The organism is Nocardia sputorum (assembly GCF_027924405.1).
In the GTDB taxonomy this organism is placed as follows: domain Bacteria; phylum Actinomycetota; class Actinomycetes; order Mycobacteriales; family Mycobacteriaceae; genus Nocardia; species Nocardia sputorum.
Map to the genome: position 1 here is coordinate 5,888,207 of NZ_AP026978.1, position 461,373 is coordinate 6,349,579.

The following is a 461,373-nucleotide window of genomic DNA, read 5'->3' on the forward strand; positions in this document are numbered from 1 at the left end:
GCTCGCGCACGTGCCGAACTGGGCCGGAAGTTCGCGGCGGAAATGCCGCAGCACGGCCCGCTGGTCAGGGCATTGGCCGCGCTCGCGGCCGACAACGAAGGCCTCACCTCGGTGCTCGCCGAGGGCGGCGAAACGCTTGCGATGGATGACGAACGCCTGGCCCCGGATGTGGCCGTGATTCGAACAGCCCAGCATGAGCGGCTCGAACTGCTCGGCAGCGTAGTTCGACGCCTTCGCCCCGGACCGCGGGAATACTTCGTCCGCTGGTTCATCGGGCAGACAGTGGCCGATATCGCGGCCGCCACGGGGCGCGAGAAGGACCTCATCCGCAAGCGGCTGCACAATGCGGTTCGCACCGTGTCGATGGCGTTGTCCCACGTCGACTCGCCCGCTCTGCGGCGCTCCGAACCGCATCCCAGCGGACTCACCGATGAGGAGATGTTGCTGCTGGTCGAGGCGGTCTGGGCGCACGACCGAGATCTGCTGGAACCGGCGACGGCGCTGGTAACCGACGCCGAGCAGGCAGTTTTCCAGCCATATTTCCGGCACGGTCGGACAGTGCCCGAAATCGCGACGGCGCTTGGCTGGCGGCCGAAGCGAGTTCGCCGCATGCTGCACCGCATCGCACGGCGCATAACCTCTACGCTCTCGCCGGAGTTCGTGGAGCGGTATCTGAGTGGCGGACCGCTCCGGCGGGCCACCCAGGCCGATGTCGCCCGGGAAACGGGAGTCAGCACGATAACTGTGAAACGAGTTCTCGCTGGGCATCCGGAGGCCGGACCGGAGACGATCGAGCGAATCCGGGCGGCCGCGCGCCGCCTCGGTGTGCGACGTGGACGGATCGGGATTGTCGCCGATGGCGACGAACAGACGTCGAATTCGCCGGTTCCCTCGGTACGCACCGATCACGATCGAGTGCCGTACCACCAGCGAGGTAGTGAGCTACAGCTCGTCCGCGCGACGTCGAAGAACGAGTTGCGGCGCCTGATCCCGTTCCTTTCCGAGGGAGACCAGAACGTCGCAACCCTGCTGCTCCTGGAGGGACTGCCCGTCTCCGTCACGGCGGAACGATTGAATCGCCCGGCAAGCTCGGTGCAACAACGCCAACATGACATCGCCGTCCTGCTGGCCGCGATGCTGTCGTCGGAGAATTGGGAACTACTGCTGGTCGAGGCGGTCCAAGCGCAGGAGCCGGTGATATTGGCTGCGTGTTTCCCACGGCTCACCCGTCTCCAGCAGCAGTATGCCGATCAGTATCTGGTACAGGGGCTTTCGACCCATGACATAGCGAGTGCCCGGGGCATCCAGCAGACGACAGTCAACAAGCTGCTGCGACGAATTGCCCACATACTGGCGGGAGAACTTCCGCCCACATTGGTGCGGCGTTATCTGCGGGCGGGCCCACTTCGTCGAGTGACGCTGATGGACATCGCCGTTCGGGCCGGAGTGACGGAGGGGACGGCACGCCGGGTACTCGCCGGCGGACACGCCGATCCGAAGACAGAGCGGCAGATTCGGACGGAGGCCGCTCGGCTCGGATGGGCGAGTAGGCGTCCCGGCGTCGTGGTGGACCATCCCGACGAGAAGTCACCGGTCCCGGCGGTCCACGAGGGCACCGCCGACTACCCGCGTCGCGGCAGGGCGTTTCGGATCATCCGATCAGCACCACCGGAAGTGCTGACGGAATGCATCGGTCAACTTCCGCCGGGACTGCAAACAGGCGGCGCCCTGTTGTACTCCGACGAGCTGACCATCGAGGAGAAGTCGAAGGCACTGGGTTTGTCCCCGGCGCGGGTCGCCGCGCTGCGGCAGGCTGCCGCGCCACGGCTGGCGACGTTGCTGTCCGCCGGCGTGTTGCTGACCGACGGCTCGGCGATGTTCCTGATCGAGGCGATCGCGGCGCACTACCCGGATGTGCTGAGGCCGTGCTACTCGCAGCTTTCACGCACCGAGTGGGAATACGCCGATCTGTATCTGGTGCAGGGGCTCTCGCAACCCGAAGTCGCTCGAGCGACGGGCCGCAGCCAGAGCACCGTCAAAGGCGCGCTGTATCGGATAGCGCACGTGTTGGCCGGGGAACTCCCACCAGAGTTGCTGTCGCGGGTGCTGAGCCGAGGCCCGCTCCGGCGAGTGACGCTCGATGATGTGGCCACTCGGGCGCAGGTAAGCAAGGCACAGGCAGATCGCGTGCTCAACGACCGCGGCGGAGCGAATCCCGAGACGACGAACCGGGTGCAGTCCGCCGCCACCGAACTCGGCTGGACGCAGCAGCGGCGCGGCATCGTGGTCGTGACCGAGACGGGTGTCGAGCCGATCGAACCAGCGAGCGTGACGCCGACGGCGCGATCCACTACCTCCGATACGCAGCCGACGTCGACCGGTAACCGCATCGACCCCGTCGCCATCGATCTCGGTGATCCGGACGAGACGGCGGGCAAGGAGCCCGCTGAGTGGTCCGCCACACCACAGCACCCGACCCGCAAACACCCGGTGGAGTTCCTCGGTCGACCCGAGGACGTCGGCGGGGACGCGGTATCGCGGTTGAGCCCGGCGGAGGTCGGTGAATGGCTGCGCGACGAACTGCGCCGACTGACGGGCAATCCCTACGTCGAGGTCCAAGAATTCGACCGGCCCGACCTTGATCCGGAGACTATCCGTGAGATCGCCCGCGCTTTGGTCGACATGGCCTCCCAGCACCCGCAGGTCGAGATCGACCGGATCGACATCGGCTGGCTCTCGTCGAAGACGGGCGCAGCGACTATGTCGAAGACCGATCCCATCACCGGTTCCGTCACAACCGAATGGATGACATTCAACGCCGACTTCGCCGCGAATCCGAACAAGCTCCATCGGTGGATTCAGGACCGAATCGCCTCTGGGATGGCGCATCCCAGCATGGCCGACCGTCCTGTGTATGCGATCGTCGTGCATGAGTACGGCCACATGCTCGACTACGCGGGACGGCGGGAGGCACGATACCGTGCCGAGGAAACGCTGTTCGATCATTACAAGGCAAATCGCCTGGGCAAGAATACTTACACGGCGTTCACGGCCTGGCTGCACCGTTACCTGACCGTCTACAGCTTCGACAAGAACGGCAATTTCAATCCGACCGAGGCGTTGGCCGAGGCCTTCGTCGATGTCGTGCTCAACGGCCGCGACCGTGTCAACGAACCGGTGGGGTTGCTCTACGACCTGCTGGTGGACTCCGTCGCTGCACACCGAACAACGGCCGACAGCGGCGAGGTGTACCACTCACCGCCCCCCGAGCCCGAGCAGGAAGTTACGCGGGTCATCGGCCAGATGCGCGACCTGGAGAGTGCGCTCGGGCAACTGGCCGACAGCGCTGGAATGATCGACCCGACCGTGCTGCTTCATATCCGTGCGGAATTGAACGTCCTCGTGGACGACCGGCTGGCAGCCCGCCCGGATGCCGCGCGCCGGCACGATCAGACAATCGCCACGCTGCGGGATGTGACCTCTCGCTCGGACCTCGCCGAGAGCGATGTCCGAAGGCTCGCCGAGATCGTCCCGATGAAACGCAGCCGAGTGTCAGGGTTGTGGGCCGGGGCGAATGATCGCTACGTCCAAGCGCTGCTTGCGGCGGCCCGTTCGCTACTCGCGGATCTCGACGCCGACCGGCCCTCGCGCGTGGCCGTGGACCTGGCTGTCAGCGAATTCTTCCAAGGCCTCCGTGCCGCGGTCGACGATGTGGCGCGGAAGTTCTACTCCGGCAGTGGCTCCGAGTGGACCGTACAACGCTTGCTCGACAACAGCCGTTCGATGCTGTCCGCTGCCGAGGCCGCTCGACGGGCCATCACCGACGCGTGGCGCCGCATCCCTGATGATCGGCTGCTGCCGCTGTTATCGGAACTCGCCCGAGGCCGGCTCAGCCGAGATGACGTCATCAATGCCGTCATCGCCAGATTCCCTGCGCCGCTGGGTGTGTCGGGCGTCGTCCGGGAAGCCGTGCACCGGGCAGAGAATGCGGTGTTGCGCAGCTACACCGAAGCCGCGGTGCGCGGGTACGTGTTCGGGGAGCAAGACGCGCGGACCATCACGGCCTTCGAAGAGGCCACAGCGAGGGTGCGCGCTGCAGTGGGTCTGTCAAAGACCGGTCGGGACCTGTCCGCCGAGGTGCGTGACGCCGTGGCGATCCGGCCGGGCTCTCCGAACACCGCACATCCGTCGAGGAACACAGGAACGACCTCGGGCAACAGCGCCGACCCCGTCGCGATCGACCTCGGCGACAGCGAGCACGAACCCGAACCACCGATCGACAATGCCGGACCCGACACGCATCGGTCCGAGCCGGGTTCGCCTGAGGATTCCGAGCCACAGCCGAGGGCGGACGGCAGCGCGACGCCGGGGCGGCCCGGCGACCTCCCACCGGAACAGCTCCGACAGCAGCTGGAACAGCTTGTCGCGCAGCGTCATGTCGAGCAGGCCGTCGCCCTGCTCCGGGAGCGCTTCGCGCACAACGTATTCCCCTGGATTCAGGCGAACCTGCGAATGCCGCGAGTAGCTCGGGAAGTCTTCGACGAGGCGTGCGCGCATGCGGTGGGACAGTTCGGCCGGATCGGGCAGCGCGACGTCGAGGAGTGGGTTGTCCTCAACGCCAGAAATATCATGGCCCAGCACCGCGAGATCGCCGAAATTTGGCGGCGCGTTCACAATTTCGTGGTCCGCGGTGCACTATTGCGCGCTTCGGATCCGCTCGCCACGGCGTTGGCCGCGGCGGATACCGTGCAGGTGCGGCAACACATGCGCGCGCTCACCCCGGCCCAGCAGCAGGAGCTACGCCGATTCGCTTCGAGGCGTTCGGGTCCCGATGCACGGTTCGTGATGCCCGGCGACCCCGCCGCCGAGCCCCTATCGCTGTGGCATGCGGTCTGCGAACTGGCCACGGCGGTTGCCGAAGAGGGCGGCGTGCAGGCGTCACTCCCGGATGCACCGAGTCCGCAGCGTGCGAAATCCATCCCCGGGCCAACCGCCGCGTCCCGGGACGAGCCTGGAAACCTTTCCCGCACACCGGATCCTCGTTCCGAGCCGACGGGCAATGCGGCTGTCCTACCGGATATCCCCGCCGAAACGACGGCCGCGGAATTGGTGGTGGCGCTGGCCCGCAACGCAAATGCCCGGCACCTGCCACCGATCGTTCGGGAGGCGCTGCAGACCGACCGGCAGGCGCTGGAGGACTGCATCGAACAACTCGCCCCGTCGCAGCGACAGATCCTCCAGCTTCGCTTCGAACTCGAGATGTCACCCGACCGGACCGCGGATTGGCTGGATCGCACTCCAGGAGCGGTCCGCACCGCCCAGCACGCCACCTTCGCTCGTCTCGCTCGTCTGCTGCAGGAGCATGCGGGCAATCAAGCCTTGTCGGTGGTCGAGGAGGCTCAGGAACACGATCTCGACGCATTCCAACGCTGTCTGACCGCCCTCGGGCCGAAGCAACATGCCGTCGTCAGGGACCGGCTCGTCCTCGGGCACACTGCCTCCGAACTAGCCGAAGCCCACGGAGAAGACCACCGCAATACGTTTTACCGTGGCATTCAACGACTTTCGTCTCTGCTGCTCGGCGACGCCCATGCGCGTCCCGGGGCAGAAGCCGATCGGGAACTGGTTCAGCAGGCCGCACAGGAAGCGTTCATACTCGCCCTTTACCGACTCACCAACGCCACGCATCGACAGACGCTGAAACTACGGTTCGTGCGCAACCTGCCGCGCGCGGAGGCGGCGGAGGAGGCCGGCGTCAGCACTCATGCGTTCGAGATGCGGGAGTCCCGCGCGATCCGCGCCGTCGCCGAACTACTGCGCCGCCCAACCACCGACACACCGGCAACGACCGAGACGCAGCCCCGCCCAACCACCGACACACCGGCAACGACCGAGACGCAGCCCCGCCCAACCACCGACACACCGGCAACGACCGAGACGCAGCCCCGCCCGGTGGCGCTATCGGATCGGGAGATCGAGATCCTCCGCATGCTACTGGCGGACATGTACTTCGGGGAGATCGCCGCGACGCTGGAGATCACTCCGGCAGCCGTCCGCACGGACGCCCAGCACATCTACCGCAAGCTTCGGGTAGGCAACCGGGCACAGCTCGCGCAGGCGGCACGGTCCGCCGGAATCGATCTCCGCTTCCCCGACGAGCAACCGGAAGCAGCCGCGAGCAAAGCACCATCCGGTGCCCGGATCGACCCCGTCGCCATCGACCTCGATCCCGATGAACCGGGCGCATCCGACAACGCCGAGACCGCCCGTCCGGCTGACACATCCCGCGAGGGCAGCGCCGCTCGCTCGCTCGAGCCGCCACGACACGAACCCCCACCCGAGCCGGCTGGCGCGGTCGTCGTCCACGGTGTAGATGAATTCGACGAGCTTGCCGATCTGGAGCCGGGACGGCCTGACGGCGAGATGTCCGGCGTCGTCTTCGCGGTCGGTGCGGACACCACCGTATCGACGACACTCGTCGCGCAGGCGGGCACCGACCACCGTCCCCGAACTTCGCTGTCGCTGCATACGGTCGAAACACCCGCATGGCACGACGAGGTGGAAGAAGCCCTGCACCTGCCTTACCTCCAGGTGCGAGTCGGAGACGTGACGGCGGAATGCCGGATCAGATACGTCGTCCACGACAACGGGTTCATCGACGCCTACGTCATGTACAACCACCCGGCTCTGCCAGGCAACGCCTTCCGTCTGATCCGCGCCACGATCGACGCCGCACTCCTCGAGCGCAGCTCCGGCGCCGCGGTGTTGGTCGTCGAAAGCTTCGAGGGGGATGCCGAGACGCCCCCGACCTCTGCCTCGCGGATGACGTCGCCGCAGGCGTACTGGCGGCCGACCGGCACAGGCTGGCAAGCCGACATGCATATCGGCCAATCCCGATTCTCGGACGCCGCTCGGATGCGTAGCACCGAGCCCACGGTGGATTGGTTGGTCGACCGATTGAGCGAATTCGGATGGGGAACCGCCGTAGACATTTCACGTGTGGCAGTCGCACTCCGCACGGTAGTTGCCGAGCCGCTGCAGCACAGCCGCGCCGAGATACAGATCGCCGTAACAGTTTCCGGACCGGCCGATCCGGTGCGGGTGGAAGTCACCGACAATGCCGTCCCGGACCGTGATCTGACGGAATCGATCGACGTCGACGACAGCGGCACATACGCTGTCGACGCCACGGCGCGGCGCGTCACATGGTTCGAGGTTCGAATCGCACCCCGCCGATAGCCCCTGCCGTCGCACCCCGCGACCAGCACATCGGCCGCGCAGCCCCCGTCGTCATCGACCTCGGCCCGCCTGGGACATCAGGCAGATGTCGGCAACTGGCGAGACCGATGACGTGCAGTATGCGATCCGCCGACCCGAACGGGCTACTTCTGTTCCGACCGCTTTCCGAGCATTTCCACCAAAGCCGAGGCGATAAGGGCCACGGCGCGGTCCTCGTCGCGAGCCAGTCGCCGCAAGGTATCCAGGGCGATGGTCCCCGGCATCTCCGCAAGCGCCTGGGTCAGTCGTATCCGCACCGCCGAGTCCGCTGCGTGGGCGACGAGTTCGCCGGCCAGGGCACTCACGATCCGGTCCGCCCATTCCGCGTCCCGCGCCAACATTCCCAAGAACTCGGCCGCCTCGACATCGTTCGGGCCCTCGACCACCGTGCGGACAAGTGCAGGTACAGCCCGGGTGACGCCCCGCGCACCCAGTGCGAGCGCCGCATGTCTGCGGACCGTCGCGTCCTCATCGTCGAGCGCGTCCGTGAGTACCGCGGTCGTTTCGTCGCCCGGCAGCTCGGCGAGCGCGAGCACCGCGCGCCGCCGGACGTCGACGTCGGCCGAGCCCATGCCAGACGCCACGCCCACCACACCGTCGCCGCCGGCCCGCGCGAGGGCCCACCGCAGGGCCCCGGCCACATACGGATCGGATTCGGTGAGCACCGCCTCGGCCAGCAGCTCGGCAGGCACCGCTACGTCCTCGGCCGGGGCCAGGACGGCCTGCTGCCGCCGGGCGGGGCTCTGCGAACCGAGTCCGTGCAGCAGCTCGACGATGCGCAGGACGTCTTGCCAGCCGGAGGGCTCGGCCGAATCGACCGCACGAAGCCGCTCCAGGAGTTCTCGCTCCCGGTTCAGTCGTTCTTCGGTCTTCCGAATGAGGTCGCCGACCAGCGCGGACGGGGTGAATCCGGCATCATCGAGAGCGCGTCCGATCTGGCTCAGTGACAGCCCCAGGGAGCGCAGGCCCTCCACGTGGAAGATCCGCCGGATGTCTTCCGGGGAGTATTCCCGGTACCCGCCCACGGTGCGGCCGGTCGGTCGGACCAGCCCGAGGGAGTCGTAGTGCCTGAGCATGCGGGCGCTCACTCCCGAGCGGCGCGCCACCTCACCGATCAGCACGCAGTCGTCTCCTCCCGATCCGGGCCGAGCGCGGCGACCCGCCGCGCCTCGTCGACGGCGAGGTCGAATCCGGCGTCCGGGTCGCGCAGGAGCCGCTCCGTGGCGCGCGCATGCGCCCGGACCGTCGGGTCGGGATTCGCCATCGCGGTCCGGAGAACCGGTTCGACCACCTCCCCGAGCGCGACGAGGGCGCGGCTCAGGCTCAACCGTACCTCCCGGTCTCCCCGGCCGAATTGCCTGGCCAGTTCCACGCCGAGCCATTCTTTCGCTTCGTCGGGCACGAGCACGACGGCAGCGCGCCACGCACTTCGCGCGACTTCATCGTCGATATCGTGCAGCAACGAGGGCGTGATCGCCGACCACGCGCGCGGATCCCCGATCTTGGATAGCGTGTGCAACGCTTGGCTGCGGGCCTGGGCCCGCTCGGAACGAACCTCCGTGAGCAGTTTCGGAACCGTGAGCTCCGACGGGAGCCGAGTCAGCGCCCACGTGAGCATGTCCCGCACGAAGAAGTCGGGCTCGATCGCGGACCGCTCCACCAGGACATCGACGAAACCGGGTGCGGGATGCGTGCCTATCGCCAGCGCCGCCTGGAGCCTCGTCGACGAGTTCGCGGCTGCCAATGCGTCGAGCAACCGGGTGTGTTGTGGATTCCTGTGTGTCGAATTGATGGGGACCACCTCCGACAGCCAGTGAAGGCCTTCACACAGTGCGAAGGTCAAGCGAATCTCGGGACGCTCGACCATTTCTCCCCCGCGATCACCACGTGGTCGAGGAAGCGGAGGCCTACGGTGTGGGCCGCTTCGGTGAGGAGGGTGGTGGTGCGGCGGTCATCGGAGCTGGGGGTCGGGTCGCCGGAGGGGTGGTTGTGCACGATGGCGAAGGCTCGGCCGTCGTGGCGGAGGACGGTGTTCAGTATTTCCCGGACGGGGACGGCGACCTGGTCGACGGCGCCTTCGGCGACGAAGACCTTCTGACGGAGGCGATTCTGCGCGTCGCAGACCAGCACGAGCAGGCGTTCGACCCGGCAGCCCGCGAACAGCGGGAGGGCGGCGGCGGCCACGTCGGCGGAACTGGTGAGCCGGGTCGACGTGTCCGGCCTGCCGCGTGCCCGTGCCCCGAGGTGGAAGGCGGCGATGATCGCGGCGGCCTTCGCCACGCCGATGCCCGCCCGGCGGGACAGCTCCTCCGGACGCGCGGACGCCAGCCCGGCGAGCCCGCCGTGCTCGACGAGCAACTCCACCGCCAGGTCCAGCGCGCTCGCACCGCGCCTGCCCTGTCGTAACAGCAGGGCCAGCAACTCCGCGTCGCTCAACGCGTGCGGCCCCAGTGCCAGCAACCGTTCCCGCGGCCGCTGCGCCACCGGTACGTCGACTAGAGAGACCGCCATGACTCCCACCCCTCGGTCACGCCAACAGTGCCCGGGATTCTGCCAGGGGCCACCGACAGTTCGGCCAGGACCGGACCGGGCCGCACCTGCCTCGCCGGTTCCTCGAAGTACCAACCCGAGAGCTCAGCAGCAGACGCCGAGGCACGTCCGCCCCGTTCCTTCCCACGAACCGTACGGACGACTCGGCAGCGCGACGCCGCGCCCATATGCTGGCTGATGTGCGGTTCGGTAACCGAGGCGGTCGCGAACTGGGGAGCTGATGGCGATGTGGTACCTGAAAGCGCAATGGCACCACGATTTCGACGACGAACCGGTCGAGCTGTTCAGCGAGATCGGTGACGACGGTTTCGAGGTGCGCAAGGTCGAAGTCTTCCGCGACGGGCACCGCGATTGGGCCGATTCCGATCGCGGCACCGGCACCACCGAACTCGGTCAGATCCCGGTTCCAGCGCCGGATGAGCTGAGCGAGGAGACCGAATTCACCGCACTCCAGATCGACGCCACGGAGTTCGACGAGGTCTGGCGGCACGCTCTCGACGAGCAACGGCCGACCTCGCCCCGATAGCCCCGTCCTAGCGGTCCACCACCGCGACGTCCGGTAGCCCCACGAACGCCTGCGCGGCGAGCCGCGCCAGATTGTGCAGCTGGCGCTCGTGCACGACGATCCGGCGCAAGGCCTCGTTGATGGTGGCGTCGCTGGTCGACGTGCCCATGATGGCGGCAGCCGCGGCGAGTAAGTCCTGGTCGAGATCGATCCGCACGGATTTCATGCGCCCTCCTTCGTACTTTCGCCATCTTGCGGCATGGCGCCCGCTCATGTCCGGCAAATCCGGAACTCGGCCTTGCATTCATACCCTACGGGGGTATAGTTCCACCCATGGAACACAGGCACCACCCGTCGACCGAGCACGCCACGCACGCCACGCACACCGCACAGCACGCCGGACACCACTCCCCCGCTACCTGGCGGATGGCGGCCATGGCGACGCTGCACTGCCTCACCGGCTGCGCCGTCGGCGAGATCCTCGGCATGGTGATCGGCACCGCGCTGGGCTGGAACAACGCCTCGACGATGGTGCTGGCCATCGTGCTCGCGTTCGTGTTCGGCTACGCGTTCACCATGCGCGGCGTGCTGCGGGCGGGCCTGCCGTTGGCCGCCGCGGTCGGCACCGCACTGGCCGCCGACACGGTGTCCATCACGGTCATGGAGATCGTGGACAACGCCGTGATCCTGGCGGTCCCGGGCGCGATGGACGCCCACCTGGACACCGTGCTGTTCTGGGCCACCCTCGCCGTCGCGTTCGCGGTGGCTTTCGTGGTGACCACGCCGGTCAACAAGTGGATGATCGGCCGCAGCAAAGGCCACGCGGTGGTGCATTCGCTGCACGGCGCGCACTGATCAGCACGCCGCCGGATCCGCGCCTTCCAGTGCCGGGATTGTCGGCTATATGCCCGTTCAGCTAGGCAGACTGCTCAGCTGAACGGGCTTTTGTTGTCGGCGGGTTCCGGCGGTGCTTGCATCGAGATATGTTCACCGAGGCGCAGCTGTACTCGCCGGTGACCCGCACCGGCGACGGCGATGTGACCGTGCACCTGAGCGAGGAGCACCCCGGCGTACACGACCCGGTATACCGGGCCCGGCGCAACGCCATCGCGGCGCTGGCGCTGGACTACGCGCCGGGAAAGCCGCTCCCGCACATCTCCTACACCGACGAAGAGCAGCAGGTGTGGCGAATCGTGTCGGCCGAACTCGCCCGCAAGCATCGCAACTATGCCAGCGCGGAGGTGCTCACGGCCGCCGAGGCGCTCGCGTTGCCCACCGATCACATCCCGCAACTGGACGAGGTCTCCGCCGCGCTGACACCGCTGACCGGGTTCCGTTACGCCCCGGCCGCGGGCCTGGTGCCGCTGCGGGAGTTCTTCGGTTCGTTCGCCGATCGGATCTTCCACTCCACGCAGTACATCCGGCATCACTCCGCGCCGTTGTACACCCCCGAGCCGGACGCCATCCACGAGATCATCGGTCACGCCAACCAGATCGCCAGCCCTCGCTTCGCGGCGATCTACGCGACGGTCGGTGCGGCGGTCGCGCGCTTGACCACCGACCGCGCCCTGAAATTCCTCGCCGACGTCTTCTGGTTCTCGATGGAGTTCGGCGTCGTCCGGGAACACGGCGAGGTCCGCTGTTACGGCGCGGGCCTGCTGTCGTCCTATGGGGAGATCGAGGAGTTCCGGCACGCCGAGCTGCGCCCCCTCGACATCGCCCAGATGGGCACCGCGACCTACGACATCACGCACTACCAGCCGGTTCTCTACTGCGCGGACTCGATCGCCGAGATCGAGGACGTGATCGGCGGCTTCTTCGCGACGATGGACGACGAAACACCCGATCGCTTGCGGCACGCGGGCACCGCCCCAGCGCGGTAGCGCCGGGTCACGACCTCAGGACTCGGGCCGCGGCGCGAGCGGCATGCCCGCGTCCAGGAAATCCAACGTGCGGGTGATGTTCTCGACGTTCAACGGCGTCATCGTCGCCATGCCGAGGGCCGCGCCCGCCATCGCGCCCGCCGCCACCCGCACCTCGAAGTCGTCGGCGGCCCGGCCGAGATGATCGGCCAGCAGGCTCGCGATGAGATCGATGCTGCGGATGATCTCCAAGCCGATGGCCGACCGCAGCTCCGGCACGTGATACAGCAGTGCCTGCCGCTCCTGTTCGAACGCCAGCTCGGCGGCGGGCAGATTCCCGAAGACCTCGAGCACCGCGTTGCGGAAGGCCGCCATCGGCTTGATATCGCGCGACTGACGCCGCAGCGCCTCGAGCATCAGCGGATCCAGGTCGTCGGCGAGCACCAACTGTTCCTTGGACGGGAAGTAGCGGAAGAAGGTGCTCGGCGAGACATCGGCGGCCGCGGCGATCTGTTCGACGGTCGTCTCGTTGTAGCCCTGCTCGCGGAACAGCCGGAATGCTTCGAGACGAATCGTCCGGCGGGTCCGTTCCTTCTTCCGCTCGCGCAAACCCTGCGCCGTCCCGTTCGCGGGTAGCTCAACCGACATGTATTGATTCTGCCGCACCCGGCTCCGCCGCCCGCGCGGGTTGCCGGGCACGCACCACGGTCGCCGCGAGCACGGCCGCCAGCAGGCACAGCCCCGCGCAGGCCCAGAGCATCGCGCTCATGCCGCCGAGGAAAGCCGTCTGCACCTGGTGCAGCATCGACGGATCACCCAGCTTGCGTGCCGTGGCGACCCCCGCGTTCACGCCGTCGTCGATCGGTTCGCGGTTCAGCGCGCCGAGTTCCGATCGGTACCGGGTGGACAGCACGGTGCCCAGCACCGCGACGCCGATCGTGCCGCCCGCTTGGCGCAGGGCCTGCAACAGCGCGGAACCGGAGCCGGAGCGCTCCGCGTCCAGTTCACCCATCGCCATGCCCATCGCGGCGGGCATCACCAACCCCATTCCGGCGCCGAGCAGCGTCAGCCACAGGGCGGTGAAGCCGTAGCCGCTGTCCACCGTGGTGAGCGCGCCCAGCACCAGCGAACCGGCCAAGAGGGTGAACCCGGCGGTGATGACGATGCGAAGGCCAAGTTTCGGCAGCACCTTGTCGACCAGCCTGCTGCCCACCAGCAACCCGCCGATCAGCGGAAGCAACCGCAGGCCGCTGCCCAGCGCGTCCACGCCGAGCACCGCTTGGAAGTATTGCGGAACGGTGAAGAACATGCCGAACATGGCGAAGTTCACCACGATGGAAAATGCTGTGCCCCAACGGAATCCATCTGCCGCGAACAACCCGAGGTCGACCAGCGGATGCGTGGTCTTGCGCTGCCAGGCCAGGAACGCGCCGAACAGCAGCACACCGGTCGCGACGGTCGCCCAGGCCGGGCCGTCGCTCCAGCCCTGCTCACCGATCCGGATGAAGCCGTAGGTGAGCCCGAGCATGCCCGCCGCGGACAATGCCACTCCGGGCAGATCGATCCGGAAGCGCTGCGCGCTGCGCGATTCGGGCACGAGTACGGCGACGGCGAGCGCACCGATCACGACCATCGGCACGTTGATCAGGAACACCGACCCCCACCAGAAGTTGCGCAGCAGCCAGCCGCCCACGATCGGGCCCAGTGGCAAGCCGATCGCGGTCGAGGTGATCCAGATCGTGAGCGCGCGCTGGAGATCGGCCGGTTCGGGGAACATCGCGGGCAGCACCGACATCGACAGCGGCATCATCGCCGCCGCCGCGATACCGAGCACGACCCGCGCCGCGATGAGCTCACCGGGCGAGCCGGCCACGGCACAGGCGACGGACGCGATGCCGAACAGCGCCAGGGCCGCCAGCAGGAACTTCTTGCGGCCGTAGCGGTCGCCGAGCGCGCCCGCGGGCAGCATCACGGCGGCCAGCGCCAGCGTGTAGGCGCTGCTGAACCACTGCAGCGCGGCGGTATTCGCGTTCAGGTCGACCGCGAGCGTGGGCAGCGCCACGGTCAGCACGGTGACGTCGAGCCCGATGGTCAGCATCGCCACTGCCAGCGCGCCGAGGGCAAGCCAGCGCCGGGGCGAGTCGTTCTTCATGACGCCTCCAAAAATGGGAGTTGCAACCTTTTGATAGTAACTGTCATTTAGTAGAGTCTGTCAATATCTTGTCCGGACCTGCCGAGCGTGTGCGGCCGATCACCGGATCGCTCGCTAGGCTCATCGGCGATGAAGATCACTCGCCGTGCCTTGCTCTGCGTGGGCGTCGTGCTGGCCGTCGCCGCGATCGGAGCGACGGCCGCGCCGTCGCTCGCCGAGCCCGGCACCACTACGCCGTTCACCACCCCGAACACCGACGGCTGCCCGCAGAAGACGTTGCCGCCCGCGCCGATCGACGCCTCCGAAGTGCCCGCGCCCGGACAACCGACCCCGGCCCCGCTGCCGATCCCCTCCCCGCCGATCGGCGGCGCGCGCCTCGGCGAGTGCGGCGTGGTGCTTCCCAAAGCCGCGCCACCCGCCCCGCAGGACATCTCGGCGACGGCTTGGCTGGTGGCGGATCTGGACAGCGGCGAAGTGCTGGCCGCGAAGGACCCGCACGGGCGTTACCGGCCCGCCAGCACGATCAAAGTGCTGCTGGCCACGCTGGCGCTGCGCACGCTGCAGCTGGACAAGGTGGTGGTCGGCACGCAGGCCGACGCCGATGTCGACGGCACCCGCGTCGGCATCGGGCCGGGCGGCCGATATACGAACCGGCAGCTCATGCAGGCGCTGATCATGGCTTCGGGCAACGACGCGGCGCATGCCATCGCCGCGCAGCTCGGCGGCGACGCGGCGACCGTCGCGAAGATGAACGACTTGGCGAAATCGTTGCGCGCCATGGACACTCGCACGGCCACGCCGTCCGGGCTGGACGGGCCCGGGATGAGTACCTCGGCCTACGACCTCGCCGTGCTGTTTCGCGAGGCCATGACCATCCCGCTGTTCGCCGAGCTGATCCACACCGAGCAGGTCGACTTCCCGGGCTACCCGGCCGACCCGGCGATTCCCGGCGACACCGACCGTCCCGGCTACCCGATCGGCAACGACAACCAGTTGCTCTACAACTACGACGGCGCGCTCGGCGGCAAGACCGGCTTCACCGACGACGCGCGCCAGACCTTCGTCGCCGCCGCACAGCGGGGCGGCCGCAGACTCACCGTCACCCTGCTCAAGGCCGACGTGCAACCGTTGCGGCCCTGGGAACAGGCCGCCCGCCTGCTCGATTACGGATTCGCCCTGCCCCGCGGCGCCGCGATCGGCAACCTGCCCGGTGCGGTGGTGCCCCAGCGGGACCAGAGCGCGGTCACCTTGGCCGCGCCGCCCACGGCGGGCAGCGACCGGGCCACGCCTTCGGTGCCGGGCAGCGACCCGTCCGCCATGCCCGCGGCCGAGGATCGCCGGACCGGCGCCAGAACCCTGCTGATCATCGGCGGCGTCCTCGTGGTCGCCGCGCTGCTGCTAGCCGCACGGCAGGTCAACCGGCGGCGCTGATCGAACCCGCGCACGAGCCACTCGGCGCGGTGGACAGATCAGCGACGTCCGGGCAACTTACGTAGGCCGGAAAGCGCGAGGGCGGCAAGCGCGCCCGCGCCGAAGTAGGCGGCGCCCACGCCCGCCGATATCTCGCGTGCGCTGACCCGCGGCGCTATCACGGCGGGTCCGGGTGCGGGAATCTCCGCTTCCGGCTCGTTCTCCGCCGCGGTGGCGGCCCACGCGGTGGCGAACAGGACGATGCGGTAGGTGACGTAACTGAACACCATCAGGCCGATGATCGAGCCGAATGTGGCGCCCGCGGGGCTGCTCAGCACCGATCGCAGATAGATCGACGCGACGATCTTGAACACCTCGAACACCAGCGCGGCCATGGCAGCCGCCTTGGCGGCGCTGGCCAGCGTCACCGGCTCCCGGGGCAATCGGGCGATGACCCACGCGAACACCGCCCAGGAGGCGAGGAACCCGAGCGAGGTGGACAACAGCCACAGCAGCACGCCCGCCCCGGGCGCTTCATCGAGGCCGATGCTCTCGAGCAGCCGCCTGCCGAGGGTGCTCGAGGCCAACGCCGACAACCCGAGCGACACGGCGAAGGCGAGCCCGAGACCGACCAGCGCCCCCAGATCGGAGAGCTTGGTCATCAGCCAATTGCCGTCCGGGGACTTCTGCTCCCATTGCTCGGTGAGCGCGGCACGCAGGTTGGCCATCCAGCCCAACCCGCTGTAGACGCCGGTGACCAGACCCAGCACGCCGACCGTGCGCCGCGACTCCACCGCCTGATCGACCAGGTCGTTGAGCTGGGTGCCGAACGAGCCGGGAATGTTCTCGACGATCTTGGACCGTAACTCCTCCAGCAGCTCCGGATTGCTGGACAAGACCACGCCCGCGACCGAGAAAGCGATCATGAGCAGCGGAAACAACGACAGCACAGTGAAATACGTGATACCCGCCGCGTAGTAGTCGCCGCGTTGCCGCTGATAGCGTCCCGCGGTGCGGACCAAGTGGTCCAGCCACGGCTGCGCCTGAATCCGGCGTTCGATCCCGGCTTTGACATTGTCGATCACCTGCACCATTCGCCCCTTCGACCAAGAGACCTCACACCGGTGTTACCCGGCCGGGCGCGCGACAACCGCCCAGCGAAGGCGCGGCAGCCTAGCGGCTCAGCAAGCCGACCCGGTCGTAGACCTGTGCGAGGGTGTTGCCGGCGATCTCTCGCGCGCGCTCGGCTCCGGCGGCGAGTACACGGTCGAGTTCACCTTGATCCGACATGTACTCTTGCACCTTCGCCCGCAACGGCGTGACAAATTCGACCAGCGCGTCCGCCACGTCGGCTTTCAGCTCGCCGTAGCCCTTACCCTCGAAGTCCTTCTCCAGGGTGACGATCGGCGCACCGGTCAGCGAACTCAGGATCACCAGCAGGTTGCTGACGCCCGGCTTGCGCTCCGGGTCGTACCGGATCTCGCGTTCGGTGTCGGTGACCGCGGATTTCACCTTCTTCGCGGTGACCTTCGGGTCGTCGAGGAGGTTGATCAGGCCCGCGTCGGTGGAGGCGGACTTGCTCATCTTCGCGGTCGGATCCTGCAGGTCGTGGATCTTCGCCGTGCCCTTGACGATGTGCGCCTCCGGCACCACGAACGTCTTCTTGAACCGAGTATTGAAGCGCTGGGCCAGGTTCCGGGTCAGCTCCAGGTGCTGACGCTGGTCCTCGCCGACGGGCACCTGATGGGCGCGGTAGAGCAGGATGTCGGCGGCCATCAGCACCGGGTAGGTGAACAGACCGACGGTCGCGTTCTCCGCCCCCTGCTTCACCGACTTGTCCTTGAACTGGGTCATCCGGCTGGCCTCGCCGAAACCGGTGAGACAGCTCAGCACCCAGGCCAGCTCGGCGTGCTCGGGTACCTGGCTCTGCACGAACAAGGTCGACTTCTTCGGGTCGATGCCCAGCGCGAGCAGCTGCGCGGCGGCGGCCTTGGTGCGCAGCCTCAGCTCCTTGGGCTCCTGCGGCACCGTGATCGCGTGCAGATCCGGGATGAAATACAGCGCGTCGTAGTCGTCCTGCATGGTCACCCAGTACTGCAGCGCGCCAAGGTAGTTCCCTAGATGAAACGAGGAGCTGGTCGGCTGGATCCCGGACAGAACCCGCTGTTTGCGTTCGGCGGCCGGGCTGGGCGCAGGACTGGACATACCCCGATCTTCGCATGCGACTCAAGCCGAATTTCGCTGCACCCAGTTGCGCGGGTCCACTCCGGGCATGCTCGGCCTGCCGCCGCTGACCAGTTCGCGCTCACGCCGGGACAGCATTTTGTAGACCGGCGCGCTCGGGCCGGCGAGCGTGTCCCGCAGCACCGGGGGCACCAGCGGAACCGACACGTGCGCGGTGCGGACCGCCTGGGAAAGCCCCCGGTAGGCGACCTCCTCGACCGCGCCCCAGCGCATGCCGTACATCCGCCGGATGCGGGCCGGCAGACTGCCCTGCACCAGCAGGTAGAACGCGGAGGTGACCTGCTGCATCGGCACGCCCTGCGAATACGGGACGCGCTGTCCGGCCAGGTAGGAACCGACCAGCCGCGCCTCGTCGGTCAGGAACAGTTGGTCGGAGGCGAGATAGTCGTCGAAGTAGGCCCGGAACCCGGCGTAATCGGCCGGTGCGGCGTCCGCGGGCATCCCGAACAGCTCGGCCCAGCGCACGTAGTCCTGGTAGAGCCCCTCCCGCTCGCCATCGGTCATGGTGCGCACCAGCAGGTCGTACATCACCTCGGCGGAGTCGAACGTGAAGGCCATCGTCATGAACATCAGGTGCGGGTCGAGCGCGGAGTATCCGGTGCCTGCCGGATGGTGGGCTCCGGCGTCCTCCGGGAGCGCGCCACGCACCTTGACGTGCCGTTTCCTGGTGAATGCCAGCGCGCGGTCGGCCTCGGCTCTGCTGCCGAGGAACACCGCCTCGAACAGGCGGCCGGTGAGCGCGAGCCGGGTGTAGGGCGTCATCCGGTGCTCGGTGTTCTCCGCGGTGCCGACGTAGAGCAGCGGGTGCACCGCGCCGATCACCAGCGCGCGCAAGCCGTAGGTCAGCCCCACCGCGCGCTTGCTCATCACCCGCCGGACCATCGAGTGGTCACTGAAATAGCCGGGCTCGGACATCGCCGCCTCCTCGTCGAGAACATCTGGCAATAGCATCCACCAGAATCCGCTATTCTGGCAAGAGATACCTCCAGAATGTTGCCGAGCCGCGTCCGGCGTGGACGGCGAGGTAGACGCTGGGACCTGAGGCACCTGTAAGAATCGAACTGTGACGGCGCAACGAACCTATGGAGGCATATCCGCCGAGGAGCGCCGGGCCCAGCGGCGCGGCGCGTTGCTGGAGGCCGCGCTCGAGATCATCGGCACTGAGGGGCTGGGGAAACTCACCGTGTCGGGGTTGTGCGCGCGGGCCGGTCTCAACGAGCGGTACTACTACGAGAACTTCGACAGCCGCGACGCCGTGCTCACCGCCCTGATCGACGGAATCGCCGCAGAACTCGCGGCGGCCATTCTCGCGGCCGTGCGCACCGCCGCGCCGGACACACGCGCCACCGCGCACGCCGCGATCACCGCCGGCGTACATCTGCTCACCGACGACCCACGCAAGGCGAAGGCAGCGTTGATCGCGGGCATGGCGACCCCGGAACTGCGCGCCCGCACCACCGAGACGGTCCGCGGATTCGCGCGGATGGTGGCCGCGGAGGGCACCGACTTCTACCGGATGCCCGACTCGGCCCCCGCCTCGGCGGTCGACTTCCGCGCCCTCTACCTGGTCGGGGGGCTGGTGCAGACGCTGACCGCTTGGCTCCAGGGCGATCTGAACCTCACCCGCGACGAACTGATCGAGCACACGGTCGACGTCTTCGTCCTGCTCGGCGAGGACCTGGCCGACAAATTGCGGTAACGGCCCCGGTCACAGCCGCAGCGACACGTCCTGCAGATCGGGCGCGTCGCCTTGCAGGACGACCCGGAAGAGCACGTCCCGCCGCGACCAGTAGGCGGCGCAGTCGCGCATGGCCTCGGCGAACCAGTCGCGCTCGATCGGCTCCTCGGCCAGCAACTCGGCCGACTCGCGCACCACCGCAACGTATCCGGCGCCTTCGCCGAGGAAATCGTCCAGGTCACGCAGGCATTCGTCGAATGCGTCCTTGTTCTCACCGAAGTAGTACGGAAACTGGAACGCGGCGGCGAACTCGTCGAACAGCCGGGCGGTGGTCGGCATCTTCGCGCCGCGCAGCTCGCGCACCAGGTAGCCGGAAGGCGCCTTGTCCCGCACCGCGCTGAACTCGGCGGCGTCGACCGCGAGCGCGCCGAACGTGACGCGCGGCGGCGCGAGTTCCGCGCTGGGCGGCGCGTCGTCCGCGTCGGGACGGGCAAGGAACTGCGACAGCGTGACGGTCTTTGTCATCAGCGCATCCTCGTGAAGGTCTGGTAGTGGTCGCCGGTGTACCAGGCCGAGCCGTCGCTGCCGGTGACGATGCGTTCGGCGTCGCGGGATCGGCCGGGCTGCTTGGGATTGACGTCCCATTCCTGATAGGTGATCGGTTTACCGGAGCCGTCGGTGGTGGGCAGGTCGCGGCCGCGGTTCTGCCATCGCTCGCCCCCTTTGGTGCCCGGGGCGTTCGCCGAGTCCGGCCACCGTCCCGCATCGATCTCCCGCAGGGTGACGTACGCGCGTTCGGGGACGCCGGCCGCCTGGGTGACCGGCGAGGCGGTGTCCCCACCGCGCGGGGCGGCGGTCGGGGTGACCGCGACGGTCGTCGCGCGACTCGACGGCGCGGCCGGGGTGGTATCGCCACCGTCGTACAGCGCCAGCACCGCGGCGAGCAGCACCAGAGCGACCGCGCCCAGGACGCCGAGACCACGCGTCAATCGCGCCCGGTTCATCGGTACTGCACCGTGACGGGGGCGTGGTCGGACCAGCGCTGGTCGTAGGCGGCGGCGCGCTCCACTATCGCGGCTTTGGCGCGGGTGGCCAGATCGCCTCGGGCCAGGTGATAGTCGATGCGCCAGCCGCTGTCGTTGTCGAACGCGCGGCCACGGTAGGACCACCAGCTGTACGGACCGTCGACCTCGGGATGCAGCTTGCGCACCACGTCGACGTATCCGGCGGCCAGCAGTTCATCGATCCACGCCCGCTCCTGCGGCAGGAACCCGGCCGACTTCAGGTTGCCCTTCCAGTTCTTCAGATCACGCTCGGTGTGCGCGATGTTCCAGTCCCCGGCGACTACGAAATCCCCGGTTCGGGTCGCGAGGTACGCGCCGAGCTCGGCCATGAAGCGATACTTCTCGTCTTGGCGAACCGTGCCCGCGTCACCGGAGTGCACGTAGACGCTGGCCACGGTGACGTCGTCGAAGTCGGCCTCGAGATAGCGGCCCGCGGCCGCGAACTCACTGCTGCCGAAGCCGACTCGCACCGCGCTCGGCGCCCGCCGGGACAGGATGCCGACACCGGCGCGGCCCTTGGACTCCGGCTCGGCGTGCGACAACTGCCATCCCGCGTCGAGGGCGGGGGCCAGCGCGGCCCTCACCTGCTCGTCGGTGGCGCGGGTCTCCTGCACGCACACGACATCCGCCTCGGTGGCCGTGAGCCAGGCCAGCAGCCCCTTGCCCGCGGCCGCGCGGACACCGTTCACGTTCACTGTCGAGATATACGGCACCCCACGACCGTACAATGCTGGTCAGATGAAGTCCCCCGGACACTGCCGTCCAGGAAGGGGTGATGACGATGTCGTCCGACACCTCCCAGTCCTCCTCCGCCGCCGTGCGCGGATCCACCCGGGCGAAACAGCCCCAGCCGATCAAGGCATTGCATGTGGGTTCCGGCGACCCGCTGCTGTTGCTGCACGGATTCATGATGTCGCCGCACTGCTGGGAGCAGACCGCCGCGCGACTGTCGACGCACTGCGAAGTGTTCGCGCCCGCGTTCGCGGGCCACTGGGGCGGTGCGCCCGCCGAGGGCCCGGCGGTGAACGTGTCGACGCTGGCCGACCGGATCTGCGAACAGCTCGACGAACTGGGTTGGCGCACCTGCCATATCGCGGGCAACTCGCTCGGCGGTCTGGTCGGCGTCGAACTCGCCCGCCGCGGACGTGCCCGCACCCTGACGCTCATCGCGCCCGCGGGCGGCTGGCACGCGCCGTCGCTGACGCAGTGGCGGGTCAATCTCAAATTCCTCTCCCTGGTGCCGATCGTCGAAATCGGCAAGCGCTTGGGCGGATTCGCGATCGGCAACAGGCTCGCCCAGCGGATCGCGCTGCTCGCCCTGAGCAAGCAGGCCGCCGCGGTGCCCCGGCGCGACGCTGCCGCCGCCCTCGCCGCCGCACTGCACTGCCCGGCGATGGTGCCGATGATTCTCGGCGCGATGCGGGCGCCGGCCCAGGAAGACCTCTCCACCCTGCGCACGCCGGTCCGGCTGCTGCTCTCGGAGTACGACCGGGTGATCCCCAACCGCGTGTACGCCCGCCGCTACTTGAAGGAACTGCCCGAATCCGCCGACCGCATCCTGGTCAACGGCGTCGGCCACGTACCGATGCTGGAAGCGCCCGACCGCATCGCCACCCTCATCGCCGAGCACGTCTACGCCAGCCGCACACGGTTACGGGCTGTGTGATTTTCCAGCGCCTTCGGCGCTGGGTGTTCGCGGCCCCCTTGTGGCTCGCGTTTGCGCGACCGCCGCTTGCGACTTCGTCGCCTGCGCGACGGCCGCGCAAACGCGAGCCGGGCCGCGAACGGGCAATGCTCGGTCTCGCTTCGCTCGAAAGACGTGGTTGCGGTGCGCTGGGAACGTTGGGCAATCGAACCCCAGGCACCGAGCACGCGACTGAAGCGGCCGAGATGAGGGGCGCACAACCACGTTCCCCGTCGAGCGAAGTTGTCGACTTACTGCGCCAGCAATCCCTTCGCGATGTGGGTCACCTGGATCTCGTTGCTGCCCGCGTAGATCATCAGCGACTTGGCGTCGCGGGCGAGTTGCTCCACGCGGTACTCGGTCATGTAGCCGTTGCCGCCGAAGAGCTGGACCGCTTCCATAGCCACCTCGGTGGCGGCCTCGGAGGCGTACAGCTTCATCGCGGAGGCTTCGGCCAGGGTCGGGGGTTTGCCCGCCCGGCCGCGCTCGAGCGTGTTGAACACCATGTTCTGCACGTTGATCCGCGCGATCTCCATCTTCGCCAGCTTCAACTGGACCAGCTGGAATCGCCCGATCTCCTGGCCCCAGAGCTTGCGGGTCTTGGCGTACTCCACGCACAGCCGATGACACTCGTTGATGATGCCCAGCGCCATGAACGCCACGCCGACGCGCTCGGCGGTGAAGCTGGACCGCGCGCTCTCCCGCCCGTCGCCGCCCTTGTGCTCCTCGGTCTCGCCGAGGAGCCGGTCCCGGCCGACGCGCACGTTGTCGAAGAACAGCTCACCGGTCGGCGAGGAATGCAGGCCCATCTTCTTGAACGGCTTCCCCTGGGTGAGGCCGGGCATGCCCTTGTCCAGCACGAAGGCGAGCACTTTGCGGTCGCGCTTGTCGCCGCCCGCGCCGTCGTCGAGCTTCGCGTAGACGATCATCACGTCGGCGTACGGACCGTTGGTGATGAAGGTCTTCTGGCCGTTGAGCAGGTAGTCCTCCCCGTCGCGCTTGACGTAGGTCTTCATGCCGCCGAACGCGTCGGAACCGGAGTCCGGTTCGGTGATCGCCCAGGACGCCACCTTGCGCATGGTGACGATGTCCCCCAGCCAGCGCTGCTTCTGAGCCAGGGTGCCTCGCGACATGATCGTGGTGGCGCCCAGACCGATGCTCACCCCCATCGCGGAGACCAGGCCCATGCACACCCCCGACAGCTCGCCGATGAGCACCGCCATCAGCGATTCCTGTCCGGCGAACGGGCTCGCGCCGGAACTCTTCCGCTCCGGTTCCGGCTCCCCCGCCGCGCGCGCCTCCTGCTTGGCCAGCATCTTCTGCACAGCCTCGCCGCCCATCACGTCGATCCCGAACTCGCGGAACAACTTCCGGATGACGGGGTACGGCGGCAAATCGCCGCTGTCGAGCGCGTCCAGATTCGGGCGGATCTCCCTGTCGATGAACGCCCGGACGGCGTCGCGGATCAGCAGATCGGTCTCGGACCATTCGAACATCGTCGTTCTCCTCACATTCCCCGAGGTCAGGGCAGCCGGGCGGCGATGTCGTCGATCAGCCAGGGACCCTCGGTCTCGATGGTCTTCACATCGTGCCAACCGGCCAGCTCCGAGATCGCGCCGCCCTGCACCGCGAATACCTTCCCGGTGATCGGGCATGCTTCGGCGGCCAGATAGGCGACCAGCGGCGCGATATTGGCCGGCGCGAACGCGTCGAACCCGCCTTCGGACGACTCCGCCTCGGCCGCCAGCATCTCCCCCATACCGGGAGTGGCCAGGGTGAGCCGGGTGCGCGCGATCGGCGCGATCGCGTTGACCCGGACGCCGTAGCGCGCCAGTTCGTCGGCGGCCACCAGGGTCAGCGCGGCGATCCCGGCCTTCGCCGCGCCGTAATTGGCCTGACCAGGATTGGGCAGCGTGGTGCCCGACGCCGAGGCGGTGTTGATCACCGCGGCCTTGGGCTGGTTGCCCGCCTTGGACTGCTGCTTCCAGTACGCCGCGGCGTGATGCAGCACCGCGGCGTGGCCCTTGAGATGCACGGCGATCACCGCGTCCCACTGTGCCTCGGACATGCCCGCGAGGAAGGCGTCGCGCAGGATGCCCGCGTTGTTGACCACGACGTCGAGCCCGCCGAACTCGGCGACCGCCTGGTCGACCAGCTTCTGCGCGCCGTCCCAGGTGGCGACGTCGTCGGTGTTGGCCACCGCCTTGCCGCCCGTGGCGACGATCTCGCGCACCACCTCCTGGGCGGGGCCGGTGTCGGTCCCCTCGCCCGCGTTGCTGCCGCCGAGGTCGTTGACGACCACCGCGGCCCCTTCCTTCGCGAACAGCAGTGCGTGCTCGCGGCCGATGCCGCGCCCCGCGCCGGTGATGACGGCGACCCGTCCGGCCAGTACGCCCATGTGTTGTCTCCTGAAGTCGCGCCGATTCCGGCGATGGGAAAGAACGCGGCGGTGTCGGTGCCGCCGCGCGTTGGTCAGTCGGCGATCTCGGCCAGTCCGTCGCTGAGCACGACATCGTCGCCGCGCACGGTCTCGAAGGCGTAGCGGGTGACGCCGTCGGCGGAGCCCGCCTTCCAGATGCGGGTCTCCAGATCGTCACCGGGGAAGACGAGTTTGGCGAAGCGCACCGCGAAGCGCCGGAGCCGGTGCACATCCGAGGCCGCGACCTCAGTGAGCACCGCCCAGGACGCGAACGCCATGGTGCACAACCCGTGCGCGATGATGCCGGGCAGCCCGGCGTCCTTGGCGACCTGCTCGTCCAGGTGCAGGGGCACCGGATCGCCGGACGCCGGTGCGTAGCGGAAGGTTTGGTCATGGTCCACATGCTGCGCCACCACGGCGACCGGGTCGTGCTCGCGCAGCCGCTCGTCGAACTTGTGCGCCGGAGCGGCCTGGCCGACCGTCGCGCCCGCATCGATGTTGCGGAAGAAGGCGGTCAGGTACTGGTCGTTGACCGGTTCGCCCGCCTCGGTGCGGCATTCGATGCGGATGGTGATGGCCGTCCCGTTGGGACGGCTGGTGTAGCCGATCGCCTTCGCCCGCGACACCAGCCGATCGCCGGGCCGGATCGCGCGGTGGAAGTGGAAGTCCTGCTCCCCGTGCACAACCCGGCCGAAGATGTCCATCGGCGCGACATCGATGACGGGCATCATCATGGCCTCGAACACCGGCACGATGGCGAAGACCGGCCCGGCCACCGTCCCGGCCAGATGCGCGGCGATCGGATCGTTCGTCGCGGCGGCGTATTCCGCGATGCGCTCGGCGGTGACCTCCAAACGCTCCTCGTCGGACCAGGTCTCCAAGCCGCTGTCGTCGAACTCGACCACCCGGGCGGTCCCCGGGGCCTGACCGCTCATGCTCTGTCCCTTTCGGCAACGCTGCGCTGCCGCCTCCGGGCCTGACCGCTCATGCTGTTTCCGATTCCGGCATGAGCGGGACCCTCCGTGGTCACGCTGCGCTGCCGCCTCCGGGCCTGACCGCTCATGCCGCTACAGCCAGGGCGTCGAGTTGTTCGAGGGATCGGTCCAGCTGTTTGATGCCGTCCTTCTCCACTGCTTTGCCGAGCGCGCCCTTGATCAGAGCGCCCTCGAAATCGCCGGACACCAGGACGGTGCTTCCCTCGCCGTTGGGCCGGATGTCGAAGGTGAATTCGGTCTTCACTCCAGCCATGCCGGTGCCGCCGAGTGTCAGCTTGTGCGGCGCGTCCACCGCGACGATGGTCCATTCCAGCTTGTTCGCCATGCCGAGCATCACGATCTTCGCGACCAGCTTGGCGCCCTCGCTCAGCACGGCGGGCGGCTCCTCCATGAAGCGTTCGTGGATGGTGAACCACTTGTCCCAGGTCTGCGGGTCGGAGACGACCGCCCACAGGGCCTCCGGGGCGGCGTTCACGTCTTTGGTGGCTTCGATGTGTCCCATATGTCGACTCCTCGTCGAGTTCGTTCAGGGCCGGGCCGCGTTCAGCGATCGGCGCGCTGATAGGCGGTGACGACGGCCGCGCCGCCGAGGCCGATGTTGTGTTGCAGGGCGGCGGTGACGCCCTCCACCTGCCGTTTGTCCGCGGTGCCGCGCAGCTGCCAGGTCAGCTCCGAGCACTGCGCGAGCCCCGTCGCGCCGAGCGGATGTCCCTTCGAGATCAGGCCGCCGGATGGATTGACCACCCAGGTGCCGCCGTAGGTGGTCCGGCCGTCGTCCACCAGTTGCCCGGCCTCGCCCTCGCCGCACAGTCCGAGCGCCTCGTAGAGCAGCAGTTCGTTGGCCGAGAAGCAGTCGTGCAGCTCGATGACCTGGAAGTCCTCCGGGCCCAGGCCCGACTGCTGGTAGACCTTTCGCGCGGCCTGGACGTTCATGTCGTAGCCGATCAGGTTCTTGGCGGTCTGGTCGAAGGTCGAGGCGAAGTCGGTGGTCATCGCCTGGCCGACGATCTCCACCGCCTGTCCGGCGAGGTCGTGGGCATCGACGAAAGCCTCGCTCGCCAGGATCACCGCACCGGATCCGTCCGAGGTCGGCGAGCACTGCAATTTGGTCAGCGGGTCGTAGATCATCCGCGACGCGAGAATGTCGTCGAGGGTGTACTCGTCCTGGAACTGCGAGTACGGGTTGTTCACCGAGTGCTTGTGGTTCTTGTAGCCGATCTTGGCGAAGTGCTCGGCGGTGGTTCCGTACTGCTTCATGTGCTCGCGCCCCGCCGCGCCGAACATCCACGGCGCCACCGGGAAGAGCACCTCGGAGATCTCGGCCAGCGCCATGACGTGCTTGGCCATCGGCTGCTCGCGGTCGTCCCAGGTGGATCCGAGCGATCCGGGCTGCATCTTCTCGAAGCCCAGCGCCAGCGTGCAGTCCGCCAGACCGCCGCGGATCGCTTGCGCCGCGAGGTACAGCGCGGTGGAGCCGGTGGAGCAGTTGTTGTTCACGTTGACCACCGGAATGCCGGTCATGCCGAGTTCGTAGACGGCACGCTGGCCCGAGGTGGATTCGCCGTAGACGTAGCCGACGTAGGCCTGCTCCACCAGGTCGTAGGCGATCCCGGCGTCCACGAGCGCCTTGGTGCCCGATTCCCTGGCCATGTCCGGGTAGTCCCACGCGCGGGTGGTGCCGTCGGCCTCCTCGACCATGCGGCGGCCCGGCTTCTCGAACTTCGTCATCCCGACACCGACGACGTAGACCTTGTTCGCCATCGAACTCCTCACATCTGTGCGTACGCCGCGCGGCGGCCGATCGAGTGAAAACAAACATACAAGGTTGTATGTAAATTAGGCAAGGGATTCCGCAAGGGTCCAACCGGAGGCCGGTTAACCAGCTGATTGCGTCTCGCCTGCTACATACAGTGAGACATGCATGTTCTTCGATCACCGCCTCGAGAACAGGGCCGATGCGAGCCGTTATACCCTCGCCTCCCGTCGAGAACGGGGAGCAAGCGATGCTGGCCTGCCGAAGACAGCGAACTCGCCCCACCCTGCCGTCGAGAACGGTTCCCGGCCCATCGGCAATCCGTATCCGAGCCGGAACATACAGCAGTGTATGTAAGTGTACGATCGAGCGATGGCCAGGAGCGTAGTCGCGAAACAGCAGCGCCGGACGCAGGAGCAGCGCAGCACCGAGATGCGCACCCGCTTGCTGGACGCGACGGTGGACTGCCTGGTCGAGTACGGATACTCCGGCACCACGACGCCCCGGGTAGCCGAACGCGCCGGGGTGACCCGCGGGGCCCAAGTGCATCACTTCGGCTCGAAAACCGATCTCGTGGTGGCCGCGATCAGTCATCTCGCGCAGTTGCGCGCCGAAACCGCCATGCGGGAGATGTCGCGGGTCGAAACCGGCGACGATCCGGTGGCGGCGGCACTGGAGTTCCTGTGGGACCTGCATCAAGGTCCGCTGTTCATCGCGACCGTGGAACTGTGGGTGGCGGGACGGACCGACCCGGTGCTCGCCGCGGCGATGGAGAAGGTCGAGCCGTTCGTCAACAACGCCGTCTTGCTGGCGGTCGCCCGGTTCGTGCCGGACGACGTGCGCCGCAAGGAAGCGCGCGACTTCATCTACACGGCCATGGACGCGCTGCGCGGCATCCTGATCTCCAACTTCATCGACCCCGACGACGAGCGCGCCCGTCGCCGATGGCGGCGCGCCTCGGCGCACCTGCACGAGATCGCCGGTCGGGCCCTCGCCGCCCGCTCCGAACCTTCCTCACCCGACCCGGCGCGTCCGGATTCCGACGGGCACCGCGGGTGACCCTTCGGAAGGTCGTCACGCGCCGGGTCGCGCATCGGGAAGACGACGTCGCTTTACAGTGCCCGCGTGCGGCAGGGCGCTACCGCGCCGCTCGCTCCTTGTGCCCGGCCGAGCATGATCCGCGCGCGGTCCAGACGGTCGCCGTGAACAACAAGAAGCCGATCGCGGCCAGGGCGGCGCCGACCACGGCTGGCGCCGTGTAGCCCAGGCCCGCGGCGATGACCAGGCCACCCAGCCAGGCGCCTGCGGCGTTGGCGATGTTCAGAGCGGCGTGGTTGAGGGCGGCGGCGAGGGTCTGGGCGTCGGCTGCCACGTCCATCAAGCGGGTTTGCAGGCCGGGCGCAAGCGCGGCCCCGGACGCGCCGACCAGCAACGCGCCGAAGGCCGCGGTGTACGGGTTGTGCGCGGCGGCGACGAAGCCGCCGAGGATGACGGTCATCGCGACCATCGACACGGAGATGGCCCGGTCCACACCGCGATCGGCGAGCACACCGCCGGCGATGTTCCCGATCACCATGCCCACGCCGAACAACATCAGCACCAACGGGACCGCGCCGGCGCGCAGACCGGCGACGTCGGTGAGCGTGGTCGCGATGTAGGTGTAGACGGCGAACATGCCGCCGAATCCGACGGCGCCCACCAGCAGCGTCAACAGCACCTGTGGACGGCGCAGCGCGCCGAGTTCGGTCATCGGATCGGTCACCGTGACACCGGTGAGTTCGGGGACGAAGCGCAGTAGCGCGGCTACGGTGGTCACCCCGATCAGCGCGACCACTACGAACGCGTCCCGCCAGCCGAGATGCTGGCCGAGCCAGGTAGCTGCGGGAACGCCGACGACATTGGCGGCGCTCAATCCCAGCATAACTCCAGCAACTGCCTTGGCTCGCTGCCCTACCGGGGCGAGAGTGGCGGCGGCCAGCGAGGCGACGCCGAAATAGGCACCGTGCGGCAATCCGGAGACGAACCGCGCCAGGACCAACATCCCGAACGAGGGCGCCAGCACGGTCGCCGCGTTTCCGACGGTGAACGCCACCATGAGCGCCACGAGCAGGCGCTTGCGCGGCACCCGCGCGCACAACGCCGCGATCAGGGGCGCGCCGATCACCACACCGAGCGCGTAGGCCGACACCGCATGTCCCGCGGTCGGCTCGGAGACGTGCACGGCCGACGCGATGTCCGGCAGCAAACCCATGGTGACGAACTCGGTCGTCCCGATCCCGAATCCGCCGAGGGCCAGCGCCAGCATGGCGGGTACGTGCCAATCGGTGCGTCCGGGCGGAGCGGCGGCACTGGTAATCACAGGGCTGGTCACGTGTTCATGTAACCGGCCACGGCCCGCATTCGCTTCCCGGGCGAAGGTGAGTTCGCCCACCGCAAGGGCGTGAACGACAGTCGCGAAAACAGTCCGGGCACCCGTTCCACCGAGGTGGGGCGGGTGCCCGAGATTCAGCCCGGCGCTGGGTTGGGCACCCAGCGCCGGAGTCGGCCGCGACGCGGCCCGGCCCCGCGACCCGGCCCCGCGACGACGCGGCGCCGGAGCGGCTCAGCGCAGTGCGCGAGCCAAATTGGCGTCCAGCGCGCCGAGGAACTCCTCGGTGCTCAGGTAGCCCTGGTCACCGCCGACGAGCAGCGCGAGGTCCTTGGTCATCTGGCCGCCCTCGACGGTCTTGATGACGACGTCTTCCAGGGTCTGCGCGAACCCGATCACCTCGGGGGTGTTGTCGAGCTTGCCGCGATGCTCGAGCCCGCGGGTCCAGGCGAAGATGGACGCGATCGGGTTGGTCGAGGTCGGCTTGCCCTGCTGGTGCTGGCGGTAGTGCCGGGTGACGGTGCCGTGCGCGGCCTCGGCCTCACAGGTCTGCCCGTCCGGAGTGAGCAGCACCGACGTCATCAGGCCGAGCGAACCGAAGCCCTGGGCCACCGTGTCGGACTGCACGTCGCCGTCGTAGTTCTTGCACGCCCAGACGTAGCCGCCCTCCCACTTCATCGAGGAGGCGACCATGTCGTCGATCAGGCGGTGCTCGTAGGTGAGGCCCGCCGCGTCGAACTGGCTCTTGAACTCGGCGTCGAAGATGTCCTGGAAGGTGTCCTTGAACATGCCGTCGTAGGCCTTGAGGATGGTGTTCTTCGTCGACATGTACACCGGGTAGTTCTGCTGCAGGCCGTAGTTGAACGACGCCCGCGCGAAATCCTCGATCGACTTGCGGAAGTTGTACATGCCCATGACGACGCCGCCGTCCTCGGGCATCTTCACGACCTCGTGCACGATCGGCTCGCTGCCGTCGTCCGGGGTGAAGGTCAAGGTGACGGTGCCGCCCTGGAACACCTTGAAATCGGTGGCGCGGTACTGGTCGCCGAAGGCGTGGCGGCCGATGATGATCGGCTTGGTCCAGCCCGGAACCAGCCGGGGAACGTTCGAGATGATGATCGGGGCGCGGAAGATCGTGCCGCCCAGGATGTTGCGGATGGTGCCGTTGGGCGAGCGCCACATCTTCTTGAGGCCGAATTCCTTGACCCGCGCCTCGTCCGGGGTGATGGTGGCGCACTTCACACCGACGCCGTGCCGCTTGATGGCTTCGGCGGCGTCGACGGTGACCTGGTCGTCTGTCTTGTCCCGGTACTCGATGCCGAGGTCGTAGTACTCCAGGTTCACATCGAGATACGGGTGGATCAGCTTGTCCTTGATGAACTGCCAGATGATCCGGGTCATCTCGTCGCCGTCGAGTTCTACGACGGTGCCTTCAACCTTGATCTTGGACATGGATCTTCGTGTCCTCCTAGGATGGTGCCCTCATTGCACGGCCAGGCGAACACGCTTGTGAGCGGACCCCAGCTGTTCCAACAGACAACGTATATGTCCCGCGTTGTCGGCGAGACGTGTGGTGCAAACAAGACAAGCGTACTGCTGCCCGAGTCCTCACCGCACGGGCAGCCCCCGGAGTGAGCTGCGCCACCTTTGTTACCGATTGGTAGGTCGGCGACGGCTCTCGGGGCATCCGCGCAACCGCCGTCGCCGCCATGATCCGCCTTCCTTCCCGGCCCGGCAACCGTCTGGCAGACGACGAGGTCCGCGCAACGTCGTGACGTTGCGCGGACCTCTCGGGCGGGCGGATCAGACCGCGACCGGAATCCGGGTTCCTTCCTCGGAACCCTCGATGAGGTTCTCCGGCCGGTCCCGGATCATCAGGGCGATGATCGGGATGGCCGCGAGGAAGAACCCGGCGCCCACATAGAAGGCGACGTCGTAGCTGTGGATCGCGGCACGCGCGGCCAGGTTGTCGATGCCCGGGTTGTCCTGCGCGAAGGACTTGGCCACCTGCACCGAGATCGTGGTCAGCAGCGCCGTCCCGACCGCACCGCCAACCTGCTGCGCCGCGTTCAGCAGCGCGGAGGCGACGCCGGAGTCCTCTTCCTCCACCTGATGCAGCGCGACCGTCTGCATCCCGACGAACAGCGGACCCATGCCGAGCGCGATGAGCACCTGAGCCGGCAGCACCCCGGCGAGGAAGCTGTCGCCGTAGCCGAGCTGGGCCAGCAGCAGCAGGCCGATGACACCGAGCACGGCGCCGGCCAGCATCAGCGGCCGCGGGCCGAGCTTCGGGAGCAGGGCGCTGGTGACACCCGCCGAGATCGCGATGCCCGCCGGGAACGGCAGGAACGCGAAGCCCGCCTTCAGCGCGGAGTAGCCCAGCGTGATCTGGAAGTAGTAGCTCAGGAACAGGAACATCGCGAACATCGCGATCGGGATGAGCAGCGCGGCGAGGAACGCGCCGCCCCGGTTGATCTCACCCGGAATGTGCAGCGGCAGCAGCGGGTTCGACGAGCGCCGTTCGATCGCGACGAAGGCGGCGAGCAGGACCAGCCCGGCGACGAGCAGCGCGAGGGTGCTGCCGGCCAGCCAGCCGTCGTCGGCGGCGCGGCTGAAGCCGTACACGATGGCGATCAGGCCGAGCGTCACCGTGACGGCACCGGGCACGTCGTATCCCCCGCTGCGCGGCGCGGGCACGTCCTTGGCGACCCAGGCCAGCGCACCGAACAGCGCGATGAGCGCGATCGGGGTGTTGACCAGCAAGCACCAGCGCCAGGAGGCGTATTCGGTGAGCGCGCCGCCCGCGATCAGGCCGAGCGCCGCACCACCCGCGGAGATACCCGCGAACACGCCGAACGCGGTGGCCCGCTCACCCGGTTCGGTGAAGGTCACCGACAGCAGCGAGAGCGCCGCCGGGGCGAGCAGCGCGGCGAACGCGCCTTGCAACGCGCGCCCGGCGAACAGTTCCGCGCCGTTCTGCGCGAGACCGGCCAGCGCCGAAGCGCCCGCGAAACCGATCAGGCCGATGATGAAGATGCGGCGCCGGCCGAGGTAATCGGCCAACCTGCCGCCCAGCAGCAGCAAGCCGCCGAAGATCAGCGTGTAGGCGGTGAGCATCCATTGCCGGTTGCCGTCGCTGATGTCGAGATCACGCTGCGCGAACGGCAGCGAGATGGTCACGATGGTGGCGTCCAGCACCACCATGAGCTGGGCCAATGCGATCACTGCCAGCGCGAGCCAGCGCGCCGAACCGGCCGCTGTCCGCGGCGCCTGCACCGCCGTTGCCGTTTCCGTCACGGTCATCTCCTCGTCTTCGTCGTCCGAGCCATCCTGTCATCGAGCGACATTTGTCGTCAAGAGAAAAATGTCGCATTACGACATTTGACCGTTAAGGACAGGAAAACAGCAGGTTGCGTTAGCATGGGGACATGCTCGAGTCATCGGCGCCGATGGGCGCGAGCGCAGCGGCCGACCGCGCCGCGAGCGCCCCACCGACCACAGGGCTGCGCGAACGCAAAAAGCAGCAGACGAGGTTGCGCATCATCGCGGCCGCCTTGGATCTGTGCGATACGCAGGGCTTCGACGCGACCACGATCGAGCAGATCGCCCACGTGGCGGACGTCTCACCGCGCACGATCAATCGCTATTTCGACAACAAGGAGGACATCGTCCTCGGGCCGGTCCAGGACTTCGGCCGCACCATCGCCGAGACGCTGCGCGAGCTGCCCCGCACGGGCAACGAACTCGAGGCGCTGCGCACGGCCTTCCTGCACGTGGTCGATCGGGCCGCCGAGGCCGGCGATGCCGATCCGCTGTCGTTCCGGCAGTTCCAGCAGATACAGCGCATCCTGCGCAGCAGCCCTTCGGTCAGCGCGCGCAGCATGGAACACGCCGACGACAAGAACACCGCGATCGCGGCGGTGGTCGCCGAGCGTCTGGGCACCACACCCGACGCGCGTCCCGTGCGGCTCATCGTCGGCACCTGGCAACTGATCGGCCACATCGGCATGGAATGCTCGGACGACACATTCCTGGACGAGGACCTGTCGGCCGCGGCCAGGGCGGGGCGCGCCGCGTTCACCGAGGCCTACGACGAGTTCGTCCGCGCCTGCTGCGGGGCGCAGAACGCCGCGGACCAGTGAGTTCGGTGGAGGATTTCGAGCGCTGACCGCCCGCCGGTTATGATGCCGGGCAGGTCATGAGTACCAGCGCCAAGCCCCGGCTCGCTGGTCGGCAACCCTCCAGCCGCGGTGGGGTGCTCCGGGTGATGACCTGGCTCCCGAAAGCCGGGAGCAAGCGCGTAACAGGAGGTCGCCGGCATGTGTTGTTGTTCGTCACCCACACACCGCTAACCCCTGCTGTACCGGCGAACACCTGCTTGGGAGCAAACCATGAGTGAATTCACCGCGCCCGGGGCCGAGCCCGCGCAGTGGTCTTTCCGCAGCGTGGACATCGCGGATACACACGCCGGTTTCGCGACGGCGGCGACGTGACCGTGGGCACCGAAGCGAGCGCACGGACCTCCGGCGTCGCCCTGCCGCCCCCGGATGGGCGGCTCGGCACCATCGCCATCGGGGACGTGCGACTGGAGAATGGCGCGGTGATCCCGGACGTCCACTTGGCGGTGCAGCGCTGGGGCGAGCTCTCGCCCGGCCTGGACAACGTCGTGCTGGTCGAACACGCGCTGACCGGCGACTCACACGTCGTCGGAAAGCCCGACGACGTGCACCCGATGCCCGGCTGGTGGGACGGCATGGTCGGACCTGGTGCGCCGCTGGACACCGATGAATGGTGCGTGATCGCGACGAACGTGCTCGGCGGCTGCAAGGGCAGCACCGGGCCCTCCAGCCTCGCCCCGGACGGAAAGCCCTGGGGCGCAAGATTTCCCGAAATATCCATTCGCGATCAGGTGACCGCCGAGGCGGCTCTGTTCGACCTGCTCGGCATCGAGCGGCTCGCCGCCGTTGTCGGCGGGTCGATGGGCGGCATGCGGGTGCTCGAGTGGATGGTGGGGTCGCCGGAGCGGGTCGCCGCAGCACTGGTGCTCGCGGTCGGCGCCCGCGCCACCGCCGACCAGATCGGCACCCAGACCACCCAGATCGCGGCGATCAAGGCCGATCCGGACTGGCAGGGCGGCGACTATCACGGCACCGGCCGTGCCCCGACGACGGGCATGGCCCTGGCCCGCCGGATCGCGCACCTGACCTACCGCACCGAATTCGAGCTGGATCACCGGTTCGAGAACAAGCCGCAGGACGACGAGGACCCGTGGCACGGCGGCCGCTACGCTGTGCAGAGCTACCTGGACCACCAGGCCGAAAAGCTCTGTAAGCGTTTCGATCCCGCCACCTACGTGCTGCTGACCGAAGCGATGAACCGCCACGACGTCGGTCGCGGCCGGGGCGGCATCGAGGCGGCGCTCGCGGCGACGCCGGTGCCGTGCGTGGTCGGCGGCGTCGACTCCGACCGGCTGTACCCGCTGCGGACCCAGCAGGAACTCGCCGATCTGCTGCCCGGCTGCGATGGGCTGGACGTCGTGCACTCACGCGACGGGCACGACGGATTCCTCACCGAAGCGGCGGCGGTGTCGAAGCTGCTGACCGAGACCATGCGCCTGGCCCGGGACGTGGTGCGGCCCGAACGCTGAGCGGTTCCGCCCGGCCGCCCAGCGCCGAACAGTGCCCGGCGGCGTTCCGAGCGCCGTCCGCGTCGCCTTGTGCTCAGAGCGCCGCGCCCCGCCGCGCGGCTTCGATCTGGTTGATGTTGGTTTCGATCCATTCCCGCAGCGCGGCGATCGGCGTGCGCAGACTGTGGCCGAGTTCGGTGAGCGTGTAGTCCACCCGCGGCGGGACGGTGGGATGCACCGTGCGGGTGACGAATCCGTCGTTCTCCAATTGCCGCAACGTCTGCGTCAGCATCTTCTGCGAGATCCCCTCGATGCGGTGGCGCAGGTCGGTGTAGCGCAGGGTGCCGTCGGCGAGCGCGTCGATGATGAGCACCGTCCACTTGCCCGCGATGTGGTCGAGAACCTCCCGCGTCGGGCACTTCGCGGAGTACACGTCGGAGGGCAGGCCGGAACTTGCGACGAAGGTGGACACCTATCGGAGTGTAGCGCACTTATCAGTGCCTTCTTCCTATTGGAGTGTGACTCTCCGATAGTTAGAAATATGGAAACGCAAACACTTTCGGTGGCCGACGCGATCCGTGGGCGTCGCACGGTACGGCACTACCGCCCGGACCCGGTGGCGCCCGAGCTGATCGAGGAGTTGCTCGAGCTGGCGATGCAAGCGCCGAGCGCGTGGAACATGCAGGACCGGTCGATCGTGGTGGTGACGAGTGAATCCGGCCGCGCCGCGCTGTCGGAGGCGGCGTTCGGCCAGCCGCAGCCGAAGGAAGCGCCGGTGGTGCTGGTCTTCGTCGCCGATGCCGCCGCCTGGCGAGCGGCCAACGCCGACATCGCCGAACTGGCCGGCCGCAACGGCGCGTGGAACGCCGAGTTCACCGCCATGTTCGACACGCGCGCCGAGTACTTGGCACTGGAGCGGCACGGGCTGCTGCGGGAGAACGCCGTCAAGAACGCGATGATCGCCGCCACCTACGCGATGCTCGCCGCCACCGGCCTCGGCTTGGCCTCGGCGCCGATGAACGGCTGGGACCCCGCGCTGGTGAAACAAGCCATCGGCATCGGCGATCGCGACGATCTCGCCATCGCGGTGCTGGTCACCGTCGGCTACAGCGACACCGTCCCACCGCACCCCGGCCGCCGCCCGCGGGAGCGAACGGTCTTCGCCGAGCGATATCCCGCTGCCCACTGATCGCTAGGGCGGCCCGGCCGGGCCCGGTCGCCCAAGTCTCAGCCGACGCCGAGCGTGTTGATCGTGGCGGCGAGAAACAGGATGCTCGACCCGAGCAGGGTCAGCGCGCCGACGTCGAAGGGCTTGCTGCGCACCGCCAGCAGCCCCACCCGCGCGGTCGGCAGGCACAGCCGGAACGCCGCCGCCAGCAACGTCGCCCCACCGAAGAAGAACGCCCCGCGCCGCCACCGATCGGACGCGACGAACACCACCGCCACCACGATGACCAGCGTCACAACCACCATCGGCAGATGGGAACGCAAGAACTCCGCCCCCGGACTGCGTCGCCCGGCGACAGGCGTGTCGGCATCGGTCACGCCCCGATTCTTGCAGACGCACCCGCCACCGACCGGCAGCGGGCAGCCGCAGCAGGTCAGCGCCTCGGCAGTGACGATTGCGCGCGAAGCGTCGCCGCGATCGCCCGAGGAACACTGCTGGGCCACGAAATATGGCCAGGGCCGGTGAGCTGGCATCATCTCGATCATGATCCTTCGACGACTCCCCCTTCTCGCGCTCGCCGCACTTCCGGTGGCGCTGGGTTCCGGCGCCACCGCGACCGCGACGCCTCCGCTGTCGGCTCCGGTGCTCGAAGAGGTCTTCTCGGTGCCCGGAACCGTGTCGGCGAAATTCCACAACCCCAACGCCGAGGGTGTGTGCTGGGTGTACAACGACGACACCGGGGAGATCTTCGGCGGCAACAACCCCACGTCGTTCGCCATCGCCTACGGCAAGATGGTTCAGACGTCGCTCGGCAACGGGTCCCTGCCCGCCGGGCAGATGCGCGTGCGTGGCGCGTGCGCCTGGGAACGGCCCACCGGCGATCCCCGCGAGGGCTACACCGCGACGACGGACATCGTCACCGTCGACGTGGTCGGCAAGCCGAGCACGGGCAGCTTCGGCTGAGGCCGGGCCGAGAGACCTGATTGACTGACACCCGTGTTCCATCTGATGTTCCACGAGCCGTGCATTCCGCCGAATACCGGCAACGCGATCCGGTTGGTCGCGGGGACCGGGTGTCATCTGCATCTGATCGAGCCGTTGGGGTTCGATCTGTCGGAGCCGAAGTTGCGCCGGGCCGGGTTGGATTACCACGATCTGGCGTCGGTGACGGTGCACCCGAATCTGACGGCGGCGTGGGAGACGTTGCGACCGGAGCGGGTTTTCGCGTTCACCACGCAGGCCACCACCCGGTTCACGGAGGTGGCCTACCAGGAGAACGACGTGCTGCTGTTCGGCACGGAACCCACCGGCCTGCCCGCGGAGGTGCTGGCCGACCCGCACGTCACCGACCGGCTGCGCATCCCGATGCTGCCCGGCCGCCGCTCCATGAACCTGTCCAACGCGGCCGCGGTCACCGTCTATGAAGCGTGGCGCCAACTGGGCTTTCCCGGCGGCGTATAGGCGTGGTCACGGCAGGTCGATTTCGAAGCGCTTGAAGCGGGATGTCGCGCCCGCGGCCAGCCGGACGGCGGACTTGGGGACTCGGTAGTGCTCGGCGAGCAATTCGACGGCCGCCTTGTTGGCTTTCCCCTCGACGGCGGGAGCCCGCACGTACAGCCGCAGACTACCGTCGTCGAGGGTTTCCACCAGCGGGCCCTTACGGCTGTTCGGCTTGATCGTCGCCCTTACCACCGTCGGCACTCTTGCCTCCTGCGCTGGTCTGCGCGCCGTCCGCGGCGCTGCTCGCGGGCTCCGCGGGAGCCTGCGCCGATTCTTCCCTACGCGGCGCGGGCTTCCGACGCCGCCGCACCAGCCGGGCGACACCCCACAGCACGGCGGCCACCGCAGCGAGGAAGCCGAGCCACGGAATCGCCTTGCCGCTGAACACGACGGCGTCCTGCAGCCAGTCCACCAGGGAATTCCAGCCGGCGACGATGCCGTCCCAGAAATTGTCCGGGTCGTCGCCGGGCCCGTCGCGGTCGGTGGTGATCTCGATGGTCAGCGTGGACAAGGCGACCTGGTCATCGAGGCGTCGCTTCTGCGCGGTGAGACTGTCCAGCTCACCCTGGCGGCCCGACAGCGCTTGCTCGGCGGCGAGCAGGTCGGAGGTGCTGGTGGCGCCCGCGATAAGCGCGCGCAGCCGCTCCACCGACGCTTGCAAGGCCCTGATCCGCGCGTCCAGGTCCTCCCACTGCATGGTGACGTCGTCGCGGTTGGTGGTGACCCGGGTGACCTGCCCGACCCCGCCGAGACCCGTGATGAACGCGTCGGTCTTGTCGGCGGGCAGGCGGACGACCAGCGTGGCGCTGGGCTCGGTGTCGTCGGTGCCGGGCTGCTCGGTGCGGCTGTCGACCCGGCCGCCCGCGGCGCGCACCTGGTCGATGATCGTGCCCGCCGCGGCGACCGGCGCGTCGGCGGTGATCTCGACGCTGCCGGTCACCACCTCCTTGCGCGTGGACACCGGTTCGCCGCCGGAGTTGTTGTCCCGCTTCGGCGGCGCCAGCTCGTGTGCTCCCGGCGGCACGATCGCTGGGGCGGCGGGACCGGTGACCACCGTCGACGACCGGTCCCGCGCGGGTCTCGCGTCGTCGTCACCGCAACCGGCGAGCAGAACCAACCCCAGCACGCCGACACACAGCACAGCAAGCTTCCTCATGCCTGGCACAGTAGCCGTTTACGCTGCGCGGACAGCCCCGCATAACGGTTTCCTAGAGCGCTTCTAATACTTCTTTAAAGCAATGGGCTCAACGGAAGTCGCGCGATTTGGACGCCATCCGCAGATCCATGCGCTGGAGATGTTCGGCGACCACGCTGACCACGCCTTCGGCATTCTGCACCCGGCCGCGGATGAGCAGAGCGGCAGCGCCCTGGGCGAGGCGCCGGTAGCGCCGCCACAGCCCCAGCGAGCAGACGATGTTCACCATGCCGGTCTCGTCTTCCAGATTGAGGAAGGTGACGCCCTCCGCGGTGGCGGGACGCTGCCGGTGCGTTACCGCGCCGCCCACCAGCACACGCGAGCCGTCGGGCACCGTGAGCAGGCCGGCGGCCGGTACGACGCCGAGCGCGTCCAAGTGCGGGCGCAGGAATTCCGTCGGATAGCTGCCCGGCGAGACGCCGGTGGCCCACACATCGGCGGCCGCCAGCTCGAGGTCGCTCATCCCGGGCAGAGCGGGCGCGGTGGTGGCCGCGCCGGTACCTGGCAACCGGTCCGAGCGCTCGCCCGCGGCCGCGCCCGCCGCCCAGAGCGCCTCGCGGCGGGTGATCCCGAGACTGCCGAGCGCGCCCGCCGTGGCGAGCGATTCGGCTTGCGCCACAGTCAGTTCCACCCGGCCGGTCAGGTCGAGGAAGGACGTGTAGGGCCGCTCGCCCCTGGCGGCGACGATGCGTTCGGCGAGGTCGTCGCCGATCTGGCGGATCGCGGCGAGGCCCAGGCGCACCTCGGTGCCCTGAGCCTCCAGCGTCGCCTCGGCCCGGCTGGCGTTGACGTCGGGACCGTGCACCGCGACCGCGTGCCTGCGCGCGTCGGCGACCAGCGACTGCGGCGAGTAGAACCCCATCGGCTGGGCGCGCAGCAGACCCGCGCAGAAGGCGGCGGGATGATGCAGTTTGAACCAGGCCGAGTAATAGACGATCGCGGCGAAGCTCTGCGAATGACTTTCCGGGAAGCCGAAATTCGCGAATGCGTAGAGCTTCTCGTAGATCCGGTCGGCGACTTCGCCGGTGATCCCGTGCTGCTCGCGCATGCCCTGGTAGAGCCGCGCCTTCAGGCGCTCCATGCGTTCCGTGGACCGCTTGGAGCCCATGGCGCGGCGCAGCTGATCGGCCTCGACGGCGGTGAATCCGGCGACGTCGACGGCCATCTGCATGAGCTGCTCCTGGAACAGCGGCACGCCGAGCGTGCGTTCCAGCGAATTCTTCAGCGCCGGATGGTCGTAGACGACGTCCTCCACACCGTTGCGCCTGCGGATGTAGGGGTGGACCGAGCCGCCCTGGATCGGGCCGGGACGGATCAGCGCCACCTCGACCACCAGGTCGTAGAAGCTGCGCGGGCGCAGCCTGGGCAGGGTCGCCATCTGCGCGCGCGACTCGACCTGGAAGACGCCGACCGAGTCCGCGCGCGCGAGCATCTCGTAGACCTCGGGCTCGGCCAGGTCCAGCGAGTGCAGCTCGACGGTCTCGCCTTTGTGCTCGCGCACCAGGTCGATCATGTAGTGCAGCGCGGAGAGCATGCCGAGGCCGAGCAGGTCGAACTTCACCAGATCGATGGCAGCGCAATCGTCCTTGTCCCACTGCAGGACGCTGCGGCCGGGCATGCGCGCCCATTCCACCGGGCATACGTCGGCGATCGGCCGGTCGCAGATCACCATGCCGCCGGAGTGGATGCCCAAGTGCCTGGGCAGGCCCTCGATATCGGCGGCCAGTTCCAGCACCTCGGCGGGGATGTCGGTGTTCGTCTCGGCGCCGACGCCCGTCCAGCGGCTCACCTGCTTGCTCCACGCGTCCTGCTGCCCGGGTGAAAACCCCAGCGCCCGTGCGGCATCCCGGACCGCGGACTTGCCGCGGTAGGTGATCACGTTGGCCACCTGCGCGGCGTATTCGCGGCCGTACTTGCGGTAGACGTGCTGGATGGCCTCTTCGCGGCGGTCGGATTCGATGTCGACGTCGATGTCGGGCGGACCGTCGCGCTCCGGGGAGAGGAAACGCTCGAACAGCAAGTGGTTGCGCACCGGGTCGACATTGGTGATGCCGATGGCGTAGCAGACCGCGGAGTTGGCCGCCGAACCGCGACCCTGGCACAGGATGTCGTTGTCCTTGCAGAAGCTGACGATGTCATGCACCACCAGGAAGTAGCCGGGGAACTCCAGCTTGTCGATCACCGCGAGTTCGTGCTCGATCTGCCGGTAGGCCTCCGGGTTCTGCTCGGGGGTCCCATAGCGCGCCGCGGCGCCCGCCATGGTGAGCTCGCGCAGCCAGGACTGTTCGTCGTGCCCGGCGGGCACGTCGAAGGGCGGCAGGTGCGGCGCGATCAGTTGCAGGTCGAAGGCGCATTCGCGGGCCAGGGCCGCCGCGTTCGCCACCGCCTGCGGGCAGTCGGCGAACAACCGCGCCATTTCCGCCCCGGACCGCAGGTGCGCGCCGCCCACCGGGGCCAACCAGCCCGCTATCTCGTCCAGGCTCTGCCTGGCCCGGATCGCCGCGAGCGCCATGGCGCGGCGACGCCGGCTCGGTGCGGCGAAATGCGCTCCGGTGGTGGCGAGCACGGGCAGGCCGACGCGATCGGCCAAGGCGATCAGATGCGCGTTGCGCTCGTCGTCCTCCGGGATGCCGTGCTGGGTCAGCTCCACGCTCACCCGGTCGGCGCCGAAGCGGTCGGTCAGCTCACGCAGCGCGGCTTCCGCCCGTTCGAGGCGGGTGCTGCCGGTGCGCAAGTCGAGCTCGAGCGCCTGACGCAGGTGTCCCTTCCGGCACCCGGTCAGGATCTGCCAGTGCCCCTCGGCGGCCGCGGTGAGAGTGTCGAGGTCGTAGCGCAGGATGCCTTTCTCCCCGGCGGCCATGTGCGCGGCGGCGATCTCGCGGGAGAGCCTGCGGTAGCCCTCCTGGCCGCGGGCCAGCACCAGCAGGTGCGGCCCGGCCGGGTCCGGCGCGCCGGTGCGCGGCGCCGAGTCGGGGGCGACGGCGTGCCCGCTCGCGGAGCCGGGAACGCGCGGCTCGGCGGCCGTGCCGAGGGACAGCTCGGCTCCGAAGACGGTGGGCATTCCCCATTCCCTGGCCGCCTCGGCGAAGCGGACGGTGCCGTAGAAGCCGTCGTGGTCGGTGAGCGCGATCGCCGTCAGGCCGAGCCGCACCGCCTCCTCCACCAGCTCCTCCGGTGGGCTGGCGCCGTCCAGGAAGCTGTAGGCCGAATGCGCGTGCAGCTCCGCGTACGGGACCGGCGGCGCTTCGGCGCCGCGCACCGGCTCGGCGCGGTACTCGCCGCGCTTGCGCGACCACGCCGGGCTGTCGCCGCCGTCGCCCGGATACATCGCGTCGGGGTTGGTCCGCCCGGGCCGCCCGGACAGCACCCGCTCCATCTCCGCCCAGCTGGGCGGACCGTTGCCCCAGCCCACGACTCACCTCCTCGCCTCGAACATACATTCGATAAGCGACGATGTACAGGCAGGTCAGGCCACTGACAGGCGCTCGACGGAACCGGCGGCCAGCGCGGCCTCGACGCCCTTCAGCCGAGCGCGGATGAGCGCACCGTAGGCGTCGGAGGCGAGAACGTCGAGATGCCCGCGAGCGATCGCCAGTTGCATCCTGGCCACTTCGAACTCGCCGACCCGGCGATGACTGTCGGCCAGGTTGAGATAGAGCGAGGGCAAGAAACCGCGCAGCCCTTCGTCGAGCGGCACGCCGGGGCCGAACACCGCGGCCAGCGCGCGCTGATCCCAGCGCAACGCCTCGGCGGGCTCCTCTTGGAGATCGGCGAGATGATGGGCGACCACACAGCGCTGCAACGCTCCGCCGCGTTCGCCGAGTTCGTCCCAGAGCTTTTCCAACGCCCGTCGCCCCGCCGCGGGGTCGACGCCACCGAGCCGCACCGCGGCAAACACCTCCGCCATCCGATCGTCCGACATGCGGTGAAGTATCGCACATATGTTCGAACGTTTCGAGAGTTGTTCGATGCGTTTCGCGCACCCGAAAACCCCACGCCCGAGCGGTTCTCGGACGCGCCGATACAGGCGCGCCGATGGGGGATATACCGATCCGAGTGTGACCGGGGCCACTTGGCAGCGAACTTACTTCGGAGTAAGTTCATCGCCACCAGACCTGCAAAGGAGCAGCGATGACCGACGCATCCGCTGAGCCCACCCGGCGCCGCGACCGCGACCTCACCGGACGGCACGTCCTCATCACCGGAGCGTCCTCCGGAATCGGCCGGGCGGCGGCGGTGGCGGTCGCGGGCAAGGGCGCCACCGTCTTCCTGCTCGCGCGCCGGGGCGAGGAACTCGCCGCCGTCGTCGACGAGATCCGGGCCGCGGGCGGCTCGGCCTACGGATACTCCTGCGACGTCACCGATACCGGCTCGGTCGACCACGTGGTCGAGACCATCCTGCGCGAACACGGCCACGTGGACATGCTGGTCAACAACGCGGGCCGCTCGATCCGCCGCGCCATCCACCGCTCCACCGACCGGCTGCACGACTTCGAACGCACCATGGCCGTCAACTACTTCGGCGCGCTGCGGCTGACGCTGGCCCTGCTGCCGCGGATGCGGGAACGCAAGTTCGGGCACATCGTCAACATCAGCAGCGCGGGCGTGCAGATGGCCGTGCCGCGGTTCGCGGCGTATCTGGCCAGCAAGGCGGCGCTGGACAAGTTCACCGAGGTGGCGGCCGTCGAGACCATGGCCGACGGCGTCACCTTCACCACCATCCACATGCCGCTGGTGCGCACGCCGATGATCACCCCGAGCGGTGACCAGGGCCCCGCGGAGTCCCCCGAGTGGGCTGCGGCGACCATCGTGCGCGCGCTGACCGAACGGCCCAAACGCATCGACGTACCGCTGGGCACCATCGCCGAATACGGCGCGCTGCTCGCCCCGAAGATCCGCGACCGCGTCCTGCACCGCTACTACCGCTCCCTGCCCGACTCCCCCGCGGCCAAAGGCGAACCGAACGCGCCCGGCGAGCCGGCCGACCCCACTGCTGCGCTCCCCGTACCCCGCACCCGGTCGACCGCGCGCCGCGTCACGGGTACGGCCTTACGCCGCGCCGCCCGCTGGGTGCCCGGCACCCATTGGTGAACCGAAAGAAGGTCAGCCCGCCAGGAACGGCCGGACGGCGGCGGCGAACTCCCAGTAGCGGTCGCGATGGATGCTGTGGCCGCAGGTGAAGGTGGCGACCGTGCAGTCCGCGAGGCCGGCTTGCAGGCCGGTGAGCTTCTCCGGATCCACCATGCCGCCCGGGCCGCCGCACAACACCAGGGTGGGTGCGGTGATGTCGGAGAGCCGGTCCCACCACTCCGGGTTCGGCTTGCGGAACTGCTCGAGCGCCGTCTTCGTCATGGAGCGGTCGAACGCGAGCACCGCGCGCGGGTGCCGGACCAGGCTCGAGGTGGCGTGCCAGAGTTCGGGCACGGTGGGAAACCGGCGGGTCAGACGCACTTCCTCGGCGCCGGACTGCAGCGGAAGCGGGCACTCCTCCATGACCAGCCTGCGCACCAGTTCCGGCCGCTCCTGCGCGACGCGCGACACCGCGTAACCGCCGAGCGAATGCCCGACCAGGTCCACCGCGGGCAGCTCCAGATGGTCGCACAGGCGCAGCAGATCGTCGCCGAAGTCGTCGAAGAGATAGGAATCGGCGTGTGAGCTACGGCCGTGTCCGCGGAGATCGGGGATGATCACACGGCGTCCGGACCGCACCAGAACGCGCGCGAACCGGTCCCACGTATGCCCGTCGCCGCCCATCCCGTGCACCAGCAGCACGGGGATGTCGCTGACCGCGCCCACCCCCGAGTCCCGATAGGCGATCCGCACGTCTCCGAATGTCACCTGGCCCAGCGTCAGATCCACGACCAACGAGGATACCGGCAGTCATGCGCCGACTCCGCGCGGTGTAGCGCTGATCACCCACCGCAAAGACGCAGTTCGAGTGGTACTTTGCCGGGACAGGCAGCGAGACGTCACGAACTGCGATGTCCCCGTCCGTATTTCGAGTAGCTCGGAAAATGCCTGGCGCGGGCGCGAACTCGGAACAATACTCGCCGCATGCCCTCCTTCGCCGATTTCGACCGCCGCGACTACCGCACCGTCGACGTCGCCACGGGGTACGACGGCTGGGCGCCCACCTACGAGCAAACGGTCCTGGACGAAATGGATCTCGCCCTGCTCGGGCGATTGCACCTGGACCTCGGCCGAGTACGGCGCGCGGCCGACCTCGGTTGCGGCACCGGCCGAACCGGAACTTGGTTGCGAGAGCGCGGGTTAACGCACATCGACGGGGTCGACGTGAGCCAGGGGATGCTGGCGTTGGCCGCCGAACGCGGCGCCCACACCACGCTGACCCGCGCGGACGTGCGCGCCACGGGACTGGCGGGCGGCGCCTACGACTTGGTGATCGCGTCACTGATCGACGAGCACCTACCCGAGCTTGCGCCGTTCTACGCGGAGGCATGGCGGCTGGCCGCGCCGGGCGCGCGATGCGTACTGGTCAGCTACCACCCGCAGTTCATCATGGTGTCCGGAATGCCGACGCACTACACCGACCCGTCCGGTGAACCGGTGGCGATCAGCACCCACTTGCACTTGATCAGCGAGCACCTGACGGCAGGCCTGGCCGCGGGCTGGGTGCTCACCGAAGTAGCCGAGGCCCTGGTGGACGACGCCTGGCTGGCCCGCAAGCCGAAATGGGCCGCGTTGCGCGGCCATCCGTTCACGCTGGCGACGGTGTGGTCGCGCCCGGAGTAGTCCTCAGTCGTAAAGCCCCTCGGCGCGCCAAGTTTCGTCGTGATAGATCAGCAACAGCACTTTGTCTGCGGCAGGGGCGTCGTCGAGTTGGACCTGTGCGCGGGCGGTGTACTCCGCGTCGCCCGAATCGGGCGCCCACCAGCGTTCGTCCACCGGCCACGGGCCCGCCCAGCCGGTCAGCCGCCACTGTTTGCTTCCCCATCGCAGCAGTGCGGGGTCGGCGTCGAACAGGGCGCGGTCGGTGACTTTGACGAGCGCGCCGTCGGCGGCTTCCAGCCGCACCAGCGGACGGTTCAGCAGGATCACGGCGGGGGCGGGCTCGGGCAGCCGCCCCGGCCAGGGCTGCGCCGGGTCGGCCGCGGGAACGAGTTCATCCCCCAGCGTGACCATGGTGATGCGGTCGGCGGGCCCGCGCCCGCCGCTCAGGACGCCGACCCGCACCGATTCCCCGCCGAGCAACCCCTGAACCCGGATCAACGCACGACGGGCACGCTCGTCCTCTTCCCCGTCTCCACCCCACAATCCGAGTTGCAGCGCGCCCGCCGTGATCACCTCGACGGGTTCCAACCGCAGCACGGTGATCGGCGCGGTGGGTCGCGCGCCGTCGCGCCGGGTGAGCCAGCCGTCCAGCTGCCAGCGCACCCGATCGGCCGTGCCCTCCGGGGTGAGCGGCTCGGCGCAGCGCCAGATCCGCGAAAGATCTTCTCCAGCCCCGGTTTCCGCGTGCACCGAAAGTCTCGTGCAGGCCAGCCCGGCAGCCGCCAGCGCGCTGTGCAGCCGGGTGGCGAGCAGGCGCCCGGCGAAGGCCGCCGCGTCGACCCGCTCGATCGGCGGATCGCAGCGGTACTCCACCACCAGATCCGGCGGCGGCTGCCGCGCGGACGGCGGACGCTCCGGCTCGGCCCTGGCGCAGCGATGCGCGAGCACGGCGTCGGTCCCGAACCGGGAGGCGACCTCCGCCGCCGAGAGCGCGGCGAAATCCCCGATCCGGCGTAAACCCAAGCGGTGCAGCAGATCGACCAGATCGGCGCGTTCCGGGGCGGCCAGGCTCGGCTCGACCGCGAGTTCCCCGACCGGCAGCGGTGCGAGGAAGCGCGCTCCCGCCCCCGCGGGCACGATCGCGGCGCGCCGGGCGGCGATCACCGCCGTGGACAGCTCGTCGGCGATCCCGATCTGTGCCTCCGCCCCGGCCGCGGCCACCGCGTCGACCAGCCGTTCGGCCGCCGCCTCCTCGGACCCGAAGAACCGCGCCGCACCTCGCGCGGCGAGCACGAGCAACCCGGGGCGCAGCACCTCCACCCCGGGCACCGTCGCGGCCACCGCCGCCACCACCGGTTCGAACAGTCGCGCGTCGCGATCCTGATCCTGTTGCGCGAGGAACAGCTCGGGACACCGCGCCTGAGCTTCTCGGCGTTTCAGGCCGCGACGCACCCCTTCGGCTCGCGCGATCGCCGAACAGGCCACTACCCGGTTGGCGAACAACACCGCCACCGGCCGCGTCGCGGGCAGTCCCGCCACCGCCGCCGCGGCGACCGCGGGCCAGTCCGGGCACCACAGGGCGAGCACCCGCTTCGACCCCGGCCGGATCACGGCGCCGCACGACCTTCCACCATCCGCGGTTTCCGGAGACCAGCGCGTCCGCGCGAACGCCCTGCTCCGGCGGAACGGGCCGGGGCATCGCCCGACATGCACTCGGGAGCAAGATCATCCCACCGGACCCTCGCGCGCTCGCTGCCGCCCGCCCGCACCCCTGGATCGCGCCTGCGGCCGTCGCGGCCGGCCGTGCCGAAACGTTCGGTCGGCGCGCCGGGCCGGATCGGCTCCCGGCAGCGGTGAGCAGGAGTCGTCGAGACGCCGGGGAAAGCCGCGGAGCCCGCAGGCACACTCACGACACCGCCTCCTGTGTGTCGATGGCTTCGACTGTTCGAACGGCTTTTTCGCGCAGCACCCATTCCACACGCCCGGCGTTCGGGCACAGATCCAGCCGTCCGCGCCGCGGCGGTCCCGCCTTGCCACGCACCTCGACCGTCAAGCCGAGCGAACGCAAGCGTCCACGCCCGCGGCCGAGCCCGGCATACCCCGAGACGCGGGCGTCGAGCCGGAGGGACGCGCCTGGCCAGCGACCGTCGGCGACCACGAGGGTGGCGCCCTTGTTGCGGGCGCGGGCCGCGATCACCCGGCTGCGCGCGGGCGCGACGGCGCCGCCGCCGAGCCCGAGCACGACCAGGTCGAGCCCGTCGAGCAGCACCGCGGCCACCTCTACCGGGTCAGGGCCGGGGTCGGCGATCACGGCCAGCCGCCGCAGCTGCGCGCCCATCTCCACCGCGGCGAGCAGACCGAGCCGGGGCATGCCGACCACTGCGGCATGCCCACCACCCTCGGTCACCGCGGCGAGCAGACCGGCCAGCAGCGAGTTCGCCCCCGTGTACGCCACGACGGAACCCTTGGTCAGGCCACCATCGGGCAACAGCGGCGCGAGCGCTGCGGGCACGGGCAGTGCCGCCCTCCGCGATCCGGTGCCGAGCGGCACCCGATGCGCCGCCGATTCTCCGCGACCCGGTACCGCGGCCATGCGTCTGCGCAGTTCAGCCAGCGATGGAGCGTCCCCCCGCCCACCACCGCGCGTCAGCGCGTCCCGATTCACCCCTCCCTGCGAGATCGCATCCGAACCCATCCCAACCACCTACTTCCCACGATGGACCCGAGGCGAAGCGTGCGGAGCGACCCTCGATTGGAGTGTCAGCACCGATCTAGCTATCGATTCGTATCGAATATACGTTCGATACCGACCCAGTAGAAACCGACCCCCGGGTTTCGTCAAGGGCGCAGTGCTTCGTGTCGCCCGAACGGTGCCTCGAGCGGATCCCGCCCTGCTCCACCAGGCCGGGCGCGCAGACAGGACCCGGCTCCGGCGGACGCGCGTCCTGTCCACGGGAAAGCGACCTCACCGGCAAACCGGGATCGCCCCGACTCCTCCCGGCAACCCATGCCGAGTGACGCGATTCCCGATGCGAGAACAGACGGGGCAGAATCCGGCGTGCGCCCGGCTACAGCACCGCAGCACCCGTTCATCGGTATGGTGTGTGGCACACATCCGACCCAGCGTCAGCAGGCGGCCTCGGCGTACGGCCGCGCCTGCTGTCTCGCCTATGCGCGAACACGAATCAGGCCAGCTAGCCTCATTTTCCGCTACCCTGCACCCGTGACCGAACGCGCTCGTCCCACTGTCGGCCCCCAGTATCTCGTCGCAGGCCGCTATCGCCTCCAGTCGAAGCTGGGGGGCGGCGGCATGGGCGCGGTCTGGCTGGCGCACGACCGCTTGCTCGACCGGGACGTCGCCATCAAACAGGTGCTCACCACGGCCGGGCTGGACGAGGAAGAGGCGAACGCCGTCCGCAACCAGATCATGCACGAGGGCCGGGTCGCCGCGAAACTCTCGCACGACCACGCGATCGCCGTCTACGACGTGGTGCTCGAAGCCGGTGAGCCCTGGCTGGTGATGGAGCACCTACCTTCCCGCAGTGTCGCGAAAGCGCTCGCGCTGGTCGACACCCTGCCGCCGATCGAGGTCGCGCAGATCGGCGCCCAGGTCGCCGACGCGCTGGCCGCCGCGCACGCGGTCGGCATCGTGCACCGGGATATCAAGCCGGGCAACATCCTCGTCGCCGATCGCGGCCCCGGCGTGGGCATGGCGAAACTCAGCGACTTCGGCATCTCCCGCGGTGCGGGCGATCTGTCCGACGAACCGGACGGTGTGATCACCGGCACCCCCTCCTACCTGCCGCCCGAGGTGGCGCGCGGGGCGCAGCCGACCAAGGCCAGCGACGTGTTCTCCCTGGGCGCCACGCTCTACACCGCGATCGAAGGGCAGCCGCCGTACGGCTTCGACGAGGACAGCGACGTCATCGTGCACCGCGCCGCCATGGCGCAGATCATCCCGCCGACCCGCAGCGGCGCGCTCACCCAGGCGTTGCTGCACATGATGGAGCCCGCGCCGCAGCGCCGCCCGACCATGGCCGAGGCGCGTGACGAAATCCTCACCGCCGCTTTCGGCCCCGGCACCGGACCGTACATTCTCGGCGCGCCCGTCCGCACCGAGGACGGAACCATCCCGTTCTGGGCCGCCCGCAATTCGGCGTCCGGCATCCGCAGCCCCCACTCCACGCCGCTCCCCCGCCCGCACCGCAACCATGTGGGCGCCACCGCGGCCGCACCTCCGCAGCGCGCCAGGAACCCGCAGCCGAGCAACGCCCCCTTGGCCATCGCCGTGGGCCTGCTGATCGGCCTGATCATCATCATCGCGATCATCGTCGCCGTCCTCTGACGTCCGCGCGCATCCAGCGGGTATGCGAGCGGCGGTCAGTCGATGCGGCGGCGGTGGGCCCAGCGGGTCAGGGCGTTGCGGTTGGACTGCTGAGTCTTGCGCAGCACGTTGGAGGCGTGCGTCTCCACTGTTTTCACGGAGATGAACAGGGTTTCGGCGATCTCGCGATAGGTGTAGCCGCGGGCGAGCAGGCGCAGCACCTCCAGCTCGCGCGGCGTCAGTGAGTCGAGTTCGGGGTCGAGGGGCGGCTCGGGCACCGGGGACCTCCCGGTGAACGAGTCCAGCACGAATCCGGCCAATCGCGGGCTGAAGACCGCGTCGCCGCCCGCCACCCTGCGGATGCCGTCGGCCAGCTCGGCCCCCGAAATCGTCTTGGTCACATACCCTCTGGCGCCGGCCCGGATCACCGCGATCACGTCCTCGGCCGCGTCGGACACGCTCAGCGCCAGGCACACCGGTCCCGGTTCGATGCCGGCCAGCACCGCCACCCCGCCGCCGTCGGGCATGTGCACGTCGAGCAGGACGACGTCCGGGCGCTCGGCGTTGATCCCGGCCACCGCCTCCGCCACCCCGCCGGCCTCCCCGACCACCTCCATGTCCGCCTCCCGGCTCAATTCGGCACGCACACCCGACCGAAAAACGGCGTGATCATCGACGAGAAAGACCCGCACGGTCACCTACTTCTCCTAACCGACCCATGACCCCCAACCGGTACCACACTCGTCCCCCACGCGCTCCGCGCAGACGTCACGTCCTCGCGTCCGCTGTGCTGACCGCGCGGAATCGAAGGGGCCGCGTCCTAGCGGGCGGTGCCCGCAGCGCGGGCGGGCTCTTCGTCCGTGGCGGGGCAACCGGAGTCACTGCGCGGCATGATGATCCGGACCTCGGTGCCGCGGCCCGGCGTCGACAGGATGTCCACCTGGCCCCCGCGGCGCTCGATCCGTCCGCGAACGGACTTGGCCAGGCCGCGGCGGTCTTCCGGCACGGACGCGAGGTCGAAGCCGGAGCCGCGGTCACGGACGAAGATGCTCACCTGATGCGGCTCCACCTCGGCGAACAGGTCGATCTCCGGGACGCCCGCGTGCTTCGCGGCGTTGACCAGCGCTTCCCTGCTCGCCCCCAGCAATGCGGTGAAGTGCTCTTTCGGCAGACCCGATCCGGAGCCGTCGATGTCCATCGACACGTCGCCGACGGTCACCGGCGCCACCTTCACGCCGTGCTGATCCTCCACCTCGCCCGCGATGGTGCGCAGGGCCGCGGCCAAGCTCGACTGCGCGGGGCCGGCATCCTCGAACAGCCATTTCCGCAGCTCCCGCTCCTGGCTGCGAGCCAGCCGCAGCACCTCCTGCGGGTCGTCGGCCTGGCGCTGGATGAGCGCGAGCGTCTGGAGCACGGAATCGTGCAGATGCGAGGCGATCTCCTCGCGTTCCTCGTTGCGGATGCGCGCGGCGCGCTCGGCGTTCAACGCGCGCATCATGCGCAGCCACAGCGGAACCGTCAGCAGCCCGGCGCCGACCAGCGTGACCGCGACCGCGAGCAGCGCCGATCCGAGCGAGCTCAGATCGATCCGAGCCAGCACCACCACGCCGAGACCGGCCACGATCAGCGTCGCACCGGCGACGATGCGCGACCAGGTGACCACCGAGGGCCGCGCGGGCATTCCGAGCAGCGAACGCGGCCCGTCGACGTCGTACTCCCGCCACACCAGCGCCGCACCGACCGCGACCACGATGATCGGCGCGATCACCTTCGCCGCCGTCCCGCTGAACACCCACGACACGGCGACCGCGAGGCCGAGCCCGAGCATGGCGAGCCCGATCGCCTGCCGCCGCTCCGCACCGGAGGGTTTCGCCTGGTCCGACCCGCCCGGCGAGAAGATCCACAGCAGCCCGTAGGCGACGATGCCCGCCCCGGCCAGCGCGGACAGCAGCACGAACGCCATCCGCACCTTGAACACGTCGACGTCCAGATGGTCGGCCAGACCGCCCGCCACTCCGCCGACGATCCGGCCGCCGGACCGGCGGACCATCCGCGCCTGCGGCGGCCCGGGAACCGTCGCGGGTCCCAGCCCGCGGGCAGCGTCGAACCCCCGAGTGTCGAACGCGGGAACAGACGGGTACATGTCTTCGATACTGCCCGACAACAGACCTGCCAGCCATCCGGATTCACCCTGATCTTGGGGGGCGACACCCGCGCCGACCAGGGCAGAAGCGATCCATCCCACCCGGACACAGGCATAGCTGAGTGATTGCTACATCAGTGGATCGGTCCAAAGTGTTCAGGCCGTTTTTCAGGGTTCCCCCCGATGCGCCGGTTCCGTGGCGCGGCACACCATGGGAAACATGACGAAAACGAGCTTCGGCGACCAGGTCCAGCAGATATGGCAGACCCGGCCGGTCCGATTGCCGCGACAGGGACCGATCGCGGGCGTCGCGGCGGGGTTCGCGCGCCGCTACGAGATCGACCCGGTGCTGGTGCGCGTCGCGTTCGTCGTCTCGACGATCTTCGGCGGCGCGGGCATGGTGCTCTACCTGCTGGCCTGGCTGCTGCTGAGCGCGGCGGGCGATCAGGCGTCCGCGGCCGAGTCGCTGGTCGGCAAGGGCCACAGCTCGCAGTCGCAGACCAAGACGATCGTCTTGATCGTGGCGCTGGCCATCGCGGTCAGCACGATGGGCCCGGTCGGTGTGGGTCTCGGCGGATCCGGCCTGATCAGCCTCGCGCTGATGCTGGCGGGCTGGTGGATGCTGCACCTGCGCACGCCCAACCCGCCGCCGGGAACCACCGAGGCGTTCGGCGGATTCGCCCCGGAGGGCGGGATCACCGCCACCGGCTACCCCGGCGCGGTCTTCCCCCCGGGGGCGCCCCGCACCGTCGGGGACATGTACGTACCGCCGACCAGCGTGTACACCCCGTATACGAAGCTGCCGGACGCCTACGTTCCGGAGGGGCCCGCCGCCGCGACGACGGTCCCGCTGCACAAGCCCGCGACCGACGACGCGACCGTGGTTCCGGAGGCGTCGGCAATGCCCGCCGCGGGGGCGGAGACGAGTTCGTCCGCCGACGAAAAAGGCCAGGCCGATTCGCCTACCGCGGTCGATGATCAGGGACCGGCTACGGCCGGCAGCGGGCAAGCCGAGGCAGGCGTCCGAACCGCGCCCGATACGACTGACCGGCGCGAATCGGTCGCCAGGACCTCACCCGATGGTCCGGTCGCCCTCGGCAAAGACGTTCCGGTGTCCGGGCCCGCCGCGAGCCCGCACCGCCCCATGGCCGCTCACCCCGCGATCATCGGCGGCTCGACCCCACCTTCCTGGGATCCGCTTGGCGTCGCTCCGCTCGCCTGGGACCTCCCGGAGCCGACGCCCGCCCGCACCGTCGTCGCCCCGCCGCCGAAGCGTCCCCGCTCCCGCCTGACCCCGGTGGTGATCGGGCTGGCCATCCTCGCGGCAGCGGGCGCTGGTGCGGCGGCGGCCTCAGGCGCGGAGTGGATGACACCCGGCCGGATCGCCGCGGCGGCGCTCGCCGTGATCGGCCTCGGCCTGGTGCTCGGGGCGTTCCTGCGGCGCGGCTACGGCCTGCTGGTGCTCACCGCGCCGCTCGCCGGGTTCGTGCTGCTCGCCTCCGCGGTCGGTCCGATCGAGTTCGAGCAGGGCGCGATGGGCGACCACACCTGGGCGCCGGCTTCCGTCGCCGACCTCGCATCGAACTACCGGGTGACCATGGGTTCCGGCACGCTGGATCTGCGGTCGGTGAAACTGACCGGCAATCGCACCGTTGACCTCGACGTCCGGATGGGCGAAGCCCGCGTCCTGCTGCCCGCGGAGATGACCGTCCGCACCCACTGCACGGCGACCATGGCCGAAGCGCGCTGCGTCGACGGCGTCAGCGGTCCGAATACCCCCGGCGCGCCGGTCCTCGATCTGAACGTCGACGTCCGCGCCGGAAACGTGGAGGTGCAGCATGGCTGATACCGAGCAGAAGGAGACGACCGATTCCCGCCGCGGCCCGGCCGCGTCGCTGCTCGTCGCGGGACTGCTGTCCCTCGCGATCAGCGTGTGGGCTTTCGTCGGCCCGGCGTCCTGGCCCGCGGCCAGCATGATCCCGATCGGTTGGATCATCGTGCTCGCCGCGATCGTCATCGGCATCGCGCTGGTGGTCTCCCCGCGCAAACGATCCTGAGCACGCCGAACGGCCCGTCCCCGCGACGGGCCGTTTCTCGTTTCATCCCCGAACGCCAGGCGAGCCGGACCACGTCCGACAGGAGAACCGAATGAACTCCGACAAACCCACCGACCAAGCACCTCCCCCCGCTCGGCCCACACCGCCGGATCCCCGTCCCGGCGCTTCGGGCGGCACACTCCTCGGCCACTTGATCCTGCACAGCGCCTTCCACCGTCCCCGCTGACCTTCGTCAGCGGGCTCGGTGACGAGCTACCGCCGGGCGCGCAGCCGGGCGATCACTCCCACTCGATGGTGCCCGGCGGCTTGCTGGTCACGTCCAGGACCACCCGGTTGACCTCCGCCACCTCGTTGGTGATGCGGGTCGAGATGCGTTCGAGCACCTCGTAGGGCAGCCGGGTCCAGTCGGCGGTCATGGCGTCCTCGCTGGAGACCGGGCGCAGCACGATCGGATGACCGTAGGTGCGGCCGTCGCCCTGGACACCGACGCTGCGGACCTCCGCGAGCAGCACGACCGGGCACTGCCAGATCTGCCCGTCCAGGCCGGCCGCGGTCAGCTCCTCGCGGGCGATCGCGTCGGCCTGGCGCAGCGTCTCCAAACGGTCCGCGGTGACCTCACCGACGATCCGGATGGCCAGGCCCGGACCAGGGAACGGCTGGCGGGCAACGATCTCCTCGGGCAGCCCCAGCTCACGGCCGACCGCGCGGACCTCGTCCTTGAACAGCAGCCGCAGTGGTTCGACCAGGTCGAACTCCAGGTCGTCGGGCAGGCCGCCGACATTGTGATGGCTCTTGATGTTCGCGGTGCCGCTGCCGCCGCCGGACTCGACGACGTCCGGGTAGAGCGTGCCCTGCACCAGGAACTCGACCTTCGGCGTCACGCCGTCGGCTTCGCCGTGCGCGAGCACCACCTCGCCCACCGCGTCCTCGAAGGAGCGGATGAACTCCCGCCCGATGATCTTGCGCTTCTCCTCGGGATCGGTCACGCCCTTCAACTCGCCGAGGAACTTGTCGACCGCGTCGACGGTCACCAACTTGGCACCGGTCGCGGCGACGAAATCCTGCTGCACCTGCTCGCGCTCCCCCGCACGCAGCAGGCCGTGGTCGACGAACACGCAGGTCAGCCGGTCACCGATGGCGCGCTGCACCAGGGCGGCGGCGACGGCGCTGTCCACCCCACCGGACAGCCCGCAGATCGCGTGCCCGTCACCGATCTGCTCGCGCACCGAGGCGACCAGCGAATCGGCGATGTTCGCCGGTGTCCAGCTGGAGGGGATGCCCGCGAGCTCGTGCAGGAACCGGCTCAGCACCTGCTGCCCGTGCGGCGAGTGCAACACCTCCGGGTGGTACTGCACACCGGCCAGCCTGCGCGCGCGATCCTCGAACGCGGCGACCGGAGCGCCCGCGGTGGTGCCCGTGACCTCGAAGCCGTCGGGGGCGTCGGTGACCGCGTCGCCGTGGCTCATCCACACCGGCTGGATAGTGGGCAGGCCGCCGTGCAGCAAACCGCCGTCGATGTTGAGTTCGGTGCGCCCGTACTCGCGGGTGCCGGTGTGCGCGACCGTGCCGCCCAGCGCTTGGGCCATCGCCTGGAAGCCGTAGCAGATGCCGAAGACCGGCAGCCCCAACTCGAACAGCCGCGGGTCCAGCTGCGGCGCTCCTTCGGCGTAGACGCTGGCCGGGCCGCCGGAGAGGATCACCGCGAGCGGCTGCTTCTCGGCGATCTCCTCCACCGTCGTGGTGTGCGGGACCACTTCGGAGAACACGCTCGACTCGCGCACCCGCCGCGCGATCAGCTGGGCGTACTGTGCTCCGAAGTCGACGACGAGGACCGGTCTCTGGGTTTGTGCCACCCATCCAGTTTAGTGAGCGGCCGAACGAGCGAATCATCGGCACAGCGGCTCGGGCGGCGGGCGAGCCGACCGCCCGAATCGTCACCCGGGGACCGGCTCGCTGGTTATCCTTCTGCTCGTGCCCTTCGCCCGCGCGATCGATGCCGACATCCATTACGAGGACAGCGGCGGGGACGGCCCGGTGGTACTGCTGGCGCACGAGTTCTTCATGGACCGCACCATGTTCGCCGCCCAAATGGCCGCGCTCGCACCGGAGTTCCGGATCGTCTCCTGGGATGCCCGCGGCCACGGCCGCACTCGGGACGAGGGCCTACCCTTCACCTACTGGACCGCGGCCCGCGACGCGCTGACCGTCCTCGATCATCTCGGCGCCGAGCAGGCCGTGGTCGGCGGCACCGCGCAGGGCGGGTTCACGGCGCTGCGCACCGCCTTGATCGCGCCCGAACGCGTCTCCGCGCTCATCCTGATCAGCACCGAAGCACACGGTCCCACCCCCGAGCAGTCCACCGCCACCCAGAAGTTCCTCGACGAGTGGTACGACGACGGCTCCCGCGAACGGGCCGTGCACCAGCTGGCGTCCTGGCTGATCGGCGACGACGAGTGGTATCGCTCGATCTGGACCCAGCGCTGGCTGGTGCGCGACCGGCGCGGCATCGAGGTGGCGGCGGGCTGCCTGCTCAGCCGCGATTCGGTGCTGGATCGCCTGCGCGAAATCGCTTGTCCCGCCTTGGTGATCCACCCCACGCACAGCGGCATGGACCGCGGACGCGCCCAGGAACTGGCGTACGGGTTGTCCGGCGCCACGTTCATCGAAATCGCCGAAGCACGACTGGCCGTCACGATGACCCACCCCGAACCGGTGAACCACGCGATCCAGCAATTCCTGCGCGCCAGAACGAAACCCACTCGCGTACGGTGAAACCATTCACGTGATGAGTCATCGAAACCGTTACACCCCAACCCCGAACGAAGCATGCTCGAGATCGGTAGTACGCAACCATGCCGCGATCTTCGCGGTGCACAAACGGTCCGAATGCCTTCCCCGACTGCGACCGTGGCACCGGGCTGACACCGTGCGATGACCAGCCCTGCACGCCCTCTCAGCCACTAGGCGACCACCGGAGAAGCGAGTCTTACGAGCGCCGTTCGCGGCCCGGCTCGCGTTCCAGCGGTCGAAGCGCATGCGCCGCAGGCGCGAGTCTCGACCGCTGGAACGCGGGCCATCCAGGGGCCGCGAACACGCAGCGCCGCAGGCGCTGCAAATCAGACCCAGCTCAAGCGCGAACGCTCAGGCCGACCTTCTGGAACTCCTTCAGATCCGAGTAACCGGCCTTCGCCATCGAGCGGCGCAACCCGCCGACGAGATTCAGCGAGCCGAACGGATCGTCGGACGGACCGAAGAGCACACGCTCCAGACTCGGGCGCACGGTCTCGCCGACCGGCTCGCCACCGAGATCCCACGGATCGTCGACGTGCAGCAGCGATCCACGCGGCACCGACGGATGGGCGGCCGCCGACGGCCAGTACCAGCCACGGCCGGGCGCCTCGGCGGCCACGGCCAGCGGGACTCCGAGCATGGCGGCGTCTGCGCCACAGGCGATCGCCTTGGCCAGCTGCCCCGAGGTGGCGACGTCGCCGTCCGCGATGACGTGCACGTAGCGGCCGCCGGTCTCGTCCAGATAGTCGCGGCGCGCGGCGGCGGCGTCCGCGATCGCGGTGGCCATCGGCACGCCGATGCCGAGCACCTCGCCGGTGGTGGTCGCCCCGGGATAGGAGCCGTAGCCGACGATCACGCCCGCCGCCCCGGTGCGCATGAGGTGCAGCGCGGTGCGGTGATCGCTCACGCCGCCCGCGACCACGGGCACGTCCAGCTCGGCGATGAAGGTCTTGAGGTTCAGCGGCTCACCGTCGCCGACATGCTCGGCGGAGATGATCGTGCCGTGCACGACGAGCAGGTCGATGCCCGCCTGCAGCAGCGCAGGGGTGAGTGTGCGCGCGTTCTGCGGGCTCACCCGCACCGCCACGGTCACACCGGCGGCGCGAACTTGCGCGACCGCGGCGGCGAGCAGATCCGGCTGCATCGGCGCGGCGTGCAGTTCCTGCAGCAGCGCCACCGCGCGCTCGTAACCGCCCTTGCCGACCAGCTCGAGCAGCTGGTCGATCTTCGCGCCGACGTCCGCGTGCCGCGCCCACAGGCCCTCGCCGTTGATCACACCGAGACCGCCGAGGCGGCCGAGTTCGATGGCGAACTCCGGCGACACCAGCGCGTCGGTGGGATGCGCGAGGAACGGGATCTCGAAGCGGTAGGCGTCCAGCTGCCAGGACAGCGAGACCTGCTTCGACGAGCGGGTCCGGCGCGAGGGGACGATGTCGACGTCGTCCAGCTCGTAGGTACGCCGGGCGGTCCGGCCCATGCCGATCTCCACCATGTCGCGCACGCGAAATCTCCTTGTCTAATTTGCAGCGCCTGCGGCGCTGCGTGTTCGCGGCCCTCTTATGGCTCGTGTCCGAGCGAGCGAGACTCGCGCCTGCGGCGCACGCGCTTCGCCCGCTCGCACACGAGCCGGGCCGCGAACGGCGCTCGTAAGACTCGCGCCTTCAGTGGTCACTTGTGGGGGCAGGCGGGCAGCACAGAGCACCGCCGACTGCCGCACAGCTTGCTCACCGCCACAGTTGATGGGCAAGCTCCATCATGCACGGACCGGTTGGTCCTGTACATGAACCTAGTGGGCTAACCCCGTCCGGTGTAGTTAGGGGCCTCGACGGTCATCGTGATGTCGTGCGGGTGGCTCTCCTTGAGGCCCGCCGCGGTGATCTGCACGAACTGGGCCTCCTGCAGATGCGCGATCGACTGCGAACCGGTGTAGCCCATCGCGGCGCGCAGACCGCCGACCAGCTGGTGGATCACCTGGTTGACCGGGCCGCGGAACGGCACCCGGCCCTCGATGCCCTCGGGGACCAGCTTGTCCTCGGCCAGCACGTCGTCCTGGAAGTAGCGGTCCTTGGAGAACGACTTCGCCTGGCCGCGCCCCTGCATGGCGCCGAGCGAACCCATGCCGCGGTAGCTCTTGAACTGCTTGCCGCCGACCAGGATCAGCTCGCCCGGCGACTCGGCGGTGCCCGCGAGCAACGAGCCGAGCATCACGGTGGACGCGCCCGCGGCGATGGCCTTGGCGATGTCGCCGGAGAACTGGATGCCGCCGTCGGCGATCACCGGGACGCCCGCGGGCTTGCAGGCGGCGACCGCCTCCAGGATCGCGGTGATCTGCGGCGCGCCGACGCCCGCCACGACACGGGTGGTGCAGATGGAGCCGGGACCGACACCCACCTTGACCGCGTCCGCCCCCGCTTCGACCAGGGCGGCCGCACCCGCGCGGGTGGCGACGTTGCCGCCGACCACCTGGATCCGATCGCCGACCTCGGCCTTGACCTTGGTGACCATCTGCAGCACCTGCGCCTGATGCCCGTGCGCGGTGTCCACCACCAGCACGTCGACGCCCGCGTCGGCCAGCGTCATGGCGCGCGACCAGGCGTCCGTGCCGACGCCGACCGCGGCGCCGACCAGCAGGCGGCCGTCCCGGTCCTTGGTGGCGTTGGGGTACTGATCGGTCTTGACGAAGTCCTTGACGGTGATCAGGCCGCGCAGGCGCCCGTTGCCGTCGACGATCGGCAGCTTCTCCACCTTGTGCCTGCGCAGCAGCCCGAGCGCGGCCTCGGCGGTCACACCCTCCTGCGCGGTGATCAGCGGGGCCTTGGTCATCACGTCGGCGACGCGACGGTTCTGGTCCACCTCGAACCGCATGTCGCGGTTGGTGATGATGCCCACGAGCGCACCGGTCTCGTCCACCACCGGAAGACCGGAGATGCGGAACCGGGCGCACATGGCGTCGACCTCGGCGAGGGTGTCGGTCGGACGGCAGGTCACCGGGTCGGTGACCATGCCGGCCTCGGACCGCTTGACCGTCTCCACCTGAGAGGCCTGGTCCGCCGCCGAGAGGTTGCGGTGCAACACGCCCATGCCGCCCGCGCGGGCCATGGCGATCGCCATCCGCGCCTCGGTCACCGTGTCCATGGCCGAGCTGACCAGCGGGGTGCGCAGGCGGATCTCCCTGGTCAGCAAACTGGAGGTCTCCACGGAGCTGGGGATGAGATCCGAGGCGGCAGGCAGCAACAGCACATCATCGAATGTGAGGCCGAGCATGGCGATCTTGTTCGGATCGTCGCCACCCGTAGGAGGGCGGACTGCGATTCGTTCGCCCGATACGGGATTACTCATTCGGATCGACCCCTCCTGGACGTCGATAGCGACCGGCGCCGGGGTAACCGGCGCCGTGACGGCTGATGGGATGGACGTGGGTGCGGCGGCGGTGCGGTCGGGACCCGCCGTAGCCTGTGCTCCATGGTATCTGTCCGGTGAACTCGCCGACGAAGTGAGGCCACCACCGAAACTGGCAGGCCGCATAGCTGGCGCAGACCACCCTGTTCTGCGTACCGTGGGGATGTGCGTGACCATCTACCACCTGGCTTGCCGCCGGATCCGTTCGCCGGAGACCCCTCCGACCCGTCCGCCGCGCTCGACGCCATCGAGCCCGGCGAACCGCTGGATCCCCACGAGCGCCTTGCGGTCGAGGAGGATCTCGCCGACCTCGCGGTGTACGAGGCGCTGCTGGCCCACCGCGGTATCCGCGGACTCGTGGTCAGCTGCGAAGACTGCAGGCAGGACCACTACCACGACTGGGACATGTTGCGCGCCAACTTGCTGCAACTGCTGGTCGACGGCACGGTCCGCCCGCACGAGCCCGCCTACGACCCGACGCCGGAAGCGTATGTCACCTGGGACTACTGCCGGGGATACGCGGACGCCTCGATGAACGAGGCCTTCCACGGCGACGGGTTCGACGGATTCGACGGCTGAAACCGGACCGACCAAGACGCACGCGGGCCTTGTGAGGCGCGCGTACTCGACGCTTGCCACTGTGATTTTCGACGCACACGATCACTTCGACAAGCCGAAGGCGGCGTTCTCGAGCGGGCCGACCCGCCGATGAAGCACGCTTCGCTGGGCCTAGCCGGGGAAGACCTGCTCCAGGAAGACAAAAAGCCGACCGCCTGGCTGGCGATCGGTTCTTGCCTTGCCCGATATTTCTTCTGTCAGCGACCGGGTGGCACGAACGAGCCCGGGTTGGGGATGACCGGCACGCTGAAGGTCGGCGGCTGAATGTTGGTGCCGGTGTTGCCCTGTGTCGGTGCGGTGGGCGGCTGCTGCTGCGGCGCCGTCGGATTACCGGTGTCTCCCGTGGGTCCGCCCGTTGGCGGCGGCTTGACCTCCGTGACCGGCGGTTCCTGCGGCGCCGTCGGTTCCACCGTCGCCGGCGGCTGGGTGGTCACCGGCGGGGCCGTGGTCACCGGCGGCACCGTGGTCGGCGCATTGCCGTTCGTAGTTCCGCCGTTCGGAGTCCCGCCGTTGTTCGATGTTCCGCCTCCGTTCGGAGCGGTCGCATCAACGGTGGTGGACGGCTTCGTCGGCTCACCCGGCTGCTGCACGATCGTCGAGCCCGTCGACGAGCCGGGCTTCGTGGTCGCACTGGTGCCCGGGGTCGCGCGCGGATCGGTGGTCTTGGGCACCGTCGCCTCGAGCTGGTCGGCCAGCTCCTTGTTCACCTTGCGCAGCTCGGCGAGCAACCGCTCCCACTCGGCCATCAGGTCGGCGCGCTTCTCCGGATCGCTGACCTGCGCGGCGTTCTCCTTGGCGCGCTCGAGGCGCACCTTCGCCTGCGACGGGTTCTGCGTGACCAGTGTCGACGCCTCGTTCAGATCGTCGCCCGCACGCTGCACCACCGTCGTCTGGGCCTGCTCGCTGAACACGACCTCCTTGACCCGCCATAGCGGATCGCCCGGTTCCGCGTTGTACGAGAACGCCGTCATACCGCCGATGACCAGGGCAAGCGCGGCCGCGGCGCCCATGATCGGACGGACAAGCCGCAGCCGCCCGCCGTTGTGCGCCCCGATGCGAACCTGCCGCGCGCCGATCTCCTGGTTGACCGCGGCCACGATCGCATCCAGGTCCGGTTCGGCCGGCATCGGAGCCTCGAGCAACTCCGCTCGCCAATCCGCGAGCAACGTCGCGAGCTGATACTCCTCGGCGCTGTCGGTGTGCACCGGACCATCGCTGGCGATGGCATCGATCAGAGCATCGTCGCGGCGTACCGCGGCGATGTCGACCGGGCCGGTGTCACCGGACGCCTCGGCGTAGGGACCGCTGTTCCGCGATCCAAGCCGCGCCTTCCAGTCACCCCGACCGCGCTCGCCATCCCTAGCCATACATTTCACCTGCCCTCGCCACTTGTGACTTGAGTTTCGCGAGTGCCCTGTGTTGGGCCACCCGTACCGCACCCGCCGTACTGCCCACGGCGACTGCGGTTTCTTCCGCTGACAAACCCATGACCAAGCGCAGGATCAAGATCTCTCGATGCTTCTCGGGAAGCGTCGCGAGCAGACGGTTCATCTGCCTGCTCGTCTCGGATTCGAGAGCTCGTTGTTCCGGTCCCTGGTCGGTGGATATGACATCTGGTACTTCGGCCATCGCCTCCGCCTTGTTACGGGCGGCGTTGCGATGTGCGTCGGCGACCTTGTGCGAAGCGATTCCGTAAACAAAGGCCATGAAGGGCCTGCCCTGGTCTTGATACCTGGGCAAGGCTGTCATCACAGCCAGGCAAACCTCCTGCGCAACGTCGTCCGCGGAGAGCTGCCCACGCTCCGCGGCTCCGATCCGCGCGCGGCAGTAGCGCACCACCAGCGGGCGGATCATCTCCAGTACCTGAGCTAAAGCGGATCTGTCGCCCTGCGCAGCGGCAGCGACGGCGAGGTCCAACTCTTCGCCCGTGTGCGTCATCGTCAGAGATATTCCTGGCGTTACAAAGTGGCACGGTCCGGTGACGACCAGTGCTTCCACCGAAGGGGCGGAACGGATCTAACAATAGCGACCCGTTGGCCGAAGCTGGGCAACACGGGGGACTCCGTGATCACCGCAGGTCGCCCAGGGGCCGCAACGCGCCGCCGGCGCGGCCGATGACGGCGGCGCACTCGGCCGCCTCCACCGCGGCGTTCTCCGCGCCCGATCCGGCGCGGAGCATGGCACATGCCCAGCGCAACGGCAGCAGCCCGTGCTCGCGGCACTGCTCGGCGACGTCCTCGGCCGAGACGCCGGATGCGCCGCGCGCGTCGCGCGCCACGTCGGCCGCGGCGACCAGCAGGCGGGACTTGACCTGATGGCGGACCGACGGGGATCGGTCGGCGAGTTCCAGCGCGCCCGCCGCGTGCTCCGCCGCCGACTCGAAATCCCCTGCCGCCAAGGCCGTTTCCGCGGACACCCAGCCCAGCCGGATCGCGGGACGCCAGCCCGCTCCGTACTGCCGTGCCGCCGACGCGCTGCGGCGCAGCAGCCGCGCGGCCAGCGCCGGCCGCCCGGTCCCGAGCGCGTCGGCGGCGAGCCCGGTGAGCGCGTCGCAGATCGCGTCGGCGCGGCTGGGAAGGTATCCGCCTGCTTCCGGCGGAGCGTCGCCCGCCGGCGCGGCCTCCGTCCCGGCGTCGGCGGTGAGGATCGTGGCGGCGGCCCGACCGTCGAACGCCGCCGCGCGCTCGTGCCAGCCGAGCTGACGCAGGAAAGAACCCTCCGTACTTCCCGCCAGTGAGAGGAGAACGGGGTCGCGGCTGTGGTTGCATACCCTTCGCAATTCGGCCCGCGCCGCGGCATAACGTCCCTGGCCGCCGAGGACCACCGCTCGATACCAACCGCCGAGCGCGTCCGAGGCGGGCGGTAGATCGGCGGCGGCGCGACCCGGATCGGCGCCGAAGGCGGCCTCGGCGAGGACCGCGACGTGAGGGTCTGCGAACGGAGCGGGCGCGAACACGGGCGCACTCTATCCTGTGCGCCGCGCGGGCCGGGACGACGAAAGGTGATCGACGACAGGCCGGCAACCACCGGGATTTCCCCCACCGGGCCGATGTTTCCATTAGGTAAATCTCGGCCCGGCAATCGCCGAGCGGCCGCGCCGGGAATTCATGCGCGTTTCGCGTAATTAACCTGCGCGCCCCGTTTCCGCCATCTTCGGATCCACGCGCCGGGAAGGCCGTCGGCCGCCGCGGTGACCGCTGTCATACGCGCGACGTCCGCACCGAAGCGGTGCCACGACACAGAAAACGCTTCTACCTGCGGAGATGCCAAGACGCCCAGCCCGTGCGGAAGCCACGGGCCTCCGGCCAACCGAACAGTATCGCCGGAAGCGGCGCGAAAAGTAAACAGTTCGGAGGTTAAATTTCACAGCGCGAGATTTGGAAAAGTGCTGCGTCGAACTATTGACGGAATTTCGCGGCTGGACCTAACGTAGCTCATCGCCACGGACGGCGCCGCGCGAAATTGCAGCGACCACGAAGGGCGAGCCCCCCGGGTACCCCCGCCGACCGGCGTCGTGGCCCACAACTGTTGCAGAACAACTGCTCGACAACGCTGACGAGCTCGCACCACGAGGAGTTCACCATGCCCATGCCGACCCACCTCCCGGGACCCAACGCCGATGTCTGGGATTGGCAGATGCGAGGATCGTGCCGCGGGCAGGATTCCGCGGTGTTCTTCCACCCCGATGGCGAACGTGGCCGAGCCCGCACCGCGCGCGAGATGCGCGCCAAGGAGATCTGCCGCACCTGCCCGGTGCTCATGCAGTGCCGCGCCCACGCGCTGAAAGTCAGCGAGCCCTACGGTATCTGGGGCGGGATGTCGGAGACCGAGCGCGAGATGCACGCGCGGCGCAACCGCCGCCGCATGGCCGTCTGAATCAATCCCTCCCATCCGCACGCCACCGGGCGTCGAATTCCTAGCAAACAACGGGCCACTGCAACACGCTTCGGCCGGGCCGCTCACGCGACACGGTGATCGGTTCCTCGCCGAGGTCGGCGCGTGGGTTCCGATCGTCACCCTCGATCGGCCGGCCGCCGAGCGAAGGCCGGAAACCGGGCATCTGCCGTTTCCGCGGCACGGCGCGACAGCGCTCGGCGTGTCACGGCGTGTCCCCTCCGAGATGTCCGGCATCTCGACGCTTTTCGCAACGCGGCACCGATGCGTGACGGACTCGCGGGCACCCCAGCGGAAGGGAGGTCATAGCGGCGCGCTACGGTAGTGACCGATGACACAGAATGGAGCGTTGTGACAACGCGGCCGTCGGCCGCAGAGGGCGACTCGTTCCGAAGAGAAGCCTTCCCACCCACGGTGGATTCTGCGGTTACGGCACGCGCAGCCGAAAGTATCGAGCTCGCCGCGCTTTTACATCGGTGCGGCCGAGCCGACCAGGAAGCATTCGCCGAACTGTACGACCGGACGTGTGCGCGCGTCTTCGGTCTCGTGTTGCGCGTCCTGCACGATCCGGGCTACGCGGAGGAGACCACGCAAGAGGTCTATCTGCAGATCTGGCGGATGGCCTCGACTTTCGATCCGGCGAAGGGTTCCGCGGTCACCTGGTTGATGACGCTCGCCCACCGGCGCGCGGTCGATCGGGTGCGCGCCGAGCAAGCCCACACCCAGCGCGAGGTCGCCTACGGCATCCGGGTGCTCGGCAACGAATTCGACGAGGTCACCGAGGAGGTCGAGCGCAGGTTCGAACAGCAGGCGGTCCTCGCCGGTCTCGCCACACTCACCGAAACCCAGCGAGAAGCCATCTCGCTCGCCTACTACGGTGGGCGCACTTATGCGGAGGTAGCCACCTACCTCGACGTAGGGTTGCCTACGGTTAAGTCCCGGATTCGGGACGGATTGACACGACTGAAGAAAAGTTTGGGGGTGACGTGAGATGAACGAACGCCAGATCGATCTCGCGCACACCGTCGCGCTCGGATCGATCGACGACGAAGACCATCAGGAAGTGCAGGAACTGCTCGACAGCGAGGACCCCGTGCTACGCGCGGAGTTCATCCAGGAAGTCAGAGACACGAAAGAAGCGCTTTCCGCTCTCGCCACAGCCACGGCGGCCCCTCCGCCGCCGTCGCTGCGTGCTCGCCTACTCGCGGCCATCGCCGCCGAACAGCCGCCGGTCGCCAGCTGAATCCGGCGTCCCGCCAGGTCTTCCCGCTCCGCGCGTTCGGGCCGAACGGCCCTGAATCGTCCCGCACAACCTTTCGGTTTCGCGGCGGACAGCGTGTCGAGCTCGGAACATTCTCGGTGTCGCCGGAAATCATGGCCGTGGCCTCTCGCCGGAACGGGCAAGGCCCCCGAACCACGCGGTTCGGGGGCCTTGCCGGTCGGATTGCCCGGCGCCCGGCTCAGTGCGCGTGGCCGTGGTGGCCGTGCTCGTTCTGCTCCTCGGCGGGCTTGTCGACCACTGCGCTCTCGGTGGTGAGCACCATGCGCGCGACCGACGCCGCGTTCACGACGGCCGAACGGGTCACCTTCACCGGGTCGACGACGCCGTCGGTGAGCAGGTCACCGTAGGTGAGGGTGGCCGCGTTGAAGCCGTCCTTGCCCTCGGCCACCTTGCTGACCACCACCGCGCCGTCCAGGCCCGCGTTGGTGGCGATCCAGTACAGCGGCGCTTGCAGCGCGGTGCGGACCACCTCGACGCCGACAGCCTCGTCACCGGACAGCGAGTCACGCAGCTCGACGAGCTTGCCCGCGGCCTGCACCAGCACGGTGCCGCCGCCGGGCACGATGCCCTCTTCCACGGCGGCCTTGGCGGCGCTCACCGCGTCTTCGACGCGGTACTTGCGCTCCTTGAGCGCCGTCTCGGTGGCCGCGCCGACCTTGATCACCGCGACACCGCCGGCCAGCTTGGCCAGCCGCTCCTCCAGCTTCTCGCGATCCCAGTCGGAATCGGTGGACTCGATCTCGCGACGCAGCTGCGCGACCCGCGCCTCCACGTCGGCCGCGGAACCGGCGCCGTCGATGATCGTGGTGTCGTCCTTGGTGACGACGACGCGACGCGCCTTGCCGAGCGCGTCCAAGCCCGCCTCCCGCAGGGAGATACCGAGATCCGGGTTCACCACGGTGCCGCCGGTGACCACGGCCAGGTCGTCCAGGAACGCCTTGCGACGGTCGCCGAAGAACGGCGCCTTGACCGCGACGGCCTTGATCGTCTTGCGGATCGCGTTGACCACCAGGGTGGACAGAGCCTCGCCCTCCACGTCCTCGGCGATGATCAGGACGGGCTTGCCGCTCTCGGCGATCTTCTCCAGCAGCGGCAGGAAGTCCGGCAGCGAGCTGATCTTCTCGCGGTGCAGCAGGACGAACACGTCCTCCAGGACGGCCTGCTGGCTGTCGGGATCGGTGACGAAGTACGGCGACAGGTAACCCTTGTCGAACTGCACGCCCTCGGTGACGACGAGCTCGGTCTGCAACGTCGAGGACTCCTCGACGGTGACCACGCCGTCCTTGCCGACGGTGGTCAGCGCCTTGCCGACCATCTCGCCGATCTCCTCGTCGCGCGAGGACACCGTCGCGACCTGCGCGATGGCCTGCTCACCGGAGACCGGGGTGGCCAGCGCGAGCAGCGCCTCGGAGACCGCGTCCGCGGCCTTGGCGATGCCGGAGCCGACCGCGATCGGATTGGCGCCGGCGGCAACGTTCTTCAGTCCGGCGCGGACCAGCGCCTGGGCCAGCACGGTGGCGGTGGTGGTGCCGTCGCCCGCGACGTCGTTGGTCTTGGTGGCGACGCTCTTGACCAGCTGCGCGCCGAGGTTCTCGAACGGGTCCTCGAGCTCGATGTCGCGCGCGATGGTCACACCGTCGTTGGTGACGGTCGGACCGCCGAAGGACTTCGCCAGCACGACGTGCCGTCCGCGCGGGCCGAGAGTGACCTTCACCGCGTCGGCGAGCTTGTCGACGCCGCGTTCCAGAGCCCGGCGAGCCTTCTCGTCGAACTCGATCTGCTTTGCCATGGAATTCGCTCCTGTAGTGGATTGCGGCGCTCCGGACCGCCTACGGGCCCGTCGCTCGCACCGCTGTGCCAATGAGCGGTGCTCCCGGGGCCCTTCGTGGTTACACAGGCTGCCGCCTACGGGCCCGTCGCTCGCACCGCGGGTTCAGTGCCGGGTGGGCGCCGAACGCGTTCCGCCCCGGGTCACGAGACACCGGGGCGGAACGCATGCGTGCCCGATCGGCTACTTGGTGACGACGGCCAGCACGTCGCGCGCCGACAGGATGAGGTACTCCTCGCCCTGGTACTTGATCTCGGTGCCGCCGTACTTGCTGTAGATGACGGTGTCACCCTCCTGGACATCCAGCGGGATGCGCTTCTCGCCCTCGTCGTCCCACCGGCCGGGACCGACGGCGACAACGGTGCCCTCTTGCGGCTTTTCCTTCGCCGTGTCGGGGATGACCAGGCCGGAGGCCGTCGTCGTCTCGGCCTCGTTGGCCTGGACGAGGATCTTGTCCTCGAGCGGCTTGATGTTCACGCTCGCCACGTTGAGCCCTCCACTTTCAGGGGATTCGGTCGTCCGGAACCGTTGTTCCGGACTCGTCGGTTGGTCACGATGCTGACCCTGCGCATAGCCCCGTCGTCGCGGGTGCCGGGACCCCTGCCCAGTGGTCAAGCTGCTGGCACAAGCACTACACACAGTGCCGACTAGCACTCTATACATGAGAGTGCCAGCGCTCAAGGCTGGGCGGTGCCAACTTTGCGCGGCGCGCCCGGCGACGCTCCGGGCTTGGCGATAAGTTCGGGGAAACAGTAACGTTCGGATAACGGATTGTGACACTATTGACGACGGTTGCGGTCCGGCCGCCAGGTTCGTCGCTCAGCGGGCGGCGGCGCGGCGGCGGAGGGGTACCACAGCGTCGCCGAAACTCGCAGCGCCGCAGCAGATCGTTGCACCACCAGCTTCACCAGAGAGCAAACACACGTGATCCATGGCCGGTCCCCGCGACCCACCCGGACGAGGGGCCGGTTCGTTTCCCGGTCCGGGTCGCGCGTCATCCATACGGCGGTCCGGCAGTCCATTCGAGATGGTCGGCGACACCATGACCATCCGCTCGAAGGGAGGTGAACATGCGAACGTCCCTCGGCATCTCGGCCGGGGCCGAGGTCGTGTGCTCGGCGTTGGTTTCCACCGCGCCGAACGGCATGCAGAGCTTCGACTACCGCGTCGTCTCGGCCGACGCGGCCCATTCCGATCTCGGTGACCTGGTGGCCTCCTCGATCGAGCTGATGACCACCCAGCTACCGACCACGCAGCCTCCGCGCGAGATCATCCGCCCGGCCGGTGGGCGTTTCGCGGGCGGGCCACGCGGCTTCGAGCCGATCACCGGGCACCCGCCCACCAGCGTCGCGGTCGCCTACCGCACCAAGGAGCAGGCGCAGATCATCCGCTCGGCCACCGGCAAACAGCGTGAGCTGCGGCTGATTCCGGAGGGCACCGCCGCGCTGACGTACCTGCGGCACACCGGCCTGCTGGACCGCTACGAGACGGTCGCCATCGTCGACCTCGGCGCCTCCGGGCTCAGCGTCACCGTCGCCGACCGGGCCGACGGCTCCCTGCTCCGTTCCGATCGCACCGCGACCGTCAGCGGCAAGGCGATCGACGAACTGATCTACCACCATCTGGTGGACCTGCACTTCGCCCGGCGCGGCACCCGCCCGAACCGCGGCATGCTCACCAACCGCGGCCGCGCGGCGAAGGAGCACCTGTCCATCGCGCCCGCGGTCACCATCGACCACGTCGCCGGGCGCCCGCTGAAACTGACCAGAGCCGATTTCGAAGAGTTGATCGCCGACCTGCTGCGCGACCTGGCGCGATTCGTCACGGCGGCGTTCGCCCGGGCGCCGCGCCAGCCGCAGGCGGTCGCGGTCATCGGCGGCGGCGCCAACATCCCCGCCGTGCTCGACACGCTCACCGCCGCGCTGGACGTCCCGGTGTTCACCGTGCCCGACCCCGAGGCGGTGACCGCGAAAGGCGCGGCCCTGGTGGCCGATTCGGCGCAGCCCTCGGTCTTCCCGGTGGGCGCGCTCGGCGGCGACGCGCCCGCGGGGACGGTCACCAAGGTGTTCGGCACCCTGGCCGGTGCGATCGTGGTGGTCGGACTGATCGTCGGTTACGGAGTCAAGACGTTCGCCCCCACCGCGGACGACGAAGTCTCCCCCGCCGGGACGACGAGCAGCGCCTCGCAACTGCCGACCGCGACGTCCGTACCGTCCGCCACCGCGGCGGCCACCACGCCGCACGGCCGCACGCCGGACAGCACCGGCAGCGCGCCGGCGACCACGGAACACGGGGCCCAGAGCACGACCGGCTGGCCGTCGGGCACGCAGGCGACCACGCCCACGCAGCCCACGCTGCGCCCGGATCCCAACCTTCCGCCCATCCCGTTCCCGGAGCTGTTCGGTCCGATGTTCGGGAACCCGAATGCGACACTGGGCGGTTCGCCCGCGCCGCAGTCGAGCCGGACATCGCCGTCCGCGGCGCCCACCGCCACGGCGCCGGGCACGAGTCCCACCCAGGCGCCCGCGCGATCGAGCCTGCCGCTTCCGCTGCGGGGCAATTCGGGATCCGCGTCGAATCCCGGACTGCTCGCACCGAACTGATCCGGCCGCACCTCTGCTACGCCGGTTCGCCACCCCGGCCGTTCGGCCGGGCCGCGCAGGTCAGCGGACCATGCTGACCGACACCGGCAGACCAGGGTCGGTGGCGACCGTCAGCGGGGAGGCAGCCGCGCCGCCGGCGATGACATGCGCGCCGAGCGCGGCGATCATCACGCCGTTGTCCGTGCACAACCGGGGCTTGGGCACCCGCAGGGTCAAACCGGCCGCCGCGCAACGCTCCTCGGCCATCGAGCGGATTCGCGAGTTGGCCGTAGCGCCGCCCCCGAGCACCAGCGTGCCGACGCCGACGTCCTGAGCCGCGCGCACCGCTTTCATGGTGAGCACATCCGCGACGGACTCCTGGAACGAGGCCGCGATATCGGGGATGGGCAGATCCTCCGCCGCGACGCCGTCGCGCTGGGCAGCTTCGACGTAGCGGGCCACCGCCGTCTTGAGGCCCGAGAAGGAGAAGTCGTAGCGCGGGTCGCGCGGCCCGGTCATGCCACGGGGGAAGGCGATGGCGCGCGGATCGCCGTTCGCCGCGGCGGCATCCAGCGCGGGACCGCCGGGGAAACCCAGCCCGAGCAGGCGTGCCACCTTGTCGAACGCCTCACCCGCCGCGTCGTCGACGGTGCTGCCCAGCTCGACGATCGGCTCGGACAGATCCGTGACGTGCAGCAGGTGAGTGTGGCCCCCCGACACCAGGAGTGCGACGCAGGGCGGCATCGGCCCGTGCTCGAGGGTGTCGACCGCGACATGCCCGCCGAGATGGTTCAGCGCGTAGAAGGGCACATCCCACGCCGCCGCATAGGCTTTCGCGGCGGCGACGCCGACCAGCAGCGCACCGGCCAGGCCGGGTCCGATGGTGACCGCCAGCGCGTCCGGCCTCGCGATGCCCGCGGCCGACAGCGCGCGGCGCATGGCGGGCACGATCGCCTCCAGATGCGCGCGCGAGGCGATCTCGGGGACGACGCCGCCGAAGCGCGCGTGCTGCTCGACGCTGGAGGCGACCTCGTCGGCGAGCAGTTCGCAGGTGCCGTCCGGGTGCCTGCGGACGATGCCGACACCGGTCTCGTCGCAGGAGCTTTCGATGCCCATGATGATCACGACAGCACCTCGTCCCGCGTACGCCACCGGTCGTCGCTGGTCAGCGCGGGTCGGCGCATCGTGTACGCGTCCGCGCCGCTGGGGTGGTAGTAGTTCTTGCGCAATCCGATGATGTGGAAGCCGTGCTTGGCGTACAGCGCGATCGCCGGGGCGTTGTCGGTGCGGACCTCGAGGAACACCGGTCCACCGCGCCGGTCCGCCTCGGCGAGCAACGCCTCCAGCAGGAGGGTGCCGACGCCGGCGCGATGACGGCCCGGATCGACGCCGATGGTGTGCACCTCCGCCTCGGGGTGTTCTGCGTCACCCAGCAGGGCGATACCGGCGTAGCCCACCATTCGCCCGTCCTCGTCCCGTGCGGTGATGTACCGGTTGTGCCGACCGGCCAGCTCGGACTGGAATGCCACGGCGGCCCACGGGTCGTCCTCCGGGAACAGCAACTGCTCCAGTTCCACGCAGCGCGTGATGTCGGCCGCCACCATGGGTGCGATCCGGATCGTCACGGACCTCACGCTCCCATCCGGTCGAGCCGGCGATAGGCGTTCTCGACCGCGTCCGGCCTGCGCAGGTACAGCGGAACCAGCGGCTCCGGCACGCTGCGCGACAGCAGGCCGGGCGCGGCGACGCACACCAATCCGGCGGGCGAGGGCGTCTCGGCGGGCAAGACCGGCAGATCGAAGAAGTCGACGTGCGAAGCGGATCCGGCGATCGCGGTGGCCTGGCCCGCGTCCAAGTCCGAGGGCTTGCAGACCTCCGGTCCCGCCACCCGCGCGCCCGCCCGGTACCGCGCCCAGTACACCTCGCGCCGCCGCGCGTCGGTCACCACGAGCAGCTCGGCTTCGGGCGACAGCTCGACCGGGGGCGGCACGGCCGGGTCGACGGCCGCGTCGGCGGCGATCGCGTCGAGGCTGCACACGCCGTACACCGGGATGCCGAGCGCGTCACCGAAGGCGGCCGCGGTGGCCATGCCGACCCGCAGGCCGGTGAACGGACCCGGGCCGACGCCGACCACGATCGCGTCGATGTCGGTTCTGGAACGACCTGCCTCTGTGAGGCATTCGAGGATCTGCGGCGTGAGCACCTCGGCGTGGGCACGGGGGTCGACCCGCACCCGGGAGGCGACGGTGCGTGCCCGGACGGGATCCGCCGCGCCGGCGCCCTGCTCCAGGTCCACCAGTCCCGCTGTGACGGCGGGTGTCGCGGTGTCGACGGCTAGTACAAGCATGATTGGGCCAACGATACCGGGTGGTAGGCGGCACCGATGCAGAGCTACCTGAGAGCTAACCCACCCATTCCCAGATCGCGGTGCGCACATCCGAATCCGGCTCGCGCGACAGCACGACGCGCAGGTGCCGCTCCGCGAGGTGCTCCACCACGCCGCGGCCCCACTCCACCACGACCACCGCCTGATGCAGGTCGGTGTCCAGATCCAGCGCGTCCAGCTCGTCCAGGTCGCCGCCGAGCCGGTAGGCGTCCACGTGCACCATGGGCACCGCCGGGCCGCCGCCCTCGCGCTGCCCGGCGCGGTGCTGGCGGGCGATGATGAACGTCGGCGAGCTGACCCGGCCCTGCACGCCGAGCCCCGCGGCGATGCCACGGGTGAGCGCGGTCTTGCCCGCGCCGAGCGGACCGTCCAGCACCACCAGGTCCCCGGCGCGCAGATTCGTCGCCAGTTCCCGGCCCAGTGCCTCGGTGTCGGCGACCGTTGGCAACACCCGATGACCCGGATCAGCCACGGGCCACCTCCGAGGCGTCTGCCGACGGGTCGATCGCGCCCGCCCGCACGAGCAGTCGATCCAGCGCGGCGTTGACGATATCCGGGTACTGCATATGCGGCATGTGCGCGGCGCCGTCCAGCCGGATGAGCTCGCTATCGGGCAGCGCGGCGGCCAGCGCCCGCGAATTGCGGAACGGGATCACCAGGTCGTGCCCGCCGCCGAGCACCAGAGCCGGAGTGCCCGCCAGCGCGGGCAACGCCGCCGACTCGTCGTGCAGCTCGATGGCCTGGAGGAACTTCACGATGGTCGCCACCGGCGTCTGGTCGATCATCAGCGTCGTGAAGCGCGACAGGGTCGGGCTCACGGGGCCGTGGAACGAGCTGACGTGCAGGAAAGGCGTGATCACTTGCCGGGCGGTGACGCGACCCGCCTGCACGAGGGCGGGCGCGGTGTGTACCGCCAGCCGGAAGCCGTCGATCGCGGGATTGCGCAACAGCTGCCCGATACCGGCCCTGGCGACTCCGGCAGCCGCGGTCGACAGCAGTGCGATCCCGATCACCCTGGCCGCGAACAGGTCCGGATAGCGCGCCGCCGCGGCCAGGATCGCCATCCCGCCCAGCGAATGCCCGACCAGCACCACCGGTCCGGCCGGGGCGGTCGCGTTCAGTACCGCGACGAGGTCGTGGCCGAGCTGGCCGACGGTGCAACTCGCCGTGCTCGGCACGCCCGAACGGCCGTGCCCGCGCAGGTCGAACAGCACCATGCGAACCCGTGGGCCCCACAACTTCTCCAGGTCACGACGCTGAAAATGGAAGGACGCCATGCTGTTGCAGAAGCCATGCACGAAAAGCACGGTCACCGGTGCGTCGTCGGGGCCGCAGGTCCGCGTGGCCAGGGGCACGCCGTCGTCGGCGAGCACCGTCCCCGCGCGGTCGGCATCGATCAGCGCGAAGTTCTCGTCGCGGTAGTCGTCGCCCCGGGCGGGCCACAGCACGCGCGCACCCGCGCGACGCAGGGCATGGGCGCCCGCCAGCGCACCGACGACACCGACCGTGGCCAGCCCGCCGCGCAGCGGGGTCACCCGGAAGCGGCTCATCGGACGCCACCGGTATAGCGCCGGGTGACCCGGCCGCGCGGCGAACACACCACTTCGTAGTGGATGGTGCCGAGCAGGTTCGCCCAATCTTGGGCGTGCGGTCGCGTACCGAAGAGAACGGCGGTGTCACCTTCCTGGACACCCGCCTGGTTGTCACCGAGGTCGACGAGGAACTGGTCCATGCACACCCGCCCCACATTCCTGCGTAATGCTCCGCCGAGCCAGACGTCGAATCGTCCGCTCAACGGGCGGAACACGCCGTCGGCGTAACCCGCGGGAATCAACGCGACAGTCGTATCGCGCGGCGCGATCCACTGATGTCCGTAGGAGACGCCCTCGCCGGCTGCCACGCGTTTGACCAGGGCCACCCGGGCCTGGAACGTCATGGCGGGCCGCAGGCCGAAATCGTCGTCCGGTATCGGCGACAGTCCGTACATGGCGATGCCCGGACGGACCAGGTCGAAGGCCAGGTCGGGACGGGTCAGGGTGGCGGCGGAGTTGGCGATGTGCACCAGCTCCGGCTCCAGGCCGTGCTCCTTGGCCGTGGCGATCGCGTCCAGGAATCGGGCGCGTTGCACGTCGTTGTTGGGGTGCTCGGGTTCGTCGGCGTGCGCGAGATGGGAGAAGATCGCGCGGAAGCGCACCGCCTGCTCGTCGACCAGAGCGCGCAGCGCCGTCAGCACTTGCGGGTAATCACTCGGCGAGACGCCGTTGCGGTTCAGGCCGGTGTCCACCTTCAGCGTGACGGTTGCGGGACGACCGGTGTCGCGGACCGCGGCCTCGACCGCGCGCAGGTGGGCCGGCGAGGAGATCCCGATCTCGACGTCGGCGGCCACGGCGGGCGCGAAATCGGTGTCCGTGTTGTGCAGCCAGCACAGGATCGGCGCGGTGATCCCGGCCGCGCGCAATTGGACGGCCTCGCCCACGGTCGTGACACCAAGTTCGGCCGCGCCCGCCGCGAGGGCGGCGCGGCCCACCTCTACCGCGCCGTGGTTGTAGCCGTCGGCCTTCACCACCGCCATCACCGCGGCGTCGCCCGCGTGTTCCCGCAGGATCCGCACGTTGTGGGCGATGGCGTCGAGGTCGATGACCGTTTCCACTTGCGCTGTGCCGCCTCTCCGCCTGTTCAGGCCGTACCAGTCGGCCGCGCTGGATTCGCGTTCAGGTCCTGCGTTCGGTGCCGCCTGGATGCTGGGCGTGCCCGGCGAGTTACCCATGTGCTCTCGAAATCAGTCGGTGCTTTGGTTCCGGTCGAGTCTATTGGCGTGCTCGGTTCAGGTTCCAATCGGTTCGTATGGCGTACGGCCCGGTGTGCCGAGCGCCACGATCAGCACCGATCACATCGACGCCGGTACGCGCAGCACAATGCGCCGGACACTGCCCAACGGACCCGTTCGACCCGGCTGGCGTGCCGTCGGCTCCGCACGGAGGTCGTAGCGCGGCGAGCGCGGCGCGAAAGGGCTGGCTTGCCGGGCAGCCGTCGATTCCTTACCGACACGCATCGTCCACCGCTTTCACCGAGCCATGGGTACTTCGACACGACCCACATCCGATCACCAGCCGACCTTGCCGTTGCGTGCTTCGGGGCTGATCGGCGCATGCTCTGGGCTCGCGTACCGCCTCGGCGAGACGGGCGGGTAGGCGTTCTCCAGTACTTCGGATCGGGCGTGCCGATCCCGCGTTCGGGCTCGGCGCCCGGTTCCTCGGCTCAGCGCGAACGGACTTTGCCTGCGGCTGATTCATCACCCACGCGAAAGCCGATGCCTTGGAGCGGCCCCTTCCAGGGTGCGGGAGCGGTTGGGTTCGCCGAGTTCGGCCAGTCGTTCTTCCGAGAGGACGGCCAGCGCGGCCGCCCGTCTGCGCCCGGGCACAGGCCACACGCTGCTGCTGACCGCGTGCGAACCGGTCAGAAGGGATGGGCGAGGCCGCGCAGGACGCCGATCGCGGGACGGACGTGCGCGGCGAGGACGCCCGCCGAGATGGGGGCTCCCTCGGGCGCGCCGTCGTGGGCGGCGAGGTTCGCGGCCAGCGCGTGTACTCGTGCGGCCGCGGCGGCCGACCAGCCGGGATCCCGGCCCGCGGCCAGCAGCGTTCCGATGATGCCCGAGAGCACGTCGCCCGCGCCCGCGGTCGCCGCCCATGAACCGCCCGCCTCGTTGACCAGCACGGGACGGCCGGGGGCGGCGACCAACGTGGAGCGGCCCTTCAGCAGCACCGTGACCTGCCAGGCCTCGGCCAGGTCGCGGACCGCGGCCACCCGGTCGGGGCCGACCTCCCGTCCGGTGAGGCGGGCGAACTCGCCCGCGTGCGGAGTCAGGACGGTCGGGGCGGCGCGCTCGCGCACCAATTCCGGCTGCGCGGACAGCAGCGTCAGGCCGTCGGCATCGATCACCACCGGGAGGTCGGTGGCCAGGATCTCCCGCAGGCGCTCGCTGGAGTCGGGGCCGGTGCCCGCGCCGGGACCGAAGACCCACGACTGGACGCGACCGGTCGCGGCTACCTCCTCCGTGGCGATCACTTCGGGAAAGTGGTCGAGCACCTCGGCGGCCGCGCTCCCGGCATAGCGCACCATGCCCGATGTGGCCGCCACGGCGGCGCCCGCGCACAGCACGGCGGCGCCCGGATAGGTTGCGCTACCGGCGCATACGCCCGTCACGCCCTGCGTGTATTTGTCGTCGGCCGGGCCGGGAACCGGCCACGCGGCGCCGATCGATGCAGGCTCCAGCGCGACGAGACCCGCTTCTGGAAGACGTAAGCCGATGGGAACCAATTCGATCCGGCCGCACTGCGCCGCGGCGAGGGCGTGCACCGGCTTGTAGGCGCCGAAGGCGACCGTGACGTCCGCGCGGACGGCCGGTCCTTCGATCGCGCCGGTGTCTGGGCCGACGCCGCTGGGCAGATCGGCCGCGACGATCGGCGCTTCCAGCGCCGCAACGATTTCCGCGGCGCGCGGCCGCAGCGGCCCGCGACCGGAGATGCCGACGATACCGTCGATCACCAGGTCGGCGTGGCCGACGTCGTCCGCGACTCGACCACCCGCTTTGCGCAGCGCCGCGAGTCCTTCGGCGTGCGCCCGCCGCGGATCCAGCAAGACCGCGGTGACCGCGACGCCGCGGCGGCGCAACTGCGCTCCCGCCCAGAGCGCGTCGCCGCCGTTGTCGCCGGAGCCGACCAGCAGGGTCACCGACCGTCCCGCGACACCGCCGGTGCGCTCCCGCAGTTCGCCCGCGACCACCGTGGCCAAGCCGTGCGCCGCGCGGCGCATGGGCACACCGTCCGGCACCCGGGTGAACAACTCGGCCTCCGCCGCGCGCACCTGGTCTACGGTGAAAAAGCCCCGCTGCGTGGACATGCCGCTCCCTCCGTCGGTGTGGCCTACTACGCTTGGCCATCATGCCAAGCGTCCGCCGCACCAGGACCGTCCGCGTCGTCACGGGAGTCGCCCTGGCCGGCGCGCTGCTGCTGTCCGGCTGCGGCGGCGGCGAACCCGATTCGGCCGCCACCACCACGAGAAAACCGGCCCGGCCGACGACCACCGCTCCGCAGACCGGCGAGCGCAAGCCCGCCGCCGCCACCGTCGCCGTGGACGACATGAAATTCTCGCCCGCCGAGGTCACCGTCGAGGTCGGCGACACGGTCACCTGGAAATTCGACGACAAGGTCCCGCACTCCGTGCAGGGCATCGGCGACAAGGCGATGGGCATCAACAGCCCGATCTTCGACAAAGGCGAGTGGAGCTACACCTTCACCACGCCCGGCACCTATCGCTACCTCTGCTCCTTGCATCCGGAGATGCGCGGGACGGTCACGGTCCGCTAGCGGAGCAACAGCTCGCCGAGCCTCCGAACCGGGACCGCCGAGCATCACACCGGGCGGTAGTCCCGGGGCCGGGCGCCCCGAGCGGAGCTGGTGTTGAGCGCTTCGACCGCGGCCACGAGCGGAGCGAGCTCCGAGTTGGCGGCGGCTTGACCGAGTGCGCCCGCGAGTGCGGCGTCGTGCGTGGGCCGGGCTTGCTCGAGCAGGTCCAGGCCCGCCGGGGTCACGTCGGTGTAGATGCCGCGACGGTCGTCGGGGCAGAGGTAACGCTGGAGCAGTCCGCGATCCTCCAGCCGGGAGACCAACCGGGTGGTGGCGCTCTGGCTCAGCACCACGGCTTCGGCGACCTGGTTCATGCGTAGGTGCCCGCCCGGCCCGTCGTGCTGGCGGCTGAGGACCACCAGCAGCGAGTACTCGCGAACGCTCAGATCGTGCCCGGATTGCAGGGCCCGCTCGATGTGCGCCTCGATCCGGTCGTGCAGCAGCGAGAGTGCGTACCAGCCATCGGCGAGGCCGGTCAGGGCGGCATCCGCGGTCATCGGCGTTCCTTCGCGTCGGGATTCGTGCCTCCAGGATAGCCAGAGCCGACAATAGCCCGCGTTTGCAATTAAAGAGCGTTTGCAATTATTGTTGACGCTCGTAAGGATCTGACGCAAACATACTGTGGAGGCTCCCGTGCCCCTCGCACTCCTCGCCCTGACGCTCGGGGCATTCGCCATCGGAACGACGGAATTCGTCGTCGTCGGCTTGCTGCCCGACATCGCGGGCACCTACGCGGTGACCATCCCCACCGCGGGTCTGCTGGTCACCGGCTACGCGCTCGGCGTGGTGGCGGGTGCGCCGCTGATGACCGGTCTCGGCACCCGGGTCTCGCGCAAACGCATGCTCCTCGGCATGCTGGCGCTGCTCGTCCTCGGCAACGTCCTGTCCGCCGTCGCGCCGACCTTCGGGCTGATGCTCACCGGGCGCATCGTGGCGTCGCTGGCCCACGGCGCGTTCTTCGGCATCGGCTCGGTGGTCGCCGGGAGCCTGGTCAGCGCCGACCGGCGCGCCGGTGCGATCGCGATCATGTTCACCGGGCTCACCGTCGCCACCGTGGTGGGCGTGCCGCTGGGGACGCTGCTCGGCCAGCACTTCGGCTGGCGGCTGACCTTCTTGTTCGTCGCGCTGATCGGCGTGATCGGCCTGGTGGGCGTCGCGGCGCTGGTGCCACGTCAGCCCGTCTCCCCGAACGCCGGGCTACGCCCCGAACTGGCGGTGTTCCGCAACCCACAGGTGCTGCTGGCGATGGCGATGACGGTGCTCGGCTTCGGCGGCGTATTCGCCGCGATCACCTATCTGGCGCCCATAATGACCGAGGTCACCGGCTACGCGGAGAGTTCGGTCACGTGGCTGCTGGTGCTCTTCGGCCTCGGCTTCTTCGCGGGCAACTTGATCGGCGGCAAGTTCGCCGACCGCCACCTGATGCCGATGCTGTATCTCACCCTCGGCGGACTCGCGCTCGTCCTCGCGCTGTTCACCGTCACCGCCCACGACAAGATCGCCGCCGCCGTCACGGTGGTGCTGATCGGCGCGCTCGGGTTCGCGACCGTCCCGCCGCTGCAGAAGCGCGTCCTCGACCAGGCGGCGGGCGCGCCCACCCTGGCCTCCGCGGTCAACATCGGCGCGTTCAACCTCGGCAACGCCGTGTCGGCCTGGCTCGGTGGCGTGGTGATCGCCGCGGGCTATGGCTACACCGCACCGAACTGGGTCGGCGTCGGCTTGGTCCTGGTGGCGCTGCTGCTCGCGGTGCTGTCCGGACGTCTCGAGCGCCGCGCGACGCCCGTCGTCCCGGACGAGCCCCTGGCCGCCGTGCACGCGTAGACCACCGGGGTCCCCGGAGTGGAGCAGCGGCCGCGCACCCGTGGGTGCGCGGCCGCCGTGCTATTCCACTGTGACGGATTTGGCCAGGTTACGGGGCTTGTCGACGTCGTAGCCGCGCGCCTGCGCCACCTCGGCGGCGAAGATCTGCAGCGGGACCGTCGACAACAGCGGCTGGAACAGCGTCGGCGCGCTGGGGATCTCGATGAGGTCGTCGGCGAACGGACGCACCGTGTCGTCGCCTTCCTCCGCGATCACGATGGTGCGCGCGCCGCGGGCCTGGATCTCCCGGATGTTGCTCAGCAGCTTCGAGTGCAGCACCGCACGCCCCTTCGGCGACGGCATCACCACGATCACCGGAAGGCCGTCTTCGATCAACGCGATCGGCCCGTGCTTGAGCTCACCCGCGGCGAATCCCTCCGCGTGCATGTAGGCCAGCTCCTTGAGCTTGAGCGCGCCCTCCAGCGCCACCGGATAGCCGACGTGCCGTCCCAGGAACAACACCGTCGGCACCTGCGCCAGCTCCCGCGCGATGGTCCGCACCTGCGGCGCGGTCTCCAGCACGCGTTCCACCAGCTTCGGCATCGCCTCGAGCTCGGCGAACTCGCGGGCCACCTCGTCCGGGTACTTGGTGCCCCGCGCCTGCGCCAGAGCGAGCCCGACCAGGTAGTTCGCGGTCACCTGGGCCAGGAACGCCTTGGTGGAGGCGACACCGATCTCCGGCCCGGCCCTGGTGTAGAGCACCGCGTCGGACTCGCGCGGGATCTGCGCGCCGTTCGTGTTGCAGATCGCCAGGACGCGCGCCTTCTGCTCCTTGGCGTGGCGCACCGCCTCCAGCGTGTCGGCGGTCTCGCCGGACTGGGAGATCGCCACCACCAGCGTCGAGCGGTCCAGCACCGGGTCCCGGTAGCGGAACTCGCTGGCCAGCTCGACCTCGACGGGCAGCCGCGTCCAGTGCTCGATGGCGTACTTCGCCAGCAGACCCGAGTGGTAGGCGCTACCGCAGGCAACGACGAACACCTTGTCGAAGTCGCGCAGCTCCTGGTCGGCGAGACGCTGCTCGTCCAGCACGATCCGGCCGGCGCCGTCGCGATCGGTGCTGAAATGCCCCATCAAGGTGTCCGCGACCGCGGCGGGCTGCTCCTCGATCTCCTTGAGCATGAAGTAGTCGTGGCCGCCCTTCTCGGCGGCGGCCAGGTCCCAGTCGATCGTGAACGGGCGCGAACTCGCCTCCTCGCCCGCGAAATCGGTGACCCGGTAGCTGTCCAGTGTGATGACGACGGCCTGGTCCTGGCCGAGTTCGACCGCCTCGCGGGTGTGCTCGATGAACGCCGTGACGTCCGAGGCGATGAACATCTCGCCCTTGCCCACGCCCACCACCAGCGGTGTGGAACGGCGCGCGGCCACGATCATTCCCGGGTGGTCGGCGTGGGTGAAGACCAGCGTGAACGCGCCCTCCAGGCGGCGCAGCACGGACAGCGCGCTGGCCGCGAAGTCACCGGCGGTCGGGCCCTGGGCGTACGCGCGGGCCACCAAGTGCACGGCGACCTCGGTATCGGTGTCGCTGCGCAGCTCGACCCCGGCATCCTCGAGTTCGCGCCGCAGCGGAGCGAAGTTCTCGATGATGCCGTTGTGCACCACGGCGACCTTGCCGCTGTCGTCCCGATGCGGGTGCGCGTTGCGGTCGGTCGGCGCGCCATGCGTGGCCCAGCGGGTGTGTCCGATGCCCGTGGTGCCCACGAAGCGATCGATCCCGGTTTCGTCGAGCTGGGCCTCCAGATTCGCCAGGCGACCCGCCTTGCGTTCCACCGCCAGCGTGCCCGCGCCGTCCAGGATCGCCACGCCCGCGGAGTCGTAGCCGCGATATTCCATGCGGCGCAACGCGTCAACGACGACGCCGAGCGCGTCTCGGTACCCGACGTACCCCACGATTCCGCACATGGCTCACCACACTACTTATCGGATAACGTTCACGTCGTGTCGGCGTCTGTGAAATCGCTATTGAGCACCCTGACCAGCCGCGGCCCGCACCGCGTGTTGCGAGGCAATCTGGCCATCGCCGGCCAGCCGGGGGTGGTGTTCACGCCTGAGACGGGGCGGAATCTGCCTGCCGTCGCGTTCGGCCACGGCTGGCTGACCGGGGCGGGCCACTACCGCACGCTGCTCGAACACCTCGCTTCCTGGGGAATCGTGGCGGCCGCCCCCGATACCGAGCGCGGGCCGATCCCGTCACATCTGGGGCTGGCCGCCGATTTGCTCACCACGCTCGACATCTGCACCGGTGTGCGGCTCGGTGACGGCGCGATCAGCGTGCATCCGGAGCGCCTCGCCCTGGCCGGGCACGGCATGGGCGCGGGCGCCGCCGTCATCGCCGCGAGCCGCCGCGACGTCGCCACCGTCGCGGCGCTGTTCCCCGCGCCCACCGCGCCCGCCGCCGAGGACATCGCGCCCGAGCTGGACGTTCCGGCGTTGATCCTGGCCGGTGCGACCGACATCACCTCGGTCAGCTCCAACGCCGTCCCGCTGGCCACCGCGTGGGGCGGCCCCGCGATCCTGCGCGCCATCGACAAGGCCTCGCACAACGGCATCATCGAAGGCCGTCGCGTGCTCGCCGCCGTGGGCGCGGGAAAGCACGAAGCGAAGACCGCGCGCACCACCCGTGCTCTGCTGGCCGGTTACCTGCTCGCCACGCTGGCGGGCGACAAGACCTACCGCGCCTTCGCCGACCCCGACGAGCTCATCCCGCACACCGCGGTCGTCGACCCGGAAGCGCCGCAGGAGAAGGAGCCACCGAAGCTGAAGGTCGGACAGCTCGCCGCACTGCTGCGGCGATAGCCCGCCCCCGCGACGCCTGGGAGCCGGTCAGATCAGCCAGCTCTTGCGTCGATAGAACGCGGCCTCCTCGTCCTCCTCGTCGACCGGTGCCACCGTTTGATTCGCCCGACGTGCGGCCATCGACCGCGCGATGGCCGCACGCTGCTCTTGCGCTTCCTCGTGCAGCCGTCGCTGCTCCTCCGCCTCTGCGGCGGCCTTGTCGATGTCCTCGGCGTGCGTCGCCCAGAACTGGTCCATGTCGGCGGTCAAGCGGTCGGCGAACTCCCGGCCGGTCGCCGCGGTCTGCTCGTTGATCGCCTGGATCTCGTCGAGGAGCAGCGACATGCGGCGCTGGTTCTCGGCGGCGAGCTGCCTCGCCTCCTCGGCGTAGTCGACCATGCTGCGCCTCCTTGTTCATTCCGTGTGCGGACTCGTCGCCGCGGGGCTCACAACGGGCCCGCCTCGGCGAAATCCGCGTCCAATGGGCCCGCTTCGGCGAGTTCCGCGCCGCCGTCCACCGGGGCGTCGGGGTCCGGCTCGCGCTGGTCCGGCAGCGACTTCGGATAGTGCTCGCCGTCTTCCTCGCGCCGGGCGCCGGGCAGGGTTCCGCCCGGCAGACCGGACCGACCGTCGTCGGCGTCGGATTCCGGAGCCGGACCAGGCGATTCCTCTTCCCCCTGAGATTCCGGCGCGGGAGACTCCTCGTTCCGCTGCGCCTCCGGTGCCGGGGCCGCAGGCGCCGGGGGCTGTGCGTCATCGGTTTTCGGCTCCATCGAGATGACCGGTATCCCCTGCTCGTTCAGTTCGACGGTGAACTCCTGCTGCGCGCCCGTGGCATCGGAGAGAAGCAGTTTCAGCCGGCCGTCCGGGCCCATCTCGAACTCGACATGCTTTCCACCGAGGTCGAATTCCGCCGCGGCGCGCGGCTCTGCGGCTCGCTCTTCGTGGGCTTGGTCGTCGGCTTCGGCGTTCTGCGGATCGACGCTCTGCATGAGCTTTTCGATCGCGTCGTCGACTCCGGTCGTGATGATGCCGCTCAGCGCGGACATGCCCTGCTCCACCGCTTGACCGAGACCCGTTGCCAGCGGCGCGAATTCCTGCGCCACCTGACTGAGCGCGGCCAGCCCATCCAGCCCGGGCATCCTGGGCGCAGGCGTGGTCAGGGTGCTGGGCGTGGTCAGGGTGCTGGGCGTGGTTGGGGTCTCCGGCGTGGGCCGGGTCTCCGGTGTGGTCGGTGTCGCCGGTGAGGTCGATACGGGCACGCTGCTCGATGCGGTGCTCGCCGGGACTGTGGCCGCGGGCGTGCCGGGCGGCCCGGGCGCGCTCGTTTCCTGGGGATCGTCCGGGCCGGACGGTGTGCCCGGCTGTGGTTGCGACGGGCCTTCCGGGCGCGGATAAGCCTGTTCGGACAGTTGCGCCAGTGCGTCGGTGAGGTTCTTGTACTGATCCTTGAAGAGTCGATCGACCTCGGCGCAGACGTCGAGGTAGGACGCCAGCTTGCGATCGAAGTCCGGCTTGAAGGTCTTGGTCAGCCACTCCTCGGTGACGCTGCGCACCCGATCGCCATACGCACCGGTGAGCAGATTCTTGCTGTCGGAGTTGATGAGACCGAGCACACTCTTGTTGATCTTGTCCTCCGGCACGGCGAGCGCGGGGAATATGCGGCCGAGTTCGCGCACCTGTTCCGCGCTGATCCATTCCCGCGCATCGTGCACGTCGATGATGAGTTTCACGTCGTCCGGAGTCTTGCCGTCGATCTTCACCGCTTTGCCGCCGCCCACCGGGCCCTCCAGCAATTCCCGAGTGGCGAACGCCTTCGCGGCCACCGCCGAGCGCAGCGCGTTCGCCAGATCGGCGATCACGGCCATGGCCGCCCTGGCATGCTGCCGGTCCTCGTCGGCGAGCACCGACTGTTTGCCGAGCATGTCGAGCGCGGCGGCGGCCGCCGCGCCCTGCCACAACTCGGGCAGCCGACGGGTGTAGCCCTGCTGTGCGTCCCATTGCCGATCCACCTCGGCGAGAGCGACTTTCAGCGCCTCGCCCGCCTGCTCGAGCTTCTCCAGACGGGTGCCGCGCTGCTCGTCGTACCTGGCCAGCAGCGTGCCGAGCTCACCCCGGCCGCCGTTGCCGCCGAACGCCGCCTCGTACAGCGGCATGAACTCGATCCAGTACTGCAGTCCGGCGCTGCCCTCGTCCAAGAGTGCGTCGATCGCCTTGCCCTGCCAGGAAATCGTCATGATCCCGGCTCCTCGACGGTGTGCCGCGGCCGATGCGAGCACGGGTCGTTCGGCGGTCTCATGACTTGTTCGTCTCGGACGCGCGCTGCTGGTCGGTCTCGGCGTAGACCACCACGGCGGCGCCCAGTGCGTCGGCGGTGGCGGTGGTGGCGTCACTCCAGTTCCGCAGCCACGCGCCGATCCGTTCCAGCCCTTCATGCACCGCGATGCCCTGCGGCGCATAGTTCCGGCCCGCCTCACCGCCGCTGCCGAACAAATGATCGGCGACTCGCTTCGCTTGGTCGCGGACCGCGTCCGCCGATCTTCGATAGTCGCTGCCCAGCGCACCCAGTTCCCCGGTGCGGACGCCTACCATTTCCGACCCGCCCACGTTTCCCCTCCGTCTTCGTAGTGTCATCGCGCGGCGCGAAACTCGTTCGCGCAGATTGCCGTCGTACTTCCTTCGACGCAACACGCCGACACTCGGTTCCCCCGAATTCCGCTCGCGCGGCGACGGTCAGCCGCCGATGCGGCCTCGGTCGGTGCGGACCCATTCGGAGGTGCCGTCAGGCTGGCGGTGGAATTCCCATGCGGCGTAGTCGCCGTCCTTCTCTACCACGGTGACGTGGTCGGCGAAGCCGTCGTGGTCGTAGTCGGTCCAGACCTGCATCGCCTCGTCACCCGTGGTGGTGATGGTGTCGAGGGTGCCGTCGCCGTCGATGTCCTGGGTCGGGTGCTGCAGTTCGATCGCACCCAGCCCGCCGAGGGACGAGGACGCGTCGATGCCGGGTATATCCACACCGGGGAATTCGCTCGAGGTGATCATGACTCCTCCTCAGCAGGACTCGTTCGGTGGCGCGGTGCCGCGACAGCGGCATCGTTCCATCCTGACACCCGCGCGGGCTCCGCGCAGCCCCGAGTTCACTTCTTCGGCATCAGCAGCCACAGCACCAGGTAGATGACGAACTGCGGACCGGGCAGCAGGCACGACACCACGAACAGCAGCCGGACGACGTTGGCGTTCCAGCCGAGGTACTCGGCGATGCCACCGCAGACGCCCGCGATCCACTTGTCGTGGGTGGAGCGGGTGAAACGGCGGGTGGGGGCGGTCATTGGTCTTCCCTCTCGTTGCGGGGATCGCTACGAGTTCCACTCTGCCCGCCACCGCGGGCCCCGCCATCGGCCCGGCGGCCGATTCCGACCCTGATTTCTCCCGGGGCCGACCTCAGGGTGCAACCCCGAGCACGGCAGACTCGTGCTGGTGAGCACCACTCTGCATGCCCGCGGCCTGTCGGCCGCTCACGGTGAGCGCACGCTGTTCGCCGACCTCGACCTGACCCTCGCGCCGGGCGATGTGATCGGCCTGGTCGGCGTGAACGGCGCGGGCAAGTCGACGCTGCTGCGCATGCTCGCCGACCGGCACTCGCCGACCGGCAGCATCGCGCTCAGTCCGCCGGACGCGACGGTCGGCTATCTGGCCCAGGAGGCGCAGCGGGTGCGCGGCGAGACCGTCTTCGAATTCCTCGGGCGCCGGACCGGTGTCACCGAGGCGCAGCGAGCGATGGACGCCGCGGCCGAGCGCCTCGCCGAAGGTGGGCCGGACGAATACTCCCCCGCGCTGGAACGCTGGCTCGCCCTCGGTGGCGCGGACCTGGACCAGCGCGCCCACGAGATCGCCGCCGATCTGGGCCTCGCGGACAGTCTGCCGAGCGGCCTGGACACCCCGATGACCGGTTTGTCCGGTGGCCAGGCCGCCCGCGCCGGGCTGGCCTCGGTCCTGCTGTCGCGGTTCGACATCCTGCTGCTGGACGAGCCGACCAACGACCTGGATCTGGACGGGCTGGCCCGGCTGGAACAGTTCGTCGCCGGCGTGCGGGTGCCGCTGATGGTGATCAGCCACGACCGGGAGTTCCTGGCGCGCACGGTGAATCGCATCGTGGAATTGGATCTCGCGCAGCAGCAGGTCGGCTGGTACGACGGCGGTTACGAGGCGTACCTGATGGAGCGCGAGATCGCCCGCAGGCACGCGCGCGAAGCCTACGAGGAGTACGCCGACACGAAAGCGGGCTTGGAGGCCCGCGCCCAGATGCAGCGCAACTGGCTCGAACACGGCGTCCGCAACGCACGCCGCAAGGCGCGTGATCCCAGGAAGCTGGACTCGGACAAGGCGGGCCGCAAGATGCGCGCCGAATCCACCGAGAAGCAGGCGGCCAAGGCCAGGCAGACCCAGCGCCGCATCGAACGGCTGGAGGTGGTGGAGGAGCCGCGCAAGGAATGGGAGCTGCGTATGAGCATCGCCGCGGCCCCGCGCAGCGGCTCGGTGGTGGCGACACTGTCCCAGGCGCGGGTGACCCGGGGCGACTTCACGCTCGGCCCGATCACCACCCAGGTCGACTGGGCGGACCGCATCGTGCTCACCGGCGCGAACGGCTCGGGGAAGTCCACGCTGCTGGCGCTGTTACTGGGAAAACTGCGGCCCGACAGCGGAACCGCGAGCCTGGGCTCCGGCGTCCGGATCGGCGAGGTCGACCAGGCGCGCGGACTGTTCCGCGGACCCGTCGCACTGGCCGACACTTTCGGCGCCGAACTCCCGGAGTGGCCGGAGGCGGACACTCGCACCCTGCTGGCGAAATTCGGCTTGCGCGGCCCGCACGTGCAGCGCCCGTGCGACACCCTTTCCCCCGGCGAACGCACCCGCGCCGCGCTCGCCCTGCTCCAGGCCCGCGGAGTGAACCTGCTCGTGCTGGACGAGCCGACCAACCACCTGGACCTCCCCGCCATCGAACAACTGGAGCAGGCCGTCGAATCCTTCACGGGCACACTGATACTCGTCACCCACGACCGCCGCATGCTCGACACGGTCCGAGCGACCCGGCGTTGGCACATGAACGCGGGCGTACTCACCGAAACCCACTGACCACAACTGTGGCAACCCGGCCGGTTGCAGTCCGAGGTGGCCCAAAGATCCGGCATCCGGCCGCTCTCACAAGATCAGGGCAGCAGTGCGTAGATGTACATGTCGCGGGGCTCGCCGCCGACCTTCTCCCATCGGCGCAGCAGCCCTTCCCGTTGGTATCCGGCTGCTTCGGCGGCTCGCCAGGATCCTTCGTTCGCGGGTTCCACGAACAGCTCGAGCCGGGAGATCTCGTCGTGGACGGCGGCCCAGGAACTGAGGACGCGCAGTGCACGGGTCGCGTACCCGTGGCGTCTATAGCGCTGAAGAACCCAGTACCCGACCGAGGCTCTGCCGTGGTGGATATTCCGACGCCATAGCCCGATCTGACCCACGGCGGTATCGGTGGCGGGGTCGGTGATGGCGAATGACCATCCCTCGCCGGTGATCGCTCGTCGGTGCTGGCGTTGAATGAATGCGCGCGCATCGCGGTGATCACCGTGGGCGACTACGGTGGTGTTCAAGGGAATCGTCGGGTCCTGCCCGGCCTCGACGACGCTGCCCGCGTCGGCTTCTGCGAAGGGACGCAACCGCGTCTGCTCGCCCTCCAGTTCGGGCACTGTCAAAATCGTCATGACCTCGACTCAACGCGCGAGAGCGGTAAGGCGCAAACAAGTTTCGAGTGTGACCGCGTATCCGCCGTCCTCGCCGAAGGCGCGACCGAACTACACAGCCGCGACCCGCTTGGCCAGGTCGTCCGCCAGCTGGCGTGCCTGAGCCGGGTCGGTGGCTTCCACCATCACCCGCACCAGTTCTTCGGTGCCGCTCGGCCGCAGCAGCACTCGCCCGGAGTCACCGAGTACTCGCTCCGCCTCCAGCACCGCGTCCCGGATCTCGGGGGCGCGCGCCACCACGGATTTGTCGCTGACCGGCACGTTCACCAGGATCTGCGGCACGGTCTGCAGTACTGCGGCCAGGTCGGCCAGGGTGCGCCGGGACTGCGCCATCCGCGCCATCAGGCGCAAGCCGGTGAGGATGCCGTCGCCGGTGGTGCCGTATCGCGGGAACACCACGTGCCCCGACTGCTCGCCGCCGAGGGTGTAGCCGCCGCGCCGCAATTCCTCGAGCACGTAGCGGTCGCCGACGGCCGTGGTGCGCATGGTGATTCCCGCCGCGCGCATGGCGATGTGCAGGCCGAGGTTGCTCATCACGGTGGCGACCAAGGTGTCGTGGGCCAGCTCGCCCGCCTCATGCATGGCGAGCGCGAGGATCGCGAGGATCGCGTCGCCGTCGACAACATTGCCGTAGGCGTCGACGGCCAGGCAGCGGTCGGCGTCGCCGTCGTGCGCGAGACCGAGATCGGCGCCGTGCTCCACCACCGCGGCCCGCACCTGGTCCAGATGGGTCGAGCCGCAGCCGTCGTTGATGTTCAGCCCGTCGGGCTCGGCGTTGATCGCGATCACCGTCGCCCCCGCCTCGCGGTAGGCGGCGGGCCCCACCTCGGCGGCGGCGCCGTGTGCGCAGTCGACCACGACGGTCAGCCCGGACAGGTCCTGACCGGTCGCCTCGACCAGGTGTTCCACATAGCGTTCGTGGGTGCCCGCGAGGCTGTACTGATCCGGGACGGTCAGCCCTTGATCGCGCGCGCCCGCCGCGTTGCGCACCCGTCCGATGCTCGCGCCGGTCGGGCGGAACGGCGACTCGGCGGCTATCAGCGCCTCGATCCGGTCCTCGATCGCGTCATCGAGTTTGTGCCCGCCCGCGGCGAAGATCTTGATCCCGTTGTCGGGCATCGGATTGTGCGAGGCGGAGATCATCACGCCGAGACACGCGTCGTACAAACCGGTGAGATAGGCGACCGCAGGCGTCGGCAGCACCCCCACCGACAGCACATCCACGCCCGCCGCGGTCAGCCCCGCGGTCACGGCGGCCTCGAGCATCTCCCCGCTGGCGCGGGGATCGCGGCCGACCACCGCGAGCGCACGCTTTTTGCCCCGGCTCAGGATCTGCGCGGCCGCACCGGACACGCGCAGCGCCAGCTCCGGACTCAGCGACTCGTTGGCAAGCCCGCGGACTCCGTCGGTGCCGAACAACCGTCCCATACCTCGCCCCTCTTGGTGATCTGTGGCGTGGGCGTCGGCCCGGGAGGCACCGGCCCGTGCACCACGAAGGCCCCGCGAACGCCCTGTCTTCATACAGCGCGAGAGCAGGCGACCAGCTGTTCGCTGGGAGCCTGCTCTCGTACAGCTGCCGCGTCGACCGTACCGCGTCCGGCACCGCGAGGATGCCGGACGCGGAAGGTCGACGTTGCCGATATCAGCGCTTCGAGTACTGCGGCGCCTTACGCGCCTTCTTCAGACCGTACTTCTTGCGCTCGGTGGCGCGCGGGTCACGGGTCAGGAAGCCGGCCCGCTTGAGGGCGGGACGATCCTCCGGGGTGACCTCGATCAGCGCGCGGGCGATGGCCAGCCGCAGGGCGCCTGCCTGGCCGGACGGGCCGCCGCCGACCAGGCGGGCGTGCACGTCGAAGGACTCGGTGCGCTCGACCGTCACCAGCGGCGACTTGACCAGCTGCTGGTGCACCTTGTTCGGGAAGTAGTCCTCGATGGTGCGGCCGTTGAGCACGAAGTTGCCGGAGCCGGGCAGCAGGCGCACGCGCACGACGGCCTCCTTACGGCGGCCGACGGTCTGCACCGGGCGGTCGATCACGACCGGGGTGTAAGACGCCGAGACCTCGGAGTCCTCGTAGCCCGCACCGTCCTCGACAGCCTCGGCAGCGTCGAATTCCTCGACGTAGTCCTCGTTGAATTCCTCGGGAGCGGTCACTGGGCCACCTGCTTGATCTCGAACGGAATGGGCTGCTGGGCGGCGTGCGGGTGCGTCGGACCCGCGTACACCTTCAGCTTGCCCGCGATCGCGTTGCCGAGCTTGTTCTTCGGGATCATGCCCTTGACGGCCTTCTCCACGAGGCGGTCGGGACGGGTCTCCAACACCTGACCGACAGTCCGCGACTTGAGGCCGCCCGGGTGCCCGGAGTGGTGGTGGATCAGCTTGTCCTGCCGCTTGTTGCCGCTGATGGCGACCTTGTCGGCATTGATGATGATGACGAAATCGCCACCATCGACGTGCGGGGCGTAGGTCGGCTTCGTCTTGCCACGCAGCAGATTCGCTGCCTGGACGGCGAGACGGCCGAGCACTACGTCAGTGGCGTCGATGACGTACCACTTACGGGTCACGTCACCCGCCTTGGGGCTGTACGTAGGCACAGTGCTTCCCTGTCTGTCGTCGGTGTTGCCGGCCAGGCGTGCGGTCGAGGTGTTCCCGGCGGCCGGTGGAGACCCGAGCCTCGGTGGACGTCCGGGCGATCCACAGGGTTCGACCGGGCGTTCCACACGCCGACGAGCCACGATACCAGTGGGGTATCGCGGGAAGAAATCGCGTCAGGTCTCGATCGGGGGTCCGAAGTCGATCGCGCCGGGCGGTCCGGGGATCAGGTAGCGCAAGGTGTCGGCGTCCGGCCGTCCGCACTCCGGGGAGCTCTCCTGCGCTTCCCGCTGGTCACCGCGTGCGGTGGTGACGCCTGGTTTGGGCCGCGTGATCGCGTAGGGAGCAGTTGGACACGCGACCGGCTCGGCCTCGCCCGCCTGTTCGGCGACGACCGATCCCGCGTCGAGGACGACCGGCTGCGCCGTCGGCTGCACCGAGTGATTACCGGACGGCAGCGCGACCACGGCCAGCGCCATCGCCCCCACGACGGTATTGGCGCCGAACAAGTTGCCCTTCATCTTGTTCCAGAGTTTGCCTTTGCGGTGCCGCTCCTCGTCCTCGGACTCCGGGCCTTGGTCCTGCCATGCGCCCTGGCGTGGTGGACCGGGGTAGGACTGCTGTTCCGCCGCTCCCGGGTAGGGCGGCCGCGGCCCGAGCGGTGGCACCGGCCCACCGGGCGGCCCGGACGGCGGACCGGTTCGATCCTCGGGTGCGCTCGGCGGCCGGGTGAAGCGGCTGCCCAGTTCGGCGAGGTTCGGCGGGAGACCGCGCGGCACCTCCTCGCGCCCGATCCTGGTCGTCTCCTCATCGGGCTGGGTGGGGTAGCCCGGCCCGTATTGGACGCCGGGCACCGGGCGCACCGGCGGCTGCTCCGGGTGGCGCGGCCCCGCGTCCGCCGGTTGCGGCGGCGCTGCTTGCGGCGGCGGCGCGTACTCGGCCTGCGGCCGGGCGTCCACCGGGCGCTGCGGAGCGGGCACAGGTTCGACATGCCCGCCCGCGGGCTCCGGCTCACCCGCCTCCGTGTCGCTCACCAGCAGGTGCGCCGCGCCCAGGACGAGCGCGTGCATCGGATGGTCGGCCACATGCAGCCGGTGTCCGAGATGGTTCTGGAAGGCCAGGCGCAACGCGTCGTTGAAGCGCACGTTGCCCGACAGCAGGACCGTCGAGGTGTCCGCGCCGATCGAACGGGCGGCCGCCATCACCTCGATCACGACGTCGTCCGCCGACCGGGCATCCCGCATGGCCTCCGCGTCCACCGGGACGTCCACCGACTCGGTGGGCTGCTCGTCGTCGCCGTGCACCGCGACCACCAGCATGCTGCGGCCGTCGGAGTACACCCCCGTCGCGCCGATGCCGTGCGGCCTGGCCCGGTCCGGCGGGTGCACCAGCCCGAGCGCGCGGACGTAACCGGACAACGCCACGCTCTCCGGCAGCGGCTCCACCACGACGTCGAGCTGTTCCACCATCGACGCGTAGATCTCGACCTTCTCGTCCGGCCAGTTGTCCGGGAAGGGCAACGCCACCAGGTCCGGCTTGCCGCGCAAGTGCTTGCCGATCTCCGCGAGCGGGTTGTACATGCGCGCACGGAAGACCAGCTCGGCGGGCCAAGTCGCGCCCGCGACCACGATCTGCGGATGACCCAGGATGTCGCGCACGTCGGCGATCGCCATCCCGAGATCCGGCCGGTTGCGTTCCACGCCCGCCGTGTGCAGCCGGCCCGACGAATCCGCCAGCAGATAGGCCGGCGGCGTCCACATCCCCTCCACCTGTACCGGCCGGATGGGAACGCCACCGCCGCCGGCTGCCACGGACACCACATCCCAGCCGAGATGCACTGCCCCTACTCGCACCGTCACAGGCATAAGTGTGCCCGGTTCGCGGCCGAGATGCTCGTCGTCACCCGTTCGGCGCCGCCTCCGCGCCGCGGGGCGCCCGTGATCCGTGCCAACCGCGTCACGCGGACGACTTCTTCAGACGCAACCGGCGCCAGGTGAGGATCGCCAGCACCAAGGTGATCAGCAACAGCACGCCGACGTCCAGCGCCCAGATCTCCGGCTTCTGCTGCCAGAGCGTGTCGGGCTGCGCGTTGAGGAACAGTTCGCGAATGTTCACCGTCGACGCGCCGGCCGCGTACCCCCACCGGGCCGGGAACAGCCAGGACACCTGCTCGAGCACCACCCGGCCGGTGACCGGGATCAGGCCGCCCGCCATCACCAGCTGGCACATGATGGCCACCACCAGCAGCGGCATCACCTGCTCGTTCGACTTCGCCAGCGACGACAACAGCAGGCCGACGACCACACAGCAGATCGCGGTCAGCGCGATATCGATGTACAGCTCCGCGCTGCCGGAGGCCAGCACCGCTCCTTCGCCCGGGCGCTTCTTGCCCGCGAGCACGATGCCGACCAGGACCGCAGACTGCAGCAGCGCGGTGAAACTGAAGACGGCGATCTTCGCCATCAGATACGCCGAGGGCAGCAGCCCCACCGCGCGTTCGCGATGGAAGATCGTCCGTTCCCCGACCAGATCGCGCACGGTGAGCGTGGAGCCCATGAAACAGGCGCCCAGAATCAGCACCACCAGCAGCTGTTGTGTCTCACTGCCGCCCTCGGGCACGAATGTGCCATCCGGTAGCGCTTTCAGCGCGCCGCGCTGGAAACCGTTCTTCCCCGGCACCACCAGCGACAGCCCGCCGAGGATGAACGGCAGGAGCACCAGGAACGTCAGATAACCGCGATCGGCCAGGATCAGCCGGACCTGCCTGCGCGCCAGCGTCGAGAACTGCTTGCCGCGACTGGATTGCGGCGGACTGCCCGCGGGCCCGTACGGCTGGACAGGCGGCGGGGGTGGCGGCGCGAACGCCTGCCGGGAGCGATAGGCGGCGAAGGCCTGATCCGGGTTGGCCGCGACGTTGGCGAAGATCTCCGCCCAATCGCTGGTACCGAGCGCCGCGCCGACACCGGCCGGGTTGCCGCAGTAGGCGGTCTTGCCGCCGGGGGCGAGCAGCAGTACCTGATCGCACATGTCCAGGTGCGCCACCGAGTGGGTCACCACGATCACCACGCGGCCCGCGTCGGCCAGTTCCCGCAGCATCACCATGACCTGCCGGTCCAGTGCCGGGTCCAGGCCCGAGGTCGGTTCGTCCAGGATGAGCAGCGAGGGACCGGTCAGCAGTTCCAGCGCCACCGAAGCCCGCTTGCGCTGACCGCCGGACAGCCGGTCGACCCTGGTGTCGGCGTGTTCGGTGAGCGAAAGCTCTTGCAGCACACCGTCGATGACCTTCTGCCTGTCCTGCTTGCTGTTGTCCCTCGGCAGCCGCAGCTCGGCCGCGAAACCGAGCGCCTGGCGCACCGTGAGCTGGCGGTGCAGCACGTCGTCCTGCGGCACCATGCCGATGCGGGACCGCAGCGCCTCGTACTCGGCGTGCAGATTGCGCCCCTCGAAGGTGACCACGCCGCCCGAAGGCCGGGTGGTGCCCGCGATCAGGCGCGACAGCGTCGACTTGCCCGCGCCGGAGGGACCGATCAGCGCGGTGAGCGTCCCGCGGCTGGCCGACATGTTCACGTCGACGAGCAGCTGCTTGTTGCCCTCGACGGTGAAACCGACCCCGTGCACCGCCAGACCCTGCTCGGCGACCGGCTTCTGCCGATGCACCAGCGCGCCCTGCTGCACGACGAAGTCGACGTTGCCGATGGTGATGATGTCCCGCTCGCGCAGCACCGCCCGTTGCTGGCGGTGCCCGTTGACGAACGTGCCGTTCGCCGAGCCGAGGTCCTCGATGGTCAGGCCCTCGGCGGAGGAGATCAGGCGGGCATGTTTGCGGGAGGCCAGCGGATCGTTGACGACGATCTGGTTGTCGGTGGTGCGGCCGATGCTCAGTCCGGTCTGGGGGATCCGGTCACCGCGGGCGATGGGCGCCGTGCTCGCCCTGGCCCGGACCGGCGGCATGTTCGACGTATCCGCCCTGGTCGTCATGTTGATGTTCAGCGCGGGCGCGGGCGCGTCCTGCGGCGGCGGATATGGCGGCCGCTGGAACTGCTGCGCGGGCCGCCGGACCGCGTGCGGCGGCGGACCGGGCGGCGGAGCCGGTTGGGGGGCCGGTTGCGGCGGGCGCACGGAAGGCCGTTGCGGTGGTTGCGGGTTCGCGGGCAGCAGGTGCAACAGCGGGCCGCTGATCGCGTCACCCAGCCGGACCTGCGTGGGACGGTCGATCGACACCGGCTGGGTCAGCCTGCGTGCGTCGACGAACACTCCGTTGGTGCTTCTGTTGTCGGTCAACACCCAGGCGCTGCCCTGCCAGGCCAGCGTCGCGTGCACACGCGAAACGAGCGGGCTGTCGACGAACAGCGTCACCTCCGGCGCGCGGCCCATCGTGACCTGCTGGCTCGAATCGAATACTCGTTCGTTTCCATCATGGCGCACGGTGATGGTCTGCGCCCCCGGTGAAGACATGCAGCGGATACTATTCCATCACCCGGACATCGGCGGTGCCCCCGATGCGCCATATGCCCCGATCCGGCCACCGATGTGAACGCTGTACCGGCCGACGAGGGGGAGCCTTGCCGAGAGTCCGAGCGAGCGCGCTGGTTGCGGCGCTGCTCAGCATTCTGGTGCTGGCCGGGGGCTGCATCCGAGTGGTCGACGGCAGGGCCGTCTCCGTCTACGACGATCCGTTCAAGGTCGCCGGACTTCCCACCACCAGCGGTCCGAGCGGTCCGCGCACCGGCGTCCCGGATAGCACGCTGACCGCGACCAACGGCGACGGCGGCGCCGTGGACACGCTGGCGCTCAACGCCGTCGACGACATCCAGACCTACTGGCGCGGCGAGTTCGGCAAGGAGTTCCAGGGCGAGTTCAAGCCGGTCGAGAAGCTGCTGTCCTGGAGCGCGAAAGCCGGGCGCGCGGAGTCGGTCGAGTTCTGCAAGGAGACCACCTACCGCTTGGTGAACGCCGCCTACTGCCGGCTGGACAATTCCATCGGCTGGGACCGATCGGTGCTGCTTCCCACCATGGAGGAGACCTTCGGGAAGATGTCCGTGGTGATGGTGCTCGCGCACGAGTACGGGCACGCGGTGCAGACCATGGCCAAGATCGTCGCTCCGAAAACCCCGGTGATCGTCAAGGAACAGCAGGCGGATTGCTTCGCGGGCGCGTTCATGCGCCACGTGGCCGAGGGCAAAGCCGAGCACTTCACGATCAACACCTCCGACGGCCTCAACACGGTGCTCGCGGCTACCGTCGCCATCCGTGACTCCGACCCCGACGACCCGGAGAGCGTGCACGGCTCCGCCTTCGAACGGGTCACCGCGGTGCAGATCGGTTTCACCGACGGCCCCAAGGGATGCAAGGGCATCGATCAGGACGAGATCGACCAGCGCCGCGCCAATCTGCCGCAGAGTTTCAGCGACGACACCGGCCGCGGCGAGTACCCGATCACGAAGGAAACCCTGATCGAACTCACCAAGGCCCTCCGAGCGATTCTGCCGATCGACGACGAGCCGACCTACGACTACTCCCAGGCGAAGATCGAATGCCGCGACGGCGTGGTCACCGAACCGGTGTCGTATTGCCCGGCGAAGAACACGATCGCCACGGATATTCCCGCGCTCGCGGAGCGGGGTATGTCCAGCTCCGCGGACGACCCGTTGCCGCTCAAGGTGACCGGCGACTACAACGGCTACGTCGTGTTCATCTCCCGCTATACCCTGGCGGTCCAGCAGAACCGCGGTGAGAGCCTGGTGGGAGCCAAGACCGGACTGCGCGCGGCTTGTCTGTCCGGAGTGGTCACCGGCAAGCTCGCCGAATCCGGGCGGCCGGTCAGTCAGGGCGATATCAAACTCGCGGCGGGCGATCTCGACGAGGCGGTCTCGGGCCTGCTCACCGACGGCTTGGCGGCGAGCGACGCCCAAGGTAAGACCGTGCCCAGCGGTTTCTCCCGGGTCGAGGCGTTTCGCGCCGGAGTCCTGAACGGCGAGAGTGTCTGCGCCGCCCGCTATTCGTGACGCGGGTTCAGCGGCCGAACGGCGGCGGGGCGGCCAGTTCGAAGCGCAGGACGCGGTTGCCGAGCATGATCTCCGTGCCGGGCATGAGCACCATGGACTGGTGCGGCGCCAAGCGCACCCAGTCCCGATAGCCCGGCAGACGGGTGCGGGTGCCGTTGGTCGAACCGCAGTCCACCACCGTCACATCCCAGTTCACCAGCCGGATTTCGGCGTGGGCCCGGGACATGCCGCCGGAGGCGTCGTCGACGCGCAGCGGGACGAGTCCGCTCTCCGCGGCGGGCGAACGCTCCGGATCGCGCCCGATCACCGCGTCCGCGGCGAGCATGTAGGTCATGCCGTCGTCGAGGATCAGCATGCCCAGCGGCGGGCGGACCACTTCGATCAGCGCCTGGGTCTGGTCGACCGGCATACCGCAGACGGTGCAGAACGCCGCCCGCGGATCACTGGGATGGGCGCGCGCGCATTTGAACCCCATGACCTTGACGGTCAGCGCGGTCGCCTTGGCCGTCGCCTCCAGCCTGCGTTGCAGGCCCGGGTCGGGTCGCGGCGCGGGATTGGTGCCGCCCAGCTGAGTGGGGGCGTGGTGCGGATCGATCGGCGTCTGCTCGGCCTCCGCGTCGAGCATGGCGGTGGACGGTGCGGTCGGGTACCGCGGCGGCCCGGCCACGGGCTGCGGTTGCGGCGCAGGCCGCTCCCGACGTACCGACTCGGTGGGCGGGTCGGGTTCGACGCGCGCCGTCGGCAGCGGCGTCTCCGGGCGGCGATGCGCACCCGCGGCACGGGGATCCCCGCCGTTCGTCGGCGCACTCGTGCGGGAACCTTCCGACCATACGATCGCGCCACCCGCCTGGGCGACGCCCTCGACCAGCCGGCCGATGCCGCGCTCGGGTGGCAGATCGGGAACGCGGCCTTTCGCGTCGTCGACGAACAACGCCACCGCCCGCGCGGGCACCGGCGCGACCCGATCCACGGTGAAAGCCGCGTCGCTGCCGCGGTATCGCTCGACCCCGCCGTCACCGCCCAGCACGGCGGTGACCGCCCCGTGCAGGAAGATCGCCACGCCCCCGTTCTCGGCGGCGGAGAGGATGCCGAAGTCGATCGGTTCGCCGGGGCTGATCTGCTCGGCATGTTTCATCAGCCAGCGCGTCGCCTGCCGCGCCACCAGGGCGCCGGGGCCGCCCGGCTCGCGAGCGGTCGCGTCCCGCACCAGTTCGGCCAGCGATTCCAGGGCGGCGAAGGCGGGCGAGTCCGGCGACGGCCTGCCAGGCTTGCGGTGCGCGACGACGACGACCGCGCCCGCGACCGCGGCCACGGCGTGGCTGCCTACGACGACCTCGACCTGCCGATCCTTCACCGGTATCGGCCTCCACCGGAGGTGCAGTGCAAGGTCGTCGCCACACCGACAAGGGTATTGCAAGACGAACGGCATCGGTCCCCCTCCCCGGCGTCCGTCGGGTAACTTCAGTGTCAGCAACGGGAGGAACGAGGGGCCTGAGATGGTTCGGACGCAACGCATCGCGCTCACCGCGTCTTGCCTGGCACTGGCAGGGATGCTGGCCGGTTGCGCCGGCGTGCAGGGAACGCCGACGGCGGGCGAGATCGATGTGCGCACGCTGGAAGTCGGCACCTATCCCATCGACAAGCACGAGTACAAGCAGGATGCCGCGGGCAAAGGCGCGCTGCTGGAAGGCATGCGGATGTCGGACGCGGTGGTCCCCACCGTGCGCATCGACCCCGTGCTGAAGGTCGGTCGCGGCAGCACCGTCGTCGCCGACGCCGAGCAGGCGCTCGACTTCGTCGCCAAGGTGTCCAGGCCGGTCTTCGACAACCGCAAGCTGGTTGTGGGATACGCCGCCAGCGGCGCCGACCGCCCCGACCCCACCGGCCAGTCCAACCCGGCGCCGGAGGCCACCGCGGTCACCAACGCCGTGTTCCGCTTCCCCGACGAGGCCACCGCGAAGCTCGCCGCACGCGAACTCGAGGATGTCGACATCGCCGTCTCGCCGGACAACCGCAAACTGTCCTCGACGAAGTATCCCGACGCCTACATCCACTGGCGGCCGGGCGTTCCCAATGTCGGCGCCTTCATGGCGCACAAGGAATTCGTCATCTCCTTGTTCATCCAGCGCCCCAAGGCGGACGGCGACGACCTGGTGAAGTGGGTCGACAAGACGTTGGCCGCCCAGGTCGCGCAGCTGGACAAGTTCACCCCGACACCGGTGGAGAAGCTCGACACCCTGAAGACCGACCCGGACGACCTGCTCGCCCGCGTCGCGGTCGCCGACCGCAAGAACCGCGCGCCCGACCCGGCGACCTTCGCCGTCTACGGCGGCTACCACACCGTGCACCGCGCCGACGACGAATCCGTTCACCTGCGCCTGATCGAGGACACCGGCGTGGACCACATCGGCCTGCTGGACGACAGCTATGTCGCTCGCACCCGCGACGCGGCGGCGGCGCAGAAGCTGGTCTCCGGCCTGTTGGAGAGCGAAGGCGGGCACTACGATTCGCTGGGCGCGCCCAAAGACGTCCCCGGTGCCAAGTGCTTGCAGCTCAACAGCAAAGGCGACCCGGATCGGGAGTACAAGTTCCGCTGCTACGTCGCGTACAAGAGGTACGTCGGAGTCGTCACCAGTGATAAGGAACCGGACGTACGGCAGAAGGTCGCCGCGGAGTATGCACTGTTGGCGAACAGTTTCTGAGATCAGCGGCGGTTGACCCCCGGCGCTCGCGCGAGCCTGGGTCGCGGGTGCGCCGAAGTAGGATCCGGCGCAACTACCGCAGTCAGGGGAGGGAAGAGTGCAGCACGGCGCGATGTCGAAACCGATTCGGACCGCCTGTGCCCTGGTGCTGGCCGGTGCCGTCGCCTTGGTCGGCGGCGCGTGCGGCGGCCCGGAGGCCGAGCAGAAAGAGCCCACGCAGCCCATCGATCTCGCGCAGCTCGACGTGGGCAATTACGCGACGACCCCGCGCGCGCTGGGAACAGCGAAGAATCCCGAGCAGGCGCGCATGATCGAGGCGGAGCGGCTGGCGAACTTCGTCCCGCTGCCCGCGGACATCGATCCCGCGTTCGTCTCCGCGAATCCGTCCATCGCCAAGGTGTTCATCGATCCGAAGGGTTCGCTCGGACGGATCATGGACGTCTCCCGGTTCGCCGAGGCCGCACCGGATTTCGTCGCCGGGTTCCTCAGCAGCGCGGGCAACGCCCCGGACAACCGCGGAACCGACCTGGTCAACGCCGTGATGATCTTCCCGGACGAGCAGAAGGCGGCCGCAGCCGCGGCGGCGCTCGAACGGGTCGACTTCGAGGCCAACAACCGGAACACGCCGGTGCAGATTCCGAAGTATCCCGCCGCGCACGCCCATTGGCAGCCACAGGACCAATCGATCGGGTCGTGGTTCGCCACCGGCAAATTCGTCGTCTACACCTGGGTCTTCGACTACGTGAAGAACTACCTGGAGAAAGTCGACCTGCCCGAGTTGCTCGGGATGGTCGAGAAGAGCCTCGACGCTGTCGTCCCCGCGATCGGCCGGTTCACCCCGACCCCCGTCGACCAGCTGATGACGGCGCAGATCGATATGGACGGCATGCTCAACCGAGCCCTGCCGCGGCCCAGGGAAGATTCCTGGATCGATCCGCCGGGGGCGTACACCGGCAACGGCGCGCTGCACTTCACCACCGATTCGGCCGAGGACCGCAGAATCATCGAAGCGGCGGGCGTGGATCGGTACGCCACCGACGGGACCGACCTGTTCCGCGCGCGCGACGCCGCCGCCGCGATACAGCTGCGCGAACAGCGCGGCGGGCTGACGAAGAAGTTCCGCGGCGCCGAGTCGCCGAAAGGCCTGCCGGTCGCGCACTGCAAGGAGTACATCGGCAACAAGACGGTGGTCGTCCGGTTCTATTGCTCGGTGACCTACGACCGCTACGCGGCATTCGCCTGGTCACATCAGCTGCTCGACGCACAGCAACGCATCTCCGCCCAGTACGCATTGTTGGTGAACGCCGCATGAGAACATTCCGCACCGCAGCCACCGCCCTCGCCTGCACGGTCGCCGCCGCGATCCTCGCCGGCTGTGGTTCGACGCTGGCGGGCACCGCGCAGCCGGGTGAGATCGACATCCGCCGTCTGGATGTCGGCAACTACCCCACCGAACCGCCGAACGCGCACGACGACGACTATCAGCCGCTGTTCATCGATATGGGGAAGGTCGCCGCGATGCGGCTGGCCGATCACGTCGCGTCGGCATACGACATCGATCCGAGGATGAAATACAGCTGGACGCCTTCCAGCATCAGCAAAGGGACACTGCCCGGCGAACTCGGGCGCCCGGAAGTCCTGGAGCCGATCGCGGAACGCCACCGGATGATGTTCGGGTTCCACACCAACGGCTCGGATCAGGACGTCAGCCTGCTCGCCTCGGGATGGCCGACCAAGCCGCGGCCCAATTCCACGACGGTCGGCACGATCGTCATGCAGTTCCCCGACCCGGACCGCGCCCGGCAAGCCGCCGCCGAGTTCTTCGACGCCGATTTCGGCGGCTACCGCGACCAGAACGAGCCGGTCCCGCTGCCGCGGCAGCCGCAGGCGCGAGCGCACTGGCGTCCCGGTTCGCCCTTCCTGCGTGCGATACTCGCGCACGGCTCCTACGTGGTGGCATTCCTGGTCTCGGCCAACGCGCCCGACCGCGACGCCCTCGTCGCCCTCGCGGAAAAGGCGTTCGACGTCCAGCTGCCGTTGCTCGACCAGCTGCCTCCGCTGACCGAAGAGGAGATGCTGCGCTTGCCCTGGGACCCCGACCACCTGCTGAGCCGCACGCTGAATCCGGCCAAGGTCCAGTCCCCCAGCTACGACGATTCGAACGCCCTGCTCGGGCTGCGCGGCATCATGCAATACGCCGAAGACCGGGAGTACGCGAAACAGCGTTTCACGGCGATGGGAGCCGAGAAATTCGCGGTCTCCGGCGGCACGCTGGTGATCCGCACCGCGAATGCGGAGAAGGCGCGTCGGGTGGTCGCGGAGCGGATCACCCCCACGGTGGTGGCGGGCCCGGCCGAGCCGCCGCAGCATGTGCCCGATTCGGCATGTGTGGAGAATCGGTCCGGACTTTTCGACGACAGACGATTCACCTGTGTCGTCGCCTACAAAGAATATGTCGGATTCGTCGCGGCGAATCAACTGCTGGACGCTCAGCAACGCGCTGCCGCACAGTATTCCATTTTCGCGAACAGCCGATAATGCCGCAGTTTCGCCGCGAATCGGGTCGAGTATGCTGCGTGGCGAACGCCAGCGGCCCGCGTGGAGTCAGGAGATCGTGAAGATGGCGATGAGCCCCGGGACCATCGTCGGCGGGTACCGCATCATCCGCGTGCTCGGCGCGGGCGGCATGGGCACGGTGTATCTGGCCAAACATCCCAGCCTGCCCAGAACCGACGCGTTGAAGGTGCTCGGCGGTGAACTCAGTCGCGACTACGAGTTCCGCACCCGTTTCGAGCGAGAGGCGAATCTCGCCGCCGGACTCGACCATCCGAACATCGTCTCGGTCTACAACCGCGGCGAAGAACAAGGCCAGTTGTGGATCGCCATGCAATACGTGGACGGCACCGACGCCTCCGCCGAACTGGCTCGCGACCCGCACGCCATGAATCCGTTGCGCGCCCTGCGCATTACCACCGAGGTCGGCAAGGGCCTCGATTACGCGCATCGCAAGGGCCTGCTGCATCGCGACGTCAAACCGGCGAATTTCCTGTTGTCCTCGCCTGCCGAAGGTGAAGAAGAACGCGTCCTTCTCACGGATTTCGGCGTCGCCAAAGCCAACGACGACACCACCGAACTCACGCAGACCGGCAGTTTCGTCGCCACCATCGCCTACGCCCCGCCCGAGCAGCTCACCGGCAGCCCGCTCGATCACCGCGCCGACGTCTACAGCCTCGCCTGCTCGTTCTTCAAACTGCTCACCGGACGCAACCCCTACCCGGGAACGCAACCCGCGCTGGTGATGATGGGGCATCTCCACGAGCCGCCGCCGCTGGCCACCGCGGTCAACCCCGGCCTGCCGCCGGCCATCGACCACGTCTTCGCCCGTGCCTTGGCGAAGGACCCGGCCGAACGTTTCTACAGCTGCCGTGAATTCACCGACGCGGCGGCCGGCGCGCTCACTCCCGGCTACAACCCTGTCGCCACGCACACCTCGCCCACCTATCCGATCCAGGTCTTCGACCCGCGGCCGGCGACCGATCCGCGCGTCGCCATCTCCGGGCAGGGCAGCGCCCCCGCACCGAGCGCGCGCAAGAACTGGCTGCTCGCCGCGGCCGCGGGCATCGTGACCGTCGCGCTCGCCGCGGGCATCGGGATCTGGGCGCTGAACCGGGAGGAGGCCGCACCGGGGCCCGCGGTCGCCACGCCGAGCAGCACGGCCGCTCTGTCGCCGCTGGAGCGGGCACGCACGGACAATCCGGTGTTCCGGGGCAAGACCATCACGATGGTGGACGTGCCGCGCAGCTCGCAGGTCTCGATCTTTCTGAGCGGCACCCCGCAGACCAAGTTCCTGGAAGATCTCGGGTTCGTCTACAACTTCAACTACGCACGTCAGGGTGACGAGGCCTCGCCGCGGGAGCTGACCGGAAGCACCCGGCTCGAGGTCGCGGCGGACGGCTACGTGCTGGCCGTGCGCAGCGACGAAAAGGCCGGTGGCGGTGGGCTGCTGGGTCTTCCGTACCAGGTGGCGGGCACCCGGGCCACAGTGATTCCGCTGGACGATCCCGCAGCCGTCGCCGCGCTCCGCAATTGGAGTGAGTCGTCCGAGCAGACTTTGCTCGACCGTCTTGTGCCGGTGCTGCGCAATCGCGTGAAGTAATAAGGCCCGTTCGCTGAATCCAAGCGTTCGTGGGCTTTTCGAGTTCCGAGACCATCGGCTCTCGTCATTCTGCTGGTAGCGGCGGACTTATGCGTTCGGTAAGGTGTACCGCAGCCAGCCCACTCGCCGATCATTACAGCAGCGAGCAGGGGGAAGGAGGGGAGCCGAGCGCTGGCGTTACAAGTCATGCGGACCCGGATCGCATCGTGGTCTTCCGAGCAGGCCCGCATCGCGGCCGCCGAAATCACGGACGAGCCGGGCCGAGGGGCGCAGGGCCCTGATCCCGTGGGGCGATGCCGAACTTTCTCGAGTCGGATGGAACCGATCAGACCCGCACCGCGTCCAATCAGATGTACAGGCCAACTGAGGCTTCCGCCGTTGGCCGAGACGGGAACCGAAAGGAGCCGAAATGGCAGGACAGCTCGAAGCGAGCGAAGAGGCGATCTCGAAGTTTGTGGACAACTGCCGGCAGCGGCACCAGGATCTGCAGACCGCGATCACCGCACTGAACAGCAAGTCGGATCAGACGACCGCCACCTGGAGCGGTGCGGCCCGTCAGGCGTTCGACACCTTCATGGACAGCTACTTCGCTCAGGCGCGGAAGCTGAACGACCAGCTGGATCAGACGTCGGACAAACTCGCCCACGCCGGACGGAAGTTCGCCGATCAGGACCAGCAGTTCGCCCAGCAGGTGGCCGCGCAGGCCTCCAGCCTGGACCTTCCCTGATCCGATAGCCGCACCACAGACAACAAGGAGCTCCTCATGGTAGCCAATGATCCCGGTCGGATTGCCTCAAACTTCGGCGAGGTCGAGGCGGGCGCCCAGGCCATCGTGGCCGAGGCGCGCAGCGTCATGACCATGCTCGAAGATTTCCACAAGCAGGTCACCGATTTCGTGACCAACTACTGGAAGGGTGACGCGAACGACGCGTTCGCCTCGCTGCAGGCCCAGTGGAACACCCAGGTCACCCAGCTGAACACCACGCTGGAAAGCGCGGGCAAGCTGGTCAGCAGCGGCAACTCCGACCTGCAGGGCACCGACACCGCGCTGGCGGGCCTCTTCTGAGATCCCGTCTCGGCTGATTCGAGCCCCCGGTACTTCGGTGCCGGGGGCTCGAATCATTCTGTACTACAGCAACCCTAGATGCGGACGCACCGCACATCATGGGACGACGCGGACCGTGTCTCCGAAGTGTGAGCACGGAGCCTCCAACTGCCCCCACTCGTCTCCCGCATACTGACAACCGATGCTGACCTGAATCCCGAACTCCAGTAGGACGTGCCATCGTACGGTTGATCCGTCCCCCGGATGTTCCACATAGGCCAGGCCGGAACGGCCACCGAACATGACATCGCGTCTCAAGTCGGTCAGCACCCCGGAGGGGCGCTGCGCGATCTGCGCCTCCAGCTTCGTGGCCACCTGCTCATAGCTGGACGACGCCGTCAGTGGGGACTGCATGATCGTGATGCGTTGCCGCGCAGCGGCTTCGGGCACCAGATCGACGCGGGCACGCCCACTGTCCGGCGATGCGGCAACGCGCCAGCCAGGAGGAATCCGAAACCGGATGCGACCGAATGCTTCCGGGTCCGTCGCAGCCGGCGGGGGGATCGGCGGGGGCACGGCACTCATCGATGGCATTTCGGTACCGGGGGCCGCCGCGGAAACGCTGTCCCGGCGACCGGACAAGGTGACCGCCCCGACCACCAGCAGAGCGACGACCACCACCGCGGCGATCGCGGCGATGGCGAAACGCACGTTGTCACGCCGGGGCTGCTGGGCAGCGGCGCGCGCCCGAAGCGGTTGCATCCACTCCGTGGCCGCGGCCTGCACCTCGCGTCGATCGCTCGGCTCGAGCCGACGGCCGCGGACGAGATCGGCTCCGGCGACTGGACGCAACTCGACGTCGGCGCCTACGGTCTGGTCGATCGCCGCACGGACCAAGTCCAATTTCGCCGAGTCGGCGATACTCACCACCTGCACGAGGTCGATCGATCCGCTGTCCTGTACCCGTGCGATCAGCCGGCACAAATCGGCGAACCCCGTTGACTCCGCGGTGATCTCCGCCAGCGCGAGCGTCGGCTCGTGCTCACAGGACTCGATGTGCACGCCGCGATGGCTCCGGATCACCGCGGATGCCGTGGTGGCGAGGGTGCCGAATTCCAGTACCAGCGTGCGTCGGCTGTGGCTGGTGCCTTCGTCCGACGCGACCGAGCGCACCGCGATGTCCTCGAAAAGGACCTCCGCGGCGTGGCGGCGCGCCGCCTGTTCGAGCACACCGCGACGGCGGGCGCCCCATTCGGTGGGACAGATCAACGTCATCCGGGCACACGGGGACGCGACGCGGAGGTGCTCGAGCACACTCGCGAACACGGCGCCCATCGCGTCCACCACCGAAGGGGTGCGCGGCGGCAGGGCTATGGCATCGGCGGGCACGAACTGGACCGCCGAGCCGACCTGGGCCTGCGGATTCGGCGGCTGGCCCACGACGAGATCGAAACCATTGCTGCTCAGCACGATCGTGGGCGGCGCGTCCCAGTGCGTGTCGGCGCCGCGGGCCCAGACCCGTGCCTCGGTGATGACGAGCTCGACCTCGGACATCAGGGCGATGGCATCCACGCCGTCTGCACCAGGCCCTCCATGTTCCGGGTGACGTAGGTGCCGCGGCCCGGTGGCATCGGGCTCGGCCGCTTGGTGCCCATCAGGACGCCCTCGTCCTTGCTGCAGCTCAGGATCAAGCCCGCCGAACCCAGGTCTCGCATCCTGGCCAACGTCGCTTCGAACATCGCCCTGCTGGCACCGCCGGAACGCCGCGCGATGATCACGTGGAAGCCGAGGTCGCGCGCGTGGGGCAGGTGTTCGAGCAGTGCCTGGACCGGGTTGCCCGCGGACGTGGCGACCAGGTCGTAGTCATCGACGATGACGTACAGTTCCGGGCCGCTCCACCACGAGCGATCCCGCAACTGCTGCGGCGTGACATCCGGGCCCGGGGTGCGCTTGCCGACGTACGCGGCCAGGTCGTTCATGTTCTGCGTGAACTGCGGCGCCGTGGAGCCGTAGCCCGCGAGGTACCCCTCCGGGACGAGGCCGAGCATGCTGCGCCGGTAGTCGCCGATGATGAAGCGGGCCTGATCGGGGGTGTTCGACGCGGCGATGCCCTCGATCAGCGACCGCAACAGCGTCGTCTTTCCCGATTCGGTGTCGCCGATGACGATGAAGTGGGGGCTCTCCACGAAGTCGATGTAGACCGGGGCGAGCTCGGATTCGTTGATGCCGAACGGGATGCGCAGGCATTTCGTGTTCGGGTCGACCTGCGACGGCCAATCGCCCGCCAGATACAGCAGTTGCTCGCGCGGAAGCTGCTCGGGCAGCATGCGCACCTGCGGCGCAGGCCGGCCCGGCGTCAGCCTGGCGATGGTGGCGACCGCGTCCGCGACCGCCTGGGTGAGGGTGGTCGGATCGGAGTTGCCGTCGATGCGGGGCAGACCGGTGAGCATGTGCAGGCACTCGGGAGTCATACCGCGGCCCGGCCGACCCTGCGGAACCAGCGAGGCGAACTTGCGTCCCAGATCGGAGTCCATCGGATCGCCGAGGCGCAGCTCGATCCTGGTGCCGATCTGGTCCTTGAGCGCGGGCCGCGCCTCCGCCCAGCGATTCAGCGCGATGACCACGTGCACGCCGTAGGACAGACCCTGCACGGCGAGATTCATGATGGTCTGCTCGAGCATCTCGAAGTCCTGGCGGATCGAGCTGAAGCCGTCGATCACCAGGAACACGTCGCCGAACGGATCCTCGTGCACTCCGGCGGCGCCCGGGCTGCTCGCCGGGTCCATCGCCCGCAGCCTGCGGAAGTCGGTCATCGACTCGATGCCGAGCTGCCGGAAACGCGCCTCGCGCTGCCGGACGATGGTGGTCATCTCCGCGATGGTGCGCCGGACCTGGTCCTCGTCCAACCTGCTCGCGACCGAGCCGACGTGCGGCAGCCCCTGCAGGCTCGCCAGGGTGCCGCCACCGAAGTCGAGGCAGTAGAACTGCACCTGTTCGGCGGTGTGCGTCAACGACATCGCCATGATGAGCGTGCGCAGCGCGGTCGATTTCCCGGACTGCGGGCCGCCGACGATCGCGACATTGCCCCGGGCGCCGGACAGGTCGACGACCATCGGGTCGCGGCGCTGATCGTAGGGCCGGTCGACGATCCCGATCGGCGCACGCAGCGAGGACACCGCGGAGTACTCGCCGGTGAGGATGGAGCGCGGCAGGAGCTGGTCGAGCGTCGGCGCCTCGTCCAGCGGCGGCAGCCAGATCTCGTGCGCTGGACGGCCATAGCCGCGGATCCGGGAGACCAGCATGTTCAGGTTGGACAGCTGCTCGCCGTCCTCGTCCTGTTCCGGCTCCAGGCTCGGCTCGGGCGGCAGCGGAACGCGGTCCGCGGCGCGGAAGTCGACATGGGTCGCGGTGAACGGCCGTGCCCGGACATCGATCTCGCCGGACTGCGTGGCCACGGTCATGTCGCGCTGCGAGCCGCCGCCGACGTACGCGCCGGAGACATAGGAAGCCTGGAAGCGCTGGATCTCGCCGGAATCCGCCTTCAGATAGCCGCCGCCGGGGTTGTTCGGCAGGTTGTAGGCGTCGGGCACACCGAGCACCTGGCGAGACTCGTTGGCGGAGAACGTCTTCAGGCCGATGCGGTAGGACAGGTGGGCCTCCAGGCCCTTCAGCTTGCCTTCTTCCAGGCGCTGCGAGGCGAGCAGCAGATGCACGTGCAGCGAGCGGCCGAGGCGGCCGATCATGACGAACAGCTCGGCGAAATCCGGGTGCTGCGTGAGCAGTTCGGAGAACTCGTCGAGCACCACGAACAAGGCGGGCAGCGGATCCAGGTCGGCGCCCGCGGCCCTGGCCTTCTCGTACTCGGAGACGTTGGCGAAGTTGCCCGCCGCGCGCAGCACTTCCTGGCGGCGGTTCATCTCGCCGGCCAGGGCGTCCTTCATGCGGTCGACCAGATCGGCCTCTTCCTCCAGGTTGGTGATGACGGCCGCGACGTGCGGAACCCCTTCCAGGCCCAGGAACGTCGCGCCGCCCTTGAAGTCGACCAGCACCAGGTTCAGCTGGTCGGGCGAGTGTGTGGCCAGCAGGCTGAGCACCAGGGTGCGCAGGAACTCCGACTTGCCGGAGCCGGTGGCGCCGATGCAGAGGCCGTGCGGGCCCATGCCGTTCTCGGCCGCCTCCTTGATATCCAGTTCCACCGGAAGGCCGTCGGCGCCCACGCCGAACGGGACGCGCAGGCGTTCCCGTCCGTAGCGCGGCCGCCAGGCGTGCTCCGGGTTGAACGTGCCGATGTCGCCGAGGCCCATCAGCTGCGCCCAGGTCGAGATCACCTCGGAGTCGTCGGTTTCCACGTCGCTGCTGCGCTGCGTGGCCGCGCGATAGGGCGCGAGCCTGCGCGCGACCTGCTGCGCCTGCTCCGGGCTGATCCGGTCGATCAGCGCGAACCGCTCCTGATTGCCGGTGGCACCGCGGCCGACGCATTCGCCGTTCTCGACGATCATCTTGATCCCGCGCGACACCGCCAGGCGCGGCGCGTAACCGCACAGGTCGATGATGGTGACGCCCTCGTAGCCGGACTCACGCAGCTGATCGTCCTCGGCCTCGAGCAGGCCGCCGTCGACCACGATGACGATGTGCACCATGTTGGCGTTGGCGGGCTGGTTGCGCGAGTACCGGACCCGGTTGCCGAGCAACGGATGCAACCCCGCCATGGCCTCCCGGATCGAGCCGTAGAACATGCGCTGGGTCCCGATGCCGTCCTGCGTATCGGGGTGCTGGGTGTGCGGGAGCCACTTGGTCCACTCCCACTCCGGCGCCGTATCCGGCCCGCAGACAACCGCGACGAGCACCTGGTCCGGCGCCTGGAACATGCACAACTGCACCAGCATCGCGCGGGTCATGTCGCGCGCTTGGCCGCGGTCGCCGTCCAGCGCGATGGTGGCGAAACCCTTGACCGCGATGGCGGTCGGCAGGTCGGGCACGGTGGAATGGGCGCGCACGAAGCGGCGCAGCGAGACGGCGGCGATCGGCTCGAGTTCTTCGACCGGGCCGGTCTCCGGGGCGACCAGCCTGGTGGCCAGGCGCTGCCCGCCGAGACCGATGCGGGCGTGGCAGAAGTCCTTGTCCCCCGCGCGGCGTTCCCACATGCGGCTGGTGCCCGCGAGCATCCAGACCAGGCCCGGCTCCGGGTGGCTCCATTCGACGGAAGCGCGCTGCTGCGCAGCGGTCTCGTTGACGTCCTTGCGGACCTGATCGAGGTAACGCAGGTAGTCCTTGCGGTCCTCGTTGGCCTCGGCGGCCTTCTGCCCCTTGCCCCCGCCCTGCCCGGCGAACATGCCGACCATGGAGAACAGCATCATGAGCGGGAACATCATGCTCATGGGGTTCGAGGCGATACCCCCACCCTGGGTGAACAGCAGGGCCATCATGCCGACCATGCCGATCACCATCACGACCGGCATCAGCTTGAGCACCAGGTTTCCCGGTGTGACCCGGGGGATTTCGGGCGGGGGCTGCAGCGTGACCTCGCCGCCGGGCGTTCGAGGCATCTCGCGGCGCGCACGGCGCTGGAAGCGGACAGTGCTCATCGACGAGATTCCCCCTTCGGCCAGCTGTGGTCCGGCCTCAGTGTAGAGGTCACAGCCGACATGTCGTACAGTTCGACCAGCATTCTGCTGCCCGGACCGTGGGTTCGCAAGCTCGCCCCCGGCCTGCTGAGCCGTGGAATCACGAGGTAGAAGACCGAGTTGGGGGAAGCTTGACGCACGCGCGCCTTGACCACATCGACGAAGAATCCTCGCGCGGCATCGTCCGCGCACCCGACCTCGCGCGGGTGACGATTCTGGCCAAGCACACTCAGGTCGACATGGCCATACCGGTCGACGTGCCGGTCGCGCTGGTGATTCCGAGCGTGGTCGACATGGTCGCCCAGCACAGCCGCACCAACGACTTCGACAACGAGGGCGAGCGTTACGAACCCGCGGAGTGGGTGCTGGCCCGGATCGGTCATCCGCCCTTCTCCAACTCGCTCAGTCTCGGCGAGCACGGCGTCCGCGACGGCGAACTGCTGATGCTGGAAAGCGCCTCGCACACCGCGCCGACACCGCTGTTCGACGACATCATGTACAACGTCGCGATCGCCGACACCGACCACTACCGCAGCTGGACCCCGCGCGTCGCGCGGATCACGGGCTCGGTGCTCGCGGCGCTCACCATGATCGTCGGCTGCCTCGGCCTGCTGCTGTCGCCCGGCTCGCTGCCGATCGCGGTGGGCGGGTCGATCGCGCTGGTGGTCGCGATCCTGCTCGTCGTGTCCGCGATGGTGCTGAGCAGGATATACGGCGACACCGGCACCGCACTGGTGCTCGGCGGCTGCGCGCTGCCGGCGGCGTTCAGCGCGGGCATGCTCTACGTGCCGGATGAGTACGGCTGGGCGCACGTGCTGCTCGCCTCGGTTCTCGCGGGCGCGACGGCGATCCTGGCCTGGCGGGTCACCGGCGTCGGCCTGGCGTTGTTCATCGGCGTGGCCACGCTGGCCACGTACGCGGCGCCCGCGGCGCTGGTGGGCCTGCTCACCGACCAGCCGGAGCGGGCGATCGGCGCGGGCGCTGCGGCGCTCGGCCTCGCCGGACTCTCCCTGGCCCCACGGGTGTCCATGCTGCTGGCGAAACTGCCGCTGCCGCCGGTGCCTTCGCCGGGCACCCCCATCGATCCGACCGAGGACGATCCGGACGATCATCGCGCGCTGCCGACCATGGAGGTGCTGCGGGTGAAGTCGGAACGCGCCCGCATGTACCTCGCCGGACTGGTCGCGGCGACCACGCTGGTCACCGCCGCGGGCGCACTCGCCGCCACCGATCCGGCCGCCGACGACCCGTACTGGCCCGGCATCGCGCTCGCCCTGGTCTGCGCGGCGGTGCTGATGTTCCGCAGCCGCACCTACGCGGGCGCGGAGCAAGCCGTCGTGCTCATCGCGGGCGGCGCGGGAATCGTGCTGATCATGCTGGTGGGCACCGGTTTCGCGATGCACCAGCCGCTGGCCGTCTTCGGCGCGGCGATGGTGGTCTTGGTCGCGGCGCTGATTCTCGGCATCATCATCCCCAACCAGTCGGCCACCCCACCGATGCGCCGCGGCGTCGAACTGCTCGAGTACACGTTCGTCGCCGCGGTCCTGCCGCTGGTCTTCTGGGTAGCGGACCTCTACGCCATCGTCCGCGGGCTGTGAGCTCGCAGCGATGAGTTCGAAACAGCGGCTCGACAGTTGTTTCCGAGCGGTTCGGTTGAGCACGGCAGTCTGCATGCTGGCGCTCGGTGTCTCCGTGGGCGCTACTGCCGGAATCCCGCATGCGCTAGCGGAAAAACCCACCGTGAGCCCGAATACGCCACCACCGCCAGGCGAGCCGGCCGCTCCTCCGGACAAGACCGAGCGGGCATCCAATACTCCGTGCGTCAGTACCGGCTCGGGAGGCAACGGGCCCTCGATCCCCGACGCGCAACGCTCCCTCGACCTGCAGCACGCCTGGCGATTCTCCAAAGGCGCAGGCCAACTCGTGGCGGTCATCGACACCGGTGTCGCACGCCATCCGCGCCTGCCGGGGTTGATCGCGGGCGGCGACTATGTGAGCAATAGTGACGGAACCGAGGACTGCGATGCGCATGGGACGTTGGTCGCGGGGCTGATCGCGGCGACCGAGGTCGACGGTCAGGGCTTCTCCGGGGTCGCGCCGGAGGCGCGAATTCTTACTATCCGCCAGACCAGCAAGCTGTACCAGAAGGAGGGAGCGAATCGGGACAAAGGGCCCGATGCGCTGCCCCAGGGATACGGCACCACTCGCACCATGGCATCAGCGATACGTCGCGCGGCGGACATGGGAGCTACCGTCATCAATATCTCCGAAGTCGCGTGCAAGCCGACTTCCGAGCCTTTCGAAGATACCGAACTGGGTGCCGCGGTCCGGTATGCCGCGATCGAGAAGGACGTGGTCGTCGTAGTCGCAGCCGGCAACAGCGGTGAGAACACCGACGGCTGCAAGGGCACCAATGCGGTCATCGATCCTCTCGACCCCACGGGAGACCCATGGAGCAAGGTAGACCTGAACGTATCACCGGCCCGCTATGACGACTACGTGCTCGCCGTGGGTTCCATCAACGGGAACGGTCAGCCATCGACATTCACCGTGCCCGGCCCATGGCTGGGCGTAGCGGCTCCCGGCGAGAACATCACCTCCCTCGATCCACTGTTCAACGACCCGAACAGCAAAGGAACCGCAGTCCAACTCGGCAGCGTTCAGCAATCCGGGAAGCTCGGACCCATCCAAGGCACCAGCTTCGCCACCCCGTTGGTTTCAGGAGTAGCCGCCCTGGTTCGAGCCCGTTTCCCGGAGCTGAGTGCGCTGGAGGTCATCAAGCGCATCCAGGCCACCGCGCACGCCCCCGCAGAAGGGTGGAATCCCTATGTCGGCTACGGCGCTGTCGATCCGGTCCAGGCCCTGACCGCCGAGGTAGTGAATACATTGCCACCGAAGCGACCGGCTGCGGCCAAAAGCGTTCAACTCCCGCTACCGGCTCCGGCACCGCGACCGAATCATCGCGCGCGCAACATTGCCCTCATCGGAAGTGGCATCATCGCATCACTGCTCGTCTTGGGCATGCTCGCATCATTCCCGATCCGACGCAGATTCGGCGTCACCAGCGACGATACATAAGCACTGCACGTTCCAACGCTTTCACCGGGTTGCCATTTCGATATCGCGACACCTATTTGGCCGAGGCGACCGGTTGTTTGGCGGGGGCCGGGTCCGGGGCGACGCCGTCGTGGGCGACCATGGCGGCCTCGCGGCTCAGGGTGGGTCCGCTCGCGAGCAGCCCGACGATCGGCCAGGGCGCGGGTTCCGGAGTCACGCCCGATTCCTTGTCCATGCCGAGCGCTTTCGCGGCGTCGTTGTCTCTGATGCCGAAGCGGACACCGGTGTCGGCGATGTAGAACATGCTGTCCTTGCGGCGGCTGTCCGGTTCGATGCCGGTGGTTTGGACGAAGGCGCCCGAGCCGGGCTTGAAGTACACGGAATCCACGTTGTCGCCCCTTCCGTCGGCCTGAGCGAGCGGAACCAGCTTGGCGCTGCTGGACATCGGCAGGTCGCTGCCGTCGATGAGGGCGAGCTCCGCACGCACGGCGACGTCGGTATTGCTCGCGACTCCCGGAATCGGTTTCCAGGACAGGCAACTCACCGGTCGAGCGGTGGGCTGGATGATGGTCGGCGCCACCTCGGGATAGGTGTCGACCTTCAACGCTCTGGACTGCGGCGCATGCGTCTGCTCGAAGTCACCGATGGCGGCGCCGTGATCCGGGTTGCGCTGCGAGCTGCGGATGACTTCTGCCGTGAACGGGCTGATGGGCTGCAAGCCGTTGTGCAGGATGACGAAGTTCTGGTTCGACTTGCCTGCCACCTGGACGACGGTGCCGATTCGCAGGCCATTGATCGAGTAGCTGGGCTGCCCGCCCGGATCATCGATCCTCGGCGGGACGATCGCGTCCACCTCGGGAATCGCGTTCAACAGACCCTCACTGATCGGGCGCGGGGTCATGCCGCGGATTCCCAGGGCGCCTGTGACGGCCGGCTCGTTCATGTCCACCCGAGCGCGTGTCTTGTTCCAGACGAGGTACGTCGCGTCCTTGCCCTTCACCAGCAGCGCCTTGTCCCGACCTGTCGCCGAAGCCTTGTCACCGAGTTCCGGGTCGCCGATGAGGACGGAGGTGCTGCGGTCGTCGGTGCCGTCCGTCTTCAACGAATCACACACCGTCCAGGCGCGCCCCTCGCCCTCCTTGTCGAAGTGCAGCGAGCCGGGAGCGCCTGGGATGCCGATCAATTGGCCGCGCGGCTTCTTTCCGAGCTCGGACTCCTTCACGGTCGCGGGCTTGGCCGCCTCGCCCGCGGCCAGGCGGGCGGAGGCGAGGTTGAGGGCCGGGTGCACCACGTCGTCGAGCACCACGTAGACGGCACCGGAGTCCTTGCCGATCAGGATCTTGTTGTCGTCGCCGATCTTGCCCTGCGGACGCAGCAACGCGAGCACGCCGCATCCGGCCAGCACGACGCACGCCAGGATCAGCCCGGCCGCGTACGCGCGGGACTGGGAACGCATGGGGTCGTGCAGCATTCGCACGTCCCGGCGCACCAAGGCGTGCTCCATTCGCCGGACCAGAAAGCGGTAGCCGCTCACCTGCCAGCGTGTGGTGGGTTTTGAAGGCATTATTCCTCCCCCGAACAGTGCTCACGTTCGCCGAACACAGTACAGTTCCCGGGGACGTTTGTTCAGCTCGGCCACAGCGCACCGGCCGACATTGGGTACTTGGGGGACGACGATGGCGGAACCGGCAGGCGCGGGACCACGACCGCTCTTCGGGCGCGTCTCGATGCAGAACCTGCTGATCGCGCAAGTCATCGGGTTGCTCGCCGCGGTTGTCGCGCTGTTCGCCGGCCTGCCGGGTCTCGCCGCGTTCGGCGTCGCGGTGGTCGTCGGGCTGATCCCGCTGATTCCCGTCGCCAAACGCACCCCGCTGGACTGGGTCGCCACCTGGTGGCGCTACCTGACCCACCGTGACTACGAGATCGGCGACACCGTCGACTTCCGCGGCTCGGACGGACGTTCGCTCGGCCTGTTCTGGGACGGCAGCCGCGTGGTGACGGTGGTCGAGGTGCTGCCCCCGCCCGGCGGACTGACCAGGATCGCCCGCACCACGGTGCACGCCTCGCACCTGCTTCCGCTCGCCGAGCTGGCGAAATGCCTGAACCAGCACGATATCCTGCTCAGCGGCATCGACATCATCAGCCACGGGCACCGCAGCCGCTCCGGCACACCCGCGGGCAAGATCTACGAATCGCTGCTCGGCCCGCTGCCCGCCACCGCTCATCGCACGGTGTGGCTGGCGATCAGCTTCGACGCGGTGGCCTGCCCGGAGGCCACGGACCGGCGCGGCGGAGGAGCCGAAGGCGCCTCGCGCGCGGTCACCATCGCCACCCAGCGGATCATGCGCACGCTGGAGGACGCCGACTGCAACGCCCGCATCCTGACCGCACCCGAGATCCGCCAGGCGGTCCTGCAGATCACCAGCGGCTACGACCCGCGCACGCTCGAACACCGCTGGCGCTACGCCGAGATCGGCAACAGCGTGAACGTCGGCAGCGCACTGGATCCCAAACGGCTGGAATCCGACTTGCTCGCGCAGCTGTGGGTGGCGCCTTCGCGCGGCACGACGGTGGCGGTGCGGTTGCGTCCCGGCAGTTCGGCAGCCTCGGTGAGCATCGGCGCCGCCTGGCGCCTGACCGCGCGAGAGCTGCCGGAACGCTCCGAACTTCCGGGCATGATCTCGATGAACGGACGCCACCGCGACAGCCTGCTGGCCCATCTGCCCATCGCGGTTCCGGGCGTGGACGACACCGTCCCGATGATCGAGCACCTCATCGACATCGTCGACGATCTGCATCTGCCCTCCTCCGGCTGCGGCCAGTTGATCGGATCGGACGACGAAGGAAACGGCGTCGCGGTCCGTATCGTGGGCGCGGGCATCTCGACGGTGTATGTCGCGGGCGAGCTGTATCTGGCGCAGCAGTTGGTCTTCCGCGCGCTCGCGGTCGGTGAACGGATTCTCATTCGCACCGACCGGGCGCGGGCATGGGAGAACCTGGTCACCACGATCGGCAATCCGGAGCGGCTGACCATCGCGGTCGAAACCCACCAGTCCGACGCGGGTTTCACCGCCACGGTGGTAGACGGCGTGCTCGCACCCGCTCCGCACGCGGGTGTCACCACCATCTACGTGACGGGCGATCCGATGGGCTGGCCCGCCAGCCGACCCGACCTGGCCATCCATCAGCCCGGCGCGATCGGCAACCACGTGGTGCTGCGCACCGGGACGGCACAGGTCGACCTCACGCTGGTGTCGATCCCCGCCGAGGCCACCTACATCGGCCAGCCGCGTGGACGCCGGGCTATGCAGCCGCAATAGAACGCGACCGGGCGGGCAAGCCGTGTCGGCGGCTTCGAGACCGGAAAGCCGACGGCTCGGGAAGAGGGTCCCGATCGTCGCGGCGGGTCTATCCGGGATACGGGGCTTCCGTCCTCGCGGCTCGCAATGCCCGCCCCCACCAAGCCAATTGACGGAGCATTCGTTCCGCCGCGTCGATCGCGGCGCCGTCGCGGGTCTCTCCCGTCTCGTCGAACCGCTTCTTGGCCTGATGGAAGCTGACCGTCTCGCGGACGGAGACCATATGGATCTCCGCGACGACCTGACGCAGCTGTTCCACCGCACGCAGGCCACCGGAGAGGCCCCCGTAGGAGACGAAGCCGATAGGTTTCGCACGCCACTCGTGTTTGGCGGTGTCGAACGCAGTCTTCAGCGACGCCGGATAGCCGTGGTTGTACTCCGAGGTGACGACGACGAATGCGTCGGCATTCCGCAGACGCGCGCGATAAGCCGCGGTCTCCTCGTTCTCGGTGAGGTCCACGGGCAACGGTGTGTGCGCGAGATCGATAACGCCCGTGTCGAATTCGGTATGGTCGCGCACGGTGCGCAGGAACCAGTCCGCGACCACCGGCGCGAACCGCTCCGGACGCACACTGGCCACGATGACCTCGAGCCGCAACGGGGTATCCACCGCGCGAGCCTAACCCGTGCCCCATCCGTCCTCGCCCACCGGCGCGCTTCCCTCGATCCACCTCCCCCAGGTGCACCGAATACCTCGGCCGGAGCACCATGAGTTCGACATGGCCGCATGCCTGAGCACGCACAGCCGGCCGACCCCAGTCGTTGCGGCTGATCGAGCAGGTCTCGGTGCCGCCGCACGCGGGACCGGCCGCACCCGCATCGAACTCAGGGCAGCTCGAACGGCAGCGATACTCCCGCGTGGACGCGGCACCGGTCGCACGTGTCGGTGGCGTCCACCGCGGCCACCGCGCGGCGGATGAGCTCCTTGAACGGCGTGAGATTGCGCTTGAACTCGGCGAACACGTCGACGGCGTGCACTCCCTCGCCCTCTTCCAGACCGGCGTCCAGATCGGTCACCAGAGCCACGGCGGCATAGCACATCTCGAGTTCGCGGGCGAGCACCGCTTCCGGGTGGCCGGTCATGTTCACCAGTTCCCAGCCCTGCGCGGCGAACCACCGGCTCTCGGCGCGGGTGGAGAAGCGCGGGCCCTCGACGACGACCATGGTGGCCGCGTGCATCATGTGCAGTGCGTCGGACTGGGCCTTGATGGCGGCCGCGCGCAGCTCCTCGCAGTACGGGTCGGCGAAGGACACGTGGATGCCGCCGCCGTCGAAGTAGGTCTGCGGGCGACCGGAGGTCCGGTCGACCAGCTGATCCGGCACCGCGACCGTGCCCGGGCCCCAGTCCGCCCGCAGGCTGCCGACGGCGCAGGGCGCGAAGACGCGGCGCACGCCCAGTGATCGCAGGGCCCACAGGTTGGCCCGGTAGGGCAGGGTGTGCGGTGCGAATTCGTGGTTCTTGCCGTGGCGCGGCAAGAACGCCACCGGCCTGCCCTCGACCTCTCCGACGGCGATACCGGCGCTCGGGGCGCCATAGGGGGTCTCGACCTCGACGGTGGTCGCCTCGTTGTCGAAGAAATCGTAGAAGCCGCTGCCGCCGATGACGGCGAGCGCGGGCCGAGGGTGCGAACTCATAGGTCCAATTGTCTCGTCCCGCGACGGCGGTCGCGCGCCGGGATCCGCGTTACCCTGCTTCCGTGGCGGCCCCGAGGCTGCTCACATACCGGGTCCGCGCCGTCGTCAGGCCGCCGGACCTGACAAGACGACCCGGTAGCTGTACCCTAGGGGGGTATGAATCCGGTTCCGGCGACCGGCAGGCAGCGAGGAGACATCGGTGGCAGATTCCCCCCACGACCACACGGCGGGCGACCACGCCGCGCACGGCTACATCACCGCCAAGGACGACTACCTCAAGCGGCTGCGGCGCATCGAGGGCCAGGCCCGCGGTCTGCAGCGGATGGTCGAGGAGGAGAAGTACTGCATCGACATCCTCACCCAGGTCTCGGCCATGACCAAAGCCCTGCAAGCGGTGGCGATGGGCTTGCTCGAGGACCACATCAGCCACTGCGTGGTGGACGCGGCCGTCGCGGGCGGCCCGGAGGCGGAAGCCAAGATCAAGGAGGCCACCGACGCCATCGCCCGCTTGGTCCGGTCCTGACGCGACTACCCGTGCCAGCGACGGTAGACCGCGGCCGCGCCCGGGTGTAGCGGAATCGACCCGGTGCTGATCAGCGACCGGCCGTCGAGGAACTGGGTGCCCGCCGCCTCGGTGGGCACCAGCGCGTCGGCGTGCCACACCAGCAGTTCGACGATCGAAGCGGCCACCTCGTCGGGCATGCCGCCCGCGGCGAGCAGCAGATTCGCCACTCCGATGGTGTGCACCGCGGCACCGCCCGGATAGGCGTCCGCGGGGATCGCGACCCGGTCGTACACCGGCCCGAACAGCTCTCGCATCGGCGTGGCCAGTTCACCCAAGTCCACCAGCCGCATCCGGCTCGGCACCGCGAGCAGCGCGGTCGGCACGCCGCCCGCCCACAAGAGCGCATCGACGTCGCCTGCGTCGAGGGCAGCTACCGCTGCTGTCAAGGGCCGATGGACGATCGCCACGTCGATACCCGGATCGAGCCCCGCGACGCGCAGGATCCGTTCGCCGGTCAAGGCCGCGCCCGATCCCTCCGCGCCCAGGCTCACTCGTGTCCCGCGCAGATCCGCGACCGAACCGATCGGGCTGTCCGAGCGGACGACCAACTGCAGGTAGTTCTCGTAGACCCGACCCAGCGCGAACATCTGACCGGCACTGTCGCGGACCGAATCCGCGAGCGTGAGCGCGGCATCGACCTCACCCCGCGCGAGCAACGCCAGATTGGCTTGCGAGCCCGAGGTGGTGACCCGCTCGATCCGCACGTCTCCGATGTCCGCGGCGGCCAAGCCCAGCAACCCAGCGAAGGCGTGATAGAAACCGCCTACCTCACCGGAAGCCAGTCGCACGGTGGCGCCCCGGCCGCTCGGCGCGCACCCCGCGGCACCTGCCGCGACGGCCAGCGCGAGAAAGCCGCGCCGCCCGATGCCGCGCCGGCCGATCGGTTCCCGGCCGGTCATCGAGCCTCCGCCGCCGGCAATCGCACGGTCACCGCGAGGCCGTGCGGACGTACCGCCGCCACGGTGAGCACGCCGCCGCGCGCCTGCGCCAACGCCGCGGCGATCGGCAGGCCCAGTCCGGAGCCACCGGTCCCGGCGGACGAGCCGCGGAAGAAACGCGTGGTCAGCTTGTCGATCTCGGCGGGGGGAACACCGACGCCGTCGTCGCGGACGGTCACCGTGACCCAGCCCGGTTCGGTCGTGACGATCAGCTCGACGCGCGCACCCGCGCCCGCATAGCGCGTCGCGTTGCTCAGCGGTACATCGAGCATCTGCGCGAGCACGTCGGCTGGGACCGCGACTTCGGCGTGCTCGCCCGCGGCATTACCGGTGTCGACCGCACCGCCCAGCGTCGCCGCGCGAGCCGCCGCGGGCGCCACCCGCAGCTCCTGTCCGGCCGCCTCGAACGCCGAGCACCAGGCGTCGAATCGGTCGGCCACCACCTGCACGGCGTCGCACTGGTTCTCTCCCTCGGTGGCGTGAGTGACGTCGAATGCCGCGGGCGTCTCGGCGACGGCCAGACTGAGCAGGCCGTCGAGCAGTGCGGTGAGCCGGTCGACCTCGGCGCCCGCGCTGCGAAAGGTGCCCACCGCCCTCGCCGGGATCGCGGGCTCCAGGGAATCCAGGCGAATGGTCAGCGCGGCGAGCGGATTGCGCATCGCGTGCGCGGTGTCGGCGACCAGCTGACGTTGCGCGTCGGCCGAATCGGCGACGGCCAAGGCCATGGCGTCGAAGGATTCCGCCAGTGCGCGCATCTCCGGTGGCCCTCCGTAGCGTCCCGCGATCGATACGGGAGCGACAGTGTCGGCGCGCGGTTTGGGCAGTGTCGCGGTCAACTCCGCCACACCGTGCGACAGCGCCGCCAACGGCCGCAGCACCCAGCGGCCGATCGTCACCGCCAGCAGCACGAACAGACCCATCGCGACGACGCCACCGAGCACGATCATCGCCCAGGTCCGCGCGATGTCGCCCCGGGCGCGGGCGGTGGACGCCTCGATCACCACGGCTCCGTTCACCTGCACACCGGTCCCGACCGGCCGCGCCACCAGCATGGTCGGCGCGCCCCACGGCGTCAGTTTGTCCGCCGCGTGCGGGCGCTGGTTGCGGCGCGCGGCCGCCACCGCCGCGATGACGCCGGCATCGTCCACGTCCGCGCCCGCGTTCACGGTCGTCGCGCCGGTGGCGTCGACCACGAGCACGTTGTCGCCGTACAGCTCGTGATAGCGGAGGACCTCGTCGGCCAGCGCTCGGCTGTCCCCGGCGGTGACGGCGTTGTCCGCGAGGGTGGCGAAGCGATCGGCGTCCCCGGAGCGCGCCAGCACCAGCTGCTGGGTGCGGCTGGTGGCGACGGTCAGCGACAGCGGGACCGCGAAGCCCAGCACCGCGATGGCCGCGAACAGCGTCAGCGCGACGAGCAGGCGACGCCGCATGACCTACCTCCGGCCCACCGAACCGTGCTCACTGCCCCCACCGGTATCCGTATCCGCGGATGGTGGTGATCAGGCCGGGCCGGTTGAGTTTCGCCCGCAAGCCGGTCATGTGCACATCCAGCGAACGCGAGACCGCGACGAAGGCGTCACCCCAGATGCGGTCCATCAACTGCTGGCGGCTCACCGCCGCCCCCGGCCGTTCCACCAGCGCCTCGACCAACTCGAACTCCTTCTGGGTCAGCGACACCGGCTCCCCGGCCACCTCCACCACGCGGGCGCCCAGATCGACCCGCACGTCACCGGTGACGACCACCGACTGCGCCTGCCGCGCCGCTGCGGCCGCTCGCCTGGCGACCGTCTCCAGCCGCGCGACCAATTCGGCGATCCGCGGCGGCTTCACCAGATAGTCGTCGGCGCCCCCGCGCAGACCCCGCACGATCGAGCGCTCGTCACTGCGAGCGGTCAGGATCAGCACCGGAACCGAGCTCACCTCGCGCAGCCGGCGCAGCACGTGCAGACCGTCGCCGTCGGGCAGTCCGAGGTCGAGGATCACCGCGTCGTAGTCGCGATGGGCGATCAGCAGATCCGCGCCGCGACGCTTGCGTTCGGCGCGGTACCCGCGGGCGTTGAGCGCTTCGACCAGCGCGTCTCCCACGCCGTCGTCGTCCTCGACCACCGCAAGCCGCACGCGCCGATCCTCCCACAGGGGGTGGATCGGCGCATGTGCCGGTCGGTCAGTCACGCACGGTGACCATCGGCCGTCCCGGCTCGGCCGCCGCGGCGCCGGGCCCGGTATCGGCGCCGGCGGCGGGCTCGGCCGCGTCGATCGCCGACGAGGCCGAGGTCTCCCGCATGAAGTAGTAGGTGACCAGCGAGACGGCGATGCAGCCCGCGACGTACCAGAAGTACAGCGATTCGTGGCCGCCTTTCTTCAGCGCCAGCGCGATCGTCTCCGCCGTGCCGCCGAAGATGGCGACGGTCAGCGCGTAGGGCAGACCCACGCCGAGCGCGCGGATCTTCGTGGGGAACAGCTCGGCCTTCACGATCGCGTTGATCGAGGTGTATCCCGTGATGATCACCAGAGCGCCCATCATCAGGGCCCACGCGGCGACCGGATCGGTGGTGTGCGCGAGCACCGTCATGATCGGCACGGTCAGCAGGGTGCCGGCCACGCCGAAGAAGATCAGCAGTTTGCGCCGGCCCACCCGGTCCGACAGCGCGCCCGCCAGCGGCTGCAACACCACGAAGACCAGCAGTGCGATGAAGTTGATCCACGCGACGGTCGACTTGGAGATGCCGGAGGTGTTGATCATGAACTTCTGCATATAGGTCGTGTACGTGTAGAACGCGACCGTTCCGCCCAGCGTCAGCCCGACCACCAGCAGACACTCGCGAGGGTATTGCAGCAGGATACGCAGCGAACCACGCGACTGCCGCGCTCCGGCTGGCGACGCGCCCTCTGCACGCTCCGCGTGCTGCCCGGATTCGGCGCGGAACTGCTCGGACTCGTCCATGCCCCGCCGCAGCCACATGACGATCAGCGCACCGGCGGCGCCGATCACGAACGGGATCCGCCAGCCCCAGGCGTTCATCTGGTCCGCGTCGAGGAATTGCTGCAACACGATCTGCACCCCCAACGCGACGAGCTGGCCGGCCACCAGCGTCACGTATTGGAAGCTCGAGTAGAACCCGCGCCTGCCCGGGGATGCCACCTCGGACAGATACGTCGCACTGGTGGCGTACTCACCGCCGACCGACAGGCCCTGCAACAGCCGGGCGACCAGCAGCAGAGCTGGAGCGGCCAGACCGATGGTCTGGTAACCGGGCGTCGCCGCGATCAGCAGCGAACCGGCCGCCATCACGGTCACCGACAGGGTCAGCGCCGAGCGCCTGCCGAACCGGTCGGCGTACCGGCCCAGCGCCCAGCCGCCGATCGGGCGCATCAGGAAGCCGACCGCGAACACGGCGGCGGTGGACAGCAACTGCGCGGTCGGATCGTCCTTAGGAAAGAACGTTTTCGCGAAGTACACGCTGAACGCGGCGTAGACATACCAGTCGTACCACTCGACGAGATTGCCGATGGAGCCGCGCAAAACGTTCGCGACCACCCGGCGCTCGCCCACGGGCTGTGTCGTAGTCACAAGATCTCCTTCTCCGACGCCTCATCACGTCGTCGCAGATCAGTGTGTCGGCAGTCACACGCGCACGGAATGGCTCTCGAGGCTTCCTAACAGTCCCTTAGGACGATCGGAGAACAGATCCGGCCCCCGGCCGCGAGGCCGGGGGCCGGAGGATTCCGTCGGATCGCTCAGGACCGTTTGGTCAGCAGCGGGGCAAGGGTGCGCAGCGCCGGGAGGTAGTTGTCGCCGAGGATCTGCACCGCGACGTGATCGGCGCCCGCGTCCAGGTGTTCGGTCAGCCGGTCTGCGATCCGCTCCGGCGTGCCGTGCGCGATGACGGCGTCGAACACGCGATCACCCGGCGGGACGGTGAGGTCGGCGTCGGTGAAGCCGAACCGGCGCAGGTTCGACACGTAATTGGTCAGGCCCAGGTAGAACGCGACGGTCTCGTCGGCGACCGTGTGCGCCGCGCGGGCGTCGTCGGTCAGCACCACCTTGTGCTCGGTCGCCACCAGCACGTCCGGGCCGACGATCTCGCGAGCCTTCGCCGTGTGCGCCGAGGGCACGAAGTAGGGCAGCGCGCCCAGGGACCGCTCGGCGGCCAGCTTCAGCACGCGCGGGCCGAGCGCGGCCACCGCGCGGCGTTCGGCGGGTACTCCCGCGGCGTCGAGGTCGTCGAGGTACTCGGCCAGCGCGTCGTACGGTTTGCGGTACTCGCCGGTGTGCTCCGGGTGGCCCGCGCCGATGCCGAGCAGGAACCGGCCGGGGAAACGCGCCTCGATCCGATGGAACGAATCGGCCACCTCCTTCGCGGGCGAAGCCCAGATGTTCACGATGCTGCTGGCCACGGTGATCGTTTCGGTCGCCTCGAGCAGCGGTTCGACCACTGCCAGATCCGCCGGGGGCGAGGCCCCCAACCACAGCGCGCCGTAGCCCAGCTGCTCCAATTCCCGTGCGTCCGCCGGACTGAACCCGTTGAACGCCCGCCACACTCCGAACCGTCCGAGACTGTCGAATGCCATGTCCCGAGCCAACACGCGCCCGGAGGCGGCTATTCCGGCTCCGCGGATCTCCCGCTTGCCGGAACCGTCGAGTCGATGCTCTGCGGATTGCCGAGGGCTAGTGTGGCTATTGCACAGCTATCGGCGCCCGCCGCCGTGGCGGTCGCCACCACGAGGAGATGGAGGTGATTGCTGTGCTTCGATTCGATCCATTCCATGACATCGACACCGTCGCCCGCCAATTGCTGGGTGAAAGCGTCGGAACCGGACGCGCACCGCGATTCATGCCGATGGATCTGTTCAAAGCGGGAGATCACTACGTCTTGAACGCGGATCTGCCCGGCGTCGACCCCGGCTCGATCGACGTCAGCGTCGACAACGGCACGCTCACCCTGCGGGCGCAACGCACCGTGCCTAGCGAGGAAGGCGTCCAGTGGATCGCCTCGGAACGCTTCGCGGGCACCTTCATGCGCCAGATGTCCCTCGGGGAGAACGTCGACGTCGAGAACATCAGCGCGACCTACAACAACGGCGTGCTGTCGGTGACGATCCCCATCGCGGAGCGGGCGAAGCCGCGCCGCATCCAGATCTCCGGGGCGTCCCAGGAACCGAGGACCATCGAAGCGCAATCGAGCCGGTCCGGGCAGATGTCGCCGACGCAGCAGGAACAGAGTCAGCAGCCGGGACAGTCGCAGCAGCAATATCCGCAGTCGTCGAAGTGACCGTGCCGCTACCCGCACCCACGCACGGGTGCGGGTAGTCCACGGACGTCCTCAATCGCCGCAACAACCTCCGCCCGCAACCGGAACCGACCGCATCTCCCGTGTCTGCGCGTTGCGGGCGGCGAGTTCTTCGTCGGCCGGGTAGTCGACGCCGATCAGGCTCAAACCGTGTGCGGGCGCGACGGTGACCGAACTGGAACGCTCCGTCTGCCGCAACAGGTCGCTCACCCATTCCGGTGTGCGCCGCCCCTCGCCGACGGCCAGGACCGCGCCGACCAGGCTGCGCACCATCGACCAGCAGAACGCGTCGGCGCTGACGTAGGCGACCAGCAGGTCGCCGTCGCGCACCCAGTCGAAGCGCTGCAACTCCCGGACCGTCGTCGCGCCTTCCCTGCGTCGGCAGAACGCGGCGAAGTTGTGCAGCCCCAGCAACTTTCGCGAAGCCACCCGCATGGCGTCGACATCGACGTCGGATCGGCAGGCGACCACGCTGCGCGCGTGCAGCGGCTCGGCCCCGTACGGCGCGGTGGTCAACCGATAGGCGTAGTGGCGGCGGACGGCGGAGAACCGGGCGTCGAACTCCGGTGCGGCCGGGGCGGCCCGCTTGATCCGCACGTCCTTCGGCAGGAATCGCGCCATCCGATGCACCAGTTTTCCCGGGTCCAGTTCGCCGGACGTGTCGAAATGCGCGACCTGTCCCTCGGCGTGCACCCCCGCGTCCGTCCGGCCCGCCACGGTCAGCTGGATCGGCTCGCGGAACACTTTGCTCAGCGCGTCCTCCAGCACGCCCTGCACGGTGCGCAGCCCGGGCTGGCTGGCCCAGCCGAGAAAATCCGTGCCGTCGTAGGCGATGTCCAGCCGCACCCGGACCCGCGACGACTCGGGTTCGCCCGGCGCGTCCGCGCGCGCCCGGTCCGGCATCGATACCTCCACGGTCACATGATCCTCTGGTCGAAACGAACGAGCCCGCCGACCCAGTGCGGGTGGCGGGCTCGTGCGCGAACTCCGACGCTCAGCGTCAGGCGTCCTTCTTGTCCTCGACGGCCTCGTCAGCAGCCGGAGCCTCGGCCTCGGCGGTCTCGGCGGTGGCCTCGTCGGCCTGCGCCTCGACGACCTCGGCGGCCGGAGCCTCCTCCGCCTTCTTCGACGCGGCGACGCGGCGAGCGCGATCGGCCTCGTTGGTCACGGTCTTCTCCCGGACCAGCTCGATGATCGCCATCGGCGCGTTGTCACCCTTACGCGGCAGCGTCTTGGTGATGCGCGTGTAGCCACCCTCGCGCCCCTCGAACGACGGGCCGATCTGAGCGAAGAGCTCGTGCACGACGTTCTTGTTGCGGATCACCTTCAGCACCTCGCGACGGTCGGCCAGGGTGCCGCCCTTCGCCTTGGTGATCAGCTTCTCCGCGTAGGGACGCACGGCCTTGGCCTTGGCCTCGGTGGTGGTGATCCGGCCGTGCTCGAAGAGCGCCGTGGCCAGATTGGCGAAGATCGCCTTCTGGTGCGACGCCGACCCGCCGAAGCGGGCACCCTTCTTGGGCTTGGGCATTGTGGTGTTCTCCTGTGTCTTTTTGCGGCGCTCCCGGCGCCCTGCGTGGTTACGCTCTGCTACCGCCTCCGGGCGCGTCGCTCACGCCGCGGGTACGAGGCCGGGGCCGGGGCGCCTACCCCGGCGGCCTAGAGCTGTTCGGTCTCGGCGTAGTCCTGCTCGCCGCCATCGGTGTCACTGAACGTGCCGCTGTCGCTCCACGTGCCGGTGCTCGCGTCGTAGCCCACCACGCTGGACGGATCGAACGACGCCGGGCTGTCCTTCAGCGAGAGGCCGAGCGCGTGCAGCTTGACCTTGACCTCGTCGATGGACTTCTGGCCGAAGTTCCGAATATCCAGCAGATCCGACTCGGTGCGGGCGACCAGCTCGCCGACGGTGTGCACACCCTCGCGCTTGAGGCAGTTGTAGGACCGGACGGTGAGGTCCAGGTCCTCGATCGGCAGGCCGAACGAGGCGATGTGGTCCGCCTCGGCCGGCGAGGGGCCGATCTCGATGCCCTCGGCTTCGACGTTCAGCTCGCGGGCCAGGCCGAAGAGCTCGACCAGGGTCTTGCCCGCCGAGGCGAGCGCGTCCCGCGCGCTGATGGAGTTCTTGGTCTCCACGTCCAGGATGAGCCGGTCGAAGTCGGTGCGCTGCTCGACACGGGTGGCCTCGACCTTGTAGGTCACCTTGAGCACCGGCGAGTAGATCGAATCCACCGGGATCCGCCCGATTTCCGCGCCGGACGCCTTGTTCTGCACGGCGGGGACGTAGCCGCGACCGCGCTCGACGACGAGCTCGATCTCCAGCTTGCCCTTGTCGTTCAGGGTCGCGATGTGCATGTCCGGGTTGTGCACCACGACGCCGCTGGGCGGGACGATGTCACCGGCGGTGACGGTGCCCGGGCCCTGCTTGCGCACGTACATCGTGACCGGCTCGTCCTCCTCCGAGGACACGACCAGGCCCTTGAGGTTCAGGATGATGTCGGTGACATCTTCCTTCACGCCCGGGACGGTGGTGAACTCGTGCAGGACACCGTCGATGCGGATGCTGGTGACCGCCGCCCCCGGAATCGAGGACAGCAGGGTACGCCGCAGCGAGTTGCCGAGGGTGTAACCGAAGCCCGGCTCGAGCGGTTCGATGGTGAACTTCGAGCGGTTCTCCGCGACGACCTCTTCGGTCAGCGTCGGACGCTGTGAAATCAGCATGGGGATCATCCTCCTTTTTGGGCGCCCGCTATTTGACGCCTCGTCTCAGGGGTTGTGCGTGGCCGCCCAATCCAGAGCGACCACGCACCAGCAGCACGTGTGCCGTGTTACTTCGAGTAGTACTCGACGATCAGCTGTTCCTGCAGCGGCACATCGATCTGGGCGCGCTCCGGCAACTGGTGGACCAGGATCCGCAGCCGGCCCGGGATCACCTGGAGCCAGCCGGGGACCGGACGGTCGCCGAGGGTCTCGCGGGCCACCTGGAACGGCAGGGTGCCCAGCGACTTCTCCTTGACATCGATGATGTCGTACTGGGTGACCTGGAAGCTGGGAACGTCGACCTTCTTGTTGTTCACCAGGAAGTGGCCGTGCGAGACCAGCTGGCGAGCCTGCCGGCGGGTACGCGCCAGACCGGCGCGGTACACGACGTTGTCCAGGCGGGTCTCGAGCAGACGCAGCAGGTTGTCACCGGTCTTGCCCTTGAGGCGGTTGGCCTCTTCGTAGTACCGGCGGAACTGCTTCTCCATGACGCCGTAGGAGAAGCGGGCCTTCTGCTTCTCCTGCAGCTGGAGCAGGTACTCGCTCTCCTTGATCCGCGCGCGGCCGTGCTGGCCGGGCGGGTAGGGGCGACGCTCGAACGCCTGGTCGCCGCCGACGAGGTCGACGCGCAGACGACGCGACTTGCGGGTGATAGGGCCTGTGTAACGAGCCATTGTTCGTTATTCCTTTCCCGCTAGACGCGACGCCGCTTGGGCGGACGGCAGCCGTTGTGCGGCTGCGGGGTGACATCGGAGATCGTGCCCACCTCGAGGCCGGCGGCCTGCAGCGAGCGGATCGCGGTCTCGCGGCCCGAACCGGGGCCCTTCACGAACACGTCGACCTTCTTGACGCCGTGTTCCTGCGCCTTGCGGGCGGCGTTCTCGGCGGCGAGCTGCGCGGCGAACGGGGTCGACTTGCGCGAGCCCTTGAAGCCGACGTGACCCGACGACGCCCACGAGATGACGTTGCCGTTCGGGTCGGTGATCGACACGATCGTGTTGTTGAACGTGCTCTTGATGTGCGCGTTGCCGTGCGGGACGTTCTTCTTGTCCCTGCGACGCGACTTCTGGGTCTTCTTCGGGCCCGCGGCCCGACTCTTCGGAGGCATCGGTTATCCCTACTTCTTCTTGCCGGCGACGGTGCGCTTCGGGCCCTTGCGGGTGCGCGCGTTGGTCTTGGTGCGCTGGCCACGCACGGGCAGGCCACGACGGTGGCGCAGACCCTGGTAGCAGCCGATCTCGATCTTGCGGCGAATATCGGCCTGCACCTCGCGGCGCAGGTCACCCTCGACCTTGAACTCCGAAGCCTCGATGTAGTCACGCAGCTTCGTCAGATCGTCGTCGCTGAGATCCTTCGAACGCAGGTCCGGGCTGACGCCGGTGGCCTCGAGGATCTCCTTGGAGCGGGTACGGCCAATGCCGAAAATGTAGGTCAGTGCGATCTCCATGCGCTTCTCGCGCGGGAGGTCGACGCCCATGAGACGTGCCATCTGGCAGTTTCCTTAATCGTTGCGGAGGTCTGCTCCCTGTCCGTCCCCTCGTCGTGGTGGGGCACCGGCCTCCGAACCGGTGGTAGGCGCACACGCCCCAGGGCGAACCCTGATTTCCGCAGCGTGCGGCTGGTGCTGGGAGTTCTTCTTGCCAATCCGAACTGCGGTTCGGTGCTTGGCTGGTGTCGCGTCGAGCGGCGCCTTCGGCAAGCCTCGGGCGGGTGGGACGAGGTCGCCCTCGCCTTCGCTCAGCCCTGGCGCTGCTTGTGGCGCAGGTTGTCGCAGATCACCATGACCCGGCCGTGACGGCGGATCACCTTGCACTTCTCGCAGATCTTCTTGACGCTCGGCTGAACCTTCACGTCCGTCCAATCTGTTGTGGTTCACAGGGGTGTGAACACAGTTTTTCCCCAGTCGGCGACTGGGGAAGCTCTGAGGTGAGTCTTTCGACTCGGCCCCGGCTCGCGCCGGGACTGCCGGTGCGCACCGACCCGATCGCGGCGGGCGCGATCACTTGTAGCGGTATACGATCCGGCCACGCGACAGGTCGTAGGGCGAGAGCTCGACGACCACACGGTCCTCGGGGAGGATGCGAATGTAGTGCTGCCGCATCTTCCCGCTGATGTGCGCGAGAACCTTGTGCCCGTTCTCGAGCTCGATCCGGAACATCGCATTGGGCAGCGGTTCGACAACTCGACCCTCGACCTCGATGGCCCCGTCTTTCTTCGCCATGTCCTCCGCGATCCCGGTTACGCTCAACCTGGTTTGTTTGCCTGGTTCTGTTCGGATGGATCGGCCGCCGGAGCGGACCGCTCGCACACAAACAGGCGGCGCGTAGGTGCACCGCCGCTCCAGTTTACCGATCCGTTCCGCATCGGGCAAAAATGCCTCCCTGTATACCCGTGTCGCCAGGCGTTTCGCAGCCGACTTCCCAGCCGTGGCGGGCATCGGACGCTGTGCCGCGACGGCCCCTGGTTGTCGCGTAAACTGGCCGCTGTCCAGGTATTTGGGTCGAACGGATCGAGGGGGACGCGTGAGCCGGCGCAGCGAGCGAGGCACCGGCGGAGGCGCTCCTCGGTCGGGTCGAAGCGAGCGGCAGGGAGGCGAGGCCGTGAGTAAGCGTAGCGAGCGAGTCACCGGCAGAGCACTCCTGGTCACGACCGAGCCGAGCGGCAGCGAGGGCAGTCGTGGCTGAGCACAGCGAGCGGATCGACGACACGCCGAGCGGCAGCGAGGCGGAGTCGTGAGCCGTAGCAATGACGGCCTGCCCATGCTGCCGCCGTGGCTGTCGGAGAGCGATGTCGGCCAGAGCGGCTACGAGGCGCCGGTACAGAACCTCCCGCACGACGAACTCATCGAGGACACCCCCAACCGCAGGCGCGGCCGTTTCAAGAACCGAGCGCCAGAGGCGGAACGGCCGGAGGCCGCGCGCCCGGAGAAGCGCCGCAAAGGCTGGCGCCGCGACAAGCACGACGGGCCCTCCGACGAGGAACAGCGGCAGAACGTGGCGAACCGTGCGCCCGCGCCCGGTCCGGACGAGCCCGCGCCCGGCCCGTTCGCAGGCGAGTCCTGGCAGCAGCAACCCGGCTACGACCGGCCCGCCCCGGCGCAGGGCAGCCCGTGGCAAGCGCCGCCTCAGCACCACAGCACTCCGCAGCACGGTCTGCCCACCCGCAACCCGTCGCAGCCCTCACCCGGTTTCCAGCCCCTGGGCAGCAGGTCCGCGGACCAGGCCGCCCCGAACGACCGGCAAGCCGGCAGGCCGGATCTCCCGCCACCGCCACCGCCGCCCCGGCAACAGGCCGACGAGCGGCCCGCTCCAGCGCCGGGCGGCGAGCACGTCCGGCCGCCACGCGCCGAGAGCACACCCGGCCCGGCAGCGGGCGGCCGCCCTCCGGCCGGACCGCAGCACGGCGGTTGGCCGTCCACCGGCAATCCCCGGCTCGACGCCGCGCTGTCGGCGGTGCTCCCGAACCACTGGCCGGCCCCGCCGGCACCCGGCCAGGCCGCTGCACCGGCGGCTCCGGCCCCGGCCGGAGACGAGACAGCCCACCCCGGTAGCGGGTCGCGCGGGTTGTCGCCCGCCGGCCCGAATCAAACGTGGCCCACCGGCGACCGCCCGGCAGGTCCGGCCAGCGACCCGGCAACTCCGCCACCCGGCCCGACCCACGCGGCATGGCAGAGCGAACACTCGACGCCGGGTGCGCAATTCGCGGTGCTACCCGGCAGCGACCAGGCGATCCCGACCACCCGCCCGGGCTCAGCTGGGGCGCCGACCGGCGGCACGTCGGCCGAGACTCCGGACACCGGCCTGGAGCACATCGCGGGGCAAGGCGGTCGGCTGCCGACCGGCACGCATCCCGCATCGCCGGTCGCGACTCGCGCGGCATCCGGCGGCGGACCGGCGGCTGGGGCACCGGTCGCGGCCGAGCACACGGGGTGGCATGCATCCGATCCCCGGATAGAGCAAGATGCGGCGGACCCGAGCCGCGGGCGGCCCGACTTCCCTGCCGACGAGCAGACCCGGCGATTCGGCGAACCCACATCCACGTCCGGCGAGGGGAGCTCGGCGTCCGAGGAAGCGGACGCGTTCGGGCAGGCCGGAAGCCACCGAGCCACACCGTCCGCAACGTCGCCCAGCGGCGTGAACTCGGCGGAGCAACCGCACGGCGGGACCACCACCGCCGCCGCGCCGAGCCCTGACGCGGCGCCGGTCCAGCAGCCGACCACGTCGGCAGGTGGCCCGGCCGCAGGAACGAGCGGCACCACGCCCTCGCCTGATGCCCCCCATGCCACCCGCGCCGACCATTCGGCAGCGTCGGCGATAGACACGAGCAGCGGCACAACACCGATCGATGGCGGCACGCCACCCCACGGCGACCATCAAGCGTCGACGACGACCGGCACCACTGCTCCAGGCGACGCCCACCCGACACCCCACGGCCACCATCAACCGTCGGCCACGACCGGCACCACCCCTCCAGGCGACGCCCACCCGACACCCCACGGCCACCATCAACCGTCGGCCACGACCGGCACTCCTGCGGGCGAAGTCGACCTGAAACCGGACGGCGGCCATCAGGCGTCGGCGGCGCAGGCTGGCGCGCCCGATTCCACCGCGGTGAGTTCCGATGGTCCGCCGCCCTGGCTCGCCGCACCGCGGTCCGAGCAAGCCGAGGTGTCCGCGACGGACGCGCCCCGCCGACTGCCGCCGCTGCCCGACCCGCCCGCGCCGCATGAGCGGCCGCAGAGTGGTGGCGTTCCAGTACCGGCACACGACGAGCACCGTCCGCCGACGCGCGGTGCGGATGGTCCGCCGCCCTGGCTCGGACACACCGCACCGTCGCAAACCGGTCGTCCGGTCCAGCCCGCGCCGCAGGACACCGCCGCGCAGGCCGATCGAGCGCCCACCCGCTCGACGCCGGAACCCGGCGTCCCCGCCGATCACCTACTGGCAGCGTACCCGCGGCCCGTGGACCACGGCCCTGTCGAACCGACCGCCGCGTCCGGTCCGCACCGTGAACAGGGTGGCGCCCTAGTACCGCCCGCGCCCCACACCGTCTTCGCGACCGGGGCTGCGCCTACCGCAGTCCCTGCACCGGAGTCCGCCGCGCAGCCGGCTGGATCGGTGGACGCGACGCGCGCGCAACAAGATGCCGGGATCCCGGCGCCCGGCTGGACCAGCGCGCATGAGGCAGGCGCTGCGTCGGCGCGCTCCGCCGGTGGACGGCATCGGCTCTCCGCCGACCCGAACGCCCCGTCGGCTCCGCAGGCGCCGGTCGAACAAGCGCCGGATCTCGATCAACAGCCGGTCCCCCCGCAAGGGCCGGATCCGGCCTACAACGCGGGCGGCCCGCAGCCCGGTCCCCATGCCGCGAGCGGCATGAACACCGGCCATGCAATACATTTCGCTGGAGTCCAGACGCCCGGTCCCGCTCCGCAGGCATCCGCCGACCAGTGGCGCAATGCCGCCGCACCGTCCGCCGCGCCCGAATCGATCCCGGTGCCACCGCATTCCGCGCCGCCGTCGTACCCCGCCGAACACCAAGGCACGGGGCAACCCGCTCCGCAGTGGAGCGCTCCCCCCGGCTACGCCCAGCCGCCGGGCATCCAGTTCCAGCAGCCTTCGCCCGACTACGCCCAGCCGCCCGCGCAACATCCGGGCGCGCAGTTCCAGCACCCTTCGCTGGACAATGTGCCACTGCGCCGGGCCAAGAAGGCACCGGCGGGATCCGGGTGGCGCAAGGCGGTGCACCACGTGTCCGGCGGCGCGATCAACCCCGGCATGTCCGCCGAGGAACGCAGGTTGCAAGAACTGGTCGCGCGGATCAGGCAGCCCGTGCGCGGTGACTACCGGATCGCGGTGCTCTCGCTCAAGGGTGGTGTCGGGAAGACCACCACCACAATGGGTCTCGGCTCCACCTTCGCCTCCATCCGCGGCGACCGGGTGATCGCCGTCGACGCCAATCCCGACTTCGGCACGCTGTCGCAGCGGGTGCCGTTGCAGACCCGCTCCACCGTGCGCGACCTGCTCCTCGATTCCACGATCCAGCGCTATTCGGATGTGCGCAGGCACACCTCGCAGGCGACCAGCCGCCTGGAAGTGCTGGCCAGCGAACGTGATCCGGCCGCGTCGGAGGCGTTCAGCGAAGACGAGTACCGCGCGGTCGCCCGGATCCTGCAGCGGTTCTACAACATCATCCTCACCGACTGCGGCACCGGGCTCATGCATTCGGCGATGGCGGGTGTGCTGGACCTAGCGCATTCGCTGGTGTTGATCTCCTCCCCCGCGATCGATGGAGCCCGCAGCGCCGCAGCGACTTTGGACTGGTTGTCGCTGCACGGCCATGACCACTTGGTCCGCAACGCGGTGGTGGTGATCAACTCCCCGCGAGCCGGATCACCGAATGTCGGTATCCAGCAACTGCGGGAGTACTTCCTGTCCCGGTGCCGCGCGGTGCACATCATCCCGTTCGACCCGCACATGTCCGAAGGCGCCGAGATCGATCTGCATCGGCTGCACAAGCAGACCAAGCGGGCCTATGTCGAGCTGGCCGCGACCGTCGCGGACGATTTCGCCACCGATCACCGTCGTTACCGCCCCTGACACCCGCCGGGCAGTGGCCCGGCGGGCAAGGGAGCGAACGGATCAGCCGCTCACCACTCGGGCAGGCGCCGCCTGCCGGCCATGACGTCGCGCACGAGATCGTCGTAGGCGTCCGCGAGTTCGGCGAGATGATGCCACGCGTTGTGCAGCAGCTCGTCGTGCGCGTTCAGAGTCATCAACGCGTGGTGCGCGCGCACCGACGACTCGGCGAGGCGATCGATGACCGCACCCACCGTTTCGGTGTGCAAGGTGGCGCCGAGCCGATGCTGCGGCACACTGCGCATCACCCAGTCGTCGATGGCCATTACCAATTCGACTCTGCGACGCTCGATTTCGCGGACCACCGCCACGGAGGTGTCCACCGATCCACCGCGGCCGACCAGGCGGCGCTCATGTAGCACTGCCAGATCACGTGCGAACCACAACAGCGGGCCACCGACCACCCGGTGCCCGCGACACGCCCGAACCAATAGGTCGGACGTGGGAAGTAACCCCGGCGCCGAAGAGCGCACCGAAGGATCGACACACCGCGGTGTGCCAGGGAGGGCCATTACGACCGTTGTATCCGAACCTGCCACGTTGCCTCGCCGTCATCGCCGCACAACACCGGATCAGGACTTCATTACAATAAACCTCTGAAGGCACCTGTCAAGCGTTAACCGGCCGTATGGAGTCACGAAGAGTACACTTCGTTACCTGCATGACCAACCGAGGAGCAAGATGCCGGACGGTCCGACTTATCACCGGATCGCAGACCTCCTCCGCGAGGAGATCCGCGCAGCAAAGTGGAAACCGGGCGATCGACTGCCCAGTCATTCCGAGCTTGCCGATCAGATGCAGGTCTCGATAACCACCGCGCGCAACGCGATCCAGGTGCTGGTGACCGAAAATCTGGTCTATACAGCTACTTCCCGCGGAACCATCGTTCGAAACCAAGAAGTTCTGGAATCCGTGGTGACCGACTCTATCCGCCCCGACCGGCCGCAGACCCCGCACGACATCTTCGAGGAGATCGCGCGGGCCGCGAACCGGGAGCCGTCGAAGGAGTTCAGCGCGAAGATGGAGCCCGCAGGCCCCGACGTCGCGTCTTGGCTGGGTGTACCGCCGGATTCCTGGGTCCTGGCCAGGACCGTGGTCCAGTTCCTCGACCACGAACCGTGGTCCTGGGAGGTCAGCTTCTATCCCCGGGATCTGGCCGAGGCCACCGGAATCGACTCCCCGCACGACATTCCGGAGGGCACCACCCGCCGCCTCGCCGACCGGGGACACGCCGAGACCGCGCACCGCGACACGCTCGTCGCACGGCCGGCCACCGCCGAGGAAGCCCTGGTGCTCGGCGTCACCGCGGGCACCATCCTGCTCGACCATCTGCGTATCGGGGCCACCCACGAGCGAGTCACCCGTGCCACGCGGCATCGTTCCCTCGCCACCGGGAATCGGCTCGCCTACGAACTCGGCGACGCCGAGGGCACCGCGGTCATCCGGAGCACGCTCGCCGGTTCGTCCGGGTCCGGTTCGGCCTAGCCCATGACCATCGCGCTGCGCCAGGCGACAATCGGAGATCTCGGCATGATCTGCCGCCTGCGCGTGCAGCGCACGGCGTGGCTCACCGCGCGCGGCTCCGACCAGTGGACGGTCGCCGGACGCGGGCTGCCGATCGAGATCTTCGCCCGCGGCGTCGGACGCTCGCTGGACGCGGGCGAGACCTGGATCGCCGAAGTGGCGGGCGAGCCCGCGGGAACCATCACGGTCAACGACCGCGCCGATGCCGGTCTGTGGTCGCGGTGGGAACTCGAGGGCGCGGTGATCGTCCATTTCATGATCGTCGACCTGCGCTTCGCCGGGCAGCGCGTGGGCCACCACATGCTCGCGCACGCGGGAATGCTCGCCCGCTCGCACAGACGCGCCTGGGTGCGGCTCGACGCCTGGACCACCAATACCGGCCTGCACGACTACTACCGTTCCGCGGGGTTCCGGTTGGTGCGGATCGCGGGGCCGCTGGCGCTGGGACCGTCGCGCGCGCTGTTCGAGCGGAGGGCCGACAGCTGGGATTCCGCGTTGCCCGTGACAGTTCCGGCCGTCGGTCGCCCGGCCGCTGCGGCGCTCTTGCGCCCACCACCGCCGAACAACTGATCGGAACGCCACAGCGGCGACACGTGAACGGCCCGGGAGTCCGGCGCGACACGATGATCCGTTCCGACGACCACTACCGAGAGGACGTCGGACGAAGACGCGGGCCGGGCACAGTGCGGCACGTCCTGCGTGAGTGCCCGGCGCGCCGGTCAGATGGGCGGCAAGTGCGCGATGTGCACCATCTCGATACCCTTGCTGCGCGAGACCAGGGTTCCGCGCCCGGGCGGCAACTTGCTCGGCCGCACGTCGCCGATCAGCTTGCCCTCGTCGCGCGACCCGCTCATGATCAACGTCTCCACCGACAGGTTCTTCATGGTGCCCAGGATCGGGTCGTACAGCGCGCGGGACACACCGCCGCTGCGGCGCGTGACCACGAAATGCATGCCGATGTCGCGGGCCTGCGGCAGGTATTCCAGCAGTGGCGCGAACGGATTCATGCCCGCGCCGGTGGCGACCATGTCGTAGTCGTCGACCACGATGTAGATCTCCGGGCCGCTCCACCAGCTGCGTTCGCGCAGTTGCTGCGGGGTGATGTCGGAACCGGGAATCCGTTTGGCCAGATACCCGGCCACCTCCTGGATCATCGGACCGCAGGTCTGTGACGACGTGGAGTACCCGGCCAGGTGGTCGCCCTCGACCACGCCGAGCATGGTCCGGCGGTAGTCGACCATGATGATCCTGGCCTGCTCGGTGGTCGACTGTTCGACGACCCCCAGCACGATGTTGCGCAGCAGGGTGGTCTTGCCGCACTCCACGTCCGCGAAGGCCATGAAGTGCGGTTCCACGCCGAAATCCAGCACCAGCGGCTGCAATTCGGACTCACCGAGTCCGACCACGACGCGGGTGGGGCCGAGCTCGATGCCCTGCGCCTTCGCCGAGGACATCAGCTCGTCCCTGCCGAAACGCAGCGGCAGCATGCGCACTTCCGGCGCGCGACGGTCCGGGTACTGCTGTTCGAGTCCGGCCCGCGCCTGCCCGACGCCGTCGGCCAGGCTGCCCGCATCGGAGTCGGAGTCCAGGCGCGGCAGGGCGATCAGCATGTGCAGCTGGTCCCGGGTCAGACCGCGGCCGGGGCGACCGACCGGGACCTGGTGCGCGGTGCGCCTGCCCATCTCCGAGTCCGACGGATCGCCGAGCCGCAGCTCGATGCGGGTGCCGATCTGGTCCTTGACGACCGGACGGATCTCCGCCCAGCGCGAGGCGCCGATCATCAGGTGGATGCCGAACGACAGACCCTGCGCCGCGATGGCGTTGATCTGTGGTTCCAGCATGTCGAATTCTTCGCGGATCGCGGCCCAGCCGTCGATCACCAGGAAGACGTCTCCGAACTTGTCGTCCGCAAGCGGATCGGCGGTCCCGGCCGCGCCGTCCGCGACACGCCGGTCGGAGCCGAACTTGCGGCGCCGGAACTCGGCCATCGACTCGATGCCCAGTGCGGCGAACCGCTCCTCGCGCTGCCGCATCAGCGTGGTGAGCTCGGCGACGGTGCGGCGCACCCGGTCACCGTCGAGGCGGCCGGCCACCGAGCCCACGTGCGGCACGCCGGACAGGCCCGCCATGCTTCCGCCACCGAAGTCCAGGCAGTAGAACTGCGCCTGGTCGGGGGTGTGCGTGGCCGCGGTCGCGATGATGATGGTGCGCAACGTGGTCGACTTGCCCGATTGCGGGCCGCCGACCACCGCGACGTTGCCCTGGGCGCCGGCCAGATTGATGGTGAGCACGTCGCGGCGCTGCTCGTAGGGCTTGTCGATGACGCCGATCGGCATCCACAACTGGCCGTGCCGGTTGACCGGCGAGCGCCAGTCGGGGTCCGGCAGCAGCATGTCCACCGTCGGGGATTCGTCCAGCGGCGGCAACCACACCTCGTGCGCCGGGCGGCCGTGCCCGGTGAGCCGCTTGACGACCACGTCCAGCAGCGTGTCGGGGATGCCCTCGTCGGCGCCCGGCGCGCCGCCGACCGCCGACGGTGGCGGCGGCAGTTCCAGCAAGGGGTTCGACGGCGCCGTGGGGTGCTCTTCGTCCTCGATCGGCTCGGGCAGTTCCACCGGCGCGGCGGTGAACAGCGCGGGCCGATGTCCGGAGACCGGGCTGCCGTCGTCCGTCACCGTCCCCTGCGGCGCGACGTAGGGCCCGGAGACGTAACTGGCGTTGAACCGCAGCGGATCCGACGCATCGCTTTTCAGATAGCCGGACCCGGGCACGCTCGGCAGGTGGTAGGCGTCGGTGATGCCGAGCACCGCGCGTGATTCGTTGGCCGAGAACGTGCGCAGGCCGATCCGGTAGGACAGATGCGATTCCAGCCCGCGCAGCTTGTTCTCCTCCAGGCGCTGCGAGGCCAGCAGCAGGTGCACGTGCAGTGATCGGCCCAGGCGGCCGATCATCACGAACAACTCCGCGAAATCCGGCTTCTGCGAGAGCAGTTCGGAGAACTCGTCGACCACGATGAACAGCGCGGGCAGCGGATCGAGCGGCACGCCCGCGGCACGCGCCTTCTCGTAGTCGGTGACGTTGGCGTAATTGCCCGCCGAACGCAGCAGCTCCTGGCGGCGGTTCATCTCGCCGGCGAGCGCGTCCTTCATGCGGTCGACCAGCGACAGTTCCTCTTCCAGGTTGGTGATCACCGCGGCGACGTGCGGCAGCGAGTCGAGACCGAGGAACGTCGCGCCGCCCTTGAAGTCGACGAGCACCAGGTTCAGCGCGTCCGGCGAATGCGTCGTGACCAGCGAAAGCACGAGAGTGCGCAGGAATTCGGACTTTCCGGAGCCGGTGGCGCCGATGCACAGGCCGTGCGGGCCCATGCCGTTCTCCGCCGATTCCTTGATGTCGATCTCCACCGGGGTGCCGTCGGGGGTGATGCCGATCGGCACCCGCAGCCGCTCCCGGCCGGTGCGCGGCCGCCACACCCGCGCCGGATCGATCTGGGCCGCGTCCGGGATCTTCAGCAGCGCCATCAGTCCCGGGTCGGTCGTGGTCCCCTCACCGAGACTGACGATCTGCGCCGCCGTCGCGAGCCGGTATCTGGCCAGCGAGCGGGCGAAGGACTCGGCCTCGGCCGTGCTCACCTGGTCGGCGGCGGCGAACTTCTCCACTCCGGCCGCACTGCGCGCGGCCACCTCGCCGTCGGCGGCGACCAACTGCAGCCCGCGGCGCGCGGCGAGCCCGCCCTCGGGCGCGGTGAGGTCGAGCACGGTCACCGAATCCAGGCCCGATTCGCTGACCAGTCGTTCGCTGCCGCTGACGTAGCCGTCATCGATGACGACCACGAGGTGCAGCCGCCCCTGGGTCGGCTGGGGGTTGCGCATGAACCGGCCGCGCTCGAGCAGCTCGGCCGCCAGCGCCGTCTCCAGCTCGCCGAGCGAGTGGTACATCATCCGCGCCGAGCCCATGCCGTCGCGCTGCGTCGGATGTTGTAGCTGCGGTAGCCATTTCGCCCAGGACCAGGCGGGGCCGTCGGGGTCCGAACAGACGATCGCGATGGCGAGATGGTCGGGCCCGTGGAAGGCGGCCAGTTCCATCAGCATCGCCCGCACCAGCATGCGCGCGTCCTCGGCCGGACCGCTGATGTTGATCGCGGGGAACGCGCGCAGCGACACGGCGGTCGGCAAGCGGTGCACCACCGAATGGGTGCGCACGAAACGGCGCAGGGCCACGGTGGACACCGGCTCCAGGTCCTCGAGCGGCCCGGTCTCCGGGCGGGCCAGTTTGGTGGCCAGCCGGTGGCTGCCGACTCCGACGCGCACGTGGCCGAAGTCGGGATCGTTGGGTCTGCGCTCCCACATCCGCCTCGTCCCGATCAGGGAGGTCAGGTCGGCGGGCTCCGGATGACTCCACCGGAGCGTCTCCAGTTGCTTGCCGCCGGTGCGGCGCACCTCTTTGCGGACCTGGTCGAGGTAGCGGAAGTAGTCCTTGCGTTCCTCGTTGAGTTCGACCGCGCGTTTGGGCCCTCCGCCGCGGTAGCCCGCCATCATGCCGACCATAGACATGAGCATCATCATCGGGAACATCATCATGAACGGATTGGCCAGCAGGTTGCGGCCCATCATCGCCATCATCGCGATCATGCCGACCACGGCGACCACCATGACGATCGGCATCAGCTTCATCATCAGCGGCGCGGGCAGCGCGCGGGCGATCTCCGGTGGAGCGGTCAGCGCCACCTCGCCGCCGGGTGCCCGGGGCGGTGCGATGCGGGGGCGGCGCACAAAGCCTTCGGTAGCCATGATTCCTTCGTTCGGTCGGCGACGAGCGGTCGATACGTCGCCCGCGCTACGGATCGAATTCGGCGTTCAGGTCCTGCCTGGTCCGGCGGAACGGGATCGCCAGCGCGAGTCCGATGGCGAGGCAGGACAGGCACACGATGGAGCCGATCACGGCGACCCGGCGCGGCCGTGGGTCCCGGCCGGGCGGAAACACCGGCGCGGCAACCGCTCGCGCGGTGTCGGCGCCCGCGCTCACGGGTTTCTCCGGCAGTTGCGCGGTCAGCGCGGCGAGCGGATCGATCAGGCCGTGCCCGATCCGGTCGTCGCGTCCGGTGCCGGGTCCGTGCGCGGTGCGGATGATGCGGTCCATCACCTGCTGCGCGGTGAGTTCCGGGAAGCGGGCCCGCACCAGCGCGGCCAGCCCGGCGACGTAGGGCGCCGCGAAGCTGGTGCCCTCCACGGACCTGATCCCGTCGGTGGTCTGGACGCCGTCGACCAGTCCGGTGGCGCCGGGTTTGCTGTCCAGCGACACGATGTTGCGGCCGATCGCCGCCACGGCCACCCACGGGCCGTGCAGCGACAGCTCCGACACCTGGCCCGTCGAGTCCACCGAGCCCACCGAGAGCACGTAGGGCGTGAACCAGGCGGGGCTGGCGATAGTGGCCACCGAGTTCCACCCGGAGCCCTCGTTCTGTTTCGAGCACGCGCCGTCGGGCTGCAGGTTGCCCGCGGCGGCGACCACCACGACGTTGCGGTCGTAGGCGTACTTCACCGCCGCGCCGAGCGAGGCGTCGGCCGTATCCGAACCTGCTGCGGTACAGGCGACTTCGGAGATATTGATGACGGTGGCGCCGAGGTCGACCGCGCGGACGACGGCCGCCGCCAGCGTGAGCACGCTGCCGTAGCCGTCGCTGCTGATCTTGCCCGGCGGGTCGCCCCGGCCGTTGCGGTCCTTCGGCTCGTAGGCCAGACTCAGCTGCCGGATGGTGAGCAGGTCCGCGTCGGGCGCGACGCCGGCGAAGGCGTCGCCCGGACTCGGCTGGGCCGCGATGATTCCGGCCACCAAGGTGCCGTGACCGTCGCAGTCGACCGTTCCGTCGCTGTCGGAGACGAAATCGCCACCCGGTTGCAGGGAACGCAGCCGCGGGTGTGGATTCACCCCCGTGTCGATGACGGCCACCTTCTGTCCGGCGCCGCGGCTGAACTGCCACGCCGACGGTAGATCCAGCACCCGTTGCGCCATCGGGGGCTCGCTGGGCGCAGCGCCGGTGAGCAGGGGTTCGGCGCAGACGGCGCGCTGTTCGGTCGGTTCCAGCGGCGCGGGGCGCGCACTCAAGCCTTGTGCGGCGCCGAGTGCGCCGGGATCGATCCCCGGCGGGGAAATCGCTTGCGCGCTCGGCCATGGCACCGCGAGTCCGGCGCCCATCATCGTTGCGGCGCAGACCATCCGCAGGACACTTCGGCGGAAGGCGCTGCGAGTCATATGTTCCGGGCCATCGAATAGATGTCCATCACCCACAGCACCAGGGGGATCACCGAAACGATCAGCAGGTACTCGAAGATCTCGATCAGCCGCCTGGTCACCGGGGTGACTTCGATGTGCGGACCGATGACGCCGAAGCCGACCACGCCGGTCGCGAACGCGAGCAGGAGGCCCGCCGCGAACAGGGTGTGATCCGCGTCGCCCAAGGCGAAACCGACGGTCAGCGCGAGGGAAGCCAGGCACCCGCCCGCGATCATCGTCGCGGCCTGGGTGAGGTCGGCGAACGAGCGGCCGCGCAGTGCGAGGATGATCGCGGTCACGACCGCCAGGGCGCTGCCCTGCCACCGCGCGGAACCCAGCGGGTCGGCCACGCCGAACGCGCCGACGACCGCGCCGGCGGTGCACGCCGCGATCAGACCGGACTGGAACTGGTTGGCCGTGCGAGCCCGGACCCCGAGCCCGGCGGCCGAGGGCAGCGCGCTGGCGCCGATGGCGCCGATGCCCTCGATGGTCGGTCGCGGTTCGTGGTCGGCCGGGTCGATCGCGCCGCCCGCGGTGGGAACCGGCGGAATCGGCAGCCGCGCGAGCACGGCCGCCAGCCGCGGCACCGCCGAGATGATCGCGATGCCCGCCACCAGCAGACCGGCCGCCAGCTTCGGCAGGCCCGGATGCCACACCAGGTAGACCGCCGCCGCGAGACCCGCGATGACGGCCAGCGCTGCGGCACAAGAGAACAGCGTCGCGCCCGCACCGGTGATCCGATAACCCACCAGCGCCGCGACCAGCAGCACCGAACTACCGAGCAGCAGATGGGCACTGCCCAGCATCCCCGGCACCAGCAGTGCGGCGCCGCCGAACAGCAGCAGCAGGCCGTCCAGCGACAACCAGGTCGCGGTCACCGTGTCGGTGTACCGGTGCGTCGCGATGCCCGCCGCGGTGAAGGCCGCGATGCCCGTGCCGAGCAGGGCGAACGCGGGCGCGAGCGGATCGCCGTTTCCGCGCGAGACCACCAGTACCGCCAGCGCGACCAGCACGGTCAGCGCCGAGACGACCAGGCCCATCCAGCGGGCGGCCACGCCGGACCAGCTGCGGAATTCCTCTGCGGTCAAACGCGATACCGCGTCGATGACGTCGTCGAACAGCGCGGGCGATTCCTTCGCCGCGACCGACCGCAACACCAGCAGCTCGCCGTCGTAGACCTCGGCCTCGGTGAGGGTGCGGCTCGGCGCGATCGCCTCCCGGCCGAGCCGGGCCAGCGTCCAGTGCCGCGCGTCCAGCGGCGCCGACTCCTCCTCGGCGTCGGCCCGCTCCGGGTTGCGCGATTCGATCAGCGCCACCAGATCGCCGATGAAGGTGGCGATCGGCACGGTGGCCGGCAATCCGACATCGACCTGAGTGTTTCCACCGATGACCGAAACCCGGCTCAATACGGGCTCGGTGGCACGTGTTCCGCTCGCCGACTCGATCAACGGCAACCTTCCCCCGCCCTCATCCGGAACAACGATTCACGCATCGATAATATTTGCTGGAACACGTCCTGAGTGAACGACTTCACCACTCGTCAAGCACTCTCACACATAGACGACTCTTGCGTTGCGACCTCCCGGCAGCTGAACCTAATGTAACGGACGCACCGGGCCCCGCGCGATCGGTAGTCTGGTATCCAGATGAACGTCTCTACTACGAGAAAAGAAGATTTCGGGGTTCGACAGCAATGACCGGCAACCGTCAAGCGCAACGGGCATTCGATGCCGGAATCCTGTCACTCGGATTGTCCATCGAGGGGCAAGAATCCGCGCGTGATCTCGACTACGCGAAACTGGCTTTTCAACGCGCCACGGAGTGGGACCCCACGATGTGCGACGCCTGGCTCGGCCGCGCCGCCGCCGGCGAGCTGACCAAGGACGTTCTGTTCAATCTGTACAAGACCAGTACGAGCACGCTCTATCGCGAGCAACGCAGGCTCGGTCTGCGTCCGCGGGAACTCGCGGGCCGGTTCCTGCCGGGCTTGTACATCGACTACCCGTTGGCCAACCACACCGAGATCACGCTGGCCTGGGCGGCGCAGCTGATCGCCGACAAGGAGTACGACGAGGCCGAGCGGGTGCTCGACGAGCTCGACACGTTCCGCGTCGGTCAGCTGAGCAATCCCGAGGCCGAGATCGACAACCGCGTCTGCGCGTATGTCCGTGGCGTACTGCACTACAACACCCAGCGCTGGCCCGATGTGATGGCGGTGCTCGCGGGGTCGGCGGACTGGGAGGATCCGTACCTGGCGGCGGGCGCGCACGTGATGGTGGGCACCGCGTGTGCCCAGCTCGGCTTGTTCGGCGAGGCGATCCGGCGGATGCAGCAGGCCGAGGCGGGCCCGATCCCGGCGGCCCGGTCCACCGCGATGTTCTGCCGCGGTCTGTGCCTGCGGGAATCGGGCAACGAGGAGGAAGCCCAGGCGCTGTTCGAGAAGGTGTATTCGCAGGCGCCGGATTTCGAGGCGAACGCGGCCGCGATGCGCGACCGCACCTACCGGATCACCGTCACCAGCCGCGAGGTGATCGATGCGCGGACCGACAAGTGGGATCCGGCGTCCTCGCCGTCGATGGAGCAGATGGAGCAGGCCGAGAGCCAGGACCGGGCGAAGAAGATCCTGGTCGAGGCCCGTGCCGAGCTGGACGCGCAGATCGGCCTGGCGTCGGTGAAAACCCAGGTGGCCAAGCTCCAGTCGTCGGCGCAGCTGGCGAAGATCCGGGCCGAGAAGGGGTTGGCGAGCCAACCGCGCGGCCAGCACCTGGCCTTCACCGGGCCGCCCGGCACCGGCAAGACGACCATCGCCCGGGTGGTCGCGAAGATCTATTGCGGCGTGGGCCTGTTGAAGACCGACAAGGTGGTCGAGGCCAAGCGCGTGGACTTCGTCAGCCAGAACCTCGGCGGCACCGCGATCAAGACCGAGAAGCTGATCGACACCGCCATGGACGGCGTGCTGTTCATCGACGAGGCGTACACGCTGATCCAGACCGGCCTGCAAGGCGGCGACGCGTTCGGCCGCGAGGCGGTGGACACGCTGCTGGCGCGCATGGAGAACGACCGCGATCGGCTCGTCGTGATCATCGCGGGCTACGACGGCGAGATCGACCGGCTGCTCGCCGCCAACGACGGTCTGGCGTCGCGCTTCTCGAAGCGGTTGCAGTTCCCCTCCTACACCCCAGGGGAACTGGGACAGATCGGCCAGGTCATCGCCCGCAAGCGCGACTCGGACCTGTCCGAAGGCGCGCTCGAGCAGCTGGTCCGTGCCTGTGAGCGCCTGTACGCGATGCAGAGCACAGATCAGAGCGGTCAGCCGCGCCGCGGTGTCGACCTCGCGGGCAACGGGCGGTTCGTCCGCAACGTGATCGAGGCGGCCGAGGAGGAGCGCGAATTCCGCTTGGCCAACGACGAATCGCTGGACCTGACCGATATCGATGAGGCGGTGCTGCGGCGCATCGAGGCCGCCGATATGGAGCTGGCGTTGTCCGGGCTGCTCAGCACGCTGAACGTCGGCCGGACGGACTGACGCCCCCGCAGGTCAGGGGTGGGACAGTGAGTCGTGGGCGACCAGCGCTTCGCGCGCCGACAGCGTGGGCCCGGGAACCATCTGGCCGATGATCGCCCAGGGTGCGAGGCGCGGGGCGGTGCCGAGCCCGAGCACGGTCGCGGCGGCCGCGTCCGGAATGCCGTAGCGGACACCGGTGTCGGCGATGTAGAACAGGCTGTCGCGGCGCGGGCTGCCCGGCTCCATGCCGGTGACCTGCACGAACTCACCTGACCCCGGTGCGATGTAGGCCGCGTCGATCCGGTCGCCGACGCCGTCGGAGGTGGACAGCTCGACGGGTTTCGCGGATTCCGCGATCGGGAGGCGGGTGCCGACCAGCAAACTGATCGCCGCGCGTTCCCCGGGCCCGTCGCCCGCGTTGTCCGTGCCCTGCCCGGGAGCGGTACCCGGGGACTTCGACCAGGTCACGCACGCGACGGGCGCGTCCTCGGCAGGCAGGATCCTGGGGGTTCGCACCGGAAAGTCGTCTAGCGGCAGCTGCCGGACCACCGGGACCCGGTCCAGCACATCGGGCGGCATGGTCGCGATCTCCCGCATCCCGTGCGAATCGGCGTACCTGATCACCTGGGCGGTGAACGGTGACACCGGTTGCAAACCGTCCGCGAGCACCACGTACAGCGCGGAACCGCCGTCGGGCCCCACGCCGGACACCGAGATGACGCCGCCGATCGGGAGGTCCGACAGCGGGCCAGGACCTCGTTCGCCCGCCTTGGGAATCTGCGGCGGGGCGAGCGCGGGGACCTGCGTCGTCGCGCCGAGCAATCCGGTGCCGACCGGCCGGGGCCGCTGCGATTTCAGGTCCAAGGCCCTGGCCATCACCGAGTTCGCCGGGTCGACCTCGGCGCGCTTGCCGTCGTAGACCAGATAGGTCTTGTCGCCGCGGCGGACCAGCAGCGCTTCGTCCTGATGCGAGGTCCTGATCCGGTCGGTGAGCGTTGGCCGGCCCGCGATCACCGTCGTCGTCCCGCCCGAGGAGGACGCGGCGCTGCCGCCCTCCGACAGCGCGATCGACTCGCACAGCGACCATTCCGAGCTGTTGCCCTGTCCGGACCCGGGCAGCGCGGCGGGCGCGCCCGGGATGCCGAGCAGCGGGCCGCGCGGCAGGTCGTTCAGCTTGTCGTCCTTCACCGCGTGTGGCTCCGCGTCGGTGCCGGTGATCAACCGGGCCGACGCCAGATTCAGCACCGGGTGCAGGGTCTTGTTGCCGTCCGGGCCCGATACCACCACATACAGCGCGCCGCTCTGTTTTCCGGAGACGATCAGGGCATCGCCGATCGCACCCTGCGGGCGCAGGAAGGCCAGGATCGCGGCGCCCGCCACCACGAGCACGCCGAGCACCGCGCCGACGAGCAGCGAGCGGATCTGGGAGCGCATCGGATCGTGCAGCATGCGAACGTCGCGGCGAACCAGCGCGTGATCGAGCCTGCGCAACAGGAATCGGTATCCGTTGACCTGGGCGCGGGTGGTCAGCTGTGCCGGCACATGGTCTCCATCGAGCTATCGATCACCATTTCCTCCGACACGGTACCGTAATTCCCCGACGGCCCTGAACCGTTGGAATCCGAAGCCGAACAACGGCGGCCGCACGCAGGTGAGGCAGGGACAAACAACTGTGAACGAGACGATGAACGACGGGACAACCGCCGGCGAAATTTCGAATACGCCGACGCCGGGAAATAGACGCCGTTCGGACTATGACACGCTGCGCGATCCGGAATTCTGGTTGTTCCGTATTTTTCCCTTGCGGGTGACGGTGCCCGTCGTATTATCGGCCGCGGCCGCCGCGTGGATTGTTCTCGCGATCAGCGATTCGATCCGGTGGGCGATCGCCGCGGGCGCGATATTCGCGCTGGCCGGTCTGGTACCGATCGGCGGCCATACGCCCGCCTGGCGCATCGGCAGCGCGATCGCCCGCAGGCGCCCCGGCCTGCGCCCGGCCGAGCGCCTGGCGCAGGCGCCCGCGCTGGACGTGCCGCTCACCGAAGGCGGCGGTTACGGCGTGCGCTGGGACGGCGATCTGCTGCTCACCATGCTCCGGATCGATCCGCCGCCGGACACGCTGACGCTGCTGGATCGCGGATCGCTCAGCACCGACCAACTGCTTCCGCTTCCGGAAATCGCCCGCTGCCTCGATCAATTCGATCTGACCCTGGCCGGTATCGACGTGGTCAGCACCGGCGCGCGCACCGCGGGCACCGGCGTCGCCGCCCAGCTCTACGACCGCATCCTCGGCCCGCTGCCCGCCATCGCGCACCGCACCTGCTGGCTGGTGCTGCGGATGGATCCGCTGGCCAACGCCGAGGCGGTGGACAACCGCGGCGGTGGAGGCGACGGTGCGCTGCGCACCGCGATCATCGCCACCCGCCGGGTCGCCAACCGGCTCGCCGCGCACGACATCGCCGCTTCCGTGCTGACCGCCACCGAGATGAACACCGCGGTGCGCCAGCTCACCCACGGCTTCGACGTCGACCAACTCGCCGAGTCTCCGAAATGGCTGGAGTACCAAGGCCGTTTCCTCACCCAGTACCAGATCGCGGCCGACATGATCGGCCCGCGCGGCCTGGCCGACGTCTGGGCGGTGCCCAGTTTGTCCACCACGGTGACGTTGCGTTTGCGGCCGGGAGCAGGCCGCCGCGATCGGCACACCGATTTCGCCGACACCGTGGTGCTCAACGCCGTCGTCCGGTTCGACACCGTCGCACCGCCCGGGGAACCGCCGCTGCCCGGCTTGCGTGAACTGGTCGGCAGCCAGCTGCGAATCCTGCTGGACACCTTGCCCATCGGCTACGCGGGCCGCTGGGGCAGCGACATCGCCTATCGCGGCACCCTGGCGGCGCTCACCGGATTCGCGGTGCCCACGGCGGGCTGCGGCCAGCTCATCGGCGCCGACGAGCGCGGGCAGGGCATCGCGGTGCCGTTGATGGGCGAGGGCACCAGGCACCTCGAGGTGATCGGCAACCTGGACCTCGCCCAGCAGGTGATCCTGCGGGCCACCGCGCTCGGCGCCCATGCCATCGTGCACACCGCACGACCCGAGGAATGGCACACCATGGTGGCGAATCTGAATGCACCACATGTGCTTTCGATAGCGCCGCGCGCCGCGGGCGCCAGCTACCACCCACCCGCTCCCCCGCCGCCGCCCGCAGCGCCGTACCCGAGCACGACGGTGCTGGTGTTCGACGGGATCCCGCCGATCGCGCACGCGGGCGGCGCGACGATCGTGCACGTGCGACGGCCGGACGATCCCGGCGGCTCGGTCGACGCGGACGTCACGCTGATCCAGGATCCGGACGCGCCCAACCGCATCACGGTGCGCACGGCCGCACGGAGCGCGACCGTGCTCATGGTCACCACCCCGGACGAGATGCACTACATCGGAGAGTCGCTCGCGGCGCGCTGACCGCCGGACACCAGAAGACGGCCGGCTGGAACCCTCACGTTCCAGCCGGCCGTCGTGCGTCGCGATCCGCGCTCAGAAGGCGGCGAAACCGTCGCCGACCTTGCCGTCGGCCTCGATGGCGCGCCCCAGCGCGTTCTCGACCTTGGCGGCGAGGTTGTCCAGCTTCTGGAGGGTGTCCTCCAGCTCGGTGGTCAGGTTCTTGTGCGCGGTGTCGAAGTTCGAGACCGCCTGCTCACCCTGCAGGTTCTCGCGGAACGCGGCGGCCGCGCCGTTGAGCTCATCGATCTGCGCCTTCATGTTGGAGCCGTACTGGTTGAGGTCACCGACCATCTCGGTGATGGCGGGCGAGTTGTACTTGATCGTCATTGTTGTTTCCTTCTGGTCGTGCGATGGGCGATCCGGCTGGACGGCAGGGCCATCCAGCGGTCACAGGCCTGCCGCGTCGGAGCCGACAATGGTGTTCTTGCCCGAGGTCACAGCCTGCGAGAGCCGGTCGAGCTTGCCGTTGAGCGCGGTGACCTCGTCGTGCCATTCGGTGGCCGCGGTGTTGAACTCGCGGTGGGCGTCACCCTGCCAGCCGCGCGCGACGGCCTGCACCGACTCGTCGATCTGGTTGATCGAGGTGCGCAGCGTCGAGATCGAGTCCTCCATGCGGCTGACGACGCTGTCGATGCCGCCCTCTTCGACACCGTAGGTGTTCCCCGAGCCGTCGCCGAGAGTTGTGTAAGCCATTTCGTTGTGCCTTTCGTCAGAACTTGTGATGGTGGGGAGATCCGGACGATCTCACCGAGCGATGTGGCAACCGAGCTTTCTTGCGACTCGACAGCTACTGAGGCAGCCACCTCCCCCCGGGCAGCCCTTCCAGCAAGGTGGCGACCGCCTGAGTCACGCGGTGGTCGGTGCCCGTCGTGACCGTCGACCAGATCTGCTGATCCGGCGAGACCATGGGGGCGACGACGATGCGCCCGCGACCGGTGTCGTACACCGCCACCGCGCCGGGCGCCCGGTTGGTCAGCCCGTCCTGATGGGTGTAGGCCACGACCTCGGCGTAAGCGCGGCAGGAGCCGAAAGCCAGCCCGAGCACCGCGGCGTCGCGTTCGCCGACGCCGAGGGCGTACATCGCGTCGGCGTAGTCGGTGGAGCGCTCGGCCGTGTCCAGTCGGTCGGCCAATTCCGCGGCGAGCGCGCTGAATCCGGCGACCTCGGCGGGATCGCACGGGCCGAGTGCGGCCAGCAGCGGACGAGCCAGCGACACGTCCGAGCCGTCGGCCCAGATGGGGTGAACCTCGAAACTGTCACCCGAGCGCACGGCGAGCGCGTGCTGTTCGCCCCGGCGCGCCAGGCAGAAGCGGCGAGCGCCGTCCCCGGTGTAGATGCGGGCGACGAGCTCGCGGTCCGGCTGCGCCAGGACGAACAGCGCACCGGCCAGTTCCGCCGCGACCTCGCCCTCGGCATCCAGCAAGCCGTCGCCGATCAGTGCGGTTGTCGCGCGCTCCCGCGCGGCGCGGTATTCCTCGATCGAATCCTGCTGCGGGCCGACGGCGAGCGCCAGCGGCAGCGTCTGCACGCCGAGCCGCTCGGCGACGACGAGCAACGCGTCGTTCGTCAACGACGTCACGCCGCACCTCCCGTCTCGGGGCCGGCCTCTTGCGCCACGGCGCGCGCCGCGGGTTCGGCGCCGCCGAGGACCGCGGGCGCCGCTTGGATGCCGCCCTCGAACTCGATCTGATCGCTCGCCTCCGTGGGGAGGCCGCCGCGCGGGAACCGAGCCCCGTCCTGAGCCTGCCCGGCCTGTCCCAGCGCGCCGGGGACGAGCGGAGCGGGCTGCCCGCCGGTGCTCACCGTGGCCTGCGGGGCACGCGGCACGACTTCGGCCGTCGCGGCCGATTGCGCGTACACGGGCGCCTGGTACGCGGTGGGCACCCGCGGCATCGCCGGGACGGGTACCGTCCCGATCGGCAGCGCACCGATCGGCGCCGCCCCGCGCGGCAGCGCGGCCGACGGCGTGGCCTCGGCCGACGCCGCGGTCCGTTCGGCGGTCAGCGCCTGTTCCGGGGCCACCACGGGCGGCTCCTGGTGCTGCCATGGCAAGGCCAGCGGTTCGGTGGCCTTCTCGTAGTTCTGCATGACCCGCGACGCCACCGCTTTGGCCATGTCGGCCTCGGCGTCCGTGTCCGCCGCGATCGCCCGGATCGGCGCACCGACCATGCCGCCCATCGACTCCAGCATCCGCTGTACCTGCTGGAGGGATTCGAGGTCCCCGGTGTTCGGCATCGCCAGCCGGGCGATCTCATAGGCGGCGACCTGTGCCTGGAACCGGGTGGCATTGGCCGCCGCCGCCGCGGCCGCGTCGATCAGCCAGTCCCGCAGGGTCGAGACGCGTTGGATCACTTCGTCGCTGCGCCCCGACTGCCAGGCCCCGCGCAGGTCCGCGAGGACTTTCTCGTACTCGGCCACAGCGGCGCCGAACGACGCGGCGAGGCGCGACCATGCGGTGACGGCCTCGGCCATCGGCACGGCGCCCGGCCCCGTGGTGAGGTCGCGCGCGAGCCGCTCGGGCGGGCGCGCGGTCCACACCACGCCGGTGAAACCTGGCTGCGGTGGTTCGATCATTGCTGGGGAGGACCTTTCGGTTGCTCGACGACGCCCGCGACGGTCAGGCGGACCGGCCACCCGTGGTGTCGAAATCCGCCGTGTTGGCCGATTCCATGCCGTCGAACTGGTTCGACTGCCGCCGCAACGTGGCCGCCAGCTTGCGCATCTCGTGCACGCCGGCCTGCGCGCCGGCCAGATACGACGACGCCACGTCGTTCGCGGTCCGCGCGGCCCGGCCGGAAACCTCGTCGGTACCGGCCGGAACGACGGTCAGCGCTTCCTCGGCGGCACGCAGATCCGACGCCAACCGGTCGGCCAGCGCGTCCAGCCCGGATGACGCCTTGCCCGCCGTGACCGAGTCGAATTGCACGCTGTCGTACACCTCACCCCGCCCGTCACTCATCAGACCCTCCTGTGTACTGCTCGGCACTCGCGTCAGAGCGTGAGTTCCTTGTCCGGCGGTGGTTCCGATGTCGTGTCGGCCGCGCCGACCACCGGCAGCGAGACCCCTTCGATCCGCCCGACCACTTCGTCACCGTGCCGGCCGGTGACCATCTGGCCGCGCAGCGCGTCGGTGCCCGATTCGCCTTCGCGGGCCAGGCCGGCGCCGGCCGTGCCCGCACCGCCCATCGGCAGGTATCCGGTGCCGGTTCCGGTGCCCGCCGCGGTGGTGGACACCGCGGACGACGTTCCCGGCCCGGTACCGGCCGCGGTCGCACCGCCGATACTGCCCAGCGAGCCGCCTGCGACCCGGGTGCCCGGCCAAGGGTTCAGCGGGGCGGCGGCCGCGGCGATCCCGCCGGGGACACCGCCGCCGACGCCACCCACACCGCCCGGGCCCCTGCCTGCCTTGGCTTCCTCGGCGTCCTCGCCTTCCCCCGGCTCGTCTTCGTGAACACCGGGTGCGGCGATGGGTTTCGGCGCCGACAGCGACGGGTTCGCCGCGGCGAGCTGCCCCAGCGACTGGGCAACCTGACCGGCCGTGCTGATCAGCGGCGTGATCATGCTCATCAGCTGGGTCAGCTGCTCGGCCGACTTCACGCCGGTCGGCGCGTTCGTGATCGGCACCTTCTGCCCGGCCTGCGTCATGCTCGCGCTGTGCCCGACCATCTCGGCCTTCGTCTTCGCCGTGATCGCCAGCGCCTCGGTCATCGCCTCGATCGCGGAGGCGACCAGGAAACCCTGTCCGCCCGGCGAGGCCGCCAGCAGCGGCGCGAAGGCCATGGTGGTGGAGAACTTCGCCAGCACCGCCGACATCAGGCCCGCACCGGTGAACACGCTGCCCGCCGCGTTCACGAGCACCGACTTCTCCTGCGTGCTCTGCGCCGCCAGCTCGCTCGCGTCGGTCTGCGCCTCGCCTGCCTTCTTCGCCGCCTCCATCGCCGCCATGCCCTGCCAGACCGTCATCAGGGTCTGCACCAGCGACGAGCCGACCTGCATCACGGTCTGCATCACGGTGGACACGTTCTGCAGCAGTTGCGTCGGGTCCACCGGCGGCGCGGCGGGCGCGGCCGCGTTCGCACCGGCGGGCGCCTGCGGGGGCGGCGGCGCGCCGAGCTGACCGGTGCCGAACGCGGAGGCGAGATCGGTCAGCGGGCGCATGAGCGCGCCGAGATCGATCGTCGGCAGCGGCGGCAGCTCCGGCAGCTGCACGAAGGCGGGCAGCTCCGGCAGATTCGGTAAACCCATGCTGCGCAGGACATCGTTCACCGGCAGGTCCAGCATGGGCGCAAGAGCGCTGCCGCGCAGCAATTCCAGAACTGTCGGATCCAGCGGATCGGCGCCAGGCGGCGGAATGGCTCCCGGCGCGGTCATGACTGCGTGCGGATCGCTCCGATGGCCGCGCCCGACGCGGTGTCCGTGCCCTCATAGGTGGCGGCGGCCTGATGCGCCGTCAACGCGGTACCCGCGTGCACCGCGGCGAGCTGCGCCACCGATGACAGGTGATTGGCCTGCGCGAAAGCGTACGAGACGAGGAACTCCTGGCCGATCAGGCCGAACACCGGGACCACCGCGGCCACCGTCGCGGCCTGATCGGCCGCCGCGATCGCCCCGACACCGGCAGCCATGGCCGCCGATTCGCTTCCATATACACGCAGCGCATCCGGGACTACTTCAATGTGGCTCATGATCATCGTCCAATCCCGAAACATCCCCCGATGTTTCGTATTCAACCTTACCTAGCGAGGACCACGTATCGCGATCCCGACGTGGTTAACATCCGATGACTACCCGGTGGCCTCCTCATTGAATGCGGTGATAAGTTCCCCGCGTTCCGCGAAAGCCTTGTGCGCGGCCGCTCTTGCGGTGCCCACAACAGTATTCTCGAACTCCTCCGGCGAAAGCCGGGATACCGCAGCGGAAAAGCGGAGACCGACCAGCGCGGCGTTTCCGTCCACTTCCGCTGTCACCGCACCGTCGGGCGATGTCTCGGTAACCCGGATCGCATTCATGGCTTCGTTGAGATCGGTGAGCCGGTAGAGCTGATTCTGTACGCGAGCAATCAGCTCGTCCATTGTTTCGACCATGCCGACCTCCTGAATCCCCTGCCGCTCAGACCGATCGCAGCCAGCTCTGCGGTTCGGTGTCGTACTCCTGCTCGTCGATGATCTCCTGTGCCGCCACCTGCTGTTCGGTGGGCAGTCCGGTCAGCGACAGCATCTCCGAGGTCCATCCCAGTTGCCGCAATTGCGCTCGACGCGCCAGGCCCGCACGGTTCGCCGCCTGTTTGCACAAGCGCAGGACCTCGCTCGCCAGCGCCTCCGGGTCACGGCGCAACTGATCGGCGTCGACCTTGACGCCCAAGGGCAGGCCCATTTCGGTGGTGCGCACCGAAATCGACCCCGTGAGCGAAGTGGCCGCGAATTCGGTGGGAAATTCACCTGCCTGTCCCGGCTGCGCTGCGGTCATCGGTATCGGCCCCTTATCCTCGTTCGTCTTTGATGGCGCGGACGACTTCGGCGATGCGCGCGTTGATCACCGAGACCATCCGTCGCCCGTCGGCCGCGGTCGCGACCGGAGGGTGTCCGTCATCGATCACGTAGCGCCCATCGTCCACGAGATCCCGCCATTTCAAACGGTGCCGGGTCATGCCACGCGGGCCGAAGATCGAGTGTGCTTGCAGCACATCGATGAATCCGAAACGTTCGGTCGCGGCGGACCGGAAATCGGCCGAGCGATCGTGCACGGATCCCTGAAACGAATCCCGCACCGCGGAGGCGCCGTATTCGTAATCCAGTTCCGCGTCCTCGTCTTCGTCGGCGAGCACGATATCGGCACGCTTACCGGATTCCACCTCCGGCAGCGCCCGCACGACTACATCGGCCAGTTCCACCGCCGCGCACTCGGTGACAGTGAATCCGCCACTATGACCGACGGTCTCCCCGGGCAATTGGGTCACCAGATATCCGCGATCCGCGCGACGCGCCGCCATCAGCCGCACATTGTTCGCTACGTTCGTGTAATCCCGGCCATCGAATGCGAGCACCCGCAGACGGATGTCCGGGCGATGGAGATCCTCGAGCATCTCTTTCCGTGCCGGAGTCGACGAGGCGAGCAGCGCCGCCCGGGTTTGCGACTTCTCCACCAGATAGTCGTTCCACAACGGCGTGCGGCTGGTGAAGGAGAACGGCCTCGGCACGCCGACCTCACCGAAATCCTCCCAGAGCACGAGGAATTCGAGATCGGTGAATTTCCACGTGTGCGTCGCCACCCCGGCCGTCATTTCTCGACCACCGGTTTCGCCACGACCGGAGCCTCACCGATCGCCTCTTCCAGATGCTCGGTGGAGTCGAGGTAGTCCGCGCGCTTGTGCTCCTTCTGCTGTCCGCCGGCGGCGGCGCCGGGACCACCCATCGGCATCCCGCCCATCGGGGCGCCCGCCATTCCGGTTCCTTGCGCGAGCCCCGCCCGCACACCGGCCGCCGTGGCCGCGATGTCCGTCGTCGCGCGGGGGAACAGCTTGGACGCTCGCTCGAGGTTCTGCCCGGCCGGTGGGGTGGCCTTGCCGATCCCCGGCCCCGGCCCACCGCTGCCCGTCGCTCCCTTCGCGGCCGAGCTCATCTTCTTGGCCGCGTCCTGGAAGTCCGGCAAACCAGCCGGCAGACCCGGCAATCCGGCGAGGGCGCTCTGCTGCGCGATCTGTTGCGCCGCTTGCTGCGCGGCCTGCTGCGCGGCACCGGCCAGCTGCTGGCCGACCTGTTGCGCCTGCTGCGCGGCTTGTTGCATCGCCTGCTGGGCGGCCTGTTGCGCCTGCTGCTGTTGTTGTGCGGCGGCGCTCTGCCGGGCCTGTTGCTCGGAGGTGCGCCGCGCTTCCTCCAGCGCCTTCTGCTGCTGCGACAGCGCCTGCCGCTCCTGATCGGACTGCTCTTGCGCGGCACGCAGCGCCGCCAGTTGCTGTTGCGACGCCCCCGGAGCGGCCGTACCGGGTGCCGCCGTACCGGGCGAGGCCGTGCCGGGTGGGCCGGGCGGTCCCGGCGGAGCGGGCGGCTGCGCGGGCTTCACCGTCGGGGCGGGCAGGATCGGGATCGCGGCGTTCGTGTACCCCATGCCCTCGACGTACCAGTTCTGGAATCCGCGCCGGTGCCAGAGATCCAGGCAGCTGTCCTCCTGGATCTCGCGGTCGACGTAGCCGCCCTTGTCCCGGGTCTCACCGGGCATGAACTTCTTGGTCTCCGACAACCAGCCCGCGGTGTAGGTGAGGTTCTGGCTCAGCGCGCGCATGCTGGTGGTAAGCGCGTTGGCCTGCGATCGGTACGTCGCCGCGGCCGCGATCGCCGCGTTGATGCCGCCCTCGCCTTGTGGCGACTGCCAGGATCCCTCCAGCGGGAAGCGCGCCAGCCGATTGTTCAGGTCTCCGAAGGTCCCGTCGAGTTCCACGGCCATCCAGTCCCAGACCAGAGCGTCGCTGACGACCGCAACGGGATCGAGTCCGGTCTCGAATGATTCGAAGAATGGATGATCCTTTTCATACGGGTTCTCGACATCGATCGGAGTGGTGTCCCGGCCCTCCTGCGCCCGCGAGAGTGCGTCCATTTCCGAGAACTGCCCGCTCGAATTGATGTGCTCATCAGAGGGTTTCTGCAGCTTGTCGCCGAAGTATTCGTGGTCTCGCAGGAAATCCGGGATGTGGTGACTTCCGCCCACCGGAGGCGTGGCGGGATTTCCGCCCTGTCCGGCGTCCGCGCGCCGAGGCGTATTGTCCCGGATTCTCCTGAACTCCGCGCCCGAGTCGGTATCGGTTTCGTTGTACCGCTTTCCGGCCGCCAGGAAGGTCTCGCCCATGGCGTTCAAGATCTCCAGGAACCGCCGGAGGATGTCATCCAGGTCTCCGGCCGCTTTCGCGAATTTCGCCTGCAACAGATAACTCGATTGCGCAGCCCCGAAACCCCGGGGATTGAGCACATCCGCCACATGGCGCTTGACCAGTTCCACCGCGTTCGCCGCCGCGGCGGCGAACGCGGCCGCTTCCCCGGCCGCACTGTCGCTGAGTTGCAACGTGCCGCTGTGCGCCTGCTGGTTCAGGCCGGTCCACGGGTTGTCGGTCTCGGGCTTCGGCGGTGCCATATGTCACGCTCCCGACCAGGTGCTCGACGATCCATAGCCGGCGCGGGCAGACCCCCACCGGTGGGAATAGCGGCCGGAACGCGGTGCGGCGAAGGGCGATACGATGCCGACGTCCGATCCCGGAGCCCAAGACTCCGACCCGCACAACTGAAGACACATCCCCCGACGTGGGCGTCGAGTATGCACGCGCCACGGCGCGGTGACCCGTCCGCCCCCGCGCACGGGATCATGCTGCTGCGCCCGGCAACTCATACGCTGACGACCCTCCTCATCGCTGGCGTGCCGCGACCGGCGGTGCGCCACACGTCAATATGGCAGCCGGTTCTTACGGCACACCAAATATTGTCTTACGACGCACCAACGATTCTATGGTCAGTCGGGTCGCTTCCGCATGTACAGACCCGAATCCTGGCGGCCTCTCCGCGCCTGACCAGTCGGTTCGCGCCGCGGAAGAACCTGACCGCGCTGACCCGACGTGCGCCGTGCGCGGCCGTGGATGTCACCGATTGCGGCTCAGGGCTTTTCGCGCTGTGGCCAGGACGCGCCCACCGGGCCGTGCCGATCCCGGAACCGCCGCTCGAACTCGCCGATGTACACCGACGGCGCCACCGAAGACGAAGAGCGTTCCAGCACACCGTCGTCGGCGATGTAGTAGATCGCCCGGCCGATCGCGATCTCGCCCGGCTCGACCGGGACGTACACCATCCAGCCCACGTCGAGCCGATCGGCGCGCAAGTCCTCCAGCGGATAGCTCACGGTGGCGGCGCCGCTGTCCCGGATGAACCGCTCGACCAGGGCGATCGCCTCCTCCCGCGGCATCGGCCCCGGCGCCGTCGTGGTCACACCGGCCATGGTGAGCTGGAAGAAGGCGCCGTCGACATCGAACAGGTCGTCGTCGCCGAAGACGTCCGCGAGCGCGTCACGGGTGACGACACCCGCCTCCGCCGCGGACACGAGCGCGTCGACCGCCGCACGCCGCTGCGCGTCCACGTCGTCGCCGAGCAGGCCGCTCACGATGTCCACCACGACCGCCGCTGTCCACACACCCGGCACCGCTTCGGCGAACCGATCCGGCCCCGGGGACTCACCGCGGTACCAGCGGCCGTTCTCCCACCAGTAGCAGAACGACAGCAGACCGCTGGCGCAGCGATGGTTCAACACCTGCCCCGCCACCCACTCCGGCGCACCCGCGTAGAGATCGGGCAACCTGGCGCCGTCGTTGTAGGCCGCGGCCAGCTCCGGCGCGTTCCATACGCCGCCCGAGAGCACCGCCCGCCCACCGGGCAGCGCGTACAGCGAACAGCCGCTGCGCTTGGCGCCCTCGAACCAGCTCACGGACGGCAGCAGCCGTGGACCCCACTGGGATCCGGCCGCGACGAACGCCGCGGCGAGCACCGCCCACCGGGCGGCCATGAGCGGGAACGGGGGCAACTCGTCCTCGCACGGCACGGCGCGCACGCCCGCCTCCCGATCCGCCCGCGCCCGCGCCGCCGCGACCTGCGGCGGCCGCAACTGGCGGTCGCCGTGACCGACGTAGGCGCCGAGCCAGACCGGCAGCGACTCGCGCGGAAAGGCCGCCAGGTCCGCGAGGTAGACCTCGGGCGGGAACAGCTGATCGTCCGGGAACGGTTCGTCGCCGTAGTCGTAATCGACCTCCATCCGGCCCGCGCTGGTCACCGTGAAGAGCAAGCGCCAATAGGGTCCGTCACCGAACCCGGCCGCCAGCTGCCGATGCTCCCGGACCAGCGCCACGATCCCGGGATCGGGAGTCACCCGCACGGTGCGTTCCCGCTCGTCGGAGTAGACGGCCACCGCCACCTCCGCGGCCACGGTCAGCGTGAATACCGCGTCCACCCGCTGCCAGCCCGGCGGGCCGCCCGCGCCCAGCTCGCGGGCGACCTGACGCATGAGCGCCTTGGCTCGTTCGGCGACATCCTCCACCGGCGCCGCGTCGGACAAGGTGAAGCCGACATCGGGCTCCTCCGCACCGGATGCGGTGGCCTCGGCCTGCTCCGCCTCATCGGCGGACAGCTTCGGGTGCGTCTCGGTCGCGTCCCCCGCCCCGGCGGGCTCGTCGCCGGTTGCCTGGCCGCCTGGTCTGGTCACGTCGCGGAAATCCCCTCATCCACCACATCGCGGCAGGCGTGCCCGCCGCGATGCCTGCTTCGTTCGTCGTTCATCCTGGCACGGCGCCGGTTCGCGCGCGGCCCGCGTCAGGGCTCCTGCCGCAGGCCGAGCAGCGGCAGCTCCAATCGGCGATTCTCCGAGCGTTCGTCCCACGCGGTGTAGGCCAGGGCGGTGGGAGCGTGGATGCCGAACCCGTCGCGCAACCCGGTGACGACCATGTCGGCCAGTCGGCGATAGTCGACCGTGGGACTCGGCCAAGGCAGCTCGGTCCACCAGTTGACATGGCCGGCATCGCGTTCCCGCCACCCCGACTCGGCGATCAGCGCGCGTCCCGCCGCGCCGGCGCGCGCCTCCAGGGCGAGCCATTCGTCGTCGACCAATTCGGCGGCGAGGGCGTCATCGAGCTGGAGGAATTGCGCGTATCGCCGCCGCGGTCCCGTGCCGGACTCGACCAGCTTGACGATGGAACCGGCGCGCAGCGCGGCGAGTTCCGCGGCCAGGCCGGCGGCGAGATCTCCCCATCCCGTCAACTCCGCTCCTGTCGCTCCAGCTCGACGGCCTGATCGTGCAGTCGCAACCAGGAGTTGGCCGTCAGGGACAACTGCACCGAGCGGCCCAGATCCTCCAGCACCAAGGTGGTCTCCGGACCCGCCCAGCGGACCTCCGCGGTGACGCCGGGGACTCGCGTGGTCGGATCGCCGAGTGCGCCGGTCAGCGCCGCGGCCATGGCCGCGAACGCGTCCCGCGACCGTGACCGCCCGTCCGCGTCGTTCGGCGCGAAATCCGTGACGCGCAGCTTGATATCGACGATCAGGCCCGCACGTCCATGAATCTTCCCGCTGGCCATCCCGAATCCGGCATCCAGCATCGCCCGGTCCGGATGGGCGGTCAGCACCTTCCAGCCGAAATCTTCCGCCAGCCGCGGTACCGCGTCCATCGGCTGGGAGCCGTCGAGCGAGCGCAGGCCTGCGGCCAGGTCGACGATCTCGCTGTCGGTCAACGCGCGCCACTCGGTCATGCGCCCACCTTAGGTCGTGACGTCGGGATCACCGAGCCGGCCGGCGACGGTTGATTTCCTCGATCTTGCGCGCCAGCGCCTCCTTGCGCGCACGGGCGTTGGAGCCGTCGAGCTGGCCTGCGAAAGTCGCGCGAGCCGCGTCGACCAACGCGTCCGGCACGTCGGGGTACGCACGGGCGATCGCCCACAGGGCGTCCTCGGTCTTCATGTCGAGTCCGGTCTCCGTGCGGATGCCGCCGCCGGTCAGCACGGAGCGCAGCATCTCGTCGAAGTTCTCCCGCAATTCGTCATCGGTCGGATGGTCGATCCGCATCCGTCCTCCTCACGTCGATGGTTATCTCGGGACATCGTCGGCCTCCGGTCATCCGGCGAAGATCTCGGTGCTGCGCACGGGGTCGGCGACCACGGCCCGGATCAGCGCGCCGATGTCCATCTCCTCCGGCACCGAGCGATAGGTCAGCTCGCAGAAGACGGCACCGCCGACGACCACCGCGAATCGGGTGGTCCGCCACCCGACCGTGCCCCACTCGACGCCGACGGGCCCGTCGAGATCGACCGTGCGATCGCCGAAGCGCAGGGTGAGCCTGCCGTCGTACCGATAGAACACCACCGGGACGCCACCGAGTTCACCGTAGACGCCGTTGTTCGTGCCCGTCTCCGACGGGTTCGCGCGCAGCGCGCCGGTGATCGGATCGAACTCGGCGGGCACGCCGAAGCCCGCGAACGGGCGGACGAACAGACGACCTCCCGTATCCGGGCCGCGATGCCCGTCGCCGCGCCGACCACTCCTCCGCGAGCCGCCGTTCGCCGGAGGGGGCATCGGCATACCCGGCGGCATCGGGGGCATGGGCATGCCTGGCGGGATGGTGCCGTCAGGATGGCATGAGCCGTTCTGGTCAGCCGGCCAGGCCGGTGCGGTGGGTGGATACGGCGGTGCCGACGGTGCCGGAGCCGGTATCGACGGGTACGAGGGTGGGGCCGACGGGTACGGGGGCAGCGGTCCTGGCGGCGTCGGGTATGGGGGCGTCGGCTGGGTAGGTGTAGGCGCGCCGGGTGGGGGCGGCGTCGGTGGGGCCGGAGGCATCGGCGGAACCGGAGATGTCGGCGGCTCAGGTGGCGGTGGCGAAACCGGAGGCGTCGGCGGCTCAGGTGGCGGTGGCGAAACCGGAGGCATCGGCGGAACCGGTGGCGGTGGCGGAACCGGAGGCATCGGCGGAACCGGTGGCGACGTCGGCGGCGGCGTCGGTGGGACCGGAGAGGTCGGCGGCTCAGGTGGCGTCGGCGGAACGGGAGGGGTCGGCGGGACCGGAGGCATCGGCGGCTCAGGTGGCGTCGGCGGAACGGGAGGGGTCGGCGGGACCGGAGGCATCGGCGGCTCAGGTGGCGTCGGCGGAACCGGAGGGGTGGGCGGCTGCGGCGGGGCCGGAGGCCGTGGGGGCTGGGGTGGGTTCGGCGGCTGTGGAGGTTCCGGCTGCGGCATTGGGACGGGCCACGGCTCCACCTCGTTCAGGAACGGGCCCGGCATCTCGAAGTCGTAGTCCTTCGGCGGATGCGGAATGTGTGAGCGCAGAGCCCGGTCGGGCGGCATCCAACGGGAACGTGCCGGGTCCGAAGCCGACGGACCTTCGGGCGGCTCTGAATCACCGTCGCGGTCGGAGCGGGAGCCGGCCGAGGGCCGATCGCCGCCATTGCGATTGGCGCGAGCGCCGCCGTCCAGCGAATCCTCGCCGTCATCGCGATTCGTCCGAGCGCCGCCGTCCAGCGAATCCTCACCACCGCCGCGCACCGACCACGACGCATCCACAGCCGGTTCTCCGCCCTCGCGAGCCACCCGGGACCCGGACTGCCTCTCCTGCGAAGAACGATCCGGTGAGCGCTCCCTACCGGCGTGGCGCACCGCGTCTTCCGCCCGCGCAAGCTCCTCCTGAGCGTTGAACACCCGCCGGGCAGCACGCTCCAACTCCGCAACCCGCTCCTGCCACGGACCCTGCTCGTCCACCCGCATGGTGCGTCCACGCACGTTGTCGAGGGCATCGTTCAACGCCTGGCGCGTCAGATCCTCATCGTTGACCGGCAGACCGCACCGAGCCTCCGCGAGATCAGCCTGTGCATCCGCCAGTTCCCGCGCGGCCGCACCACGCTGCGCGGACACACGCGCCCGCTCCGCATCCGCCGCAGCGCGCCCGGCTTCCTCGCCAGAACTCGAATCCGATTGCTGCGAACCATTTCCCAAGCGGATATGCGCGTCCCGCGCAACCCGCGCAACGGCCTCATTCGACCGCGCGAGTTCGTCCTCGGCGTCGAACACTCGCCGGGCAGCGCGCTCCAACTCGGTGACCCGCTCCTGCCACGGACCCTGCTCGTCCACTCGCATCGTGCGTCCACGCAGGTCATCGATGGCGGCGTCCAGCGTCTGGCGCGTCAGATCCTCGTCGTTGACCGGTAGACCACGCCGAGCCCGCACTAGATCGGCTCGTGCACCAGCCAATTCGCGCTCGGCGGCATCACGCCGCGCGGATGCACGCGCCCGCTCCGCCTCCGCCGCGAGTCGGGCCGACTCTTCCGATGCCGGCCCAGCCCGTTCTTCCACTCCGTCCCGCACCGGCGACTCGGCGACTCGGGTGGCCTGCTCGAGCATGTCGTCCAACCGTGCGAGTTCGTCCTCGGCGTCGAACACTCGCCGGGCAGCACGCTCCAACTCCGCAACCCGCTCCTGCCACGGACCCTGCCCGTCCACCCGCATCGTGCGTCCACGCAGACCTTCGAGCGCATCGTCCAACGCAGCCCGCGTCAGATCCTCATCATTCACGGGCAGACCGGGCCGGGCCTCCGCAAGGTCAGCCCGGGCATCCGCCAGTTCCCGCGCCGCCGAGTCACGCTGCTCGGACAGACGCGTCCGCTCGGTATCGGCATGCGACACCTCGGGGCGACCATCCGCCTCCCGTGGATGCGGTTGCTGGGCAGCATCGTTCGCGGCCGCTTCGACCGCGTGCCGGAGCGCGTCGTCCAAGCGAGCCTGTTCCGCCTCGGCGTCGAAGACACGTCGGGCGGCGCGCTCCAACTCCGCAACCCGCTCCTGCCACGGACCCTGCTCGTCCACCCGCATCGTGCGTCCACGCAGACCTTCGAGCGCATTGTCCAACGCCGCGCGCGTCAGATCCTCGTCGTCGACCGGCAGACCACGCCGGGCTTGCGCGAGATCTATTCGTGCCTCGGACAACTCGCGTGCCGCCGCATCACGCCGAGCCGTCGAGCGATCGATGTCGGCGCGGGCGGCGCGCTGGACGAGGTCGGTGAGGGCCGCGATGTCCTCGGCGCGCTGGACGACCTCGGCGCGCAGCTCGGCCTGCACCTCGGCGAGCTGGGCCGGGGTCAGGCGCTCGTGCTGGTCGAGTTTGCCGTCGCGGTAGACCTCGTAGACCTCGGCCCACCGTTCGGGGCCCGCGTCGGTCAGGTCCACGCCGACCAGGCGTGCGAAGTCTCGGCTCGCGCCGCGGTCGGGGCCGGGCGGTATGTCGGTGACGCCGTCCAGCATGCCGAGGCGGCCGGGGGCCTCGGTGAGGTGGGCGACGTCCCCGATGACGTCCAGCAGATGCCGGACGGCCTTGTCGTGCACCGGGAATTCGACATCCGACACGCGGGGATCGATCGCTCGATCGCCGTGGGCTCGCGGGTCGAACACATCGACCGCGGCGAGCGCGTCGGCGTAGTCGGTGAGCACGTCGACGAGATGCGGGTGCAGGTTCGGCCGCTGCGACAGGTTGGCGATCACCTCGCCGAGCTGGGCGATGCCGGTGATCCGCACCGTCCCCGGCACGGCGTCGAGGCGCCGGATCAGCCGGTCGTCGGCCGCATCGATCGCGGCCCGATCCATGCCGCGCAACAACTTCGCGTACTTGACCAGCGCCTCGGCCCGCTGCTGACGCAGGGCGTTGCGGATGTCCGGGTCCGCCATCGACTCGGCGAGGCCCTGCGGTGTCAGATCCGCCGGGTCCAGGCCGAGCCGGTGCGCCAGCAGATTCCGCGCGTCGCCGACCTGGTGATAAGTGTCGATGTCCCAGGCGGTGCGCGCGTAGTCGATGATGGCCTCGATCTGGCCCGCGCGGATCGCGTTCTCGTCGCGCAGGGTCGCGAGCCGCTGGGCGAGCAGTTCGGGGGAACCCAGTTCCGCTTCGGTGATGCCGAGGCGCTCGGCCAGTTCGCCGATGGCGTCGCCGATCTCCTCCCGCGACAACGCCTCCTCCGCGACGGGAAGCGCGTCGGGGTCCACGGGCGCGTCCGGCACGACCCGCCAGCCGTCGCCGTCGTTCACCACGGTCACGTCCAGCCTGCGGGCCTCGACCTCGCCGGTGAAGTGCCGCACCTGCGTCGCCCCACCGTCGACGATCGCGATCCGGTCCGGACGGACGTCGGTCACCAGGTAGTGGACCTCGACGATGCCCTCGTTGACCGCCTCCGCGAGCCGGGGGTGCGCGGCGAGCGCGTCGGCGATGACCCGGTCGTGGTCCAGGCCGCCGTCCACGACCACCAACCGCATCGGTCCACCGGGCTCGCCGGGGACCAGGCCGAGCCCGGTGCCGTCCTCCAGCAGCGCACCACCCCGCGCGAGCACCCAGTCGCGGCCTGCCATCTCGCCGATGAGGCCGGTCAGCTCGTCCGCCGCGGCGTCGGCGAGGAAGAAGTCCTCGGCGTCGGCGAGGAACGCGGTCAGGCCGCGGGCGTGTTCGCGGATGCGATCCATCTCCTCGGCGAGCGCGTCCGCCAGCTGACGCGCGTCCAGCGCGTGCAGATCGGCGCCCAGCAGCTGCGCCCAGACGGAGCGCTCGTCCTTGATCTGGTCGCGGCGCAACGCGTTCTCGAAGAACGAGCGCAGACCCTGGTCCTGCCCGGGCTGGTCGGTGTCGTAGAGGTCGCCCCACTCGCGGCTCGGTTCGCCGCCGTTGTTGACGCCCTCCCAATCCAGCAGGGTGGGATCGCCGCCGAAGGCGCGCACGACCTCGCCCAGGAACCGGTTCATCGGGTTGGCGTCGAAGAAGCCGATCTCGTCGCTGTACGGGATCCGCCCGTGCTCGGCGTTGTACCGGCGCGACGCCTCGGCGAGGCCGGTGAGCGCGCCGATCCGGCGGATCTGCTGATACCGCAGCAGATCGACGGCCCGGCGGACGTTCTCGGCGGTCGGTTCACCGAGGTCGACGCCGAGCGCATCGGCCGCGGCCGCCAGGGCGTAGGCCAGTTCCTGCCGCCGCGCCGAGGCCTCGGACAGCTCGTGCAACCAATCCGCGAGCGCAGCGGAGGCGGGCAGTTCTTCGCCGGGCCGCTCGGACAGGTCCGCCGTGGCGTCGCCGTCGGTCAGCTCCGGCCTGGTCTCGGGCCCGGGGATCGCACGGGCGGCGTCCTCGGCCTGACGCTTCAAATCGTCGAGTTCCACCCCGAGTTCCCGGCGCACCAGCTCCGGATCTGCCTCCTCCAGCCAGTACCGGTATTCCTCACCGTCGCGGGTGGTCGGGGTGTCGTACTCGGCGGCCTGGTCGTCGATCCGGGAGGTCAGGCGCTTCAGCAGCGGAATCAGCTCCCGCTTGCGCCACATGGTGACGGCTTCCTTGAGGATGCGGACCGGGCTGAACTTTGTTTGCAGCACCTCGTATTCGTCGCCCGGCGCGGGTGTCGGGTCGTAGTGCTTGGTGAGCGGCAGCCCCGCTTCGTGGGCGAGCAGCGACTGACCCGCGCTGTCGACGCCGGAACCGGACGGGTATTTCGGGCTCTGTCCGCGGAAGCCGGCGTTCAGCGCCTCCCACAGGCGGCGCAGCCGTGACTTCGGCCGCGCCGGTTCCCGTGGCGCGGGCGCGTTCGGATCGGCAGGCTCGGGGGCGTCCAGACGCTCGGGTACTTCGACCCGCCATCCGTCGTTCTCGTCGGCGACCAACCGCGCCTGCACCCGCTCGCCGTCGACCTCGAGGGTGTATCGGCGGGTCTCCCCCGGCGCGGGCGGCTCGGCGCCGGTCGTTCCGCGCGCCGCCTGAACGGCGTCGGCGAGGTCGGTGATGGCTCGCGAGTCCCGGCGCACCGCTGCCCGTGCCTGGGCCACCGTCTCGGCGGGGTCGCGGTCCAGGTCCGCCGGATCGATGCGCAGCCGCCGCGCCCAGGCATCGCGGGTCGCCGTCACCTGCGCGCGCAGGTCGGGGTGGCCGGTGTCGCGGGCCCGCTCGGTCGCCGCGGCCAGCGCCTCGACCGCGCCCGCTCGCAGCAGGTTTCGGTAGCGCAGGTCGGCGATCGTCGCGCCGAGGTTTTCCGGCGACAGATCGGACTCGTCGAGGCCGAAGCGGCGCGCCAGCCGGTCGCGGGTGCGGTCGATCGGTTCGGGGCGCGGGGCGCGGTGCGCTGGGTCACCGGCCCCCGCGTCGCGCGCCGGGCGCTCGGACTCCGCCTGGCGGGCATCCGGTTCCCGGCCGTGCGCGGACCGCTCGGCATTCCGAACTGCCTGCGCGAGGGCTTCTTCCAGCCGCGCCGATTCCGCTTCGACGTCGAAGACGCGCCGGGCGGCCTGCTCGAGGCTCGTGAGACGGTCCTGCCAGGGGCCTTGCTCGTCCACCCGCATCGTGCGTCCGCGCAGACCGTCGAGGGCGTCGTCCCACGCCTCGCGCGTCAGATCGCCGTCATCGACCGGCAGACCACGACGAGCCTCAGCGAGATCCGCCCGCGCCTCCGCCAATTCCCGCGCCAGCGCATCCCGCTCACCAGTCAGGCGTTCCACATCGGCGTCGGCCACAACGCGATCGGCAGTCGCGGGATCGGCTCGGCGCACAGCGTCATCCGCGCGAGCCAGTTCATCTTCGGCGTCGAAGACGCGGCGTACGGCACGTTCCAACTCCGCGACGCGCTCCTGCCATGTGCCCTGCTCGTCCACCCGCATCGACCGGCCGCGCAAGCCCTCGAGGGCGTCGTCCAACGCCTCGCGCGTCAGATCTTCGTCGTTCACCGGCAGACCGCGCCGGGCCTGTGCGAGTGCGGCCCGGGCCTCCGCGAGATCCCTCGCCACCGCGTCCCGCCGGGCGGTCGAGTGTTCCGCGTCGGCGTCGCCCCGCATCTCGGTCAGGTGATCGGCTCGGCGCACGGCGTCTTCGGCCCGGGCGAGCTGGTCCTCGGCGTCGAAGACGCGTCGGGCTGCCTGCTCCAGGCGCGTGAGCCGATCCTCCCACGGCTGCTGCTCGTCCACCCGCATCGACCGGCCGCGCAGGGCCTCGAGTGCGTCGCCCAATGCCTCGCGGGTCAGATCCCGTTCATCGACGGGCAATCCACGACGAGCCTCCGTGAGATCCGCCCGCGCCTGTGCCAGTTCCCGCGCCGCCGCATCGCGGTGGGCGGTCAGGCGATCCAGGTCGGCAGGAGCCGGATGGCCGGTGTCGGCGGACCGGGCCGTAGTGGCGGGATCGACGGGTGGAAGGGCATTCGGGCTCGTCGGGGCAGGCAGTCGCGGTGGTCGCGGGTCCTCGACCGGCAGGCCCGCGCGGCGCAGGTCGTCTTGGACCTCGCGCAGGCTGTCGTCGAGCGCCTCGGCCAGCCAGAATTGTTCGTCGCCGTAGCGTTCCGCGCTGGTGAGCGGCTCGAAATCGGCCGGGAAACGCATGTGGGGGCTGTCGGCATCGTCGAGGAAGCCACGGGCGCGGGCGAGCTCGGCGAGTTCGGCCAACGCCGCGAGCGGGTCACGCAGCCCGGTGAAGGTCTCATCCAGACCCAGCGCCTGGGCCAGCCCGCGGACGTGCTCGGCCTCGGCCTCGGTGAGCGGGTCGGCGGTGCGCTGGTTGGGCCAATCGCGTTGTTCGCGCAGGAAGGCGAGCACGTCGCGGAGGGGGTTCCCGGCGCGGGGATGATCCGGACGACCGCCGGCTGGCGGCTGCGCGGCAGCGGGGGGAGTCGGCGGGCCGGAGGGCGGGTCGCCACCCGCACCGTCGCCGGCGGCCTGCGGCTCTGTCGGCTCCCGCGCCACCGTATCCCGCCGCACTGCCGGACGCGCCTGCTCCACCTCCCTCTCGGCACGCGCCGATGCGCCGGTTCGATGCTCCACATCCCCTGAATCCGGCCGGTCTCCGGCAACGAATCTGGTCGCGCGCGTGTCGGTCACGGTGCCCTGGATGAGGACCTGGGAGAACTGGTCCGGCAGGTCGAAGATCGGCTTGAACTTCCAGGACGCGCCCTCCGGCGGCAGCCCGGTGCGCCATTCCAGGATCACCCCGTCGCCGTTGGCGAACCGCTCGGCGGCGCCGCGCGTACGCGACCACGACGTGGTGTCGCTCTCCGCGGCGCGGCGCTGGCCGATGTGCTCCTCGGCGGACAGGTCCACGGTCCCCCGCGGCACCGCCCGTCCCGAGACTGCTTCGAGGAACGCGGGATTGACCGATCCGTCGGACAGCAACCGGGGGATGCCGCGGTACAGCGGCGTCCCGTCCTCCGGCAGGTCGCCCTCGAACAGGATGTCGCCGTCGCGGCCGAACGCGTCCGCCTCCTGGCCGTCGTCCGGAAGATCCACGTGGTCGGGCTCGAGCGAAAGGGGTGCGTCACCGGTGGTCGGCGGCTCGGCAGCCGCCCGGGTCAGTAGGTCGTGCAATGCGCGAGCGGGGGCGCTGACCGGGTCGCCGTCGTCGCCACGGAGCACCAGATCCGCGAACGCCTCGGGCAGCGCCTCCTCCGGCCGCAGGTTGCCCTCCTGGTCGAAGCTGTGGCCGCTGAGCTGGTGCAGCCAGTCCTCGAAGCCGACATCCGGGGCACGGGTGTCGTCGTCGAGATAGCGCTCGTAGAGGTATTCCTCGGCGCGATGGCGCGCGCTCTGCTGACTGGCGTAGTCGAGCGCGTGCCCGTATTCGTGCGCCACGACGGCACGTACCGGACGGCGCAGCACTTCCGGCGAGAACCGGCCGTTGTCGACGCCGAGCTGCATCCGGTCCCGGAAGGTCTGCGCGCTGCTCGCATGGTCGTAGCCGAGGACGATCGATTCGGTGTACATGCGACCGGAGGCGTCCAGCCGTGGCTGGGCCATGCCGATCACCTTGGGCGGCAGCCCGCCGATGCCGATACTGCGCAGGTCCACGGCCGGGAACCGATCGACCAGGTCGACCAAGGCCCGGGCGTACTCCCGCACCACCTCCGGGTTCAGACCCTCGAGGTCGAAGCCGAATACCTCCAAGCCGGGATTGCGCATCGCGTCGCGCAGGTGCTCCTGCAGTCGCTCTCCGACTTCCTCCGGACCCAGGTGTGACCATTCGTCCGCGCCCGATACGCCGAGCAGTTCCCTGTCCCGGGCGTCCGCCGCATCGCTGTCCTGTGGAAGAGACGATTCGTCCGCGTAACGCGCCGCATCGTCCGCGTCACGCACCGCATCGTCCGCGTCACGCGCCGGGATGGCGGAATCGCGGGCCGCACCCGCAGCGTCACGCTCCACACCCTCGGCGTCACGCAACGGAGACGCGGCTTCGCGCACCGGAGCAGCGGCATCACGCGGTCCACCCTCGGCGTCGCCTGCTCGGGTCTCACCATCGCGCACAGGACCCGCAGCATCACCCGCCGGGTCGGCGGCATCCCGCCCCGGAGACGCGCTATCACGCGGCGCACCCCCGATAGGAGCGGCGGCATCACGCGGTCCACTCTCGGCGTCGCGTGCCGAAGCCGAACCATCACGCCGCGGCCCGTCCGACGCACGCACAGGGCTCGGGGCCGCACGCGCCGCAGCGTCACTGTCGCGCGTAGGGCTGTCGGTCCCACGCACCGGAACTTCGGATTCAGCCACCGGAGACTCGGCGTCAGGCCCCGAGGTCTCGTCATCACGCGTCCGGGTCTCCCCATCGCGGGCCGCGCCCTCGGCATCGTGCGCCGGTGCCCCGGCGACCGGCGTCTGGCCCGGTATCCGCACCAGCGCCGGGGATTCGATGCCGCCGATGACATCGATCCGCACGAGTACACCGTCTCGTTCGAGATCGAACTCGCGGGAGATGACGTCACCGTTCTTGGCGACGTGCACGAGATGGTATTCGACCTCGAGCGTTCCGCCCCGATGCGCCTGCAGCAGTTGCTCACGTGCCCGCAGCAGCGCCCGGCCCTCCAGGCTGTCCGGCTCGACTCCGCGCGCCGCCATCTCTGCGGGCGTCTCGGTCAGAATCCGCCGCAGGTTCTTGTCGATCGCGGCCGTGCGACGCAGGTACTCCGGCGAACCCTGTTGCGCCTCGGCGGCTTTGGAGCCACCGAGCTGCGAACCCACGCCCTTGGCCTCGATCACCACGAGCTTCGGCGGCCCGCCGTCGACACCGGGGACGAGCACCGCTATGTCGACGGTGTCCGCACCGTCGATCGCGCCTTCGAAAGGGCTCAGCAGCACCGCGTTCGGCCGCTGATCCGCGTCGAGCGCGAACGCCCTGCCGCCCAGCTCGCCGAGCGTCTTGGACGCATTCACCAGCAACGGCCCCAGCCGGTTGAATTCCGCTGCGTTGCGCTCCATCTCGCCGAGACGATCAAGTTTCGCTTGTTTCTCGTCGTCGGAGAGATCGGACTCCAGGATCTCGATCTCGAGATCCGCCATGCGCGGGCCGAGTTTTTCCTCGGCGAGGTCGCTGATCTTCTCGATGTCGAACTCCGCCATGTGGCGCTTGACACCGTCGTTGGCCGTGTCGCGTTGCGTCTGCAACGTCGCCCGCTCGGTGACCGCCTTCGCGATCTGCCTGGCGATCACGTCGTCGACCACGGTGTACGGATTTTCCGGGCCGGGATCGGCCATGAAGCGGTACGGCCGCTTCGTCAGATGGTCGGGGACGTACTCGTTGCTCGACTCGTCGCGCAACCGGAAGCTGTCGTCGCGGTAGGTGCCGGGGTCGTCGTCCTGGTGGTGCCAGGTGCCGTCGGGGTCCCGGTACGAGTCGGGGCGATCACCGAACTTGTGCAGCAGTCCGTCGGCATCGCGGTACATGCCGTTCGGGACGTCGTCACCGTGCTCCCACCCGCGCTCGACGTCGTCGGATTCACCGAGGAAGTCCGGCGTCTCGTCGAGGGTCCGATCGGGGACGGGCCGCGCCGCATCCTCGCCGTCCGGCCCGGCGCGGCCGGGTGCCGCCATGTCCCGCTCACCCGGTTCCGCCCCGTCGTCTACGCTGCGGGGCGAGGCCGCCGGGTCGGAAGGCTGACTCGCCTCGTCCGTGCCCGAGTCGCGGTCGGGCCGCGCCGAGTCATCGTCCACCGCGCCCAGGTCACGATCGCGGGCCGACCGTGCCGCACCGTCCACCCCGTCCCCGCCGCGGGCCGGCTCCGCCGCACCGTCCGCTTCGCCCGCTGCGCGCGAGTCGCGATCGGCCTTGGCTGCGTCATCGTCCGCGCGGCGGTCACGATCGCGAACCGACTGAGCCGTGTCGTCCGCCCGGTCGCCATCGCGACCACGAGCCGACTGCGCCGCATCATCCACCCCGCTCTGATCGCGATCGCGGGTCTGCGGTGCCGCATCGTCGCCCACCCTGCCGTGGTCACGATCGCGAACCGCCTCTGCCGAGTCGTCCGCCCGGTCGCCACCGCGATCGCGATCACGGGTCGACGGTGCGGCGTCGTCGGACCCGTCGCCATCGCGGTCGCGGATCGGCGATGCCGCGTCGTCCAGCCCGTCGCGGTCGCGGATAGGCACCGCCGCCGCGTCCTCCGCACGCCGGGGTGAAGTCGCGGGATCGGAGAGCCGATTCGCCTCGTCTCGGTCGCGGTCGCCCCGTGGAATCCGGGACGGCTCCGGTGGATCCGACTCGTCGCGCGTGCGCGCCGGATCCGGTTGCGGAGTCGGGTCCGACGGCGCACGCGGCGGGATCGCGGCGTCCTCCGCAGGCCGTCCACCGGCGACCCGCCACCAGGTGTCGGCATTCTTGCCGAACTCGCGGGCATGCCACTCCGCCTGCGCCGCCCTGATCCGCAACGAACGTTTGGACACTCCTTCCGGCAGATCCGACTCATCGATGCGGTCTACGAGATCGCGCAGCCGCCGCGCCTGCTCGGCTTCCCTGCGGGAATTCATGTCGGCCAGTTCGGCCCGCATCCGCGCCCGGAACTGCTTCGGCGTCTCGTCGCCGCGCCGACCGGCGATCTCGCCGTCGCGGCCGTAGATCGGGCGGTCGTCGGTCGGTCGCACCCGCGGATCGGTTCCGTCGGGCGGCACGACCCTGCCCTGACCGTCGAACAGGATCGCCGACACCGCGCGGAGGTCCATCGGCGCGTCCGGCGGGAATCCCTTGCGCCTGTCCGCCCCTGGATCCGACACTTCGATGCGGAATCCGCCGGTGTCCGCGTCCACGCGCACGGTCAGGGTGTAGGCGTGCGCGCCGACTCCGTGTTCGTCGACCGGTCCGGTGTACTCGTCCACCACGAGCGCGCGCGGACCACGGCCCTCGGCGACATCGCGGGGGTCCATCCCCTCGGCCATCCGCAGCAATTCGTCGGCGATGCCCTGGTGACGAGGCTGGTCCGGTCCGCCGTCCGGGTAGTCCCACAGGCGGCCGCCCGCCGCGTCCTGGATCTCGCGCAGCGACATGCCGCGTTCGCCCACCGGCTCGTCCGGAGGACGGATGGTATCGCTTCCGGTGGCCTGCTGGATCTCCTCGAGCGAGAGCCGGGCGCACTCCCCGCGATTCTTCGGCTCTCGCTGCGGCGCATCGGTATCCGGCTCGTCGCGGGAGTTCTGGTCCGAGTCCCTGCGCGCCGGACCGTCGGTGTCCGGACCCGGTCGGCGCGCCGGTCTGGACTCTCCCGCGTCACCGGCGAGGGGCAGCACGACCGGTTCGGCGGTGTCGCGCCGTCCGTCGTCGGATTCCGGTGTGTCGCGGGACCGCGACGGCTCGCCCTCCGGCCGGTCCGCACTCGCTGCACGTGGCTCACCGGGGCGCGTCGCACTGTCCTGACGCGGCTCACCAGCCGGGCGCGTCTCACCGACCTGACGGGTCGCACCGGGTTCCCGCCTGGATTCGGCGCGCGGCGCTTCGGAGTCGGTCTTGCCCGCTCGCACCGCGGGTTCGTCGCGGACGGCCCCGGAGGAGCGATCCGCGATACCGGCCCGGCCCCTGTCGGCGGCAGCCCTGCTGTCCGATGTGGGCTGAGGGCGCGCGTCCGCCGACGACGCGGGCCGTGCATCGCCCGTCCCCGGCGAAGCGGGCGACGCGTGGGTAGTACCCGCACCGGTCGAGGGTGGTGCGCCCGCAGCGGTCGGCCCGGTGGCCGGCGTGGCCGCCGGACCGGTCAGCGGCGCACCGCCGATCGGTGCCGCGCCCGTCGGCGGCGTGTCCGACACCGACCGCGTCAGCGGGTTCTGCACGCCGTCGCCTGCGCCGCGCTGCGAACCCGCCGGGTCGCCCGCCGCGCTGTCCTGACGGCCCGCGGAGGCGTTCGGCTCCTCGGCGCGGTGGGTACCGGCCCCGTGGTCCTGTCTTCCTTCGTCGGCGAGTCTCGCGCCGGTGTCGGACGCGGACCGCTCGCCCGACGTCGACCGCTCACCCGACGCGGACCGCTCACCCGTCGAAGAATGCTCACCCGACGAGGACTGCTCGTCCGACGAGGACTGCTCGCCCGACGACGCACGCTCACCCAACGCGGACCGCTCACCCAACGCGGACCGCTCACCCGTCGAAGACTGCTCCCCCGACGACGCACGCTCACCTCCGGAACCCTGCTCACCGGACGTTTGCGCCGGAGTACCGGACTCACCGCTCCGCCCGGCCTCGACATCCGACTGCACCCCGCCAGTGGAGGAGCTCGAAACCCCTTCTCCGGCAGCAGAACCGGTGTCACCAGCCGTACCGGAGCGGTACGTGTCCGCGTTCCCGGCGTTCGACGACCCACTGCTGCCGTTACCCGCCGCGGCGGGCATTCCGGCGCGCGGAGCACCCGCGGGGTTTTGCGTCCCGGCCCCCGGAGCCAGGCCGCTGCCGTCGCCCGCCCCGGGTGTTCCCGCACCGTCGGGCCGGTAGCCGACCCGCGGTCCGCTCGCGTCGGCGAAGAGGTTGTCCAGGCGAGTCCCCAGATCGGGGCGGCTCATCGTGGTCGGCATCAGCTTGTTCCACATGCGCGCGGAACCGACCTTGGCCACACTGGTCATCGCGCCGTTGGAGGCACCCGCGGTGAACATGCGCCAGTCGACCGGCGTGTTCCCCAGGTTCTGCAGCGCCTGGTCCAGCCCGTCGGTCGCCGCGTCGAAGCCGAACTGCGTCGCGGTCGCACCAACGAAACCCGCTCCGGCGCCGACCAATCCCGCCGCCGTCCCGGTGATCGCGCCGTGCAGGAACGGGTTGAAATCCGGCCCGAACCGCCGCGTCAGCGCGTGGCCGAGCTTCTCGCCCAGCGGACCCGCCGCGGCGCCGCCCGCCGCGGAACTGACGGCGGTCACGATGACCTGCTCGACGTTGATGTCCTCGCGGTGCCCCTGCTCCACCTGGTATGCCTGCACCCCCAGTTCCTGCATGGTGCCGAGGATGGTGTCGATCGCGACATGCCGGAGCAGGAAGCTCACGAACCGGTTCGCGACGATCCGCCCGACCCGCTGGATCACCGCCTGCACCAACCGCTGACCGATGATGCGGACCGCGATGCGCGTGGCCGCGATCGCCGCCGCGTCCACCGCGGGCTTGAACGGACCGGAGAAGAACGACGCCGCCAGCTCCGCCGCCAGCAACGCCAGCGACGACCAGTACATCAACTTGCCGTACTCGATCTCCGTGCCGACGTCGTAGGCGGAGTCGCCGATCTCCTTGAAGTAGTCGGCCAGCTTCGACAGCGTCTGGTCGTCCTGCGGGTTGCCGCCGCTGAAGGTCAGGAAGCTGTCGAAGGCTTTGACCATCTCCTCGAAACCGTCGCCCGAGGGATAGGCGGTCATCGACGCGCTCTTGGCCGCCTCGATATCGGGGATGACCGAACGCAACTCGCTCGCGGCGGTGCGCCAATCACCGCCCAGGCCCCACATCTGGTCCTCGTTGCCCTCGGGCCACTCCATGCCGACGATCGGCTCGAGGTATTTCAGCGCGGCGGGCAGCTCGATGGCCATGGGCAGCTACCTCGATCGCCCGGTGCGGCTACCGAGTTCACCAGCTGGAATCGGTGACCGATCCACCACGATCGCGTTCTACGGTCTCGGTATCGGTGAAGCGCATGCCGCTGCCGTCCGAGAACTCCCTGCGCTCCTTCGCGTTCGGCGGCGCCGTCGGGGCCGGGACGGGTTCCGGTGCGCGCAGGTCGGGCATGCCCTCGACCAGGTCGGACAGCTTCGGCATCCGTGCCCGATGGGTGTCCAAGGGCGCCATCAGGTCTCGCGTCTTGCGGGCCACCTCGGCGCTGGCCTGCTGCGCGGCGTCGGTGATCGCCTTGGCGATCTCGGCATAGCTGAGGTCATCGATGTTCGGCCCGAACTGGGTATCGATGACCGTGTTGTCGGCATTGACGACCACCGTGACCCGCTTGCCGCGCACCGTCGCGCGGCCGGTGAGTTCGGCGCGTTCCTGTTGCAGCCGTGCGATGATCCGCATCTGCTCCTGGACGCCGTCGAGGATGTCGGCCAAGTCCGCCTTGGCTTGCTCGTTCGTCATGGGTCGGTGAACCTCGGGTCAGCGGATGCCGTCGCGGTTGCCGTGCTCCATGTCGCGCAGGAGATCGGCGGTCTCGGTCTGTCCCTCGCTGAAGTTCTCGAAGGTCCCCGCCACGTTGCGCGCGCCTTTGATCAGGTTGTCCCTGGTCGTCGTGTAACCGCCCGAACCATCGGGGCCGTTGGCGAAGTTCCGGCCGATGGTGTCGTTGCCCCAGCAGTTTCCCCGCGCGGCGATCGACGTGCTCAATCTGTCGATGATGCCGGTGATCCGGTCCTGGACATGCCCCGTCTTCTGGGCCGCCTTGCGGAACAGATGCTCATCGAATTCGACATTGTCCGCCATCGCGTCCGCTCCTCCACCCGCTAGTCCTTCCCAGCCACGGTAACACCGGATGACTAATCACCAGTGACGCCAACGTGAACGGGAACTTCCTCGGTGTTTGCGGGCGTATTCCGTGCCCAGGTCGAGCAAAGTGCCGGATCGGTGAAGGCCGTCGCCGCCCCCAATTTTCGGGGCAGGACAACGACTTCACAGTTCCAGCAACACGGTGACCGGGCCGTCGTTCACCAAGTCGATGTGCATGTGCGCACCGAACCGCCCCGTCGCGACAGTTGCGCCGAGTTCGCGCAACGCCTGCGCGAAGACGTCGACCAGAGGTTCGGCGATCGCGCCGGGAGCCGCCGCCGACCAGGACGGACGCCTGCCTTTCCGGGTATCCGCGTACAGGGTGAACTGACTCACCACCAGGATCGGCGCGTGCAGGTCCGCGGCCGAGCGCTCCCCGTCGAGGATGCGCAGCCGCCACACTTTGTCGGCCAGTGCCTTCGCGGTCGCCTCGGTGTCGGAGTGCGTCACGCCGACCAGCGCGACCAGGCCGTGCGGGACACCGTGGGCGGCCGGATCGATCCGGCCCACGACCTGGTCGTCGACGGTGACCTGCGCGGAACTCACGCGCTGTAGGAGGGCTCGCACAACCCTCGATCATGCCTTCCGCTACGGCGGCGACCGCCGCACGGGTCCCCGGCCGTCGGACAACCCGGTCTGCCTGGCCGGATACAGGTGCGCGCGGACGGCAAGCGTGACAAACTCGGTGCGCAGAGAGTTGCGTTGCGCGGGTTTGCCGCGCGTTGGCGGAGGATCATGCTGGAAACAAGGAGCGCGATGGATCTGGACGCGATGGAGCGTCAGATCGCCGCGGATCGGTATGCGGCGCTCGACCGTACGGTCGAATCCGAATTGCGCTTGGCCACCTCCCTCGGCGAACTCGCCAAGGGTCTGATCGCCACCAAGACCAACGGCTCGACGCGCGACCGCACGCGGGAGGCGCTGGCGCCGGCCGAGGAGGCGGTGGCGATCCGCCTGCGCCTGCTGTCCAGGGGCCAAGTGCTCACCGCCCGTCTCGCCGGCGAGTTGAACGATGCGCTGCGCTCGTTCGAGCAGGCCGCACGGCACAGCGGCCGCAGGGAGCTGGCCACCACGACGATCCGTCGCGCCTGTGAGGTCTACCGCCAAGTGGCGCGGGAGCACCCGGAGGTCGCGGGCCCGTGCGCCGACGGTCTGTCCAAGTGCGGTGTCTGGCTGGGCAGGCTGGACCAGGACGCCGCCGTGGCCGCGACCGAGGAGGCCGCCCGCATCCGCGCCGCACTGGCCGCGGCGAACCCGGAGCTGTCCGGCAAGTACCTGGCCAGCCTGAGCACGCTGCTGCGCACGCTCATGGTCGGACGGTCGCGCAAGCAGGCCATCGCCATGTACCGGGAGCGGTACGCCGCGTTCACCTCGACCACGATGTCGATCCGGCTGCGCGCGTGCGGCATCCAGGACCTGGACCTGACCCCGAAGTCGCACCGGGCGCTGGTCGAACTGGGCTGCCGCACACTGGAGCAGGCGGGGCGGCTCACCCAGCAGCAGATCATGTTCAAGTCCTCCGGCGACCTGTCGACCGTCGAGGAGATCAACTGGAAGCTGGCCCTGGTCGGCCTGCGGCCGCTCGCGCCGGGCGCCGAGCAGGATCAGCCCGCGACGCCCGTGCAGATCGGCTCCACCTTCGGCGCGCTGAGCGTGTACTTGCCGGAACGGGACGCCATCGCCCAGGTGCGCGCCGCGATCATCGCGGCCTACGCCGTCGACGACGCCTACCCGCTCGACCGGGAGAGCTACCTCGGTACACATGGGTCGAAGTGGCAGACCCGCGAGCCGAAGCTGAACACCTCCGCCACCCTCGGCGACGACATCGTGCTGATCGACCAGCCCTACGGCGGCTGGGTGACGGTGCTGAGCCTGAACTGGGAACTCACCCCGGTGGCGAAACACCCGCTGGCGCTGCGCCTGTCCCAGGACTGGCCCGTCGCGGCGATCACGGTGACGGAGAACGTGGCCTACGAGTTGTGCTGGTACGAGCGCGGTGCGGCCACCCAGTACGCCGCGCTCGGCCGTCCGGCGGGGCAGGCTCCCCTCGACAAGCCGCTCGCGCCACTGGACTTCGAAACGCTGGCCTTGTACAACCCCGACCGGGCAACCGAGAGCAAACTGCGCGCGGCCTTCGGCAACACGAAGGTGTTCGCCAACCTCACCTATCTGCCGGACTGCGGCCTGCGCCAGCTCAGCGTCAACACGCCGTTGTCCGAGCACGGCGACCGCGTGCTGTTCTTTCGCACCACGCCCTGAGACCGGAGCGGGATGACGCTGCGGCGGGATCGATTTGCGGCAAAGTAGCACCGACGGTGAACAAAATGCCGGAGGTTCCCGCCCCCGCATCTCCACAGGTCATTTGACCAGCAGATACGTACGCCGAAGTGAACGCCGGGCTATGCCGCGAAGCCTGCCGGTCACCGCACCCGCCGGTAACCGGCAGGCAAACGAATTTCTCGCGAACTAATTGAACGGAATGTTTGATCCGCTCCATGGAGTGCTCTACTGAGACAACGCTCGCACGGTGTACCGGATCACAGCACGGATGCCGCAGCGCCGTCCGGGCGGCTTGGAAAAAATCACACGAAGCTACCCGAGGGCTCTATGGACCAACTGGCGTTGGCGGACACCCCGACCGCCCGATGCGCCTACTATCGACACACTTGCGACCTGCCCGCCGGAGTTCATCCGGAGATCGGCCGAATCGTCCTGCGCGCCGGATTCGTCGGCGCGATCACGATGCCGGCCGCGCTGGGACAAAAGGTCCGCGACGATCTCACCCGGCGCCGCAGCGAGCTGGGTCCGATCATCTCGCACGTCCGGTCCAAACGCTGGACCTTCTTGACCCGCCCCGATTTACCGGACGACGTCCGGTTGTTCGCCGAGCTCTTCCGCCTGAACGTCTCGATCGTGCCCAGCGGCGGTGAGATCGCCTTGCCTTCGCCTGCCGCCGCCGACGCCGACTATCGGCACTGGATCGTGGCTCCGGAGAACAACTTCCGACCCTCCGGCGCGTCCATCGTCGACATCGTCCGGTCCTGCACGAGAACGGCCAGGCGATGACAACCGGGGCCCTGCCCGCGAAACACCAAGTGCTGCAAGCCTGCCGAGGTGAACTACACGAAAGCAACCCGCTGCTGCGCTGTGCACACGAGCTCACCACGTTGCACGAACGCAGGCTCAGCGCGGGATCCGACTCGCTCGACGAGATCGATGCGTTGCGGGCCGGCCTGATCCGGGACATCGACCGCTGGATCACGGTGCAGCTGCCACCCGCGCACGGCGCGGCGCACGTGCACACCGAGACCGTCGGCGCCGTGATCGATCGGCTGGCCCAGTTCACGGCGAACGCCTATGCGGCGCTGGCCAGTGCGTCGGAATGGGACCTGTGGGACGCCTGGCAGCGCTTGGCCGAGCTGGCCGTCGGTTACGACGACCTGGCGGCCGAGGTCTGCGCGGGCGTGCGCAGACTTCCTGGCGCATCGTAGGTTCGGCCGCGGCTCCCCATCCGTATGGTGGTATGGATGGGGAGCCCGGACGACCGCGCCGACGACAAGCTCGCTCTGCACGTCAGAAGGGCGGGTTCGTTCGGGTCACACGCTGCCGCGTATGCCGAGCACCGTCCCGACTATCCCGCCGCCGCCATCCGCTGGGCGCTGGCCGCCGTCGCGCATCGGCGACCGCTCACCGTCCTCGACCTCGGTGCCGGAACCGGCAAGCTGACGCTCGGCCTGCTCGAAGCCGGTGCGACGGTGATCGCCGTGGAACCGGACGAGCACATGCGCGCCGAACTGACCCGCCGGCTCCCGGCCGTCACCGCGCACGCCGGGACGGCCGAAGCCCTTCCGATCCCGGATGATTCGGTGGACGCGATCGTCGCCGGGCAGGCATTCCACTGGTTCGACCTGGACCGCGCTTATCCGGAGTTCCTCCGGGTGCTGCGACCCGGCGGCGTTCTCGCGGCGCTGTGGAACACCGATGACAGCACCGTGGACTGGGTCGCCGGGCTGAAGCGAATCGCCGGATCCAGCGCGTCCACGGCTCTGCCGTTGCTCGGGCAGCTCGAGGTACCCGACCACGCGCTGTTCCGCGAGCACGAGTTCGAACACAAAACTTTCCCGCATCGGCATCGGCGCACGGTCGAGTCCCTGACGGCGACCATCGGCACGCATTCGCACACGCTGGTGATCTCCCCACAAGAGCGGGCCGAGGTGCTCGCTCGTATCACGGCCTATCTGCGCGAGCGGCCGGAGACGGCCGAGGGCGAATTCGATCTGCCCATCGTGACTTCGGTGCTGCGATCGACACTTCGCCCCGTGGACTGAACGGCTACTTACGCACACGAAATACCCTGGCCACAGCGTTCCACGCGCCATCACGGAGTCGGTGGGCAGGCCCGGATGACGGCGAACTGCGGCGTGGGGCAAGCGAATTCGAGTAGCGGTCTACTCACGTCACCGCCACCTGCCCGGCCATACGCTGACGGCATCGTTCAGCACAGTATCGAACCAAGGAGAAGTAAACGTTCCGCCCACACGGGCACTCCCCGGACCCACGCTTCGGCTCGACGCGCAGGACGCGGGTGCAAGGAACGACGTCACCGATCCAGCGGAAGCTGGGTATCGCCCGGTGCCGGCGCATGGCGTCGGCACGCGAAAAATGGCGAGATCGACCAGGACCCCTGGCGTCGGTGCGGCTCGTTTCCTCGCCGCGCAGTGTTACCCGAACGCCGACCGTCCGGTGGTCGCCCGCTACTCCGGACGCAGCGTCAGGATCCGGGGTCCGTCCTCGGTGACGGCGACCGTGTGCTCCCAATGTGCCGCACGACTGCCGTCCACGGTGACCACGGTCCAGTCGTCGTCGAGCACCTTCGTCTGGGTGGTGCCGAGCGTGAGCATCGGCTCGATCGCGAGCACGGAGCCGACCACGAGCTTGGGGCCCTTACCCGGTTCGCCTTCGTTGGCGAGGAACGGATCGAGGTGCATCTCCCGCCCGATGGCGTGCCCACCGTAGCCGTCGACGATGCCGTAGGCGCGCCCGTGCTCCTTCTCGGCCGCCCGGGTGCCCTGCTCGATGGCGTGCGAGACGTCGGTCAGCCGGTTGCCGGGCAGCATCGCCGCGATACCGGCCTCCATCGACGCCTTGGTCGCCTCGCTGAGCAGCCGATCGGCCTCGATGATCGTGCCGACGCCGAAGGTCCAGGCCGAATCCCCGTGCCACCCGTCGAGAATCGCCCCGCAGTCGATGGAGACCAGGTCGCCCTCGGCGAGAATCTCTTCCGCGGTCGGAATCCCGTGCACCACACGGTCGTTCACCGAGGCGCAGATGGACGCGGGGAAGCCGTGGTAGCCCTTGAACGACGGAACCGCGCCCGCCTCACGGATCACCTGTTCGGCGACCTCGTCCAGTTCCAAGGTGGACACCCCGGGCTTGGCTGCCGCGCGCACGGCCACCAAGGCGCGGCCGACGATCGCGCCGGCCGCCGCCATGGCATCCAGTTCACCTGCCGTCCGGAACGGCACGACCTTCTTCTTGCGGTGGAAGACCATCCGGGCCTCAGCGCTCCATCGCGAGCTGACTCAGTGGCCCAGCGCGCGCAGCGCCCGCGCGTTGACGTCATCGACCTCGCCGACGCCGTCCACCGAGACGACCAGGCCGTCGTAGTGGTCCAGCAGCGGTTCGGTCTCTTCGCGGTACACCCGCAGGCGGTTACGGATCACGCCCTCGTTGTCGTCGGTGCGACCACGGGCGAGCATCCGCTCGACCACGGTGTCCTCCGGCACCACGAAGCGCAGCACCGCGTCGAGCTTGGTGTTCATGTCCTTGAGGATCTTCTCCAGCGCGTCGGCCTGGTCCACCGTGCGCGGGTATCCGTCGAGCACGAACCCGTTGGCGGCGTCGGGCTCGTTGACCCGCGCCTCCACCATGCGGTTGGTCACGTCGCTGGGCACCAGGTCGCCCGCGTCCATGTACTTCTGCGCCTCGCGGCCCAGCGGAGTCTGCTGGCTGATATTCGCGCGGAACAGGTCCCCGGTGGAGATGTGCGGAACGCCCAGCTTCTCCGACAGCAGGACGGCCTGGGTGCCTTTACCGGCGCCCGGCGGACCGAGCAGTACAACTCTCACTTGAGGAACCCTTCGTAATTTCGATTCATCAGCTGGCTCTCGATCTGCTTCACGGTGTCCAAACCGACGCTCACCATGATCAGCACCGCGGTACCGCCGAACGGAAGGTTCTGCGTACCGCCGGAGGCGCCGATGTCGAGGAACAGGTTCGGCAGCACCGCCACCAGACCGAGATAGATCGAGCCGGGGAGGGTGATACGGCTCAGGACGAAGTTGAGGTAATCGGCGGTCGGCTTGCCGGGCCGGTAGCCCGGGATGAAGCCGCCGAACTTCTTCATCTCGTCGGCGCGCTCCTCCGGGTTGAAGGTGATCGCGACGTAGAAGTAGGTGAAGAACACGATCAAACTGAAGTAGATCGCGATGTACACCGGGTTGCCGGGATTCACCAGGTATTTCTGGATGATCTCCTGCCACCAGCTCGGATTCTGGTTGTTCTGCGCCCCGGTCAGCTGTGCGATCAGGTTCGGCAGATACAGCAGCGACGAGGCGAAGATGACCGGGATGACACCCGCCTGGTTCACCTTCAGCGGCAGGTAGGTCGAGGAGCCGCCGTACATCTTCCGGCCCACCACGCGCTTGGCGTACTGCACCGGGATCCGGCGCTGGCCCTGCTCGACGAAGATCACGGCGGTGACGATCGCCAGCGCGGCGACGCACACCAGACCGAACACCAGGCCGCCGCGGCTGTCCAGAATGGCCTTGCCCTCGCTCGGGATGCGAGCGGCGATACCGGCGAAGATCAGCAGCGACATGCCGTTGCCGATGCCGCGCTCGGTGATCTGCTCGCCGAACCACATCACCAGCGCCGCGCCCGCGGTCATCACGAGCACGATGATGATCATGCCGAAGATGCTGGTGTCGGCCAGGATGTCCTGCTGGCAGCCCTGCAACAGCTGACCGCGGGCGGCCAGCGCGACCAGACCGGTGGCCTGCAGGATCGCCAGGGCGATCGAGAGGTATCTGGTGTACTGCGTCATCTTCGTCTGGCCGGCTTGGCCTTCCTTGCGCAGTTCCTCGAACCGCGGGATGACGACGGTGAGCAGCTGGATGATGATGCTCGCGGTGATGTAGGGCATGATGCCGATCGCGAAGACCGACAGCTGCAGCAGCGCACCACCGGAGAACAGGTTGATCAGCTGGTAGATGCCGCCGGACTCACCGCCGGAGACCAGGTCGATGCACTCCTGGACCGCCTTGTAGTCGACGCCGGGGGACGGCAGCGAGGCACCCAGCCGGTACAACGCGATCAACCCCAGCGTGAAGAGAATCTTCCGCCGTAAGTCCGGAGTCCGGAAGGCCGATACGAAGGCGGAAAGCACTGATCCTCCTGGCGAACGACATGGTCATGACATGGATATTCAGCGATGGTCCCTGCTCACACAGAAGGGACGCCGAAAACCACGGCGAGGCTGGCAGACAACAATTGAACTCTAACAGTGGCACCGGACGAGCTCGTCACTCGTCCGGTGCCGCTGTCATGCAGAGTACCGTCAGCCCAGCTCGGTGACGGTGCCACCGGCGGCGGTGATCTTCTCCTTCGCCGCACCGGTGACCTTGTCGGCGGTCACCTGGACCGCGACGCCGATCTCGCCGTCGCCGAGGACCTTGACCAGCTGGTTCTTGCGAACCGCGCCGGCCGCCACGAGCTCGGCCTTGCCGACCTCGCCGCCCTCGGGGAACAGCTTCGCGATCTTGCCGACGTTCACGACCTGGTATTCCGTGCGGAACGGGTTCGTGAAGCCCTTCAGCTTGGGCAGCCGCATGTGGATCGGCATCTGCCCACCCTCGAAGGCGGCAGGCACGTTCTTGCGCGCCTTGGTGCCCTTGGTACCGCGACCCGCGGTCTTGCCCTTGGACGCCTCACCGCGACCCACACGGATCTTCTCGGTCTTGGCGCCGGGAGCCGGACGCAGGTGATGCAACTTGATGGTCATGTCAGACCTCCTCAACGGTCACGAGGTGGCGCACGACGTTGATCAGCCCGCGGTTCTGGGCGTTGTCCTCGCAGACCACGGTCTTGCGGATACCGCGCAGACCGAGGGTCCGAAGGCTGTCCCGCTGATTCTTCTTGGCGCCGATCGAGCTCTTGATCTGGGTCACCTTGAGATCTGCCATTACTTGACACCTCCGGCAGCCTGAGCGCGCGCACGCAGCATGCCGGCAGGGGCGACGTCCTCGAGCGGCAGGCCACGGCGCGCCGCGACCTCTTCCGGACGCTGCAGCTGCTTGAGGGCAGTGACAGTCGCGTGCACGACGTTGATGGCGTTGTCGCTACCGAGCGACTTCGCCAGAATGTCGTGGATACCGGCGCATTCCAGCACGGCACGAGCCGCGCCACCGGCGATCACACCGGTACCCGGCGAGGCCGGGCGCAGCATGACCACACCGGCGGCCGCCTCACCCTGAACCGGGTGCGTGATGGTGGAGCCGATCATCGGGACGCGGAAGAAGTTCTTGCGAGCCTCCTCGACGCCCTTCTGGATGGCCGCGGGAACTTCCTTGGCCTTGCCGTAGCCGACGCCGACCAGGCCGTTGCCGTCACCGACGATCACGAGGGCGGTGAAGCTGAAGCGCCGACCACCCTTCACGACCTTGGAGACGCGGTTGATCGCGACGACCCGCTCGAGCTGGTTCTTCTCGGCGGCGTTGTCGCGACGGTCGCCGCCGCCCCGACGGTCGCCACCACCGCGACGGTCGCCGCGGCCGCCCTCGGGGGCGCTGCCATTCTGTCCGGCGGGTCCGTTTCCGCCGTCACGCCTCTGACGTCCCGGCATCAGACGTTCCTTCCGTTCTTGTTGACGATCATCAGAATTTCAACCCACCTTCGCGAGCGGCATCGGCCAGTGCGGCGATCCGGCCGTGGTAGTCGTGCCCACCACGGTCGAACACGACGGCCTCGACACCGGCGGCCTTGGCGCGCTCGGCCAGCAGGGCGCCGACCTTCTTGCTCTTGGCCGACTTGTCGCCGTCCACCGCGCGCACGTCGGCCTCGATGGTCGACGCGGCGGCGATGGTCTTGCCGACCGAGTCGTCGACCAGCTGCGCGTGCAGGTGCCGCGAGGAGCGGTTGACCACCAGGCGCGGACGCTCGGTGGTGCCTTCCACCTTCTTGCGCAGGCGGAAGTGACGGCGCGTCTTCGACAGACGGCGCTGGGTCGACACGTCCTTGCCCAGGGGGATGCGCTTGGCCTTCTGGTTTTCGGTTTGCGCCATGATCACTTACCCGTCTTTCCGACCTTGCGGCGAACGACCTCGCCGGCGTAGCGGATGCCCTTGCCCTTGTACGGGTCGGGCTTGCGCAGGCCGTGGATGACCGCCGAAATCTGGCCGACCTTCTGCTTGTCGATTCCGGACACGGAGAACTTGGTGGGCGACTCCACCGCGAACGTGATGCCCTCGGGCGCCTCGATCGGCACCGGGTGGCTGTAGCCGAGGGCGAACTCGAGGTTCTGGCCCTTCAGCGCGACGCGGTAACCGACGCCGAAGATTTCCATCTTCTTCTCGTAGCCCTGGGTGACGCCGACGATCATGTTCGACACCAGAGTGCGGGTCAGGCCGTGCAGCGCGCGGCTGCGGCGCTCGTCGTCCGGACGGGCGACCTCGAGCTGGCCGTCCTCGCCCTTGGCGACGGTGATCGGCTCGGCGACGGTGAGCGACAGGGTGCCCTTGGGCCCCTTCACCGAGATGTCCTGGCCGTCGATGGTCACATCCACACCGGCCGGAAGGGCGATGGGCTTCTTACCAATACGCGACATTGTCCCTGCTCCCTTACCAGACGTAAGCGAGGACTTCGCCGCCCACGCCCTGCTTGGCCGCCTGCTTGTCGGTGAGCAGACCGGAGGACGTGGAGATGATCGCCACGCCGAGGCCGCCGAGCACCTTGGGCAGGTTGGTGGATTTCGCGTACACGCGCAGACCGGGCTTGGAGACACGGCGCACGCCGGCGAGGCTGCGCTCACGGCTCGGGCCGTACTTGAGGTCGACGATGAGCGTCTTGCCCACCTGTGCGTCCTCGGTCCGGTAGTCGGCGATGTAGCCCTCGCGCTTGAGGATCTCGGCGATGTTCGCCTTGAGCTTCGAGTGCGGAGCCTTCACCTGATCGTGGTACGCCGAGTTGGCGTTGCGCAGACGTGTCAGGAAGTCTGCGATCGGATCAGTCATGGTCATGGTTCGACCTAGACACCTTTCTCGCCGCGGTTCCCATACAGCGCTGACATGCACATCGGCATGCCCAGCGGTGGGCCTACGACAATTCGGATGGTCCGGCCGACACTTGCCGACCGGAGGAGGTTCGATCACCCGGGCGCACGCATGCGGGCATGGAGGTGCCCAGGCAACCGCTCTAGTGTAGGCAAGGGGTTCACCGGGGCAAAATCGGGGTCTGTCCGGAGCCCGCTCCACTGGACCCATGACCAGCGAAAACAGCCCTTAGCCGGGCTAACATGGGCCTATGTCGAGCCCAGGCGTCGAACGACCCGACCTTCCGGAGTCCATGACCTGGGAGGAGCTAGAGCAGCTACCCGAGGAGATCGCCGGACAGATCGAACTGCGCAACGGGCGCGTCGTCTGGCGACAGCGGGGACCTGCCGAACATCAAGCGTTCACATTCGCTCTGACCAGCGCACTCAAGCGCTGTGCCCGCGATGGCATGGCCGAGCAGCCGCAAAGCTGGTGGCGTGTCGACTTCGAAACCAACGTCTTCTTCGGCAAGACCGGCAAGTCGGACTTCGCCACCCCCGACGTCCTCGTCTACCGCCGCCTCGATACCCCCTACCAGGACATCCGCGCCGACGACGTGCTGCTTGTCGGCCACATCAGTTCTCCGGCGAACATCGCAATCGACCCGTACGAGGACCAGCGACGCTACGCCGATGGAGGCATCCCCTGGTATTGGGAGGTCACGCTCGCGCGTAAGAAGAGTGCCATCGCGACGGTCCGCGCGTACGCCCTGGAAACCGTCCCCGGCGAACTCCCACCCGGCGTACGCCCGCTCTATCCGAGGAACTATCTCCTGATCGACGAATGGTCACCGAACGATTCCGACGCCATCACCATCGACTTCCCGTTCCCCATCCACATCCCCTGGTCCGAGTTGGAACTCTGACGCGCAGGTCGGTCGGTCTCTCACACTGGTCGAATGGGCACTCCCGGCCCAGCACGCACCGCAGACATGTCGTCAACGACATATAGACTGATGACGTGGAGTCGCTCTACTCGATTGAGATCGAGCCCGAAGTACGGGCTTGGCTGGAGTCGCTTCCGGCTAAGCATTTCCTCAAAGTCGAAGCGTATGTGGCCCTACTCGCCGAACGCGCGACCACACTCGGTGAACCCTTCTCCCGCTATCTGGGCGAGGGGGTGCGTGAACTTCGCCCGACGCTGGATGGAGCCGCCACGCGGATCACCTATTGGTTCCGATCCGACCGCACGATCGTCTTGCTGACAACATTCCGTAAAACCAAGGACCGCGAGGACGCCGAGGTCAAACGCGCTATCGAGATGCGAAGAATATGCGAGGACGAACACGGCCCCGCTCACGAGGAGTTCCTCCGCACTATCGAGAAAGGAGAGCTGTGATGCCCCATAGTCGATGGAAGACGGGTAGAGACCAGGGACTGACCGAGCCCGAGGCCGTCAGCGAAGTGCGTCATGAAATCCGACTGGCCATGGAGCTCGCCGCCGCCGTGTACAACCGTCGCACGGAGCTCGGCCTCACCCAAGCCGAACTCGCCGACCGGGCGGGACTGACGCAGGCGAAGATCTCCCGGATCGAGGGATCCGACGCCGTCCCCACCCTTCCGCTACTGACAAAGCTGGCACGAGCCCTGGACGCATCCCTGAACATCGCCATCGATGCCGACGACGCACGCGTCAGCTTCACACCGCACACCAGCGCGGCGTAGCGCTCGCTGCGGCTTCGCTCGCCCGCGAGTGGCACACCACTGCGCCATCGGCCGAGTAAGCCTCTCGATGGTGCCACTCGGGGTCCCCCTCGCACGAGGGTGGTTGTGCCCGAGTCGAGGATTGGTCGGCAGCTTGGGATGCGCGCGTCTTCACGGTGGTAAGTAGAGGCGCTCGCACGGCAAACGCGGCAGCCCGGCGGCATCGCCGGGAACAACGACGAGGTCGGCAGCGGCGCGTACGGCGCACCACTCTCGGATGAATCGCATGGCTGCGGTGTGGCAAGCGGCGAAGTCCAGACTCAGACCGCAGAGCAGGACGCGCAGGTGGACATCGGGCTCCTCTGGACGCGGAGTGGTCACGTTGCCGGGTCATACGGTTCGGCGGCCGCAGCCCCAGGCTGCTGGGTGCGCGGAATCCGCAATCGCACCTGCCCGGCGGCCACGGCTTCGACCATGGCGTTGAACCCCTCCCAGTGCCGCACATGGTGGAGCACCTGGTCCTCGGTTATTCCGCCGGGTTGGCGCTCCTCTCGGCGGCAGCGCACGAAATCGGCGGTGAGCAGGCTGACCAACTCGCCGTAGGAGTAATGCATCTCCTGGGCGTCCGCGGTAGGCCGGTAGCCCTCTCGGCGCGCCGATTCGAGTATGTCTTCCACATATCGGTCGATGGCCCAGATATGCAGATCCATCAAATAGGCCAACCGCTGACTCATCGGACGGCCGGGCTTGCGGGTCTCGTAATGCCGGACCCACACGCCGAGCAGCCCCACGGCCGACACCATCAGCGCGTCCGCCGGCTCGACGCGGGCGTTGAAGATGTCGAAGAAGGCGCGGGTGCCCGGCAGGCGCGGCGCGCGAACCTGGTTGCCGCTCAGCGGACTTCGGGAATCTGTTGTCACCGAACTTCCCTGGCCCGGGTGGAAACTCCGGAGATGCCGAGCGCGGACAGGTTGATCGCTCGCGGCGGAAGGCATCGGCTGATCGCCGCGACCACCACCATCCCCGAGGGCCGGAAACCGTCCCGAGGCGGCTCGACCCAATGCCGCACCGCAGGAGGCCGGTCGGTTGGCGACGGCAACGCGATTACCCGCCCGTGGGCGTAAACCGTGACACCAGCCCGATACAACTGGGCGAACGCGGCGGTCGAGTCCGGAAGATCGGGACGCACGAGAAAAACCCAGCAGCCCGACCTCGGGTAGGACACGATCGGTCCGGTAGCGCTTCCCCGCCGCCGCAGTTCCTCGCGGACCTCGTGACCGAGATACGCCGCCATCCCCAATCCCCACACGCTCCCAGCCGGGACCGTGATGCGTCCGGTGTGCGGGTCCACGCCAGCGGCGAGTCCGCCGATACGGCGGTAGAACGCGCACCTGGTGGTGGGGGTGTCTCGAAAGGAGCCTTCCTGCATGGTGTTCCCCTGCCGTCGAATGAGTCTGAAGTGCGCCTATCGCGGATCGCTCGCCGCTTCCGGACCGACAAAGCCCTGTTCAGCGGCCCGACGCAGGCACAGCACACCAGCCGGGCACGGCCCACTTCGACCTGATTCGCGTATTCCCGACAACTTCGACGAAAGCCCTGGACGGCATCGAACTTCGGTGTATCAATGGATGCAGTTCAGACCGTGTGCTGGATTCATTCACCTGGGGGAAAGCCGATGACCGAAGTCGAGTCGCCGACGCTGCTGCGCCGCCAGCTCGGCAGATTCCTGCGCGAGGCGCGTGAAGGCTGCGGCCTGACGATCGCCATCGCCGCGAAGGAAGTTCAACTCAGCTTCAACGGATTACAACGCCTGGAAACCGGACGAGCGGTGAAACCACGCCGCCAGGACGTGCGCGAACTGTGCATGCTCTATGAGGTGACCGCCGAGCAGACCGAACAGGCGGTGGGACTGGCGTCGCGCGCGGCGACGGCGCGAGACGAGGACGGCATCACGCCGCTCGGCGGACTGTTCTCGGATGCTTTCAACATGTACGTCGGGATGGAGCGGTCGGCCCAGCGGCTTACGTCCTACGAAGTTCAGGTACCTGGACTGCTGCAAACCGCTGACTACGCCCGTGCCTTGATCGGCGCGTTTCTGCACGATGGATCGGCCGAGGAAATCGAACAACGCGTGCGGGTTCGCCTCAACAGGCAGGTGGCTGTGACCCGGAAGACCTGCCCCGTGGACCTTCACGTGCTGCTGGATGAAGCAGCGCTGTACCGGATGGTCGGCGGGCCGAAAGTGATGGCCGCTCAACATCGCTACCTCGCTGATGTCAGCACTCGGCCGAACGTCACACTGCGCATCCACCCGTACTCGGCCGGATACACGGGCGGCATCTTGCACGGTTCGTTCGTTCTCTTGGACTTCGGCACCAACAGCAAGGGATTGCCCATCGAACCGCCAGTCGTCTACCTCGACGGCGGGATGAGCAGCGATCTCTATCTCGAAAGGCCCGAAATAGTGCGGCGTTACACTGAGATGGCCGAAGCCATCCGCCAGACGGCGTTGGACGAGAAGACCTCGCGAGACCTGCTCCGCCGGGTAGCAAGGAGTTTTGACGGTGACCGCTGACCTATCTGGAGCCCGCTGGTTCAAGAGCAGCTACAGCGCCTCCAACGGCCAATGCGTAGAGATCGCCCACCTGACCAACGGCACAGTCGGAATGCGCGACTCCAAAAATCCGACCGGCCCCACCCTGACCTTCACCCCCACCGCCTGGGACACCTTCCTGTCCGCAACCAAAAGCGGCCATTTCCCCAACAGCTGACCCCTCCGAGCCCACCCGCGCCCCGCCGGGCTCGACACTTCCCCGCCTAGCCAACTCCCCCGGCCGACGCCCGCGAGTGGCACACGGCTGCGGCAAAGCGCGAGTAGACCTCTCCGCTGGTGTGCCACTCGCGGGCAACCCACGTGACTGCGCATCACGGCTTCCCGAGAATTCTGGGGTGCGATACACCGAGCGTATCCCATTCAACTTTCGAACGACCGACAGAATCATCGGGCCAACGACACATCTTTGATCCGGACAGGGTACACCTCTACGGTTAATTCACCCGACAAATCTACTCCACTGGTCGATATCTTTATTGTGCCGCCACCTCCGACCGCAATGCGGTTCACCTGTTCCCGAAAAATATCCACCAGCACAGTCGAGTCCTGGTACCACCGCACCCGCGCGGATCGCGCTATTACATCGTACGATAGTTCCAGTTTGTTCCGGTCGTCGGAATCGATACTCACCACAAAGGAAGCAGTAGCCCCGGGGATGGCCACACGTTCGGCCCCGAACGCCTCCAAGAACTCCGACTCTTCCGGCTCTATGAACTCATAGTCGGCCATCTACGCTCCTCCACCCTTCGGAATCACAGTGGTCAAGCGTAGACCTTCCGGCGTCACCTGCCACGTTGTTTCAAACTTCAGAATACCGTTCGGACCGACGAACAGCGACTCTCGCACTTGAAAGTCCCCATAGTCATTCGAAAAGGTTCGGGCGATATTACTGTCAGTACGGACCACCTCGTCGAAATGACTGTTGAGCAAATCTCTCCCAACCTGGTTGTCGAAAACGCCGACACGGTTCAGTTGCGAGAGATTCTGCATCGATCTAGGCGAGTTGTGCGCATCTTCTGCCGCCCTACCAAAGAGATACTCGTACTTCTTCTCGTCTACAATCGCCTTCGACGGTGGTCGTGGGCCGCTTGCTACGTCACCAGCGTGCTTCCCGCGCAGTCGAGCACGTAGATCGGTAACGACTTTTCTGGCCTTGACAGCGGCGTCCTTGGCCTCCTGCCTGACTCCCGCGATCTGGAGCGCCTTTCGGGCTCGCCAGGCGACGATGCCGTCTTTGATCTTTCCGGCCCACTTCTGTACCGTGAGCAGCGCCTTTCCTGCGGTGACCGCTCCCGCTCCGAAGCTGATCAGCGACAGGCCCACGGTGATCGCGGCGTCGATGGCGAGTTCTTGGACGAGAGAATCCAAGAAGCCCTTGATCTCGTTGCGCAGTTCCGTCAGCGCGTCCTTGTATGCGAGGCAGGACTGGCTGATCTGCGTGCAGGCGGTCAGCAGTTGATCGATCGAGTTCGCAAGAGATTTGAGGTCGTCTCGGATGTGGCCCGCGTCGTCGGCGGTGACGCTGTCGAACAGGCTCGCCGCGATCGTGATCTTGTCTCGGGCGTTCGTGTTCTGGTAGATCGTGCCGAGGCGGTCCCAGGCATCGGCAGCCTTCGCGAGTTTTCCGGTGTCGCCGTCGGGAACCGGTATGCCGATGTGGCTGATGATATTGATGCCCTTGTCGATGATCCCTTGACCAGGGCCACCAGCCGAAGCCGGGACCGAGAACGGGCCGAACACAGGCATTCCCGGGTCCGTGGGCCGGTCCGGCTGCGGTGCGCCCTTCATGGTGGCGTTTGCTTGCGCGTGCGTGAAGCCGATGTCGTTGAGGGCGCTGCCGTACGCGTACAGCGTGGAGTGGACGTCCTGAAAGAATCCCACCGCCTCGTATGCGGAGGTGTTATACGAGCGCGCCCATTCCTGGCCGTTCTCGTCCACGCCCGCCATCGATCCACATTCGGACAGCTCCGCGAAGATATACAGAAAGCTGTCCCGTAACGCGGATGCGGCGTCGAAGCAGTTGGTAGCCGCTTGGTAGTAAGCCTTCGGATCGACAGCCAGAGCTGTCATACCCCGAGGATCCTCAAGCCCTCGGCAACAGCGCCGGTATAGCCATCGTGGGCGAGCTTCACGGCCTCTTCCAAAGCAGTGAGCCCTTCTCGGATATCTGTAGCGCCCCTGAGCCATTCGCCGTGCGCCTCACGGTAGGCCACCATTGCCGCACCGGCCGACGCGGCATCGACCTCCTTGACCTTCTGGTCGATCGCCGCAAGCTGATCGGAAAGCAATCCCGCGAAGCCTCGAATTCGGGCGGCCAAGTTTTCGAGCTTGTCGAGATCGACCGAAAACGCCTGTTCATCGGACATACGGTCCCCCTCAGGGCAGATCGAGCGAGCTGACGCCCGCCGCGAATGATTGATCGGCGCCGCGCACGGTGTCCGCGGTGATCCCCAGCTTCTCCGCCAACTCGAACAACGCATCCCACACCCGCACCGCACCCTGATGGAACTCTTCCCACCCGGCCGCGAAAGCGCCGGCGTTACTACCGGTCCAGCTTCCCAGCATGTCCCGGACATCGGTCTCCAGCGCCGAGTACCCGTCCCGGCATTGAGTGGCGACATCGAACGCCAAGCGCCCCAATGCCTTGACCTCAGCGGTATCGATCGACAGTGATGGCTGTTCCCCCGCCACGCCTCTGCCCCCTCTACCAGCGAATGATTCAAACGAATGTACCCGAGTCGCGCTGCGGCCGTCACTGATCGGATGTTGCATCCGCCAACACGAAGAGGGGATCTTCCGCGTCACCGATGACACGATCGACATCGTCGCCGCCGACGGCAGCTCCATCGCGAGCGTTCCGCGCGCGCTCACGCTCGACCAGCACGTGATCACGTTGGAGCCGCGTGTGGACGTCAACGGCACCACGCTGGTCGCCGATGTCTCCGCCCAGGAGGTCGGCTATTGGCGCAAGACCTCGCCGCGGCAGCGCAGCATCGAGGCGGGCATCGCGATGGGCGGTCTGATCGGCGGCGTCGGCGGCACCATTGTCGGCCTCGTCATCGGCATCGCCGCGGGTGGACTGCTGCTTCCGATCAGCCTGCCGGTGAGCCTGATCGTCGGTGTGTTGGGCGGCATGGCGGTCGGCGGTGCTGCGGGCGCGTCGATTCCCAACTCCGATGTTCCCGACCAGTGGGACTACCAGGAGGAGTGCCACAACAGCGGGCCGTACCGCTACTGCTGGTAGTTTGCGGCGGCAGTCGATGGGGGCCGAAGGTCAATGTCGGTCCTCTTCGCAACACACCAGCACCACAACGGCCGATCTGATCGCAGCTATTCGCAGCAGGATTCGGCACATGTTCTTGGTAGCAGCCCGCTCACGGCCTCTGGCACCGGCTGCTTTTGGTCGACCTGGCGCCGCCGACTCGACTGATCACGCGGTCCGGCTGGAGTATCGAATTGCTGCGCGACGCCGAGACGCACAGGTAGACCGAGGACGCACTGAACGATATCAACATGTGGGCTGGGGAGCAGTGCGTCTCGACGGGGGCGAAACGAGAGCTTCCACCTGGCAGTCGCCCGAGTCGACGGCTGGGTCGGCGACAGCATCGCTTTCAGTTTGCCGAGACCTCATTTCGGATCAATTACCATGTTGCTCAATCGGTTCCACATTGTGGACAATCTCACAAGGTTTGCCTTGACGGTCGTGCAGTCGCTACCAATAGTGCGTTCACATCACACGAAACGACGTTCGATTCGTCCACGTGGGGGTGTCGGGGGTCGGGGAGGAGAATGAATTCAATGGTCTATCGCGCTGCAATTCGGGTCGGTCGGAAGGCGCTCATCGGTGCGCTGCCGCTGGCCGTGGCGACTACGTTCGCCGGTGCCGGAGCCGCATCGGCCACCAACTACGCCGAGCAGCAGGCGCAGCTGGCGCAGGCGATCTCGACGTCGGGCACGTCCGCGGACATCGGCTACCACACCACGGTCGCGCCGGACCTGCGCAGCGTGTCCGCCACGCTGGACGCGGGCACGTTCCAGCTCGGGGAGACTTCGATCAAGGTCGTGAACCAGGTCGGCGCGGCGGTCACCGAGCTTCCGCGCACGCTGGCCACGCCGTCCGGTACCACCATCGCCTTGGATGCCGAGGTGTCCGAGGACGGCCGCACGCTGTCGGTGACGACACCTGAGGTCTCAGCGGCGACGGGCGCGGAACTGAAGGACATCGCGACCAATCCGGGCGCGCAGTACCCGGATCCGGTCATGAACGGTGCGGCCGCGGGCGCGGGTGTCGGTGCGGTCGCCGCCCTTATCACCTGCATTCCGACCCTGGCGATCTTCGTGGTCGGTTACGCGCTGTGCGCCGTGGTCGGCGTGGTGACCACCGCCATCCTGGGTGCCGTGGTCGGCGCGGTCGTGGGTACGGTCGCGCCGGATGTCATTCCGCAGGTGCTGCCCTGACAATCAGCGATTGATCTGCTGAGCTGAAACGCGAAAAGCGCTGCGGCGGACACGATCCGCCGCAGCGCCTTGCTTCTGGTCGTCCATGGTTCGCTACTTGGCGCACGCTCGGTGGTCCCACAGCCGCGTGAGCTCTGTCGCGTCCGCGTTACCGGTGACTTCAGGGCCGACATCGGTCGAGGAGGTCGCCAGATGCCTCTTCCGGCAACCTGTCGGTGTGACAGCCTCGGCGTGCCATACGCCCAGCTGCGGAGTCAACGGGAGATCACATCGGGTACACCGGATGCTTGCGCGGGTTGAACTCCGGCTTGACCGGCGGCTTGTCCCGCAACAGGCGTAGCGCGTTCCGGATCTCCAGACGGGTCCGCGACGGTTCGATGACCGCGTCGATGTAGCCGCGTTCGGCGGCGATCCACGGGGTGGCGATCGTCTCGTTGTACTGGTTGATCATGAACTCGCGCGCCGCTGCCCGATGCTCCTCGGGCACCGCCGCCAATTGCCGCTTGCCGATGAGGTCGACCGCGCTCTCGGCGCCGATCACCGCGATCCGGGCCGTCGGCCAGGCGAAACTGATATCGGCGCCCACCTGTCGGGCCGCCATCATGCCGTAGGCGCCACCGTAAGACTTGCGCACGACCAGGTTGATGATCGGGACCGTCGCCTCGATGATCGCGCGCGGTACCCGCCCGCCGCGGATGATCACACCGTTGGCTTCCTGCTCGAGGCCCGGCAGCACGCCCGGGGTGTCCGCGACGAACACCAGCGGGATATTGAACGCGTCGCAGAGCCGGATGAAGTAGGTCGACTTGTCCGAGCAGGCGGCGTCGATGGAACCGCCCAGCACCAGCGGCTGGTTGGCGATCACACCGACCGGATAACCGTCGACCCTGGCGAACCCGGTGATCAGATTCGGGGCGAACGCGGCGCGGATCTCGTGGAATTCACCGTCGTCGAAGATCCGCAGCAGGATCTCGTGCATGTCGTAACCGGCGCGATCGGAATCCGGGATGATCGTGTCGAGCTCCCGGTCGGTAGCAGTGATCTCCGGCTCCAGGCCGGGGTTCACGATCGGCGGCTGCTCGAGACAGCTCGTCGGCATGTAGCTCAGGTAGTTGCGCGCCCACTCGTAGGCTTCCTGCTCGGTGTCGGCCACGTGATGCAGGGTGCCGCGTTTGGCTTGGACCTCGGCGCCCCCGAGCTCCTCGGCGGTGATGTCCTCACCGTTGACGGCTTTGATCACCTCCGGCCCGGTGACGAACATGTAGGAATCCTTGGTGCCGATGAGCACGTCGGTGTTGATCGGCCCGTACACCGAACCGGCCGCGCACTTGCCGAGAATGATCGACACCTGCGGCACATACCCGGACAGTTTCTCCAACACCCGCGAAATATCACCGAACGAAGCGATCGAACCCACCGCGTCCTGGATACGCGCACCGCCGGAATCATTGATCGTCACCACCGGGCATGCGTTGTCGAACGCGAGTTGCAGCGCCCGCATGAACTTTCGGGCGGACGTGATACCGACCGACCCGCCGTACACGGTCTGATCGTGGGCGATCACCACCACCGGACGGCCCCCGATCAGGCCGCGACCGGTGACCAGCCCGTCACCGTAGAGAGCATCCGGTCGGTCGGGCTGACGAGCCAACGCACCGGTCTCGATGAACGTCCCGGGGTCGAGCAGCATGTTCACACGCTGGCGAACGCTCGGAACGCCCTTCTTCTCCCGCTTGGCGACACCGGCCTCACCTGCCGGTTCCGCAGCAATCGTCAGGATCTTGACCAGTTCCTCGAGCTTCGCCTCGGTACCTGTCACGCTCGCCGCCACCTTCCGAACCAACTGTTGTGCCCCCGCGACGTTAAGCGTTATCGACACAAAACGTGTCATCGAACTGGATATCCCGGACAAATCACAGCCGAGGTCGGCCACACATCAGATCCTCGACAGTCAGGGGAACGAAGGACTGGCAAGACGCCGTTGCATGGCGATGATCGTTTCGGGCGATTCGAAGGCACGGTCGCGGCGGCCGACGGTGAGCCGGTGCAGGATTCCACCTTCGGTCGAACACTCCACGGCGGCGTCAGCGGCGGGAAACCGCGTCCGATCGTGTTGCCGCGGTGTAAGCGCCTCCATGAAAGGCGAGGACACGGACTCGGTATGAGTCCGTGCCCTCGGCGTCTTGCTATTCAAGTGCGCTCACGAGGAGCGCGAGCTCACCAGGAGCTCTTGTGCACGCCGGGCAGCTCGCCCCGGTGCGCCATTTCGCGCAGGCACACGCGGCAGAGGCCGAACTTGCGGTAGACCGCGTGCGGGCGGCCGCAGCGCTGGCAGCGGGTGTAGGCGCGGACAGCGAACTTCGGCTTGGCGTTGGCCTTGTTGACCAGTGCTTTCTTAGCCATGTGCTCAGTTCTCCTTGAACGGGAAGCCGAGGTGCTTGAGCAGGGCACGGCCTTCTTCGTTGTTGGTCGCGGTGGTCACCACGGTGATGTCCATACCACGCGGGCGGTCGATCTTGTCGACGTCGATCTCGTGGAACATCGACTGCTCGCTCAGGCCGAACGTGTAGTTGCCGTTGCCGTCGAACTGCTTCGGCGACAGGCCGCGGAAGTCGCGGATACGCGGCAGCGCGATGGAGACCAGGCGGTCGAGGAACTCCCACATCCGGTCGCCGCGCAGGGTGACCTTGGCGCCGATCGGCATGCCCTCACGCAGCTTGAACTGCGCGATGGACTTGGTCGCCTTGCGGATCTGCGGCTTCTGTCCGGTGATCAGGGCCAGGTCCTCGACGGCGCCGTTGATCAGCTTCGCGTCGCGTGCGGCGTCGCCGACACCCATGTTGACGACGACCTTCACCACGCCCGGGATCTGCATCACGTTGGCGTAGCCGAATTCCTTGTTCAGCGCGTCCTTGATCTCTTCGCGGTAGCGCTGCTTCAGCCGGGGCTGCACTTTTTCCGTCGTGGTCATGTCAGATGTCCTTCCCGTTCTTACGGGAGATCCGGACCCGCTTGCCGCTCTCCTCGTCGGTCCGGTAGCCGACGCGGGCCGGCTTGCCGTCGGAGTCGACGACCATCACGTTCGAGACGTGGATGGGGGCTTCCTGGGTCACGATGCCGCCCGAGGAGGCGCCGCGCTGGTTGGCGGAGTTCGCGACGTGCTTCTTGATCCGGTTCACGCCCTCGACGAGAACCCGGTTCTCCTTCGGGTAGGCCTGGATGACCTTGCCCTTGGCGCCCTTGTCCTTGCCCGAGATGACGAGCACGGTGTCACCCTTGTGCACCTTCATGTCAGAGCACCTCCGGGGCCAGCGAGACGATCTTCATGAACTTCTTGTCGCGCAGCTCGCGGCCGACCGGGCCGAAGATGCGGGTGCCGCGCGGGTCGTTGTCCGCCTTGATGAGCACGGCCGCGTTCTCGTCGAAACGGATGTAGGAACCGTCCGGACGGCGGCGCTCCTTGGTGGTGCGCACGACGACGGCCTTGACGACGTCACCCCGCTTCACGTTGCCGCCGGGGATGGCGTCCTTCACGGTAGCGACGATGATGTCGCCGATACCGGCATAGCGACGCGACGAACCACCGAGAACGCGGATGCAGAGGATCTCCTTCGCACCCGTGTTGTCGGCGACGCGCAGTCGCGACTCCTGCTGAATCACTTCAGCGTCCTCCTTGACCTGGACGTATGTGCACGCCGGATTGCCGACCCGACGGGCATGGTCGGTTGCCCTCCGGACGCGCGCCTGCCAGCGGTTTTCTCGGTTCGAGCAAGAAACGCGGAACCAACCACTGGGGGTTCACTGCCGGATTGCGGGCACAGCTCCCGCAGGCAACCGGTCTAGTGTAGGGGAATCCGCAGGTCGTTCCCAAATCGGGGCCACACGGCGGTGCCCGTTTCCCCAATCCCGGCCGGTCCGGCGCCGCGCCGGTAGCCTCGTGTCCTGCAAGGCTGCCTTCGTACACCAGCGGCACCGCCGCGTCGGGGAGAGGATTCTCGTGACATCTACCGGTCGGCCAGCGAAGCTGGATCGTCGTGCCTTCCTGATCGCCCTCGGGGCCGTTCCCGCCGCCGCTGCCCTGGTCGCGTGCTCGGACGACACCGAACCCGCGAGCAGGACGCTCACCGGCGTCGATCTCAGCGGAGCCGACGAGACGGTCCGGCCGCAGGACGATCTGTACCGGCACGTCAACGGGAAGTGGCTGCGCGAGTACCAGCTGCCGCCGGACAAGGTCAGCTACGGCTCGGGGAGTGAGGCGGGCGATCGCACCGAGCAGCAGCTGCGGGAGATCATCGACGGCATCCGGGACCCGAAGCCCGGCTCGGAAGAGCAGCAGATCAGGGATCTCTACGACGCCAGGGTGGACTGGGACGAGATCGAACGGCTCGGCATGACGCCGCTGGCGCCGCTGTTCGCCAAGATCGACGGCGCCGCCACCAAGGCGGACCTGGCCAAGGTGATGGCCGAGCTGCCGATCGGCGGGTTGATCGGGCTCGGCATCGGCGTCGACCGGAAGAATTCCAACGCCTACATCCCTTCGGTCGGACAGTCCGGGCTCGGCCTGGGCGAGCAGTACTACCGGAAGCCGGAGTACGGCGAAGTGCTCTCGCAGTACCGCACCTTCCTGGAGCGGATCGCCGCGGGGGCGGGGTTCGCCGACCCGGCCGGGCTGGCCCAGCGGGTGTTCGACCTGGAGAAGCGCATCGCGCCCGCCCATTGGGACAACGTGCGCAACCGCGACACCGACGCGACGTACAACCTCTACAGCTGGGCCGATTTGACCGCGCTCGCCCCGGGCTTCGACTGGGATCCGTGGCTGGCGGGGAACACCGACCGCCCGCGCGAGTTGTTCGCGACGATGGTGGTGAGTCAGCCGTCCTTCATCACGGCGGCGGGTCAGCTGTGGACCGAGGTGGACATCGCCACGTGGCGGGACTACCTGAAGCTGTCGGTGCTGCGGGAGTTCGCGCCGTATCTGCCCAAGGCTGTCAACGACGCGAATTTCGATTTCAAGGGCCGGATTCTCAACGGACAGGACCAGCGCCCCGAACGGTGGAAGTACGGCGTGGGCATCGTCGACGAAAAGCTCGGCGAGCAGCTCGGGAAACTGTATGTGGCCAAGCACTTTCCGCCCGAGGCCAAGGAGCGGGCCAAGGAAATGCTCGCCGACGTCATCGCGGCGTATCGGGAGAACTTCACCAATTCGACCTGGATGTCGCCCGCGACCAGGGCGGCGTCGCTGGCGAAACTGGACAAGATCGATCCCAAGATCGGCTACCCGGACAAGTGGATCGACTATTCGACGCTGAAGATCACCAAGGGCAAGTTGATCGAGTCGCTACTGGCCATCAACGAGTTCGAGGTCAAGCGGGCGTTCGCGCGTCTGGGCACCCCGGTCGACAAGTCCGAGTGGGGCATGTCGCCGCAAACGGTGAATGCCTACTACTCGTCGACTTCCAATCAGATCGTCTTCCCCGCCGCCTACCTCCAGCCGCCGTTCTTCGACAAGGACGCCCTGCCCGCCGTCAACTACGGCGCGGTCGGGTCCACCATCGGGCACGAGATCGGCCACGGCTTCGACGACCAGGGCTCCAAGTACGACGGCGACGGCAACCGTCGCGACTGGTGGACGCCCGAGGACCGCGCCGCGTTCGACGCCAAAGCCAAACAACTGGTGGACCAGTACAACGCGCTCGTCCCGGAGGGGCTCGAGCCGAACCAGCATGTCAACGGCGAACTGACCGTGGGCGAGAACCTCGCCGATCTGCGCGGCCTGCAGATCACGCTGGCCGCCTTCCGCATCGCCGAAAAGCGCCGTGGCATCGACGATCCCGACTATCGCACCATGTTCCTTTCCTGGGCCCGCAGCTGGCGCGAGAAGCAGACGAAGGAGCTCACCGTCCGCTACCTCAGCATCGACACGCACTCTCCCAACGAATTCCGCTGCAATCAGGTCGTGCGCAATCTCGATGAGTTCTACAAGACGTTCGATGTGAAGGAAGGCGACAAGTTGTACCTGCCGCCGGATCAGCGAGTGACCTTCTGAGCGTTCCGACCGCGCATTCGAGCCCGTCCTTCGCGGCGGGCTCGATCGCTATGCGGACCGGAGCAGGCCGTCGATGAGCGCGGCGAGGCCGAGGTCGTAGGTGTCGCGGGCGGCGAGGGAGAGGTAGTCGGAGCCGAGGGCGGCGAGGCGAGGGTAGGTCTCGGTGTCGAGGTCGGCGAAAACCTGTGCGCGGAAGGTGGGACGGTCCTCCGCGGCCCGGCGGGCGGATCGGGCGCGCACGATGAGGTCGCCCGCCGTGTAGTGCCAGATGACGCGGTACGCCTGGGCGGCGCGGTCCAGCGGCAGCCCGCCCGCGACGAATCCGTCGACGATGGATTCGCTGACCCACAGCGCCGAGACGCCCAGAAGATCGTCCGCGGCGAGGATGTCCACGATCCACGGCCGCGCGGCGAGAGCGTCGCGCATGGCGCGCGCCGCGACGCGCACGCGGTCGCGGGGTTCCTCCGGCAGGTCCGGCCAGACCACCTGGTCGGCGTACTCGTTGAGCAGTAGCCGCAGTAGGTCTTCCTTGTCCCGGACGTGGTGGTAGAGCGCCATCGGCGTGCAGCCGAGTTCGGTGGCGAGGCGGCGCATGGTCAGTTTCGCCACGCCCTCGGCCTCGATCACCGAGTTGGCCGCCGCGAGGATCTCCGTGCGGGAGATACGCGCGGGGCGACCGGTGCGCTGTGGTTGCGACGAACTCGGCATGGGTCCATCTTCCCTCATCCGCCGAATCGGAGGTGGACACGGGGCGGCTCGCGCGGCTATTTTCTATACATGTATAAAAACTCTCCTGGGCGGCCGGCCTTCGCCCTGACGGCGGTGGCCGTCGCGCAGTTCATGGTCGCGCTGGACCTGGCGGTGGTGAATGTCGCGCTGCCTGCCATCCGCGCGGATCTGGGCTTCGCTCCGGTCGATCTGGCGTGGGTGGTGCACGTCTACGCGCTGACCTTCGGCGGGTTCCTGCTGTTGGGCGGAAAGGCGTGCGACCTGTTCGGGCGGCGCAGGTTGTTCACCACCGGGCTTGTCGTGTTCGGCATCGCCTCCCTGGCGGGCGGGTTCGCGCAGGAGCCCTGGCACCTCGTCGCCGCGCGGGCAGTCCAGGGTCTGGCCGCGGCGGCCGTGGCTCCCGCCGCGCTGGCCACATTGACCACGACGTTTCCGGAAGGTCCCGTCCGGGTGCGAGCGCTCGGCGTATGGAGCGCGGTGAACGCGGCGGGCGGCGCGATCGGCGTGCTGGTGGGCGGATCGCTGACCGAGTACGCCAACTGGCGCTGGGTGATGCTGATCAACGTTCCGATCGTGGTGATCGCGGCGGTCGCGGCGGTGGCCGGTGTGGCGGCCGATCGAGTGAGCGGCCGAGCGCGGATCGATGTGCCGGGCGCCGTCCTCGCCACCGGCGGAATCGGTTTGCTGGTCGTGGGCGTGGTGCGGACCGAACACTACGGCTGGCTCTCCGCCGCCACGGCCGTGACCCTCGCGTCCGGGGTGGTGCTGCTCGCGGCCTTTCTCGCGGTGGAGGCACGGACATCGACGCCTTTGGTTCGGCTCGGGCTGTTCGGCAACCGCTGGGTGGCGGGCGCGAATCTCTTCGTATTCTTCGCCGCCGCCGGGCAATTCAGCGCATTCTATTTCCTGTCGCTGTACCAGCAGCAGGTGCTCGCCATGAGCGCGGGCGCGACGGGTGCGGCTTTCGTGCCCTTCTCCCTCAGCGTCATCGTCGGCACTGTGGTGGCCACCCGCGTGGGCGGGCGCCGCTCCCCGAAAGCGGCGCTCGTTCTCGGCGGGGCGCTGACCACGGCCGGGATCGGCTGGTTCGCCTTCATCAGCGTCGACGGCAGCTTCGTCGCCGATGTCCTCGGCCCTTCGCTGCTCGGCGGCTTCGGTCTCGGGCTGTGCCTGGCTCCGGTGGCCGCCGCGGCGACCATGGGCGTCGTGCCGCAGGAAGCGGGAATGGCTTCCGGCGTCTTCAACAGCGCGCGGCAGCTCGGCGGGTGTGTCGGGGTAGCCGTGCTCGCCACGGTCGCGGCGGCGCGCACCGGCGACAGCACCGCGCCCGCGGCGCTGAACAGCGGTTACGCGCTCGCGTTGTGCTGTGCAGCGGGACTTTTCGCCGTGGCGAGCGTCGTTGCCGCGACTGTGCTGCCGAGGACGAGCCGTGTGAGTCCCACGGCCGGAGCAGACCTGATGCGGCCGGAAGCCGAAATGTCCGCAGCGCGCCCATGAAGAGCGAAATACCGCCTGCGAGCCGGAACGGGTCGGATCGCCACCGAGCCGCACTCGATCAACCCGAAAGTTTCACCCATCGCAACGAGAGGAACCCATCATGAACCAGGCCCCGATCGACTTGTTCGGCCGCGCCATCCGTTTCTGCCACGACGGCCGCGTAGCGGCCGGTGAACGGCGGATGAGCAGCGGCGACGGCGACTGGCAACTCGCGACGTTCCATGTCGAATCCGACGCCGACGTGCATGCCGATCATTGGGAAGTCCACCCGAGCGGCGATGAGGCGGTGTGCTGCTTGACCGGCGCGCTGCGCCTCTACCTGCGACCCGAGCGGCCCGGCGACGACGAATCGATGGTGCGCCTCACCGCGGGCACCGCTTTCGTCGTCCCCCGCAACCGCTGGCACCGCATCGAACTCGACGAACCGTCCGACATCATGTCCATCGGGCTGCGCCACGAAACCCGGCAGGAGCCCGTCGCCGCGCGGTGAGTCGCCGTTGTTCCCGCGCATGGAGCCGGTGCGCGGGAACAACCCTGCACCGCAACGTCCGATTACCGCCGGTCACGCCCCTGCCGAGCGGACAGACTGGCCGCATGACATCGACCACGACCGACTCGATGACCATCCTGACCGGAATGTACGCGGCAGAGGCCGAATACCTGGCGGCCGGCGGACCGGGCAGCGCGTCGTTCGAGCTGCTGGCTCCGTTCTTCCACACCACAGTGGTGCTCCACCAGGCCGAGAACCTGCCGTACGGCGGAACCTGGCGCGGCCACGACGGCATGGAGCGGTTCTTCCGCGCCATGCGCGACACCTGGGCGCAATTCGACCTGCTCGAGCAACGCTTCCTCGCGACCGGGGAGACCGCCGTGGTGCACACCGAGGTGCACGCCCGCGCCCGCGCGACCGGCCGGGAACTCACCTTCGCGATCCTGCAGACGATCGGCTTCACCGACGGGCGCATCGCCGAGGTGCGTCCCTTCTATTGGGATACGGCGGCGGTCGTCGGCGTCTGCACTCCGATCGACCGGTAATCCACCGCGGCAACGGCTCCCGGCCATAGCCGGGCCAGTTCCAAAAGAAACCGGAACTCCGCCGCACGATCGCGAACCTCGGCCTGCGCTGTACCCGCGACGGCGGAGTTCGAAGCCGGCGTGCTTCCGTCGCGCTTGGCTCGCACGGCCAGCGCGACCTGAAACGCATAGTGGCGCACGTCGTTGTCGATCGACTCGGGCGAGCCGGGCTCGGACGAGGCGGCCACATATGGCTTCAAGTGCAGCAACGCGTCCCAGATCTCGACGGTCATCCGGTAGAGCTGGGACGTGGCTTCCCTGGGCGCGGAGTGATCCTCGGCCAAGACCACTTCGGGCACCACGGCGGTGAGGTCTCGCCACAGCGGCCGCAGCCGACGGCAGGCACGTCCGGTCCGATCCAAGCCCGCCCACGCCATCAGCGCGGCGACCAGCGGAATCACCGCCAACAGGGTGACCGCCGAGAACGTGAGGACCGCCGCGACCGCCCACACCTTTCCCGGCTCGCTGGGCCGCGTACCGGTGAGCGAGCGACCGACCATGATCGTCATCGAGATCAACCAGTAGACCGAGAACGCGAGCAACACAGCGAAGGTGAGCTTCTCCCGCACCGCGACGCCTCTGGCGCGCAACTCGCGAACGCAGGCACGGCCGAAAAGCAAGCCACAGAACGCCCCGGGAAGCGCCGACAACGTCCAGACGACTTCGACGTAGTCGATCCGCCAGGCCCACTGCAGGACCGGTGCGACGACGATCAGCGAAACGGCGACGGCAGCCGCCGTCGCATCGTATCGCCGCTGCCGCCGGTGAACGGTTGCCACATCGGCACCGTCGACGAGCCTGGCCAACCCGTAGAAACTGGCGAGTGCCAGGAGACCACAGCCGAGGTAGAGGCGCGGCCCGAGGTCGGGACGATGCACTGCGACGGCCACCTCGTACAGCAGCAGGCCCAGGAGGTTCCAGCTGAACGTACGGTTGATCAGCCGATCGGTGGCCGTCTCGTCGACGAGCAGCCAGCGCCCTGCGGTCATGAGCGCGACGAAGACGACAACCGACAGCACCACCGGAGCCGGAACAGCGTTCATCTCTATCGACGGTATTCCGTCGCGCGGCGCGAGGCCAACTCGAGCGCCCGACCGCCGCGGCGGTCCCGATCAGCGAGCCGATACCGCGGCGCTCAGGTCCGCCGCCGGATCGGCGTCGGCCTGCTCGGCCGCCTCGTCGTAGACGCATGAATTGCATGCCGCCGCGGCCGATCGAGACCATCAGGTTCGCGAAGTTGCCGAGCCCGAATGCGCGGTGGCGGAACAGCCCCAGGTGGAACATCGGATCGGGCACCCGGGTCTCCACCACGCAGAACGCCACGAGCAGCACGATGCCGCCGAGTACCGCGGACAGCACCCACGGGCTGGTCCAGCCGGTCGCGTGCCCACCGTAGGGCTGGATGCCGTAGGTGATGCCGGTGAGCAGCGCCGTGAGTCCGAGGCCGAAGGTGATGGTCCCCGCCGTCGCCCACCTCGGAGCGAGATAGGTTAGCCTTGGCTAGCTTGCTTGGAAGGAAGGTGCGACAGATGAAGTCTGTTCGGACGGGCGGCCGTTGGTCACGAGCGGCGCTGGCGGTGCTGGCGGGAGTCTTCGCTCTCGGCGTCACCGCGTGTGGCTCCGCGGAGGACGACTCGGCATCCGGCGGCGAGAAGGTGACCATCACCCACGCCCGCGGCGAGACGACCATCGAAGGCACCCCGGAGAAGATCGTCGCCCTGGGCAACCAATGGCTGGACGCCACGCTCGCGCTCGGCGTCGTCCCCGTCGGATACCTCGACAACGTCGCGATGGCGTCCAAGAGCACGCCGCCGTGGGAACCCAAGAGTCTCGAGTCGGCGAAGTCGCTCACCACCACCGGAAACCTCGCCGAACAGGTCGCGACGCTGGAGCCGGACCTGATCCTGGTCGACCCGTTCATCGCCGACCAGAAGACCTACGACGAACTCTCCCGCGTCGCCCCGACGCTGCCCGCGCTGAGCAAAGAGGCGGTCGCGCCGTGGCAGGACCAGGTCACCACGCTCGGCAAGGTGCTGCGTAAGCCGGACGAGGCGAACAAGGCGATCGCGAAGGTGGACGACAAGATCGCCGCCATCGCCGCGGCGAACCCCGGACTGAAGGGCAAGACGTTCGCCAGTACCTGGCTGGCCGGTCCGGCGCAGCTCATGGTGCTGACCGACCCGAACGACGGGTCGTCGAAGGTGTTCGCCCAACTCGGGCTCGGCATTCCGAAGAATCTCACCGACTCCGCCGCCGATCAGGGCAGGCTCGCGCTGTCCCCCGAGCGAGTCGACGAGCTGACCGCCGATCTGTTGCTGGCCGGCTACGCCCCCGGTCTGGACGAGAGGTACCGGCAATTGCCGGGATACGCCGACCTGCCCGCGGTCAAGAAGGGCTCGGTCGTATTCCTCACCACCCAGGAGATCAGCGCGGTGAACACGCCGACGGCGCTCTCGGTGCCCTACATCCTGGAAAAGCTGGAGCCCGCCTTCGCCGCCGCGGCGAAGTAGGCGGGCGCGCCCGTCAGTTCGCCCCGACAAGCGGAGGTATGCGTTCTTTGCCCGCCGCCACGTATCCCCAGCAGACCAGATTCGCGTTGCGGCACGGCGTCACATGCCTGACCACCACGGCCGGTGCGGTGCTGATCGGTCCGCGGTGCGAGGAGAAACTGACCGATCTGAGCTCGGGTCGGCTCCTCGCGCTCGAAGCACTGACCCGAGGACCCGCGACGTTGCCGGAGCTGTCGGCGGCGAGCGGCGACGACGTCGGCCAACTGATCGGCAGGCTCACCGACGGCGGCTGGCTGTCGGTCACCGTGCGCGACGGCGGGCGCGATCTCTACACCATCCGCCCGTTCGGACGACCCGCGCCGCGACCGGACACTCCGCTCCCCTGGTCGGCGACGCTGTCGAAATTCGCGGTGCTACATCGCGATTCGGAAGGCTTCGTGCTCGAGCACCCGCGAACCCGGTGTGATCTGCGCATCCACGATCCGCGCCTGCTGGCGTTGCTCGACGGGCTCGGCGCGGCCGATGCCGCCGTGCCGATCGCCGTCAAAACACAGTTCGCCGACGACCTGTACCGGTGCGGATTCCTGGTGCCGGACGCGGATGCCGAGGACGACGAATTCGCCACACACGGGTGGAGTTTGCCCGATCTGTGGTTCCACCGCCGCAGCATGCCGGGCGAGCGCGCCGACTCCGTGGCGCGATTCGGTCCGACCGCGTGGGCGAAGGGCCGACTCCCGCAGCCGCCCGCGCGGAAGCCCGGGTACCCCGGGGACGCGATCGACCTGCCCGTCCCGGACCTGGCGGCCCGGCGAGCCGAGGACCCCACCCTCACCGCCGTTCTGGAGGATCGGGTGTCGACCCGGACCTTCGACGCCGCGCATCCGATCACCCTCGCCCAAGTGGCCGAATTGCTCTACCGCACCGCGCGGACTCGCGGCACCCCACCGGAGGGCGAGGAACCCGTCTCGCGCCCGTACCCCTCAGGCGGCGATGTGTACGAACTCGAGCTCTACCCGGTGGTGCGCGATGTCGCGGGACTGGCGCGCGGCATGTACCACTACGACTCGTTCGAGCACGCGCTGCGCCCCGTCGCCGCAGCGGATTCGCCCGCGGTGACACGACTGCTGGAGCCGAGGCCGACCGTAGCCGCCCAGCCCCAGGTCCTGCTGCTCATGGCGGCCCGGGCGGGCCGGGTGACGTGGACCTACGAGCGGGGCGCCTACGCCGCCGTCCTTCAGCACGTCGGCATCCTGACGCAGACGATCTACCTGGCGGCGACCGCGATGGGGCTGGGCGCCTGCGCGCTGGGCGCGCCGGATACCGAGGCTTTCGCCGCGGCGACGGGCCTCGACGAACTCGAGGAATGCGCCGTCGGGAGCATGATCCTGGGGTCTGCCTTGTCCTCCTGAGCGCGCCGCAGTCGCCTTCGGGGCGCGGCTGGTGCCGGCCACACCGCAACCGTCGCGCCCCGGCGAGCCGCGAACGGTCGCGTCGTGAACGACCGCTACCCGCCTCACGTCTGCGCGAGGATCTCCTCGTCCGTCATCGATGCCACCTCGAGGTAGAGCCGGGCGACCGCGGGCAGCCTGCCGTCCAGGCCCTGCTGGGCTTCACGTTCCCGCAGCCGCTCCGCCAGCCGCGCGACGGTTCGGGTGGCGAACAGGTCCGCGACCAGCGCGTGATCGGCTTGCAGCCACTCGCGGACGCGGGCGATCACGGTCGTGGCGAGAACGGAATCGCCGCCACGGCCGAAGAAGTCGTCGTGCACGCCGATCGCGTCGATGCCGAGGACGGCCGCGACGATATCGGCCAGCGCGGCCTCCACGTCATCGCGAGGAGCGGTGTCCTGGTCGTCCTCGCTTCCTGGTTCCAGGAGGGCGACCACGGCACGGCGGTCCAATTTGCCGTTGGCGGTCAAGGGCATCTGCTCGAGGAACTCGACCCGGGTGGGCACCATGTAGGCGGGCAACAGATCCGAGACCGCCGCGGTGATGTCGCCGATCTCGCCCACGTCACCCGCGACGGCGGCGACCAGCTTGGGCGCGCCCGCACCGACGACCGCGGCGACGGCATGCCGGACGCCGGGCACCGTGCGCAACGCGCTCTCCACCTCGCCCAGTTCCACGCGGTACCCGCGGATCTGGACCTGATGATCGGCGCGGCCGAGGAATTCGATCGTGCCGTCGGGCCAGTACCTGGCCATGTCGCCGGTCTTGTACCAGCGGAGGCCGTCGTGTTCGACGAAACGCTCGGCGGTCCGCTCCGGGTCGTTGCGGTAGCCCGCGGCGACGCAGACGCCGCCGACCCATAGTTCGCCGGGCACCCAGTCCGGGCAGTCGCGGCCCGCGGGGCCGACGACCCGGCATCGGACGTTGCGCAGCGGAACGCCGAACGGCACGGTCGCCCACTGCGCGGGCGGCTCGCCGTCGACCTCGCAGATGGTGGTGTGGATGGAGGTCTCGGTCGCGCCGCCGAGACCGGCGAACCGGCAACCCGGCACCTGGGCCGACAGCCGGCGGGCCAGGTCCGCACCGACCCAGTCCCCGCCGAGGATGACGGCACGCAGCGAATCACCCAGTCGGTCACCGCCGATCTGCAGGATCATGTCCAGCATGCTGGGCACGCAGTTGAGGATCGAAACACGGTGGGTACGCAGCAGTTCCACCCACGCGGACGGATCGGCGCGTTGCGCCGGATCGACCGCAACGACGGTGCCGCCGACCGAGAACAGACCGAAGATGTCGTAGACCGAAAGGTCGAACTCCAGAGCGGACAACCCCAGCGCGCGATCGCCGCCGCCGACCCCGAACCATTCGTTCAGCGCATCGATGGTGTTCATCGCGCCGCGGTGTGGGATCTCGACGCCCTTCGGCACGCCGGTCGACCCGGAGGTGAAGAGCACGTAGGCGATGTCGCCGGTGTCCGGATAGACGGGCGCCGCGAGCGGCTGCGGGTGGTCACGGGCCGCATCGATGGACACACACGTGATCGGTGCGTCCATCCGAGCGCCATCGATGGTCAATGCCGTGTCGACAGCTCCGGTGCGGAGGATCTCCGCGCGACGTCCCGTCGGTTGATCGAATCCGATCGGCACGTAAGTCGCTCCGGCCGCGAGCACGCCGAGCACCGCCACCACCTGGTCCGGTCCTTTCGGCAACTGGACGGCGACCGACTCGCCGGGCCGCACACCTTCGGCGCGCAGGGCGCCCGCCACAGCCAGCGCGCGGGCGGCCAGTTCCCCGTAACTCCATTCCCCTCGCTCGTCGCCCAGACCCCACACCACCGCGGGCGCCTCGGGCTGTGCCGCGGCGTGTTCGAAGAAGCCCTGGTGCAGGCAACGCCCGCTGACCGGGCCGTCGGTGGCGTTGACCGCGGCCCGCACCTCGGCCTGGGCCACCGGCAGCCGCACGGCGGCCTCCGCGTTCCATCCTGCCGCGCCCTCGCCGAGCCGTCCGATCGCCGCGCAGTAGCGGGCGAACATGGCGTCGATCATGCCCTCGGGGAAGGCCGACGCGCGCACATCCCAGTTCAGCAGCAGTCCGCCGCGAACTTCGGTGACCTGCGCGTCGAGCAGCACCTGCGGTCCCTGCGAGATGATCCACACGGGTTCGCCGAAGGTCTCGGTGACCTTGCCGGCGAACAGTTCGCCGAGGTTCAGCGCGCTGGTGTAGACGACCGGGGCGAGCACGGGCTCCCCGCGATGCCTGCCCAGGTCGCGCAGCACCTCGAGCCCGGAATAGGCCGTATGCGCGCCGCTTTCGTGCATGCTGCGTTGCAGCGCGCGGGCACGGTCGGTGACCGACATGCTCTCGGTGACGTCGACCTCGAGCATGATCGATGATGTGAAGTCGCCGATCACCCGATCGATGTCCGGGTGCACGGGATCGCGGTGGAACAGCGGCACGTTCAGCAAGAAGCGGCTCTGCGCCGACCAACCGCCGATGGTCTCGGCGAACACCGCAGCGAGCGCCATCGCGGGAGTGATGCCGCGTTCGTGCGCGGCGGCGAGCAACCGCTGCTTGGCTTCCGGCACCAGCCAGTGGTCGTAGCGCACGGTGCGATTCGGGTCGGCGCGCTCGCTGACCGCCACGGTGGGCAGTTCCGGTGCGCCGGGCAATTCGGGCAGCCGCTGCTGCCACCACTGCCGGTCGCGCTCGCGGGCGGCGACGTCCTCGCGGTGCTCGGTGCGGTGCCGACGGTAGGTGTAAGCGGGGACCGGCAAGGTCGTCCCGTGGTAGAGCTCGGCCAGGTCGGAGATCAGGATCCGGTAGCTCATGGCGTCGCCCGCGAGCATGTCGACATCCAGATGCAGCCTGCTGCGGTCTCCGTCGCGCAGGGTGAGTGTGACGTCGATGGCCTGGCCGTCTTCGATGGCGAGGCGCTGGTGAGTCTTGCGATCGCGCAGTTCGGTGAGCGCGGCCTCGGCCTCCTCGGGCGACCGGTCGCGCAGGTCGACGACACTGAACACCGGCTTGCCCGGGGCCGTCATGGTCTGCTGCGTGCCGTCCGGCAGGAACCTGGTGCGCAGCATGGGGTGCATGGCGACCAAGTCGGCCACCGCGCGCTCTAGACGCGCGGGATCGATGCGGCCGCCGTCGAATTCGACGTACAGGTGCGCCGCGACTCCGCCGAGTTCTTGCTCGTCGGAGCGGCCGATCCAGTACGCGTGCTGCATAGTGGCCAAGGGGAAGGGCGCGGCCGGATCGTCGTCCGCCGCCTCGGCGGGGGTCTCAGCCGACGCCGGCCCGGACACCTGGTCGCCCGCCGCGTCTTTCGCGCCGAGCAGGCCGTGCCAGGCAGCCACCGTGGGATCGGCGGCCAGCTGGGCGAAATTGATGTCGGCGCCGCGTTTACGCCAGCCGCCCGCGAGCTTCATGGTGCGGATCGAGTCCAGCCCCAGCTGGATGAGGTCGTCGTGATCGGCGATCTCCGTGGCGGCGAGCCCCAGTTGACCGGCCACCGCCGCCCGGATCTCCTCCAGGCCGATGTCCACCATTCCCTTTGCCCGACGCTGTGTCGACTCCATCGCGCTGCCACTCCTTGCCTGCCACCGGAACCGGTGGACCGAGACTGCCGGGGCATAGCTTAGCCGACCCTAAATAGGTTTGCCTAACCTACATCGGCGCGAGCTTTCGGCCATTCGAGCGCCAAGTCGAGCAATTGCCGCAGGCCATTGGCACGATCGTGGCCGCCGGTCGGCATGGCGGCGAGCGGGGCGGTCTGCGCCACGGGACGCAGTCCGGCGGCTCTGCCTCGGACGGCATAGGCGACCTGACGCGCATAGTCGCGGACGCTTTGCCCGGCGGCCGCAGATCCCAACGCCTGCGCCGGGGGCGGCATGTAAGGCCGCAGATGCAACAGGGCGTCTTGAATTTCCACCGTCATCCGATACAGCTGAGACGCCGCACCGCTGTCTCCGTCGCCGGTTCGGGTCAAGACGACTTCCGGGACCGCGGCGGTCAGGTCACGCCACAGCGGACGCAGACGACGGCAGCGCCGACCGGCTCGGTCCAGCCCAGCTCGGGCCAGCAAAGCGGTCACAAGCGGCATCGCCGTCAGTGTGGCGATGACGAGCATGCAGACGAACGACGAGACCGCCATTGCGTTGCCCGGATGACTCGGCGGGACACCGCAGAGCGCGCGGACGATAGTCAGCAGTGCCGCCACCGCCCAGTACACCGCGAGGGCCAAAAGGACCGAATACGTCAGCTTCTCTTTCACCATACGAGCAGCGGTACGCAGTTCACGGAAACTGGCCCGCGCGACGAGGTATCCGCTGACCGCCATAGGAATCTCGGAGAGCGTCCACACGATCTCGTCGAGACCGACATGCAACACATCCCGTGCGGCGGGTGCGAACATCAGCAGCACCGCCGAAGTCACGGCGGCGACGACGCTGTAGACCTTCTGCCTGCGCAGCATCACCTCCGGCTCCGCGCCCGCGGCCAGTTGCGCCAGCACCAGGACCATGGCGGTGGTCATCAGTCCGCAGCACAGGAACAGCCGCTGACCGAGCCCGGCAAACCCCGCCGCCGCGGCGAAGACGTACAGCGCCAGGCCACCGAGATTCCACGTCCACGCATGGTTGATCATGCGATCGGTGAAGGTGTCCGCGACCAGAAGCCACCGTCCCGCCGCGATCGCCGCGACCACCAGAATCACCGGGAACATGATCCAAACAGGCACCGAATCCATCGGCATCAGACCCTAATCGCCGCCGCCCGCCGCGCCAATCGCGGTGAGCCGGTGCGGGTGCGCGACCGGCTCACCACGCGTCACCGCTGCGCGGACCAGGATTCGCGCAGCATGGCCAGCGCGTCACCGGACAGACCCGACGCCGACATCGGCTCGTACCGATGCTCCTGCGCCGGCCGCTCCGACACGCTCGCGCCCTGAGCCGTGGCCGCGTCCACCGCCGCCGCCAACTCGTAGAGCGTGAAGTGCTCGAAGATCAGCTGTGGGGTCAGCGCAAGGCCCGCCTCGCCGGCGCGCGCCGCCCATTGGATGGCGATGACGCTGTCGCCGCCGAGAGCGAAGAATCCGTCCGTGCGGCTCACGTCGGTGATCTCGAGCAATTCCTCGAGCAGCGCGGCGAGGGCGCGCTCGGTGTCGGTCCGAGGCGGGCCCGCCTCGGCTTCGCCGGTCGCGACCTCGGACGCCGAATGGCGTACCACGGTGCGCGCGGTGTCCCACCCCTCCGGCACGACATTCGAGTCAGCAAGCGCCACATCGGGTTTCGTGGCGAACACGGTCAGGATTCGCACCAGCGTGTCGGCGAAGATCTCGCCGGTGGCCGGCTCGTAGAGCTCGGAGTTGACCACGACCCGGGTCAGCAGCTCGCCGCCGGGCTGCACCAGGAAGTCCAGATGGAAGTCCATGAACGCGGCGTCGTACTGCGGCGTGAGCGGAGTCAGGGTGGTCTCGCCGCGCGCGGTGAACTCGATGGTCGGCGCGGTGTGCCCGAACTGCATGATCACCTGGAACAGGGGATTGCGGCCCAGTACCCGGGGCGGGTTGAGCGTTTCGACAATCCGCTCGAAGGGCACGTCCTGGTGACCGAGGGCGCTGAGCGCGGACTCGCGCACCCGCTCCAGCACGGTCCGCGGTGTCGGGTCGCCCGACAGATCGCTGCGCAGCACCATCATGTCGGCGAACAGCCCGATCAGCCGGTCCACCGACCGCCCGGGCCGGTTGGCGACCGTGGCCCCGATCGGCACGTCGTCACCGCCGCCGAGCGCGTGCACCAGCATCGCGGCCGCCGCCTGGCACAGCATGAATTCCGTCGCGCCCGTCGTCTCGGCGAGCGATCGCAATGCCTGCCATGTCTCGGCCGGGAGCACCCGCGTCGCGCTCACCCCGGCGTAACCGAGTCGCGTGGGACGTGGGCGATCGTGCCCGACCGCGATCTCCACCGGCAGCCCCGCCAGTGCGCCGCGCCAGTAGTCGAGCCGGCTCCTGCCGTGATCGCTGAGGTCGTCGCGGCCCGGCGCGTGGTCGAAGGTGTTTCGTTGCCACACCGCGAAGTCGGCGAATTGCAGCGTCAGCTCCGGCCAGGACGGAACCGTGCCGCTCACCCGCGCCCGGTAGGCGGCGGTGAGGTCCTCGATGAACACCCGGCACGATTCCCGGTCGGTGACCATGTGATGGGCCAGCACCGACAGCACATGGGTGCGCTCGTCCAGGACGAACAGCCGCAAGCGGACCAGCGACTCCCCAGCCAAGTCGAAGACATGGTTCGCCTCGGCTTCCAGCGCCTCCGCCAGACGGACCGAGACCGCGTCCGCCGCGCCCTCGAGCACGGTGCGGGGCAGCTCGACCGGGCCGACCGGAGCCACCCGCTGATACGGCGTCCCGTCGTGCTCCGGGAAGCTGGTGCGCAACGACTCGTGGCGGGCGACGACGTCGGCGACCGCGTCGGCGAGCGCCGCGACGTCGAGTTCGCCGTCGAAGCGGATGGCGAACCGGAAGTTCTCCCATCCGAACGGGCCTTCCAGCTTGCGGCGCAGCCACAATGCCCGCTGGGAGTACGACAACGGGACCCGCTCGGGACGCGCCTGTTTCGACGGCGTCGTGACGTCCCCGCCGACGAGTCGTCCAGTGGGAGCGACTTCGTCGAGATTCTCCCCGAATTGATCGTGATACCGGGCGACCAGATGCGCCGCGAGACCCGCGACCGTCGGGGTGTCGAACGGCGCGCGGACGTCGACGTCGACACCGAAGGCATCGCGGATCAGGGCGACCAGCCGGGCCGCGAGCAGGGAATGGCCGCCGAGCTCGAAGAACGAGTCGTCGGCGCCTACCCGGTCGGTGTCGAACAGCTCGCCGTACAGCGCGGCGACCCGGATCTCGGTGGGCGACTCGGGTTCCCGGTAGGTGCGGGTCTTCGCCAGCATCGGCTCCGGTAGCGCGCGGCGATCGAGCTTGCCGTGCGCGCTCAGCGGCACCTCGTCGATCACGGCGAAGGCCGCCGGGACCATGTGCTCGGGCAGTGTCGCCGCGACCGTCGCGCGCACCTGCTGCACATCGATCTCGTGTCCCGGCGCGGGTACCAGGTACGCGGCCAGAATCGGGCCGAGCCGCTCGTGCTCGGTGACGATCGCGACGCACTGCGCGACACCGGGATGGTCGGCCACCGCCGCCTCCACCTCGCCGAGCTCGATGCGGAAACCGCGCACCTTCACCTGTTCGTCGGCGCGGCCGACGAATTCGATCTCGCCCTCGGCGGTGCGCCGGGCCAGGTCACCGGTCCGGTACAACCTGCCCCCGGGCAGGAAGGGGTCGGCGACGAACCGCTCGGCGGTCAGGGCGGGCCGGTCCAGGTAGCCGCGGGCGAGCTGGCGTCCACCGAGGTAGATCTCGCCGATCACGCCCGGCGGCACCAGCCGCATCGACTCGTCGAGCAGATACACGTAGACGTTGCGGTTCGGGTACCCGATCGGCACGATCCTGGTTCCCTGCGGCCCCTCGACCGGCATGGAGGTGGAGCAGACCACCGCTTCGGTCGGGCCGTAGTGGTTACGCAGGTCGGCGTCGAATTGCGCCGCGAAGCGGTCGGCGATCTCGCCGGGCAACGCCTCGCCGCCGACCGGCACGTGCCGCAACGCCCGCCAGTCGTTGGCCTCCGGGAGCATGAGGAACGTCGCCAGCAGCGAGGGCACCATGTGCAACACGGTGATCCCGTGCTCGGCGATCAGCTCGGCGACATACGGAATGTCGCGGTAGGCGTTCGGTTTCGGAACGACGATGCTCGCACCCGCGATCAATGGGAGGAAGATGTCGGCCAGCGACGCGTCGAAGCTCACCGAGGTCGCCTGCAGGACCCGCTCCGGGATGCTCGCGTCCCAGTCAGCCGCGAAGTTCACCAGGTGATCGGCGATCGCTTCGTGCGGGACGGGCACGCCCTTGGGCTGGCCGGTGGAGCCCGAGGTGTAGATGACGTAAGCGATGTTCGACGGCCGTAGCGGCGACTCGCGGTCGGCGTCGGTCGGATCGGTGTGCGGCAACCCGGCGGCCTCGGTGATCGCCGCGGCGATCGCCTCGGCGTCGAACGACAGCGCAGGCCGCGCGTCGGACAGCAGGTACTCGATGCGGTCCGGTGGATAGGCCGGATCGATCGGAAGGTATGCCCCGCCCGACTTGAGCACCGCGAGGGCCGCGACGATGAACTCCACGGAGTTCGCCATGCGCAGCGCGACGAGCCTCTCGGCGCCGACACCGCGTCGAATCAGCCAGTGCGCCAGACGATTGGCCCGCCGGTTCAACTCGGCGTAGGTGTACTCGGCTTTCTCGGACACCACCGCGACCCGATCCGGGGTCGCCGCGGCCTGCCACTGCACCAGTTCCACCAAGGTGGTCGCGGGAGCGTCGACGAGCGGACCGTGCGACGCGGCGAGGATCTCGGCGCGGTCGGCGGCGCCGAGCATATCGATCGCGCGGACCGGCTGCCGGGGATCGCCCACCGCACCGGCGAGCAAAGCCAGGTAGTGGCGCAGCAATTGGGCCACCACCGAGCGGTCCAGCTCGTCGACCAGATAGGTGGCTTCCACCCGCGCGCCCGCGTCGTCGAGCACGACCATCAGCCCCAAGGGCTCCTGGGCGACCGCGCTGCCCCAGGGCAGCTCGGTGGAGCGGACGTCGGCGAGATCGAAGCCGTTGGCCCCGCCGCGCACACTGAAGCTCAACTGCACGAGCTGGGCCAGCCCGTCGCTGCCGGCGATCCGGTCGGCGCTCACCTCGCGAACGACCCGTTCGACGCCGACACCCTGGTGCGCGAACGCGTCGCGGGCGGCGTCGCGCGTCGCGTCGACCAGCGCGCCGAAGGTCTGCGCCGGATCGATACGGGCGCGCAAGAGCAGCGTGTTGCCGAAATAGCCGATCAGCGCCTCGGCGTCGCGGCCGCGGCGGTCGGTCACCGGCACCGCGACGAGAAAGTCCGTCGCCGCGGTGTACCGCTGCACCAGCGCCTGGAACGCCGCCAGCAGCACCATGAACGGCGTCGCGGAGCGATCACGCGCCACCTCGGTGACCCGATCGAGCATTTCCGGCGGCAACGGCAGCACGCACTTGTCGGCGTTGCGCGTGGCCCCGTTCCCGCCGAGCGCTCCGGGCAGCTCGAGCCGGTCCGGCAGCGGCGTCAACCGCTCGCGCCAGTACGCCAGGTCGGCGTCGTCGTCGGCGGGTCGCTCGGCCGACGACACGTCGACGTACTGCGATCGGATCTCCGCGAGCGAGTCACCGCGGTAGGCGGCATTGAGCTCGGCGAAGAAAACCGACCAGGAATCGTCGTCCCAGCCGATGTGGTGGATCGTCAGCACCAGAACGTGTTCGGCCGGACCGGTGCGCGCGAGCGTCACCCGCAACGGCGACTCAGAGGTCAGGTCGAACGGACGGGTGAACTCCCGCCTCGCCAATACTTCGAGCCGCCTGCCGCGGCCTTCCTCGGTGAGATCGGTGAGGTCGTGCTGCTGCCAGCCCGGTCCCAGGTCGGTGTGCGCGACCTGGTAGGGGTTCCCGTCGGCGCCGACGTGGTAAGTGGTGCGCAGGATCTCGTGCCGCGCGACGACGGTGTCGAAGGCGGCGCGCAGGCGCGTGGCGTCCAGCGGGCCGTCGAGACGATAACCGACGCAGACGTTGAGCGTGGTGTCCTCCGGCGCCACCGTCTGCAGGAACCACATCCGCTGTTGCGCGGAGGACAGTGCGGCCGGTTCCCCGGGGCGCCTGCTCGGCTCCGCTTTCGCCGCCGGCGCGAGTTGCTGATCGCGCAGTCGCTGCTGGAGCAGCCGCTTGCGCCGCTCGAGGATCTCGTCTGACATGGTGGGTCCTCCAGGCTGGAAGTTCGAAGAAGGCTGAGGGCTCTGGAATCGCGGTCAGTCGGCGCCGACGGTCACCGCGGAGACCGCGCGCTCGAGTGCCGCGACGGCGTCGTGCCACAGTGCGGCGAGCCGGTCGACGTCCGCGGCGGTGAACACCGCTTCGCTCCAGCGGAGCATGGTGACCAGCTGCGGCCCCTCCTCCATGGTGCGCACTGCCGACACCACGTCGAGCGCATAGCGCAGCGGGAAGTCGGGCTCCGCCACGAGCGGCAGGCATTCGTGCAACGCCAGATCCGGGATCGGAGCCCAGGGCCGGCCCGCACCGGCCAGGTCGAACCGGCCCAGATAGTCGAACAGCACCTGCGGCTGCGGCGCGTCCGCCAGTTCGGGAGCTTCACCGAGATAACGGAGCACGCCGTAATCGATGCCGCCGTTCGGCAGGTCCGCCAGGTGTGCCGTGACGTGCTCGAGCAGCGCGGCGGCACGAGCCGGATCCGCCAGCGCCGTAGCCACATCCACGCTTGCCGCGCCCACCCCGAGCCTGGCCGGCACGATGCTGGTGAACCAGCCCACCGTGTGCGCGCTGTCCACATCGGCGCCGAGCACCGCGTCCTCCCGGCCGTGGCCCTCCATCGCGACGTACGCGCCCGCCGCCGCGTCCTGCCCGCGTTCCAGGCGCCAGCTCGCCAGCGTCATCGTCAGCGCGGCGAGCAAGAACTCGCGTACTCCCGCGCCGCCGCCACCGAGGTTGTCCAGAATCGCCGCGCTGGTCGCCGCCGGAGTGGGCACGGGGTGGACGCGGTAGGAAGCCCAGGTGTCCACTCCCGGGTCGGGGCGCCGGTTCCCGAGCACCGGGTCCGGCGGGGCGACTTGGCGGATCCAGTACTCGCGTTGCGCCGCAACCGCTTCCGTGCCAACGCGGGCGTTCAGCAGCCGGGCCCATCGCCGGTAGCCGGTGTGCTCGACCGCCGGGGTCGGCTTGCGCCCCGACGCGACCTCTGCCCAGCAGGCGGCGAGGTCGGCACAGATGATGTACCAGGAGACCGGGTCGACGGCCAGGTGATGGATGGTCAGCAGCAGCACGTCCGGAGCGCCGGACCGGCCGAACCGGACGGCGCGCACCAGATCGCCGGTGAACGGATCGATCTCGTCGGCGACCGCACGGCCGTGAGCCGCCAGTGTCGCCTCGAAGTGTTCGCCTTCCTCCACCCGGGACAGGATGTCCTGCGCGCGCACGCTGCCCGGTGCGCGCGTCTGGAGTTCGTATCCCGACGGTGCGGTGACGAATCGGGCACGCAGCATGTCGTGTCCGTCGAGCAGCGCCTGCAGCACGGCGGTCAGCCCGTCCTGATCGATGCCGTCGGGCAACTCGAGCAGATTGCTGAGGGCCAGCCTGCGGTAGCCGCCGTACTCGTGCATCCACGACACGATCGGGGTCGGATCGACCGGACCGTAGCCCTCCGAGGCCGTGGTGCGTTCCTGGTCGGTTCCCGCGTCGATCCGCGCGGCGAGCTCGCGAATCGTCGATACGCTCAGCACCGTCTTCGGGCTGATCGAAAGACCGTCCCGCCGTAGCCGGTTCACCAGCGAGATGGCCACGATGCTGTCCAAGCCGATGCCGATCAGGTCGCCGTCGATGCCGGGAACGGGACCGCCGGACAACTCGGCCACCGCGGCGCACAGGCGGTGTTCGGTACCGGTGCGCGCGGGCGCGGCCCCGGTCCCCGTACCGGCGGTACGGTCTTCCGCCAGCGCGGCGAGCCGCTGAGCGTCGAGTTTTCCGTTGCTGGTCACCGGCAGCCGCTCGACGACCAGGATCCGGTTCGGCACCATATACCCGGGCAGCCGCTCGGCCAGCGCCGCGCGCAACCGCACCGCGTCGAGACCGTCACCCACCGCGAACGCGGCCAGGCTGGGCCCGCCGGCGCGCCGTACCACGATCACCGCGGCGGCCCGCACGCCCGGCAGGGCCAGCAGCGCCGTCTCGATATCACCGATCTCGATCCGGTAGCCGCGAATCTTCACCTGGTCGTCCGCGCGGCCGACATAGGCGAGATCGCCCGAGGGCAAGCGGCGCACGAAGTCCCCGGTGCGATACATCCGTTCGCCCGTGCGGTGCGGATCGGCGACGAATCGCACTGCGGTGCTCTTCGGCATGCCGATGTAGCCGCGGGCGACCTGCGCGCCGGAGAGATACAACTCGCCCACCACGCCGACCGGCGCCTGCCGCAGGCGCGAATCCAGGACATAACCGGTCATTCCGGTGACCGGCGCCCCGATGGACGGCTCGGCCTCGCCGTCGGCCACCGCGGCGACTACCGCCTCCACCGTGGTCTCGGTGGGGCCGTAGCAGTTGTGCACGGCGGTGCCGGGCAGCGCGCACAGCTGCTTCCACAGCGGCGCCCCGATGGCCTCGCCGCCGAGCGCGAGCACGGACAGCGGCGTCGTGCCCGCGTCGACCAGTCCGGCCGCGGCGAGCTGGGCGAACATCGACGGTGTCGTGTCGATCATGTCCAGGCCGTGCCGCACGATGCCGTCGACGAGGCGGTGGGCGTCGCGCATTTCCTCGGCGTCGAACAGGTGGACGGCGTGTCCGTCGAGCAATCCGATCAGCGGCTGCCAGGACGCGTCGAAGCTGAGCGACCAGGCGTGCGCGATCCGCAGCGGCCGCCCGAGCCGCGTCACGGCGGGCCGGTACACCCGGTCGCGGTGGTCGGCGAAGTACGCGGCCAGCGCGGCGTGGGTGCCCACGACGCCTTTGGGTTCCCCGGTGGAACCGGAGGTGAAGATCAGGTAGGCGGACTGGTCCGCTCGGCCGGGCGCGGGCGCGAACATCACTGCGCTATCGGGGGTCTCGTCCATCCGCAGTATCCGCGAGCCGTCCACGATCGCACCGAGCACCGGCGGGGTGGAACCCTCGACCAGGGTCAGGCGCGGACGGGACCGGCGCAGGATCGATTCGACGCGGGCGGCGGGCAGCGCGGTATCGACCGGCACATAGGCCGCGCCGGTGGCCAAGACGGCGAGGATCGCGACGATCGACCGCGCCGAACGCGGCAACGCCACCGCGACGACCTCTTCCGGTCCGGCGCCATGTGCTGCGAGCGCTCCCGCGAATCCAACTGCGGCATCGGCCAATTCGCGGTAGGTGTAGCGGTCGTGCTCGGTGCTGAGCGCGAGCGCGTCCGGCGTGGCGGCCGCTTGGCGCGCGAACAACTCCCACACGGTGACGCCACGCACGTCCGCCGCGATCTCGGCCGGTGGCCGCGCGCTCTCGCCCGGCAGCAACACGTCCAGTGCGTCGGGCCCGCGCTCGCCGATCACGGGCAGCTGCCGCAGCACCGAGATCAACCGCGCCCCGATGTCGGGACCGGACAGGGTGCGCAGCGCCGCCTCAACCGCCTCGATCGTCACCACCAGCTGCCCCTCGTACACGAACGAGGTCACCGCCAGCGGATAGTGCGTCAGGCTCTCCGACGTGATCGGCTCGACCCGGACCCCGTCGGCCAGGTCGATGGGGCGCAGGATGTCGGACATGGGCGCGTTCTCGAACACGAACAGCGTGTCGAACAAAGTGCCGGAACCCACCGATCGCTGGATCGCCGACAGGCTCACGTAGGCGAGATCACGCATCGGTGCCGACTTGCGTTGCAGCCGCGCGCAATCGCGCACCACGTTCTCGGCGCCGACGGCCACACGGACGGGGACGGTGTTGATGAACAACCCGATCATGGTCTCAACACCGGACAACTCGTCCGGCCGGCCCGAGACGGTGGTGCCGAAGACCACGTCGCGGCGGTCGGTCAGCCTGCCGAGCAGGACGGCCCATGCGTACTGCACGACGGTGTTCATAGTCAGGCCGTTCGACCGCGCCCATGCCGTCAACCTGCTGGTGTCGGCCGCGTCCAGGGTGACGGTGTCGATGCTGGGCACAATGGTGTTCACCGCCGCGTCGCCCCGGTCGGCGAGGATGAGCGGATCGAGATCATCGAGATAGTCGCGCCAGGCACGCAACGCGGCGTCGTTGTCGCGGGCGGACAGCCAGCCGATGTAATCCCGGTAGGGCCGGGGCAGGGGCAGCGCGTCGGCCGCGGCGCCCGCCTGGTACAGGGCGAACAGCTCCCGGAAGAACACGCCGAGCGACCACCCGTCGAGCAGGATGTGGTGCGCGGTGAGCACCAGTCGCCGGGTGTCGTCGGGCAATCGCAGCAGCAGCACGCGCAACAGCGGGCCGCGGGTCAGGTCGAACGGCGCCCGCGTCTCCGCGGCGATGACGGCGTCGAGCTCGGCCGGGTCGATCGCGCGTTCGGCCCACGGCAGCTCCGCGCTGGTGGGCACGATCTGCACCGGCCGTGGAAGGTCGCGATCCCAGAACGAGGCGCGCAGGTTGGGGTGCCGCCGCAGGATCACCTCGACGCTGCGGCGCAGCAGCGTCACATCGACCGGGCCGGTGATCTGGTAGACGAACTGCAGGGCGTACAGATCACCTTCGCCGGCCAGCCTGGCCAGCGAGAACAAACCCTCCTGCAACGGGCTCAACGCGAGCACGTCCTCGATCTCGGGCATGGGCGCCTGCGTGTTCTCCGACATTGAGCGGCCTCCTGAGCCAGTGTTCTCGGGCACCATCAGCCTCGGTTCTCGGACATGAGCGCGACGACGTCGTCGAGGGACGCGCCGCCCATGATGGCCGCGACCGGCAGTTCGCGGTTCAACGTCGTCTTGATCCGCGCGCGCAGGTCGACCGCTTGCAGCGAGTCGACGCCGAGCGCGACCAGCGGGACCGAGCCGTCGATGTGATCGGGGCCGTCGACGAGCATCACCTGCCCGAGCTCGCGCCGGAGGATCTCCGCGAACGTCTCCGTCACGTCGGCTTCCGGCGGGGCGGCGGGCGTCTGTGGCGGAGGCGTCGGCGTGACCGTCGGCGCCGAGGGCTCATGCGCTGCCAGCGTGGGCGCGAAGATCGGTGTCAGACCGACGATCTCGACCGTCTCACGCAGCCGCTCCCAGTCCGCGGACAGCACCATGCTGTTGTCTGCGCGGTCGGCGAACCCCGCCTCGATGGCGGGCGCGGCGGGCATGGACTGGAGACCGGCGCCGAGAATCCTGGCTTCTACAGCGGCGTGCTCCGCGCCGGGCAGACCCCACAGTCCCCATTGCACCGACACGCAATCCCTGCCCTGCGCGCGTAGCCGCACGGCGAGACTGTCGAGCATGCGATTCGTGGCCGCGTACAGCGCTTGGTCGCGTCCACCGAGCGTGGCCACGAACGAGGAGCACAACAGCACGGTGCAGGCGGCGGTCTGCGGCACCGCGCGCAACACTTCTCCGAGCCCGAGGACCTTCGCGGCGACTGCCTCCGCGACCGCCGCCGGTTCGAGCCGCGCCCACGCGTACTGGACGGCGGCGTGCACGACCACGCTCACGGGGCGCTCGGCGAAACGCCGCGCCAGCTCGGCGACCGCGGCGGCGTCGGTGATATCGCAGGCCACGACGTCGATTTCGGTAGGACCGAGCTTGCGCAGCTCGCGCAACCGCTCGGCCACGGCGCTCGTGTCCCCGCGACGGTTCACCAGCGTGATTCGGCCCGCTCGGCCCCGGACGAGCTGCTCGCAGAATTCGAGACCGACGTATCCGGTTCCGCCGAGGATCAAGACCTCGCCGAGATCGGGCGGCGTCGACGCGTCGGACGGCTCGGCTGGGACGATGCGCTTGGCGTGCAACTTCCCGTCCCGCAGTGCGAGTTCGGGCTCGTCGAGCACATGGATGGCTTCGAGGATCTTGTCGGCCAGCGCGGCCGGATCCTGTGTCGCGGCATCCGGCGGCAAGTCCAGGTGCCGGAAGGCGATGCCGAGATGATCCGGAGCAAGACTGCGGTACGCGGCGCTCACCGCCGAGTGACCGAGCGACGGGACATCGTCCGGTCCGACGGCTTCCGCGCCGGTGGTCACCAGCCAGCAGGCGCCGACGCCCGGACCGAGCGCGGCCAGTCCTCCGGCGGCCGCGGCGAAGTCGGCGAGTTCCGCTACCGCGCCTGCTTCGTCCGTGGCCGCGATCGGCGGGAGCAGCAGCACCACTGTGTCGGCCTCGGCGTCGGAGAAGGCTGCGCCGTGGCGCGGGGCCCGCGCGCGAAGCGCCGCCGCCAGTTCGTCGGCGCGGCCGTCGTGTTCGGCGAGCCGCACGGTCCGCGGCGTGCTCAGCCCGAGCCGGGACAGCTTCCTCCATTCTTCGCGCAGCCGTGCGGGAGGCGCGGTGATCGGGACCGGCGCTTCCACACCCGACTGATACGGCGCCCACAGCCTTTTCGGGTTCATCACGGTGGACGGGAAGTCACGCAGCGGCAGCACCGGCGTCGGATCGCCCGATCCGGTGCGCAGGGCCTGCCAGCCGTAGTGCAGATCGTGTACCGCTACCTCGGCCAGATTGCGGGTGAATTCGCCCAACCCGCTCGCGGTGCGCAGTGACGTCCCGACGATGCGGAAGTCGCGGGCGGCCGCCGCCCCGTCCGCGATCTGTGACAGGTTCTCCCGCAGCGCGGGCTGCAACGTCGGATGCTCGGCGATCTCGATGAAGGTGTCCACCTCGGCGGTGGCCGCCACGACCGCGCGATCGAAGCGAACCCGGTTGCGCAGATTCCAGTACCAGTAGTCGTGGTGGGTCAGCTCGGCGGTGATCGGGGCACCGAGCGTTCCCCCGTAGCAGGGGATCTCGCCGATCGTGAACGTTTTGCTGCCCAGTTCTGTCAGCGCCGATTGGAATTCACCGCGCAACCGCGTCATGGCGGAGGTATGCGAGGGGAAGGACATCTGAATCTGCTTGGCGAACAGTCCTTGCGCGGTCGCGGTCGCCACTAGTTCCGCGATCGCCGCTTCGTCGCCGGAGACACCGGTCAGGTTCGGTGAGTTGACGAGGGAGACCTCCGCCCACCCCGAATTCCGCGCCAGCAGCGCTTCACACTCGTCGCGGCCCGCGCCGAGCACAGCCACCGCGTAGCCGTCCGACAGGTCCCGCTCCAAGAGCTGGGCCCGGTGGGTGACGATCAGCACGGCATCGCGCAACGTCAGCGCTCCGGCGACGACGCAGGCGGCGAGTTCTCCCTGACTGTGCCCGATGGTCGCGGCGGGAAGCACGCCCGCCGCCCGCCACATGGCGGCCAAGCCGATCAGGTGGAACATGCGGGCAGGCTGTAGCTCCCAGAGTGTTTCGCCGTACTCCTCACCGCTTCCGAGCAGATAGTGCACCGGCCGCGCATGGCCGTAGTGCTCCTCGTGCACCGCCGCGCACTCGTCCACGACGGCGCGGTACGCCGGCGAGGAGTCGTAGTACGGCTTGCCCATGCCGGGGCGCTGGCTGCCCTGGCCGGGGAAGACGAATCCGGCGCGGCGCGCCGTGACAGCGCCGCCGGAGGTCACAACCGCGGGATGCGCGGTACTCTCCGCGACCGACCGCAGCGCGTCGAGCAGTTCGTCGCGCGTGCCGACCATGGCCAGCGCGCGATACCGGCGGGCGATCCTGGTGCGGAACAGGTGCTGTGCCAACCGATCCGGATCCACCCGGGGATGGGCCGCGCAGTAGGCCGATATCGCGGCGGCCTCCGCGCGCAATCCCTCCGCGCTGTCCGAGGAGAGCAGGACGGGAATGGTGCCGTCCGGCAGCCGGTATTCAGGCATCGCCGTTCTCCTCCAGGACGGGCATTCCCACGATCGCGTGCGCGTTGGTCCCCGCCACCCCGAATGCCGATACCGCGCCGTAGCGGACACCGTCGATCGGCTCCCACGGCGCGTACTTCGTGGCCAGCCGCAGGCTGGTGGCCTCCCAGTCGACGGCGTCGGTCGGGTTCTCGGCCCAGAGACTCGGCACGACGTGACCGTTCGCGCCGCACAGCAGCATCTTGATCAGGCCGAGCATGCCCGCCGCCGCCTGGGTGTGACCGATGTTCGACTTGACCGAGCCCAGCAGCGCGCCGTGCGCTCGCTCGGGTGCGCCGTACATCCGGATCAGCGCGGCGAGTTCGATCGGGTCACCCACCGAAGTACCGGTGCCGTGCCCCTCGACGAGTCCGATCTGTTCCGGGGACACGCGGGCCGCGGTGAACGCGGCCCGGATCAGCCGTTCCTGCGCGTCGGCGCTGGGCACCGCCAGCGGAGCGCCTTTGCCGTTGTGGTTGACCCGAGAACCGAGCAGCCGCGCGTAGATCCGATGACCGAGCCGCCGTGCCCGCGACTCCGGTTCCAGCACCACCACTCCCGAGCCCTCACCCCACAGCGTTCCGGTGGTGCCCGCGGAGTACGCGCGGCAGTGGCCGTCGGTCGACAGCGCGTTGTTCTTCGCGAACTCGACGAACATGCCGGGCGAACCCATGACGCACACGCCACCCGCCAGCGCCCAGTCGCATTCGCCCGCGCGGATCGCCGCCGCCGCCTGATGCAGTGCGGTCAGTCCCGCCGCGCACGAGGTGTCGACGCTGATCGAAGGACCGATCAGTCCCAGGCTGTGCGAGATCCGTCCGGCCACCGCGCCGAGCGTCGTGCCGGTCATCCGGTAGCCGCTGTGCTCGCTGACGCTCGCCATGCGCGGGCCGTACTCCAGCGGTGTGACGCCCATCCAGCATCCCGCCTCGGCGCCGTCGACGTCGCCGGGATTCAGCCCGGCATCCTCGACCGCCCGCCACGCGACACGCATCCCCACGCGCTGCTGCGGATCCATCGCGACGGCTTCGCGCGGCGTGATCCCGAAAAATGCCGCGTCGAATTGCGTTGCTTCGGACAGAAATCCACCCGCGTCACGCACATCGCTCCACCCGGCGTTCCGGCCGAGAGTGCGCAATTGTTCGATCGGCCATTCCCGGTCCCGGGGCAGGGGGCCGATGAGTTCCCTGGATTCGGTGAGCGCCGACCAGAATTCCTGTGGACTGTTTATTCCGCCGGGGGCCTCGACCCCGATTCCGACGATGACGATATGGTCTTCGTCCCCCGAAGCCGATCCTGACATGGTGAACCTAACTGGAAAGAGCGGACTGTCCGGCGTCGGCGGCTGCGGCGGAAAGCAATTCCGCGACGCCGTCGATGTGGTCGTACAAATAGAAGTGCCCGCCGTCGAAGAGCGTGACCGAGCCGCCCCGGCTGCTGTGCGCCAGCCACGGCCGCAGATCGGCGACGGTGACGAAATCGTCGTCGGCTCCGCCGATGACCTCGATCCGCGCGCCGATCCGCGCGTCCGGACCACAGGTGTAGGCGTCGAACGCGCGATAGTCGGCCTTGAGGACGGGCAGCGTCATCCGCATGATGTCGCGATCGGCCAGCACGTCCGCGCCGGTGCCGTTCAGGGCGATGAGCCGGTCGAGCAGCGCCTCGTCCTCGGTGGGCAGCGGCTCGCTGTCGGCCACCAGCGCCGGCGCCACCGCGCTCGACGCGCCGAGCAGCGCCACCGGCACACCGGCCGCCTCCGCTTGCCGGACGAACTCGAAGGCCACCATCGCTCCGACGCTGTGCCCGAATACCGTAAGGGGAACGCCGCGGTGATACGGCGATTCGAGGAATTCCGCGAGGGCGCCCGCCGCGAGTTCGGCGAGATCGGCCGCCATCGGTTCGGCAGCCCGATCCTGACGTCCCGGATATTGCACGAGAACGACGTCGAAATCAGCACTGAGCCGCTTGGACATGGTGCGGTAGGTGGAAGCGCCACTGCCCGCGTGGGGAAACAACACCAGTGGCGGCAGGGTTTCCGCGGCGGGCTTGTGAAACTTCCGAAGCCACCCAGGTTTTCTCGACATCCAACAGCTCCTACACATGACGCGGTGTCAGCGAAAAGTTCCCACGGCCAGTCGAATTCGACCGCGGGCCGCTGCGGCCGAAAGCCGCCCTTCCGGAACGGCCGGGCCTCGCCGACCACGTGAGGTTACCATAGGCTAACCTTACATTCATCCAGCAGGGCCACTACCGAACGGAGCTCGACAACCGATGAACCCGACCGAAACGCCTTATGTCATCGCGCGCGAGCTGACCGACATCTCCGATGAGCTGCGGGCCGTGCCCGCTCCGCCGACGCCCGCCCTTCCCGCACCGTTCGACATCCGCACGGCCGACGCGGACGGCGCCGACGCGGAGCTGCTCACCGAATGGATGAGCCGGCCACACCTGGTGGAGACGTGGGAACAACCGTGGCCCCTCGAACTGCGCAGGCAGAATCTGCGCGCGCAGCTGCTCGGATCCTATTCCCGCCCATACATCGTCGGCTACGACTTCACCGCGGCCGGTCGGCCGGAGCTGGGCCGCCGCGACATCGCCTACTTGGAGCTCTACCGCCCGGCCAAGGACGAGATCGCCCGCATCTATCACGCCGACCCCTACGACGTGGCCTTCCACCTGGCCACCGCCGATCCGGAGGTGATCGGGCGGGGCATCATGTTCTCCTTCGTCAGCGGCCTGCTGGCCGGCGTCTTCGAAGCGGAACCGCGGTGCCGCCGCATCGTGATCGAGCCCGACCACCGCAATGTCGCGGTCCGGCGCATGACCGAACGGTTCGGCGTTCCCGATCTCGGCGACTTCGACATCCGGCCGGATCGCCGGATCACGCTCTACTATCTCCCGCGCACCCCGGCGGACATCCCGGTCGCGCGGTAGTGCGCCGCGGCGCGCGGCCGCGGCGCCGCGAGCGTGGGCGCTCACCCGAGCGCCCGCGCGCCGGCCACCTGCGGATAGGGACCGTATCGCCGCGTGACCGGTTGCAGGACGCGATCGGAAAGTTCGCCCAGGCAGCTGAGATTCGGGAATCCCGGCCCCTGCGCCACCCCGGCCAGATTGGGCAGATACAGCTTCGTGTCCATCGCCGACACCGCGAGGTCGTAGCCGATCGATACCTCGATCCGCTCCTGAGTCGGCCTGCCGCCGACCGCGAGCTCCAGCAGATCCGCCGCGTCCTGATCGAAGAGGTCCAAGAACCAGAGCGGCTGTCCGCCAGTGGCATCGATGACCAGATCGAAAGTATGCGTTTGATCCGGACGCCGCTCGTTGCGCAGCGTCAGGGCCACCCCGTCGCCCTGCTCGGCGACCCGGACGGCACGGCCTTGCAGGTGATGCACGCGGCTGTCGCCGAGCAGGCTCTCCTGCACCCGTACCGAGAAGACGCCGCGATCGGTGCGGCGGATGACGTCCCGCCGCTCCTGAACGGTCAGTCCCGCCCATTTGACCGGATCGCTGAACAGCGAGTTCTCGAAGTAGCTTTCGCCACGGGTGTAGATGGTGGCCATCGGTGAGATCACCGAGATCGACAGCATCCCGTGGCGCACCAGCTCGTCCAACGCGGAGCCCGCGGTCTCGCCGCCGCCGATCACCGCGACCCGGGAGGACACCGGCAGGCTGCGCCGCCCGGCCAGATCCCAGAATTGCGCGATGCTCAGCACGCGCGGATGGTCGGCGAGGGCTTTGGTGCTGGCGCCCGGGCCGGTGATCATCAGTCCGGCCGCGTCCAACCGGACCGCGCTGCCGTCGGGATCGGTCGCGGTGACCAGCCACCCGTCGGCGGTCGCGCCGATGGATCGCACTCTGCCCGAGATCAGTTCGAGATCGATCCGGTGCGCCACCCACTGCAGGTACTTGGCCCAGACGTGGTGGGCCGGATTCGGGCGGCCTCGATCGATCCACTCGGCATAGGTGCCCTGCTCGATGAGGAACGACGTCCAGCTGTAGGACATCATGGCTGCGTTGATCTCCTGGTTGCGTCCACGCGCCCAGGTCGAGTGGTACGGGAAGCCGATGTCCTTCTCCGGGCTCGTGCCCAGCCGGTGCCTGCCGTCGGTCCAGCCGCCGCTCGGCAGCCAGTTGCCGCCGACCGCGTGTGCCTCGACGACCACGACCCGAGGAGCGGGCAGGCCGAGCGTGCGCAACACATGCGCTTTCGCCGCCACCGCAAGGGCTTTCGGACCAGCTCCGATGACCAGAAGCGTTTCCACCGGTTCTCCACTCTCTCCGACGTCCCGCGGCTTCCCGCTGAGTGCGCGGGGTCTGCTCCGCGCCGACAACCAGAATCCGTCTGGATCATGTTTGCATAGGCTTACCTTATATTGCACACTCGTACCCGACCAGAGCGGTGACACTCACACCCGCGAACGATTGGATGAACAAATGACCACTCCGAACAAGGCACTCGCCCGGCTGGCCGCGACGGCGGTCGCGCTCACCGCCGCACTCGTCGGCGCGGCGGGTACCGTTGCGCCCGCGGTCGCGGCGCCCTTGGTCGCACCCCTGCACGCTCGAGCCCCCGGCGCCGGTGAGCTGACCGCCAAACTGCGCGTTGCCATCAACACCGGCGCCGCGCGCAGCACGCGAGCGGCGGAACTGGAATCCGGCGACGCCGGCGTCGCCACGATGGACAAGATCGCGGGCCTGCTCGCGATCTCCCCGCCGAGCCTGCGCTACAACGTGATCAACCCGTCGACCTCCGGCGACCGGATCGACGCGCAACTCCTGATCACCACCGAGGGCTACCCGGACTTCACCTACGACGTCTCGTGGAAGCAGATCGACGGCTATTGGAAGTTGACCCGCCAGGCGGAGTGCAGCCTCGCCTCGGCGCTCGCGCTGTCCTGCTGAACCAGAACCCTTCTCCTCCGCGGTTTTCCGCGGGAGCCGACGGTCGAGTGTCGCGCGACTGCACCTACAGCGCGCGACATTCAACTTTCGTTAGGCTAACCTTAGTGCCATGGGTAAAGGCTTGAACGGTCTGATGGTCAAGGCGTGGGGTGGCAACGACTACCGGCTCACCGTCACCTCGACCGAATACGTCACGGACAAATACGTGCGACTCGGCTTCACCGCGGGCGGGCTGCTCGCCGATCACCCGGTGCACCCCACCCAGTGGATCCGCGGCTGGTTCCCGGACGGCGACAGCGGCAAGTTGCAGCAGCGCGGCTACACGCTGGTCGACCCCGATCCGGACGGCGACCGCTTCTCGATCGAGTTCGCGCTGCACGACGGGCCTGCCGCCCGCTGGGCCCAGAACGCCTCCGTCGGTGACGAACTCGACGCGTCCGTGCTCGGCTCGAATTTCCAGCTGCCGGAGTCCACTCCCGGCGAATACCTCATCTTCGGCGACACCGCCTCACTGCCCGCGATCAACTCGCTGCTGGACGCCATTGGAGACACCCCGGCGCGGGTCTGGCTGGAGTGGCAGTACGAATCCGACACCACGATCCCGCTGCGCAACAAACCGCATCACCAAGTGACGTGGGTGCAGCGGATCGATGACGGCAGGTTGCTGCGGGAAGCGGCACAGGAACTCACCTGCCCGGCGAACGCGTTCGCCTGGGTCGCCTGCGACGGGCACACCACCCGCTCGATCGTGAAGAGCTTCAAGACGATGCACAATCTGCCCAAGACGGCGATCAAATCCCAGGCCTACTGGAAATGAGGTCCGCGACGCCGCACCGCCTTCGCGCGGTGCGGCGTTTTCGATCCGCGACGCCGGCACACCGCCCAGAGGTCGTCTCGTTCGCCGTCGGAGCGCCTGATCCCGCCCTGCTCCCGAGCGGCTTGCCGATCGACCCGTAACGAGGCGAGTAGCCGATTCACCAGCGGCAGCGGCGGACCCGCAGACCACCCGGCGAGCATCTCGGCGCAGCTGCTCGCGCACGATGCGAGCCGGTCGGCGGACGTGCCCGTCACGGCCACCGGGTGTCTCGGCGTCCACGGCGACTTCGTCCGCCGACCGGCTGTTCGCGCTAGCTCGCGACCGGTTCCAGATGCCAGCCCGCCGCGCGGGATCGCTCGTTCCAGAACGCGGCGTACCGGCCGTTCAAGGCGAGCAGTTCCGCGTGGGTACCGCGCTCGATGATCCGGCCGCCGTCCACGAACAGGATCTGGTCGGCGTGGGCGATGGTGGCCAGCCGGTGCGCGACCACGATCACCGTTTTGTCCTTGGTTATCTCGTGCATCCCGCGCACCACGAGCGCTTCGCTGTGCGGATCCAACGCACTGGTCACCTCGTCCAGCAGCACGATAGGCGCGTCCTTCAACAAGGCCCTGGCGATCGAGACCCGCTGGCGCTCACCGCCGGACAGCGCCGCGCCGCCCTCCCCGACCCGGGTGTCGAAGCCGTCGGGCAGACGGTCGACGATCTCGTCGACTCGCGCCGCCTCCGCCGCGCGACGCACCTCGTCGTCACCGGCCTCCGGCCGGCCGATCCGAATGTTGTCCGCCACCGACTGATCGAACAGGTAGACGTTCTGGAAGACCAGCGACAGCTGGCTCAGCAGAGTCGCCGACGGCTGGTCGCGCACATCGTGCCCGCCCACCGACACCCGTCCCGCATCCACGTCGTAGAACCGGGCGGCCAATCGCAGCACAGTCGTCTTGCCCGCGCCGCTCGGCCCGACGATGGCCGTGGTGGTGCCCGCGGGGACGCTGAACGTCACATTCGACAGCACCGGCTCACCGGGACGGTATCCGAAACTCACGTCGTCGAACACCACCGACGGCGCCCCCGGCGTAACGGCCGACTCCGCCTCCGGCAACACCGGTTCGTCCAGCAGTTCGGTGATCCGGCCCGCGGCCGTGCCCGCCGAGCGCAACGCGGTGCCCAATTGCGCGGCCTGGTTGAGCGGTTCGATGAACCGGGAGCTCACCGCGATCAGCGCGATCGCGGCGGCGGCGGAGACGGCGCCGTCGGTCACCCGCGCCACCGCGACGTACACCAGCACCAGGAACACGGCCTGCACGAAGAGCGCGAACAAGATCAGGCCGGGCACGCTGGCGAACACCATGCGCGACCCCGCCGAGCGCTGTCCGGCCAGCGCGGCGTCGAGCGCGCGGTTGCCCGACCCCACCGCGCCGAACGCGCGCAACACCGGCTGGGCCTGGGCGAATTCGATGACGCGCGAATCGGCCTCGGCCGCCGCCGCGTGCATCCGCTGATCCGCGCCTAGGTAGGCGCGGTTGGCCAGACCGTTCACCAGGTACAGCACCGGCGCGGCGAGCAGCATGGCCACCGCGATGCGCCAGTCGACCAGCAGCATGCCGACCGCGACCGCGAGCGGGACGATGACACCGGTGAGAATCTTGGCCAGCAAGTAGGCGACCAGACCTTGCAGCTCCCGCACGTTGTCGACCATCAGCCGCCCCAGCGGCCCGGCGTCATGGGTCTCGAACCAGCCGAGGGGCAGCGCGTTGAGGTGGTCGCCGAGCCGGGTCTGCAATCCGCGCTGCATGCCGATGCCGACGCGCAGGCCGATCGCCGCTTGCAGATAGCCGAACACCACCACGCCCGCGACGGCGGCGAGCATCCCGAGCGCCCAGAGCCAGGCGCGGCCGAGGTCGTCGTCGAACAGCGCCGTCAGGACCGGGACCAGCAGCAGATACGCCGCGGCCTGACTGAGGGCCTGCGCCACGATGGCGGCGAACAACCTCGGTGTCAGCCGGGCGAATTCGGCCGGAACCAGGTCCAGCACCTTGCGGATCATCGGGCACCCTCCACACTGTCGACGAGGGCGATCTCGCCCAGCGCCGCTTCGTTGATCTCCCACAGCCGCTGGTAGGCGCCGCCCGCGGTGACGAGACTCGCGTGGTCGCCCTGCTCGACCAGCCGTCCCCGCTCGAGCACCAGGATACGGTCCACCCCCGTGATGGTGTGCAACCGGTGCGCGATGACCAGCACCGTGCGGCCCGCGACCAGGACCGCCAGCGCGTCCTGCACCGCCGCTTCCGATTCCGGGTCGGCGAACGCGGTCGCTTCGTCCAGCACGAGGACGGGAGTGTCCGCGAGCAGGGCGCGTGCGATCGAGAGCCGTTGCGCCTCGCCACCGGACAAGGTGGCGTCGACGCCGAGCTCGGAGTCGTAACCACGCGGCAGCGCCACGATGCGGTCGTGGATCTGCGCGGCGCGGGCGGCCTGCTCCACGGCGGCGTCGTCGGCGTCGGGCCGGGCCAAGCGCAGGTTCTCCCGGATGCTGCCCCGGATCAGACGCACGTCCTGGAAGACGAATCCCACCGTCCGGTAGAGCTCCTCGCTCGGAATGTCGCGGATGTCGCGGCCGCCGATCGTGATCCGGCCCGACCCCACGTCATAGAACCGGGGGAGCAGTTTGGCCAGTGTCGACTTGCCCGATCCGCTCGGTCCGACCAGAGCGGTGATGGTGCCGGGGACGAGCTCGAGGTCGATGTCGTGCAGCACGTCGTGACCGGAGCGATAGCCGAAGCCGACCCCTTCGAACCGGACGAGACCGGCGGGCGCGGATTCCGGCTCGGCGGGAGTCGGCGCCCCGGTGCTCAATTCGGGTGTCTGTTGCAGCTCATGCAGGCGCTGCGCGGCCACCGCGGCAGCGCGGAGCGCCTGCGCGCCGTAGCCGAGACTGAGCAAGGAGCTGCCCAGGCCGAGGCCGACCAGCAGGAACGGCAGCACATCCAGCGGCTCGATCCAGTCCAGACCGACGGCGCCCAGACCGGCGACGACCACGACCAGCATCACGAACACCGGGGTGACGACGATGTCGGAGGCGGCCTGCACCTTGATGATCGGCGTCTTCAGCCGGTCGACGCTGCGCGCCTGGTGCTCGACGGCGTCTTGGAAGACGCTGTGCGCCTTGCCCGCCTGACCGAAGGCACGCACCACCTGGATGCCGTCGACGAATTCGATGGTCGCTTGCTTGGTGGCCTGCTCGGCGCGCGTGTAGACCACGTAACGGTCCCGGCCGTCGCGGTCCATCATCCGGCTGTAGAGCACCGCGTAGGCCAGGATCGGCAGCAGCAGCACCACGGCCAGCCGCCATTCGACGGTGACCAGGTATCCGAGGGTGATCAGCGGAATCGTCACCGCGCCGACGAACTCCAGGCGGGCGTGGGCCACCAGGTAGTGCAAAGCCTCCACGTCATCCTGGAGGTACTTCTTCACCTCGCCCGAGGTCCGTTCGCCGAACCAACCCAGCGGCACCCGCGTCAGCTTGGCCGCCAGCGCCCGGCGCACGGCGAGCTGATAGCCGGCGTCGACCAGGTGCGTCCAGGTCAGCGCCGCGGCTTGCAACAGGGCCCGCGCCACCAGCACCAGCACCGCGATCGTCAGCAGGCGCCACACCCGGCCGGTGTCCACCTGGTCCCGCAGCAATTCGCGGCAGGCTTCCACGATCAGCACGAAAGGCACGACCGCGCACGCCGACGCGACGACCATGATGAGGCTCGCGACGGTCAACGAGCCGCGCACGGGCGCGAGGATTTCCTTGCGCGCCTGCGCCTCCTGTTGCTTGCGTTCCTTCAGCACCGACTTCGGCGGCCGGTTCCCCGCCTGCTCCGCCGGCAGCGGCGCGACCTCTACCGTCATCTGACCTCGTCTCTCGCGGCATCCGTCTCTGGGATCGTCCTATCCTCACACAGCGACGCCCAGTAAGAAAGGTTAGCCTAAGTTATCTTGCCCCGAGCGGTCGTCGGGGTGACCACGCACTCAGCGCGGCGCGCTGCGACAGATCCGGCCGCGCGCCTCCCGGCTCGCCGGACTCGAAGGCGTTGCGCTCCGGCGGAGCCCGCCCACCCCACCGGTCGTTGTCCTTCGGGACTTATTTCGTCCATGTGCGAGAACCCCTGCGAACCCATGGTTTTCGAGCGTCCGACGCGCCGGGGAAACCTCCGGAACGGGGCTGTATGCTGGCCCGATAGCCCGTGCGCATCGCTAACTTCGAGTGAAAGCGAAACAATGGGACGCACAGGAGTACCGATATGTATGGCACGGAGTTGTTTTCGGTTCTGTCGAATTGCACGAGAGATCCCGGCGAACTCACCGCGGGTCAAGCGCACCGCGCCATGCAGGTGCACTTGGATTGCAGCGTCGAGATGTGCCGGGTCCGGCGGCGCGCACGCAGGACGCTGGTGGAGGCTCGGTTGATGGTGCTCGACGAGCGGGCGACGCCGTAATGACGTCCGCGATGGGCGCACCGCGCTCATGCCTCCGGTCGCAGGCGCGGACCGCCATGAACTCGCACGCACCCGCATGGCTCATCCGCGTCGAGCGGAATCGTCCCGGCCGGAGAAGCGTTGTCTCGGTCATGACCGCAACGGCATCCGATCGATCCGCCACCCCCGTCGTCGACACCGAGACCGAATTCGGCGCGAGAGTCGCCGAACGCCTGGCGCGCGAATCCGTCCTCTGGCTGACCACCGTCGGCCCCACCGGCACACCGCAGCCCAACCCCGTCTGGTTCCAGTGGCGCGACGGCGAATTCCTCGTCTTCAGCAAGCCCGCCCAGCCGAAGATTCGCAACATCCAGCGCAACCCCCGGGTCTCGCTGAATCTCAACAGCACCGAGACCGGCGGCGACGTCGTCGTACTCACCGGCACGGCCCGCGTGGTCGACCAGCGGCCCGGCGCGGACGAGATCGACGCGTTCACGAAGAAATACGCCGACGGCCTGCGCTCGATCGGCATGACCGACGAGCAGTTCTACGCCGAATACTCCGTCGTCCTGCGCGTCACCCCCGATCGGTTGCGCGGGTTCTGACCCCGATGACCTTCGCGCCGCCGCCGCCCACCGCCGCGTGGCGGCACCGGTCCGCCCGCGACGGATTCGAGGTGGCGTATTTCCGCGTCACCGAGCAGGGCGTGCTGATCGACGGCTGCACCACGGCCGTCGAGGGCGGCGCGGCGTGGGTGGTGGACTACCGGATCGCGCTGGACACCGAATGGCGCACGCGCCGGGCCCAGGTCGCGATGCGCAAACCCGGTGGCTGGAACACGCTGGTGCTGGAGTGCGACGGCGCGGGGTCCTGGCTGCTGGACGGCATGCCCGCGCCATTGCTCGACGGCTGCCTGGACGTGGACCTGGAGTCTTCCGCGCTGACCAACGCCCTGCCGGTGCACCGGGCCGCGCGGGACGTAGGCGACGGCATGGACGCGCCCGCGGCGTACGTCTACGCCTCCGGCGCCGCGGTCGGCCGGTTGGAACAGCGCTACCTCCGCACAGCCGACGGCGAGCACGGACCGCGGTTCGACTACGCGGCCCCCGAATTCGACTTCCACTGCACCCTGGACTACGACAAATCGGGCTTGGTGCTCGAGTACCCGGGCATCGCGGCCCGTGTCCACTGATCCCCCGGCCTCGGACAACGCCGCTCCCGCCTGCAGTTAGGGTCGATACCGATGAGAAGGCGGCAACAACCGCCGTTGCCGAAACGGCACGGCTTGGACCCGGCCCGGCTACGACTACCGGAGCAGGGCGACTGGGCGACCATCCGGGACCATCTGGTGGAGCGCCTCCCCCGGGTGCCCGCGACGCGGATCGACGAACTGCTGCACGCGGGCGGCATCGTCGACCTGAGCGGGCCGATCGCCCCCGACGCACCGTACGTGCCCGGCGGCGCGGTCTGGTTCCATCGCGATCTGCCCGAGGAGACGGTGGTCCCGTTCGACATCCCCGTCGTGCATCGCGACGACGACCTCCTGGTGGTGGACAAACCGCATTTCCTGGCCACGATTCCGCGCGGTCAGCACATCCTGCAGACCGCGCTGGTGCGACTGCGCCGAGAACTGGACCTCCCCGACCTGGTCCCGGCGCATCGGCTCGACCGCGTCACGGCGGGCCTGGTGCTGTTCGTGATCAACCCCGCCCGCCGTGGCGCGTACCAGACCATGTTCCACAAGCGCACCGTGCGCAAGGAGTACGAGGCGATCGCCCGGTTCGATCCCGATCTCGCGCTGCCCCGGGTGGTGCGCAGCCGGATCATCAAGGAGAAGCAGGTGCTCGCGGCCCAGGAGGTCCCGGGCGAACCGAACGCGGAGACCGAGGTCGAATTGCTCGAGCATCGCGACGGCCTCGGCCGCTACCGGCTGCGACCGCACACCGGCCGGACCCACCAGTTGCGACTGCACATGAACAGCCTCGGCATCCCGATCCTCGGCGACGACTTCTACCCGGCGCTCACCGACAAGCCCGTCGACGACTTCACCAGGCCGCTCCAGTTGCTGGCCGCCTCGCTCGAGTTCACCGATCCGGTCACCCGCGAGCCGCGCCGTTTCGAGACCACTCGCACGTTGCAGGCCTGGACCGACCCACACGGGTGGGCCGGCTGACGGCAGGGCATCAGCGCCCGTCCGTTGTCTCGGGTAGCGCCGTCGGGCCTTCTGCGAGCAGACTCCGGCGGACCCCGACGGCGGCGGAAAAGTGATCGATCCGGCAATAAGACCGGGATCCCTGGTGAAGGTGCTCCTTTTCCGTAGACTCGGCCGGGATGTCTGAGCCGGACCTAGCAGCCCCGACCCATCCGCGCCACAAAGTGCACGCCTACGTCGACGTCGCCGTCGTCGTGATCGTCCTGGCGGGCACCAATCTGATCGCGCATTTCACCACCGCGTGGGCGAACATCGTGACGGTGCCGGTCGCGGCGATCGTCCTCCTCGCGCTGATGCGCAGGCGCGGCCTCGGCTGGTCGGAACTGGGGCTTTCACCCCGCCACTGGCGGCGCGGTTCGCGCTACGCGCTCGCGGCGGTGGCGGTGGTCCTCGCGGTCGTCGCGATCGGCGCGGCGCTGCCCCTGACCCGCCCGTTCTTCCTGGCCGATCGCTACGCGACCATCTCGGGCGCGCTGATCGCCTCGATGATCGTCATCCCGCTGCAAACCGTGATCCCCGAAGAGCTGGCCTTCCGCGGCGTGCTGCACGGCACGCTGCACCGCGCCTACGGTGCGCGCGGCGTCTTCGCGGCGGGCTCCCTGCTGTTCGGGCTCTGGCACATCGCGTCCTCCCTCGGCCTCACCTCCGGCAACCGCGGCCTGAGCGGCTTCATCGGGGGCGGCGTGGCCGGACAGATCATCGGAATCCTGCTCGCCGTCGTCGCGACAGCCGCGGCGGGCATGGTGTTCACCTGGCTACGCCACCGCAGCGGCAGCCTGCTCGCCCCCATCGCCCTGCATTGGTCGGTCAACGGCGCGGGAGCCCTGGCGGCCGCCGTCGTCTGGCACACCACGCTCGGTTGATTGGCCGCGACTGCAGCGTTGGTTTTCCAGCGCCTGCGGCGCTGGGTGTTCGCGGCCCCCTTATGGCTCGCGAACGGCGGATGCTCGGTCTCGCTTCGCTCGAAAGACGTGGTTCAGGTGAGCCGGGCGCGTCAGCGGGGAACTCCGGCCCCATCGCTTTCACAGGGTCGGTCGATCATTTCCGTCCAGGCTCGGCGGGTCCGTTCTCACAGAGTCAGTGCCGTCCGGCGGGCATCCGGACCGGGCGCTAGACCGCGAGGGCATGCTCGGTCTCGCTCGAAAGGCGTCGTTCAGGTGAGCCAGGCGCGTCAGCGGACGAACTCCGGGTACATGGCTTGCGCGAGGTCGGTTGATCTGTCCTGGAGGGTTCGGTGCGGACGGTGACCATCCCGTCCGTGAGCCGTGCCCGCGAACAACGCACGTTGATTCCGTTTCGCCCGCAAGACGTGATTGAGGCGAGCGGACGTGTTGCGGTTCGACCAAGAGCCCGTGGGATGCAGGGCGGAACCCGTAGCGGGGAATTCACGCGATTGCTATGCGCAGATTCGAACTCAGTTTCGACACGCGGAGGGCGCCGATAAAAGCGCCGCTCATCCGGATATTCGAGCCAGGCCATGAATTTCCCCTGCTCGGCGTGTCGCCTTCGACCGGGAGAGCGCCACGTTGACCACGGGAAGAGCTCGGTTTAGTCTCACTCCGATCACACATATGTTCGAGCAATCATGTCTCCACCACCCGACATGACACCTGCTCTTGGGAAGGCTCGCGATGCCCGACGAACCCTCGAACGGTAGTTCCGAGATTGCCGCGCTGGCAGAGCAGGTCGAGACCGCGCGGGGCAAGTTGCCCCTGCAGCTCGATCCGGCCCTGCTGGAGGTGCTGTCCGAACGCGAGATCGCCGCCGAGCGCGAACTCGCGGAGTGGATTCGCGCGCAGCGGCGCACCCAGCGGCGCCGGGAGATCGAGGCGGAATTGGCCGCCGAGCAGCGTGATCGCAAGTCGGCCGCGGCGTTGCGCCGCTCCGAGGAGGCCGACGCCCGCTGGCACCGGCGGGCGCTGGCCGCGCGGCGGCGGGCGTCCAGCGAGGACGCGCGACTGGCCCAGCTCTACCGGCGGGCGGAGTGGTCCTCCCGCGCCTTGATCGCCGTCGTGGTGCTCGGCATGGTGTGGGCCGGTGTCAACGTGCAGCACAACCTGGTGCCCAGCGGCGACATGTCCGATCCGCTGTACTGGTTGAGCTACGGCATCGAAGCGATGATCTCCATCCCGATCATCACCATCATGGTCGCGGCGACCACGGCCGCCAAGTGGGGCCGGGAGCTGGCGCGCGGCAAGGTGATCTTCTTCGAGGCGGCCCTGCTCGGCACGACCGTCGCACTCAACACCGGCCCGCATCTCGCCGCAGGCGACCTCGGCCGCGCCGCCGAATACGCGATCGCCCCGGTGATGGTCGGCGTCGTGATCTGGTTGCACGCCTGGGTTTCCGCGCGGTACGCGGTGCTGATCGACGGTGCGCCGGTGATCGAGCGCGACCGGCGGATGATCCGTGTCGATGCGCAACCGGACATGCCGGAAGCCGAGGGATATCACTCCCTCGACGCAGCGGCGACCAACCGACGTAGTCCCTGGGAAGGCGATATCTACACCGCGCCGGTGAGCGATAGCCGCGCGGCACACCACCATGCGGACTCCGGAACGGAAGTCGGTCATCGAGGTGGCGTCCACCATCCTGGGCGGGAGACCTCCGTCCACCGCACGATCGCGGGCGCCGGATCCGCACCTCACGACCGAGGGACATCCGAAACGCCTTTCACGCACCGCGCTACGCAGGCAGAGTCCGCGAACTCGAGCGCAGCCACCTCCCACGTCGACCACGGAAGGTTGCCGACCCACGGTCACGCAGTCGACTCGCCGATCAACGGCCGCCCACACACCGCCGACCGCGCCTTCCTCGCTGCCGCGAGCCATGGAGATGGCGAGGACGGGGGCGACTCGAATTCGACTGATATCCGCTCCGCCAACGGTCACGCCGTCGAGTCGCTGATCAGCGGCCACTCCCTCGACGTCGACCGCGCCCCGCTCACGCCGGTGGATGACAGGGCCGGCGAAGCTCCAGCGCCGTCCCCTGCTTCGGACCGGACCGATGCTCGCCCGACCAACGGGCACGCGGTCGAGCCCGGTGCCGCAATCCACCGCGCCCCGAACGGCCACCCCGTCCAAACCACCGTCAACGGGCACCCCCAGGACCTGTCCACGAACGGCCACACCCTCCCGCCGATCGAGCGCAACACCGACCAGCCGCCTGTCAACGGAAACGCGCACCCGCGCATCAACGGACACGCGGTGCGCCCAGCCACCAACGGCCACACTGTTGCCGATGCCGCGCAGCCCTTGCAGGTCGACGGGAACATCGTGCGCCCCAGCACGAACGGCCACATCACCGCGTCCCCCACGAACGGCGATGCACACACGAACGGAGATGCACAAGCGGCCAGCGGTCACGCCGCCGAGACGCCCGCCGACATTGCTGCGCAAGCCATTCCGCTCGACGAGCACACCGCTCCCGCCGCCGAAGACCACCCGATCGCTCCCAACGGATACCGTGGTCAGTCGGTTGTCAATAGCGAAGTGACGATTCCTTCCCCGCACGCCGTTCCGCCTGTAACGCAGCATGTCCCGGAGGCCCGTGTCGACGGACACCCGACTCGATCCGCCGAATCTGAAACTGCACAGATCTCTCCTGCCACCTTCGAGGAGGGAGTCTCGAACCGAGCGGAAGCGCCTGAGTTCGAGAGCCCGCTGCCGCGTTTCGAATCCACGCGATCTGCGGCACAGCAGATCTCGCTTGCCGACCTGCACGACGGCCTGGAATTCGGTGCGCACTCCCGTACGCAGGCGAACGGTGCGGCATCGACGCACGCTGCTGCCAACCGAGGCGAACGCTCGATCGATCGCGCGCATCGCGGAGACGACGCACGGCGTCTTGGCCCCACCGAACCCATGCCCGCGCCGTCCCCCGCATCCGCCGACACCGCCGCACAGGTGCACCCGAACGCCACCGCCCCGCGCGCGGCGAAACGCGGAAAATCGGCGACCGCCGAGCAGAACGACCGCTCCGCCGACGCGGAGAGCGAACAACTGGCCCTCGAGGAAACACCTGAGCTTTCGCACCCGCGCGTCGAACCGATGCCGATCCTCGAGGACGACGACGAAGACGACGAATTCCCCACCGAACCAGAGGAAGCCGACACCGACGACGACGAAATCTCCGCACTCGCCCGGGCAATCACCGACCGCCGCCTGTCCAACCTCCCGATCGAGGAGGTCAGAGAAATCCTTACCCTCGCCGACCAGGGCGGCACCACCCCCGCCATCGCCAACGAACTCGGCGTCCCCCGCTCAGCAGTCACCCGCGTCCTGGACTCGGCCCTCAAAGTCCACCGCCCCTACGCAACCATCGGCTGATCACTGCCAGTACAGAACCTGAGCCGACCTTCCTGATTGTGCTGCATCACCATGCTCACGGCCCCCGATGATCGCGAGGTGGCAGCCCACCCCCGTGCTGCCGAGCGGGCGGCCTATCGGCAGACTGAAGTCACGGTCATCACTGTGGACCCTCTGGCTGCGATGACTGGCAGGACAGGCCCTAGTCGCTCGCTTGACTGTCCGGCGTGCTGCCCTCGCCGCGTGCGCGTAGGTAGCGCTCAGCGGACACCTTGCGCGGGCACGGCGGTTCGCAGCTCTGGTGAAGCTTCGACAGTCCGCGCGCGTGCTCCTCGTCCTCGGGCATGTTGCCGTCGTCGCAGTAGTCCTGCACCCAGGAACCCCGAGTCGTCATCCCTGCTCGTCCTCCAGCCGCGCGAAGATCTCACGTGCCGGCACGGATTCGTCCGGCTCGCCACCGAGGTCGAGTAGCCAAGGCAGCACCCAGAACACGAGTATCAGCAGTCCGCCGACGGCGGCCATGACGATGAGGACGCTTGCGAGCTCTACGGTCATTCGATGACCTTTCGGCGTGTCGTGTCGTGGTTGGCGGGCACCCGACGCCGGGGGCTCGGGACTCAACCCGACGCCGGGGCCTGCGGATACTTTGGCCTGGGTGAAGCCCTGCGAAGCGGCACATCCTGTGTCACCGTGGAGGCATGGACGATGCCGGGATCGGAGAACGTACCGCCAGAGCTCGCAAACTCACCCGGCTCACACAGCAACAGCTCGCGCAGAAGGCGAACGTCTCGGTGTCGCTGCTCCGCAAGGTCGAACGGGGCGCCCGCCCGGCCTCGCCCGCGTTCATCGCAGCCGTGGCCGGAGCACTCGGGGTCGACATCGAGAATCTGACCGGTCAGCCCTACACCCCGGCGCGCGACGATGCCGGAGCTCACGCCACCATTCGCGAGTTGCGCCGGAAGATACTGGCGTTCAACGACGAACCATTGAGCGCGCCGATCACCTTGAAAGAGCTGACCACAGCACTGCATCGGGTGCAGGAGAGCAGGCGGCGCGGCCGGTACGGCGACCACATCGCCGAACTGCCGGACGTGATCCACGGGTTGCACGCCCTCGCGGCCGAGGAGCCTTCCGAGCGTCGTCTGGAGAGGATCTATGCGACGCTCGCCTACGCCTACAACAGCGCGTCTTCGGTGGCCTACCGGTACGGCTACCTGGACCTCGCCGCGTTGGCCGCTGAGCGCTGTGTGTGGGCGGCTGAACGCAGCGGCGACCCGGTTTGGCCGATCGCGGCGGAATACCATCGCGCGCTGATCCTGCTGTACTCCGGCTCGTACGCCGGTGGTCTGCGGATCATCGCGCGCGCACAGACCGTCGGCGAGCAGCTGCCCACGACACCGGAAGTCCTCGCGGTGCGGGGCGCATTACATCTGCGGGGGTCGATACTGTCGGCCCGTGCTCTCGACGCCGACGCCGCCGACACGCATCTGCGGGAGGCCCGCCGGATCGCCGAGACCATCGGTTCCGCGCAATACCAGGAGTACGGAACCGGGTTCCACTTGGCGAACGTCGATATCCACTCCGTTTCTGTGCCCGTCGAGTTGTCCGATGGCACGACAGCGGTTGCGCGTGCCGAGCGGATTCGTCTACCGGCATCGGTCACGCCCTCTCGCGCCGGGCATCACTGGATCGATGTGTCCCGCGCGTGGTTGCTCCACGGGGACAAACAGCGCGCTCTCGTCAGTCTCGACCGAGCACGCCGGATCGCACCAGGGCTCACACGCAACCACCCGCAGGTCCACGAGACCGTCCGCGTGCTGGCTCACGCCCGGCGCGGAACCGACTCCCTGGCCCGGTTCGCGAAATGGGCAAACGTCAAGATTTGAAGGAGGAAAGAGCTGTGCACCCGATGAATTCGGGTGCACAGCTCTAATCCGGCTTACTCATCCGCGAGCGCCGAGTGTCGAACGCTCGGGCCCGCTCACCTCTCGCCGACCGAAGTCCCGACGACCTCCTGCGCCTCCGGCCCCGCCCCACCAGGCTTCTCGTCCCCATGCCCCGGCCACCACGCCTTGTGACCGATGAGCGCCGTGAGCGCGGGCGTGAAGAACATCGCCATGACGAAGGCCGCGATCGCGATGCCCACCGAGATGGCGAAGCCCATCTGTGCGAGGACGTTGTTGCCGGCCAGCATCATCGACGCGAACGTGCCCGCCAGGATCACTCCGGCCGCCGCGATGGTGGGGCCGGTGTGCCGCACGGCCAGCGCCGCGGCCTGTTTCGGCTCGTTGCCCTCGCGCGCCTCTTCCCGCAGCCGGGCGACCATGAGGATGTTGTAGTCGGTGCCCAGCGCGACCACGAACAGATACATGATCACCGGAAGCGTGAAGATCAGGCCGGTCTCACCGCGGAAGTGCTGGAACACCAGCACCGCGGCGCCGAGCGTGGCGGCGAAGCCGAGGAACACCGAGGCCATCAGGTACCACGGCGCGACCAGACTGCGCAGCAGCAGTCCCAGCACGATCATGATGAGGATCGCCGCCACCGGGAACACGATCGAGTAGTCCCGCGCCATCGCCTCCTGGAAGTCGACGAACACCGAGGTCAGACCACCGACGGCGGCGGTCGTACCGGCGGGCGCCGCCGCGTGCGCGGTATCGCGCAGCGGGCCCTTGACGGTGTCCAGCGCTGCATCCGACTCCGGCGCGGCATCGAGCGTCACCGCGAAGTCGGCGATCGTCTTATCCGCGGACAATTTCGGCTCGGCCACCTGTCCCACACCGGGTACCCCGGCCAGCGCGTTGCGGTAGGCGGTGAGCTGCTCGGCGGTCAACGCGCCGTCGGACTGCAACAGGACGTCCGAAGGTTGGGTGGTCCCGGCGGGCAGGCCCTTGACCAGCTCCTTGCTGTAGACGACGGATTCCGAAGCCTCCGAGGTGGACCCGGAGCTGAGATCGAACGTCGGGTGGAAACCGAACGCGAAGACACCGAGCACGATCAGCGCACCGCCGGAGACTACGGCGAACGCACCGGGCCGCCGGCCGAGCGCACTGCCGATCGCGGTGAACCGCGCGCCCTTCGGTTCGGTGCGCCAGGCCTTGGACGGCCAGAACACTTTGGTGCCAAGCAGCGACACGACGGCGGGAACGAGTGTCAGCCCCGCCAGCAGCGCGACCGCCACCGCGATCGCCAGCGCCGGCCCCATGGCACGGAACATGCCCAGCGTGGAGAGCACCAGCGCCATGAACGCGATGATCACCGCGCCCGCCGCGGACGTGATCGCCTCACCCACCCGGGTGACGGCGCTGACCATGGCGGTCTTCGAATCCTCGCCTGCGCGCAGGCGTTCGCGGTAGCGGAACATCAGGAACAGGATGTAGTCGGTGCCGACACCGAACAGCACGACCACGAGGATGGCATTGATCGAGGCGTCGATCTGCAGGTCGAATGCTCTGGCCACCATGGCGATCAATCCGCCGACCATGCTGGAGACCGCGCCGATCACGATGATCGGCAGCAACGCGATCACCGGGCTGCGGAAGATGACCAGCAACAGCACCAGGATCAGGACGACGGTGGCGACTCCGACGATGGCCAGACCCTTGTCGCCCGATTCCTGCTGATCCAGCACCTGCGCCGCCTGGCCGGTGATGCCCGCCTTCAGCTCGGTGCCCGCCACGCGTTCCTTCAACTCCTTGCGCAGCGCCTTGACCGCGTCACCCTGCGTGGTGTCGTTCGGGTTCGTCACCTTCGTCATCTGCACCGCGATGATCTGCACCAGGCGGTTCTCCGACGGCGGCGTCGGTTGCATTCCGATGACGTCCTTGATCTGCGCGTCGCGCAGGTTGCCGCCGATCGACACGACCGAGGCCGCGTCCGCGTCGGTCAACGGCGTGCCGTCCTTCCGGGCGAACACGATGATCGCCGCGGGAGCGGAGCTGTCGGGGAAAGCCTTCTGCTGCAACTCCAATGCCTGAATAGATTCGTAGTGGGAGGGCAGGAAGGCTGATTGGTCTGTCGTCGATTTCAGTTCCGGCGCCGAGGCCACCACCGCGATGGCGAGCAGCACCCACAGGCCGATCACCTTCCACGGATTGTGGACGACCACGGCCCCCAGTCGTGCGAACATCTGCGAAGAAATCCTTTCCGGATTCGGCGAAAGCGGCGGGTATCTCAGATCTGCAGGTCCTGCGAGGTCGGGTTCTCGGCCACATCGACAACGGTTCGGTAGATGTGCTCCGGGATTCGGCCTCGCAGCTCAGCGGGCGAGTCCACGATCTCCACCGTGTAATCACCCCACTCGCGCTCGCCGCTGCCGGGCCGCAGCAGCTCGCGCCAATTCTTCCATTCGGTCCAGTCGATGGCGACGGACATTTCGCGCCAGTCCGATTCCCGCCGGTGCACCACGAACTTGCCTTTGCGGCTCACGTAGACCCGCACCACGGTGATCCCGACCTTGGTGTATTCGCGGGATTCACCGAGCAATCTGCCGAAGAACCGCTGCTGACGCCCGCCGCCCGGGCCCACCCGCAACACGACCTGGCGCAGGTCGTCCGCGTCGACCGGCTCGGCGGATTCCTTGACGATGGTGACGCCGCAAGCCTGCTCCTCGACAGTGCCCGCACCGTCCAGCTCGTTCGGATCGGTGGTCATGATTTCCCCGTTTCATAGATCAGTGCGCATGCAGGCATGCGTCTATGCCAGTTCGGCCCCCTCCGAATCCGCTTCTCCAGGTGCGCATTCGATGTTCTCAGATCATTCGGGCCGCTGTCTCACTATAAGTAGATGTATACGTATAACGCAAGACATGACACGCCACCGACCCCGCACGGGCCGTTGAACCTAGTCGCCGCGCCCGACCGGACGCCCGTGTTCGAGATACCTGGGGCAGCCGTCGAGGTATGCCAGGTGCGCTCGCCGCACCCGCCGAGCCAACCTCGGTATCACGTAGTCATCGAGGTCGTCGATCGAAACCCACTGCCACGCATCGAGTTCCGATTCCTGCAAGCGGATGGCACACTCGTCGGCACCGAGCACACCGCAATCGAATACGTACAGGACCTTGTCGCCTTCTCCTGGCCTCGGCGCCCAGTCGTGCACGAGCAGCCGACGGACGGAACGATCGATCCCCAGTTCCTCCCGAACCTCGCGCCGACAAGCGGCAGCGGGCGCCTCCCCTGGCTCCACGTATCCGCCCGGCAGATCCCACCCATTGCCGTACGTCTTGTGCACAAGCAACACATGGTCACCGCGCACGAACAACGCCCCCGCAGCCATCCGCGCTCGCCCGAGTTCCACCACCCCAGCCAACCACGGAAGACATTGGCCGCGGTTCGTTCAGCGCACGGTTCCACACTGCCGCGCCAGGCGGTACACGACTCGCCCAGACCCCCGTCTGTGCGTTATCGCAGAAAAGAAGGCGTTCCCGGTGATGGCGCTGCCATGCCAGGCGGTACACGACTCATCCAGCCCCCGTCTGCGCGTCGTCGCAGCCAGAAGGCGATCCCGGCGATGACACTGCCGTGCCAGGCGGCGCACGGCTCGTGCAGGCACCCGTCTGCGCGTCGTCGCAGTCAGAAGAAGAGATCCCGGAGACGGCACTGCCATGCCAGGCGGTACACGACTCATCCAGCCCCCGTCTGCGCATTGTCGCAGCCAGAGGACGGTCCCGGCGATGGTGGCGTTCTGACCGGCAGCAGGCGGTGCGTTCGACGTAGCGGGGTAGCCAGATAGCACCGCCCGCCGTCATACGCCGAGGCGGCCCACCGGTGCGGGACAGGTGGGCCGCCGTGCGTCGATCTCAGGAGTCGAAGCCGGTGTTCGTTCCCAGCTCGGCGGTGGCGTCGAGGTCGGCGGCGACCTGGGCGAGCTTGTCCCTGATGCCCTGTATGGCATCGGGGCCCAGCGCCAGGCGCAGCGGCGCGCCGGGGCGGCCGACCGTCGCCAGGACCGCGGCGGCGGCTTTGTCGGGGTCGCCTTCCTGTTGCTGATCGGACTCCGGCAGGCCGTCGCGGACCGCGCCGGCGGTCGCGGCGTAGTCGGAGATCGCGGAGCTGATAGCCAACGCGGCGGGTTTCGCGAAACCGGTGCGGAACGCGCCGGGCTCGACGATGAGCACCTGGATGCCCAGCGGGTTCACCTCCTGGGCGAGCGCTTCGCTGGCCAGCTCCAGCGCACCCTTGGCGGCACTGTAGATGCCGACGCCCGCGAAAGACATGAATCCGCCCATGCTCGTCACCTGCACGATCGCCCCGGCACGGCGTTCCCGCATCTGCGGCAGCACCAACTGCGTCAACCGGAGCGGGGCGTGGAACATGACCTCCATCGCATCACGCACGTCGGCCGGACTGGTCTCCTCGATCGCGCCGACGACGCCGTAGCCGGCGTTGTTGACCAGCACGTCGACGTGTCCGGCCTCCTTCACCGCACGCTCGGCGGCGGCGGGATCCCGCATGTCGAGTGTCACCACCTGCACCCGGTCCGGATGTGCGGCAACGACCTCCGCCATGGTCTCGGGCCGGCGCACCGCCGCGACGACTTCGTCACCCGCGGCGAGCACGGCACGGGTGAACGCCGCACCGAAGCCGCTGTTCGCGCCGGTGATCAGCCAGCGGCGCGCAGTGGTTTCCGTAGTCATGATCGATCCTTCTCACTTCCCGGGTCCGATGCGCCCGGTCGTCGCCACAATCCAGAATGCCGATGCCGCTGCGAGATTCGGCCATCCGAACCACAGGCCGGGCGGACCCCGGCATGCGTGCATGAATATACGACATAACGCATCTTCTTGCACAGATGGGGTGTGGCAGCTATTGCGATACGTTACGAAAATTCTTCCGAAATAAGTTCTGGTCGCGGCCCAATGCAGGTTCCTGCACCAAGCGCTGCACAAAGCTGCATCAGCCCGGATCCACCACACCTCGACAGCGGTTCGGGGCGAACAATTCTCGTCTCAGCACAAGATTTCCGCTGGTAGAAGCGCCGTGAAGAATGGCCGATGCACGATATCCGTCGGCGCCGGCAGGTGCGGCAGCGCATTGCGTGCGCCATAAACCAAGCGGCGCGGCCGCTTCCCTTCTGCTAATTGTGGCAGTACGAATAGCACTCCCCGTGGCGCGAGAGCCCTCGACGCGGCAGATACCGCACCCTGAGCCACTCTCGCACCGCAAATCAGCAAAGGATTCATCAATGTCGTTCACCAAGCTGCTCGGCGCAGGCATCACCGCGCTGGCTTTCGGAGCAGTCCTCAGCGCAGGTAACGCAGTCGCCGAACCGCTGGCACCCGCACCCTCGGCTCCCGCACCGGTGGTCGCGCCCGGCGAACCCGCACCCGGCGGAGTATCGACCGGTAGCTCGCTCATCGACCTGAGTTCGCTGCTGCGCCTGCTGCAATGCGGCTCCGCCGCGCAGTGCCCACTGCCCGCGGCATAGCGGATATCCGCCCGGGTGGACTGGTTCCGGCCGCTGGCCACCTGCGCCAGACCTCCCGGGCGATCGCTCGACCCGCGAGGTTGTGCAGCCCGTGCCCGCGAGCGCGGACCGCTTCCGGCACCAACGGAAAGACGTGTGCTGATCAGACGTCCGCCCCGAGCAACAGCGACTCCTGTTCGGTGACAAGATCGTATGGTGCGCGTTCTCGTCACCGGAGCGAACGGCTATATCGGCAGCGCGGTTGTCGATCTGCTGGGCAGCGCGGGGCACGAACCGATCGCGATGGTTCGTGAGAGCGGTCCGGCCGTGCGAGTGACGACTCGGATCGCCGACCTGCTGGACGAGGCCGGGTTGTGGGAGGCGCTGGACGGCGTGGACGCGGTGTGCCATCTCGGCGGGCTGACTCGGGCGCGTGAATCGACGGCCGATCCGCTGCGGTACTTCCGCGTCAACACCGGCGGGACCGTCGCCTTGCTGGACGCCATGGCCGCGACCGGCGTCTCGCGGATAATCTTCGCCTCGACCGGATCGATATACGGAACTCCGGAGCGCCAGCCGATGACGGAATCCCTACCCGACGCGCCCCCGCACCCGTACGCCGCGAGCAAGCTGGCGGCGGAGTGGGCCATCCGCTCGCAGACGGGCACCGGCCGCTTGTCCGCCACCGTACTGCGCTTGATGAACGTGGCCGGTGGCGCGGACCCCGATCCGACGCGTTTGATCCCCCGAGCGTTCGCCGCCGCGCGGAACGGCTCGGTATTGGAAGTCAACGGCGACGGCAGCGCGGTGCGCGACTATCTGCACCTCGACGACGCCGCAGCGGCTTTCGTGGCGTGCCTCGCGAACATGCCGCCGAAAGGCGAGTTCGCGCGCTACCTCGTCGGCAGCGGTCAGGGCAGCAGCATCCTCGACGTCGTCGCCGCGGTCGAGCGGCGGACCGGCCGCCGGATCCGGCTGACCCATCGGCCTGCCGCGCCCGAACCGGCCGTCCTGATCAGCGATCCCGCCAAGGCGATGACCGAATTGCATTGGCGCCCTGATCGTTCCGATCTCGAAACGATCGTGCGCGACACCCGGCTCATCCTGTGAGCCCCGCCCGATCCAGCAGATAGGCGATCAGCGGCCGGTAGTGGTCGGGATGGATTCCATCGTCGAGCGGCACCGTAACCGCGATCTTGCCTTCGGCCTGCCCGGCGAACAGCGCCGGATCGTTGCTGTCGGCGAATCCGACGGTCTCGATTCCGGCCTCCCCCGCCGCTCCGGCCCAGCCGTGATCGGCGACGACCAAGTCGGGCCAGTGGCCGGTCGCGGCGTCGCGCAGTTCCCGCAGCACCGCCCGCATCGGGTGCGGATCATGGGTGTGCCGCAGCGTCCCGTCGGTGCCGAGCGCGGCGACGCCCGAGGTGTAGACGATTTCGCGAATCTGCGGACCGAAGGGTGTGGTGACCGGATAGGACCAGCCGGCGGCAGGCGCGAGCACCACGCACCCTGCCGCCCGCAGCGCGTCCTCGACGGCGCGATAGACGCCCATGAGCGTGTCCGGATGCCCGGTCGCCAGGAGCACGGTCTCCCGGCGACGAGCAGCGATCCCGATCCGCGCCCCCATCGCATCGAGCGCGTCGAGCGTCAGGTCGACGTCGATGGTGTCCGCGCCCCGCAGGTGACGAGGATCGGGGCTGACCCCGCAGAGCCGAGCCATCATCTCCAGCGTCTCGGCGAACGTCCAATCCTTCAGCGTCAGCCCGAACTGGTACCCCGGGTCCTTCTGCACCATCTTGCGGTAGTTCGCGAGATTCCCCTCCCGAGGCGTCGCGACGTCCCCCGCGATCCGCGTCTTCAGCAGATGTTCGCGCAACAGCGCCCGGTCATCGGGCTGATCAGGTCGAGTCACATTCCCCACCGCTCATACCTCCGCATCGGCCGTCGGCGCGATCGATCACCGGTCAGGCCAGGACTCGATCGCCACCCGCACGACCAGACAGTACCGATCCAGGGTGCACAGCGCGGGAATTCCTCAGCCGTACCCGGATACGGCGAAGGCCCGCCTCCCGGGACGGGAAGCGGGCCTTCGGGTTTCACGCCGTGGAGCAGGCTTACTTGGCCTTCTCCAGGACCTCGACCAGACGCCAGCGCTTGGTGGCCGACAGCGGACGGGTCTCCATCAGCTGCACGCGGTCGCCGATACCGGCGATCTCGTTCTCGTCGTGCGCCTTCACCTTCGAGGTGGTGCGAATGATCTTGCCGTAGAGCGGGTGCCGGTTACGGTCTTCCAGCTCGACGACGATCGTCTTGTTCATCTTGTCCGAGACAACGTAACCGACACGCACCTTGCGGGTGCCGCGCTGCCCTTCTACTTTGTCGCTCATGCGGCATCTCCCTTGCCAGCGGGTCCGGTGGCCAGACCGAGCTCACGCTCACGCATGACCGTGTAGATGCGCGCGATCTCGTGACGGACGACGCGCAGACGACGGTTGTTGTCCAGCTGACCCGTCGCCATCTGGAAGCGCAGGTTGAACAGCTCTTCCTTGGAGTCGCGCAGCTTGGCCACCAACTCCTCTTCGGTGAGCTCGCGGAGCTCTGCGGCCGGTGTTCCGGTAGCCATCAGAACTGCTCCTCCCTGGTCACGATCCTGCACTTCATCGGGAGCTTGTGCATCGCGCGGCGCAGGGCCTCACGAGCGATCTCCTCGTTGGGGTAGCTCATCTCGAACATCACGCGACCGGGCTTGACGTTCGCGACCCACCACTCCGGCGAACCCTTACCCGAACCCATGCGGGTTTCGGCGGGCTTCTTGGTCAGCGGGCGATCCGGGTAGATGTTGATCCAGATCTTGCCGCCACGGCGGATGTGGCGAGTCATCGCGATACGCGCCGACTCGATCTGCCGGTTGGTGACGTACGCCGGCTCCAGCGCCTGGATGCCGAAATCGCCGAACGCCACCGAGGTGCCGCCCTTGGCCGTTCCGGAACGGCTCGGGTGATGCTGCTTGCGGTGCTTCACCTTGCGAGGCATCAGCATGCGTCAGCCCTCCTGTGTCTCTGCCGGAGCGTCGGCCACCGCGGTGGCGGCCCGCCCGGCCTCCGTGCTGGTCGCGGTGGTGCCGGTGGAACCGGACCGACGCGGGCGGCTCGGCCGCTCCCGGCGCGGACGCTCGGGCGCGGCGGCAGCGGCGGCGAGCTCACGCTTGCCACCGACGATGTCGCCCTTGTAGATCCAGACCTTCACGCCGATGCGACCGAAGGTGGTCTTGGCCTCGTAGAGGCCGTAGTCGATGTCGGCGCGCAGCGTGTGCAGCGGCACCCGACCCTCGCGGTAGAACTCCGAGCGCGACATTTCGGCGCCGCCGAGGCGGCCCGAGCACTGCACACGGATGCCCTTGACGTTCGGCGAACGCATGGCCGACTGGATGGCCTTGCGCATCGCGCGACGGAACGCCACACGGTTGGACAGCTGCTCGGCGACGGCCTGGGCCACCAGCTGCGCGTCCGACTCGGGGTTCTTCACCTCGAGGATGTTCAGCTGCACCTGCTTGCCGGTGAGCTTCTCCAGCTCGGCGCGGATGCGGTCGGCCTCGGCGCCGCGGCGGCCGATCACGATGCCGGGACGCGCGGTGTGGATGTCCACCCGCACGCGGTCACGGGTGCGCTCGATCTCGACCTTGGCGATGCCCGCCCGCTCCATGCCGGTGGCCAGCAGCTTGCGGATCGCGACGTCTTCCTTCACGTAGTCCGCGTACTGCTTGTCCGCGTACCAGCGCGACTTCCAGTCGGTGGTGATACCGAGGCGGAAGCCGTGGGGATTGATCTTCTGTCCCATTTACTTTGCCCCTCCCTTCCGGCGGTTACGAGTGGCTCCACCGGCGGTGGGGATGCTCTCGACCTCGATGGTGATGTGGCTGGTGCGCTTGCGGATGCGGAACGCACGGCCCTGGGCACGCGGCTGGAACCGCTTCAGGGTGGTGCCCTCGTCGACGTAAGCCGTCGAGATGACCAGCGTGGCCGGGTTCAGGCCGAGGTTGTTCTCGGCGTTGGCCGCGGCGCTGGCGACGACCTTGGCGACCGGCTCGCTCGCGGCCTGGGGCGCGAACTTCAGCAGGGCGAGGGCGTCCTCGACGCGCTTGCCGCGGACCAGGTCCACGACACGGCGTGCCTTCATCGGGGTGACGCGAACGTGCTTGGCGGTCGCGCGCGCAGTCGGGTTCTGAGTCTCGGTCGTCGTCATCGCCGCTTGCTCTTCCGGTCTTCCTTGACGTGGCTCTTGAACGTCCTGGTCGGCGCGAACTCACCGAGCTTGTGCCCGACCATGTTGTCCGAGACGAACACCGGCACGTGCTTGCGGCCGTCGTGCACCGCGAACGTGTGGCCGATGAAATCGGGGATGATGGTCGAACGACGCGACCAGGTCTTGATGACCTGCTTGGTGCCCTTCTCGTTCTGCACGTCCACCTTCTTCAGGAGGTGGTCGTCGACGAACGGGCCTTTCTTGAGGCTGCGTGGCATTTCTTACCTCCTCCTTCAGCGCTTCTTGCCGGTCTTGCGACGGCGGACGATGAGCTTGTCGCTCGGACGGTTGGGCTTGCGGGTGCGGCCTTCCGGCTGACCCCACGGCGAGACCGGGTGGCGACCACCGGAGGTCTTGCCCTCACCACCACCATGCGGGTGGTCGACCGGGTTCATGACGACACCACGGACCGTGGGGCGGCGGCCCTTCCAGCGCATGCGGCCGGCCTTGCCCCAGTTGATGTTCGACTGCTCGGCGTTGCCGACCTCGCCGACGGTGGCGCGGCAGCGCACGTCGACGCGGCGGATCTCACCGGAGGGCATACGCAGCGTGGCGTAGGGGCCTTCCTTGCCCAGCAGCTGGATGCTCATGCCGGCCGAACGGGCCAGCTTGGCGCCGCCGCCCGGACGCAGCTCCACCGCGTGGATGGTGGTACCGGTCGGGATGTTGCGCAGCGGCAGGTTGTTGCCCGGCTTGATGTCGGCGGTCGGGCCGGACTCGATGCGGGTGCCCTGCGTCACGCCCTTGGGGGCGATGATGTAGCGCTTCTCGCCGTCCACGAAGTGCAGCAGCGCGATGTTCGCGGTGCGGTTCGGGTCGTATTCGATGTGCGCGACCTTGGCCGGAATGCCGTCCTTGTCCAGTCGACGGAAGTCGATCAGACGGTAGGCGCGCTTGTGCCCGCCACCGCGGTGCCGGGTGGTGATCCGGCCGTGGGCGTTGCGGCCGCCGGACTTGGTCAGCGGGCGCAGCAGCGACTTCTCCGGGGTCGACCGGGTGATCTCGGCGAAGTCCGAGACGCTGGAGCCGCGGCGGCCCGGCGTAGTCGGCTTGTACTTACGGATTGCCATGAGTTCTTCTCTGCTTTCTGGATTCCCAGGCGCTTACGCGACCGGGCCTCCGAAGATCTCGATGGGCTTGCTGTCGGCCGAGATGGTCACGAGCGCGCGCTTGGTGTCTTTGCGCTTGCCGTAACCGAAGCGGGTCCGCTTGCGCTTGCCCTGACGGTTGGCGGTGTTGACGCTGGTCACCTTCACACCGAAGACCTTCTCCACGGCGATCTTGATCTGCGTCTTGTTGGAGTCCGGGTGCACCAGGAAGGTGTAGGTGCCTTCCTCGATCAGTCCGTAGGACTTCTCGGAGATGACCGGCGCCAGCAGAATGTCGCGGGGGTCGGCGATGGTGGTCACTTGCTCTCCTCCTGTGCAATCGCCGCAGTGTCTTGCGGAGACTCCGCGGGGCCGTGCACGAACGCGTTGAGCGCCTCGACGCTGAACACCACGTCGTCGCTGTTGAGCACGTCGTAGGTGTTGAGCTGATCGGGTGCGATCGGGTGCACGTTCTGCAGGTTCGCCACGCTCTTCCACGCGGCGACGTCCTCGCGGCCCACCACGACCAGGAACTTCTTGCGGTCCGACAGCTCGGCCAGGAAGGTCTTGGCGGTCTTGGTGGACGGCGCCTGGCCCGCCACCAGTTCGGTGATCACGTGGATGCGCTCGTTGCGCGCCCGGTCCGACAGCGCGCCACGCAGGGCGGCGGCCTTCATCTTCTTGGGCAGGCGCTGGCTGTAGTCGCGCGGCTGCGGGCCGTGCACGGTGCCACCGCCGGTGAACTGCGGCGCGCGGGTCGAACCCTGACGGGCGCGACCGGTGCCCTTCTGCCGGTACGGCTTCTTGCCGCCGCCGGAGACCTGGCCCCGGGTCTTGGTCGCGTGCGTGCCCTGGCGCGCGGCGGCCTGCTGGGCCACGACGACCTGGTGCATCAGCGCGATGTTGGCGGTCACGTCGAAGATCTCCGCGGGGAGGTCGACGGTGCCGTTGGTCTTGCCACCGATCTCCTTGACCGGCAGCGTGAGATTCGCGGACTTCTTCTCAGTGTTCACAGCTGAGCTGGTCATGCGTGCGCACCACCCTTCACGGCGCTCTTGACGATCACGACGCCGCCCTTGCGACCCGGGATCGCTCCCTTGATCAGCAGCAGGCCGTTCTCGGTGTCGACCTTGTGCACCGACAGGTTCTGCGTGGTGACGCGGTCGTTACCCATCCGGCCCGACATGCGCATGCCCTTGAACACGCGGCCGGGGGTGGCGCAGCCACCGATCGAACCCGGACGGCGGTGCACGGCCTGCGCACCGTGCGAGGCGCCCTGGCCACGGAAGCCGTGGCGCTTCATGGTGCCCGCGAAGCCCTTGCCCTTGCTGGTGCCGGTGACGTCGACGTAGCTGCCCTCTTCGAACACGTCGGCGTTGATCTCCTGGCCGACCTCGAAGGTGGAGGCGTCCGCGACGCGGATCTCGGCGACGTGGCGGCGCGGGGTGACGCCCGCCTTGGCGAACTGGCCTGCGACCGGCTTGTTCACCTTGCGCGGGTCGATGGCGCCGAAGGCGACCTGGACGGCGCTGTAGCCGTCGCGCTCCTCGGTGCGGATCTGGGTGACGACGTTCGGCCCGGCCTTGATGACGGTCACGGGAACGACGCGGTTCTTGTCGTCGAAGACCTGGGTCATGCCGAGCTTGGTGCCCAGGATGCCGGCGGCCGGCCTGTTCTTGTTGTCAGTCATGTCTCGAGTCCCCGTCACTGAATGTTGACGTCGACGCTGGCCGGCAGGTCGATGCGCATGAGCGCGTCCACCGTCTTCGGCGTCGGGTCGAGGATGTCGATAAGGCGCTTGTGCGTACGCATCTCGAAGTGCTCGCGCGAGTCCTTGTACTTGTGCGGCGAACGGATGACGCAGTACACGTTCTTCTCGGTCGGCAACGGCACCGGGCCGACGACGCGTGCCCCGGTGCGGGTCACCGTCTCCACGATCTTGCGCGCCGATGCGTCGATCGCCTCGTGGTCATAGGCCTTGAGCCTGATGCGGATCTTTTGTCCCGCCACGCTAAGTGTCCTTTTCTCCGCTTTCCTTCGTGGTCCGAAGCCCGGCTACACCAGTCCTCTGGACCACCCTCATTTGCACAGCCCGAACACACGAAGACGTCCCACACGGTGGAGACCCCGACCGGGCGTGCCCGATCCTCGCCGCTGTTCATCTGTCATGGTTCTCCGGTCCACGCGGTCGGGCGTGTCGCCCGTCCGCTCATTCCTCGGCCTCGGATCGCGAACGCATCTCAGGCCTGGAACACTGTCCCGGACGTACCCACGCCAGAAACCCGGCGAGGTACACGATGGGGTACTGCTCGCCCCGCCCAGCCACCCGTTTCGCAGGGAAACGGACATGACCCGGTGCAGGGCAACCCGAACAGTATGCACGACCCCTGCGAGTCACTTCAAATCGGTGGGGTGTTCGGAAACTTACTTCTGAGTAAGATACGCGTATGGCGAAAGAGACCGCGACCTACCGCGGCTGGAAGAAGCTGCCGGACAACCGGCTGGGGCATGCGCTGTTCTCGCTCGGGATGGTGGCCCGGGTGCCGTATTTCGGCACCGTGCTGCCGAACGTGGTCCGGCTCGAACCCGGGTTGTGCGAGGTGACCTCGCCCAAGTGGTTCGGCATCCACAACCATCTGGGCACCTTCCACGCCATCGCGGCGTGCAACCTGGCCGAGGTCGCGATGGGCATGCTGAGCGAGGCGACGGTCCCGGCGACGCACCGGTGGATTCCCAAGGCGATGAACGTGCAGTATCTGGCCAAGGCCGAGACCGGCCTGCGGGCCGTGGCGAAGCTGGCCGAACTCCCCGATTTCCCGAGCATCACCGAAGGACGCGAGGTCGTGGTGCCGGTCTCGATCTACGACAAGCACGGCCTCGAGGTGGTGCACGCCGACATCACCACCTGGGTGACGCCGCGGTAGTCGGCCTCCGTGAGCCGCGTGCGTCCGGTCCCGCGCAGGCCGTCCGACCTGGATCGACCGGGGCCGGAGGCGATGCGTCCCCGGCGACGAGTCGCCCGTGATCGAGGTGCAGGACGCTCTCCGCGCATCCGGCGAGATCGTCGGCGAGACAAGCCGAAACGACGATCGTCATGTCTTGGTGCGCGAGCGCTCGCAGCATTCCGGCCAGATAGCGACGACCGTCGTGGTCCAAGTCGGCCATCGGGTTGTCCAGGACGAGTGCCGTCGTACCCGCGGCGAGCGCTCTGGCCAGGCTCAGCCACTTCTTCGCACTCCGGGAGAGACGGAGAACCGGCGTGGCAGCGGAGTCGGCCAAACGCGCGAGATGCAATGCCCGGTCGACGAGTTCTTCGGCCGTGTCTCCGCTGTGGCCCGCGATCTTCGCGGAGAACCGCACGACCTCCGCGATCGACCAGGTCTCACTGCCCTCGTACACGTCGGGGACCCAGCCGACCCGGGAGCGGACCACCCATGGTTCGACGCTCGGATCCGCGTCCTCCACGCGGAGCCACCCTCGGTGCGGCCGCAACTGACCGGCGAGCATCGACAACAGCGTCGTCTTCCCCGCGCCGTTCGGTCCGACCACCGCGGTGACCCGGCCCGCAGGCGCGCGGAAGGTCACGCCGTCGATCACCGCGACTCCGGCGAATTCGCGGCAGAGCCCGCTACAAGTAATGCCGAAACTCACCGAGGTTCTCCATCTTCGTGCGTTCTGTCCGGCCGGGGCCCGCTCAGCAGGGCAACGCTCGTCGATCTCCGGCGAGCGCGGAGAGGACGGCGGCGGCCGCGCGCGGGTCTTCGAGCATGCCGCTGTGATCGGCCGTGTTGCCGGGGCAGCCCTCCTGCAGCCAGACGTTGCGGTCGGCGGGGGCGGGGGCGGCGAGCAGAGCGGTGTCCTGCGGCGTGATCACTTGGTCGGCGCGGGAGGCGATGGCCGTGTACCGGGGACCGGTGACGGTCTCGCCTCCCGCGTTCAACCGGTTGAGCAGCGGTGACCCGACCACTTGCTGCTGTCCCGGAGCTCCGAACACCTGAGCCGCGATCTGCGCGTCCCCGAGGCCGAGGGCGGCCAGATCCGGATAGGCGCCGCGCAATCCGGCCCAGGTCGAGCCGCGATACGGCGTTCCGAGGGTCACCACCTGGGACACCGCCTCGCCGCCGCGAGCGCGGAGGTATTGCCGGACCACGGTGCCGCCGGTCGAGTGACCGACCAACGCCACCCGGCTCGCTCCCGTCGTTTCACGCACCGACCGCACGACTTCGGCGAGCTCGCCCGCCATCCGGTCGATGTCGGCCACGCCGTAGACCACGCGTCCCAGCAACGCGGCGCCGATCGGGCCGATGCCGGTGGAACTGGAGCCGCTCTGGCCGCTGACCGCGTCGACGACGCCGGGCGCGGCGCCGAGATTCGCGGCGAACACGCAATGTCCCTCGGCCCGGATGGCGCGCGCGAGCAGGGGGAAGCTGCGGCCGACGTCGGTACCCGAGCCGTGCACGAGCACCACCGGCTCCGGCCGTTCCGGGGTGGGACGGCAGGACCAGTCGTTGGCGCCGTCCAGCACCGGCGTCTCGGGAGCGGCGGCCGCGCTCGGCGCGTGCGGCAACGCCGCGGCGGCCGCGACCAGCATGAGGCCGGCGACACGCGCGGCCCGGAGGCGAATAGACATCTCGAATTCCCGACGGTTCAGATTCCCAATGGAGCGGCGAGCGTCGGCCACGAATCCTTCAGCGCGTCCTCCCAATAGCCCCAGGAGTGGGTGCCTTCGGGGCGGAAGTTGTATCGCGCGGGGATGCCGAGGTCGTCCAGCCGGGTTTTCATGTTGTGCGAGCAATAATTGGTGGCCGCTTCGATCACGCCGCCGACCACGAGCTGATTCGCGAAACCCCACGGGCCGTTCAGCGAGTATTTTCCGCCGTACTGGTCGTAGACGCCGGGCATGCCATTTCCACTGGCGATGTAAATGGATTTCCCGCGCAGTCCCTCCGCCTGCACGTAGGGATCATTGGCCACCCATTGCGGATCGCCCGCTGGCCCCCACATGTTGTCCAGCTCCGCCAGACCCCATTCCTCCACGGTCAGCCGGACGAACTCGCGGCCGACCGGATCGCTGGTCTGCGCGCAACCGCTGTAGGCGGCCACGCTGGAGAACAGGTCACCCGTGGTCGCGGCGAGCGCGAGGGTCGTGGTCCCCGACATCGAGAAGCCCGCGAGGGCATTGCGCCCGCTGGTCCCGAGATACGCGTCGATCAACGGGGGCAGTTCGCTGCTCAGGAAGGTCCGCCACTTCTGACGGCCCAGCCTGGCGTCATCCTTCTGCCAGTCCGCGTAATAACTGAACATGCCGCCGATCGGCGTGACCGCGTGCACGTTCTTGTCCGCGAGGAACTGCATCGCATCGGTCTTGGTGGCCCAGGTGGAGCCGTCGATGCCACCGGCCGCGCCGAGCAGCAGATACAGCACCGGACGCGGCACGCTGGTGTCCGCGGCGCGCTGCACTTCCACCGGAATATCGAGGTCCATGGCGGCGGAATGCACCGTCAATGTCAGGCTCCGCGCATCGTGCTCCCGCACGGAGACGATCGAAGACTCCGCGGGCGCCGCTTCCGCCTGCACCGAAACCATTGCCGATGCGACGGCACCGGCGACGACCGCCGACAGCACCAGTCGGCGGAGGTGGCTTCCTCTCATGACTCCCCTTATCCCGAATCCCGGAACGCCTCGCGATCCGAGCCCAGGCTATGGTGCGTCTCGAGCCGATTCACGACTGAAATTGCTGGGCCACCGATTCTGGGGGCATGCGCGCCAACGGGATTCCACCGATTCGGTCGATTTGATTCGGAAAAAGCGAGACCCCAATTCCTGGGGCTCGCTCGCTTCGAATAGTTGCGCCCGCGTCGGCCGACCGGATTGAATGCCCCTATGGGTGTCAGCGCGGACCGGGAAGTCGATGTGTGCGTGGTCGGGCTCGGTCCCACCGGGCGGGCGCTCGCGCACCGCGCCATGCGCGCCGGACTGTCGGTGACCGCGATCGATCCGCGCCCGGACCGGCTGTGGCCGCCCACCTTCTCCTGCTGGGTGGACGAGCTGCCGCGATGGCTGCCGCCCACGGCCATCGCGACCACCATCCCGGCGCCCACGGTCTGGACGAAGACCGAACATCGCATCGATCGGCCCTACTGCGTGCTGTCCAAGCCCGGTCTGCGCGCGGCGCTGCCGCTCGACGACGCCACCGTCGTCGCGGGCCGCGCCACCCGGGTGGACGCGCACGAGGTCGAACTCGCCGACGGCACGGTGCACCGGGGGGCCGCGGTGTTCGACACCCGGGGCCTGCCCCCGCTCGGACGCCGCAGGGCGGCCAGCGCGCACGGCATCTTCGTCGACGCCGAGACGGCCGCGCCGATGGTCGCCGAAGGCTCGGGCCTGCTGCTGGACTGGCGACCGGAGAACGGCGCCGGCCCGGACGAGCCGCCGTCGTTCCTCTACGCGGTGCCGCTCGGCGAGGGCACGGTGATCTTCGAGGAGACCAGTCTCGGACTCCGGGGCGGCATGCCACAGCGCGAATTGCGCAGACGCACGCTCGCGCGCCTCGCCGCGCACGGCATCCGCCTCACCGGCGCCGAACCGAGCGAGGCGGCGCACTATCCGCTCGACCAGCCGCCGCCGCGAAAGGGCGAGGCGCGCGCGATCCCGTTCGGTTCGCGCGGCGGCATGATGCATCCGTGCACGGGGTACAGCGTCGCCGACTCACTGGCGCTGGTGGACACCGCGATCACCGCGCTGCGGCAGGGCCGCGACCCGATCGCCGCGCTGTGGCCGCCGCGGGCGCGACTGGTGTATTGGATGCGGATGCGGGGGCTCTACGGCCTCGGCAGACTCACCACCGAGCAATCCATCGCGATGTTCGACGCGTTCTTCAGCGCCTCCCCGCGCGGTCAGCGCGCCCTGCTGTCCGCACACGACGACTACATCGCTCTGGGCGCGGTGCTGTTCAACACGGTCGCGCACACCTGGCCGTTCCACTGGCGTTACGACCTCGTCGGATGGACCAATCGGAACCGCTGGCTGGACTACGACTTCGCCGAACCGCGCGAAGCGGCCGAACGCCGGGTCCGGTAACCCGGCGAACGACCACGACGCCGGACTAGGGCCCCGTCTCCGCGGCGCGCCGGTATCCCCGCACCGCGGGGTAGGCGAAGACGACGATGATGCCGAGCGTCCAGGCGAGCGTCTCGAGCAGCGGGTCGGCGACCGCACCGCCGTAGGACAACCCGCGCATCGCATCGATCGCGCAGCTCATCGGCTGATGCGCCACCACGTCCTGCAACCAGACCGGGTAGGCGAAGACCGGGACGAAACCGGAGTTGAAGAACATCAGCAGCGTGCTGACCATGCCGATGATGTTCACCAGCATCACGCCCTCCGACACGGTGGCCAGCGCGGTGACCAGAACGGCGAACGCGACGCCGAACAGCACCGGGATGCCGATCAGCGCCACCGCCGCGAGGGGCCCCTGGCCGAACCGGAATCCCAGCAGCAGGCCCACCGCGACGACGAACACCGTCGTCACCAGGACGCGGATCGCTTCGGCCAGCAGCCTGCCGGTGAATCCGGCCGCGCGGTGCACCGGCATCGTCCAGAACCGGCCGAGCAACCCGGTCATCTTCTCGGTCTTGAAGCCGAGGGCGCTGACCACCGCGCCGGACATCGCCGCGACCAACGTCAGCAACGGGACCGTGCCGTACACCGCGGGCATGCCGGTGGCCCCGGACACGGGCTTGTTCAGCACGATGTAGAACATCAGCAGGGTCAGCGCCGGATAGACCAGGGTCTGGATGGTCGTCGCCGGATCACGCGCCCAGATCAGCAGCAGCCGCTTGCACTGGATCAGGCTCTGCACCACCCAGGTGACCAGCGAGCCCTCCGGCCGCGTCCGGACGACGGGCAGGGGCTCGGCCGCGCGGACCTCGGCCTGCTCGGCCCCCTGGTCGACGCGTTCCACGGTCGATTCCACCGAACTCATGACCGCCTCACACTCGCCCAGATCGCCAACGGGAGGAACACCGCCGCCAGCCCGATCAACCACACCAGCGGAACCCACAGCACGTGCCAGGTCACCCCGTCGGCCGCCATGTCGCGCAAGGCGAAGGAGAACTGCGAGATCGGCTGATTGCGCACGAACGGGCGAATCCACTCCGGGAAGTTGCGTTCCGGCACGAACCCGCAGGAGAGCATGCCGAAGATCAGTGTCGGCAAGGTCAGCGCCTGGCTCAGCGACTCCGGGCTCTTGGTCAGGCTGCCGAGCCCGTCGGCGCCGATCGCGAGCACCGTGCCGACCGCGAGGGAGAACGCGCAGAACAGCACGGCCTGGCCGACGCCAGCGACGAAACGGAAGCCGATCAGATACCCGAACAGCACCGCCGCGGTGAGCGAGGTGACCGAACGGACCAGACCGGCGCAGATGCGCGAGGTGAACGGCACCAGCATGCCGATGGGCATGGTCTGCAGACGGGTGCTCAGGCCGGTCATCGCCTCGAACGCGGCCAGCTGCGCGTTGGACATCATGGTGAAGGCCATCGTCTGCAGCACGATGATCGGCATGACGTACTGGGCGTAGTCGACGCCCTGGATCTTCATCACATAGCGCAGCGGCAGGTAGAAGCCGAGGGTGAAGATCAGCGGCGTGATCGCCGCGACGATCAGCTCGCCCTTGGTCGCCATGGTGCGCACGATGCGGCCGGTCAGCGCGCGCCACTGCGCGAACGACGACAGCCGCGGCGCGGGAAGTTCGGCGAACAACGTCGCCTCGGCCGGAGTCTGCTCCGGGGCTGTCGCAGCGGTCACGCGCGCCCGCCCGAGTGGCCGGTGATGGAGAGGAATACGTCGTCGAGCGAAGGGCGGCGCAGCGCGATGTCGGCCAGCTCGACGCCGGCGCTGTCGAGCCTGCGCAGCGCCTCGGTCAGCGTCGCCGCGCCCTCCGGCGCGGGGATGGACAGCCGGTCGCCGCCGTCGATGTCGGCCAGCACTGCGGGCGGCACCAGGTCGCCCAGGGCGTACGCGGCGGTGCGCAGCTTCTTCTGATCCAGCGGGACGACTTCGCAGTAGCTGCCGCCGGTCTTCTCCTTGAGTTCGTCGGCGGTGCCCTCGGCGATCACCGTGCCCTTGTCGATCACGATGATGTTGTCGCTGAGCACGTCGGCTTCCTCCAGGTACTGCGTGGTCAGCAGCACCGTGATCCCCTGCGTCTTCAGCGCGGTGACCAGGTCCCAGACGCCCTGCCTGCTGCGTGGGTCGAGGCCGGTGGTCGGCTCGTCCAGGAACACCACCTCGGGCCGCACCACCAGGCCGCAGGCGATGTCGACGCGGCGGCGCATGCCGCCTGAGTAGTTGCGCACGGCGCGGCGGCCCGCGCTCACCAGATCGAATTCCTCCAGCAAGGTGTCCGCGCGCTTGCGGGCCGCGGACTTGCCCAGACCCATCAGCCTGCCGAACAGCTCGAGGTTTTCCCGGCCGGAGAGGTTCTCGTCCAGCGCCGCGTACTGACCGGTCATCATGATCGAGCGGCGCACGCCCGCCGGGTCCCGCAGCACGTCGTATCCGGCGACGACGGCGGTGCCGGAGTCGGGCCGCAGCAGAGTGGAGAGCACCTTCACCATGGTCGTCTTGCCCGCGCCGTTGGGCCCGAGGATGCCGAGGACGGAGGCGCGTTCGGCGACGAAGCTGACGCCCTGCAGTGCATGCACATCGCCGAACGACTTGCGAACGTCCGCTACCCGGACCGCAGGCTCACTGGCATGCGAATCTGCTTGGTTGGAACTCGGCATCAACTCTCCACTATCGACCGGTGCGGCGACCAGGTCGCCCGAGCGCAATCGCACGCCCGGATTGGTGATCCGTCGCGCTCGGCGTGATGTTACCGGCCCGATGCGCGGGCTTTCGCGTCGCGCGCGGTACCCGCACCAGCGTGCGCTCAGTGTGTCCTTACTCACATTTCTCGCCGCCCGTCCACCGCGCAAGGGATCGACGCTGGTGAGCGCGATCCGATGCGGCCGGGCGCCGGCGGCCGAGCCTTGTCGGCCCGCTGCGCCAGACCATAGTCTGCTTTGCGGGGGAAAACACTCACTCGTCCACGGCTGTGGGCCCGCTGAACGGTCCGCACGTTGGTTTCGACACTGCGAGAGGTGATCATGGCCGAGTCCGCGCAGCCACGGTTGGCGGCGCGTCCGGGAGGAACGGGCCGAACGAACGTGCTGACGTCCTACGATCCGCGCACCGGTGAGGTCGTGGGCAACTACGCCGTGATGAGTTCCGGTGAGCTGAACCGTGCGGTGCGCGCGGCCCGCTCCGCCGAAAAGTGGTGGGCGGAACTGGGATTCGCCAGCCGGAAGCGGTGGCTGCTGGACTGGAAGCGCGAGATCGCCCGTCGCTCGGGGGAATTGGTCGCGCTACTGTGCGAGGAGACCGGGAAGCCGGAAGCCGACGCCGCCATCGAGGTGATGCTCGCGGTGGAGAACCTGGACTGGGCCGCGCGCAACGCGAGCCGCGCGCTGGACCGGCGGCGCATCGGTTCCAGCTGGCTCACCCGCAATCAGCGGGCCTCGGTCGGTTACCTGCCGCTCGGCGTCGTCGGAGTGCTCGGCCCGTGGAACAACCCGGTGTTCACTCCGATGGGCTCGATCGCCTACGCGATGGCGGCGGGCAACGCCGTGGTGTTCAAGCCGCACGAGCTGACCACCGGCGTGGGAGTGTGGCTGGCCGACAGCTGGTCCCGGCTCGCGCCCAACCAGCCGGTGCTGCAAGTCGTCACAGGGGACCAGGCCACCGGCACCGCGCTGTGCCGGGCGAAGATCGACAAGATCGCGTACGCCGGTTCGGAGGCGGGCGCGCGCGAGGTGATCTCGGTATGCGCGCAGACCATGACGCCGGTCGTCGTCGAGCGCAGCGGCAAGGGCAGCATGGTCGTGCACGTCGACGCGAAGCTGGACGACGCCGCCGAGGCCGCCGTGTTCGGCGCGATGGCCAACGCCGGACAGAACGCCACCGGAATACAGCGGGCCTACGTCGCCCAGTCCGTCTACGACCGCTTCCTCGACCTCGTCGTGGACCAGGCCCGCAAGCTGCGGCCAGGCGCGGACCGGAAGGCGTCCTACGGCCCGATGATCATGGAGTCACAGGTCGACGTGGTGCGCAGGCAGGTGCGCGACGCGGTGGCCCGCGGCGGCCGCGCGGTGGTCGGCGGACTCGACTCCATCCGCGATCCCTACATCGAGCCGATCGTGCTGGCCGAGGTGCCGGAGGAGAGCATCGCGATCACGGGTGAGGGCATCGGCCCGGTGCTCATCGTGAACAAGGTGGCGAGCATGGACGATGCCGCCGAGCGGATCAACGCGGTGGGCACCGATGTCGCGGTGTCGGTGTTCACCAGGGATGTGCACGAGATCGAGGCGTTCGCCGAGCAACTGCGCGTGGGCGTGGTGACCATCAACTCCTCGACCGCCTACGCGGGCATTCCCGCGCTGCCCTTCGGCGGTGTCGGCGAGTACGGCCAGGGCCACAGTCACGGCGACCAGGGCCTGCGGGAGTTCAGCCGGACGCTGGCCATCACCCGCAAGCGGTACCAGGCGCCGGTGAACCTTTCCACGTTCGATCGGCACCCGCGTCACCTGCGGCTGGCCAAGACGATCTTCCGGATCCGGCACGGCCGCCGGCCCTGAGACGGCTAGTCGAGCAGCACCGCGTCCATCAGCGCGGTGACTCGCGCGACTTGCGCGGGCCGGGAGTCGAATCGGATCAGCCTGCCCACATCGATCACTTGGCTGATGGCGGCGTGCACCCGGAAGCGCGCCTCCACCGGGTCCCCGTCCAGCAGGTTGGCCCACTCCAGCACGTTCTGCCGCTGAATGGCGCGCAGCTTGTGCTGCTCGGCCTGCGGCAGATTGCCGAACTCGGCGTAGTACACCGCCATGATCTCCGGCATGGCGAAACTCAGTTTGGCGTAGCGGTCGGCCACGCGCCGCGCGGCGTCGGCACGGCTGGTCGCCTCGGCCAGCGCCTCGGTGATCGCGATGGCCAGCCGGTCGCCGGTGCGGTGGAACGCGGCGGCGAGCAGGTCGGCCTTGCTCGCGAAGTATCGGTACACGCTGGAGGCGTTGATGCCGACGGCGGCGCCGATCTCCTCGATGCTCGCCTCGTGATAGCCCTGCCTGCCGAAGATCCGGATGGCCTCGGTGAGCAGCTGTTCACGCTTGGAGGTCACCGGGATGCCGCGCACGGGCGCGCCGGGATCCGGTTCCGCCGGCGCGGGCGGCAGGTCGGTTCGCAGGATGGCCCAGGACATCCGATGCAGCAGGGGGAGCAGCCGAGCGCTGGACAGTGCGGTGCGGTGCGCGGCGATGCTGGCGATCGCGCTCAGCACGCCCGCGGCGAGCATCGCCACGTCCGCGGGCGGCGTTTCGGGGCGCAGCAGCGCGATCGGCGCGGCGAGGGTGCTGTTCAGGTCGTCGTAGATCTTCTTGATCCGGACCCGGTCGTCACGCTCGAGATAGCGCCGCTCCCAGCGGTAGAGCCCGGCCTCGCGGCGGATCTCGACGGTGTGCTCGCTGATCGCGCGGATCAGCGCGTCCGCGCGCCGCGCCGGGTCCAGCCGGGCGTCGTCGGCGGCCTCGGCGACGGTCAGCAGGTGCTGCGCGCCTTCTTCGGCGGCCGCCACCAGCAGCGCGTACTTGTTCGTGAAATGCCGGTAGAGGGCCGGACCGGAGATGCCGACCTCGGCGGCGATCTCGTCCACGCCGACCGGGTAGTACCCGCGTTCGCTGAACGCGCGCGCGGCCGCCCGGATGATCTGGACCTTGCGGTCCTTCGGACGGCGGCGCACCGATGGCGCGCCCTCGGCCCCCGCCTTTCTACCCGGTTCGGGCCGCGCGGGAGCGAGGTCGACCTCGCTGCGATCCGCGACCATGCACCTCTCCGTTCTCCGGCGACGCTGGTTGACAGCGCCCGATATTGGAACCTAAGTTAACCACAATTCGCAATGTTAACCACTATTCACGGCCTGGCGTCCGCCGAATTGCAGCTTAGGAGCAAACATGAGCAACAACGATTCCGCGGCCCCGGCCGCACCCGCCGCCGCGAAGTTCACCGCGGTCCAGGACGGCAAGGTGCTCCGGATCACGATCACCAACCCCAAGCGGAAGAACGCCATCGATTACGACACCATGGTCGCGCTCGGGGACGCCTTCCGCACGGCGGCCGAGGATCGCGCGGTGCGGGCGATCGTACTCACCGGCGAGGGCGGCGATTTCTGCACCGGCGCGGATCTCTCCGCGAGCGCGGGCGAGGCGCAGCGGGGCATCACCTCGGACATGGTCATGGACGCGGCGAACCGGCTGGTGCGCGCCATCGTCGACGCGCCGGTCCCGGTGATCGTGCGCATCCGGGGCGCCGCGGCGGGCGTCGGCGTCGGCATCGCGCTGGCCGCCGACCTGGTCTACGCGAGCGAGGACTCCTACCTGCTGCTGGCCTTCATCAACATCGGCCTGATGCCCGACGGCGGGGCGGCCGCGCTGGTCGCCGCCGCGGCGGGCCGCCCGCTGGCGGCGCGGATGGCACTGCTCGGCGAGCGGCTGCCCGCCCGGGAGGCGGCGGCCGCCGGGCTGTTCACCACGGTCGTGCCCGACGACGAGCTCGATGCCGCGGTCGAGGCGGGCGTCCAGAAGATCGCCACCGGTCCGCGCCGCGCGCTGGAGCTCACCAAGCAGGCGCTGAACCAGGCCACGCTGGCCTCGCTCGACGCGGCCCTGGCCGCCGAGAAGGCGGGGCAGACCGAGCTGCTGCGCTCGCCCGATTTCGTCGAGGGCGCCACCGCGATGCTCACCAAGCGCAAGCCCGTCTTCGCCGACTGATCGGCCCGCCGCAACCCAGCAACCGGCAGGCGACTATGTTCATCGGCTATGACTTACCTGGTTACCGGGGCAACTGGGTTCATCGGTCGGTTCCTCATCCCCGAGCTGCTGAAACGCGAGGGTGACATCCATGTGCTGGTCCGGCCGGGCGACGCCTCGGCCGACCGGTTCGCCTGCTGCGCGCAGGAATGGGCGGGCGGCGACCGCGTCCGTCCGGTGCGCGGCGATCTGGGCGCCCCGGGACTGGGCATCGACCCGACCTGGCTGGCCCGCCATCGCGGCGCCATCGAGCACGTCTTCCATCTGGCCGCGGGCTACGACCTGACCGAGCGCGGCGGCGGCACCAGGCACCTGGTCGACGTCGCCGAGGAGCTGGGGGTCGATCTGCTGCACCACCTCTCGACCGTCGAGGTGGCCGGGACCAGCACCGGCCTGTTCACCGAGGACATGTTCGATCACGGCCAGACACTGACCACGCCGGCGCAGCGGGCCAGGTTCGAGGCCGAGCGCATCGTGCGGGAGTCGTCGTTGCGCTGGCGGATCTACCGGCCGTCGATCGTGATCGGGCATTCCCGCACCGGCGAGATCGATCGGATCGACGGTCCGTACTACTTCTTCCGCCTGCTGCGCATGGGCGCGCAGCTGCCCAGGCTGCTGCCGGTGCTGGTGCCCAGACTGGGCGAGACCAACATGGTGCCGGTGGATTTCGTCGCCCGCGCCCTCGACCACATCGCACACCGCCCCGGTTCGGACAAGACGACCTATCACCTGGTGGATCCGCGCAGGCAGAGCGCGGTCGACGCGCTGAACCTGTTCGCCGACGAGGCGGGCGCGCCGCACTTGGTGGAGGTGATGCCCAAGCGCACCCTGGACATGATGTTGCGCGTCCCCGGCGTGAACTGGCTGCTGCCCCGGGTCGGCGTACCACTGGACGTGCTGGAGCACAGCGAGTTCGCCTGCTGGTTCGACTGCAGGCACACCAGCGCGGCGCTGGCGGGCACCGACATCAGGGTTCCGCCGTTGGACGCCTACGCACCGCGGATCTGGAAGTACTGGATCGAGAACTGGGTCTGACCGGCGCGCGTCACCGGCTACCGGCCGGTGACGGTGAGATAGATCAGCGCCGCGTTGAGCACGGAGATGATCGCGGCGACCGTCCAGGCCAGCGCGGTGGTCACGCGGTGGTTGACGTCCGCGCCCATCAGCGCGCGGTCACTCGTGAAGCGCACCAAGGGAATCAGCGCGAAGGGAATGCCGAACGACAGCACCACCTGAGAGATGATCAGCGCGCGCGTCGGGTCGATGCCGAGCGCCAGGACCGCGATGGCCGGGATCAACGTGATCAGCCTGCGCGTGAGCAGCGGGATCCGCTTGTGCAACAAGCCCTGCATGATCATCGCGCCCGCGTAGGCGCCGACCGACGTCGAGGCCAGGCCGGAGGCGAGCAGGCCGATCGCGAGCAGCAGCGCGGCGGCGGGGCCCAGGACGTCGCCGACCGCGGCGTGCGCGTCTTCGATGGTCTCCACATTCCTGCCGCGCAAGGTGTTGGCCGCCATCAGCAGCATGGCCAGGTTCACCGTGCCCGCCAGCACCATGGCCAGGCCGACGTCGACCTTGGTGATCCGCAGGAGCCTGGTGCGCAGCGGCCCTGCCGCCGGATGCCCGTGCCGGTCGCGGGCGAGGCCGGAATGCAGATAGACCGCGTGCGGCATGACCGTCGCGCCGATCATCGCCGCGGCCAGCAACACGCTCTCGGTGCCTTGGAAACGCGGCACCAGACCGCCTGCCGTGCCCCCGGGCGATGGCGGCGCGATCACCACGCTCGCCAGGAATCCGATCGCGATGATCGCGAGCATCCCGGTGATCACCCGCTCGAACGGTTGCTGCCCGCGGCGGTCCTGCACCAGCAGCAGACCCATCGACACCGCGCCGGTGATCGCGCCGCCGAGCAGCAGCGGCAGCCCGAACAGCAGATGCAGCGCGATCGCGCCGCCCACCACCTCGGCCAGGTCGGTGGCCATCGCCACCGTCTCGGCCTGACCCCAGTACGCCAGCCGGACCGGGCCGCTCGCCTTCGCCCGCACCGCCTCCGGCAGCGACCACCCGGTCACCAGCCCGAGCTTGGCCGAGAGGAACTGCACCAGCCCAGCCATCACGTTGGCCAGGACGATGACCCAGACGAGGAGGTAGCCGAATTGCGCCCCCGCACTGATATTGGACGCGACGTTGCCGGGATCGACGTACGCGATGGCCGCGACGAACGCCGGGCCGAGCAGCACCGTCGCGGCACGCGCTCGCCCGGTGACGGACTTGGTCGACTCGGCCAGCGTGATACCCACGAACAGAATTTTACGGGTTCCCGAACTTTTCGTTGACGGCTGGCTCAAAAAGCAGACCGCCTGGTCGCATCAATGTGCGACCAGGCGGTCGAGGGAACTCGGCCGGGGCGTCCGGCGCTATGCGGCGGCGCTCAGATACCGAGACCCTTGGCCAGCACGGGCCACGACAGCTGGAACTCGTCGCGCCAGTAGCCCCACGAGTGCGTGCCCGAGTTGCGGAAGTTGTAGGTGGCCGGGATGCCCAGTTCGTTCAGCCGGTTCTGCAGGTTGTGCGTGCAGTAGTTGGTGCCCGCCTCGATCACGCCGCCGATGATGATCTGGTTGGCCAGGCCGTACGCGCCGGGGAGGGCGTACTGACCGTTGAGCGTGTCGTACTGGCCGGGCAGGCCGTTGCCGGTGGAGATGTAGAGGTCGAGCCCACGCAACCCCTCGGCGTTCACGTACGGGTCGTTGGCCACCCACTCCGGGCCGCCCTCGGGGCCCCACATGTTGTCGGTGTTGCCGCCGCCCCAGGTCTCGACGGTCAGCTTGACGAACTCGGAGCCGACCGGGTCACTGGTCTGCGCGCAACCGCTGTAGGCCGCGGCCGCCTTGTAGAGGCCCGGCTTGGCGATCGGCAGCGCCAGCACCGTGGTGCCCGACGTGGACAGGCCGGCGATCGCGTTCACGCCGTTGGTGCCCAGCGCGCCGTCGACCAGCGGAGGCAGCTCCTCGGTGAAGAAGGTCTTCCACTTGTTGCGGCCGAGTACCGGGTCGTCCTTGATCCAGTCGGTGTAGTAGCTCCACTTGCCGCCGATCGGCTGGATCACGTTGACGTTCTTGTCCGACAGGAACTGCAGCGCGTCGGTCTTCGCCTGCCACGAGGCCTCGTCCTCGCCACCGCCCGCGCCGTTGAGCAGGTACAGCGTGGGGCGCGGCACCGAGGCGTCGGCCGGCCGCTGGACGTCGATGATGATCTTCTCGTCCATCGCCGCCGAGTACACGTACAGGCGGATGCTGCGCGCGTCCTTGTACTCGGCCTTGGTGATACGCGAACCGTCCGGGGCGACCGGGTCGGCCAGCAGACTCTTGGAATCGATGATCGGGTCAGCTGTCGCGCTGGACGCGCCGAGACCGGTCATCATTCCCGCGAGCACCGCGGTTGCCGCGATCGCGGCCGCGGCCCGCAGGCCACCGCGCCGGCTCTGTCGACGTATCAATTTCGCACCTTCGCTTCGTCTCGAGATTCGCTCTGCATGCCCCACGCGCCGGGTGGATGCCCAGCATCACGCCCGACCATACGGCCTATGTAGTCGTCACGACAGGGGACTTCGTTACCGCACCGTTGCCCATCATGCCGGAACGGTGTCGGTCCGATCATGACCGCCCCATGTTCCGTGTCGCTTCCCATCCCGGGGGATCCAGCAACTCGGACAATCTGGGGCCGATCTGCGCCAGCGCTTCCGGTGACGTCATCTGGTCGTGTGAGACGCCGACGGGATGATCGTCGACCCGGCCGTCGACGTAAGGTTGCCAGCCGTCCGCCGCGGTGTCGTGACCGGCCGCGCTGAAGTAGTCCAAGCGGCCGCGGAAGACGTCGGGCCGGTGCTCGGCGATCAGCTCGGCCGAGCGCACGGCGCTGCGGTAGATCCGGCGCACCCGCTCGGGGGTGAGCACCGCCATGTCCGGCGGGATGGTGGCGTGCAGCGCGGCCAGCGCCTCGTCGCTCAGATCGCGCACGTCGCCGTCGCCGGGCAGCAGAGCGTCCGCGCCGATGCCGAGTTCGGCCAGCGCCTCGCGGATCGCCGCCCGGAAGTCGGTGACGTCGATGTCCGGGTGGCTGTCGAGCATGGTGAGCAGCCCGATCTCCTCCCCCGCCGCCTGCAACTGGGTGGCCACCGCGTGCGCCAGCACACCGCCGAGCGACCAGCCGAGCAGCCGGTAGGGGCCGTGCGGCTGCACCGCGCGGATTTCGGCCACATAGCGGTGCGCCATCTCCGCCAGCGACGCAGGCAGGTAGCCCTCCTCGGTGAGCGCGGGCGACTGCAGGCCGAAGATCGGCGTGCTCGCGGCCACGTAGCGCGCCAGACCCGCGTAGCACCAGGACAAGCCGTACATCGGATGCAGGCAGAACAGCGGCTGGGCGGCGGCCACGTCGTGCGGCACCATGGTCCGGATCGGCAGCAGTACGCCGAGCGCCGCGTTCGAGTCCTGGTCGTAGTCGTGGTCGTCGGCCAGCGCGGCCAGGATGCGGGCCGCCAGCGCCGCCGGGGTGGGATCGGTGAAGAACCACTGCACCCGCACCTCGGCGCCGGTGAGCGCGCGCAGCCTGCTGACCGCGCGCGTGGCGACCAGCGAGGTGCCGCCCAGGTCGAAGAAGTCGTCGTCCATGCCGACCCGCTGTCCGGCGCCGGGCTCGAGCACCGCGTCGAACACCTCGACCACGGTCCGCTCCAGCGGCGTGCCGGGCGCGCGGTACGGACGCGTCACCAACCGCGGCTCGGGCAGCGCCTTGCGGTCGAGTTTGCCGCTCGCGTTGAGTGGCAGTTCGGCGAGCTCGACGACCGCCGAGGGCACCATGTACGACGGCAGCGCGGCGCGGGCGTGCCGGAGCAGCGCGGCCTCGTCGACGCTCTCCGCGGGCGCGGCGACCACGTAGGCGACCAGCCGGTCACCCGTGGCGCCACGCACCACCGAGACCGCGGCATGCCGCACCTGGGGGTGACCGGTCAGCACGGCCTCGATCTCCCCGAGTTCCACGCGCTGGCCGCGCAGCTTGACCTGGAAGTCGCCGCGCCCGAGGTATTCCAGCGATCCGTCGCGCCAGCGCACGATGTCGCCGGTGCGATACAGGCGCGTGCCGCCGGCGTGCGCGACGAATCGCTCGGCGGTGAGAGCCGGCGCGCCGAGATAGCCGCGCGCCAATTGCACACCCTCGACGTACAACTCGCCCGCCGCGCCCGGCGGCACCGGCCGCAGCCGCCGGTCGAGCACGTGCACGCGGGTATTGGCCACCGGAAGACCGATCGGGACCGTCACCGCGGCGGTGTCACCGACCAGGTGGTCGGTGACCACGGTGGCTTCGGCGGGGCCGTACCAGTTGACCAGCACGGCGGCGGGCGCCATCGCGGCGAAACGCGCCGCCGTCTCCCCCGGCAACGCCTCGCCGGCGGCGAACACCCGCCGCAGCGACGGGTACCCCGCGACCGGGTTGGCCACCGGGTCCAGGAACGCGTCCAGCATCGACGGCACGAAGTGCACCGTGGTGACGGCGTTCTCGACGATGAGGCGGGCCAGATAGGCCGGGTCGCGATGGCCGTCGGGCGCGGCGACCACGATCGACGCCCCGGTCTGCAACGGCCAGAACAACTCCCATGCGGAGATGTCGAAGGTGATCGGCGTTTTGTGCAGCACCACGTCACCGCCGTCGTGCGGGTAGACCGACTGCGCCCAGCGGAACTGGTTGACCATCTGCCGGTGGGTGATCATCACGCCCTTGGGGCGACCGGTCGAGCCCGAGGTGTAGATGACGTAGGCGACGGTGTCCGGGCGGACGTATTCCTGCGGCCACGGGCCCTCGTACGGCAGCAGATACAGCGTGTCCACCGCGACCACCGGCACGCCGGTCGCGGTGTCGAACGCGTCCGCGGTGGTGGTCAGGACGCAGATCGGAGCGGCGCTGTCGAGGACGTACTCGCTGCGCTCGGCCGGGTGATCCGGATCGATCGGAACGTAGCCGCCGCCCGCGCGCAACACCGCGTAGATCGCGACGACCAAGTCGATGCCGCGCCGCATGGCCACGGCGACCAGCGTCTCCGGGCCGACGCCCCAGCGCATCAGCTCGACGGCCAGGGACCGGACGCGCGAGTCGAATTCGGCGTAGCTGAGCGTGGTGTCGCCGAAGCGCACCGCGGGCGCGTCCGGGGTGCGCGCCACCTGCGCGTCGAACAGCGACGGCAACGTCGCGCCGTCGAGCAGTTCCGGCACGTCGGTGGCGTTGCGCGCGGCCAGCTCGGCGCGCTCGTCCGCCAGCAGGACATCGATGTCGCCGACCCGCGCTTGCGGAGTGGTCACGAAACGGCCGATCAGCGCCGACAACCGCTGCGCGAGCGCGAGCGCCGCCGGTTCGCCGGTCACGTCGCGCAGGTATTTCACCGACACGCGCAACCGGCTGTCCAGCACCACCATCACGGTGAACGGGTAGTGGGTGCCGTTGACCGCGCCGACGCCGATGACGTTCATCCCGTCGATGGCGCCCGCCTGATCCAGGCCCTCCCGGTCCACCGGGAACGACTCGAACACCACGAGCGAGTCGAACAAGCCCTCCACGCCGACGGCTTCCTGGATCTCGCTCAACCCCAGGTAGTGGTAATCGAGCAGCGCCGCCTGCTCGGCCTGCAACTGGCGCAGCAGTCCGGCGAGCGTGTGCGTCGCCTCCAGCCGCACCCGCACCGGAATCGCGTTGAGGAACAGGCCGACCATCGCCTCGACGCCGTCGAGCCGCGGCGGGCGGCCGGAAACGGTGGCGCCGAAGACCACGTCGTCACGATCGACGGTGCGCCCGATCAGCAGACCCCAGGCCGCCTGCACCACGGTGTTCACCGTGACGCCGAGACCGGAAGCCAGCCGGGTCAGCGCGGTGGTGTCGGCCTGGGACAGCTCGAAGCCGACCTCGCCGACGCCCGCGGAGATCTCGCGGCCGGGGTCGGCCGGCGCCAGCGGCGTCGGCTCGGTGATCCCGGCCAGCGCGGTGCGCCACGCGGCGCGGGCGGCCTCCGCGTCCTGGGCGACCAGCCACGCCAGGTAGTCCCGGTAGGACCGCACCGCGGGCAGCTGACGGGAGTTGCCGCCGAACGCGTACAGCGTGAGCAGGTCCTTCAGCAACAGCGGCATGGACCAGCCGTCGATCAGGATGTGATGGCTGGTCACCAGCAAGTGGTACCGGGCGGCGGCGGAACGGATCAGCGCGAAACGCAGAAGCGGCGCGGTCCGCATGTCGAAGTGGTCGGCCAGGTCGGCCGCCTTGATCCGGTCCAGCTCGGTGTCGGCCGCGCCCGGTTCCAGCTGAGACAGATCGATCAGCCGCCACGGCACCTCCAGCGACTCCTGCACGATCTGCACGGGCTTGCCTTCGCTGTCGTCGGCGAAGGCGACCCGCAGGTTGTCGTGCCGGTCCAGCACCGCCTGCGCGGCCGCCTGCATCCGGCGCGCGTCCACCGCGCCGCCGAGATCGAGCACGAACTGGGTGGTGTAGACGTCCACCGAGTGCTCGGCGAGCAGGGCGTGGAACAGCATGCCCGATTGCAGCGGCGTGAGCGGCCAGGCGTCGGACAGGTCCGGGTAGGCGCGGGCGAAGCGATCGATGTCGGGTTGCTTGAGCCGCACCAGCGGGAAGTCCGACGGCGTGAAACCGCCCGCGTCCGGGCGCAGGCCGTGCTCGGCGAGGCCGCCGAGCGCGCGAATCCAATGCTCGGCGAAGGTTTTCGCGTCCTCACCGCGGAACGCGGCGGCGGCGAAGTCGAACCGGGCGAGCAAGCCCTCGTCGGTGGCGTCGACGGTCAGCACGAGCAGCAGATCGTCGGACGGGATGTCGGTGTGCACCCGCGCCGGGCGCAGATCCCGGTAGCGCAGCGCGAACCGGCCACGGCCGAGCCCGCGCAGTTCGGCGGCGGTCTCGGCGTTGAGATAGCGCAGCAGTCCGTAGCCGGCGCCGCGGGAGGGCACCGAACGCCGCAGCTCCTTGATCTGCGCGATCGCCGTGCCCGCCGCGGGGCCGCCGATCAGGGCGTCCTCGATGTCGATCCTGGTCAACCGCAACGGCAGCGGATATTCGGTGACGAAACCGCCCACCGTGCTCTCCGCGTCGGCCTGGGTGACCACGCGCCCGTCGGAAGGCAGCCGGACGACCGACCCGATCGCGCGCGTGACGGCCTCCCCCGCGGAGGTCTGCAGGGCCAGTGCCAGCGCGGTGAGCAGGATGTCGTCCACCCCGGCGTGATAGGCCTCGGCGGCAGCGGCGACGGCCGCGGCACCCTCCGCCGTGATGGTGAGCGAGACCCGGCTGCGTGCGCGCAGGTCTCGTCCCTCGGTCCCCGCACCCTCCGGGACGGAACCGAGAGCTCGTCGCCACCAGTCCATTTCGGCTACCGTGACCGGATCGTGCGCCTTGGCCGACAGGGCCCGGATGAGCGGGCCGAGGCCGGACTCGCGGCTCGCGGGCGCGGCGTGCCGGGCCCGGTTCCAGCGCGCGGTGAGCTGGTCGACGACGGCCCGCCAGGAGACGTCGTCGACCACCAGGCTGCTGGCCACGACGAGCAGCGTGGAGCGGGCCTCGGGACCGCCGGTGAGCACGAAGTAGATGTTGCGGCCCTGCTCGGGGTCCAGGGCGGCCGCGACCGCCTGCACCACATCGTCGATGGGCAGCGAAGTCTCGCCACGCTCCGGGTCCAGCCTGCGGAAGGCCTCGCCGGTGCGCTCGGCGGCGGGCGGGATGCGCAGCACCGGCGCGCCGTCGTCGCCGTAGCGCACCTGCACCCACAGCATCGGGTGCTGGTCGAGCACGGCGGCCACCGCATGCCGCACCGTCTCGACCGAGCAGGTCTCGGGGACGTCGAGGGTGATGGCCCGCACTTCGATGCCCTCGTCCAGCATGCGCGCCGCGTCCGGTGTCAGCGGTAGTTCGCCCGCCTCGTCGCCGGGGCCGCCCGCCACCGCGGCGGCGCGGGCCAGCGCGGCGACGGTCCGGCATTCGAAGACATCGCGCGGCGCGAAGGTCACGCCGCGGGCGCGCGACCGGGAGACCACCTGGATGGACACGATGCTGTCGCCGCCGAGGGCGAAGAAGTCGTCGTCCAGTCCGACCCGTTCGAGTCCGAGCACCTCGCCGATCACTTCGGCGATCACCAGTTCGGCCGGGGTGCGCGGCGGGCGATAGGCGCGGGTCCGCGCCTCCGGCTCCGGCAGCGCCTTGCGATCCAGCTTGCCCACGGGGGTCAGCGGAATCGCGTCGAGCACGACGATCGCCGCCGGAACCATGTACTCCGGCAGCGTGCGCCCGATCCGCTCGGTCAGCGCGGCCTGGTCTATCGTGGCGTCTTTCGCCGGCAGCACGTAGGAGACCAGCATGGTCGCGCCGGAACCGGTCGGGCGTCCGAGGGTCACGGCGAAGCCGACTTCGGGCTGGGCGGAGAGGGCGGCGTCGATCTCACCGAGCTCGATGCGGAAGCCGCGCACCTTTACCTGGAAGTCGTTGCGGCCCAGGTATTCCAGCACCGGCGCGTCCCCGTCCCGGCGCCAGCGCACCAGGTCGCCGGTGCGGTAGAGGCGCTCGCCGGGCGCGCCGTGCGGGTCGGCCACGAACCGGGCGGCGGTGAGCGCGGGGCGGGCGTGGTAGCCGCGCGCCAGCTGGACGCCACCCAGATAGAGCTCGCCCGCGACGCCTTCGGGCACCGGACGCAGCCTGGCGTCCAGCACCAGCGACCGCGTGCCACGGATCGGTCCGCCGATCGTGACCGGCTCGCCGGGCCGCAGCGGGTCGCTGATGTTGGTCATGATGGTGGTTTCGGTGGGCCCGTAACCGTTGTGGAAGGCGCGCTCCGGCGCGGTCGTCCACTTGTCCGCCAGATCGGCGGGCACCGCTTCACCACCTGCCACGATCGCGCGCATCCCGGACAACGCGTCCGGATCGAGCGAGGCGAGCACCGAGGGGGTGAGGAAGGCGTGCGTGACTCCCTCGGCGCGGATCAGCTCGGCCAATTCCGCGCCGCCGAAGGTGTGCGGCGGCGCCACCACGAGCGCGCCCGCCGAGCCGAGCGCGAGCAGCAGTTCCAGCATCGACGCGTCGAACGACGGCGACGCGAACGCCAAGGCGCGGGCGGATCGGTCGAGCCGATAGCGTTCCACCTGCTCGGCGCTGAAATTCGCCAGTCCGGCGTGGGTGACCACGACGCCCTTGGGCAGCCCGGTGGAGCCGGAGGTGTAGATCATGTACGCGGCGTTGCTCGCGCGCAGCGGGCCGCGTCGTTCGCTGTCCCGCAACGGCTGATCCGGGCGCGCGGCGACATCGAGGGTGAAGTCGTGATCGTCCAAGGCGACCCAGGCGCCATCGGCCAGAACGGGCAGGTGGTCCAGCTCGGCGGTCACCGTCACACCGAGGGCCACGCCGGAATCGGCCACCATGTGCGCGATGCGATCGGCCGGATAGGCCGGATCGATCGGGACGAACGCCGCTCCGGTCTTGGCCACCGCCCACAACGCGAGCACGGATTCCACCGAACGGCGGATCGCGATGGCGACCAGCGCCTCCGGCCCAGCACCGCGGTCGATCAGCGCACGTGCCAATTGCGCGGAGGCCGCGTCGAGGTCGGCGTAGCTGAAGGTGCGATCGTCCGCGACCACGGCGACGCCGGATGGGTTCGCGGCGACGGCGGCGGCCATCAGATCCGGCAGCGTGCGCGGGGGCATGGCAGGTGCGCCGGCACGGGCGATCAGGTCGGCGCGCTCGGAGTCGTCCAGGATCTCCAGGTCACCGACCGCGGTGCTCGGGCGCCGGACGACCGCGGCCAGGAGTCGGCGGAACCTGCGGCCGAACTCGGCCACGGTCTGCTCGTCGAACAGATCGTGGGCGTAGGTGAATTCGGCGGCGAGACCGGCTTCCGCACCGGACGCGGTGCGCTGCTCGCGGATGGTCAGCAGCAGATCGAATTTCGCGGTGTCGACGGCCGGGTCGAGCGCCGTGCAATGCAAGCCGGGTAGTTCGAAGCTGGTGGCGGCCAGGTTCTCGAACGACAGCGCCACCTGGAACAGCGGGTGGCGACCGGCCGAGCGTTCGGGGTCCAGCGCCTCGACCAGTCGCTCGAACGGGATGTCGGCGTTGGCGAAGGCACGTAGGTCCGTTTCCCGCGTACGGGCCAAGAGTTCGGTGAAGCGGAGTCCGGGCGCGACCCGGGTGCGTAGCACCAGCGTGTTGACGAACATGCCGATCAAGTCGTCGAGTTGGGCTTCGCCGCGGCCCGCGACGGGCGTGCCGACGGCGATGTCGTCGGTGCCGGACAGGCGCGCCACGAAGACCGCGAACGCGGTGTGCACCACCATGAACAACGTGGCGTTGTGCTGCCGCGCGAGATCGGCCAGCGCGGCGTGCACGTCGGCGTCCACGACGAAATCGGTCCGGCCGCCCACGAAGGACTGCGCGGGCGGGCGTGGGCGATCGGCGGGCAGGTTCAGCTCGTCGGGCAGGCCGGCGAGTTCGGTGGTCCAGTAGGCCAGTTGCGCGCCAGCGATCGACTCGGGATCGTCATCGTCGCCGAGCGCGTCGCGCTGCCACAGCGCGTAGTCGGCGTACTGGAGGGGCAGCGGCGCCCAGGACGGCTCCGCGCCGCCGCTGCGCGCCACGTAGGCCAGCATCAGGTCCCTGGTCAGCGGCCCCATCGACCAGCCGTCGGCACTGATGTGGTGCGCGACGAAGACCAGCACGTACTCGCCGGCCGCGAGCTGGAACAGCCGCGCGCGGAACGGCACCTCGACGGTCACGTCGAAGCCCGCGGCGACGATGCGCTGTGCCTCATCGGCGACGTGCCCGTCGCCGATCTGCGCGGGGTCCAGGTCCACCGGGACCTCGTGCGGAGCGAGTATCCGCTGTACCGGGCCGTCGGGCGTCTGCGGGTAGATCGTGCGCAGAATCTCGTGCCGCGCCACCAGATCCGCGACGGCCTGCCGCAACGCGGCCACGTCCAAGTCCCCGGACAACCGGATCGCGGCCGGAATGTTGTAGACCGACGCCGAGGTGTCGAACTGGTTCAGGAACCACATGCGCTGCTGCGCGAACGACAGCGGGATGCGGTCGGGGCGGGGCCCGGCGACCAGCGGGGCGCGTTTGCGCTCGCCGAAGCCGCGTTCCGCCTTGATCGCCAGTCCGGCCACGGTGGAGGCCTCGAAGATCGTGCGGACGGGGACGCGCGCGTCCAGTGCCGCGCCGATCCGCGCCGCGACCTGCGTCGCCAACAACGAATTACCACCCAGCGCGAAGAAATCGTCATCCGCACCGACACGCTCGACACCCAACACCTCGGCGAACACCGAAGCCACGATCTCCTCGATCGGAGTCGACGGCGCACGAAACGCCTGAACCTCGAACTCCGGCTCCGGCAGAGCCTTCCGATCCAGCTTGCCGTTCACATTCAACGGCAAAGCATCCAGCACCACGAACACCGACGGCACCATGTACGACGGCAAACCCGCCGTCAACTCCGACCTCACCCGAGCCACATCCACACCGGCCCCGGCCCCGGCCCCGGCCCCGGCCCCGGCATCGACCGCAGCGGCAACGGCTTCACCACCACCGGCCGCACCAGCAGCAACGCCACCCTCCGCAGCGGCCGGAACGATATAAGCCACCAAACGGTCACCGGTCTTCGGATCCGACTTCGCGACCACCGCCGCCTGCGCGACCTGCGGCAACGCCAACAGCGCCGCCTCGATCTCACCCAACTCGATACGGAAACCACGAATCTTCACCTGAAAATCCGTACGACCCCGATACTCCAGCTCACCGTCGCCGTTCCACGCGACCAAATCACCCGTGCGATACATCCGCACACCCGACTCGAACGGATTCGCCACGAACCGATCCGCCGTCAGATCCGCACGACCGAAGTAACCACGCGCCAACTGAACACCCGCGAGATACAACTCACCGGAAACACCCACCGGCACCGGCCGCAGCCGAGAGTCGAGCACGTAAACCCGGCTGTTCCACTCCGGCGCACCAATCGACACCGACACCTCATCAGCCGACGTCACACGATGACTGGTGATCGACACCGCCGCCTCAGTCGGACCATAAAGATTGAACAACTCCGTGCGCGGGTGCTCCCGCAAAAACCGCTGCGCCACCGCACCCGGCAACGCTTCACCAATCGCCAACACCCGCCACAGCGACCAGTCCACCGTGTCCGCGGCGGGCCGGTGCGCCAGCAGCGCGTCCAGCATCGACGGAACCACGTGCAGAGTAGTGACCGACTCGCGCGCCATGAGTTCGGCCAAATACGCCGGATCCCGATGACCATCCGGCGCGGCGATCACCAGACGACCACCACACACCGCCGCCGACCAGAACTCCCACACCGAGAGATCGAACGTCGCCGCCGTCTTCAACAGCACCGAGTCGTCCTGGGACAGCTCGAATTTCGCTGCCTTCCAGAGCAATTGGTTGACGATCGCCGCGTGCGGCACCGCGACGCCTTTCGGGCGCCCGGTCGAACCCGACGTGAAGACGATGTAGGCCGTGTTCTCCGGCCGCAGCGGGGCGACTCGCTCGGCGTCGCGGAGCGGCACGCTCGCGACCGCGGTCAGTTCGAGGTCTTCGAGCCGCACCACCGGCGCGACGTCGGTGTCGAAGTCCGACTCCGCGTCGCTCAATACGCAGACCGGGGCGGCGACGGAGAGGATGTAGTCGGTCCGCTCGGCGGCTTGGTCGGGGTCGACCGGTACGTACGCTCCGCCGGCCTCGGCCACCGCGTACATCGCGACGACCAGATCCACCGATCGGCGGAACGCGAGCGCGACGCGGGTCTCGGGGCCGACGCCCACCGAGATCAGGTACCGGGCCAGACGGTTCACCCGGGCGGCCAGTTCCGCGTAGCTCAGCTCGGCGCGTTCGCCACCGGGCAGATCCGCGACCAGCGCGACCGCTCCCGGCGCTGCCGCGACGGTCCGCCGCAGCAGCGACCCCAGGGTGGCGGGCTCCACCGGCTGGGCGGTGTCGTTCCATGCGGTGAGCACGTCGGCGCGCTCGGTGTCCGCGAGAATGTCGATGTCCCCCACCGGGACGGCGGGATCGGCGACTATCGCGGCGAGGACGCGCGAGAACCGAGCGACGAACCCTTCTACCGTCGCCCGGTCGAACAGATCGGTCGCGTATGTGAGGAACCCGCCGATACCCGCGGCCGCACCCGACTCCGCATAAGCATCACCAACAATCAAATGCAGATCGAACTGCGACACATCCAAATCCGCATCCACACCCGCCACCGTCAAACCCGGCAACTCCAACGCCGCACGCGCGACATTCTGAAACGACAACCCCACCTGGAACAACGGATGACGCGCCGTCGACCGCGGCGGATTCAACACCTCCACCAACCGCTCGAACGGCACATCCGCATGCGCGAACGCCGCAAGATCCGACTCACGCTGCTTACCCAGCAGGCCGACGAACGACTCATCCGGCTCGAACCGCGTCCGGAACACCACGGTATTGACGAACATGCCGATCAAATCATCGAGCTCCCGCTCACCACGCCCCGCGACCGGCGTGCCGACGGCGATATCCGCATTGCCGGACAGGCGAGCAAGCAAGACCGCGAAGGCCGTGTGCACCACCATGAACAGCGTCGCGCCATGCGCACGAGCGAGCTCCGCCAACCCGGCATGCGTCGCGGCGTCCACCGTCACGGGCACGCGCGCACCCGCGAGCGAAGCCACCGCAGGCCGCGGCCGGTCGGTCGGCAACTCCAGCACGTCGGGCAACCCGGCCAGCTCGGCGCGCCAGAACGCGATCTGCCGCGCCGCGAGCGACTCCGGATCCGACTCCTCCCCCAGCACCGCACGCTGCCACAACGCGTAATCCGCGTACTGCACCCGCAACGGCGACCACCCCGGAACATCGCCCGAGGTACGAGCCGCGTACGCCACCATCACATCCCGCACCAACGGACCCATCGACGACGCGTCCGCCGCGATGTGATGCACCACCACCGCGAGAACGTACTCCTGCGGCGCGTCCACGATCCGCAGCAGCCGGACGCGAACAGGCACGTCGGCGGTCACATCGAAGGGGGCCGCCGCGAGCGTGTACACCTCGCGCTCGATCTCGTCCGCACCGATCGGATGTTCGGCCACATCCAGCGTCACCTGGCCCGCGGCCAGCACCACCTGCACCGGACCATCGGGCGTCTCCGGATACACCGTGCGCAGCACCTCGTGCCGCGCCACCACATCGCGCAGCGCCGCACCCAGCGCGCCCACATCCAGCGCACCGGTCAACCGCAACGCGAACGGCAAGTTGTAGGCCGCCGAACCGGTCGCCGCGACGGCGTCCTCGACGTGGTCGAAGCGGTTGAGGAACCACATCCGCCGCTGCGCCAACGACAACGGCAGTTGCTCCGGACGAGCGATACTCCCCAGCCGCACACGGCGCTCACCGTCGGTATGCGACTCCAGCGCCGCCGCCAACGCCGCGACCGTGGATGCCTCGAACAACGCACGCACCGGCACCTGAGCATCGATCGCCGCCCCGAGACGCGCCACGACCCGCGTGGCGACCAGCGAATTGCCGCCGAGCGCGAAGAAATCGTCATCCGCGCCGACCCGGTCCACGCCGAGCACCGCCGCGAACACCTCGGCGACGATTTCCTCGACCGCCGTCGCCGGCGCACGGAATCGCCGCGCCGTGAAGGTCGGCTCGGGAAGCGCCTTGCGATCGAGCTTGCCGCTGGGATTCAGCGGGAACGCGTCCAGCGCCACGATGGCAGCCGGAATCATGTAGGCGGGCAACGTTTCCGCGATCGCCGCGAGCAAGTCGCCCTGCTCGATCGAGTACCCGGGCGCGGGTACCGCGTAGGCGACCAATTGGTCGCCCAGGGACGACGGCGCGACCACCGCCACGGCCTGGCTCACCGAAGGCTGCGCCAGCAGCGCCGTCTCGATCTCACCCAGCTCGATCCGCTGACCGCGGAACTTCACCTGGAAATCGGTCCGGCCCAGATAGTCCAGCCGGTGCGGTAGTTCGTCGGTGGCGGCGCGCCAGACCACCAGGTCACCGGTGCGGTACATCCGCTCGCCATCGCCGAACGGATCGGCGACGAACCGGTCCGCGGTCAGATCGGGACGCCGCACATAGCCGCGGGCCAGCTGATCCCCCGCCAGATACAGCTCGCCCGGAACCCCCGCCGGCACCGGTTGCAGACGCGCGTCCAGCACGTACACCTGCGTGTTCCACTGCGGTACGCCGATCGGCACGGTGCGCTCGTCCACCGCGGTCGCGGGCCAGTAGGTCACCGAGACGGCCGCCTCCGTGGGGCCGTACAGGTTGTGCACGGCGGCATCGGTCACCGCGCGCACCGCGGCGACGGTCTCCGGTGGCAACGCCTCGCCGATCACGAAGATGTCACGCAAGGTCGGGCACGAGCCGGGGGAGGTGTGGGCGGCGAAGACCGTCAGCATGGACGGCACGAAGTCCGTCACCGTCACGCCTTGCGCCGCGATGGTCTCCGCCACGTACACCGGGTCACGATGCCCCTCGTGGTGGGCGACCACCAGCTTGGCGCCCACGCGCAGCGGTAGGAAGTAGCCCCACAGCGAGACGTCGAACGTCGTCGCCGTCTTCTGCAAGTACACGTCGTCCGCGTCGAGCGGATACGCCGCGAGCATCCAACTGATCTGGTTCTGGATCGCGAAGTGCGAGATCGCGACGCCCTTGGGGCGGCCGGTGGACCCGGAGGTGAAGATCACGTACGCCGGATGGTGCGGCAGCAGCGGACGCAGCAGTTCCTCCGCGCGCACCGGCGAATCGTCGAACCGGTTCGGGTTCAGTGCGTCCAGCAGCAGCACCGCGGTGCCTTCCGGCACGTCGACCGCGTCGGCGGAGGTGGTCAGCACGCAGACCGGCCGCGCCGTCTCGAGGATGTGCGCGATGCGTTCGGCCGGATGATCCGGATCCAACGGCACATACGCCCCACCCGCCGCCACGATCGCATACATCCCCACCACAAGATCCAACGACCGGCGAACCGCCAACCCCACCAACGACTCCGCACCCACACCCTGCGAAATCAACAACCGCGCCACACGATTCACCCGCGCATCGAACGCACGGAACGTCAACTCCACACCCTCGTACACCACGGCGACCTCGTCCGCGTACGCCTCCGCCGCACGGCGATACCCGTCCAGCAGCAACTCGGCGGGAACCGGGTAACGCGTGTCGTTCCACTCGTGCAGGATGCGTTCGCGTTCGGCGGGAGCGAGCAGATCGATCGCGCCGATCGGCCGATCCGGCTCGGCGGCGGCGACGGTCAGCAGCCGATCCAGCCGCCAGGCGAACTCGGCGATCGTCCGTTCGTCGAACAGGTCGGTGGCGTAGGTGAACATCGCCGTGAAGCCCGACGCCTCGCCCCCGGAGTCGGGCACCACGGTCAATTGCAGATCGAATTTCGCCACCGCGCCGTCGAATTCCAGCACGCGGGCGGAGAGCCCGGGCAGGTCGATCTCCGGCCGGTTCATGTTCTGGAAGAACAGCGCCACCTGGAACAGCGGGTGATGCGCCTGCGACCGCACCGGGTCGAGCACCTCGACCAACCGCTCGAACGGCAACTCGGCATGCGAGAACGCGCCCAGATCGGTTTCCTTCGTCTGAGCCAGCAGCGTGCGGAACGACGCGCCGAGGTCGATCCGGGTGCGCAGCACCAGGGTGTTGACGAACATGCCGATCAGCGCGTCCAGTTCGCGCTCACCCCGGCCCGCCACGGGCGTGCCGATGGTGATGTCGTCGGTGCCGGTGAGCCGGGCGAGCAGCACCGCCAGCGCGCTGTGCACCACCATGAACTCCGAGGCGCCCGCGCTGTGCGCCAACTCGGCGAGACCTCGATGCACCGAGGCGTCCACCGCGAACGTGTACTCCGCGCCCCGGCCGGAGGCGACGGGCGGGCGCGGACGGTCCGAGGGTAGGTCGATCCGGTCGGGGATGCCCGCCAAGGCTCGCCGCCAGTAGGCGATCTGGGCCGCGGCCACCGACTCCGGATCGTTCTCGTCGCCGAGCATCGCGCGCTGCCACAGCGTGTAGTCCGCGTATTGCACCGGCAGCGGTTCCCAGGACGGGCGCGCCCCGTTACGCCGGGACAGGAACGCGCTGAGCAGGTCCCGCAGGAACGGCGCGACCGACGCGCCGTCAGCCGCGATGTGATGCACCACCACCGCCACCACGTGGTCGGCGGGGCCGATCTCGGCCAGCGCCATCCGCAGCGGCACTTCCGCCGCGACATCGAAACCGGTCAGCGCGAGGCCGCGCAGCCACGCGGGCAGCTCGTGTTCGGCGACGGGCTTCGGCGCGAGGTCGGGGACGGCCGCAGCGGCGGGCAGCACCACCTGATACCCCGTACCATCCACCGCCGGATACACCGTCCGCAACGTCTCATGACGCCCGACCACATCCGCGACCGCCGCCCGCAACGCCGCCACATCCAACACACCCGACAACCGCACCGCGAACGGAATATTATTCCCCGCCGAACCGGTATCGAACTGATTCAAAAACCACATCCGCCGCTGCGCCAACGACAACGGCACCCGCTCCGGACGCTCCACCGCCACCAACGCGTGCCGGTCACCGGCGCCCTTCAACGGCTCCAGCCGCGCGGCCAGCGCGGCGACGGTGGGGCTCTCGAAGATCAGCCGGGCGGGCACCCGCGCCGCGATGGCCGCGCCGAGCCGGGCGGCGACCTGCGTCGCGATCAGCGAATTGCCGCCCAGCTCGAAGAAATCGTCGTCCGCGCCGACCGGCGCACCGGGACCGAGCAGCTCGGCGAACACCTCGCTGACCAGCTCTTCCAGCGGACCGACCGGCGCACGGAATACCTTGGTCTGTAGGCGCGGCGTGGGCAGCGCCGCGCGATCCAGCTTGCCCACGGGGGTCAGCGGAATCTCCTCCAGCACCATGACGACGGTCGGCACCATGTGCGCGGGCAGGATGCGTTCGGCGAAGGCGGCGAGTTCGGCCGCGTCGGCGACCATCCCGGGCGCGGCGTGCACATACGCGACGAGGATGGTGACGCCGCTGTCCAGGTCGTGCCCCACGGTGACCGCGAAGTCGACGGTCTCGTGCCCGGCCAGCACCGCGTCGATCTCACCCAGCTCGATCCGGAAACCCCGGATCTTCACCTGGAAATCGTTGCGACCCAGATACTCCAGCTCACCATCCGGCGTCCAACGCACCAGGTCACCGGTGCGATACAGCCGGGAACCGTTGGCGTCGAATGGGTTCGCCACGAAGCGGGACGCGGTCAGCCCGCGCCTTTCGTGGTAGCCGCGGGCCAGTTGGGCACCGGTGATGTACAGCTCACCGGCCACCCCGCTCGGAACGGGGACCAATCGTTCGTCCAGCACGTACTCGGTGACGGCCCGGATCGGCGCGCCGATCGTCACCGGCTCGCCGGGCGCCAGCGGCGCGCTGATGTTCGTCATGATCGTGGTCTCGGTCGGGCCGTACCCGTTGAAGAACTCCCGGGTCCGCCCACCCGACACCGGGAGCACCCAGCGCCGCACCAGCTCCGGCGGGCACGCCTCGCCACCGGCCACCACCACGCGCAACTCGTCCAGCCCCGTCGGATCCACCGACGCGAGCGCGGCGGGCGTCACGAACGCGTGGGTCACGGCCTCCCGGCGCAGCAGGGACGCGAAGTCCTCGCCGCCGAACACCGTGGGGGACGCGACGACCATGGTGGCCGCGCCGCCGAGCGCGAGCAGCAACTCCAGCACCGAGGCGTCGAACGATGGCGACGCGAAATGCAGCGTCCGCGACGCACTCGTCACCCGATACCGATCACGCTGCTCGGCACAGAAACTCGCCAGTCCCGCTTGGGTGACCACCACGCCCTTCGGCGTGCCCGTGGAGCCGGAGGTGTAGATGACATACGCGGGATGCTCCGCGCGCAGCGGACGCACGCGGTCGGTGTAGGTCACCGGGTCGGCGGCGAACTCCTCCAGCCGCCGCGCGCAGTCGGCGGTGTCGATGGACAGCCACTCGACCCGGGGCGGCAAATCGGCGCGGATCTTCTCGACGGTGAGCCCGAAGACCGCGCCGGAATCGACGACCATGCGCTCGACGCGATCGGCCGGATAGTTCGGATCCACCGGCACGAACCCCGCACCGGTCTTCGCCACCGCCCACACCGCCACCACGGACTCCACCGACCGCGGAATACCCACCGCGACCAGATCCTCCGGACCGACCCCCCGATCGATGAGCAGCCGCGCCAACCGCGTGGACCGTTCGTCCAGCTCGGCATAGCTCAGTGTGGCGTGGGTGCTGGTCGCGTCGGCGAAGATCACTGCCGCACCGCTGGGGTTGGCCTCCACGGCGGTGGCCATCAACTGCGGCAGGGTGGTGACGCGGGGGCGACGGGTCCGAGTCGGACGCACACGGGCCGGGCGGGTCATCGGCGCACCGCTTCCGCAGTCTCGTCACACCGCTGCCCGACCGCCCGAACCATCGTGCTGCCTCACCCTGTCTATCGTCGCCACACGCACGTCACCATGCTGCCCGCGCTGTGATCATCGAACGCGCGCATGCCGATCGTTACCTAACCGCCGGCGCACGCCGAGTGTGACCGGCCACGACCCGTGAGTTTCCGGGGCAGGAGCGGACGCGTATGACGAGTGCCGCGGACGATTATTCCCTGCCGACGCCCGATCCGTGTCGCGACGTCGGCAGGGACGATCACCGGCGCGCGTCGAGCAGAGCGGCCAGCTGCGGGCCGATCACCGCCAGCGCCTCCGGCGTGGCCATCCGCGCGTGCGTGACCTCGACCGGCCGGTCGACGACCATGCCCTGGACGTACGGCCACCAGTCCGCCGCGGCGGCGCGCAACTCGTCGGCGGGGTCGGCGACGGCGGCGCTGAAGTACTGCACGGTGCCGCGGAAGACGCCGGGCCGGTGCTTGGCGATCAGCTCCGCCGAGCGGACGGCGCTGCGATAGATCCGGCGCAGCCGCTCCGGCGTCACCGCGACCAGATCCGGCGGGATCATGGCGTGCAGCGCGGCCAACGACTCGTCGTCGAGGTCGTAGACATCGTCGCCCTCGGCGGCCGTCGTACCGAGACCGAGTTCGGCCAACGCACCGCGCACCGCGGCGCGGAAGCCGACGACGTCCGGATTCGGATGGCTGTCCATCATGGCCAGCAATTCCACCTGCTCGCCCGCGTCCTGCAACTCGGTGGCGATGGCATGGGCGAGGACACCGCCCAGCGACCAGCCGAGCAACCGGTAGGGACCCTGCGGTTGCACCGCCCTGATCTCGGACAGGTAGCGCGCGGCCAGCTCGGCCAGCGAATCCGGCAGCTCGCCGTCCTCCGACAGCGCGGGCGATTGCAGACCGAAGATCGGCTGGTCGGCGGGCATGAACTGGGCCAGTCCCGCATACGACCAGGCCAAGCCGTACATCGGATGCAGGCAGAACAGCGGGGCCGCCGATCCGCTCGCCCGGATCGGAAGCAGCACGTCCAGCGCCGCGGTGGCGTCGGCGTCGCCCGCGTCGATGCGGGCGGCCAACCCGGCAACCGTGGCGTCGGTGAAGAACCACTGCACCCGCACGGTCGCTCCGGTCGCGTCCCGCAGCCGACCGGCCACCTGTGCCGCGAGCAGTGAGTTACCGCCGAGGGCGAAGAAGTCGTCGTCCAGGCCGACGCGGTCGGCGCCCAGCAGTTCGGCGAATACTTCCGCCACCGCCTGCTCGGTGACCGTCTCCGGCGCGCGGTAGGCGACCGCGCTGGTGATCTCCGGGGCCGGAAGCGCGCGGCGGTCGAGTTTGCCGTTGGGGGTCAGCGGCAAGACGTCGATGACCACTACGGCGTCGGGCACCATGTACCCGGTCAGGAACTCGGCGACTCCGGCCCGGACCTCCGCCGGGTCGATGCGCACGCCGCTGTCGGGCACGACGTAGCCGATCAGGCGCTCACCCGACTGTTCGTCGGCACGCACCAGCGCGACCGCCTGCCCGACACCGTCGCAGCGCAGCAGCGCGGCTTCGATCTCGCCGAGCTCGATGCGGAACCCGCGCAACTGCACCTGCTGGTCACTACGCCCGGCGTACTCGAGAGCGGCGTTGTCGTCACCGGCACGCCACCGGCCGATGTCACCACTGCGGTACATCCGCGATCCCGGCGCACCGAACGGATTCGCGACGAACCGCGTCGCGGTCAAGCCCGGCCTGCCCAGATAACCGCGCGAGAGCTGCGCCCCGACGACATGGATCTCACCGGGCACCCCCACCGGAGCCGGATGCAGACGCCGGTCCAGCACGCACGCATCCAAGCCGGGGATGGCCCGGCCGATCACACTGGCCGGGTTGTCGGCGCTGTGCTCGGCCAACGGCAGGAACGACACATGCACCGTGGTCTCGGTGATGCCGTACATGTTCACCAACCGCGTGCGGTCACCATGGCGCTCGTACCACCGGCCCAGCTTGCGCAGATCCAGCGCCTCACCACCGAACACCACATACCGCAGCGCCAGATCACGTGGGTCCGCCGCTCGATCCGCTTCCACCAGCTGATAGAACGCCGACGGGGTCTGGTTGAGCACCGTCACCCGCTCCCGGATCAACAGTTCGCGGAACTGCTCCGGCGAGCGCGAGGTCACATAGTCGACCACGACCACGCTGCCGCCGTGCGCCAGCGCGCACCACAGCTCCCACACCGAGAAGTCGAACGCGTAAGAGTGGAACAACGTCCACACATCGGTCGCGCCGAACTCGAACAACGGCTGAGTGTTGGCGAACAACTCGACCACATTGCGGTGGGCGACCCCGACCCCCTTGGGCACGCCGGTGGAGCCGGAGGTGTAGATGACATACGCCAGGTTGTCCGGGCGCAACCGTCCCAGCCGCTGCCCGTCACCGACCGGTGCGTCCGAATACGATTCGGCCTCGGTCAGCAGCACCACCGGCAATTCACCGGCAGGCACCGCGTGGCGCTCCTGCGCCGTGGTCAGCACACACACGGGAGCGGCGTCTTCGAGCATGAATTCCAGCCGCTGCACCGGATAGGTGGTGTCGATCGGCAGATACGCCGCCCCCGCGATCAACACACCCAACAGCGCGACCGGCAGTTCTTCGGTGCGTGGCACCGCGACCGCGACCACCGATTCCGGGCCCGCACCCTGGGCGATCAACGCCCGCGCGACTTGGTTCGCGCGCCTCTGCAGCTCACCGAAGGTCAAGCTGGTGTCGCCGAAACGAATCGCGACCGCGTCCGGACGCGACCATGCCTGCTCGGCGATCACATCCGGCAAGGTCGCGCCGGGCACCCAGGCACCCGGCGCGTTCCACGCGCTCAGGACCTGATCCCGCTCGCCGGTCGCGAGCACATCGATGTCGCCGACCACGGCGGTGGCATCGGCCGCGACCGTCGCCAGGACACGGCGGAACCGGTCCGCGAAACTCCGCACGGTCGATTCGTCGAACAGGTCGGTCGCGTAGCCGATCACCACCGAAAGGCCCGCTGCACCGGGCTGTTCGGCCAAGGTGATCTGCAGGTCGAACTTGGCCGCCGACACCTGCGGATCGATGCCGGACACGGTGAGTCCGGGCAGCTCGAGCGTCGCCTGCGCCAAGTTCTGCAGCACCAGCATCACTTGGAACAGCGGATGCCGCGCAGCCGAGCGGACCGGATCGAGCAATTCGACCAGGCGCTCGAAGGGCAGGTCGGCGTGACCGAACGCCGCGACATCGGTCCGGCGGACCTCGGCGAGCAGCGCGTCGAACGACGTGCCCGGCTCGACCTCGGTCCGCAGCACCAGGGTGTTGACGAACATGCCGATCAGGTCGTCGAGCTCGGCCTCGCCGCGGCCGGCCACCGGGGTGCCGATGGCGATGTCCGAGGTGCCCGACAGCCGGGCCAGCAACACCGCGAGTGCGGCGTGCACCACCATGAACAGCGTCGAATTGTGCTGCTGGGCGAGCCGTTCCAGCGCGGTGTGCAGCTCGGCGTCGATGTCGAAGGCGAAGGTGGCTCCGCGATAGGACGCCTGGGCGGGCCGTGGCCGGTCGGCCGGGAGCGGCAATTCGTCCGGCAGGGCGGCGAGCGCGCCGCGCCAGTACTCGGCCTGCTGCGAGATGAGGCTGTCGGGGTCGGTCTCGGAACCGAGCACCTCCCGCTGCCACAGGCTGTAGTCGGCGTACTGGACCGGCAGCGGGGCCATGGCCGGGGCCACGCCCCTGCTGCGCGCCTCGTAGGCCAGCATCAGATCCCGGGTGAGCGGTCCCAGCGACCAGCCGTCGGAGCTGATGTGGTGGGCGACGAAAGCGAGCACGTGCTCGGTGACCTCGTCTGCCTGCGCGACCTCGAACAGTTCCACCCGGAACGGGACTTCGGTGGTCACCTCGAACCCGGCGGTGACGACCGCGGTCACCGCGGCGACCAGCTCGTCCGCGTCGACCCGGATGGGTACGAGGCTGATCGGCACCTCGGCCGCCGGAAGCACCTGCTGTACCGGGCCGTCGGGCGTCTGCGGGTAGATGGTGCGCAGAATCTCGTGCCGCGCCACCAGATCCGCGACGGCCTGCCGCAACGCGGCCACGTCCAACTCACCGGTAAGGCGGATGGCGGCAGGGATGTTGTAGACCGACGATGCCGGATCGAACTGGTTGAGGAACCACATGCGCTGCTGCGCCAGCGACAGCGGGATCCGTTCCGGACGCGGACCGGCCACGAGGGCTTTACGGCCGCCGCTGCCTGCGTGCTGCTCAACCTTCGCGGCGAGTCCGGCCACGGTGGACGCTTCGAACAGCACGCGCACCGGCACACGGGCATCCAGTGCCGCGCCGATCCGCGCCGCGACCTGCGTCGCCAACAACGAATTACCACCCAGCGCGAAGAAATCGTCATCCGCACCGACACGCTCGACACCCAACACCTCGGCGAACACCGAAGCCACGATCTCCTCGATCGGAGTCGACGGCGCACGAAACGCCTGAACCTCGAACTCCGGCTCCGGCAGAGCCTTCCGATCCAGCTTGCCGTTCACATTCAACGGCAAAGCATCCAGCACCACGAACACCGACGGCACCATGTACGACGGCAAACCCGCCGTCAACTCCGACCTCACCCGAGCCACATCCACACCGGCTCCGGCCCCGGCCCCGGCCCCGGCCCCGGCCGCATCGTCGGCATCGCCAGCGGCTCCGGCACCGGCCGCACCAGCAGCGACGCCACCCTCCGCAGCGGCCGGAACGATATAAGCCACCAAACGGTCACCGGTCTTCGGATCCGACCTCGCGACCACCGCCGCCTGCGCGACCTGCGGCAACGCCAACAGCGCCGCCTCGATCTCACCCAACTCGATACGGAAACCACGAATCTTCACCTGAAAATCCGTACGACCCCGATACTCCAGCTCACCGTCGCCGTTCCAGGCGACCAAATCACCCGTGCGATACATCCGCACACCCGACTCGAACGGATTCGCCACGAACCGATCCGCGGTCAGATCCGCACGACCGAAGTAACCACGCGCCAACTGAACACCCGCGAGATACAACTCACCGGAAACACCCACCGGCACCGGCCGCAGCCGAGAGTCGAGCACGTAAACCCGGCTGTTCCACTCCGGCGCACCAATCGACACCGACACCTCATCAGCCGACGTCACACGATGACTGGTGATCGACACCGCCGCCTCAGTCGGACCATAAAGATTGAACAACTCCGTGCGCGGGTGCTCCCGCAAAAACCGCTGCGCCACCGCACCCGGCAACGCTTCACCAATCGCCAACACCCGCCACAGCGAATCCGGCATACCAGCGGTCAACAACGCGTCGAGCATCGACGGCACCACATGCAGCGTGGTGACCCACTCCTGGGCCATCAACTCGTTGAGGTACGCCGGATCCCGATGACCATCCGGCGCGGCGATCACCAGACGACCACCACACACCGCCGCCGACCAGAACTCCCACACCGAGAGATCGAACGTCGCCGCCGTCTTCAACAGGATCGCATCAGCGGCATCCAAGCCGAATTCGACGTTCTTCCACTGCAACTGGTTCGCGATCGCCCCATGCGGAACCGCCACACCCTTCGGACGACCCGTCGAACCAGACGTGAAAATCACATACGCCGTGTTCTCCGGACGCAGGGGTACGACCCGCTCGGCATCCGTAACCGGCTTGCCGTCCACACCCGACAAATCCAGCTCATCAATACGCACAACATCGGCGACATCGGTCTCGAACTCGGCGTCGGCGTTGGTCAGCACACACACCGGTGCCGCCGTCTCGAGAATGTAGCTCGTCCGCTCGGCAGCCTGATCCGGATCCACCGGCACATACGCACCACCGGACTTCGCCACCGCATACATCGCCACGACCAGATCCACCGACCGGCGCAACGCCAGCGCCACCCGCGACTCCGGCCCCACACCCAACGAAATCAAATGCCGGGCAAGACGATTCACCCGCGCGTCGAGTTCGCCGTAGGTCAGCTCGACCCGCTCGCCGTCGAGCGCGTCGGCGACGAGCGCGGTGGAGCGCGGGTCCGCCGCCACGCTGGCGTCGAGCAGCGACACCAGCGTCGCGCCCGTGTCGACGGGCTGGTCGGTGGCGTTCCAGCGCGCCACCACGTCGTGCCGTTCGGCATCGTCGAGCAGTTCGATCTCGCCCACCGGGGTTGTCGCGTCGGCGACCACGGACGCGAGAATGCGCGAGAACCGTGCCGCGAACCCTTCTACCGTCGCCCGGTCGAACAGATCGGTCGCATAGGTGAGGAACCCGCCGATACCCGCGGCCGCACCCGACTCCGCATAAGCATCACCAACAATCAAATGCAGATCGAACTGCGACACATCCAAATCCGCATCCACACCCGCCACCGTCAAACCCGGCAACTCCAACGCCGCACGCGCGACATTCTGAAACGACAACCCCACCTGGAACAACGGATGACGCGCCGTCGACCGCGGCGGATTCAACACCTCCACCAACCGCTCGAACGGCACATCCGCATGCGCGAACGCCGCAAGATCCGACTCACGCTGACGCGCAAGCACATCCGCGAACGATTCGCCACCGTCGATCCGCGACCGGAACACCACAGTATTGACGAACATGCCGATCAAATCATCGAGCTCCCGCTCACCACGCCCGGCCACGGGCGTGCCGACGGCGATATCCTGCGACCCCGACAACCGAGCCAGCAGCACCGCGAACGCCGTGTGCACCACCATGAACAACGTCGCGCCATGCGCACGCGCCAACTCCACGAGTCCCGCGTGGGTCGCCGCATCGATTTCGATATCCACGCGCGCACCCGCCAGCGAAGCCACCGCTGGACGCGGCCGGTCGGTCGGCAACTCCAGCACGTCGGGCAACCCGGTCAGCTCAGCACGCCAGAACGCGATCTGCCGTGCCGCGAGCGACTCCGGATCCGACTCCTCCCCCAGCACCGCACGCTGCCACAACGCGTAATCCGCGTACTGCACCCGCAACGGCGACCACCCCGGAACATCGCCCGAGGTACGAGCCGCGTACGCCACCATCACATCCCGCACCAACGGACCCATCGACGACGCGTCCGCCGCGATGTGATGCACCACCACCGCGAGCACATACGTGTCGGGCGCTCCGTCGACCTGGATGAGCACGGCCCGCAACGGGACCTCGGCCGTCACGTCGAACGGAGTCGCCGCCAGCGCGTACACGCTGCTCGCGACCTCGGACTCGGCCAGCACCAGCGGACCGAGGTCCACCGCGACCTGCGCGGCGGGCAACACCACCTGCACCGGACCGTCCGGCGTCTCCGGATACACCGTGCGCAGCACCTCGTGCCGCGCCACCACATCGCGCAGCGCCGCACCCAGCGCGCCCACATCCAGCGCACCGGTCAACCGCAACGCGAACGGCAAGTTGTAAGCGGCCGAACCGATCTGCTCCGCGGCGTCATCGGACTGGTCGAAGCGGTTGAGGAACCACATCCGCCGCTGCGCCAACGACAACGGCAGTTGCTCCGGACGAGCGATACTCCCCAACTCGACCCGGCGCTCACCGTGCGTATGCGACTCGAGCGCCGCCGCCAAACCCGCCACGGTCGGCGCCTCGAACAGTGTCCGGACGGGCACCCGCGCACCGACCGCCGCACCGAGACGCGCCACGACCTGGGTGGCGACCAGCGAATTACCGCCGAGCGCGAAGAAATCGTCATCCGCGCCGACCCGGTTCAGCGCCAGCACCTCACCGAACACCCCCGCCACGATCTCCTCGATCGCCGTCACGGGCGCACGGAACTGCTTGGTCTCGAAAGTCGGCTCCGGCAACGCTTTACGGTCCAGCTTGCCGCTGGAGTTCAGCGGGAACGCGTCCAGCGCCACGATCGCGGCCGGGACCATGTAGGCGGGCAAGGTCTCGCCGATCGCGGACCGCAGTGCCTGCGCGTCGATCCGGTCGCCCGGAGCGGGAACGACGTAGGCGACGAGCTGATCGCCCAGCGACGACGCCGCGACCAGGGCGGCTGCCTGGCTCACCGAAGGCTGCGCCAGCAGCGCCGTCTCGATCTCACCCAGCTCGATCCGCTGACCGCGGAACTTCACCTGGAAATCGGTCCGGCCGAGGTAGTCCAGCACCGCGTCGTCCGCGTCCTTGCGCCACACGACCAGGTCACCGGTGCGGTACATCCGCTCGCCATTGCCGAACGGGTTCGCCACGAACCGGTCGGCGGTCAGATCGGGACGCCGCACATAACCGCGGGCCAGTTGATCACCCGCGAGATACAGCTCACCGGGCACGCCCACCGGCACCGGCCGCAACCACGAGTCCAGCACGTAGACCTGCGTGTTCCACTGTGGCAGGCCGATCGGCACGGTGCGCTCGTCGGCAGCCGCGGGCCAATAGGTCACCGAGACGGCCGCCTCGGTGGGGCCGTACAGGTTGTGCACGGCGGCGTCGGACACCGCCTGCATCGCGCCCACGGTCTCCGGCGGCAGCGCCTCGCCGATCACGAAGACGTGTTTGAGCGTCGGGCAGCTGCCCGGCGTGGTGTGCGCGGCGAAGACCGTCAGCATGGACGGCACGAAGTCGGTCACCGTCACGCCCTGCGCGGCGATGGTTTCCGCGACGTAAGCGGGATCGCGATGTCCGTCCGGCGTGGCGACGACGAGTTTCGCGCCCGCGCGCAGCGGCATGAAGTAACCCCACAGCGAGACGTCGAACGTCGTCGCCGTCTTCTGCAAGTACACATCGTCCGGACCCAGCGGATACTCCGCGAGCATCCACGCGATCTGGTTGTTGATCGCCGCATGGGACACCGCGACGCCCTTGGGGCGGCCGGTGGACCCGGAGGTGAAGATCACGTACGCCGGATGGTGCGGCAACACCGGACGCACGAGTTCTTCCGTGCGGACCGGGCTGTCGTCGAAGCCGTCGAGATCCAGCGTGTCCACGGCGAGGGCCGTGACGTCGCCCGGCAGCGCCGCCGCGTCCGCGGCGGTCGTCACCACGCACAGCGGGCGAGCGGTGTCCAGGATGTGCGCGATGCGTTCGGCCGGATGATCCGGATCCAACGGCACATACGCCCCACCCGCCGCCACGATCGCATACATCCCCACCACAAGATCCAACGACCGGCGAACCGCCAACCCCACCAACGACTCCGCACCCACACCCTGCGAAATCAACAACCGCGCCACACGATTCACCCGCGCATCGAACGCACGGAACGTCAACTCCACACCCTCGTACACCACGGCGACCTCGTCCGCGTACGCCTCCGCCGCACGGCGATACCCGTCCAGCAGCAACTCGGCGGGAACCGGGTAACGCGTGTCGTTCCACTCGTGCAGGATGCGATCCCGCTCGACCACGCTGAGCAGGTCGACCCCGCCCAGCGCGCGGTCGGGATCGGCCGCGACGGCGCGCAGCAACCGGTTCAGGCGCGCGGCGAACTCGGCGACCGAACCCTCGTCGAACAGATCGGTGGCATAGGTGAACAGGGCGGCCAGGCCCGCGTCCGGGCCTTCCTGCGGCGTCACCGTCAGCTGCAGATCGAATTTGGCCACCGCGCCGTCGAATTCGACCGCCGCGACGGACAGGCCGGGCAGCTCGAGCCGCGCCTGTTCCATGTTCTGGAAGAACAGCGCCACCTGGAACAGCGGGTGATGCGCCTGCGACCGCACCGGGTCGAGCACCTCGACCAACCGCTCGAACGGCAACTCGGCATGCGAGAACGCCGCCAGGTCGCGTTCCTTGGTCGCGGCCAGCAGTTCGGCGAACGAGGACGCCGGATCGACCGGGGTCCGCAACACCAGCGTGTTGACGAACATGCCGACCAAGTCGTCGAGTTCGGCCTCGCCGCGGCCGGCGACCGGCGTGCCGATGGTGATGTCGGTGGTGCCGGACAAGCGGGCCAGCAGCGCCGCGAACGCGGTGTGCACCACCATGAACAGCGACGCGCCGTGCGCGTGCGCCAGCTCGTCGAGCCGGGCCCGGGTGGGTGCGTCGACGGTGAAGGCGTAGACGCCGCCGCGACCCGACGGCAAGGCGGGACGCGGCCGATCCATCGGGAGGTCGAGCCGATCGGGGATGCCCGCGAGGGCCTCGCGCCAGAAAGCGATCTGCGTCGCGGCCACCGAGCGGGGGTCGTTCTCGTCGCCCAGCACGGCGTGCTGCCACAGCGTGTAGTCGGCGTACTGCACCGGCAGCGGTTCCCACCCCGGGGCGGCGCCCGCGCTGCGCGCGACATAGGCGGTCATCAGGTCGCGCACCAGCGGTGCTATGGACGTACCGTCGGCCGCGATGTGATGCACCACGACGGCGAGGACGTAGTCGTCGGAGCCGATCCGCGCGAGCGAGAGCCGCAACGGCACTTCGGCCGCCACATCGAACCCGGCGGCGGCGAACGTACCCAACCACTCGGGGAGTTCGTCGGCGGTCAGGCTGTGCGGCGTCAGGTCGGGGACGGCCTGCGCGGCGGGCAGCACCACCTGATACCCCGTACCATCCACCGCCGGATACACCGTCCGCAACGTCTCATGACGCCCGACCACATCCGCGACCGCCGCCCGCAACGCCGCCACATCCAACACACCCGACAACCGCACCGCGAACGGAATATTATTCCCCGCCGAACCGGTATCGAACTGATTCAAAAACCACATCCGCCGCTGCGCCAACGACAACGGCACCCGCTCCGGACGCTCCACCGCCACCAACGCCGGACGCTCAGCGCCGGTGTCGAATTCGGCGAGCCGGGCGGCCAGCAGCGCGACCGTCGGCGCTTCGAACACCGTACGCGCGGGCACCCGCGCGCCGATCGACGCGCCGAGCCGGGCCGCGACCTGCGTCGCGATCAGCGAGTTGCCGCCCAGCTCGAAGAAATCGTCGTCCGCGCCGATCTCGTCACCGGCGCTGAGCAATTCGCCGAACACGCCCGCGACCAATTGCTCCAGCGCTCCCGACGGCGCGCGGAACTCCTTGGTCTGCAACTGCGGCGCGGGCAGCGCGCGACGATCCAGCTTGCCCACCGGGGTCAGCGGGATCTCCTCCAGCACGGTGAGCGAGGTCGGCACCATGTGGACCGGCAGACTGCGCTCGGCGTGCGCGATCAGCTCTCCGGTGTCGATCGAGTGCCCGGTCGCCGCGTGCACATAGGACGCGAGAATCGTCGCGCCGCTGTCCAACTGGTGGCCGACGGTGACCGCGAAGTCGACGGTCTCGTGCCCGGCCAGCACCGCGTCGATCTCACCCAGCTCGATCCGGAAACCCCGGATCTTCACCTGGAAATCGTTGCGGCCCAGATACTCCAACTCACCATTCGGCGTCCAACGCACCAGGTCACCGGTGCGATACAACCGGGAGTGGTTCGGGTCGAAGGGATTCGGGACGAAACGCACGGCGGTGAGACCGGGACGCAACTGGTAGCCGCGAGCCAGCTGGGGCCCGCCGATATACAGCTCGCCGACGACGCCGATCGGGACCGGCACCAGGCGCTCGTCCAGGACGTATTCGGTGGTCGTCTGGATCGGCGCGCCGATCGTCACCGGCTCGCCGGGCACCAGCGGCGCGCTGATGTTCGTCATGATCGTGGTCTCGGTCGGGCCGTACCCGTTGTAGAACTCGCGATCCCCGTCGGCGATCGGGCGCACCCAGCGCCGCACCAGCTCCGGCGGGCACGCCTCGCCACCGGCCACCACCACACGCAACTCGTCCAGCCCCGTCGGATCCACCGACGCGAGCGCGGCCGGGGTGATGAACGCGTGCGTCACGGCTTCCCGGCGCAGGAGCGCGGCGAGTTCGTCACCGCCGTAGACCGTCGGCGCGACCACGACCATGGTGGCCGCGCCGCCGAGCGCGAGCAGCAACTCCAGCACCGAGGCGTCGAACGACGGCGACGCGAAATGCAGCGTCCGCGACGCACTCGTCACCCGATACCGATCACGCTGCTCGGCACAGAAACCGGCCAGCCCGGCTTGGGTGACCACCACGCCCTTCGGCATGCCGGTCGATCCCGAGGTGTAGATGACATACGCCGGATGCTCGGCGCGCAGCTGCCGCAGCCGATCCGCATAGGTGACCGGTTCGGTCGGGTACTCCTCCAGTGCCCGGGTGCAGCTGTCGGAATCGATGACCAGCCATTCGATCTCGCTGGGCAGGTCCTCCACCACGCGCGTGACGGCGAGTCCGAGCACAGCCCCGGAATCCTTCACCATGTGCTCGACGCGATCGGCCGGATAGTTCGGATCCACCGGCACGAACCCCGCACCGGTCTTCGCCACCGCCCACACCGCCACCACGGACTCCACCGACCGCGGAATACCCACCGCGACCAGATCCTCCGGACCGACCCCCCGATCGATGAGCAGCCGCGCCAACCGCGTGGACCTGGCGTCGAGTTCCGCGTAGGTGAGGTGTCCCCGAGAGCTGACCGCGTCGGCGAAAACGACCGCGGTACCGGTCGGATTCGCTTCGACGGCGGTTGCCATCAGTTGCGGGAGGGTAGTGACTCTAGGTCGCCGGGTGCGCGTGGGCCGCACCCGCGCGGGCCGCGTCACGCGAGCCCCGCTTCGTGCTTCCTGATTCCCCATCCTTGAGCCGGCAGACTATTCCCCGACAAGCGAAACATGAAAACTCTGCACATCCTGCCTGTAAGAACACGTCCTTGACACATTTCCAGCGGACGCCCTGATACAGCAAACCAACCGGCTGTGTGCATAGTCACACAACCGGGGGCTTGCGTCTGACCGCGAATCGCTTCACTCGGCGCCGAACAGTTCGGTGAGCTCGACGATAGCGGTCACAGTCGTCCAGGGCCCCGCGGGCACGCGGCCGACACCATTGTCGAGCACCACGGCCTGCAAGTCCTCCAATGCCGTCGGGTCGAGCGTGTCCAGCCCGGTCCGATCCGTCACCAGATGAGTTACCCATTCGTCGGCGAGCGACTCGGTCAGCGCGCCGTCCACGTCGACCAGCACCACCGACGCGCCCACCGATCCGGCGGCCACCACTTCGACCAGCGCGGCCGGCGACTGCGCGCTGCCGTGCTGGAAGGTGCGCGACTCGAAGGTCAGCTCGGTGCGTGCGCGCAGCCGTCCGGCGGCCGTGGCGAGGTCGTCGTAGCTGAGCACTTGCGCACCGATGAAGGCGGGATCGCTTCCGCGCAGGGCGCGGGTGCGGTGGGCGTAGGTGACCGGGCGGGGGGATTCGGCGGCGATCTCGGCGACGAGGGTGGGGTCGTCGAGGGCGAGCCAGTCCAGCGCGCCGGTCGAGCCGGCGCCGCCGGTCGTGAGACCGATCTTGATCTCCGGTTCGTGCGGCAGCGGTGCGTCGAGTGCGTCGACCGGGACGACCGCGGCGCCGGCCTTGAGGACGGCCCAGGTGGCGATGACCGCCTCGATGCCGCGGTCCAGCCGCAGCGCGACGCCCGCGCCCGGTCCGCAGCCGCGCGCGATGAGCACCCGCGCCAACCGCGACGAACGCGCGTCGAGATCCTGGTAGGACAGCGCGTTCTCACCGGACACCACGGCGGGCCCGTCGGGGTCGTCCTCCACCGCGGCCGCCAGTGCCTGGGTCAACGCCGTGCCCGCGGTCGCGGTGGGCGCTTCGGCGCCGACCGATCCGGCCGCCGCCGCCATCCGCTCCCGTTCGGCGTCGTCGAGGATGTCGATGTCGCCGATGAGGGTGTGCGGGTCGGTGGCGATGGTGGTGAGGATGCGTTCGAGTCGGCGGCCGAGGGTTTGGACGGTGGTTTCGTCGAACAGGTCGGTGGCGTAGGTGAACACGGTGTCGAGTTCGCCGGGGGTGCCGTCGTCGCGGTGGTGGGGGTTGACGTTGACCTGCAGGTCGAATTTCGCTGCGACGCTGCCGGTGTCGAGCGCGGCGACGGTCAGGCCGGGCAGCCGCAGGGTGGGTTGTTCGTTGTTCTGGAACGACAGCACGACGCCGAACAGGGGGTTGTGGGTGGTCGCGCGGCCGGGGGCGACGACTTCCACGACGCGTTCGAAGGGGATGTCGGCGTTGGCGAAGGCGGCCAGGTCGGTTTCGCGGGCTTGGTCGACCAGTTCGGTGAAGCTCATGCCCGCCTCGACGCGGGTGCGCAGGGCGAGGGTGTTGACGAACATGCCGACCAGGTCGTCGAGCACGCGTTCGCCGCGTCCGGCGATGGGTGTGCCGATGGCGACGTCCGGGTCGCCGGACAGCCGCGCCAGCAGCACCGCCAAGGCGGCGTGCACGACCATGAACAAGGTGCAATTGTGCTCGCGCGCCAGGGCGACCAAAGCCGCATGCACTTGCGGGGATACCGCGAAACCGGTGTTGGCGCCCCGCATGCTCGCCACGACCGGGCGGGGCCGGTCCAGCGGCAGCTCCAGTTCCCCGGTCAGTCCGGCGAGTTGATGGCGCCAATACGCCAGCTGCCGCGCGGCCACCGAGGTCTCGTCGTCGTCGGTGCCGATCACGCTGCGTTGCCAGATGGCGTAGTCGGCGTACTGCACCTCCAGCGGAGACCAGCGGGGGGAGTTGCCGCCGATACGAGCCAGGTAGGCGCTCATCAGGTCGCGCGCCAGCGGCGCCATGGAGGCGCCGTCGGCGGCGATGTGGTGGGCCACGAACGCCAGCAGGTGTTCGTCGGGCCCGGACTCCAGCAGCAACGCCCGCACCGGCACTTCGGTGGTGACGTCGAACCCGGTCAGCATCAGCTCGGTGATCTGCTCGATCGGGTCGTCGGTGACGACGACGTCCAGCCCGCCGGGCAGGGCTTGCTCGACGGTGAGGATCTGCTGGTACGGCAGCCCGCCCGGCCCGGTCGGATACCGGGTGCGCAGCGATTCGTGGCGTTCGAGCACGTCGGCCAGCGCGTAGCGCAGCGCGGAGACATCCAGCGCGCCGGTCAACCGGATCGCCATCGGAATGTTGTAGGCCGCCGAGGCGGGGTCGAACTGGTTGAGCACCCACATCCGCTGCTGCGCCAGCGACAACGGAATCGGTTCCACCCGCTCGGCGCGTTCCAGCACCGTGCGCGCACCCGCACCGGCGCCGGGCACCACCCGCGCGGCCAGCGCGGCCACCGTCGGCGCTTCGAACAGCTCGCGCACCGCCACATTCGCGTCCAGCGCCTCGTTGATCCGCGCCACCACCCGCGTGGCCAGCAGCGAGTTACCGCCCAACGCGAAGAAGTCGTCGTCCAAGCCGACTTCGGCGGCGCCGAGCAACCCGGCGAACACATCGGCCACCGCCTGCTCCACCGGCGAACTCGGCGCGCGGAACACCGTCGCGGAGACGAACTCCGGCGCGGGCAGCGCCCGCCGGTCCAGCTTCCCGTTCGGGGTCAGCGGCAGCGCGTCCAGCACCACGATCGCATCCGGGACCATGTAGCCGGTCAGGAACTCCGACACCTGCGCCCGCAGCACCGACGGATCCATGCTCGCCCCGGCATCGGCCACCACGTACCCGATCAAACGGTCACCGGCATGCTCGTCCTCGCGGACCAGCACCACCGCCTGACTCACTCCCGGGCAGCGCAGCAGCGCCGCTTCGATCTCGCCGAGTTCGATGCGGAATCCACGCAATTGGACCTGCTGGTCGCCACGCCCGGCGTATTCGAGGGTGGCCTGACCACCGAACCCGACCCACCGGCCGATGTCACCGGAGCGGTACATCCGCGACCCCGGCGCACCGAACGGGTTGGCCACGAACCGGGTCGCCGCCAACCCGGGACGCCCCAGGTAGCCGCGCGAGAGCTGCGCCCCCGCGACGTAGATTTCTCCGGCGACCCCGACCGGCGCCGGGTGCAACCGGTCGTCGAGCACGTACGCGTCCAGGCCCGGCAACGCGCGCCCGATCACGCTGGCCGCGTTGTCGACCATCTGCTCGTCCAGCGACAGGAACGACACGTGCACGGTGGTCTCGGTGATGCCGTACATGTTCACCAGCCAGGGCGCGTCCACCGGATGCCGCTCGTACCAGCGCTGCAGCTGACGCAGATCCAGTGCCTCGCCACCGAACACGATGTAGCGCAGAGCGAACTTGCCCTCGTCGTGGTGTGCGGCGCGGTCGGCCTCGGCGAGCTGGTAGAACGCCGAGGGCGTCTGGTTGAGCACGGTGACTTGCTCCCGGATCAGCAATTCACGGAACTGCTCCGGGGACCGGGAAGTGAGGTAGTCGACCACGACGACGGTGCCACCGTTGGCCAGCGCGCACCATAGCTCCCACACCGAGAAGTCGAAGGCGAAGGAGTGGAACAACGTCCACACGTCGGTTTCGTCGAACTCGAACAGCAATTGGGTGTTGGCGAACAGCTCGACCACATTGCGGTGCGCGACGCCGACGCCCTTGGGCACGCCGGTGGAGCCGGAGGTGTAGATGACGTAGGCCAGGTTGTCCGGGCGCAGCGGTGTGACGCGCTCGCGGTTGCGGACTCGTGCGTCGTCGTAGCCGGTGGTCTCCTCCAGCAAAAGCGCCGGAATGGTGCCCGCGGGCAGTGTGTCCAGCTCGGTAGCGGTGGTCAGGACGCACACCGGCGCGGCGTCTTCGAGCATGAATTCCAGCCGCTGTACCGGGTAGCTGGTGTCGATCGGCAGGTAGGCCGCGCCGGAGATGAGCACACCGAGCAGCGCGACCGGTAGCTCCTCGGTACGCGGCACGGCGACCGCGACCACCGTTTCCGGGCCCGCGCCGTGGGCGATCAACGCGCGCGCGACCTGGTTGGCGCGGCGATGCAGTTGCTCGAAGGTGAGTGCGGTCTCGCCGTAGCGGACCGCGACCGCCTCGGGCCGGTTGCGGGCTTGGGTGGTGATGACATCGACCAACGTCACCTCCGGCACGATCGCCCCGGGAGTGGACCACTCGTGCAGCACCAACTCCCGCTCCCCGGGGGCCAGCACATCGATATCACCCACCACCACCGACGCGTCCGCGGCGACCGCGGCCAGGATCCGGGTGAACCGGTCGGCGAAATCACGCACCGTCGCGGTGTCGAACAGATCGGTGGCATAGGTGAACGCCGCCGACAACCCGCCCGGGCGGCCGTGCCGGTCGAGGTTCTCCGCGACCGCCAACTGCAGATCGAACTTCGCCAGCCCCACCGCCAGATCCAGCCCCGACACCGACAAACCCGGCAACGCCAACTCCGGCACCGTCAGATTCTGGAAGGTCAACATCACCTGGAACAACGGATGCCGCGCCGGGGAGCGCGGCGGGTCCAGCACCTCCACCAACCGCTCGAACGGCACATCCGCATGCCCGAACGCCGCCACATCCACCGACCGCACCCCCGCCAGCAACCCCGCGAACGACACCCCGGGATCGACGTCGGTGCGCAACACCAGCGTGTTGACGAACATGCCGATCAGATCATCCAGCGCCGCTTCCCCGCGCCCGGCCACCGGCGTGCCGACCGCGATGTCCCGCGAATTCGACAACCGCGCCAGCAACACCGCCAACGCCGCATGCACCACCATGAACACCGTCGCGTTGTGTTCGTGCGCGACCCGGCTCAACCCCGCATGCACCTGGGCATCGATATCGAACCCGAGGGTGGCACCCCGATACGACGCCACCGCAGGCCGCGCCCGATCCGCGGGCAACTCCACCTGCTCGGGCAACCCCGCCAACGCCTGCCGCCAGAACCCCACCTGCTGCGCCAGAACCGAATCCGGGTCCTGCTCCGCACCCAAGATCTCCCGCTGCCACAACGCGTAATCCGCGTACTGCACCTCCAACGCCGGCCACTGCGGCGCCCCGCCGCGCATCCGGTCCACATAAGCGCTCATCAGATCGCGAGTCAACGGCCCCATGGAAAACCCGTCACCCGCGATGTGATGCACCACGCACACCAGCACGTGCTCGGACTCGCTCAACACGATCAACCGCACCCGCACCGGCGGCGCGACCGTGACATCGAAACCCTCACTCACCGCGGCGGCCACCAACGCCGCCACCTCCGACTCGTGCGCACGGCGCACCAGCACATCCGGCACCGCCCGCGGGTCATCCACGGGCAACACCACCTGCACACCCTCACCGTCCACATCCGGATACACAGTGCGCAACACCTCGTGCCGCTCGACCACATCCCGCACCGCAGCCCGCAGCGCCGCCACATCCAACTGCCCCGACAACCGCACCGCGACCGGAATATTGTTCACCCCACTCGCGGGATCGAACCGGTTCAAAAACCACATCCGCTGCTGGGCATACGACAACGGCACCCGCTCCGGGCGCGGCCACGCCCGCAACGCCTGCCCCGCCGCGGACCCCGCATGCGCCTCCACCCGCGCCGCCAGCCCAGCCACCGTGCTGACCTCGAACAGCAACTGCACCGGCACCCGCACATCCAACGCCGCACCGATCCGCGCCGCCGCCTGCGCCGCCAGCAGCGAGTTCCCACCCAATTCGAAGAAGTCGTCATCCGCGCCGACGCGGCCGTCCTCCTCCGGCACCAGCAACGCCGCGAACACCTCCGCGACGATCTCCTCCACCGGCGTCGACGGCGCCCGGAACGCCCGCGCCGCGAACACCGGCTCCGGCAACGCCGCCCGATCCAACTTCCCCACCGGCGTCAACGGAATCTCGTCCAGCACCACCACCGACGCCGGAATCATGTACGCGGGCAAGGACTCCCCGATGAACTCGGTGAGCGCGTCGATGTCCACATCAGCGCCCGGCCGCGGCAGCACATAGGACACGAGCGCGGTCGCGCCCGACGGCAGCGGCTTGCCAAGGGTGGCCGCGAAGTCGATGTCCGGGTGGCTGGTGAGCGCGTTGTCGATCTCCCCCAGTTCGATACGGAAGCCGCGGATCTTCACCTGGAAGTCCGAACGGCCCAGGTATTCGATGACACCGCCGTCCTGGCTCGCGGACTCGGTGCGCCGCACCAGGTCGCCGGTGCGGTAGAGCCGCGCCCCGGGGTTGCCGGTGTCGGCGCCGAACGGGCTGGCGACGAATCGCTCCGCGGTCAGGCCCGGCCGGTTGAGATAGCCCTGCGCCAGCGCGGGGCCGGACAGATACAGCTCGCCGACCACGCCGGCGGGCACCGGCCGCAGCCGCGAGTCCAGCACGAACGCGCCGACTCCCGGGATGGCCGTGCCGATCGTGATGGGCTCGCCCGGCGCCATCGGCGGCGTGCTGGTGGCCAGGATCGTCGCCTCGGTGGGCCCGTAGCCGTTGTAGAACTCGCGCTCGGCCGCCCAGCGGCCGACCAGTTCGGGACCGAACTTGTCCCCGGCCACCACCACGGCCTGCAGGTCGTCCAGGCCGGCCGGGTCCACCGATTCCAGGGCGCCGGGCGTGATGAGCATGTGCGTGACGTGCTCGCGGCGCAACAGATCGGCCAGCTCGAAACCGCCGAATACCGACGGCGGCGCGATGACCAGCGTCGCGCCGGAAGAGAAGGCCAGCAGCAGTTCGAGCACGGAGACGTCGAAGTTCGGCGAGCAGACGTGCAGCACGCGCGACTCCTCCGTCACGCCGTAGTGCTCGCGCTCGGCGGCCACCAGCCCGGCCAGGCCGCTGTGGGTGACCACGACGCCCTTGGGCTTGCCGGTGGAGCCGGAGGTGTAGATGACGTAGGCCGGGTGCCGCTCGTCCAGCGGGCGGACCCGGTCGGTGTAGGAGATGGGGTGCTCCGGGCGCGCGGCGATGCGCGCCGCCTGCACCGGGTCGTCCAGCTCGATCCAGTACACGCCGGTGCCGAGCACCGGGCGGTGCGCCGAGGTGGTCAGGCCCACCGTGGCGCCGGAGTCGGCGACGATGTGGTTGATCCGGTCGGTGGGGTAGGTCGGATCCACCGGCACGTAGGCCGCGCCGGTCTTGGCGATGGCCCAGACGGCGAGCACCGACTCCACGCTGCGCGAGATCCCGATGGCGACCACGTCGCCGGGCCCGACGCCGCGCTCGATCAGCTCCCGGGCCAGCCGCGAGGACGCCGCGTCCAGCTCGGCGTAGGTGAGTTCCCGATCGTCGGCCGGATCTCCCGTGGGGTTGAACCGGATCGCGACCTCGGTGGCGGCGGACTCGACCGCGGCGGTGAGCAGCTGCGCGAAGAGCGGACTGCCCGACCTGCGGCGACGGCTACCGCGAGCAGAGCGACGGGCGGTTTCCATTCGAGTGCATTCACCTCTCGCATCGAGCCAGGACCCGGGCCTAACCCTGCTCAGGGTTCGTTATCCGGGGCCAGCGCGGACCGAGCAATCATATAGGGGCTTGACTGCCCAACCCGCGCGCTGTATCGGATTGCCGCGGCTGCCGTCGGTGCGGTCCGCGTCCCCCTTCGGTGGTGCTGTCCTCTCGTCGGACGCCGCCCACTCCCCCATGGAATCGGTGTCTTGCTTACCGCCTGCCGTTATATCGGCGCCGAGCCCCTCATGTTGCAGGACTCCCTTGATCGGTGAGCTTGCTCACAACCAGCCGCGCCGGGTGGCTTGCACCCCCGCCTGGAACCTGGTGCTCGCCCCGAGCCGCTCCAACAGCCGTGCGGTGCGGCGGACCACCGTGCGCCGGGACATGCCGAGCCTGCGCGCGATCGTGTCGTCGGTGGCGCCCAGCCCCATCAAGGTCAGGATCGCGCGATCGCGTTCGTCCAGCGCTTCGGCGGACGGATTCACCGAGATGGGCGCGGCCATCGTCCACAGTACGTCGAAAGTCTTGATCAGCAGCTCGAGCGTGGGCGAACCGGTGATGCGCAGACCCATCGGGTCGGGCCTGCGTTCGTCGGCGTGCAGCACCAGGCTGGCCCGTTCGTCGTCGCTGATGATCAGTTTGAACGGCGGATCCGGCAGGGTTCTGGCCTGCGCACCGCTGGCGTTGGTGGACAGCGCGTGCCGCAGCCGCTCCGGATCCTGGTAGACGGTGTCCTGGTACAGGGTCTGGTAGCGGATTCCGTCGGCGAGCCTGGCGCGTTTGAGCTCGAACAGCTGGCGTTCACGTTCCGGATCGCTGAGATAGGGGCCGCGCTCGACGAGCTTGACGCAGCTGCGGGCACCGGTCTGCATCTCCTCGAAATCGGCCAGCATCTCCAGGCGCTCGTACACCGGCACGACCGCGCCGTTGCCGCGGGGCGAGCGACGCACCGAACGGAACGTCTCGCTCAACCGGGCTGCGGCGGCGTGCATCTGATTGATCTCCTGTTGCCTGCGCCGCGCCTCGGCTTCGGACAACGATTCCGGCGCGTGCGCGTCCCACAGCGTTTCGCCGTCGGGCGACTCGATGCGGACCGCGGCGCGCACTTCACACAAGACATCCAACGAATCCGCGGCGAGGTCTTCCGAAACGCCCAGGTAATGCGCGATATCGGCGAGACTCGACCGGGGATGGTGCACCAGCACGGCGTAAGCGCGGCCGTGCGGCGACCCAGGCTCGAAGATGTCGCCCAGCTCGATCACGGCCCGAGCCTAGCGACCGACCGGTGCCTATTGGGCGGTTCTCCAAGACCCGGGCGCGAACCGCTTCCCGCGTCACCGGGACGCGGGAAGCTTCGCTGCGTGCAACCATGCACTGCTCGGAATGTCAAGTCGGACAGGTGAAGTCAGTGCGCCGACGGGCCCCACTCCATGGGCACGCCCTTGGCGGCCAGGTACGGCAGCGGGTCGATCTTGGAGCCGGACTGGTCCCAGATCTCCAGGTGCAGGTGCGGACCGGTGGACTGACCCCGGTTGCCCACGGTGGCGATCACATCGCCGGCGTTCACCCGCTGGCCCGCGTGCACGAACATCTCGTTCACGTGGCCGTAGACCGCGGTGGTGCCGTCGTCCTGCAGCACGCGCACCCACAGGCCGAAACCGGAGGCGGGCCCCGCCTCGATCACGGTGCCGTTGCTGACCGAGTGGATCGGCGCGCCCAGCGCGTCGGCGAAGTCGAGGCCGTAGTGCATGGCACCCCAGCGGCTGCCGTAGCCGGAGCTGATGGCGCCGGCCACCGGGCGCACCGCGGGCGCCGGAGCGACCTGCTGCTGCACACCCTTGAGGGCCTCCTCGGCCTGGGCCAAAGGTGCGGCGATCTCCGGGGGAAGATTGGGAATGCCGAACGGAGCGGCGACCGGGGCCGCGATCTCGGCCGCGACCGCGGCGGGTTCCGGCGCGGGCTGCGCGACCGGCTCGGCGGCAGCCTTCGCCTCGGCAACCGGCAGGATGCTCGTACCCTTCACGGTGGCGGGCGCGGCCTGCTGCTCCTCGTCGGCGTCGTGCGAACCGGGCAACAGCGGCGCGGCGTAAGCCAGCGCGGGAGCGACCTGGCTGGCAGCACCGATCAGCGCACCCGCCGCGACCGCGGCGGTGGCGGCGGCCTTCACACGCTCGGTGGCGGACGGCTCGGCGCGGTGCCGCGTCGGACGGCCCGTTTCGCCGCCGTCGCCGAGGAGGCTCTGGACGGTAATGGAACTGGGGCCTACACGGTGCTGCGACAAAACTGAATCCTCGGTCGTACCACTGGGTCAGGGATGCCGGAGCCCGTGCCGAGCCGGTTCTATAACGATCCGGTGTAGCCGGGCGGATAACGGTTTGGCATCCGTCGTGACGGGAACTCTACCGCGTCGTGACCATTCCGCAACCTTCCGGCGGAAAAACGCTGGTGAGGTCCGGGTCACACGTCCAAATGCGCGACAATCGGACCGTGATCCTCGACCGCTTGGACGTTCCGATCGTGCTCGCCCCCATGGCGGGCGGCCCCTCCACTCCCGAGCTCACTGCCGCGGTGGCCGAGGCGGGCGGTTTCGGCCAGCTGGCCGCCGGCTATCTCAGCGCCGCCGACACCGCCGCCCGGATCGCGGCGACCCGCGCGCTCACCGGCAAGCGCTTCGGCGTGAACCTCTTCGTACCGGGTCCGCCGACGCCCCTCGCCGATTTGGCGGACTATCTCGCCGAACTCGGCGCCGATCACCAACTCGGGGATCCGCGCTTCGACACCGACGACTGGGAGGCCAAGCTGGACCTGCTCGTCGCCGATCCGGTCGCGGCCGTGTCCTTCACCTTCGGCTGCCCCGACGCCGCGGACATCGAGCGGCTGCACGCCGCCGGGTCCGAGGTCTGGGTCACCGTCACCTCGGTCGACGAGGCGCGCGTCGCGGTCGAGGCGGGCGCCGACGTGCTCATCGCCCAAGGGGCGGAGGCGGGCGGGCACCGCGCGACGTTCGTGGATCGACCGGCCGACGACTCCGCCGACCCGCTCGGCCTGCTCGCGTTGCTGCAACTGCTCACCGCCGCGACCGACCGTCCGCTGGTGGCCACCGGAGGTCTCGCGACGGGCGCCGGCATCGCCGCCGCGCTCGCGGCGGGCGCCGCGGCCGCGCAACTGGGCACAGTGTTTCTGCGCTGTCCCGAAGCGGGCACCAACCAGGCGCACCGCACCGCGTTGACCGCCGACACCCCGACAATGCTCACGCGCGCGTTCACCGGCCGCAGGGCGCGCGGGTTGCGCAACCGATTCCTGCTGCGACACACCGCCACCGCGCCGGCCGGCTACCCGGAGATCCACTACGCCACCGCCCCGCTGCGGGCCGCCGCACGAGCGGCCGGCAACTCCGACGACGTCAACCTCTGGGCGGGTCAGACCCATGCGCTGGCACCCGAGCTACCCGCAGGCGAATTGGTCGCGACGCTGGCAGCCGACACGAAAGCCGCACTGGAAAAAGCACTTTCGCGGCGAATCCAGCATTATTGACAACGACTTTCGATTAGACTCGGACATCGCATCGACGTCCAGCATTGGAGGAGAGCGCCATGTCCCTTGATGTCCCCACCGCACTACTCGAACGCGCCGAGCGCGGCGAGGTCGACGACGCCGACTTCGTCGAGGTCGTGCGCACTTCCCTGCCCTACGCCTGGGAAGTCGTCAGCCGGGTGGCCGGTGAGCTGCGTTCCGGCACGGCGGAATTCGCCGACAACACGATCGCGCCGCCCGACGAGACGGCGCGCGGGCAACTGTTGCGCGCCATGGCCTCCGACGCGATCCGCGGTGGACTGGAGCGGCACTTCGGCGTGAAGCTCGCCTTCCAGAACTGCCACCGGGTCGCCGCGTTCCCGCTCTCCGCGGTGGGCGGCGAGACCTACACCACGTTCATCGGCACCAGGGCGCAGCTGCTCAACCAGAGCCCGGAACTGCGCAACTGCTGATCCACCAGCCGAACACCCGGCGCGGCAAACCGTTTCGCCCGCGCCGGGTGTTCGCGTGTTCAGGGCCGCGCGCCCGCGCGTCGCCGCCGTCCGCGACGGGCCCCTACGCGTAGGGTGAACCGCCATGAGCAGCAACGATCTTCGCGAAGAGGTCGAGGCCCGGCTCGCGCCGTGGCAGCAACAGCTCGGGGCGGACCGCGCCGCCTACACCAATCATGTCCTGCGGGTCCTGACGCTGTGCGACCTCCTGGCCGCCGATCGGCAACCTCCGCCGAGCACCCGTGAGGAATTCCTGACCGCGGCCACCCTGCACGACATCGGCATCTGGTCGGCGGGCAGCTTCGATTACCTCGCCCCCTCCTGCGACCAGGCGCGCGCCTGGTTGGCGAGCATCGACCGCGACGACCTCACCGGGCTGGTGGTGACGATGATCGACCAGCATCACAAGATCCGCCCGGCGGGCCCGCCGCACGACCCGGTCGAGATCTTCCGGCGCGCCGACGCGATCGATGTCGAACTGGGCCTGCTCGGCCGCTTCGGCATCTCTCGCCGGACCTATAGCGAGCTGGCGAAGCGCTATCCGAATCACGGCTTCCACCGCAGGCTGGTGACGCTGACCGCGCGGCGGTTGCGGACCCACCCCGCGTCACCACTGCCGATGCTGAAGTGGTGACGCGGGGCGACGGGGTCAGCCGAGCGTGATGACTTCCAGGTCGCCGTCGGCGTACTGGCTGCGCAGCCGCTTCTTGTCGAACTTGCCCACGCTGGTCTTGGGGACCTCGGCGATGAACGTCCAGCGTTCCGGCAGCTGCCATTTGGCGAACTTGTCGGCCAGGAAGTCGCGCAATTCCTCGGGTTTCACCTCGGCGCCCTCGGCCAGCACCACCGCCACGAGCGGGCGCTCGTCCCACTTGTCGTCCGGCACGCCGATCACGGCGGCCTCGGCGACCGCCGGGTGCCCGATCACGGCATTCTCCAGATCCACCGACGAGATCCACTCGCCGCCGGACTTGATCACGTCCTTGGAACGGTCCACCAGCGTGAGGTAGCCGTCGGGGCTGATCTTGCCGACGTCGCCGGTGCGCAGCCAGCCGTCGTGGAACTTCTCCGGATCGACCACCGCGCCGTCCGGCGAATAGTACGAGCCGGTGATCCACGGACCACGCACTTCCAGCTCCCCCAGCGACACGCCGTCGTTGGGCACCACGCCGTCGTCACCGACCAGACGCGCCTGCACACCCGCCGGGAAACGTCCCTGGGTCACCCGGTATGCCCACTTCTCTTCCTCGGTCACCGCGGTGGCGGGCGGATGCGCGACGCTGCCCAGCGGCGAGGTCTCCGTCATGCCCCAGGCGTGCAGCACCCGCACGCCGTGCTTGTCCTCGAAGGTGCGCATCATCGACGGAGGAACCGCCGAACCGCCCACCACCACCGCGCGCAGATGGGTGATGTCCTGCGGATTCGCCGCCAGCGCCGCCAGCACCCCGCCCCAGATGGTCGGCACCGCGGCGGCGAAGGACGGCTTCTGCGCGGCCATGCACTCCAGCAGCGGCCCCGGCTGCAGGAACCGGTCGGGCATGAGCAGATTCGAACCGGACATCAGCGCCGCGTACGGCAGGCCCCAGGCGTTGGCGTGGAACAGGGGGACGATGGCCAGGATGGTGTCGGTTTCGAACAGGCCCATGCCGTTGTTCGCGCTCACCTGCATGGCGTGCAGCCAATTCGACCGATGCGAGTACACCACGCCCTTCGGATCACCGGTGGTGCCGGAGGTGTAGCACATCGCCGCGGCGGCGCGCTCGTCGATCACCGGGAAGTCGTAGGTGTCCGGCTGCCCGCCGAGCAACTCGGTGTAGGAGTGCACCTGCACGCCCTCGGGCGCGGTGAGGGTCGCCGCGTCACCGTTGACCACGACGACGTGGCGGACGGTCGTCAGGTGCGGCAGGATCTGGCCGAACAGCGGCACCAGCGTGCCGTCCACGAGCACCACCTGGTCCTTGGCGTGATTGGCCACGTACACGACCTGATCCGGGAACAACCGGATATTCAACGCGTGCAGCACCGCGCCCATCGCGGGCACCGCGATGTAGGCGACCAAGTGCTCGTTGTTGTTCCACATGAACGTGCCGACCCGGTCGCCGACCCCGATGCCGAGCCCGCGCAGCGCGTTCGCCAACCGCGCCGATTCCGCGCCGACCTCGCGGTAGGTCATGGTGCGCACGCCGGTCCCGGTCCAGGTGGACACGGTCGAATCGCCGGCGAACGTCGATGCGTAGCGCAGCAACGTGGCCAGCGACAACGGCTCGTCCTGCATAGTGCTCAACATCGGAACTCCTTTTTCTTCGGTGACTTCCCGTCAGAAAGCCAAGTCGGTTTCGGCCCGCCGCGGGGTCCGGCGATGTGATCCGTCGAGCGAGCCCGCCGGGCGGGTCGCTTCGGGATTCCGAATCGGATCGCCGCTGGTGAGCACGGCGCACGACAGCGCATGTCCGGGATCGGCCCACGCCGCGTGATCGGCGCGGCCGAGACGACCGAGGGCACTGCGGGTTTCGGGTCCGGACGGGCTACCCACCCAGCGCGGGAGCATCGAACCGTACTTCCGGCCGAGGTCCGAGCCGGGCTCGATCCGGGAGCCGCGGCGACGGCGTCCGGCCGGATCACCTGCGAGCGGTCGAGTTCGCCGCGAAAGACCTTGTAGCCACGGGTGAATTCGGCGCCCGTGCGGATGGGGCGCGTGCGCTCGGCAAGGCGGCCTCGGGCCGGTGCCTCCGTCGACGCGACGGCGTCGGAATCCTCCGCGATGCGGCAGGGTGAGACTCGGCCGGGAAGCTGAGCGATGGTCGGCACAGGCGGCGGCATGGTTCAGCACGCACCGACCATGAGCCACATCACACGGGCGATGCTACCCAACGGTAGGCCGCCCCGGGCAACGGCTGCGGGCAATCCCGAGCGCAGCCATCCGATGGCGTGCGCCCTCAGTTACCGCTGGTCAGCTCGGCGCGAACTCGGCAACGGATGCGCTGCCCGCCGACCATCCCGGCAAGGCGACCTCGATAGCCGATCCCTATGCTCCTGCCGCACCCGGCACCGCGAGCTCGGTATGCGCCGGATAGGCGTGCACCACAGCTGTATCCAGCTTGGGCACCACGTGGGTGAGGGCGTGCTGGGCCTCGTGCGCGACCCGATGCGCGTCCGCGAGCGTGATCGTCGGCGCGACGTCCAGTTCGACGTCGGCGTGCAGCCGATGGCCGATCCACCGCATCCGCAGGCTGCGCACGCCCTGCACGCCCGGCTCGGCGGCCAGCGCCCGCTCCGCCGCGGTGACCAAGCCGGGCTCGACGGCATCCATCAACCGGCGCAGCACGTCCCGTGCGGCGGTTCGCAGCACCGCGAGAATCGCGATCGTGATGAGCAGGCCGACGATCGGATCGGCCAGCGGGAAGCCCAGCGCCACTCCCGCCGCACCGAGCAGAACGGCCAGCGAGGTGAACCCGTCGGTGCGCGCGTGCAGACCGTCGGCGATCAGCGCCGCCGAGCCGATCCGCCGCCCCACCCGGATCCGGTACAGCGCGACCGTCTCGTTGCCGAGGAACCCCACCAGCCCGGCCGCGGCGACCCAGCCCACATGCTCGAGCGGCACCGGATCCAGCAGCCTGCGCACCGCCTGATACCCGGCGATCAACGCCGACAAGGCGATCATCGCGACGACGAAGAGCCCGGCCAGATCCTCCGCCCGGCCGAATCCGTAGGTGTAGCGCCGGGTCGCGGCCTTGCGGCCGAGGGCGAACGCGATCCACAGCGGCACCGCGGTCAGCGCGTCGGAGAAGTTGTGCACGGTGTCCGCGGCCAGGGCCACCGAACCGGATGCGGCGACGATCACCAGTTGCAGCGCCGCGGTGCACCCGAGGACGACCAAACTGATCTTGACCGCCCGGATGCCGACCGCACTGGCCTCCAGCGCGTCGTCCATGCTGTCGGCGGCGTCGTGACTGTGCGGGACGAAGATCTCCCGCAGCGCACCGACCGCGCCCGGCCGATGTCGATGATGCTGTCCGGCATGGTGGTGGTGCGGGTGATGATGCCGGTGGCTCATGACGCGCTCGCCTCGTCTCGGCTGGGGAAGTCGCGCACGGCGGCGGCGCGGTGGTGCGCGGGGACGCCGGGCCCGGCATGCTCGGCGTTGTACACCGCGTCCATCACCAGCTGCCGGACGTGCTCGTTCTCCAGGCGATAGAAGATCGTCGTCCCGGACCGGCGAGTGTTCACCAACCGCGCCATGCGCAGTTTGGCCAGGTGCTGCGACACCGAGGACGCGGGCTTGCGGACCTGTCCGGCCAGGTCGTTCACCGACAGTTCGCGATCGACCAACGCCCACAGCACTTGCACGCGGGTCGGGTCGGCGAGCATGCGAAACACCTCGACAACCAGCCCGACCTGATCCTCCGCGAGCGGCGGCCGCATTTCCTGGTTATCTGCATTCATACGCAGATATTAGAACAGACGACGCCGCCGGTACCAGAGCTCCGGGCCGACGTGGCGGCGGCACCCCCTGCGTCGCCGCCGACACGCCGGTCGACCCCGAATCCGAACAGTTTTGTCTTAGCCGAGTGTGGCGTCGGTGCGCCAGGCGAGGAAGCAGTTATCACCCGAATGAGACAAACCAATCGTGCAGGCGCACACCCGTTTTCGGTCCGCCTCCCAGAAAACGGCGCTGACCAGCACGAATGATCCCGGGCCTCGGCAGGGTAACCGCGCACCTGTACACACAGCTGCACGTGCAGCACGACGGCGCGAGCGCCCGGCAACTCGATCGCGCGCGGCCGAGGAAGGACGAGCCGCTCCGATCGGGCCATTCTGCACCGAACTCGTCGCTCGTGCGGGAATCATCCCGAATCGTGATGTCCGGCCGCGCCCGGCCCGCCGCACACCGCCGCCGAGGGCGACCCCGAGGGGCACTCGGCATCGCCCGGTTACTGTGAATCCCGGGAAAACATCGAGCGACCGTGGAGTAGACGACATGCCAGTGGACCGAATGCTGCCCACCCCCGAGGCAAGGGACCTGCTGGAACTGACCCGCGACATCGCCGACAAGGTGCTCGAACCGCGCGTGGCCGAGTGCGAGAAGACCGGGATCTTCCCCGATGGCGTCTTCCCCGCGTTGGGCGCGGCGGGATTGCTGAGCCTGCCGTATCCGGAGGAATTCGGCGGCGGCGCGCAGCCCTACGAGGTGTATCTGCAGGTGCTCGAGGAACTCGCCGCCCGGTGGGCCGCCGTCGCCGTCGCCGTCAGCGTGCACAGCCTGAGCTGCCATCCGCTGTTCACTTTCGGCACCGACGAGCAGAAGCAACGCTGGCTGTCCGGAATGCTCTCCGGCGAGACCATCGGCGCCTACAGCCTTTCCGAGCCGCACGCCGGTTCCGACGCGGCCGCGCTGCGCTGCCGCGCCACTCCGGTCGAGGGCGGCTACCGGATCACCGGCGCCAAAGCCTGGATCACCAACGGCGGCCGCGCCGACTTCTACACCCTGTTCGCCCGCACCGGTGAAGGCTCGCGCGGAATCTCGTGCTTCTTGGTCCCCGCCGGCACCGAGGGACTCAGTTTCGGCAAACCCGAGGAGAAGATGGGTTTGCGTGCCGTGCCCACCACCACCGCGGCCTACGACGACGCGTTCCTGCCCGAGGAACGGCGCGTGGGCGCCGAGGGGCAAGGCCTCTCGATCGCCTTCAGCGCGTTGGACTCCGGACGCCTCGGCATCGCCGCGGTCGCCACCGGCCTGGCGCAGCGCGCCCTCGACGAGGCCGTCGCGTATGCCAAGGAGCGAGAGGCGTTCGGCCGCCACATCATCGACCACCAGGGACTCGGCTTCGTGCTCGCCGACATGGCCGCCGCCGTCGACTCCGCCCGCGCCACCTACCTCGACGCCGCCCGCCGCCGCGACGCGGGACTGCCGTACTCGCGCCAGGCCAGCGTGGCCAAGCTCGTGGCCACCGACGCCGCCATGAAGGTCACCACCGACGCGGTCCAGGTCTTCGGCGGCTACGGCTACACCCAGGACTTCCCCGTCGAGCGCTATATGCGCGAAGCCAAGGTGATGCAGATCTTCGAGGGCACCAATCAGATTCAGCGTCTGGTCATCGCGCGCCAGCTCGCCGGGAGCTGACGCCTCCGGGTGGCCGGAAATGCCGATTGATTGACCGCGGATGTCTTCCGACCTGCGGATACCGGCTCGTACCCTCGAAACATGACGACGCCGTCCATCATCATCATCGGAGCCGGATTCGGCGGGCTCGGCATGGCGCTGGAACTGCGGCGGGCCGGGGTGGACACCTTCACGATCCTGGAGCGCGCCACCGACCTCGGCGGCGTCTGGCGGGAGAACACCTACCCCGGCGCGGCCTGCGACGTGCCTTCCCCGCTGTATTCCTTCTCCTACGAGTCGAAGTCCGATTGGCCACGGCGTTTCTCCGAACAGCGGGACATCCACGCGTACATGCGGGGCGTCGCCGACAAGCACGGCCTGCGGCGCTTCATCCGGTTCGGCAACGAGGTGACCGACGCGGAGTTCGACGAGCGCACCGGCCGATGGACCGTCCGCACGGCCGACGGGGCGCAACTGACCGCGGACGTCCTCATCCCGGCGGTCGGGCAGCTCTCGCGCCCCGCGCTGCCCAACATCCCCGGCATCGACACCTTCACCGGTCCCGCCTTCCACTCCGCCGAGTGGGACCACGACGTCGACCTGACCGGCAAGCGGATCGCCTGCATCGGCACCGGGGCCAGCGCGATCCAGTACATCCCGCGCATCCAGCCGGACGCCGCCCACCTCACGCTGTTCCAGCGCTCGGCGGCCTGGGTACTGCCGAAAGCCGACGTCGAGTACAGCGCCCTGCACCACGCGCTGTTCAAATACTTCCCGCCCAGCCGCCTACTCGAACGATTCGCCATCTGGTCCGTCTTCGAACTGCTCGCCCTCGGGCTCACCGACATCCCAGCAATCAAGACCCCCGTGATCGCGCTGGCCGACCGGCACCGGGAAAAGCAGGTCCCCGACGCCGAGCTGCGCGCGAAACTGACACCCGACTACGCGGCCGGATGCAAGCGCGGCCTGTTCTCCAACGAGTACTTCCCCGCGCTGGCGCAGCCGAACGTCACCGTGGAGACCACCGCCATCGAGGCGATCACGCCGACCGGAATCCGCACCGCCGACGGCGTCGAGCACGACGTGGACGTCATCGTCTACGGCACCGGCTTCAAAGGCACCGAGTTCCTGGCGCCGATGAACATCTACGGTCTCGGCGGGCGCAAGCTGGCCGACGTCTGGGGCGACGAAGGCGCCCGCGCCTACCTCGGCCTGTCCGTGCCGCAGTTCCCGAACCTGTTCCTGATGTACGGCCCGAACACCAACGTCGGCGCCGGCTCCATCATCTACATGCTCGAATCCCAGGCCCGCTACATCCGGCAGGTGGTGCGGTACCTCACCGACCGCCCCGGCCGCTATCTCGCCGCTCGCGCCGCCACCGAGCAGCGCTGGGACGACTGGCTGCAGCAGCGACTGAAGGACACCCCCTGGAACTTCTGCTCCAGCTGGTACCGCAACGCCTCCGGCCGGATCACCAACAACTGGCCCGGCGCCACCGTCCTCTACCGCCACAAGACCAGGACCTTCGACCCCGCCGACTACGACGAGGCGCAGGCGCCCGCCGCGCACTGACCTGAACGCTCAGCCAGACCTCAGCTAGCCGACAGTAAACTGACGTTGTCCGGGATCTGTCGGAAGAGGTGCCCATGTCGTGGCTGCTGATCGTTCTGGTGCTCGTAGTGCTGATCGCCTTGGTGGCATGGCAGACACAGCAGAGCAAACATCGTGGAGCCACCGAGCTGGCCGACGCTCTCGCCGATGCCCGGCAAGTGAACGAACGACTGGGCGGCCAGGTCTACAGCCTCTCCGGCAGTAACGACGCCGCCGTCCAAGCGCTCGCCGACGCCTCCGAACGGCATATCGCGGCCGGTGCGCAACTCGACCAGGCACGCACGCCCACGCAGGCACGGCTGGCGAAGCAGACCGCGCTGGAAGGGCTGTACTACATCAGAGCCGCACGGACCGCGATGAACATGGACCCGGGCCCCGCGATCGCCGCCCTCGACGGCCAGGACACCGCCGGGCAGGTCACCGAGAAGCGCGTAGTCGAGTACGACGGCAGGCAGATCGCGGCCGCACCCGATCCGTCGTCGTCGACGCCGAACTACTACCCCGGCGGCCGAGTGGCCGGACGACCGGTCCCCGCAGGCTGGTACTCGGAACCCTGGTGGAAGCCCGCACTGATCGCCGGCGCCTGGGGCGTCGGCTCGGCCCTGCTGTTCACTTCCCTGTTCTCCGGCATGTCCGGGGTCGCCTACGGCGCGCAAGGCTTCGAGAGCGGCTACGGCGAAGGCTTCCAAGACGGACCGGCCGCGGACGACGGCGCCTACGACCAGGGTGGCGAGTATTCCGGCGACTACGACAGCGGCGGCTACGAGGGCGGAGGCTATGACGGAGGCGACTACTCCGGCGGCTTCGACGGCGGCGGCTTCGACGGAGGCTTCTGACCTCCAGTACATCCCCAGGACAGCGATGCGGACTCCGAGCCCGTTACCCGGTAGACTGCGAACGTCCCGGGCGGGCCGAGCCCACCCAGCAAGCCTTCGTAGCTCAGGGGATAGAGCACCGCTCTCCTAAAGCGGGTGTCGCAGGTTCGAATCCTGCCGAGGGCACAAACTGTGACGCATTTCCGCAGTTCAGGACACCCTTCGGCGTCGCAGGCTCGATTCCTCAGGCATCACAAGCTGGCGTTCGCCGAGCGCCAGTCCCCGCCCGATCTATAGTGGCCCACATCACATTTCACTCCTGTCAGCATTCGTGCGGCTGTCCGGTTCAAGTTCCGAACCCACCGAGACAGGAGGCAAGACCATGAAGCACCGCATCGTCGTCCTCGGAGCCGGGTACGCCGGAGCCACCGCCGCCGGCCGCCTGGCCAAGCGACTGCACCGCGACGACGTCGAGATCACCCTCGTCAACGCCGACCCCGACTTCGTCGAACGGGTGCGCCTGCACCAGCTCGCCGCCGGGCAGGACCTGCCGGTTCGTCCACTGCGCAAGATGTTCGCCGGCACCGGGGTCGAGGTGCGCATCGCATGGGTCGATTCGATCGACGCGGACCGCAAGACCGTCGGACTGATCGGCGATCAGGGCGCTGAGACCCTCGCCTACGACACACTCGTCTACGCCCTGGGCAGCACCGTCGCCGATTTCGGCGTGCCTGGCGTCGCCGAGCACGCTCACCATGTGGCGAGCAAGCACGCCGCGCTGCGGCTGCGGGAGCGCCTGAGCCAACTGGCGGCGGGTGAGACCGTGCTGATCGTCGGAGGTGGTCTGACCAGTATCGAGGTAGCCGCCGAAATTGCCGAGGCGCGCCCGGATCTGGACGTCGCGATCGCCGCGCGCGGTGGCGTCGGCGACTGGCTCGACGAGAAGGCGCAGAATCACCTGCGCAGCGCGTTCGAACGCTTCGGGATCACCGTCCACGAGCACGCCGACGTCATCAGGGTCACCGCAGATGGCGTGACCACCCGCTCGGGAGCGGAGATCCTTGCGCAAGTGACCGTCTGGACAGCGGGATTCGCCGTGCACCCGATCGCGGCCGCCAGCACGCTCACCGTTTCCGAGTCCGGGCGGATCGTCGTCGACGCCACCCAGCGCTCGGTCTCGCATCCGGATGTATACGCCGTCGGCGATGCCGCACACGCCGCGGGAGTGGGCGGCAGGACGTTGCGCATGGGCTGCGCCACCGCCTCCCCGATGGCCTGGCTGGGTGCCGATGCCATTGCCGCTCGGCTGACCGGACGTGCGGTTCCCGACGCCCCCATCGGCTACAACAGCCAGTGCATCAGCCTCGGTCGCCGCGATGCCATCGTGCAGAAGGTGACCAAGGAGGATCAGCCCACCTCCAAGGTGGACGTGGGTCGCAAGGCCGCGCGCGTGAAGGAGCTGATCTGCTCCATCGCGGCCTGGTGCGTGAAGCACCCGACGCTACTGGCGCCGAGCCGGCGTCGCCGGGTCGTCGCGATCGGCGCGGAGGCTCCGGTCGCGACCGTCTGAGCGCGTGCGCAACCGGCAAGGTCCGCCCCGGCCAGACGGCTGGGGCGGACCCGGGATACGGCAGACGATGGTGGAGTGGCCTGCTGCGCGATCCCGGGCGGACACTCCACATGGACATGAGTCAAGGTCTCGACGGCGGCATCCGCCTGGTGTGCGCTTCCCGGAGGGCTCGCTCCGGTGTGCGGATGGAAGTAGTCAGAACCGGTAGCGGAGTACGCGGTTGCCTTGCCGGGACAGTGCGGTGCTGTGGCTCATGAGCCGGGTGGCCGCGCGCAGTGGCTGGGGAAAGTCGGCGACTTCCGGGGCGCGGGTGAGTAGTCGCTCCTCGACCATGGTCAGGCCGGCGTTCCAGGTCTCGGGCTCGTGCGGGTCGTCGAAGCCCTGAGCGGCGGTGATGCCGATGGCCTTGATCGTCGGGTGGTACTTCATCGACCAGGCGGCGAAGCGGGTGTAGCCGTTGATGGCGAGTTCGCCGGTGTCGAAGTGCGCGGTCAACTCTCGGGCCATCCGCTGGAAGGTGTCGCCTGGCAGGAACGGCAGCAGGCCCTCGGCGACGATCATGGCCGGCCGGTCGCGAGGCAGCGGGTCGAGCCAGCCCGGTGTGGTCAGATCGGCGCCGATGCGCAGGGACCGGTCCGGGAGGAACTGGGGCCGCAGGTCGACGATGTCGGGGAAGTCGACGTCGTACCAGTCGACGCCGGCGGGCGGGTCGCAGCGGAGGACGCGTGTGTCGAGTCCGCAGCCGAGGTCGAGCACGACGGCGTCAGGGTGGCCGGCGACGAACGTCCGGACCGCATCGTCGAGATGCTTGGCGCGTAGAGCGGTGCCGCAGACGAGGCTGGGCTTCAGGTCGAGCTTGGCGAAGTCGTAGTCGATCAGGTCGGCGATGCCGGCGGAGTGGGTGTCGCCGAGGATCGGGTGGGGAAGCTTGGTGTCCAGAGCCCTCGCGTAGAGGGTGAGCAGCGAGGTTTCCCGGAGCGGGTCCAGGTCCAGTCGCAGGCGTTGCACGAGAAGTCCTTACGTTGTCGGAGGATTGCGGGCGGCGATGTCGCGGAGCCAGGTCAGCGACTGTTGGGCGGCACGGATGCGTTCGGTGTGAGCCCCACTGGCGCCGGCGAGTTTCATGCCTTCGTCGGCGATGTCGCCGAAGGCGCCGAGGCTGTCGAGCTTGCGCTGGATCACCTTGTGCCAGGCGTCGTCCTCGATGCGGTAGTAGGTGGTGCGGTCACCTGGCACGCGAACCTTGCGGACAAGGCCGATGGCGGCGAGGAAACGCATGTTCGAGGTCAGCGAAGCGCGGCTGGCCTGGATCATCTCCGCGATCTGGCCGGCGGAGCGCTCGGGCGGGTCGCAGATCATCAGCAAGCCCAGGATGCGCCCGGTGATCGGCGCGAGCGCCCATTCCTCCACGCAGAACGTGGCCACCCGCTCGACCCACCGCAGCACCTCGTCCTGGTTGTCCTGATCGGGCATAGCGCTCCTCCTCGGCTGACTTGATCGGAGCCGTCACTGTGTCATAGCGGCAACCGACTCGCGGGTGGGCGTCGGAGTGACAGTGGCGAGCCGGGTCTTGCGCAGGTAGCGGTCGAACCAATCCACGGCCAGCGCCATCGCCTCGTCCAGGCCCGGACCGGTGTAGAGGCCGAGGACGTCATAGGGCAGCACCTCCAGCCGTTTCGGCTCGCCAGCCCTGGCGAACGCGCTCTGTGCCTCCTCGAGCATGTGGTACGGGTCCCACCCGCCGTTGGCGATCATCAACAGCGGGGTTGGCGCCAGCCGGTGGATGAGATCCTCGGGCGCGAAGGTGAGCAGGTGCTCGGTGGAGTCGAGTGTCTTCTCGTTGCGGTAGCTGGGGAACATCTCCGCAGCCAGGTCCGGCGTGTCCCGTACGGTCTCCCCGTCCAGGCTCAGGTGCGGGACCCGGGCACTGGCCCCGCCCTCGTAGCGACGCTGCCAGTCCTCGTCCAGCCGGTCCCGCAGCGCCTGCACACCGGCGCGGCCGACCAACCGCTCCAGGTACCGCCACCCGTTCCACACGCTGGGGCTCTGCACCACGACACACTTCACGCGCCGGTCGAGCACCGCGGCCTGCACCGCGACAGAGCCACCGACGCTGACCCCCCACAACCCGATCCGTGCCGTGTCCACCTCCGGTCGGCTCTGTAGGTAGGAGATCGCGCTTCGGAAGTCCTCCACCTGCCGCTGCGGATAGTCCTGGCCCCTAGGTTCGCCCTCGCTGGCACCGACCGTGCGGTAGTCGATCGCCAGCACGGCGAACCCGGCGCGCACGAAGTGCGGCGCGAACACGGCCAGCGCCTCCTTGACCATCACCCCGCTGTGCCCCAGCACCAGGCCGGGAACCGGGGCGTCCGCCTCCGGCAAGTACAGGTCACCGGCGCACGAGGTGCCGAGACTGTTGAACATCACCTGCTCACGACGCGTAGCCATCGCCGCCACCTTCCCTAGGAAATCAAGCTAGTCATTTCAGTCTCGACTGAAATGACTAGATACGTCAAGCCCGGGCCTTCTCAGCGTCTTGCGCGCCCGTTCGCAACTCCAACGCTCGGGATGCCGGGCGGTCGCGTTCACCCGGGAAGAGCGGGCCGTTCCTCATGTCGGGCATTCCTCCGGCGGCTACGTGGCCACCTCCCTGGCCGAACCGCGCCAAGACCTGGTGTCGGCGATCATGCTGATCGACTCCGGTCCCCGCCTGGACGCCGTCACCGACAACGATCCGGTCGGCAACCTGCTGTTCGTTCCGGCGATCGGGCAGCCGCTGTGGCCGCTGCTCCCGGACGTCGTCCTCCGGCAAGCCATGAGCTCCGCGTTCACCCGGGACGTGCAGATCCCCGACCGGTTCGTCGCCGACCTGCGCGGCATGACCTACCGCAGTCTCACCGCGTCGGACGACGACCTGCGGAACGGACCGAAACGGACCGGCTCACCGACCTCGGCGTGCCGGCCGTGGTGCGCTCTATGGCGCTCAGGACAAGCGTTGGCAGCCGGGTTCTTTCGAGGACTACCGCCGCGTCCCGGGCATTCGGATCGCCAGCCTCGACTGTGGCCACACGCCAATGGTCATCCAAACTGGTCAGCCGCCTCGGTTCGCGGCAGGCATCGAATATCACTCCGCAGTCCGATTCCATGTCATACCAGAGGGTTACGGGCAACGAGAATCCGGCCGATAGCTTCGGGGTATCGCAATCGGCGCCCCGCCCCGACATCGACCGGCCGGCATCGTGGACGGATGGAGGTGGCGTCTCCGACTCAGTTCTCAGGAAGATCTATGACGACACCTGCCTTGGTCCCCGAGTCATCTCCACGGTCACCGCGGCGCGGCGCCGACGGTGATTACGCCCGTCTGTTGCGCCGGATCTCCGACGCGGGACTGATGAACCGGCGTCCCGTGTACTACGCCGTCCGGCTCAGCCTCGTCGGACTCGCGTTTGCAGCCGGCTGGGCGGCGTTCGTCCTCGTCGGCGATTCGTGGTGGACGCTGCTGGTCGCGGGGTTCATGGCCGTGACGTTCGCTCAAATCGCGCTCGTCATGCACGATGTCGCGCACCGCCAAGTCTTCCGGCTGCGGCAGCCGACGGAGCTCGTGGGACGACTCGTCGGCAACGCCGGCATCGGCCTGGGCTACGGCTGGTGGCAGGACAAGCACACCCGGCATCACGCCAATCCGAACCACGAGGAACTCGACCCCGATGTCGCGCCCGACATTCTGCTCTGGTCACAACAGCAGGCACGGTCCAGCCGCGGCCTGCCTCGTCTCATCGGGAGGGCGCAGGCGTTCCTGTTCTTCCCCCTCCTGTTGCTGGAGGGCGTGAACCTTCATGTGGCCGGTGTACGTGCGCTCAGAAATCGATCGATCAAACACCGGGCATTCGAGGGCGCGCTGCTGTTCGTCCACTTCGCCACCTACCTGGCCGCGCTGTTCGCGGTTCTGCCCGCCGACAAAGCCTTCGCGTTCCTCGCTGTCCACCAAGGTCTGTTCGGCCTGTACATGGGCTGCATCTTCGCCCCGAACCACAAGGGCATGCCGACCTTGACCGGCGACGAACGCCCCGACTACCTCCGTCGCCAGGTGCTGACCTCCCGCAACGTGCGGGGTGGCGCGTTGACCGACCTCGCCCTCGGCGGGCTCAACTATCAGATCGAGCATCATTTGTTCCCGAGCATGCCGACGCCGAACCTGCGTCACGCCCAGGTGATCGTCCGCGACTACTGCACCGAAATCGGCGTGCCCTACCACGAAACCGGGCTGATCTCCTCTTACCGCGAGGCACTGAGACACCTGCACCACGTCGGCGCTCCCCTGCGCACCCCCGATCGAAACCCGGGAGTGCCACAACGCGATCACTGAACACAAAGCCGGGCACCACGACGCACGGAACCGTCGACGGCTGCGATGTGGGCCGCTCATCAGCAACCGCGCGCGTCCGCGACGACAGCCACACCTCCGCGCTGGACAGCGGCGGTGGCCTGCCGAAGTGTCATCCCTCTCGGCAAGTTATCTGACGCCTACGGCTTGGCCGACGAGGTGATCGGCGGTCCGGCCGTGGCTCCGGAGTCCGGCACCCCTGCGTAGTCGGGCAGCTCGACGCCGTTGATCGCACGCTCGAGAAGTTCGGTGAACCATTCGCCGGTGAAATCGATGCTCGGCTCGGCGCCCGGCCCGGGGACCTCGCGGCTGCGCACGTGCAACCGGCCGATTTCCTGGTTGGCCTCGACGAACGAGCGCATCCGCCGCTCGTAGCCGGCGAACCCGGCCTCCGGGTCCCACCCGGCAGCGGCCAGCTCTCCGGCCAACAGGTAGGCGCCGACCAGCGCCAGCCCGGTGCCCGCCCCGGACATCGGCGACGAGCTGAACGCCGCGTCCCCGAGCAACCCCACCCGTCCGCTCGACCAGCGGTCCATCACCACCTGGGCGACCTGGTCGAGGTAGAAGTCCGGGGTGTCGTCCAGGTGGGCGAGGATGCGCGGGGTCAACCAGCCCATACCGGCCATCCGCTCACGCAGCAGGCGCTTCTGGGCCGCGACGTCGCGGTCGTCGACGTCGAAGTCCCCCGAGGGGAAGGAGAACATGGCCATCGCCTGGCCGGCGTCCCGGATGGGCCGGAGGCCGGCGGAGCGCCCGGACTCCTGATAATCGATCAGCCAGCGGTCCAGCCCGAACTCGTTGGGCACACTGTAGAAGGCCAGCACGAGCCCGAGGTGGCGGACGAACCGCTCGCGTGGCCCGAAGACCATCGCTCGCAGCGCCGAGTGCAGCCCGTCCGCCCCGACCACCAGGTCGAAGCGCCGCCGGTCGCCACCCGCGAAGGCCACATCGACTCCGTCCGCGTCCTGGGTGAGCTCGGCGATCCGGTCTCCGAAGACGTACTCCACACCGTCGCGGGTGTCGTCGTAAAGCACCCGGGACAGGTCCCCGCGCAGGATCTCGATCTCCGAGATGTACCCGTCGCCGCCGTCGTCGTCCGCGCGGAAGGTCTCCAGCACGTTCCCGTCCACATCAACGGTGTACGCGCCGGCGGTCTCGGTGCGGGCCGCGCGCACCGCCGCGTCCAGCCCCATCCGCCGGATGACCTCCTTGGCCACCCCGCGCGCGTCCACCGCCTGCCCACCGGGACGCAGCTCGGGTGCCCGCTCCACCACGGTCACCTCGGCCCCCCGCCGACGCAACCAGTGCGCCAGCGCGGGCCCCGCGATGCTCGCCCCCGCCACCAACACCCTGGTATTGCTCACCGCGCCCACTGCTCACCCAGCCGGATCGTTTGCCGCCGCACGGCGTCCTCGACGCTCATCAGTGCCTCCCTGTGTTTCCCTGCCCACGCTGGAACGCAGGCTCACCGCTGTCGGTGTTTCCACCGGTATGGACGACGGATCCACACAGAATTCATCGGCGCAACCGCGATCCCGCCCACGCTCCCGCGAACACCCTGAACTCGGCATGCGGGAGCAGTCGGTCGGCCCGCCGAGCTGCCCGCAACTACTCGTTTCCGAGGTCCATTCCGTCCAACCCGGCTTCACGCAGGATGCGGGCCAGGGTGTCCTGGTCGACCGGGCGCTCCGGAGCCTCCGACTCCGAAACCGGGTTTTCCCGTGCCACCGGGAGCATTTCGTCGTAGCCCGGGTCGCCGGGATGGAACTCCTCGAAGCCGCTGTAGTAGACGCCGTCCTCGGTCCGGCCGCGCAACGGCAGCAGGATCGTCTCACCATCCTCGGCCAGCATGGGTGGGCTCGTGTCATCCGAATACGCGGTCAAAGTAATCCTTCAATTGCTGGGCGATCTGGTCGTTACCGAGGGCGAATTTGCGAAGCTTAGCGGTGCCGCCGTGCATCCAGGCCGTGAAAGCTTCGGCGAAGGCCTCGCTGCGCCGGTCGTAATAATCGTTCCATTTGCGATGTTTTCCGATGGTCTGCATCATCGTGGCGTGCAGATCACGCCACTCTTGGGCGTCGCTGAGCCATCTCCCACCGGTACCGTACGCCGCGTCGGCGGCATGCCCGAACTCGTGGAAGACCACCTGCTCACTGCCGCTGCGCCCGCCGGAGTTGATCACCAGGCGGCGCGGCCCACCCATGTACACCCCTTGTACGGTGTCCCAACTGGTTCCCGGCTTTCGGCCGTACGGGGTGCTGCCTGCCAGGCTCTCGGTGCCGGGCAATTCGAGCATGGGGCGATTGCCGATGACGATTCCACCCCCGGGAACCGCGTTCATGTGCTCGCTGACCCGCGCGTAGATATGGCTGGGCACGTGAGCGAGATCCTGGACCATCCGCAAGGTCTCGGGTGTCCGGTCGATGATGTTCACGAATGCGCCGCCGTCGGGAGGCGGATAGGCGACGACGAACTCGAACGAGTCCGCGAGCCGCACGCTATCGCCCGGATGCAGCATGACCTTCGTTCCCGGCGCGATCTCCGTCCCGTTGACATGGGTGCCGTTCGTCGATCCTTCGTCACGGATCCAGACCCGGCCGGAGGGGTAGACGCCGACACTGGCGTGCCGCCGGGATATCTCATTGGTGCGGGTCAGCCCATCGGGTAGTTCTGCGCTGTCCCGGCCGAGCAGCAGTGGCTCGCCACCACGTGCCAAGTCGAGGGACACGTCGCCGTGAACGTTGTTCAGTTTCACCGGCAACGCTCTCGAAGCGCTTCCCCGGAAGCCGTCCTCGAATCGAGCCGCGCCCACCCAATCACCGAGACGAATCTGATTGCCTGGGCGCAACCGCACCGGCCGGTCCGGATCGACCTTGACATTGTCGACCCACGTCCCTCTCGAGGAGTTGTTGTCGCGCAGCCACACGTCTCCGTACTCGTCGCGGTAGACGGTGGCGTGCCGGCGCGACACCTTCTGGTTGTCGGCGAGGTGGCTCGCCATCGGTGACTCCAGGTCACGGCCGATCAGCACCTCCTCGCCGCGACGCAGCAGGAGGGGAGGCACACTCTCGTCGTCGGCCAATCTCACCTGCAACGGCGCTTCGTTACCGACTTGGAGTCTGCTGGACACCTCGCCGAAGGAGACCTTGTCTCCGGGGTTCAGGTACCGCTTCTCGCCGGCCGGGATGATCTCGTCGTTGACCTTGGTTCCGACCCAGCTGTCTCCGTCCGGGTCGCGCACCCAAACACGACCGTCGAGATCGCGCCCGACGACGACTTCCCTGCCCGGTCTTCCGATCACCATCGCATGACCGTTCAGTGCACTGGTGTCGACGGCCACCTCCTGGCCCGGTGCGAGGCGTATCGGGAGCTTGCGCTTGAAGGGCTCGAAATGCAGTTCGGCGGGTGGGTGCTGCGGTCGTATCTCGCCGCCGAGCCGGGCGGTCCCGACGTAATCCGGACCGATCCCCAGATTGTCGCCTTCGGCGAGCGTCACTCTTTGGTTCGGAGCGATCCTGTCCCCATTGATCCACACTCCTTCGGATCCCGAATGATCGCGGATCCACAGTCGGCCGTCGTGGTCCAGGCCGAGCGTCGCATGGCGTTCGCCGACATTGGGGATCCCGCGCAACTGAGACGCGAACGGCGAACTCTCGTCGGTGCCGATCACGACCGTTTCTCCCGGCGCGAGCCGCACCGGTGTCGCGTCCGCGCCGCTCCCGATTCGCACGCGGACCGGATCGACCCCGGTTGTCGCATCCGTAGGCACGAATTGCGCCGTACTGTCATACCAGCCGAGGCGCAAGTCGTCCCCTGGCTCCAGTACCCGACGCTCCCCCCGGCCGAGCCGATCGCCGTTGACTTGGGTGCCGTTGCTGGAACCGACGTCCCGGATCCATACCCGCCCGTTCTCATCCATGCCGACGATCGCGTGGCGTCGCGAGATACTGTCGCGCCCGGGCGCTTCCGGGTGCACCATCGCACGACCGATCTCGATCTCCTGGCCGCGATGGAGCTTCAGAACCGGTCCGTCGTTGCCGAACAGCCGCACTTCGGCCATCTGACGCTGGAACGTGACGCCGAGTTCCAGATCGCGACTGAACATGACGTCTTGGCCGTCGTAGATCCGCACCCAGCGACCGCCGGTCAGCTGTTTGCCGTCGACGAAGGTGCCGTTCGTCGAGTTGTCGTCTCGAAGCAGGACATGGCCTTGCTCGTCCACCGTTATCGTCGCGTGGCGACGCGAAACTCTGTCGCCGGCCATGTGTTCCAACAGCGCGCCGTCACCACGACCGAGCACGTACTCCTGGCCTGGAATCAGGCGCAGCTCAACGCGCGCGTCATCCGGACCGGTCAGCACCATGTCGACGTAGCCACCCTCGGGATGGCGGTAGAACTGGGTGAATCCGGCGGGAGGCGGAGCACCCGCGAGCACGTACCCGTCCTGACTCGCCGGTTTCTCGTGTTCCTCGACCCGCGGCTGCGGTCGTGTCGGCGGGCCGTCATACGTCGGTTCGTCGGTCCGGGCGCGAGGCGTCGGATCCCTGGGCGTCACCGGAGACTCATCGGCTGCCGACTGCCGCCCGGCCGGATCCGCCTCATCGAGCGGAGGACGCGGCCGCGACTCCTCCGGGACACGCGAATCGTCCCGGACCGGTGGCCGACCATCCGAGGCCACCTCGTCGACCGGGACCCGCGGCGTCAGCTCCTCCTGCCGCACGAGCGGGCCATCGGCATTCCGAGGCAGCGGCGGCGGCTGGTCCCTGCGGCCTCGTGGCGCGACAGCCGAGCCGCTGACCTCGTCGCCGCGCGGTGTGGGTGGTCTGCCGTTGCGCCCATACGCGTCGGTCCCGGGTGGCCGGTCTTGTCGTGGCGTGACGGACACCGCCCGGCCGTCACCAGGGACGATTCCCGGCGCCGAGCCGGGGGACTGCGGTGACACGGGCGGCAGGACCCCACGCCCGGCGTCACCACCACCCGCGGCATGCTCCTCCAACGCGGTCATCCGCTGGAGCATGCCGTCGTACCAGTCCCGGCGGCCCGCGGCGTGGAAGACCGGGCTCAGTTCTTCGACCCGCTGCCGGATCTCGTGCAGTTCCGGGCGAGTGAGAGCGTGGTCATTCCACAAGATTTCGAGGTTGTCTCCGTAGCGCAGGAAGTTCTCCGCGAAGGACCCGACGACATACTGCGCGTCGGTGAAGTTCTCGAATGCGCGGCTGTGGTCGATTCCCCACACGTTCCCAGCCGGATCCACCATCCAGTTGTCGCCATTGCGGTCGGGTATGCGTATCAGCACGTCCATGACGCCCTGGCGCATGCCCGCAGGACCGCTGAGGACCTCCGGCGGGAACGCGCTTCGCGGATACGTCTCCGCCGCCACCGTACCGGGCACGACCTCCATGTAGACGTGGTCGCCGATGACATGCACCGCGGGCACCCGTGCGCCCACCGCGTCGCCGACCAGCGAACTCAGGAATTCCGCGTGCGCGTGCTGCGGATCGGAGACCACCTTGTGGATCACCTCGGTGCCGTCGTGGAAGACCAGCCGCTCCACCACTCTCGCCGATTTGCCTTCGGTGCTGAAGCGCTCGATCGCCTCCACCCGCAGTGGTTCACCCGAGCTCAACAGCTCGTTGACGCGTGAGGCGAATTCCCAGTGACGCAGCCCGAGTCGAGGCGCGTCGCTGTCCGAACGCACCGCGTTACGGCCTGCGGCGTGGACCCGGATCGCGGAACCCGCGGCACCGACGAACCCGCTGCCGAAGCCAGTGATCGCGGATTCGCGCACCATCTTGAACAGATCCCCCAGGCTGTGGATCTCGTCCAGATGGATCAACACCGAGGGCACCGCGCCGGCCAGACCGCCCGCGAGGCCACCCGCGCCGCCGAGCAGCATCGTGCCGCCCAGATGCGCGGCAAGCCGGCCGGAGGGAGTGACCGCTCTGCCGCGCGTCCAGCCCAGCACGCGCGGCGCGAGCCTGCGGCCGACCTCCGCACCCGCGACGCCGCCGACCACACCACCCAGGAGCATTTCCAAGAAGGCGCCCACGTCGAACTTGTCGCGCACGCCGGTCTTCAGGTCCCACAGCTGTGCGCCACCACTGATCGCGGCGCTGGTCAGAAGGCCGATCTTCGCCGCGTGGACGGCGGTGTGCAGCGCGGCTCGTTGCGCCGCGCCCGCGACCGCGCGCTCGCCCACCTCCGCGGCCAGTCGCGCAGCCGCGGCAGCCATCGCCTGCTCGGCCTCGATCCGGTCGATCAGCGCCTTCGCGCCACCACCTTGGAAGAAAAGCAGCGCGTCATAGGCCAATTGAGCCGCCAGCGCGATCCCCATCGCGATCAGCAGATGTTGCGTCTGCACAGCCGAGTCGGCGACGTCGTGGCACTGCTTGCCCAGGCTCTGACACACCGCCGCCTGATCACGCATGGATTGCACGACTACGCGATGACGTTCGGCCAGCGCCGTCGACGTCGCGCCCTCAACAGCTTGCTCGGTACCCGCCGCCTCGACCTCGTACCGGTCGGCCGAGTTGTTCAATTCACCGGAAGCAACCAGGTACGCGTCCCCGTTACGACGCATTCCCTCGACGTCGGTCTCCGGCCAATGACCGAGGACCAATTCCCGCACAGCCGAGGGCACCTCGGCCAGCAAACCGCTCGAATCCATCGCAGCTTGCCTCCCGGCACCCTCACAGTCGCTGCGAGACCATCTAGACATACCGGAGCGCGTTCAATATTCCCAACAGTGGCGACACCTCTGACCAGGAGAGGCGGTGGCCGATAGGAATCGCGACAGGGCGATGAACTGTTGAGAATGCAACTACTGGATGGGGCGGGGATTCGTACCCACATCCCCGAATCCGGCATTCCGCCAGCCAATACTTTTCGGGGCGTCGGATAGGCGGCCTGGATCCAACGCTTCGTGGGCGGCGAATCTCCCCGCCGGCGAGAAATGCAACCGTGGCTGCCGCGACAATGGATAGCAGTGTGTAGGGAGTAGGTGTGGGCGAGAAGTTTTCGGTCGACCCGGACAAGCTGCGCGACCACGCACCGCGGTTCGACCTGATCGGGGCGGATGTGGCGGCCACCGTGCAGAAGCTGCGCGCTGCTCTGGCCGGGGCGGGCGAACCGTGGGGCAAAGACGACGCAGGCCGCGCGTTCGCCGAATCCTACGTTCCGGAATACCAACGGACGATGACCGACTTGGACAGCCTCGTCGAGGTACTGCAGCAGGCCGGCACGGATCTGCGCCACCTCGCGGAGAACTTCGAGATCCAGGACCAGGCCGTCGGGCAACGTATCGACAATGCCGCCACCAAATTTCAGAACGACCCGGCACCGATTCCAGTGCGGATCGACGCCGGTCCCGCCCATCGGCTAGGCCCCGACGCTGCGGACGTACCGACCACCGCACAGCCTTTCGCGGGATCTCCCGTGCCCACTGCGGCCGTCACCGCGGCAGCACCGAGACAACCGGCTTCCGCCGCTGCCGCACCGGCCGATCGGTCACCGCTCTCATCGGCGCCGCCTGATCGAACCCAGGGCACACCCGACAACGGGCCCGCCTCCGGTCAGCGGCCGGGCCAGGCCGAGGGGAATCCGAACGGCGCCGACCATCAAGGCGCGGAGCAGCCGGGCTTGCCCGGCCCCAGCGTGAACCCGACTCGCCAGGCGGATGCCGCGCTCACCCGTCCCGCGCCGAGCAATCGACCGTCGTCACCGTGGACGAAGGCCAACGCCGAAACGACGCCGGCCGCTGCCTCGCGAGCCGCCGCCACGCAAGCCGCCGCGAAGCAGGCCGGTGCGGCGGGACCGAGCACGCCGTGGTCCAACGCCGCCGCAGGCCGACCGCCGAGAGTATCCGCCCCCGACGCGGGCACACCCGGTTCTCCGCCGCGCATGCCCGGCCGACCGACCGCACGACCGGACCAGAAAGACGAGAAACCGGACCGGAAGGTGAACGCTTCCGCCGAGTCGGTCGCGGCCCGTCTCGCCAGAGAACTGGCCGAGCGCCACGGCGTGCGAGCCTTCGGCTTCGACACTCCGGGCGTAGCGGTAGAGGTACTGACCGAGATCGTCGCCGCAGTGGACGACGTGCTGCCGCGATACCCGCAGATCGCCCTGCGCGCGATCGGAATCGAGGAACTGGCGGATGGCGAAACGGCTCGACTGCAGTGGGATTCGGCCGCGGCGCCTCGCGAATCGCGCGATTTCACCGATGCCGAGCGCGATTCCGAGGCGTCCGGAAAACGCTCACCGGGCGCGGCCCACCAGATGGTGTCCACCGCACGCATCATGCTGGCGCTACCCGTCGCGACCGACCCGAAGCAGTTGGAGCAAGCCGTGATCGCGGCCGACAACGCGGGCCTGGTCGCACCGGGATGCGCACGACGGCCCGTATATTCGGCGATCGTGCGGGAACTCGGCAGGGCGCTCGACGGAGCAGGCGGCTTCCACGCTCGCACCGGCGCACAGCGGGCGCTGCTCTCGGCTTACCTGCCGCAGCTGAGCCCCGAGGACAAGGGATCGCTGAATCGCACGGTGTCGGGCTTCCAGGAATGGCGAGCACAGCTGGGTGGCCACAGCTTCGACCGCGGACGGTTCCATCCCGCTGCCGCTCTGGCCGAGGCGTTCACCGACGTGATCCTGAACGCCGCGCACGCCACGCCGCCCGCGCAGGTGCTGCACCGCCTCCTGGTCACCACCGCGAACTCCCGCACGACTGCGTAACCGCTGCGTCTCCACGCGGTTGCGCGGAGCACGGATACACGATGTCCAGTCGTGAAGTGAATGATAGTGCGGCGCAAAGATACTGTGAGCGGTATGCGGTGGCTGGTTGCGGTGGGTCTGGTGTTCCTGCTGGCTGGATGTGCACAGATCACGGCGGGGAAGCCGCAGCCGGTGGCGGGCTCGTCGCAGGCGGGAACCGGGCCGTCGCAGTCGGGGACGCCGGACAAGAATGGCGATCTGCGAGATCGGATCGAGTGGGTTCGGCAAGGTTCGCCGGTCGATCTCGCTCGATTTCATCAAGTGCAGCTCGCCGGGGGCCCGGCGACAGATCTGGCGGCCGACATCGCGTTCGTCAGCCCGACGCACAAGATCAGCTGCATCACCGGCGTCGAGTTCGGTTTCGACGGGTTCGACTGCATGGTCGAGTTGCAGGAACCGGCGCCGGCGCCGGGTGAGGGCTACGGCCAGTGGTTCGGCGGCTACGTGACCTACTCCGGGCAGCGCTTGACGGTGGGCCAATTCCGGGGCGACCCAGGGCTTTTCATCAACGGCGAGGGCCCGACGTTGCCGTACGACAGCACCGTCGCCTTCGGCGAATACCTCTGCCGCCTCGCGACGACCGGTCTCACCTGTGTGCATCCCGCCCAGCGCACGGGTGTCCAGTTGAGCAGCGCGGGCGTCGTTCCGCTCGGCTGCCTGCGCGAGGTTCCGGAGGCCGAGCGCGAACCGGCCGTCGGCCGCGCTTACGCCTGCTGACCGCAAGAGGGCCGATGGCGTGGCGTTGCACTCGCACGTTCGCCCCCGAAAACGCGAACGGCGCCGCCCCTTTCGGAGCGGCGCCGTTACCAGCGATTCAGCGAATCACTTGATGATCTTCGTGACGCGACCGGCGCCGACGGTGCGGCCACCCTCGCGGATCGCGAAGCGCAGACCCTCGTCCATGGCGACCGGCTGGATCAGCTTGACGGACATCTCGGTGTTGTCACCGGGCATGACCATCTCGGTGCCCTCGGGCAGGGTCACAACGCCCGTCACGTCAGTCGTACGGAAGTAGAACTGCGGACGGTAGTTGTTGAAGAACGGGGTGTGGCGGCCGCCCTCGTCCTTCGACAGGATGTACGCCTGGCCCTCGAACTCGGTGTGCGGGGTGGTGGTGCCCGGCTTCACGACGACCTGGCCGCGCTCCACGTCCTCGCGCTTGATACCGCGAACCAGCAGACCGACGTTGTCGCCCGCCTGGCCCTGGTCGAGCAGCTTGCGGAACATCTCGATACCGGTGACCGTGGTCTTGGTCTTCTCCGGGCGGATGCCGACGATCTCGACTTCCTCGTTCACGTTGATCACGCCACGCTCGACGCGACCGGTGACGACGGTGCCACGACCGGTGATGGTGAACACGTCCTCGACCGGCATCAGGAACGGCTTGTCGGTCTCACGAACCGGGTCCGGGATGGACTCGTCGACCGCGGCCATCAGCTCCAGCACCGACTCCGACCACTTCGGGTCGCCCTCGAGCGCCTTCAGACCGGAGACCCGGACGACCGGCGCGTCCTCGTCGAACTCCTGCGAGGCCAGCAGCTCGCGGACCTCCATCTCGACGAGCTCGAGGATTTCCTCGTCGTCGACCATGTCGGCCTTGTTCAGCGCGACCAGGATGTAGGGCACGCCGACCTGACGGGCGAGCAGCACGTGCTCACGGGTCTGCGGCATCGGGCCGTCGGTGGCGGCGACCACGAGGATGGCACCGTCCATCTGCGCCGCACCGGTGATCATGTTCTTGATGTAGTCGGCGTGACCCGGCGCGTCGACGTGCGCGTAGTGGCGCTTCTCGGTCTGGTACTCGACGTGGGAGATGTTGATCGTGATACCACGAGCCTTCTCCTCCGGCGCCTTGTCGATCTGATCGAACGCGAAGCTCTCGTTCAGATCCGGGTACTTGTCAGCCAGCACCTTGGTGATCGCTGCGGTCAGCGTGGTCTTGCCGTGGTCGACGTGACCGATGGTGCCGATGTTGACGTGCGGCTTCGTCCGCTCGAACTTCGCCTTCGCCACTTCTTGGTCCTCCTGGACTTGTTGGTGCGTGCAGTTGCAGCAGTGCGGGGATCATCCCCGCGGACACGGGGATAGGGTCTTACAAACGGCCGGGAGCCATTTACTCGCCGGTCGCCTTGGCGATGATCTCCTTCGACACGTTGGCCGGAACCTCCGCGTACGAGTCGAACACCATGGAGTAGTTCGCCCGGCCCTGGGTCTTCGACCGCAGGTCACCGATGTAACCGAACATCTCCGAGAGCGGAACCAGCGCCTTGACGACACGGGCACCACTGCGTTCCTCCATGGCCTGGATCTGACCACGGCGGGAGTTCAGGTCGCCGATCACATCGCCCATGTAGTCCTCGGGCGTGGTGACCTCGACCGCCATCATCGGCTCGAGGATCACCGGACCGGCCTTGCGAGCCGCTTCCTTGAGCGCTTGCGCGCCCGCGATCTTGAACGCCATTTCCGACGAGTCGACGTCGTGGTAGGCGCCGTCGAGCAGCGTGACCTTCAGGTTCACCAGCGGGTAGCCGGCGAGCACACCGTACTGCATGGCGTCCTGCGCGCCCGCGTCCACCGAAGGGATGTACTCCTTCGGCACGCGGCCACCGGTGACCTTGTTCTCGAATTCGTAGTGCGCGCCGTCCTCGCCGACGAACGGCTCCAGCGCGATGATCACCTTCGCGAACTGGCCGGAACCACCGGTCTGCTTCTTGTGCGTGAACTCGAGCTTCTCGACCTTCTTGGTGATCGTCTCGCGGTAGGCCACCTGCGGCTTACCGACGTTCGCCTCGACCTTGAACTCGCGCTTCATGCGGTCGACCAGGATGTCGAGGTGCAGCTCGCCCATACCGCCGATGACGGTCTGGCCGGTCTCCTGGTCGAGCTTGACCGAGAAGGTCGGGTCCTCTTCGGAGAGGCGCTGGATCGCGGTGCCCAGCTTCTCCTGGTCGGACTTGGTCTTCGGCTCGATGGAGACCTCGATGACCGGATCCGGGAAGGTCATGGACTCGAGCACGATCTGGTTCTGCGGATCGCACAGGGTGTCACCGGTGGTGGTGTCCTTGAGGCCGATGACCGCGTAGATGTGGCCGGCCGAAGCCGCGCCCACCGGGTTCTCCTTGTTGGAGTGCATCTGGAACAGCTTGCCCAGACGCTCCTTCTTGCCCTTGGTCGAGTTGATGACCTGGGCGCCGGAGTCGACCTTGCCGGAGTACACGCGGACGTAGGTCAGCTTGCCGAAGAACGGGTGCACCGCGATCTTGAACGCCAGGGCCGCGAACGGCTCGTCGGCGCTCGGCTTGCGGGTGAGCAGTTCCTCTTCCTTGCCGGGCACGTGGCCGGTGGTGGCCTCCACGTCCAGCGGCGAGGGCAGGTAGTCGATGACCGCGTCGAGCATGGGCTGCACGCCCTTGTTCTTGAACGCCGAGCCACACAGCACCGGGTAGAGCTCGGAGGTCACCGTCAGCTTGCGGATGGCGCCCTTGATCTCGTCGATGGTCAGCTCTTCGCCGCCGAAGAACTTCTCCAGCAGCGCCTCGTCCGACTCGGCGACGGTCTCGAGCAGCTCCTGGCGGTACTGCTCGGCCCTCTCCTTCAGGTCGTCCGGGATCTCGACGACCTCGTACTGCTCACCGAGCTTGGTCTCACCGCGCCAGACCTTGGCGTTGTTCTCGACCAGGTCGACGATGCCCTCGAAGGTGTCCTCCGCGCCGATCGGCAGCTGGATGACCAGCGGCTTGGCGCCGAGGCGGTCCTTGATGGTCTGCACGGTGAAGTAGAAGTCCGCACCGAGCTTGTCCATCTTGTTGACGAAGCAGATCCGCGGCACGTCGTACTTGTCGGCCTGACGCCACACCTGCTCGGACTGCGGCTCGACGCCTTCCTTGCCGTCGAACACCGCGACGGCGCCGTCGAGCACGCGCAGCGACCGTTCCACCTCCACGGTGAAGTCGACGTGCCCGGGGGTGTCGATGATGTTGATCTGGTTGTCTTTCCAGAAGCACGTGGTAGCCGCGGAGGTGATGGTGATACCACGCTCCTGCTCCTGCTCCATCCAGTCCATCGTGGCAGCGCCGTCGTGGACCTCACCGATCTTGTACGTGATGCCGGTGTAGAAGAGGATGCGTTCAGTTGTGGTCGTCTTGCCCGCATCGATGTGGGCCATGATGCCGATGTTGCGGACCTTGTTCAGGTCGGTGAGCACGTCCTGTGCCACGGAAATCTTCCCCGCTCGTAGCTAGTTGGGATTATCGGGGACGACCCTGTGGTCGCCTCTATGTCAACGCCGGACGCGGCCGGTGAGTGCCGCGTTCCGGCTGTGCCTCCCGACCCAGACGACGGGCCGGGCAGACGTCACCAGCGGTAGTGCGCGAAGGCCCGGTTGGACTCGGCCATCTTGTGGGTGTCCTCGCGGCGCTTGACCGAGGCGCCGAGGCCGTTGCTGGCGTCGAGCAGTTCGTTGGCCAGGCGCTCGACCATGGTCTTCTCCCGGCGCGCCCGCGAGAAGTTGACCAGCCAGCGCAGGGCCAGGGTGTTGGCGCGGCCCGGACGGACCTCGACCGGGACCTGGTAGGTGGCGCCACCGACGCGGCGGGGCTTCACCTCCAGCGACGGCTTGACGTTGTCCAGCGCGCGCTTGAGGGTGACGACCGGGTCGGTGCCGGTCTTCTCCCGGGCCTGCTCCAGCGCACCGTAGACGATGCGCTCGGCGGTGGACTTCTTGCCGTCCAGCAGGATCTTGTTGACCAGCTGAGTAACCAGCGGCGAACCGTAGACCGGGTCGTTGATCAGCGGACGCTTGGGTGCGGGGCCCTTGCGTGGCATATCAGCTCTTCTCCTTCTTGGCGCCGTAACGGCTGCGGGCCTGCTTGCGGTTCTTCACACCCTGGGTGTCCAGCGAGCCGCGGATGATCTTGTAGCGGACACCGGGGAGGTCCTTCACACGACCGCCGCGCACGAGCACCATGGAGTGCTCCTGCAGGTTGTGCCCCTCGCCCGGGATGTAGGCCGTGACCTCGACCGAGCTGGTCAGGCGAACACGCGCGACCTTGCGCAGCGCGGAGTTCGGCTTCTTCGGGGTCGTGGTGTACACGCGGGTGCACACGCCACGACGCTGCGGGCTCCCCTTCAGGGCCGCGGTCTTCGTCTTGGCGACCTTGTCGCGGCGACCCTTGCGGACCAGCTGGTTGATGGTTGGCATAGACCGGCTTTCCTTATTAGTTAACGCGGTGTGTGGACTTCATGTCTGTTTTAAGTTCGCGGCGCTCCCGGGGCCCTTCGTGGCGGCAAGCTTCCACTGCCGGGCCCGTCGTTCACACCGCTGTCATCGAGCTTTCACTCGCACGTCCGGCCACGTTTCTCGCGTCCCGAGGTCGGGCGTGTCGCGCGCGGCGCGGAGCCCTTATTCCGGGCACGCTGGAGTCGTCGGCCGCTCTCGCTGGCCTACGGTCACGCACGAACTTGCCCGCATGCTTCCGGGCACAGCGATCCACGATACCCGTGGCCGGGACACAGGGTCAAAGCGGGTCGGTCCGATGATCGTCTACCTGGCCAGGTTCAAGGTCATTTCCATCAGCTTCTTCGCCGCGTCGCACGGATCGGGGTGCACCGAGCCGGGCCGATAATTGATCCACCAGCCGATCACGCCGTTGTCCGGCGCACTGGCGGTCACACCGCAGGAGTCCGGATCCTTCGGCCTGCGGATCTGCAGCGCGAGCGAGCTCTGGATGGTGATATTGGTGGTCTCGTAGCCGAGCTTGTTGTTCGTCTGCTTCTCGTTGCTGAGTGTTCCGTTCTCGTACCAGTTCAGCGTGGCCATGCCGTTGCCGCCGGGCGCGCCGAGCAGGTCCCACATGCAGACCGCCCCGAAGAACGACTCGCTGACCGTGACGCTCTCGCCGATGGCCTTGCCGATCTGATCCTCGGAGAGGATCTGGCATTCGCGCAGCAACTTGTCCAGCCTGGTGTTGACCGGCTGGCTGCCGCCCACCGGCTGCGGGTTCCCGGAGATCTCCTGGCCGCACCCGCCCACGGACAACGCGAGGGCCACGGCGACGGCCGCGGACGCGCCGCGCCTGCGCATGTCTCGGCCGACGTTCACGCGCCACACCTCACTGGATCCGTTGCAGAGTCAGCTCGGCGAGCGCGCGGCTGCGGTCGCAGGGGTTGCCCGAGGCGAACGGGCCGGTGTTGGTCGACCACTCGAAGAAATCGTCGCCGAGCTGCACCGCGAGATCGCAGATCGTCCCACCCGGGTCCAAGGCGGCGAATCCGTCCCGCCCGGAAACCTTGATCGGATCGGGCGCGCGGCCGTTGACGGTCACCCACGCCCGTTCCCGTTCGATGGGACTGCCCCGGTAGGACGCGAAGGTGATACTGGCGGAACCGATTCCGGCCGACTGCCAGTTGCAGCCGACCGCGTTCCGGAACACCCCGGAGATCTGGCCGAGGCCACCGAGATTGCGCACCTCGTCGTCGGTCACGTGACCACACTCCCCGACGAACGGGCCGAGCGCCACCACTTTCGGCGCCGGGCGCGACGGACCCGAGTCCTCGGTCTCCTCCCCCGAACCGCAACCCGCCAATGCGAGCACCAGGGCTGTCGCGATGCCGACTGCCGACTTGATCCGCATGGCAAGAACTCTACCGACGCGCCGGCCGGAGTGGCTCGACGAGATCGCCCGCCCCGGCCTCACAAATTCCCCCGGGCCTCCTGTTCTCGTTCGATCGCCTGGAACAGCGCTTTGAAGTTCCCCTTCCCGAATCCGAGGGACCCGTGGCGCTCGATGAGTTCGAAGAAGACCGTGGGGCGGTCGGTGAGCGGCTTGGTGAAAATCTGCAAGAGGTAGCCGTCTTCGTCCCGGTCGACCAGGATGCCGCGGCGCTGGAGTTCCTCGACGGGAACGCGGACCCGGCCGATGCGGGCGCGCAGTTCCGGGTCCTCGTAGTAGGCGGCGGGTGTTTCCAGGAATTCGACGCCCTCCCGGCGCAAGGCGTCCACGCAGGCGAGGATGTCACCGGTGGCGAGCGCGATGTGCTGGACGCCGGGACCGCGATAGAACTCCAGGTACTCATCGATCTGCGAGCGTTTCTTGCCGACGGCCGGCTCGTTGAGCGGGAATTTCACCCGGTGGTTGCCGTTGGCCACCACCTTGCTCATCAGGGCCGAGTACTCGGTGGCGATGTCGTCGCCCACGAACTCGGCCATGTTCGTGAAACCCATGACCCGCCGGTAGAACTCGACCCACTCGTCCATCTGCCCGAGTTCCACGTTGCCCACCACGTGGTCGATCGCCTGGAACAACCGGGTGGGCGCCCCGTCGCGCCGCTGGTAGCCGGAGCGGCGGGCGACATAGCCCGGCAGGTAGGGCCCGTAGTAGCCGGAACGATCGATCAGGGTGTGCCTGGTCTCGCCGTAGGCGGCCAGCGCGGCGGAGCGGACGGTGCCGAAGTCGTCGGTCTCGTCGTGCGGTTCGACCAGGATGGTCGCGCCATGTGCGCGCGCCCACGCCACGCAGCGGTCGACATCGGGCACTTCCAGTGCGATGTCGACCACGCCGTCGCCGTGCCGGTCGTGGTGCGCGACCAGCGGACTGTCCGGATGCACCGCTCCGGTGATCACGAAGCGCGCCGCGCCGCTGCGCAGGACGAACGCTTTGTGATCACGGTTGCCGGTCTCCGGGCCGGAGTACGCCTCCAACCGCATTCCGAAAGCGGATTCCAGGAAATGCGCGGTCTGCGTGGCGTTGCCCACCACCCAGACCAGGGCGTCCCACCCGATGACCGGAAACGGGTCACCGCTGGCGTCGTGGTCGACCAACCCCACCAGCGTGCGCAGCTCGCCGTCGCTGGGAACGGCGCCGGATCGGGTCTCCGGCAGGTGCTCGATGGTCATGGTCCAAGGAAATCGCCGGGTCCGCCGAGTAGGCAACAGCGCCAACTAGCGGTAGACAGTGTGGCGATTTCGGCTAGCAACCGGGGGATAATGCTGGACAATTTGAATAGCATCAGCGGGACGGGCAGCAAGCCCGCCCGGTGCTCGAACGGAGGCCGCCATGGCGCGCACATCGGCGAAGCTCGACGAGCTCGATCTCGCCATCCTCACCGCGATGCACGAGTACCAGAAGGCGGGCATCCTCGAACTGTCCCGCCGGACCCGGGTCGCCAGGGCCACGGTGCAGTCGCGGATCGCGCGCATGGAGGAGTCCGGCGTGATCGCCTCCTACGACCCGCAGATCGATGTCACCGCCGCGGGGTTCGACGTGCAGGCGTTCGTCACGCTGGAGATCGCCCAAGGTGCGCTGGACGCGGTGGCGGCCGAACTCGACGCCATTCCCGGCGTGCTCGAGGCCTATGCCACGACCGGCACCGGCGACGTGCTGTGCCGGATCGGGGCCGACTCGCACGCCGGGTTGCAGGCCGTGCTGCTGAGCATCGACCGGACCTCCTCGGTGGTGCGCTCGCACAGCGTCATCGTGCTGTCCACCGTGGTCGCCCGCCGGGCGCTGCCGCTACTGCGCACGCTGAGCCCGACCGGGACCACCAAGGCGCCCGCCTATCGCCCCGCCCGCGACCGATAGCCGATCCGGCTCACGGCCGCAGGTCGGCCCCCGCGTCGAGAATCTCCACACTTCCCTGCTTGCCCGCCTCCAGAAAGGCGAGCAGCGCGTGTGCCTCCGACTCGACCTCCGCGCGCTCCGCCTTCGTCCACGTCCGGGTCGGGCTGATGCGGAGCCGGGCGGTCCCGGAGTTCGCGAACACCTTGTACAGACCCGCGAGAAAGCCGTCGACCAGCACCGGGGATACCTGGGCCGCGAAGGCGCGCAGCGGAGGGACAGCGCCGTCGGGCACGATCCGGGTGCGGTCCTGGTGCGACAGCAGGGCGTTGTCGTACCACCCCAGCAGCCGCACCGGGGCGGGGATGTCCGGATCGGCCAGTTCACCGTCGGCGACGTCGTAGAGCGTGCGACCGCGTTCGTCGGTGTAGGTACGCACCCGATAGCCGAGTTCCGCGACGGCCTGCTTCATGCCGGGCAGCTTCGACCAGGTCTGCATGTCCATGGTGCTCGCCGGGCCGAAGGCCCGCAGGTAGCGGAAGATCAACTCCGCCAACGGATATGTGGGGTCCAGCGGCGCGCCCAGCCAAGGCTCGACCCGCGACCAGATCGGCCTGCTGTTGTCCTTCCATTTCCCGCGCGGCGGAGTCTGCAAGACCGGCAGCTGATACAGCCAGGTTTGCACCACCGCACCCGGATCGCGGTCGGGATAACGCTCGGCGGCGCGGGCGCGCAGGTCCGCTGCGGACATCGGCTCGTCGCCGAGCACCGCTTCGCCCTGCCCGCGCACCTCTTCCGGGTCGAGGCCCACCATGGCGCCGTAGTTGAAGCCCTTGCGGAAGGGCACTTTCTCCAGTTCCGGCTGCACGTGCGGCGCGATCCGCAACGCGTCGGGGGGCGTGACCAGATGAATGGTGCCGCGCATCAACGTGATCCGGACCAGGGAGCGGTCCTCCAGCGCGTCCGACACCGTCGCCGGGTCGAAGGCCGCGACGCGGCTCCACAATCCGACGAACGGCGGCGGCGAATCCTGCGCCTGCAACCCGACCAGATGGTCGCACATCTCGTGCACCGTCCACCGCGAGCGGGCGAGCAGATGCTGACGAGCCAGCAGAGTCCGGTTCAGTACCCGGTTGGACAGTTTCATGACGGGGGCGTGGGATACGTCAGCGCAGCGTGACCACGACCTTGCCGGTGGCCGTCCGGTTGTCCAGCGAGGCGACCGCCTCCGCGGCCTTGTCCAGCGGATACAGCACCGGCTCCGGCGGCGCGATCTTGCCGGAGGCAAGCAGCGGCTCCACCTCGGCCCACTGCTCCTGCAGATAGCCCGGGTGCGACATCACCCATTCACCCCACGCCGCGCCGGTCACCTCGACGTTCTTCAGCAGCAGCCGGTTGACCTTGACGGTCGGGATCTCCCCGGCGGTGAAGCCGACGACCAGCAACCGGCCCGCCGAGGCGAGCGAACGGATGCTGTCGGTGAAGCGGTCGCCGCCGACCGGGTCGAGCACGATGTCGACGCCGCGACCGCCGGTCAGCTCCTTCACCGCCGCCAGCCAGCCGTCGGTCAGCACCACGTCGTTGGCGCCGTTGGCGCGCGCGACCTCCGCCTTCGCCTCGGTGCTCACCACGGCGATCACCCGGCCCGCCCCCAGCGCGGCCGCCAGCCGCAACGTCGAGGTGCCGATGCCGCCCGCGGCGCCGTGCACCAGCACCGTCTCGCCCGCGGCCAGCCTGCCCCGGGTGCGCAGGCAGAAGTGCACGGTCAGGTCGTTGAACAGGATGCCTGCGCCCGCCTCCAGCGAGACGTTGTCGGGCAGCCGGAACACCATCTGCGCGGGCGTGACGGCCGTCTCGGCCATCGCGTTGCCGAGCATGGTGAGCGCGACGACCCGGTCACCCGGCCGCACGTGCGCGTCCTCGGGGGCCTCCCGGACGATGCCCGCGACCTCGCCGCCCACGACGAACGGCAATTCGGGCTTCATCTGGTACAGGCCGCGCGTCATCAGCACGTCCGGAAAGGCCACGCCGGCCGCGTGCACGTCGATCACGACGCCGCCCGGGAACGCCGCGGGCTCCGGAATGTCCACGATCTGAACCGCTTCCGGTCCTTCCAGCTTGCTGACCTGGGCTGCGCGCATGTGCCGACCTCTCTGTCCTCGCACCGGCATGATCCGCGCCGGCGCCACACCGACAACATAACGGGCGCCGCCCGAGGACGCCCGTCCGGACGCCCGATTTTGCTATGCTGGCCGCGACCTCGCGGTCGGGAGGGAAGGGGGATTCATGGTCGAGCAAAACCAGCCGCTACCTGCGACGACGATGCAGGTCGATCCGGCGGCGCTGCGCTCGTTCGCGCAGACGCTGCGCACCGAGGCCACGTCGGTCGCCGAGCTCGGCGGCGAGGGTTTCGGCGCCCTCGCCGGGGCGCTGCCCGGCACCGAGTTCGGCCCGGTGGCCGAGCGTGCGAACGATGCCGTGCATCGCTGCCTGGAACGGGTCGGGTCGCGGCTCACCACGATCGCCGACAACCTGCACAACGCGGCGGGCAAGTACGAGCTGGCCGAGGACGACTTCGCGGCCAAGCTCCGCGCGATAGGGCTCCAGCTGCCATGACCCTCACCATCCCAGACGTCGAGAACTGGCAGCCGGAGCAGCTTTCGGCGGCGGGCGCGCTCGCCGGACGGATGTCGCAGGGGCTGGACACCGCGGTCGCGAAAGGCGCCGACGACACGAAAGCCCTGTCCGACGCCAAGCAGTGGTCCGGCTCCGCGGGCGACGCCGCGAACGCCAGGATGCAGACCGAGAAGACGCGCGCCTCCGCGGTGAGCGCCGCCCTGCTCGAGCTGCAGACCGCGCTCACCGCGCTGGTGCAGAACCTGACCGACGCGAAAGCCAAGGTGCTGAGCCTGCGCGACGACGCGCTGAACCAGACGCCGCCGTTCGATGTCGCTCCCAACGGCACCGTGGACGCCAAGACCCGGATCGACTATCTCCGCGGGCACGCGGACAAGGCCGACGTCGAGGGGCTCGTCTTCCAGGAGGCGCTGCAGGCCGCCTCGCGCACCTGGGAGCTGACCAACGCCCTGAAGAGCGCGGAGGACGTGGCCGGCCAAGCCACGACCCGGGTCGAGGGCGCGGTCGGGAAATTGGAGGCGGCGTTCGCCGGGCTCGGTGAGCCCGGTGCGAACGTGCCCGCGGCGCCCACCGCACCCGCCGCCACCGCACCGGCCGCCGCGCCGGGCGCCCCGGTCGCCGCGGCTTCGCCGGACCGCTCCAGCCAGCTGATGTCCGGGCACAACAACTCGCACGGCACCTCGTCCGGCACGACGTATCAGGGTGGTCCGAGTTCGTCCGCGCCGACCGGCCCGCTGCCGAGCGGTGACGTCGCCCGATGGATCGCCGAGGCGAAGCAGAAGCTCATCGCGATGGGCTACGACCCCGCGCAGATCGACGAGCGGGCCATCGCGCTGATCATCGAGCACGAATCCGCGGGCAACCCCTACGCGGAGAACCGCTGGGACAGCAACTGGGTCGCGGGGCACCCGTCGAAGGGCCTGATGCAGACCATCGACAGCACGTTCAACGCCTACAAAGCGCCCGGTCACGACGACATCTGGAACCCGGTCGACAACATCATCGCCGGAGTGCGGTACTCCATCGACCGCTACGGGTCGCTCGGCAGCGTTCCCGGGGTCGCCGCGGTGAACTCGGGCGGCGCCTACCAGGGCTACTGAGCCGATCGGAGCTACTCCCGGCCAGGTCGCGCACGCAAGACCCCGTTTCTGCTGGCCCAGGTCCCGGCAGACGGACTATTAAGGAGGTACGGACGGCTCGACGCGAGGGTGTGACGTACGCCCCGTAAAGTCGTCACAACAGCACCGCATGAAGAAACGCGGCACACCGTGCAGCGCGAGGAGCACAAGTGTCACTCGATCAGCCACTCGCCCCGCTTCCCCAGGAGGGCATGGGCTTTGCTTCGGCGTGGCCCGTCCGGGCTGGTGATGTGGATCCCTATGACCGGTTGCGGTTCGACGCCATCGCCCGCTACCTGCAAGATATCGCCTGGGAAAACCTCCATAGCACGTTCTTCCACCGGACCGATCCGAACTGGATCGTCCGGCGCACGGTCATCGACGTCATCCGGCCGATCCTGTGGCCGGACGAGGTGCGGCTGCTGCGGTGGTGCTCGGCGATGTCCACCCGGTGGACCAACATGCGGGTACGGATCACCAGCGGAAACGGCGGACTGATCGAGACCGAGGGTTTCTGGATCAACATCAGCGAGTCCACCGGCATGCCCGCGCGGATCAGCGACGAGGGCCTCGCCTACCTCGCGCGCACCTCCACCGAGCATCGCCTGCGGTGGCGGCCGTATCTGACCGACGCCACCCCGCCGGAGTCGGACACCGACTTACCGTTCCCGGTGCGCGCCACCGATATCGACCAGTACAACCACGTCAACAACGCCTGTTACTGGCAAGCGGTGGAACAGTTCCTGGTCGAATATCCCAAACTGCTCGCGGGCCCGCACCGCGCGGTGATCGAATACGTGGCCCCGGTCCTGGCGCGCCAGCACGTGAGCGTGCGCAGCCGGTACGAGCCGGGGGATCGCACCGGGCAGCCGGTGCTGCGGCTGTGGTTCGTGGTCGGCGGAACCACGACGACCGTCGTCCGCATCATGCCCTTACCGGGCTCCCCCGCCTCTCCGGGTTTCTAGGCCGTACAAGTCAGGAGCGCTAGAGTTACGTTCAGGTCCTGCGTTGGTTGCGACTCGGGTTTTGGGCGTTCCCGGTGAGTTACCCATGTGCTCGCGAGATCAGTCGGCCAGTTCCGCTGAAAACATTCCGGGGGCGATCGCGGACCTGCCGCCAGGTTCTCTCAGGGCCACGCGGCCAGCTGCGGAGCGAACGGTCCGGGCAGCGGTCGGGGATTCGCCGCCGGATGCTTGGGAATCAGGCGGCCGGGTTGTGTCCGTCAGCCGGACTTCCGCGAAATCGTCCGAACGGGCGGCGGGCACAGCTGTGGCTGGAGGCCGGTCGGACCTGGGGGATCCGACCGGCTCGGTGGGCGTCAGCCTCGGGCGGCTTTGAGCAGGTCCTCGCGGGTGGTGAACTTGACACGTGGGCGGCCCGCGGACTTGCCCGCGGATTTCTCCGCTTGGTCGATCGCTCGCCAGCCCGCCCGGTCCACCAAGTCGGCCTGGCGCTCGGCGAGCAGGGCCTTCAGCGCGGCGCGGTCGGCTTGCGGGGGAGCGAGCTTGCCCGCGGTGAAGTCGGCGAGCAGCAACTCGACCGTCTCCTCGGAGTCGATCCGGTTCGATCCGATGACGCCGCGTGGTCCCCGCTTGATCCATCCGCTGACGTAGACGCCGCTCAGCATCGTCCCGTCGTCGCCGATGACCCGGCCGTGCTCGTTCGGCACGACGCCGCGCCGCTCGTCGAACGGCAGCTCCCCGATCCGCTCGCCGCGGTAGCCGATCGACCGCAGCACCAGCGAAGCGTCGATGCTCTCGGTGCGATCGGTCGGCCGCGCGACCAGCTGACCGTCTTCCTCGAACAGTTCGTTGTGCACGATCTCGACGGCCTCGACCCGCTCGCTGCCGGTGAGCGCGGTCGGCGAGGTCAGGTAGCGGAACACGATCCGCTTGTTGCCCTCCGCCCGGCGTCCGCCGGCGTATTCCTTGGCCAGCGTGTATTTCAACGCCAGCGACGGCTCGACCTGCGGGTCGTCCACGATCGCCTGGCTGGCGTGATCGAGTGCCAGGTCGGTCTCGTCCACGATGACGTCGACGCCCTTCAGATGCGCCAGCGCGAGGAATTCCGGCGAGGTGTAGGCCGCCTGCAGCGGGCCGCGCCTGCCGAGCACGACGACTTCGCGAATATTGCTCCGCCGCAGCGCCTCCAGCGCGTGATCGGCGATGTCGGTCTTGGCGAGTTCGTCGGGATCGACGGTCAGCACGCGCGCCACGTCCAACGCGACGTTGCCGTTGCCGACGATCACGGCCCGCTCGCCGGACAAGTCGAACGTGCGGTCGGCGAAATCGGGATGGCCGTTGTACCAGGCCACGAATTCGGTGGCGGAGTGGCTGCCCGGCAGGTCCTCGCCCGGGACGCCCATTCTGCGGTCGCTCGAGGCGCCGACCGCGTAGATCACGGCGTGGTGGTGACGCAGCAGTTCCTCGTGCGAGATGTGCGTACCCACCTCGACGTTGAGGTAGTACTGCAGGGTCTCGCGGCGGAACGCGGACTCGAACATGCCCGAGACGGTCTTGGTGCCCGGATGGTCGGGCGCGACGCCCGCCCGCACCAGGCCCCACGGGGTGGGCAGCCGGTCGAACATCTCGATTTCCACGTCGGCCCTGCGCAGCAGTTCGTCGGCCGCGTAGCAGGCCGCGGGACCGGCGCCGACGATCGCGACGCGCAGGGTGCCCAGCTCCTTCGGCGGACGCGAGGGGGTGACGATCGGATCGAAGTTCGATTCCAGCGGGTGCCGTTGGAAGTAGGCGGCGTTGATATCGCGGAATCGCGCCAGCGAAGCGGTCAGGTCGTCCTCGGAGAAGATGGCCTCCACCGGGCACGCGTCGACACAGGCGCCGCAGTCGATACAGGTGTCGGGGTCGATGTAGAGCATCTCGGTCGTCGCGAACTCCGGCTGATCCGGAGTGGGACGGATGCAGTCGACCGGGCACTCGGAGACGCAGCTGGCGTCGTTGCAACAACGCTGCGTGATTACGTAGGCCATATTGTGCTGATCCTCGAAGAAGTACGTGGGCCGTGGCCACCCAGGGGTTGTGGTGGACAGATGAGCGGCGTCCGTCACGTCCGCCGCGAGGGTCGCCCGCTGGAGCTCGTGATGTGATGCCGCTTTCAGTTTGCCTCGAGTGTGGTCGGGACCTCTCGCCCGGAGGGCTTACCGTATCTCCATGGCGCGGACCCTGATCCTCATGCGGCACGGCAAATCGGCCTATCCGGAGGGCGTCGGCGATCACGAGCGGCCGCTCGCGCCGCGGGGCAGGCGCGAGGCCGGGCTCGCGGGCGACTGGTTGCGCGCGACCCAGCCGCCGATCGACGCGGTGCGCTGTTCCACCGCCACGCGGACCAGGCAGACGCTCACGGCCACCGGGGTCACCGCGCCGGTCGTCTTCGAACCCGGGATCTACGAGGCCGCGCCGGAGACGCTCATCGAGCTGGTCCGCCTCGGCGACGACGACGTGACGACCCTGCTGATGGTCGGGCACGCGCCGGGGATGCCGTGGACCGCTTGGGAATTGGCGAGCAATCGTGATGCCGCCCCCGCGGTCGAACTCAGCCGGAAGTTCCCGACTTCAGCGCTCGCGGTGTTGCGTTTCGATCGCGACTGGGCGGACGTCGATCCGGGGACCGGTGAGCTGGTGCATTTCCACATACCGCGCTGACCGCACGCGATGGGTACGCGCGGTCAGCGCAGTAACCTGCCGCCGACCACGACGACCCCGCCGAGCACGAGTAGCAGCGCGAACGCGGCGAGTCCACCGAACAACCACCACACCACCCCGAGCGCGAGCGCGAACGGCGCGATCGCGACAGCGGTGATCACCGGGCTTTCCTTGACCGTCGCCCAGGCCGAACGGGCCCTGATCCGGTCGATGTCCTTTCCAGGCATGTTCCCAGCGTAGGCCGGAATCCGGGACTTTGTCGGTGCGCGATGGAATGCTCGCCGGATGGATTGGAAAATCGAGCTCGTCGCCATTCCGGTGACCGACGTCGACCGCGCCAAGGACTTCTACACCAAGATCGGTTTCAACGCCGACCACGACCACCGGGTCGACGAGAACCTGCGCTTCGTGCAACTGACCCCGCCCGGCTCCGGCTGCTCCATCTGTCTGGGCGAAGGCGTCACCGACGCGGCGCCCGGCAGTGTCCGGGGTATGCAGATGGTGGTGGCCAGCGCCGAGGACGCCTATCAGCAGTTGACCGCGGCAGGCGTGGACGCCACGCCGGTCCAGGATCTCGGCTGGGGGCTGTTCACCTTCTTCGCCGATCCGGATGGCAACAAATGGGCCGTCCAGCAGCTGCCCGACTACACCAGCTGAATCCGAGCCTTGCTTGGAGCGTACTCCAGGTGACTAGCGTCATCGATGTTCAACGGGAAGGGCGAGTGCAGTGAGTGAAACCGCCTCTCACGGGAGCGTGAGCGACGACAGGGAACAGCCCCGGTATTCGATCGGCGAGGTGTCCGAGCGGTCGGGGCTGAGCCGGGACACGCTGCGCTGGTACGAGCGGATCGGGCTGATGGACTACATCGGGCGCGACCACACCGGCAAGCGGCGATTCAGCGACCGGGATCTGGAATGGCTGGCGCTGATCGGGCGGCTGCGCACGACCGGCATGTCGGTGGCGGACATGGTGCGCTACGCCGAGCTGGTGCGGGCCGGGGACGCCACGCTCCCGCAACGGCTGGCGATGTTCCGGGACACCCGCGCGGAAGTGCTCGCCAAGATCGATGAACTTCGTCAGACCCTGGCCGTGCTCGATCGCAAGATCGCCCTCTACGAGGGCAAGAGCCGAGCGATCGAGCAGGCCGTGGGCACCACGCAGGACACCGAAGGGATCAAGGTATGACAACGGTCGGCACGCTGCCCACCACCGCGCTGGGCGGCGGCGACATCCGGGTGGGGACCCAAGGCCTGGGCTGCATGGGCATGAGCGAGTTCTACGGCCCCAGCGACCCCACCGAATCCCGGGCCACCTTGGACCGGGCGCTGGAGCTGGGTGTCACGCTGTTCGACACCGCCGACGTCTACGGCTCCGGTCACAACGAAGAATTTCTCAGCGATTTCGTCCGCGCCGAGCGCGACCGGCTGGTGATCGCCACCAAGTTCGGCATCGTCCGCAAGGCCGACGACCCTGCCTACCGGGGCTTCGACAACTCCCCCGCCTACATCCGCAACTCGGTGGAAGGCAGCTTGCGCAGGCTCGGGATCGACACCATCGATCTGTACTACATGCACCGCAAGGATCCCGCCGTGCCGATCGAGGACACGGTCGGCGCGATGGCGGAATTGGTGCGGGAGGGCAAGGTCCGCGCGCTCGGCCTGTCCGAGGTCACCGGAGCCGAACTGCGGGCGGCGCACGCGGTGCACCCGATCGCGGCCGTGCAGTCGGAATGGTCGCTGTTCTCCCGGGACGTCGAACGCACCGTGGTGCCTGCGGCCGCGGAACTGGATGTGACGTTCGTGCCGTACTCGCCGCTGGGTCGCGGCTTCCTGACCGGATCGTTCACCGGCACCGCGGACACGAACGATTTTCGCTCCTCGATGCCGCGCTTCACCGGCGAGAACGCGGCCCGCAACGCCGAGCTGCTCGCCCCGCTGCGGGCCATCGCCGAAGCACGCGGCATCACCCTGGCACAGGTGGCGCTGGCCTGGGCGCACGCCCAAGCCGGTGTGCACGACCTCGCGGTGGTCCCGATCCCCGGCACGCGCAGCCGGACCAGGCTCACCGAGAACGTCGCCGCCGCGACGATCGCACTGACCCTCGACGAGCTGGCGGCGCTGGAGCCGATCGCGGATCAGGTTTCCGGAACGCGGTACGCGGATATGTCGTTCACGTCCGCGGGCCGGGAGTGACCTTCGAGATCAGGAGACGACCATGTCGACGTTGACGCTCAACGTGCGCTTCCTCGCCAAGCCGGGTCGCGAGGCGGAATTGAAGGATCTGCTGCAAGGCATGATCGAACCGACGCTGGCGGAAGGCGGGTGCCTGCGGTACGAGCTCTACCTGCATCCCACCGACCCGAGCCGGATGGTGTTGCTGGAGGAGTGGGCCGACGAGGATGCCTTGGCCGCACATTTCCGGACACCGCACCTGAAGGCTCTCGCCACCGCGTTGCAGGAAGTCCTGGTCGAACCGTTCCAGTTGCGACGGTTCACCGAAATAGCCTGAGCCATCCGCTGATCCGGCGGCGCGCGCCAGGCCGGATCACCGGGGCGACGCTCCCGGCCGCGCCGATCCTCCGCGACCGGCGCGCAAACTTTCGGACCGAAGTCCGCTTATCCGGCGGCCTGGTCTGCGCCGTTCACCGGCGGCGACTAACATCCCACGAATATGAAGCCCGAAGCGCCACGCGACCGCGTCTGGATCGATAAGCAGACGCCGGCCGCGTTCCGCGCGCTCAACAGCGTCGCGAACGAGGTCAGGGCCGCGGGAGCGGCGGTGGGTCTGGATCGCCGGATCATCGAACTGGTCAATCTGCGCGTCTCCCAGCTCAACGGCTGCGCATACTGCCTGGACGTGCACTACCGGGCCGCCCTGGCAGCCGGCGCCACCGAGCAGGAGATCGCGGTGCTGCCCGGCTGGCGGCGCGGCGGCCCGTACACCCCGTTCGAGCGGGCCGTGCTCGCGGTAGCGGAAATCACCGCGACGCTTCCCGGCGAAGACGTCGTCGAGCGTGAGTACGCGTCGGCGCGCCGGTATCTGACGGACGACCAGTTGTCCGTCGTCATCTGGGTGGCCACCACGATCGGCGCGTTCAATCGGGTCTCGATTCTCAGCAGACATCCGGTCCGCGCACGGAAGGAGAAGACAACCATGACCGAATCGGCTTCGCAGTCCAAGGTCGTCCGCAACGACGAGCGGCATCGCTACGAGGTGTTCTACGGCGGGGAGCTGGCGGGATTCGCCGACTACGAGGAGCGCGACGACGAGACGGTGTTCACGCACACCGAGGTCGACGGCGCGTTCTCCGGCAAGGGCCTCGGCTCCGTCCTGGCCAAGAGCGCGATCGAGGACGTCGTCGAGCGCGGGCGCGTGATCCGTCCGGTGTGCCCGTTCATCAAGGCGTACCTGGACAAGCACCCGGATTACGACAAGCACGTGATCGGCAAGGGCGTCGATCGGTGAGTGATCTCGACCCCCGCCCGGCCGAGACGCTGTGTGAACCCGCGCCGGGCCCCGGCCCGGTCGCGGAGCGGTATCCGGCCCGTGAGGTGCCGCTCGGCGGGGTGCGCGGCGTCTTCGTCGAACGCGTGCTGCCGCAGCGGGACCTGCCCACCGTCGGCGCGTGGTGCTTCCTCGACCACTTCGGCTCGCCGACGGTCACCAAGACCGGTGCGCCGCCGGACATCGATCCGCATCCGCACATCGGCCTGCAAACGGTGACCTGGCCGTTCGAGGGCCGCATCCGGCATCGCGACTCGGTGGGCTCGGACGTGGAGATCGAACCCGGTCAGCTGAACCTGATGACCTCCGGACGCGGCATCGCCCACTCCGAGTACGCCGTCGCGGGCGCGCCCGCCGGGCACGGCCTGCAGCTGTGGATCGCCCTGCCGGGCGACCGCACCGGCATCGCCCCGCATTTCGAGCAGCATCGCGAGCTGCCGGTCGTGGAAACGCCCGGCCTCCGGGCGATCGTGCTGATCGGCGCACTGGCCGGGAAGACCTCGCCCGCGATCGCCTACACCCCCATCGTCGGCGCCGATGTGCGGCTGGCGGCCGGCGCCGACGTCACCCTTCCGCTCGACCCTCGTTTCGAGCACGCGGTGCTGGTGATCGAGGGCGAGGTGACCGTCGCGGGCGAGGAGCTCGCCCCCGGCCCCCTGCTGTACCTGGGCACCGAGCGCGACGAACTGCGGTTCGGCAGCGAAGGCGGCGCGCACTTCGCGCTGATCGGCGGCGAACCGTTCGGCGAGGAGCTGGTGATGTGGTGGAACTTTGTCGGCCGCAGCCACGAGGACATCACCGCCGCTCGGGCGGATTGGGAGAACCACGACGTCACCCGATTCGCCGACATCGCCGGCCATCCCCCGCGGCAGCGCATTCCGGCGCCGCCACTGCCCGGACTGCACCTGAAGCCACGCAAGCGCCGGATCGGCCCCGCCCGGGACTGAGTCGCGGCGCCGCGTATTCCGCGCGGCGGGTGGTTAGGGGGCCGGTTCACCTTCCCGGCCGGGCGGCCGGGTCCTCAGGGAGCACCGGCCCGCACTCAGCCGGCTTCCGCCTCGGCCTGCGTCCGTCGGTCGTTGTAAAGTCAAGTCGCCACCCGTTTTTCGGTGGGGAGGGGGCTTCCGATGGACGACTCGACGCAGCGGGTGATGGCTGCGCGCGAGGCCGTGCTGAAACTCGTTCCGTCGCCTTGGCACAGAGAGAAATTCCTGGCCGCCTTGGGCGAGTGGCGCGGGCGGCCGATCCAACTCGTGCCGGTCGCTTCGACGTTGTTGCCGGGAACCCTGGAACCGGGCCGCGGCACGCCGTGCGGTCTGTGGCTCGATTGCACCGATGTGGACGTGTTCGCCTACGCCGCGGGCACGACCGATTTCCATATCGATCAGATCATCGCGCACGAGACCGGCCATATGGTGCTCGATCACAATGCCGGGACCGCGGGCCTGACGGGAGTGCGGCAGCTGCTGCCGAGCATCGACCCGGCCATGGTCCGGCGGGTACTCGGACGCAGCGAGTTCGCCGACGATCAGGAAGACGAGGCCGAGCTGTTCGCGGACCTGCTGCTGTCGGGTGTCTCCCGCTGGCGTTCCTCGCGGCCGATGCGATCGTTCTGGGGTGGTGAGGGGTGACCTCCTCGGCCCCACCGGTCATCGCGTGGCTGATCATCGGAGGCAGCGCGCTGGTGGCCCTGCTGCGCCTGGCGTGGCTGCACGGCCGGTCCCGGCCCAGCGAACGCCAGGTGACCTATGCCCTGATCTGCGCGGTGATCGCGGCGCTGCTGCGCGAAGGGACCGTGCAGACCGCCCTGGCCGACGCCGGCCTGCTCGGCATCGGCTTCACCAGGCAACTCGGCACCACGTTCATCGTCGCGACCTTCGCGCCCCTGATCGTGCTGGCGCAATCGTGGTCGGAACGATGGTCGGAGCAGGCTTCGGCCGGGTACCGGCGGATGCGGCGGACCGTGTGGGTCGCGGCGGGCGTATCGATGACGCTGATGCTGCTGCTCGGCGCGCACGCTCGCGCCCTGGGCCAGTACATCGACCGGACCGAGGGCTGGCAAACGGTCGCCTACTTCGCGTTCTTCTCCGGGTGGTGCGGGGTGACCGGGCTTCTGGTGTTCGCGGCCAGCGTCCGAGAGCTGCGCGCGGGTCAGCTGCGGCCCTCGCACAGGTTCACCTATCTGCTGATCTTGGTCGTCGGCGCCTGGACGCTGGAGGAGGCCGTCTCCATCTTCGCCAGCTCGGTCTGCGCGGCGAGCGGGACCGGCACGGCGTTCGTCGATTTCCGGTTCCGGGCCAACGAGAACAACTTCGTCTACATGGTGGGCCTCGGCTCGCTGGCGGCGGGCGCCCGCGTGGGCACCGAGATCGCGCGGCGGCTGGGCATCGATTCGGCTTCGCGCACCATACGACAGCTGACCCCGATGTGGCGGGACCTGGTGACGACGTGCGCCGAGATCCCGCGCCCCGCGCACTCCGACCCCGACCCGGACCCGCGACGTCGCCTGCACCGGATGGTCGTCGAGATCCGGGACGCGCTGCTCGTGCTCGGGCGCTTCGCCGAACCACTACCGGCCGACGTGCCCGCTGACGTCGCCGAGGCGGTGCAGATCGCGCGCGCCTCGCATCGCAAAGCCCTTGGCGCTCAGCCGGGTTCCTATCTTCGGCTGCAGGCGTCGGGGCCCGGTCGAGACATCGTCGATGAAACCCGTACGTTGCGCCGTGTCGCGCGGCATTGGGGACGGGCGCAGACCTACCTGTGCGCACAACTGGACGGAGCAAGATGACCACGACGAATTCCCAGCACCGGATCCGGGCGAGTGACCGGGAGTTGCCGCACCCGCCGTTCCGGCTGCCCCTGGCCGGTGACGTATGGGATCTGCACGTCACCGACAGCAGTCAATGGGGCATGCGCGGCGCGCAGAAGTACGGCGGCATCTATGAACGCAACATCTTCGGGACCCGCGTGACGTATGTGTCGGATCCGGACCTGCTGCGCGAGATCAACGACGACGCGCTCTGGGCCAAATTCCTGGGCGTGCCGATCCGCGATCTGCGCACCGTCGCCGGGGACGGGCTGTTCACCGCGCACAACTCCGAACCGAACTGGGCCAAGGCCCACGCCATCCTCGCGCCGTCGTTCACCGCGGCGGCCATGCGCGGCTACCACGCCACCATGCGATCCTGTGCTGCCGAGCTCGTCGAGTACTGGACGGCACGGGCGGGCGAATGGGTCGACGTACCGGCCGACACCAACAAGGTCGCTCTGGAAGTCATCGGGCGGGCCGCGTTCGGCTACGACTTCGAGTCGTTCACCCGCCCCGACCCGCACCCCGTGGTCGCCGCGATGCTGCGCGCTCTGACCTACATCAACCGCGCCGCCTATTCCCACCCGCTCGTCGAACGCACCGTGTTCCGCGAGCAGCGCGCTCAGCACCGGCGCGACGTGGACCTCGTCAACCGGACGATCGATGAGGTGATCGCACAGCGCAGGCGGGAGGGCGCGGGCGCGCACGGCGACCTGCTGGATCGAATGCTCACCGTGCCGGATCCGGAAACGGGGGAACTGCTCGATCCGACCAATGTCCGCCACCAGATTCTCACGTTCCTCACCGCAGGCCACGAGACCACCGCGGGCGTCCTGGCCTTCGCGCTGCACTATCTGTCGGTCGACCCGGCCGTGGCCGCTCGGGCCCGCCAGGAAGTCGACGAGGTCTGCGGCGGCGATGACATCGCGTTCGAGCAGGTCGCGAAACTGCGCTATGTGCGGCGCATCGTGGACGAGACGCTCCGGCTGTGGCCGACGGCTCCGGGGTATTTCCGCAAGGCGCGCGCGGACACGATGCTGGACGGGCGCTACCCGTTCGAGAAGAACGAGTGGGTGTTCGTCGTTCTGCTCCAGCTCCATCGGCACGAGCTGTGGGGTGGTGATCCCGAACAGTTCGATCCCGACCGTTTCCTCCCCGAGCGCGTGCGCGGCCGCCATCCGGAGCTGTACCGGCCGTTCGGCGTGGGCATGCGCGCCTGCATCGGCCGCCAATTCGCGCAGCACGAGATGGTGCTGGTCTTGGCGACGCTGTTGCGCGCGTTCGATCTGAGCCCTGATCCGGATTACGTACTGCGCGTGCAGGAGACGATCACCTTGAAGCCGGATCGCTTGCGCCTCAGGGTCTCCCGGCGCGACGGTTGACCGCCCGCGCGCTTCGGCTCCGATCCCGCGACCGGAGCCGAAGCGTTCCGGCTCAGCCGCGTGCGAGCAAGGCGTCCAGTGCGCGGTAGCTCTCGTTGAGCCCGGACTCCATGCCGGACTGGAGCATTCCGTCCCGCTCCTGCGGCGTGTGGAACTGGCTGTCGGTGACCACCTTGGTACGACCGTCGCCGAGATCGATGAAGTTGACGCTGTCGATCGCCACGTGGGCGGGCATGCCGTCCCACTCGAAGGAGTACACGATGCGCTCCCGCGGGGTGACCTCGCGGAAGCGGCCCTCGAAGCCGTGGGCTTCCCCTTCGGCGTGCTCGATGAAACGCCAGTGCCCGCCCGGACGAAACTCCCAGCGCTCGATGTCGAGCCGGTTGCCGCGCCCCCACCACTGGGCGAGCAGCTCGAGCCTGCTGTAGGCGTCCCACACGCGCTCGAGCGAGGCGTCGAAGATCCGCTCCACGTGGATCGTGCGGTCGGTGTCGGCCGTGATGACGGCCTCGTTCGTGGTTGTGCTCATCGCTCCTGCTCCGTTCGTTCGAGGAATTCACCGAGACGGTCCAGCCGCGCTTCCACCATCCGCCGGTAACCCTGCATCCAGGCCACCTCGCGGTCGAAGACGTTCTCGCCGAGGCGGCAGTACCGCACCCGGCCGCGCTTCTCCGTGATCACCATGCCCGCGGCCTCCAGCAGCTGGATGTGCTTCTTGACGCCGGTGAGCGTCATCTCGAAGCGTTCCGCCAGCTCGCTGACGGTCGCGGGCCCCCTGCCGAGGCGTTCCAGGATCCCACGCCGGGTGGGATCCGCGAGCGCCCCGAAGGAGGCATCCAAGAAGTCATACTGAACCATCTAGTTCAGTGTTTCGCATCGAGGCGCGGACGTCAAGAGGGAATCGCCGGCGACTCGAGCGACGGTCGGCCGCGAATACCGCAGCCACACCGCGAGCATCCGGTGGCGAAGTAAGCCAGGGTCTTTCGCGGGGGAATCGGTGCAGAACTGCGACTCAGCACTTCTGATCGGACCCCGCGAGCGGTATCTTGTCCGGACGAACCGGACACGGGGGCGGGACATGGAAAGAGCATGATGAGGATCTCCCAAATCACCGCGGCGACTTTGGTGGCGCTGGCGGCCACCGCACTCACCACGAGCGCCGCACACGCGCAGCCCGCGCCCGCCGACGCGCCACTCGACCTGCACGGCACGTTCCACCAGGTCGCCTACGAGGTCGCGGCCACCGAGGACCGCCGCGCGGCGGTGGCGACCCTTCAGGACGGGACGTTCGAGCTGGCCCACGACGACCGGGTGGTGACGGTCGCCGATCGCGACGGACAAATCGTCGCCGCACTGCCGATGACGCTGCGCATCGGAGACCAGCGCGTGTCCCTGCGGCCCGTGCTCGAGGACGCGGGCCACCGGCTCACCGTGGCACCGGTCGCGATGGCCGACGCGCCGTTGCGCGATATCGGCGCCCAGGAGCGGTTCTACGCCGAGGCCGAGAAGGTCATGCCGACCATCCTGGCGGGAGCCGGGATCGGCGCCGCGATCGGCTTCATCGTCGGCTTCCCGCTCGGACTGTTCGTGCTCGACTTCATCACGGTGCCGGTCGCCGCGGTCGCGGGAGCCGCGATCGGCGCGATGGCCGGGTACGTCATCGGCGGCGGACAGCCCGCCGTCGACGCGGCGCTCGAGTACGTCACCGCGCCCTAGTCGAGCCGGTCGGCGGGCGTCAGCCGCTGCGTGCCGATCACCCGCAGCAAGTCCAGTTTCTCGGCGGCGTCGGTGCCCGGACGCGGTAGGTAGACCAGCAGGCGCTGGGCGGCATTGGGTGTGAGCAGCGTTTCGCAGACGATGTCGATCAGTCCGACCTGCGGATGCCGGATGCGCTTGATATCCGACAGCCGTACGGCCACGTGGTGCTCGTTCCAGAGCCGGTCGAACTCGGGACTCGCGGAGCGCAGCTCGATGATCAGCTCGGTCACGTCCGCGTCGCCCGCGCGGCGCGCGGCCGTGGCACGCAGATCGGCGACGTGGTTGTGGCCGAGCCGATCCCAGTCCTCCTCCGGGAAGATGGCGCGCGCCGAAGGGTCGGTGAACCAGCGGTAGGCGTAGTACCGATCCCACCCGCGGCGGTCGCCGTGATCGCCGACGAGCAGGGTGTGCATCCGGTTCTGCACGAGAACCTCGCCGAGATCGGTGACGACGGTGGCCGCGGTGTCGTCCAGCTTGGCGAGCAGGTGCATCAGGCCGGGGCCCACGTGCTTGTCGGTCGTCTCACGTCCCGGCGGGGCGTGGTCGCACAGGTGGTAGAGGTGGTCGCGTTCGTCGTTGCCGAAACGTAGGGCACGGGCGAGCGAGGCGAGCACCTGGGTGGAGGGACGCGGGCCGCGCGATTGCTCGAGCCGGGTGTAGTAGTCGGTCGAGATGCCCGCGAGCAGGGCGACCTCATCGCGGCGCAGCCCCGGCGTGCGCCGCCGGATACCGGGCGGCAACCCCACCTCGGCGGGCGTGAGCTGCTCGCGGCGGCGGCGCAGGAAATCGGCGAGTTCGGGGCGGTCCATGCCATAACTGTCCCCCGGAACGGCGTGCTCAGCCAGGGATCGCCGCTCCCCCGATAAGCGATCTCTCCCGCGTCGCTCGCGACCGGCGCAGGCTGATCCCATGACGACAACGAAGATCGACGAAGTGCGGCTCGGGGCCACCGGCCCGACCGTGAGCCGCATCGGCCTCGGCGCGATGAGCATGTCCGGCGCGTACGGCGCGACCGACGACGCCGAATCGACCGCGACCATCCACGCGGCGCTGGACTCCGGCGTCAACCTCATCGATACCGGCGATTTCTACGGTGCGGGACACAACGAGATGCTGATCGGCAAGGCCATCGCCGAGCGTCCCCGCGAGGACGTGGTCCTGAGCGTGAAGTTCGGCGCGCTGCGCGGGCCCGACGGCGCTTTCGTCGGCATAGACAACCGCCCGGCCGCGCTGCGCAATTTCCTGGCTTACAGCCTGCAGCGGCTCGGCGTCGACCACATCGACATCTACCGCCCCGCCCGGCTGGACCCGAGCGTGCCGATCGAGGACACCGTCGGCGCCATCGGCGAGCTGATCGAAGCCGGATATGTGCGCCACGTCGGCCTGTCCGAGGTCGGCCCGGAAACCATCCGGCGCGCCGCGGCCGTGCATCCCATCGTGGACCTGCAGATCGAGTACTCGCTGATCTCGCGGAACATCGAGGAGCGCATCCTGCCCGTCTGCCGCGAGCTCGGCATCAGCGTCACGGCCTACGGCGTGCTCTCCCGCGGCCTGCTCAGCGATGCGATCAAGCCCGGCGCCACCTTCGCCACGAGCGATTTCCGCGCCCACAGCCCGCGTTTCCAGGGCGAGAACCTCGACCGGAATCTGGAGCTGGTCCGCGCGCTGACCGAGATCGCGGCGCGCAAGGACGCCTCGGTGGCGCAACTGGCCATCGCCTGGGCGCTGACCCGAGGCGACGACATCGTGCCGCTCATCGGCACCCGCCGACGCGAACGCTGGGCGGAAGCCATACGCGCGCTGGATCTCTCGCTCACCGACGAGGAGTTGTCCACCATCGAAGCGGCCGTACCCGCCGACCGGGTCGCGGGCGACCGCTACGCCACGGCGCAGATGGCGATGCTCGACAGCGAGCAGTGAGATAGCGTCCGGAGCGTGGTTGCCGGGCCGCGCTTCGGACCACCCACCGCGCGCCATATAGCACCGCCGGTCCGGACCCCGTATCGCAAGCGCCCCGACCACGGTGTCGCCGGGGCCGTCAACTTGTTGGGCGCCTGGCGGCTGACCCCCAATTCGGCGGCGAGCACCGCCTGCGAGCGCAGCGCCCCGATACCCCGACGGCCGAGCCGGTCACCCGGCCGGAAATCCGCGGCAGCAGTGCGGCGATGGACTTTCTCGCCGCGACAACGGGCCGGTGACGATGCCCGCCCCGCGATTCGCACCGCACCGGCGTGCGCGGCATCCAGAGGCTCGGCCGCAATACCGGCCGCTCCACTGTGAAGCACGGCTGATCATCCCGTCCAGGCACTCAGCCGCGGCACCGGTTCCTGGCGTACCGCCGATCATTCCGGGCCGAGCACCTTGGGCGAGATCAGGACCGACGTGGACGAAGCACGGCCGTGAATGCCGCTACGGCGACCGTCCTTCCGGTTTTGTCGGTGATGTCCACCGGAACTTCGAGTTCGAGTGGCACTTTCGCCTCGATGTCCGCCCGCATCTTCGCCAGCGTCTCGTCGGAGAACGCGGAAGTCGCGCGAAACGGCCCCGCCTCCCCTTTGGCACGGGCCTTGTACTCGATACGCCCGTCCTTGGCGACGATGAACGTATCCCCCATCAGATCCACGATTCCCGACACCGACGCGCCCATCGCCGCGGTCTCGGCCATCCCGAACAACACCGCGGCGTGCAGATCCCCGTTGTGATTCAGATGTTCCGCCCTCGGCACGATCGACACCACGTTGCGCCCGGCCGCGAACTCCTCCCATTCCACTCCCGCGTACCGGATGAACCCCAGCTTCCGGAACCCGGCCACTACCAGGTCCGCCAACGCCACGCCGTCCACCGCCACCTCCAGGAACAGAACTGAAACCTGTTCCAGTTTTACTGACTCGCGCGCCGGTTGTCCACCACGCGCAAACGAATCCGGCCCCCGCTCCAGAACGGAGCGGGGGCCGGATGCCTTACGGCTGACGGATCAGCGGTAGTCGCTGAAGCCGTAGTCGTCGAGCGGGACTGCGGCGCCGGTGGTCTGACCGAAGCTGTCCGGGCTGTAGTAGGTGTCGTCGTAGGACGGCACCGCGTACGCGGCGGCACGGGCTTCCTCGGTCGGCTGCACCTGGATGTTGCGGTAGCGGTTGATACCGGTACCGGCCGGGATCAACTTACCGATGATCACGTTCTCCTTGAGGCCGATGAGCTTGTCGGAGCGGCAGTTGATCGCCGCGTCCGTCAGGACTCGGGTGGTCTCCTGGAAGGACGCCGCCGACAGCCACGAGTCGGTGGCCAGCGACGCCTTGGTGATACCCATCAGCACCGGGCGACCCGCCGCGGGCTCGTTGCCCTCGGCGACGACGCGACGGTTGGCGGCCTCGAACTCGGCGCGCTCGGTGAGCGAGCCGGGCAGGAACTCCGTGGCGCCCGAGTCGATGATCGTCACGCGACGCAGCATCTGGCGCACGATGACCTCGATGTGCTTGTCGTGGATCGACACACCCTGCGACCGATAGACCTCCTGGACCTCGTGGACCAGGTGGACCTGAACCTGACGCGGGCCCATGATGCGCAGCACCTCGTGCGGATCCGCCGCGCCTTCCAGCAGCTGCTGACCGACCTCGACGTGGTCACCGTCCGAGAGCAGGCGCTCGGTGCCATCGTCGTGCTTGAACACGCGCAGACGCTGACGCTTCGAGAGCTTGTCGTAGACAACCTCTTCGCCACCGTCATCCGGGATGATGGTGATCTTGTAGAAGCGATCGTCGTCCTCCAGCCGCACGCGACCGGAGACCTCGGCGATAGGCGCCTTGCCCTTCGGCACGCGCGCCTCGAACAGCTCCTGCACGCGGGGCAGACCGCCGGTGATGTCGTCACCCGCGACACCACCCTGGTGGAAGGTGCGCATGGTCAGCTGGGTACCGGGCTCACCGATGGACTGCGCGGCGACGATACCGACGGCCTCACCGATGTCGACCAGCTTGCCGGTCGCCATCGAACGGCCGTAGCAGGTCGCGCACACGCCGGTGCCGGTGGTGCAGGTCAGCACGGAGCGGACCTTCACCTCGGTGATGCCGGCCTCCAGCAGCGCCTCCAGCGCCGGGTCGCCGAGGTCGGCGCCCTTCGCCACGATGACGTTGCCCTGCGCGTCGAGCGCGTCGGCCGCGAGCGTCCGCGCGTAGGTGGATGTCTCCACGTGCGCGTCGCGGATGATCGAGCCGTCGAGCTGCTTCTCCGCGATCGGCACCACGATGCCGCGCTCGGTGCCGCAGTCGTGCTCGCGCACGATGACGTCCTGCGAGACGTCCACCAGACGACGGGTCAGGTAACCCGAGTCGGCGGTGCGCAGCGCGGTGTCGGCCAGACCCTTACGAGCGCCGTGGGTGTTGATGAAGTACTCCAGAACCGTCAGGCCCTCACGGAAGGAGGACTTGATCGGCCGCGGGATGAACTCACCCTTCGGGTTCGTCACCAGGCCCTTCATACCGGCGAGGGTACGGGTCTGGGTGAAGTTACCCGTGGCGCCCGAGTCGACGATCGTGATGATCGGGTTGTCGGCCGGGTAGTGCGCGCGCAGCGCCTTACCGACCTCCTCGGTCGCCTCCTGCCAGATCTTGACCAGGGCGTTGTTGCGCTCCTGGTGATCGAGCGCACCACGCTGGTACTTCTTCTCGATCTGATCCGACTGCGCCTCGTAGCGCTCCATGATCTCGGCCTTCTCCGGCGGCACGAGCACGTCGGACATGGAGACCGTCACGCCGGAACGCGTGGCCCAGTAGAAGCCGGCGTCCTTGAGCTTGTCGACGGTCTGCGCGACCACGATCATCGGGTAACGCTCGGCGAGATCGTTGATGATCGTCGCCTGGCGCTTCTTGGGCATCTGCTCGTTGATGAACGCGTAGTCCGCGGGCAGCAGCTCGTTGAACAGCACCCGGCCCAGCGTCGTCTCGGTGGTCCACGCGTCGCCGCGCCGCCAGCCCTCCGGGAACAGCTCCGCCTCGACGTCCTTGGGCGGACGCTGGTCGGTCAGCCGGACCTTGATCAGCGAACGCACGGTGAGCTCACCGCGGTCCACCGCCATCTGCGCCTCGGCGGGCGAGGAGTACACGCCCCGCTCCGGACCGTCGGCGGTGGCCGGCTGGTAGGAGCCCTTCGCGCCCTCTTCCAGACGGGTCAGGTAGTACAGACCGGTCACCATGTCCAGACGCGGCATGGCCAGCGGCCGGCCGGAAGCGGGCGACAGGATGTTGTTCGACGACAGCATCAGCACGCGCGCCTCGGCCTGCGCCTCCGCCGACAGCGGCAGGTGCACGGCCATCTGGTCACCGTCGAAGTCGGCGTTGAACGCCTCACAGACCAGCGGGTGCAGCTGGATGGCCTTGCCTTCCACCAGCTGCGGCTCGAAGGCCTGGATACCGAGACGGTGCAGGGTGGGCGCGCGGTTGAGCAGCACCGGGTGTTCGGCGATGACCTCTTCGAGGACGTCCCACACCTGCGGCCGCTGCCGCTCCACCATCCGCTTGGCGGACTTGATGTTCTGCGCGTGGTTCAGGTCGACCAGGCGCTTCATCACGAACGGCTTGAACAGCTCCAGCGCCATCAGCTTGGGCAGACCGCACTGGTGCAGCTTCAGCTGCGGACCGACGACGATGACCGAACGGCCGGAGTAGTCGACGCGCTTACCGAGCAGGTTCTGACGGAAGCGGCCCTGCTTGCCCTTGAGCAGGTCGGACAGCGACTTGAGCGGACGGTTGCCCGGCCCGGTGACCGGACGGCCGCGGCGGCCGTTGTCGAACAGGGCGTCGACGGACTCCTGCAGCATCCGCTTCTCGTTGTTGACGATGATCTCGGGCGCGCCGAGGTCGATCAGTCGCTTGAGGCGGTTGTTGCGGTTGATCACGCGACGGTACAGGTCGTTCAGGTCGGAGGTGGCGAAGCGGCCACCGTCGAGCTGAACCATCGGGCGCAGCTCCGGCGGGATCACCGGAACGGCGTCGAGCACCATGCCCATCGGCGAGTTGCCGTTGGCCTGGAAGGCCGCGACGACCTTGAGCCGCTTGAGCGCGCGCAGCTTCTTCTGGCCCTTGCCGGTGCGAATGGTCTCGCGCAGCGACTCGGCCTCGGCCTCGATGTCGAAGCTCTCCATCAGCTTCTGGATGGACTCCGCGCCCATCGCGCCGGTGAAGTACTCGCCGTAGCGGTCGACCAGCTCACGGTAGAGCACCTCGTCGACGATGAGCTGCTTGGGCGCCAGCTTGGTGAAGGTGTTCCAGATCTCCTCCAGCCGGTCCAGCTCACGCTGGGCGCGGTCGCGGAGCTGGCGCATCTCCCGCTCGCCGCCGTCCTTGACCTTGCGGCGGACGTCGGACTTGGCGCCTTCGGCCTCCAGCTCGGCCAGGTCGGCCTCGAGCTTCTGGGCGCGGGCCTCGAGGTCGGCGTCGCGCTGGTCGGCGACCGCCTTCTTCTCGACCTCCATCTCGGCCTCGAGCGTGGACAGCTCGTTGTGCCGCAGCTCCTCGTCGACCGCCACGATGACGTAGGCGGCGAAGTAGATGATCTTCTCCAGATCCTTCGGCGCCAGGTCGAGCAGGTAGCCAAGGCGCGAGGGCACGCCCTTGAAGTACCAGATGTGGGTGACCGGAGCGGCCAGCTCGATGTGGCCCATGCGCTCGCGGCGCACCTTGGCGCGAGTCACCTCGACGCCACAGCGCTCACAGATGATGCCCTTGAAGCGGACGCGCTTGTACTTGCCGCAGTAGCACTCCCAGTCCCGGGTGGGACCGAAGATCTTCTCGCAGAACAGGCCGTCCTTCTCCGGCTTGAGCGTGCGGTAGTTGATGGTCTCCGGCTTCTTCACCTCGCCGTAGGACCACTGACGGATGTCCTCGGCGGTGGCCAGGCCGATCCGGAGTTCATCGAAGAAGTTGACGTCTAGCACGTAACTTCCTTTCCCCTGTGCGGGTCGAATTCGAGCAAAAGTTCACTAGTGAGTTATGTGCGGGGCCGGATGCCGTCTGCGCGGCATCCGGCCTGCCGCCTAGTTCGCCAGATCGTCGACGGTGGCCGCTTCGTTCCTCGACAGGTTGATGCCCAGGTTGGCCGCCGCACGCTCCAGGTCCTCGTCCTCGCCTTCGCGCAGCTCGATCGCGGCGCCGTCGGACGACAGCACTTCGACGTTGAGGCACAGCGACTGGAGTTCCTTGAGCAGGACCTTGAACGATTCCGGGATGCCCGGTTCCGGGATGTTCTCGCCCTTGACGATCGCCTCGTAGACCTTCACGCGGCCGACGACGTCGTCGGACTTGATGGTCAGCAGTTCCTGCAGGGTGTAGGCCGCGCCGTAGGCCTGCATGGCCCAGCACTCCATCTCGCCGAAACGCTGGCCACCGAACTGCGCCTTACCGCCCAGCGGCTGCTGGGTGATCATCGAGTACGGGCCGGTCGAGCGCGCGTGGATCTTGTCGTCGACCAGGTGGTGCAGCTTCAGGATGTACATGTAGCCCACCGCCACCGGGTACGGGAACGGTTCACCGGAACGCCCGTCGAACAGCGTGGCCTTGCCGTCGTCGTTGACCATCCGCTCGCCGTCGCGGTTGGGCAGCGTCGAGGCCAGCAGACCGGTCAGCTCCTCCTCCCGCGCGCCGTCGAACACCGGCGTGGCGATGTTGGAGTCGGCCGGAGCGCCGAGCATCTGTTCCGGCAGCGCCTGCGCCCAATCGGGGCGGGTGCCGTCGGTCGCGACGTCGACCTTCCAGCCTGCTTTGCCGATCCAGCCCAGATGGGTTTCCAGGATCTGGCCGATGTTCATACGACGCGGCACACCGTGGGTGTTGAGGATGATGTCGACCGGGGTGCCATCCGGCAGGAACGGCATGTCCTCGGTCGGCAGGATCTTGCCGATGACACCCTTGTTGCCGTGGCGGCCTGCGAGCTTGTCACCGTCCTGGATCTTGCGCTTCTGCGCCACATACACCCGAACCAGCTCGTTGACACCCGGCGGCAGATCATCGTCGTCCTCCCGGGAGAACACCCGGATCCCGATCACCTTGCCGGACTCACCATGGGGCACCTTCAACGAGGTATCACGCACCTCCCGCGCCTTCTCCCCGAAGATCGCCCGCAACAACCGCTCCTCCGGAGTCAGCTCGGTCTCACCCTTCGGGGTCACCTTGCCCACCAGGATGTCACCGTCACGCACCTCCGCACCGATACGCACGATGCCACGCTCGTCCAGATCGGCGAGCACCTCATCGGAGACGTTCGGGATATCGCGGGTGATCTCCTCGGCACCCAGCTTGGTGTCACGAGCATCGATCTCGTGCTCCTCGATATGAATCGAAGTGAGCACGTCCTCCTCCACCAACCGCTGCGACAGGATGATCGCGTCCTCGTAGTTGTGCCCCTCCCACGGCATGATCGCCACCAACAGGTTCTTACCCAGCGCCATCTCACCGTTCTCGGTGCACGGACCATCGGCCAGCACCTGGCCGCGCTCCACCCGCTGACCCTCGTCCACGATCGGACGCTGGTTGGCGCACGTGCCCTGGTTGGACCGAGCGAACTTGCGCATCCGGTAGGACTTGCGGGTGCCGTCGTCGGCCATCACGGTGACGTAGTCGGCGGAGACCTCCTCGACCACACCGGCCTTCTCGTTCACCACGACGTCGCCCGCGTCCACGGCCGCGCGCAGCTCCATGCCGGTGCCGACGATCGGCGCCTCGGAACGGATCAGCGGAACCGCCTGACGCTGCATGTTCGCGCCCATGAGGGCGCGGTTGGCGTCGTCGTGCTCGAGGAACGGGATCATCGCCGTCGCGACCGACACCATCTGGCGCGGCGAGACGTCCATGAAGTCGACCTCGGTGGCCGCGACGAGCTCGTTCTCCTCGTTGCCGCGGCGGCACAGCACCCGGTCCTCGAGGAAGCGGCCGTCCGCGTCGACCGGCGAGTTCGCCTGGGCGCGCACGTGGCGGTCCTCTTCGTCGGCGGTCAGGTAGACCACCTCGTCGGTGACCCGGCCGTCGACGACCTTGCGGTACGGGGTTTCGATGAAGCCGAACGGGTTGACCCGCGCGTACACCGACAGCGAGCCGATCAGGCCGATGTTCGGGCCTTCCGGGGTCTCGATCGGGCACATCCGGCCGTAGTGCGACGGGTGGACGTCACGGACTTCCAGGCCGGCGCGCTCACGAGACAGACCACCCGGGCCCAGCGCCGACAGGCGGCGCTTGTGGGTCAGACCCGACAGCGGGTTGTTCTGGTCCATGAACTGCGACAGCTGGGAGGTTCCGAAGAACTCCTTGATCGCGGCGACGACCGGGCGGATGTTGATCAGGGTCTGCGGCGTGATCGCCTCGACGTCCTGCGTGGTCATCCGCTCGCGGACCACGCGCTCCATGCGGGAGAGACCGACCCGGATCTGGTTCTGGATCAGCTCGCCCACGGTGCGCAGTCGACGGTTGCCGAAGTGGTCGATGTCGTCCACTTCCACCGGGACCTCGACGCCGCCGGGAGCGGTCATGGTCTTGTCACCGGAGTGCAGGCGCACCAGGTACTCGATGGTGTTGACGATGTCTTCCTTCGTCAGCACCGAACCGACGACCTGCTCGCCCAGGTGGATGCCCAGCTTCTTGTTGATCTTGTAGCGACCCACGCGCGCCAGGTCGTAGCGCTTCTCCTTGAAGAACAGATTCTCCAGCAGGGTCTGCGCCGACTCCTTGGTCGGCGGCTCGCCCGGACGCAGCTTGCGGTAGATGTCCAGCAGCGCCTCGTCCTGGCCCGCGGTGTTGTCCTTCTCCAGGGTCGACATCATGATCTCGGAGAAGCCGAAGCGCTCGACGATCTCCTCGGTGGTCCACCCCAGCGCCTTGAGCAGCACGGTGACCGGCTGGCGGCGTTTGCGGTCGATGCGCACACCCACGGTGTCGCGCTTGTCCACGTCGAACTCCAGCCACGCACCGCGCGACGGGATCACCCGCACGCTGTGCAGGTCCTTCTCCGTGCCCTTGTCCACACTGTGGTCGAAGTACACACCCGGCGAACGCACCAGCTGCGACACCACGACGCGCTCGGTGCCGTTGATGATGAACGTGCCCTTGTCGGTCATCATCGGGAAATCACCCATGAAGACCGTCTGGCTCTTGATCTCACCGGTGTTGTTGTTGATGAACTCCGCCGTCACGAACAGCGGAGCCGCATACGTCATGTCCTTGTCTTTGCACTCGTCGATCGAGGCCTTGACCTCCTCGAAGCGCGGATCGGAGAAGGACAGCGACATGGAGCCGGAGAAGTCCTCGATCGGAGACAGCTCCTCGAGCACCTCCTCGAGGCCACCGACTAGGCCGACGTCGCCGCGAGCGGCCGCGCGCTCGCGCCAATCCGGCGAACCGATCAACCAGGCGAACGATTCCGTTTGTAGGTCGAGAAGCCCGGGCACCTCCAAGGGTTCACGGATCTTCGCGAAAGACACCCGCAACGGGGCTCCGGGGATTCCGGCAACTGCCTTGGTCTGGGTGGAGACTGCCAAGATGCGTCCTTCCAGCACCTCATGCGCGTCGCGTGGTGGTCCGCGACCGTCGCTCTGTCTGCTACGAATTCCGCTGGTTACTACCCGAACGAAACTCGAACAGGCAACGACGGAAGTAACACCGGAAGGGTGAACTTACGTGTGCGAATCGAGGTATGGACAGGAGGCAGCCAGCGCAACGTCCAAACCTACACCCAAGTACACGGGGGTGTCAAAGTACCACCCGTGTGATCGTCCACATGGCTGGCGCGCCGGGCCGAATTCGCTGGCTGCGTCCTGAGCCGCGGTGCGCTGAGAGCCACTGTGACAGCTGCCGCTGTTGTGAATAGCGTGACGGTTCGGGCGAAACTCGTCAAGTGGCAGGCCCGGCGGGGCACCCGGCGAGATCGCCTGGCGCGCTGTGTCATCCCGGCCGATGTGGTGGCTGTTACTGATCGACGATGTCGCTGGCCAGCCAGCGGCCGTCCACCTTCTGCATGTGCAGGACCACCGGCCCCGCGACGCTCTGCTGCGCCACGCCGTCCTTGGTGGCGCTGACCACCAAGTTGACGATCAGCTCCGCGCGATCATCAGTGAGCAATGTCACAGCAATCGGGTCGGCTTTCGCATCCGCGCTGGTCTGAGCCTGTTTCACGGCCGAGATGGTGGTGTCGGCATACTTGTCCAGGTCGGCGAGCATCTTTCCGGTGAGCACCTGCTTCGCGGTGTCCCGATAGCCGTCGATGTGCTTGACGTCGTAGGCGTAGACGGTCCGCAACGCGTTGTCAGCCGCCGCCCGCACTTCTTGCGTCGCCTCGTTGTCCACGTACGCCTTGTTCGACGTGTCCACCCCCGGCTTCTGCGCGGCGAACCAGGCGAAACCACCGAGCAGGAGCGCGGCGAGCAACAAGGCCGCGGTGACGCCCCAGCGCGGTCGTCCGGTCGTGCGCCGCCGTGGACGGTCGTTGCCGCGCGACACGATCTTGCGCCACGACGAACCGGCCGCGTCCCTAGGACGCTGCTCGGCGGGGCGGGTGTCCGGCTCCGCGGCGGGCCGCGAAACGCCCGCCACGCGCGGTTTGCGGGCTGTTCCTGGCCGTTCGCTGCGCGGGGCGGCGGCGCGGGCCTGCTCCGTGGCGGGCCTGCGCTTGGAGGTGACCCGGTTGACCGGTCGGCGAGACGTCATGGGTTCCTCCTACGATCCCGGCTTCGGCGCGGCCGGCGGCTGGTCGGCCGCCGATGCGGGGGTCGGCGCGGTGGGGCCTCCGCTGAGCAACACCGGCTGGCTCAGCGAGGAGATCTGCTCGGCCTTCCAGACCTCGCCGTCCTTGGCCAGGTCGACCGTCCAGGTGTAGCGGTAGTCGGCGGACGGCTTGTCCTTGCCCTTCTCGGTGACCTGCAGCACGACCAGCGCCGATGCCTTGTCCTGCTCGCTGTTGAGCGAGGTGAGCGCGGCGCCGAGCACCTTCGAGGTCATCCCGACCCCGCTCTGCTGGGCCATCTGCTCGGCCTGGTCCTTGTTCTTCGTGGCCGAATCCAGCAGCGCGCCGGTCATCGAGGTCCGGGCCAACGCCAGCGAGCCGGGCACGTCGTCGAGGTTCATCGAGGTCATGTTGAGCGCGGCTTGGCGCGCGGCGTCGAGCGCGGTGTCCCTGGCGTCACCGCGCGGGCCGTCGGTGAGCGCGGACCGCACCCAGCCCGCCCCGAACCATGCGGCGTTGATCAACGCGATCACCAGCAACACGGCCGAGCAGACCAAAGCCACTCGGCTCAGCGCGGACGCGCCACCCGGGTGCTCGGTCGCGCCGCCGGCCTGTTCGGCCGTGGCCTTCCGATCACCGGCGGCCGGCTGCGCGGACGACGCGGGCGCGGTCGTCTCGGTATCCGGCGACGCCTGGTCGGATCGCTTGGTCAGGTCGGCGGTCACGACAGCGTCTCGCCGTCGGTCGGCTCGGTCGCGCTCCAGGGCCGGGTGGCCGTGGTTCGCTCGCTCCAGTCACTCACGCGAGACACCCTAACGTCATTGCTCCTGGTCACCGCTTCGGCGTGACCCCCAGCAGGGTCGACAACTGCACAGCGACCGGATTCAGGTTCAGCTTTTCCGGATCGGTCTTCGGGTTGGAGTCCCAGGGCTGGACGATGGCCGGATCGGCCAGCTCGGCGCGCTCGCCACCCCGGACGGCGGTCGGATTACCGAACGGCACAAGACATTTGGCGTCCTTGTTGAACGGGAACTCGTCGCGCGTGTCGTCGAAGTTCGGGTTCTGCGCCTTCATCTGTTCCAAAATCCGGTGCGTGCCCTCGTAGCCCACCGTACAGGCGGGCGGATTGTTGGTCTCGAGCACCAGACCGAAGTGGCTGGTCCCGTCGCCGGGCGCGGTCGAGGACCCGCCCACCGACAGCTGCGGGAGCATCTGCAGCAGCGGCTTGATCGCGTAGAACTTCGGCGAGATCACCTGCAACAGCAGCCGCAGGTTGGTCAGGTCCTGGGTGAGCGAGCCGCCGCTCTCGTCGATCAGCGCGCCGAGCTGCTCGCCCGCGTCGGTTCCGGTGCCGATGAGCCTGCGCACGTCGGGGTCGCTGGAGCGCAGCTGGGCGGTGAGCTTGTCCAGGCCGTCGCTGAACTCGCGGATGGCCGCGGACTGCTCGGCCTGGGTGCCGAGTGCGACGCGGCCGTCGCGGATCAGCTGGATCGTCTGCGGCAGGGTCGCGTGGAAGGTCTCGGTGAACTTGTTCAGCGAGTCGATCAGCACCTGCAGATCGTCGCCCTTGCCGTCGAACGCCTTGCCCAGCTCGCGGACCGTCGTGTTGAGCGCGGCCAGGTCCACCGAGCCCGCGAAGGTGTCCACGCTGGACACCAGTTCCTCGACCGGCACCGGCAGGGTCGCCGAGGTGATCACCGAGTTGTCCCGCAGATACGGGCCTTCGTCCGAATCGGGCTGCAAGTCGACGTACTGCTCGCCGATCGCCGATCGATTGGCCACCACGGCCTTCGCCGACGCCGGGATCTTCGGCGCGCTCGTGTCGATGACGAGATTCATCACCACGCCCTCGCCGGTGAGCTCCAGTTCACCGACCCGGCCGACCGGGACGCCGCGGTAGGTCACCTCGGCGCCCTTGTAGATGCCACCGGTCTGCGCCGCGCGCAGCTTCACCGTGTACTCGTTGAGCCCGAACATGTGGTCGAGCCGGATGTACTTGCCGCCGACATAGACGACACCGAGCACCGCGATCACCACGAACGCGATGAGCTGCCACCGCACCAGACGGGTCATCGCGGACCACTCCCTACGCCTAGTTGCTCGAGGATCGCCCCGACCGGACCGGGCACGCCGGGTGCGGGCGGCTGCGCCATCAGCGGCGGCAGCGGCAGGATCGACACCGTCGGCCAGCCCGGACGCGGGCCGTTGCCGTTGTAATACGGATTGGTCGGGTTCACCGGCACAGGCGGGCCGACCGGCGGGATGTACACCGGATCCGGTTTGCCCACACCGAGATTGCTCAGCGTGACACCGATCTGCTGGTCCACCGACAGCCAGGTGTTCACGCTGCCGCCGAAGGTGCTCTCCAGCGCCGAGTCGGGGAACGGATAGGTCGGGATCAGCGGGACCGCGGCGACCAGATCCGGCGCCGACCGGCCCAGCTCCTGCAAGGTCGGCCGCAGCGAGGTGAGATCGCGGATCAGGTCGTCCTTCGACGTGTTCAGCACGTCGAAGCCCGCCGCACCGAGCCGGTCCAGCTGCGCGAGCAGCGCGACCAGTTGCGGGCGCTGCTCTTCCAGGATCTTGATGCCCTGGGGCAACTGGTCGAGGATCTTGCCGATCTGATCGGTCTGCTTGCTCACCCGGCTGCTGAGCACGTCGAGGCCGTCCAGCGCGCGGGTGATGTCGTCCACCTGCTGGTTCAGGCCGCCGATCAGCGTGTTCGCCTGCTCGATCAGCGAGCGCACCCGGTCTTCGCGACCGCCGAGGGTCTTGTTCAGTTCGGTGACGATCGGCTGCAACTGCGCGACGCCGCCGCCGTTGAGCAGCAGCGACAGCGCGCCCAGCACCTGCTCGACCTCGGTGGCGTGCCGGGTGCGGTCGACCGGGATGACCGAGCCGTCGGCCAGCCTGCGGGGCTCCGGATCGGCGGCGGGCTTGGACAGTTCGATGAACTTCTCGCCGAGCAGATTCGATTGCCGGACCTCGGCGCGCGCGTTCGCGGGCAGGTCCACCGACGAGTTGACCACGGTGCGCACCGTGGCGGTCCACTGGTCCTTGCCGATGCTGATCTTCTCGACCCGCCCGACCGGCACCCCCTCTACCTTGACCGCCGACTGCGGCACCAGGTCCAGGACGTCGTCGAACTGGATGTCGATGTGCATCGGGTGCTCGCCCACGTCCGCGCCGCCGGGCAGCGGCACGCTGTAGATGCCGTCGGCGGCGCACGAGGTGACCAGCGCGGCGGACAATCCCAGTGCCACGGCCGCGCCCAGCCCGCGCGCGACGAAACGGATTCGGATGCTCATCGCTCCCCTCCCTGCGACGGCGGAAGCCGGTCCGAAGGCGTGCCGGGCACCGTGCCCGGCACCGGGTCACGCTGCTGGTTCTCGCCGCTGAGGATGCCGAACGGCAGATTCAGCGTCGGGGTCTGCACCCCGGCGGTGATCTGGTCGGTGATCTCCTTGCAGTGGTCGAGGATCGGCCGCATCTGCCTGCCGAGCGCCTCGAACTTGGAATCGCCGGGCTTCAGTTTGGACAGGTCGAGCATCTTGCACACCACGCCGAACGGGTCCTGCAGTTCAGGGAAGTTGGCGCGCATGTCCAGCGTGCCCGATTCGGCATTGTGCACGTTGATCAGGTTGCTCAACGCCACCGGCAGGACCGGCAGCAGGGCGGCCACGTCGTTGCGCTGATCGGACAACGTCTGGGTGAGCTGGATGAGCCCTTCGGCATTGCTCGCGATCAGGTCCCGGTTGTCGTCGATGAAGCGGGCGACGTCGCCCAGCGCGATCGACAGCAGATGCAGTGCCGCTCCGAGATCTTCGCGCTCGTCGGCGAGGAACGTCGACAGATCGGCCAGCTGGGTGTTGAACTGCCGCACCTGCTGGTCGTTCTGCGCCAACATGGTGATGAACGCCTGCAGGTTCTTGACCGTGTCGAAGATGTCGCCGCGCGCGTCCGAGAGGTAGCGGGCCGCCCTGGACAACTGGGTCAGGCTGTTGGCCAGCGCCTCGCCGTTGCCGGCCAGGTTCGCCGCGCCGGTGCGCACCAGCTCGTTCACCGCGCCCTCGGCGTTGGCGCCGTTGGGTCCCAGTGCGTCCGAGAGCTCGGTGATGCTCTTGTACAGCTGGTCCACTTCGACCGGCGTCGCCGTGCGCTCGCGCGGAATGGTCGCTTCCCGCGCCATCTTCGGGCCGCCGGTGTAGGCGGGCGTGAGCTGGATGTAGCGGTCCGACACGATCGAGGGCGTGATCTGAGCGGCTCGCGCACCCGCGGGCACGTCGTACTTGCGGTCCACGCTCATCACGATCTTCACCTGATCGCCCTGCGGCTCCACCGAATCCACCGAGCCGACCGGCACGCCGAGAATCCGGACGTCCGAGCCCTCGTAGATGCCGACCGAGCGATCGAAGTACGCGGTGATCTTGGTGGTGGTCAGCCGGTTGAACAGCCACCACAGCACCACCGCCACCAGCACGGCGAGGACGAGCACCAGCGCGATGCCCACCTTGGCGCCGCGGCTGGAGCCGCGCACCGCACCGACCGGATCGCTACGCCAGTTGTCCGCCACGTCAGTTACCTCCCAAGGTGCGGATCGGCTGACGGTAGCCGGGGATTTCGGGCAGTGCGGGCGGCACCACGTTGACGATCACCGCGTCGAACCAGCGCCCGGTGCCGAGCACGCTGGCGTAGAGGCTGTAGAACGGCGCCGCGAGTTCGAGCGTCTTGGAGATGTTCTGCTGATTGGCGTTGAGCAGATCGATGGAGGCGCGCAGATTCGTCAGCGCGGGCCCGATCTGCTGCTCGTTGTCGTGCACGAGCGCGCTCAACTCCGCCGATACCGTTCTGGCGCCCGCCAGCAGCTGCTTGATGGACTGCTGCCGGATGTTCAGCTCGGCCAGCAGCTGACCGCCGTTGCCGAGCAGCCGCTCGAACTGCGCGTTGCGGTCGGCCAGGATCTGGGTGGTCTGCCTGGTCGCGGCGAACAGCTTCTTCAGCTCCTGATCGCGCTTGGCCAGCGTCTCCGACAGCCGGGCCACACCGTCGATGGAGCCACGGATCTCCGGCGGCGTCGTCTCGAACGCCTCCGACAGCACCTGCATGCTCTTGGCCAGCTGCGTGGTGTCGATCTGATCGATGGTGCGCGCGGCGTCGGTGAACGCGTCCACCACGTCGTACGGGGACACCGTGCGCGAGAGCGGGATCCGCGAACTCGGCGTGGCCGGTTTCGAGCCCCTCGGGTCGAGCGCGAGGTACTTCTGTCCGAGCAGCGTCTTGATCTGGATGGACGCGGTGGTCTCGTTGCCGATCCAGGTGTCCTTGGTGCGGAAGTCCACGAGCACCCGGTCACCGTCGAGCCGGACGTCGGAGACCGAGCCGACCTTGACGCCCGCCACCCGGACTTCGTTGCCCTTCTTCAGACCCGCCGCCTCGCTGAATTCCGCGGTGTACTTGGTCCCGGCCCCGATGATCGGCAACCGATCCAGGAAGAAAGCCGACATCGTCACCAACAGCACGACGGCGATGCCGAGCGCGCCCAGGAACGCCGGGCTGCGCTTGCCGAGCAGAATGCGGTCGTCCATCAGCGAGCCTTCCCATGGCAGCGTGGCGCGGCGTTGGTGTACAACGGCTGGTTGATCGTCGGCAGGCCGGCGGGCAGGTTGAGCTGCGGCGCCTCGACGGCGCCCGGACCGACCACGATGTCGATGCCGCACAGGTAGAACTGGAACCAGGAGCCGTAACTCGCGGCGCGCCCGAGCTTCTCCATCTTCAGCGGCAGGTTGTACAGCGCCTCGTTCACCTCGTCCGAACGCTCGTCGAGCGTGCCGGTCAACTGGCTCAGACCCGCGATCGACCCTTGCAGCGTCGGACGCACCGGGACGAGCAGGTCCGAGGTCGCCGACGTCAGATTCGCCAGCGAGGTCACCGAGCGCCCGATCGTGTCGCGTTCGGCGTTCAGGCCGCTGATCAGCGCCTCGGTGTTCACGATCAACTGATCGAACTGGTCGTCGCGCTGGTTCACGGTGTCCAGCACGGCGGTCAGGTTGCGGGTCAGCTCACCGATCACGGCGTCCTTGTCCGCGATCTTGTTGGTCAGGTTCGCGGTGGTCGCGACCAGATCGTGGATGGTGCCCTGCTCGCCCTGGAAGACCTGGATGATCTCGAAGGACAGCTTGTTCACGTCCTCGGCGGTCAACGTCCGGAACAGCGGCCGGAAGCCGTTGAACAGCGTGGTCAGGTTCAGTGCGGGCCTGGTGCGCTCCAGCGGGATGGTGCCGCCCTTGTTCAGCTTGCGGCCCTGCTCCCCGGTCCCCTGCTCCAGCGCGATGTAGCGCTGGCCGACCAGGTTGCGGTACTTGATCGTGGCGGTGGTCGAGGCGGGCAGCCAATCACGGTCGGTGAGGTCGAATTCCACCTCGGCCAGCCGCTTGTCCACGATCGAGACGTCGGTGACCTTGCCGACCCGGACGCCGGCGATGCGGACCTCGTCGCCCGGGTTGAGCGCGGTGACGTCGGTGAATCTGGCCTTGAACCCGGTACCGCCGCCGCCGTAGTTCGCGATGGACAGCGCGAGCACAGTGGTCACGAACAGGGTCACCACGACGAAGATGATCAGCTTGGTCAGCGGACCGCCCAAGCCGCGCAGATGCTGCTTCATCGCACGCTCACCTCGCTTCCGCGGAACGCGGGCGCGCCGGCCCGGGTCACCCAGCCCGGCACCTGATCCGGGGCGACGCCGTTGGCCGCGCCGTAGATCGCGCCGAGCGACTGCTGCTCCATGGGGGAACCGGCGATCGTCGGCATCTTGCTCGCCGGGTGGACGCCGAACTGCGGCGGCTCCAGGTGGCCGGTCTCCTGGTCACCGGGGTTGCGGCTGGGCACGGCGTAGGAGCCGTCGTTGTTCGGGCCGCCGGTGTACTGGCCGGGGTCGACGCCCAGCGGCATCTCGGGGATGCACCACGGCCCCCGGGTGTCCAGCCAGCGCGGTTCGTCTTGGTTGGGCAGGTACTTGCCGCGGGTGTTGACCAGTTCGATGGTCACCCGCGAGCCGGGCAGATCGGTGCCCTTGCCGAAGATCCGGTCGATGCGCGGCTTCAGCTGCGCGAAGTTCGCCAGCGCGCAGGCGTAGTTCGGCGAGTAGTAGGCCAGCTGCTCCAGCGCGGGCCGGGAGTCGGCGGCCACGTCGACGATGTTGTCGCGGTTGGCGATCAGGAAATCGGTGGTGCTGGCCGAGGCCGGCGTGAGCGTCGCGTAGAGGGCGTCGATGTCGGTGCGCCGCTGCACGATCGTGGCGTTGGTCGTGCGCAGGTTGTCCAGAGCCTGGATCAGCTGCGGCGCCGCGTCGGAGTAGGTGGCCGCCACCTCGGCGAAGCTGCGCAGGTCGGCCTGCAGGTCCGGAAGCACGACGTTGACCTGGCGGAAGGCGTCGTCCAGCCTGTCCACGGTCTCGCCGAGCGCGAAGCCCTGACCGGCCAGCGCCTGCGACAGCGCGCCCAGCGTGGCCGCGAGATCCTGCGGCGGGATGGCCTGCAGCAACGGCAGCAGGTCGTCGAGAAGTTTGCTCAACTCGATGGCGTTGCCGCTGACGTCCTGGTGCAGCGTCAGGCCGTCGGTGAGGTGCTGCGGGCTCGGGTTCTCCGGGATCACCAGATCCACGTAGCGCTCGCCGAACAACGTCTTGGGCAGCAGGCGCGCGGTCGCGTTGGCCGGGATCTGCTGCGCCTTGTCCGGATTGATGGCCAGGTCCAAGGTCACCTCGCCGCCCTCGGACCTGCTCGAGCGCACCTCGCCGACGGTGATGCCGCGCACCTTCACGTCCGCGTTGCGGGTCAGCGCGTTGCCCACGCTGTCGGTGATCAGATCGACGTGCACAGTCTTCACGAACTGCTTGTTGTAGATCGCGATGGTGGTCCAGAGGAACAGTGCGACCACGACGAAGAAAGCGATGCCGAGCACTCGGGTTCGCAGCTTCGCGGTCGAGCGCCAGGCCTGCGTGCGGCTCATCCGGCCACCCGCACCGTGGTGGTGGTGCCCCAGATCGCGAGGCTGAGGAAGAAGTCGAGCACATTCACCAGGACGATCGCGGCGCGGACCGCGCGGCCGACCGCGACGCCGACGCCGGCGGGTCCGCCGGTGGCGTGGAACCCGTAGTAGCAGTGCACCATGATGATCACGAACGCGAAGACCAGCACCTTGAGGAACGAATAGAGCACGTCCTCCGGTGGCAGGAACAAACTGAAGTAGTGGTCGTAGGAACCGCTGGATTGGCCGTTGAACCAGATGCTGATCGACCGCGACGCCAGGAACGTGCCGAGCAGCCCGACGATGTAGAGCGGGATCACCGCGAGGAACCCGGCGATCACCCGGCTGGTCACCAGGAACGGCACGCCGGGCACCGCCATCACCTCGAGCGCGTCGATCTCCTCGGAGATCCGCATGGCGCCCAGCTGCGCGGTGAAACCGCAGCCGACGGTGGCGGAGAGGGCGAGCGCGGCGACCAGCGGAGCGATCTCGCGGGTGTTGATGTAGGCGGTGAGGAAGCCGGTGAGCACCGAGCTGCCGAGCGCGTCGAGGGCCTTGAAGCCCTGCAGACCGACGACGACGCCGACGGAGCCGGACATGAACACGATGACGCCGATGGTGCCGCCGATCACCGCCAGCGCGCCGGAGCCGAAGGTGACCTCGGCGAGCAACCGCATGACTTCCTTGCGGTAATGCACCGCGGTCCGCGGGATCCACGCGATGGCCCGCGTGTAGAACGACATCTGCTCGCCCGCGCGATCGATGACGTTGAGCGGCATACGAGCGACTTCACCCACCCGGCGCATGGACTTGGCGACCGGGGTCCGGTACGACGTGGCCATCCGTCAGGCACCCTTGGCCGGGACGACCTGTAGGTACACCAGGGTCAGGATGAGGTTCACGAAGAACAGCACCATGAACGTGATCACCACGGATTGGTTCACCGCGTCACCGACTCCTTTCGGGCCCCCCTTGGGATGCAGCCCCTTGTACGCGGCGATGACGCCGGCGAGCAGGCCGAACACCGCCGCCTTGATCTCACCGATCCACAGGTCCGGCAGCTGGGCGAGGGCGGAGAACGACGCCAGGTAGGCGCCGGGCGTGCCGCCTTGCAGCAACACGTTGAAGAAGTACCCACCGGCGATGCCGACCACCGAGACCAGGCCGTTGAGCAGCAGCGCGACCAGCATCATGCCGAGTACGCGCGGCACCACCAGCTTTCGCACCGGATCGATGCCGAGCACTTCCATCGCGTCGATCTCCTCGCGGATGGTGCGCGAGCCGAGATCGGCGGCCACTGCCGAACCGGCCGCGCCCGCGATGATCAGGGCGGTCACGACGGGGGCGGCCTGCTGGACGGTTGCCAGCACACTGGTCGCGCCCGTGAAGGACTCCGCGCCCAGCTGCTTGATCAACGAGCCGGTCTGCAATGCCACGACCGCGCCGAACGGAATCGCGACCAGCGCGCTGGGCAGGATCGAGACACTCGCGATGAACCACGACTGCTCGATGAACTCCCGCCACTCGAACGGACGACGGAATGTCTTCCGCATAACGTCGATGAGCAGCGCAAATATATTGCCGGCCTGGGCAAACCCCGACTCCAGGGGAGTTCGCAATCGCGCCAGGGTCGAATTCACGATCGCAGATGTTACCCGTTAGTTGCGTTGTGCCGCACGGTGGTGTCGTACGCGCCGCCTTGATAATTAGCCAGGTCGCCGCTGTTGTATGCCATCACCTGCGTGTCGTCGTTTTCGGCAAGTGATTCGCGGATCGCGACCTGCGCGGCGTGCGGCAGCGTGTGCATGATCTCGCGGACGCGTTCCTTACGCCGCAGGACCGCCTGGCGCACCGGCATACCCGGGGTCGCGCGCATCTGCGGGATGATGCCTTCGACCTCCTCCGCGCCGCCGTGGTGGTGCCCGGCGTCCACCAACGCCTGCTCGCGCGCCATCTGCGCCTCGTCCTTCTCCTCGGACATGCCGATCGGGCCGATCATGCGGCCGTTGAGGAACTGCTTGACCACCGGCTCCTCGGAGGTGAGCAGCACCTCGCGCGGGCCGAACATGACCAGCTGGCGGCGGAACAGCATGCCGATGTTGTCCGGCACCGTGCGCGCGAGGTTGATGTTGTGCGTGACGATCAGGATCGTGGCGTCGATCTGCGCGTTGATGTCGATCAGCAGCTGCGACAGGTACGAGGTGCGCACCGGGTCCAGGCCGGAGTCGGGCTCGTCGACGAGGATGATCTGCGGATCCAGCACCAGGGCGCGGGCCAGCCCGGCGCGCTTGCGCATACCACCGGAGATCTCGCCGGGCAGCTTGCCCTCGGCCCCGAGCAGACCGGTGAGCTCCAGCTTCTCCATGACGATCTTCTTGATCTCGGCTTCGCTCTTCTTGGTGTGCTCGCGCAACGGGAAGGCCACGTTGTCGAACAGGTTCATCGAGCCGAACAGCGCGCCGTCCTGGAACAGCACGCCGAAGAGCTTGCGGATCTCGTAGAGCTCCTTGTTGGAGCAGGTGGTGATATCGGTGCCGTCGATGAAGATGGAGCCGCGTTCGGGGCGCAGCAGGCCGATCAGCGACTTCAGGAACACCGACTTACCGGTACCCGACGGGCCCAGCAGCGCACTGACCTCGCCCGAGGGCAACGTCAGAGACACATCCTGCCAAATTCGCTGGGAACCGAAAGACTTGGTTACACTCTCGGTCCTGACCTCGACGCCCACGCCAACCTCCACAATTCTCAGCGAGCTGCCCACCGGCGAACCGCGCGCTCGGTCATCACGGTGCGTCACGTGTGGGTTCGGTCACTGTAACTCATGAGCGAGACGGGGCACACCCCTACCTGACTGCGGAGTAACTCCGCAATCCTTTTGGTATCAGCAATAGCGGCGAGATAGCCGGAAAACGCGAACGGGCGGCCCCACGAAGGGGACCGCCCGTTCGGCGTGTTCGGTCGTGAATTACTTGACCGAGACCTTGGCGCCGGCCTCTTCCAGCTTCGCCTTGGCGGCCTCGGCGGCATCCTTGGCGACCTTCTCCAGGATCGGCTTCGGAGCGCTCTCGACGAGGTCCTTGGCCTCCTTCAGGCCCAGGCCGGAGACGATCTCGCGGACCACCTTGATGACCTGGATCTTCTTGTCGCCGGCACCCTCGAGGATGACGTCGAACTCGTCCTGCTCCTCGGCGGCCTCGGCCGGAGCGGCGGCACCGCCGACGGCGGCGACGGCGACCGGAGCGGCCGCGGTGACCTCGAACTTCTCCTCGAACTTCTTCACGAAGTCCGACAGCTCGAGCAGGGTCATGTTGCCGAAGGTCTCGAGCAGTTCGTCAACGTTGGCCATTGTTGTTTTCCTTTCGGTAGTTGCTGTCTATGCGGGCGAGTCGTGCCGCACGGAATTACTCGGCGGCCGTTGCGCCTTCTTCGGCCTGCTTCTTCTCCTGCAGCGCGGCGGCCAGGCGGGCCACCTGCGAGGCGGGAGCGTTGAACAGACCGGCGGCCTTGGTGAGGTTGCCCTTGAGCGCGCCCGCCAGCTTGGCCAGCAGCACCTCGCGGGTCTCCAGGTCGGCGATCCGCTCGACCTCGGACACGGACAGCGGAGCGCCGTCCATGTAGCCGCCCTTGATGATGAGCGCCTTGTTGTCCTTCGCGAAGGTCTTCAGGGCCTTGGCCGCGTTGACCGGCTCACCCGTGATGAAGGTGATCGCGGTCGGCCCGACGAACAGGTCGTCGAGGCCTTCCACGCCCGCCTCAGCGGCGGCACGCTTGACCAGGGTGTTCTTGGCGACGGAGTACGTGGCGTCGGCGCCGAGCGCGCGCCGCAGCTCGGTGAGCTTGCCGACCGACAGGCCACGGTATTCCGTGACGACGGTGGCCGTCGAGCTCTTGAACTGCTCCGCGATCTCCTCGACCGCGGTGACCTTCTCGGGTTTTGCCATACTTCGCCTCCTCTCTGATTGGTCGGTTCGTGTACGCGAACTACCGATCAGGGGCCGGCGACAAAACAAACGCCCCGAACGCAGAGCGTTCCGGGGCGCAACAGAAAATCGATCCGGAGCATGCCCGGATCAATTCCCAGCCTCGGCTCTCCCTGCGTGGGCCGCCGGCAATGTCGCCGGACCTTCGACCGAACCCATACGGGATCGGCGACCAACGGTCTTCGGTAGAACGGATTGGGTAGCGATCGAACTCGTCGATAACTGACCTCCAATGTACCCGGAGGGATTCCCATCTGCCAAAACGGCCCCCGCGCGGAGCGTGATTGCCACTTCGCCACACTCTGACAATCGTGTCTGGCATCACATTTTCTCTTGACTGTGGCGGACATCGCCCAAGAATCTGTTACTTCGAGTGACATTTACCGCCTAGGCTTCGGGGCTATGGCAACCTCCATAGTCGATCCACCGATGCTGCTGGAACGACGTACCGCGCGCTTCGTCGCTCTGGCCGTGATCTGCCTGGCGGAACTGCTGGTCGTCCTGGACAACACCATCGTCAACGTGGCGCTGCCCTCCCTGGGAGTCGAACTCGGCACCGGCATCAGCGGCCTGCAATGGGTCGTCGACGCGTACACGCTGAGCTTCGCCGGGCTCTTGCTGGCCTTCGGCAACCTCGGCGATCGCTATGGCCGCCGCCGCGTCATGATGATCGGCCTGATCGGCGTGGCCGTCATGTCGATCGGCGGCGCGCTATCGGACTCCATGGGAGCGGTCATCGCGGCACGCGCCGCCATGGGCGTCTTCGCCGCCGCCGTCTTCCCCGCGACGCTCGCCCTGATCATCAACATCTTCACCGACCGCAGGGAGCGCGCGCTCGCCATCGCCGCGTGGACGGCCATGGCGGGCTTCGCGATCGCCATCGGCCCGATCTCGGGCGGATGGCTGCTCGAGCACTTCAGCTGGCACGCGGTGTTCTGGATCAACGTGCCCGCGGCGCTAATCGCCTTCGCAGCCACCCTGATCTGGGTACCCGAATCGCGATCGGATCGGGTGGGACGGCTCGACGTGCTCGGCATCGCGCTGTCCATCGCGGGCATCACGCTGGTGGTCTGGTCGATTATCGAAGCGCCGCGCCATGGCTGGCTGTCGGCGACCACACTCGGCGTCGGGGCGTTCGGCGTCGTGCTGATCGCCGCATTCGTCGCGTGGGAATTACGCACCGCCGCCCCCATTCTCGATATGCGGCTGTTCCGCGACCGCCGTTTCTCGATGCCCGCCTTGGCCATCGCGGTCTGCTATTTCTCGATGTTCGGATTCCTCTTCCTGATCACCCAGTACTTTCAGGGCGTCCGGGAGTACACGCCGCTCGAATTCGGCATCGTCTCTTTACCTTTCGCGTTTTCGGTGGCGATCGGCGCGCCGATCGCCACGCTGCTCGCCCAGCGCCTCAGCGCCACGTCCATCATCGTGTTCGGTCTGCTGCTGACCGGTCTCGGCCTGTATCTCGGTGGGCAGGTGACCGTGGACAGCGCCTATGTGACCGATGTGCTGCCGTCCATGGTCTCGATGGCGCTCGGCTTGGCCATCGTGCAGGGCCCGGCCACCGAATCCATCATGGGCTCGCTTCCGCTGAACGAGGCGGGCGCCGGGTCGGCGGTCAACGACACCACCCGCGAGATCGGCGGCACGCTCGGCGTCGCCGTGCTCGGCTCGATCGTGGCCTCGTACTACAGCACCCGGATCGGGCCGCGTATCGATGCCGTACCGGCCGGGCTGATGAACGACACCGAGAAGGGCCTGGTGAAAGCCAGCCTGCTGAGCGTCATCGAAATGCGCAAACGACCGCTGGCCCCGTTCTTCGAGACCCAGCGGGAGAACCTGATCATCGCCATGAAGACGGCGATGCTCCAGGGTTCGCATGCCGCGTCGCTGGTGGCCGCGAGCGCGGTCGTCGGGTGCGCGGTCCTGGTAGCGATCTTCCTGCCCTGGGGCGTCCCGGACCGCGATTCCGTCCTGCTCGGATGGCGCAAATCCGCTGAGCCGCAGGAAGATCCGGCGCCATAGCGCCGACTCGACACCGCCGCCGGCCCAGGATGCCGCGCCTGGGCTGGATACGGGCGGCGGGGCGCCGGTACACGGATTGCCCGTCCGTGTACCGGCGCGTGGCGTTCTCAGGACGTTGCGCGCTGCGCATGCCGGACGAGTCGGCGCAGCACCTCGGACGCACCGGACCGGAATTCGGCGCCGGCGATCAGTCCGTCCGGTCCGACGTCCTCACGAAGCACCGGTAGGCGCACGCAGGCGTCGAGATCGATGTCGGCGCCTACGTACCCGAGCACGCTGCGCAGCGTCGCCGACGCGCCGTCGCCCCGGCCGAGCGGCGCGACCGTGAGCCACGCGACCGGCTTCTCGTAGAGGTCACCGGTGCCCACTGTCCAGTCGAGCAGGTTCTTCAGACTGCCTGGCAGCGTGCCCGCGTATTCCGGGGTGCAGAACAGGACCGCATCCGATCCCGAAAGCTGTTCCCGCAGCGCGAGAACCGGCGGATGCGCCGAGCCGTCGTCGTCCGGGTTGAAGGCGGGCAAGGCCGCGAGGCCGTCGTACCACCGGGTTCTGATCCCGTCCGGGGCAATCGCTGAGACCGTGCGCAATGCGGCGGAATTGGTGGACGCGGCGCGAGTGCTGCCGGATATCAACAGGACGACTGTCACATCGAACCCAACCACGTTGCCGGGCGAATTAGTCCGGAAACAGCAATGGCGGGAACGCGAAACGCGTTCCCGCCATTGCGGTGGTGCTCAGTCGCTGCTTACGCGTCCTCGTCGAGGAGGTTGCGGGTGCGGTTCGGGTCCACCGGGATGCCCGGTCCGGTGTTCGTCGAGACCGTCACCTTCTTGACGTAGCGGCCCTTGGCGGTCGACGGCTTGGCCCGCAGGATCTCGTCCAGCGCGGCGCCGTAGTTCTCCACCAGCTTGCTGTCGTCGAAAGACGCCTTGCCGATGACGAAGTGCAGGTTGGCCTGCTTGTCGACCCGGAAGTTGATCTTGCCGCCCTTGATGTCGTTGACGGCCTTGGTCACGTCGGTGGTGACCGTGCCCGTCTTCGGGTTCGGCATCAGGCCGCGCGGGCCGAGAACACGCGCGATCCGGCCGACCTTGGCCATCTGGTCCGGGGTGGCGATCGCGGCGTCGAAGTCCAGCCAGCCGCCCTGGATCCGCTCGATCAGATCCTCGGCGCCGACGGCATCCGCGCCGGCGGCCTCGGCCTCGGCGGCCTTCTCGCCCGCGGCGAACACGATGACGCGGGCGGTCTTACCGGTGCCGTGCGGCAGGTTGACCGTGCCGCGGACCATCTGGTCTGCCTTGCGGGGATCCACACCCAGACGCACGGCGACCTCGACGGTCGCGTCGGTCTTGGTGGTGGCGGTCTCCTTCGCCAGGCGCGCGGCGGCCAGCGGGGAGTAGAGCTTGGTGCGATCGACCTTCTCGGCCGCGGCGAGGTACGCCTTGCTTCGTTTTGCCATGATTCTCTGTCCTGTTCGATAGTTCAGACGTGGTTATCGGGCCTGGCCGGCCCTCCCACCAGGGAGCGATTCCGCTCAGCCTTCGATGGTGATGCCCATCGAACGCGCGGTACCCGCGATGATCTTGGCCGCCTGATCGAGGTCGTTGGCGTTCAGATCTTCCTGCTTGGTCTTGGCGATCTCGCGCACCTGGTCCATGGTCACCTTGGCGACCTTGTTGCGGTGCGGCTCGGCCGAGCCCTTCTGCACGCCTGCGGCCTTGAGCAGCAGCTTGGCGGCGGGCGGGGTCTTCAGCTTGAAGTCGAACGACCGGTCCTCGTACACCGAGATCTCGACCGGGATGACGTTGCCGCGCTGCGACTCGGTCGCGGCGTTGTACGCCTTGCAGAACTCCATGATGTTGACGCCGTGCTGACCGAGCGCGGGGCCGACCGGAGGGGCCGGGTTCGCCTGGCCGGCCTGGATTTGAAGCTTGATGATCCCGGCGAGCTTCTTCTTCTTGGGGGGCATCTTTCTTTCCTAGGTGTTGGTGTCCCTTGCTCTTTGCAAGTCTGCTGACTCGACCCGCGGCGCGCGGGCCGACTCATCCCGTCGTCGACGGAACGGATCTAGATCTTCGCGACCTGGGTGAACGCCAGCTCGACCGGAGTCTCGCGGCCGAAGATCGACACGAGCACCTTGAGCTTCTGCTGTTCGGCGTTGACCTCGGAGATGCTGGCGGGCAGCGTCGCGAACGGACCGTCCATCACGGTCACCGACTCGCCGACCTCGAAGTCGACCTCGATGACCGGCTTCGGCGCGACCTCGCCGCCCGCGGTCTCGGTGGACGCCGCCGCGGCCGCCGCGGCGGGCTTCTTCTGCTGCTGCGCGGCCGGGACGAGGAACTTCACCACGTCGTCGATGGACAGCGGCGACGGACGCGAGGTGGCGCCGACGAAGCCGGTGACGCCGGGCGTGTTGCGCACCGCGCCCCACGACTCGTCGTTGAGCTCCATGCGGACCAGGATGTAGCCGGGCAGCACCTTGCGGTTGACGTGCTTGCGCTGCCCGTTCTTGATCTCGGTGACCTCTTCGGTGGGCACCTCGACCTGGAAGATGTAGTCCTCCAGGTCCAGGTTCTGCACGCGGGTCTCGAGGTTGGCCTTCACCTTGTTCTCGTAGCCGGCGTAGGAGTGGATGACGTACCACTCGCCGGGGGCGCGCCGCAGCGCTGCCTTCATCTCGGCGACCGGATCGGCGGGCTCGGCATCGATCGGGGCGGCAGGGGCGGACTCAGCGGGCTCCGATTCCTCGACCGCGGGCTCGTCGGTCGCGAACTCCTCGACGGAGTCGGTGGGCTCGGCCACCGCGTCGTCGGCCGGGAACTTGTCGTGTGTGTCGTTCTCCGGGGTGCTCACTGGGGCACTCGCTTCCTGTGTCGTCACGTACATCCTCTGCGTGCCGGGCCGGGCGCGCGGCGACATCACTGCCACCCGTGTCCGCCCCGGGATCGGCTACCGGCGTCGGCGTCGTTCAGCTAGCCGAACAGCCAGTTGACACCCTTGATGAACGCCAGATCCAACCCGCTGATGAACGCGACCATGAAAATCACGAACACCAGAACAACGCTCGTATAGGTGACCATCTGCTTCCGGTTGGGCCAGATCACCTTGCGCAGTTCCGCGATGACCTCACGCAGGAACTTGATCAAACGCTTGAACGGATTACCCGACTTCTTGCGTTCGGCCCGATCGGTCGCCTTGGTTGCCTTCCGCGACGGACGGTCGAGCGTGGCGATAGCGCCCGTGTCGACCTGTGAGGATCCAGTGCGAGTCCGCCGGGCGGACCGCTTTCCGCTCGGTCGTGTCGCTGCGGCGGTGCCATCGCCTTCGTCGGCGGCATGTGCGCCGCGGCGAGTGTCCCGCTCGTCGCTCACGCCTTCTCCTCGCTCCGTTTGGTGCCGTCGTGCGCGATGCGCGCCGTGCGAATTGCTCGCTCGCTCACGTCGATCCTCTCTCGTCGCTGGCATCCAGGGCAGGGGCGACAGGACTTGAACCTGCAACCTGCGGTTTTGGAGACCGCTGCTCTGCCAGTTGAGCTACGCCCCTTCGGTTGGACGGTGTTGGCTGTCCAACCACTGTTCCGATATTCAGTTGTGTCCTGGTGTCACACAACACGCGCGCCGCTCCGGCAGTTGCCGGCCCCGTGGGCGATCCGCGCGGACCGCCTGGAACCAGCCCCTCAGAGCAGCGCGCAGCGGCTGGCGACCCCAGAAACCTGAGTGTACGTTACCGTGCGCGCCATTAGCCAATCCGGGTCGCTGTCCCTGGTCAGGCGAGCTGCACCGTCGCGGTGGCGCGGCCGAAGATCTTCTTCCCCGCCGACTTCGCCACGATGGCCACGACCGCGGTCCGGTTCTCCGGATCGACCGACTTCACCTTACCGGTGTACTCGATTTCGGCCGCCTCCTCGGAGCCCACGTAGACCGGGCTGGTGAAGCGGACGTTGTACTCCTTGACAGCGCCGGGATCGCCGAGCCACGAGGTGACGAATCCGCCGCCGAGACCCATGGTCAGCATGCCGTGCGCGACGACGTTCTCCAGGCCGACCAGCTTCACCACCTCGTCGCTCCAGTGGATCGGGTTGGCATCGCCGGAGACGCCCGCGTAGTTCACCAGGTCGCCGCGGGTGAGCCGGACGATGCGCGCGGGCAGCTCGTCGCCGACCGAGACGTCCTCGAACCGGATGGCGTGCTTCGTGCGCACCCCTTCCGCGGGCGGTACGACCGGTGCGGGCGCCTCGGTCACCGCGAGCGAGGTGCGCGGGTGGTGCCCCGGCGCGTCCTCGCCGATGCCGTGCATGAGCACGTTGCGGACGGCGGCGTTGAGGTTCGGGTCGATGTCGCCGCCGCTGCGGCCGACGAGCGTGGTGTAGGTGGTGAGCACCAGTTCGTCGTTCTGCGCGGTGACGATGTTCTTGGTCACGATGATGTCGCCGCCGAAGGCCTGCCGGAACGAATGCAGGTGGACATCGCAGGTGAGCTGGTCGCCGACCCTGATCGGGCGATGGAATTCCAGGATCTGGTCGGTCTGCATGATCTGGCTGAGGTCGTAGCCGGTGACGACCTCTTCGAACAATTTGCGCTGCGCGAGAATCCCGACCAGGGAGATGAAGGTGACCGGCGCGAGCAGGTTGTCGTAGCCGTACTCCTGCGCCGCGTCCTCGTCCCAGTGCACCGGGTGGTAGTCCTGCACGGCGCGGGCGTATTCACGCACCTTCTCGCGGCCGACCTCGTAGTAGTCGTCGACGCGGTAGTGGTGACCGACCATCGCCGCGGCGTTCGCCGCGGGGTCGAGCGTCTCGCCCGTCTGGACCGCTTCGTCTGTACCGGTGTTGATTGTCACGGGAGGACTGTACCTATCTGACCCCGTCACCCGGAGTCTGCGGAGCGCTCACCACCGCACCCACACCGTGAAAATGCGTCAGGGCCGGACAGTTGTCCGGCCCTCGCGGTGCCACGGCCCGAGATACCGGGAGGCGACTCCCGGCGTTAGACCACGCGGTAGTTCACGCGTGGAGGACTAGCGGGATTCGCGGTGCGCCCGGTGCGTGCCGCAGTTCGGGCAGAACTTCTTCAACTCCAGACGATCCGGGTCGTTACGCCGGTTCTTCTTGGTGATGTAGTTGCGGTGCTTGCACTGCTCGCAGGCCAAGGTGATCTTTGGCCGGACATCGGTGGACTTCGCGGCCACGATATGCCTTCTTTCCGGTACCTGATGGGCTTGTATCGGTTGTGGTAGCGATGGCCGGACTTGAACCGGCGACACAACGATTATGAGTCGTTTGCTCTACCGACTGAGCTACACCGCCACGGCGTCGCATTGCCATGGTGCCGAGCCCGCACTACGGGAGCGATGCCGAGTCGGTCACCACCGGCAATCCGGCGAGCCCCCTAACGGAATCGAACCGTTGACCTTTTCCTTACCATGGAAACGCTCTGCCGACTGAGCTAAGGGGGCATGACTACTTCCGCACCGAGCCTCGAACACTCGACCTCAGCGCGGTGAAGTCTTGAACGAGGTTACACACTCACCGGTCTCAGCACCAAACCGGGTGGTCAAAGGCATGTTTTCGGGCGCGTGGCCGCAACTTTCCGCAGCCTCCGGGCCTTCACTCCAGTTCGCCAGCGCAACCCTCAGGTTATCGAACGCGAACGTGGCCGCCCTCGAACGCGAACATGACGTGCAGGCGATCACACACGATGCCACGAAAATGCAATACGTCCCGACCGGAAGTCAGACGTCTCGACGAATCGAGCCAGATCGAAGCCAACGAGAAGAAGCTACGGTCCGCAGACCGGACCGATCAGTCGAACCGATCACTCGGTGAACGAAGCGGGTCGATGCGACGACGCGAAGACATGGGACATGCGTCGGGTTGTGCTGAGACACACAACGCGGCCGAGGAAAAAGTCGGTCGATCGCCACCACAAGACGACGCAACAGGCGTGACCGAAGCAACCACCGCGAGGGGGTCCGGGGGGCGAAGCCCCGCCGGGCGGGGTGTGGGGGTTGCACCCCCACAGGACATTACGAAGCGAGCCCTGTACGCGCTTTTTGCGTACAGGGCTCGCCTGGTGAGCGGAGTGGCAGGTGTAGGATTCGAACCTACGTAGGCTTTCACCGACAGATTTACAGTCTGCTCCCATTGGCCGCTCGGGCAACCTGCCGTTCGCGCATTGTTTCGCGCGCTGAGCAGAATACATCGAACCCGCACCCTGAATGCAAACCGGCTGGCTATCGGCCCTGCGACGCGACTACCCTCGGGTCTCCGGGTAGAACTGACGGTGGCTGTAAGCATCGGGCTCAGCTCACCCGTCGGACTGTCAGAACAGGAGCGCAGCGTGGCTGATTCGTCTTTCGATGTTGTGAGCAAGGTCGACCGGCAGGAGGTCGACAACGCTCTGCATCAGGCGGAGAAGGAGCTCAACACCCGCTACGACTTCCGCGGTACCGGCGCGTCGATCGAATGGTCCGGCGAGGACAAGATCGTGCTCACCGCGGAGGCGGAGGAGCGTGTGAAGGCCGCGCTGGAGGTGTTCAAGGAGAAGCTGATCCGCCGCGACATCTCGCTGAAGGCGTTCGACGCGGGCGAGCCGGTCTCCTCCGGCAAGGTGTACAAGATCACCGGTTCGCTGGTGCAGGGCATCGATTCCGAGCACGCGAAGAAGATCTCCAAGAAGATCCGGGACGAAGGCCCCAAGGGCGTGAAGGCGCAGATCCAGGGCGACGAACTGCGGGTGAGCAGCAAGAAGCGCGATGATCTGCAGGCCGTCATCGCCCTGCTGAAGGGCGAGGATTTCGGCATCGCGCTGCAGTTCGTCAACTACCGCTGACCGCCGGCCCGCAGCGCGGCGGGATCGGTCGCGTTCAGCGTGTCCACGAGGGTGTCCTCCTCATAGGTGAAGTGGGTCTCCAGTTCCGTCGCGAGGCGATCGAAGTCCGCGCGCAGCCGGGCCGGATCGCCGGGTTCCGGCGCGTCGAGGAGTTCCCGTAGCTCGGTCAGCGCGGTGGCGACCACACCGTGCTCGCGGTTGAGCCGGTCGATCACGGGCGCGAGTTCGGGATGCAGCCGGACAAGGGCGGGAAAGACGCCGTCCTCGCTGGTGTGATGTTCGCCGAGCGCGCCGCAGAACGCGAGGCAATGGGCGCGTAGATCCCGCGGCAGCGCCGGTTTGCCCGCCACGCCCGGTGCCCGTACGTATTGCTCGAGACCCGTCCGGACGGTGGCGAGGTCACGGCGCAGCTGGGCATGCACGTGCCGGAGGTGATCGCCGACGGCCGCGGCGCGCTGCCGCGCGGGCGTCGCCCTGTCCGGCGATCCGGTCAGCGCTGTCGCACCCGCGACGCCCGCCACGGCGCCGGCGGTGGCTCCCGCTGCCGCCAGAAGGCGGCGCCTGCCGAGCCCAGGACGCGTGACCGGCTCCAACGCTACGACGGGGATAATCCGGTCGGTCGCCGCCTGATAGGCGGCGAAGGCGGGATCGTCGCCGGCTTGGGCGGCATAGTGCCGGTCCCGCTCGCCGCCCTCGAGCACTCGTGCGTTCGCGAGGTAGGTCTCGATCCGCTCCCCCGTGCCGATCTCGACGGTCACCTCGGGATTCGCACGCACGTTGTGGAACCAGGCCGGATGGGTGTCCGCGCCCGCATTGGACCCGAACACCAGGACGCGCGCACCGTCGCGGCGGTAGACGATCGGCACCGTGTGCGCGCGTCCGGTTCTCGCGCCGACGGTGGTGAGCAGGAGCAGCGGCGCTTCCTCGAACATTCCGCCGACGCGGCCGGCGTTCGCGCGGAACTCCGCGATGATCGCCCGGTTGAACTCCTTCGGCCCGCTGCGCTCCGGATCAGTCATATCCGACACCCCTTCCGCGGCACGACGCAAACGCCGCGACCGCTGGTTATAGCCTGATGACGATGTGCGAGTTTTGCTTTGCAAGCAAAACTATTTTGTAGACAAAGGCTATTGGGAGGCGGTCGGCATGTCAACCGAGGAGCGGCCGGGACTCGGCGTGGACGAGGGCATCCGCACGCTGCTGCTGCTGATGCCGCGCGTGGTGGGACGGGCCAAGAAATTGGGCGTTCCGAAGGAACTGGAGTCGTTCTCGCTGGCGCCTCGGCACCTGTCGCTGCTGGCCAATCTGGTGTTCGACGGACCGACCACGGTGACGGATCTCGCCGCCCGCCTGGAGGTGGCGCCGACGACGGTGAGCCTGATGGTCGGCGAACTCAGCAAGCAGGGTGTGCTGGAACGCGGCGCGGACCCGGACGACCGCAGGCGCACCATCGTCGCCATCGCACCGGCGCACGAGCAAGCCGTGCACAAATGGCTGGGACGCAGCGCTCGCGCCTGGCGCACCGTGCTCGAGCCGCTCACCGCGCAGCAGCGGCAGTTGTTCGTCGAGACGTTTCGCGCCTACGAAGACCAGCTGGCCCTGGACGATTGAGCGTTCCCGGGCTCAGTGCCGGCGCGGGCCGCCCGCCATCTCCTCGAGCCGGGCGATGCGTTCGTTCATCGACGGATGCGTGGAGAACCAGCGCGCGACCCGCTCACCCGCACGGAACGGATTGGCGATCATCAGGTGCGACTGCGACGCCAGCCGCGGCTCGGGCGGAAGCGGGGCGGTCTGCACGCCGCGTTCGATCTTCCGCAGCGCGGACGCCAGCGCCAGCGGATCGCCGGTCAGCTCGGCGCCGGACTGGTCGGCCTGGAATTCGCGCGAACGCGAGACGGCCAGTTTGATCAGCGTCGCGGCGATCGGGCCGAGCAGCGAGACCAGCAGCACGGCCAGCACGTTCGGACCCTCGCCGTTGCGGTTGCCGCCGAACATGGACAGGTACATGGCCAGGTTCGCCACGCCGGAGATGACGGCCGCGAGCGCACCCGCGATCGAGGAGATGAGGATGTCGCGGTTGTAGACGTGCGAGAGTTCGTGACCGAGCACGGCCCGCAATTCCCGCTCGTCGAGGAGCTGCAGAATGCCGCTGGTGCAACAGACCGCGGCGTGACGGGGATTGCGTCCGGTGGCGAAGGCGTTGGGCGCGTTCGTCGGGCTGATGTACAGCCGGGGCATCGGCTGCCGCGCGATGGTGGCCAGCTCCCGCACGATCCGGTACATGACCGGGGCCTCCAGCTCGCTGACCGGCTGGGCGTGCATGGCCTTCAACGCGATCTTGTCGCTGTTGAAGTACGCGTAGGCGTTCATGCCCACCGCGAGCAGGATCGCGACGACGAGGATCGTCGGGTTGCGGAACAGCGCGCCGATCACCACGATCAGGGCCGACAGGCCCACCATCAGCCCGAAGGTCTTCAGCCCGTTCGCAAACCCGTGCCCGTGCATACGTCTCCCTTGCCGCTCCCCCGTTCACCGAGTCGCCTTACAGCAGATAAACGATAGAAGCTCCAGGCAAAGTTCCGGTGCATCCCCGCCGCGCTCACCCCACGCGTTCGATGGTGTAGCGAACCAGCCGCTCGAGCGCGTCGTTGGCGGGGCCGCCGGGCAGGGCGGACAGCTCGGCGTAGGCGAGGTCGGCGTAGCCCTGCAGTTTCTCCTTGGCCAGCGTCATGCCGCGCGAGTCGGCGAGCAGGGCGAGCGCCTCGTCCACCTCGTCGTCGGTTTCCAGCGGACGGGCCAGCAGCTTGCGCAGGCGATCGCCGTCGGCGCCCTCCTCGCGCAGCGCGTACAGCACCGGCAAGGTGTGCACGCCCTCGCGCAGGTCGGTGCCGGGAGTCTTGCCGGACTGCTCGGAGGCGGAGGAGATGTCGATGATGTCGTCGGAGATCTGGAAGGCGGTGCCGACCGCGTCACCGAGGCGGGCCAGACGCTCGACGTGCTCGGGGTCCGCCCCCGAGAAGGTGCCGCCGAAGCGGCCGGAAGCGGCGATCAGCGATCCGGTCTTCTCCCACACCACGCGCAGGTAGTGCTCGACCGGGTCCTGCGACTCCCGAGCGCCCATGGTCTCGCGCATCTGACCGGTGACCAGTTCGGCGAAGGTCTCGGCGATGATGCGCACCGCGTCGGGGCCGAGGGTGGAGGTGAGCCGGGACGCGTGCGCGAACAGGTAGTCGCCCGCGAGGATGGCGATGTTGTTGCCCCACCGCGAGTTGACGCTCGGAGCGCCGCGGCGCATGGGGGCCTCGTCCATCACGTCGTCGTGGTAGAGCGTGGCCAGGTGCACGAGCTCGACGACGGTGCCCGCCGTGATCAGCGCGGGGTCGGCGGGGCGCGGGCCGAGCTGCCCGGTGAGGATGGTGAAGAGCGGGCGGAAGCGCTTGCCGCCGGCCTTGGCCAGGTGCAGCGCGGCTTCCTGGAGGAATTCCGCACCGTCGGAGAGTTCGTCGACGAGGAGTCTCTCCACTTCGGCCAGCCCGTTGCGCACGGTGTCGGCCAGCGCGCGGTCACCGAGGTCGACTCCGGCCACGACCGTGCTCACGTCGCTCCCGGCTCCGCCGTGCGCCGTGTCCATGATTCGCTCGCTGCGCTCGCTCATGGCCGATGTGCTCATTTCTTCTCCCAGCGATGCGTCCGACCCCACGGTAGAGAACCTAGCGTGTCACCGCCGGATGGCCCATGAACACCGTCACTCTGTGGTGGATCGGCCACGATCGCGGCGCGTCGGCGGTGATCGTCCACGACGCGAGCGCGACCGCCGTCGACATGGGTGTGACGGCCCTGCGAGTATGGAGCGCATGGGTTCACCGGAAGCGAGTCCCGCGAGCGACGAGGACGCGTTGCCCAGCCGGGCCGAGGTGCTGGTCGTCGGCGCGGGCCCGGCCGGATCGGCGTCGGCGGCTTGGGCGGCTCGGGCGGGACGGGACGTGGTGCTCCTCGATTCCGCCGTCTTTCCCAGGGACAAGACCTGCGGCGACGGGCTGACCCCGCGCGCCACCGCGGAACTGGAGCAGCTCGGTCTCGGCGAGTGGGTGCGCGCGCACATCGTCAACCACGGCCTCCGGATGACCGGCTTCGGCCGCGAGGCGCTGCTGAGCTGGCCGGGCGGGTCCTTCCCGACGTACGGAAGCGCGGTTCCGCGTACCGAACTCGACGACAAACTGCGCGAAACGGCGGTCAAGTCCGGTGCGCGCATGGTGGACGGCACGAAAGTGGTCGATGTCACCCGCGAGGGCGACCGGGTCACGGGCGTGACGGTGCGGACGGCCGACGGCACGCGCGCGATCGCCTGCCGGACGCTGGTGGTCGCCGACGGCGTGCGTTCACCGATCGGGCGGCTGCTCGGCCGCGTCTGGCATCGGCAGTACGCGTACGGCACCGCGGCGCGGGCCTACATCCGGTCCGGCCGCAGCGACGACCAGTGGATCACCTCCCACCTGGAGTTGCGCGATGCCTCCGGCGAGCTGGTTCCCGGCTATGGCTGGGTGTTCCCGCTCGGCAACGGCGAGGTGAACATCGGTGTCGGGTCGCTGGCGACGGAACGCAGGCCCTCGCATATCGCGTTGAAGCCGCTGCTGGCGCACTACACCGCGCTGCGCAGGGAGGAATGGCAATTCGAAGGCTCGCTGCGCGCGGTGTCCTCGGCCCTGCTGCCGATGGGCGGGGCGGTCTCGAACGTCGCGGGCCGCAACTGGGTGCTCATCGGTGACGCCGCCGGGTGCGTGAACCCGCTCAACGGCGAGGGCATCGATTACGGCTTGGAGGGCGGTCACATGCTGGCCGACCTGCTGGACGAACCCGACCTCGGCGCGATCTGGCCGCAGGTGCTGCGCGCCCGCTACGGACGCACGTTCTCGGTCGCCCGGCGGATCGCGGGCCTGGCCACGCATCCGCGCATGGTGCCGCTGGGCGGCCCTCCCGTGCTGCGGTCGAAGTACTTGCAGCGCACGGCCGTCCGGGTGATGGGCAACCTGGTGACCGACGAGGACGTCGACCTGACCGCGCGCGCCTGGCGGATGGCGGGCCGGGCGTCGCTGCGCTTCGACGAGCGTCCGCCGTTCGCCTAGGCACGGGAGGCGCGATGAGCGGAGGACGAGCGCGCGGATCGCCCGCGCTGTATCTGCTGCCGCATCTGCGCCGCGCCAAGGACCTGGCCGACCGGCACTACGCCGACCCGCTGAATCTGGACGGGCTCGCGGCGGCCGCCGGGGTGTCGAAATACCACTTCCTGCGCGCGTTCGCCGCCGTCTACGGCCTGACCCCGGCCGCGTATCTGGCCGAGCGGCGCATCGAACGCGCCCAGGACCTGCTGCGCGCGACCAATCTCACCGTCACCGAGGTGTGCATGCTGGTCGGCTACAGCAGCCTCGGCTCGTTCAGCAGCAAGTTCCGGCAGCTGGTCGGCGTCACGCCGTCGGACTACCAGGCGAAGTTCGCCGACGGCGCGCCGCGCATTCCCGGCTGTTTCGTCTTCATGCACGGGCTCTCCGACCGCAAGCCGCGCGGCTGAGCAAACGGCGCAATTTCGGAGAAGCCGGTGCCGGGGCGGCCGCCATAGCCTGGCCCGCATGACGACGATTACGAATGTTTCCCTGGTCACGGTGTACGTCACGGACCAAACCGCCGCGAAAGAGTGGTACGTCGACAAGCTCGGGTTTGTCGAGACCAGCGACGTCACGATGGGCGACAACGGTTTCCGCTGGGTCACCGTCGCGCATCCCGCGCATCCGGAATTGGAGATCACCCTGATGCTCCCGGGTCCGCCGCTGGATGAGAACTACGCCGACGCCGTCCGGCGCGCGCTGGCCAACGGCACCCACGGCTCCCTCGGCCTGCGGACGGAGAACTGCCAGAAGACCTTCGAGGAACTCACCGCCAAGGGCGTGGAGTTCGTCCAGCCGCCCGCCGAACGGCCCTACGGCACCGAGGCGATCATCCGGGACAACTCGGGGAACTGGCTGGTCCTGGTCGAGCCGAAGGAGTACGCGCCGCAGGACTTCGCCTAGGCCCGACGGCGTTGCCCCGGCCGGGCCGGGGCAACGTGCGCTCAGGCGGTCGGCTTCGCCGACAACCACTCCTCGATGAATTTGCGCTCGCTGTTGAGCACCCGATGGTGCAACTGCTCGGCGAGCGGCTCGATCGCGCCGCCGACCACGGGCACCTTCACCTGCACGGTGCCCGCCACCTCGAGCTCGGATCCCTCCGCGGTGGAACGGATCTCGTAGGACCCGGACATCGCGGTGTTGATGCCGCCGGTGCTTGCCTCGAAGGTGCCTTTTGCGACCTCGCCGACCAGCGCCTGCCAGTTGTCGGTGCGGGAGAAGGTGAGCTCGCTCTTGAGCACCTTGCGGACCAGCGTGGGTACCTTGTCCTCGGCGGCCTTTTCGGTCATATGGATGCGAATGGTGCCCGCGCCGTCCGGGTGCGACAGATCCAGCGTCGCGGTCGGTGCGTCGGCGAAGCGGGCCCGCCAGACGTCGTCGGTGGTGAGTGCCCGGTGGAGATCTTCGACCGGGACGGTATATGGCACGGTGAAGCTGAATTTTCGGGACATGGCCGCCACCGTAGCCGAGCCGGTCGGTAGCCTGTGGCGGTGTCGGAAACCAGCCAGTCCACGGGGCGGCCGATCCGCCTGCGACGGGCCGGGATCGGGGTGCTGATCGCCGCGACGGCGGTGAGCGTACTCGTCGGGCTGCTGGTGCTGGCCGCGTGGCGCAACGACTACCTGATCAGCTCGGACAAGGGCAGCACCACGGCCGAAGTGCTCTCGGCGGGGCGGCTGCGCTCGGCGGTCATGTACGTCACACCGGACGGCGAGACGCACAATCCGAAGGTCGGCGTGCTGTACCCGACCAACCTGACCGCGGGTGAACGGATCCGGGTGGAATACAGCCGCAGCGACCCCGACCTGGTGCGCGTGGAAGGCCGCGACGTGCGCGTCGCGATTCCGCCCGCGCTGTCGGTCATCGTGGTGGTGTGGCTGCTCGCGCTGCCCACGCTGTGGTTGCTCTCGCGCGGGAACCGTCGTCCCGAGCCGGTGGCTCGGCCCGCGCCGCAGGCCTGAACTCCCGTCGCGCCGACCCGCGGCGCCCCGACAGTTCGCCGGATCTTTCCGTGCGCTTCACTTCGGTGTGGCGGCGCGGCGCGGTGCACCGGTCAGGCTGGGGACGTGCGTGTAGCGATCGTCGCGGAGTCGTTCCTGCCGAATATGAACGGCGTCGTCAACTCCGTGCTGCGGGTGCTGGAGCACTTGGACCGGCACGGGCACGACGCGCTGATCATCGCGCCCGACACCCCGCGTGGTCAGCCCGCCGCGCCGCGCGAGTACGAGCGTTTCCAGGTCCATCGGGTGCCCGCGGTCATGGTGCCGAAGATCAGTTCGCTGCCGGTCGGGCTGCCGCAGCCGGGCATCGTCTCGGCCATCGAGGACTTCGACGCCGACGTGGTGCACCTGGCCTCGCCGTTCCTGCTCGGCGCGGGCGGGCTGGGTGCGGCGCTGCGGCTGGATCTGCCGACCGTCGCGGTGTATCAGACCGACGTCGCCGGCTTCGCCAAGAGTTACGGGCTCGGGCTGGCCGGTCGTGCCGCGTGGGGTTGGACCCGGCGTATCCACGAGGGCGCCACGCGGACGCTCGCGCCGTCCCGGGCGGCTGCCGAGGATTTGGCCCGGCACGGCATTCCGCGCGTGCACCGGTGGGGACGCGGTGTCGACACCGCGCGTTTCACGCCCGGCGCCCGCTCCGCCGAGCTGCGCGACGCCTGGCGCGCGGGCCGGGACCGGCTGCTGGTCGGCTTCGTCGGGCGGCTGGCGCCGGAAAAGCATGTCGAGCGGCTGGCGGTGCTGGGCGCCGACCCCGATGTCCAGCTGGTGATCGTCGGCGACGGGCCGGAACGCAAGCGGCTGGCACGACTGATGCCGACGGCGGTGTTCACCGGCGAACTCGGCGGCGACGAGCTGGCGCGGGCGTACGCGAGCCTGGACGTGATGGTGCACGCGGGCGAGCACGAGACGTTCTGCCAGGGCGTGCAGGAGGCCCTGGCGTCGGGTGTCCCGGTGATCGGCCCCGACGCGGGCGGTCCGCGCGACCTGATCGCCCACTGCCGCAACGGCTACCTGCTTCCGGTGGATCGCTTCGGCGAGTTGCTGCCCAGTGCCGTCGGGGCGCTGCACGATCCGGAGCTGCGCAACCGCTTCGCCGCTGCGGCCAGGAAGTCGGTGCTGTCCCGGACCTGGCCCGCCATCTGTACCCAGCTGATGGGCCATTACGCCGAAGTGACCGGCTCGCGGATTCGGTTGCCGCATACGGCCTGAGGCCGCTCCGGCGTGACGGAAGTATCCACGCGCCGCGCTCGGTTCGTAACAGACCGCGAGTTAGGGTCTTGGCGTGGCGAAAACGCAATCGAACCGGGCCTCGCTGGACAAGCAGCCGCGCGAAGTCGCGGCGATGTTCGACGGCGTCGCCCGGCGATACGACCTGACCAACACGGTGATCTCCGCGGGGCAGGATCGCTACTGGCGCTGGGCGACCCGCAGGGCGCTGTCGCCGCGGCCGGGCGAACGGCTGCTCGATCTCGCCGCCGGCACCGGTGTATCGACGCTGGAGCTGCAGAAGTCCGGCGCTTGGTGCCTGGCGGCCGACTTCTCCAAGGGCATGCTCAGCGCGGGCCGTTTCCGCGACGTGCCGATGGTGGCGGCCGACGCCATGGCGCTGCCGTTCGCCGACGACTCCTTCGACGCGGTGACGATCTCCTTCGGGCTGCGCAATGTGGCCGACACCGACCTCGCGTTGCGCGAGATGCTGCGGGTCACCAAGCCCGGCGGCAGGTTGGTCGTGTGCGAGTTCTCCGCGCCGGTTCTCCCGCTGTTCCGCACGGTGTATCTGGAGTATCTGATGAAGGCGCTGCCCAAAGTGGCGCGCGTGGTGAGCAGTAACCCCGAAGCCTACGTCTACCTGGCCGAATCCATCTCGGACTGGCCCAATCAGCGCAGGCTGGCGATGCGGATCGCGGCGAACGGGTGGTCGTCGGTGAAGTGGCGAAACCTCACCGGAGGCGTCGTCGCGCTGCATCGGGCGTACAAACTCGGCTGAGCCGGAGACCTCGGTCACACCTCACCGCCGATTTCGAGCACGGTGAGGTGGAATGTCACCTGGCGATAACGCGGGGTAAATCCCGCGCAATCGGCGGTCCGCATGATCGAAGGCATGTCCGACCCAGTGACCGGCCACAGCGACGGCATCGCCCGAACGGCGTGCTCGTACTGCGGCGTGGGCTGCGGGATCACGGTGACGACCGCGCCGGATGGTGCGGGGAAGCCGGTGATCGCCAAGGTCAGCGGCGACAAACTGCATCCGGCCAACGCGGGCAGGCTGTGCACCAAGGGCGCGACGCACGCCGAGTTGACGCGCACCACCGGTCGGATGGAGACCGCCTACCGGCGTTCGGAACGCGGCCAGGTCCCGGTGCCCTTCCCGGTGGACGAGGCCGTGCACGAGGCCGCCACCCGGTTGCGCGCGATCCTGGACGAGCACGGGCCGGACGCGATCGCGCTCTACGTCTCCGGGCAGATGTCGCTGGAGGCGCAGTACCTCGCGACCAAGCTGGCCAAGGGTTATCTGCGCACGGTGCACATCGAGGCGAACTCGCGGCTGTGCATGGCCAGCGCGGGGACCGGCTACAAGCAGTCGCTCGGCGCGGATGGGCCGCCCGGCTCCTATGACGACTTCGAGCACGCCGACCTGTTCTTCGTGATCGGCGCGAACATGGCCGACTGCCATCCCATCCTGTTCCTGCGGATGGCCGACCGGCTGAAGGCCGGGGCGAAGCTCATCGTCGTGGACCCGCGACGCACCGAGACCGCCGCGCGGGCGGACCTGTTCCTGCAGATCGCTCCCGGCACGGACCTAGCGCTGCTGAACGGGCTGCTGCACCTGCTGGTCGCGAACGGCCACATCGACGAGGAGTTCATCGCCGAGCACACCGAGGGCTGGGAGGCGATGCCGGAGTTCCTCGCCGACTATCCGCCGCGGCGAGTGGCGGAGATCACCGGTCTGGCCGAAGCCGACATCCGCACCGCCGCGCGGTGGATCGGTGCAGCCGGCGAATGGATGTCGCTGTGGACGATGGGACTCAACCAGTCCACGCACGGCACCTGGAACACCAACGCGCTGTGCAACCTGCACCTGGCCACGGGCGCGATCTGCCGTCCCGGCAGCGGGCCGTTCTCGCTCACCGGGCAGCCGAACGCGATGGGCGGGCGCGAGATGGGGTACATGGGTCCCGGCCTGCCCGGTCAGCGCAGCCTGCTCTCCGCCGAGGACCGCGCGTTCGTGGAGACCGTGTGGGAACTGGAGCCCGGCACGCTGCGCACCGAAGCCGGGCCCGGCACCGTGGAGATGTTCCGTGAACTGGCCGAAGGGACGATCAAAGCGGCCTGGATCATCTGCACCAACCCCGTCGCCACCGTGTCGAACCGCAAGACCGTGATCGCGGGACTGGAAGCGGCCGAACTGGTGATCGCCCAGGACGCCTACACCGAGACCGCGACCAACGCCTACGCCGACCTGCTGCTTCCCGCCACGCTGTGGGCGGAGGCGGACGCGGTGATGGTGAATTCGGAACGCGATCTCACCCTGCTGCAACAATCGGTGCCGCCCACCGGCGACGCGCGGCCGGACTGGCGGATCATCGCCGACATCGCCACCGCCATGGGCTTCCCCGGCTTCGATTTCGCCTCCAGCGCCGAGGTGTTCGACGAGATCACCCGGTTCGCGAACCCCGCCACCGGCTACGACTTGCGCGGTGTGAGCTACCAGGCGCTGCGCGAAGGGCCGATGCAGTGGCCGTGCGCGCAGCCCGAACGCAGGCGCAATCCGATCCGCTACCTCAATGACGGCGTCAGCCAGACACTGTTCGTCGACGAGTACGGCCACCGGCCCCGGCTGGCCTTCGCCACGCCGAGCCGCCGCGCGGTGTTCTGGCCGCGGCCGCACATGCTGCCGGAGGAGATGCCGGACGACGACTACCCGTTCCTGCTGAACACCGGCCGCCTACAGCACCAGTGGCACACGATGACCAAGACCGGCAAGATCGACAAGCTGACCAGGCTGAACGGCGCGCCGTTCGTCGAGGTGCACCCGGCCGACGCCGAGCGTCTCGGCCTGCGCGCGGGCGATCAGCTCGAGATCGCCTCGCGCCGCGGTCGCGCTGTGCTGCCGGTGCAGGTCAGCGACCGGGTGCGGGAGGGCGATTGCTTCGTGCCGTTTCACTGGAACGACGAGCAGGGCGAATACCTGACCATCAACGCGGTCACCAACGACGCGGTCGATCCGGACTCCCTGCAACCGGAGTTCAAGGCGTGCGCGGTGGCGCTGCGCCGGGTGGCCGCGGTGCCGCAACCGGAAGTTCCCGCCGCGTTGCCCGCGGCGCAGACGGCGCACCCGCTGGCGGCCGTGCTCGGTCTCGACAGCGGCACCGCGCCCACGCTCAGCGAGACCGAGCGGATCTACTTGAGTGGTTATCTGGCGGCGCTGCAGGCGCTTCCGGTGACCGGTCAGCCGGTGCTCCCGGACTCGGCGCCGATGTCCGCGCACAGCAGGCTGTGGGTCGACGGGCTGCTGGCCGGGATGTACTCGCGTGGCGCGGCGAGCACCGCGCCCGCGGTGGACGAGGGTGCGGCCGCCCGCGCGATCACGGTGTTGTGGGCCTCGCAGACCGGCACCGCCGAGGAATTCGCGGCCACCGTCTCGGCGCATCTGGCCGGGCACGGCTTCGCGCCGCGACTGCTGGATCTAAACTCCTGCGACCTGAACGCGATCCAGGGCGACGTGCTGGTGGTCAGCAGCACGTTCGGTGACGGAGGGCCGCCGGACAACGGAGCCGACTTCTGGGATCGGCTGGCCGGCGCCGTCGTCCGGCTGACCGGTGTGCGCTACGCGGTGTTCGCCCTCGGCGACTCCTCCTACGACGACTTCTGCGGTTACGGCCGCAAACTCGACGAGAAATTCGCCGAGCTCGGGGCGACCAGGTTGCTGCCGCGCGTCGACAGCGAACCCGACTACGAAGACGCGGCGCAGCGCTGGCTCGACGACGTGCTCGCGGCGTTCGGCGACGCGGAGCCCGGCTCCCCCGCCGATCCGCCGGTGCGCGGCGGAACCGGTCCGGGTCGCTGCACGCCCCGCGGCGGCGTCGCGACGCTGGAATCGCCCGCTGCCGCACCGGCGCTCGGACGTACCCGCACGGCCCCCGCGCCGTTCACCCGCGCCGCGCCGCTGCGCGCTCCGCTGCTGCGCAACGAGTTGCTGTCGGCCGCGGGATCGCCGAAAGAGGTGCGCCGCTTCGGGTTCGACCTGCGCGGCCTGGACGGCGCGTACGAGGTGGGCGATTCCCTGGGCGTCTGGCCGGTGAACAGCGACGCGCTGGTCACCGAATGGCTGGCCGCCACCGGGCTGGACGGTCGCCGCGCGGTCGAGGTGGACGAGCGCGAACTCACGCTGGCCGACGCGTTGCGCACGCACTACGACATCACCAAGGTCGGTCACGACCTGCTCGGTTTCCTGGCCGAGCGCAACCACAGCGGCAAACTCGCCAAACTGCTGCGCCGCGACAACCGCAACGAGCTGGCGAACTATCTGTGGGACCGGCAGGCCGTGGACGTGCTGCGCGACTTCCCGGTGCGGGCCGATCTGGTGGAGTGGCTCGGCACGCTGAAGAAGCTGCAACCGCGCCAGTATTCGATCTCGTCGAGCCCGCTGGTCAGCCCGGATGAGGTGGAGCTGACCGTCGGCGTCGTGCGCTACGGCGACCCGGCCGCCACCGGGTCGGCGGCGCGGCGCGGCGGAGTGTGCTCGACGTTCCTCGCCGATCGGGCGGGCGCCGACGCGGCGGTGCCGATCTTCCTGCAGCGCGCGCCGCATTTCCGTCCCCCGGCCGACCCGACCGTGCCGATGATCATGGTGGGCCCTGGCACCGGCATCGCGCCCTTCCGCGGGTTCTTGCAGGAGCGCAGGGCCCTCGGCTGCACGGGGCGCAACTGGCTGTTCTTCGGCGATCAGCATGCGGCGCAGAACTTCTATTACCGCGCCGAGTTGGAGGACATGTTCCGTTCCGGCTTCCTGACCCGGCTAGACCTGGCCTTCTCCCGGGACCAGCGCGAGCGGATCTACGTCCAGCACCGCATGATCGAGCACGGCGCCGAGCTGTGGTCCTGGCTGCGCGACGGCGCCCACTTCTACGTCTGCGGCGATGCCAGCCGCATGGCCGCCGACGTCGACGAGGCCCTCCTGCGCATCGCCCGCATCCACGGCAAGCTCGACGAGGACGGCGCCCTGGCCTTCAAAAAACAGCTCGTCGCCGAAAAGCGCTACGTCCGCGACGTGTACTGATCCCTACACCGCGGGCGGGTTCAGGCGGGTGAAGTCCGGGAGGCGGTAGTACGGGTAGTAGGGGTAGGGCGGGGTGGTTTCGCTTGCTTTGTCCAGGCGGGCGATCTGGTCGGCGTCGAGTTCCCAGCCGATCGCGCCGAGGTTCTGGCGCAGCTGCTCCTCGTTGCGGGCGCCGACGATGACGGTGGCGACGGTGGGGCGGCGCAGCAGCCAATTGAGGGCGATCTGCGGGACCGTCCTGCCGGTTTCGGCGGCCAGCTCGTCGAGGACGTCGACTACGTCGTAAAGCTTTTCGTCGTCCACCGGAGGACCGGCCTCGGCGGTCCGGTGCAGACGGCTTCCTTCCGGAAGCGGCTGCCCGCGACGGATCTTGCCGGTGAGCCTGCCCCAGCCGAGCGGACTCCAGACCACCGCGCCGACGCCTTGGTCGCGGCCCAGCGGCATGAGCTCCCACTCGTAGTCCCGCCCGACCAGCGAGTAGTAGACCTGATGCGCGACATACCTGGTCAGACCGTTGCGATCCGCCACGGCAAGGGATTTCATCAGCTGCCAGCCCGCGAAGTTCGACGCGCCGACATAGCGGATCTTGCCCGCGCGCACCAGATCGTCGAGCGCGGCGACGACTTCCTCCACCGGCGTGGCCGCGTCGAAGGCGTGCAACTGGAACAGATCGATGTAATCCGTGCCGAGTCTGCGCAGCGAACCCTCCACCGCGCCGATCAGCCTGGCCCGTCCGGAACCGGCGTCCGCCGGGCCGGGGCCGGTGGGCAGCGTCGCCTTGGTGGACAGCAGCACCCGATCACGCCTGCCTTTCACGGCGGCGCCCAGCACCTCCTCGGACGCACCGTCGGAGTAGACGTCGGCGGTGTCGAACATGCACACACCCGCGTCCAAGCTGATGTCGACCAGTCGTCGCGCCTGATCGGCGTCGGTGTCGCCCCACGCGCCGAACAGCTCGCCGCGACCGCCGAAGGTGCCCGCGCCGAAGCTCAGGGCCGGGACGTGCAGCCCCGATGCGCCGAGCCGCCGGTATTCCATTTGCGCGTCCTCCGTCCGAACGTTCACTGGACCACACTCCTAAAGGGTCTATAGTTCCGTTAACAATTCGGACAGTACACCCGTTCGCGCACAAATGAAACTGGAGTTCCGTTATGGAGTCGGAAGAAGCCACCCCGGGATCGGTTCGCCCAGGTGGACGCACAGCGCGCGTCCGCGCCGCCGTCCTGCGAGCGGCGGGCGACCTGCTGGCCGAACGCGGCTTCGCCCACCTCGACCTCGGGGAGGTCGCCGCGCGCGCCGAAGTCGGCAAGACCACCGTCTACCGCCGCTGGCGCACACCCACCGGCCTGATCGCCGACCTGCTGGTCGACATGGCCGAGCAGTCGCTGCCGCACGCCGACACCGGCTCCCTGCTCGGCGATCTCAGCGCCAACGCCCGCCTGGTCGCGAGAACACTGTCCGACCCCCGCCAAGGCAGGCTGTTTCGCGCCGTTATCGCGGCCGCCACCTGCGACGAGTCCGCCGCAACCGCACTGCGCCGCTTCTACGACGTGCGCCTCACCGAATGGTCGGCGTGTGTGGCGGCCGCCGTCGCGCGCGGCGAAGCGCCGGAGCACACCGACGCGCGCGCGGTGCTGTCGGCGGTGTCGGCCCCGCTCTATTACCGGCTGCTCGCCAGCGGCGACCCGATAGACGACGCCGCGGCGGATACGGCCGCCCGCGCCGCCGTCGACGCCGTGGCCGCGGGCACGTTCGTGCCTACGGGCTCCCCGCCGGTCGCCTAGCCGAGCACGGCCGCCGCGTTCCAGTCCGCCCGGCGGCCGGTGAAAGCGAGAACCCGCTCCAGGGCCGGCGCTTCCGCCGCGACCGGCACCACCGGGCCGAACAGCCCGGGCACACCCTCGGCCGGGGTGGCACACAGCATGTCCAGCAGGACGGCCAGATGGCCGGCGTCGCAGGTGAAGGGCTGACCGGTTGCTTTCGCGAGATCCCAGCCGTGCACGACCACCTCGTCCAGGGCGATCCTCGCCATCACCGGCGCGGGCTCGCTCACTCCGCCCGCCTCCGTCACGCCGTCCCAGGCCGTGGGCTCCCGCCACGCCGCCACCAAGGCGTCCAGCTGCGCCGGAATCCGCGCGCGCCAATCTTCCGGCAGGACGCGATCGGCAGGGGGAGGCGGCGCGACCGATCCGCCGACGGCCTCCTTGGTGGCCGACTGACGGAATGCCTCGGTCAGATCGATGACGTGCGCGAGCAGATCGCGGACCGTGGTGTCGGCGCACGGCGTCGCCGCCGCGAGCTGATCGTCGGTGATGCCGCCGACGACGCTCGCCAAAGCGGCGGCCGCGGGATCGAAGTCGAACTCGGGATTCATCCGGCCTCCTCGGGGTGTGTGAAGTCTCCGGGAATGCAGACGAAACGAGGCGGCGAAAGTAAGCGGCGGGTCGTTCCGCAACCAACTCGTAGCGGCGAAAAGCCCTGGATAAGCGGATAATTGAAAGATGAAGGGTGATCGAGTGGAGATCGTCGTCGACGTCGGCGGCGGGTCTCGCAATTACGAGATCGCGGCTACCCGGGCGGGGCGGCGGGTCGAGGTACGGATCGCGCGCGGCGTGGTGGAAGTCAGCGAAGTGACGCGATCGGGGGTGGCGGTGCGGACCGCGCGGTTCATGGCCGGGCGCACCCTCGCGGTGGTCGAGCACCCCGCGAACGGAACCGCGCCGCAAGCCGGCGAAGAGCGGCGAACATGACCGGTCCGATGCTTGCCGTAGGTGCGGACCACGGGCATCCTCGATCCAGTCGAAGTTGATCGTCCGCCTCGATTGCGGCGTCCCGTGACGGGTATGCCGATCGAGAGGCCCACGCGGAGAGGAGCGCACGATGTCAGATCCCCTTGCCGACGCGGTCCCGGAGGCCGATCTCGCCGAGCAGTCGGTTCCGGCGTACCCGGAGGAACCCGTGCTCGCCGACGACCTGCCCGAGCAGGACGACGCCGTCGGACGAGCGGTTCTGGAGCGCGACGTCTTGGAGGCGAACCCGGCGGACGTGATGGAGCAGTCCATCGCGGTTCCGCTCGACGACGACCCCGAGGACGAATTCGGCTACTGACCGGGCGCGCGCCCGGTCAGGGCTGGATCTTCGCCCGCACCGCCGCGTGCAGTTCGCGCAGGCTGGACCGCTCGGTGGCCACCTCGAGCACCCGCATGCCATGAGCACGCCCGGTCAGCTCGACGGCCAGCTGCTGCGGGTCCACCTGCCGGTGCGGGATGCGATAGGCGGCGCACAACGCGGCGAGATCCATGCCGTGCGGCGTGCCGAAGACCCGCTCGAACACCCCCGCGTACTGCGGGTCGCCCTGCTCGAGCAGTTCGAAGATGCCACCGCCGTCGTCGTTGGCGACGACGATGGTCAGATCGGCGGGCCGCGGTTCGCCGGGCCCGATCAGCAGGCCGGACGCGTCGTGCAGGAAGGTCAGGTCACCGATCAGAGCGATGGTGCGCCCGTCGTGGTGCAGCGCCGCGCCGACCGCGGTGGACACCGTGCCGTCGATACCGGCCACGCCGCGATTCGACAGCACCTTGATCCCCGGACGCGGATGCGACACCAGCGCGGCGTCGCGCACCGGGTTGGAGGCGCCGAGCAGGAGTTGATCGCCGTCGCGCAGCGCGTCCATCACGACGGCGGCGACGTGCAATCCGGTGGGTTTGGGGTGCCGTGCGAGTTCGGCGCGCACCACCTGGTCGGCTTTCGCGTTCAACTCGCGGCAGTGTTCCAGCCATTGCGCGCTGGGAGCGCCGGTGGCGACGGCGCGCGTCCCGGTGCCGACCACGTTGCCGGATACGTCGGGCCACCGCGGGCCGGTGGTCAGCGCGTAGACCCGCACGTCCGGGTCGGCGAGCACCTTCGAGACCTGCCGGTGCAGGGTGGGGCGGCCGGTGATGATCGCTTGCTTCGGCCGCAGCAGCGGCAGCGCGAGCGGATGCAGCGCGGGGCCGTGCATGGGGGCCGTGGGCTCGGCGACGGTCGGCAGTTCCGCCAACTCCGGCCGCAGCCCGGCGCCGTGTCCGGAGATCACGACCGTGTCCGGCGTGAGATCGAGATCGAGCGGGACGTCCAGGGTCGCGTACTGCGTCTCGGTCCAAGCGCACTCGCCCGCGCGGCCCGCGGGCGCCGTCTCCCCCGGCCTCAGATCCGGAACCAGCGGCTCGCGCAGCGGGACGTCGAAGTGCACCGGGCCCGCGTTGCCGGAGCGGGTGCCGCGGGCCGCGGCCAGCACCCGGCAGACCGCGGAGCGCCACTGGCTGTTCTGCTGGCCGTAGGGCGGGTGATCGGCGTCGCCCGCCTCCTCCTCCGCGAGACCGAGTGAGATGGTGGCCCGGACCTGGCTGCCGAACAGGCCGAACTGTTCCACGGTCTGATTGGCGCCGGACCCGAGCAGTTCGTAGGGCCGGTTGGCGCTGAGCACCACCAGCGGGACCCGGGCGTAGTTCGCTTCCAGCACGGCAGGCCCGAGGTTGGCCACCGCGGTCCCCGAGGTCATCACGACCGGGACCGGGAGCCGGCTCGCGATCGAGAGCCCGACGGCGAGGAAGCCCGCCGTGCGCTCATCGATCCGCATGTGCAGCCGCAGCCGCCCGGCCGCGTCGGCGGCCTGAAGGGCGAAGGCCAGCGGAGCGTTCCGGGAGCCGGGGCACAGGACGACATCCCGCACGCCCCCGCGCACGAACTCGTCGACGACGACCTGCGCTTGTGCTGTAGACGGGTTCACGCCTCCAGACTGGCAGACAGCCAACGAGAAGTCCCCGCCGGGAGGCTCGCAATCACACTGTGTCCTCGCCCACTGCCGGCTCACTCCCCGGCAGCCGGGCCCACGACGAAGCGATCGGCGACGGCGGCACCGTATCGCCTCCCGAAGCAAAGCAATGCCGGGCTCGGCGCCACTCGGCCGGCCCGCCACTCGGCGGCTCGCGGCGAAGTGTCCCGCCTCAGATGACCCACGCATACTGGGCAGCTTCACTTCAACCGCCGCACACCGAGCACTTCGCGCCGAGCCGGAACCCGGTACTCCGCCTACGCCACGCAGGATCCCGACAACCACGCCAACGACGCACCGGCCGACAGAGGACACACGGCCGCGACATCCCGGAAGCAGGCCCCATGTCGTCGCCCTACCTACTCACCCGATGGCACCGGCTCGACTCCCGGTTTCGAGCGAAGCGAGACCGAGCATCCGCCGTTCGCGCGCTGGCAAACCAACACAGCCCGGCTCACGTCCGAGCAGCCGATGCGCAGGCGACGAAGTCACCCACCACGGCGCACGCGACGCACCGGCCGATGTCACGCGACCGCGATGCCCCGGAGGCAGAGCAGAGGTCGTCGCCCTACCTCCTCACCCGACGGCACCGGCTCGACTACCGGTTTCGAGCGAAGCGAGACCTAGCATGTTCCGTTCGCGGCCCGGCTCGCGTTCGAGTGGCCGCCGCGTCCGCGACGAAGTCGCAAGCGGTGGTCGCTCGAACGCGAGCCATAAGGGGGCCGCGAACACGCAGCGCCGCAGGCGCTGCCAGAAGTTACTTGGCGTGCTTCTCGATCAGGTCGCCGACCCGCGGCAGCGCCTCGACGACGTTCTTCTTGGCCGAGGAACGCATCGAGGAGTAGACCTTCTGCAACGCAGGGCGGCTGGAGGCCTCGGCCCGGGCGTCGGTGACGGCGAGCAACGCCTCGGCGACCTCGTCGGACTTGGCGACGAGCAGGTCGGCGAACTTGCCGTTGCCCGACGCGGTGTACTCCTGCCAGAACGGCTCCAGCTGCGCGACCAGCTTGGGCGCCAACGACTCCAGCGCATCGGGGACGATGGACGGGCTGATCTTCTTGACCGCCGCGTAGCCACCCTTCACAGCCAGGCCGGACGCACCACCCTTGTCCGACACCTCGGCGTCGAGAACCTCGACGGCATCGGCAAGGAAAGCCGGGCGCTTCGCGTCGTCGAGCAGGGATTCAGACAGTGCTGCAACCACTTTCAGGTTCCTCCGGATCGGTATCGATGAACGAGCGAGGGCAACTATACGCACCCGCGCCAGCATTCACCCGGCTACGGCTGCCACGGAAGCAACTCGACCATCAGACCTTCGCAGTCGGCGAGCAGATCGCCCTGCTCATCGAGCAATTCGGCGGTGATGAAAGTTTTTCGTCCTTCGATCCGGTCGACCCGTCCGCGAACCGTCAGTTGCGTTTCCAGCGGAGTGATCTTGCGGTAGTTCACGTGCAGGTACGCGGTGCGGCTGATCGGCCGTCCGGCGTAGTGCACGACCATGCCGAGCAGGTCGTCGAACAGCAGCGGCAGCACGCCGCCGTGCGCGGCGCCGTTGCCGCCGAGATGGAAGCGGCGGAACACGCCCGCCATCTCGATGCCGTCCGGCCCTGCCGCGACCACCTGCCACGGCAGCAGCAGGAGGCTTCCCCGTCCCGGCAATTCGACGGCGCGGCCCGCGGGCCCCTGCAGCTCGGGGGCGCGGTAGGGCTCCAGCAATTCGATCAGCTCGCGGGCTTTGGCTTGCGCGGCCCCGAAGACGTCGTCCGGCGCGTCCACGGACACCGCGAGATCCTGCAACGTCCGCATGGCTTCCACGAACCCGCCGAAGTCGGGCCCGACCTTCGCCGGCCTGACCTTCGGGAACCCGCCGTGCTTCTCGTACCGGGACCCGTCCACCGCGCTCCGGTCTATAACCGGTTTCACTCGCTCGCTCATACCTGCACGGTAACGCGTAGTTTTACACCGTCAAATCGAGGTCTCGCCGATCCCGGGCGAATAGCCGGGGTTCGTGGCGACCGCACCGCATTGCCGACTTCCGGGGCCGAGGCGCTCGCACCCCGAGATAGTCGCGGCTCACGGGCCCGACCACGACTTTCGAGCCGCGCGCGACCTAGCATTGCCCGGTGACGTTCAATCCGAAGCTGTGGCGGCCCGTTCCGGGATTCGAGAACCTGACCGACATCACCTATCACCGGCACATCGAGCAGGGCACCGTGCGAGTGGCGTTCGACCGGCCGGAGGTGCGCAACGCGTTCCGTCCGCACACGGTCGACGAACTCTACCGGGCACTCGACCACGCCCGGATGACAGCGGATGTCGGCGCGGTGCTGCTCACCGGCAACGGCCCCAGCCCGAAGGACGGCGGCTGGGCCTTCTGCTCCGGCGGTGACCAGCGCATTCGCGGCCGTAGCGGGTACCAGTACGCCAGTGGCGAGACGGCGGACACGGTCGACCAGGCCCGCGCGGGCCGCCTGCACATCCTGGAGGTGCAGCGGCTGATCCGTTTCATGCCGAAGGTGGTGATCGCGCTGGTGAACGGTTGGGCCGCGGGCGGCGGCCACAGCCTGCACGTGGTCTGCGACCTCACCTTGGCCAGCCGCGAGCACGCGCGTTTCAAGCAGACCGACGCCGACGTGGGCAGTTTCGACGGCGGTTACGGCAGCGCGTACCTGGCCAAGATGGTCGGCCAGAAGTTCGCGCGGGAGATCTTCTTCCTCGGTCGTCCGTACACCGCCGAGGAGATGCACCAGATGGGCGCGGTGAACAAGGTCGTCGATCACGCCGAACTGGAGGACGTCGCCCTGGAGTGGACCGCCGACATCAACGGCAAATCGCCGCAGGCGCAGCGCATGCTGAAGTACGCGTTCAATTTGCTGGACGACGGGCTGGTGGGCCAGCAACTGTTCGCGGGCGAGGCGACCAGGATGGCCTACATGACCGACGAAGCCGTCGAAGGCCGCGACGCGTTCCTGCAGAAACGCAAGCCGGACTGGACCCCCTACCCCTGGTACTTCTGACATGGACATCCTCAGCAGCCGGATCATCCTGCGGCCCGCCGACTACGAGGCCACGCTCGCGTTCTATCGGGACGGGCTGGAGCTGGCCGTCGCGCGGGAGTATCCGGGCGGCACGGTCTTCTTCGCCGGACAGTCGCTGATCGAGGTGGCCGCGCACGGCGGGTCGGGCAGGTCGTCGTCGTTCGAGGGCGCGATCTGGCTCCAGGTGCGCGACGTGTCGGACGCCGCCGCGGAACTGGCGCTGAAGGGCATCGCGATCGATCGGGCCCCGGTCGAGGAGCCGTGGGGTTTGCACGAGATGTGGGTGCGCGATCCCGACGGTGTGCCGATCGTGTTCGTTGAGGTTCCGCCGACCCATCCGATCCGGCGGGATTCCCGCTGGCCGGCGTCGTAACAACGGTTCCGTTCGGTAGTTGCGCGGGCCGCGCCGAGTTGCCAACGTGTCGACCGGCGAGGACGATAACGCTCGGATGGCCACCCGACCGCCGACGTTTGGGCCGGCTGTGTCCGTGTCCCGTCCGACGAGTGAATCGCAGTCTCGATGTCTGTCGTATCCGAGCCCCGATCCGACCGGGTGGCCGCGCCGCGGGTGCGCCACTCCGGCAGACCGACCCGTTCCGCACGCGGCGACGCGGGCATGACACGATCCCTACCGTGAGGGAGTGCAGCGAGCGAGCCATGGGCACTGCGGCTCTGGGCACCACCGAGTCCGGCGAGCGGCGAGGCACGGCATGACCAAGACACTGCGTACCTTGCCGATGCCCACCGGGTCCGGTCTCGGCGACGTCATGCCCCACCTGCGAGAGGCGCTGGAAGGTAGCGGGGCGGCGTGGCTGCCCATTCCCACCAGCGATCGGCGTGAGGCCAGACGCCTGAGCGACGCCTTGTCGCCGGGCGAGCCGATCGATGAGGACATCGCTCTGGTGGTGACCACCTCCGGCACCACCGGCGTGCCGAAGGGCGCGATGCTCAGTTCGGCCGCCCTGCGCGCCAGCGGCACCGCGACCCACGACCGGCTCGGCGGCCCCGGCAACTGGTTGCTGGCCCTGCCGACCCATCACATCGCCGGCATCCAGGTGCTGTTGCGCAGCATCCTGGCGGGAACCGAGCCCACCGTGCTGGACGTATCCGGCGGGTTCCTGCCGGAGGCTCTTGGTGGCGCCATCTCGGGTATGCGCGGGGAACGCCGCTACACCGCCCTGGTGCCGACCCAGTTGATCAAGGCGCTCGAGTCGCCGGTCGCCACCACCGCGCTGGCCGAGCTCGACGGCGTGCTGGTGGGCGGCGCGGCCACTCCGCTGCCGGTCTACGAGCGCGCGCGAGCCGCGGGCATTACCGTGGTGCGCACCTACGGCATGAGCGAGACATGCGGCGGCTGCGTGTACGACGGCGTGCCGCTGGAGGGCACGAAGGTCCGCATCGAAGAGGGCCGGGTCGTGCTGGGCGGCGCGATGATCGCCTCTGGTTACCGCAATCAGCCCGACCATCCCGCCTTCGCCGAACCGGGCTGGTTCCGCACCGAGGACGCGGGCACCTTCGACCACGGCGTACTGAGCATCACCGGACGGCTCGACGAGGCCATCACGACCGGCGGCTTGCTGGTTATTCCGCAGGTCGTCGAGGCCGTGCTGATCAATCACCCGGCGATCCGCGAGGTGGTCGTGCTCGGCCTGCCCGACGAACGACTCGGCCAGCGCGTCGCCGTCGCGGTGATCCCCGCACCCGGCGCCACACCCGACCTGGCCGAGCTGCGCGAATACGTCGCCGACGAACTCGACTCCATCGCGGCCCCCCGCGAACTCGCCGTCCTCGACGAGTTCCCCCTCCGCGGCCCCGGCAAGCCCGACCGCGCCAAACTCCGCGAATACCTGCTGGCCGACTCGAGCCGCTAGCGGATCACCGAGCAGCGCCCACGACTCGCGCTGCCCACAGCTACGACCGCTGACTCCATGCGGCTACCGAGTGGCAGCGGCACTTCGATGCTCGCTCGATCCGAAACCGGGCATGGATCGAGCGAGCTGGTTCTCAGGGCCGGTCACTACAGCCGGACGCCGTTGACCACCAGCGCGACCCCGCAAGGCCGCATCCTGAGAACTCGGCAGTCGACGACTTCTGCGCGCAAGCGACTGAGGGCCGCCAACACGCCGCGACGCAGTCGCGGCCGATGTGACAGCGCTGTGCAAGAGCCGTGCAAGTCGGGGTGTCCACAGTTGTCCACATGACTTCTTTCGCACCAACTTCAGCGCTCGCCGTCGAGGCGGACGGCCTGGTCAAGGTGTTCGGGGAACAGCGAGCCGTCGACGGCGTGAGCCTGGCGGTGCCGCAGGGCTCGGTGTACGGCGTGCTCGGTCCGAACGGCGCAGGCAAGACCACGACCATCCGCATGCTGGCGACCCTGCTGCGACCGGACGGCGGCAGTGGCCGCATCTTCGGCCACGACGTGGTCGCGGAGCCGACGGCCGTCCGTTCGCTCATCGGCGTCACCGGGCAGTACGCCTCCGTCGACGAGGACCTTTCGGCCACCGAGAACCTGATCATCTTCTCCCGCCTGCTCGGCCTGAGCCGGATCGATGCCCGTCGTAAGGCGGCCGACCTGCTGGAAGAGTTCGACCTCACCGAGGCGGCGGACAAACCGCTGCGGAACTTCTCCGGCGGCATGCGGCGCCGGCTGGACCTGGCGGCCAGCCTGATCGCGACACCGCCGCTGCTGTTCCTGGACGAACCCACCACCGGACTCGACCCGCGCACCCGCGCCCAGATGTGGGAGACCATCCGCCGCCTCGTCCGTGCGGGCGCGACGGTGCTGCTCACCACGCAGTATCTGGACGAGGCCGACCAGCTGGCCGACCGGATCGCGGTGATCGACCGCGGCAAGGTGATCGCCGACGGCACGGCCGACGAGCTGAAGGCCTCGGTGGGCGGCTCGTCGCTGCACCTGACCCTGATCGATCGCGGTCAGATCGACGAGGCGCGCCGCATCATCGGCGATTTCCTCGGCGTCGAAGCGCAGATCACCCCGGAGGCCGGGCGGCTCACCGCCCCGCTCACCGACGCAGGCGTCACCGCCGACCTGCTGATCCGCCTGCGCGAGTGGGAGATCGGCGTCGACGAGATCACCGTGACGAAGCCGAGCCTGGACGAGGTCTTCCTCACCATCACCGGCCACCCCGCCGACGACACCACCGACGAATCCGAGAGGAACGCGGCGTGACCACCACCACCACCATCACCGCGACCGAGACACGCCGAGCGGCGCCGACGAGAATTCCCGAAGTGAGCAACCGCGTTCCGCTCGCCCAGGCGGCGGCGAACTCGTTCACCATGGCCTACCGCGGTCTGCTGAAGATCAAGCACAAGCCCGAGCAACTGTTCGACGTGACGGTGCAGCCGATCCTGTTCACCGCCTTGTTCGCCTACATCTTCGGTGGCGCCATCGGCGGCAGCGTGCGCGACTACCTGCCGGTCCTGATCCCCGGGATCCTGGTGCAGACCGTGGTGCTCACCTCGGTCGTCACCGGCACCCAGTTGCGCGAGGACATGGACAAGGGCGTTTTCGACCGGTTCAAATCCCTGCCCATCGCCCGCATTTCCGCGCTGGCGGGCGCGCTGCTGGCGGACATGGTCCGCTACGTCATCGCGACCGTGCTCACCATCGTCGTCGGTGTCGCCATCGGCTATCGCCCGGAGGGCGGCGTGGTCGGGGTCGTCGCGGCGGGCCTGGTCATCGTGATCTGCTCGTTCGCGATCAGCTGGATCTGGGCGCTGGTCGGGGTCACCGGCAAGAGCGCGGCGGGCGTGCAGGGCATCTCGATGATGATCATGTTCCCGCTGACCTTCATGTCCGGCGCCTTCGCGCTGGTGAGCACGATGCCGGGCTGGATGCAGGGCCTCAATCACGTGAACCCCGTGTACTACATGGTGAACGCGTGCCGCGGCTTGATGAACGGCGCCGGCTTCGGCGGCGACCTCGCCTGGTCGCTGATCGGCGCGGTGGTCGTCATCGCGATCTTCGCTCCGCTCACGGTCAAGGCGTACATGCGGCGGGCGTGAGCCATCCGCACATGGAGCAGGCCGGGTGACCACGGTTACCCGGCCTATTTCCGCAGATCAGCTCGATCCGCACCCCGGTGCCGTTGTGGCGGACGAGTGGTCAGCGGGCGGCGCTCAGGCTTTGCAGCATCCGCATGATGCGGTCGGCGGAATCGTTCCGGCGAAGATGGCCGAGGCGGCTGCGGGCTTCCGCCACTTGGGCGGCGCCGAGTATCGCGATCGCCGCGTCCAGGTGCCGTTGCCAGCGCATCGAGGGAAAGTCCTGTCGGCAGAACACGTTCGGGGCCAGCACCAATAAGTCGAGACCGATGCTCGGCTCACGGTCGGCGGCGACGAGGTACGAGCCGATCGCGCACGCGACGGCGCCGATCTGCGGCAGGTCTCGATATTGGCTCATCGTCGGCACGGTGAGCTCGGCCAGCTGTGCCGACAGGACCGCCGCTGCGCCCGCCTCGCCGTGCAGTACCTGCGCGCCGAGCGCCGCCGCGGCGAGCATGAGGGCGCCGGGTCCGGGGCCGAGGGCGTTGTCCGGCCAGCCGAACAGCTCCAGCGCGCGCTCGTAGCGAGCGGATCCGCCCGCGATGTCGCCCTCCGCGTACGCCAGCTCGGCCGAACTCTGCATCACCGTGGACAGCAGCCGATTCCGTCCCAGGGACGAGCTGTCCAGGTCCGGCGTGCCGAACGCGAGGTCGAGTTCGCGCCGGGCCTGCTCCAGCTCGCCGATGCCGACCAGCGAAGCCACCAGCAGGCTGCGGATCTCCACGGTGTCCTCGTAGGCGCCGAGCCGTTGCAGCACGTCGAGCGCGCGGCGGTAATAGGTCGCGGATTCGGCGTACTGGGCGATCTGTCCACAGACCTGTCCGAGGTGCCTGCTCACCATGGCCACGCTCCAGACGTTCTCGCGCCCGAGCACATCCAGCGCCTTGATCGCGTCGATCGTGGAGCCGCGCACGTCGCCGAGGTTCTCTCGCATGTTGGCCCGCAACAGCAGCGCCGAGGCCCTGGTCTCCGGATCGTCCGTGCGGACCGCCTCGGCGAGCAGCCTGCCGATTCCGCGTCCGTCGGCCCTGGTGAGCACGACCCGGCCGATGAAGCGGCTGTTCTCGGTGAGTTCTACGCCGGGGCGGAGCAATCGGCGCACGCGCAGGCGCAGTTCGGCGAGTGCCCGGGCGCTGCCGTTGGTGTAGGCGAGATGCAGGAACATCATCTGATAGGTGACGAGCACGAGGTCCGCACGAGGACCTTCGCGCCCGAGATCGGCCGCATCCAATTCGATGACCCGCTGGGCCCACGCGATCACTTCCGTATGCGATCCACGGATCACCCACAGCGTGCCGACGACTGGGAACACCGTGTAGGCCGTCGCGGCGTCCCTTCGTTCGATGGCGCAGCGCAGCGCGGCGAGCAAGTTGTCCAGTTCCGCCGCCACGGATAGCGCGAGGTGGAACTGATCGCCGGTCGTGTACCGGCTCGCCACGTCATCGGCGTAGTTTTTGGCCCACCGCAGCATTCGGGTATCGACCGCTTCCGGCTCCCCCGCGGCGGCGGTCAGCTGCTCTTCGCCGAATTCCCGCACCGTCTCCAGCATCCGGTAGCGGGTGCCGAGCGCCGCGTCGTCCAGCACGGTGAGCAGCGATTGATTGACCAGGCCGTCGACGGCCGCGGCGACATCGATCACGTCGGCTCCGCCCGCGACCGCCTCGGCGGCGGACAGCGTGAAACCGGCCGGGAACCGGCACAATCGGCGCAGCGTCGCCTGCTGTTCGCGGTCGAGCAGGTTCCAGCTCCACTCGATCACCGCGTGCAGGGTGCGATGTCGTTCGGGCGAGCTGCGGTCGCCGTGACGCAGCAGCGCGAATCGGTCGGCCAATCGCTCGTTGATCTCCTCGACGCTCATCGCCCGGACCCGGGCGGCGGCCAGCTCGATGGCCAGCGGCAGCCCGTCGAGCGTGTGGCAGAGCTGGGCGACGATCTCCGGGTCGAGCCGGACCGCGGGGCGCACGGCCCTGGCGCGCGCGGCGAACAGCTCGGTGGCGGGTGAGCCCGCCGGGTCGATGGTCAGCGGCGGCAGCGGATACACGGTCTCGGCGGTGATCGCTAGCGGCGAGCGGCTCGTGGTGAGCACGGTCAGCCGGGGCGCGAGGCCGATCAGGTCGGCGACCACCACGGCGACGGCGTCGATCAGGTGCTCGCAGTTGTCCAGGATCAGCAGCATCGGGCGCGCCGACACCGCGTCACGCAACCGCCTGCGCAGATCGACGGACTGCCCGGAGCGCAGCGTCGCCGTGTCGAAGGTGACCTCGCTGAGACCGAGCACCGCGGCGATCGCCGCCTCGATCTCGACCCCGGCGTCGCCGCCCTCGGCCCGCACCGAGGCCAGCTCGACCAGGGCCACCGGGCGGGTCCGCGCCACCCGCGCGCCGAGCTCGTTGGCGACTCTGGTCTTGCCCGCGCCACCCGGTCCGAGCACGGTCACCACCCGGCAGGTGTGCAGCAGGTCGGTCAGCGCGGCGAGATCGTCCGTCCGGCCGAGCAGCGCGTTCGGGGCGGCGCGCAGCCCCATCGCGACGGGCGGTGGGTCCGCGGAGGTGGAAGCCTCGGTCGGGGGCAGGAAACGGGCCGCCGACCCGCCACGCGAATTCCCGTCCGCCACCGGCGGCACGGTGAGCCCGATCGGCTCGCCGCGCAGGATTGCCGTGTGCGCCGCGGAAAGCGCGGGCCCGGGATCGGCGCCGAGCTGGTCGACCAGCCGGGAGCGGAAGGCCGCGAACGATTCCAGCGCCTCGTTCGCCCGTCCCGCCGCGGCGAGCAGACGCATCAGGGTCAGCTGCGCGGGTTCGTCCAGCGGATCGGCGGCGGCGCGTCCACGAGCCAGAGCCAAGGCTCCGTCGACGTCGCCGCCGGCTTCACGTGCGGCGAGTTCGAGCTCGTCGAGTTCGGCGAGACGCCGCCCGGCCGCGACGCGCAGCTCGTCGGCCAGATCACCCGGCGGCAGATCCGCACCGGGATCCCCGCGCCACAGCGCCCGCGCCCCCGCGATCTCCGCCAGGCAGCCGGCGAGATCACCTGCGGCGTGCAGCCTGCGTGCCCGCGTCACACGCACGCCCACCGACGACAAATCGACCTGTTCGGCGGCGAGCGTCAACCGGTATCCCGCCGGGCCGATCTCCAGCGCGCCCTCCGGCAGCGCCGACCGCAACCGGGACACCTGGGTGTGCAGCGCGTTCATCGGCGCCCGCGGCGGCTGTTCGCCCCAGACGTCCACGATCAGCGCTTGCGCGCCGCGACTGCGGCCGGGCCGCAGGGCCAGCGCGGTAAGCAGGAGCCGGGAGCGCGCGCCGGGCAGCGGCGTCAGCGTCCCGTCGCGACGCAGCGCGACCTCGCCCAGCAGGGCCACCACGACCGATTCGCCTGCGGGCGTCGTCACTACTCGACTGTGGCCGTGCGGGCCGCTGTGCTCCGGAAACATCCCGCGGTCATCGTAGGCGAGCGGGCCGGACGGAGCCGACACGATTTCTTTGCCGCGACTGTGAGCGATCGGTCGCATAGTCTGACCCCATGGCTGAGTTCGAGGTGGTCCGATCGGCCGTGATCACGGCCGACCCCGCGCGTGTGCACGGGCTGATCAACGACTTCCACAAATGGGTCGAGTGGTCGCCGTGGGAAGATCTCGATCCCCAGCTGCAGCGCAGTTATTCCGGCGCCGACTCCGGTGTGGGTGCGCGCTATGCCTGGAGCGGCAACCGCAAGGCCGGCGCGGGCAGCATGGAGATCATCGGCAGCGCCGACCGCGAGATCGGGGTGCGCCTGGAATTCCTGAAGCCGATGAAGGCGACCAATATGGTGACCTTCCTCCTGGCCCCGGTCGAGACCGGCACCGAGGTGACCTGGCGGATGACCGGGCAGCAGACCGGCCTGATGGGCGTCATCGGCAAGTTCATCCCGATGGACAAGTTCGTCGGCCGCGACTTCGAGAAGGGACTCGCGCGCCTGCAGGAGGCGGCGACCGCCGAAACCGCCTGATCGCCGCGCGCGCACCAGGCGGTAGCTCCGCCTTCGCTCCGGCCGTGCGCGGGCTGAAGACGGACTGCGTCCCACTGCGCCCATTATGCTGCGAATATGGCTACTGCAGCGCAATGGATCGAAGGCGCGCGTCCTCGCACCCTGCCGAACGCGATCGCCCCGGTGCTCGCCGGGACCGGCGCCGCCGCGTCCGTCGACGGTGCGGTGTGGTGGAAAGCGATTCTCGCGCTGCTCGTTTCGCTGGCGCTGATCGTCGGCGTGAACTACGCCAACGACTACTCCGACGGCATCCGCGGCACCGACGACGTCCGGGTCGGCCCGCTGCGTCTGGTCGGGCAGAAGCTGGCCTCCCCCACCGCGGTGAAAACCGCGGCCATCGTCAGCCTCGTCATCGGCGCGGTCTTCGGTTTGGTGCTGGTGTTCACCAGCGCGTGGTGGCTGCTGCTCATCGGCGCTGCCTGCCTGGCCGGCGCCTGGTACTACACCGGAGGCAGCAACCCGTACGGCTACAGCGGGTTCGGCGAAGTGGCGGTGTTCGTCTTCTTCGGCTTGGTCGCCGTGCTCGGCACCCAGTTCGTGCAGGCGGGCCGGATCGACTGGGTGGGCGCGCTGCTCGCGATCGCGGTGGGCGCGTTCTCCAGCGCCGTGCTGGTCGCGAACAACCTGCGCGACATCCCCACCGACACCGGCTCCGGAAAGGTCACCCTCGCGGTGAAACTCGGCGACCCGCGCACCCGCACCCTGCACCTCGCGCTGCTCACGGTGCCGTTCCTCGTGACGTTCGCGCTGATCGCCCGCACGCCGTTGGCCCTGGCCGGACTGCTCGCGGTCCCGCTCGCCGTACGCGCCAACGCGCCGGTGCGCGGCGGCAAGGGCGGCTTGGAACTGATTCCCGCGCTGCGGGACTCCGGCCTGGCTCTGCTGGTGTGGTCGGCCGTCACCGCGCTGGCGGTCGGGCTGGGCTAGCGCCCGCAGCCTTGCACCGGCCGCGGGCCGCCGCGCCGACCCGCTGACGGCCTCCGCGCGGAACGTGACCACGCGTGCGCCGGCGCCGCGAATCAGTCCTCGTCCGGAACCAGGATGCCGAGCACCCAGTTCACGATCGAGACGATGATGCCGCCGACCACCGCGGCCCAGAAACCCTCTACGCGCAGGCCGTATTCGGTGAACGCCTCGGTGATCTCGGCGGTCAGCCACAGCATGAGCGCGTTGATCACCAGCAGGAACAGGCCGAGCGTCACGATCACCAGTGGTAGCGACAGTAACTTCACGATCGGCTTCACCACCGCGTTCACCGCCGTGAACACCGCGGCCACCGCGAGGACGACACCGATCTTCGCACCGTTGCCGCCTTCGGGAGCGAGGATGTCGATCTTGTCGACCCAGAAGGCGGCCAGCCAGATGGCCACCGCGTTGATGATCAACCGAATCACGAGCTGCATGGCCCAATGCTAGGCGTCCGACGCGGACACGCGCCGCCGGAAAACCCGAACTCCGGCAGCGCATCCCCGCCGGCTCAGGCCGCACGGTCGAGCAGCGCGTGCACTTTGGGCCGCAACTCCTGGATCACGGTGGGGCCGCCGAACAGGCGCACCGTCGTCTGGTTGGGAGCGCGCAGGATGCCGAGCAGCACGTGCCCGGATTCGATCGTCTTGTCCTTGCGGCCGAGCGCCTCACGCAGGGAGAGTTCGAGCACTTTCTTCGCTTCCTTCGTGAACGGAATGTGCCCGTAGTAGCCGCCGCGGCTCCAGGGGAACGGCCCACGTCGCGGGTCCGGTGCGGCGCGGTCGAGCGCGTCCTCACCGAAATTCGCTTCCAGCGATTCCCGGACGGCGTCCAGATCGATGCCGATGGAACGCAACGCCTCGGCGTCCTCGGGACCGAGCGGCACACCGTTGCCCTGTTCGGCCAGCGCGCGGCGCACGCCGTCGCGAGTGAGTCCCGCCTCCGCGAGCAATTCCGTCATCGCCGGCTCGGCCTGCGCGAGCAGTCCGAGCAGCACGTGTTCGACCTCGATATTCGACGCGTGGAGTTCGCGCGCGTCCTCCTGGGCGGTGACGATCGCCGTGCGCGCCGACCTGCTGAACCGTTCGAACATCAGCGGCTCCTGCCTTTCCGGTTGTATTTCTGGTGGACCGCCTGCTTGCTGACCTCGAGCGCTTCCGCGATCGCCTGCCAGGACCAGCCCTGGGCACGGGCGTTGGCCACCTGGATCGCTTCGAGACGTTCGAGCAGCCTGCGTAGGGCGAGCACCGCGCGCAGCCCGACCTTGGGATCGGGGCTGCCCGCGGCGGCCGCCAGAGTGGTTGCTTCCGTCATGCCGTCAATTTTGATTGACACCGGCGCGCGGTGTCAACAAAAATTGACGACACAAGGCACGGCAGCGCCCCGTTCCGCTTTCGGCGAACAGCACCTATGCGAGGCGCGAACCGATCAGGCGTCCCAGACCCCGGTCGCCATGAACTTCTCCAAGACCGCGATGGGCGCGGCGAGATCCAATCCCTGGCGCGCAACCCACGCATCGTCGAAATACGTTCCCGCGTAACGATCTCCGCCATCGCACAGCAGGGTGACGACACTGCCGCCCCGGCCTTCGGCGAGCATCTCGGCGATCAGGGCGAAGACGCCCCACAGGTTGGTCCCGGTCGATCCACCGACTCGGCGGCCGAGCCGCGCGCTCGCGAACCTGGCCGCCGCGATGGACGCCGCGTCGGGCACCTCGAACATGCGGTCCACCACCTGGCCGACGAACGAGGGCTCCACGCGCGGGCGGCCGATGCCCTCGATCCGGGAGGGCATTCCGGTCTGATACGCCGCGTCCCCGGTCTCGTAACCGCCGTAGAAAGCGGAGTTCTCCGGATCGACCACGGCCAGCTTCGTCGCGTGCCTGCGGTAACGGACGTAGCGGCCGATTGTCGCGCTGGTGCCGCCCGTGCCCGCGCCGACCACGATCCATTCCGGCACCGGGTTGGTCTCCAACGCCATCTGCTGGAAGATCGACTCGGCGATGTTGTTGTTGCCCCGCCAGTCGGTGGCGCGCTCGGCGTGGGTGAACTGGTCCATGTAGTGACCACCGCACTCGGCGGCCAGCCGCGCGGCCTCGGTGTACATGTCCGGCGGGCGCCGCACGAAATGGCAGCGTCCGCCCTGCGCCTCGATCAGCGCGATCTTCTGCGGGGAAGTGCTCGCCGGCATCACCGCGACGAAATCCAGGCCGAGCAGTTTCGCGAAGTAGGCCTCGCTGACCGCGGTCGAACCGGAGGACGCCTCCACCACGGTCGTCCCCTCGGTGACCCAGCCGTTGCAGATCGCGTACAGGAACAGCGAGCGGGCCAGGCGGTGCTTGAGGCTGCCGGTGATGTGGGTGGACTCGTCCTTGAGATAGAGCTGGACGTTCCACTCGGCAGGCAGCGGATAGCGCAGCAAGTGGGTGTCCGCGCTGCGCTGGGCGTCGGCGTCGATCAGCCGCACCGCGTTGTCGACCCAATCGCGCGGTGCGGTGTGATCACAGGACTTCACGAAGAGGTCCCCGCCTCCGGCGGAGTGGGCGGCTCGTCGCCGCGCAACCTGGCCCGAAGCTCGGCCTTGTCGCGTCGCCTGCGCTCGTCGACCAGGGCGATGTCCTCGTTCACCTTGGCCCGCAGCCGCTTGAACAGGGTCAGCGACAGCGGCATGGCGATGATCAATGCGAACAGGGCCGCGACCACCAAGGGGATGTCCACCGACACCAGCCGCGCGGCCAGCACGATCAGCGCGGTGAGCACTACCACGAGACCCAACCTGGCGACGGTGTAAAGCGCCAGATTGCGGGCCAACCGACGACCTGCGCCAGCCGTTTGCTGTCCGGAAGCACCTTTTGGTGGAGTTGCGTCACGCACATCCCTCAGCCTATGCGAAGCTGTTGCCCGCCCCCGGTGCACGCCCAACAGCCGGGGGTGGGGCGCACATCCGTTTTGTCTATTACCTCCCCTTTACCAACTGTAGGTGGTTCGAGTACCTAGGGGTTTCAGTGCGACGATGGCGCCATCTGATGAGGGAACTGTCGAGAACGGAGAGGTTTGCTATGACTGCGATCACCGTCGGCGGCCAGGACACCCTGCTGACTCCGGGCCAGGTTGCTGCCCTGTTCCACGTCGACCCCAAGACCGTGACGCGCTGGGCCCACGCCGGGCGCCTCGGGTCGCTGCGCACACCGGGCGGACATCGCCGGTTCCGCGAATCGGAAGTACTCCAGCTGCTCAAGTCGCTGACCACCGAGGCGACCGCAGCACGCTGATCGCAGGGCGCGCGGACCTGTCGTGCTCGGGTCCGCGCTCGCCCGCAGACCATTTTCGCGTCTGCGGTGCGCGGGAGTCACGTCCGCGGCTACCCTCGTAACCAGGAGGTGAGCGACGTGACGTACTTGTTGGCACTCATCGCGGTGGTGGCGATAGCGGTGCTGTGCTGGAAGGCGTTCGGCCCCGAGCGGACTGGACCCACTGCCCCGCAGACGCGTTCACCACAGCGCAAGCGCGTCATCGGACCCGACGACGACCCGGAGTTCCTCTGGCGACTATCTCGCCAGCACCGTGACGGCGAGTCCGGTTCCACCGAGCGCTGATCGTTTTCGCGTCACCCGCGCGATAGCACGCGTCCAGCGGCATCGGGCGTTCGCGCGTTTCTTCGCTCCACAGCCGTGGCGTCCTGACCGAACTCCTGTCAGGCGGCCACGGCGATCGGCAAGCCGGTCCGGGTACGGCAGGCGCGCTGCGGTGCGCCTGCCGCCTCCGTTCCGTGCGGTACCGATCAGGGTTCGCCGTTGACGACCGCCATCAGCGCGTCCATGAACGGCTGCCCGCCCTGGATGGCTCCGCCCGCGATCGCGCCGACGACCAGACCGATCGGGCCGGTGATGATGCTGAAGAAGCCCAGACCGATCAGAGCCCCGAGCAGCCCGCCGAGCAGCGCGCCCGCGACCACGCCGACGACGTTCTGGTTCAGTTCGGCGATGAGGCGGTTCATCGAGCTGATCGGCTGCATCTCGCCGATCTCCTTGGCGCCGGCTGTCGGCGTGAGCGCGAGACGCCGTCCGCCGTCGCTGATTTCGTGCGCGACCGAGAGTTTGCTGCCGGAAACCTGGAAGGTCAGCGGCACTTCGGCGACCACGGCTCCGGTATCGGAGGTCAGTTTGATCTTGGTGCCGTCGTCGGCCACCGCGAAGGTGCCGTGCTCGACGGCGGTCGTGATGGCCCCGGTCTCGCGCGAAACCGTGGTGCGATAGTCGACGCCCTGCTCGACGCCCGCTGTCGTGGTCTCCCGCTCCGGTTCGATGGGTTTCGCGTTCGCGGCCCCCGCTGTGATGCCCACTGCGGCAACCGCACCGAGCGTAATGGCGGCAATAGTGCCGAACTTCATTCTGGAATTCCTTCTCACCGAGACACCCGGCTCCGGAGGCCGGATGGCGTGTGACTGTACAGCGCCCGTGACTTGTTTCCAGATCTGGCGGTCGGCACACATGATCACGAAGTTCGTTATCCGATCGTGATCACTGCTGCCCCGGATGCCGGGACGCAGGTGAATTCCCAGGACGGATCGCTCCCGTGGGAAGCAAAACTCGACGCGGACGTGCCGCGTAGTGTAAGCATGGCGTGGTCTTCAATCCGCAAGATTCACAACTTCGGGTCGCTAGGTGGGTTCGAAGGGTTCAGAGCTCTGGAGGACGTACGTGTCGCGCCAACGTGTCCGCGCCGGTATCACCCTGGCCGCCTTCATGGTCGGGACCGGACTGGCGGCCACTCTCGTGGTCGTCGCCGCGCTATCGATGTCCGGCCCCGCCGACGAGCCGGCCAAGGCTGCCGCGCAGGCCGACAACGCGGCAACGACATCCGCGCCGCCGACGACCACCGAGGAGCCGCTGCCGACCACCACGGAGGCACTGCCGACCACGTCGGCGCTACGCGGCGCGTCGAACAAGAGCGCCACCAGCTTGCAGGTGAACATCGGTGACTGCGTGCAGCTCGGCGGCGCGGGCGCGATCGACAAAACCGCTTGTGGCAGCCCGAACTCGGTCTACAAGGTCGTCGAGAAGGCCCCGGCCAACGCCACGTGCCCCACCGACGCCGACCACACCTACAACGAAACCCTGCACGGAGCGACACAGGCCGCGCTGTGCCTGGACATCGACTGGGTGGTCGGCGGCTGCATGGAACTCACCCCCGGCAGCCCCAAGCGTCTCGACTGCGCCGCCCACACCCCGGGCGCGGTCCGCGTGATCGACATCAAGCAGAACACCGTCGACGTGAACGCCTGCGGCTCGGCCGACAGCGGAATCGTCTACCAGCAGCGGCATTTCGTCGTCTGCGTGGCGCGACTGTAGGAACGCCCCGCATGGCCGTCGTGCTCGTCGGCTGTCCCGCAAATAGCCGCTTGGTCGCCCTCCTTAACAGACATGCGAAGTCGCGTGTCCCTTAAGGCAGCGGGACTCGAGGCGTTATTGATTCGGCCGGTAGATATTTCGGCCCGTTGCGAACTCGCGTCGCGTACCGAAGGCGGTCTCACATAATTCGGGCCGCACAATCTGAAACGTTCGCATTCAATCTTTCTTTGTATACGGGCCAATAAAAACCCTACTATTCCGCCAAATACTCGCGGCGTGCACAGGTGAGCGCCGGTAGCGGGCTGTATCGACCCATGAACACCGCCCCACAGCTCGATGCTGCGGCGCCGGGAATCACCTGGCAACCACGGACAGTGCACTCGGTGGTGTTCACTCATGTGCGGTTCGTCAGGAGTGAGCCCACGATCGCGGCGGAGGGTCGCCGACTTGCTCCGGGATCACCAGCACTGATGTCCACCCACCCCGCCTCGTCAGCAGTTGCTGGGCGCGGGCTCGCCGCGAACCCGCGCGTCGAGCCACAACATCGCGGCTGGTGCGCCTAGTACCGCTGTGGACAGATGCTCGGCTCCGGACAGCGGCTCGGCTTCCGGCAGCTGGTCGATCGCGGGCACCCGTAGTGTCTGCACGCGCACCCCCGCCGCGCACCAGCGGCGGACGGTGTTTTCGACGGCTTCGATCGGAATCTGCCGGTCGTCCGTCGAATGCCATTCGAGAAGTGGTGTTTCCGGTACCCCGCCGTAGAGTTCCAGACTGTTCTCCTCCACCACCGATCGCGCTTCACGGCTGTCGAAGATCGAGGTATCGGCGATGTATTCCCGAGCGCTGCCGCCGATGCCCGCGGTGAGGATCTCGTTGCTACAGCTGTCGGCCATGGCCTCAGCTACCTCGCGACCGCGCGGAGTGAGATACGAGCTGATCGGCAGCCGGTCCGGATACTCCCGCTCCAGTCCGATCGCCGCCGCCATGGCCAACCCGAACGAGGGGTGCGGATTCAGACCCAGCGCCTCTGCCATCGTCACCAGGTTCATCGCGACACCGCCGATGGCGGCGCCCGCGAGCTCGAGTTCCGGTGCATACGTCGGCTGCAATGCGGCCGCCCACGCGGTGGCCAGGCCACCGCCGGAGTACCCTGCCATGACCGCTGGGCTGTGCGGCACGGCGAGCGCGGGCAGGCGCCGCACCGCCCTGATGCCGTCCAAGACGATCTGGCCGCCCAAACGCGCGGCCCCCAACGCGAACCGCGGTCCGAGATGATCCGGCAGCGCGACAGCCCAGCCTTTGGCCAGCGCCACGTTCAAGATCGGTGTGGTCACCCTCAGGTTCAGATCGTCGCCGTACAGCTTGTGCGACACCGCGCAGCCGGTGCCGAGCGCGTTGATGAAGTGCTGATACGACAGCAGTGGCCCATCGGGCCGACGGCCGAAGGGTACGAGCACCGTCGTCGTCGCCGCGATCGGCGCTCCATGCGAGTTGGTGGACCGGAATTTGACCAGCGTGACGGTGGAGCCGGGGAACATCGCCAACGGCGGCAGCGCCCGCACGTCGAGCACATCCCCGGGGTGGTGTGCCGCCAGATCCGCTGGGGCAGCGTAGAAAGGGTCCGGATCGGGGCGCGGATACAGCGGTTCCGCGGTTGCCGTCGTCGCGAGAAGCAGCCCGAGGGCCAGACAGCCGATGGCGCCGAGGGTCCTAGCCACACCGCGCCTGCCGCCAGGGGACAGAAGAAGCTGCCTGACCACGACCTCGACCTCCACGGATAGTTGGCGGCATTCGTCGACCAGCCAGCCTGCATTCAAATCCGATTCAGTGAGCAAACCTTCAGCGACACGCCGGGACAGGGAGCCGAACGCAAGGAAATCTCAGTCGTCATCCGATCCAGGCAACCGCGACCGCGTACGGAGGATGACAGCGAACACATCCGTCAGTATTCGAGTTCGGTCCACGGAATGCTGATCGGGAAGGGGAAGTCGAACTCGATCCCGTCCGGGTTGGCGTCGGTCCACTCGGCGGCGAGGATGTAGTTGGCCGCGCGCAGTGGGTGGACCCCCTCCGGCAGCTGCGCATGGCCGATATCGAGACCATAGGCGCGGACGGTGGCGATCGCGCTGACCTCACGGGCCAGCGTCACTTCCCAGTACCACGGGATGCCCGCGCTGGCATAGCGTCCTTTTTTGGCTTCGATGTCCATCTGCGTGTTGCCGGGCGACAAGACCTCGCCGACCAGGACGACGTCACTGCCGCGCACATCCTGATAGGCGGAACCGAGGCAGCGGTGGACCAGGAAGTCCGGCGTCAGGAAGTTGGACTTGCCGGTGTGACCCAGAAATACGTTCGTCTCGGTGGTGACGCGCCAACATTCTTCGGGATTCTCCGACATGTCCTTGCGCGCACAGCGCTCGAGCGTGGCCCAGAGCCGGTTGGAGAAGGTCTGATGCTCGGCCGGACCGCGGCGCATCCAGACCACATGACCATCCCACAACTCGATCTGCTGCGCGATCTCCTCAGGAAGCCGCTCCAACTCCTCCCACGTCATCGATTCGGGAAGGTCCGGCTGCTCGATATGTGGCACCACCGACATGCCGCAATCGTAACGGCCGATGCGGGTGGTCAGAACGCCTTAATTCAACCCCGCATACGAGTGCAACCCACTGATCACCATGTTGATGATGAACAGGTTGAACAGCATCGCGACGAAGGCGGCGATGTTGATCCAGGCGGCCTTGGTGTCGCGCCAGCCGGAGGTGGCGCGGGCGTGCAGGTAGGCGGCGTAGAGGACCCAGGCGATGAAGGAGCAGGTTTCCTTCGGGTCCCAGCCCCAGAAGCGGCCCCAGGCGGCTTCGGCCCAGATGGCGCCGAGGATGACGCCCGCGCCGAACAGCGGGAAGCCGATGATGGTGGCCTTGTAGGCCAGGCGGTCCAGGGTGCGGGCGTCGGGCAGGCGACGGGCGACGGCGCCGAGGACGTTGTTCGACTCCTGGCCGTCCGGCTGACGCAGGCGGAAGAGGAACAGCATGCTGGCCACACCCGCGAACAGGAACACGCCGCTGCCCACGCTGACGATGGTGACGTGCACCGGCAGCCAGAACGACTTCAACGCGGGCACCACGGGCGCGGCGTCGGCGTAGAGCACCGTGCCCGCGAGGAACAGCAGGATCAGCACCGGCACCAGCAGGAACGCCCACATGGCGCGGTAGCGCTGCTCCCGCAGCAGCAGGATCCCGACCAGCACGGCGGCGGCCGTTGCCATGGTGACGAACTCGTACATGTTGCCCAGCGGGAAGCGGTGGGTCGCGAAGCCGCGCAGGACGATCGCGCCGACGTGCAGCGCGATGGCGACCATCAGCACCGAGAACGCCATGTTGCCCAGCCGCTCCGACAGCGGCCGCCGCGTGGGCTCGATGACCCGGCTGGGCCCCTGCGGTGTCGATCCGCCGCCCACGGTCACCAGTTCCCGCTCGCTGACCTGGCGGCTGCGGGCCGTCGCGTACTGCCAGATCAGCAGCACCAGCACCAGCGCGTACACGACGATCGCCGTCTTGAAGGCGAAGTCGCTGTACCTGGCGATGGTCTCGTCGATCGGCATGGTCACTCTCCCGTGGTCGCGGCGTGCTCGTCGAGCAGGCGGGCGCGCAGCCGATCGAACTCGCCGCCCCAGCCCGCCTGGTCGGTCCGGGCGAGCCCGCCCATCTCTACTACAGTGCGTCGTTGGTCAACGGTACCGGCTGTGTCCTCGGCCGGGTAGACCCGCACCCAGATCCGGCGACGCTTGATCAGCAGCGACACCAGCAGTCCCGCCATCATCAGCAGCGCGCTGACCAGCACCCACTGCTGTGCGGGGTCGTGCGATACCTGGAGGTTCACGAACTCCTGCGCGCCGTCGAAGGTGACCTTGGTGCCGTTCGGCAGCGTGGTCGATTCACCGGGCCGAAGATTGACCCTGGCCTCCTTGGTCAGCCGGCCCTGCTTGACCTGCTCGGGATCAAGGGCGAACAACGACTGCGGTTTGCCGGTGTCCAGGCCGGTGTCGCCGCGGTAGACGTCGACCGCGACGGCGGGATCGTTCATCGCGGGAAACGCCGAACTCAGCAACGATCCGTGGAACAGCGCCGTGGGCGCGAACAACCCTTCGATCGCGATCTGGTTCTTGCGGCGCTCCTCGTCGGTCGCGTACATGCCGCCGGGCGGGTCGATCCGCAGCACGCCGCTGGACAGGAACGTCGACGCGTCGTCCGGACGCCACTGGATGGACTCGGTGCGGGTCCGGCCGTTCGGGAAGGTGACGGTGAAGGTCGGAGCGTAGCCGTGTCCTTGCAGGTAGAGCCGGTCACCCGCGACGCGCAGCGGGTGGTTCACCTGTACCTGGGTGTCGCGCCAGGTGTTCGTCCGCAGGTCGTCGCCCGCCTGGTAGGCGAGATCCGCGGTGAACATCTCGGCCTGCCCGTTGGTCAGGTAGTCGGCCCGGAAATCCTTCACCCGCACGCAGAGCGGGGTCATGCCGGTGCCGTCGTTGACATTGCCCGCCTTGAACGAGTCGAACACCGCGGGCGAGGTGGTGCAGAAGCCGGGGCCGTTGTTCGCCAGCACGATGACGCTGCCCTCGTAGCCGAACAGCTTGCCTGCGGCGATGGCGATCAGCAGTCCGACCAGCGCGAGATGGAACACCAGGTTGCCGAGCTCGCGGGTGTAGCCCTTCTCCGCCGACAGCGCCAGTTCCCCCTCGCGGGGGCCGGGACGGACCTCGCTGCGCCATCCGCGCAGCTGGGCTCGGGCGTGATCGATCAGCTCCTGCGGCGAGCGCTCGACCCGTCCCGAGTAGTGATGCGGCAGCCTGGTCAGGTTGCGCGGCGCGCGCACCGGCGGGGTGCGCAGCGCGCGATAGTGATCGAACGTGCGCGGCAGGATGCAACCGACCAGCGAGATGAACAGCAGCACATAGACGGCCGTGAACCAAAAGCTGGAGAACACGTCGAACAGCTCGAAACGGTCCATCCACGGGCCGAGCGTGGGCCGGTCGGCGATGTACTGCTCGACCTTCTGCTCGTTGAGGTTGCGCTGCGGCAGCAGCGCCCCCGGAATCGCGGCCAGCGCGAGCAGGAACAGCAGCACCAAGGCGGTGCGCATGCTGGTGAGCCCGCGCCAGGTGTTGCGCAGGAACGCCCACGCCCGTCCGGCGGCGGATTGACGCGGCGGCTGTTCGGGGCTTTCGATCGCAGGCTGATCGGTCACGGTCATATCGGCAAGGTCACCTCGGAGACGAACGCGTCGCGCACCCAGGCGACGAACTGGTCCCACGCCCCGGTGACCAGCGCGGCGCCGACCGCGACGAGCAACATGCCCCCGATGATCTGGATGGTGCGGGAATTGCGGCGCAGCCAGCCCACACCGCGCAACGCGCTCGCCGACCCGAACGCGAGCACGACGAACGGCAGACCGAGCCCCAGACAGTAGGCGACGATCAGCGCGACCCCGCGCACCGCCGTCGTCCCGTCGGTGCCGGCGGCCACCGCCATGACACCGGACAGCGTCGGCCCCAGGCACGGTGTCCAGCCCAGCGCGAACACCCCGCCCAGCAGCGGTGCGCCCATGAGGCTGGTGAGCCTGCGCGGCTCCATCCGGGTGTCGCGCTGCAACGCGGGCACCAAGCCGATGAAGACCAGGCCCATCAGGATCGTCACCACGCCGCCGATGCGTTGCAGCAGTTCCCGATTGACGTTCAGGGTCTGGATGACGCCGAACACGGTCGCGGTCGCGAGCACGAAGACCACCGTGAAACCGGCGACGAACAAGCCGGCCGCGCCCGCGACCCGCATCCGTCCGGAGCGCGGTCGGGGTGCTGTGGCCACGGTCGCGCGCCGAGTCCCGGTGGCCTCCGCGACGGTGGCGGGCGGCGCCTCGGCGCCGACCAGTCCGGCCAGGTAGGACAGGTATCCCGGCACGAGCGGCACCACGCACGGCGAGGCGAACGACACCAGACCCGCGAGCAGGCACGCGCCGAGCGCCAGCAGCAGCGGCCCGGAAGCCGCCGTCTGCTGGAACGAATCACCGACTCCGGCGAGCACCATCACAGGTCCTCCCCGGTACGCGGCGCGGTGCGCGCGAGGGTCACACCGAGTCCTCCCGCGCGTCCTCGGGCGCACGTCCGGCGCCACGGCGCGGCGCCACCGTCCGCTCGGTGGCCTGGGGTTCCTCGAACACGGCGAAGTCCAGCAAGGACTCCGCCGCGACACTGCGCGGCACGGTGGCGATGCCCGCCCACCGGTCGTCGACGGCCCATCCACCGCCGATGCGTCGGGCGCCCTGCCGTGGCCGACAGGCACGCAGGTGGCGGGTACGGCGGTCGCGATTCACTGTTCTTCCTCCGCGGCGATACTTTCCACCACTGGCTGCAGATCCTCGGCGAGCAGGGACCGCAGGAAGACCGCGGCGACCCGGTGTTGCCGGTCGAGGACGAGAGTGGTGGGGATGACACTGGTTGGGAAATTCCCGCCGAGCGCCAAGAGCGTGCGCATCGACGGGTCGTAGATGGACGGGTAGCCGACCTTGTTGTCGACCACGAAATCTTGGGCCTTGTCCTGTTGCGGATCGCGGACGTTGATCCCCAGGAAGGCGACGCCTTTGTCCTTCGTCGCCTCGTAGACCTGCTCCAAGGCGGGTGCCTCGGCGCGACACGGACCGCACCACTGCCCCCACAGGTTGAGCACCACGACCTTGCCCGCGTAGTCCTCGACCGAGGTGGTCTTGCCCGCCGTCATCAAATCCGGACCGGCCAGTTTGCCGATGGTTCCGCGCGCGGCGGGCGGGTCGTAGCGAATGTCGGTCTTGCCGCCGGGCGAGACGAATTCGAAGGTGCCGCCCGTGGCCACCGCGTCCGAACCGGTCGAACAACCCGCGAGCGCGGCGATCAGCGCCACGCACGCGAGCAGAACCGGCAGCACCCGCCCGGCGCGCGCCGAGGGCGGGAAGGAGAACGCGGTGCGGTGCGTCATGCGCCGTGTACCGAGGGGTCCGAACCGCCGGCGGGCTCGGAGTAGACGATGTCGACCAGCGTGTCGCCGTGGTAGACCAGCGAGGTCAGCGACGCGAGCGAGCACTGCCGGTGGCGCGGGTCGTGCCAGAGGCGCTGGCCCTGCAGGAACCGCCGCAGCGTCCACACCGGTAGCTGGTGGGAGACCAGCACCGCCTCCCGCCCGGCAGCTTCGACCCTGGCTTTGTTCACCGCCGCCAGCATGCGGTGCGCGATCTGCAGATAGGGCTCGCCCCAGGACGGCGTGAAGGGATCGCGCAGTTTCCACCAGTGCCGTGGCTTGCGCAGCGCACCGTCGCCGACCGAGACGCGCAGGCCCTCGAAGGTGTTGCCCGCCTCGATGAGGTTCTCGTCGGTGCGCACGATGACGTCGTGCTGCGCGGCGATCGGCTCGGCGGTCTCCTGGGCGCGCTGCAGCGGCGACGCGATGACCAGCGCGATGTCGTGATCGGCCAAGGTGCGCGCGACCGCGGCGGCCTGCGCGCGCCCGGCCACCGAAAGGCTGAAGCCGGGCAGGCGGCCGTAGAGGATGCCGTTGGGGTTGTGCACCTCGCCGTGCCGCAGCACGTGCACGATCGTCTCGACGGGAGCCGTGCCGCCGTCGTGCACCCGCTCGGCGTCGGCTCGGCCGTCGGCGCGCTCGGCCGGGTCGGGCGCGGCGGCCTCGTTCTCGCCGGGGGTGGCCTCGTCGGCCTTGCGGGCCTGCGCGCCGGCGGCCGCGGCGAAGTGAGCGCCCGCGTCGACCAGGCTGGACGCCACGGCGTCGGTGTTCGCGGACCTGGCGGCGCTCGCGGCGGCGAACTGCTCGCCCGCGTCGATCACGGTCGCCTCGGCGACCGGGGCGATGACCGACGCGACAGCGGCCGCGCCGTTCGTCGCGATCACGTCCGGCTCGGCGGACGGCTGGGCCGGCTCGCGCCGGTCGGCATCGGGCTGATCGAGGTCGGAGGTCACGCGCGGGATCCTTCGGGGGTGGCGGCCGCCGCCGCGTGCGCGGCGGCGGGCAGGGCGGCAGCGATACGGTCGAACGCGTCCTCGTCGAGCGCCGCGGAGACGAACCACGCTTCGAACGCGCTCGGCGGCGCGTACACGCCACCGTCGAGCAGGGCGTGGAAGAACGCTGGGTAGCGCCAGGTCTCGCTCGCCTTGGCGGCGGCGTAGTCGGTGACCGGGCGTTCGGCGAAGAACACGCTCACCATATTGCCCGCGAACTGCACATGGTGCCCGACCCCCGCGGCGGTCAGCGCCGAGGAGAACAGTTCGCCGAGCCGTTGGGCGTTGCGATCCAGCGCGGCATAGACCGCCTCGTCGGCCGCGCGCAGCGTGGCCAGGCCCGCGGCCACCGCGACCGGGTTACCGGACAGCGTCCCGGCCTGGTAGACCGGCCCGAGCGGCGCGAGGTGGTTCATGATCTCGGCGCGTCCGCCGAACGCGGCCGCGGGCAGCCCGCCGCTCATCACCTTGCCGAAGGTGTAGAGGTCGCCCGCGACGCCTTCCCGGCCGAACCAGCCCGCGCTGCTGACCCGGAAACCGGTCATCACCTCGTCCATGACCAGCAGCGCCCCGTGCTCGGCGGTCAGCGCGCGCAGGCCCGCGTTGAACCCGGGCAGCGGCGCGACCGCGCCCATGTTGCCCGCCGCCGCCTCGGTGATCACGCAGGCGATGTCGCCGGGATCGGCGGCGAACGCGGCGGCGACGGCGTCGAGGTCGTTGTAGGGCAGCACGATGGTGTCGGCCGCCTGCGCGCCCGTGACGCCCGGGGAGGTGGGCAGTCCGAGCGTGGCGACACCGGAGCCCGCGTCCGCGAGCAGCGCGTCGACATGGCCGTGGTAGCAACCGGCGAACTTGATGATCTTGGTGCGCCCGGTGAAGCCGCGGGCCAGCCGGACCGCGCTCATGGTGGCCTCGGTGCCTGAGTTCACCAGCCGTACCCGCTCCACCGGCGCGACCCGGCGCACGATCTCCTCCGCGAGTTCGATCTCCGCTTCGGTCGGCGCGCCGAAGGACAGGCCGCCGCTCGCCGCGCGGCGCACCGCCTCGACGACCGCGGGGTGCGCGTGGCCGAGGATCATCGGCCCCCAGGAGCAGACCAGGTCCACGTACTCGTTTCCGTCGGCGTCGACGAGCGTGCAGCCGTCGGCCGAGGCGATGAATCGCGGTGTGCCGCCGACGGATCGAAATGCCCGCACCGGGGAGTTGACACCACCCGGAATCACCGAACTCGCCCGGTCGAAGAGCTGAGCGGAAACCGGCACGGTTGCACTGGTCACGCGCGGAGAAGAACTCACGCGTTCCAGTCTCTCAGCACCGAAAAATCCGTTTGACGACAGGGTGTAGTGCAGTGATGCAGGCCGCAGCCGCCCGGCAACACGCCGAGGTGGGGTTCGCGCGGATTTCGATCGCTGGACGGTTGCCGGTGCGTAGTCTCAGCTCACATTCGTCCATCATTCGGGAGGGTCTGCATGCGGATTGCCATCGTCAGCGTGGGTGTGCTCGCCGTCGTCGCGGGAGCCGCAGCGGCCCTCGGCGCCGGGTCCGCCGCCGCGCAGCCACTCGATCAACTCGACGAGGCGCGGCTGGCCATCCCGCTGGACCACACGATGACCACCGCGCTGGCCGGCGGACCCATTCCCGCCGTGGTCACCATGTTCGTCCCGCCCAACCGGATCGGCGCCGGGCTGAAGAGCGACTCCGAGATCTATCGCGATGACCGCGGCGCGGTACACGCGACGCTGCGCCAGGTGGTGCTCGAGGCCGCAGGCCATCCGGATGGGACGGTCACCGTCTACCTGAACGCGCCCGGCACCCGAAACGGCCGTGTGCTGGACGTCTACCAGCACTGGAACTGACCGGGCGCGGGCCTGGAGATCAGGCGTACATGCAGGGGACCTGCGCCGACATGGTGTGCAGGACGCACATGAACCCGTTATAGGGGCCCGCGGAACCGGAATCCGGCACGAGGATCGGCGCGTCGACCGGGCTCGCGTCCTCCAACGGCAATCCCGGGGTCGCACCCGCGGGCGCGGCTCCCATCCCGAGGGCGGCGGCCACGGCAAACGCGGCACAGATCTTCACGGCGAACCGGTTCATCGAACACTTTCCTTCATCGACACACATTCCGAACTACGGCCGAAATACTAACGGCCCCAGGGCCATTCCAGCCAAAGCGCGCGGTCGGCGGCATCGGGCCGGACGGCGCGCGGTTGCACGGTAACGCGTTCGCGCGCCGTCCGCAGCGGTTCGCAGGCAATCCGTGGCTACGTCAGGCCGAGGCAGAACTTGGCGAACCCGGTGGTCACCAGGCACGCCAACGGCGTGGGCAGCGCGTGCAGCAACGGCGCGGGCGGAGTCGCCGCGAAAACCGGTGTGACCGGAACAGGCGTTCCCGGAACGGCTTCGGCGGACGCGGTGGCTGGTACGGCCGCGGCCGCGCCGATCACACCGGCCGCCACCGCACCGAAAAGTGTTCGCTGGACAGTTGGTTTCATGTGCTGGGCGTTCCCGCGCGCCGCGAGGTCAAACGGCCGCAAGCGGACTCGCGCCGGTCAGCGCCCCGCCTCGGCGCTCCGGAGTCCGCGCACGAGCCGGGCCGCGGCGTCGATGGCGAGCACGCCGGCCACCGCGACGAGCACCGCGGCCAACAGCCACCAGGGTCCGGCGTAACGGGTGGCGGTGAAGCCAGGGGCGTCACCGGAGGGCGGGAAGTCGGTGGTGCGCACGCCCGCGTGCGCGCTCAGCGCCGCCCCGACCAGGGCGAGCACGAACAGGTCCACCTCCACGAGCACCGCGACGATCCAGCGCCTCAACGGTCCACTCCGTCCGAACTGCGCTGGACGGCTTCGGTCAACGCCGTGCGCAGCGCCTTGTGGTCTCTGGCCCAGGCCTGCACCAAGCCACCGTCGGCCAGCCGTAACCCGATACCGGTGCGGCGGCGGGGCACGCCGGTCAGCTCACCGAGTGCCCTGGCCGACTCCCACTCCTCGTCGTCCCAGGAGTCCTCGTCGCGTTCGGGAAGAACCTCCGCGATCGAGCTCAAGGGCAGCGACTCGGTGCCCGAGCGCAGCGTCTGCGAGGTCAGCTCCACGCTGACGTGCCGCTTGCCCGCCACCACCTGCAGCGCGACGAAACCCGCGATCAGCGCGGCACAGAACACCAGGGCGAACCAATGCACGTCCCCACCCGTGACGAGTTCGAGGACGAGAACGGCCAGGCACAGGATCGGCCCGTAGGCCACCGCACGCCACCGGGCACCCGGTTCGGAGAACAAGACGGCCGCTGCGGTCACGCCGGGCCCCCCACGGCAGCGCGCGCCGACACGGCCGCAAGCGGAATCAGTGAATCGCGCCGGGCAGCAGCAGCACGGCGACGGTCAGCACGGCGAACAGAATCAGCAGGCTCAAGACGGCCAGATCTCGCCGAATGCTGTGCGGCTGCTGGATCACCACTCGCATCGTTGCCTCCGATCCTCCGGAGCCATTTGCCGAGTTCCCGCGGGTAATCCACGAAAACGGACGACCAGTAGCTTCCGGTTCCCACGTCCACTGTGACAACCCTCACCATACATGCCGGAATGTCTGGGACAAATTGGCAACGTGTTCCATCGGCGCCTCAGCGCCCGCCCGGCTGGAAGTAGGCGGTGGACTCGGGCCGGTGCGACAGATAGATGGCGCCGGCCGCGAGCACCGCCTGCACGATGGAAGCGCCGCCCGCCACGAGCGAGGCCGTCCCGTTCACCGCGTCGATCGCCAGCAGCGCCCCGACGCCGATCACCACCACCCACGCGCCGAGCACCGTCAGTACGGTGCGCGCCCACGACTTGCCGCGCCCGAACTGGTGCACGATCACCGACGCCAGCGCCGCCACGCCCAGCCCGATCAGGACCACGACGATGTAGACCAGCGACACCATCAGCTCGGCACTAGCCATCGTGACCTGCGGATCCTGCACTCTGGCCTGTTCGAAGACCTCCGCGGCGAAGGTGCGCCGCTGATCCAGCGCGGCGAGGATCGAGGCGATCAACTGCACGACGCCGAAGCCGATGACACCCCACCACAGCTGCCGCGCGGTGCCGACGTCCTCCGGCATCGGGGGCCGGGCCGGGCCCGCGGCGAACGGTCCCGCCATATTCGTCACGACAGCCAGTTCGCGGCCTCGGTCGCCCAATAGGTGAGCACGATGTCCGCGCCGGCCCGGCGGATACTCAACAGCGACTCGAGGATCGCGCCGCGGCGATCGATCCAGCCGCGCTCGGCGGCGGCGGTGATCATCGCGTACTCACCGGAGATCTGGTAAGCGGCGACCGGGACGGTCGAGCGGTCGGCGACCTCGCGCAGGATGTCCAGGTACGACATGGCCGGTTTGACCATCACGATGTCCGCGCCCTCGGCCAGGTCCAGTTCCAGTTCGCGGATCGCCTCGCGGCGATTGGCCGGGTCCTGCTGATAGGTGCGCCGGTCGCCTTCCAGCGAGGAACCGACCGCCTCCCGGAACGGGCCGTAGAACGCCGAGGCGTATTTCGCCGAGTAGGCCAGGATGCCGGTGTCGATGCGCCCGGCCGCGTCCAGGCCGCGCCGGATCGCGCCCACCTGGCCGTCCATCATGCCGCTGGTGCCGAGCAGGTCGGCGCCCGCCTCGGCCTGGGCCAGCGCCATCTCGACGTAGCGGTCCAGCGTCGCGTCGTTGTCGACCGCGCCGTCGGCGGCCAGCACACCGCAATGGCCGTGGTCGGTGAATTCGTCCAGGCAGGTGTCGGCCATGACCACGGTCGAGTCGCCCACCTCGTCGGCGAGCGCGCGCAGGCCGCGGTTGAGGATGCCCCGTGGATCGCTGGCCGCGCTGCCGACGGCGTCCTTGTCCTCCGGACGCGGCACACCGAACAGCATGATGCCGCCGACCCCCGCGGTGACCGCCTCGACGGCCGTCTTGCGGAGCGAGTCCAGCGAGTGCTGCACCACGCCCGGCATGGAGCCGATCGGGCGCGGCTCCGCCAAGCCGTCGGCCACGAACATCGGCAGTACCAATTGCCGTGCTTCGAGAGTTGTTTCGGCCACGAGACGACGCATAGCCGGGGTACGGCGCAACCGCCGTGGGCGGTCCATTCCGGTCATGAATCGCACGATACGCCCGGTGCGATCCGCTGTCGCGAGCGCCCGTTGGCTGCTCGCGGGTCCCGGGCCGTTATACGGCGATCGCCATGTCATCCGACTGATAACGGTGTGTGAAATCTCACCTGGTTCCGCGCCCGAAGGCGCATACTCCGACTAGGGGCGAGACCCGCTGGGGGACAGCATGACCGATCCGCACATCGATATCTCGCTGGCCAGAGCCGCCGACTTCGAGTCGTGGGTGGCGGTACTGCTGTCGGATTGGTGGCCCGCGCTGACCGACAACCTGCCCCCGCCCGCGTCGGTGCTGCGCATCTGGCGCGCCGTCGACGCCACCGGGCGGAACTTCAGCGTGGAGTTCGTCGCACGTCAGTCGGCCGCGCCCGGCGTGATGCCCGGCGCGCACGTCGCCTTCGCCGCGCTCGGCATCCGTCCCGACGAGCCGGAGTGGGTGCGCAGCCGGGGGACGCACCTGGTCGGCGGCACCGAGGACGCCACCGTCCAGCTGCGCTTCTCCGACACCGCCCGCAGCGTCTTCCTGCGCCTGCAGAGCAGGCCGTGTCAAGTGCTGGAAGAGGCCGGCCGGCTGCTGCGCCCCGGGGCGGAGATCAGTCTGCGGTTCCCCTGCACGATCTCGGGCCCGCTGGACGTGCGGGTGGCCCGCAACAGCGCCCGGCACCTGCTCGCCCAGCACAGCGCGCGGCATGCCACCCCCGCCGACCCCTTACAGCTCGGGCCACCGCAACGGGTGGCCGACATCGGCTGGGCCTACATCTTCCCGTGGTCGACCACGAGCTGGTACCTCGACGGCTCCGTTCCCACGCTCCCGCCGGGCAGCCGCGGGCCGATCGTGGTCGTCAAGGACACCGGACACACCTGGTTGCTGGACAGCCTCCGCAACTACGACGAGCAGCTGACCGCGTACGCGCGGGCGAACGGATACCGCGCCCCGCTCGAACAGGCGCGGTGATGGACCGCGTGTTGTCCGCGCGATACCGCCAGGCCGGGTGCTGAGATGAGCGACTCACCGAGCGAGGTGGAACTGCTCGCCATGCAGCGGCGCGCCGAAGCGCTCTGGGACGCCGGCGACGCGGCGGGCGCCGAGCACTGGCTGCGCCGGGCCGCCGCGGGTGGCAGCGCGCCCGCCATGGGGATGCTCGGCGCGCTGCTGGGCGCGGACGGCCGGATCGGCGAGGGTATCCGCTGGCTGGAGACCGCCGCGGCGCGCGGCAACGAGGCGGCGGGGATACAGCTGGGACTGCTGCATGTGGAGCGCGGGAATTTCGACGAGGCCGAGCGCTGGCTGCGCCCCGCCGCCGAGCGCGGGTTACCCGAAGCCCTCTGCAACATGGGCGTTCTCGCGAATCGGCGCGGCTGTGACGAGGAGGCCGAGCAGTGGTACGAGCGCGCGGTCCGCGCCGGAAACCCGACGGCCATGCGCAGTCTGGGCTTGCATCTGGCCCGCCGCGGCGAATTCGACCGCGCGATCGAGCTGCTCACCGAGGCCGCGCGCCGCGGGCGAACGGATGCGATGGCGGTGCTGGGCGCCTTGCATCTGGATCGCGGCCGGCACGTCGAGGGTGAGCAGTGGCTGCGTAAAGGCGCCGAAGCGGGCGACCCCGACTCGATGTTCCACCTGGCATTGTTGCTGCGCGCGTCGAATACTCCGTACATGGCAGGAGATTTCGCCGATCCGGAGGTGCTGCGGACCGCCGCCGCCATCGCGACCGGCCGCACACCGGCGCAGCGGGAAGCCAGGCAGTGGCTCGAACGCGCGGCCGCGCTGGGGCATCCACAGGCGTTGCGGCTGCTGCACGATCTGTGAGCCGCTGTCCCAGAGGGTGTCTGAAAGCCCTTGTGGCCAGCGAAGTTTGTCGGTGCCCCGAGGTAGAATCGAAGGTACGTTCGAGGGGGCTCGCCCGCCCCCGATCGCCACGGGAGGGATGCCAATGCGCACACCGCAAACCGTTCTCATCGATCGCCCCTACGCCCCGCTGCAGAAGCGTCCGCTGCCCGCGGGCCGCCCACGGGCCTGGTACGTCCTGCACAACCGGCGGCTGAAGGCGATGCGCCTGGCGATCGCACTGCTCGACTCCGGCGTCTACGCACCGAGTTACGCCACGAACAAGCGGATCAGGCACACCGCCGAGGTGATCGGCATCCGTCCCCCCTCCGACGCCACCTGCTCCATGGTCCGCACCTTGATGCGCAGGCGGTACTGAGGCCCGCGAAGGGCGCTGTCCCGCGCTGATCGCGACATCCGGACCCGGCACAGCGCACACCGCGGCGTGCCGGTCCAGCGACGGGCCGACCGTCGACGTTCTCCCAAACCGGGATGAGGATTCGGGTGCGGGGCGGTTCTCGGCGTCGACGGTGACCATGGTGGCGTAGTTGATGGCGCCGACGTAGCTGTTGAGCTCACCGGTCGCCCCGCAGCGTTTCGATGACGGCGGCGAAGCTGTCCGAGCCGTGCCCGGCGGCGTGTGCGCGTTGCATGGTGGATTTCAGGAGTTCGGGCAGGGCGTTGTCGAGACCGCGGGCCGCGGCGGCGTGCAGGAGGTGATCGATGGCCGCGATCTGGACGTCGATGGTCGCGTCGTCGCCCGGGTAGCTGCCCTCGTCGACCTGGGGCGCGTATCGGGTCAGGAACCCGGTCACCGCGCCGAGCCAGCGAATCGCGATGGGCGTGAAGGCCGTCGCCGCGATCTTCTCGGCGCCCACGAGCGCGGTGCCGTGCAGCCAGCCGGTCATGGCCGACCACATCAGGCCCAGCAGCGCCGAGTCGTACAGCGAGGCCAACCCCGCCTTCTCGCCCAGGTACAACGGGTCACCTCGCCCGCCGCGCAGCCGTCAGCCCGCGCACCCTCTACCGCCGACTCCAGGAAACGACCGGCGCCACACCCCTGCAGAGGCTGCTGAACCAGCGCCTCGGCCGAGCCCAAACCTTGCTGGAAGCCACCGACCTCCCGATGGAGAAGATCGCCGAACTCAGCGGCCTCGGCACCGCCAACAACCTGCGCCACCACTTCCTCAAACATATCGGCATCAGCCCCAGCGACTACCGCCGCGCCTTCCCCCGCCAACCCGACCGTTCCCGCCTCGGCCCTGCTCGAACGTGAGGCGCGCGTGGTGGACAGCGTCATCAGCGCGCGTTGCGGTCGCGCAAACGCGGGCCATCAGGGGCCGCGAACACCCAGCGCCGCAGACGCGGGGTGTTCGAACACAGCTCACCTGCTGCGGCGGCTCTTCTTGCGCGGCGGCGGCAGCAGGCCCTCGGCGCGCAGCCGGGCCGCGTGCTCGGCCAGAGCCTCGACCAGCGGACCGACCTGGGCCACGTCGGGCTGCACGTCCACGCGCAGGCCGAATTCGATGGCGGTTTCGGCGGTCTTGGGGCCGATGCAGGCCACGATGGTGCGCGCGTGCGGCTTGCCCGCGATGCCGACCAGGTTGCGGACCGTGGAGGACGAGGTGAACAGGACCGCGTCGAAACCGCCGGTCTTGATCATCTCGCGGGTCTCCGCGGGCGGCGGCGAAGCGCGCACGGTGCGATAGGCCGTGACGTCGTCGATCTCCCAGCCGCGGTCGCGCAGGCCCTCGGCCAGCGTCTCGGTGGCGATGTCGGCACGCGGCAGCAGCACCCGGTTGACCGGGTCGAACACATCGTCGTAGGGCGGGAAGTCGGCCAGCAGGCCCTCGGAGGACTGCTCACCGCTCGGCACCAGTTCGGGGTTGATGCCGAACGAGCGCACCTTGTCCGCGGTGGCCTCGCCCACGCAGGCGATCTTCACGCCGGAGAACGCCCGCGCGTCCAGGCCGAACTCGGCGAACTTCTCCCACACCGCGCGCACCGCGTTGGTGGAGGTGAACACCACCCACTGGTAGCGCCCGTCGACCAGGCCCTTGACCGCGCGCTCCATCTGGGCGGGGCTGCGCGGGGGCTCGACCGCGATGGTCGGCACCTCCATCGGGATGGCGCCGTGCGTGACGAGTCGTTCGCTCATCTCCGCGGCCTGGTCCTTGGTGCGCGGCACCAGCACGGTCCAGCCGTACAGTGCGCGCGACTCCCACCAGGACATCTTCGAGCGCTGCGCGACCACCTTGCCGATGGTCACCACGAGCGGCCCGACCAGTTCGGAGGCCGCGCTGTTCAGCGTGGCCAGGGTGGCCTCGATGGTGCGCTGCTGGCGGGTGGTGCCCCGCACCGTCACCGCGACCGGTGTCTGCGGCGCCATACCGTGCTCGACCAGGGCACTCGCGGTCTCGGCGAGATGCCCCGAGGTCGCGTGCAGCACCAGCGGGCCCGGCGCGGCCGCCAGGGCGGCCCAGTCGACCTCGCCGCGCACATCCGCCTCGGTGTGCCCGGAACCCAGCGCGATGCCCGCGTAGCTGGGCACCGCGGAGCCGTTGGGCAGGCCGGGCAGGACCTCGAAGACCATGTGCGAGCGGGTGACGGCGTTGACCTCGGCGATCACCGAGTCGGTGGTCAGCGGGTCGCCCGCGACCACACGCACCACGTCGTGCCCGGCGCGCGCTTCGGCGATCAGCGTCTTGGCCACCTCGGCGGGCTCGCCGAGCGCGGGCCGCACGTCGACGGGACGTTCGCCGTCGGGGCCCGGCTCGACGGAGGTGCCGATCAGGGCGAGCACGCCTTTGTCGACGTCCGGGTCGGTGAACGCCAGCGTCGCCCGTCCGATCACCTCACGCGCACGCACCGTGAGCAGCGCCGGGTCACCGGGACCCGACCCGACGAAAAGGATGCGACCGGGGTGCTTCTTCGCGGCTCGGCTCATGCCTGCACCTCGCTTGCGCTCGGCTCCGGCAAACCCGAGGGCACGGTGCCTGTCCTTCGCTGGCTCATCGGCTGTTCTCCATTGGGCTGGGGTTGGGCAAGTCTGTGGCGGGCGAATTCACCGCCCGGGTGGGGGGACCGTCGTCCGGTTCGGTGGCGAGCAAGTCGCGCGCACCCATGTCGAGCAACTCGCGGGCGAGCGCGCGGCCGAGCTCCGCCGCGTCGGCCGGGGCGCCGACCACCGACGCCCGCAGCACGTCGGATCCGTCGACGGCCGCGGCGCACGCGCGCAGCGACAGCTCGTCCACGATCCGCCCCTCGTCGTCGAGCGATTCGACGACCTCGGCGAGCGCGCCGATCGGCGCGGTGCAGCCCGCTTCCAGTTCGGCCAGCAGGGACCGCTCGGCGATCACCGAGGCCCGGGTGGCCGCGTCGTCCAGGCCGGACAGGATCTCCACCAGGGCGGCGTGGTCGCTGCGGCATTCCACCGCGAGCGCGCCCTGGGCGGGAGCCGACAGCATCTGCACCGGCTCCAGCGCCTCGGTCACCGCGTCCAGCCGGTCGATGCGGGCCAGTCCGGCTCTGGCCACCACGACGGCGTCCAGTTCACCCTCGCTGACCTTGCGCAGCCGGGTGTCCAGGTTGCCGCGCAGCGGGACGACGTCCAAGCCGAGTCCGAGCGCCCGCAGCTGGGCGGCGCGCCGCGGCGCGGAAGTGCCCACCTTGGCGCCCGCGGGCAGCTCGCCGAGCACCAGCCCGTCGCGCGCGACCAGCGCGTCGCGCGGGTCCTCCCTGGGCGGGATGGCGGCGATGGTGAAGCGCGGGTCCTGCGCGGTGGGCAGATCCTTGTAGGAGTGCACGGCGATGTCGATCGCGCCCGCCGCCAGCTCGTCGCGCAGCGCGGAGGTGAACACGCCGACGCCGATCTTCTGCACCGGGTCCGACGACAGGTCACCGGCGGTCTTGATGACGACCAGCTCGGCCGGCTGCCCGGCCGCGATCAGCGCGTCGCGCACCGTGCCCGCCTGGGTGAGCGCGAGCAGGCTGCCGCGGGTGCCGATCCGCCACGGGGCGCGGGTGCCGTCCGCGGTCGTGCTGCCTTCTTGGTGGACCATGGTCATGCCGTCTGCCCCTGTTCCTCGCCGCGATGGCCTGCGGTGAAATCGTCGGCCAGCGCGATCTCCCCGTCGCTGAGCTCGGCGTGATCGCCGGCGAGCGTGGTGATCTCCATCGGCGCGGCGACCGCCTGGGCCGCACCGGGCTTCAATTCGAACAATTCGCGCAGCGCCTCGGCGTAGCTGTCGCCGCCCGGCGTGGACGCGAGCTGCTTGACCCGCACCGTCGGCGCGTGCAGCAGCTTGTCGACCACCCGGCGCACCGTGCGCGCGACCTCGTCACGCTCCGGGTCGGCGAGGCCGGGCAGCCGCGAATCCAGCCGGAGCAGTTCGGCCTCGACCACCTCGGCGGCGCGCTGGCGTAGCGCGGCCACCGTGGGGGTGACCTCGGCCATCCGCTGTCCGGCCAGATATCTGGCCAGTTCGTCGGCGACGATCGACCGGGCGGCCGCGGTGTCGTCGGCGGCGGCGCCCGCGGCCGGATCGCGCTGCAACGTCTCGATGTCGATGAGCGTGACACCGGGCAGGCCGGCCACAGCGTGCTCGACGTCGCGCGGCAATCCGAGATCGCAGAACACCAACGGCCGCTCGACCGTGGCTTCCTCGCCGCGCTCGCGGTCGGTGAGCGCGCGGTGGGTGTCGGCGAGCGTCACGACCGCGCCGACCGCACCGGTACAGGTGACCACCACGTCGGTGGCGGCCATCGCCTCGGTGAGCCGCGACAGCTCCATCGCCTCGGCCTCGACGCCGTGCGTGCGCGCGGTCTCGGCGAGTCTGCGGGCCCGCTCGATCGTGCGGTTCACCACGATGATCCGGCCGATCCCGGCGCGCGAGAGATGCGCGACCGCGAGCCCGCCCATCGCGCCCGCGCCGACCACCGCGGCGGTCCGCCCGGCCAGCGGGCCGAGCACCTGCTGCGCGCGGTCCAGCGCGACCGACACCACCGACGCGCCCGCGCGGTCGATGCCCGTCTCGGCGTGCACCCGCTTGCCGACCCGCAGCGCGTGCTGCGCCAGCTCGTGCAAGGTGCGCCCGACCGCGCTCTGCGCGTCGGCGGAGGCGTAGGCGCCGCGGATCTGGCTGAGCACCTGCTGCTCGCCGACGACCATCGAATCCAGGCCGCTGGCCACCGCGAACAGATGCTCGGCGGCGGCCTCGGAGTAGCGGACGTAGGCGTGCTTGGTCAGATCGGGCATCGGCAGGCCGGAGTGCTTGGTCAGCAGGTCGCCGATCTCGGCGAGACCGCCGTGGAAGGCGTCGACCACCGCGTAGACCTCCACCCGGTTGCAGGTGGACACGATCATCGCCTCGGACACATGGCTGGAGGCGATCAGCCGGTCGATCAGCTTCGGCCGATCGGCGTCGGTGACGGCCACCTTCTCCAGCACGGGGACCGGCGCGCTGCGGTGCGAGATGCCGACGAGGAGAACGCTCATGCTGTGTCCTTTCCGGCATGCGCGGGGCCCTGCGTGGTCACGCTCCGCTGCCGCCTCCGGGCCTGACCGCTCATGCTGTATCCGTTTCCGGCATGAGCGGGGCCCTGCGTGGTCACGCTGCGCTGCCGCCTCCGGGCCTGACCGCTCATGCTGTATCCGATTCCGGCATGAGCGGGGCCCTGCGTGGTCACGCTGCGCTGCCGCCTCCGGGCCTGACCGCTCATGCCAACACCGTCCCGGCACGAACGGAACGCTCCGCCGTGCTGTGCTGCATGATTCGCTCGCTGCGCTCACTCATGGTGTGACCACCGATCCCTTGCTGCTTGGCTCCGTTGCCGTATGCGAGGTTGTCGTATGCGGGGTTGTCGAGTGCTGGAGTGCCGGGTGCGCCTGCGCCGCGTGCGGGGTCGGCAGGCGGTGCGCGATGCGGCCGGATCCGGCGTGCGCGACCTCCGGCAGCGGGGACTGCTCGGCGTTGCGCACCCGTTCGAACGACAGCATCTGCATCTCGACGGCCAGGTCGACGCGCCGGACCTCGACGGTCGCCGGTGCGACCAGCTCGCAGGGCGCGAAGCTCAAAATCGACTGCAGACCCGACGCGACGAGCCGGTCGCACACGTCCTGGGCCGCGTCGTCGGGAACCGTGATGACCGCGATGGTCGGCTCCAGCTCGGCGACCGCCGCCGCCAGCTCGGCCACGTCGCGCACCACCAGGCCGGCGACCGGCATGCCGATCACCTCGGGGTCGCTGTCGAGAATGCCGACCACGGTGAAACCGCGCCGCTGGAACCCGCCGTAGCCGACCAGGGCCCGGCCCAGATTCCCCGCGCCGACCAGCACGACGCGGTGCCCCTGCGACAAGCCGAGCACGTCCTCGATGCGGGAGCGGAGCTTGGCCACGTCGTAGCCGACGCCGCGAACTCCGTTGGGGCCGAGGAAGGAGAGATCCTTGCGCAATTTGGCCGAATTGACACCCGCCGCGACAGCCAGTTCCTCACTCGATACGATGGCAACACCGTCGTCGGCCAACATGGCGAGGACCCGAAGATAGGTAGCCAGCCGCGCGACGGTGGCCTGCGGGATGTCCTTCTGCAGAGCCCTGCCGGAGACGCCGCTCGGCGCCTCATGCTGCTCTGTCACGTCGTCGGCTCCTCGTCCCGGGCCTCGGGCTCCGGTTCGTCGCTCGACCCGCTGCCCCGGGGACGGTCCGGTGCCAGGGTGTCGAAGTTTCGGATTTCGGGGCGGCTCCGCAGCCTCGGCATGCGGGTCGCGTGCCACCACCGTAACTGCTTGTGAAGCCCTGCACAAAGTCGGTGAAATTGGCCTCATTTTCCGCCGCGACCAGCACAGCGGCCGAATCGGACGGAAAACGGCGCGCTCAGCGCTTCAGGTCCGCCCGCAATCGGGTCTCGTCGACATCGAAATAGCTGTGTTCGCGGCCGTCGAGCAGGACGACGGGAAGCCGGTCGCCGTACTCCGCCCGCAGGCCAGGGTCGGTAACGGCGGCTTCGTCGACGTCGACGGTGCCCGGTTCGATACCGAATTCGGCGCAGATCACGCGCAGCTGTTCCAGTGCTGTCGCACACAGTCCACAGCCCGCGCGAGTCAGCAATGTCACCGAATGTGTGGGATTGGTCATGACCGGAATTTAATCCGCGGCCCGCGCGCCGGGCGGCCCGGTACGCGCCACGCGAATGTGTCGCGCGCCGCCTTCTGCCGTGACTGTCGGCTCATCCGGCTACTGTTGACATGGTTCGCGCGACGGGCGGAGGTACTGGTGCCGGAACGATCGAAGGTGGCGAGGGCCGGATTCATCGCGGGACGATTCGGTGAGTTTCCGGCGCGGTGGAACCTGAGCCAGATGGGCCAGGGGTTGCAGGACCAGCTCGCCCGCATCTCGCGCAGCCCTTTCGGCCCGAGTGAAGAGGAATTGCGGGCCAATCTGGCCGGTGAGGCGAGCGCCGATGCGGCGCTGACGCTGCACGACGCCGAACTCGCCGCGGGTGAGTTGGAAGCCGTCGGCCCGGAGGCCCCGCGCGATCTCACCGCGGCCGCGTTCTTCGACGTAGACAACACCATGGTGCAGGGCGCGTCGATCGTACATTTCGCTCGCGGTCTGGCGGCGCGCAAGTACTTCAAGACCTCCGATCTGGTGGACGTCGCCTGGAAGCAGGTGAAATTCCGGGTCACCGGCAAGGAGAGCAGCACCGATATGGCCAGCGGCAAGGAGAAGGCGCTGGCGTTCATCGCCGGGCGCTCGACCGCCGAGCTGGCCGAGCTGGGCGAGGAGATCTACGACGAGATCATCGCCGACAAGATCTGGCCCGGAACGCGCGCGCTCGCCCAGATGCACTTGGACGCGGGCCAGCAGGTGTGGCTGGTGACCGCGACCCCGGTGGAGCTGGCGCAGGTGATCGCGAAGCGGCTCGGGCTCACCGGAGCGCTGGGCACCGTGGCCGAGAGCGTGGACGGGAAGTTCACCGGGCGACTGGTCGGCGACATCCTGCACGGCCTCGGCAAGGCGCACGCCGTGCGCACGCTGGCGATTCGCGAGGGCCTGAACCTCAAGCGGTGCACCGCCTACTCCGACAGCCACAACGACGTGCCGATGCTCTCACTGGTCGGCACGGCCGTGGCGATCAACCCCGACTCGGATCTCCGCGAGGTCGCCAAGAACCGCGGCTGGGAGATCCGCGACTTCCGGACCGGCCGCAAGGCCGCCAAGATCGGCGTGCCCACCGCGCTGGCTTTGGGCGCGGCAGGCGGCGCGGTCGCCGCGGCAGTTACACGCCGTCGTGATGATCATTGATGGACCACCAGAGCGGAACGACGAACATCATCCGTGCGGCACGCCCCTTTACGGCCGGGCGCACTCCGATGCTGGAATGCCGAACGCGCCCAGCGCACTGCAACCACCGGTTTCGAGCGAAGCGAGATCGAGCATCCGCCGTTCGCGCGGAGGCGCGGCCGATTAACCAGTGAAGACGTTGCGGCGCTTGGTGAGCAGCTTGTAGAGCGTCTGCTGGATGGTCTCGCGGACCTGGTCGGTGACCTCGAACATGGTCATCGGGTCGTCGGCGGCTTCCGGCTCGTAGGGCGTGGTCGGGATGGGGGTGCCGAACTCGATGTACCACTTGGACGGCAGCGGCACCGCGCCGAGCAGGCCCAGATGCGGGAACAGCGGCGTCACCGGGAAATACGGCAGGCCGAGCAGCCGGGCCAGCGGCTTCAGATCGGCCAGCTTGGGGTAGATCTCCTCGGAGCCGACGATGGAGCACGGGATGATCGGCACGCCGGTGCGCACCGCCGCGGCCACGAAGCCACCCCGCCCGAAGCGTTGCAGCTTGTAGCGATCGGTGTACTGCTTGCCGACGCCCTTGAACCCTTCCGGGAACACCCCGGTCAGCTCGCCGGAGCGCAGCAGCCGTTCGGCGTCCTCCCGGCAGGCCAGTGTGTGGCCCGCCCGGCGGGCCAGCACCCCGAGCACCGGCGTCTCGAAGATCAGGTCGGCCGCGAGCAAGCGCAACGCGCGCTGCTTCGGGTGCCGGTCGTGCACGGCGAGCTGTAGCATCAGCCCGTCCAGCGGCACGGTGCCCGCGTGATTGGCCACGATCAGCGCGCCGCCCGCCTCCGGGAGGTTGTCCATCCCGCTGACCTCCACCCGGAACCACAGGTCCGACAGCGGCCGCAGGGCGGGCAGGATGACCGACTCGAGCAGATGCTCGTCGAAACCGAACTCGTCGACCTGGTAGTCGCCGGTCAGCCTGCGGCGCGCGAAATCCGCGGTCTTCGTGATCTGCTTGCCGAGCGCGCCGCGCAGCATTCCCGACAGCGACTGCGGCGCGGCGGGCGTCACCGCCGCGCGGCGCTCGACCAGCGAGGTCACCGGACTCGGCGCGGCCAGGCGTCGTGGCGCAGGCCGCTGGCGCGCCTCGATCTGGAGGTCGTGGAGTCGGATGACTTTCGCTACGTCATTCATTGGTGTGCTCCCGTACCGGCCCCGAGCAGGCCGAGCAGTTTGTGTTCTGCGGCGTCGATCCAGGCTGGATCGACCACGGGCCGCAACGCTGCGCCCCCGATGAAGTCGTCGAACGCCTGCACTGTCGTCCAGCGCGGCACGAACCCGAGTTCGGTGCGCATGCGCGTGGTGTCCAGGCCACAACCGAAGTGGAAATAGTCGAGCTGTTCGGCGGAGAACTCCCGCATCACCGGGCCCATGAGCAGGCGGCCCGCGGTGCGGAACACCGTGAAGGGAATGGGCAGTTCGATCCGGCCTGCCCGCCGGACCGCCTGGGACAGTGACAGCGCGCCGTCGCCCGCGATGTTGTACGTACCCCCCACCGTACGCCGCGCCGCGTGCGTCAGCGCGGCCACGGCGTCCTCCTCGTGCAGCAACTGCATCCTGGCGTCCCGGCCGAATACGGTGGGCGTCACCGGCGAACGCAGATATTGCACGCCGCGAGCGGCCAACCGCGGGCCGACGATGGGTGCGAACCGCAGAATGGACGCGGCGATATCGGGACGTCGCCGGGCGAGCCCGCGAACGTAACCCTCTATATCGATCATGTCGCGAGCAAACCCGCCGCGCGGCGGTGTGCGCGCGCTCATTTCCTCGCTGAATTTCGCGGGATCCTTCGCACTGCACCCGTACACCGCCGACGAGGAGCGCAGTACCACCCGGCGCACCGAAGACACCTTCTGACACACCGCGAACAGCTGCATCGCGCCGAGGACGTTGTGATCCTTCATCACCGCGCGACCGCCGCCCGCGGGCGGGCGGGTCAGCAGGGCGGTGTGCACCACGGTGTCCACCTCGGCACCATCGATCACCTTACGGATCAACGGATTTCGAATGTCCGCTCGCACGAATTCGGCGCGGCCCATGCGCCGCTGCAGCTCTCGGCTGGGCGTCATGGTGTCGACGGCGAGAATGCGCTCGATCCCGGGATCCTGGGCGAGCCGGGCGACGACCGTGCCACCGAAGAAGCGGCCGGCCCCGGTGACCAGCACGACCTTCGGCGCGTTTCCTTCCCGACCCGCAGAACCCACCGGCACCCGCTTTCCCTTGCCAGCCGCCCTTGTGATTATTCCCAGTGCCTAGCGTAGCGGCTGCCTACCCGCTCACCGAGAGTATTAACCAGGATCTAACGATGACTTCAGTCACGTGATACAAATGAGGATTTCAAAATTTCAAATTTCAAACAAAAGAGCCCGTCACCTATTGGTGACGGGCTCCTGCGGCTACCACGCAGCGATGCCTTACTTGCCGAGTTTGCGCCGCTGCACACGCGTACGGCGAAGCAGCTTGCGGTGCTTCTTCTTCGACATGCGCTTGCGGCGCTTCTTGATCACAGAACCCATAGGGTTGTCCTCGCGTTCTCTCTACTCGGCGCGCACGCTGCCCGTGCGCGATTGCCGGACGCCCGTCCGCCGAGTCCCCGGCCGACGGGCCGGGGTCACTCGGCAAGCTCACGCCCCGTGTCCGCGCCGCCGGATACCACGGGGCAACGAACAGCGATGCCACCGGCGGGCGAACACGAACCGAGGAGCTATCGTACCGGCCCGCCCCGGTGGTCTCGAAACCGCCTCATCCGGCGTCGAAATAGGACGTTTCCAGATAGTCGTGCACCGCCTTGGCGTGCACTCGGAACGATCGGCCGACGCGCACGGCGGGCAACTCGCCCGAGTGCACCAGCCGGTAGACCGTCATCTTGGACACCCGCATCAGATTCGCCACTTCGGCGACGGTGAGAAACTGGGTGCCGCCGCCGAGCACGGATTGCCCCTGTGTCGCGGCCTCACGCTGTGTACGGGAATTCCCCCGACCGCCCGCGGGACCGGAGCCGCCGGACCCTCCGGAATTCGCAGACATCTTGTTCGCAGACATCATTGCACCATTGACCTCCGGCACGTCCGCGCCGCCGGCTTCCCCACCGGCGGAACAGACACGCACGTGCTCCTTGAAGCTTAGCGGGACCAGTGGTGTTACTGCGACGGGAGTGAGAAATCGGGTTTTCCGATTTTAAACAGACCGGTCACTCCGCTGACGCGCCCTGTTCCAGCGACCTTTCCTTGGCCGCCACGAGGGCTTCGTAGAACGCCGAGCGTAGTCCTCCGCGCTCGAGCTCGCGGATCGCGGCCGCGGTGGTGCCCGCCGGTGAGGTCACCGCGGCGCGCAGTTCCGCGGCGGTCTGCGTAGAACTGTCGAGCAGGGCGGCCGAGCCGACCATGGTCTGCACGACGAGCTGGGTGGCCACGTCCCTGGTCAGCCCGAGCCCGACGCCCGCCTCCACCATGGCCTCCACGACCAGGAAGAAATAGGCGGGCCCCGATCCGGACACCGCGGTGACCGCGTCCATCTGGCTCTCCGCCACGGTGACCACCTTGCCGACCGCGCCGAGCACCTCGCTCACCAGTTCCAGATGCTGCTCGCGCGCGTAGCGGCCCGGCGCGATGACGCTCATGCCCTGCCCCACCAGCATCGGCGTATTCGGCATCACCCGCACCACCGGGAACCCGGCGGGCATCTTGCCCTCCAGCCGGCCGGTCGGCACACCGGCCGCCAGCGAGACCAGCACTTGATCGCGGTCGCTGCCGATCTCCGCCTTGCCCAGCGGCGCGAGAACCGCGTCGACGTCGTTCGGTTTCACCGCGATCACCAGCAGATCCGCGCCGATCGCGGCATCCGCCAAATCGTCGGTGACCCGGATGCCGAAGCGTTCGGCGAGCTGATGGGCGCGTTCCCGATGGGTCTCCACGACGACCAGGTCCTTGGTCAGCCGCCCGGACTCCAGCAACCCGGCGACCAACGCCTCCCCGATGCGCCCGCCACCGATCACCGCAATTCTCGTCATGGGCCTCAAGGCTAGACGGCGCGCGCCGAAGCTCAGCGCTGGGGAACGAGCGCCAGCTGACGACTCTGCGCGACGACCGCGCCGGTGGAGTCGAGCACCAGCTGGTCCTCGTCGAACATGCGCCCGCCCACCTCGTGCGTGGTGGCGATGATCCGCAGCCAGCCCGACGCGGGCCTGCGGCGCAGGTAGGTGGTCATCTGCACGGTGGGGGCCCAGCCGAAGTGGCCCAGGTTCACCGGCACCGGCGGGCTCATGTCGGCACACATCATGGCGAAGTACATCGCGACGTCGGGGTCCTGTTCGTCGCCCGGTCGCGGGCGGATCCACATCCGCAGACGCGGTTCGCCCTTTTCTCCGTCGAGGAAGCGGGCCCACTCGCGATCGAGGTAGATCTCGGCGCCTTGGCCGACGTGCACGATGTCGCCCATCTGGGAACCGGGCTCGTAGCCGATGGCGTCGGCGGGCGGCTGCACGGGCATGTCGGAGTGCTGCGGCGCGTAGCTCGGTTCCGCGTCGTCGAGACGGCTGAAGGTCAGCGCCGTGCGCACCAGGACGCGGCCGTCCTGGATCAGGTCGGTGTCGGCCAGGCAGATCTGGCGACCGATCTTGCGGACGCGCACCTCGTACTCGACCTCGCCGGGGTCCGGGGCGCCGAGGAAATCGGAACTCGCGGCGATCGGCGCCATGCCGACCAGCGCCGGATCTGAGGCGCGCAGCCAATTCGTGGCCGCCGCGGCGCTGCCCGCGACCATCGTCCCGCCGTGCACCTTCGGGCCGATGGTCCAGATGTCGTCGATGACACCCAGATAGCGGCCGGTCTCCGCGGTGGCGGGCGGCGCCTCGCGCACCGCGCACACCCGGCTGAACGGTGCGTCGGTCGTGGCCGCCGGGCCGAATTCGGCCGTCAGCTCCATCGTCATCCTCACTCCTGTCCGTCGACCTCCACCCGATGGCGCCGTTGGCGGGTGCGGCCCGCATCGTCGCCGGAGGGTTCGTACAGCGTACAACGCGTCCCGTCCCGAACCGCATCGCCGCATGGCGCAGAAGCGATGAGCGTCACATCGGGCGGTCGGGCGACCTCCGGCTCGCACCGGCCGGGGTGGGCGCGGCGGCCACGACCAAGTGCTTGCGGGCGAAGGCCAGCGTGCGGTGCAGCATCTCGGCCCGCTCCTTGGTGGTGCGCGCGTTCTGCGTGTTGATCTCGGCGACGACTTGGCCGCTGAAGCCGGTACGGACCAGATTCGCGCACACCTCGACGCACGGCTGGGTGCCCTCGCCAGGAACGAGATGCTCGTCGTGCGCGGCGCCCCGGCCGTCGGCCAAGTGCAGATGGGCCAGTCCCGAGCCCATGCGCGCAGCCAGCGCCAGGGGATCGG

The 461,373-nt window shown here is 68.9% G+C and carries 385 protein-coding genes, 5 tRNA genes, 4 pseudogenes and 1 riboswitch (2 of these 395 only partly in view); of the genes and pseudogenes, 134 read left to right on the forward strand and 260 right to left on the reverse strand.

The features are described 5' to 3' along the window. Positions 1-7,239, forward strand: partial view of a sigma-70 family RNA polymerase sigma factor gene (locus QMG86_RS26540; protein WP_281875377.1) — the 3' end only. Its footprint begins 26,544 nt before the window's first position; the window shows 7,239 of its 33,783 coding nt (coding positions 26,545-33,783); the start codon falls outside the window, past its left edge; the stop codon is at positions 7,237-7,239. 143 nt (positions 7,240-7,382) lie between these two features. On the opposite strand, the gene QMG86_RS26545 is transcribed toward QMG86_RS26540, so the two are convergent. Genes QMG86_RS26545 through radC form a run of 3 tightly spaced genes read right to left on the reverse strand, consistent with a single transcriptional unit; the run spans position 7,383 to position 9,789 of the window. Next, complete coding sequence (locus tag QMG86_RS26545; RefSeq protein ID WP_281875378.1) at positions 7,383-8,399, reverse strand: HEAT repeat domain-containing protein; 1,017 nt, start codon at positions 8,397-8,399, stop codon at positions 7,383-7,385. Beyond that, positions 8,393-9,079 (reverse strand): HEAT repeat domain-containing protein, encoded by a 687-nt coding sequence (locus QMG86_RS26550; RefSeq protein WP_281875379.1) that lies wholly within the window; start codon positions 9,077-9,079, stop codon positions 8,393-8,395. Before QMG86_RS26550 ends, QMG86_RS26545 begins: the two co-directional genes overlap by 7 nt. A gap of 38 nt (positions 9,080-9,117) precedes the next feature. Continuing rightward, positions 9,118-9,789 carry a RadC family protein gene (gene radC / locus QMG86_RS26555; RefSeq protein ID WP_281875380.1) on the reverse strand — a complete coding sequence of 224 codons (672 nt, stop codon included), beginning with the start codon at positions 9,787-9,789 and terminating at the stop codon, positions 9,118-9,120. 265 nt (positions 9,790-10,054) lie between these two features. Here radC and QMG86_RS26560 point away from each other — a divergent pair, with 265 nt between their 5' ends. After that, positions 10,055-10,354, forward strand: coding sequence for a DUF6881 domain-containing protein (locus QMG86_RS26560; RefSeq protein ID WP_281875381.1), 300 nt, complete (start codon positions 10,055-10,057; stop codon positions 10,352-10,354). Between the two features lie 7 nt (positions 10,355-10,361). On the opposite strand, the gene QMG86_RS26565 is transcribed toward QMG86_RS26560, so the two are convergent. Further along, entirely contained in the window at positions 10,362-10,559 is a 198-nt protein-coding gene (locus tag QMG86_RS26565; protein ID WP_281875382.1) for a type II toxin-antitoxin system VapB family antitoxin, read from the reverse strand. A gap of 107 nt (positions 10,560-10,666) precedes the next feature. Between QMG86_RS26565 and QMG86_RS26570 the strand changes: the two genes are divergently transcribed. Both QMG86_RS26570 and QMG86_RS26575 read left to right on the forward strand, forming a co-directional pair. Continuing rightward, a complete protein-coding gene (locus QMG86_RS26570) occupies positions 10,667-11,188 on the forward strand; it encodes a DUF4396 domain-containing protein (RefSeq protein WP_281875383.1) in 522 nt (173 codons plus the stop codon). Between the two features lie 128 nt (positions 11,189-11,316). Then, positions 11,317-12,216 carry a phenylalanine 4-monooxygenase gene (locus tag QMG86_RS26575; protein WP_281875384.1) on the forward strand — a complete coding sequence of 300 codons (900 nt, stop codon included), beginning with the start codon at positions 11,317-11,319 and terminating at the stop codon, positions 12,214-12,216. Positions 12,217-12,231: 15 nt separating this feature from the next. Here the strand turns inward: QMG86_RS26575 and QMG86_RS26580 are convergent, their stop codons facing one another. Continuing rightward, entirely contained in the window at positions 12,232-12,843 is a 612-nt protein-coding gene (locus tag QMG86_RS26580) for a TetR family transcriptional regulator (protein WP_281875385.1), read from the reverse strand. Then, on the reverse strand, positions 12,833-14,347 hold the full coding sequence (locus QMG86_RS26585; RefSeq protein WP_281875386.1) for an MFS transporter: 1,515 nt from the start codon (positions 14,345-14,347) through the stop codon (positions 12,833-12,835). Before QMG86_RS26585 ends, QMG86_RS26580 begins: the two co-directional genes overlap by 11 nt. Before the next feature lie 129 nt (positions 14,348-14,476). Here QMG86_RS26585 and QMG86_RS26590 point away from each other — a divergent pair, with 129 nt between their 5' ends. Continuing rightward, entirely contained in the window at positions 14,477-15,778 is a 1,302-nt protein-coding gene (locus QMG86_RS26590) for a D-alanyl-D-alanine carboxypeptidase family protein (protein WP_281875387.1), read from the forward strand. Positions 15,779-15,816: 38 nt separating this feature from the next. On the opposite strand, the gene yhjD is transcribed toward QMG86_RS26590, so the two are convergent. From yhjD to QMG86_RS26605, 3 genes are all read right to left on the reverse strand, one after another. Then, positions 15,817-16,848, reverse strand: a complete 1,032-nt coding sequence (yhjD, locus tag QMG86_RS26595; protein WP_281881144.1) for an inner membrane protein YhjD — start codon at positions 16,846-16,848, stop codon at positions 15,817-15,819. An 82-nt stretch (positions 16,849-16,930) separates the two neighbouring features. After that, positions 16,931-17,962: a tryptophan--tRNA ligase gene (trpS, locus tag QMG86_RS26600; protein WP_281875388.1), complete on the reverse strand. Its 1,032-nt coding sequence runs from the start codon at positions 17,960-17,962 to the stop codon at positions 16,931-16,933. Positions 17,963-17,983: 21 nt separating this feature from the next. Then, positions 17,984-18,916, reverse strand: a complete 933-nt coding sequence (locus QMG86_RS26605; RefSeq protein ID WP_281875389.1) for an oxygenase MpaB family protein — start codon at positions 18,914-18,916, stop codon at positions 17,984-17,986. Positions 18,917-19,064: 148 nt separating this feature from the next. Here QMG86_RS26605 and QMG86_RS26610 point away from each other — a divergent pair, with 148 nt between their 5' ends. Then, on the forward strand, positions 19,065-19,700 hold the full coding sequence (locus QMG86_RS26610) for a TetR/AcrR family transcriptional regulator (RefSeq protein ID WP_281875390.1): 636 nt from the start codon (positions 19,065-19,067) through the stop codon (positions 19,698-19,700). 9 nt (positions 19,701-19,709) lie between these two features. Here the strand turns inward: QMG86_RS26610 and QMG86_RS26615 are convergent, their stop codons facing one another. From QMG86_RS26615 to QMG86_RS26625, 3 genes are read right to left on the reverse strand one after another with little or no spacing between them, the layout of a single operon-like run. After that, on the reverse strand, positions 19,710-20,204 hold the full coding sequence (locus QMG86_RS26615; protein WP_281875391.1) for a barstar family protein: 495 nt from the start codon (positions 20,202-20,204) through the stop codon (positions 19,710-19,712). Next, the gene (locus QMG86_RS26620) at positions 20,204-20,683 is read right to left on the reverse strand and encodes a guanyl-specific ribonuclease (RefSeq protein WP_281875393.1); all 480 of its coding nucleotides are present in this window, start codon (positions 20,681-20,683) and stop codon (positions 20,204-20,206) included. Before QMG86_RS26620 ends, QMG86_RS26615 begins: the two co-directional genes overlap by 1 nt. Next, positions 20,680-21,456: an exodeoxyribonuclease III gene (locus QMG86_RS26625; protein WP_281875394.1), complete on the reverse strand. Its 777-nt coding sequence runs from the start codon at positions 21,454-21,456 to the stop codon at positions 20,680-20,682. The genes QMG86_RS26620 and QMG86_RS26625 overlap by 4 nt, the downstream gene beginning before the upstream one ends. Positions 21,457-21,518: 62 nt before the next feature. Between QMG86_RS26625 and QMG86_RS26630 the strand changes: the two genes are divergently transcribed. Then, positions 21,519-22,409 (forward strand): alpha/beta fold hydrolase, encoded by an 891-nt coding sequence (locus tag QMG86_RS26630; RefSeq protein ID WP_281875395.1) that lies wholly within the window; start codon positions 21,519-21,521, stop codon positions 22,407-22,409. A 269-nt stretch (positions 22,410-22,678) separates the two neighbouring features. Here the strand turns inward: QMG86_RS26630 and QMG86_RS26635 are convergent, their stop codons facing one another. From QMG86_RS26635 to QMG86_RS26655, 5 genes are all read right to left on the reverse strand, one after another. After that, entirely contained in the window at positions 22,679-23,923 is a 1,245-nt protein-coding gene (locus QMG86_RS26635) for an acyl-CoA dehydrogenase family protein (protein WP_281875396.1), read from the reverse strand. Between the two features lie 26 nt (positions 23,924-23,949). Next, positions 23,950-24,825 carry an SDR family oxidoreductase gene (locus QMG86_RS26640; RefSeq protein ID WP_281875397.1) on the reverse strand — a complete coding sequence of 292 codons (876 nt, stop codon included), beginning with the start codon at positions 24,823-24,825 and terminating at the stop codon, positions 23,950-23,952. Between the two features lie 74 nt (positions 24,826-24,899). Beyond that, entirely contained in the window at positions 24,900-25,781 is an 882-nt protein-coding gene (locus QMG86_RS26645) for a MaoC/PaaZ C-terminal domain-containing protein (RefSeq protein WP_281875398.1), read from the reverse strand. Between the two features lie 124 nt (positions 25,782-25,905). Beyond that, positions 25,906-26,343 (reverse strand): type II toxin-antitoxin system Rv0910 family toxin, encoded by a 438-nt coding sequence (locus tag QMG86_RS26650; protein ID WP_159839513.1) that lies wholly within the window; start codon positions 26,341-26,343, stop codon positions 25,906-25,908. A gap of 41 nt (positions 26,344-26,384) precedes the next feature. After that, positions 26,385-27,602, reverse strand: a complete 1,218-nt coding sequence (locus tag QMG86_RS26655; RefSeq protein WP_281875399.1) for a lipid-transfer protein — start codon at positions 27,600-27,602, stop codon at positions 26,385-26,387. 364 nt (positions 27,603-27,966) lie between these two features. On the opposite strand from QMG86_RS26655, the gene QMG86_RS26660 reads away from it, so the two are divergent. Further along, the gene (locus tag QMG86_RS26660) at positions 27,967-28,653 is read left to right on the forward strand and encodes a TetR/AcrR family transcriptional regulator (RefSeq protein WP_281875400.1); all 687 of its coding nucleotides are present in this window, start codon (positions 27,967-27,969) and stop codon (positions 28,651-28,653) included. A 79-nt stretch (positions 28,654-28,732) separates the two neighbouring features. Here QMG86_RS26660 and QMG86_RS26665 read toward each other — a convergent pair whose 3' ends face one another. From QMG86_RS26665 to QMG86_RS26675, 3 genes are all read right to left on the reverse strand, one after another. After that, positions 28,733-29,899, reverse strand: coding sequence for an MFS transporter (locus QMG86_RS26665; RefSeq protein ID WP_281881145.1), 1,167 nt, complete (start codon positions 29,897-29,899; stop codon positions 28,733-28,735). Between the two features lie 297 nt (positions 29,900-30,196). Beyond that, positions 30,197-31,414 carry an NADP-dependent isocitrate dehydrogenase gene (locus QMG86_RS26670; RefSeq protein ID WP_040864988.1) on the reverse strand — a complete coding sequence of 406 codons (1,218 nt, stop codon included), beginning with the start codon at positions 31,412-31,414 and terminating at the stop codon, positions 30,197-30,199. A 351-nt stretch (positions 31,415-31,765) separates the two neighbouring features. Beyond that, entirely contained in the window at positions 31,766-33,265 is a 1,500-nt protein-coding gene (locus tag QMG86_RS26675; RefSeq protein WP_281875402.1) for an MFS transporter, read from the reverse strand. 125 nt (positions 33,266-33,390) lie between these two features. Here QMG86_RS26675 and QMG86_RS26680 point away from each other — a divergent pair, with 125 nt between their 5' ends. Then, complete coding sequence (locus QMG86_RS26680; protein ID WP_281875403.1) at positions 33,391-34,104, forward strand: TetR family transcriptional regulator; 714 nt, start codon at positions 33,391-33,393, stop codon at positions 34,102-34,104. 52 nt (positions 34,105-34,156) lie between these two features. Then, a riboswitch (SAM riboswitch) is annotated at positions 34,157-34,267 on the forward strand. A gap of 184 nt (positions 34,268-34,451) precedes the next feature. After that, positions 34,452-35,609: a homoserine O-acetyltransferase MetX gene (metX, locus tag QMG86_RS26685; protein WP_281875405.1), complete on the forward strand. Its 1,158-nt coding sequence runs from the start codon at positions 34,452-34,454 to the stop codon at positions 35,607-35,609. Between the two features lie 73 nt (positions 35,610-35,682). On the opposite strand, the gene QMG86_RS26690 is transcribed toward metX, so the two are convergent. Further along, a complete protein-coding gene (locus QMG86_RS26690; RefSeq protein ID WP_281875407.1) occupies positions 35,683-36,060 on the reverse strand; it encodes a winged helix-turn-helix transcriptional regulator in 378 nt (125 codons plus the stop codon). Between the two features lie 69 nt (positions 36,061-36,129). Between QMG86_RS26690 and QMG86_RS26695 the strand changes: the two genes are divergently transcribed. Next, a complete protein-coding gene (locus QMG86_RS26695; protein ID WP_281875408.1) occupies positions 36,130-36,777 on the forward strand; it encodes a nitroreductase family protein in 648 nt (215 codons plus the stop codon). Positions 36,778-36,815: 38 nt separating this feature from the next. Here the strand turns inward: QMG86_RS26695 and QMG86_RS26700 are convergent, their stop codons facing one another. Then, positions 36,816-37,061, reverse strand: a complete 246-nt coding sequence (locus QMG86_RS26700; protein WP_051174893.1) for a DUF3017 domain-containing protein — start codon at positions 37,059-37,061, stop codon at positions 36,816-36,818. A gap of 238 nt (positions 37,062-37,299) precedes the next feature. On the opposite strand from QMG86_RS26700, the gene QMG86_RS26705 reads away from it, so the two are divergent. Then, positions 37,300-37,719, forward strand: a complete 420-nt coding sequence (locus QMG86_RS26705) for a hypothetical protein (RefSeq protein ID WP_281875410.1) — start codon at positions 37,300-37,302, stop codon at positions 37,717-37,719. A gap of 33 nt (positions 37,720-37,752) precedes the next feature. Then, a complete protein-coding gene (locus QMG86_RS26710; protein WP_281875411.1) occupies positions 37,753-38,217 on the forward strand; it encodes a tRNA (cytidine(34)-2'-O)-methyltransferase in 465 nt (154 codons plus the stop codon). A gap of 6 nt (positions 38,218-38,223) precedes the next feature. Here QMG86_RS26710 and QMG86_RS26715 read toward each other — a convergent pair whose 3' ends face one another. The 4 genes from QMG86_RS26715 to QMG86_RS26730 all read right to left on the reverse strand — a co-directional run bounded on the left by QMG86_RS26715 (position 38,224) and on the right by QMG86_RS26730 (position 43,373). Beyond that, positions 38,224-38,457, reverse strand: a complete 234-nt coding sequence (locus QMG86_RS26715) for a DUF167 domain-containing protein (protein WP_281875412.1) — start codon at positions 38,455-38,457, stop codon at positions 38,224-38,226. Next, positions 38,414-39,412 (reverse strand): DUF4349 domain-containing protein, encoded by a 999-nt coding sequence (locus QMG86_RS26720; protein ID WP_281875414.1) that lies wholly within the window; start codon positions 39,410-39,412, stop codon positions 38,414-38,416. The genes QMG86_RS26715 and QMG86_RS26720 overlap by 44 nt, the downstream gene beginning before the upstream one ends. A gap of 88 nt (positions 39,413-39,500) precedes the next feature. Then, the gene (locus QMG86_RS26725; RefSeq protein WP_281875415.1) at positions 39,501-42,863 is read right to left on the reverse strand and encodes an error-prone DNA polymerase; all 3,363 of its coding nucleotides are present in this window, start codon (positions 42,861-42,863) and stop codon (positions 39,501-39,503) included. Positions 42,864-42,917: 54 nt separating this feature from the next. Then, the gene (locus tag QMG86_RS26730) at positions 42,918-43,373 is read right to left on the reverse strand and encodes a hypothetical protein (protein WP_281875416.1); all 456 of its coding nucleotides are present in this window, start codon (positions 43,371-43,373) and stop codon (positions 42,918-42,920) included. Between the two features lie 209 nt (positions 43,374-43,582). Between QMG86_RS26730 and QMG86_RS26735 the strand changes: the two genes are divergently transcribed. Continuing rightward, the gene (locus QMG86_RS26735; RefSeq protein WP_281875417.1) at positions 43,583-44,542 is read left to right on the forward strand and encodes an SDR family NAD(P)-dependent oxidoreductase; all 960 of its coding nucleotides are present in this window, start codon (positions 43,583-43,585) and stop codon (positions 44,540-44,542) included. Positions 44,543-44,554: 12 nt separating this feature from the next. Here the strand turns inward: QMG86_RS26735 and QMG86_RS26740 are convergent, their stop codons facing one another. Further along, entirely contained in the window at positions 44,555-45,310 is a 756-nt protein-coding gene (locus QMG86_RS26740) for an alpha/beta fold hydrolase (RefSeq protein ID WP_281875419.1), read from the reverse strand. A 195-nt stretch (positions 45,311-45,505) separates the two neighbouring features. Between QMG86_RS26740 and QMG86_RS26745 the strand changes: the two genes are divergently transcribed. Continuing rightward, positions 45,506-46,204 carry a class I SAM-dependent DNA methyltransferase gene (locus QMG86_RS26745; RefSeq protein WP_281875421.1) on the forward strand — a complete coding sequence of 233 codons (699 nt, stop codon included), beginning with the start codon at positions 45,506-45,508 and terminating at the stop codon, positions 46,202-46,204. A 3-nt stretch (positions 46,205-46,207) separates the two neighbouring features. Here the strand turns inward: QMG86_RS26745 and QMG86_RS26750 are convergent, their stop codons facing one another. Both QMG86_RS26750 and imuA' read right to left on the reverse strand, forming a co-directional pair. Beyond that, a complete protein-coding gene (locus QMG86_RS26750; RefSeq protein ID WP_434086216.1) occupies positions 46,208-47,791 on the reverse strand; it encodes a DNA polymerase Y family protein in 1,584 nt (527 codons plus the stop codon). 298 nt (positions 47,792-48,089) lie between these two features. Beyond that, a complete protein-coding gene (gene imuA' / locus QMG86_RS26755) occupies positions 48,090-48,776 on the reverse strand; it encodes a DnaE2-dependent mutagenesis accessory factor ImuA' (protein ID WP_281881147.1) in 687 nt (228 codons plus the stop codon). 630 nt (positions 48,777-49,406) lie between these two features. Between imuA' and QMG86_RS26760 the strand changes: the two genes are divergently transcribed. After that, positions 49,407-50,528, forward strand: a complete 1,122-nt coding sequence (locus tag QMG86_RS26760) for a serine/threonine-protein kinase (RefSeq protein ID WP_281875424.1) — start codon at positions 49,407-49,409, stop codon at positions 50,526-50,528. 35 nt (positions 50,529-50,563) lie between these two features. Here the strand turns inward: QMG86_RS26760 and QMG86_RS26765 are convergent, their stop codons facing one another. Then, complete coding sequence (locus QMG86_RS26765; protein WP_281881149.1) at positions 50,564-51,199, reverse strand: response regulator; 636 nt, start codon at positions 51,197-51,199, stop codon at positions 50,564-50,566. 128 nt (positions 51,200-51,327) lie between these two features. After that, entirely contained in the window at positions 51,328-52,557 is a 1,230-nt protein-coding gene (locus tag QMG86_RS26770) for an ATP-binding protein (RefSeq protein WP_281881150.1), read from the reverse strand. A gap of 313 nt (positions 52,558-52,870) precedes the next feature. On the opposite strand from QMG86_RS26770, the gene QMG86_RS26775 reads away from it, so the two are divergent. Then, positions 52,871-54,496, forward strand: a complete 1,626-nt coding sequence (locus QMG86_RS26775) for a PspC domain-containing protein (RefSeq protein WP_350356350.1) — start codon at positions 52,871-52,873, stop codon at positions 54,494-54,496. Further along, positions 54,489-54,707, forward strand: coding sequence for a hypothetical protein (locus QMG86_RS26780; protein ID WP_281875427.1), 219 nt, complete (start codon positions 54,489-54,491; stop codon positions 54,705-54,707). The genes QMG86_RS26775 and QMG86_RS26780 overlap by 8 nt, the downstream gene beginning before the upstream one ends. 278 nt (positions 54,708-54,985) lie before the next feature. Here QMG86_RS26780 and guaA read toward each other — a convergent pair whose 3' ends face one another. Then, entirely contained in the window at positions 54,986-56,560 is a 1,575-nt protein-coding gene (gene guaA / locus QMG86_RS26785; RefSeq protein WP_281875430.1) for a glutamine-hydrolyzing GMP synthase, read from the reverse strand. Between the two features lie 118 nt (positions 56,561-56,678). Between guaA and QMG86_RS26790 the strand changes: the two genes are divergently transcribed. Then, entirely contained in the window at positions 56,679-57,479 is an 801-nt protein-coding gene (locus tag QMG86_RS26790) for an alpha/beta fold hydrolase (RefSeq protein WP_281875433.1), read from the forward strand. A gap of 355 nt (positions 57,480-57,834) precedes the next feature. Here the strand turns inward: QMG86_RS26790 and QMG86_RS26795 are convergent, their stop codons facing one another. Both QMG86_RS26795 and guaB read right to left on the reverse strand, forming a co-directional pair. Then, positions 57,835-58,998 carry a GuaB3 family IMP dehydrogenase-related protein gene (locus tag QMG86_RS26795; RefSeq protein WP_281875435.1) on the reverse strand — a complete coding sequence of 388 codons (1,164 nt, stop codon included), beginning with the start codon at positions 58,996-58,998 and terminating at the stop codon, positions 57,835-57,837. Between the two features lie 293 nt (positions 58,999-59,291). Continuing rightward, a complete protein-coding gene (guaB, locus tag QMG86_RS26800; RefSeq protein ID WP_281875436.1) occupies positions 59,292-60,836 on the reverse strand; it encodes an IMP dehydrogenase in 1,545 nt (514 codons plus the stop codon). 225 nt (positions 60,837-61,061) lie between these two features. Between guaB and QMG86_RS26805 the strand changes: the two genes are divergently transcribed. After that, positions 61,062-61,475 carry a DUF5319 domain-containing protein gene (locus tag QMG86_RS26805; protein ID WP_039795739.1) on the forward strand — a complete coding sequence of 138 codons (414 nt, stop codon included), beginning with the start codon at positions 61,062-61,064 and terminating at the stop codon, positions 61,473-61,475. A gap of 236 nt (positions 61,476-61,711) precedes the next feature. On the opposite strand, the gene QMG86_RS26810 is transcribed toward QMG86_RS26805, so the two are convergent. The 3 genes from QMG86_RS26810 to QMG86_RS26820 all read right to left on the reverse strand — a co-directional run bounded on the left by QMG86_RS26810 (position 61,712) and on the right by QMG86_RS26820 (position 64,470). Further along, positions 61,712-62,881, reverse strand: a complete 1,170-nt coding sequence (locus QMG86_RS26810; RefSeq protein ID WP_281875438.1) for an anti-sigma-D factor RsdA — start codon at positions 62,879-62,881, stop codon at positions 61,712-61,714. Beyond that, positions 62,874-63,452: a sigma-70 family RNA polymerase sigma factor gene (locus QMG86_RS26815; RefSeq protein WP_039795737.1), complete on the reverse strand. Its 579-nt coding sequence runs from the start codon at positions 63,450-63,452 to the stop codon at positions 62,874-62,876. Before QMG86_RS26815 ends, QMG86_RS26810 begins: the two co-directional genes overlap by 8 nt. Before the next feature lie 130 nt (positions 63,453-63,582). Beyond that, complete coding sequence (locus QMG86_RS26820) at positions 63,583-64,470, reverse strand: hypothetical protein (RefSeq protein ID WP_281875439.1); 888 nt, start codon at positions 64,468-64,470, stop codon at positions 63,583-63,585. 626 nt (positions 64,471-65,096) lie between these two features. On the opposite strand from QMG86_RS26820, the gene QMG86_RS26825 reads away from it, so the two are divergent. The 3 genes from QMG86_RS26825 to QMG86_RS26835 all read left to right on the forward strand — a co-directional run bounded on the left by QMG86_RS26825 (position 65,097) and on the right by QMG86_RS26835 (position 66,651). Next, positions 65,097-65,390: a WhiB family transcriptional regulator gene (locus QMG86_RS26825; RefSeq protein ID WP_039796164.1), complete on the forward strand. Its 294-nt coding sequence runs from the start codon at positions 65,097-65,099 to the stop codon at positions 65,388-65,390. A gap of 432 nt (positions 65,391-65,822) precedes the next feature. Continuing rightward, on the forward strand, positions 65,823-66,398 hold the full coding sequence (locus tag QMG86_RS26830) for a sigma-70 family RNA polymerase sigma factor (protein ID WP_159839569.1): 576 nt from the start codon (positions 65,823-65,825) through the stop codon (positions 66,396-66,398). Between the two features lies 1 nt (position 66,399). Further along, a complete protein-coding gene (locus QMG86_RS26835; protein ID WP_281875440.1) occupies positions 66,400-66,651 on the forward strand; it encodes an RskA family anti-sigma factor in 252 nt (83 codons plus the stop codon). Positions 66,652-66,868: 217 nt separating this feature from the next. Here the strand turns inward: QMG86_RS26835 and groL are convergent, their stop codons facing one another. After that, positions 66,869-68,479 carry a chaperonin GroEL gene (gene groL, locus QMG86_RS26840; RefSeq protein WP_281875441.1) on the reverse strand — a complete coding sequence of 537 codons (1,611 nt, stop codon included), beginning with the start codon at positions 68,477-68,479 and terminating at the stop codon, positions 66,869-66,871. Positions 68,480-68,701: 222 nt separating this feature from the next. Further along, on the reverse strand, positions 68,702-69,004 hold the full coding sequence (gene groES, locus QMG86_RS26845; protein WP_028479292.1) for a co-chaperone GroES: 303 nt from the start codon (positions 69,002-69,004) through the stop codon (positions 68,702-68,704). A 584-nt stretch (positions 69,005-69,588) separates the two neighbouring features. On the opposite strand from groES, the gene QMG86_RS26850 reads away from it, so the two are divergent. Next, positions 69,589-71,121: a DUF7159 family protein gene (locus QMG86_RS26850; RefSeq protein ID WP_281875442.1), complete on the forward strand. Its 1,533-nt coding sequence runs from the start codon at positions 69,589-69,591 to the stop codon at positions 71,119-71,121. Between the two features lie 60 nt (positions 71,122-71,181). Here QMG86_RS26850 and tsaD read toward each other — a convergent pair whose 3' ends face one another. The 7 genes from tsaD to QMG86_RS26885 all read right to left on the reverse strand — a co-directional run bounded on the left by tsaD (position 71,182) and on the right by QMG86_RS26885 (position 78,388). After that, complete coding sequence (gene tsaD / locus QMG86_RS26855; RefSeq protein WP_281875443.1) at positions 71,182-72,225, reverse strand: tRNA (adenosine(37)-N6)-threonylcarbamoyltransferase complex transferase subunit TsaD; 1,044 nt, start codon at positions 72,223-72,225, stop codon at positions 71,182-71,184. Continuing rightward, positions 72,222-72,725, reverse strand: coding sequence for a ribosomal protein S18-alanine N-acetyltransferase (rimI, locus tag QMG86_RS26860; protein ID WP_281875444.1), 504 nt, complete (start codon positions 72,723-72,725; stop codon positions 72,222-72,224). The genes tsaD and rimI overlap by 4 nt, the downstream gene beginning before the upstream one ends. A gap of 5 nt (positions 72,726-72,730) precedes the next feature. Continuing rightward, positions 72,731-73,447, reverse strand: a complete 717-nt coding sequence (gene tsaB / locus QMG86_RS26865; RefSeq protein ID WP_281875445.1) for a tRNA (adenosine(37)-N6)-threonylcarbamoyltransferase complex dimerization subunit type 1 TsaB — start codon at positions 73,445-73,447, stop codon at positions 72,731-72,733. A gap of 55 nt (positions 73,448-73,502) precedes the next feature. Continuing rightward, positions 73,503-73,958, reverse strand: coding sequence for a tRNA (adenosine(37)-N6)-threonylcarbamoyltransferase complex ATPase subunit type 1 TsaE (gene tsaE / locus QMG86_RS26870; RefSeq protein WP_063021363.1), 456 nt, complete (start codon positions 73,956-73,958; stop codon positions 73,503-73,505). Next, positions 73,951-75,036 (reverse strand): alpha/beta fold hydrolase, encoded by a 1,086-nt coding sequence (locus QMG86_RS26875; protein WP_281875449.1) that lies wholly within the window; start codon positions 75,034-75,036, stop codon positions 73,951-73,953. Before QMG86_RS26875 ends, tsaE begins: the two co-directional genes overlap by 8 nt. Next, positions 75,033-76,166, reverse strand: a complete 1,134-nt coding sequence (gene alr / locus QMG86_RS26880; RefSeq protein ID WP_434085648.1) for an alanine racemase — start codon at positions 76,164-76,166, stop codon at positions 75,033-75,035. Before alr ends, QMG86_RS26875 begins: the two co-directional genes overlap by 4 nt. Positions 76,167-76,942: 776 nt before the next feature. Beyond that, on the reverse strand, positions 76,943-78,388 hold the full coding sequence (locus tag QMG86_RS26885) for an NAD(P)H-hydrate dehydratase (RefSeq protein WP_281875452.1): 1,446 nt from the start codon (positions 78,386-78,388) through the stop codon (positions 76,943-76,945). Between the two features lie 41 nt (positions 78,389-78,429). On the opposite strand from QMG86_RS26885, the gene QMG86_RS26890 reads away from it, so the two are divergent. Beyond that, positions 78,430-78,855, forward strand: coding sequence for a cupredoxin domain-containing protein (locus tag QMG86_RS26890; RefSeq protein ID WP_281875453.1), 426 nt, complete (start codon positions 78,430-78,432; stop codon positions 78,853-78,855). 44 nt (positions 78,856-78,899) lie between these two features. Here the strand turns inward: QMG86_RS26890 and QMG86_RS26895 are convergent, their stop codons facing one another. Next, positions 78,900-79,391: a MarR family winged helix-turn-helix transcriptional regulator gene (locus QMG86_RS26895; protein WP_281875454.1), complete on the reverse strand. Its 492-nt coding sequence runs from the start codon at positions 79,389-79,391 to the stop codon at positions 78,900-78,902. A gap of 136 nt (positions 79,392-79,527) precedes the next feature. On the opposite strand from QMG86_RS26895, the gene QMG86_RS26900 reads away from it, so the two are divergent. Next, entirely contained in the window at positions 79,528-80,715 is a 1,188-nt protein-coding gene (locus QMG86_RS26900) for an MFS transporter (RefSeq protein WP_281875455.1), read from the forward strand. A gap of 60 nt (positions 80,716-80,775) precedes the next feature. Here QMG86_RS26900 and glmS read toward each other — a convergent pair whose 3' ends face one another. After that, on the reverse strand, positions 80,776-82,653 hold the full coding sequence (glmS, locus tag QMG86_RS26905) for a glutamine--fructose-6-phosphate transaminase (isomerizing) (RefSeq protein ID WP_281875456.1): 1,878 nt from the start codon (positions 82,651-82,653) through the stop codon (positions 80,776-80,778). 36 nt (positions 82,654-82,689) lie between these two features. Here glmS and QMG86_RS26910 point away from each other — a divergent pair, with 36 nt between their 5' ends. Then, the gene (locus tag QMG86_RS26910) at positions 82,690-83,547 is read left to right on the forward strand and encodes a dienelactone hydrolase family protein (RefSeq protein ID WP_281875457.1); all 858 of its coding nucleotides are present in this window, start codon (positions 82,690-82,692) and stop codon (positions 83,545-83,547) included. Positions 83,548-83,574: 27 nt separating this feature from the next. On the opposite strand, the gene QMG86_RS26915 is transcribed toward QMG86_RS26910, so the two are convergent. From QMG86_RS26915 to QMG86_RS26935, 5 genes are all read right to left on the reverse strand, one after another. Then, positions 83,575-83,925 carry a Maf family protein gene (locus tag QMG86_RS26915; protein WP_281875459.1) on the reverse strand — a complete coding sequence of 117 codons (351 nt, stop codon included), beginning with the start codon at positions 83,923-83,925 and terminating at the stop codon, positions 83,575-83,577. Between the two features lie 47 nt (positions 83,926-83,972). Continuing rightward, a complete protein-coding gene (locus QMG86_RS26920; RefSeq protein ID WP_281875460.1) occupies positions 83,973-85,763 on the reverse strand; it encodes a hypothetical protein in 1,791 nt (596 codons plus the stop codon). A 58-nt stretch (positions 85,764-85,821) separates the two neighbouring features. Further along, on the reverse strand, positions 85,822-86,133 hold the full coding sequence (locus tag QMG86_RS26925) for a hypothetical protein (protein WP_281875462.1): 312 nt from the start codon (positions 86,131-86,133) through the stop codon (positions 85,822-85,824). A gap of 126 nt (positions 86,134-86,259) precedes the next feature. Further along, entirely contained in the window at positions 86,260-86,568 is a 309-nt protein-coding gene (locus tag QMG86_RS26930; protein WP_281875464.1) for a DUF6802 family protein, read from the reverse strand. Between the two features lie 95 nt (positions 86,569-86,663). Beyond that, entirely contained in the window at positions 86,664-86,855 is a 192-nt protein-coding gene (locus tag QMG86_RS26935; RefSeq protein WP_039795694.1) for a PspC domain-containing protein, read from the reverse strand. 148 nt (positions 86,856-87,003) lie between these two features. On the opposite strand from QMG86_RS26935, the gene QMG86_RS26940 reads away from it, so the two are divergent. Beyond that, complete coding sequence (locus QMG86_RS26940) at positions 87,004-88,659, forward strand: ABC-F family ATP-binding cassette domain-containing protein (RefSeq protein ID WP_281875466.1); 1,656 nt, start codon at positions 87,004-87,006, stop codon at positions 88,657-88,659. Between the two features lie 74 nt (positions 88,660-88,733). Here the strand turns inward: QMG86_RS26940 and QMG86_RS26945 are convergent, their stop codons facing one another. From QMG86_RS26945 to QMG86_RS26970, 6 genes are all read right to left on the reverse strand, one after another. Then, entirely contained in the window at positions 88,734-89,270 is a 537-nt protein-coding gene (locus QMG86_RS26945; RefSeq protein WP_281875467.1) for a GNAT family N-acetyltransferase, read from the reverse strand. A 90-nt stretch (positions 89,271-89,360) separates the two neighbouring features. Further along, the gene (gene glmM, locus QMG86_RS26950; RefSeq protein ID WP_281875468.1) at positions 89,361-90,737 is read right to left on the reverse strand and encodes a phosphoglucosamine mutase; all 1,377 of its coding nucleotides are present in this window, start codon (positions 90,735-90,737) and stop codon (positions 89,361-89,363) included. Between the two features lie 214 nt (positions 90,738-90,951). Further along, positions 90,952-91,461 (reverse strand): 30S ribosomal protein S9, encoded by a 510-nt coding sequence (gene rpsI / locus QMG86_RS26955; RefSeq protein WP_159839607.1) that lies wholly within the window; start codon positions 91,459-91,461, stop codon positions 90,952-90,954. Beyond that, complete coding sequence (gene rplM / locus QMG86_RS26960; RefSeq protein WP_040864934.1) at positions 91,458-91,901, reverse strand: 50S ribosomal protein L13; 444 nt, start codon at positions 91,899-91,901, stop codon at positions 91,458-91,460. The genes rpsI and rplM overlap by 4 nt, the downstream gene beginning before the upstream one ends. 174 nt (positions 91,902-92,075) lie before the next feature. Further along, a complete protein-coding gene (locus tag QMG86_RS26965; protein WP_281875471.1) occupies positions 92,076-93,764 on the reverse strand; it encodes a hypothetical protein in 1,689 nt (562 codons plus the stop codon). A gap of 91 nt (positions 93,765-93,855) precedes the next feature. Then, complete coding sequence (locus QMG86_RS26970) at positions 93,856-96,354, reverse strand: FHA domain-containing protein (RefSeq protein WP_281875473.1); 2,499 nt, start codon at positions 96,352-96,354, stop codon at positions 93,856-93,858. A 107-nt stretch (positions 96,355-96,461) separates the two neighbouring features. On the opposite strand from QMG86_RS26970, the gene QMG86_RS26975 reads away from it, so the two are divergent. Next, on the forward strand, positions 96,462-97,904 hold the full coding sequence (locus tag QMG86_RS26975) for a neutral zinc metallopeptidase (protein WP_281875474.1): 1,443 nt from the start codon (positions 96,462-96,464) through the stop codon (positions 97,902-97,904). Between the two features lie 7 nt (positions 97,905-97,911). On the opposite strand, the gene QMG86_RS26980 is transcribed toward QMG86_RS26975, so the two are convergent. Next, entirely contained in the window at positions 97,912-99,258 is a 1,347-nt protein-coding gene (locus tag QMG86_RS26980) for an FHA domain-containing protein (protein WP_281875475.1), read from the reverse strand. Positions 99,259-99,400: 142 nt separating this feature from the next. Here QMG86_RS26980 and QMG86_RS26985 point away from each other — a divergent pair, with 142 nt between their 5' ends. From QMG86_RS26985 to QMG86_RS27010, 6 genes are all read left to right on the forward strand, one after another. Next, on the forward strand, positions 99,401-100,606 hold the full coding sequence (locus QMG86_RS26985; RefSeq protein WP_281875478.1) for a DUF7373 family lipoprotein: 1,206 nt from the start codon (positions 99,401-99,403) through the stop codon (positions 100,604-100,606). Positions 100,607-100,718: 112 nt separating this feature from the next. Continuing rightward, a complete protein-coding gene (locus tag QMG86_RS26990) occupies positions 100,719-101,918 on the forward strand; it encodes a DUF7373 family lipoprotein (protein WP_281875479.1) in 1,200 nt (399 codons plus the stop codon). After that, the gene (locus QMG86_RS26995; protein ID WP_281875480.1) at positions 101,915-103,144 is read left to right on the forward strand and encodes a DUF7373 family lipoprotein; all 1,230 of its coding nucleotides are present in this window, start codon (positions 101,915-101,917) and stop codon (positions 103,142-103,144) included. Before QMG86_RS26990 ends, QMG86_RS26995 begins: the two co-directional genes overlap by 4 nt. Before the next feature lie 82 nt (positions 103,145-103,226). Continuing rightward, complete coding sequence (locus QMG86_RS27000; RefSeq protein WP_281875481.1) at positions 103,227-104,762, forward strand: serine/threonine-protein kinase; 1,536 nt, start codon at positions 103,227-103,229, stop codon at positions 104,760-104,762. A gap of 409 nt (positions 104,763-105,171) precedes the next feature. Further along, complete coding sequence (locus QMG86_RS27005; protein WP_039795679.1) at positions 105,172-105,489, forward strand: WXG100 family type VII secretion target; 318 nt, start codon at positions 105,172-105,174, stop codon at positions 105,487-105,489. 36 nt (positions 105,490-105,525) lie between these two features. After that, a complete protein-coding gene (locus tag QMG86_RS27010) occupies positions 105,526-105,828 on the forward strand; it encodes a WXG100 family type VII secretion target (RefSeq protein ID WP_039795677.1) in 303 nt (100 codons plus the stop codon). Between the two features lie 96 nt (positions 105,829-105,924). Here QMG86_RS27010 and QMG86_RS27015 read toward each other — a convergent pair whose 3' ends face one another. Together QMG86_RS27015 and eccCa (QMG86_RS27020) are read right to left on the reverse strand one after the other, a co-directional pair. Next, positions 105,925-107,361, reverse strand: coding sequence for a type VII secretion-associated protein (locus tag QMG86_RS27015; RefSeq protein ID WP_281875483.1), 1,437 nt, complete (start codon positions 107,359-107,361; stop codon positions 105,925-105,927). Further along, positions 107,361-111,392, reverse strand: coding sequence for a type VII secretion protein EccCa (gene eccCa / locus QMG86_RS27020; RefSeq protein WP_281875486.1), 4,032 nt, complete (start codon positions 111,390-111,392; stop codon positions 107,361-107,363). Before eccCa (QMG86_RS27020) ends, QMG86_RS27015 begins: the two co-directional genes overlap by 1 nt. 170 nt (positions 111,393-111,562) lie before the next feature. On the opposite strand from eccCa (QMG86_RS27020), the gene eccD (QMG86_RS27025) reads away from it, so the two are divergent. Both eccD (QMG86_RS27025) and mycP (QMG86_RS27030) read left to right on the forward strand, forming a co-directional pair. Further along, entirely contained in the window at positions 111,563-113,029 is a 1,467-nt protein-coding gene (eccD, locus tag QMG86_RS27025; RefSeq protein WP_281875488.1) for a type VII secretion integral membrane protein EccD, read from the forward strand. Between the two features lie 325 nt (positions 113,030-113,354). After that, positions 113,355-114,509 (forward strand): type VII secretion-associated serine protease mycosin, encoded by a 1,155-nt coding sequence (gene mycP / locus QMG86_RS27030; RefSeq protein ID WP_350356351.1) that lies wholly within the window; start codon positions 113,355-113,357, stop codon positions 114,507-114,509. A gap of 52 nt (positions 114,510-114,561) precedes the next feature. Here mycP (QMG86_RS27030) and eccB (QMG86_RS27035) read toward each other — a convergent pair whose 3' ends face one another. Next, positions 114,562-116,052: a type VII secretion protein EccB gene (gene eccB, locus QMG86_RS27035; protein ID WP_281875490.1), complete on the reverse strand. Its 1,491-nt coding sequence runs from the start codon at positions 116,050-116,052 to the stop codon at positions 114,562-114,564. A gap of 112 nt (positions 116,053-116,164) precedes the next feature. Here eccB (QMG86_RS27035) and eccE (QMG86_RS27040) point away from each other — a divergent pair, with 112 nt between their 5' ends. Beyond that, a complete protein-coding gene (eccE, locus tag QMG86_RS27040; protein ID WP_281875491.1) occupies positions 116,165-117,808 on the forward strand; it encodes a type VII secretion protein EccE in 1,644 nt (547 codons plus the stop codon). Positions 117,809-117,896: 88 nt separating this feature from the next. Here the strand turns inward: eccE (QMG86_RS27040) and QMG86_RS27045 are convergent, their stop codons facing one another. Next, positions 117,897-118,457, reverse strand: a complete 561-nt coding sequence (locus tag QMG86_RS27045; RefSeq protein ID WP_281875492.1) for an NADPH-dependent FMN reductase — start codon at positions 118,455-118,457, stop codon at positions 117,897-117,899. A gap of 215 nt (positions 118,458-118,672) precedes the next feature. After that, a complete protein-coding gene (locus QMG86_RS27050) occupies positions 118,673-119,482 on the reverse strand; it encodes an S-methyl-5'-thioadenosine phosphorylase (protein ID WP_281875493.1) in 810 nt (269 codons plus the stop codon). Between the two features lie 199 nt (positions 119,483-119,681). Here QMG86_RS27050 and QMG86_RS27055 point away from each other — a divergent pair, with 199 nt between their 5' ends. After that, positions 119,682-120,005, forward strand: a complete 324-nt coding sequence (locus tag QMG86_RS27055; protein ID WP_195084603.1) for a metal-sensitive transcriptional regulator — start codon at positions 119,682-119,684, stop codon at positions 120,003-120,005. Between the two features lie 5 nt (positions 120,006-120,010). Here the strand turns inward: QMG86_RS27055 and QMG86_RS27060 are convergent, their stop codons facing one another. From QMG86_RS27060 to QMG86_RS27080, 5 genes are all read right to left on the reverse strand, one after another. Continuing rightward, a complete protein-coding gene (locus QMG86_RS27060; RefSeq protein WP_281875494.1) occupies positions 120,011-120,946 on the reverse strand; it encodes a TAXI family TRAP transporter solute-binding subunit in 936 nt (311 codons plus the stop codon). Further along, positions 120,943-122,415 carry a sensor histidine kinase gene (locus tag QMG86_RS27065; RefSeq protein ID WP_281875495.1) on the reverse strand — a complete coding sequence of 491 codons (1,473 nt, stop codon included), beginning with the start codon at positions 122,413-122,415 and terminating at the stop codon, positions 120,943-120,945. Before QMG86_RS27065 ends, QMG86_RS27060 begins: the two co-directional genes overlap by 4 nt. A 28-nt stretch (positions 122,416-122,443) precedes the next feature. Then, entirely contained in the window at positions 122,444-123,103 is a 660-nt protein-coding gene (locus QMG86_RS27070) for a response regulator transcription factor (RefSeq protein WP_281875496.1), read from the reverse strand. Between the two features lie 46 nt (positions 123,104-123,149). Further along, positions 123,150-124,556 (reverse strand): MFS transporter, encoded by a 1,407-nt coding sequence (locus tag QMG86_RS27075; RefSeq protein ID WP_281875498.1) that lies wholly within the window; start codon positions 124,554-124,556, stop codon positions 123,150-123,152. A gap of 167 nt (positions 124,557-124,723) precedes the next feature. Continuing rightward, positions 124,724-125,557, reverse strand: a complete 834-nt coding sequence (locus tag QMG86_RS27080; RefSeq protein WP_281875500.1) for an LLM class F420-dependent oxidoreductase — start codon at positions 125,555-125,557, stop codon at positions 124,724-124,726. 173 nt (positions 125,558-125,730) lie between these two features. Between QMG86_RS27080 and QMG86_RS27085 the strand changes: the two are divergent. Next, positions 125,731-126,162 (forward strand): annotated as a pseudogene (locus QMG86_RS27085) (Hsp20/alpha crystallin family protein); the annotation flags it as partial. A 147-nt stretch (positions 126,163-126,309) separates the two neighbouring features. Here QMG86_RS27085 and truA read toward each other — a convergent pair. The 8 genes from truA to infA all read right to left on the reverse strand — a co-directional run bounded on the left by truA (position 126,310) and on the right by infA (position 131,251). After that, the gene (gene truA, locus QMG86_RS27090) at positions 126,310-127,179 is read right to left on the reverse strand and encodes a tRNA pseudouridine(38-40) synthase TruA (protein ID WP_281881152.1); all 870 of its coding nucleotides are present in this window, start codon (positions 127,177-127,179) and stop codon (positions 126,310-126,312) included. A 97-nt stretch (positions 127,180-127,276) separates the two neighbouring features. Further along, on the reverse strand, positions 127,277-127,804 hold the full coding sequence (gene rplQ / locus QMG86_RS27095) for a 50S ribosomal protein L17 (RefSeq protein WP_281875502.1): 528 nt from the start codon (positions 127,802-127,804) through the stop codon (positions 127,277-127,279). 128 nt (positions 127,805-127,932) lie between these two features. Next, a complete protein-coding gene (locus QMG86_RS27100; protein WP_039796155.1) occupies positions 127,933-128,991 on the reverse strand; it encodes a DNA-directed RNA polymerase subunit alpha in 1,059 nt (352 codons plus the stop codon). Between the two features lie 107 nt (positions 128,992-129,098). Next, positions 129,099-129,704, reverse strand: a complete 606-nt coding sequence (gene rpsD, locus QMG86_RS27105; protein ID WP_063021328.1) for a 30S ribosomal protein S4 — start codon at positions 129,702-129,704, stop codon at positions 129,099-129,101. 20 nt (positions 129,705-129,724) lie between these two features. Next, positions 129,725-130,138: a 30S ribosomal protein S11 gene (gene rpsK / locus QMG86_RS27110; protein WP_039795647.1), complete on the reverse strand. Its 414-nt coding sequence runs from the start codon at positions 130,136-130,138 to the stop codon at positions 129,725-129,727. Positions 130,139-130,147: 9 nt separating this feature from the next. Then, on the reverse strand, positions 130,148-130,519 hold the full coding sequence (rpsM, locus tag QMG86_RS27115) for a 30S ribosomal protein S13 (RefSeq protein ID WP_039795645.1): 372 nt from the start codon (positions 130,517-130,519) through the stop codon (positions 130,148-130,150). A gap of 248 nt (positions 130,520-130,767) precedes the next feature. Next, positions 130,768-130,881, reverse strand: a complete 114-nt coding sequence (gene rpmJ, locus QMG86_RS27120; RefSeq protein ID WP_011207363.1) for a 50S ribosomal protein L36 — start codon at positions 130,879-130,881, stop codon at positions 130,768-130,770. 148 nt (positions 130,882-131,029) lie between these two features. Next, on the reverse strand, positions 131,030-131,251 hold the full coding sequence (gene infA, locus QMG86_RS27125) for a translation initiation factor IF-1 (protein ID WP_003418601.1): 222 nt from the start codon (positions 131,249-131,251) through the stop codon (positions 131,030-131,032). A gap of 511 nt (positions 131,252-131,762) precedes the next feature. Between infA and QMG86_RS33650 the strand changes: the two genes are divergently transcribed. Continuing rightward, the gene (locus QMG86_RS33650; RefSeq protein WP_350356352.1) at positions 131,763-135,626 is read left to right on the forward strand and encodes a nucleotide-binding protein; all 3,864 of its coding nucleotides are present in this window, start codon (positions 131,763-131,765) and stop codon (positions 135,624-135,626) included. Between the two features lie 50 nt (positions 135,627-135,676). Here QMG86_RS33650 and QMG86_RS27135 read toward each other — a convergent pair whose 3' ends face one another. Next, entirely contained in the window at positions 135,677-135,988 is a 312-nt protein-coding gene (locus QMG86_RS27135) for a DUF4254 domain-containing protein (RefSeq protein WP_281875507.1), read from the reverse strand. A 358-nt stretch (positions 135,989-136,346) separates the two neighbouring features. Here QMG86_RS27135 and QMG86_RS27140 point away from each other — a divergent pair, with 358 nt between their 5' ends. After that, on the forward strand, positions 136,347-137,150 hold the full coding sequence (locus tag QMG86_RS27140) for a GntR family transcriptional regulator (protein WP_281875509.1): 804 nt from the start codon (positions 136,347-136,349) through the stop codon (positions 137,148-137,150). A 3-nt stretch (positions 137,151-137,153) separates the two neighbouring features. Next, complete coding sequence (locus QMG86_RS27145; protein WP_281875511.1) at positions 137,154-137,759, forward strand: GNAT family N-acetyltransferase; 606 nt, start codon at positions 137,154-137,156, stop codon at positions 137,757-137,759. Between the two features lie 149 nt (positions 137,760-137,908). On the opposite strand, the gene eccCa (QMG86_RS27150) is transcribed toward QMG86_RS27145, so the two are convergent. The 3 genes from eccCa (QMG86_RS27150) to eccD (QMG86_RS27160) are packed head-to-tail and all read right to left on the reverse strand — an operon-like array spanning position 137,909 to position 144,868. Further along, entirely contained in the window at positions 137,909-141,979 is a 4,071-nt protein-coding gene (eccCa, locus tag QMG86_RS27150) for a type VII secretion protein EccCa (protein ID WP_281875513.1), read from the reverse strand. 46 nt (positions 141,980-142,025) lie between these two features. Next, a complete protein-coding gene (mycP, locus tag QMG86_RS27155) occupies positions 142,026-143,405 on the reverse strand; it encodes a type VII secretion-associated serine protease mycosin (RefSeq protein WP_281875515.1) in 1,380 nt (459 codons plus the stop codon). 32 nt (positions 143,406-143,437) lie between these two features. Beyond that, complete coding sequence (eccD, locus tag QMG86_RS27160) at positions 143,438-144,868, reverse strand: type VII secretion integral membrane protein EccD (RefSeq protein ID WP_281875517.1); 1,431 nt, start codon at positions 144,866-144,868, stop codon at positions 143,438-143,440. A 287-nt stretch (positions 144,869-145,155) separates the two neighbouring features. On the opposite strand from eccD (QMG86_RS27160), the gene eccA reads away from it, so the two are divergent. Continuing rightward, positions 145,156-146,988 (forward strand): type VII secretion AAA-ATPase EccA, encoded by a 1,833-nt coding sequence (eccA, locus tag QMG86_RS27165; protein WP_281875519.1) that lies wholly within the window; start codon positions 145,156-145,158, stop codon positions 146,986-146,988. 12 nt (positions 146,989-147,000) lie between these two features. Here eccA and eccB (QMG86_RS27170) read toward each other — a convergent pair whose 3' ends face one another. Then, positions 147,001-148,509, reverse strand: a complete 1,509-nt coding sequence (gene eccB / locus QMG86_RS27170; RefSeq protein WP_281875520.1) for a type VII secretion protein EccB — start codon at positions 148,507-148,509, stop codon at positions 147,001-147,003. Between the two features lie 130 nt (positions 148,510-148,639). On the opposite strand from eccB (QMG86_RS27170), the gene eccE (QMG86_RS27175) reads away from it, so the two are divergent. Further along, positions 148,640-150,427: a type VII secretion protein EccE gene (gene eccE, locus QMG86_RS27175; protein ID WP_281875521.1), complete on the forward strand. Its 1,788-nt coding sequence runs from the start codon at positions 148,640-148,642 to the stop codon at positions 150,425-150,427. A gap of 72 nt (positions 150,428-150,499) precedes the next feature. Here the strand turns inward: eccE (QMG86_RS27175) and QMG86_RS27180 are convergent, their stop codons facing one another. The 19 genes from QMG86_RS27180 to dtd all read right to left on the reverse strand — a co-directional run bounded on the left by QMG86_RS27180 (position 150,500) and on the right by dtd (position 178,282). Then, positions 150,500-150,793, reverse strand: a complete 294-nt coding sequence (locus tag QMG86_RS27180; protein WP_281875522.1) for a WXG100 family type VII secretion target — start codon at positions 150,791-150,793, stop codon at positions 150,500-150,502. Between the two features lie 60 nt (positions 150,794-150,853). Further along, positions 150,854-151,159: a WXG100 family type VII secretion target gene (locus QMG86_RS27185; protein WP_281875523.1), complete on the reverse strand. Its 306-nt coding sequence runs from the start codon at positions 151,157-151,159 to the stop codon at positions 150,854-150,856. A 94-nt stretch (positions 151,160-151,253) separates the two neighbouring features. Further along, a complete protein-coding gene (locus QMG86_RS27190; protein WP_281875525.1) occupies positions 151,254-152,045 on the reverse strand; it encodes an ESX secretion-associated protein EspG in 792 nt (263 codons plus the stop codon). Then, the gene (locus tag QMG86_RS27195) at positions 152,042-153,040 is read right to left on the reverse strand and encodes a PPE domain-containing protein (RefSeq protein ID WP_281875526.1); all 999 of its coding nucleotides are present in this window, start codon (positions 153,038-153,040) and stop codon (positions 152,042-152,044) included. Before QMG86_RS27195 ends, QMG86_RS27190 begins: the two co-directional genes overlap by 4 nt. A gap of 43 nt (positions 153,041-153,083) precedes the next feature. Beyond that, positions 153,084-153,425, reverse strand: coding sequence for a PE family protein (locus QMG86_RS27200; RefSeq protein WP_281875527.1), 342 nt, complete (start codon positions 153,423-153,425; stop codon positions 153,084-153,086). Between the two features lie 32 nt (positions 153,426-153,457). After that, a complete protein-coding gene (locus QMG86_RS27205; protein ID WP_281875528.1) occupies positions 153,458-154,837 on the reverse strand; it encodes a hypothetical protein in 1,380 nt (459 codons plus the stop codon). Further along, positions 154,834-155,151: a type VII secretion target gene (locus QMG86_RS27210; RefSeq protein ID WP_281875529.1), complete on the reverse strand. Its 318-nt coding sequence runs from the start codon at positions 155,149-155,151 to the stop codon at positions 154,834-154,836. Before QMG86_RS27210 ends, QMG86_RS27205 begins: the two co-directional genes overlap by 4 nt. Before the next feature lie 99 nt (positions 155,152-155,250). Continuing rightward, positions 155,251-155,550 carry a YbaB/EbfC family nucleoid-associated protein gene (locus QMG86_RS27215; RefSeq protein WP_281875531.1) on the reverse strand — a complete coding sequence of 100 codons (300 nt, stop codon included), beginning with the start codon at positions 155,548-155,550 and terminating at the stop codon, positions 155,251-155,253. A 25-nt stretch (positions 155,551-155,575) separates the two neighbouring features. Further along, positions 155,576-155,932: a hypothetical protein gene (locus QMG86_RS27220; protein WP_281875534.1), complete on the reverse strand. Its 357-nt coding sequence runs from the start codon at positions 155,930-155,932 to the stop codon at positions 155,576-155,578. Between the two features lie 13 nt (positions 155,933-155,945). Further along, positions 155,946-156,734 carry an ESX secretion-associated protein EspG gene (locus QMG86_RS27225; RefSeq protein ID WP_281875537.1) on the reverse strand — a complete coding sequence of 263 codons (789 nt, stop codon included), beginning with the start codon at positions 156,732-156,734 and terminating at the stop codon, positions 155,946-155,948. 8 nt (positions 156,735-156,742) lie between these two features. After that, positions 156,743-158,587 (reverse strand): hypothetical protein, encoded by a 1,845-nt coding sequence (locus tag QMG86_RS27230; RefSeq protein ID WP_281875538.1) that lies wholly within the window; start codon positions 158,585-158,587, stop codon positions 156,743-156,745. 513 nt (positions 158,588-159,100) lie between these two features. After that, positions 159,101-160,693, reverse strand: a complete 1,593-nt coding sequence (locus tag QMG86_RS27235; protein WP_281875540.1) for a hypothetical protein — start codon at positions 160,691-160,693, stop codon at positions 159,101-159,103. Positions 160,694-160,800: 107 nt separating this feature from the next. Then, the gene (locus tag QMG86_RS27240; protein WP_281875541.1) at positions 160,801-161,244 is read right to left on the reverse strand and encodes a TY-Chap domain-containing protein; all 444 of its coding nucleotides are present in this window, start codon (positions 161,242-161,244) and stop codon (positions 160,801-160,803) included. Continuing rightward, entirely contained in the window at positions 161,241-161,732 is a 492-nt protein-coding gene (locus QMG86_RS27245) for a DUF6301 family protein (protein ID WP_281875542.1), read from the reverse strand. Before QMG86_RS27245 ends, QMG86_RS27240 begins: the two co-directional genes overlap by 4 nt. A 28-nt stretch (positions 161,733-161,760) precedes the next feature. Next, entirely contained in the window at positions 161,761-162,045 is a 285-nt protein-coding gene (locus QMG86_RS27250; RefSeq protein ID WP_281875544.1) for a hypothetical protein, read from the reverse strand. Positions 162,046-162,093: 48 nt separating this feature from the next. Further along, positions 162,094-176,772, reverse strand: a complete 14,679-nt coding sequence (locus QMG86_RS27255) for a WXG100-like domain-containing protein (protein ID WP_281875545.1) — start codon at positions 176,770-176,772, stop codon at positions 162,094-162,096. A 37-nt stretch (positions 176,773-176,809) separates the two neighbouring features. Then, the gene (locus QMG86_RS27260; protein ID WP_281875546.1) at positions 176,810-177,310 is read right to left on the reverse strand and encodes a YbaB/EbfC family nucleoid-associated protein; all 501 of its coding nucleotides are present in this window, start codon (positions 177,308-177,310) and stop codon (positions 176,810-176,812) included. An 18-nt stretch (positions 177,311-177,328) separates the two neighbouring features. After that, complete coding sequence (locus QMG86_RS27265; RefSeq protein WP_281875547.1) at positions 177,329-177,652, reverse strand: hypothetical protein; 324 nt, start codon at positions 177,650-177,652, stop codon at positions 177,329-177,331. A gap of 186 nt (positions 177,653-177,838) precedes the next feature. Then, on the reverse strand, positions 177,839-178,282 hold the full coding sequence (gene dtd, locus QMG86_RS27270; RefSeq protein ID WP_281875548.1) for a D-aminoacyl-tRNA deacylase: 444 nt from the start codon (positions 178,280-178,282) through the stop codon (positions 177,839-177,841). 168 nt (positions 178,283-178,450) lie between these two features. Here dtd and QMG86_RS27275 point away from each other — a divergent pair, with 168 nt between their 5' ends. The 4 genes from QMG86_RS27275 (at position 178,451) to QMG86_RS27290 (ending at position 182,043) form a co-directional block, all read left to right on the forward strand. Beyond that, positions 178,451-179,974, forward strand: coding sequence for a hypothetical protein (locus QMG86_RS27275; RefSeq protein ID WP_281875549.1), 1,524 nt, complete (start codon positions 178,451-178,453; stop codon positions 179,972-179,974). 348 nt (positions 179,975-180,322) lie between these two features. Then, complete coding sequence (locus QMG86_RS27280) at positions 180,323-180,781, forward strand: DNA-directed RNA polymerase subunit beta (protein ID WP_281875550.1); 459 nt, start codon at positions 180,323-180,325, stop codon at positions 180,779-180,781. Next, positions 180,778-181,206 carry a DUF4254 domain-containing protein gene (locus QMG86_RS27285; protein WP_281875552.1) on the forward strand — a complete coding sequence of 143 codons (429 nt, stop codon included), beginning with the start codon at positions 180,778-180,780 and terminating at the stop codon, positions 181,204-181,206. The genes QMG86_RS27280 and QMG86_RS27285 overlap by 4 nt, the downstream gene beginning before the upstream one ends. Before the next feature lie 36 nt (positions 181,207-181,242). Then, entirely contained in the window at positions 181,243-182,043 is an 801-nt protein-coding gene (locus QMG86_RS27290) for a class I SAM-dependent methyltransferase (protein ID WP_281875553.1), read from the forward strand. A gap of 426 nt (positions 182,044-182,469) precedes the next feature. Here QMG86_RS27290 and map read toward each other — a convergent pair whose 3' ends face one another. The 9 genes from map to rpsH form a co-directional block, all read right to left on the reverse strand. Then, positions 182,470-183,267, reverse strand: a complete 798-nt coding sequence (gene map, locus QMG86_RS27295; RefSeq protein WP_281875555.1) for a type I methionyl aminopeptidase — start codon at positions 183,265-183,267, stop codon at positions 182,470-182,472. Between the two features lie 30 nt (positions 183,268-183,297). Then, positions 183,298-183,843 (reverse strand): adenylate kinase, encoded by a 546-nt coding sequence (locus tag QMG86_RS27300; RefSeq protein ID WP_043687391.1) that lies wholly within the window; start codon positions 183,841-183,843, stop codon positions 183,298-183,300. After that, positions 183,840-185,162 carry a preprotein translocase subunit SecY gene (secY, locus tag QMG86_RS27305; RefSeq protein ID WP_281875557.1) on the reverse strand — a complete coding sequence of 441 codons (1,323 nt, stop codon included), beginning with the start codon at positions 185,160-185,162 and terminating at the stop codon, positions 183,840-183,842. The genes QMG86_RS27300 and secY overlap by 4 nt, the downstream gene beginning before the upstream one ends. 171 nt (positions 185,163-185,333) lie before the next feature. Beyond that, entirely contained in the window at positions 185,334-185,777 is a 444-nt protein-coding gene (gene rplO / locus QMG86_RS27310) for a 50S ribosomal protein L15 (RefSeq protein WP_281875560.1), read from the reverse strand. A gap of 1 nt (position 185,778) precedes the next feature. Next, on the reverse strand, positions 185,779-185,958 hold the full coding sequence (rpmD, locus tag QMG86_RS27315) for a 50S ribosomal protein L30 (RefSeq protein ID WP_281875563.1): 180 nt from the start codon (positions 185,956-185,958) through the stop codon (positions 185,779-185,781). Continuing rightward, complete coding sequence (rpsE, locus tag QMG86_RS27320) at positions 185,958-186,617, reverse strand: 30S ribosomal protein S5 (RefSeq protein WP_063021309.1); 660 nt, start codon at positions 186,615-186,617, stop codon at positions 185,958-185,960. The genes rpmD and rpsE overlap by 1 nt, the downstream gene beginning before the upstream one ends. Positions 186,618-186,648: 31 nt before the next feature. Next, positions 186,649-187,056 carry a 50S ribosomal protein L18 gene (gene rplR / locus QMG86_RS27325; RefSeq protein ID WP_281875564.1) on the reverse strand — a complete coding sequence of 136 codons (408 nt, stop codon included), beginning with the start codon at positions 187,054-187,056 and terminating at the stop codon, positions 186,649-186,651. A 2-nt stretch (positions 187,057-187,058) separates the two neighbouring features. Next, on the reverse strand, positions 187,059-187,598 hold the full coding sequence (gene rplF, locus QMG86_RS27330; protein WP_063021307.1) for a 50S ribosomal protein L6: 540 nt from the start codon (positions 187,596-187,598) through the stop codon (positions 187,059-187,061). Positions 187,599-187,611: 13 nt separating this feature from the next. Further along, on the reverse strand, positions 187,612-188,010 hold the full coding sequence (rpsH, locus tag QMG86_RS27335; RefSeq protein ID WP_039795549.1) for a 30S ribosomal protein S8: 399 nt from the start codon (positions 188,008-188,010) through the stop codon (positions 187,612-187,614). A 283-nt stretch (positions 188,011-188,293) separates the two neighbouring features. Here rpsH and QMG86_RS27340 point away from each other — a divergent pair, with 283 nt between their 5' ends. The 3 genes from QMG86_RS27340 (at position 188,294) to QMG86_RS27350 (ending at position 189,746) form a co-directional block, all read left to right on the forward strand. Then, positions 188,294-188,947 carry a Uma2 family endonuclease gene (locus tag QMG86_RS27340; protein ID WP_281875566.1) on the forward strand — a complete coding sequence of 218 codons (654 nt, stop codon included), beginning with the start codon at positions 188,294-188,296 and terminating at the stop codon, positions 188,945-188,947. A 95-nt stretch (positions 188,948-189,042) separates the two neighbouring features. Beyond that, positions 189,043-189,420, forward strand: a complete 378-nt coding sequence (locus QMG86_RS27345; RefSeq protein WP_281875567.1) for a type II toxin-antitoxin system RelE/ParE family toxin — start codon at positions 189,043-189,045, stop codon at positions 189,418-189,420. Beyond that, positions 189,420-189,746 carry a helix-turn-helix domain-containing protein gene (locus QMG86_RS27350; protein ID WP_067807919.1) on the forward strand — a complete coding sequence of 109 codons (327 nt, stop codon included), beginning with the start codon at positions 189,420-189,422 and terminating at the stop codon, positions 189,744-189,746. Before QMG86_RS27345 ends, QMG86_RS27350 begins: the two co-directional genes overlap by 1 nt. A 356-nt stretch (positions 189,747-190,102) precedes the next feature. Here the strand turns inward: QMG86_RS27350 and QMG86_RS27355 are convergent, their stop codons facing one another. After that, positions 190,103-190,645 (reverse strand): hypothetical protein, encoded by a 543-nt coding sequence (locus QMG86_RS27355; protein ID WP_281875569.1) that lies wholly within the window; start codon positions 190,643-190,645, stop codon positions 190,103-190,105. Between the two features lie 755 nt (positions 190,646-191,400). On the opposite strand from QMG86_RS27355, the gene QMG86_RS27360 reads away from it, so the two are divergent. Next, positions 191,401-192,300 carry a helix-turn-helix domain-containing protein gene (locus QMG86_RS27360; protein ID WP_281875570.1) on the forward strand — a complete coding sequence of 300 codons (900 nt, stop codon included), beginning with the start codon at positions 191,401-191,403 and terminating at the stop codon, positions 192,298-192,300. After that, positions 192,290-192,496 carry a DUF397 domain-containing protein gene (locus QMG86_RS27365; protein WP_281875571.1) on the forward strand — a complete coding sequence of 69 codons (207 nt, stop codon included), beginning with the start codon at positions 192,290-192,292 and terminating at the stop codon, positions 192,494-192,496. The genes QMG86_RS27360 and QMG86_RS27365 overlap by 11 nt, the downstream gene beginning before the upstream one ends. Before the next feature lie 227 nt (positions 192,497-192,723). On the opposite strand, the gene QMG86_RS27370 is transcribed toward QMG86_RS27365, so the two are convergent. The 4 genes from QMG86_RS27370 to QMG86_RS27385 are packed head-to-tail and all read right to left on the reverse strand — an operon-like array spanning position 192,724 to position 194,970. Continuing rightward, positions 192,724-193,068, reverse strand: a complete 345-nt coding sequence (locus tag QMG86_RS27370) for a hypothetical protein (RefSeq protein ID WP_281875572.1) — start codon at positions 193,066-193,068, stop codon at positions 192,724-192,726. Beyond that, entirely contained in the window at positions 193,069-194,409 is a 1,341-nt protein-coding gene (locus QMG86_RS27375; RefSeq protein ID WP_281875573.1) for a WXG100-like domain-containing protein, read from the reverse strand. Then, entirely contained in the window at positions 194,406-194,705 is a 300-nt protein-coding gene (locus QMG86_RS27380; protein WP_281875574.1) for a WXG100 family type VII secretion target, read from the reverse strand. Before QMG86_RS27380 ends, QMG86_RS27375 begins: the two co-directional genes overlap by 4 nt. Before the next feature lie 10 nt (positions 194,706-194,715). Next, positions 194,716-194,970 carry a WXG100 family type VII secretion target gene (locus tag QMG86_RS27385; protein ID WP_281875575.1) on the reverse strand — a complete coding sequence of 85 codons (255 nt, stop codon included), beginning with the start codon at positions 194,968-194,970 and terminating at the stop codon, positions 194,716-194,718. On the opposite strand from QMG86_RS27385, the gene QMG86_RS27390 reads away from it, so the two are divergent. Together QMG86_RS27390 and QMG86_RS27395 are read left to right on the forward strand one after the other, a co-directional pair. Further along, positions 194,951-195,583, forward strand: a complete 633-nt coding sequence (locus QMG86_RS27390) for a DUF8020 domain-containing protein (RefSeq protein ID WP_281875577.1) — start codon at positions 194,951-194,953, stop codon at positions 195,581-195,583. The genes QMG86_RS27385 and QMG86_RS27390 overlap by 20 nt on opposite strands. Before the next feature lie 554 nt (positions 195,584-196,137). After that, positions 196,138-196,797, forward strand: coding sequence for a DUF8020 domain-containing protein (locus QMG86_RS27395; RefSeq protein ID WP_281875578.1), 660 nt, complete (start codon positions 196,138-196,140; stop codon positions 196,795-196,797). A gap of 265 nt (positions 196,798-197,062) precedes the next feature. Here QMG86_RS27395 and QMG86_RS27400 read toward each other — a convergent pair whose 3' ends face one another. The 5 genes from QMG86_RS27400 to rplN form a co-directional block, all read right to left on the reverse strand. Further along, on the reverse strand, positions 197,063-198,616 hold the full coding sequence (locus tag QMG86_RS27400; RefSeq protein ID WP_195080372.1) for an acyl-CoA carboxylase subunit beta: 1,554 nt from the start codon (positions 198,614-198,616) through the stop codon (positions 197,063-197,065). Between the two features lie 398 nt (positions 198,617-199,014). After that, a complete protein-coding gene (locus QMG86_RS27405) occupies positions 199,015-199,200 on the reverse strand; it encodes a type Z 30S ribosomal protein S14 (RefSeq protein WP_014981705.1) in 186 nt (61 codons plus the stop codon). A gap of 4 nt (positions 199,201-199,204) precedes the next feature. Continuing rightward, positions 199,205-199,768 (reverse strand): 50S ribosomal protein L5, encoded by a 564-nt coding sequence (gene rplE / locus QMG86_RS27410; protein WP_067807951.1) that lies wholly within the window; start codon positions 199,766-199,768, stop codon positions 199,205-199,207. A gap of 1 nt (position 199,769) precedes the next feature. Further along, a complete protein-coding gene (gene rplX / locus QMG86_RS27415; RefSeq protein ID WP_039795507.1) occupies positions 199,770-200,087 on the reverse strand; it encodes a 50S ribosomal protein L24 in 318 nt (105 codons plus the stop codon). Position 200,088: 1 nt separating this feature from the next. Beyond that, a complete protein-coding gene (gene rplN / locus QMG86_RS27420; protein WP_067807954.1) occupies positions 200,089-200,457 on the reverse strand; it encodes a 50S ribosomal protein L14 in 369 nt (122 codons plus the stop codon). Between the two features lie 337 nt (positions 200,458-200,794). Here rplN and QMG86_RS27425 point away from each other — a divergent pair, with 337 nt between their 5' ends. Then, positions 200,795-202,843 carry a M13 family metallopeptidase gene (locus tag QMG86_RS27425; RefSeq protein WP_281875582.1) on the forward strand — a complete coding sequence of 683 codons (2,049 nt, stop codon included), beginning with the start codon at positions 200,795-200,797 and terminating at the stop codon, positions 202,841-202,843. A 48-nt stretch (positions 202,844-202,891) separates the two neighbouring features. On the opposite strand, the gene QMG86_RS27430 is transcribed toward QMG86_RS27425, so the two are convergent. Further along, complete coding sequence (locus QMG86_RS27430) at positions 202,892-203,551, reverse strand: TetR/AcrR family transcriptional regulator (RefSeq protein ID WP_281875583.1); 660 nt, start codon at positions 203,549-203,551, stop codon at positions 202,892-202,894. 69 nt (positions 203,552-203,620) lie between these two features. Between QMG86_RS27430 and QMG86_RS27435 the strand changes: the two genes are divergently transcribed. From QMG86_RS27435 to QMG86_RS27445, 3 genes are all read left to right on the forward strand, one after another. Next, complete coding sequence (locus QMG86_RS27435) at positions 203,621-205,069, forward strand: MFS transporter (RefSeq protein WP_281875585.1); 1,449 nt, start codon at positions 203,621-203,623, stop codon at positions 205,067-205,069. 100 nt (positions 205,070-205,169) lie between these two features. Continuing rightward, on the forward strand, positions 205,170-205,559 hold the full coding sequence (locus tag QMG86_RS27440; protein WP_281875586.1) for a cupin domain-containing protein: 390 nt from the start codon (positions 205,170-205,172) through the stop codon (positions 205,557-205,559). A gap of 104 nt (positions 205,560-205,663) precedes the next feature. Then, positions 205,664-206,104 (forward strand): nuclear transport factor 2 family protein, encoded by a 441-nt coding sequence (locus QMG86_RS27445; protein ID WP_281875588.1) that lies wholly within the window; start codon positions 205,664-205,666, stop codon positions 206,102-206,104. Here the strand turns inward: QMG86_RS27445 and QMG86_RS27450 are convergent. Then, a complete protein-coding gene (locus QMG86_RS27450; protein ID WP_281875589.1) occupies positions 206,053-207,186 on the reverse strand; it encodes a DUF6545 domain-containing protein in 1,134 nt (377 codons plus the stop codon). The genes QMG86_RS27445 and QMG86_RS27450 overlap by 52 nt on opposite strands. A gap of 145 nt (positions 207,187-207,331) precedes the next feature. Next, positions 207,332-207,607: pseudogene (locus QMG86_RS27455) on the reverse strand (MFS transporter); the annotation flags it as partial. A 65-nt stretch (positions 207,608-207,672) separates the two neighbouring features. Here QMG86_RS27455 and QMG86_RS27460 point away from each other — a divergent pair. Next, entirely contained in the window at positions 207,673-208,653 is a 981-nt protein-coding gene (locus QMG86_RS27460; protein WP_281875590.1) for an ABC transporter substrate-binding protein, read from the forward strand. Positions 208,654-208,691: 38 nt separating this feature from the next. Further along, positions 208,692-210,062: a SagB family peptide dehydrogenase gene (locus tag QMG86_RS27465; protein ID WP_281875592.1), complete on the forward strand. Its 1,371-nt coding sequence runs from the start codon at positions 208,692-208,694 to the stop codon at positions 210,060-210,062. A gap of 104 nt (positions 210,063-210,166) precedes the next feature. On the opposite strand, the gene QMG86_RS27470 is transcribed toward QMG86_RS27465, so the two are convergent. From QMG86_RS27470 to QMG86_RS27500, 7 genes are all read right to left on the reverse strand, one after another. Next, entirely contained in the window at positions 210,167-213,649 is a 3,483-nt protein-coding gene (locus tag QMG86_RS27470; RefSeq protein WP_281881155.1) for a non-ribosomal peptide synthetase, read from the reverse strand. Between the two features lie 113 nt (positions 213,650-213,762). Further along, entirely contained in the window at positions 213,763-214,839 is a 1,077-nt protein-coding gene (locus QMG86_RS27475; protein WP_281875593.1) for an MAB_1171c family putative transporter, read from the reverse strand. Between the two features lie 89 nt (positions 214,840-214,928). Continuing rightward, positions 214,929-219,965, reverse strand: a complete 5,037-nt coding sequence (locus tag QMG86_RS27480) for a non-ribosomal peptide synthetase (RefSeq protein ID WP_281875596.1) — start codon at positions 219,963-219,965, stop codon at positions 214,929-214,931. A 54-nt stretch (positions 219,966-220,019) separates the two neighbouring features. Next, the gene (locus tag QMG86_RS27485) at positions 220,020-224,555 is read right to left on the reverse strand and encodes a non-ribosomal peptide synthetase (protein ID WP_281875597.1); all 4,536 of its coding nucleotides are present in this window, start codon (positions 224,553-224,555) and stop codon (positions 220,020-220,022) included. Positions 224,556-224,590: 35 nt separating this feature from the next. After that, positions 224,591-227,632 carry a nocobactin polyketide synthase NbtC gene (gene nbtC, locus QMG86_RS27490; RefSeq protein WP_281875599.1) on the reverse strand — a complete coding sequence of 1,014 codons (3,042 nt, stop codon included), beginning with the start codon at positions 227,630-227,632 and terminating at the stop codon, positions 224,591-224,593. After that, positions 227,625-228,953 carry a beta-ketoacyl [acyl carrier protein] synthase domain-containing protein gene (locus QMG86_RS27495; RefSeq protein WP_281875600.1) on the reverse strand — a complete coding sequence of 443 codons (1,329 nt, stop codon included), beginning with the start codon at positions 228,951-228,953 and terminating at the stop codon, positions 227,625-227,627. Before QMG86_RS27495 ends, nbtC begins: the two co-directional genes overlap by 8 nt. 7 nt (positions 228,954-228,960) lie before the next feature. Further along, a complete protein-coding gene (locus tag QMG86_RS27500) occupies positions 228,961-229,734 on the reverse strand; it encodes a thioesterase II family protein (protein WP_281875601.1) in 774 nt (257 codons plus the stop codon). 187 nt (positions 229,735-229,921) lie between these two features. Here QMG86_RS27500 and QMG86_RS27505 point away from each other — a divergent pair, with 187 nt between their 5' ends. Beyond that, positions 229,922-230,584: a GNAT family N-acetyltransferase gene (locus QMG86_RS27505; RefSeq protein WP_281875603.1), complete on the forward strand. Its 663-nt coding sequence runs from the start codon at positions 229,922-229,924 to the stop codon at positions 230,582-230,584. A gap of 41 nt (positions 230,585-230,625) precedes the next feature. Here the strand turns inward: QMG86_RS27505 and QMG86_RS27510 are convergent, their stop codons facing one another. Continuing rightward, positions 230,626-231,912 carry a SidA/IucD/PvdA family monooxygenase gene (locus QMG86_RS27510; RefSeq protein WP_281875605.1) on the reverse strand — a complete coding sequence of 429 codons (1,287 nt, stop codon included), beginning with the start codon at positions 231,910-231,912 and terminating at the stop codon, positions 230,626-230,628. Positions 231,913-232,084: 172 nt separating this feature from the next. On the opposite strand from QMG86_RS27510, the gene QMG86_RS27515 reads away from it, so the two are divergent. After that, a complete protein-coding gene (locus QMG86_RS27515) occupies positions 232,085-232,552 on the forward strand; it encodes an MTB12 C-terminal domain-containing protein (protein WP_281875606.1) in 468 nt (155 codons plus the stop codon). A 109-nt stretch (positions 232,553-232,661) separates the two neighbouring features. Beyond that, positions 232,662-233,369, forward strand: coding sequence for a siderophore-interacting protein (locus QMG86_RS27520; protein ID WP_281875607.1), 708 nt, complete (start codon positions 232,662-232,664; stop codon positions 233,367-233,369). A 310-nt stretch (positions 233,370-233,679) separates the two neighbouring features. Here QMG86_RS27520 and QMG86_RS27525 read toward each other — a convergent pair whose 3' ends face one another. Together QMG86_RS27525 and QMG86_RS27530 are read right to left on the reverse strand one after the other, a co-directional pair. Then, positions 233,680-235,416, reverse strand: coding sequence for an ABC transporter ATP-binding protein (locus tag QMG86_RS27525; protein ID WP_281875610.1), 1,737 nt, complete (start codon positions 235,414-235,416; stop codon positions 233,680-233,682). Next, the gene (locus QMG86_RS27530) at positions 235,413-237,266 is read right to left on the reverse strand and encodes an ABC transporter ATP-binding protein (RefSeq protein WP_281875611.1); all 1,854 of its coding nucleotides are present in this window, start codon (positions 237,264-237,266) and stop codon (positions 235,413-235,415) included. Before QMG86_RS27530 ends, QMG86_RS27525 begins: the two co-directional genes overlap by 4 nt. Positions 237,267-237,984: 718 nt before the next feature. On the opposite strand from QMG86_RS27530, the gene QMG86_RS27535 reads away from it, so the two are divergent. The 5 genes from QMG86_RS27535 (at position 237,985) to QMG86_RS27555 (ending at position 244,372) form a co-directional block, all read left to right on the forward strand. Next, positions 237,985-238,437 carry a TIGR03667 family PPOX class F420-dependent oxidoreductase gene (locus QMG86_RS27535; RefSeq protein WP_281875613.1) on the forward strand — a complete coding sequence of 151 codons (453 nt, stop codon included), beginning with the start codon at positions 237,985-237,987 and terminating at the stop codon, positions 238,435-238,437. Between the two features lie 5 nt (positions 238,438-238,442). Further along, complete coding sequence (locus QMG86_RS27540) at positions 238,443-239,024, forward strand: putative glycolipid-binding domain-containing protein (RefSeq protein ID WP_281875615.1); 582 nt, start codon at positions 238,443-238,445, stop codon at positions 239,022-239,024. 51 nt (positions 239,025-239,075) lie between these two features. Next, the gene (locus QMG86_RS27545) at positions 239,076-240,005 is read left to right on the forward strand and encodes an RluA family pseudouridine synthase (protein WP_281875616.1); all 930 of its coding nucleotides are present in this window, start codon (positions 239,076-239,078) and stop codon (positions 240,003-240,005) included. 158 nt (positions 240,006-240,163) lie between these two features. Further along, positions 240,164-240,907 (forward strand): CPBP family intramembrane glutamic endopeptidase, encoded by a 744-nt coding sequence (locus QMG86_RS27550; protein ID WP_281875617.1) that lies wholly within the window; start codon positions 240,164-240,166, stop codon positions 240,905-240,907. 768 nt (positions 240,908-241,675) lie between these two features. After that, complete coding sequence (locus QMG86_RS27555) at positions 241,676-244,372, forward strand: sigma-70 RNA polymerase sigma factor region 4 domain-containing protein (protein WP_281875618.1); 2,697 nt, start codon at positions 241,676-241,678, stop codon at positions 244,370-244,372. Positions 244,373-244,553: 181 nt separating this feature from the next. Here the strand turns inward: QMG86_RS27555 and QMG86_RS27560 are convergent, their stop codons facing one another. Both QMG86_RS27560 and QMG86_RS27565 read right to left on the reverse strand, forming a co-directional pair. Further along, positions 244,554-244,745, reverse strand: coding sequence for a hypothetical protein (locus QMG86_RS27560; RefSeq protein WP_281875619.1), 192 nt, complete (start codon positions 244,743-244,745; stop codon positions 244,554-244,556). Further along, a complete protein-coding gene (locus QMG86_RS27565) occupies positions 244,742-244,906 on the reverse strand; it encodes a hypothetical protein (protein ID WP_281875620.1) in 165 nt (54 codons plus the stop codon). Before QMG86_RS27565 ends, QMG86_RS27560 begins: the two co-directional genes overlap by 4 nt. 143 nt (positions 244,907-245,049) lie before the next feature. Between QMG86_RS27565 and QMG86_RS27570 the strand changes: the two genes are divergently transcribed. Further along, entirely contained in the window at positions 245,050-246,237 is a 1,188-nt protein-coding gene (locus QMG86_RS27570) for a helix-turn-helix domain-containing protein (protein WP_281875621.1), read from the forward strand. 95 nt (positions 246,238-246,332) lie between these two features. Here QMG86_RS27570 and QMG86_RS27575 read toward each other — a convergent pair whose 3' ends face one another. From QMG86_RS27575 to QMG86_RS27590, 4 genes are all read right to left on the reverse strand, one after another. Beyond that, a complete protein-coding gene (locus tag QMG86_RS27575) occupies positions 246,333-248,480 on the reverse strand; it encodes an MMPL family transporter (protein ID WP_281875622.1) in 2,148 nt (715 codons plus the stop codon). 44 nt (positions 248,481-248,524) lie between these two features. After that, complete coding sequence (locus QMG86_RS27580) at positions 248,525-249,004, reverse strand: EXLDI protein (protein WP_281875623.1); 480 nt, start codon at positions 249,002-249,004, stop codon at positions 248,525-248,527. A 189-nt stretch (positions 249,005-249,193) separates the two neighbouring features. Further along, positions 249,194-249,649, reverse strand: a complete 456-nt coding sequence (locus tag QMG86_RS27585) for an NUDIX domain-containing protein (protein WP_281875625.1) — start codon at positions 249,647-249,649, stop codon at positions 249,194-249,196. A 502-nt stretch (positions 249,650-250,151) separates the two neighbouring features. Then, positions 250,152-250,988, reverse strand: coding sequence for an SDR family NAD(P)-dependent oxidoreductase (locus QMG86_RS27590; RefSeq protein WP_281875626.1), 837 nt, complete (start codon positions 250,986-250,988; stop codon positions 250,152-250,154). A 548-nt stretch (positions 250,989-251,536) separates the two neighbouring features. On the opposite strand from QMG86_RS27590, the gene QMG86_RS27595 reads away from it, so the two are divergent. Further along, positions 251,537-251,779, forward strand: coding sequence for a hypothetical protein (locus tag QMG86_RS27595; RefSeq protein ID WP_281875627.1), 243 nt, complete (start codon positions 251,537-251,539; stop codon positions 251,777-251,779). Between the two features lie 195 nt (positions 251,780-251,974). Beyond that, positions 251,975-252,868, forward strand: coding sequence for an NAD-dependent epimerase/dehydratase family protein (locus QMG86_RS27600; RefSeq protein WP_281875628.1), 894 nt, complete (start codon positions 251,975-251,977; stop codon positions 252,866-252,868). On the opposite strand, the gene QMG86_RS27605 is transcribed toward QMG86_RS27600, so the two are convergent. The 12 genes and pseudogenes from QMG86_RS27605 to rpsJ all read right to left on the reverse strand — a co-directional run bounded on the left by QMG86_RS27605 (position 252,858) and on the right by rpsJ (position 259,158). Further along, the gene (locus QMG86_RS27605) at positions 252,858-253,670 is read right to left on the reverse strand and encodes a phosphatase (RefSeq protein WP_281875629.1); all 813 of its coding nucleotides are present in this window, start codon (positions 253,668-253,670) and stop codon (positions 252,858-252,860) included. The genes QMG86_RS27600 and QMG86_RS27605 overlap by 11 nt on opposite strands. Positions 253,671-253,872: 202 nt before the next feature. Further along, positions 253,873-254,121, reverse strand: a pseudogene (gene rpsQ / locus QMG86_RS27610) (30S ribosomal protein S17); the annotation flags it as partial. A gap of 20 nt (positions 254,122-254,141) precedes the next feature. Then, entirely contained in the window at positions 254,142-254,381 is a 240-nt protein-coding gene (gene rpmC, locus QMG86_RS27615) for a 50S ribosomal protein L29 (RefSeq protein ID WP_040864843.1), read from the reverse strand. Continuing rightward, positions 254,381-254,797 carry a 50S ribosomal protein L16 gene (gene rplP, locus QMG86_RS27620; protein WP_281875631.1) on the reverse strand — a complete coding sequence of 139 codons (417 nt, stop codon included), beginning with the start codon at positions 254,795-254,797 and terminating at the stop codon, positions 254,381-254,383. The genes rpmC and rplP overlap by 1 nt, the downstream gene beginning before the upstream one ends. A 3-nt stretch (positions 254,798-254,800) precedes the next feature. Next, complete coding sequence (gene rpsC / locus QMG86_RS27625) at positions 254,801-255,595, reverse strand: 30S ribosomal protein S3 (protein WP_067808069.1); 795 nt, start codon at positions 255,593-255,595, stop codon at positions 254,801-254,803. Then, entirely contained in the window at positions 255,596-256,000 is a 405-nt protein-coding gene (gene rplV / locus QMG86_RS27630; protein ID WP_063021257.1) for a 50S ribosomal protein L22, read from the reverse strand. Beyond that, positions 255,997-256,278 carry a 30S ribosomal protein S19 gene (rpsS, locus tag QMG86_RS27635; protein ID WP_281875633.1) on the reverse strand — a complete coding sequence of 94 codons (282 nt, stop codon included), beginning with the start codon at positions 256,276-256,278 and terminating at the stop codon, positions 255,997-255,999. Before rpsS ends, rplV begins: the two co-directional genes overlap by 4 nt. Before the next feature lie 15 nt (positions 256,279-256,293). Beyond that, a complete protein-coding gene (rplB, locus tag QMG86_RS27640) occupies positions 256,294-257,130 on the reverse strand; it encodes a 50S ribosomal protein L2 (protein ID WP_039795441.1) in 837 nt (278 codons plus the stop codon). Between the two features lie 33 nt (positions 257,131-257,163). Next, positions 257,164-257,469 carry a 50S ribosomal protein L23 gene (gene rplW / locus QMG86_RS27645; protein ID WP_014981657.1) on the reverse strand — a complete coding sequence of 102 codons (306 nt, stop codon included), beginning with the start codon at positions 257,467-257,469 and terminating at the stop codon, positions 257,164-257,166. Beyond that, positions 257,466-258,176, reverse strand: coding sequence for a 50S ribosomal protein L4 (gene rplD / locus QMG86_RS27650; RefSeq protein WP_281875634.1), 711 nt, complete (start codon positions 258,174-258,176; stop codon positions 257,466-257,468). The genes rplW and rplD overlap by 4 nt, the downstream gene beginning before the upstream one ends. Further along, complete coding sequence (rplC, locus tag QMG86_RS27655) at positions 258,173-258,838, reverse strand: 50S ribosomal protein L3 (protein ID WP_281875635.1); 666 nt, start codon at positions 258,836-258,838, stop codon at positions 258,173-258,175. Before rplC ends, rplD begins: the two co-directional genes overlap by 4 nt. Before the next feature lie 14 nt (positions 258,839-258,852). Next, the gene (rpsJ, locus tag QMG86_RS27660) at positions 258,853-259,158 is read right to left on the reverse strand and encodes a 30S ribosomal protein S10 (protein ID WP_003938093.1); all 306 of its coding nucleotides are present in this window, start codon (positions 259,156-259,158) and stop codon (positions 258,853-258,855) included. 437 nt (positions 259,159-259,595) lie between these two features. Here rpsJ and QMG86_RS27665 point away from each other — a divergent pair, with 437 nt between their 5' ends. Then, positions 259,596-260,072 (forward strand): hotdog fold domain-containing protein, encoded by a 477-nt coding sequence (locus tag QMG86_RS27665; RefSeq protein WP_281875636.1) that lies wholly within the window; start codon positions 259,596-259,598, stop codon positions 260,070-260,072. Here QMG86_RS27665 and QMG86_RS27670 read toward each other — a convergent pair. The 3 genes from QMG86_RS27670 to QMG86_RS27680 are packed head-to-tail and all read right to left on the reverse strand — an operon-like array spanning position 260,047 to position 262,800. After that, positions 260,047-260,799, reverse strand: a complete 753-nt coding sequence (locus QMG86_RS27670; protein ID WP_281875637.1) for an ATP-binding cassette domain-containing protein — start codon at positions 260,797-260,799, stop codon at positions 260,047-260,049. The two genes, QMG86_RS27665 and QMG86_RS27670, sit on opposite strands and share 26 nt — an antisense overlap. A gap of 43 nt (positions 260,800-260,842) precedes the next feature. Next, the gene (locus tag QMG86_RS27675) at positions 260,843-261,778 is read right to left on the reverse strand and encodes a lipase family alpha/beta hydrolase (RefSeq protein WP_281875638.1); all 936 of its coding nucleotides are present in this window, start codon (positions 261,776-261,778) and stop codon (positions 260,843-260,845) included. Positions 261,779-261,795: 17 nt separating this feature from the next. Beyond that, on the reverse strand, positions 261,796-262,800 hold the full coding sequence (locus tag QMG86_RS27680) for an alpha/beta hydrolase (RefSeq protein WP_281875639.1): 1,005 nt from the start codon (positions 262,798-262,800) through the stop codon (positions 261,796-261,798). A gap of 231 nt (positions 262,801-263,031) precedes the next feature. Here QMG86_RS27680 and QMG86_RS27685 point away from each other — a divergent pair, with 231 nt between their 5' ends. Next, positions 263,032-264,228: a lycopene cyclase family protein gene (locus tag QMG86_RS27685; protein WP_281875640.1), complete on the forward strand. Its 1,197-nt coding sequence runs from the start codon at positions 263,032-263,034 to the stop codon at positions 264,226-264,228. A 25-nt stretch (positions 264,229-264,253) separates the two neighbouring features. Here QMG86_RS27685 and QMG86_RS27690 read toward each other — a convergent pair whose 3' ends face one another. From QMG86_RS27690 to QMG86_RS27700, 3 genes are read right to left on the reverse strand one after another with little or no spacing between them, the layout of a single operon-like run. Further along, positions 264,254-265,132 carry an ABC transporter permease gene (locus QMG86_RS27690; RefSeq protein ID WP_281875642.1) on the reverse strand — a complete coding sequence of 293 codons (879 nt, stop codon included), beginning with the start codon at positions 265,130-265,132 and terminating at the stop codon, positions 264,254-264,256. Then, entirely contained in the window at positions 265,129-265,953 is an 825-nt protein-coding gene (locus tag QMG86_RS27695; protein ID WP_434085489.1) for an ABC transporter permease, read from the reverse strand. Before QMG86_RS27695 ends, QMG86_RS27690 begins: the two co-directional genes overlap by 4 nt. Further along, positions 265,950-266,933 (reverse strand): ATP-binding cassette domain-containing protein, encoded by a 984-nt coding sequence (locus tag QMG86_RS27700; protein WP_281875644.1) that lies wholly within the window; start codon positions 266,931-266,933, stop codon positions 265,950-265,952. Before QMG86_RS27700 ends, QMG86_RS27695 begins: the two co-directional genes overlap by 4 nt. Before the next feature lie 363 nt (positions 266,934-267,296). On the opposite strand from QMG86_RS27700, the gene QMG86_RS27705 reads away from it, so the two are divergent. Beyond that, on the forward strand, positions 267,297-268,823 hold the full coding sequence (locus tag QMG86_RS27705; protein ID WP_281881157.1) for an aldehyde dehydrogenase family protein: 1,527 nt from the start codon (positions 267,297-267,299) through the stop codon (positions 268,821-268,823). Between the two features lie 5 nt (positions 268,824-268,828). Here the strand turns inward: QMG86_RS27705 and QMG86_RS27710 are convergent, their stop codons facing one another. Then, the gene (locus QMG86_RS27710) at positions 268,829-270,067 is read right to left on the reverse strand and encodes a TetR/AcrR family transcriptional regulator (protein ID WP_281875646.1); all 1,239 of its coding nucleotides are present in this window, start codon (positions 270,065-270,067) and stop codon (positions 268,829-268,831) included. A 127-nt stretch (positions 270,068-270,194) separates the two neighbouring features. On the opposite strand from QMG86_RS27710, the gene QMG86_RS27715 reads away from it, so the two are divergent. Further along, the gene (locus tag QMG86_RS27715) at positions 270,195-271,010 is read left to right on the forward strand and encodes an enoyl-CoA hydratase (protein ID WP_281875647.1); all 816 of its coding nucleotides are present in this window, start codon (positions 270,195-270,197) and stop codon (positions 271,008-271,010) included. A 48-nt stretch (positions 271,011-271,058) separates the two neighbouring features. Then, positions 271,059-272,084 carry an SDR family oxidoreductase gene (locus tag QMG86_RS27720; RefSeq protein WP_281875648.1) on the forward strand — a complete coding sequence of 342 codons (1,026 nt, stop codon included), beginning with the start codon at positions 271,059-271,061 and terminating at the stop codon, positions 272,082-272,084. 17 nt (positions 272,085-272,101) lie between these two features. Here QMG86_RS27720 and QMG86_RS27725 read toward each other — a convergent pair whose 3' ends face one another. The 7 genes from QMG86_RS27725 to QMG86_RS27755 all read right to left on the reverse strand — a co-directional run bounded on the left by QMG86_RS27725 (position 272,102) and on the right by QMG86_RS27755 (position 313,978). Beyond that, positions 272,102-273,343, reverse strand: coding sequence for an Nramp family divalent metal transporter (locus QMG86_RS27725; protein WP_281881158.1), 1,242 nt, complete (start codon positions 273,341-273,343; stop codon positions 272,102-272,104). Positions 273,344-273,480: 137 nt separating this feature from the next. Further along, the gene (locus QMG86_RS27730) at positions 273,481-274,470 is read right to left on the reverse strand and encodes an alpha/beta hydrolase (RefSeq protein ID WP_281881159.1); all 990 of its coding nucleotides are present in this window, start codon (positions 274,468-274,470) and stop codon (positions 273,481-273,483) included. Positions 274,471-274,705: 235 nt separating this feature from the next. Continuing rightward, positions 274,706-291,523: an amino acid adenylation domain-containing protein gene (locus tag QMG86_RS27735; RefSeq protein WP_434086217.1), complete on the reverse strand. Its 16,818-nt coding sequence runs from the start codon at positions 291,521-291,523 to the stop codon at positions 274,706-274,708. Between the two features lie 298 nt (positions 291,524-291,821). Then, the gene (locus tag QMG86_RS27740; RefSeq protein WP_434086126.1) at positions 291,822-304,136 is read right to left on the reverse strand and encodes an amino acid adenylation domain-containing protein; all 12,315 of its coding nucleotides are present in this window, start codon (positions 304,134-304,136) and stop codon (positions 291,822-291,824) included. A 201-nt stretch (positions 304,137-304,337) separates the two neighbouring features. Beyond that, positions 304,338-311,681 carry a non-ribosomal peptide synthetase gene (locus QMG86_RS27745; protein WP_281875652.1) on the reverse strand — a complete coding sequence of 2,448 codons (7,344 nt, stop codon included), beginning with the start codon at positions 311,679-311,681 and terminating at the stop codon, positions 304,338-304,340. 294 nt (positions 311,682-311,975) lie between these two features. Continuing rightward, the gene (locus QMG86_RS27750; RefSeq protein ID WP_281875653.1) at positions 311,976-312,959 is read right to left on the reverse strand and encodes a helix-turn-helix domain-containing protein; all 984 of its coding nucleotides are present in this window, start codon (positions 312,957-312,959) and stop codon (positions 311,976-311,978) included. A 143-nt stretch (positions 312,960-313,102) separates the two neighbouring features. Further along, positions 313,103-313,978 (reverse strand): M23 family metallopeptidase, encoded by an 876-nt coding sequence (locus QMG86_RS27755; RefSeq protein ID WP_281875654.1) that lies wholly within the window; start codon positions 313,976-313,978, stop codon positions 313,103-313,105. Positions 313,979-314,184: 206 nt separating this feature from the next. Between QMG86_RS27755 and QMG86_RS27760 the strand changes: the two genes are divergently transcribed. From QMG86_RS27760 to QMG86_RS27770, 3 genes are all read left to right on the forward strand, one after another. Continuing rightward, a complete protein-coding gene (locus QMG86_RS27760; protein ID WP_281875655.1) occupies positions 314,185-315,231 on the forward strand; it encodes a nitronate monooxygenase in 1,047 nt (348 codons plus the stop codon). 59 nt (positions 315,232-315,290) lie between these two features. Further along, positions 315,291-315,683, forward strand: coding sequence for an SCO5389 family protein (locus tag QMG86_RS27765; RefSeq protein WP_159849904.1), 393 nt, complete (start codon positions 315,291-315,293; stop codon positions 315,681-315,683). A gap of 124 nt (positions 315,684-315,807) precedes the next feature. Further along, positions 315,808-316,356 carry an HD domain-containing protein gene (locus tag QMG86_RS27770; protein WP_281875656.1) on the forward strand — a complete coding sequence of 183 codons (549 nt, stop codon included), beginning with the start codon at positions 315,808-315,810 and terminating at the stop codon, positions 316,354-316,356. A gap of 15 nt (positions 316,357-316,371) precedes the next feature. Here QMG86_RS27770 and QMG86_RS27775 read toward each other — a convergent pair whose 3' ends face one another. From QMG86_RS27775 to QMG86_RS27785, 3 genes are all read right to left on the reverse strand, one after another. Continuing rightward, positions 316,372-318,009, reverse strand: coding sequence for a long-chain fatty acid--CoA ligase (locus QMG86_RS27775; protein WP_281875657.1), 1,638 nt, complete (start codon positions 318,007-318,009; stop codon positions 316,372-316,374). A 738-nt stretch (positions 318,010-318,747) separates the two neighbouring features. Beyond that, positions 318,748-319,776, reverse strand: a complete 1,029-nt coding sequence (locus QMG86_RS27780; protein WP_281875658.1) for a cation diffusion facilitator family transporter — start codon at positions 319,774-319,776, stop codon at positions 318,748-318,750. Further along, the gene (locus tag QMG86_RS27785) at positions 319,773-320,144 is read right to left on the reverse strand and encodes an ArsR/SmtB family transcription factor (protein ID WP_281881160.1); all 372 of its coding nucleotides are present in this window, start codon (positions 320,142-320,144) and stop codon (positions 319,773-319,775) included. The genes QMG86_RS27780 and QMG86_RS27785 overlap by 4 nt, the downstream gene beginning before the upstream one ends. Positions 320,145-320,700: 556 nt before the next feature. Here QMG86_RS27785 and QMG86_RS27790 point away from each other — a divergent pair. The 5 genes from QMG86_RS27790 (at position 320,701) to QMG86_RS27810 (ending at position 325,818) form a co-directional block, all read left to right on the forward strand. Continuing rightward, positions 320,701-321,843, forward strand: a complete 1,143-nt coding sequence (locus QMG86_RS27790; RefSeq protein WP_281875659.1) for an acyl-CoA dehydrogenase family protein — start codon at positions 320,701-320,703, stop codon at positions 321,841-321,843. 81 nt (positions 321,844-321,924) lie between these two features. Beyond that, positions 321,925-323,394, forward strand: coding sequence for a flavin-containing monooxygenase (locus tag QMG86_RS27795; protein ID WP_281875660.1), 1,470 nt, complete (start codon positions 321,925-321,927; stop codon positions 323,392-323,394). A gap of 74 nt (positions 323,395-323,468) precedes the next feature. Beyond that, positions 323,469-324,269, forward strand: a complete 801-nt coding sequence (locus QMG86_RS27800) for a DUF1542 domain-containing protein (protein ID WP_281875661.1) — start codon at positions 323,469-323,471, stop codon at positions 324,267-324,269. A 92-nt stretch (positions 324,270-324,361) separates the two neighbouring features. Further along, positions 324,362-324,434 (forward strand) — tRNA-Arg (locus QMG86_RS27805). Between the two features lie 196 nt (positions 324,435-324,630). Then, positions 324,631-325,818, forward strand: coding sequence for an NAD(P)/FAD-dependent oxidoreductase (locus QMG86_RS27810; RefSeq protein ID WP_281875662.1), 1,188 nt, complete (start codon positions 324,631-324,633; stop codon positions 325,816-325,818). 195 nt (positions 325,819-326,013) lie between these two features. On the opposite strand, the gene QMG86_RS27815 is transcribed toward QMG86_RS27810, so the two are convergent. The 3 genes from QMG86_RS27815 to QMG86_RS27825 are packed head-to-tail and all read right to left on the reverse strand — an operon-like array spanning position 326,014 to position 328,266. Next, positions 326,014-326,826 (reverse strand): class I SAM-dependent methyltransferase, encoded by an 813-nt coding sequence (locus tag QMG86_RS27815; RefSeq protein ID WP_281875663.1) that lies wholly within the window; start codon positions 326,824-326,826, stop codon positions 326,014-326,016. 9 nt (positions 326,827-326,835) lie between these two features. Beyond that, positions 326,836-327,291 carry a GbsR/MarR family transcriptional regulator gene (locus QMG86_RS27820; protein ID WP_281875664.1) on the reverse strand — a complete coding sequence of 152 codons (456 nt, stop codon included), beginning with the start codon at positions 327,289-327,291 and terminating at the stop codon, positions 326,836-326,838. Positions 327,292-327,324: 33 nt separating this feature from the next. Next, positions 327,325-328,266 carry an alpha/beta hydrolase gene (locus QMG86_RS27825; RefSeq protein ID WP_281875666.1) on the reverse strand — a complete coding sequence of 314 codons (942 nt, stop codon included), beginning with the start codon at positions 328,264-328,266 and terminating at the stop codon, positions 327,325-327,327. A 190-nt stretch (positions 328,267-328,456) separates the two neighbouring features. Here QMG86_RS27825 and QMG86_RS27830 point away from each other — a divergent pair, with 190 nt between their 5' ends. Beyond that, positions 328,457-330,184: a fatty acid desaturase family protein gene (locus tag QMG86_RS27830; protein WP_281875667.1), complete on the forward strand. Its 1,728-nt coding sequence runs from the start codon at positions 328,457-328,459 to the stop codon at positions 330,182-330,184. A gap of 158 nt (positions 330,185-330,342) precedes the next feature. On the opposite strand, the gene QMG86_RS27835 is transcribed toward QMG86_RS27830, so the two are convergent. From QMG86_RS27835 to QMG86_RS27845, 3 genes are all read right to left on the reverse strand, one after another. Continuing rightward, positions 330,343-331,566, reverse strand: coding sequence for an FAD-dependent monooxygenase (locus QMG86_RS27835; protein ID WP_281875668.1), 1,224 nt, complete (start codon positions 331,564-331,566; stop codon positions 330,343-330,345). Positions 331,567-331,810: 244 nt separating this feature from the next. Further along, on the reverse strand, positions 331,811-332,053 hold the full coding sequence (locus tag QMG86_RS27840; RefSeq protein WP_281875669.1) for a hypothetical protein: 243 nt from the start codon (positions 332,051-332,053) through the stop codon (positions 331,811-331,813). Between the two features lie 13 nt (positions 332,054-332,066). Then, positions 332,067-336,869, reverse strand: coding sequence for an FHA domain-containing protein (locus QMG86_RS27845; protein ID WP_281875670.1), 4,803 nt, complete (start codon positions 336,867-336,869; stop codon positions 332,067-332,069). Positions 336,870-337,204: 335 nt separating this feature from the next. Here QMG86_RS27845 and QMG86_RS27850 point away from each other — a divergent pair, with 335 nt between their 5' ends. Together QMG86_RS27850 and QMG86_RS27855 are read left to right on the forward strand one after the other, a co-directional pair. After that, positions 337,205-338,932, forward strand: a complete 1,728-nt coding sequence (locus QMG86_RS27850) for a WXG100 family type VII secretion target (RefSeq protein WP_281875671.1) — start codon at positions 337,205-337,207, stop codon at positions 338,930-338,932. A gap of 93 nt (positions 338,933-339,025) precedes the next feature. After that, on the forward strand, positions 339,026-339,688 hold the full coding sequence (locus tag QMG86_RS27855) for a hypothetical protein (protein WP_281875672.1): 663 nt from the start codon (positions 339,026-339,028) through the stop codon (positions 339,686-339,688). A gap of 105 nt (positions 339,689-339,793) precedes the next feature. On the opposite strand, the gene tuf is transcribed toward QMG86_RS27855, so the two are convergent. The 7 genes from tuf to hppD all read right to left on the reverse strand — a co-directional run bounded on the left by tuf (position 339,794) and on the right by hppD (position 346,865). Continuing rightward, entirely contained in the window at positions 339,794-340,984 is a 1,191-nt protein-coding gene (gene tuf / locus QMG86_RS27860; RefSeq protein ID WP_063024777.1) for an elongation factor Tu, read from the reverse strand. Between the two features lie 100 nt (positions 340,985-341,084). Then, positions 341,085-343,187, reverse strand: a complete 2,103-nt coding sequence (fusA, locus tag QMG86_RS27865; protein WP_159849877.1) for an elongation factor G — start codon at positions 343,185-343,187, stop codon at positions 341,085-341,087. 137 nt (positions 343,188-343,324) lie between these two features. Further along, the gene (rpsG, locus tag QMG86_RS27870) at positions 343,325-343,795 is read right to left on the reverse strand and encodes a 30S ribosomal protein S7 (RefSeq protein WP_014353063.1); all 471 of its coding nucleotides are present in this window, start codon (positions 343,793-343,795) and stop codon (positions 343,325-343,327) included. Between the two features lies 1 nt (position 343,796). Then, positions 343,797-344,171: a 30S ribosomal protein S12 gene (rpsL, locus tag QMG86_RS27875; RefSeq protein ID WP_039801925.1), complete on the reverse strand. Its 375-nt coding sequence runs from the start codon at positions 344,169-344,171 to the stop codon at positions 343,797-343,799. Between the two features lie 342 nt (positions 344,172-344,513). After that, positions 344,514-345,071, reverse strand: coding sequence for a DUF3558 domain-containing protein (locus tag QMG86_RS27880; protein WP_281875676.1), 558 nt, complete (start codon positions 345,069-345,071; stop codon positions 344,514-344,516). Between the two features lie 10 nt (positions 345,072-345,081). Further along, positions 345,082-345,603, reverse strand: a complete 522-nt coding sequence (locus QMG86_RS27885) for a DUF3558 domain-containing protein (protein ID WP_281875678.1) — start codon at positions 345,601-345,603, stop codon at positions 345,082-345,084. Between the two features lie 59 nt (positions 345,604-345,662). Beyond that, positions 345,663-346,865, reverse strand: coding sequence for a 4-hydroxyphenylpyruvate dioxygenase (gene hppD, locus QMG86_RS27890; protein ID WP_281875680.1), 1,203 nt, complete (start codon positions 346,863-346,865; stop codon positions 345,663-345,665). 160 nt (positions 346,866-347,025) lie between these two features. Here hppD and QMG86_RS27895 point away from each other — a divergent pair, with 160 nt between their 5' ends. After that, positions 347,026-347,550 (forward strand): Lrp/AsnC family transcriptional regulator, encoded by a 525-nt coding sequence (locus QMG86_RS27895; RefSeq protein ID WP_281875682.1) that lies wholly within the window; start codon positions 347,026-347,028, stop codon positions 347,548-347,550. Between the two features lie 10 nt (positions 347,551-347,560). Here the strand turns inward: QMG86_RS27895 and QMG86_RS27900 are convergent, their stop codons facing one another. After that, positions 347,561-348,673: a winged helix DNA-binding domain-containing protein gene (locus tag QMG86_RS27900; protein ID WP_281875684.1), complete on the reverse strand. Its 1,113-nt coding sequence runs from the start codon at positions 348,671-348,673 to the stop codon at positions 347,561-347,563. Positions 348,674-348,692: 19 nt separating this feature from the next. After that, complete coding sequence (locus QMG86_RS27905) at positions 348,693-349,667, reverse strand: NADPH:quinone oxidoreductase family protein (RefSeq protein WP_281875685.1); 975 nt, start codon at positions 349,665-349,667, stop codon at positions 348,693-348,695. 145 nt (positions 349,668-349,812) lie between these two features. Here QMG86_RS27905 and QMG86_RS27910 point away from each other — a divergent pair, with 145 nt between their 5' ends. The 3 genes from QMG86_RS27910 to QMG86_RS27920 all read left to right on the forward strand — a co-directional run bounded on the left by QMG86_RS27910 (position 349,813) and on the right by QMG86_RS27920 (position 352,246). Further along, positions 349,813-350,142, forward strand: coding sequence for a type VII secretion target (locus QMG86_RS27910; protein ID WP_281875687.1), 330 nt, complete (start codon positions 349,813-349,815; stop codon positions 350,140-350,142). Beyond that, positions 350,139-351,263, forward strand: coding sequence for a transglycosylase SLT domain-containing protein (locus QMG86_RS27915; protein WP_281875688.1), 1,125 nt, complete (start codon positions 350,139-350,141; stop codon positions 351,261-351,263). The genes QMG86_RS27910 and QMG86_RS27915 overlap by 4 nt, the downstream gene beginning before the upstream one ends. 188 nt (positions 351,264-351,451) lie before the next feature. Continuing rightward, on the forward strand, positions 351,452-352,246 hold the full coding sequence (locus tag QMG86_RS27920) for an acyl-[acyl-carrier-protein] thioesterase (RefSeq protein WP_281875689.1): 795 nt from the start codon (positions 351,452-351,454) through the stop codon (positions 352,244-352,246). Between the two features lie 353 nt (positions 352,247-352,599). Here QMG86_RS27920 and QMG86_RS27925 read toward each other — a convergent pair whose 3' ends face one another. Then, positions 352,600-354,270, reverse strand: coding sequence for an FAD-dependent oxidoreductase (locus QMG86_RS27925; RefSeq protein WP_281875690.1), 1,671 nt, complete (start codon positions 354,268-354,270; stop codon positions 352,600-352,602). 181 nt (positions 354,271-354,451) lie between these two features. Here QMG86_RS27925 and QMG86_RS27930 point away from each other — a divergent pair, with 181 nt between their 5' ends. Continuing rightward, positions 354,452-354,943 (forward strand): SixA phosphatase family protein, encoded by a 492-nt coding sequence (locus QMG86_RS27930; RefSeq protein WP_281875691.1) that lies wholly within the window; start codon positions 354,452-354,454, stop codon positions 354,941-354,943. 23 nt (positions 354,944-354,966) lie between these two features. Here the strand turns inward: QMG86_RS27930 and QMG86_RS27935 are convergent, their stop codons facing one another. Continuing rightward, complete coding sequence (locus QMG86_RS27935; protein ID WP_159849860.1) at positions 354,967-355,170, reverse strand: hypothetical protein; 204 nt, start codon at positions 355,168-355,170, stop codon at positions 354,967-354,969. Positions 355,171-355,228: 58 nt separating this feature from the next. On the opposite strand from QMG86_RS27935, the gene QMG86_RS27940 reads away from it, so the two are divergent. The 9 genes from QMG86_RS27940 (at position 355,229) to QMG86_RS27980 (ending at position 362,639) form a co-directional block, all read left to right on the forward strand. Further along, the gene (locus tag QMG86_RS27940) at positions 355,229-355,600 is read left to right on the forward strand and encodes a glyoxalase superfamily protein (protein WP_281875694.1); all 372 of its coding nucleotides are present in this window, start codon (positions 355,229-355,231) and stop codon (positions 355,598-355,600) included. A gap of 97 nt (positions 355,601-355,697) precedes the next feature. Next, on the forward strand, positions 355,698-356,129 hold the full coding sequence (locus QMG86_RS27945) for a MerR family transcriptional regulator (protein WP_281875696.1): 432 nt from the start codon (positions 355,698-355,700) through the stop codon (positions 356,127-356,129). Then, positions 356,126-357,136: an aldo/keto reductase gene (locus tag QMG86_RS27950; protein ID WP_281875698.1), complete on the forward strand. Its 1,011-nt coding sequence runs from the start codon at positions 356,126-356,128 to the stop codon at positions 357,134-357,136. Before QMG86_RS27945 ends, QMG86_RS27950 begins: the two co-directional genes overlap by 4 nt. Positions 357,137-357,158: 22 nt before the next feature. Continuing rightward, a complete protein-coding gene (locus tag QMG86_RS27955; protein WP_281875699.1) occupies positions 357,159-357,452 on the forward strand; it encodes a putative quinol monooxygenase in 294 nt (97 codons plus the stop codon). A gap of 162 nt (positions 357,453-357,614) precedes the next feature. Beyond that, complete coding sequence (locus QMG86_RS27960; protein ID WP_281875701.1) at positions 357,615-358,409, forward strand: GNAT family N-acetyltransferase; 795 nt, start codon at positions 357,615-357,617, stop codon at positions 358,407-358,409. Then, the gene (locus QMG86_RS27965; protein ID WP_281875703.1) at positions 358,406-359,395 is read left to right on the forward strand and encodes a pirin family protein; all 990 of its coding nucleotides are present in this window, start codon (positions 358,406-358,408) and stop codon (positions 359,393-359,395) included. Before QMG86_RS27960 ends, QMG86_RS27965 begins: the two co-directional genes overlap by 4 nt. 180 nt (positions 359,396-359,575) lie before the next feature. Beyond that, positions 359,576-360,079: a hypothetical protein gene (locus QMG86_RS27970; RefSeq protein WP_281875704.1), complete on the forward strand. Its 504-nt coding sequence runs from the start codon at positions 359,576-359,578 to the stop codon at positions 360,077-360,079. Continuing rightward, on the forward strand, positions 360,076-361,236 hold the full coding sequence (locus QMG86_RS27975; RefSeq protein ID WP_281875706.1) for an MAB_1171c family putative transporter: 1,161 nt from the start codon (positions 360,076-360,078) through the stop codon (positions 361,234-361,236). The genes QMG86_RS27970 and QMG86_RS27975 overlap by 4 nt, the downstream gene beginning before the upstream one ends. Next, positions 361,233-362,639 carry a cytochrome P450 gene (locus QMG86_RS27980; RefSeq protein ID WP_281875708.1) on the forward strand — a complete coding sequence of 469 codons (1,407 nt, stop codon included), beginning with the start codon at positions 361,233-361,235 and terminating at the stop codon, positions 362,637-362,639. The genes QMG86_RS27975 and QMG86_RS27980 overlap by 4 nt, the downstream gene beginning before the upstream one ends. A gap of 52 nt (positions 362,640-362,691) precedes the next feature. Here the strand turns inward: QMG86_RS27980 and QMG86_RS27985 are convergent, their stop codons facing one another. Together QMG86_RS27985 and QMG86_RS27990 are read right to left on the reverse strand one after the other, a co-directional pair. Further along, positions 362,692-363,168 carry an SRPBCC family protein gene (locus QMG86_RS27985; protein ID WP_281875709.1) on the reverse strand — a complete coding sequence of 159 codons (477 nt, stop codon included), beginning with the start codon at positions 363,166-363,168 and terminating at the stop codon, positions 362,692-362,694. Continuing rightward, a complete protein-coding gene (locus QMG86_RS27990) occupies positions 363,165-363,497 on the reverse strand; it encodes an ArsR/SmtB family transcription factor (RefSeq protein WP_281875712.1) in 333 nt (110 codons plus the stop codon). Before QMG86_RS27990 ends, QMG86_RS27985 begins: the two co-directional genes overlap by 4 nt. A 234-nt stretch (positions 363,498-363,731) precedes the next feature. On the opposite strand from QMG86_RS27990, the gene QMG86_RS27995 reads away from it, so the two are divergent. Next, positions 363,732-364,355, forward strand: coding sequence for a DUF8020 domain-containing protein (locus tag QMG86_RS27995; protein WP_281875713.1), 624 nt, complete (start codon positions 363,732-363,734; stop codon positions 364,353-364,355). Here the strand turns inward: QMG86_RS27995 and QMG86_RS28000 are convergent. Then, positions 364,352-365,206, reverse strand: coding sequence for a helix-turn-helix transcriptional regulator (locus QMG86_RS28000; protein WP_281875714.1), 855 nt, complete (start codon positions 365,204-365,206; stop codon positions 364,352-364,354). The genes QMG86_RS27995 and QMG86_RS28000 overlap by 4 nt on opposite strands. A gap of 100 nt (positions 365,207-365,306) precedes the next feature. Here QMG86_RS28000 and QMG86_RS28005 point away from each other — a divergent pair, with 100 nt between their 5' ends. Next, a complete protein-coding gene (locus tag QMG86_RS28005; protein WP_281875715.1) occupies positions 365,307-366,317 on the forward strand; it encodes an aldo/keto reductase in 1,011 nt (336 codons plus the stop codon). A gap of 451 nt (positions 366,318-366,768) precedes the next feature. Here the strand turns inward: QMG86_RS28005 and QMG86_RS28010 are convergent, their stop codons facing one another. From QMG86_RS28010 to rplJ, 16 genes are all read right to left on the reverse strand, one after another. Continuing rightward, positions 366,769-367,230: a PaaI family thioesterase gene (locus tag QMG86_RS28010; protein WP_281875716.1), complete on the reverse strand. Its 462-nt coding sequence runs from the start codon at positions 367,228-367,230 to the stop codon at positions 366,769-366,771. A gap of 141 nt (positions 367,231-367,371) precedes the next feature. Then, positions 367,372-371,325, reverse strand: coding sequence for a DNA-directed RNA polymerase subunit beta' (locus QMG86_RS28015; RefSeq protein ID WP_281875717.1), 3,954 nt, complete (start codon positions 371,323-371,325; stop codon positions 367,372-367,374). Positions 371,326-371,424: 99 nt separating this feature from the next. Further along, positions 371,425-374,931 carry a DNA-directed RNA polymerase subunit beta gene (gene rpoB / locus QMG86_RS28020; protein ID WP_281875718.1) on the reverse strand — a complete coding sequence of 1,169 codons (3,507 nt, stop codon included), beginning with the start codon at positions 374,929-374,931 and terminating at the stop codon, positions 371,425-371,427. 409 nt (positions 374,932-375,340) lie between these two features. Next, on the reverse strand, positions 375,341-376,078 hold the full coding sequence (locus QMG86_RS28025; RefSeq protein ID WP_281875719.1) for a hypothetical protein: 738 nt from the start codon (positions 376,076-376,078) through the stop codon (positions 375,341-375,343). Between the two features lie 9 nt (positions 376,079-376,087). Continuing rightward, positions 376,088-376,819, reverse strand: coding sequence for a hypothetical protein (locus QMG86_RS28030; RefSeq protein WP_281875720.1), 732 nt, complete (start codon positions 376,817-376,819; stop codon positions 376,088-376,090). 106 nt (positions 376,820-376,925) lie between these two features. After that, complete coding sequence (locus tag QMG86_RS28035; RefSeq protein ID WP_281875723.1) at positions 376,926-378,167, reverse strand: MCE family protein; 1,242 nt, start codon at positions 378,165-378,167, stop codon at positions 376,926-376,928. Continuing rightward, a complete protein-coding gene (locus QMG86_RS28040; RefSeq protein WP_281875725.1) occupies positions 378,164-379,402 on the reverse strand; it encodes an MCE family protein in 1,239 nt (412 codons plus the stop codon). Before QMG86_RS28040 ends, QMG86_RS28035 begins: the two co-directional genes overlap by 4 nt. Next, the gene (locus QMG86_RS28045) at positions 379,399-380,631 is read right to left on the reverse strand and encodes an MCE family protein (RefSeq protein WP_281881161.1); all 1,233 of its coding nucleotides are present in this window, start codon (positions 380,629-380,631) and stop codon (positions 379,399-379,401) included. The genes QMG86_RS28040 and QMG86_RS28045 overlap by 4 nt, the downstream gene beginning before the upstream one ends. A gap of 37 nt (positions 380,632-380,668) precedes the next feature. Continuing rightward, positions 380,669-381,679, reverse strand: coding sequence for an MCE family protein (locus QMG86_RS28050; RefSeq protein WP_281875726.1), 1,011 nt, complete (start codon positions 381,677-381,679; stop codon positions 380,669-380,671). Further along, positions 381,679-382,755, reverse strand: a complete 1,077-nt coding sequence (locus QMG86_RS28055; protein WP_281875728.1) for an MCE family protein — start codon at positions 382,753-382,755, stop codon at positions 381,679-381,681. The genes QMG86_RS28050 and QMG86_RS28055 overlap by 1 nt, the downstream gene beginning before the upstream one ends. Then, on the reverse strand, positions 382,752-384,101 hold the full coding sequence (locus QMG86_RS28060) for an MCE family protein (protein WP_281875729.1): 1,350 nt from the start codon (positions 384,099-384,101) through the stop codon (positions 382,752-382,754). The genes QMG86_RS28055 and QMG86_RS28060 overlap by 4 nt, the downstream gene beginning before the upstream one ends. Then, entirely contained in the window at positions 384,098-384,961 is an 864-nt protein-coding gene (locus tag QMG86_RS28065) for an MlaE family ABC transporter permease (protein WP_159841734.1), read from the reverse strand. Before QMG86_RS28065 ends, QMG86_RS28060 begins: the two co-directional genes overlap by 4 nt. A 3-nt stretch (positions 384,962-384,964) precedes the next feature. Further along, positions 384,965-385,672, reverse strand: coding sequence for an MlaE family ABC transporter permease (locus tag QMG86_RS28070; RefSeq protein WP_228829281.1), 708 nt, complete (start codon positions 385,670-385,672; stop codon positions 384,965-384,967). 98 nt (positions 385,673-385,770) lie between these two features. Beyond that, positions 385,771-386,847: an ABC transporter ATP-binding protein gene (locus QMG86_RS28075; RefSeq protein WP_281875733.1), complete on the reverse strand. Its 1,077-nt coding sequence runs from the start codon at positions 386,845-386,847 to the stop codon at positions 385,771-385,773. Positions 386,848-387,084: 237 nt separating this feature from the next. After that, positions 387,085-387,465: a 50S ribosomal protein L7/L12 gene (rplL, locus tag QMG86_RS28080; RefSeq protein WP_040696004.1), complete on the reverse strand. Its 381-nt coding sequence runs from the start codon at positions 387,463-387,465 to the stop codon at positions 387,085-387,087. Positions 387,466-387,520: 55 nt separating this feature from the next. Beyond that, positions 387,521-388,060, reverse strand: coding sequence for a 50S ribosomal protein L10 (rplJ, locus tag QMG86_RS28085; protein ID WP_195084069.1), 540 nt, complete (start codon positions 388,058-388,060; stop codon positions 387,521-387,523). Positions 388,061-388,501: 441 nt separating this feature from the next. On the opposite strand from rplJ, the gene QMG86_RS28090 reads away from it, so the two are divergent. Further along, positions 388,502-390,124, forward strand: coding sequence for an MFS transporter (locus QMG86_RS28090; RefSeq protein WP_281875735.1), 1,623 nt, complete (start codon positions 388,502-388,504; stop codon positions 390,122-390,124). A 107-nt stretch (positions 390,125-390,231) separates the two neighbouring features. On the opposite strand, the gene QMG86_RS28095 is transcribed toward QMG86_RS28090, so the two are convergent. The 11 genes from QMG86_RS28095 to QMG86_RS28145 form a co-directional block, all read right to left on the reverse strand. Next, the gene (locus QMG86_RS28095; RefSeq protein WP_281875736.1) at positions 390,232-390,771 is read right to left on the reverse strand and encodes an NADPH-dependent FMN reductase; all 540 of its coding nucleotides are present in this window, start codon (positions 390,769-390,771) and stop codon (positions 390,232-390,234) included. Positions 390,772-390,869: 98 nt separating this feature from the next. Beyond that, positions 390,870-391,583: a 50S ribosomal protein L1 gene (gene rplA / locus QMG86_RS28100; protein ID WP_063017222.1), complete on the reverse strand. Its 714-nt coding sequence runs from the start codon at positions 391,581-391,583 to the stop codon at positions 390,870-390,872. A gap of 75 nt (positions 391,584-391,658) precedes the next feature. Next, complete coding sequence (rplK, locus tag QMG86_RS28105) at positions 391,659-392,093, reverse strand: 50S ribosomal protein L11 (protein ID WP_040783829.1); 435 nt, start codon at positions 392,091-392,093, stop codon at positions 391,659-391,661. 98 nt (positions 392,094-392,191) lie between these two features. Beyond that, positions 392,192-392,980: a transcription termination/antitermination protein NusG gene (nusG, locus tag QMG86_RS28110; RefSeq protein ID WP_281881163.1), complete on the reverse strand. Its 789-nt coding sequence runs from the start codon at positions 392,978-392,980 to the stop codon at positions 392,192-392,194. 119 nt (positions 392,981-393,099) lie between these two features. After that, positions 393,100-393,498 (reverse strand): preprotein translocase subunit SecE, encoded by a 399-nt coding sequence (secE, locus tag QMG86_RS28115; protein ID WP_281875739.1) that lies wholly within the window; start codon positions 393,496-393,498, stop codon positions 393,100-393,102. A gap of 99 nt (positions 393,499-393,597) precedes the next feature. Then, positions 393,598-393,670, reverse strand: a tRNA-Trp gene (locus QMG86_RS28120). A gap of 222 nt (positions 393,671-393,892) precedes the next feature. Beyond that, the gene (locus tag QMG86_RS28125) at positions 393,893-394,960 is read right to left on the reverse strand and encodes a fused (3R)-hydroxyacyl-ACP dehydratase subunits HadA/HadB (protein ID WP_281881164.1); all 1,068 of its coding nucleotides are present in this window, start codon (positions 394,958-394,960) and stop codon (positions 393,893-393,895) included. 183 nt (positions 394,961-395,143) lie between these two features. After that, on the reverse strand, positions 395,144-395,314 hold the full coding sequence (gene rpmG, locus QMG86_RS28130; RefSeq protein WP_011211653.1) for a 50S ribosomal protein L33: 171 nt from the start codon (positions 395,312-395,314) through the stop codon (positions 395,144-395,146). Between the two features lie 42 nt (positions 395,315-395,356). Continuing rightward, positions 395,357-395,432, reverse strand: a tRNA-Met gene (locus tag QMG86_RS28135). A 76-nt stretch (positions 395,433-395,508) separates the two neighbouring features. Then, positions 395,509-395,581, reverse strand: a tRNA-Thr gene (locus tag QMG86_RS28140). A 627-nt stretch (positions 395,582-396,208) separates the two neighbouring features. Next, positions 396,209-396,291, reverse strand: a tRNA-Tyr gene (locus QMG86_RS28145). 174 nt (positions 396,292-396,465) lie between these two features. Between QMG86_RS28145 and QMG86_RS28150 the strand changes: the two genes are divergently transcribed. Next, positions 396,466-396,957, forward strand: coding sequence for a YajQ family cyclic di-GMP-binding protein (locus QMG86_RS28150; RefSeq protein ID WP_039802015.1), 492 nt, complete (start codon positions 396,466-396,468; stop codon positions 396,955-396,957). Here QMG86_RS28150 and QMG86_RS28155 read toward each other — a convergent pair. Next, positions 396,948-397,976, reverse strand: coding sequence for a nitroreductase/quinone reductase family protein (locus QMG86_RS28155; RefSeq protein ID WP_281875741.1), 1,029 nt, complete (start codon positions 397,974-397,976; stop codon positions 396,948-396,950). The genes QMG86_RS28150 and QMG86_RS28155 overlap by 10 nt on opposite strands. A 127-nt stretch (positions 397,977-398,103) precedes the next feature. On the opposite strand from QMG86_RS28155, the gene QMG86_RS28160 reads away from it, so the two are divergent. Then, positions 398,104-398,568: a MarR family winged helix-turn-helix transcriptional regulator gene (locus tag QMG86_RS28160; protein ID WP_281875742.1), complete on the forward strand. Its 465-nt coding sequence runs from the start codon at positions 398,104-398,106 to the stop codon at positions 398,566-398,568. 12 nt (positions 398,569-398,580) lie between these two features. On the opposite strand, the gene htpX is transcribed toward QMG86_RS28160, so the two are convergent. After that, a complete protein-coding gene (gene htpX / locus QMG86_RS28165; RefSeq protein ID WP_281875743.1) occupies positions 398,581-399,462 on the reverse strand; it encodes a zinc metalloprotease HtpX in 882 nt (293 codons plus the stop codon). A gap of 94 nt (positions 399,463-399,556) precedes the next feature. Next, on the reverse strand, positions 399,557-400,588 hold the full coding sequence (locus QMG86_RS28170; protein WP_281881165.1) for a polyprenyl synthetase family protein: 1,032 nt from the start codon (positions 400,586-400,588) through the stop codon (positions 399,557-399,559). A gap of 223 nt (positions 400,589-400,811) precedes the next feature. On the opposite strand from QMG86_RS28170, the gene QMG86_RS28175 reads away from it, so the two are divergent. The 3 genes from QMG86_RS28175 to QMG86_RS28185 are packed head-to-tail and all read left to right on the forward strand — an operon-like array spanning position 400,812 to position 403,019. Further along, positions 400,812-402,080, forward strand: a complete 1,269-nt coding sequence (locus QMG86_RS28175; protein WP_281875744.1) for a geranylgeranyl reductase family protein — start codon at positions 400,812-400,814, stop codon at positions 402,078-402,080. Between the two features lie 14 nt (positions 402,081-402,094). Then, complete coding sequence (locus tag QMG86_RS28180; RefSeq protein WP_281875746.1) at positions 402,095-402,523, forward strand: helix-turn-helix transcriptional regulator; 429 nt, start codon at positions 402,095-402,097, stop codon at positions 402,521-402,523. Between the two features lie 58 nt (positions 402,524-402,581). Next, positions 402,582-403,019, forward strand: coding sequence for a VOC family protein (locus tag QMG86_RS28185; protein ID WP_281875747.1), 438 nt, complete (start codon positions 402,582-402,584; stop codon positions 403,017-403,019). 41 nt (positions 403,020-403,060) lie between these two features. Here the strand turns inward: QMG86_RS28185 and QMG86_RS28190 are convergent, their stop codons facing one another. After that, positions 403,061-403,567 (reverse strand): DUF2505 domain-containing protein, encoded by a 507-nt coding sequence (locus QMG86_RS28190; RefSeq protein ID WP_281875748.1) that lies wholly within the window; start codon positions 403,565-403,567, stop codon positions 403,061-403,063. Between the two features lie 39 nt (positions 403,568-403,606). Here QMG86_RS28190 and QMG86_RS28195 point away from each other — a divergent pair, with 39 nt between their 5' ends. The 4 genes from QMG86_RS28195 (at position 403,607) to QMG86_RS28210 (ending at position 410,396) form a co-directional block, all read left to right on the forward strand. Beyond that, complete coding sequence (locus tag QMG86_RS28195; RefSeq protein WP_281875749.1) at positions 403,607-404,077, forward strand: DUF3592 domain-containing protein; 471 nt, start codon at positions 403,607-403,609, stop codon at positions 404,075-404,077. 105 nt (positions 404,078-404,182) lie between these two features. Further along, the gene (locus QMG86_RS28200; RefSeq protein WP_281875750.1) at positions 404,183-405,325 is read left to right on the forward strand and encodes a glycosyltransferase family 4 protein; all 1,143 of its coding nucleotides are present in this window, start codon (positions 404,183-404,185) and stop codon (positions 405,323-405,325) included. Positions 405,326-405,458: 133 nt separating this feature from the next. Beyond that, positions 405,459-406,103: a demethylmenaquinone methyltransferase gene (locus tag QMG86_RS28205; protein ID WP_281881167.1), complete on the forward strand. Its 645-nt coding sequence runs from the start codon at positions 405,459-405,461 to the stop codon at positions 406,101-406,103. Positions 406,104-406,217: 114 nt separating this feature from the next. Next, positions 406,218-410,396 (forward strand): bifunctional nitrate reductase/sulfite reductase flavoprotein subunit alpha, encoded by a 4,179-nt coding sequence (locus QMG86_RS28210; protein ID WP_281875751.1) that lies wholly within the window; start codon positions 406,218-406,220, stop codon positions 410,394-410,396. 3 nt (positions 410,397-410,399) lie between these two features. Here the strand turns inward: QMG86_RS28210 and QMG86_RS28215 are convergent, their stop codons facing one another. Next, complete coding sequence (locus QMG86_RS28215) at positions 410,400-411,434, reverse strand: aldo/keto reductase (RefSeq protein ID WP_281881168.1); 1,035 nt, start codon at positions 411,432-411,434, stop codon at positions 410,400-410,402. Positions 411,435-411,547: 113 nt separating this feature from the next. Here QMG86_RS28215 and QMG86_RS28220 point away from each other — a divergent pair, with 113 nt between their 5' ends. Then, a complete protein-coding gene (locus tag QMG86_RS28220) occupies positions 411,548-412,180 on the forward strand; it encodes a TetR/AcrR family transcriptional regulator (RefSeq protein WP_281875752.1) in 633 nt (210 codons plus the stop codon). Here QMG86_RS28220 and QMG86_RS28225 read toward each other — a convergent pair. Then, entirely contained in the window at positions 412,177-412,770 is a 594-nt protein-coding gene (locus QMG86_RS28225) for a TIGR03086 family metal-binding protein (protein WP_281875753.1), read from the reverse strand. The two genes, QMG86_RS28220 and QMG86_RS28225, sit on opposite strands and share 4 nt — an antisense overlap. Before the next feature lie 127 nt (positions 412,771-412,897). On the opposite strand from QMG86_RS28225, the gene QMG86_RS28230 reads away from it, so the two are divergent. After that, positions 412,898-413,146, forward strand: coding sequence for a DUF8836 family protein (locus QMG86_RS28230; RefSeq protein WP_281875754.1), 249 nt, complete (start codon positions 412,898-412,900; stop codon positions 413,144-413,146). A 130-nt stretch (positions 413,147-413,276) separates the two neighbouring features. Continuing rightward, on the forward strand, positions 413,277-413,504 hold the full coding sequence (locus QMG86_RS28235) for an Rv3202a family protein (RefSeq protein WP_281875755.1): 228 nt from the start codon (positions 413,277-413,279) through the stop codon (positions 413,502-413,504). Positions 413,505-413,520: 16 nt separating this feature from the next. Here the strand turns inward: QMG86_RS28235 and menD are convergent, their stop codons facing one another. The 3 genes from menD to QMG86_RS28250 form a co-directional block, all read right to left on the reverse strand. Next, positions 413,521-415,164: a 2-succinyl-5-enolpyruvyl-6-hydroxy-3-cyclohexene-1-carboxylic-acid synthase gene (gene menD, locus QMG86_RS28240; RefSeq protein ID WP_281875756.1), complete on the reverse strand. Its 1,644-nt coding sequence runs from the start codon at positions 415,162-415,164 to the stop codon at positions 413,521-413,523. Between the two features lie 802 nt (positions 415,165-415,966). Further along, the gene (locus tag QMG86_RS28245; RefSeq protein ID WP_281875757.1) at positions 415,967-416,413 is read right to left on the reverse strand and encodes a DUF6918 family protein; all 447 of its coding nucleotides are present in this window, start codon (positions 416,411-416,413) and stop codon (positions 415,967-415,969) included. A 74-nt stretch (positions 416,414-416,487) separates the two neighbouring features. Further along, complete coding sequence (locus QMG86_RS28250) at positions 416,488-417,144, reverse strand: PaaI family thioesterase (protein WP_281875758.1); 657 nt, start codon at positions 417,142-417,144, stop codon at positions 416,488-416,490. A gap of 188 nt (positions 417,145-417,332) precedes the next feature. On the opposite strand from QMG86_RS28250, the gene QMG86_RS28255 reads away from it, so the two are divergent. The 5 genes from QMG86_RS28255 to QMG86_RS28275 all read left to right on the forward strand — a co-directional run bounded on the left by QMG86_RS28255 (position 417,333) and on the right by QMG86_RS28275 (position 422,276). Continuing rightward, on the forward strand, positions 417,333-418,226 hold the full coding sequence (locus tag QMG86_RS28255; RefSeq protein ID WP_063017262.1) for a 1,4-dihydroxy-2-naphthoyl-CoA synthase: 894 nt from the start codon (positions 417,333-417,335) through the stop codon (positions 418,224-418,226). A 1-nt stretch (position 418,227) separates the two neighbouring features. Then, on the forward strand, positions 418,228-418,620 hold the full coding sequence (locus tag QMG86_RS28260) for a VOC family protein (protein ID WP_281875759.1): 393 nt from the start codon (positions 418,228-418,230) through the stop codon (positions 418,618-418,620). 337 nt (positions 418,621-418,957) lie between these two features. After that, positions 418,958-420,118: an o-succinylbenzoate--CoA ligase gene (gene menE, locus QMG86_RS28265; protein WP_281875760.1), complete on the forward strand. Its 1,161-nt coding sequence runs from the start codon at positions 418,958-418,960 to the stop codon at positions 420,116-420,118. A 326-nt stretch (positions 420,119-420,444) separates the two neighbouring features. Then, a complete protein-coding gene (locus tag QMG86_RS28270; RefSeq protein ID WP_281875761.1) occupies positions 420,445-421,437 on the forward strand; it encodes an ATP-binding cassette domain-containing protein in 993 nt (330 codons plus the stop codon). Then, entirely contained in the window at positions 421,434-422,276 is an 843-nt protein-coding gene (locus QMG86_RS28275) for an ABC transporter permease (RefSeq protein WP_434085487.1), read from the forward strand. The genes QMG86_RS28270 and QMG86_RS28275 overlap by 4 nt, the downstream gene beginning before the upstream one ends. 100 nt (positions 422,277-422,376) lie before the next feature. Here the strand turns inward: QMG86_RS28275 and QMG86_RS28280 are convergent, their stop codons facing one another. After that, the gene (locus QMG86_RS28280; RefSeq protein ID WP_281875762.1) at positions 422,377-425,703 is read right to left on the reverse strand and encodes an AfsR/SARP family transcriptional regulator; all 3,327 of its coding nucleotides are present in this window, start codon (positions 425,701-425,703) and stop codon (positions 422,377-422,379) included. A 131-nt stretch (positions 425,704-425,834) separates the two neighbouring features. On the opposite strand from QMG86_RS28280, the gene QMG86_RS28285 reads away from it, so the two are divergent. After that, entirely contained in the window at positions 425,835-426,299 is a 465-nt protein-coding gene (locus QMG86_RS28285) for an SRPBCC family protein (protein ID WP_281875764.1), read from the forward strand. 96 nt (positions 426,300-426,395) lie between these two features. Further along, positions 426,396-427,265: a 1,4-dihydroxy-2-naphthoate polyprenyltransferase gene (locus QMG86_RS28290; protein ID WP_281875766.1), complete on the forward strand. Its 870-nt coding sequence runs from the start codon at positions 426,396-426,398 to the stop codon at positions 427,263-427,265. A 92-nt stretch (positions 427,266-427,357) separates the two neighbouring features. On the opposite strand, the gene QMG86_RS28295 is transcribed toward QMG86_RS28290, so the two are convergent. The 5 genes from QMG86_RS28295 to QMG86_RS28315 form a co-directional block, all read right to left on the reverse strand. After that, entirely contained in the window at positions 427,358-427,741 is a 384-nt protein-coding gene (locus tag QMG86_RS28295; RefSeq protein ID WP_281875767.1) for a phage holin family protein, read from the reverse strand. Positions 427,742-427,815: 74 nt separating this feature from the next. Further along, on the reverse strand, positions 427,816-428,397 hold the full coding sequence (locus tag QMG86_RS28300) for a Clp protease N-terminal domain-containing protein (protein ID WP_281875768.1): 582 nt from the start codon (positions 428,395-428,397) through the stop codon (positions 427,816-427,818). Next, a complete protein-coding gene (locus tag QMG86_RS28305) occupies positions 428,397-428,618 on the reverse strand; it encodes a helix-turn-helix domain-containing protein (protein WP_040870358.1) in 222 nt (73 codons plus the stop codon). The genes QMG86_RS28300 and QMG86_RS28305 overlap by 1 nt, the downstream gene beginning before the upstream one ends. 114 nt (positions 428,619-428,732) lie before the next feature. Then, positions 428,733-429,818 carry an L-cysteine desulfhydrase Cds1 gene (gene cds1 / locus QMG86_RS28310; protein ID WP_281875769.1) on the reverse strand — a complete coding sequence of 362 codons (1,086 nt, stop codon included), beginning with the start codon at positions 429,816-429,818 and terminating at the stop codon, positions 428,733-428,735. Then, positions 429,815-430,177 carry a DUF4229 domain-containing protein gene (locus tag QMG86_RS28315; RefSeq protein WP_281875770.1) on the reverse strand — a complete coding sequence of 121 codons (363 nt, stop codon included), beginning with the start codon at positions 430,175-430,177 and terminating at the stop codon, positions 429,815-429,817. The genes cds1 and QMG86_RS28315 overlap by 4 nt, the downstream gene beginning before the upstream one ends. A 185-nt stretch (positions 430,178-430,362) precedes the next feature. Between QMG86_RS28315 and QMG86_RS28320 the strand changes: the two genes are divergently transcribed. Further along, a complete protein-coding gene (locus QMG86_RS28320) occupies positions 430,363-430,575 on the forward strand; it encodes a BldC family transcriptional regulator (RefSeq protein WP_039802103.1) in 213 nt (70 codons plus the stop codon). Positions 430,576-430,692: 117 nt separating this feature from the next. After that, complete coding sequence (locus tag QMG86_RS28325) at positions 430,693-430,899, forward strand: hypothetical protein (protein WP_084488442.1); 207 nt, start codon at positions 430,693-430,695, stop codon at positions 430,897-430,899. 185 nt (positions 430,900-431,084) lie between these two features. Here QMG86_RS28325 and QMG86_RS28330 read toward each other — a convergent pair whose 3' ends face one another. Next, positions 431,085-431,693 carry a DUF8020 domain-containing protein gene (locus QMG86_RS28330; protein ID WP_159841670.1) on the reverse strand — a complete coding sequence of 203 codons (609 nt, stop codon included), beginning with the start codon at positions 431,691-431,693 and terminating at the stop codon, positions 431,085-431,087. Between the two features lie 310 nt (positions 431,694-432,003). On the opposite strand from QMG86_RS28330, the gene lppU reads away from it, so the two are divergent. Then, positions 432,004-432,654, forward strand: a complete 651-nt coding sequence (gene lppU, locus QMG86_RS28335; protein ID WP_281875771.1) for an LppU family putative lipoprotein — start codon at positions 432,004-432,006, stop codon at positions 432,652-432,654. Positions 432,655-433,145: 491 nt separating this feature from the next. Here the strand turns inward: lppU and QMG86_RS28340 are convergent, their stop codons facing one another. From QMG86_RS28340 to hemL, 9 genes are all read right to left on the reverse strand, one after another. After that, positions 433,146-434,372 carry a lipase family protein gene (locus QMG86_RS28340; protein WP_281875772.1) on the reverse strand — a complete coding sequence of 409 codons (1,227 nt, stop codon included), beginning with the start codon at positions 434,370-434,372 and terminating at the stop codon, positions 433,146-433,148. A gap of 224 nt (positions 434,373-434,596) precedes the next feature. Next, on the reverse strand, positions 434,597-435,253 hold the full coding sequence (locus tag QMG86_RS28345) for a Uma2 family endonuclease (RefSeq protein WP_281875773.1): 657 nt from the start codon (positions 435,251-435,253) through the stop codon (positions 434,597-434,599). A 39-nt stretch (positions 435,254-435,292) separates the two neighbouring features. Further along, positions 435,293-436,258 carry a c-type cytochrome biogenesis protein CcsB gene (ccsB, locus tag QMG86_RS28350; RefSeq protein ID WP_281875774.1) on the reverse strand — a complete coding sequence of 322 codons (966 nt, stop codon included), beginning with the start codon at positions 436,256-436,258 and terminating at the stop codon, positions 435,293-435,295. Positions 436,259-436,260: 2 nt separating this feature from the next. Further along, on the reverse strand, positions 436,261-437,907 hold the full coding sequence (gene resB / locus QMG86_RS28355; protein WP_281875775.1) for a cytochrome c biogenesis protein ResB: 1,647 nt from the start codon (positions 437,905-437,907) through the stop codon (positions 436,261-436,263). Then, complete coding sequence (locus QMG86_RS28360; RefSeq protein ID WP_281875776.1) at positions 437,904-438,737, reverse strand: cytochrome c biogenesis CcdA family protein; 834 nt, start codon at positions 438,735-438,737, stop codon at positions 437,904-437,906. Before QMG86_RS28360 ends, resB begins: the two co-directional genes overlap by 4 nt. A gap of 40 nt (positions 438,738-438,777) precedes the next feature. Then, entirely contained in the window at positions 438,778-439,023 is a 246-nt protein-coding gene (locus QMG86_RS28365; RefSeq protein WP_281875777.1) for a hypothetical protein, read from the reverse strand. After that, entirely contained in the window at positions 439,020-439,661 is a 642-nt protein-coding gene (locus QMG86_RS28370; RefSeq protein ID WP_281875778.1) for a TlpA disulfide reductase family protein, read from the reverse strand. The genes QMG86_RS28365 and QMG86_RS28370 overlap by 4 nt, the downstream gene beginning before the upstream one ends. After that, positions 439,658-440,308, reverse strand: a complete 651-nt coding sequence (locus QMG86_RS28375; protein WP_159841798.1) for a histidine phosphatase family protein — start codon at positions 440,306-440,308, stop codon at positions 439,658-439,660. Before QMG86_RS28375 ends, QMG86_RS28370 begins: the two co-directional genes overlap by 4 nt. A 341-nt stretch (positions 440,309-440,649) precedes the next feature. After that, entirely contained in the window at positions 440,650-441,969 is a 1,320-nt protein-coding gene (gene hemL, locus QMG86_RS28380) for a glutamate-1-semialdehyde 2,1-aminomutase (protein WP_434086127.1), read from the reverse strand. 192 nt (positions 441,970-442,161) lie between these two features. On the opposite strand from hemL, the gene QMG86_RS28385 reads away from it, so the two are divergent. Beyond that, positions 442,162-442,548: a hypothetical protein gene (locus QMG86_RS28385; protein ID WP_281875780.1), complete on the forward strand. Its 387-nt coding sequence runs from the start codon at positions 442,162-442,164 to the stop codon at positions 442,546-442,548. Between the two features lie 19 nt (positions 442,549-442,567). Here the strand turns inward: QMG86_RS28385 and QMG86_RS28390 are convergent, their stop codons facing one another. The 6 genes from QMG86_RS28390 to hemB form a co-directional block, all read right to left on the reverse strand. Continuing rightward, the gene (locus QMG86_RS28390; protein WP_281875781.1) at positions 442,568-442,789 is read right to left on the reverse strand and encodes a hypothetical protein; all 222 of its coding nucleotides are present in this window, start codon (positions 442,787-442,789) and stop codon (positions 442,568-442,570) included. Between the two features lie 167 nt (positions 442,790-442,956). Then, positions 442,957-443,187 carry a hypothetical protein gene (locus tag QMG86_RS28395; RefSeq protein WP_281875782.1) on the reverse strand — a complete coding sequence of 77 codons (231 nt, stop codon included), beginning with the start codon at positions 443,185-443,187 and terminating at the stop codon, positions 442,957-442,959. A gap of 57 nt (positions 443,188-443,244) precedes the next feature. Next, a complete protein-coding gene (locus QMG86_RS28400; RefSeq protein ID WP_281875783.1) occupies positions 443,245-443,505 on the reverse strand; it encodes a hypothetical protein in 261 nt (86 codons plus the stop codon). Further along, positions 443,502-443,984 carry a transport-regulating membrane protein Mce1N gene (gene mce1N, locus QMG86_RS28405; RefSeq protein ID WP_281875784.1) on the reverse strand — a complete coding sequence of 161 codons (483 nt, stop codon included), beginning with the start codon at positions 443,982-443,984 and terminating at the stop codon, positions 443,502-443,504. Before mce1N ends, QMG86_RS28400 begins: the two co-directional genes overlap by 4 nt. Positions 443,985-444,307: 323 nt before the next feature. Next, on the reverse strand, positions 444,308-444,823 hold the full coding sequence (locus tag QMG86_RS28410; RefSeq protein ID WP_281875785.1) for a hypothetical protein: 516 nt from the start codon (positions 444,821-444,823) through the stop codon (positions 444,308-444,310). Positions 444,824-444,828: 5 nt separating this feature from the next. Continuing rightward, the gene (gene hemB / locus QMG86_RS28415) at positions 444,829-445,806 is read right to left on the reverse strand and encodes a porphobilinogen synthase (RefSeq protein ID WP_281875786.1); all 978 of its coding nucleotides are present in this window, start codon (positions 445,804-445,806) and stop codon (positions 444,829-444,831) included. A 181-nt stretch (positions 445,807-445,987) separates the two neighbouring features. Here hemB and QMG86_RS28420 point away from each other — a divergent pair, with 181 nt between their 5' ends. The 3 genes from QMG86_RS28420 to QMG86_RS28430 all read left to right on the forward strand — a co-directional run bounded on the left by QMG86_RS28420 (position 445,988) and on the right by QMG86_RS28430 (position 448,025). Continuing rightward, a complete protein-coding gene (locus QMG86_RS28420) occupies positions 445,988-446,773 on the forward strand; it encodes a hypothetical protein (RefSeq protein ID WP_281875787.1) in 786 nt (261 codons plus the stop codon). 45 nt (positions 446,774-446,818) lie between these two features. Next, positions 446,819-447,628 (forward strand): tetratricopeptide repeat protein, encoded by an 810-nt coding sequence (locus QMG86_RS28425; protein ID WP_281875789.1) that lies wholly within the window; start codon positions 446,819-446,821, stop codon positions 447,626-447,628. Positions 447,629-447,752: 124 nt separating this feature from the next. Further along, positions 447,753-448,025, forward strand: coding sequence for a hypothetical protein (locus QMG86_RS28430; protein ID WP_157114571.1), 273 nt, complete (start codon positions 447,753-447,755; stop codon positions 448,023-448,025). A gap of 196 nt (positions 448,026-448,221) precedes the next feature. On the opposite strand, the gene QMG86_RS28435 is transcribed toward QMG86_RS28430, so the two are convergent. Then, entirely contained in the window at positions 448,222-448,626 is a 405-nt protein-coding gene (locus QMG86_RS28435; protein WP_281875791.1) for an imine reductase family protein, read from the reverse strand. Between the two features lie 68 nt (positions 448,627-448,694). Here QMG86_RS28435 and QMG86_RS28440 point away from each other — a divergent pair. Continuing rightward, a pseudogene (locus tag QMG86_RS28440) lies at positions 448,695-448,922 on the forward strand (helix-turn-helix domain-containing protein); the annotation flags it as partial. Between the two features lie 108 nt (positions 448,923-449,030). On the opposite strand, the gene QMG86_RS28445 reads toward QMG86_RS28440, so the two are convergent. From QMG86_RS28445 to QMG86_RS28465, 5 genes are all read right to left on the reverse strand, one after another. Then, positions 449,031-450,593 carry a bifunctional uroporphyrinogen-III C-methyltransferase/uroporphyrinogen-III synthase gene (locus QMG86_RS28445; RefSeq protein ID WP_281875792.1) on the reverse strand — a complete coding sequence of 521 codons (1,563 nt, stop codon included), beginning with the start codon at positions 450,591-450,593 and terminating at the stop codon, positions 449,031-449,033. Between the two features lie 64 nt (positions 450,594-450,657). Beyond that, positions 450,658-451,713 (reverse strand): hydroxymethylbilane synthase, encoded by a 1,056-nt coding sequence (hemC, locus tag QMG86_RS28450; RefSeq protein WP_281875793.1) that lies wholly within the window; start codon positions 451,711-451,713, stop codon positions 450,658-450,660. After that, positions 451,710-453,143: a glutamyl-tRNA reductase gene (locus QMG86_RS28455; RefSeq protein ID WP_281875795.1), complete on the reverse strand. Its 1,434-nt coding sequence runs from the start codon at positions 453,141-453,143 to the stop codon at positions 451,710-451,712. Before QMG86_RS28455 ends, hemC begins: the two co-directional genes overlap by 4 nt. A gap of 294 nt (positions 453,144-453,437) precedes the next feature. After that, positions 453,438-454,283, reverse strand: a complete 846-nt coding sequence (locus tag QMG86_RS28460; RefSeq protein ID WP_281875796.1) for a redox-sensing transcriptional repressor Rex — start codon at positions 454,281-454,283, stop codon at positions 453,438-453,440. 238 nt (positions 454,284-454,521) lie between these two features. Further along, the gene (locus QMG86_RS28465; RefSeq protein WP_159841608.1) at positions 454,522-454,782 is read right to left on the reverse strand and encodes a glutaredoxin family protein; all 261 of its coding nucleotides are present in this window, start codon (positions 454,780-454,782) and stop codon (positions 454,522-454,524) included. Positions 454,783-455,004: 222 nt separating this feature from the next. Here QMG86_RS28465 and QMG86_RS28470 point away from each other — a divergent pair, with 222 nt between their 5' ends. Continuing rightward, a complete protein-coding gene (locus QMG86_RS28470) occupies positions 455,005-455,952 on the forward strand; it encodes an HAD family hydrolase (RefSeq protein ID WP_281881171.1) in 948 nt (315 codons plus the stop codon). Positions 455,953-456,114: 162 nt separating this feature from the next. Here QMG86_RS28470 and QMG86_RS28475 read toward each other — a convergent pair whose 3' ends face one another. From QMG86_RS28475 to QMG86_RS28505, 7 genes are all read right to left on the reverse strand, one after another. After that, positions 456,115-457,122: a lysophospholipid acyltransferase family protein gene (locus QMG86_RS28475; RefSeq protein WP_281875798.1), complete on the reverse strand. Its 1,008-nt coding sequence runs from the start codon at positions 457,120-457,122 to the stop codon at positions 456,115-456,117. Next, a complete protein-coding gene (locus tag QMG86_RS28480; protein ID WP_281875800.1) occupies positions 457,119-458,192 on the reverse strand; it encodes an NAD-dependent epimerase/dehydratase family protein in 1,074 nt (357 codons plus the stop codon). Before QMG86_RS28480 ends, QMG86_RS28475 begins: the two co-directional genes overlap by 4 nt. A gap of 210 nt (positions 458,193-458,402) precedes the next feature. Next, on the reverse strand, positions 458,403-458,504 hold the full coding sequence (locus tag QMG86_RS28485) for a 30S ribosomal protein bS22 (RefSeq protein ID WP_003402602.1): 102 nt from the start codon (positions 458,502-458,504) through the stop codon (positions 458,403-458,405). Between the two features lie 226 nt (positions 458,505-458,730). Further along, positions 458,731-459,015, reverse strand: coding sequence for a helix-turn-helix domain-containing protein (locus tag QMG86_RS28490; RefSeq protein WP_281875803.1), 285 nt, complete (start codon positions 459,013-459,015; stop codon positions 458,731-458,733). 163 nt (positions 459,016-459,178) lie between these two features. After that, positions 459,179-459,997 (reverse strand): pyrroline-5-carboxylate reductase, encoded by an 819-nt coding sequence (gene proC, locus QMG86_RS28495; RefSeq protein WP_281875805.1) that lies wholly within the window; start codon positions 459,995-459,997, stop codon positions 459,179-459,181. 32 nt (positions 459,998-460,029) lie between these two features. Continuing rightward, positions 460,030-460,917, reverse strand: a complete 888-nt coding sequence (locus QMG86_RS28500; protein WP_281875806.1) for a thioesterase family protein — start codon at positions 460,915-460,917, stop codon at positions 460,030-460,032. A 136-nt stretch (positions 460,918-461,053) separates the two neighbouring features. Further along, on the reverse strand, positions 461,054-461,373 hold the 3' portion of the coding sequence (locus QMG86_RS28505; RefSeq protein WP_350356419.1) for a sugar phosphate isomerase/epimerase family protein. Its footprint extends 559 nt past the window's final position; only the last 320 of its 879 coding nucleotides appear in the window; the start codon falls outside the window, past its right edge — the gene reads right to left on this strand; it ends in the stop codon at positions 461,054-461,056.

Coding starts and splice junctions, on each gene's coding strand:
- eccB (WP_281875490.1), bottom strand. CDS start 116,052: ATGCCTTCAAAACCCACCACACGCTGGCAGGTGAGCGGCTACCGCTTT.
- ccsB (WP_281875774.1), bottom strand. CDS start 436,258: ATGCCGATCGACGAGACCATCGCCAGGTACAGCGACTTCGCCTTCAAG.
- QMG86_RS28300 (WP_281875768.1), bottom strand. CDS start 428,397: ATGTTCGAACGGTTCAGCAGGTCGGCGCGCACGGCGATCGTCACCGCC.
- QMG86_RS27435 (WP_281875585.1), top strand. CDS start 203,621: ATGTATAAAAACTCTCCTGGGCGGCCGGCCTTCGCCCTGACGGCGGTG.
- QMG86_RS27985 (WP_281875709.1), bottom strand. CDS start 363,168: ATGAGCACAACCACGAACGAGGCCGTCATCACGGCCGACACCGACCGC.
- QMG86_RS26705 (WP_281875410.1), top strand. CDS start 37,300: ATGATCCTTCGACGACTCCCCCTTCTCGCGCTCGCCGCACTTCCGGTG.
- eccCa (WP_281875486.1), bottom strand. CDS start 111,392: ATGAGCACTGTCCGCTTCCAGCGCCGTGCGCGCCGCGAGATGCCTCGA.
- rpsL (WP_039801925.1), bottom strand. CDS start 344,171: ATGCCAACCATCAACCAGCTGGTCCGCAAGGGTCGCCGCGACAAGGTC.
- QMG86_RS27895 (WP_281875682.1), top strand. CDS start 347,026: ATGGCGCGCACATCGGCGAAGCTCGACGAGCTCGATCTCGCCATCCTC.
- QMG86_RS26935 (WP_039795694.1), bottom strand. CDS start 86,855: ATGACCGCCCCCACCCGCCGTTTCACCCGCTCCACCCACGACAAGTGG.
- QMG86_RS28220 (WP_281875752.1), top strand. CDS start 411,548: ATGGAGTCGGAAGAAGCCACCCCGGGATCGGTTCGCCCAGGTGGACGC.
- QMG86_RS27340 (WP_281875566.1), top strand. CDS start 188,294: ATGTCGAGCCCAGGCGTCGAACGACCCGACCTTCCGGAGTCCATGACC.
- QMG86_RS28000 (WP_281875714.1), bottom strand. CDS start 365,206: ATGGACCGCCCCGAACTCGCCGATTTCCTGCGCCGCCGCCGCGAGCAG.
- QMG86_RS26810 (WP_281875438.1), bottom strand. CDS start 62,881: ATGGCTAGGGATGGCGAGCGCGGTCGGGGTGACTGGAAGGCGCGGCTT.
- QMG86_RS27260 (WP_281875546.1), bottom strand. CDS start 177,310: ATGACGAACGAGCAAGCCAAGGCGGACTTGGCCGACATCCTCGACGGC.
- QMG86_RS27350 (WP_067807919.1), top strand. CDS start 189,420: ATGCCCCATAGTCGATGGAAGACGGGTAGAGACCAGGGACTGACCGAG.
- QMG86_RS27060 (WP_281875494.1), bottom strand. CDS start 120,946: ATGACCGGCCGGGAACCGATCGGCCGGCGCGGCATCGGGCGGCGCGGC.
- rplK (WP_040783829.1), bottom strand. CDS start 392,093: ATGCCCCCCAAGAAGAAGAAGCTCGCCGGGATCATCAAGCTTCAAATC.
- QMG86_RS27405 (WP_014981705.1), bottom strand. CDS start 199,200: ATGGCTAAGAAAGCACTGGTCAACAAGGCCAACGCCAAGCCGAAGTTC.
- QMG86_RS27265 (WP_281875547.1), bottom strand. CDS start 177,652: ATGGCGGACAATGTCGAATTCGATGAGCATCTGTTCCGCAAGGCGGCC.
- QMG86_RS28160 (WP_281875742.1), top strand. CDS start 398,104: ATGTCAACCGAGGAGCGGCCGGGACTCGGCGTGGACGAGGGCATCCGC.
- QMG86_RS28215 (WP_281881168.1), bottom strand. CDS start 411,434: ATGGAATACCGGCGGCTCGGCGCATCGGGGCTGCACGTCCCGGCCCTG.
- QMG86_RS28420 (WP_281875787.1), top strand. CDS start 445,988: ATGACCGATCCGCACATCGATATCTCGCTGGCCAGAGCCGCCGACTTC.
- QMG86_RS27800 (WP_281875661.1), top strand. CDS start 323,469: ATGTCGTGGCTGCTGATCGTTCTGGTGCTCGTAGTGCTGATCGCCTTG.
- QMG86_RS27990 (WP_281875712.1), bottom strand. CDS start 363,497: ATGGTTCAGTATGACTTCTTGGATGCCTCCTTCGGGGCGCTCGCGGAT.
- guaB (WP_281875436.1), bottom strand. CDS start 60,836: ATGAGTAATCCCGTATCGGGCGAACGAATCGCAGTCCGCCCTCCTACG.
- QMG86_RS28410 (WP_281875785.1), bottom strand. CDS start 444,823: ATGGCGGGACCGTTCGCCGCGGGCCCGGCCCGGCCCCCGATGCCGGAG.
- QMG86_RS27550 (WP_281875617.1), top strand. CDS start 240,164: ATGTCTGAGCCGGACCTAGCAGCCCCGACCCATCCGCGCCACAAAGTG.
- QMG86_RS27065 (WP_281875495.1), bottom strand. CDS start 122,415: ATGCGGCGTCGCCTGCTCGTCGCGCTGACGCTGTTCGCGGCCATCGCG.
- QMG86_RS26890 (WP_281875453.1), top strand. CDS start 78,430: ATGCCAAGCGTCCGCCGCACCAGGACCGTCCGCGTCGTCACGGGAGTC.
- QMG86_RS26745 (WP_281875421.1), top strand. CDS start 45,506: ATGCCCTCCTTCGCCGATTTCGACCGCCGCGACTACCGCACCGTCGAC.
- QMG86_RS26895 (WP_281875454.1), bottom strand. CDS start 79,391: ATGACCGCGGATGCCGCCCTGACCGGCCTCGCCGATGGCTGGTACGCA.
- QMG86_RS27995 (WP_281875713.1), top strand. CDS start 363,732: ATGAGGATCTCCCAAATCACCGCGGCGACTTTGGTGGCGCTGGCGGCC.
- QMG86_RS27530 (WP_281875611.1), bottom strand. CDS start 237,266: ATGACGGTAGAGGTCGCGCCGCTGCCGGCGGAGCAGGCGGGGAACCGG.
- rpsE (WP_063021309.1), bottom strand. CDS start 186,617: ATGCCGGGACGTCAGAGGCGTGACGGCGGAAACGGACCCGCCGGACAG.
- QMG86_RS28305 (WP_040870358.1), bottom strand. CDS start 428,618: ATGACGGAAGCAACCACTCTGGCGGCCGCCGCGGGCAGCCCCGATCCC.
- QMG86_RS27250 (WP_281875544.1), bottom strand. CDS start 162,045: ATGCGGATCGACCATCCGACCGATGACGAATTGCGGGAGAACTTCGAC.
- QMG86_RS27185 (WP_281875523.1), bottom strand. CDS start 151,159: ATGGCTTACACAACTCTCGGCGACGGCTCGGGGAACACCTACGGTGTC.
- rplP (WP_281875631.1), bottom strand. CDS start 254,797: ATGCTGATGCCTCGCAAGGTGAAGCACCGCAAGCAGCATCACCCGAGC.
- QMG86_RS26875 (WP_281875449.1), bottom strand. CDS start 75,036: ATGAGCCGCTTCCGGGTGACCCCGCTGCGCGGCGGGCTGGCCACGGTC.
- QMG86_RS27450 (WP_281875589.1), bottom strand. CDS start 207,186: ATGAACGCTGTTCCGGCTCCGGTGGTGCTGTCGGTTGTCGTCTTCGTC.
- glmS (WP_281875456.1), bottom strand. CDS start 82,653: ATGTGCGGAATCGTGGGGTACGTCGGGTACCGAGACGCGCTCGGCGTC.
- QMG86_RS27200 (WP_281875527.1), bottom strand. CDS start 153,425: ATGAGTGACGGGCGGGGTGAGGTGTACGACAGCGTGCAATTCGACTCG.
- QMG86_RS28330 (WP_159841670.1), bottom strand. CDS start 431,693: ATGAAGTTCGGCACTATTGCCGCCATTACGCTCGGTGCGGTTGCCGCA.
- QMG86_RS27280 (WP_281875550.1), top strand. CDS start 180,323: ATGGACCAACTGGCGTTGGCGGACACCCCGACCGCCCGATGCGCCTAC.
- QMG86_RS27775 (WP_281875657.1), bottom strand. CDS start 318,009: ATGTTGAGCACTATGCAGGACGAGCCGTTGTCGCTGGCCACGTTGCTG.
- QMG86_RS27470 (WP_281881155.1), bottom strand. CDS start 213,649: ATGGTGGACATCGGCCTGGAGGAGATCCGGGCGGCGGTGGCCGGTCAA.
- rpsS (WP_281875633.1), bottom strand. CDS start 256,278: ATGCCACGCAGCCTCAAGAAAGGCCCGTTCGTCGACGACCACCTCCTG.
- QMG86_RS28050 (WP_281875726.1), bottom strand. CDS start 381,679: ATGGACGACCGCATTCTGCTCGGCAAGCGCAGCCCGGCGTTCCTGGGC.
- QMG86_RS27665 (WP_281875636.1), top strand. CDS start 259,596: ATGGCGAAAGAGACCGCGACCTACCGCGGCTGGAAGAAGCTGCCGGAC.
- QMG86_RS27290 (WP_281875553.1), top strand. CDS start 181,243: ATGGGGAGCCCGGACGACCGCGCCGACGACAAGCTCGCTCTGCACGTC.
- QMG86_RS28470 (WP_281881171.1), top strand. CDS start 455,005: ATGGGCCAGGGGTTGCAGGACCAGCTCGCCCGCATCTCGCGCAGCCCT.
- rpsC (WP_067808069.1), bottom strand. CDS start 255,595: ATGGGACAGAAGATCAATCCCCACGGCTTCCGCCTCGGTATCACCACC.
- QMG86_RS28465 (WP_159841608.1), bottom strand. CDS start 454,782: ATGACCAATCCCACACATTCGGTGACATTGCTGACTCGCGCGGGCTGT.
- QMG86_RS27790 (WP_281875659.1), top strand. CDS start 320,701: ATGCCAGTGGACCGAATGCTGCCCACCCCCGAGGCAAGGGACCTGCTG.
- QMG86_RS28370 (WP_281875778.1), bottom strand. CDS start 439,661: ATGACGCACCGCACCGCGTTCTCCTTCCCGCCCTCGGCGCGCGCCGGG.
- QMG86_RS28295 (WP_281875767.1), bottom strand. CDS start 427,741: ATGCAGCTCGTGATTCGGTTGATCATCAACGCGGTGGCCATCTGGCTG.
- QMG86_RS27370 (WP_281875572.1), bottom strand. CDS start 193,068: ATGGCCGACTATGAGTTCATAGAGCCGGAAGAGTCGGAGTTCTTGGAG.
- QMG86_RS27570 (WP_281875621.1), top strand. CDS start 245,050: ATGGACGATGCCGGGATCGGAGAACGTACCGCCAGAGCTCGCAAACTC.
- QMG86_RS27855 (WP_281875672.1), top strand. CDS start 339,026: ATGCGGTGGCTGGTTGCGGTGGGTCTGGTGTTCCTGCTGGCTGGATGT.
- htpX (WP_281875743.1), bottom strand. CDS start 399,462: ATGCACGGGCACGGGTTTGCGAACGGGCTGAAGACCTTCGGGCTGATG.
- QMG86_RS27795 (WP_281875660.1), top strand. CDS start 321,925: ATGACGACGCCGTCCATCATCATCATCGGAGCCGGATTCGGCGGGCTC.
- QMG86_RS27930 (WP_281875691.1), top strand. CDS start 354,452: ATGGCGCGGACCCTGATCCTCATGCGGCACGGCAAATCGGCCTATCCG.
- QMG86_RS27050 (WP_281875493.1), bottom strand. CDS start 119,482: ATGAGTTCGCACCCTCGGCCCGCGCTCGCCGTCATCGGCGGCAGCGGC.
- QMG86_RS27845 (WP_281875670.1), bottom strand. CDS start 336,869: ATGGATTCGAGCGGTTTGCTGGCCGAGGTGCCCTCGGCTGTGCGGGAA.
- QMG86_RS27915 (WP_281875688.1), top strand. CDS start 350,139: ATGACCCTCACCATCCCAGACGTCGAGAACTGGCAGCCGGAGCAGCTT.
- nbtC (WP_281875599.1), bottom strand. CDS start 227,632: ATGCCTGAATACCGGCTGCCGGACGGCACCATTCCCGTCCTGCTCTCC.
- QMG86_RS26885 (WP_281875452.1), bottom strand. CDS start 78,388: ATGTCCACGCAGCGGGGCTTTTTCACCGTAGACCAGGTGCGCGCGGCG.
- QMG86_RS26720 (WP_281875414.1), bottom strand. CDS start 39,412: ATGAGGAAGCTTGCTGTGCTGTGTGTCGGCGTGCTGGGGTTGGTTCTG.
- QMG86_RS26730 (WP_281875416.1), bottom strand. CDS start 43,373: ATGTCGGACGATCGGATGGCGGAGGTGTTTGCCGCGGTGCGGCTCGGT.
- QMG86_RS26675 (WP_281875402.1), bottom strand. CDS start 33,265: ATGACCGTGACGGAAACGGCAACGGCGGTGCAGGCGCCGCGGACAGCG.
- QMG86_RS28250 (WP_281875758.1), bottom strand. CDS start 417,144: ATGAGCGAGCGAGTGAAACCGGTTATAGACCGGAGCGCGGTGGACGGG.
- rplV (WP_063021257.1), bottom strand. CDS start 256,000: ATGACGACGACCGAGACTCAGAACCCGACTGCGCGCGCGACCGCCAAG.
- QMG86_RS26850 (WP_281875442.1), top strand. CDS start 69,589: ATGCGAACGTCCCTCGGCATCTCGGCCGGGGCCGAGGTCGTGTGCTCG.
- QMG86_RS27730 (WP_281881159.1), bottom strand. CDS start 274,470: ATGACCGGTCTCGGCGCGTCCAGCGCGACAGCTGACCCGATCATCGAT.
- QMG86_RS26590 (WP_281875387.1), top strand. CDS start 14,477: ATGAAGATCACTCGCCGTGCCTTGCTCTGCGTGGGCGTCGTGCTGGCC.
- QMG86_RS28185 (WP_281875747.1), top strand. CDS start 402,582: ATGACGACGATTACGAATGTTTCCCTGGTCACGGTGTACGTCACGGAC.
- QMG86_RS27460 (WP_281875590.1), top strand. CDS start 207,673: ATGAAGTCTGTTCGGACGGGCGGCCGTTGGTCACGAGCGGCGCTGGCG.
- rplD (WP_281875634.1), bottom strand. CDS start 258,176: ATGACCAGCTCAGCTGTGAACACTGAGAAGAAGTCCGCGAATCTCACG.
- QMG86_RS26580 (WP_281875385.1), bottom strand. CDS start 12,843: ATGTCGGTTGAGCTACCCGCGAACGGGACGGCGCAGGGTTTGCGCGAG.
- QMG86_RS28190 (WP_281875748.1), bottom strand. CDS start 403,567: ATGTCCCGAAAATTCAGCTTCACCGTGCCATATACCGTCCCGGTCGAA.
- QMG86_RS27950 (WP_281875698.1), top strand. CDS start 356,126: ATGACAACGGTCGGCACGCTGCCCACCACCGCGCTGGGCGGCGGCGAC.
- QMG86_RS28395 (WP_281875782.1), bottom strand. CDS start 443,187: ATGAAACCAACTGTCCAGCGAACACTTTTCGGTGCGGTGGCGGCCGGT.
- QMG86_RS28090 (WP_281875735.1), top strand. CDS start 388,502: ATGGCAACCTCCATAGTCGATCCACCGATGCTGCTGGAACGACGTACC.
- hemB (WP_281875786.1), bottom strand. CDS start 445,806: ATGACCGGAATGGACCGCCCACGGCGGTTGCGCCGTACCCCGGCTATG.
- QMG86_RS27680 (WP_281875639.1), bottom strand. CDS start 262,800: ATGAGAGGAAGCCACCTCCGCCGACTGGTGCTGTCGGCGGTCGTCGCC.
- imuA' (WP_281881147.1), bottom strand. CDS start 48,776: ATGGCCGCGGTACCGGGTCGCGGAGAATCGGCGGCGCATCGGGTGCCG.
- QMG86_RS27705 (WP_281881157.1), top strand. CDS start 267,297: ATGGCCGAGTCCGCGCAGCCACGGTTGGCGGCGCGTCCGGGAGGAACG.
- QMG86_RS27535 (WP_281875613.1), top strand. CDS start 237,985: ATGACCGCAACGGCATCCGATCGATCCGCCACCCCCGTCGTCGACACC.
- QMG86_RS26650 (WP_159839513.1), bottom strand. CDS start 26,343: ATGGGACACATCGAAGCCACCAAAGACGTGAACGCCGCCCCGGAGGCC.
- eccCa (WP_281875513.1), bottom strand. CDS start 141,979: ATGGCTACCGAAGGCTTTGTGCGCCGCCCCCGCATCGCACCGCCCCGG.
- QMG86_RS28455 (WP_281875795.1), bottom strand. CDS start 453,143: ATGAGCGTTCTCCTCGTCGGCATCTCGCACCGCAGCGCGCCGGTCCCC.
- rpsM (WP_039795645.1), bottom strand. CDS start 130,519: ATGGCACGTCTCATGGGCGTCGACCTCCCGCGCGAGAAGCGCATGGAG.
- QMG86_RS27230 (WP_281875538.1), bottom strand. CDS start 158,587: ATGGCACCGCCGAAGCCCGAGACCGACAACCCGTGGACCGGCCTGAAC.
- QMG86_RS28175 (WP_281875744.1), top strand. CDS start 400,812: ATGGGTTCACCGGAAGCGAGTCCCGCGAGCGACGAGGACGCGTTGCCC.
- rplL (WP_040696004.1), bottom strand. CDS start 387,465: ATGGCCAACGTTGACGAACTGCTCGAGACCTTCGGCAACATGACCCTG.
- QMG86_RS26965 (WP_281875471.1), bottom strand. CDS start 93,764: ATGCCTGTGACGGTGCGAGTAGGGGCAGTGCATCTCGGCTGGGATGTG.
- QMG86_RS27005 (WP_039795679.1), top strand. CDS start 105,172: ATGGCAGGACAGCTCGAAGCGAGCGAAGAGGCGATCTCGAAGTTTGTG.
- QMG86_RS27780 (WP_281875658.1), bottom strand. CDS start 319,776: ATGAGCCACCGGCATCATCACCCGCACCACCACCATGCCGGACAGCAT.
- QMG86_RS27480 (WP_281875596.1), bottom strand. CDS start 219,965: ATGTCAGACGAGATCCTCGAGCGGCGCAAGCGGCTGCTCCAGCAGCGA.
- tsaB (WP_281875445.1), bottom strand. CDS start 73,447: ATGCTTGTACTAGCCGTCGACACCGCGACACCCGCCGTCACAGCGGGA.
- QMG86_RS28060 (WP_281875729.1), bottom strand. CDS start 384,101: ATGAGCCGCACGCAGGCCTGGCGCTCGACCGCGAAGCTGCGAACCCGA.
- QMG86_RS26700 (WP_051174893.1), bottom strand. CDS start 37,061: ATGGTGGTTGTGACGCTGGTCATCGTGGTGGCGGTGGTGTTCGTCGCG.
- QMG86_RS28500 (WP_281875806.1), bottom strand. CDS start 460,917: ATGACGATGGAGCTGACGGCCGAATTCGGCCCGGCGGCCACGACCGAC.
- resB (WP_281875775.1), bottom strand. CDS start 437,907: ATGACCGTGACCGATCAGCCTGCGATCGAAAGCCCCGAACAGCCGCCG.
- QMG86_RS27555 (WP_281875618.1), top strand. CDS start 241,676: ATGCCCGACGAACCCTCGAACGGTAGTTCCGAGATTGCCGCGCTGGCA.
- QMG86_RS28230 (WP_281875754.1), top strand. CDS start 412,898: ATGAAGGGTGATCGAGTGGAGATCGTCGTCGACGTCGGCGGCGGGTCT.
- QMG86_RS27140 (WP_281875509.1), top strand. CDS start 136,347: ATGCCGGACGGTCCGACTTATCACCGGATCGCAGACCTCCTCCGCGAG.
- QMG86_RS26655 (WP_281875399.1), bottom strand. CDS start 27,602: ATGGCGAACAAGGTCTACGTCGTCGGTGTCGGGATGACGAAGTTCGAG.
- QMG86_RS28070 (WP_228829281.1), bottom strand. CDS start 385,672: ATGCGGAAGACATTCCGTCGTCCGTTCGAGTGGCGGGAGTTCATCGAG.
- hemC (WP_281875793.1), bottom strand. CDS start 451,713: ATGACCATGGTCCACCAAGAAGGCAGCACGACCGCGGACGGCACCCGC.
- QMG86_RS27765 (WP_159849904.1), top strand. CDS start 315,291: ATGTCCCTTGATGTCCCCACCGCACTACTCGAACGCGCCGAGCGCGGC.
- QMG86_RS27885 (WP_281875678.1), bottom strand. CDS start 345,603: ATGCGGATCAAGTCGGCAGTCGGCATCGCGACAGCCCTGGTGCTCGCA.
- map (WP_281875555.1), bottom strand. CDS start 183,267: ATGGTCTTCCACCGCAAGAAGAAGGTCGTGCCGTTCCGGACGGCAGGT.
- QMG86_RS27970 (WP_281875704.1), top strand. CDS start 359,576: ATGGACGACTCGACGCAGCGGGTGATGGCTGCGCGCGAGGCCGTGCTG.
- QMG86_RS27935 (WP_159849860.1), bottom strand. CDS start 355,170: ATGCCTGGAAAGGACATCGACCGGATCAGGGCCCGTTCGGCCTGGGCG.
- QMG86_RS27445 (WP_281875588.1), top strand. CDS start 205,664: ATGACATCGACCACGACCGACTCGATGACCATCCTGACCGGAATGTAC.
- radC (WP_281875380.1), bottom strand. CDS start 9,789: ATGGCGGTCTCTCTAGTCGACGTACCGGTGGCGCAGCGGCCGCGGGAA.
- QMG86_RS27715 (WP_281875647.1), top strand. CDS start 270,195: ATGAGCAACAACGATTCCGCGGCCCCGGCCGCACCCGCCGCCGCGAAG.
- QMG86_RS27145 (WP_281875511.1), top strand. CDS start 137,154: ATGACCATCGCGCTGCGCCAGGCGACAATCGGAGATCTCGGCATGATC.
- QMG86_RS28155 (WP_281875741.1), bottom strand. CDS start 397,976: ATGACTGATCCGGAGCGCAGCGGGCCGAAGGAGTTCAACCGGGCGATC.
- rplF (WP_063021307.1), bottom strand. CDS start 187,598: ATGTCGCGTATTGGTAAGAAGCCCATCGCCCTTCCGGCCGGTGTGGAT.
- QMG86_RS28290 (WP_281875766.1), top strand. CDS start 426,396: ATGGCTACTGCAGCGCAATGGATCGAAGGCGCGCGTCCTCGCACCCTG.
- QMG86_RS26945 (WP_281875467.1), bottom strand. CDS start 89,270: ATGACGATTTTGACAGTGCCCGAACTGGAGGGCGAGCAGACGCGGTTG.
- rplE (WP_067807951.1), bottom strand. CDS start 199,768: ATGACCACGACGGAAAAAGTGCAGCCCCGGCTGAAGCAGCGCTACCGC.
- rplB (WP_039795441.1), bottom strand. CDS start 257,130: ATGGCAATCCGTAAGTACAAGCCGACTACGCCGGGCCGCCGCGGCTCC.
- QMG86_RS26985 (WP_281875478.1), top strand. CDS start 99,401: ATGGTTCGGACGCAACGCATCGCGCTCACCGCGTCTTGCCTGGCACTG.
- QMG86_RS28475 (WP_281875798.1), bottom strand. CDS start 457,122: ATGAATGACGTAGCGAAAGTCATCCGACTCCACGACCTCCAGATCGAG.
- QMG86_RS27285 (WP_281875552.1), top strand. CDS start 180,778: ATGACAACCGGGGCCCTGCCCGCGAAACACCAAGTGCTGCAAGCCTGC.
- infA (WP_003418601.1), bottom strand. CDS start 131,251: ATGGCGAAGAAAGACGGGGCCATCGAGGTCGAGGGTCGAGTTGTCGAA.
- QMG86_RS27440 (WP_281875586.1), top strand. CDS start 205,170: ATGAACCAGGCCCCGATCGACTTGTTCGGCCGCGCCATCCGTTTCTGC.
- rplX (WP_039795507.1), bottom strand. CDS start 200,087: ATGAAGGTGCACAAGGGTGACACCGTGCTCGTCATCTCGGGCAAGGAC.
- rpsD (WP_063021328.1), bottom strand. CDS start 129,704: ATGGCTCGTTACACAGGCCCTATCACCCGCAAGTCGCGTCGTCTGCGC.
- QMG86_RS28180 (WP_281875746.1), top strand. CDS start 402,095: ATGAGCGGAGGACGAGCGCGCGGATCGCCCGCGCTGTATCTGCTGCCG.
- QMG86_RS27785 (WP_281881160.1), bottom strand. CDS start 320,144: ATGCGGCCGCCGCTCGCGGAGGATCAGGTCGGGCTGGTTGTCGAGGTG.
- truA (WP_281881152.1), bottom strand. CDS start 127,179: ATGCCGGACCGGGCGCGCGCGGACGCGCCGGGCGAACCCGAGTCGTCG.
- QMG86_RS28385 (WP_281875780.1), top strand. CDS start 442,162: ATGCGGATTGCCATCGTCAGCGTGGGTGTGCTCGCCGTCGTCGCGGGA.
- QMG86_RS28260 (WP_281875759.1), top strand. CDS start 418,228: ATGGACATCCTCAGCAGCCGGATCATCCTGCGGCCCGCCGACTACGAG.
- QMG86_RS27900 (WP_281875684.1), bottom strand. CDS start 348,673: ATGAAACTGTCCAACCGGGTACTGAACCGGACTCTGCTGGCTCGTCAG.
- QMG86_RS27245 (WP_281875542.1), bottom strand. CDS start 161,732: ATGACCGAGTGGCGCGCGTTGACCGACAGCGAGATCGTCGACCTGGCC.
- QMG86_RS27590 (WP_281875626.1), bottom strand. CDS start 250,988: ATGACTACGGAAACCACTGCGCGCCGCTGGCTGATCACCGGCGCGAAC.
- QMG86_RS27770 (WP_281875656.1), top strand. CDS start 315,808: ATGAGCAGCAACGATCTTCGCGAAGAGGTCGAGGCCCGGCTCGCGCCG.
- QMG86_RS26570 (WP_281875383.1), top strand. CDS start 10,667: ATGGAACACAGGCACCACCCGTCGACCGAGCACGCCACGCACGCCACG.
- QMG86_RS27100 (WP_039796155.1), bottom strand. CDS start 128,991: ATGCTGATTTCACAGCGTCCGACGCTGACCGAAGAGGTCGTCGCGGAG.
- QMG86_RS27380 (WP_281875574.1), bottom strand. CDS start 194,705: ATGTCCGATGAACAGGCGTTTTCGGTCGATCTCGACAAGCTCGAAAAC.
- QMG86_RS28225 (WP_281875753.1), bottom strand. CDS start 412,770: ATGAATCCCGAGTTCGACTTCGATCCCGCGGCCGCCGCTTTGGCGAGC.
- QMG86_RS27395 (WP_281875578.1), top strand. CDS start 196,138: ATGGTCTATCGCGCTGCAATTCGGGTCGGTCGGAAGGCGCTCATCGGT.
- QMG86_RS27275 (WP_281875549.1), top strand. CDS start 178,451: ATGCTGGAAACAAGGAGCGCGATGGATCTGGACGCGATGGAGCGTCAG.
- QMG86_RS26775 (WP_350356350.1), top strand. CDS start 52,871: ATGACGAAAACGAGCTTCGGCGACCAGGTCCAGCAGATATGGCAGACC.
- proC (WP_281875805.1), bottom strand. CDS start 459,997: ATGACGAGAATTGCGGTGATCGGTGGCGGGCGCATCGGGGAGGCGTTG.
- QMG86_RS27360 (WP_281875570.1), top strand. CDS start 191,401: ATGACCGAAGTCGAGTCGCCGACGCTGCTGCGCCGCCAGCTCGGCAGA.
- QMG86_RS26990 (WP_281875479.1), top strand. CDS start 100,719: ATGTCGAAACCGATTCGGACCGCCTGTGCCCTGGTGCTGGCCGGTGCC.
- QMG86_RS27940 (WP_281875694.1), top strand. CDS start 355,229: ATGGATTGGAAAATCGAGCTCGTCGCCATTCCGGTGACCGACGTCGAC.
- QMG86_RS27745 (WP_281875652.1), bottom strand. CDS start 311,681: ATGGAAACCGCCCGTCGCTCTGCTCGCGGTAGCCGTCGCCGCAGGTCG.
- QMG86_RS27255 (WP_281875545.1), bottom strand. CDS start 176,772: ATGGCCATCGAGCTGCCCGCCGCGCTGAAATACCTCGAGCCGATCGTC.
- QMG86_RS27925 (WP_281875690.1), bottom strand. CDS start 354,270: ATGGCCTACGTAATCACGCAGCGTTGTTGCAACGACGCCAGCTGCGTC.
- rplJ (WP_195084069.1), bottom strand. CDS start 388,060: ATGGCAAAACCCGAGAAGGTCACCGCGGTCGAGGAGATCGCGGAGCAG.
- trpS (WP_281875388.1), bottom strand. CDS start 17,962: ATGTCCAGTCCTGCGCCCAGCCCGGCCGCCGAACGCAAACAGCGGGTT.
- QMG86_RS28210 (WP_281875751.1), top strand. CDS start 406,218: ATGTCCGACCCAGTGACCGGCCACAGCGACGGCATCGCCCGAACGGCG.
- QMG86_RS26605 (WP_281875389.1), bottom strand. CDS start 18,916: ATGTCCGAGCCCGGCTATTTCAGTGACCACTCGATGGTCCGGCGGGTG.
- QMG86_RS28025 (WP_281875719.1), bottom strand. CDS start 376,078: ATGACGTCTCGCCGACCGGTCAACCGGGTCACCTCCAAGCGCAGGCCC.
- QMG86_RS28425 (WP_281875789.1), top strand. CDS start 446,819: ATGAGCGACTCACCGAGCGAGGTGGAACTGCTCGCCATGCAGCGGCGC.
- QMG86_RS27210 (WP_281875529.1), bottom strand. CDS start 155,151: ATGAGCCACATTGAAGTAGTCCCGGATGCGCTGCGTGTATATGGAAGC.
- rplQ (WP_281875502.1), bottom strand. CDS start 127,804: ATGCCCAAGCCCAAGAAGGGTGCCCGCTTCGGCGGGTCGGCGTCGCAC.
- QMG86_RS27580 (WP_281875623.1), bottom strand. CDS start 249,004: ATGACCACCGATCCGAACGAGCTGGACGGTGCGGGCACTGTCGAGGAG.
- glmM (WP_281875468.1), bottom strand. CDS start 90,737: ATGGGACGGTTGTTCGGCACCGACGGAGTCCGCGGGCTTGCCAACGAG.
- rpmD (WP_281875563.1), bottom strand. CDS start 185,958: ATGGCAGATCTCAAGGTGACCCAGATCAAGAGCTCGATCGGCGCCAAG.
- QMG86_RS26630 (WP_281875395.1), top strand. CDS start 21,519: ATGACGATGTCGTCCGACACCTCCCAGTCCTCCTCCGCCGCCGTGCGC.
- QMG86_RS28345 (WP_281875773.1), bottom strand. CDS start 435,253: ATGTCGGTGGTGCCACATATCGAGCAGCCGGACCTTCCCGAATCGATG.
- QMG86_RS26615 (WP_281875391.1), bottom strand. CDS start 20,204: ATGACAAAGACCGTCACGCTGTCGCAGTTCCTTGCCCGTCCCGACGCG.
- QMG86_RS27675 (WP_281875638.1), bottom strand. CDS start 261,778: ATGTCTATTCGCCTCCGGGCCGCGCGTGTCGCCGGCCTCATGCTGGTC.
- eccA (WP_281875519.1), top strand. CDS start 145,156: ATGACCGGCAACCGTCAAGCGCAACGGGCATTCGATGCCGGAATCCTG.
- QMG86_RS26620 (WP_281875393.1), bottom strand. CDS start 20,683: ATGAACCGGGCGCGATTGACGCGTGGTCTCGGCGTCCTGGGCGCGGTC.
- QMG86_RS26645 (WP_281875398.1), bottom strand. CDS start 25,781: ATGAGCGGTCAGGCCCCGGGGACCGCCCGGGTGGTCGAGTTCGACGAC.
- QMG86_RS26815 (WP_039795737.1), bottom strand. CDS start 63,452: ATGACGCACACGGGCGAAGAGTTGGACCTCGCCGTCGCTGCCGCTGCG.
- QMG86_RS27980 (WP_281875708.1), top strand. CDS start 361,233: ATGACCACGACGAATTCCCAGCACCGGATCCGGGCGAGTGACCGGGAG.
- QMG86_RS26665 (WP_281881145.1), bottom strand. CDS start 29,899: ATGCTGGCGCTGGCCCTCGGCGGATTCGGGATCGGGACGACCGAGTTC.
- QMG86_RS27180 (WP_281875522.1), bottom strand. CDS start 150,793: ATGACGATCAAGTACAACTCGCCCGCCATCACCGAGATGGTCGGTGAC.
- QMG86_RS27195 (WP_281875526.1), bottom strand. CDS start 153,040: ATGATCGAACCACCGCAGCCAGGTTTCACCGGCGTGGTGTGGACCGCG.
- QMG86_RS28005 (WP_281875715.1), top strand. CDS start 365,307: ATGACGACAACGAAGATCGACGAAGTGCGGCTCGGGGCCACCGGCCCG.
- menE (WP_281875760.1), top strand. CDS start 418,958: ATGACCAAGACACTGCGTACCTTGCCGATGCCCACCGGGTCCGGTCTC.
- QMG86_RS27220 (WP_281875534.1), bottom strand. CDS start 155,932: ATGACCGCAGCGCAGCCGGGACAGGCAGGTGAATTTCCCACCGAATTC.
- QMG86_RS26825 (WP_039796164.1), top strand. CDS start 65,097: ATGCCCATGCCGACCCACCTCCCGGGACCCAACGCCGATGTCTGGGAT.
- rpmC (WP_040864843.1), bottom strand. CDS start 254,381: ATGGCTACCGGAACACCGGCCGCAGAGCTCCGCGAGCTCACCGAAGAG.
- QMG86_RS26560 (WP_281875381.1), top strand. CDS start 10,055: ATGTGGTACCTGAAAGCGCAATGGCACCACGATTTCGACGACGAACCG.
- QMG86_RS26920 (WP_281875460.1), bottom strand. CDS start 85,763: ATGACGATTTCCTGGCAGGGCAAGGCGATCGACGCACTCTTGGACGAG.
- QMG86_RS27375 (WP_281875573.1), bottom strand. CDS start 194,409: ATGACAGCTCTGGCTGTCGATCCGAAGGCTTACTACCAAGCGGCTACC.
- QMG86_RS27540 (WP_281875615.1), top strand. CDS start 238,443: ATGACCTTCGCGCCGCCGCCGCCCACCGCCGCGTGGCGGCACCGGTCC.
- QMG86_RS27205 (WP_281875528.1), bottom strand. CDS start 154,837: ATGACCGCGCCGGGAGCCATTCCGCCGCCTGGCGCCGATCCGCTGGAT.
- QMG86_RS27560 (WP_281875619.1), bottom strand. CDS start 244,745: ATGACGACTCGGGGTTCCTGGGTGCAGGACTACTGCGACGACGGCAAC.
- QMG86_RS27520 (WP_281875607.1), top strand. CDS start 232,662: ATGGGTAAAGGCTTGAACGGTCTGATGGTCAAGGCGTGGGGTGGCAAC.
- QMG86_RS26670 (WP_040864988.1), bottom strand. CDS start 31,414: ATGTCCAAGATCAAGGTTGAAGGCACCGTCGTAGAACTCGACGGCGAC.
- QMG86_RS27010 (WP_039795677.1), top strand. CDS start 105,526: ATGGTAGCCAATGATCCCGGTCGGATTGCCTCAAACTTCGGCGAGGTC.
- QMG86_RS26575 (WP_281875384.1), top strand. CDS start 11,317: ATGTTCACCGAGGCGCAGCTGTACTCGCCGGTGACCCGCACCGGCGAC.
- QMG86_RS28065 (WP_159841734.1), bottom strand. CDS start 384,961: ATGGCCACGTCGTACCGGACCCCGGTCGCCAAGTCCATGCGCCGGGTG.
- QMG86_RS27710 (WP_281875646.1), bottom strand. CDS start 270,067: ATGGTCGCGGATCGCAGCGAGGTCGACCTCGCTCCCGCGCGGCCCGAA.
- QMG86_RS27495 (WP_281875600.1), bottom strand. CDS start 228,953: ATGTCAGGATCGGCTTCGGGGGACGAAGACCATATCGTCATCGTCGGA.
- QMG86_RS27825 (WP_281875666.1), bottom strand. CDS start 328,266: ATGGCTACGCGTCGTGAGCAGGTGATGTTCAACAGTCTCGGCACCTCG.
- QMG86_RS27545 (WP_281875616.1), top strand. CDS start 239,076: ATGAGAAGGCGGCAACAACCGCCGTTGCCGAAACGGCACGGCTTGGAC.
- QMG86_RS27700 (WP_281875644.1), bottom strand. CDS start 266,933: ATGCCGAGTTCCAACCAAGCAGATTCGCATGCCAGTGAGCCTGCGGTC.
- QMG86_RS26930 (WP_281875464.1), bottom strand. CDS start 86,568: ATGATCACCTCGAGCGAATTCCCCGGTGTGGATATACCCGGCATCGAC.
- QMG86_RS26565 (WP_281875382.1), bottom strand. CDS start 10,559: ATGAAATCCGTGCGGATCGATCTCGACCAGGACTTACTCGCCGCGGCT.
- QMG86_RS27430 (WP_281875583.1), bottom strand. CDS start 203,551: ATGCCGAGTTCGTCGCAACCACAGCGCACCGGTCGCCCCGCGCGTATC.
- rpsG (WP_014353063.1), bottom strand. CDS start 343,795: ATGCCACGCAAGGGCCCCGCACCCAAGCGTCCGCTGATCAACGACCCG.
- QMG86_RS27485 (WP_281875597.1), bottom strand. CDS start 224,555: ATGTCGGAGAACACGCAGGCGCCCATGCCCGAGATCGAGGACGTGCTC.
- QMG86_RS28490 (WP_281875803.1), bottom strand. CDS start 459,015: ATGTCTGCGAATTCCGGAGGGTCCGGCGGCTCCGGTCCCGCGGGCGGT.
- QMG86_RS27960 (WP_281875701.1), top strand. CDS start 357,615: ATGAAGCCCGAAGCGCCACGCGACCGCGTCTGGATCGATAAGCAGACG.
- QMG86_RS27080 (WP_281875500.1), bottom strand. CDS start 125,557: ATGGCATTCGACAGTCTCGGACGGTTCGGAGTGTGGCGGGCGTTCAAC.
- QMG86_RS28445 (WP_281875792.1), bottom strand. CDS start 450,593: ATGAGCCGAGCCGCGAAGAAGCACCCCGGTCGCATCCTTTTCGTCGGG.
- QMG86_RS27685 (WP_281875640.1), top strand. CDS start 263,032: ATGGGTGTCAGCGCGGACCGGGAAGTCGATGTGTGCGTGGTCGGGCTC.
- QMG86_RS27955 (WP_281875699.1), top strand. CDS start 357,159: ATGTCGACGTTGACGCTCAACGTGCGCTTCCTCGCCAAGCCGGGTCGC.
- QMG86_RS26770 (WP_281881150.1), bottom strand. CDS start 52,557: ATGGTCCGCCGGTCCGGCGGCCGGATCGTCGGCGGAGTGGCGGGCGGT.
- QMG86_RS28485 (WP_003402602.1), bottom strand. CDS start 458,504: ATGGGTTCTGTGATCAAGAAGCGCCGCAAGCGCATGTCGAAGAAGAAG.
- QMG86_RS27690 (WP_281875642.1), bottom strand. CDS start 265,132: ATGAGTTCGGTGGAATCGACCGTGGAACGCGTCGACCAGGGGGCCGAG.
- QMG86_RS28285 (WP_281875764.1), top strand. CDS start 425,835: ATGGCTGAGTTCGAGGTGGTCCGATCGGCCGTGATCACGGCCGACCCC.
- QMG86_RS28270 (WP_281875761.1), top strand. CDS start 420,445: ATGACTTCTTTCGCACCAACTTCAGCGCTCGCCGTCGAGGCGGACGGC.
- rplA (WP_063017222.1), bottom strand. CDS start 391,583: ATGGCAAAACGAAGCAAGGCGTACCTCGCCGCGGCCGAGAAGGTCGAT.
- QMG86_RS28390 (WP_281875781.1), bottom strand. CDS start 442,789: ATGAACCGGTTCGCCGTGAAGATCTGTGCCGCGTTTGCCGTGGCCGCC.
- QMG86_RS26660 (WP_281875400.1), top strand. CDS start 27,967: ATGGCCAGGAGCGTAGTCGCGAAACAGCAGCGCCGGACGCAGGAGCAG.
- QMG86_RS28040 (WP_281875725.1), bottom strand. CDS start 379,402: ATGAGCATCCGAATCCGTTTCGTCGCGCGCGGGCTGGGCGCGGCCGTG.
- mycP (WP_281875515.1), bottom strand. CDS start 143,405: ATGGTCTGCGCCGCAACGATGATGGGCGCCGGACTCGCGGTGCCATGG.
- rpsH (WP_039795549.1), bottom strand. CDS start 188,010: ATGACCATGACTGATCCGATCGCAGACTTCCTGACACGTCTGCGCAAC.
- QMG86_RS26970 (WP_281875473.1), bottom strand. CDS start 96,354: ATGTCTTCACCGGGGGCGCAGACCATCACCGTGCGCCATGATGGAAAC.
- QMG86_RS27505 (WP_281875603.1), top strand. CDS start 229,922: ATGAACCCGACCGAAACGCCTTATGTCATCGCGCGCGAGCTGACCGAC.
- QMG86_RS27525 (WP_281875610.1), bottom strand. CDS start 235,416: ATGATCCGCAAGGTGCTGGACCTGGTTCCGGCCGAATTCGCCCGGCTG.
- QMG86_RS27565 (WP_281875620.1), bottom strand. CDS start 244,906: ATGACCGTAGAGCTCGCAAGCGTCCTCATCGTCATGGCCGCCGTCGGC.
- QMG86_RS26835 (WP_281875440.1), top strand. CDS start 66,400: ATGAACGAACGCCAGATCGATCTCGCGCACACCGTCGCGCTCGGATCG.
- QMG86_RS26635 (WP_281875396.1), bottom strand. CDS start 23,923: ATGTTCGAATGGTCCGAGACCGATCTGCTGATCCGCGACGCCGTCCGG.
- QMG86_RS27500 (WP_281875601.1), bottom strand. CDS start 229,734: ATGTCGAGAAAACCTGGGTGGCTTCGGAAGTTTCACAAGCCCGCCGCG.
- QMG86_RS27575 (WP_281875622.1), bottom strand. CDS start 248,480: ATGTTCGCACGACTGGGGGCCGTGGTCGTCCACAATCCGTGGAAGGTG.
- QMG86_RS26680 (WP_281875403.1), top strand. CDS start 33,391: ATGCTCGAGTCATCGGCGCCGATGGGCGCGAGCGCAGCGGCCGACCGC.
- QMG86_RS28430 (WP_157114571.1), top strand. CDS start 447,753: ATGCGCACACCGCAAACCGTTCTCATCGATCGCCCCTACGCCCCGCTG.
- rplC (WP_281875635.1), bottom strand. CDS start 258,838: ATGACTGACAACAAGAACAGGCCGGCCGCCGGCATCCTGGGCACCAAG.
- QMG86_RS26695 (WP_281875408.1), top strand. CDS start 36,130: ATGGAAACGCAAACACTTTCGGTGGCCGACGCGATCCGTGGGCGTCGC.
- eccE (WP_281875491.1), top strand. CDS start 116,165: ATGGCGGAACCGGCAGGCGCGGGACCACGACCGCTCTTCGGGCGCGTC.
- QMG86_RS28205 (WP_281881167.1), top strand. CDS start 405,459: ATGTTCGACGGCGTCGCCCGGCGATACGACCTGACCAACACGGTGATC.
- QMG86_RS27000 (WP_281875481.1), top strand. CDS start 103,227: ATGGCGATGAGCCCCGGGACCATCGTCGGCGGGTACCGCATCATCCGC.
- QMG86_RS28170 (WP_281881165.1), bottom strand. CDS start 400,588: ATGGACACGGCGCACGGCGGAGCCGGGAGCGACGTGAGCACGGTCGTG.
- QMG86_RS27820 (WP_281875664.1), bottom strand. CDS start 327,291: ATGCCCGATCAGGACAACCAGGACGAGGTGCTGCGGTGGGTCGAGCGG.
- QMG86_RS27720 (WP_281875648.1), top strand. CDS start 271,059: ATGACTTACCTGGTTACCGGGGCAACTGGGTTCATCGGTCGGTTCCTC.
- QMG86_RS27910 (WP_281875687.1), top strand. CDS start 349,813: ATGGTCGAGCAAAACCAGCCGCTACCTGCGACGACGATGCAGGTCGAT.
- QMG86_RS26640 (WP_281875397.1), bottom strand. CDS start 24,825: ATGGGCGTACTGGCCGGACGGGTCGCCGTCATCACCGGCGCGGGGCGC.
- QMG86_RS27465 (WP_281875592.1), top strand. CDS start 208,692: ATGCGTTCTTTGCCCGCCGCCACGTATCCCCAGCAGACCAGATTCGCG.
- QMG86_RS27515 (WP_281875606.1), top strand. CDS start 232,085: ATGACCACTCCGAACAAGGCACTCGCCCGGCTGGCCGCGACGGCGGTC.
- QMG86_RS27215 (WP_281875531.1), bottom strand. CDS start 155,550: ATGGTCGAAACAATGGACGAGCTGATTGCTCGCGTACAGAATCAGCTC.
- QMG86_RS27810 (WP_281875662.1), top strand. CDS start 324,631: ATGAAGCACCGCATCGTCGTCCTCGGAGCCGGGTACGCCGGAGCCACC.
- QMG86_RS28320 (WP_039802103.1), top strand. CDS start 430,363: ATGACTGCGATCACCGTCGGCGGCCAGGACACCCTGCTGACTCCGGGC.
- QMG86_RS26995 (WP_281875480.1), top strand. CDS start 101,915: ATGAGAACATTCCGCACCGCAGCCACCGCCCTCGCCTGCACGGTCGCC.
- rplO (WP_281875560.1), bottom strand. CDS start 185,777: ATGACCATCAAGTTGCATCACCTGCGTCCGGCTCCCGGCGCCAAGACC.
- QMG86_RS27840 (WP_281875669.1), bottom strand. CDS start 332,053: ATGCTGGCCGAGGATGGTGAGACGATCCTGCTGCCGTTGCGCGGCCGG.
- groL (WP_281875441.1), bottom strand. CDS start 68,479: ATGGCAAAGCAGATCGAGTTCGACGAGAAGGCTCGCCGGGCTCTGGAA.
- QMG86_RS26780 (WP_281875427.1), top strand. CDS start 54,489: ATGGCTGATACCGAGCAGAAGGAGACGACCGATTCCCGCCGCGGCCCG.
- QMG86_RS27905 (WP_281875685.1), bottom strand. CDS start 349,667: ATGCGCGCAGCCCAGGTCAGCAAGCTGGAAGGACCGGAAGCGGTTCAG.
- QMG86_RS26585 (WP_281875386.1), bottom strand. CDS start 14,347: ATGAAGAACGACTCGCCCCGGCGCTGGCTTGCCCTCGGCGCGCTGGCA.
- QMG86_RS26915 (WP_281875459.1), bottom strand. CDS start 83,925: ATGGTCGACTACGCCGAGGAGGCGAGGCAGCTCGCCGCCGAGAACCAG.
- QMG86_RS28035 (WP_281875723.1), bottom strand. CDS start 378,167: ATGACCCGTCTGGTGCGGTGGCAGCTCATCGCGTTCGTGGTGATCGCG.
- hppD (WP_281875680.1), bottom strand. CDS start 346,865: ATGACCATCGAGCACCTGCCGGAGACCCGATCCGGCGCCGTTCCCAGC.
- QMG86_RS27595 (WP_281875627.1), top strand. CDS start 251,537: ATGTCGTTCACCAAGCTGCTCGGCGCAGGCATCACCGCGCTGGCTTTC.
- QMG86_RS28055 (WP_281875728.1), bottom strand. CDS start 382,755: ATGAAGCAGCATCTGCGCGGCTTGGGCGGTCCGCTGACCAAGCTGATC.
- rpsK (WP_039795647.1), bottom strand. CDS start 130,138: ATGCCTCCGAAGAGTCGGGCCGCGGGCCCGAAGAAGACCCAGAAGTCG.
- rplR (WP_281875564.1), bottom strand. CDS start 187,056: ATGGCGCAAACCGAAAACCAGAAGGCCAAGCGCATCCCCCTGGGCAAG.
- QMG86_RS26735 (WP_281875417.1), top strand. CDS start 43,583: ATGACCGACGCATCCGCTGAGCCCACCCGGCGCCGCGACCGCGACCTC.
- QMG86_RS28360 (WP_281875776.1), bottom strand. CDS start 438,737: ATGGTGCTCGCCGGAGTCGGTGATTCGTTCCAGCAGACGGCGGCTTCC.
- QMG86_RS28235 (WP_281875755.1), top strand. CDS start 413,277: ATGTCAGATCCCCTTGCCGACGCGGTCCCGGAGGCCGATCTCGCCGAG.
- QMG86_RS27015 (WP_281875483.1), bottom strand. CDS start 107,361: ATGTCCGAGGTCGAGCTCGTCATCACCGAGGCACGGGTCTGGGCCCGC.